We start from the raw sequence: 450132 nt of genomic DNA on the forward strand, positions 1-450132 counted from the left end.
CAGAATTTTTTCCACGACGATGAAAACGTCTGGTCCAACGGCGTTGCGTAACCAGCCCAAATAACCCGCCGGGTCCACCAGGCCGTCGATATGGTCGATCCGCAGACCCGACACTTGCCCACTTGCCACCAGCTCCAGTACCAGTCGATGGACGTGTTCGAATACCTCTCTCTTATCCATTCGCAGTCCAACCAAGTCACTGACTTCAAAGAAGCGCCGGTAGGACAGGCGGTGAGCTGCCTCCATCCATGGGATCATTTCCCAAGGCTGTGCAGCGTGCAGCGATCTCATGAAGTCGTTTGATTGCGACAAGGTATCCAGTTGGGTCGACTGCAGGAGGGATGATGTGGCGCCGCTCAGTGTCAAAGGATAGCAAACGTCGCGATACCTGATGCTTGCTTCATCGCCATCGGTTGCAAGAGAAAATGCGCCCTTGCCGACTTCCCGAGAGAAATCGTGCTCGAGGATAGGCAGCGTCAGACGGCGGCTCCAATCAATGTCGAAATAGCCGGAGTAAGCGCTTTTCTCACCCTGCGCCAGAACGTCCCGCCACCACACGTTCGCGAGCGAGGCGGCCATGTGATTGGGCACGATGTCAAGGAGGATTTGCAAGTTGTGACGTTGCAGGACGCTGCAAAAGTACTGAAAACCGTGACTTCCCCCCAGGCATGGATCAATCTCGTTGAAATCGATCACGTCATAGCCATGGGTGGACCCTTTTGCCGCTGTCGTGAGCGGCGAGGCATAGACATGGCTTACACCGAGCCGCACGAAATGTGGGACCAGTTCGGTTGCGCGGGCGAAGTCCATGCCTTGGCGAAACTGTACGCGATAGGTGGAGGAAGGAAGGATCATGTGCGGGGTTCCGAATGGGCGGTCAACGCGGGTAAAAGCGTCGGTATCCGTAAAGGTTCCAGCGTGCTCGCCTCCATATCGCTGAAAAGCAGCTACGAAAACGAGATCGTGACGTGTAGGGATTTGAGCTTGCAAAACATCAATTCCCGAACGCTCGTTTTGGCCTGTTGATAGTGAGCACCATCGATCCACCTCGAAACCTTGCTCCCACAAACTCCAAAACTGCCCGCTGCTCGCCCAATCGAAACTTTCGACCCAATGGAACCTGTCGACTTTGCTACCGTTCACCCCATCGTGGACGGAGGACTTAAAACGATATGCGCGTACTTTTCAGGATCGCTATTAGTGTCGCGGTTGGCGGAGCGATCTTCCTACTCTACCAAACCCTGCGCGAATACACCTTCACCGAGATCATCGACGCGCTGGGCACGCTCCCCGGCAAGAACGTTGCGCTCGCCCTTTGTTTCGCCGCCGGTTCGTACCTTTGCCTGTCATGCTTCGATGCTCTTGCTGTTCGCTACGTCGGCAGGTCGCTGGCGTTCCATCAAATAATGTTAGCCTCGTTTGTGAGCCTGTCCATTGGTCACAATGTAGGCGTTGCCGCCTTGAGCAGCGCGGCAGTGCGCTACAGGTATTATTCGCGATGGGGCCTTACGACGGGGGATGTCGCTCTTATCGTCGTCTTTTGCGGGACAACGGTAGCCCTGGGGCTTTCCACGCTTGGTTCTTTTGCTCTGTTCCTGCGCGCAGCCGATGCCGCATCGATGATGCACATTGCTGAAGGCACGGTCTATGGGGTTGCAATCATAGCTGCCCTGGTTCCTGTCGGCTATCTGATGCTTGCCGCAACCCTGCGCCGGCCGGTGCGGTTTCGCCAAAGGAACTTCAGGTTCCCCTCGCTTCACTTAGCAGCGTTCCAGATTGTGGTCGGCTCGTTGAACTTTGCGTTTGTTGCCGCCTGCTTGCATCAAACGCTTTCAGCCTTCACGCAAGCAGCCTATTTCAAGGTTGCCACCGTCTCAATCATTGCCAATGTGGCAGCAATTATCAGCCATGTGCCTGGTGGGCTCGGTGTGCTTGAAGCCACGGTCGTGCAAATTCTTCCGGGCGTGACCTCCCTCGCCGCTGTAATTGCATTCCGGGTGATTTATTATTTCATTCCGATCATGATTGGCCTCCCGTTGCTTGGGCTGAGCGAACTCATGATCAAAGGCGACCAAACGTCAGGCCCAAAGGCCGAGCAGACGCGAAATCACGTGTTTGGCGCGGCTACGCAGCCAGACAAGCGGGTGAAAGGGCTTTCGGGGGTCGATGAGCGTGGTTCCCGCGATTTCTTTGGTGGGGCCTCGGGTGATGTCGATGTCGAAGTGGCGCAGACCCCTGGCAGATTTATTAAGGCGCCTGATGGTCTCCATCAATGAGTTTGTCTTCGCGAAGACATCGTGCACAGCGTCAGGGGTTGTGCCCAGATGCTCGGCGAGCAGCCGATTGCGGACCGATCTGACTGAGTGCCGACAGGAAGTGGTCAACCCCTCGATCGTCAAGTCCGCTTCCGTATCGAGGCCCTCCGATCGGCGGTTGAGGTTGGATGAGCCGACACGAAGAAAGTGATCATCGACCACGAGAACCTTTGAATGGACGAGAATCTCGCGTTCATTCCCGTGGTTGTCCGGAACAACGGGATACATCACCCAAAGACGATCATCGCGGTCGGCGCGCTTCAGCTTCCGTATCAATCGATCGCGGTTGTCGCCCATGATCAATTTTTCAAGCAGGCCATGCGAGATCCGGGTGACGAGAATGACGATCTCAGGTCCATCTTGTTCGCAAAGACGTTCCAGCAATATGTCGCCGACACCGAATGATGCGAGATACTGAGCTTCTATATATATGTGCTTACGAGCGGCGCGCAGAATGTCATGTACCAAGGTAATCGATTCACGACGCGACCGCCGGCGATCGCCATGGGCTTCCGTGCGGGACAATGCAATTCTGCAATCGGTGAAATCCGCGACGAGACCGGGTGGCCAGAGTGTGACGGGATTTTCAAGAGGCTCGATGACCTCGCGGGTGGCGTGGAACCAGCGCCGGCGCACCAGCGCGCCGATCATCTGTGCCGCTTGTCCGTGAACGGCGGCCTGCACATCGTGGACGGGATCATAGGCCTTGCCATCGGGTGTCACGCGCTGGGGGTTGTCCGGATCGTGGCTGCAGTTATCCCATCGCCGTGCCGTCAGGTCGATTCCCCCGAGAAACGCCAGATTTGCATCCACAGTCACAAGCTTCTGGTGGTGGGAGCCAAAAAACGGATGACGAAGGTCGAAGGCGATTCTGACCCGTTCGTGTTCAAGAATACCTTGTTTTCGGAATATCTTGAGCGATTTTCCTGAATAGAGCGGGCCAAAACCCCAGACGAGTATTCGAACTTCGAGGTCTGGGTTCGACGCGAGAACGCGTCCCAGTAATTCTGCAAGGCTCTCAGGGCGCTCGGAGCCGGGTTCAAGGATGATGTCGGGATTAAAGTCCCAGCCTACGATCCAAATCTCCCTTCGAGCGCGTTCAAATGCGCTGCGCACCTGCTTGAAGTAATCTGCAGCGTCGACAAGGATCGATATCCTGTCCGCAATCTCGGTTCTCCAGACATTGTCGCCCGCTTTGAATATAGATGCACTCATCGGAAAAACACCGGTTTCCCATCGCTTCTTTACTCGGCGACGAAGACAACGGCCGTGTCTTAAAAATAACGCCTTAATTGGTCGGCTTCTTCTTCAAGTAAATTCGCGACATCGTCTATCGGCATGTGGGTAGCGCAAAGGTGAACTGCGCACTCCAAGAAACGTATTGATGAACGACGCAAATAGGCTTCTCGTTCGCTCTCAGCGAGTTGTTTTATAATTCGATACTTTTTTCCATCGTCTGTCATGGCACCAAACCTTGAACACACATCTAGCTGCCGAATCTACCACAACCGTGTTGGCTTGAAGTTGTTCCCGGGCGCCCTGCTAAATACACCTCGGGTTAAGTGGGAGGGCCACTTTCGGGCAATCTCTGCCAGAATTGCATTCCCGATGACCGAGGAACGAGAGGGAACCGAACGGCTGCGTTGCGCAGCCAACAGCACGGCAAATGCTGCGGCTGCGGCCGCAGCTCCGAAAAGGAGTGTTGATGCGCGAGGATCGACCCGGGCAGACGGTCTATCAACATCGTATCCAGCTTCTTTGAGCTTCTGCCGAAGATCGGCCAGCTCCCTACGCAAGTGCTGAATTTGCTTTGCCTGGCTCATGGGTTTTTGTTCGCCCACAGATCCTGAAGCCGTGTCGATGACACCCTTTGGTATGGTTTCTCCGATCCGCGTTGGTTTCGCCATCGTCCTATCCTTGATCATTTATGCTGTGAGGAAAAAGCCGTACCATCGGTTACCCGCGGCGGCACTGGAGAGAGCGCCGAAAGTTTTGCGCCCGCCTCCAGGCAGGCAGCGATGAAGTGCTCGCGGGCGACAGCAGCAGGAGCTCTACCATTAAGAGCGGCCCGGCAGGTGAGGCAGCACTGCCTATATTGCTCCCCATCAATCCGCGGCCACCCGTCCTGAACCAGAGCGAAGGCCTCGTTGACCGACGAAACCGTATGCTCTTTTCCATTCGGCAAGTTTATGTGAAGCGGTGTGGACCATATGAGTTCGGTATAGATCATTTGTCGCTCCGAGGGCTCGACCCGCGGTAACGCGGGAAACAACATGGTTGCCACCCAACGCCGCAAGGGCCAGGAGGTTCCCACCCCACAACAGCATTTCTCCTTGGAACACATAGAGCGCTATTGAGTTCGACAGATGTTTAAAACGGCATTTTGCCGATTCCAAAGGAGAAATACGATGTTACTTCGATCAGTAGCCGCAATAGTGTTCGTCGCTGCAGCCGTGACCCCCGCGGTGGCCCAGCAGGACATCGTGTGCGACGAAGCTTCAATCATGAAACTTGAGCAGGGACTTGGTCAAATTCCCGACGGGGCAAAAAAGATTGAATCGGCAAAAGAGATAACTATGGCCAAGGAAGCTATGGCGGCAAATGACATTGAAAAATGCAAATCGCATCTTGGAAATGCGGTCAAAGGCATGGATGCGATGTAACCGATACCGGAGGGCGCGATCGGGTTCGCGCCCTCCGTGTTCAGCCCGAAACGTTCCCGGGATAAGTACTGGTTCAACCCCGTGTGAGCCGATATATGGCGGGTCAATGCGAATCGGGGAGACCAGACCTTGGACGAGACCCCATCACGTTTCGCTCAATTAACCTAACAGGCCTTGTATAATCTGCAGCCCTGCTTGGAGATGGGGAAATGAGTTTGGTTGAGACGACAGGATCGAATGATGCGGGGTTGGCATTCACACGATCTGAAAAAATCCAGCTGGCGCTAAAACTCGTTTTACCTGTCGTAGCCGGTGCTTTCCTGATGGCTGCGATCTACGCATCTGTGTACTGGTCGGCGGGCGGCGCCGATGATGTCGCAGCCGCGCGCCAGACCCGCCTGTTCCAGTTGGTGATCTCAAAACTGAGGATGGAGCTTGCTCACGAACAGGAAAGCGTGACGGTCTGGGACGACGCCATTGATGCCGTAACCGCCCAAACGAGAGACCAGGAATGGCTCGACATGAACCTCGGGCGGTGGATGCACACGTACTTCGGACACGATGGTGCTTTCGTACTGTCACCGGCCGGGCGCCCCGTTTATGCTTTCTGGCGCGCAGAACGGCGCGGGCCAGAGGCCTTCGACGAAGTCGCCGATGCCGCCATGCCCATGATCAGAAACTTAAAATTGAGGCTCGCCGCAGGCGACGAGAGCGGCATCACGCAACAAGTCCTTTCCATCGGGGAGAGCGACTTTGTGGTGATTGATGCAAGGCCGGCGGTGATCAGTGTCAAACCCATCGTTTCTGATACGGGCAATCGCACGCAGGCGCCAGATGAGATCTACCTTCATGTCGCGGTGCGCTACCTGGATCGTCGCTATCTAACGACGCTTGGTGAAGAATATGCTTTCGATGATCTACAGTTCCACAATGGAATTATTGGTGATCAATCGAGGGCGACGGCACCGTTAACCACACGTTCGGGTCAGGTGGCCGGTTACTTTTCTTGGTCACCTTTCTCGCCCGGAGCCGACTTGATTCGAGAGACCACTCCCATCCTAGCAGCGACCACAGCGTTGATTTTGGCTTTGACAGTCTCAATGGGTGCCTCAATCTGGAACCGGTCGCGGCGCTTGAAAACGAGCCAGGCACAATTGAACCATCTTGCCTTTCACGACGGATTGACAGGGTTGGCCAACCGGCGAACGTTTCACCGACGCCTTGCTGAAAGGCTCAACGGCGCGAGCAAGCCGCGTGAACTTGCAGTTCTGTACATGGATCTGGACCGCTTCAAGCAGGTCAACGATATGCTTGGACACCCAGTCGGCGACGCATTGATCATAGCGGTGGCTAAACGATTGAATGAGGCCGCCGGACTTGCCGAAACAGTTGCGCGCATTGGTGGAGATGAATTCACTGCAATCATAGCCCATACAAACCGGCAGGATGTCGAAAAACAATGTCAGCGGCTGATCGACGCGATCCAGGAACCCTTCGAGGTCAAGGGGCACCCCATTCGAATTGGGCTCAGCATCGGCGTGTCCATGTTGGGAAGTGCGCGTGGCACTCAACACAAATCGGCGGACGAAATGATGCGCGAGGCCGATATCGCCCTCTATCACGCCAAGGGCGCGGGACGGAACTGCTATGCCATCTTTGGCGCGCACATGGACGAACTGATCAAAATGCGCCGCGAGCTCGAGCGAGATCTACGCGCTGCTCTCGAAGCAAAGGATCAGTTGGAAATCCATTACCAGCCGGTCTATTCCGCACTGGGCCGCCAGATTACGGGCGTCGAAGCCCTGTTAAGGTGGAGGCATCCTCTCAAAGGTTTGATACCGCCGGATATGTTCATCGGTCTTGCAGAGGAAATTGGGATTATTGAAAAGGTTGGCTCCCTTGTCCTTAAGGAGGCCTGCACTGCCGCCTTGCCATGGGAGGGCCTCGGACTTTCCGTCAACGCGTCGGCGCTTGAGATGCGGAACCCGAACTATGCCCGCAATGTGCTGGCCATTCTTGATGAACTGAAATTCAAGCCGGAGAGACTGGAAATCGAAATCACCGAGACAGCGCTTGTCGATGAAGACGGGCAGTGCGAGAAGAACATACGCGCACTTAGAGCGGCGGGCGTTCGCTTCGCTCTTGATGATTTTGGCACGGGTTTTTCTTCATTCGGGCGCCTACAGCGTCTGGAAGTCGACCGTATAAAGATTGACCGTTCTTTCGTGAATGGTTTCGGAACACCGGGGGGAAACGAGGAAATTGTTCAGGCAATCATAGGTCTGGCGCACGCCAAGGGGCTGAAGACGACCGCCGAAGGGATCGAAACAATCGAGCAACAAGAGGCGCTGTGCCGCTTGGGATGCGACGACCTACAGGGTTTTCTGTTATCTCGCCCCGTGCCATCGCAGGTCATTGCTAAGATTCTGCAGCAGCGCGGATCGACCATTGAGACGTAGGCCCATCGAAAACCAACGTGCCCGTGTTGTGCATTGAAGGTGCCAATAGCACCTTAACGCGAAGGCGGAGTAAGCGCACGAACGTCACCTTTCGAGTGAAGGAAATCGGCGGTCGTGCAGAGGGTCAACTGCGCCGAAAACCGTTCGCCTAACAAGCGAAGCGCGGCATCATGCGTCTGGTCAGCGCCGCTACAAACGGCATCTTCGAGCACAAGGACCCGGTAGCCGAGATCGACGGCGCCGAGCACAGTCGCGAGGACGCAAACGTCCGTTTCCCCACCCGTCAGCACCACTGTATCCACCCCGCATTGTTGCAGTGATTGATGAAGTTGGCCTTCGAGCCAAGGTGAGTAGATGCGTTTGTCGATGATCCTTGCCGGCGGAACAAGTCGGGCCAAGCAAGCTGGAAGCTCCAACAATTCTCTGGGCAGATGCTCCCCTGTCATCATCCACCATTTTGCGTAGTATTGAGCCCACATGCCCGGTGCGTCCTGCGCGCGTTCCGGTGGGATGAAACGGGTAAAAATGGTCTGGTCTGGAAAATTGGCGGAGACCTCCGCGACATTGGGTAGTACCCTGGACATCCATTCCACTCTCCACGGCGTGTCCTCATTGAAGAGCCGTTGCATGTCAATGCAGAGATGCTTCCAGTTACGAGCCAAGTTCAAATCTCCCTCCGAGCTTGCCGGCGGTCGTCCGGCGCATCATCCTTCGAACTCAATTTGTGTATGATCGTTCCCTGAGAATGTGCGGGGTAGCGAGCCGGCCTTGCACCAAAATCGCTCAAGCCTAGTGCCTTTAATTTTTCACGTAGTGACGCCCACCCTGCAAACAGCGGATTACGTCGAGGGGCGACCGCGAGCAGGCTGAAACCGCCTCGCAATTGGTCTCTCGCGAACTATGGTCAGCTAAGTTTTGGGAAAGGGAACATTGAACATCGAACGCCGTTGTTCGGAGATCGCTGGTGTAAAAGCGAGAAAGGCCAGCTCGTCGACCGAACCAACGCGGCAGCGGTCCAACCTCACGGTGTTTGGCTGAGCTTTCGAATCTGGAGGGGAGGAATGACGGATGCATGAGCCAAGCCTTGCGCCCTCGGTGAGACTGGAGTGCGTCGATGATCAACCGGCTTGGTAGCTGTCGTTGCGGTCAGGTCAAATACGAAGTCCGCGGGCCGCCGTTGCGGGTCGGGATTTGCCATTGCAAGGATTGTCGACAGGAAAGCGGCTCGGCGTTCACTTTTTTTGGTGTTTGGCCGCAAAGCGTATTCGACGCAGCTGGTGATACAGTGCTCTACGAAGGACGAAGGTTCTGTCCTCGATGTGGCTCCAGGATGTTCAGCTGCGAGGGGAATGAAGTCGAGATCAAACTGGGTACGCTGGCCGATGCGCCAACTTCACATCTGCCCACTTATGAACTCTGGGTCAAACGCCGCGAACCATGGTTGCTTCCGATCGATGGAGCCGAGCAACATTGGGAGAATCGCCGACCCCCATCAGTCGATTGAGGTTTCTCTGTTAGCCGCGCCAGCCGTCCGGGTTTTTGACGCAAGCGCGGAGCTCGGTTGCATTTGGAGAAGTGTCCCATAGCCCAAGCTTGGCCGATGAGCCAGCACCACTGCGCCCCGTGATACGCGGGGGCACGGCGGTGGCTGGCTCACGTTGTTGCAGGTTTAAGCTGCCTTTGCCTTCATATTTGCCGCACTAAGCGCTAACTGGGTTAATTTCTTGTCCGTAGCACCTTCCTCCTGAAGGGTGGCGTCGAGCAAGGCGACTGCGTCCTTAAGACCCAACTGTTGGGCCCAGGTTTTCAGCGTGCCGTATCGGGCAATTTCGTAATGCTCAACTGCCTGGGCAGCAGAGATGAGGCCAGCGTCGATCGCCGGTGAGCCTTTGAACTCTTCGATGATCTCCTCTCCCTCAGCAATCAAACCCTGGACCGCCTCACAGGTCTTGCCCTGGGCACGTTTCCCGATGAGTTCAAAGACTTGCTGGAGCCGTTCCACATGCCCCTCCGTCTCGTCTTTATGCTTCTCGAACGCGGCCTTGGTGTCACTTGACTGGGCGGCACGGGCCATCTTCGGCAGCGCCTTCAAGATCTGACGTTCTGCGTAGTAGATATCCTTCAGAGTCTCGTGAAAAAGCTTCTCCAGATTTGCTTCAGCCATGTGTTCCTCCTTGGTTGAGGATACTCTAACCTGACTTGCAGCAAAAAGTTCCGGCCTCGTGTGCAGATCGATCACAGCCTGGCTCTTCGGCCTCCGCGAACGGGACCATTCGGAACCTATCTCTCGCGATGAAGTTATCTTGGTAGGCTACAACCAAGCCACCCTGGCGACATCTCGCCAACAACGCCGTTATCGGGCGGAGATTAGGCATGCCGTTGTTTTACTTCAGGACGACCGATCAAGAGGGGTTTAGTGCCGATGATCGTGGCTTCGAGTTCCCTGACGAAAAAGCCGCCCTCGCAGAGGCGAAGGTAACACTTGCTGAAATGGCAGCCGATGGACTGCCGCTAGATCCCGTGTCGATGATTAGCGTGCAGGTCATGAACGAAGACCGTATTTTGCTGCTGGAAATGCGGCTCGTCTTGGAGATAATTCCTAACACGAACTGGTCCGACACTGGCAACGACAGGCTCTCCGATTTACTTGAGTCGCGACAGGGCCGCGGAACATAGAGCTGTTTCAAAGGAAGATGGCCAACACTCAGCCGATGAGATGCTCCTGCCAGTCCGCAACATCCTTTGCTGACGGAACCCGTTGGGCCCCTCTCGCTTCGGGCGTTAGTAACAGCGCTGTGTTGCCAGATAGCACCCAGCGTCGATCAAGATCGGCGGGCCGTAGCCCGCCTCCTCCATATCGAACATCTTCGCTAGACCAGGCTATTGTCCACTGGTGAAACTCCGGAGGAGCGAATAAAGGATCGGCCAGGCTGGCAATCACCAGATCACGACCGAGATTGATGAGCAGAAGGCGATCATCCTTGCCTTGCGCGGTGAGGTATCGCAATAAGAGGCAGCGATCGCTCAAAACACTTCCGTCCACCGCTGCCGGCGGCTCCCCTTCGCCAACGACCGGTATGCACCGCCGTAAGGCGATCAGGTCTGTGTGCAGTGCGAGCATGTCTCCATTGCGCTCGGCATCTTCCCAAGCAAGCTTGCAACGCTCGAATGTTGATCGATCACACGGATCGGGCATGTTCCGTCTGATTTGCTGGTCCCTGAAACTCGCGAACTGCCACAGGAAAGCAAGTCTCCCATCTCGTACGCTAGAGCTGTTGTCCTTTGCAGCGTCGCTGAAGTAGAGGAAAGGTGTGCTCGCTGAAAACTCTTGCCCTTGGAACAACATCGGCGTTTGGGGCCCGAGAATAAGAAGCGCCGTCATTGCCCTGAGGCGTGCGCCGCTCGTCAACTGATGGATGCGTTTTCCGCTCGCCGAGTTCGCGATTTGATCATGATTGTCGAGGAAGTGCACGAAATTCGCCGGAAGCAGATCGCGCGCTGGCTTGCCCCGGTCCTTGTTCTGCCAGTTGTATCTTTGGCCCTGGAAAAGGTAACCATATTTCGCTGCCGACACGAATTCCTGCGGATGGCCCCGGTAGTCATGGAGATAGGCCTCGCGCCGTCCGGTAAGCGCAACCTTGGCCGAATGATGGAAATCATCATTCCACACGGCGTCCATGCCAAGCCCCCCTCGTTCCGTTGCTCGGACCAAGTTCGCGTCCTGAGGTTCGTTTTCGGCGAGCAGGTACAGCTTCTTCACGCCCGCTGCCCGTCGACAGGCGTTCGCGATCTCTCCCACAATGTGCCTCTCGCTTTTGTCTTCAAGGGCCTGAGTGGCATCAATCCTCAGCCCATCAAAGTGAAACTCCTCGATCCAGTAGACAGCATTGCAGATGAAATAGGTCCTGACTCCATCACAACCGTCACCGTCCAGATTTAGCGATCTGCCCCACTCGTTGCGTTCGCCCTTAAAATACGATGCAGCGAATCGATCAAATCGATCCCCGGGCCCGAAGTGATTGTAGACGACATCAAGAATAACACCGATGCCGACAGCGTGCGCGGCGTCCACGAACGACCTCAGATCGTCCGGCGTGCCGTAAAGTCGCGTAGGAGCGAAGAGTAAAACGCCATCATAGCCCCAGCCGAAGCTGCCCAGGAATTCGTTCACTGGCATCATCTCGATCACTGTTACACCGAGATCGCGCAGATGTTGCAGCCGTTGTCGCGCTGCTGTCCAGGTCCCTTCTGGCGTAAACGTGCCGACGTGTAGCTCGTAGACCACTTGGCCTTGCGGGGGCACTCCTGTCCAGGCCTGGTCGCGCCAGATGAAATCTGACGGTTCGATGACCTGCGAGGGTCCCGTCGGTCCGAGTGGCTGGAACCTGGAAGCAGGGTCGGCTTCCAGGACCCCGTCATTATCGAGGTCCAAATGATAGTTTGTCCCGATGCCCAAATCAGCTACGAGGCCAGAGAAATATCCATTCCCTTCAGCGTGGAGTGGGTAATGTCCATTATCTGTGACGACCGAAATGCGCTTGCGCGCCGGCGCCCACACTCGAAAGGATACACCTCCCCGCATCGGTTCGGCCCCAATGGGAAAACGCCGGCTAATCAGAGCCTCGTGCGCACTCGGACTCATCTGACATCCTCCATTAGCCGGCATCACTCGAAGGCAGAGTGATGGAGCCTAACCGTGAACTCTGAGGCAAGTTCCAAGGCCGCTAGCTGGCACCGAACTTCCTGCGGCATCCGATCTGAGTGTTTTCTGCCTGGAAGGGTGCTTGGCATAGACGCTGACCAGCATAATCTCGCCTAAGCTCGAGGCTCGCCAACCTCATAGCGGCGCATGCTCTTGCGGATCCGCGGCAACGAGACGGCGCTGGATAATCCAGGCTCTAATGCACTTGTCGGTCGGGCGTCCAGGCCGGCCCAAACCACAGGAGCCAGAGACCCGCAAGAATGGGAAGGGACCCAACGGTTAACAATATTACGGCCACCATGATTCAAACCTCCGTCGGGACATGGTGTTGTGGTATCGGCCCGTCGCATCACATGCACTTGCCGTCAGTCAAGACCCAACAAACCGGCACTGTTTTCGTTCCACTGCTGCAGCACGCTGCGTGATGGGCCTGCGCTGCCACCTGCCGCATCGTCGAGGCAAGTTCGGTGGTCTTGCCTGCTCCCGTCGTAGTGCGATCAAGAGAAGAAGCGACTGGTCGCGCGGCTGGGAACCTTTGTCAGGATCAGCAGTTAGTTCCTGGTATGAACGTCATCCCTGCAAAAGGGAAGTCGGGTGAACAAACGAATGTCGTTAAGACAAAGAGAAAATTGGAATGGAAAGGCTCCAACTACCGGGCCGGAGAGGTGAAAGCGCCATGACGACCGGCGTGGAAGGAAAAACAATCCAGGCACAGGCGTACCCCTCCCCTTGAATTGAACAGGTGAGAAGTCGTGAAATCTGCCGATAGAGATGTAGTAGCGCTTTCCGAACAGCTTCGAGCGATGACGGATGATGAACTGTTTACCCGTATGGGCGAACTGGAAAAGGAAAGTGAGCGACAATCGGTACCAGACCAAGCCGTCTTGGCAACGATCGCGCTTGTGGAAACCGAAATCGAAAGACGTTTTCCAGGTCAACTCATGGCTCCTTACCGTGAATGGCGGCGCCGCGAGATCTTATAGCCCCCGGCGTCACGCATTGCGAGGCGCGCTCTAGCCGTGCAAGCTCCTCAAGGATGGCCGCATCACAGAAGCCGCTGATCTTCCGGCGTGACGTCTTGCGCAGCGCAGCGCCGCCTGCATTTCGGAACAGAACTGGAGATCCCGGCAAAGTACGGCGCACCCTATGGCACCGACTGCACCTCGATGCGCTATATCGTAAGGCGTTTTCAGCGATCGCGGCGTCATCGAATGATCGCGATTGCGTTCCTCCGGGCCAGATCGGCAGGCGCCTACGATGATCTGCAACAAGTATCTGAACGAGAGCTACCTGGGCACTAGATCCGCAACCAGGCGACCTTGGTGGCTGAACCCTTTGCCGAGCGGCCCCAGCATGTCGTGAGCCGGGACCTAACCGGGTGACTTTGAAGCCGAATCTGCGGCAGCACTCATCTACGCCTCGGAGCGCCACGGTTGATCTTCGGAGACATCGCCAAACAAAAACCGGCTGAAGACTCGGAACACAATTGGGCTCAAAGGGTTGGAGCCGCACGTATGGATTGAGAGACGATACAAAGGAGCTTACGATGAAATACATTGCCCTTGCTACCGCGACACTGCTTTTGGGGGGCTCCGCCATGGCGCAGTCCGCGGCTGAGAAATCGGGTATTAATACGGCGCTTGGCGTGCCGCCTAAAACAGAGGATTTTGTCAAGGAGGCAGCCACAAGTGACATGTATGAAATTGAATCGAGCAAGCTTGCCGTGGAGCGGGGCGATCAAGCGATCAAGAACTTCGCGGAGCAGATGGTTGCAGATCATACCAAGACGTCGTCTGAACTTAAGCAAATGCTCACGTCCAGTAAGGTGAAGGCGGAGCTTCCAACCGCGATGACAGACGATCAAGTGGAAGCGATCAATGAACTAAAATCCATGCAGGGCGCTGACTTCACCAAGGAATACCTCTCCCAGCAGGAAGACGCGCATGAGGATGCGGTGGATCTTTTTGCCCGATACGGGAGCGAGGGTGACAATCCCGAACTGAAAGCTTGGGCTGAAAAGACCAGACCAGCGCTCCAGCATCACCTTGAAATGGTCGAGGGCATGAATAAGTAAATTGAGTTGCTAGGTCGAAAACGTCGGCACGACGCTGTCGGTCGGCCAAGCGAAAAAGCGTCGACGGATGGCGCGCAAGCTCGCCGCGTGAGGATGCGGCAGTGATGTTTGGCATACAAATGTGAGAGTTGCTGTTTCGGTTTTGCTGTTCACGTCTACGTCCTCCCGGCCGTATCGGGGCACTATCCGCCGAGCAACTATCATGTTAGGGTTGCAGGGCTCGGGCGAAAAACGTCTTAGAATATAACCCGACCCAGCCCGGTTGTCCGCCGAGCTGTGGATCTTGAGCCTTGTTTACCCTTTTGCACCACGCGCTTGGCCAACCGGCCAGGCAAACCCCCAAGGAAGGAGCATATAATGAACCGCATTGCGACTTTATCCGCGATTGTTGCCCTCTCCGTCTTAAGCATCAGCGAAATTGCTTATGCCCAGGGTGCCGAAATGAACTGGCCGGCCAACATCGAGAAAACGGTGACTGACTTCAAGGGCGACAAGGTTAGCGTTGTTCAGGTCAGCACGCTGGCGGAAGCGAACCAGACGCGCATGTGGGTGGAAAAAGCGACTCCCGAACAACGCAAAGCGTTGCTGACGGCGGTCGAAGGCAATAAGGCCCTTGCCGAGCAGCTGAAATCGCAAAAAATCGAGATGGAAAACATCGCAGGCGCCGAACAGGCCGCGGACGGCGCATTGATCATCTACGTTCGCTGAGCCTCCCGACAGACGCGGGATGCGAAGCTTGAAACTGTCGCGTCCCGCATTTGCCAAGATTTATCCGGAGGCCGAGCAACTCCCCGGCGCTCAAACTGACTATCAGTACACTCGTCGGTTCCGCGCGACTGAAAGGGCGGAGGCGACGGTTATGCGTGCCGCTTTGTTGGTGCCGGGAGATGAGCGCTTGGATATGCGCTTCGCTTGTATATCTCGACCTAAACAGCAGGATTTCTGGACGGTTGTGCGTCAATATCGGTTTTTCTTTGCGCCCTTCCGCCGGTAATTGGTACCCATGCACTTTGATGCCGCGGGGGATTGCGGCCTATCCTGGCGTACCGACCAAATCAGCGATCATGATCTGGTAGGGGATGGGATCCTTTCCCCCCTGCGTCGTGAAGCGGCGGCTTATCTCCAGCGGTGTTTCGTTCTCGGAACTTCCGTGACAAGCAGACGTTTGATTAGCACTGGGCATGGGCCCTTTCCCACGACCTGGCTAGGCGAGGTCGCAAGATCGAGAAAAGGAGCGGTTATGCAAACCGTGGATAGACTTATCATCGACGCGGAGCGCTTGGCCGATTGCAGGGACATGGTGGAGATCGAACTTCACGAGCTTATCGAGCGAGCAATCAGATCAGGTTACGCGGCCGGAGAGGTACTCGTAGCCGTAAGTGAACTGGCCGCCGAAGAGCTGGCACCAGCGCTAGAATTTCCAAGCCTACACTGAGATAGGCGACTTCTTGCGCTTTACCAGAAAAATAGAAAGACGGTACCGCGTGTGCCGGCATGCGTTGGGATCAGCGCCTTTGACATAAAAGGCCTCCCTATCCTCCCCTTTCCACCGCGATTGCGAATAGTAGATCTAGGTTCGAACCGGCTCTCGTTTCTCGCCTCGCTCCTCTGTCACCTCTTTGAACTGCTGGAATTTGCGAGCCGGAAGTCCGTTCGATGCCAAAAGAATCGTGAATCCGACAAGGCAAGCCCGAATTGCCAGTTGCGCGGGCCTTGCTGACGCCAACAGAATCGGTGTGTGATCGGCAATTGGAGCCCATTGGCTGCACTGCGGGCGGAAAAGTCGACCTCGCGGCCGGTTCGATGTGGCAAAGTGCTTCGCTTAAGACTGGCGTTGGCCGGATTTGTGCGGAGAAGATGAAACAGGAGTCGGAACGCAGAGGAATAAAGACCGCCAGACGTTTCCGTTGTGGAGCCCTTCTCGATCTGTAGCGAGAAAGAGAAAGAACTCTCCACATTAAGTTGCATCAAGTGCAGCATCGGCACGTTCCGGTGAGCGGCATTCTTTTGCCTTTAGCAAGGTGAAATGGACGATGGAGAGAGATGCTGTAACGACGCCCTTCGGGCGGCGAGCGATGACGCTTGGCATGTTGGCCACCCAAGTACTTTCCCGACAAATTGAACCGGGACAAACGGCCGGAAAGTGGAAACTGTTCCAGTCATTATGCGATGCAAGGTTGCATTTTGGCCTCAGCGAGCGTTCGCTGCTGGTGCTGAATGCTTTGTTGACTTTCTACCCACACGACGAGATCAGCGAAGAAAACGGGCTTGTAGTCTTTCCGTCCAATTCGCAGCTTGCTCGTCGGGCGCATGGGATGGCCGAAGCGACTTTGCGCCGACATCTCGCTGCCTTGATCAACGCGGGCGTCTTGGTTCGAAAGGATAGTGCCAACGGAAAGCGCTACGCACGCAAGGACCAGTCGGGTGGCATCAGCGAAGCGTTTGGCTTTTCTGTCGCGCCGCTTCTCGTGCGTGCCGAAGAGATCACAGCGATTGCCATATCAGTAGCAAAGGAAAGGCAAGAACTGCGGCGGTTGCGCGAGCGATTGACCATCTGCCGCCGTGACGTTTCGAAGCTCATAGTAGTCGCGCTGGAAGAGGGCGCGCCAGGAGACTGGTTCGCGGTCCAAGAGCGATTGCGAATTATGACCCAGACGCTTATTCCACGCCCGACCAGGCAGCAGGCGGAGGACGCGCTTGAGGAATTCGAGATGCTGCGAGAAGAGGTCACCAGCCGGCTGGAATTGAAGTTTAAATCGAAGGATATGAGCGGCAATGCCGATCATATTGATCGGCACTTACATAATTCAAACCCCCACTCACTATCTGAACTTGAACTTGGCTCTAGAAAGGAGCCAAAGGCGAAATCCGAGCCAACCAACCCCCATGAAAACCGGGAGATGGCCATCTTCCCGATTCAGGTTGTGCTGAAAGCATGCCCCGAGATTGTTCCCTACGGACCCTATGGAACAATATCCAGTTGGCGCGATTTGATGGTGGCGGCGGTGACCGTGCGCTCGATGCTCGGTGTTAGTCCGTCTGCCTATCAGGAAGCTTGCGAGGCGATGGGGCCGGAGAATGCCGCAACGACCCTCGCCTGCATTCTCGAGAGAGCCGGTCACATCACTTCCGCCGGCGGCTACCTTCGGGACCTGACCGCCAAGGCTCGCAGCGGAAGGTTTTCGCTCGGTCCAATGATCATGGCGCTGATGCGGGCAAATGGACAAGGGATGGGTTAAGTGCGGCATGGGGTTGGGCCAACTGTGGCCAACCGGGTCGCACCGGATCGACAGCAAACGGTCGTCGAGGAACGCATCAACCGCCGCCGCAAGAAATACCAGAACATGAAGCGTCTGTGCGCTCTTGCGATCGCCAACGCGGGCCGGGAGGGCAGATGTTCATCCGGATCATCCGCGACCAAGACGGCAACGCAGCCTTGGAGGCCGTTTGAGATCACGTTTCGCGGGGGCAACGGAATTTGCGGACGAGCATGGCAGCTTTAACGACCTGGTTGGCCTGAACGAGCTGCAGCGCGTCAACCAAGGCCTATCAGGCCGACGAGGCAACAAACACCAATCAGGTCGAGAGCTTCTTTTCGCGGGTGCAACGGGCCTACGTCGGCATCCACCATCGGTTTTCGTTGAAGTGCTTCGATTGGTACGTGGGCGAGTTCGCGTGGCGCGAGGTGAGCAATCGCGGCCGTCGTTCGTTCTACGCGTATTTTGCGATTGAAGAATTGAAGACCGGCCTAAGGGCGAATTCACTAGCCGCTATTCCTGCCGGACACCTATTGGAGAGCACGGCGAAACACGACGCATACGCCTGCTTCGGGCGGAGTGATTTGGTGGAGCTTGCAACGATAATTCATTGGAAAGAGGAGCGCGGCCTTTCTCCTTGTATCTCCTGGGGAGGTCGGATGAAACTCGAACAAAAAGTCTTTTGAGGCGGAACATACACCCGCAGCAGATGTTGGGTGTTCGCAAGAAGCCGGACGGTCCAACTCCCTCACCGCGCCAGCCCCCGGTGGACCGTTCGGCGCTCCCAGTTCGCCTCGCAGTCGGGTCGTGAGAGCACTTATCATCAACGTGTGAGAAACGGCTCTGCGCCCTGCGGCAGATGCAACTGGTTATGATAGAGCCTACAGTCTTTGAGAGATAGGCGAACTTTGCGGAACAAGGCGGTCCCTTGGTTGTTTGTCCAGGACAGCAGGAGGATGTTGATGCGTTCCCCATTGGCAACTCACCTCAGTAAGATGCTCTTTCTCACTACCGCCCTCACCCCGTCAGCGACTGCCTCGGCGCAGATGAAAGGCACGGCAGGAGAGTTCTCGGATGTCACAATCGAAAGCTCCGTATTGGAGCCGGAGAAACTCGCCGTGCCGGACGACAAGAAGCTCACAGCTTTAATCAAGGCGCCGGAAGGCTTCACGGTTGAAGTATTTGCGAGGAACCTGGTGAACCCCCGTATGCTTGCAGTCTCCAAGTCAGGAGTTCTTTATGCAACTCGTCGGTCCGTTGGGGACGTAATCATGTTGAAAGACGACAATGGCGACGGCAAAGCGGAAACGGTACGGACGGTTGCCAGCCGACCCGGCATGCACGGTATTGCTTTCGATGAAAACGACGTATTTCTGATCACCGTCAATGACGTCTACACTGCTCCGGTCAAAGAGGATGGCACTTTCGGGCCTCTGACGCGTATCATCAACGATCTTCCCGATGCCGGCCAACATGCGAACCGAACGTTGGGTCTCGGGCCCGACGGCATGCTTTACATTTCCGTTGGCAGTACCTGCAACGAATGTCAGGAGAGTAATGCTGAAAACGCCACCATATTGAGGGCGTCCAAGGATGGAATCTCGAGATCGATATTTGCCAGCGGACTGCGCAACACGATCGGGTTCGATTGGGAGCCGAGCACGGGGGCCCTTTATGGGTTTGATCACGGTATCGACTGGTTGGGTGATGAGGTCCAGATCGAAGAACTCAACCACCTTGAGCAGGGCAAGCGCTATGGCTGGCCATACATATTCGGCGCCGGCGAATTCAACCCTCATATCAATCCTGCGGAAGGCATAACCCTGTCAAAGTGGGCCGCGCTATCGACTGAGCCGGTGCTCGGCTACACTGCGCACAGCGCGCCGATGCAGATGGCCTTCTATCAGGGCACTATGTTTCCGTCGGATTTTCGGGGAGACGCCTTTGTGGCAATGCGCGGATCATGGAACCGCCGTCCTCCCAGCGGCTATGAGGTCGTTCGCATCAACTTTGAGGATGGCCAGCCGAAAGCTTTCGAAAAGTTTCTCCAGGGTTTTTTGCTACGCCAGGAGAACGGCAGATACGGTTACCTCGGACGATTGGCCGGCATTGCGGTCGGCAAGGATGGTTCCTTGTTCGTCGCCGATGATTCGAATGGCTTGGTATACCGGGTCTCATACTCGGGCGAAGTCAACGGCTCGCAGTCAAGCTTAATGAACACCCCCAATACTTACCGCGAACTTCCTCCATCGAAAATCGCGATCGAGCTGCTTGTGGCGAAGTCCCCCGCTCCAATAGAACTCAACGCAATTTTCGCTGACAAGAAACCGATCCCGCTGTCTTATGCCGCAGAGGGTGAAAATGCTTCGCCGACGCTGGGCTGGCGCGGCGCGCCCGAGGCAACGAGATCCTTCGTCATTATCGTTGATGATCCCGATGCTGCAACGCCGAAGCCATTCGTTCACTGGTTAGCCTATGACCTGCCAGGCAATCTCAATCACTTGAGGGAGGGCCTGCCGAATGATCCGGTCCTCTCGCACCCAAAAGATGCAAAGCAAGGCATGAATTCGGCTGGATCGCTCGGCTATATCGGTCCGAAACCGCCGGTCGGTGATCCTGCTCATAACTATCACTTCCAAATTTTCGCGCTGGACGTGGAGACGCTGGGGCTCGATCCTGGGATGACAAGAGACGCCCTGATTACAGCCATGAACGGACACGTACTCGCCAAGGGTCAGGTTATCGGGACGTTCCAGCGCGAAGGCACTCGTTGAAAGCGAGTGTTCGACGAGCGTATTGGCTCCAAGGATGGCCCCTTGGGAGACCAGCTCTTGTTCAGCGGTCCAAGATCTTGTGAGATTCTGCCCATCCCACGCTACGCTTACCCAGCCGTACCGCCCAACCGTTCGATCGCCGTTGCGAGCGAGCGCTGACTGTTGCAATAGTCCTGCCAGGCGGTGCTCTTTGCCAATAGGTCTGGCACGCTGCGGATGGTGTAGCGTGTCGGGTCAAGGCCCTTTCTTACCTGGTTCCAATTCAGGGGCATCGAGACGGTTGCCCCGTCACGGGCCCTGGGCGACAACGGCGCAACTGCTGTCGACATTCGGTCGTTTCGCAGATAGTCGAGAAAGATGCGTCCCTCCCGCTGGTTCTTTGCCATTTTGATCAGATAATGATCTGGATTGTCGCGCGCCATTTCCTCGCAGACATCGTGGGCGAACTGCTTGGCCACAGACCAGTTCAGGGCTTTGCCTTTGGCTGCTGCGAGGGGGGTGACGACGTGCAGTCCCTTCCCTCCGGTTGTCTTACAAAAACTGACAAGACCGAGTGCTTCCAGGCGGTCGCGGATTTCTCGCGACGCTTCGATGACGCGATCAAACGCCACTCCGGGGCCGGGATCGAGGTCGAACACAAGGCGTCCGGGCACCTCGGGTTCACCGGGTTCGCAGTTCCAAGGATGCAGCTCTATGCCGCCTATCTGAGCGATGGCGGCAAGGCCTTCGACCCGATCGATCTGGAGATATGGCTTCTTGTCACCGAAGACCGTGACGAGCTCGAGCAAGTTCGAGGTACCAGGCAAAGCGTGCCGTTGGAAAAATTGTTGACCATTAATCCCATCGGGCGCTCGGATGATCGAACAGGGGCGTCCTCTGATGTGCTCGATAAGCCAAGAGCCCACAGCCTCATGATAATGGGCAAGATCGACCTTCGTCACTGGCTCGCCATCACCACTATCCGGCCATAGCGGCTTATCAGGGTTGGAAATCAGCACCCCCATCACTTCGGCTTTGCTTTTCTTGCGAGGAGGTGTCGGCAATACTGCTGGTGTTTCGGGATCCGCAACCTTCGCCTTCTTCGGGGAGGCGGGCACTTCCGCTTCGACCTCTCGGGCCGGTTTATCTTCGCGAAGACCCTTGAACGCCGCTTGGCGCACCTGCCCGTCTCCCGTCCAGCCGGCGAACTCGATCTCGGCGACAAGCTCGGGCTTGAGCCACACGACACCGGGTTTCTTCTTGGGCGCCCCTATGCCGGTGAACGGAGATTTCGCCGCCTCAAGCGCCTGCAGCTTGGGCAAGATGCTCTTAACTGTCTTGGCACTGTAACCCGTGCCAACCCGCCCGACGTAAACGAAATGGTCACCGCGATTAACGCCGACAAGTAAGGAGCGGAATTTGCCGCTGGTTGTTGAATAGGCGCCGATCACTACCTCATGTCCCGCACGGCATTTTGATTTCGCCCAGGTATCGGTTCGGCCCGATTGATAGGGCGCGTCCGCCCGTTTAGAAACAATGCCTTCAAGTGAAAGTCGGCAGGCCGACTTCAAGACCGCATCTCCGCCCGTTTCAAAATGCTCAACAAAACGAACGCGCGGATCATCGCCAGCTTTCGACAGCATCGCAGCTAGTCGTTCCTTGCGGTTTGTAAGTGGCTTTTCCCGCAGGTCTTCGCCTTCGGCAAACAGGAGATCAAAGGCGAAGTAGACCAGGTCATCAGTCTTCCCCTCTGACAGGGCTGCCTGGAGAGCTGCGAAATCGGGCGCCCCATTTTCATCGATCGCGCAGACCTCACCGTCAAGAATACTGTCGGGAAGAGAGGCTCCCGCCTTGGCAATGGCTGGATATTTTGCGGTCCAATCCAGGCCCTTCCGGGTCTTCAGCGTGACGTCGCCGTTTTTGACCCTCATTTGGATACGGTAGCCATCGAATTTGATTTCGTGAACCCAGCCTTCAGTCGAGGGCGGACGTGCCAATGTTTCGCAGAGCTGCGGCGGGATGAAATCTGGTGCGGGTCCGCGTGTGCTGCTTGCTGGCTTCTTGCTCGTCCTACGACCGGCCTTTTGCTGTTTCGCGGCTAATCCGTTCTTGCTGTCCCAAACAGCGTCGGCCTCCAATCCCCCCTCTTTCGACATGAAGGGCCTAGGCTGTCGTCCCTTTCCCGACGCGATCGCTTCCATAGTGCGGCCTGAGGCAACCGACCGGTTATTCTTCTCCAAGACAATTGCACCGTTCTTCTCCACGGAATATTCGTCGCGATGTTTGATCAACAGCCAGTTGGTGCGTTTGCTGCCATTGCGATCGTTGCGCATGCGCACGAGCACGAAGCTGCCTTGCAGACGTTCACCTTCCAACGTGAACTTCAAGTCACCGTTGGCTAAGGCCTCGTCCGGAGCCTCTTCCCCCTCCGGTTCCCAGTAGCCGCGATCCCACAGCATCACCGTTCCGCCGCCGTATTGACCCTTGGGGATGGTGCCTTCAAAATCTCCGTAGTCGAGGGGATGATCCTCGACCTCTACGGCCAGGCGTTTATCGTGCGGATCGAGCGACGGCCCCTTCGTCACGGCCCATGATTTGAATACGCCATCAAGCTCGAGGCGGAGGTCGTAATGCAGACGCGTGGCGTCATGCTTCTGAATGACAAAGCGCCGGCGATTAGAGGGCTTTACCTCCGCTTGACCGCTTGGTTCACGGGTCTTTCCGAAATCGCGTTTCCGTCGGTAGCTGGATAATTTCTCACTCGCCATGACGCCCTCGACTGACATTAAATGGACCTTCCGGGGAGACTTGCCTTAGCTAGATAAAGCCCCTCAGGCGATGAAAGTTCCTGGCTGGCCGAGTGTTTGGTTCTTGCGAGGAGAGCTATTGTTAGGCGACCTGCAAAACCGGTCCGGCGGCAGATGATTGGGGCAGGCTCCTTATCCTGCGCCATTGAGGATGACATTCCTTGAGGCTTTGCTGCAGCGCACCCGGGGCCATGGGGGCAAGTGTGCAAGGGGCAAGACTTTGTCCAGCGAGCAGGTAGACGATGACGGCTAGATATGCGTTATGGTCCCTTCACGGGATGGGTATTGCCGCTCGTTGGTGGCGGCCAGTTACCTGCTCCAGGAATGGTTGCGACACTCCGAACCAGAACAATCCTATTCCAAGCGGTTGCCGTCGAGGTGGCGGAACAAAGGCATTGCCTTGTGGTTGGAGCGCAAAGTGCAGCAGTCGCTGCCTGAAACCTCGTGAGGAAGCCATGCCAGACCCAACCAACCAGATCAAACAGGGGGACGTTATGCCCCCAGCCGAACCCGGGTTCGCCGAAAGCACCACAGATGCAGCAAAACCCGCCAGTCTCAGCGACTTAAAAGCGAGGGTCAGCGACGATTTAAGCGCTGCGACGGATGCCGTTAAGGACAGCGCGAACACTGCGATGGAAAGGGTGCAAGACACCCTGGCAGAAAAAACGACGTTCGCGGCGCGTCAAACGGCGGGGATCGCGACTGCTCTAAAGAAGGTGGGTGCGGAGCTCGAAAGGGGTGACCAGCCGGAAGTAGGCCGGTACGCAAAGCAGATCGGCGCGAGTGTCGCAGCGGTTGCACGAAATATGGAAGGCCGAGACCTCGGTGAAATAGCCGGAATGGCGGAAGACTTTGGCCGCAAGCAGCCGGTCGCATTCCTGGGGTTGGCTGCACTGGCCGGGGTCGCTGCGAGCAGGTTCCTGGCGGCGTCTGCACGACGCGCTTCTCATGCTGCAGCCAGCAAATCGGCTGCCGGTGACTTTCAGTCCCTTGGGGCGGGCTCCCAAGTAGGAGGGCGTGACAATGGCTAAAACGACCGATCAGATGCCCCTTTCCGAACTTGTTGGCGGCCTTGTTTCAGATGTCTCGGGCCTCTTGAGGAAGGAGATAGATCTTGCAAAGACCGAGGCCTCCGAAAAGGTGGCAAAAGCCCTCGGCGGCGTCGAAGTCCTCATGATTGGGCTGATTTTTGCGATCGGCGCGGTTGGAGTGTTGCTGAGTGCACTGGTGAGCGGTCTTGCTGCGTCTCTCGTCAGCAACGGAATGAACGAGGTCACCGCCAATGCGACGTCCGCCCTGGTCGTCGGCCTGGTGGTTGGCCTGATTGCTTGGGCGCTCATTTCCAAAGGTCTCGCAACATTGCGGGGCTCCAATTTCAAGCTTGACCGCACGACCGCATCGCTTCGCCGCGATGTCGATGTCGTCAAGGAGAAAATGTGATGGACCAATCGTCAGAAAAATCCTCGGCCGACATTCAGCAGGAAATTGACGCCGACCGTCAACGGATCGAAGCACGTATAGGTGCGATCCAGGAGCGTATGTCCCCCGGGCAGCTCGTCGATGAAGTGATTGCCTATGCCAAGGGCAGCGGCGGGGCCGAGTATCTCAGCAACCTCGGCAACGCGTTGAAAGCAAACCCCTTGCCCGTGGCCTTGATGGGGGTGAGCCTCGCCTGGTTGATGGCCAAGCAAGGGTCAGCCCCGGAGGGAGATGCAGTACCGTTCGAAGAACCTTATCCGCTATATACCGCCTATGGATCCGTGCGGCGCGTTGGTCCGCCGGAAATTGTTGGCGAGGAACGCTACAGCCATTTCACCGACGACGCTGGACAGCGTTTCCGAGCTCTGACCGACAGCGCGGGTCGCCGTGCCGGCAACTTTCTTGACGCAAGCGGAAAGGCCTATCGGGGGTTTGCAGATGCCACTGGCAAGCAGATCTCGAATATTACCGATGAGGCCGGTGCGGTGCTCGATGCCTCTACTGGTTGGGCGTCTGCGAGTTGGAACAAGGTCAAGGACACGGCTGGTGATGTTGCTCGAAGAGCCACGGACGCGGCTAGCGCCGTGGTCGGTTCGTCATCTGCGGCAGGATCAACTCTCAAAGACCAGTCCCATCGTCTTAATGATGCTATCCTGACGCATTTCCGCGACCAGCCGCTTGTTGGTGGGGCACTGGCGTTTGCCGTCGGAGCCGCCATCGGTGCTTCGCTGCCGCATACTGACATGGAAGACGAAGTGCTCGGAGAGGCGGCAGATGCTGTGAAGACCAATATCGCCGCGCAAACCTCCGAACTTGTCGAAGAAGGCAAGGAGATAGCATCTGATGTCTACGAGACCGCTGTCCACGTCGCCTCGGACGTTCATAATGTCGCCAGGGATCGCGTCATGGAAGAAGTTGAACAAGTAAAGACGGACCGTTAGCGCTGACGCTCCGCCACGGTGAACGGGCTACACCAACCAACCAAGAGCCCCACGGCGCGGCTCTTGACCATGCCCGTGGGTTGGTCAGGCGAGAGGCGGCAATCTGGCTTGGGGTCGGAGGTGGAGGCGTTCGGCGGAGGCACCGCGCGAGCCTAGGTTATCTCGGTCGAGGAAGCTCGTTGTGAACAAGAGCCCGTATTCAGGACGGGCTCTTGTTCGCTTATTTTGTGTTCTTGTGGCTCTGCTGGCCGGCTTTCGCCTTCTGCTCGTGACTTCCACCTTGTTTGCCCGAGGACGTGCTCTTTTTCGTGGCAGCGTCCTTGCTGCCCGCCGACTTTGCACCTGGTTTGCTTGTTGCTGCCATTTCTCATTACTCCCTTGATCGTGATCCTGATTGATCTCGATGGTGTGCAAACCGCGAAATCGAAAACAAGTTCCAGGCTTCGCCCTGGTAAGTCGAGAGCAGTTTGGCTGAAGATAATCAGCTCCGTCGCGCTCTACGGCTCGACGGCTTCGTGGCGGTCTGGACGCCTGCGGGCATTGTTGCCTGGGCGCTAATGACCGCAGCCGGTTCGATCTGCCTAAAATCACACTGGGATGGCTTCTTATCCGGGCGCCATCTAAGGAGCTTTGTCCCGTGCCTAAATCTGCGTCCCGTAATCTGATCGAATTTGACCTCGACCACCAGAGTAGGTTTAAGGGGCTGCCACTGCGAAGTGCGCTTTGTAGCCCAACGGCTCGGACCTCCCGGAGCCTTGCCTGTAAAGCCAGGTGCCTCGCGCAAGGCCTCAAGCTTTGCTGTGAGCTCTGGTTTTTCGTCGTTCCTTATCGTGGAGGTGTAGCCGACATGGTCGAGTTCACCAATGTCATTGTAGAGCCCGAGCAACAAGGATCCGACCAGCTTGCCGTTGCCGTCATATCGAAAACCGCCGACAACGCAGTCGGCCGTTCGAAGCCGCTTAACCTTCGTCATTGTCCTATCACCAGGCAGATAGGGGGCATCGATGCGCTTGCATATCACGCCGTCTGTGTCGCCTCCTGCGTCGGACAACCAGCGGCGGGCTTCAGCGACGTCGTTGGTGGACGGCGACAGCAAGAGATGTTCTCCGTCCGCTACGGTTTTCGCCAGTGCTTCCAACCTGGCTCGGCGGTATCCTAAGCTCTCGGCGAGGAGAGACATACCGTTTGTGTCTACCAGCATGTCGAAGGCGACTAGCCTTGCTGGTGTCTTGATCGATAATGTCCTGATGCGGCTTTCCGCCGGATGGAGTCGCATTTGCAAGGCGTTAAAAGAAAGTTCCCCGTCGATCGCGATGACAAGCTCACCATCGATCACGAACTGATCAGCTGGCAGCGCAGCGAGGAATGCCACCAACTCCGGGAAATAGCGGGCGAGCCCCTTGCCTGACTTTGCCCGCAAGTCTACTTCACGACCCTTCTTGAAAGCGAGGCATCGGAAACCGTCCCACTTCGGCTCATACTGCCAACCCTCTCCTGATGGGAGTTGATCCGCTGAACGCGCTTCCATGGGTTCGGTTTCTATCGATATTCCAAAGTTCAGATTTGTTTGCGAAACCTGTTTTGCCATCACACCTCGTTCTGCGGTAATGCTGCATTGGCACTGGGTGATTACCGAACGCGTCAGCTGAGAAAGACCCCTCAGTAAATCAGGCCACGGTGGAAGATGCGATAGCGTTGGCCACTCCCCGCTTGCCAGGCTGCTGTACGCTTGACCGCCGCCGTGATGACCGGCTTGGCCGCCCTGGCTACCACTCTGTGGCCACCCTGGCCTGGCCACCTTGCTGCTGATTACCCGTGTCCTGTTCCTCCGGTAAACCGTTGTATTCAACGTGACGTGCCGCCCTAACCTCGGGCAAAAGGACTGGTTCCCATTTTGATATTTTTTGTTTTTTTCAGCATGGCGATTCTGCGGTAGACAGAAGTGTTGCTGCTACGCAAGTCAGCACTTGAGGAAGCCGATGTGCCTGGCAGAAAAGCGTTCGTGTCGAAGCCCAGCATGACCGAAGGCTGGGCGATGGAAGTCTCACGCCTCAATGTCAACGGGAGTGTTTGCCTCGTCAGGTCAGGGAGCTCATGGCGTTGATCCATGCTGGAAGGCGATGATCGCCGCGGCAACTTCGTGTGGAGCTTCCTCAGCCATGTGATGGCCGCTGTCGATACTGCGACCAACGATACCTGGTGCCCAAGGTCGCCAGATCGAAAGTGGATCACCATACAATTCTTCCAGGTCATCGCGCTTCGACCACAAAAGACATGTCGGACACATGACCGTCTTTCCGGCTTCCCGGTCAGCAAGATCATGAGCCTTGTCGACACCAAGGCCTGCTCGGTAATCTTCGATCATCGTATGAATTACTTGCGGGTTTCGCGTTGCGACCAGATAGTCATTGAAAGCCTCCTTGCCCATGAACTGCGCCGAGCCACCGTACCAAGCGTCAGGGTCGGCACCAATCGCGCGTTCAGGTCGATGCGAAGTGCCGAAGAAGAACCAATGCCACCAGAGACGGGCAAATTTCTCGTTGGCGCGCTCCAACGCTTCGAGAATAGGAACGCCGTCCATCACAATCAGCCGTTCGACACGATCGGGAAAGTCCATGGCGGCACGAAAGGCTACATAGCTGCCGCGGTCATGGCCAGCTACGGCAAAGCGGTGGTGGCCGAGATATTCCATGAGTTCCATGCAATCGCTCGCTTTGGTGCGCTTCGAGGATCCGGCATGATCTGGCGTGTCCCTTGGCAAGTACGATTGGCCAAAACCTGGTAGATCCGGGCAAACAATAGTGAATTTCGAAGAAAGCTTGTTTGCGACCTGCCACCAGGTCATGTGTGTGCGTGGATGTCCGTGGAGCAGCACTAGGGGCGGACCAGAACCCCCGTGACGCACACGCAAGGTCCCATTCGACACGGTGATCATCTCAAGCGAAAAGTTCTCAAACACCGTCTCATCCATAAGTTCGTTTTCTGCAAAGCCGCTGTTGGGCCGCATGCGGCTGCTTACCGCTCACGTCCGCTGACGGCCCTACAAATCGAGGAGCGCATAAGCTTTTCCGGTCGGTTTTTCGACGTGAGATGCGACATTGTAAACTGGCGCGCCTCCTGGGGTTTTACCAGAGTACTTTCCGCGATGGGCGTGACCGTGAACGACTGCAGAGACGGGAAATCGGTCGATGGTCTCAGCAAGGCGGGACGATCCGAGAAAGGGATAAATCTCAATTGGCTCGCCCTCCACTGTTTCAACGATGGGAGCATAGTGAAGCACGACCATCGCCCGCTCCGATCGGATCTGGCGAAGGGCGTTTTCGAGCCGCATCGACTCTTCAACGCTTTCGGCCACCATGGCTTTGATTGCGGGCTCGCCGAAAGAGCTTAGCATGAACCGACCAAACCCCCCTGCAAAGCCTTTGACCCCGGCGAAGCCGACGCCATTTAGGTCCACCGCTTGTCCTTCGAGAAGATGCATCCCCGAGCTTTTGATGATCGCCCTGACTTCCTCCACATGGCCACATTCATAGTCGTGATTTCCCAAAACGCCGACCACCGGAATGGAGCAGGATCGCAGATCGGCAACAAGAAGCTCAGCCTCGCGCGGTTTGCCGAGATCCGTAAGATCTCCGGTCAAGACGAGTATGTCGGCCTCCTGAGAGACCTCGCTGAACAACTCCTTATAAGACGGGGAGTCCTGCTCTTTCACATGCAGGTCACCCATCGCGGCTATGCGAACCTTGGCAGAGGTCAAGGTTCTATCGGCTTGGCTCATTTCCGTCACACCGCATCTCCTTGTGCTGTCTCGTCTTTCATATCCCGCAATTCCCCTTCTCCACCCACGTCAGCAAATCCCCATTCTTTGACATCGATTTCGAAGTCGACCCGGCTATACATCCTGCCCCGACAAACCTTCATTTGCGGCAGTGGCATCTTGCGCTGTGCACTCAATCGGTCGAGTAACTCTTCCAGCAACCATTCAGGAACCTTGTCGCGCTCGGTTGGATAAACCCAGCGAAAGTTCAGCAAATGGATAAGGAGAACCTCCCAGTGGACTTCCATGTGACTGAGAAGCCGATGCCAATCAATTTCATCGCTGGCGCGCAGGATCATGTGAACCACGTCGCCGCCGTCGTAGCGATGGCGGACCTGAATGAAGCATTTGGACCATATGAGTTCCGTAGGCGCTATGATCCGGATCTTGTGCCCGTTCATCTCAATCTGACGCGCGTTCTCAAACCATGAATCGCTGATAGGCATCGTGCCGTTTGAAGCTGCGAAGATGACGTCGAAGAAGTGTCGGCCCTTCCGGACCTTGCCTAGCCAACGGTCGTCCTCTACCTCGATCGTGTAGCCCTTGTCCCTGAAGTGAGCGAGGATTCGGGCGTAGTCTCCAGCCTTGCAGAAGATATCAAGATCCTTCGTCTGCCGGGTAATACCGGTATAGGCGCTCATCGCAAAGGTGCCGGCTAAGAGGAACGGGATCGAACAATTGGCAAGTTCCTGAACAGCTTCGGCCACGAACGCCTCCGCATCCGCATCGGCCATTGTCGGCGAGGCCTTCACCTCCATGCCGGGCATGGCCTCAACCGGGTGGGCGGCCGTTTCCGCTGGCGTATTCGCGCCAGCTTGGGGGTCATTGGGATCTGCGTTCATCAAAATCTCCCATCCCGTTCTCTTTGAATGAAACATTCAACAAAACCGGATGTTCCCCTCAATTCGCACGGCAGGGATGCCAAACTCATGCTACGGCCCTCAATGACTTGCAAGTGAAGGCTGCCTGCCCGTGGCCAAAGACATTCGCAGCGTCGGTGAACATCCCCTCCAAGACCTAGAACTCGTGTCTGGTATTGCTTCAGCATTCTGCTGCCAACAATCAATTGCGAACGCACTCGCTGGTTCCCTCATCAAACTGAGACAGTTTTTCGTTCGATGGAGGAACTTTGACCCCGCCCCGACGTTCGGCCCTCGTCATCCCTCGAACGCGATCGGAGCTGTGATGCTTACGGGAGAAACCCTCGATCCCTTTCAAGACACCCACGAGGACATCTGTTTAGTTGAAAAGAACGTCTTGAGGGATCGGCCAAGAACAGCGCACCCCGCCCTGGCTGAGAACCGCAGGGGAAGTTTCCTCCAGCACCGCGGCAAAACTGAAGGCCGGGTGGAACTCCTGGTCGAGATCTTTGGCAAGCCGGCGCGCTACAACCTTCTGATCTCAGAGGCGGCACGGTCAAAGCTCGGCGATCGATCGGCCAATCCAAGAGGCTTCCGCAAGAAAACAAGCTAGTTACAACGGGGCCGACACTTCCCTCGGAAACGACCCCTTGCTTCTGATCGCCAGCAACAATCCAAACCCGAGTTTTCCAGGAGCTATCCAATGGCAAAGAAGACGACAAGCGTTCCGTCAGCACAACAAGCGACAATCGCAGAAATACACGATCAAAAACTGCGACGCGGCCAGGGCGGCGAACTTCACCAGATCGCTGAAAACGACACACCCGTCCTTACGACCGCTCAAGGCGGCCCGGTCGCTGACGACCAAAATACGCTGCGGGTCGGCGCACGCGGACCAGCGCTGATCGAAGACTTCCATTTCCGCGAGAAGATTTTCCACTTCGACCATGAACGAATTCCCGAGCGCGTCGTGCACGCCCGCGGCTATGGCGCCCACGGATTTTTTGAAACATACGAATCTCTCGCGGCTTACACTAGAGCAGATCTGTTCCAGCGACCCGGTGAGAAGACGCCCGCCTTTGTTCGCTTTTCAACGGTCGCCGGCAACAAAGGCTCGGCTGACCTCGCGCGTGACGTTCGCGGTTTCGCGGTCAAGCTATACACTCAGGAAGGGAACTGGGACCTCGTTGGCAACAATATTCCAGTGTTCTTCATTCAGGACGCGATCAAGTTTCCTGATGTGATCCATGCTGCCAAGCAGGAGCCGGACAGAGCATTTCCGCAGGCTCAAACCGCACACGATAATTTCTGGGACTTTATTAGCCTAACACCGGAAAGCATGCACATGGTCATGTGGGTCATGTCTGATCGTGCTATCCCGCGCTCATTCCGTTTCATGGAAGGCTTCGGAGTCCATACGTTCCGTTTGATCAATGCCAAGGACGAGTCCACGTTCGTCAAGTTTCACTGGAAACCCAAGCTGGGATTGCAGTCGGTCGCCTGGAACGAAGCCGTCAAGATCAACGGCGCTGATCCGGACTTTCACCGTCGGGATCTTTGGCAATCGATCAAGTCGGGGAATTTTCCCGAATGGGAGCTGAGTGTTCAGCTTTTCGATCAGGAGTTCGCCGACCGCTTCGATTTCGATGTGCTTGATCCGACAAAGATCATTCCGGAGGAGATCCTTCCCGTCAAGGCGATCGGTCGCCTCGTGCTTGATAGAATGCCCGATAACTTCTTCGCGGAAACCGAGCAGGTAGCGTTCATGACGCAGAACGTTCCGCCAGGCATCGACTTCAGTAACGATCCGCTGTTGCAAGGCCGGAACTTCTCCTACCTTGATACGCAGTTGAAGCGACTTGGCAGCACGAACTTCACGCACCTGCCGATCAATGCTCCAAAGTGTCCCTTTGCCCATTTCCAACAGGACGGGCATATGGCCATGCGCAATCCCGTGGGGCGGACGAACTACCAGCCCAATTCTCACGGGGAGGGACCGAGGGAGTCTCCGCTGCGTGGATATCGGCATTTCCCTGCCGAAGAGCAAGGCCAAAAAGTTCGCCTTCGCGCTGAAAGCTTTGCTGACCACTACAGCCAGGCCCGGCAATTCTACATCAGCCAGACCCCGCCGGAGCAGCGGCATATTGCAATGGCGCTGACATTCGAGCTCAGTAAGGTCGAAACACCCGTCATTCGCGAGCGCATGGTGGCTCATCTTCTCAATATCGATGAGACCCTTGCGACCACCGTTGCCGAAAAACTAGGTCTTCAGACCATGCCAAAGCCCGCCGACGCAGCTGTGCCGACCCGCCAGGATCTGCCGCCGTCGCCCGCGTTGAGTATTATAGAACGCGGGCCGAAACGTTTTGAAGGCCGCAAGCTGGGCATTCTTGTATCCGATGGCGTTAACGCCAAGCTCTTGAAGGAACTGACCGGGGCAATCATTGAGGAGAAAGCAACGGTCGAACTGATCGCTCCAAAGGTCGGTGGGGTCACTGCATCCGACGGTACGTGGGTCGAAGCCCACCATATGATCGATGGCGGCCCATCAGTTCTGTTTGATGCTGTCGCCCTTTTGACTTCAGAAGCCGCGATGGATGACTTGCTGAGAGAGGCAACGGTTCGCGATTTTGTCGCCGATGCGTTTCAGCACTGCAAGTTCATCGGCTACGATCAATCTGCTCTCCCTCTGCTGGAAAAAGCGGGCATCGCCGAAGCGGTCGATGAAGGCGTTATTGCCCTTCCTGGCGACGAAGGGCTTCCAAGCTTTGTATCAGAGCTCGGCAAGCTTCGCGTGTGGGGACGTGAGCCATCGATAAAGCTCGGCAAAGCCTCTTCGCCGCCAATCAAATAGGAGCACGCACCGGCACGGCTGTGAAGCCGTGCCGGTTAATGCTCGGTGACCTCCTGCGGTGTTTTGATCGCCGCACCGTTGCTCATGTCTCCATATAATCCTGCGCAACGCCATGCGTTAGGCAAACCCTTCCCAATCACTGCGGCAGGTTCCGGAAGAAGCCACTGGCTAGATTGCGTCGCGGAAAGCGCCGCGAAGGCGACGTTGTCGGCGACGCGACGCCCTTTCAAATCCGGAACATGATAATCATTGCCGTCTCGCTCAATAAGGCGAGACACACGCCTGCCGCGGGCCATAGTAGGGCTGGAACGTGTTGTCGTAGGCCCTGTAGGAGCGGTATCGTCCATAGCACCAACGCGTATGTGCATTTCCGCCGTAATAGACTTGGCGTTGGTAACGCGGCGCATAATAGCGCGGAGCGTAGTAGCTCCGGCCGTAATAGTTGCGTGGATAATAGCCTGGCCGGTAATATCTCGGTCCGTAGTATCCCGACCCGTAGTATCCCGGCCCATAGGGCTGATAATATCGGGGCTGCGCCAGGAGGCCCCCGATAACTGCGCCGGCGGCAAGCCCACCTAGTGCCCAGGCCCACTCATCACCACCATTATTATGGTATCCACCATAGTACCCGCCGCCGCGATATCGTGCGGATTGAACCAATTGCGCTTGCCCCGCGTCGATCTTCGGCGTCGCTATTGTGGGAAACGCCATGGCAGGCGTAATGCCTGTAACTATCATCACCAGCGACAGGGAAACGATTGCAAACCTTTTCATTGGCTTACCCTTCCTTTGCGGCGCAGAGCGTCGAAGTCGGCGCGTCACCCGCAGCCTTTTTTAAGGACGCATAATTTTACACCAAAATCGCTTTTTACAGGCGAAATTCTGCGTAACCGGGGGAGCAGCTTTATTCCAAAGGTTATGTTGAGATGCGCCCTATGCGAAGCCTGGTGTCGTGTCAGCTTCCCTGCCTGGTCTGCGATCGTAACATCGCCCCTGCCAGCATTTAAGGCAACGGCCGCCCATGCCTAATCAGGGATTGGACAAATTGCCGTCCGGCTGCATTCTGCTGTCCATCCGCCCGATCACTTCATCATCGCAGGCGACAATTGAGCCCGCCGGAGATCGACGAGGAGCCAGACGCGGGACTGGCCAAATCGCATAGGCTGTTGGGCTCGGGCTCACGACCGGTCAAAACGCTCCAGCATTTTTCTGAGGTGGAGATTCTGCAGATGGAGCTTTTCGGCCAACAGGGTTCTCAGTTGCTGAATTTCGTCGTCCAAATCCGCCACTTCCTCGAAAAATGCTTCCCGGGTTGATAACTGTGCGCCGGGATCCGTGTTCGCTTTCGAAGGGAACTTCCTAACGTTCCCGGTTCCGGACTTCTTAGCGCGCGCTTGAATTTGTGGCGCCTTAGGAGATTGCTTGCTTTTAGGCAACGAGGCTGACTCTTTTGGAGGCAGTTCGCCAATTCGCTGATTTTCAGGCGTAGGTGCCTCTTCAACGGCGGCGTCTGTAGAGACGGCTTGGGCGTTATCATCCTGGTGTTCGGTCAGATCCGAAGATGCAGCCTCCTTGAGTTCATCCGATCCATTCTCACGATCCTGAAATGCACCGGTTGGATCCGTTGAACTCAACTGAGCGCCGCGGACTTGTTGTTCTTGCGTGTCATTTGCTTGACTGGCGGCGTCGTGCTCATTCGAAATCTCGCGTGGTTCTGCCGACCGTCCCCGCGATGTCAGTCGAGCAAATAGGTTCCATGGTGATTTCATCGATCGTCAGCCTCGAGCGATCCGAACTCTCACGTGAGCTCGGTGAATGTCTGTCCTACGAGGAATGTAGGGGCCAAGGTCGATCTCGCAACCGGCCCCTGCTGTGGGTTACGGTCAATCAAGTCCTAACCGCTTGCGCAGTTCCGAATTTTCCGCCCGCAGCTTGGTGGCCAGTTCCTTGCGGAGCCTTTTATTCTCTTCTTCAAGCTGGATGAGGTCGGCCATTTCATCGATCGCCGAGACGGACGACGAAGCCTTCGGTCCGTCGAGCTTCGACGCCTTCTTGCTTCCGGTCTTGAGGGCGGAAGTCGTCTTTTCAGCAACTTGCTTTTTGACGGGCGCAAGCTTCGCGACTCCGCCCTCGTCGGCGGGCTTCCTGCGCTCTCTCGGCGTCTTCGCAACCGTTGTGTTGCCTGTTGCTTCTGCAGTTGCTTTCGTGCGCCGCGGCGCTCGCTGCTTTTTCGGTACCGGCGTCTTTGCCGGTGCGGCGGTCTCTACAGCTTCGATTGTGGTACCAGTATTGCTTTCATCAGCCATCAGTTTTCTCCCTCTGCTGCCAAGAATCGTTTTCCGCTGAGTGAAACGCGGAGTCAACCATGACGTTGTTGGATTGACATGAGGAAGATCGCGCGGGAACGCAGGTATGAATCGAGCCATTGTCATCGCCGGCCGCTGGTTGAGCCGAAGTGACGGCGGCTGGCCAAGGAAGATGAATGTGGTCGCGAAACCAAACGGGCGACACTGATGCTGCTCACTGGAACTTTTGGCAACAGAGGCGGTTGGCTTATCGAACAGGTCACCCAGGCGGCCCCCGCAAAGTAGCGTCCAGATGAGGCGACGACGATGCATCACGAAAATACCAGAACAGGATTCGGCCAAGCGCATTAATGATTGGAACACGCGGTATGACTTAGATGAATTCATCCGAGCTCATGGGCTTCAACCGCGAGCAGCACGCGAACTGTTCGAAAAGTTTGGGCCCTACAAAACTGATCTTGAGAGCAAGATTGCCGAACTTCGGGCGAACGGAAAAATCGACCGTAATCACTGAACACGGTCAACGGATGTCTGACGCGGCTGCGGGGTTGACCGGATCTGATATTCCACGCTCGCATCAACGCTGTTCTTATTCCGCCCGATTGGACGCCGCCATGATTTCGGCGAGCTTTTCAATCACCTGAGACGGATCGATTGGCTTGGCTAAAAGCGGAATCTGACCATACCGGCGGGGCAGATCCTCAAGTCCGTATCCTGTGGTGAAGACAAAAGGAATATGGTTGGCGCGCAGCAGGTCGGCGACCGAGAAGCTCAATTCACCCCCAAGGTTTAGGTCCAGCACGGCTCCGTCGAGCTTCGCACCGTTCTCGATGGCGGCCGTAGCCTGGCGAATGCCGGCAAAAGGGCCAACAACAGTCGCCCCTTGCAACTCCAGGGCGCACACGAGCTCCATGGCGATCATTGGTTCGTCTTCCACCACCAGCACGTGGCCTAACGCCGATGTCATGGCCTTTTTCTCTTCCTGTCAAAAGCTTAGACCAACATGACCGTCCCATGTTTCGGTGGCGATTAAATATTGCCAAATATAAGCTTCCGTCCTAACTCTAGTCCATAGGGGGACCGCGCATTCGGTCTAAAAGGAGCGGCCCTGTTGACGCGATTGGAGCCCAATTTTCCCGTGGTTGGCATTGGCGCCTCGGCGGGTGGGATTCCGGCGCTGGAGGGATTTTTTAGTGGCCTTCCGGAACGCTGTGGCATGGCGTTCGTCATCGTCACCCATCTCAACCCTGCGCTCGAAAGCCACCTTCATGAGATCATCGCGCGCTTCACTGACATGCAGGTGGTCCTCGCCTCTGGAGAAGTCAAAATCCGGCCGGATGTGGTCTACGTCATGCCGCAGAATGTGGTTCTAACGATTGAAAACGGCGTCCTTGCCAGCAAGAAACTTGACAATCACATCCGTGAACGCAAGCCAATCGATATATTTTTCGGCGCGCTCGCTAAGGATCAGGGAGAATATTCGGTCGGGGTTGTTCTCTCTGGCGGAGACGGCGACGGCACCCTCGGTGTAAAGGCGATCAAGGAATATGGTGGCCTTACGATGGCGCAGATTGCCGACGGCTCTGGTCCCCGCAATCCGGATATGCCGCAAAGCGCAATTTCGATCGGTCTGATCGATCTGGCATTGCCTGCCCAGGAGATGGGCGAAAAGCTCCTGGCTTTCGCACGGAGCTTCGACCTACTCTCGGATCTCGGCGACAATGACGAAGCGAAGAAGGCGAGTGATCTTAATCACGCTCGTAATCAGATCTATGCTATCCTGCGAAAGCAGACTAGCCACGACTTTTCGGGTTATAAGCCGAAGACCTTCCTAAGGCGCGTCAGGCGTCGAATGCAGGTCAGACAATTCGATACGATCGAAGCTTACGTGGGGTGTCTGGAACAGGATCCCGAAGAGGTTTTGCGGCTTTTCAGCGACCTGCTGATCAACGTCACAAACTTTTTCCGCGATGCTGACGCATTCGCCACCCTTGCCAAAACGATCATCCCTCAACTCTTTGCCGGCAAGTCAGCAGCCGATACCGTTCGGGTATGGGTGCCGGGCTGCGCTACCGGCGAGGAGGTTTACTCGATCGCGATCCTGATGCGCGAGTTTATGGAAAATATGGCGAGCGTGCCGCGAGTGCAGATATTCGCGACCGATATCGATGATCACGCACTGCAGATCGCGAGGACCGCGCGCTATCCAGAAGCGCTGCTCGAAGGCGTTTCGGAGGAACGGCGAAAGAAGTTCTTCAGCTCTGAAGGAGCAAGCTATATCGTTGCCGGTAGCGTGCGCGAACTGTGCATCTTCTCACCCCGTAGCGTTATCCGCGAGCCGCCTTTTTCGCGAATGGACCTCGTCTCGTGTCGCAACCTTCTCATCTACCTAGGATCTGAGGTTCAGAACCGTGTCATTCCGACGTTTCACTACGCATTGCGGCCTCAAGGATACCTGTTTCTCGGCACATCCGAGGGTATCGGCCAACATGGAGACCTCTTCACAACGATTGACAAGAAGAACCGCATTTTTCAAGCGCGCGGCCATGCAACGCCCTACCGACCTCAGATACTGGGGCGCGATGAGCAGTACACAATTCCCAACTTGGCAAAACTCGAAGCACGGGGACTTGGCGGTTCGCAGTTGCGGCAAGTGGTGGAAACACACGTGCTTGAGAGCTTCGCCCCGGCCCACGTCGTCGTCAATGCTGACGGTGATGTCGTTTACACCTCCGGCAAGACCGCTAAGTTTCTCGAAGTGCCTCAAGGCAGTCCAAGCCGCCAGCTCCTCAATATGGCTAAGCGGGATCTTCGCCTCGATTTGAGAGCGGCCTTGCGCGAGTGTACGTCGTCGCGAAATCGCGTGATCAAGGATAACCTTCTCGTCGACGCGGATGACGACCGTGTACAGCATGTGACGATTACAGTTGAGCCTTTGAACGGGCGAACGACCGGTGAACCGTTGTACATCGTTCTCTTCCATTCGGTTGGCCCGTTGCGGGCAGGCTCGGGGCCAGGGCGCGTACAGCGCGATGTCGACGGCACCGCCGAACTCGAGCGGGAGTTGCGCGAAACTCGCGAGCGTCTCCAGTCGACAATCGAGGAGTACGAGACCGCGCTTGAGGAACTCAAGTCGTCCAACGAGGAGCTCGTTTCCGTCAACGAGGAAGCTCAGTCGTCCAACGAGGAACTGGAGGCCTCGAAGGAAGAGATGCAGTCGCTGAACGAGGAGCTCAATACGATAAACGCCGAACTCAATGGAAAAGTGGAGGAGCTCGACCGGGCGAACAACGACCTTAGGAACCTGTTCGATGCAACCGAGATTGCCACTGTGTTCCTTGATCGAAACCTGGTGATCCGCAATTTTACACCGGCTGCATCCAAGTTCTTCAAGGTGCGGCCGGCGGATGTCGGACGACCGCTCACCGAATTGTCCAGCGAGATCCATTATCCGGACCTGAAAGCCCATATTTCCGAAGTTTTTTCCACCGGTGAAAGTCGCGACAATCATCTTTCGCGCGACAACCAGGGGAGACATTTCCTTGCGCGGCTCATACCCTATCGAGGTGAAAACAACAGGATTGACGGGGTTATTGTCACACTCATCGACGTCACAACTCTTGCGGAAGCCGAAGACCACCAGAAAGTTCTGATCTCGGAACTCAATCACCGGGTCAAGAATATGCTGGCGGTCACGATCAGCATTGCTGCCCAAACGATGGAATCTTCGTCATCACCGGAAGCATTCTACACAGCCTATGTCGGACGGCTGAAAGCCATGTCTCGCGCATACGCCCTGCTGTCGCGCGACAACTGGAAAGATGTATCCATCCTGGAGCTCGTCTCTCAAGAGCTCTCGCCCTTTGGCGGCGACCGGGTCACCCTGGACGGACGGGACATCAAACTCGATCCACAGCGCGGGCTTGCCTTGGGAATGGTCATCCACGAACTCGCGACGAATGCTGCCAAATATGGAGCGCTTACCAGTTCCGATGGCCGCGTGCTCGTTCACTGGAAAGCCGATGACAACCTTCTCACTTTGAAATGGATGGAGCGGAGAGGTCCCTCCATAACTGCACCCCCCAAGGACGGCTTTGGAATGAAGTTATTGCGGGGAGAAATCGGTTACCGGCTTGGAGGCGAGGTCGAAACAAAGTTCGAGCCCGAGGGTTTGACTGTTTTTCTGTCATTTCCCTTAAACTGAATGGTCAGCAAGCGTACCGCTCGCGCCTTTCCAGTCCGGCGAAGTAGAGGCCCGGCAGGCCGCGCACGCTGTCCGTGTGAACGGGCGGGCTTCGTCGAGCGCATCATGAAGTCTCACATAGCTGAAATCGCCCCTTGAATCTTGTGCCCCGTAAACGCTGTGTCGGCGTAGCCTTGCTGGGCACGGCAACTATGCGCCATTAAGAGGCATTGTGTTGTGCGACCTAACGTTATTTTCGCGGTCTATGCCGGAAAGCATCGACGAACGCCGAGAAGGCTGGCGAGTGATTTCGACGGCTCGGTAGCAAGTCCTCGATAACCGGCGCGTGGCGCATGACGTCGTTGCAGGTCAGCGACGCGAGCGGCGATCGGACAGAAATCCCCTATTCCGGCCAGGTTATCTCCTCCACTGGCGGAACGCTCTCCGTCCAGGCGATGAATCCGGACGCCTGCAGCGCAACCGACGCCCTACACGGCAAATGGCTACGAGGTCTATTATGGCCCGGTTGAAGTCGACGAGGCCAAAGAGACATTCGCCATCACCGTGGAATCGTCCCTCGTCCGCAATCTCATTGGCCAGCGCATGGAACGCAAGGTTCAAGGTTGACGCCGACCAACTGACGATCACGCCCGCTGATCCCAAGGAAGGCTGGCGCGTCACCTACGAGCGGCTCTGAACGCAAAATTCGGAACCTCCGGCGGTAGTTGCGGTTTGATAGTCATGATTTTGTTCCGGTTCAATTCGATGACCCATTGGTTACGCATTGTCAGCCTCGTTCTTGCATCTTTGGCCTTGGTGCCAGCGGGTGCGCACTTGTTTTCTCTCGCCAGCAAGATGCGCCTGTCGGGCGAAGATTATCTTGCTGCGCAACGCGCATACGATGGATGGAACCTCTTCGCGTTCATTGTCGTTGGCGCGATAGCTGCGCTCCTCTGGCTTTCGATGGCTCTCTATCGAGCGGGGGAACCGGCGATCCCCGCCATAGCCGCTCTTGCGTGCATTGTTGCTACGCAAGCCATATTCTGGACTTTTACCTTCCCGGCAAATCAGGCGACCGACAACTGGACTCTGCTTCCAGAAAACTGGACGCAGTTGCGCCGTGGATGGGAATATTCTCATGCAATCAGCGCGGTGTTTAATTTTTTTGCGGTGTGCCTTTTGGCCATCGGGAACGCAAAATAGGGTCAAGTCTGACGCGTAAGGTTGGAGCGCCTAGCATTATTTTGCGAAGGAGCCTGAATATGGCAAAGAAGAAGAAATGGTCGCAAAAGGTGACCGAAAACAGTGACGCACTGGACCTCAAGGAAGGAATTTTCAATCAACGGAGCGCCAAAAAAATAGCGGACTCGCTCAAGGAGTCGGCAGAGAGAAGCAACAGACGCAAATCAAGCCCGTTGCGTTCGGCCATGTCCATGCTGACCTTCTATATCAATCGCGCTGGCATCCTGCTTTCCAAAGGGCGCCGCCAGACCCTCGAAAAGGCAAAGGACGAATTGCGCAAGGATTTTGGCAAGGCACCGAAACATGGCAAATGAGTTGAGGATCAGACAACCGGAAACGCTTTTCTTAACGCCAAGCGACTGGGTACCCAATCATCCCTCTCTGCCCGTACTCTTCTACCGCAACATCCTCGCACCCGCGCCAACGGACTGCGCTCCTGTTTTCGAACGGCTTTTCTCGGACGCGGGATGGCAGGGGCTCTGGCGCAATGGAATTTTCTCCTACCAGCACTATCATGTCAGGGCACATGAGGTGCTCGGCATCGCTAAAGGCACGGCCGAGCTTTTGATCGGTGGACCGGGCGGCTCCGTTCTTCATGTCAGCGCTGGGGATTGCTTGGTTCTGCCTTCCGGCACTGGGCACATGTGCAACTCTGCCAGTGACGATTTCCTTGTCGTCGGCGCCTATCCTGCCGGCCAGCATGCCGATATCGAAACGGCTGCCGCAACGCCAGGCGATTTGAAAATCATCGCCACATTGCCCATTCCCCAAAGTGACCCGATCTACGGTCCGGGCGGTCCGCTGCGTGCCCTGTGGGGTGATCTGTAAAAGCGGCTTCGGTGGCCAAGATGCCGACGGCAACACCTGATGCTGCCTTTTCGTCCAGTGACAAATGCCGGGCTGCGGTTTGGCAGGATGTCGTGCCCAGGGCATTGGAGACGCCGTGACATTGTCCGCCGCTTTGCGTTCAAGCTCAAGCCGCGATGCAACTGATGAAACCATACCCAGGCCATTGTTTGCAGAAACTGCGCTCCATACGCCGGTTCACGAGAAGCGTTCCGTGCTCGGAACATTTCGCCATCGCCATTGTTGGAGGAACACACCCGAAAAGCCGCGAGGAAACCGATGCTTGTACGTGAAATGATGAATAGCCATCCTGATGTACACGGGCGTTCGGCAGACGCGCTGATGCGCTGCATAGAGGATTGCTACAGCTGCGCTCAAGTTTGCGCGAGTTGCGCAGATGCCTGCCTTGGCGAGACGAACGTCGGTGAACTCGTTCAGTGCATTAGGCTCAATCTCGACTGCGCCGACATCTGCGTTGCAACCGGGTCGGTTGCCACCCGCAGGACCGGCACCAACATGGATGTCGCCCACAATCTCGTTTCGACCTGTGCTGATGCCTGTCGGGCGTGCGCTGCGGAATGCGCGAAGCATGTTGAGATGCACGAGCATTGCCAAATTTGCGCCCGCGCGTGCGAAGCTTGCGCGCAAAGCTGCGGCGAAGCTCTCCCTCTGTTTCACTGAACGTGTCAGCCGCCCCTACGCACCCAGCCGGGTCGCTCTCGTCCTCGCGCTAGGTCTCACACAGGAGAACACAATGTCTGATTATCCCAAGCCTCCCTTTCCCGCCCAAAAACAGCCGATGCCTGGCCTCACGAGAAAGATGAATCCGGTTCCCGACCACGGGGAACAGTCATACAAGGGGTCGGGACGTCTCGCCGGCAAGATGGCCGTAATCACCGGGGCAGACAGCGGTATTGGACGCGCGGTGGCGATAGCATTTGCTCGTGAAGGTGCTGACATTCTGATCTCCTACCTCGAAGAAGACGAGGACGCCCGGGAGACAGCACAGCATGTCGAGGAGGCCGGCCGAAAGGCCGTTCTCGTCAAAGGCGACATTCAATCGGCCGACCACTGCCGGAACATCATCGACCGTGCCATCACCGATCTCGGCGGTATCGATATCCTTGTCAATAACGCCGCTCATCAGTCGACGTTTAAGGAGATAGGCGACATCCCCGACGAAGAATGGGAGCTGACTTTCAGGGTCAACATCCATGCAATGTTCTATCTATCCAAGGCAGCCGTCAAACACATGAAGGACGGTGCCGCGATCATCAACACCGCATCGGTTAACTCGGACATGCCTAATCCAACGCTGCTTGCCTACGCCACAACGAAGGGGGCAATTCAGAATTTTACCGCTGGACTTGCCCAAATGCTCGCCGAAAAGGGAATCCGTGTGAACGCGGTGGCACCCGGTCCGATCTGGACTCCGCTCATTCCATCGACCATGCCCGAGGAAGCCGTCTCAAGTTTCGGTAAGCAGGTTCCGATGAAACGCCCGGGGCAACCGGCCGAACTCGCCACCGCTTACGTCATGTTGGCCGATCCGCTCTCAAGCTATGTATCGGGCACCATGATCGGGGTGACCGGTGGCAAGCCGATCCTGTGAATGACTACACCGCAGATAAGGGAAGGAAATCTGGATATCGCAATGCAGTCAATTGCACCATCAATCGAAATCCGCTGACGGCAACGGCGAGCAAATAGGCGATTTTGCTCGGCACCTATTTTGATCCGAGCCGAGACGGACCATGCCTTGCCTCGGCACTCAGTCTGGAGCGGCATTGCTCCTACTGTGTCACCTGTTTTTCTCGGAACATTGTCGGGCCGAGCGGGTTCGAAGGGCACAAACCCGATCGATTAAACCTTACGGAGAGACCAAGCCGTGCCGCTTCGTTTCGTCCTTTTTCTCACGATGGTTTCCCTGGCAGCGACGCCAGCGTTAGGGGAAATGCACAGCAATGAGAACCCGGCAATGTCCGATCGATGCCGAATCTTCCCCGACGACGAAGCGCCGGATGCGAACGGGAGCAGTACCGACGAGGAGTCGATGTCTGAAACGCTAGAGGATTGCCAAGGCGTTCTCAAACCGCCACGGACCGGCGACAGCGAATTGATAGGGCCCGCTCCTGATATCGGCAAGACTCCGTTTATTCGTCCTCATGAGATCCCTGAGGATCAGAATGCGAAGTAATCAACCGGAAAATCGATTGGAAATGTCAGCGGAGTCGCCCGAATAGAAAGACCGCGAAGGTAAGGAGATTGGAAATGGTGTCGCGCGATCTGATTGGAGAACCGATGGAGGCCAAGGCAGTTGGTGCCATCATCGACGAATTGGAAAGGCAAGCGATGCAGCAGCCGCAAAAACTCACGGTTGTGCGCAAGGGCGACGGTGTCGACGTGCGGGGAGAGATCGACGTGGATGCTCTGGTCATGGTCCTTCTCGGATGTATGGCCGGAGGGCCGTAGCGAGCGAAGCTCGCTGATCTAATCCGAACTTTCGAACGCCACTCTCGGTAGTACTGGAACATTGCATCTTTGCGATAGTTGGGGTCGTGACCTACGCAATGTCGGTAACTAAAGGAGAGGGAAATGCCCAAGGGCGATAAGGATGAAGCCGCACCTAAGGACAAAAAACACGGCAAACATGGTGGAAATCGCAGCAGGGCGGCGAAAGACGCTGGGAAAAGCGAGAAAAGCAGTCAAGCAGCAGGCAAGGATCCCATCGTGGCGAGAGATAGCAGACGAGCCCCAAAGGGACAGCCTTGGTTTCCGTAATCCAACGCTGGGGCACCTCCGGTCGGTGCAGCCCAGCGAGGATCTTACGATGTTTGATTTTGACTACGCTCGGCAAATGATGGTCGAACGGCAATTGGCCAGGCGCGGCATCGATGACGCACGCGTACTCCAGGCAATGCAGGCGGTGCCGCGCGAAGACTTCATCGACGAGGGCTTCGAGGAATTCGCTTACGAGGATGTGCCGCTGCCGATCGGTGAAGGCCAGACGATTTCGCAACCCTATATAGTCGCCCGCATGGCCGAAGCTGCCAGACTGAAACCCGCGGACAATGTGTTGGAAGTTGGCGCCGGTTCCGGTTACGCAGCGGCCGTCCTCAGCCACATCGTGCGCCAAGTTTCGGCACTCGAACGGCATGCCTCGCTCGCAAAAAAAGCGGCCGATCGGATCTCTCGATTGGGCCGAGGAAACGTGCAAGTTCGCACCGGCGATGGCACGAGGGGATGGCCGGAAAAAGCCCCGTTCGATGCGATCCTTGTGTCGGCCGGTGGTCCGGCGGCACCGGTCGCACTCAAGGAACAACTGGAAATCGGGGGACGGCTGATTATTCCAATTGGGCGCCGAGAGCGATCGCAGCGATTGCTACGCATTACCCGACTTGCGAACAATCGATATAAGGAAGAAGACCTCGGTGGCGTCATGTTCGTGCCGCTGATCGGCGAACAAGGATGGAGTGAGCATCAGGGACAGGCGAGCGTACATCTGCGCAAGCATCTGCCCGATCTGATTGCCACTGCGGGAGAGGATCTCCCCAATATCGATGAACCGGGATTTGCTGATGTCTTGGAACGGTTCGCTGACCGGCGCGTGGTGCTCCTTGGCGAAGCAAGCCATGGCACCTCGGAATTCTATGCAGCGCGTTCGGCTATTACGAAAAGGCTTATCGAACAGCACGGCTTTACAATGATCGCAGTGGAAGCAGACTGGCCTGACGCTGCGGCGATCAACCGTTTCGTTCGTGGGCAGGAACAGGGGGATGCAGCGCCACCCTTCCTCCGCTTCCCGCGGTGGATGTGGCGGAACGCGGAGGTCGACAGCTTCGTCACCTGGCTGCGATCCCACAATGCCCACAAGCCTGCTGGCGAGCAGGCCGGTTTCTACGGACTGGACCTCTACAATATGGCCGGTTCGATCGCTGCCGTGCTTTCCTATCTCGATGAAGTCGACCCGGGGGCTGCTGCCGTGGCTCGTGAGCGATACGGTTGCCTGACGCCATGGCAGAATGCGCCCGATAGCTATGGCAGAGCCGTGCTGACCACTGGCTACCGCGATTGCGAGGACGAGGTGGTACGACAGTGCCGGGAGCTTCTGGGGTCGGAATTGAACAGATCGGGATCAGACGACCAGGCCCTGTTCGACGCCACGCAAAACGCCCGCCTCGTCGCATCTGCGGAAAAGTACTATCGCATCATGTACTATGGTGGTGCGCGCGCCTGGAACCTGCGCGACCGGCACATGTTCGAAACGCTCGACAACTTGCTGGGCCAGGATAGCGGCACTGACCGCAAAGTGGTCGTCTGGGCCCATAATTCCCACATCGGTGACGCCCGGCACACTGACATGGGCAAGACCAGAGGCGAGCTCAATCTTGGTCAATTGTGTCGCGAGAAATACGGTCCTGAAGCAGCGCTGATCGGTTTCGGTACCCACCACGGCACGGTTGCCGCCGCGACGGACTGGGATGGTGACATGGAGATAAAAACGGTTCGGCCGTCGCACGAGGATAGCTTCGAATATTGCTTCCATCTGTCGGGCAGAGATCGGGCTCTTATCGACTTTAGCAGACATCCAGAGGCTGCGGACGCCTTGTCCGTCGAGCGGTTGGAGCGCTTTATTGGCGTAATCTATCGGCCAGAGAGCGAATTGCTAAGCCACTACACCTATGCAGTGCTTTCAAAACAGTTCGACGCTTATGTCTGGTTCGATCAGACCAGTGCCGTAAGGACTCTGGCGGAAGAAGGAGCGACAGGCCGGGTGCCCGACACCTTCCCCTTTGGACTTTGAAGCGCCCGCCGCATCGCCATTCCCTGGGGGTCTCGGTCGGGCTCCTCGCCTCTTGAATTTGAGTGCAGGTCGTTCGGGGAACTCTGCCTCTCTTTGAGATCCGTCAACCCGTCAGGTAGGGCTATTGTTAGGAAGGAAGGGGCTTTGGACCCGATCTCAATTCATGTTCCGTCAGCGAGCCGCAACGCCACGCGCACCAGCGTCACGAAAGACCTGCTCGGCTTTGATGAGTTCTTCATTCGTAACATCAGCCGATACCTCGATCTCGCCATGAAGTGGGGCATCCGTCCGATTTTCGGTGCCGTGGGCACGATCGCCGCCTGATGGCGAGATCCCGGTGGTGTTGTCCTTTGCGGATGCCTGAACGAAGATATTGGCGCGCTCGACACCGCATTTCTGGACAAGATGTTCAATCGCGCGGTCTGCAGCCTCCCGGGTCTCGAATTTTGCCGAAATTGTTTTCACGCTATCGTCCGCCATAAACTGTCTCCTCATCAAGCTCGAGATTACGCCAGGAAGAGACGGGTCTATCCTCTCTTCTCCCTTGCGAAATTGCGGCGTTCCACGTCACCAACAACACGCCAACGGGCCTCGCGGTTCCGTTTAAGGGCCGCTGGCAAGCACTTTAGCCAACTTCGAGACAATGGCGCGCGCTCAGTCGACACCGCTGACCAGCTCGGCCCGGTCGACAAGCAGATCGCCTTCAATTGTTGCAGGGTGCCCTCGCTCCCGGCGTTTCCGGCATGGTTTAGGATGTTCAGAATGAGCGATGCCGGCCACCACAGCGAATGGCCGAACACAACTTCGATTCCCGATTCGATCAGCTACTCGATCAGCACCTCCGCCGCATTGACGAAGGTCGATGTGACGGTGGAGCAAAAGACCGAAATCACTCAGATTATCAAAGAAGAGAAGGTCGATCCGGTTGACGTCGACGTCGACCTTTCGGTGGGCGTGATCGTGCCGCAGACTGTCAAGGTAAAGCTGAAGCAACTACCGCCACGCATCGTCGAGATCGTGCCGGGATACGAGGGCTATCTATTCTTCGTTCTCGCAGATGGACGAATTGTTATTGTTGAACCGTCAACGCTTAAGATCGTTGTTATTTTGGCCTAGGACGCCTTAAGGGCGGGTGCGCGCCCGAGGTTGCAAGGCGGCCTGCAATGCCTTCGGCCATTTCTCAAACGTGCGCCGGTAGACGTCCATTCAATTTAGAATGCCCAGTCGCCTGCGGCCGGCACTCTCTTGGCAAGCAGCGCAAGCCAGGGCTCGACACGTCAGGCATGGGATCGAGAGACAGGCGGGGTTGATCTGGGTCCCGGGTTGGCGGGGTCGCCCGCTTATCACAACGTCGGTCACTGCGTTAAAGAGTCACCGGGACCTTGACGCGATTTTTGCGATTAAGCAGCCGTCACCTGTTGCGAAACAGCCGACGTCGAGACTACGGCCATGCAACATGAACACACCAGACAACAGCACCGGCGCTGGCGGGCGCCTTTCACGACATGCGGCTTGTCAAAACCTCGATCGAGGAAGAAAGCGCGTCTGGGAAACAGCCGGTCATTATAGATACGCTCGGAAAACTGCTGGATGACGGCTATCAGTTTAATCTCTGGTGCTTGGACTGCAGCCGCGGCGGGATCAGCTCGATCGAGCCGTTTGTGAAGAAGCTCGGGCGCGACCATCCGATCTACATCAGAGGCCACGCTAAGTGTGCCAAGTGCGGCCGCAAGAATGTCGAGGTGCGGATACAGGCGCCGGCTGGTGGCGTGCGCCCGGTTCAGGGATGACGCCGGTCGGCGCCAGAGATAATCGCCGTGGCGCTACTCGGTGCCAAGCATCGAGGGGTGCTCTCCGCCACCGCTCGAAGCGCCTGTCTACCCACAGATCTGCGAGTTGTGATGCCAGATTGTCTTGTTCCATATAGGCCCGAGTTTCAGAAGCGGAGTGCGTATACATGGCCAAGATGAACGAAACCTCGATGGCGCTTTCCCTGCAAATTGGTGAGCGTCTCAGAACAATCCGTCAAATGCGGGGGCTTTCCCAGGAGAAGGTGGCGGCATCGCTTGGCATAACGTTCCAGCAGATCCAGAAATATGAGCGCGGGGCGAACCGCCTCTCCGTTCCAACCTTGATTCAAATCTGCGAAGTCCTGAACGCCCACCCGATGGAAATCATCGGTGACTTTTCAATGGACGACAAGGCCGAGAGACCGAACGTGCTTGTCCAGCGGCTTGCTATTGCGGAAAGCAAACTCTCTCGGATGCAGAAAATTTTGGCCGAGCGGGATTGATGCGGGAACCTTTTTCCGGACACTCTGTTTAAGTTGTTCCCCGAACCTTGATTAGGCCCCTCTTCCCCGGGGCCTATTTTTTGCGCTCAAACACGTCGACATTGTCGGCCAGCTCGCGCAGCCCTTTGAACGATGGATGCCGTAGCTTCCTGTCGCTGGTGATCTCGGTATAGGTGACCTCGGCGACGAATACCGGCTCGCAGAACACGGCGTTCTTCCGCTTCAGCGCGACCGGCGGCACCTTCGCCGGCAAGGCTGCCAGCTGCTTGCGAAGGTCGCGGGCCATCTTGTCAGTAAAGCCGGTCCCAACGCCGCCGACATAAACCAGCTCGTCGCCTTCGCCAGCAGCAACCGCGAAATCGCGCTAGGCATCTCCTCTCGTATTCAAACCTTCGCGCTCCGATAATTGCTAGCGCCTTTCAGGTCCGGCCAATTCGAACGTTTGTCGTTCGGGTCGCACCATCGCCTCCGCCACCAGGTTCCGCGTTGCGAATTTGATCCGCCCAGCATAGATGTCGACCATCCGTTGGCGCCATTCATCTATTGAAGGCGCGACCCTCTTGCCGTAGGCAATTGCGCCCTCGCTCAAATGCCGAACGAGTTCGTCGTTTTCCATCAATGCCATTTTCTCGGCGAGTGAGTCGACGTTGCCACTCCGAAACATCAACCCTGCCTGGTTTTTCTCTATTTCTCTGGAGATCAACGCATTGCTGCTGGCAAGCACCGGAATGCCCGACATCATCGCCTCAGCGGCAACGAGGCCATAAGGCTCAGGCATTCGCGACGGCATAAGAAGATAGCGTGCCTTGGCCGCGAATGCCTTAACCTCGCAATCATCGAGCCATCCTGGGACATAGCAGTGGGGAAGTGCCTGCTGTATCTTTTGGAGCAGAGGCCCTTGACCTATCAAGGTTGCCGCTCTGCCCGTCAAGTTGAGCGCCTCGGCGAGCGCCCACACACCCTTTTCCACCGACATCCGGCCCAGAAACAGGGCGCGTTCATTTTTCCAGGCCGCAACCGGGAATTGGGTGAGTGGGGTCGACGGAGTGCGCAATGTCAGGAAATTTTGGAGGGGTCCGTCGGTCAGGTAGGGCTCCATGCCTTCATGTGCCAGAATGACGCCGACCCGGCCCCAGAACGCCTCTCCCGCTGCACACTGGGTCACCGATCGCGCAACTCGCCACAGTTTGTTTAGGTAATTGCGCTTGTCGCAGGAGCTGGAAAGGCAGCCGGCAGATAGCGGTTTTTCAGGACAGATCTCGCCCCTCCCATAGTGAACATAGGCCCCGTCGGGGCAACTCAGGAAGAAATCATGTGCAGTAACGATCACCTTGGCGTCACTACGCGCCAGCGCATGAAAAATCGAGGGGGACAGGATCTGCGACCAACCGTGAACATGAACGACCATGTCGCCTCCGGACTTGAGCAATCGGCGCAAGGCGCGGTAGGCGCGGCCGTTGAAATTCCTATCGAACACGTTTGCGAAGCGGACGCCGTCGCGCAAGGGGCGCTCGCCCAGCGCCTCGACCTCGACGCTCGGAAATCGCGAGCGAATGCCTGCGCCGTCGTCGCCGACCAGAACGGAACATTCGAGCCCTGCCTTAACGCCTGCCTCTATGCACTGGAGCGCAACCTTGGTCGCACCGCCCACAGCCACTGACACGTCGTTGACAACGATAAGTCGCATGACATTGCCTCTCGGAGACTTTAACTTTGCGACCCGGATCTGCCTCCATTTGGCCGCCTGTTGCCTCCGACCGCAAGATATCAATTCGCGGTAGATAGTTCGTCGGAGTGTATGATCTCCGCCATCGATCAGGCGCGCTGTCTACCCGCAGATCTGCGAGTTGTGAGCACGTGGGAAGTCACGGAACAATGCACTGCCGCCGGCGTTTGGGCGCATAGGTGTTGGTATATTGTGAAGGCAACCCAACGCCGACCCCGGGCGGTCTGGCTGCGACACTCACCGCCTGGGGTCCCCCGTATTTTTCACAGTTGAATTCCGCCTGAGCCGGCGCACCTTCTCCGGGGCAACTGCGACCAGGGCTACGGCCAAAACGGTTGGATCTCGCTGAGAGTTAATTACGTCTGACGACTTCTCGCCTTTGACAGCGAGGAGGCCGATGAGCTTGCGGCGCACCTGATCAGCCTGTTTCAACGCGGAATCCACGACCACGACGCGCTGAAGCAAATGGCTGGTTATTCGTGAGGGTAGCAGCCTGACCGGCGGGACTACTGAAAAAGAGCGGCCTTCTTTTCGTGGCTCTGGGGGAGAAGGCCGCCGTCAATATCAGCAATGGCTAAATATACGACTGGATGCGACGATTGGCGAGATGAATCCGCGTCACAGAGTAAGTTGTCGTCTCGTGAGCGTATTTTAAGCCGCGTTGTTCCGCGAAAAATTGGAACAATTTTCCGGCGGGCGCGTTTTATGCGCACCCCATGGATAATGGCAGTCCCCCCGCAGCCATTGTCCCATACTCCCGGCCCCCTCAACAGGGGGCCATTCTTTTATCCACGACCAGCCTGCGCGACGGGCTCGGCTAGTCTATTGGACGGCTAGACCCGATAGGTGCGTTAGTCGACAGTTGTTCGTTAAATTAGCGAAGCCTTGTAGAACGCAAAGTGCGCCCTATCCTCTTCGGCAGGAGGATACGCCATGTCGAAAATTCCCGCGCCGACGCTTCCGGAAGGCCACCCAGATCGCGTCCTCCTTTGCCAGGACTCGTTGGAGGCAGAGTTCCTGTGGCTCTCCGATCGAGCGCAACGGGCCGGTTGGTCACGCGAGGAAGTCGCGATGGCGTTGATGGAGCTTGCAGACTGCTATTTCCTCGTGAGTGCCGATTTCGAAACATTGGAGCTTGGTGGCGGCCTTGTCCGTCTCGCGAGAAAGCTGCACTAGGATTAACGGCGCACAGTCACGGCCGCTGCATTGTCCCCTGATGGAAGAGTATTTGCCATTTCTTCCCGTCATGCTTCCAGATTGAACTTCGCAAGGCGGATCGTTCGGACCCGTCGCGATACGTGAGATGGCTCTGGTACGTCAAAAGCACCGCATTTTGCGAAATAGGCGCTAGAGCATAGTTGGACGTTCGGAGAATGCTGTCGGATTCGTCCTCCCCCTGACTCAAAAGATTGATGACCTCTGCTCGACGATATACGCGTCCCGACGCACCGAACTCGACAAAATCTTCTGCAAGCAAGGCTTCGATTGCTATCCTCGAATGCCTAACCGATGGTCGGTGCAGTGCTTCTTCGAGAAACTGGATTTCGGCGAAGTTGGGATCGGCGCTCGACAAGGGTGGTCACTCCATTGGGCAAGCTATCGTTGGACTGGTCAGCCCGCGTTGTCCGACGCCAGCGATCGACGCGGATGTCGTGCCGGTGCCTGGGCGATGCGACCGCGAGGATACCGAACCAGCCACAAAGTGAGAAGTTCCGCCATGGGACTTCAGTCTGACTCACCGTCGGCAAAGGTCTGAAGTCGATTGTTGCGAAGTCGCGTCGCGCTAAATTTATCAATTAGCCCATGTCGCTGAAGACCCTCAGAGAAAAAGCCATGGGTGGTATGGGCCCAGAGCCGTTCGAACGTCCCTGCGAGCGGCTCTGGTGCTACCGGTTAGAAGAGACCATGGGAGATATCAGGATGTACGAAAGGCACAGATATGGGCAGCCCGAAAAGACCGCAGCAACCGGGCTGCCGATCGGTGTGATGCTTCTCTCGGTAGCAGCGATAGCCGTTTACCTGATTGTTGGAGGCGAAATTCTCAACGACAATAGTGGGGACGTCGCCGTGTACCTTCCCCAGGTAGAGGCGAAATAGCTTTACTCAGGCCAAGGGAGGCGCGGAATGAGCTTATTAAAGCTAGGGCGGGCTCGCTTGGGGATGGCGCTACCGCGCCATCGTGGGTGGTTGCTCACAACCAAGGACCCGCGGTTGGACGACCTGTTTGAGTGCTACGCTCTGGCATCAACGGCACTGGATAATCTTCAACGCGAACTTCCCCGCCGGAAGGCGCTGATCGAGGAATACGAGGAAATCTGCCGCAACCTTCAGGCGGATGTAGTCGAACTGCTTCCCCTGCTAGAGGCGCGATGGCTTCAGCGAAACCAGTAGCCCGGCGTCCGGTTTGGCTGCCCCTTCCCCGAAGGGGAAGGGACGCCGTCTATCAGAGCTAGTCGATAACCCGAACGATCTTGCGGGTGCCCGGGTCCACCAGCACCGTGCGGTTGTCAACGACCACATATCGGTAGGTGATGTCCGGTGCATCAATGGTCTGCAGTTCCACCGTTTCGGGGACCGTCGAACCGACATTGAGCTCCACTCCGGGAAGTTTGATGGAAGCGAGGGGCTTCTTCTTCACGTATTCGCGGACGACCGTTTCCTGCTCTGGGGTGACAATGACTGTCTGAGCCAGGGCGATGCTCGAAGCGCCGAGCAGAAGCAGTGCTGTGACGGCTGAGCTGACAATTTTCTTCATTTTCTTCTCCAGGCTGGTGTTGTATTCCCACACTCGATGCGGGAACTTCTTACCAACGCCGCTGGGCTATTGCCGTTCCGATGGCCAGACTTCAGTCGCATGGGGTTTCGACCTTAGTCTGGCGGGCCTTTAGGACAATAGTCCGGGAAGTGCGTTTATCGAACCTGCGACTTCGACACATTTTAAAGTGGGCACCGCATTGGAAAGCGAGAGGCTGAAGCGCTTGCCGCCTGTCTGATCGGCCACGACCAAAGCGGCTAGCCCGTCATTTAGCCACTAGAGCTCGTCGGGACAGCTTCCCACAGAGAAGCGGTCCCCCCGCTGTGGAGGCAGAGCGGCCCTCGTCAATCGCATCTTCGAGCATCGTCCGGCGCTCCCGCTATTCCATGGCCGCGCAGGTCGTGACCGCCAAAGCTGATTGCAGTCGCTTTGGCGAACAAATTGGCGCGTATCCCCTGGGCTCTTATGGGCCCCGGCGGCGTCTACCGAGCTCCGACCCTTGGTCCTGCCCAACGCAGCGGCCAGAAGCGGTGATTTCAAACGCCCAGTCGCCAGCGGCTGGCACCCTCTTGGCTAGCAGCGCAAGGCAGGGCTTGACGCGGTCCGGGGTGGGATCGAAAGACAGGCACGGAGGGTCGCGCGGCCTCTTCGGCCGCCCGCGAAGCACCGCGTCATCATCGAGGAGCAATTGCTTCGGGCGCTTGGCTTTCGCAGGCACTTTAGGCATGGCTTATTAAACGCACATTGCGCAATGATTCACGGGAACCTTTTTTACAAAACGCGATTTTTGCTGATCAAGCAGTCCGGTTACGTGCTGCGAAACCCCAAATGTCGAGACTACAGCCATGCAACATGAAGACACCAGACAACAGTATAGCAAGGTGGTTCGCGGCTGGAACACGCGGTATGACCTGGAAGAATTCATTAGCGCGCACCGGCTCACCCCCCTTGTCGCACGCGAACTGTTCGAGAAATTCGGACCGTACAAAATCGACCTCGATCGCAAGGTCGCCGAGCTAAGAGCAGCAGGAAAATCTAATCTTGGGCATTAAGACTAATTGGGAACAAACCGACCTCTCGGCAGTTCCTCTCCGCCCCTCTAGACAGCCAGGCGGTCGCTACCTTCCTCTCCGGCGGCCGCCTGGAACAAACTACGGCTTACAGACAACGGCCGCCCGCGGCGTGCGGATCTCCCCCGAAATTCCAGAGTTGAAATCCCCCGGCGACGGCGCATACTCAACGCGGGGCTAACGTCGGCCTGTTCCGCCCCGGGCCGGCTGGGATTAGGGCGATGAGCAAAGTGGTTGGATCTCGCATCGAGATAATTACGCCTCACGACTTCAAACAGATAGAATGTGTTTTCCGGGAAATCGTCCAGGAAAGGCACCTCGCCGTTGATAGCGAGGAAGCTGTTGAGCTCGCGGCGCGTCTGATCGGTCTTTTTCAAAGCGGCATCCACGATCATGATGCGCTGAAGTTGATGGCTAGTTGACTGTGGCTACCGGACCATTTGACAAAAAAAGCGGGTTTCACCCGTGTCCGAGTAGTTGGTTGAGGCTGTGTGCAAACACCCGCCCGTCGGCAAGCTTATCCACCCGAAGCCGTCCTTCCAGCACCTGCATCGCATCTAGTTCCGAATTCCTCAATCCGCTGGAATCAACGCAAGGACGAAAGACTGAAACTGCACGATTCCTCGGTTCGAACAAAGATAACCGGCGATCAGGATGCTCTTCACCAGGTTCGCTAGTGGTTTGATCGAGACAAAAGAGTCCGATTTAGGATTCCAATTTTTGCGCGCATATGCGACGATCTGGCATGCGCACGGGTATCACATTTGAGGTTTCCGCTGACGACCGGGTTCGTCTCAACGCAATCGTTTCGGCGGGCAGTTCGCCGCAAAAGCATGTGTGGCGGGCGAAGATCATCTTGATGAGCGACGCGGGTCTCGGAACCGTCGCGATCATGGAGGCCACGGGCAAGTCGAAGACCTGCGTCTGGCGTTGGCAGGAACGCTTCATGACCGAAGGCGTGGATGGCCTTTTGCGCGACAAGAGCCGCCCGCCCGGCACTGCGCCGCTTGAGCTTGATCTTGTCGACCGGGTTGTGGCCCTGACGCAGGAGCCGCCCACGCAGGAAGCCACACATTGGACTGTTCGTGCGATGGCAAAGGCTGTGGGGATTGCGGCATCCTCAGTCGTCAAGATTTGGCATGAGCATGGTCTCGCACCCCATCGGTGGCGCTGCTTCAAACTATCGAACGACAAGGCTTTCGCCGAGAAGCTTCATGATGTGGTCGGTCTCTACGTCTCGCCGCCGGCCCATGCGATTGTCCTTTCCGTCGATGAGAAAAGTCAGATCCAGGCGCTGGATAGGACGCAGCCGGGTCTTCCCATGAAGAAGGGTCGTGCCGGCACGATGACCCATGATTACAAGCGCCACGGCACCACGACACTTTTCGCTGCCCTGAATGTTCTCGACGGCTCTGTCATCGGCCGCAACATGCAGCGCCACCGGCATCAGGAGTTCATCCGCTTCCTCAACACGATTGAGGCTCAGTTGCCGAAGGACAAGGCGGTTCACGTCATCCTGGACAACTACGCCACACACAAACAGCCCAAAGTCCGGGCCTGGTTGGCGCGGCACCCACGCTGGACCTTCCACTTCGTTCCGACATCCTGTTCCTGGCTGAACGCCGTCGAGGGGTTCTTCGCTAAGCTCACCCGGCGACGACTGAAAAATGGCGTCTTCCATTCCGTTGTTGATCTTCAGGCAGCCATCAACCGCTTTATCAAAGAGCACAACGAACAGCCCAAGCCATTCATCTGGAAAGCAGACCCTGACGACATCATCGCAGCCGTCAGACGAGGGCACCAAGTGTTGGAATCAATCGACTAGCTACTTGTAGCTATATTCGGAACATCCCGCTGGTGTGACCGTTGCCCGTACAATTCTACGGAGTGACAAGCCATGAAAATCGAAACACGCGCGACCACTGTGGCCGAAATGGTGCCGGAGCTTCGAGCATGGGCTCATTCGTTGCGTTCGTCGCAAAAACTAGCCGATGAGCTCGTCGAGGACACGCTCGAACTCGCGATTAACGACCTCGACCAGATCGCACCAAAAGCCGATACGCGCCGATGGCTCTATAGCTTGATGGTGGACATCCATAGCGGCCGCCGCAAAAGCAGAGCTGCCGCCGCCCGAAAGCTCATGCGCGGATAGCGCAGCGCCCTCGCCCCTCAAAAAAAGCGGCCCCCGCTGTGGAGGCCGGAATCTATGCGTACCCAGTACCTAACTTTACAACGATTTTAGGTGTAGCGGAATACCGCATCTATCAGCCAAGCTTCACCGAAAGCTTATGAAGGGTTGAAATCCTGCGGACGGCAAAACTTCGTTGTGAGAAGCCAGTTACCTGATCCGTATTACGCCAGCAGTCCCGCAGCACTGTCCCACTCTCACGACCCCTTCCGCAGGTACCTATTTCAGTTCAAGCTGCTTACTGCACTTTCTCAACTCTCATATGTGAGAATTCCCATGCGCCAGCGGCTGCGCATATTACACACACAGGTGCTAGCGACAGGGGGATACATATGGGTCGGACGACGGCAGATGCGGCGAAAGCGCTTTCCAGGCAGATGGGCCAGCGCATCAGGGCCATACGTATGATGCGAGGGTATTCCCAAGGGAAACTCGGAAGCTTGATCGGCCTGTCGTTTCAGCAGGTTCAGAAATACGAAAATGGGACAAATCGTGTCTCCATTCCAGTGCTGATGCAAATTTGCGAGGTGTTGGACGCACACCCAATGGATATCATCGGTGAAGGTCCGCAGGATGGACGGGACAAGAGAGTAAACGCTTTGCTGCAACGCCTTGAAGCCGCAGAAAGCAAGCTGAAGATTCTACAAAGCAAGCTGGCGCGGATGCAGAAAATATTCGCCGAACCGGATTGATGCGGAGGACAATCACCCGTCCCTATAATCAGAGAGACATCTCAGGTGGGGTCGCAAGAATTATTATCCGGCAACTTGCGTAAGGCGATCGCAAAGAAAATGCGGCCGCCGAGCGGAGGGCCTCGGAAGCCGCAATGGGAATTGCCTTCAACACCTCAAGGATACACCCGCATTCGCTCTGATGCGAGACAATTTGCCTGCACTCCGTTGTTGTCAAACCTTCCCAATGATTACCAACACGATGCGTCGAATGGCTTCGGCAAAACTCACGCCAAGCGCCATCGCTGCAATGCCGGCGACCCCGAGTGCGCCGATGCCCATCAGCTTCCAACGCTTTACGTCATCGGTGACCGGTTTCATCTCCGCGCGTCCGCGCCGATCGACGCTACCGACGCCTCGACATCACCGACCCGGTCGACCAGCTGATCCATACGGGTGTGAACGCCGGCCCGGCTCGCTGCAGCCTTGTCTTCAGATCTTACTGCCCCTCCTCTAATGTCTGATCGAATCTTGCCTTCCCATGCCTCACGCATTCCGCATTGGTCCAGACGCCGCCGGCGCAAAGGCCGACGACGGTCCGGTCTACCATTCGCTGATCTGCCGGCGTCGCCCCGCGCGCGCTGACCAGGTCAGTTCCGACGACCCGCCGCAGGCCGTCGACACTTGCTGGCTGCGAAGTCCCACAGCCCGTCAGGACAAGTGTCATAGTCAGAGCGGCATCGACCGCGGAATGTGCCGCCGCATTGCTTTGCCTCTCGAATGCGTTGGTGACTGATCGTGCGCCATCCTCCTGGAGACGAACTCTCCCTTAGCCCAAAGACCAGCCTCAGCCGCCCGCCGGTTGACGAGACCCTTCACCCACTTCATCAGCTCGGCCGGCACGGCGTCGTGGTCGCCTTTGTCCAGTTTCTTCAGCAGCGTCGACTTGCCGAGCGAGCCTGTGTTGAAATCAGAGGACACGAGCACGGCGTGCTGATTGCCGGTCAACGGTACCTTGACGAGGCGCGCAACTCGCTCCTCAAACATGGGCGAGGCCGGCGCGCAGGATCTCTTCGGCGCGTGCCTCGGTGATCACCATCGTGGGCCTCACCTCTGCCGCGCTGGTGTGGCCATATCCGATGGTCCAAATTCCGCCTACGTCGCGATAGGCCTTCGTCTTCAGGCCTTCCCACTGCTTGACGAGCGCAAGGCCCGCCGCCTTGATGCGTCGGTTCATGGTGTTAACCTCTTTTGTTTTCAGGGAAACATGCGATAGTTGATAGGCGGGAAGGCACGGTCAGGAGAGACCGTTATGAACCTTGAAAGGATCGGTAGATCCCGTCTGAAATTGAAGCTTCCAGCGTTGCGAGCGTTGATTGATGCGCAGCAGAGCCGGGCCTTTCGTGCGTTATGTGAAGAATACGCCCTCGCCGCCATGGCTATAGATGAATTGACCGCTGCGGTCAGTCATGACCCCGTCGATCTCGACGGTTTGGAAGCCGTCTGCACTGAAATCGAAAGCGAGGTCGATCGACTGCTGCGAACATTTAACGCGAGCAAGATCTGGCGGTAGTTTATAGCAATGTCCTTGATGGGAATCGCCAGATCAGGGCTGGCCATGTGTAGGAAGAGCACGGCTCCGGCTCGCTCTCCCAGCCTATCGTGAAAAGCTACAGTCGATCCACACCGTGGTTCCTCAATCTCTGCGAGTTCTATGCCGCGTCGGTTTTTATGATAGCCGATATACGCAAGGAATATCCTGTTCGAGCTGAGCTGCTGGCCGAATACGAGACCATGTGCCGCGCAAGGGAGGCCGACGCTGTTGCCATGATGAATGGCGGAAAGAACGCGAGGTGGCGGCGGGCCGCCAGCCATCCTGATGCTTGCGCATAATCACCTTGCCCTGTCGGCTTGACGGCAAGATCTCTCGCAATTGAAATTTTGGTTTAACCCTTCCTTGGTGACGCCATCTTAGATTGCACCGAAAGGGAGAGGAAAATGCAGAACCTTAGCGAATTAGGACGTCGCCGTCTGTGGGCGAGACTGCCGAAGTTTCGACGCGCGCTCGAAATTGGGACCGTTCGGCGGAGCTGAATGACCTTTTTGAGGCGTATGCACTCGCAGCCGAACGGTTGGCCGAACTGCGAGAGCCAGAGCAGCCAGACCAAAGTCTTCTATTCGAGTACGAGGTGGCAAGCAGAGGGATCGAAGAGGAGGTAACCCGGCGTCTGACTGAGATCCACGGCGATCCGGTCAACAACTCCCTGTCTGCCACATCCCATGAAAGTGGCCTTCTTCGAAGTCGCATACGGATTCGAGCTAGCTGGCAATCTTCATACTGAGAGGTCCTGTTCGAAGCACGCGGCGCAGGTTGTGACGAGAGCGCTGAGACGTAAAAGGCCCCTTCTCCTACGAATAGGACAAGAGGCCCCGTCTGAGCGTTCGAATTCACAGACACTTGCATTGTATGCCCCGCTTCAGGCGGAGCGCAAGCCGAGCTTTTCAGCGCCTCCAATTTATCCGCCAACATTGTGCCAGCACGGACGGTAGGCTGTCGCTGACGATGCTGGTCACAGTTTCGTGGGTGTGCAACTGCGGGCTCTGCTCAGAACCCATCTGAAACGGGCTGTGAGACTCAACGGCTGAGCAAAACCGAGAGGCGAATGCGGACACTGGCGACATGGTTCGCGTCGTGTCGATCCAGGACCAGTGCTTCGTTGAGCATGTTGGCCAGGTTGGTGAGCCCATGAGCGTGCCACTCATTTTCTTCCAACAGCATGTTCTGGCGTTTGAGCAAGTTGACGAGGAGGACATTCTTATGCCTCCAACCTATCACTTCGAAACCGGGGCTTGCTCACGCCTGTTCGTAGGTACCGGTCAGAGTTGCTTGGGAAAGGATGTGTTTTTGAGCCATGTTCCACATCGCCTCGATACCCGCCACGGCAGGCACTGCCAAACTTGGAACTTCGAGAGCCGCGAGGCAGAACCTGTAGCGGTGGGGGCCGTGACCCTTTGGGGGCTCGGGACCGTCATAACGGGAATTGCCGAAATCATTTCGACAAAAACTCGGGCCACCGCCAGGTGCGGTGTCGGAACTTTGCGGTAGTTCACTCCAGTCGCGGGGTATGTTGAAAACACCGCAGTGCCGGAACACGCCTCGTGGTGCGTCCGGATCTTCGACGATCAACGCGAAGCTTTTGACACCCTCCGGAGCGCCGGTCCACTTGAGCGCCGGCATAAGGTTTTCACCCATACGGGTATATGTTTCAGGTATCAACTCGCCGTCCGCAAAAGCGGGGCTTATCAGTGTCATGGTCATCTGAAATCTCCGGTGGCTTGAGGCTCCATTAGGGCGGCTTCCCCCAAACCTCAGACTTCCTCCATGGTTCCAACTCCGCCGGCTGCGATTCTGGGAACATCTGGCGCGGCAGCTAGTTTGAGCGGCGATGGTCAGGTAACCTGTAAACAAGAAAGATAATCAGACTATTCAGCCCGAACCTGGTGAAGGTCTCCCTGAGGGGCCGGTGACGTTCCGAACCAATTTCCGTTCGACAGATGAGGCACTTGCGGCGTTGCGCGAACTTCCGGCCCGATCATCGGTGAACGTTCTTATTCCCCGGCAGGGATTTTTTCTCCAATCCATCCAGAATCACTGCCAGGCCATGATCGAACGTTGCGTCAGGGGCCAGCCTCGTCGAGGATGTCCATCGCGACCGAAGCAGCGGACACATCGCCATCGAACTGATGACGCCGTCACGCTCGCCATCGTCCTTCTCCCTGGCCTGTTGCTCCAAAACCGCCCCAACGGTGAAGTAACTGATCGTCATCAAGGCATGGGCCGCATCGCTGGCCGAGAAGCCGGCGTCGCACAGGAGCGAAGCTGCGCCTCGGCCGCTCCCAATTGCGGCGCGCTTGGCCGGGTGCCGGCATGAATGCGCGCGCCGTCGCGATAAGCCAGTAGCGCCAGCCGGAAGTGGGCATGGGACAGCAATCCTGAGCAAGCTGGGCGTTTATATTAGCGATATCGGAACTATGTACGATTATCTGTGTTAACGAAGGTAATCAAATCGCGCACTCTGGTCTCAGCCTTTGCTAGGACGTTTTCTCACCGTGATTGAAGGCTAACCGCGCTTAGGATGAAGAGCGGATTGTCTGCCGATTCCGAGTGCGCCCGAATTGGGAGGCCCATGATGCGAGGTGATAATACCAGCCATCAAAATAGCAAGCTCGTCGGTCCCTGGTCCGATCGCTACGATCTGGAAGAGTTCATCGCTGCCTATCACCTGACACCGCTCGCCGCCCGTGAAATCTTCGTGAAATTCGGTCCCCAAAAAGCTGAACTCGACCGGAAAATGAAGGAACTTGGAGTCCCCGCCAACTCGGGCCACTAGCCAACGCGCTTAGAACATCCGAACAATCGCCATGTGAGTGTTGGAGTTGTGTTGAGGCAGGCCCCACAGGAAGCCCAGGCGGTGGTGCGTACGCACCAGAAGATGACCAGCCCTCGTTGCTACGCTCAGATTTTAGCCTGTACTCCGGTGATTTCGCTCACGTGTGGGCGGGAACGGAATGATTCTGGCCCCGAACTTGAGCGGCGAACAGCGATTTGACGCGATAAGGCGGTCGAGGCGGTCCTCGATGAGGTAGTGGACCACACAACGTATATCTGCTTGCTTCAGCGCAGGGAAACAGGGGGTCGCTTCAACGACCAGCATGTCGAAGATCGTTTTACCGTCGTAATTAGAGTGGAGCAATGTTGTCAGCCTTTGAGCGAGCCACCCCATGGCTTCGTCTACGCAGACAGCCACATCATGGGTCGGTTGCATAGTTGGTTCTTTCCCAAGATAGTGTCACTGACCTTTCTTAGCCCTCCGATCCTCCAATCCGGTGAAAACGGGAACGGCAATTTTATGAAAATGCGCCTCTCTTCTGACGGCGACAGCTTGGCAAACGCTATTCGACTCCGAGCAACCCTTCTCCAGAGATCGGATCGCACTGCTATGGGAATCAAATGCAGTTGCACTCCCGCCCGTGATTGCTGCGCCAGGATAGTAGGATGAGAGAGGATTGCCGCCTTCCTCCTTCAGCGGTAAGATCGTGATCGAGAAGTTTAGCCATTCAAAAGGACCATTTCATGCCGACCGGTACTGTTAAATTTTTCAATCAAGACAAAGGATTTGGTTTCATCTCGCCTGACAATGGCGGCACGGATGTTTTCGTGCATGTTTCGGCGCTTTCAACGGGGGACCTGCTGCGCGAGGGCCAGAAGGTCAGCTATGAATTGGGTCAGGACAGAAAGACTGGAAAGTCGAAGGCGGAGAACGTAAGCCCGCTTTGAACCATATTGTAGCTAGCGACGCTTTCTTAAGCGTGTGACCGCAGTAAGAGCTCGGCGAGGATCGCGATTCCGTTCTGCGCTAAGCCTCGCGAGCTCGATTACCGCCGTCCTGCCGTAACGCAGCGCTTCCTGAACATGGTGGCCAGGGCGAGGCCTGCCAGTAGCAACGGCTTACATCATCTGGACCGACCTGGGAGCGGTTGGCGTCGCGATTCTCGGGATGATTGTTCGGCCAGCGAGTGAATCGCCTTCTGCTTCCATCAGTTTGATCGTCGTTGGGGTCGTCGGGGCGAGGTTATTCGTCTCGGCGTGAACTGGCCGCCTTCAATGATATCCGTGCTCGGCCCGTTTGAGTAGGGAACCAGAGGTCACGATTGGCGTTTGGGATTCAGCAAGGAGGAGGACATGGCGAAGATGAAAATCCCCAAGAAGGTCGCAGGCTATAAAGTGCCAAGGACCATTCGCAAGAATGCTCTTTTAAAAACCCTGCTGGCGAGCAATGCGGGGCGAGATGTACTTGCCAAGGCGTTGATCGCGGGTGCGGGTGCGGCTGCAGCCATCATGGTTGAGGAAAAGGACGAGATTTCGGACGCGGCCAAATCCGGAAAACGAAGGGGTCGCAGGGCTCTCGGGCTGCTTGGCCGGGCATTCCAGCAGGGATCAGATGCCGCGCTAGATGTTGTGCGGGAAACCGCAATGGCCGCGATCCCAAAAAAATACCGAAAGGCGAAGCGCGAAAACCCTCGCAAGGGCGTCGTCGTCCACTAGCGACAGCGCCGCCCCATTCCAGCCGGTTGGAACGGTTCGCTCGAAGCCGCACGGGCAAGGGGTTGGTCAAGCAGGCCAAAGCTGCCGCGGCGGCTAAAATTGTCAAAAAGCTGGTTCGTGAACATCCGTTGATAGCCGCTGATCTCGTGGTTGCTGGCCTCTCTCGCGCAGCGCGGGTCGGAATTGAAGAAGCCTGGGAAAGCGTAAAACCCGGACGACCGGCTGGCCGCAAATAGCATGATGACGAGGTGGGCGTCAGGCCGTCCAGTCAACATAGAAGCGTCGGTAACGAAATATGCCTCATTGTGTATTTGCTTTCGGCACCCTGAAGAAGGGCTTTCCATTTCATGAAAAGGGCGGTCTTTCCCAGGCGGAGTTTCTTGGTGCCCACAGAACCCGAGCGTGCTTTCCGCTTGTCATCGCAGGACCAAGGTTTGCGCCGATGATGTTCAACGAACCAGGGACGGGCATCGCGTACGCGGTGAATTGTACCGCGTTGACGACCGGAGCCTGGAAGTCCTCGATCGATTAGAGTCAATTGGTAAGCCCGGCAATTTCCGATTCCTCATTGAAGTTGAGCCGGACAAGGGCGGAATTCACTCTTGGGCTCTCGCCTATATGAAGACCCGTAGCCTCGCCGCTCCTCTTCACTCGAACTACCTTGAGGTCTACGAAGACCGACGCTTTACTTGTCCGGAAGGAACACGGTTAGCGGGCTTGTGAAATGCATCAGCGTTTAGAAAAAGCTTCGCGCTTCTTTGGCGCGATCACCGCTGGGATTGTGGGGGAGCCATGTTGGATCAATTATGACCACAATGGCGATTGCAGAAAAGCGATTGGAAGTCAGCTAGCCGTTTGGATTGGGTATCAGCGGCACTAGGTCAGGTTCGCCAGCGTCCCTCCACCTTCTCCAAAATACCTGGCGTCGAGAGATCTTTGCGCCGATTGCGGGACGTCCATTCCAAGGGACAGGTAGATCAACCAACTCTGGCCAATTGGAAGCGTTCTCTCGTGGCTGCTGATGGAACGAGGCTTGGGCGAGTATGCTCGCCCAAGCCTTGCGATTTAGAAATCATAACGCATTACGATTTCGCCATCGATGGTCTCCCCGGTGACCTAAAAACCGGCGTTCTCGTAGAGACGACGTGCGCGCTCGTTTTCGGGTTTTACACCGAGAACAATGCATGAGCAGTCAGGCAACTCCGCGAGCTTTTGGATGATTCTGGACAGGGCAGCACGGCCATATCCCATACCCTGAAAACGCGCGTCGATCATGAGGCGATAGACCCAGTAATTGCCGTCTTCTTCATCCAGAGCGTACATGGCAAACCCGACCGGCTCACCATGTGCCCGGATGACCAACGGCGTGCAAGCGGGGTTTTCGTCGGCTTCTTCCAACGAATCGGCGTTGCTTGCCACATAGGAAAGTTGGTGAGAATGCGGCTGTAAGGGCACCACGCAGGTGTGATCTTCCGGCTTGCGCAGCCGTCAGCCTCGGTAATTTCGGGGGCTTTGCCAAATACGCGGTGCAGATGATGTGCTCGCTTTGAGAAGCCTAGTGCAAAGAGCCTAGCTCGGAACCAGCGAGCGCTGTTGTTTTGTTTGATTTAAGCATTGGCCCGCCTCCTCTGGTTGCTCTTTGAAAAAGCACACGTAAATCGGTTCTTGCGCGGACAGCAAGCTCATTAAACACCGCCGCCGATAACCCAAGCTGCGATCCGCAGGCAAGAACGGGATCGACGCGGCGGCTGAAAATAAGCGATCCCACCGGGTATGCCCTGATTTCTACGAGCCGAACCAGTGGAACTTCCATCCGTTTTCGGTGTTCTTCGGGAATGAGAACGATAGCCCAGACGGATACATCAGCTTTGCCGCAGGCTCGCGACATCTATACCCTCCACGAGTTCGCTGCCGTCTACGATCTTGGCATTGGGCGTGCGCACGAACTTTACGAGCGGTTCGGGCCAATGCGATCAAGACTCGACACATTGATGCTCGTAATAAGCCTGTCCAAAAACTGGAAATCGTAGCTAACTGCGCTTCCCCAACCCGGCCAATAGGTAACATGACCCTTCCGATGACGGCGAGAGGGAACCTTAACGGTCGTTCGCAGTTCGAGGAAAAGAAAGAAACCGGAGAAGGAGAAATCTGATGCCTCGTGGCGACAAATCCGCTTATACCGACAAGCAAAAGCGCAAGGCTGAGCATATCGAAGAAGGCTATGAGGACCGCGGTGTTTCGAAGGACGAAGCGGAACGGCGGGCTTGGGCTACTGTCAACAAGGAAAGTGGCGGCGGCAACAAGTCCGGTTCTGGTCGCGGTCACGAGGAAAGTCATGCCTCGTCAGAGAAGGGCGGTAGAGAAGGCGGCAAAGCCTCGGCTGCAAGATCAAAGGAAGCGCGTTCAGCGTCCGCTAAAAAAGCGGCTGCGACCCGCAAGCGCAACGAGCAGCCTACCCATCACTGAGCAACTCGAGCCGTGAAGAAATTGCTGGCGTGGCACCCCTAGCCTGCGTGCCCCGCCGATTTCCATTGAGATATCTCTATTCCAGTGCACAGCGGGCGCCAGCGTCAAACCGGTCTCGTCTATTGCTGCAGCAGTTCCAATAGCCGCTTTGCATTCTTGATAGCGTGGCCATCGCGATCGTTGTTGAAATAGGCCCAAACAGTTTTCGCGTTGCTTTTTCGGATGCGTTCAGCCCATACCGCCAATTCAGCGTCACTATAGTCATGCCGGTACCACTGCTTGACTCCATGAAAGCGTATATAAATATCATCGGTCGTTTGCACGAGCTCCTCGGGCAATCGAGGACCGCTGCAGGAGCAAAAAATGACCCCCGCGTTTCGGAAAGCGCTGAAAACCTCGGCGTTCCACCAGCTCTTGTGGCGGAATTCCAGAACGTTTCTCTGCCGAGGATCGAGCTGATCAATAATGGTGCGTAACATCTCGGGGGAGTAGCGAATGCTGGGAGGCAGTTGAAAAAGAAAGCAGCCCATCTTTGGGCCGAGCAGATCGGCAATGTAAGCGAAGTCCGCAATTAAGATGCGGGTATCATCAAACCGCTTTACGTGGGTGATGAGCTCGCAGACCTTTACCGTGTAAACGAACTTGGGATTCGCTTGGCGCAGCCAGGTCCTGACGGTCGCAAGTGTGGGCCAGGAATAGAACGGCGCGTTGAGTTCGACCGTGTCGAATTCCTGAGCGTAAATGGAGAACCATTCTTTCGAAGGTGCATCCGCCGGATAAAGCTTCCCTTTCCAGTGCCAGTAATACCAGCCGGAACAACCGATATGGAGGCCGTTCAATGGGGGCTGAACGGAATCCGAGCCGGCATTGCCCTCCCTGGCAAGACGGGCCGACTGCATTTTCCTCGCGCGCTCGACATTGGCAATCCGCTGCTTCTGCCTGCGCTCCGCACGCCGTGTTCGCCGTTTCTCAATTTCTTCAGGAGAGCGTTCCGCCACCGAATAACTCCACGTTTTCAGATGGCAATTCTCGAGTGCGATGTTTGTTCCTCTGGCCAGTTCGAAGAGTTGCTTCTTGGCAGAGCGACGCAGCTGTCCGCGCATCGGCGTCGTTGCGGTTGGCACACGATACGCGCAGCCGAGCGCCCCTGCCGTGTCACGCCGCTTCCGACATTCAATGGCATCGAGCATCGACTTCGAGAACCAACTCAAATTTTGGCCGGGCGTCGAACAAGGCTGCGGCGATTGCTGGGCAAGATCGGGCGCCGTGGGTCCATGAACGAATGCATCCGTCGCACAGTCCTGATATTTATTTTGCCGACCCGTGCGAACAAAAGCCGAAAGCAAGCGTTTCCCAATCGTACAGCAACTGGAGGAACCGCAAATGGACTGGGATCGCGTCGAGGGGAATTGGAAACAGTTTAAGGGAAAAGTAAAAGAACAGTGGGGCAAGTTGACCGATGACGACCTTGACCAAATCGCCGGCAAGCGCGACCAGCTTGAGGGCAAGATTCAAGAACGCTACGGTCTCGAAAAAGACCGCGTCCGCCAAGACGTAGACAATTGGTATGGACGTCAGGATTGGTGATCCTTGACCTGCCCCGCCTTGGGCGGGGCATTACTATGTCTAGTTCACCGACACGATGTCGAACGCACCAGGCTCCTGCCAAGCAACGCGACGGTCTCTTGCGTTCCATTAGGGAGTAGATGATGGATTTCCAGAACGTTGGGCGAGCCCGCCTGATGATCCGGTGGCCGCAACATAGCAAGCAGATTTCCGACGCCAATTTTCCAGCTTTTAATGATCTGATGGAAGCCTATGGTATCGCGGTTTTGAGCCGCGATGAGGTGCGCGGGCAGCGCAAGCCAGATCCAAAGATGTTAGAGGATTACGAAACGCTGTGCCAACAGCTGGAAGGCGATAGTCTTAAGATTCTGGCTGATGTAGCCAGGCATGATCCGTTAGCGGACCGTCGTGCATAATGTGAAGCGCATAGAGCGTGTACGAAACGCCAAGGGCATCGGATCCCTGAATCCGGGTCAACAGCTTTCGGAAGCTTGAAGAAGCCGGCGACACAACCGCCGATTTCCTTGCGGGCAGCTGCCAGCGCTCTCGGATTCTCTTGGTCTTTGAAGACGGTGCCGCGCACGTCATTATTTCATCCAGGCCCATCGGTGCCCATCCCGCGCTTTTGCGCTCGGACGTCATGTGCCAAATTCTCCGGGTTCAGTTCCCCAACCGGATGATCGGGTTCGCGAAGGCGGAAATCGACCGCTTTGTTTTTCTGGACACGAAATCGCCCCCGTAAAGTCGAGCTCAACTACCGGAACGACAGAGCTCTGAGGACAACTAATCCTCGACCGGCAATTGCAGGCGCTGCTCAACTAAGAGAGATACGGCTCTGTGCCGATCGTTGCCAGTCACGGTGGTATTTCGTGCGGAACTCCGAGTTGCGGGCCAAGATCTATGCTATCATGTATGCCGGGTCCCAAGAGAGGGCGTACACGTGGGTAAGATATTGACCGAAACGTCAATGGCTTTGTCCCAGCAGATTGGTGAACGGCTCAGAGCGATTCGCCAAACTCGGGGGCTTTCCCAGCAAAGGGTCGCTGCTGCTGTCGGTCTGACGTTCCAGCAGCTTCAAAAGTATGAGCGCGGCACGAATCGCATCTCCGTGCCAACTCTGATTCAAGTCTGCACAGTATTGAATGCGCATCCAATGGAAGTCATCGGCGACTTTCCTCGTGAGGACGGCACCGCACCTCCAAACGTTTTGCTTCAGCGACTTGAGATTGCGGAAAGCAAATTGGCCCGAATGCAGAAGATCCTGGCTGAACGGAACTGAAACAAAGGCGCGGCCAGGAGATGCCCTCCCGCCGCTCGCTGCAGGGGGTCAACAACCCTCATCGCAAAGTCTTTTAATACCAGCGGCCGCGTCCATAAAAGCCACCGGTCAGGACGAGAACAATCAGAACTATGATGAGCAATGTGGTGATATCTGCGGATTCCGACGTGAAGCCGGCCGCCATTCCGATCAAAGACCGGCCACCATTCCGATCTGAAGCCGGCCACCGTTCCAATCAAAGACCGGCCGGTTTTCGGCACTGAACATTACCTCCTGGGTCAGCAACTTTGGCATCAATTACACCACGACAAACGTGGAGATTTTGATGCCGGCAAAGAGAAGGCTGACCATGAGACAGTTACGACAAATGCTGCGGCTTGCCGGAAGCGGGACGAGCTCCCGCGAGATTGCCGTCGTGTTGGGAATAGCGCGCAGTACGGTGCAGGATAATCTGCGGCGCGCAGCAGCGGTTGGATTGACCTGGCCCTTGCCGGGCGAACTGACCGACGATGCGCTTGCGAACAAGCTCTTCACTCGCAACGGCGTCAAACAGGGCGCGAGGAGACGCGTCGAGCCGAACTGGGCCGATCTTGCTGTCGAGCTCAAGAAGCCTGGTGTCACCTTGCTCATCCTGTGGGAGGAGTATCGTGGCTCGCATCCCGAAGGATATGGCTACAGTCGCTTCTGCGAACTCTTTCGCGGTTTCGAGCAGCGGCTTTCGCCGACGATGCGCCAGGAGCATGCGGCCGGCGACAAGGTGTTCGTCGACTATTCCGGCAAGAAGATCCCGATTGTCGATCGCAAGACCGGCGAGATCCGCGAGGCAGAGATCTTCGTGGCGGTGCTCGGCGCATCCAGCTTCACCTATGCGGACGCGACCTGGACGCAAACGCTCCCCGACTGGATCGGCTCGCATGTCCGGATGTTTCGTTTCTTTGGAGGCGTTCCCCGGCTGATCGTTCCCGACAATCTGAAGTCAGGCGTCAGTCGTGCCAGCTTTTACGATCCCGAGATCAACCGCAGCTACGGCATGATGGCATCGCACTACGCCGTCGGTGTTCTTCCGGCACGGCCGCGACGGCCGAAGGACAAATCGAAAGTCGAGAATGGCGTCCGGTTTGCCCAGTCCTGCATTCTGGGGCGATTGCGCAATCAGACCTTTTTCTCGCTTGCTGAGGCCAATGTTGCCATTGGCCAGGCACTCGATCGCATCAACGGCCACGTCATGCGCCGGTTGGGCGTCAGTCGCCGGCAACTGTTTGAGAGCGTTGAGCGTGCCGCACTCGCAAGTCTTCCGAGCGAAGACTACGAATTCGCCGAATGGCGTTTGGTCCGCGTCTCGACGGATTACCACGTCGAGTTCAAGACTTTCTTTTATTCCGTGCCGCACAGCCTCATTCGCCAGCAGGTCGATCTGAGGGCAACGGCACGCACCATCGAGATCTTCCACCGCGGCAAGCGCATTGCCGTGCATCAGCGCCGCTATGGTGGTCCTCGCCATGGAACTGATCCGGATCATATGCCCAGTTCCCACCGGCGCTATGCCGAGTGGACACCGGATCGCTTTCGGCGCTGGGCCGCATCCATCGGCCCTCAGACCGAAGGGTTGGTCATCGCAATTCTTTCCAGCCGTCCTCATCCCGAACAGGGCTTTCGAACATGCCTGGGTGTCCTGCGGCTGTTTCGCGACATCGAACGCAATCGGGCTGAGGCCGTTTCAGCCCGCGCCGTCGAGATCGGTGGACTGAACTGCAAGAGCATTGCCTCGCTCATCGCCAACCACAAGGCCGCGCGCCATTCCACCGAACCGACCGCCATTATCGATCACGCCAACCTGCGTGGCCCTGATTATTTTCATTGAGGAGACACACCATTGCTGATCAACCCCACCATCGACATGCTGCGCGAACTCGGCCTTTACGGCATGGCAGCCGCTTTCCAGGAGCTCGATGCACAATCAGAAGCACGTGGCCTCGAGCATGCAGAATGGCTTGCCATGTTGCTCGAACGCGAGGCCACCATGCGTCGACAGAAGCGCTTCGAAGCCCGCGCCAGGGCTGCCAAGCTTCGCCACGACGCGCAGATCGAGAATGCCGACTTTCGTGCTGCACGCGGCCTCGATCGCAATCTGTTCATGGCGCTTGCCGGCTGCGACTGGATCCGCAAGCACCACAGTCTTCTCATCACCGGGCCAGCCGGTGTTGGCAAAAGTTGGCTGGCCTGCGCACTCGGCCACAAAGCATGCCGCGAGGATTTCTCCGTCGCCTATCACCGCGTCCCGCGGCTGTTTGCAACTCTTGCCCTTGCAAGGGGCGACGGGCGATACGGCAGGATCCTCAAATCCCTCGCCAAGACCGACCTGCTTATTCTTGATGATTGGGGACCGGAAAAACTCAACGATGATCAGCGGCGTGACCTCCTCGAGATCATCGAAGACCGCTACGAGCGTCGCTCGACAATCGTCACCAGTCAGGTGCCTCTGGATCACTGGTACGAGATCATTGCAAACCCAACGCTCGCCGATGCCATTCTGGATCGCCTCGTTCACAACGCATACCGCATCGATCTGACCGGCGACAGCATGCGAAAACAGCGTCCGCTGGTCGCCGCTGAAACACCTCAAACTTGACCTGAAACAAAACCCGATCCAAACATCAAACAGACCCAGGATCAGTCCGAGAAATGGCCGCCTTCAAATCGGAACGCCGGCCGGAATGAAATCGGAATGACTGGCCGGCTTCAAATCGGAATCAATGGCCGGCTTCATCGGAATACGCAGTGATATCCATTGAAACCTCCTTGGTGGAGTGTCCTGTCGCCATCGATCACAATAATCGATGATGCAAACTCCACTGGAATTTAACGCGTTTGACGTGTCTTCGTTCCGATTCCTGGGCCGACCAGAAACGGCTACGTTCGCCGCTGGGATCGCGTGATGCCGGCCCGGCAGCACTGGGCAATCTCGGCACGACGCATTTGCCGCCTCGAGGTTGGAGTTCTGGATCGCTCGCTATGCATTTCGCTTCGTTTGAAGTTCAGCCAGCATAATCTTGGCGAGATCGATGAACTGGCCGCGCGGATATTTGGCCAAATATGCTTTGATCATTTCTGCATTCCCACTGTCGCGCACGGTTTCCCAGAAGGAGACTTCGATACCGGGGTCTGGTTCCCCAGAGCCACCCTGTTCGACGCGAGCGCTTGCCAGTTCAGCGAACTGGCCGTTCGGGAACCGCTGCAGATAAAGAAGATACTCGGCTGGGTCATCACTCTCCTGCACCGATGCCCAAAAGGCGATCTCTACGCTGCGCGCCTCATCATTGCTATCATTGTCCTGGGAGAATGCTTGTTCAACGGAAGAGAAGCCCTCCGGCGTCTCTGGGGGAAGCGGCTCCCAATTAAAACTTGGCTCTCCTCGCCGGTCGAATATAACGCGAAAGATGCGGAGAGGGCGGGCAATGTTTTTGATCCGGTGTTCTCCCATATCCTCGAAGGTAGCATCGACGCGATCGCGCAGGTGATCGCGTACACCCCTTGTAACGCAGATACCACCCACGTCCGCGAGGCTCTCCAGGCGGGCGGCGATATTGACGCCGTCGCCGAAGATGTCGCCGTCTTTCACCAGAACGTCGCCTATGTTTATTCCGATGCGAAAATTCATCTTTCGATCGTCTGCGAGATCTTGGTTGGCGCGCCACATCGCTTGCTGAATGGCTACAGCACAATTGAAAGCATGGAGGATCGAGGGAAACTCAGCCAATACACTGTCGCCAGCCGTTCCAAATATTTGACCGTGAGCTTTTTCAATGAGCCCATCAACCACAGCGCGATGTGACGTCAGCGTCGCGAGCGTCTGTTCTTCATCAGCGTTCATCAGTCGGGAATATCCCTCAACATCGGCCGCCAGAATGGCTGCGAGCTTTCTCTCAAGTGGCGGTGCTTCCATGCGAGCGGTCCGATCCAACGCCTTTTTTTCCTATGAGTCTATTATCTTCAACTGATGAGAATGTGCGTTTGTTCCCTCTTTGAGCGGGGCGCAAACCAAGGCTGTGTAGCGATATCCAGACATCGCATCTTTCGATTACCGCTTGTTCAAACGACGCTCTATTGATTAGCTGCGCAGGCTTAGCAGCGCGGATGCCAACGAAGGACAGACGCTCGCAGCGGCGGCGGAACATTTAACCCGCACGGGAGTTATGCAAACACCCAAGAACGTACATCTCTCCAAGGCCCCTGCCCCGGGGCCTATTTTTTGAGCTCGCAACGACGATCCTGGAATGAGGTGTGAGGCGAAATGAGAAATTGACCCCCCCTATTGCCTCACCGCCTGATGTTACCGAGTGCTGCAGGGCCGACAGTGTCTGAATCACCCTCCCCATAGTAGCAGATGATAGGGGGCTCGTTATCCAGCCGCCATCGAGAATGACTAGCCCAGCAAGTTCCACCGGCCGCGCGGCGCTCCTGTAGCATCCCGAAGTTCGAGCGGCCGGCCCCGTCGAGTACAACGGCCTCGCCGCCGAGGATCATGGCCGTGGGCCAGTGCCTTTGCCGCCGTCTCTCGTCAGTCGCGGCCGCCATGGGTAAGGATGGCACGGTTCACTTCGATATGTGTCGCCCAGGCGGTATCCATCCCACTTGATTTCGAATGCCTAATCGGCAGCGTCCGGAGCCCTTTTGGCAGACACAGCGAGGCAGGGCTCGACAAGCTCGGGCATGGGCTCAAATGGCATACGAGGCTGATCGGGGCGCACAGCTTGTGCGGCTGGCCTCGCAACGTCTTCAATGCCGTTGTAAAGCAGGCCTTGTCGAAAACCGTGGCCGGATACTTTAACCATAACCCATTAGGGGACGCCCCGCTCACGACAGTCACCATACATTAGCAAACGGAACAATGCCTTCTGACCCGCGTTTTAATTGCATAAGCGTTGGCGAAATGTGGAGGCAACCCAACGCGGAGTCCGGACGGTCTGGCTACCCTCTACCCCAAAGACCGTCTGGATCTCCCCCGCAATTTCACAGTTGAATCCCGCCTGCGCCGGCGCATACTCGAAGTGGGCTAACGTGGGCCTATTCAGCCCGGGGCCGGCTGGGATTAGGGCTATGAGCAAAGCGCTTGGATCTCGCACAGAGATGATAACGCCTGACGATTTCGAGAAAATAGACGGCGTCTTCCGGGAAATGGTTCAGGAAAGGAACCTCGCCTTTGATAGCGAAGAAGCAATCGCGCTCGCAGCGCGGCTGATCAGCCTTTTTCAAAGCGGCATTCACGATCAGGCTGCGCTGAAGCTGATGGCGAGCTAACTGAGAGCGTAGCCGACTCCACGCCGGGACACGTGGAAAAGAGCGGCCTTCTTTGGAAGTTCTGTGGCGTAAGAAGGCCGCAGCAATATCAGCAATACCTAAATATACAGCTAAATCTGACGATTGGCGAGAACAATCGCGTGCAAGGCGTTTCGGGCGGAGACGAACAAGCTCTCTTATTTACGCGTGTTCGCCTCGTTGAATAAGGGCGCCTCGAGCGGGTCGTCGGCACGCTTGTCCACTCGAGGTCACCCGCTCCAATCCTCGAAGGCGCGTAAGTCCAAGTCCACCCCGACCACGAATGGCACGTCCGCCCCGGCAACGGTAATAGATGTCTTGCCTTTCAGTTCATCATGCGCGGAACCGGGCCAGCACATGAACGCTCGTCTCTTCCGGGCACTTTCATAAAATCAGCGATGAGGGGAACGACCAGCGCCCTGGTGTCGATCGTCAGTAGGGGGGCATTGCCGAGATGGTGCCGAAACTGCGGGCGAAGCATCGCCGCGCAAATCGTCAGACGAGGGTCCGGTGGAGCGGACGTTTAACTTGGGCCGCTGGTTCTATATTCAGATGGTCGACGCAACGGCCATCGCGTTATGAGGACCAGCCTGCAAATGACGACTGCCTGAACCATTGGCCGGCTACCCCGGCCCTTCCCTTCCGCCATCATTAGGAGGCGGATCGGCAAGCTGCACTTTCAACCTCGGCAATTACGTCGCTGATTTCCCGCTCTGCTTTTTTCTCGATGCCTATGAACCGGTTCTCAGCATTTTGGCTCGTGAGAATGAGTTCATCCAGCTTCGCTTGAATTGCTTCATTGTCGCGATTTTGCGTGTTCTGCAACACGAAGACCATCAGAAACGTAATGATGGTAGTGCCCGTATTGATAACAAGCTGCCAGTTTTCGGAGAACCCGAAAAAAGGCCCGCTTACGGCCCACACAGCAATTAAAAGCACGGCCGCGACGAAGATAACAGGCTTCCCCGCCCAATGGGCAATCGTGTTGGCGAAGCGCGTGAACAAGTTTTCCATTGTTGCTTATCCGTTGTTGTAGTTTCCATCATTTCAACGGCTTAGATAGATCTTTGTTCCGGCCTGGCAGGGGCGCAGAGAAAGTGCCTCTGTTGGCCAAAAGTTGGTGCTTCATGTGTCGCAATCGCGCTGGATTGGCGACGCTGCGCGCGACGATCAAAGCTTTTCGAATTCAACGAGCCTGCGGTCGAGTCATACTGGATTGCAGCCGCCGACGTTGCGGCGATCCCAGATAGCAATCGGTCAAGGCACTGTACGTCAACTGAGCGTGATCCGGTGCGACCAGAATCCAGGCCGCTCTGGGTCTGCTGTTTGGTGAAGCGCCGCCGCACCGCTACGATCTGCGTAAGTCGTCTCTGCTCAGCCGCAATGAGACGGAGCCCGGGTTAGGTCACCGCTGCCTATTTTCAGTGTCCAATTGCTCAATCGGGGCCGTGAGATGCTTTCCGTTCTAGCTGCGGCCAAAAAATTGTAACTGGGGCATATTTGATGGCACGGCAGAGATTGCGATGCTCTTGAAATTACCTATTGTTGTCGTGGAACACCGTTATGAGGCTAATGCTGATATGCGCGTTTTCGTTCTGCTGATGGGCTTGCCTGGCGTCGGGAAGCTGACAATTGCTAAAGAACTAAGCACCCTCGTTTCTGCAAAAGTCATCGATAACCATTGGTTCAACAATCCGATATTCCGCCTCCTGGACGATGACGGGATTACGCCCCTCCCGAACGGGATATCGGAATACACTGGAAGAATCCGACAGGTAGTTCTGGACGCGATTGTGGCCCACAGCCCCACTTCGGCAAGCTTCATCTTCACGCAGGCCCTTGTCGAAGGCAATCAAGGCAGTATTCGCACGTTTGAACAGATAGCCGGCGCGGCGCAGCAAAGTGCGGCGCCGCTCATTCCCATAAGATTGCTTTGCGATGAGGACGAGTTGGCGCGCCGTGTTTCCACTCCCACACGTCGTGAGCAACTAAAGTCGATTGACGCAATAGCCTCCAGACAGAGAAGCAGATAAGCTCGGGTCTTCGATCCCCAACACCCGTTTGCCTCGGATTTGGACGTCACTTCGAAATCAGCGAAGGCCAGTGCAGCGGCGATCCAGCAACATGTTATCCGAGTGATTGCCGGTGATTTTGGCCCACCTCGAACGAGAGGTTTCGTTACCTAGAATTACGATTGGTTCTCCCGGTATTGTCCACGACCAGTCCCGACATGTGTGCATAAGTCTCTGCTTTGGACCACCTGAAGCCACGGAGGCTTCGATAGCCGCGGCGATGGCCAAGTTATTCCGCCGCGTCACCAAGCGGCAAAGACGTTGGGCTGGAGCGCCTCGATGACAAGGCGGTCGCCCGCCTCCGCGGCCCTGGCCGCCGGCCTGCATGGCGACCTCAGTGAGAACGAGCCTGCGGCCAAATTCTCCGGTCATTCGTTGCGCGCGGCCGGCCCCCTCGGGCGAGGTTGAGCGTCATGTGCAAAAGCTGATCGGCCATGCGAGCGCGGATATGATCCGCAAATCCCAGCGCCGACGCGACGGATTTAGGTTCAATTTGACGAAGGCCGCGGGGCTGTAGGGACCTTATCCCGCCAGCATACGTGCGAGCATATTTCTGATGTGGTCCTGCGCACCGTAGAAGATAGCCGCTATAATAATTGTGCGGCTATGTTCTACCGGTAGAAACCAAATAGCCCTGTTGTCCCGCCGAAGAAACCGCATCTCGGGATCAATATCGGGCCGCAGCGTCCCGATATAGGGCGTATCGACGAGGCGATCGATTTCGACACGCAAATTGCGGATCCGTTCAGCGGTACGCTCCACAGCCTCGCCAGGCGGGTCCCCGAGTTCGACATAGGCGTCGAACAGATGATCGAAGATCAACTCGAAATCGCGTTCGGCATCTTTAGAATATTCAAGAGCCCACACGAACAACCCGTCGCTTCCGCTCGATCATTGCCGCGACGCGGCTTTCCATTTCCGTCGCAGAAATCATCGGTCCGTTCAATCGCCGCTGGAGCAATTCCCGAAGCGCTGCCGTTTCAACGGCCTCAGTTTCCGTCTTTTGCCGAAGCAGTTCGAGGCCCTGCTGAAGAACGGAACTCATGCTGGAATACCGGCCGCTCTCAACCAGCGAACGGGCAAACGCATCCTGCTGGTCGGTCAGCGAGATCGACGATTTGACACTCATCGGTTCAACTCCTTTGAGCTTAACTTGCTACTCAGTAGCACATTTGTCAATCTACGAGATGATCCGTTAGGGCGACAAAGTCAGGGGTGTCGGACCGGATCGCCTCGATGGCAAGGAGGTGGCGCACCTAGTCGAGCGAACCGTGATTGCCGCCGTCGCGGGTGGCGACGCCGCCGAGACCGAGCGAGGACTTGAATTCTTTGGCCATTGGCTGCCCGCGGGTCCAGCGTTTCGACGGGTTGACGAGCGATATGTGCAAAAGCATCGGCGGCACGCTGAAAAACGACGCAGCAAATACTGCGCCGACGCGACCGCTGCCACACCAATCTCACGAAGGCGTCGGGGCTTGAGCGCCCTCCCCTGCTCCCGGTATGAAACGTTAGGTCAAAATTCAGATCTGGGTTTTCAGCATGGCGCTTCAGTTGAAATCGGATGAAGCATAAACCCACTGAAGTATCACCGAAAATTCCCCAAACGGAAGTTAATTGCCAGTAAGGTTCCCTCATTCATGTGCAAGTCTTTACTCGCCTCATAATTGCCGTCTCACTTTCGATCGGAAACGAACTGAAATGGACTATTTCCGTTGGCCAGCCCGCATCGGCCGCGTCGTTGTTCTAAGCGCCTGCGCTCTCGTCCGGATTGTTTTTCTCGAAAACAGACACTAGCAACCCGCCTTTCAGCTCTTCTGAAGATCCAACGGCGCCGTCGTCACACTGGTCGGCCTAATGACGAGCCGCCGCCAACCAGCTTCCTCCACACATACGCGCATCATGCGTTTACGAAACCGGCCATCGGCGATACGTGGGCTGCTTAGCACAAACTGCATACGTCCCTATAAAGGAGAGCCTAACGTCGCGGCGCGATTAGAATCGTGATTGGACATTCGCCAAGACAAGCGTAACGCGTTGAGGACGGAAATGGCCGGCGCCGGTTTGATCGTCTGAATGGAGGCGAACATGAGGCACCAAACACGCGAGCAATTACCGGTAGTAGCGCAGGTCGAACAGGGGCCTGCAGCAAATGACCCTTTCTCGCAACGACCGCTTGGAGCGCTGGGCGGGACTTCTTGAGCAGAAGCCGCAGCAGCTACTCTCCACGCCGTCCGAAATCGAGTATCAGCCGTCTCGTCTGCGCGACAAAATGCGTTGCGATAACTCGCCATCTCGGTTGCGTCCGAAGACCCCGTTTTGCGCTCGGCCGGGTTGAAAAACGATACCTTCGGCGAAGCAAGGCGCTTTTTCGAAGTGAGTGCCGAGCAATTGCACGAGGTGATCTGCTACTGCCATTTCGGCACAACTATCAGTGGGGCGAGCTGCTCGGACTGTCAGATCACTGCTGCTTTAGAGCGTTGAACATTGGCAACGACCGTGAGCGGACACCCCTGCTGACCATTGCCGGGGTGTCCGTCAAGAACGTGAAGGCGCGACCAATCGATGCGAAAGCCGCATTTTTGTGAGGCGACAGAGCACGATTCAACGAATTCAGGCATCAAAGGGATGCTGAAGACTCTTGACTGAATCTCGTGGAAATGCGAATCTCACCTTGCTACAGATCGAGAAGGGCTCCACGACGGAAACGTTTGGGGCCTTTTTCTTTATCCATCAGCCTCCTGAAGCCTGACTTTGCTGGAACTCCGCGTACAACTCATCGAGCTTATGCTCGACGAATGAACCGAAGTCGGCTGCTACGCGCTTGTCGAATACGATGCTCAGGCGCTCGCCATTTTCCGAAACCCGCACGGCCTTCTCGCCCGAACCGTCTTTCCACACCGATTTTCTAGCCGGCTCTGGCACCTGCTTCAGGCAGTTGTACACGGCGAGAAAGCGGTCATCTGACGAGAAGTTTTTGAAAGCTGGCTCTTCGATCAGCTTCAACGCTGCCTGGTGCTTTGGCTTATCTTCCATCAGATCCGCAATATCGGCCCAACGGGTACGGCCGAACCCCGGAGCTGGCCCTACTGCCTCGATGAGGGTGCCCGGTAGCCGTGTGACGAGGGCGATCATGCGTGAGAGCGCTGCCTTGTCGACGCCCAGAGCCGACATGATGACGTCCCTGCTGAACTCGCGTTGCTCAAGGCGCGAAGCGAAAAAGGACCGCTCAATGAAGGAAAGATCGGTGCGCGCGTTGTTCTCTTGTCCCTGGCTGACGACCAGTTGCTCGTCGCTCAGATCCCTGACAACAGCCTTGATCGTACCGCCGATCTGACGAACGGCCGCTAGGCGCCTATGGCCGTATGCAACCTGATAACGGCCATCGCTTGTCGGGTGCGGCCTGACGAGGATTGGGACCTGCTGGCCATGCTCGCGAATCTGAGCCTCCAGGAGATCCTGATCGTCCTGGCTAACGCCCAATCGATCCGAAACGAAGGAAACGTCGATCAGCTCTGGGTCCAGTTCGACGACAGCCTGACCCTTGGCCAACTGCTTTTCAAGGTCCTCGACGCGTTGCGCGCGTTCGTTGATGCCACCCAGAGATTGCGAGATGGCGCCAACCGGTGAAGCGCGCTTCAACGGCTTTTCAAAACCCGCCAAAGGGCGCAATTCGGCAAGCGGGCGCTCATGTTGCACACCGAGCGACGAGGGGAGATCCCCCTGTTCTATTCCGAAGACATTTTTGCGCGCCATCGCTTATTTCCTTCCCCAGGTCTGCTTCACGAGTTCCTCGATTTCGGCGTTTACCGCCGTCAGAGACTCGAGTGCACGATCGTATGTGCCGCGGGTAAACTGGTTTCGATCGACTTCGTACAACGTCTGCTTGGTAAGGCCGGCATCCGATACCGCCGTCGACTTGACCATCGCATTTTCGAGAACGCGATTTCCGAAGATCGAGCGCATGAAGCCCGCCATTTGCGACTGAGGGCCATCATTTGGCTCGTAGCGCGTCACGAGGTAACGCAGCCAGTCGTAGTCCATCGTGCCGCCGGCGTTCTCGACGACCTCGAGTAGGTCGCCTGTCATGTGCAGGAACTGGCTCATGGACATGACGTCGAGCATCTGCGGGTGAACCGTGATGAGAACCGAGGTCGCCGCGCAGAGCGCCGACAGTGTTAGGAACCCAAGCTGGGGAGGGCAGTCGATAACGACGATGTCGTAGGCGCTTTCGATTTCGGCCAGGCATTCGCCGATGCGGGCAAAGAACATGGAATCGCTGCGACCACGAGCGATCAAAGCCTTGGGGGTCTCGTGTTCGAATTCCATCAATTCCAGGTTCCCCGGAATGATGTGCAAATTGGGCGTATATGTCGCTCGAACGATTTCGGTTATGTCTCTTCGCTCTTCATCGTAGCGGATTGCGCCATAAAGCGTCTCGTTTTCGCCTACGTCGAGCTCTGGCTGATGACCGAAGAGCGCGGATAGCGATGCCTGCGGGTCGAGATCGATTGCAAGTACGCGGTAGCCGCGAAGGGCAAGGAATTGTGCGAGATGGGCAGACGAGGTCGTCTTACCCGAGCCACCCTTGAAGTTCATGACGGAAATGACCTGGAGCTTTTCGCCATCCTGGCGATGCCGGATATAGCGGCGAGGTCCCTTTCCGCCCTCGTCCAGCAGACGGCGCAGCTCCTGAATATCTTCGACGCTGTACAACCGTCTGCCGTTGGGGAGCGGCTCTGGGCCATGCCCTTCCGAAACAATCTGCCTGAGGTAACCTTGATGAATTCCGATGAAGTCGGCGGCTTCGGCGGGTGTGAAGCTGCGTATCGTCTTGCGTGCGGTCGGTGGGAAGGTGCGTTGCTGATGCGCCTGCAATTGACGCGACAATTCCTCTGCGTCAGAAGCGATTAGGGAGCGTAGTCCACCAGCATCTTTCAGAGGTTTGTTGAGCATCGGTTTCTCTTTTGTCCTATCCGCGCTTATTTGCGGTTTTGACGGCAATATGCGCTGATCAGGAGTAACCCGATTCCAACATGGGCTGCAACCCTCTCGGTTGCGTTGTGCATGTACAACTTATCTCAATCTCCTTTGGGTCACGGCTGCGCAGTTGTACGTGTACAACAGACGGCAGCAGAATGGACAGCGCCCGCTCGCTTCGCTCGAGGTTGCGTTCGGCAGGCGGGTCGGTGTTTGGAGCCGAATACTTCTTCGATGCGTCCATTGCCTGATTTTTTGCCCTGGTGGATGCCCATTCTGTTCAGTAGCTGGCGCAAAATCCAACCGGAGTTGCCCAAGGAACATGCGCGGCTAGCCTACGTTGCCCACAGTTATGCGAGTTTGCGCGATCCGCCTTTGCCAGGGAGCCTTCCTTTGAGCGCAGGCAACATTGTTCGCAGGCTTGTTTCGTCGTTGCAGGCAACCCGCTCACGGGTGGCGTGGCCACCTTTTGTATGTTAGAAAGTGAGTCCTAGCGTTCGATGCGCCAAAAAATGGATGAATCGAAAGCCGCCGTAACGTCCGACTGACGGAACGTAACGTGCTATTAGTTTCCGTATACGTATAAGTATCAATTATATCAAAGGGTTGGGGCCGCTGTGGTTGGCCCAAGAACCGCGCATTTGCGCGCGGTTTGTCCTGCAACTCAGTTTACGCCAGTTTTATCAGGGCAAAAGTTATTCCCGGGTGGTTGTACATGTACAACTCCGGAATTGAGGCGGTGTTAACAGGCCCAGGGGCAGGAGCGCAGTCATGAAGGCGGATGGCCGTTCAACCGCGTTCGCGCTCGATATGCTTGGAACCGTCCGCTTCCCGTTCGGATTGCCCAGAACGCTAATAACTCGCCGGTATCATTTATCGTTCCGAAGGTTGGCAATCGGGAGCGCTCACGGGGAGCAGAACCTACACCACAGCATCCCCCTTCACACCGGAACTGGCTCCAATTGTTGACGTTTGGTAGGAGACGAGTTCCGGAGGCCGAACATGCGCGAAACGTGGGAAGAATGCGTCATTGTAGAGCTGCAGCAGCCACACGGCGTTCAGATCGTGTGGGACCCGGCGCACGCAGCCCGTCTCCTTACCGATTGCTGGCCAGTTCAGTGCGGATTTCGCTATGGAACGGCGCTTAATCGCTGCACAGACGCTGCGTTCGGCACATACCCCTGGAAGCAGGCTCGGTCTGCATTCATCGCGGCTATCGACGAGGAGCGAGTTAGAAAATTGCGCTGAGGTCGGTGCGAAACCCCGGGCTTCGGAACATTTCCTAGTGAACGAAGTTGGTAGCCTTCATGAAGAGCACGGAAGAACAGGCAAAAACCGGCATGATAACGTTCGTCGCGGCAATATTCGCGCTCGCGCTCATTATCGCCGGAGCATATTTCGTGTTCTGGACGCCAGCTGAGCCAGAGGGCCAGCGAGCGCCTCATGCGATTGATCAAAGCAAGTAGAGGCGATGGATCCGCGCGACACACCCACAGACCTTCCCACCTCCACAGACATGCCCTGGCAGAAAAGACGAAAACTGTTGGCGGGTCGCGGGCTTGCGGTGATTGTCGGGGTGGCGATCGGTGCCTTCGCTATTTACGGCTTTATCGGGTAATTTCGTTAGCAGTCAGTAGGCGCCTGGTTGCTGGTGTCGAGGGTGCCGGGACCGCTGTTCGTGCGGTGAAACCACGTCAGGCCCCGATCGCAACGGCGTCAGGCTCCCAAGATCGTCAGCGACGCGGGCAACTCGCGCGAAAGGGCGAATGCCACGGCCGGGGCGATGAAGCCGCCCGAGCCGAAAGGGGGCGGCCAAGCGGCAACAAGATTTTTTTCGACGTCTTCCTTTTCATACCCTTGAAGTGCCGATGTGCGTTTCCAATATCGATTTCGTCTTCTTTTCATCCGGTAGAATGTCAAGGAGGAACCAATGCACATTCCGGAGATGCCATGGTCGGTGCCGCTGTTGGTGCGGCTGCAAAACGGTACGAGCCGAGTTTTCTCCTCGGTCTACGATGCACTCGATTTTCTCGAGAATGAATGGCCACTTCGACGTGGACAACGCTACGAACGGGCGATTAGGACCTGCCGCGGCGCGCTCAATGGATCGACACCAATAGCGGTGGCTCGAGAAGCATTTATTGCTGCATGCCTGGAAGCTGGTATGCCGGCCACCGGAAGGTTCGAGCATCTGCGAACATCGAAGCGCAATGACGACAGTCCGCAAAGAGCGGCCTAGTGCTGCCAAAAATGCGTCCAATGGACAGCATCCACTCCTGGCCCCTACGTGGGGCCCTTTCTTTGTTAGCTGATATGCCGTTCATCGGATGGGAGTGCCGGCATCGAGCTTGCGGAACCTTCTTGAGGCAAGGGGGTTCGTCTCTCGACTAGCGTTTTGTGGCGGGCCGGTAGGGAGTTGGCTATGAAATTGGAGAAGATTGGCAAAGCAAGGTTGAAGCTCCGCTTGCCATCGTACCGGCATGTGCTGTCGGAGCTGAGAAGCCCGGCCTTAACCGAAATCTGCATCGCTTACGCAGAGGCATCGATGCAGCTGGATAGACTCCGCTTCTGTAGCTGCCCTGATGTGCTCCTGATTGACGAATACGAACGTGTTTGTCGTGAGCTCGAAAACAGCATTGAACCGTATCTTCGTATGTTTCGGCCTCCCCTTACGTCTAAAGTACGATGATGTGATCGGAGGCGCCCCCTGACCTCCGCAGGTAAGCTTCTGCCGGCTTCCACGCAATATGGGATTTGCCATCCAGCCCGAAGCCGGAGACCCTGCGCGCTCGCGAATGGACGTCGTTCGGAACTCGCGCCGCTTCTTCACGTTCTAATAAGATGAAGATGACTTCAGACGAAGACAGCGCCTTACTCGCGACGTTGCGGGCCTCAGCTCGCATCCATTTCCCCGATGCAGACGAGGCTGATGAGCTTGTGGCGCGCGCACTCAAAGTCGCCATTGCCGAAACGGAAGCAGGTCGAGCAAAACGCGACAGGAAACGCTGGCTGCTGCGCCTCATGGACATTCCCTGATCACTTGGAGACCGGTTCGAGAGCGCTTTCCCGAGAAGCCGGTCGGTGTCTCAGTGCGGCGCGTCCACACTGGCCGCAAGCAACCGCAAGCGTTCGCCAGGAGCCGGAACGATGAAGCCGTGCCTGAAGGTGGCGATTGCGAGCAGCAAAACACCTGCCCGCTGCGAATCGCGTGCCTGCGAAAATCACCGGCGGCACGGTACGAGCGCCGGCGGATATGCCGATCCAAGTGGATCCCCAAAATGAGGCACAGGATGGATACTGTAACGGTTAAAAGCAGATTATACCGTTACAACTTCATCTTGCCAATTTTGTTCCCCAGTTCGATAATTGATGGATGCAGCCCAGACCGATCGCCGAACTGCGCCTCCTTGGTGGACATCCCGTGCTCGACTACGTCAACACCGTGGACAGCCGCAAGGATCGCATCGGACCCGACGCCCTTGTTTCGTTCAATCATTTGCTCGAATGGGCAACCCGGGTTGAACTCATAGGCACTGCCGATGCAGCTCGGCTCGCTTCAAAAGCCGCGGCGCATCCACAAATCGCGGAAAAAGCATTTGAAGAGGCACGGGCCCTACGAGAGGCTATTTACGTAATCGCGCTAGCCGAAGTCCGGGGCGAAGCACCGCCGGAAAAGGACCTGCACTTGATCGGTCGCATGGCGAAACGATGGCTTGCCGGCCGATCCATCCTGATGCAACAGGATGGACAGATCGCCTGGAGCGAATCCGTGCAAGACCCCCAAGACATCGCTTCCAAGATTGCATGCTTGGCCGTTGACCTGTTTACAACCCGCGACGCCCGTCGCGCGATCAAGCAGTGCCCCGGTCACAATTGTGGCTGGCTGTTTCTCGATCACTCGCGATCCGGCCGAAGACATTGGTGCTCGGACGACATCTGCGGGACATATGCCCGAGTGAAGCGATACCGTTCGAAAGAATCCAGCTAGAGGCGTTTTTCACCGCCGCGGGCACGGGTTTTAGCCGTTGGACCGTATTTCTGGGCCTCCGGACTTTGGCTCGGCTGCCACGGATGGCAACCCTGGAGCGACCGAGGAACACACAAGCCCTGGCGGCGTTCAGTTTGTATCGGATTCCAGGAGGACCTCATGATCATTACCAAGGTCAATGAAAAGCTCAGCATCATGGCTCAGCCCGCGACGGACGAGTTCCAGTCGTTTGCAGATCAGGGCTTTACCGGGCTGATCAATGTGCGGCCCGATGGAGAGGACGAGGAGCAGCCGGGCAGCGAGCAGGAAGCCGCCGCGGCGAAGAAAGCTCGGATGTCCTACACCTTCATCCCCGTGACCCTCCCCACGGTAACAGAATCCGAGGTTGCCGCATTTCAAGAAGCTCTTGATGAAGCCGAGGGACCGGTCGTGGCACATTGTAAGTCAGGAAGGCGTGCCCTCCATCTGTACGCGATCGGCGAGGTCCTCGCCGGCCGCATGCGTCGCTCCGAGGTCCAGGAATTCGGCCATCTGCATGGTTTTGACCTGACCGAAGCTACCGCTTGGTTGGAGAACCATTTTGCGCAGCGACCCAACGTCAGGGGCTTTTTCGACGAGCGCACTTGCAGCATCCAGTACGTTGTGTCCGACCCTGAGACGGGCAGCTGCGCCATCATCGACCCCGTCCTCGACTATGATGAAAAGGCAGGCGCAATCGGCGCGATGAATGCCAATGCGATCCTCCAATACGTCAACGAAAACGCGCTCTCGGTCGAGTGGATCCTCGACACTCATCCCCACGCCGATCATTTCTCGGCCGCCTATTACCTCGCAGGGCAGACTGGCGCCCCAATCGCGATCGGCGATCGGATCGTCGAGGTTCAGAAAATCTGGAGAACTATTTACGAGTGGCCGGACCTGTCTGCCGACGGGTCGCATTGGAACCGGTTGTTTGCGGACGGCGAAACCTTCAATGTCGGCTCGATCGATGCCAGGGTCCTTTATTCGCCAGGTCACACCCCAGCCTCCGTCACCTATATCATTGGTGATGCCGTTTTTGTTCACGACACCATTCTGATGCCCGATAGCGGCACGGCTCGCACCGATTTTCCAGGTGGAGATGCGAGCTCCCTATGGCAGTCGATCCAACGAATCCTAGCTCTTCCAGAGGCTTCGCGGGTGTTTACCGGGCACGATTACCAGGCCCACGGGCGCGCTCCCCGGTGGGAAAGCACGGTGGCGGAGCAAAAGCGGACCAACATTCATCTCGATGGTTTTTCGCTTGAAGACTTCGTTAAACTTCGCGTCGAAAAGGACGCCCAGCTACCTTTGCCGAAGCTCATCCTTCACGCCCTTCAGGTCAATCTTCGCGCGGGCCGCCTTCCCGAGCCCGGAAGCGACGGCAGGCCGCATCTGAAAATCCCAATTGGCGCTTTCGACGCAGCGGCCTGGCGATAAGAAAGCGTCTTTTACGTTTAGCGAGACAACAATCCACACGCAGCATGGCTTCTGATCTTTTTTTCTCGTTTAGATTGAGGCATTCTCCCGCCGCGTTACAGGAGAACATCATGTCCTACGATTGGGAAGGTGCGCGCCGCCGGCGATACAGACAGGCAAGGCTTTGGTTCCTGGTGGCTCTGGCCGCATGGTTAGTTGCGCTTGCGATGGCGCCGTAGCGACCGCTCAAGGCTTCTCCCCACCCCAAAAGGTGCGTCATCGGAACATCGGCGTGTTCAATGGTTTTGGTGGCACTCCATCATGTTTCTGAAAGCTGGCCTTTTCATCTTTTTTGAAGAGGCCGTTTTTTCAGCACATTTCGCGCTGGCGAGCATTTCTCGGCTTCGGGCAAGGTTCGGCCTGCCCTCTCGAATGGGTCGGCCTTTGCGCTGGCGGCGTCTGCCGAGGATAAGGCGGCCGAAAGTCGCGCGGGCGTGCATCGCCGCATGGATGAGCTTGTCGGTCGCGTTGGTCATCTCCAAACGTCAACGGCAACGATTGTTGCCGACGTTGCGGAGATGAAACCGTTCACCGATGACGTGAAGCGTTGGAAGCTGATGGGTCGGTGCGCTCGGGGTCACCGGTATTGCGGCGATGGCTCTCCGCGCGAGTTTCGCCGAGGCAATCAGGCGCATTGTTTTTGTAGTGACGGAGCGCCTTCAAACCCGTCGCCCAGGGCGTGAGTTTCTGATTGCTATCTAGTTAATCACCCGTGGAGCCATTGTTAGTATCGCCGCCACCGCCGAAGCCGGAATCACCACCGCTATTGCCAGGATCGCCGCCGCCGCCGAAGCCGGAATCACCGCCGCCATTGCCATGATCGCCGCCACCCCCGAAGCCGGAATCACCGCCGCGAGTACCAGGATCTCCACCACCGCCGTGGCCGGAATCACCGCCGCCATTGCCAGGATCTCCACCACCGCCGTGGCCGGAATCACCGCCGCGAGTACCAGGATCGCCGCCACCGCCTTGGCCGGAATCACCACCGCCAGTACCAGGATCTCCACCACCGCCGTGGCCGGAATCACCGCCGCCAGTGCCAGGATCTCCACCACCGCCGTGGCCGGAATCACCGCCGCGAGTACCAGGATCGCCGCCACCGCCTTGGCCGGAATCACCACCGCTAGTACCCGGACCGCCGGCACCGCCGCCGCCCGGACTGGTGCGGGTCCGACCCGTGTTACCATTCGATGTTGCGATTGCGTTTATCGCCGGGATCGGCTGACATTTTTCTCCTCCGCCATCATTGATGATGTTGGCCGCTCCAAGCGCGCTACACTGACCCGGGAAAATGGAGCGCTCAGTGATTTGCCCTTGCGCCGGGACGGCTATTGTTAAGAAACCTGCCGACACCACGGCCAGACCGGTGCTTATTAGAAGTTCACGTACCACGTTCATTTCGACCTCACTAAATTAGATATTGGTTAAATAACCTTGAGTGAGGAAAATGGTTCCTTAGGGCGCTTTGCTTGGGATCTTTGCAGCTTAGACGTTTTCCGCCTGTCGTGCGTTAATGCGTCATGGCTAAAACGCTAAGAAAGAAGCCGCCTCCAGGGCCAACGGCGGATCCCATGCCGGATCGCGCCAGCTCTTTGTGGATCGCGTCAAAGGCCACATGCAGCTGATGAAACTCGCAATCGAGGAGATGGAAAATTTTGCAAAGGAGAAAGTTAACGAAATTCAGTCGGGATCGTCCAGCCAGAGCCTGGCAGGGATGTTGAACACTGAAATAGCAACACTATTGCGCGGAGGAGGAGACATAGGCCCGCGTGAGCCCGAGGAACTGCAGTGGAGAGCAGGATTCTATGTCTTTGGCGCGCGATATTCAGGTGGCCGAGCTGAGTTTCGTGGTGACTGGCAACCCAGCGAGGAAGAGGCGCGGGCTCAGGTCACGCCTGGTGGGACAGAGAAAACGACCGACTGCACGGATTGTGCACGTGCAAGCCGTGCAATTCGCGATTTGTTCCTCGCAATTATCCGCTTTGACGCTGCATGCGCGGCGGTATCCGTTTGATGTGAGCGTCTGTCGCACTTGTCTGCGAAGCCCGGCGCGGCGCTATTCGTCTACGTAGCGGAGTTCGTACCACCACCGAACATTGCTGCAGGTAGGGCAGTCACCGTAAAGAACACTGCCGCCACAGGTGGTGCAAGTGACCAATACTTGCCTCTGCACGCGCCTGCTGGGCTGGGGCGCGCGGCTGGCTTTACGCACTTTTGGTGGGAAGGGTGTGTCGTCAGCCACCTTGGTGATGACCGCTGATACGATGCTTGCGATGAACAAGTATCCAGCAATCCAACCGAGGTCGCCGTCTTTATAAAGGAGGGCGAAAGCGCCGATCGCCATTGCAGCTACACAGGTACCTCCGCTGACCCACCGAAAAAAGGGAAAGCTGAACTTGCGGTGCCAGTAGACCCACACCCACGTGGCGACCAACAAAGCGGTTCCCAGCAAAAATTGGTCGTTTCGAGAGATGGACGTCGTTGTAAGCAGGCTGGCCCACAGCACGGCAATGACGCAAATCGATGTGATAAAGCCTGTCCAACCCACCAGCTTGCCTCCTGAGAGTGAAGCTCAGCATTCTCTAGGTTGAAAACTTTTGCAATTCGCCCGTTGGGACTACCTGTGATCGAAGCTCATATCCAGTTCGATCTCTCCCGCTTTGAGCGGTCGTTGCCCTGGCGCCTTCGGTGCGGCCGGCACGGTATTGCTGGAAACGAACTCGCCTTTGGCCCAAAGGCCAGCCTCGGCGGCGCGCCGGTTAGATCCGTGGATATAGCCGGTTCGATCGAGGAATTCTCTATTGCCGCCTTGTCGAGATTCGGCCGCCCAAACCCATCGAGTTCCGCAAAGTCCTTGGTCCAGAACGGAACTGAAGCCGCATTCAGTGCCAACGCGGCAAGATGCGCCGCCGTATGTGTGACCGAAAGTGGCTTACGTCTGCGCGGTTCAGCCGCGAAGCGTACTTCCTCACTGATATAGGCGCCGAGGTCGCGATCTGACTGAACGATATATGACCACGCCCTGCCATTCGCCCTCCCCCTTCCTGACGGTTTTGGCTTCCTCCCCAATCAAAAGCACGCCGGCGTCAGTATCGACCAAGCCTGTCCAGGCATCTGCAATCTCAACGACTTCCCATCCGCAAAGATGACCTGCCCTAGATCGGCGGGTTGGTCCGCCTTGTCCCGGGAAGGTAACGAAGGTGCCGGTCTTCATCGAAGTATCGAATTTCATGCGTCTGCCTTCTCGATATGCGCGCCAATCGATATGTTGGGCAGAGAAAGCGTGGCTTCCATGAAGGTCACAGCGTTGCCGCGAAGATTAACGCGGTCATTGGTAAGTTCGCAGTCTAGCCATCCGCCGCGTGCCGACGCCTGATAGGCCATGAGCTTGTCGTGGCCCAATCGCGCAACCCAATAGGGCACGAGCGTAGCGTGGATTGACCCCGTAACCGGGTCTTCGGGTATGCCCGCGCCGGGGGCGAAGTAGCGCGACACGAAATCCGCCTTTGCGCCCTCGGCTTTCTGCCCCGTCACAACAAGGCCGACAGGGCCGAGGTTGGCAATGGCTGCAAGGTCGGGAACGAAACCGCGCACGGCATCGGCGCTGCCGAGATCGGCAAAGATGTTCTCGAAATTGCGGAAGATGCGGACGGGCGGTTCAGCGAAAATCCCTGCTATTTCCGGCGGCAGAGTGCCGATGTCCTCGGGCGTCAGACACGGAATGTCGACCCGGTATCCGCCCGGCTCCCTCGATACACGCAGTTCTCCGACCCGGGTGTGGAAGACGAGCTGTGTGTCCGCCTTTGCCTTGGTGAACAGAATATGCGCTGTCGCAAGGGTGGCGTGCCCGCAGAAATCGACCTCATGAGCCGGGGCAAACCAGCGCAGATCCCACGCCCCATCGGGGCGGGCTTTGACGAACGCCGTCTCAGCCAGGTTGTTCTCCTGTGTAATCGCCAGCATCAGTTCATCCGGTAGCCAGTCGTCAAGCACAAGAACGGCCGCGGGGTTCCCCGCGAAGAGGCGGTCGGTGAAAGCGTCGACCTGATACATGCGCATGGCAAATTCCGTACTGCAGATGATTTATCTTTGTTACTATCGGCCTGAATATCAGTCCGGGACGCAATAAGGCATCGGCGGATTCAGCCAAGGCCCTTCAGAGCTTGTATCAGATCGTCGATGATGTCCTGAGGATGCTCCAGCCCGACCGACAGGCGGAGCAGTCCCGCCGGGGCCATTGTTTTCGGGCCTTCGACGGATGCGCGATGCTCGATGAGCGTGTGTGTCCCGCCGAGGCTTGTGGCCCGCGTCACGAGCTTGAGCCGACCGGCGACCACCATTGCGGCCTCGGCCCCACCCCGAATAACGAAGGACAGCATTGCGCCGTAGCCGCTCATTTGCTGCTGCGCGAGCCCATGGCCCGGATCGTCATGCAGGCCAGGAAATAGCACCTTCTCGACATCTGGATGAGCAACCAACGCTTCCGCTATCTTCTGCGCGCCCTGGCAATGTGCCCGCATTCGGATGGGCAAGGTCTGCAAACCCCGCAGAGCCAACCAGCAGTCGAAGGCCGCAGCCACACTTCCCTTGTGTCGCTGGATCATGCGCAACGGTCGCTCCAGGGGCGATCCCTCGGGAACGACGACGACACCCGCCATGAGATCGGAGTGCCCGCCAATATATTTTGTCGCCGAGTGCATGACGGCATCCGCGCCCAGTTCAAGCGGACGCTGAAGCACCGGTGTCGCCCATGTGTTGTCCACTACGGCAAGCGCGCCGCCCTCGTGCGCGATCGCACATGCCGCCTGGATATCGACAATACGGATCAGCGGATTTGACGGAGTTTCGATCCAAACAAGCCCTGTCGGCGCTACCGTGACCGCGACACGCAAGGCATCGAGATCGCGCATATCGACCGGCTTGAATTCAAAACGCTTGCCGATGTCCGTCTCGTCAATGAGCGAGCGGATACCAAAATACATATCGTCCGGAACGATGATACGGCCACCGGTGGCATGCCCCTCGAACACGGCGGTGATCGCCGCCATGCCAGACGAAAAGGCCAGAGCCGCGCTCCCGCCTTCGAGCGAGGCCATCGCAGCCTCGAAGGCGTTGCGCGTCGGGTTCGCATCCCGGATGTATTCAAAGCCGGAGGGAAACGTACCGTCAGCGCCGCGTTGAAAGGTCGTACTCGTGTGCAGGGGGAGCGAAACAGCGCCGGTCGCCGGATCGACGCTGCGGCCGATATGGATTGCCTTTGTCTCGATACGCATCCACGAACCTCCATGTTGGATCTCGACGGCGAAGTTGAAGATTGCGACGCCGGTCATTATAGTGACTGTATAAGGCATGAGGAGTGAAAGTCAATATAATGACCGATATGATGATGGTGGCTGAGACGGAACAACAGCTCGGCTCGGTGCTTGCGAGCCGAATCCAGAATCTCCGGCATGAGCGGACGCTGAGCCTCGACGCACTCGCCAAGCTCACCGGCCTCTCCAAAGGCACCGTGGTGGCACTCGAAAAAGGCAAGGCGAACCCCAGTATCGGCGTCTTGTGTCGGCTGGCTGCGGCCTTTTCACTCTCTGTCTCCGATCTCCTGAGCAATCTGGTAAATGACGCGCCCGATAGTCCGCTTGAGCGCACCACACCAAAGATACTGTGGAGCAGCACCAATGGCAGCCAGGCACAGCTTCAGGTGTCCACGACCGGCCGGACCATGTTCGAGTTGTGGTCGTGGACCATTATGCCGGGCGAGGAGTATCGAGCCGATGCACACAGCCCGGATACACGCGAGCTGATTTCCGTTGCTGAAGGCAGCCTCAGCGTTCGCGTCGGTGCTGAAACCTTGATCCTGAATGCTGGGGAAGGTGCCCGGCTGGTCACGGATCAGGAACACTCCTATGCCGCAGCGGGCAATCGGCCCGCTCGCTTCACCATGGCCGTTCTGGAACGGGGAGGACCGGCCGACGAAACGCCATCCGTGGAGAACTGACGAAATGCCGAATCCGCCGGGCCAACCTGCCGGTCCGCGACGATCCCTTCGCTCGAAAACTGCGGCTTACCTCGTCTCTCTCGACGGTCGCAAAACGGCAATGTTTCGAGATGTAATTCCGCTGTTTCCGGGTGTTGATCAGGCCCCCCCGGGGGGAGCACCCTGTTTCGTATCTCAGACCAGCCTTGACGATAGCCCGCCAGTGCAATGCGTGACCGAAGCGCTCGATGAACAGTTCGGGGCCAAGCGGGATGAGCGCGAAGCGGGATCACGCATTTCTCCTTATGCTATCTGCTGGGGTGGCAGTTTAGAACGGTATCCAGAAGGACGGAGCTTCGACATTGGTGGACAGTATCCCGGCGACCGCCATCGTTTCACTGATGGGCCCGTCCAAGCGATGTAATGGCCATCCAACACGCGCAAGAAGGCGCTCGAAACGAAGATCGGTCACGGTGGCGATTTCGATGTAACATTGGCCACGAACCACTCGATGATGCCTGCGGGTTGCCCCGTGGACGCCCCTCTTCCCTCCGCCGGGGGAGCGTCGACGCAGAAACGCGAGCTCTCGACCATGAAAGGGTGGGCGTCCGACCTCCCGCTTGGCAGAAGCGATGGCCCCAAGCGCGGGTAGAAGTCCAGCGCATCCTGCAACCTCGCCACTCGTCGACAGCGCAAGGATATAGTCAGGTTGAAGTGCGTCGAATGCGTCGGTTTCCCGACCATCGGTGACAGCGACTTCCCAACCTAGTCTGCCCGAGAACACCTTAGCTCGAAGCCTATGATGGGCGTCGAGGAGTTGTTGTTTGGACGTGCCCTGCTCTTCCGAAATCGCCACGACCCGCGTGCCTTTCTGGGCTACGGAAATCGCGGTGGAGATGAGCATGAAATAGAATCGCTGCGCTGTGGTTGGACTATACAGGCTCCAAACAGGTGTTCGGGTCCCAAAGCGGTGCGAAGAGATCTCTGTCGCTCCTCGATGATGACCTTCGCTCGTGCATGATTCACAGTAGAACAATTGGCAGCGTCTTCGCGCTAACAAACGGAAAAGATTAGGGAAAGACCAGAAAGTCCACCTGCAGTCCTGCGCCAGAAGGCCGGTGTCGTTAACCTTTTGTTAACCCTAAACTTCTGGACCGCCTCGGAGAAACATGTCTATCCTTGGCGGGTAACGGCCTTCAAACCGACCGAAGGCCGCCAAGAGGTAAAAATGGCGATAGCAAACCGAGTAGAACCCGTCGTGGGCACCAAGGAAGATGCCGCCGACAAAATCATGCGGCATGCCGGGATTCTGTCCGGGCAATTGCAGCAGCTCAGAACTCGCATGTATCCGCCAAAGTCGGAAAAGGCCCTGCGTTCGTTCCTCACCAATGAAGTGTCGAAACTGACGTCCATACCCGATTCCACCCTCAAGCTCCTGTCCACCGAAGGACGTGGACCGGTGCCCAATCGGCTCGAGAACAATCATCGCGTTTACACGCTGTCCCAGATCAACGAGCTGCGGGAATTGTTCGCCAAGCAGAAGCCGGCGGAGGCCTTGCGGTTCCTCCCACGCCGCCGTGGCGGGGAGCATCTCCAAGTTGTTGCGATTGCCAACTTCAAAGGCGGCAGCGCAAAGACGACGACCTGCGTCCACCTATGTCATTATCTGGCTCTCCACGGCTACCGCGTCCTTGCACTCGACCTGGACCCTCAGGCGTCCCTGTCGGCCATGTTCGGCGCGCAGCCGGAGGTCGATGTGGGGCCAAACGAAACAATTTACGCCGCACTTCGCTATGATGAGGCCGAACGTCGGCCAATCCGCGATATTATCCGCAAGTCATACTTCGATGGCATCGACCTGATCCCGGGAAACCTGGAGGTCATGGAGTATGAGCACGAGACACCCCGCGTTCTGGCAAACAAATCGGGTTCTGGCGCCATCTTCTTCGAGCGATTGAAGCTTGCACTCTCCGAGGTCGAGGCAGATTACGACGTCGTTATTCTGGATACGCCGCCGTCGCTCGGGTTTCTCACGCTGAGCGCGATATACGCCGCGACCAGCATGATCATAACTGTCCATCCAGCCATGCTCGATGTCGCATCAATGAACCAGTTCCTTCTGATGATGGGCGATCTCATCAGCGTTCTGAACGAGAGCGGAGCCCAGCTGGATCAGGATTTCATTCGATACCTGATAACACGGCATGACCCCAATGACGCCCCGCAGTCCCAGGTCGTCGCGATGCTGAGGCACCTGTTCGGCTCCGACGTGCTGTTGCCAACCGCTATTGAGAGTACCGCGGTTGAGGCCGCCGGGCTTGCAAAGCGCTCCCTCTATGAACTCGAGATGGGACAGATTGGTCGCGATACGCAAAAGCGTGCCCGTGAAGCTGTTGACGCAGTAAATGAGGCAATCGTTCGCTTGATCAATGACAGCTGGGGACGGACATGAGCAAATCTCCTCGCAAATCAATCGTCGCCAGTTTTGGGCTGCTATCATCGGAGCTGGAAACCGAATTGGTCGAGCAAAAGCCGGCTACCCCGGTGCCGTCAGGCGGTAATCGTGTCGGAGCCGGTGTCGTCGCCGCGGCGCACCGTGCAATCGACGACATCCGATCAGAACGAGACCGGCTGAGAGCCCTCATTGAGTCGGGTGCAGCCGCTGTTCGGCACTTGGATCCCTCACTCGTTGATCCCTCCCCGTACCCGGACAGACTGACTGATGATAATGGGGCGAACTTCGAGGCATTTAAGCGCTCGATCGAAACCGAGGGACAGAAGGTTCCGGTTCAGGTCCGCAAGCATCCCTCCAGTCCCAATCGCTTTCAGATTGTCTACGGCCATCGACGTTGGCTTGCTGCTCGACAGCTTGGGAGGCCCGTACTGGCCCTCGAAGTCGAAATTTCGGATCTCGACCTTGTCCTCGCACAAGGCATAGAAAATGCGAACCGCCAGGATCTCACCTGGATCGAGCGGGCGTTGTTTGCATCGCGGATGGACCAGGCAGGGATCAAACCGCGCTATATCTACGCTGCTCTGGCGATAGAAGACGCCGAATTGGCGAGAATGCGAAACGTATACAGGGTCGTTCCTGCCGATATCATCGAGGCTATCGGCCGTGCCCCAAAGATCGGACGGCCACGTTGGCTCGAACTTGCCAAGACAGTTAGCGACGTCCCGACAGCCATCGAAACACTCCGGGCTGTGCTGGTGGAGAAATTAGACGCGACTGAAACCTCCGATCAGCGTTTCCAGCGTCTTCTGAACACCGTCAAGCCCGTCCCTCCAAGGAGGGTTGCGCCGGCGATATCGGATAAACGCGGTAGGCGGCTTGCCACCTTGGTGGCGTCTCCAAAAGAGGTCCGAATTGCAGCCGAGGGATCGCTGGGGACTGAGTTTCTGAAGTTTCTACAGGCGGAGTTGCCCAGCCTTGCTGAGCGCTTTGCCAGTGAACATGAACAGGAGCAATCCTGACAGCTGTCAGGGTTTTCGAGACGTAACAGGAAAGGAAGCGCTGCAAAAGAAAAAGGCCCCCTAAACGTTGCCGTCGTGGAAGCCTCTCTCAAAGTGTGACAACTCGAGAATCGCATTTCCCCGAATCCCAGTCAAGAGTCTTGGCACCGTTAATTTGGTGAGCGGATTTCTTTTGCCTCTTGAAAGGTGAAAGAAAATGGAGAGCAGACATGTGACGACGCCCTTTGGGCGGCGGCCGATAACGCTTGCCTTGGTGAGCCGGCAGATAGCGACGAAAGAAATCAGATCCGACAAAACGACAGACAAGTGGAAGGTCTTGCGGGATGCATCCGAGGCGCGGAAATTCCTCGGCGTCCAGGATCGCAGTTTGGCGGTCCTGGAAGCTCTCCTCAGTTTCTATCCCGAGAATGAATTAAGGCAGGGTTGCCAACTTGTCGTTTTTCCGTCGAACGCGCAACTGACCCTCAGAGCCCACGGCATCGCGGGCGCGACGCTTCGTCGGCACTTAGCGCTGCTCGTCGAAGCTGGGCTGATTGTTCGAAGGGACAGTGCCAACGGCAAGCGCTACGCACGCAAAAACAAGAGCGGCTCGGTCGAGAGTGCCTTTGGATTCGATTTATCGCCGCTGCTCATGCGCGCGGAGGAGCTCGCCCAGATGGCGCAGCGGGTTTGCGCGGACAGGATCGCATACCGCAGGGCCAAGGAAGATCTCACGATATGCCGGCGTGACGTCCGCAAGCTCATCTCCGCGGCAATCGGAGAGGGGGCCGACGGCCACTGGCAGAAGCTGGAGGCCGTTTACCTCGAGCTCGTGCGCCGAATCCCACGTGCACCCCTCTTGTCCGATCTTCATGGCCTTCTTGAGGAAATGGAAATGTTGCGTGAAGAAGTCCTCAACGTATTGGATATAAAGCAAAAAGCGGAATTTTTGAGCGCCAATGATGATCACAATGAGCACCACAAACAGAGTTCAAATACCGAATCCCTCTATGAACTTGAACCGGGCTCTGATGTCGAAGAGCGAGCTATGCCTTGCCAAAACAGGGAACCGGCTAACATAGCGCTGAAGGTGTTTCCGTTGGACATGGTGCTGCGGGCATGCCCTGAAATCGTTGCATACGGCCCGAATGGGCGGGTAGCCAGCTGGCGGGATCTGACGTCGGCATCCGTCATCGTCAGGTCGATGCTTGGTGTTACTCCATCGGCTTATCAGGAAGCGTGCGATGCGATCGGACCGCAAAATGCGGCTGTCATGATCGCCTGCATCCTCGAGCGGGCAGGGCACATAAACTCGGCAGGCGGATACATGCGGGCTCTAACTTCGAAATCAAAACGAGGGCAATTTTCGCTGGGGCCGGTTTTGATGTCGTTGTTGAGGACGAAAGGTATTAGCTCTCGGAGCGGTCATGATCACGGAGCGGTACCATGACTTCACAGAAAACCCTGACAGCTGTCAGGGTTTCCAGAGCATGGGATCTCTGACCCGCCAGAGCTGTCGAACCGGCGAGCATTTACTGTCAGCAAGCCAGGGGGCCGGCGCCAGCGGTGTCGAGAACCTGCCCCTGTCGCCAGGGGGCGGTGGGTTGGCCGCTGCTAGTAGACAAATCTCAATGGCGACATCCAGAGACTTTTCGCGGCGGGCCCGAAGTCCTCCACCTGACCATCCTTGAAGATGTAGACGGTGCTGCAGACCTCCTGGACGACCGCCAGATCATGGGAGATGAAGATCATCGTCATGTCCCGCTCGGCGACGCCAGAAGCGCGACGATTTCGGCCTGAACGGACACGTCGAGCGCTGATGTCGGCTCATCCGCAACAATGATCTGAGGTCTAGCCAGCAAGGCCCGGGCGATACAAACGCGCTGCTTTTGTCCGCCGGAGAGCTGATTCGGATTGCGGTTGAGCAAGCTTCGGGCAAGACCCAGCCGATCCATCATGGTCGAAAGGTCGGGTAGCGCTCCCCTGGGGCCTATCCTTGCGCCGAGCCGAATGCTCTCGCCAAGCGTCTCGTCGATGCTCATCCTGGGGTTCAAGGATACGGAGGGATCCTGGAAGATCATCTGCGCGACCAAGCAGGCCGCTGCGGCGGCCGCTCTTCGAGACATCAAACTCGATTCCATCGATGGTAACCGTGCCAGCTTGGGCACTGTTCAAGCTTGCGATGATGCGCCCGATCCTCGTTTTGCCGCTTCCACTCTCGCCGACGATGCCGGTGACAGTGCCGCGCGCAAGCCGAATGTTTATGTCTCGCAATCCAAACGTCGGCGCGTTGGCGTTAAAGCTCCACGCAAACCCTCGTGGAGAGAACTGCTTCGAGACGCCTTTTACCGCAAGAAGCAAGTTCCCGCCGCTTTCCGAAGCAATGTGCTCGTCGGCGCTCCTTTCCCCAGCGGTGGCCGGGATGCGTAGTCTCGGAACGGCGGCAAGCAGCTTTCGCCCGTCGCCCGTGAGGACGCTCCACTCCTGTCCCAGGAAGTTCGAAGTCGAACCCCGGCCACCTGACGGAAACCAGCCGGTCACCACAGCTCCGATAAGGATCAGCATCATGCTGAGCCAGAAGGACGGAACGCTCAGCGCCGACACACTCGCATTCAGCACGGTCCGGTCGAAAACGGTGCCGCTCCGCCGGCCGGCGATCAGGCCGAGCGCCGTTCCAAGGGTGCAGCGATCAGCATCGCGACCCTCGCGAGCTCCAGCGTCGCGGGCAATTTGCTCATCACCAGCTCAAAGGCCGGCAGATGATAGATGTAGGAAGTGCCGAAGTTGCCGCGAACGACATTGTCGATGAAGACGAGATATTGGCACCAGATCGGTTGATCCAGTCCGAGGGCGATCGTCGCCTGGCGAATATCTTCAGGCGTGGCCCGTCTCGATGTTGACGATGTTGAAAACCGGATTGCCGATGCTGTGGATGCCGATGAACCAAATCACCGACATGACGAGGAGAAGGAGGAAGGCCCATGACAGCCTGCCCAATGCAAGGGAGAACAGGCCATGGTTGCTTACTCCGTCGCCGCGAGGGTCTGGATCGCGATCGTCCAGCCACGCGGATGCATCACATAGGAGCCGATCCGCGGGCCATAACCAACGATGTGATGGAAGTGGTAGAGGGGGATGATCGGCTGGTCGCCATCACCAGTTCGGTTACTTCAGCCGCGCCGCGTTTCGCTCCGGCCCCACCTCCGCCTTTGCAAGCATCTGGTCGAAAGTGTCGTTGCGATACTTTCCGAAGTTCAAAGCACCGGTCCCGCTCGTCGGATTCGGCGACGCCAGAAGCGCGTGCAGAATGAAGTCGACCGCCTCGCCGGAGGTGCCGCCGTACCAGACGGCATAGTCGCCGGCCGCCCGTTTCGTGTTGAACACCGAGAAGGGTGCTGCTGCCGGCTGGGCGATCACGCGCCAATTCGGGCCCAGCTTTGTGCGACAGCCTGAAGGCTTTCGGCGTCGCCGGAATAGCGACCGGCGGGTCCGGCGAGGATAAGATTGAAGCCATCAGGGAAGCCGGCCTTGGCCAGAAGCGCCTTTGCCTCGTCGTAGTTCGGCTCCTGCGACTGCAGTTTCGCCGACGTGCCCGGCAGGCCAGTGGGAAACACTTGTGCTGCCGCCGTGCCATAGCCCGCCAGGATCAGAATGCCCCGGTCCACAGCCAGCGCAAGCGCCCGCCGGACCAAGGGGTCCTTGAATGGATTGGGGATCTGCTCGCCCGACTTAGCCGTCACACCGAAAGCACCTCTCGTGCGACATCGAACTGCACGAAGTTGAGGCAGCTCCCACACTCGCAACCTTCGCGTTGCGCTGTTTCACGGAAGCAACATCGCGAGCCGGAATGGCATCGGCTACATCGACTTCACCAGTGCTGAGCGCCGCCACGCACGCGGCGGGATTTTCGATCACCCGAAACGTGACCTTCGCCCAGTCAGGCTTACCGCCCCAGTAGCTGTCGTTTCGCACGAGTTGCAACGTTTCGCCCGAACTCCAGCTCTCGAGCCTGTACGGTCCTGTGCCAACGGGGCTACGACCTGCGTTCAAGTCTTCCCTCGTCTGAAAACCCTCGGAGGGCCGGTTCATCACGAACATGGAGGAGAAAAAGAGGGGTAGGTTGGGAACGGCGCCATTGGTCTCGATGACGACGGTGAGGGGATCCGGTGCCGAGACCGATTTGATGGCGCTCACATAGGAGCGAAAGCCGCCGCTGGGCGGTTTGAGAAAGTCCCGAATGCGCTCGATCGTGTAGACGACAGCGTCAGAAGTAAACGCTGAGCCGTTATGAAAGCGGACGTCGTCGCGGAGCTTGAACTCCCACTGGGTGTCCAGACAGTGGTCGTCAGGACGTCGCAAGACCAGGCTTCAGCTCCAGCTTCTCGTCCTGATAGACGAGCCGCTCGTAGATGTGCGACAGCAGCGAGGTGTTCTCGTTGAGATTGGCGTATTGCGGATCGAGCGTCATCAGCTTTTAGGACGTGGCGATCCGCAGCTCTCCGAGGTCTTGTGCCTGGACCGGCGTCAACGGAGCACTTCCGCGCATGACCGAGATCACAAGTGTCGAAAATAGGCGTCGGCGAAAGAGGCTTCCCAGTTTCATGTGCGGTTCCTTGTTTTGGTTCTTGATAGAGTCGGAACGCCGCGTTGGAGTACTCCCCAACGCGTGGCTTCCAGGGCGAAATGCATGAAAGGCGTGGTCGCGCGGTCTTCTGTCAGACTGACGGCGAACCGGGGATCACACGCGCACTTGGGACATCACTGTTCAGCCCCCCTGAAACATCGACAGGCGCTGGGACGACAACAGCTGAATGCGCCGGTCTCCCGGCCGAGGCGCTATTGATCTTCAGGAGATCGGCGATGACGGAGCGGATTTGTGGCCATGGATCTTCTTGGCTTGTGGGGGATGGTTGCGACCTGGTGACAACGGCTTGGAGCTTGGCCGTTGCACCGGAAACAGATTGCGCCGGAGTATTCCACAAGTCCTCCGCTGCTCGGTCCTCTGCAATAGACGCACGGTCCTCTGCTTCGAGGGCCTCGTCGTAAGCCCGCGAAGCCGCCGTTGGCGCGGATCCGGATGCGTCCCGGATTGCCGAGGCAACCGAGAGGAGTGACGTTTCGAGTCGCTGCTGACGCAACTGTGATTCGTCCAGACGCTGCCACGCAATGCGCCATTGATGCCAAACCGCGAGTACGGGATCGTCATCGAACGGTCCTAAGGTCGGGGTCTTGGTCGCGGAAAGCTCTTGATATGTGGGTAAAGGGGCCGTCGATCCGAGGGAAGGGAAGTCTTCCATCGTGACCGCAGATAAAGTTCTGCTATTGTCGGAATCAGCCATGATCCGAGCTCCCTACAGCTTAGGTTGTGGTCAGGTTGAGCAGGTGTTCCAGCACCTGTTCGACCGATGGGGCCATTCTTCTTACAAAAAGTACGAAGTCAATCAGAAAGTTTGCCTTGAGTAACATAATTCTCTCAATCGAGCAGTGCCGTGGGGCGCGGGCTATGCTGGGTTGGAGCCAGGCAGAACTTGCCAAGGCGGCCAGCGTATCTCGTCAAACCATTGCGGATTTTGAACGCGGAGTGCACGTGCCCATAAGCAATAATCTCACGAGCATTATAGCGGCGTTCGAAAAGGCAGGAATCCTGTTCATCCCCGAAAATGGTGGCGGCGTGGGTGTTCGCTTCAAGAAGTAGTTCAAGTCGAGCAGTGCATAAGTTCCGGGGACTTCATCGCGCGCCGGACCACACTCGAACAAACTATTCGACGGCGGCTGACGAACCCAGGTCCGCTGATCAACTTGCCTGCCGCTTCTGCCACCGTGGTCTCCTTTACCTTCTATAGCCCGCGGATTGATGATTACGACACCGGTAGCTTCGAAGTCGGCGACATTGCGGGTCGCCAGTGCGGCGCCGCGTGAGAGGGTTATGGCGGCAATTGTGCATCGAATTGGCTGGGGCGGCCAGCCTTGCGTCGCGCGATGGCGAGCGTCGCATAGGCGGCAGCTGCGTCGCTGTCGAAGGGTAGAATTCGGCCGGCCAGGTCTTCGCTGAATATCGGCATGATCGCCGCTTCCAGGCTCTGCCGCCTGCGCCCGTCCGGCATCAACCCAATACCATATCGGATTTCAGCTTCGGTAACGGCAGTCGTGAAAACAGAAGTCGGCGGTTGGTCACCTAACCAAGCTTCAACAGCAGGCGAGGGCACGGGGGCCAGGAGCTCGACAAAACATTGGTGTCAAGAATAATCACGCGCCAAAATCCGGAGCGTCACGAATCGGGTCGCGTGCAGGTACCTTGAGCTCTACGCCCCCGAGGGGTTCGATACGGGCGCGAATGGCACGCGCCAGATTGGTTGGCCGCTGGCCGGCGGTGGATAGCGCAGCGCGAAGAATGTCGCGTGCTTCGTCTTCCATCGATCGACCATGCGAGGCGGCGCGCACCCTCAGACGCTGTTTAAGCGCATCGTCGAGATTTCGGATCGTCATGCTGGCCATTGGCACCTCTGGTAGCTAAGCGGCACTCCCGGATGCTCTCGGCGCAGACAGAGCGCACCAGCGACCGCGGAGTTGGAATCTTTTCAGTTAGATGCTGGAAAACAGTAGCCACAACCCCAAGCTCTGATGTCCGCTGTCCGGCAGCGCGCCCGCTTATTTCACTCACCCCGCTTCTCTGCGCTTTGCGAGAATCCAATCGACCGCGGCGGAAATATCGCGCAGTGTCGCCGTCGGTGCAGGCTCGAAACGGCCTTCGTCGCCGTGGCGATACTTTCCGGTGCGCACCAGCAGCGCATGGGCAAAACTGATCCTCAAGGCCCCAGCGACGTCCGTTTCCGCATCGTCGCCAATCATCACGGCCTCTCCTTCCGTGCAGTTGATCGTGGCGAGTGCCGAGGGGAAGAATGCCGGAGCCGGCTTCCCAAGGACAATGGCGTCTCTTTGGCTTGCGAATTCCAGTGCAGCGACGAACGCTCCCGCGTCAAGGCTGAGTTTTCCGTCGGAATCCCTGAACGTCCGATTGGCTGCGAGAGCGAGCAATTCGGCTCCGTCGACCAACTCTCGAAATGCCGCATTCAGCGCTTCGTAGTCGAATGCGTCTCCCGCGTCGCCAACAACGATCGCCCTCCCGCGACTGCCTTCCAGGCCTTGGAATTCCTGAATTAGATCGGGGTGTACCAGAAGATGTGGTGATCGCTCGTGCTTGCGAAGCCAATTGCGCGCCGCCTGCGCCGGAGTGAAGAGTTCGTCGCTCGTAACCGAAAAACCAAGCCTGGCGAGCCGGCGAGTACGGTTTGCTTGTTTGAGCGGGTGGTGTTGCTTACAAAGCAAACGAGGAGACCGGCCTCGTGCAGGCGCGCCACTGCTTCAGTCGCGCCAGGCACGGCATCTTCGCCATCATAGATGACGCCGGCGAGATCCAAGAGCACACCTTTGATCATCACATCACACACGGAGAGACAATGGGTCAAGCTCTTCCGACATAGCTGGTTGCAATCTCCCGGAGGATCGGATGCGGGATCCAATCGACCATGATCATCCCGAATCGGTTACTATCGATACGGTGACCCTACCAGGACGCCTGCGAGGCCATGGGGCCGGAAAATGCGGCTGCGACAATGGCCGCCTGCATTCTCGAAAGGGCAGGGCACATCAATTCCGCCGGCGGATGTCTGCGCAATCTGACCGACATAGCGAGGCGAGGGGAGTTTTCGCTCGGGCCGGTGTTGATGGCGCTGATGCGTGCAAGCGTCGTTCCTGGTCGCAGGGTATCCTAAAGTTCCTTGATATGCATTGATGCTGGCTTTCGAGCGTCTCCTGCTCGAGCTTTGATTGCAAGATGGAATCCTTTTGCTCAAGGCTCTCCTTGTAGATGTAATCCGCATCCTGCCAGAACTGGCAAATCGCGACACCGAAGCCTGTCAGCATTTCAACGCAATCGATGGGGTGGACGCTTCGCCGTTTGCAAACTGTCAGAAAACTGCATATATTTCTGACAGGAGACAAACATGCAACGGTTGAGCGAACAGATTTTGGCATATGCGGAGGGAATGCCCGAGGGCACGCCCGTGTCTGCGAAGAGCTTGCTCCACCTCGGCAATCGAGCTGCGGTGGACCAAGCGCTGTCGCGTCTGGCGGAGCGTGGTCAGCTGATCCGCGTTGGTCGCGGCGTCTATCTGCGCCCTGTGACGAGCCGGTCTGGCACGCGGTCGCCTTCGGTGGAGCAGGCAGTCGAGGCGCTCGCCAGCCAGCGAGGCGAAGTCATCGTATCCAGCGGTGCTGCAGCCGCCAACAGCCTTGGCCTCACGACGCAGGTTCCGGTTCGCTCGGTCTATTTGACCTCGGGCCGCACGCGGAAAATGAACTTTGGCAAGCAGGTGGTCGAGTTGCGGCATGCACCGCGCTGGCAACTCGCCATGGCCCATCGGCCCGCTGGCGAGGCCGTTCGCGCGCTGGCCTGGCTTGGTCCTGAGAACGCGGAGGTGGCGCTGAAGGCGTTGAAACGCAACCTGCCGCAGACCGCCTTCAACGAGCTGGTGGCGGCGGCGCCGCAGCTTCCGACCTGGCTCGCGCGGAGTGTGGGAAAGGCTGCGCATGGCTGAAGCATTCCTCCGCCTTCCAGCCGCGGAGCGCCGCGAAGTTCTGGCAATTGCAGCTGATCGGTCAGGCCGGCCGGCGCACCTCCTCGAAAAGGATGCCTGGGTCGTCTGGGCGCTGTCCACCCTTTATGGCTCGCATTTGGGTGAGCACCTCGTGTTCAAGGGCGGCACATCGCTTTCGAAAGCCTATGGAGTCATCCATCGATTTTCCGAAGACGTCGATCTCACCTATGATATCCGCGCGCTTGCCCCTGACCTGGTTGGCGAAGCAGGCGAGGCATTACCGAAGACCCGTAGTGAGGAAAAGCGCTGGTCCAGCGAAGTCCGCAAGCGACTTCCAGTGTGGATAGCGGGTACGGTGCAGCCAGTCGTTGCCGAAGCCGTTGGCAGCGAGTCGCTCGTGGCCGCGATCCGCATCGAAGACGATAAGCTTTTCATCGATTACGAGGCAACGACGACCGGCTCCGGCTATGTGGCTTTCATTATCGGAGATGATCCGTCGTGCAGCCCTCGGCATCCGCATGCCGTCCAGGACCATGGACCGCACCGACGTCATACTTCTCGCTCAGGCTCTCGGCAATCTCGGACGCATCGGCGGTAACCTCAATCAGCTTGCGCGACGTGCCAATGCTGGCAAGCTACTCGGACATGATGCCGAACTTGCCCAGACACTTGTCGGGATCGACGCATTGCGGGATCGCCTTCGTGAGATCATCGCATGAAAATTCAGACGACGCGGATTTCCCGAACGGGCGGTGTTCGCTACATCGCCCGGCATCTTCTCGATAAGGTGGTCGAAAACGAGGCTATCGAAGTCTTAGCAGGCGACCGGTATGCGCTGTTCGACGCCCAGGCGTTCGCTAGCGTGAAAGGATACCGTACAGCGTTCGCCACTTCTTGTTGTCACCAGAACGCGAGATGACACCCGCCTCAGTTGAGCGAGTTCCTGCAATCTGTCGATGCTGAATTTCGGATCGGTGCCGACCGCCCGCGTCTTGTCGTGCGTCATGTGAAAAAGGGGAGATCGCATTTCCACCTCGCCATCGCCGAGGTCGATCCGACGACGCTGCTCGTGTTGGATTGCAGGAACGATTTCGCCAGGCTTGAAGGCCTCGCTCGTCGTTACGAGCAGAGCCACGACGAAACCGTCCAGCCAACCCACACCAAACGTTGCCAGCGCAAGGTCGAAGGATTTTCCGATGTTGCCCGCAAACGCGCCGAGCGGACGACTCCGAAGTTTGATCGAACAAAACTGAAACAGGCATTCGCCGCAAGCGGCAAAGCCTTTGCCCGCGAAATTGCCCGCCAGGGTCTTCGGATCGAAGACGGCGACAAGGGACCGATCCTTGTCACCGCAGCTGGAACGTTCGTTGCCGCGGCAAATCGTTCTGTCGGAGTCCGCCGCGACGATTTCTCAAAATTCCTGGAGGACTACACTCATGACGGAAATTATTTCCGCATCAATGCGCACCCTGACGTCGGTCGAACGGAACACCGAGATGCTCCTCCCGCTCCTGGCGCTCCTGGATATGCCGGACAGCCCGGATCGCATAGCGCAGCTCCTGGACCTTCTGAAGCTCATTCTCGACGCCCAACATCAGCAGGCCGAGGCACTGAAGATCGTCGGAGAGCGGCTCGATCGTCTGTCACGCCGATAGCTCGACGTCTTCGACGGGAGCAGTTGTTCCTGCGTCGGCTTGGAAAACTTGACCTGGATGACCTCCTCAGACGCCCCCGGAAATGGCGGCATGGATGATGTCGATTTTCGAGCCACCGGCGCAGGCGGTTGACCCGGAGAATTAAGGAACTCAAGCAAGAACAGAAAATGATCGGGCCGGCTGAGGTAACGACGCCCGCGCCTGCGACCTATGATTTCCAGAGGAGGATGGGACCATGACAGACCCCAAGCACAAACGAAAAAGACGAAATTGCTATGATAGGCTGCGGGCTCGGTATCTCACAGGAAAGCGTGCCCGTCGCGTCGATCCGGCCGAGTCGGCATCCATGCAGTTGCTGGCCATCTTCACAATGATCGTTGGACGTCTGCCTTCGCCGACAACGGTACCCGCCAAAGTCCCATACTCTCCGCCCCCGCTCTCCCCGCAGCGGCACAGCGCATCGATATGGCGCGGCGATTGGGGGTTCCCACAAGGTATATGGATTTGGCCCTGTCGCAAGGGAATGTACCTTATTCGGTCTTGTTTGATCACATCCGCCGGGGCGGGGTGTTGAGGCGTGACGCCATGATCGAGCTACGCAAGCGCGTACCAGAGGAATCGCTCGATTGGCTGGACTACATACAAAAGCTGGGACGTTGGACCGACCTTGCGCGATGTTACGTGCCCAGAGAACACGAAGAACAGACAGATGTTCGGGTCCTGAGTTCGACGCTCGCGTGGATTGAAGAAGTTAGGGGCAACAGCAAAGGCAAAACTGCCCCTGCACCCTGTTCGGATGTCGAAGGACTGTATTCCAGAAGACGATCCAAAAAAATCAAAGCCCTGAGTTGGCTGCAATGTATTTCGCAGATGACGTCTGGCATCCCATCCGCTACGGATCAAGTCGCGATAAACACGACTTTGAGCGAATGCAGACCTCTGGCGACAGTAAAAAAGTTGCTTAACTCTTCGTTGTGAATTCTTATCTAGGTTGCATCGTGGGGGTATCATGGCCATAAAAGCAGTAGTTTCCATAGATGAACCAAAAGCGGATACGACAACCAATGTTATTTGGTCTGGCGCGTTGGGAGTGGATGGGGATGAGGGTGTGGGGCTTACCACGGCCGCGATCCTCGGATTTTTTCCAGAAGCCATTCCAGGAACCTGGTACTCGCTGAACGACTTTTCGCACCAAGTTGACTCAGTCAATTGGGCGCAGCACGGTGCTGACCAATGGACGTCGCTCGAAATCCAACAGGATGGGCCTGGAGGAATGTCAGTTGTCTCGGTGGATGTGAAATTGGAAGATGCCGTCAGGTCGCTATGCTTGTCAGCAGTTGACCTCTTATCGTCTTTCGAAAACAAGAATATTTGGGTTCGGTTCGAATGACTACATTCGTTGATGTCTATTCTTTCCGCAATGATGATCGTTATGCTGAAATTGCGCGAGGCATTTTTTCCCTCAAGTACAACGACGGGACACACCTTGATCCTGAAGACTGGCGCGACCTGCTAAGAATCTCGGTTGAAGGATCATTAGATGGAGGCATCGATTCCGAACGATCTTTCAAAATACAACTTTCGCTAGATGCGAAATTTTCCCAAAACGAGCAGACAAAAAAGCGAAGCCTGCACGTTCTAACTGACGCTATTACTCTTAGCGCTATGCGGTCTGGTATTATTGGTCCAGTATTGTCGGCAGATACAGCTGCGCAGTTGAATGACCTTAAAAGCTCAAGAGGAATAGTTCTTATTCCTGACACGAACAGTTTATATAACGGGACACTACATTGGTTGCTCAATGTATTGCGCGAAAGTACACTTTGGATTCTGCCATTTGTAATGTCGATAACACAGATGCAGTCCAGAGAAGCGGCTCTCAAGGCAATGTTGCGCACTAAAAAGGATGGCAACATAGGTCAATCGCTTCGATCAAGAGCATTTGTCAACGCGGGTCTAGGGCTCCTAGAGAGGAACAACCACCGTTATCAAGTATTGGAACTAGACCCGTCACTTTTGCGGTACATGAAAATGCCGGACAAGAATGGCTTCGATTCCGATGATAGCGAGGTTCTTGAGGATCGGCTTTTGATTGAAGGCATTCATGCGATTCTGCGATCTACTCGCACAAGAGCCAAGCAGATGGTCGTGACCTCCGATGTGACGCTCTCGCGTATTCTAAGCGCAGAGGGGATAGCGAACTTGTGTCTTCCCATCCCGACCTTAACCGGTCCGGTGTCGAATATCCGCTATGATCCTTGGGCACGGACATTCGTGGGGACAACTATTGGCGGCTTGTTGTGGGATTTGGCCCACACATTCGGAAGCGTACGCTTGGATGATAGCGACGGTGAACGGGTTAGGCTCTCCTGCTACTGGCCTGGAAAGATCGCGCACGGCTGGCAGAGTGAGCAGTTGATGGTCACTTGGCCGGATAAGCCTGCACCTGTTGAGCCGTCAGGAGAATCGGGCGATTCCGGTCAGCCGCAAATTGAAATAGAGGTTGCTCGATCCGCCGAGAAATCATCTGAGGACGAACCGAATGCCGCACCGTCCGCAAATGGGGCGGCGGCGGCACTTTCCGAAGCTGCTGTGCCTCAAGCGTCGCTTCCACTGGTCCTGCGACTGGCAGGAGCGGTGTACTCGTTAGGCGGAGGGGGGCTAGAGGAATTGGTTCAGAGCATCACAACACAGCAACCAGCGAAGGGAAATGCCACTCGCGGGTACGAGGTGCTGAGGCGTGCGAAGCTTGTCAATTTCGAAGAAAACCGGATAGTTTCGAGGGAAGAACTGGACGAGCTAGAATCGCACCTCCGTGCGGGCGACTTGGATTCTATCAGCAAGCAGTTTGAAAATTATGAAGCCTACAACGTAGTTCTAAAGGCGCTGCAACGTGATGGGCAGCTGTCTCGCACGGCTGTGAACGATCTTCTTGAAGAGGCGTTGAAATCGCCGGTGGCACAGGAAGCAAGCGTTAGGTTGGTCCGCTATCATATTTTGCTCGGCCAAGCATGGACCGATGGCAAGGTTTGGCGTGACGGCTCAAATCGCCCTTACGTTGACGAGTATTTTGCCGGGTTTGGCGAATCCTTTGACGACGTCGCCCACGATAACATCGCCAAAGTGTCTGATTTCCTGCCGAGCTTCTGTCGGAGGATGCGGATGTCGCCTTGGGCGGCTACACAAGCGGCGCAATCTTATATAAAGGCGTTGTCCTCGGCATACTCATTACAATATGCTGCCGGGGGGAAACCAACTGGAACCGATAAGATATTGTCCGGTTCGTTGCTGGATGTCGTTGAATCGATTGTCCCGTTGGATCGTATTGAAATTGGCGGACGCCCAGTTCTTACGCTCGGAAGGGTAAAAAAGTGAGTTCACTCGCAGAGCTATTGGGACAACAGCTTCCGCAAACGAATCAGGATGACGTGTTCCTCGCGAGCTATGGATTCAAAAGGAATCCGTTTCCCGCAGCCCGTACCATTATCGAGGACGTTCTATACAACCAAGTCGCTGCCCGAGACCGCTTTGTAAGCCTGGTTAGAGAAGTCCTTTCGGATGCTCCTCAACGTCGTTCAATTGGCGTGATAGGTGGTACAGGTGGCGGGAAGACACACTTCCTTCGCCATTGCCAATATCTTATGCGAACATTTCGACAGACCGCCGTTCGGCCATTCATTGTTGTAGAGGTGTTGGCTGGTTCCTGTTCGGCGATCCAGCTTGTCCGGGAAATCTATCGTGAGGCTGACGAGGCCGCTAAAATTGGTGGCGAGTACGATCTCATAACCGCAGTTGTGCGGAGCGTCGTTGATGAGGCCGATTTCAACAGCGTGAAACAGACTGAGCTCAAAGGTGTCCTTCAGCTCCTTCATCGCGCTATGCAGAAGGGCTTTGTTCCTCCCGATCGTGAAGGTCGCATGCACTTTGAACCTTTGCGCGATCTCGCAAAGAAATGGTTGGCTGGTGCCTCATTGAGCAATACTGAGAAACGGCACCTCGGTGTTTTTTCGCGCCTAAGTAGCGCTGCCATAATGACGAGGCTGCTTACCGAGCTTTTGACACTTGCACGTCAAAAACAGATTATTGACGGCGTCATGTTATGCCTTGATGAGGTTGAGACTTTGTTCTCAGGCGGTGTCGGGACCGCCAAGATTCAAGGATTCCTTCAGGATGTGCGATACTTCTTTGATGAAGCGGTCAAAGGTAGCGAAGGCTATTCCCTGTTGATGCTTTCCGGTTCCACACCCAACGGTGCGGCAAACCTTCGACAGTATAATTACCCACTTTATCAGCGGCTTGGCTTCGAAGAAACATCTCAGGCGGTTCTGGTTCCTATCTCCAGTCGCGATGAGGCAAAGGAGATGGCACAAGAATATATCAACTACGAACTGAAGCATGCGAAGCTAGGTGGTAAGTTTCCTAACATTCTCAATGATGACGATATTGAGGAGGCCTACAGAGCAGCAGCGGGGGAGCGATCGGGACAGGTTGCCCTCATTCAACGGGTAAATCAGGGTCAACTGCTTCAGGCACTTCACCAAATTGTTGAGAGCAAACGAGTTGCGCAGGCCGACAGCTAGTTTCCCACAACCCAAAGGTAATTGGCTGGATTCAGCTTCATTGCGCTCTGTGAACCCGCAAGAGTCAGCAACAAAGCTGATTGGTATTCCGTAAAGCTGCCAGAGCGACCAGTAGATGGTCAGATTGATTGTGTGCGAAATCGGCAACAGTCGGTCGAGCCGCCTTTTCGCTCCTCTGTGGCTGCAGAGCAATCTGATTTCATCACACGCGAATACCCGCAAATACGGCCGTCAGCCTCGCCAGGATGTTCCGATACGTTCCATTCAAATCGATGGTTGATTTGACGCAAAGGCGATCTCGATGTAGCCAATCAGTTCTGCCGAATAGCCTCCTTGACCATTAGCTGCCCCTGTATGCTTGAGTTCTCGCTGCAAGCTGGGTTCGACGGTCTCAGAAAACAAATTGAGCCTTTGCTCTGATTTGAAAATCGGGAGGCCGGGTGGTGCTCGGAAGTAGCGGTCGGCTTGCCGCTCTACTGTCGCAACGCGGGTGCCGTCCTGCCTTACGGCGATAGAATGAAGCGCCGTGCGCCGCTCTCCGCTGCCCGTGGACGATTCGATAACCCAGAGCGTAAGCAAAACTGGCGCATCCAGATCAGCCGAGACGGCGATGCCTATTTCTTCCGGCGGCACGCTGCGCCAGCGTCCCATTTCTTCCTGAATGAGTGGATGATCTAGCCCAATCAGCTCTAACTCGTCCGCACTGGTCGCCACATCTCTGTTTAACGTGAAGCGAGCACGCCGCGTGCCGTCGAGTGTGACGAGATCAAACGTTTCCTTGTCGATCTTGATCAGCTTCTGCTGGCGATCCGCGACCGCCGCCGAGAGAAAATTCACGAGCCGATCCAAGCTCGACGATATGTCCGAGAATGGCTTGTAGTCCTCAAGGCTGAAGCCATTCAAATCCTGGAACAGATCGAAGACCACCTGGCGCGCCTCACGGGAATTCGACAAAGCGGCTTCAAGCTCGACGTGAGTTCGCTTCAGCTCTGGATCAGAGAGGGCCTCTTGGTACAGCCGATCGTAGTTGAGCCGTTCTGAAAGTTGTCCCAGTATCTGTGCTCGTAGGTCCTCCGCGACATTGCCTTGATCATCGACCTTGCCAACCGTACGCGCGATTTCTGTCAGCTTCTCGTCAAGCAACAGAAAGATACGGCCTTCAATCGTGTCAGAGAGTACCAGATTGTAGACTTGCGCAGTATGATTTTGCCCATAGCGGTGAATTCGTCCGATGCGTTGTTCTACATCCATCGGATTCCACGGAAGATCGAAGTTGAAGAGAATTCGTGCAAATTGCAGATTGATCCCTTCGCGGCCAGCAGCTGTGCAGACAAGTACGCGCGGTCCATCCTTCTGACGGAAGCGCTTTTCAGCCGCTACTTTTGCTCCGTGATCGCCTCCCCGCAACACTACTACTCCCTGGCCGGGATACGCTTGCTCAATCTCGCGAGAGATTAACTCCACGGTGCCGAGGTAAGTAGCAAAGATTACGATCTTCTCACGCGGGTCTTGTCGCCAAAGATATCCGAGACCGTCTACCAGCTTTTGAGCTTTCGTCTCGCGTCCGCGCGGAAAGGCGTTCAGGAGATCGCCTATTCTTAACCGTTCCTCGGGCAGATGGAGTTCAACCACTGCCGATGCCGCTTCCTCCGCATGCGCCGACGAATATTCGCTCCCATAGGGGTCCGAGGCCATTTCCAATATCTCGTCGTCCAGCTTCCTGACCAAACGGTACCTGAGGTCAGCGAGCACGCGATCGACCTCCATTCGCCCAATGCTGTCGCGCGTTAGATTGAATTCCTCGTGGATGAGTTCTCTGGCTTCGTCCGTAAGCAGCTCACGACCCTCGATATCCAGTTCCTTATCGCGCAAGAGCGCCTCGTGCAAAGTAAGCATCAAGAGGCGTCGTTTCAGCGTTCGCCGAACAGCGGCGAAACTCGATGCCGCAATCTTCTGGAAGATCGCCATGAGGAAGCCCAAAGCTCGTCCTTGGTTTCCCTGACGACGTGCGAGATCAAAGCCGTCTTCGAGATACTCTCGAAGCTTTTCGTAGAACAATCGCTCTTCCTGTCCCATCAGAAAGGACTCGGTGTGCACCCAGCGCCGAGCAAACAGGGGGGAGCCGTCAGGTTGACAGGCATCAGCTTTAGTGCGCCTGAACATCACCGTGTTCAAACGGTGACGGTTCTCCAACATATCCTCGGGGCCGCGGAACAGTGTCGGATTCAATAGCTGCACGAGCATCCAAAACTGAAAATGATTGCCTTGATGGGGAGTTGCCGAGAGCAAAAGCAAATCCCTAGTATGATCCTTTAACGACTCGGCGAGCTTATAATTCTCTGTCTTCCTGACCTTGCCACCTATGCGGTAAGCAGTGAGATGATGTGCTTCATCAAAAACTACCAAATCCCAACGGGGGGCATCCAGAAGCCTCTTAATGCGGGCCGGGCGTTTGAGCGTGTCAATACTGGCAATCAATCGATCATGTTTCGCGAAGGCATTGGTTTTGCGGTCGGTGATATCGCCTTCAGAGCCAAACACCTCGAAATCAAGATTGAAAACCTCGTTCAATTCTCGATGCCAGTTATTCACGAGTCCTGCGGGCACGACCATAAGAGCACGATTAAGTTCCCCGCGGCTTGCCAACTCGCGGAGAATAAGCGCGGTTTCGATTGTCTTCCCAAGTCCCACTTCATCCGCAATTAGGTAGCGTCGCGGCGAAGCGGTGGCGACGCGGTGTGTAAGCACGACCTGATGAGGTAGTAGGTCTATTTTGGCCGACGTGAGTGCGGACGAACTTTCCATAATAGGCAATGCGTGAGCTTCGTAGCAAAGCCAGGCCTTTCGCGATCTATCAGCGCTGCCATCAACAGATTGCAAGATGCGTTCGGTACGCGATAGCTCAGCGCGGACCAACCCGATGGGCACGCGGCGTTCACCAACACCAAAGAATGCCCGTACATATCCCTCGCTTGGCAGGTCAAGGATGACGCCTTGACCAAACTCATGGTGGGTTATCCGGCTGCCGGGCCGCAACTGATCTTCCTTGCTCACACCCGCCCTCAAGTAATCCGTAGATGAAAAAGACCTGCGGGTTTGCTGCCCTCTCGCAACAATATTTCCTGCGGGTATTCGTTTGCCTCACCCCAAAGGACGCGGCTGAACGCTATTGTGCTCTCCCCATGCGGCGCGGCGCACCGCCACTCAATTGTGTCTGTTGCGGGGTGGAATTTCATCCGCCCGTAACCAGCGGGCAGCCAAAAAATCAATGCAGCTTCGCCTTGGAAGTAAGACTGGAATGACAGAATACCGTCCTTTACGGCATCACCCAGCCATGCCTCAGCACTATCCGGCGATAGAAGATCGAGACCGCCTTCTAACCCGGCGACGACCAGCGCAGCATTGTTGTTGCTGGGTAGATCGTCAGGCCAACGGCCTGCTGCGCGGAGAAACTGACGAATGCTCCAAACCTCACTCGCGCTACAAACATGGTTGCGAGCCTCCTCATCCCAAATCCAACTGGTACCCCTTCGCTGCCAAACAGTATCGACCAGTTTTTTCATTGGTCATATTCCTCGAACAACCAGCCCTGCTTTGGTCGAGCTGTTTGTGACGTTGCCCAGGCGTTGTAGATCGAAACGGCTCGAGAGGCCGCATTGCGGCCCGCAAGGTCAGGTCCGTTCCTGTGCAGCCATTCCAACAATGGCTTGAGGGCGACATGAGGCTTAAAATTCTCATTCTTGAGCGTGTCGGAAGCATTGATTCCGCTCCCATCAAAACATGCACCGATCAACACGAGCGCCTGATCTAAATCAGATATCAAGCGTCGCTTGTGCTTACCGGACCACTCTCGTGCAAAATCCAAAGGGTTCACGCGGGCAAAGACTTTGTTCCTTTCGGTGCACCAGCCGCGTTGCTCAAACTCGTCAGGCGTTGTGATCGACCCCTTCAGGAATTTCTGAAGTTGGTCCCGCTGTACCTCGTTCACGGTGCCAAAGGTGCGCAGAAATTGGCGGGTGATCGGCTCGGCGTTGACAGGCGGGGGCTCCTTTCCCTTATCAGAATCTTCATCGATAAGCTGGTTGATGCCAACCAGAGCATCTTTGACTGAAATTGCACGACCCTCATCCACATAGACTTTGCCGTAGTGGCGCGAAAAATACTCAAGTGCCTTACCTCGCCGAATTACCTGGATGTCAGCAGCAGGCAGGCCCTCCTTGGCATGGTTCTCAAGCATTGCCTGTAATTGACGAACATCAGCCATAACTTCACGCCGCATCCGGCCCCAACTAACTGGTTTCGGTTCTTCGGTCCTCTTTCGGCAAACGTGAATTATGTCGTACTCAATGGTTTGAGAACCAAACGTCCCTGGTTTTCCACCGTCCCCCTTTGTTTCGTCCGATCTAATCGGATAGGTCGCTTCCAAGTAAAAACCGGCCTCAAAAAGTGACTCAAGGACGGCCACCCAAGGCTCGTCTGCGCTGTGATGGAAGGTGAAGGCCAGAATGCCGCCGGGTTTTAGTATGCGATGCGCCTCTCTCCAGCACTGCGTTAGTAGACGTTTGTAAAACCCATCAGGATCGTCGGGTTCCCTTGCTCGATTGGCTACGGCCTCAAGTGTTTTAGGGGTGTATTCCGGGGAGAAATAATCAGGGTAGTGTTTTTTCAACACCAGCCTGAGCCAGACGTAAAAGAAGTCGGCAAGCTCAGAGTAATGCAACAAGCCTCCGAACGGCGGATCGGTAATAACCAAGTCCGTATTGCCCGATGAGATGGTCGTTAACTCAGTAGACGATCCCTGCTCAACAACAACATCGCGAATAGGGTCCCCAGGATAAACTCTCTCACTTTTTCCCGAAATTTGGCTAGACAGCGCGGGGTCCGTCCGACCGAGACTTTTCGCGCTCACCACCTCCCAAGGCTCAATTGCCCACTCGCGCCCCTCGATAATCCCGGCGATACATGAGGCCCAATTTCCTCGCCCCAGTTTGGCAAAAACACAGTTTTCAACGACTGTCGATTTCGGATGGTAGTTGTTGTTTGCAAACTGTGGTTCCAGTTTGTCTCCTTGGATATTCCATAATGTGAATAGACTTTGATTACGTAAATACTGCTGAAAAGCGCCCAAAACATATTCTCTCGTGGGCCAGTCGTAATTTCCTGCTGTCGCAATTGCTTTTAGGAGCTGACTATGTACCAGGAGCTGGCGAGGGTTAAACATAGTCCACCAATGGGTGAAGCCGTGATTTGGGAGCCCTCCGTTGTTCATATGCGTCATGAAGCCGAAGGGGAGTTCGGAACGTGGCCAGTACTCGCTCAAGTCCTGGTCTCTGCGTGCCTCCCATTCCCGAGCAGCAGCGTCATATTGTCTTGCGAGCACGTCATCGAAGCTACTGAAAAAGCGGCCATTGTAGGCAGCGCCAGCTTTATGAAGCTTCGGCGCATAGCCCTGGATGGCGTAAGCCCCCATGGGGCCTGTTTTTCCTGACGCCTTAACAGTCTCAAGGACATCTTGGACTGTGCCGCAAGCGCTGCACGAATACTTAGCCTTTCTGGGAACTGTACCAACGCCAGTGTCAAAGGTGGCATTGGTTTCTGGGCAGGTGACTTGCTGAGGCATGGTTCCGCGTACTTCAAGCAAACGAGTCTTAGAAGCGCGTTCTGTGTTCCAGCGAGAGGACGATTCGGCATCATCTTGCGCCGAGCCACCAAAAAGTAGGCCGCTGTCGTCTTGCTTTGGGCTGCCCGCCAGCCAATCAGGATGAACGAGGAGGCTTAACTCCACTTTCTTAGTGCTGCTCTTGCCTAAACTCAAAATCGCCGCATCCCCGCAATGGGGGCAAACCACACCCTTCCGTCGATCTATCACTGAGAAAGGATATTCTGACGGGCTGACATACAATGGCGCGTCGGGGGCCATCCTCGCTGCGTTTTCTTCTACGTGAAACGAGGTTTGACATTTTGAGCAACGCTGCTCCCAATACTTTACGCTTAGAGTTTTGACGGCGACGACCGGGCTTGTCATAATCGGAGTGCGATGGCCGCAGCCCGTCACTTGACATGGCCCATGCTTATCCCAAAAAGTGTAGATTATCTCCGGGCCTTCGTAGCTATAGTGAGACCGTTCCTCTTGAGGGATAGTCAAGGGGTCAAAATTGGCAGGCATGTCTCGCTTGGTTGGGCGATGTGTCCATACACCCTTTTCGCCATTGGGCCCGTCACAGTAATAGTACGGTGTGATTTGGGGCCTAACTTCGGCTTCGACCTCGGAAAGAAGACGCTTCACCTCTTCCAGGTCAACGTTGGCAAGCTCCTGCTTGACAACGAACCACGCAACTGGATTAAGGTCGTTACCCGCCATCTGGAAGCCCAGACGGGAGCCCTCAACCAACGTTGTTCCGCCGCCCATGAATATGTCTGCAACCTTTAGATGCTTAAAAGCACCTTTCTTCTGGTGGTTTGCATAATAATTTTCCCAGACCAACTTGGCAGAATGCGATGCATCCTCGGGTGCCTTGGTTGCCGCTGCGATCAACATTGAGCGAAAGACGCTTGACCTTCGTCGCGCCCACCATTTCGACATCTGATAGATCGGCTTACCTGCATTGCCTTCAATAACCGCAACCTCGTTGACGGGCAAAATTGGAAAATCGACTTCAAGGCAGGTCTTCGGACGCTTGGCATCGTTGAAATCGACAGTCTCAAGTGTAGCCGTCTTCCCAGCGCCAACAGCCTTGGAAATCTCTTGTGCCAGGATTTCTTTCTTCGTCGCCATTCAGCATTTTCCTTATTTTGTGAGCTCGACGAAAGGCGACAGCACCTCAAGCAGCGAGAGGCCGCCGTGCGTCATCGTCGGATAACCGCCTTGGCTTTTCCATTTACGTCGACCTACCGCTAGACGGTGGGGTCCGTGAGGGGTGTTGATCTGGAGTGCCACGGGCGGCACGAAGGGGCCGACATCGCCGTCTCCTTTGGCGCTGCGCCCGCTGGCAAAAGTTTTCTTGAGGAAAAGGCCAACTTCACCATCTGCATCCGAGAAGTAACCCGTGGCAGCATAGCCGTGGTCCGAGGTGATCACGAGCCGACGCCCGGTAGCCAATCGTTCTACGAACTCCCAGAAATCGTCACTGCAAAGCTGATCGGCAGCGTCGCGTGAGAGTGTATCCAGTCCCTGGCCAGCCCCCGACCCGTCATGAACCTTGATATCAGGCCATTGATGCCAGAAAACCCAGTTCGACGCGCTATGGACCAGATTGGCGCAGTCCTTCCATGGAAGACTCACGCATTCCGTATGCACAGGCTGTAGCTTGTGTGTAGACCCACCACCATTATTCTGCAATTGGCTCCGGCTACCGAAGCCGAGAGCACGAGCAAATTCATTCGTTTCGCCTGGAATCTCAGATGCGTTCGCGGAGACGTTGTGCACGGTGAAGCCACGGTCTTTTGCTCCCTGCAATAGCCATGGCAATTCACGCAGAGAGAGGCCATCCAGTATCAGCACGGCCTTGGCGCTAAAAGGCGCGGCCCACCATCGAACCAGCCGATCCGACGTCCGTTCAACGACATCTCCAAACGTCTGCCAAAGGTCCCAGCCACTCGACGACAGAAAATGATCCAATACGCCAATCTCTCGGTCGCGTCGGAGTACCTCATTTGTCGCAGTAGCTGGGGTTAGCGGTTTGGACGAGATATCGATGGCATTTTGCACTATGACGCGCCATGCTTCGTCGGCTGAGGCTTTTGTGAGAATTTCGAGAACGCTCTCGTCAATCGCCATCAGTTGTCGTCCTTCTCAAGGCTAAGCTCGAAAGCCATACCGTCCGGCAGCTTCTTGAGCAGTTCCTTGAGTTGTGCGCCGCTTGCGGCAGACACCTTGATGGAAACTTCGGCGACCTGTGTCGCAGGCCCAATTCCCCATCCCTCCAGCTTGCCAATGAGATTTAGTGGCGAGGTCGGCGGATTGCTCAACGGAATGCGCGGCTTGCTTCCCGAAACCGCGCCTCCACCGCCGAAAATTCCACCGCCCACGCCTGGGATCATGGGATTATCGCCTGCCGCAGGCTCGTTGACATTCACTACTGGAGTGGGCTGCAACCCGCCAAACAGACCGCCTGTATCGGTGTTTAATGGCACCTGTGTAAGCGGTGCCGTTCCTCCCGTAGCTGGCACAGCCGATGGCTCCATTAGGAACACTTCGTCAAGCTGACGGCCGGTGAAGGACAATTTGGGCCGCAGACGCTTCCATGCCGTTTCCTCTTCTTCACCCGGATTCGCCTGCAGTTGCTCAAGACCGCGAAGATTTATGGCGATCTTGCCGCGAGCACAAAAGCGAAGAATGCGCTCTTTCATGGCGGTCTCGCCCATCCACGGAATGCAATCATGTCCAGCAGGACGCGGCTCCTGAAGCTCACGGAGCACCTTGCCGACTGGACTATTGTCGGCAGCAGCGTCGAGCACGAATGCTTCAAAGTCCTCAGGCACGAAGAGGTCGTTGGTGATGGCTTCCTCAATTCCCTCCGGAATCATTGAGCCTTGCTTCTTCAAGGTCTCAACATTGAAAACACACTGATTGGGATCACCAAAATTCCAGCGATGCAGTACGGCAAACCTGTCAAACCGCTTTTTCAATAGGTCTCGAAGAGCGGACTGATATTCGGTGTGAAGTTTCTTATATTCAGGCCCCTGTCCACTCCACTCCTGCGCTTTCATCTCTGCACGAGCAAGGATCAGAAGATCGCGGTCAAGGAAGGCATTTATCGTGCCTGAGCGTGGCAGCAGGAATCGAATTGTGTTGCGCCGCTTCTGCAAATGGTCCTTCAGCCAACGGCCCAGGCGCTGATCAATATGATCCGGCTCCTCGGGAAGGACCAGAATGGGCAAGCGGTCATCCCATCGCTCGGGATGCTCGGCTTCTTCAAGCGGCGACCACGGATCAGTCTGCCACGATTTTGGCAGTGCAATGACTCGGAAGGTTTTCGCAACCTCGTCCGTGCCGCCGACCACATAGCGCATCTGCTTGGCAAGCTGGGCCTGGTCGGAGCCATCGGTGAAAAGCTTATCATTACGTGCATAAGCCATGAGCTTGGCGCGCGGGTTATCGTCCTCACGAAAGACGAGCTTTGCACCCTCCTGGTGGATGTTGAAGCTGTTTTCAACGATCGTTGCGAGCTCAACCTGAAAGGCGTTGCCATCGATCGGCTCGCTTCGAGTTATGTCAGCTTGAAGTACACTCGGTTCAGCCCCGGCGAAGTTTCCCACTGCAATCGACCGCAGCCACAACGAACCAACGATTTCCTGTAGATGTGGCGCAATCTGGGTATGGTTGGAGACCGCCTCGGTTACGGAAATGATGTTTTGCTGCGCCTTAGCGCGTAAAGTGCGGTGATGTTCGTTGGAAACCGAATCCAGCAGTGCCTGAATGCCAGATGCATCGTCGTCCAGTCTGAAATCCGCGGCTGTGAGCACGGGAACCACTTCGCCGCGGCTCTTGTAGAGATTGGCCAGAATGCGAATCATGTCACGCGTTTCTTGGGCATCAGTTGCGACCAGCACTTGCTCTTCAAGCAAGCGAAGCAGGTGTGGAGCGTAAGGCCAGCACTCTACGAATTCGCTGCGCTTTCGGTCCTGTTCAGACGACGCTATTTCCTGCAAACGCAGATACTCATCGACGTGATTGGAAACCAGTAACTCGATGTTTGGCCCGGCAATTTGAAGGCGGTTGTCAAACAGTCTATGAAGCAGCATCCGCCTGCGATCGAGTTGAATGCGCTCGGCATTGCCAGCCGCCTTGAAATCTATAGGGACCGGATTGACACGATGAACCTGTTGGTAGGCATCACTCCCGCCATTGCGAACCGAGATTACCAGGACCAGCAAATCCGGTCGCTCTTTGGCGATCTCGGATAAGATTTGAATGAAGTTGAAGGCCCAATTTCTCCAAGGAAATTGTTTAGTGTTGGTGAGGCCATCGAACCAAGTCTGAAATTCGTCGAGTAGCAGCATTGTTGGCGTGTGTTCCAACAGCTCGACGATCAGCTTGTCGGAGGGCACATCCGTCTTGCCCTCTCCCTGTCCTTCCCATTTGCCCTGGATGTAAGCGCCTTGCGGATGATGTTCGAACAACACGTCCCAGAGGTATTTGTAGCGCTGCCTATGGAGGCTCTCACCGATGACCTTCATCCCGCTTCGAAGGGCGATCTTCCCGACCGAGGAGTCGCCCAACGTCACGGCCCACGACTCAAGCCAAGAAGCCGTCGATACCGGATCATTTACCGCATGGTAAAGCGCCGCCATTAAGTGTGACTTACCAAGACCGCGCTCGCCGATAACCACCACCGGACGCCCTTGGTCCGGACCGACCGCCTCAATACCCTTCAATAGATCGCGGGTGGGATAGGTGATCTCAAGAAATGCCTTTGCCTGAACTTGTGTGGCACCAGTATTTGAATCATTGGCAAGTTCAATTGCTGTTCCTTTGAGGCGTTTGCCCCGAAATTCTTCGCGTAATGTCAGCCCTAGCATCAGCCCCGCCTACCCATTGTTGTCTCCATTTCGCCCGGCCCCAGGGGTGCCATCTCACAACCAAGAGAAGATTGCGGCATCCCTTTTCAATCATTTTCGGTTAACACTATTCGACTCGATCCGAATTCGAAAGAGACGTTTGCCGCTCTGGAGGCGACATTGATTATTTGAAAGCCCATCGTACCCGCACCCCGGTGGGCAAAATCGAACTGCATCTGGCTGAGTTTCCGCCTGAAAGTTAGGATGGCTCTCATGCCGGCGATCCTCATGCGATCAAACTGGCAGGCAATTTTTGAGAAAAAAACTATATGCCGTGGCGACCCGGTGGCGACTCAGTAATCGCGCCAACAGCGCCCGCTGATCTTTCAAAGAAAAACGATAATCGTTTCAGGAGGTTATTGGTGCCGCTTAGCAGACTCGAACTGCTGACCCCGACCTACACCGTGGAGATGAAGGGACCTTGCGAGCAGCAATCAGGACCTTTAGGTGAATCCTGAGACGGATCCCGTTTTCTCCAAATTAAAAGACAAAAACAACAACTTACCAGACGCGATTGGCGGAGGAATTGGGATTTGAACCCACGATACCCTTGTAGTATGCCGCATTTCGAATGCGGTGAATTTGACGACCCTGCAGGGATGTAAACTTGCGGCTATGATACCCTTTCACGCGCAATTTCGTCCGTTAGCCGATGACCGACGTCTAACGCACGGGCTTATTCGAGTTTGTACTTTGTTCCCGTTTTGTGCGTCTAGGATCGCATAATGTATCGACGGGTACTTGGGCGTGGCCTTGACCGTGACCGAGCCATAGAAGCCGGGCTGAAAGCCAACGCTCAAGAATCTCAAACTCCGAAACTCGCAGAATGACTGCAACGGAACTATATTGCAGTCAATGAAGGCGATTGCGAGGGTCTGACTATGGCTATCCTGACAGTACGAAATGTACCTGATGAAGTGCACCGGGCTTTACGCGTCCGAGCGGCGCTTCACGGCCGTAGCACAGAGGCGGAAGTCCGCGAGATTCTGGAACGTGCGGTAAAGCCCGAACAGCGTGTTCGCATCGGCGATGCCTTGGCCGAGTTGAGCGGGCGGCTTGGATTGACCAATGATGATTTCGAAGTGTTCGACCAGATGCGAGAGAAAGCGCCGGCGGAGCCAATGAGGTTTGAATGATCGTCCTGGACACGAATGTCGTCTCGGAGGCGATGAAGCCGGCCCCGGATTTGGCTATACGCAATTGGTTGAATGACCAGGTAGCCGAAACCTTGTATCTGTCCAGTGTAACGCTGGCGGAGCTACTGTTTGGCATCGCTGCGCTACCGGAGGGCCGGCGCAAAAAGGCGTTGGCCGACACGCTTGATGGCCTGCTCGAACTGTTCGACGATCGCGTGTTGTCATTCGACACTGCGGCCGCTCGGCACTATGCGGACCTTGCGGCAACCGCGCGAGCAGGGGGGGAGGGATTCCCGGCACCTAATGGATATATTGCGGCTATTGCAGCCTCCAAGGGATTTACAATCGCGACACGCGATACGAGTCCCTTTGAGGCGGCAGGAGTCCCCGTCGTCAATCCTTGGAACCACCTATAGACTCGGCAAGGGGCGGGTCTCGGGTTCAACTGGGTTCAAGGCGAAGCATCGAAACTCACCTCGGAGACCGCAATGGGTGGTGAGAAGTCGCCCATGGCCAGCACACGGGACCGCCGAAATGCGGACGAAACTGTCATTCGAGCGAGGTGTTACCGTGCTGAAAGGAAGGCCGAAAGATTTGAAGCGCATCTGCCACGAGGTCGGCGTTCCCACCCGCTATTTCACCATTCGTAAGTTGGCACCCATCCTCCAATCCAACTCGCGTAGACCAGCGCCGTTGATGCGCGCGGTTGACGAAGTGCCAAACGGTCGCGTCGAACCCGTGTAGAAGGACTGGTCGTAGGATATTCGCCCGCTCAAGAACTTGCGCTATCCCATCCGCGATCGCGTCAGCCTTTCCAAGGTCCTGTTCTTCGATCTCGATGAGGATGCGGAAAGCTCGATGGCAATCCGGAAGCGTAACAAATCGCTCGGCATCCGCGACCGTGGCCAATCCCGCTTCGACGCCGACACCCATGCGGTGCAGCAACGCGATAAGCGCTGGAGCATCCCGCTCGGAGATATTGACGGAGGCGTAGTCGGGCAGCTGCCGCCAAGCAGAGATGCAGTCTCGCGTCTGCTTTTCGTCGCGTTCTATCCACGCGCCCGTTGACACCCCGACAAGACTTCCCGGACAAGCGCGCCGCACGGCGTATATCGCCTCATCGACCGCCAGGAGGCTCTCACGTCCGTCCGGGCCGCAGGGGTGTATGTGAAGTTCGGCAGCCCCCGCGGAGACGCACGCCGCACCGTCGAGGGCAATGGCATCCGCCGTGAGCGGTAGCCGCGGGTGATAGTCGCCAGGACGTGCACCGTTAAGGCAGGCTTGGACGATCATGTTGGTCTCCAGCATTTGTGGGGCGATGTTAGCTGTAGAGAGAAGGTCTGCAATGGGCTCATTCGAGCCGCTCATTGCGCCCCTCGCTGGCGACCGCTTGCGGTCGAAGGGAGCCGTTCGTCACGAGCCCCGTGCACGGCTTGTTGCGAGGATCTTCACGTTCTGGGCCAAAAACATCGCATAATGTATCGACTGGAAGCTGCCCCGGTTGACGCTGGTCTGCATGTTAAACGTTACCGCTCCTGCAGGTCAGGAGACGCATACTTTCCCAAGCAGCGCCCCGGCCGCCTATGCGGTCGGGGCGTTTTGCGCCTCATCGTCGGTTCAGGTGTGTATTCCGATGAAGTCGGTCATTGGTTCGGAAACGAAGCCGGGCACCTGTTCCTATTTGATTCCGGCGCCACCATTCCGATCTTTAGCCGACCAATTGATGCTTCCGTGGGTTTTCGAGAAACTCGATCGCCAGGCAAGCGCCAGCATTACGATGAGGGTATTGAACGGGCGTCATGGGCACGGCAGAGGCGCATAACATGTTCTGGGAGTTTCCCGGTCGACATCGCGAAGCGATAATGGCCCTCCTGGATGAATAACCACCAGCGCATCTCTTCGAGGGTCTGAGCCAAGAGACATGAACGCTGGCGAACACCGCTGCCGCGCTCGTGTTTTGAGGCTTCCAAAAACCCTGGACACCGCAAGGCGCCGTTAGAACCCAGCACGTAGAAAGGTCGCGAGTTCGTCTACGAGTTCAGGAGACTTCTGACACACATATACGCCAAATTCGGCTGTCGGCGCAGGCGGCAGCCCGTACTTTGTTTGGAGGTTTTCGCAATCCACGGGCAGGCCTTCCTGCAGAAGAAGTCCGATGCCGAGACCTGCCCGCAATGCTGAGATCAAAGCCGAGAAGGTCGAGGCTCTGCAGCCCGCGGTCCACTCTATTCCGTCTTCGGCCAAAAGGGCGAACATCCGATCCTGCCATGAGCAGGAGCCGTCGAAGATGATGATGGGTATGGGGGCGTTTTCGTCCACTTCCAGCATGCGACTCGCGCACCAGATGAGCTGGCGGGAGATAAAGCCAGTCGGAGTTGTTGAAAAGCGGGCGGGGTCGGCCACGACAATGTCGCTACGTCCATCCACCAGCGACCTTGCGAGGTCTGCCGAATGCGAGGAGTTCAAATCGATCTCCACCGAGGGGTGACGCCTCTTGAACTCCGCGATAGCCGAAGGCAGCCTGGTGACGGCGAGATCTTCCACCATACCGAGCCGAACTCTGCCCGAAAGCTTTTTGCCGACGATTTGCCTGCGCATGTCCTCGCCAAGGGCAATCGTCTTCCTGGCGTAGGCAAGGAAAGTCTCCCCGGCGTCTGTCAGGGAGACACCTTTATGGGAACGGACGAGCAGTTGCGTGTCAAGATCCATCTCAAGACGCTGCAATTGCATGCTCACGGCGGGCTGCGTCCGAGCGAGACGATCCGCGGCTTTGCTGACGGTCCCAGTTTCTGAAACCGCGATGAAGGCTTGCAACAGCCTCGTGTCGAAGTTCAGCTCCATATAAAATAACCTTATAGCTCTCTAAGAATTATAACACTACACAACATGGCGGTCAGATGACAACCTCCCCTCACAGTAAAAATGGTGACGGAGACCTGTCGTGAGCTACAAGGAAAAACTCGAAAAGTGCGGCGTTAACTGGCCCAGGCTCAGCCGGCCAGATCTCCCCTTCGCGCCGACCAAGCGCATTGGCGACACGCTTTACGTTTCCGGCCAGATCCCGGAAGTGGCCGACGAAATCGCTTACATCGGCCAGGTCGGCAAGGAAATCGACGTCGAGACGGCGCTCCAGAGCGCGAAGATATGCGCTGCCAACATCGTTTACTGGGTCGAAAAAGCGCTCGACGGCGATCTCGACCGTGTGGTGCAAATGGCAAAGATGAATATCTTCATCAACGCCGTTCCCGGCTTCACCGCTTACTCTCAGGTCGGCAATGGCGCTTCGGAAATCATGAATGCCCTATTCGGCGAGCGTGGGGAGCATGCCCGGTGCGCGGTCGGCATGGGTGGCCTTCCGGCCAATGTTCCCGTCGAAATCGACGCGGTCTTCCACGTGCGCTGAAGGAGAGCGAGATGCCGCCTGTCATTCACTTCAATCACGCGGGCGCAAGCATCCTTGCTCCGGAAACAGTCGAATTGATAGTGGCGCATCTCCGCCGCGAAGCGGAACTGGGTCCCATGGAAGCTGGGGCGGCCGTCGCGGACCGCTTGGAGGCTGGATATGCGAGGGCGGCCCGTCTCCTGGGGTGCGCGGCCACGGACGTCGCGTTCGGGACCGGTCACGGTCAGCTTTACGGCGACATCCTCGCTTCGGTGCCGCTCAAGGCGGGCGACCGCGTCCTGGTAAGCCGCCAGGAGTGGATCGGCAACGTGCTTGCCCTGAAGCATGCGTGCCATGTTTCGGGCGCCTCAATGTCGGTGATGCCGTGGGATGAAACCACCGCGGTAGACGTCGAGGCGGTGGTGAGGTCTCTCGATCCCGACGTGAAGATAGTGGCGCTTACTTGGGTTGGTGCGAGTGGCGCTCTTATCAATCCCGCCGAGGCGCTCGGCAAGGCGTTACGCCAAGCGAAATCGGGAGCCTTCTACATGATCGACGCCAGCCAGGCGATCGGACAACTTCCGGTCGATGTGTCGGAGATCGGGTGCGACGTCCTAGTCGCCTGCGGCCGGAAATTTCTGCGGGGGCCACGCGGAACGGCTCTCGCCTATATCTCGCCCAGGCTCGCGGTGTCGATGGTTCCGAGGCGCGTGGACGACCGCTCCGCCAAGCTCGACGTCGGGCGCGCGGCCATCCACCAGAGTGCTCAAGCTGTGGAAACCGCCGAGTTCGCCGTGGCATTGCGCCTGGGGTTGATCGACTCGCTCGAGCGAGCCCTGAGCCTGAATGCGTTCGACACCCGGGTGAAGCTCAACGCACTCGCCACGGAGCTCCGCAACAGGCTCACGGATGTGCCCGGCGTAAACATTCTCGACCTCGGCCGCGACAAGGCCGCGTTCGTGACTTTCGCCGTCGAAGGCATTCCATGCCAGCGGGTGAAGGAGCTTCTCGCAGCCCGCGGGATCACGATCGGAAAGAACGGCGTCGGATACACGCCGTTCGACATGGACATCAGAGGCATCACGGAAATCCTGCGAGCCTCGGTCCATTTTGGCAACACTGACACAGACATCGAAAAGTTAGTCCAGGCCGTGCGCGAGATCGCCGCGGAAGCGGCCGAGGCCGCGTGACGGAAGAGGGAATTGGACAGATGAGCACAGCAAACGTGAAGAAGACCGCACTGGTACTGGGCGGCAGCAAAGGACTGGGTTTCGGCGTAGCTGAAGCCTTGGCTGACAAAGGGGTCGACGTGGCGCTTGTGGGCCGCGACGAAGCGACTCTACGCGCGGCCGAGGCAAAGCTCGAAGGAAAGCCCGGCGTGGCGATGTCCTTCTCTTGCGACCTGTTGGAGAAGAAGGGCGTGTCCGAACTCCTAGGCTGGGTCGATCGGCATATGGGGCACGTCGACATACTGCTTCTCAACGGAGGTGGCCCTCCGCCGTTTCCGGCTTCGAAGTTCGAGGAGGAGATCTGGCTTCAGCAGTTCGGTGCGATGTTCCTCAACCAGGTGAGGATTGCGTCACACTTTCTGCCGGGCATGAGGGCTCGGAAGTTCGGCCGCATCGTGGCGGTGTCTTCCACGAGCGTCAAGGAGCCTATCTCTGGGCTGACTGCTTCCAACGCGTTGCGTTCGGCTCTCGCTGGTTGGGCGAAGACGCTGTCGCTGGAAGTGGCCGCCGATGGGGTCACCGTGAACGTGGTCCTTCCAGGAAGGTTCGCCACGGAGCGCACCGTGTATTTCGACACTATGGACGCGGCTGACCGCGGTGTTGATCCGTCCGTGATCGCCGGGGAAAGCCAAGCCGAGATACCGATCGGCCGTTACGGGACACACGAGGAATTCGGGGCCGTCGTGGCGTTCCTCGCAAGCGACGAGGCTCGCTATGTCACGGGGGTGGCGATGCCCGTGGACGGCGGCCTTAGCAGATCGATGCTGTAGCTGGAAGGTGCGGGAGATGGAACTCGAAGATCTTAGGACGAAGTACTCCGGTGCTACTGGCGGCGCGATTCATGATCCGGCGTTGAAGGCGGTCGCGGACGGTCTTTTTACGGGCGATCGCAGAAGATGGCCCTTTGAGGGCGTTCGGACGTTCCTCGACGCGCCCTATGTTGAGGACGCCGCCAAAGCGCTTTTCTCCGGTCAGACGATATCGGGCATCGACGTAGCACTCGTCGGCGTCCCCATGGATCTCGGGGTCACGAACAGGGCCGGCTCGCGCCTGGGTCCCAAGGCGGTTCGGCAGGTCGAGATCGGGTGCTCAAGGCGGCCCCGTCAACCGTGCTGAAAGTTGCCGACATCGGCGACGTCCCGATGAGGAGCAGGTTCGACCTGGAAGGCTGCCACGCCGACATCGAGGAGTTTTTCGGTTCACTTGCCGCAAGCGACGTGGTGCCGCTTGCGGTGGGCGGTGACCATTCCATCAGCTACTCCATCCTCAAGGGCTTGGCTCGCAAGCATGGCCCGATGGGAATGTTGCACATAGATGCCCACTGCGACACCGCGGGCATCTACGAAGGTGCCAAGTTCCACCACGGCGGCCCCTTCCGGCTCGCAGTACTGGACGGCGTCCTGGATCCCAAGCGGACGATCCAGATCGGCATCCGTGGTGGCGGCGATTACCTTTGGGAGTTCTCCTACGACTCCGGAATGACCGTCATCCATGCCGAGGAGGTCCAGCAAATGGGCGTGGAGGCGGTGATTAAAGCGGCTATCAAGGTAATTTCGGGCGGCCCCACCTATGTCAACTTCGACGTCGACAGCCTTGATCCCGCGTTCACGCCGGGCACCGGCACCCCGGAAGTAGGTGGCCTTGAGCCACGCGAGGTGCTCGCAATCCTCGCTCACGCAGATCCTCGCCAAGTGCGGCTGCAACGGCTTTGAGCATTTCTAGCAATTGAGCGCGGATCGCTGTCATTTGCTCATGAGCGCTGGCACCGGGAGGGGAAGAGCACGGCAACAGCGCTGGAGATGCTGGCGATATCTAGTCGGCCTGTGAGCGCGTCGCTGCAAGTCGTGGTTCATCGATTTCTGTCCCAAGCGCCCGACACTCGATGCCGTACCCTAAGTTTCCACGGCTCGCCTTGGGCACATAGCCCGAGGCGGGCAATTTCGCACAGGAGCGCCACTGTCCCCAAGCCCGAATGAGGGTAATCTCGCCAAAGAGTGTTGGCTGTATCGACAACGCATAATAGCGCGCCATGTTTCGACCTGGATCTATCCGTTGAAAGTAGAGGCTGGGGAACAGTGCTGGGTCATGGACACAGCATTGCGTGCCGGAGATTCTGCGTCCAATCAGAATTTTGAATCGGTTGGGGCGAACCGATTCACATTGCTGATGGAAGCCTGACTTCGTACGCTAAGCGGTTAGCGCCCGGGCGCATCCATCCAGACCTTGCTCAGCAAGCGTCGAAGTTCGGCACGTTCTTGCGCGTCTAGCCGTTCCAGCATCCGGTCCTCGTGCTCGTTCAGGCGATGCAGCCAATCGGCAGCTGCTTCCCTGCCGGCCTGTGTCGGAAATAACCGTTGGACGCGCTGGTCGGACGCCTCCGCCTCGCGGGTGAACAGCCCCTTCGCCTCAAGATCTGTGAGGAACTGTACGATGTTGGCGCGTTGCATGCCGAGGATGCGGCAAATCTCGGCCGAGGTCAGACCAGGCTTTTCGACCATGCACAACAGCACACTGAGGCTGATTGGGCGGGCATCCACCTGGGCCAGTGCTTCCACTGCTCCGTTAAGGTCAAAGACAGATGCGCGACGGAGGTGATAGCCGACCAAGTTGAGCAAGGCGCTCTTTTCATTGTCATTCATTTGCCGTCAGACACCTTTCTAAAAAAAACCGCTATGCAAGATAGCAATCTTCGCGCTAGTTTCCGTTCGAGCGATATGCCCAACGATTTGGGCAGCATTTTTGGAGGACTGTCGTGAGCATTGTCAATCTTCGCATCGCGGGGGCGGAGCGGGCAGCGAGCCGCACGTTTCGCAGATATAACCCGGTGACGGGCGCACTTGCCAGCGAGGCTGCCGCCGCCAGCGTCGAAGACGCTCGTGCAGCCGCGCAAGCGGCGGCCGATGCATTCCCTGCATGGGCTGCCCTTGGTCCTAACGCCCGTCGCGCGGTACTGCTTAAGGCCGCCGACGCGATCTCAGCGAAGGGTGACGCCTTCGTCACCGCAATGGCTTCCGAGATAGGCGCAACCGAAGGCTGGGCGCGGTTCAACGTGATGCTCGCCGCATCGATGCTGCGCGAGGCTGCGGCCCTGACCACGCAGGTCTCGGGCGAGGTGATCCCTTCGGACAAACCGGGCTGCCTTTCGATGGGCATCCGCGAACCCGCGGGCGTATGTCTCGGCATCGCGCCCTGGAACGCGCCTGTTATCCTTGGGGTGCGCGCGCTTGCCACACCTCTCGCCTGCGGTAATGCCGTGGTGTTCAAGGCGTCCGAAATCTGCCCTCGCACGCACGCGCTAATCGTTGAGGCGCTGGAGGAAGGCGGCCTTCCGCCGGGACTTGTCAGCCTCGTGACCAACGCCCCCGAGGATGCGGCCGAGATCGTCGGAGCGCTGATCGACCACCCGGCGATCCGACGCATCAATTTCACTGGGTCAACCAAGGTGGGCCGGATCATTGCGGAACGCGCTGGGAGGCAGCTGAAGCCCTGCCTGCTGGAACTGGGGGGCAAGGCTCCGCTTCTGGTGCTGAAGGACGCCAATATCGACGAGGCGGTCAAAGCGGCAATCTTCGGAGCCTTCTTCAATCAAGGTCAGATCTGCATGTCCACCGAACGCATCATCGTCGTGGGCGAAGTTGCCGATGCTTTCGTGCAGAAATTCACCGCCCGCGCCGCGCAGCTGAAGTCGGGCGATCCGGCACAGGGCAAGGCTCCTCTGGGTGCGGTCGTGGACGCGCATACGGTGACGAAGGTCCAGTCGTTGATCGAGGACGCGCAATCGAAAGGAGCCATCGTGACCAGCGCCGGCACGGCTGAGGGCGTTCTAATGCCCGCGCAGGTCGTGGACCGCGTCACCTCGGAGATGCGGATCTATGCCGAGGAGAGCTTCGGTCCCGTAGTCGCCATACTGCGCGCAAAGGATGAAGAAGACGCCGTACGGCTTGCCAATGACAGCGAGTACGGGCTGTCGGCGGCAGTATTTACCCGCGACATCTCGCGCGGGATCGCGGTGGCGCGGCAGATACGGTCCGGCATTTGCCACGTCAACGGACCCACTGTGCATGACGAGGCCCAAATGCCCTTCGGTGGCACCGGTGCGTCGGGCTACGGTCGCTTCGGTGGCCGCGCCGGCATAGCAGAATTCACCGAACTGCGCTGGATCACGATCGAGACCCAGCCCGGACATTTCCCGATTTGAAAGGACAAACACATGGCAAACGACATTGATACTGTGACTTGGGATATCGCGGACGGAATCGCCTGGCTGCGCTTCAACCGCCCCGACAAGCGCAACGCCATGTCGCCCACGCTGAATCGTGCGATGATGGAGGCGCTGGACGAGCTGGAATTCCGCGACGACGTCGGCGTGCTGGTGCTGACCGGCGAAGGTTCCGCCTGGACCGCGGGCATGGACCTGAAGGAATACTTCCGCGAGACCGAGGCCGAGGGTCTTGCCGGCACCCGCAAAGCGCAGCGCGAAAGCTATGGGTGGTGGCGGCGGCTGCGCTGGTACCAGAAGCCGACCATCGCCATGGTCAACGGCTGGTGCTTCGGCGGCGGTTACGGACCGCTCTTCGCCTGCGACCTGGCCTTTGCGGCCGACGAGGCGAAGTTCGGCCTTTCCGAGATCAACTGGGGCATTTTGCCCGGCGGCGGGGCGACGAAAGTTGCGGTGGAGCTGCTGCCTTTCCGCAAGGCGATGTATCATTCAATGACCGGCGAGCCGATCGACGGGAAGACCGCTGCCGATTGGGGCCTTGTGAACGAGAGCCTGCCCTTGAAAGAGTTGAAGGCCCGCGTGACGGAGGTCGCAAGGGTGCTTCGGGAAAAGAATCCCGTCGCGCTGAAGGCCACCAAGGACGCTGTCCGTCGCGTCGGCCCGATGAGCTATGACGACGCCGAGGACTACCTCGTCCGTGCGCAAGAGGCCGCGAACTCCTATGATGCTGAGGGGCGGAAGGAGGGAATCCGTCAGTTCATCGACGAGAAAAGCTACAAGCCCGGCCTCGGCGCTTACGACACGTCACGCAAGGCAGGCTGACGATCTCAGGGAGGAGATGTGATGCTGGACTTTACGACCCCCGACCCGGTGGCGCTTCACGCGCGCCTCCGGCCCGATGCTCTTGCGTGTCTCGACCTCGCTACGGGCAAGAAATGGACCTACGCGGCGTTGGATGCTGACATTGAGCGCGCCGTAGTGGTACTGCGGGCCAAGGGAGTGACGGAAGGCGACCGCGTGGCTGTATTAGCTCGTAACTCGGGCTGGCAGGTAGTGATGCAGCAAGCGTTAATCCGCATGGGCGGTATTTTCGTTCCCCTGAACTGGAGGCTTTCCGAACCCGAGATCGATATCCTTTTGGCCGATTGCGCCCCGAGGCATTTGTATCGTGACCTGACGGACTTTGCTGAAGCTGTTGAACTGGCCGTGCCGGGTTCCCGTTGCACGCCTCGTTCGCAGTCCGAAACCTGCACGATCCTCTATACTTCCGGCACCTCCGGCACCCCCAAGGGTGCGATGCTGAGCGCGAGCTGCCTCCTGGCCACCGCTGTCAATTTCGGCGTGCTAGGCGAAGTGGACAGCAACAGCGTCTTCCTTTGCGACACGCCGATTTTCCACGTCATCGGCTTGGTAACACAGATCTGGCCCGCGCTCCTGCGCGGCGGGACATGCTTGATCTCACCCGGGTTCGATCCTGAACTGACAAATACGCGGCTGGCCGATCCGGCGTTGCGTGTCACACATTACTTCTGTGTCCCTCAAATGGCCGAGGGGCTACGCCACGCGAGGAATTTTGCGCCGGATCGATGGGCGCTGAAAGCCCTGTTCACCGGCGGCGCGCCGAATCCGGCGGCGCATATCCACTGGTGGTTGGACCGCGGCGTACCAATGGTCGACGGCTACGGCATGACGGAATGCGGCACGATCCTGGGAATGCCTCTCTCGGCCCGGATCGTGCGCGAAAAGGCCGGCGCGGTCGGCCTGCCCGGCCCTCTTACTCGCGTACGGTTAGTTGACGAAGAGGGGCGGGAGGTGCCTCAGGGAACCGAGGGCGAGGTGCTGGTGCACGGCCCGAACGTGATTAGGGGTTACTGGAACCGGGAGGACAGCGCGCTCGGCGCGGATGGTTGGTTGCGAACGGGCGATGTCGGCCGCGCAGATACTGATGGCTACATCACTATCGTAGACCGGCGAAAGGACATGTTCATCTCAGGTGGCGAGAACGTCTATCCGGTTGAGGTCGAATCCGTGATGGCCGCCCATCCAGCCATACGCGAGGTCGCTGTTATCGGCGTGCCCGACTCGCGCTGGGGCGAGGTTGGCCGTGCCTTCGTGGTGCTCGTGCCTGGTCAGGCGATTTCGGAGAACGAGCTGGCCCAGCATTGCGAGGCCTCTCTCGCGCGCTATAAGATCCCGAAAACCTTCGTAACCGTCGATGCCTTGCCGCGCACCGCCTCTGGCAAGGTCATGAAGCACATCCTGCGCGACGAATTCCTCACAGCGTGAACGAAACGCCGACTGCTGGCGACGCTCTGTGCCCTGCCCACTCTGTCCGGCAGGGTGCCGAGAGTTCTGCCGCCGATGTCGACCCGGCGCATATCCGACCATTCCGTGCATGCGGTCGAAATCGTGACCCCGTTCAACGAGCAATTAGTACATCCGGGCCTGCATTTGACGGGCTGGATAGCGACGTGGGCGAACGTTCTTCAGACCGTTCCCGATACCCTGGCACGGTGACCCACCGCTGCGCGACAACCGCAAGATTGCTATTTTATATCGCTATTTTACATAGCGTTTTTTCTTGACATAACACATGCCCTGACGACATCTTCCTCGAACGGAAGTCGCAGGAGGAGACGCGCCTTCCACTCACCATTTTGATTTTGGAGGATCGATGGGAATCGGAACATCAGGTGCCGGCAATAGCCGGGCCATACTCATATGCTTCGCCGCGGCCCTTGTCGAAGGTTTCGACATCCAGGTCGCCGGCATCGCGGCGCCGCGCCTCGGCCCGGCGCTCGGTCTGTCGCCAGCCCAGATGGGGATGTTTTTCTCGTCTGCAACGTTCGGGCTGATCTTCGGCGCATTGGCAGGCGGATGGCTTTCCGACAGGCATGGACGGCGGGCAGGACTTGCAATCTCGCTTGCCGTCTTTGGATTGTTTTCCATCGGAACGGCGTTAGCGGGGAATTACGAGACTCTGCTGGTGATGCGGTTCATGACGGGCGTAGGGCTGGGCGGGGCCCTCCCAAATCTCGTGGCCATCGCATCGGAGTCGGCACCAGCGGAGCGCCGTGGCCGCGCCGTCGCGCTCATGTATGCGGGCATTCCTTTGGGTGGCGCCGTGGTCAGCCTGATCTCCATCGCCGGGCTGGGCGATGGTTGGCGAGTGCTGTTTGTGATCGGCGGTCTCCTTCCCTTGATGATCGTGCCTCTGGTCATGAACCTGCCCGATCTGCGCATGGCACCCAAAGGGCGCGATGTGAGAGGGCTTGGAACAGTTCTTGGCAGCGGCAACCTCGTGCCGACGGTATTGCTCTGGGCTGGTTTCTTCTTTTCGCTACTGGTGCTTTATCTCCTGCTCAATTGGCTTCCGGCGCTTATGGTCTCGCGCGGCTTCGGGCGGGCGGAAGCGGGGATGGTCCAACTTGCCTTTAATCTGGCTGGGGCGGCTGGCAGCCTTCTAGGGGGCGTGGCGCTCGATGCTCGGAACCGATCCTTTTGGGTTGCCGGTTCCTTTGGCGGACTGGTTGTTGCGCTTGCGCTTTTGGCCGTGGCACCGGCGAATATCTTCGTGACGCTCGTGGTAGGGGCGATACTTGGCGCAGCGATCATCTCGGTGCAAGCAGTGCTCTACGGCATCGCACCGCAATGCTATCCGGCAGAGGTGCGCGGTCAGGGCGTCGGCCTTGCCGTCGCGGTGGGGCGCTTCGGATCGGTGGCAGGACCGCTGCTTGCAGGAGCACTCGTTGCCGCGGGTCAGAGCGCCTCCGAAGTGCTGACGGGCATCTTGCCCATTGCAGTTCTCGGCGGCATTGCGACCTGGCTTTTGACCCGCCGCAGGCGCGCGACGTCAACCTCGTGAAAAGGTGGGCGCCTGGCGCGCCCGCCTTTCCCACCTTGTTGTCATGCCTGCAACACTGGCAGCTATTCAGTTCGTTCCCCTGTCCTGTCGGTTCATATGCCGTCAGGGGGCGCCGAAATGGCTGCACAGGTGACGACCATCCGCAATTTTGGAGAGCGGATTTATCAGCGCCGCGTTTCAGCTGGTCGAACGCAAATTCCATGGACGGTGCAATTGGCAAGCGTCTGCGATTTCGAAGGAACAGTCGAGCGGACATGTGTTCACGTTCGACGCAACAGACAAATGGGAGGAAAAATGAAGAAATTGATCAATCTGGGCGCCGCCGCCATGACGGTCGTCATGCTAAACATCACGACGGCCGGGGCACAACAGCGACTGCCTGACGAGATTGCGAAAGGTAAGCCTTCAGTCGTTCCGATCGCGACGCAGATATTGCGCTGGCATATGAATGACGGCGACGTCAATGCGTTTGCTTTCCGCAATATGGACGAACTTTTCACCATTCGCACCGTGCCTCACTCCGGCGCCGCATGGGTCCTCCCGCGGCAGGATCATAAGTTAGATTTTTCATATGAATTCAACGGGAAGACTTTCATCGCCGAGGAATTTCTGGAACGCAGTTATACAAACGCATTCCTGGTGATGAAAAACGGCAAGATCGTTACGGAAATATATCGCAATAACAGCGATGCGAGTACCCGTTTCATGGGATGGTCCATGACGAAATCCATCACTGCCATGCTAGTCGGAGCCGCAGTTGCCGATGGATACATCGCGTCCATCGACGATCCCGTCGTAAAATACCTGCCAGAACTGAAAAAAGGCGGATATCGTGAGGTGACCCTTCGACAGATTTTGGAAATGCGCTCGGGCGTGGATTACGAGGAGCGCTACGACTTTGCAAATCCGGGCATTGCCGCGAGCAATCATATCAACGCTCTGGTCAAAAACGTCGCGCGGTTTGCCGATGCTGGGCTCGACATTGGCACTGCCGCCAAACCGGGCGAGGTCTTCGCCTATAAGACCATCGACACTGCAATTCTCGGTTGGGTGATCGAACGTGTCACTGGCGGAACAGTTGCGGCCTATACGACCGAAAAGCTGTGGGAGCCTTTGGGCGCAGAGGCGGACGGCTTCTACATCATGGACGGAAAGCCTGGAGTTGGTAGAGAATTCAGCGGGGCCGGTTTCAACGCGACATTGCGCGACTGGGCTCGGTTCGGGCAAATGCTGGTGAACGAAGGGACTGTTGATGGGCGCCAGGTTGTCAACTCGGATTGGATAAAAACGGCGCGCACACCGGTAGGTTCCGAGGCGGGCCCCGAGGGCGGATACGGCTTTCAGTTCTGGACGCGCGAGGGATCGGAGGCCTACAAAGCTTTAGGTTTGCAGGGGCAGTACGTCTACGTAGACCCTGACACGCAGACTGTAATGGTCAAGCTCAGCTATTTCCCGCCGGCCGACGACACCCCCTATGCGGAGACGGAGGCCTTCTTTGGGGCGCTGACGAATTGGGTCCCAAAATAATCCGTCTATCCAATCGCCTCTTGGTACATCCCGTTTGGCGCGGCACTTTAGTCGCGCCAAAGGCGGCGTCATTTCCGGACTCATTACGCAATGGACCATGAGATCAACGTTGTCTTTTGCCCGCGGGCGCGTGATCTCGGACCTCGAGGTCTGGTGGATGAAATCAAGAAAACCGTGGGCGAAATGCCGTGCTACCTTACGTTCGACGTCGACAGCATCGATCCGGCCTATGCGCCTGGCACGGGCACGCCGGTTGTCGATGGGCTGTCGCCAAGGGATGTCATCGAGACGATCCGGGGCATCTCGGACCTCAACATCGTTGGCATGGATGTTGTGGAGGTCTCTCCCCCCGTTTGATCATTCCGAGATCACCGCTTTGTTGGGGGCGTCGATCATACTTGAACATCTCTGTGCGCAGGCGGCGCGGCGTGGCCTTGCAGTTACAGGCCAGTTCTATAACGGATCCGTTCTGCCTCGATTTCGGCTTGGGTGAACGGGTCTGATTCATCATCAAAACGCGTCCAGCCTTGTTCCCGGTAATCCGAGCGGCGCCTGGCCAGATCGACCAAGTTGGATCGCTGCAAAATGTTCTGTGCGTCCGCTACCCTGGATTCATCGGTCTTGACGGTTACAACCGTGCCGCCGCGTCGAATGCCTTCGGCATAGACGTGGGCATCATCTTCCGCGACCCCGGATCCCGTCAGCGCTCCGATCAGCCCTCCTGCAGCCCCACCGACAACAGCGCCAGCGGCAGCACCTGCGGCTGTCGCCGCAAGCCAACCGGCCGCAACCACTGGCCCGACGCCTGGAATAGCCATGAGGCCCAAACCGGTAAGAAGACCGCCGGCCCCGCCTGCCAAAGCCCCTAGACCGGCGCCAGTTCCGGCACCTTCGGCCACTCCATTGTCATTGTCAGGGTATCGCTCCGCAGCGTTGCTGGAAACCACGCTGATTTCTTCGTCGGTAAATCCAACATCTTGCAGTGTTCCCACCGCGGCCAGTGCGTCGGAATAGTCATCGAAGAGTCCCGTTGCGGTTTTCATGACCATCTCCTGTTGGGTTCGTTGGAGTTATTTCGCAACCACATTGCCTTGGTAGTCGAGCGAGACCATAACGGACTTTCCATCCTTGGTCGCTGAAGCTTGCCATATGCCCTTGTCATCCAATTTCAGCCCGGTGACGCCGGCATATCCGCCGGCCTCGATCCGTCCCTTGGCCTGTTCTTCAGTGAAGCTGTTCGCCCCCTCGACGGGGGCCGTCGGGTTCTGGCTGTCGGGAGTTGCTACTGCTGGCGTCTCGCGTTGAGGCGATGGCGTGGGTGTTGGTGTTTGTGCGTTCAGCGTAGTAGCCAACCCGGCGAGTAGACAAACCAAAATCAGTTGTTTCATGGGGATGTCCTTTGAGAAGAGGTGCCTCTCTGATCCGTTCAACTAACGAGCACTACTAAGGTTCCGAACGGCTGGGCCGGGGTGTCCAGAATTTGACTGGTGAAGCCGCGCCGTCGTTGTTCGGACGAAAGATTACTGCGCGCGAACCTGCAAATGGAGGGTTGGAGCAGCCTCACAATCAGGAACATGACCTACTCCAGCGTTACTCCCGACAGATAATTCCCCGGCGAATGGGTGCCCTGGTGTTGCACCTTAAATGCGGAACCTCTTGGCGGGGCTAGTCGACCCCGGTTCCCGCCTTTCAGGCAGCGCTATGCTGAACCCCTTTGCGTGGGGATCAGCAATAGCTTGCCGGTGGTCGCCCGGCTTTCCATGTCGGCATGAGCACGGGCGGCATCAGAAAGCGCGTAGGTTCCACCGACGTGCAGCTTGAGCGACCCATCGTGAATCCAACGGAACAACTGCTCGGTGCGGGCGCGAAGAAGTTCGGGCGTACTGATGTGATCGAAGAATGTCGCATAGCCGATCTTGATGCTCTTCGGCAGGCCCATGATGTCGAGTGGCCCCGGACCGCCAAGCACCGGCCCATACCAGCAGAATGTGCCGGAGCGACGAAGTGCTGCGAGCGACCCCTGAAAGGTCTTGGGACCGGAACCGTCATAGACGACGCTTGCACCTTCTCCCCCGGTGAGACGCAAAACTTCAGCGGCAAACTTCCCCTCCGTGTCGACGATAACGTGGTTCGCGCCAGCCGCTTTTGCGACGTCCACCTTGTCGGTCGACGAAACGCGGCCGATCACATGTCCACCCCTCAGCCGGACGATCTGTGTCAGCAGCAGGCCGACGCCACCCGCCGCAGCATGCACGAGTGCGGTGTCTCCAGGCTGGATCGGGTAGAAATCGGTGGCGAAGTGGCTCGCGGTCAATCCTTGCATCATGAGGGAGGCTGCTGTCTTGTCATCGATAGTATCGGGAAGGCGCACGAGCGCATCCGTTGAGATCAGGACGTGCGAGGCATAGCTTCCTGGCGCGTAGACCCAGGCGACCCGGTCTCCGATAGCGAAACCATCGACCCCATCACCAAGCGCGACGATGCGTCCTGCACCCTCGACGCCGAGAATTTTCGGGTTGGGGCTGTCTGTCCACGCCATGCCCTGGCGCACGCCGATATCCATGAAGTTCACGCCTGCGGCCGCGACTTCGACCACCACATGCCCCGGGGTGGCGACCGGTTCTGGGAGATCGACAAATTCCATCACCTCGGTGCCACCGATTTCATTCATAACCACGGCTCTCATGATCTTCCTTTCTTGACTGATCATTCCAGAAACAAGCAAAAAATTTTGCCCTCATGTCACTACCCGAAGCGCGATCCTGGCTAGGGCCTTGAGCTCTTTTGGCCCCGCGCCGCCGCGCGCAGCGATGCGGATGCCGGCAACATTGGCGAAGAGGAAATCGGCAGTCTCTTCCGTGGAAAGCGTTGCGTCGAGATCCCCTTGCGCCTGAGCCTCGCTGATGCATTGCTTGGCGGCATGCTTCAATCGCCGATCAGCAGCCTGATGAATTGCCGTTAGGTCAGGTCGGTTCTGGCCGAACTCGCAGACCGAGTTCACGCCAAGACAGGCCCGTGAAGCATTTTCGACCACTCGGTCCATCATCGCCCGAATGCCGTCCTGGGCACGCGGCGCACCGCGCAGCATGGCGATGTGGGCTTCCGTTTCCGCAGCGGCGTAGCGTTCGACAGCAAGGCAGTAGAGCTTCCACTTGTCGCCGAACGTATCATAAAGACTCTGCCGGCCAATCTTCATCGCACGGACGAGCATTTGGGTGGACGTGCCTTCGAAACCGTGTTCGCGAAACACCTCGATGGCGTCATCCAGCGCCTGCTCTCGATCGAATTCCTTGTTCCTTGCCATGGATGCGATTTAGGTATTCTGGAACGATCTGTCAAGAAAAGAATACGGCGAACGCTCGGGTAACTCCTTTAGAGCGTTGACTATGACATTTCAGGTTCGGTGGTTTGATTCCGTTCAAGGGCGAGGGATAGGAGACATCCTTGCTGCCGGCCTTCTGGTCGTCGAGTGATCTGAACGCCCGAGGAGCGTCAGGAGTGGATGCTTGGTCAGTGCGACCCAAGCGTCTCGATTGGGGCCGGAGAACGAACCCGCTGCGCGGGAGGGCGTCCGCGGTTGAAATAGAGGGCAGAGGCTGGAGGTCGCGCCTGGGTTGAACGTCGTCCGGCAAGGGCGGAGCATGACGAGCTTCTTTGCAGCCATTAGGCGCCTCGGGCTTTGCATCACGCTGCATCATAACGGCTTCGCATGGACGAAAACTAGAACTTTAGGACTTTGGCAATTTCAAATGCCAATTGATCTTGCGTGTAGGGCTTGCCAAGACGTGGTAAATCTATTCCAGCACCGGGAGGCAGATCGGCGTAGCCGGTTGCAACCAGAATAGGAAGCGCAGGGTTGATTTCCAATGCTGCCTTTGCGAGTTGCGCGCCATTCATCCCCGGCATCGAATAATCCGTAATCATCAGATCGATCTGATCGCCCCCACCCAGAAGCTCCAGAGCCCTTGCGCCCGAATTTGCCTCAAGGACCTCATGGCCGAGATCTTCCAACATATCGACGGTGCTCATGGCGATAAGCGCGTCGTCGTCAACCACCAGAATCTTTGCTCTTGCTGTCACGCCCGGCTGGGCTGGCGTCAGGTCCATCCCCTTATCCTCTATTTTCTGCGTCGTGGAAGGAAACCAGATTTCCGCTTTGGTTCCGTGCCCAGGCGCGCTGAACAACTGAAATTTGCCGTTCAACTGGACAGCAAGCCCATGAATCATCGATAAACCCAAGCCAGTACCCTTCCCCAATTCCTTGGTGGAGAAAAAGGGGTCAATCGCTTTCTTGAGCGTTTCGCCATCCATTCCATGCCCGGTATCTGTTACTGAAATCCGAAGGTAGGATCCCAAAGCTAGCCCATCCTCGGGCATTGATTGAGCAAGATCGAGTTCCACGACGAGTGACCCACCGTCCGGCATCGCGTCGCGCGCATTCACAGCCAGGTTGAGCAAGGCAAGTTCCACCTGATTGCCGTCCACCAGCGCGTGCGGCAGCCCGTTGGTCAAATTCAATCGCAGAGCAATCGCCGAGCCGATGGAACGCTCCAAAAGATCGGTCATGCCGCGGATGAGTTTTTCGAGATCAACGGGTTCGACCTGAAGATCCTGTCGCCTGGCGAAGGCGAGCAGGCGCTGCGTCAGCGCCGCACCACGACGGGCGCCCTGCATCGCACCCTCCAGAAGCCTTGCCGCCTTTGGGTTGTTTGCCAGGTGCTTTCTCAACAGGTCGAGATTGCCCATGACGGCCATGAGAAGATTATTGAAATCGTGGGCAACACCGCCTGTGAGCTGTCCGATTGCCTCCATCTTCTGTGCGTGGCGCAAATGCTGCTCAGCCCGCTCCCGCTGCGCCACCTCAGCCAAGAGTGTATCATGCGCCCGGCTAAGCTCGGCCGTTCGCTGAGCCACGCGCTCTTCCAGTGTATCGTTCAGGTCCCGCAACTGGTCTTCGTAGCGTTTGCGGTCAGTGATATCCGACGACACGCCAACCAAACGTTCGGGATGGCCGCTTTTGTCTGATACGACGCGAGCGCGGATTTCCGTCCAGTGAACGCTGCCGTCGGGCCATAGAGTGCGATGGTCTATGGCGTAGTCGCGGCCGCTATCGATGCTTTCCTTCACGGCGTTGAGGACGCGCTCCTTGTCATCCCCGTGGATACTTGAAAGCGCTTCCTCATAGGAAAAAGCCATAGTGGCCGGACGTCCGAAAATTGCCTTGCACGTGTCGGACGCCGCAAACCGCATGCTGTCCAATTCAAGTTCCCAGGTTCCGAGCCGGCCGGCAAGAAGCGCTGTTTGAAGACGCGATTCTCCTTCGCGAAGCTCTTCAATCCGAGCGCGTGCCTCGTACTGGCGTCGCCGTCCCCTAATTGCGGTGCGGGCCACGCTGGCAAAAGTGACAGCATTGAATGGCCGCTCCAGGAACGTCACGTTACCGAAAAGCTCCGACAGTCTTGCCGCCGCAGGGTTGCGTTCGGGGCTACCGCCGCGATGGGTTAGAATAATGAATGGAAGATCGGACCAGCTAGGCTGGTTGTTTATCCAGGAAGTTAACTGCCGCAGATCGGAAAACCGAAGAGCCTCCTCCGTTGCAACCGCAAAAAAGGTATCGTCATTGAGCGATTGAGCGAATTGAGGAAGATCACTCGCTATCGCACAAGCGATGCCAATTTCCCCCAGCAGCCTGTTTGCGACATCCGCGTCTCGCCCCTGCGGAGTGAAGACCAAGGCCAGTGATGTTACCGGGTCAGGAATTTGCGTCACTCGCGCTTGAGGAATTCAGCAGCGGCCCTGGCGTGCCTACAAACGTCGGCACCCCCCTCAGCACACCTTGGAAACTGGATAGGGGTTCACCAAACGACAACCCCTTGTTGCCTATACCGAACTCGCGGATTGTGTCCTCGTGGTATCCGGTTCGCTTCTTGATGACGGAAACCGCCCGCCGCACCTTGCCAGCCGCCTCGAAATACCGGAGCAAAACAACGGTATCGGCCAAATAGGTCACATCCACAGGCGACTTCATATCGCCAACCAGGCCATGTTGAGCAACGGTCAGAAACGTATTGGTGCCCTGCCTGTTCAAATATTGAAGCAGTTCATGCATGTGGAGAATGAGTGCGTTCTCCTCCGGCATGGAGGCTTGATAGCCGTTGATACTGTCGATCACCACGGTCTTTGCCTGGGCACTATCCACGCGCTCACGGACGCGATGGGCAAACTCACCAGGAGAAAGTTCCGCTGCATCAAGTTGCTCGATATGGAGATCACCCGACTCTCGCATCGTCTCCAGATCGATCCCCATGGCACGCATGCGTGAAAACAACAGACCGAGTTCTTCATCGAAAACAAAGACAGCCGCCTTCTGCCCCCTTCGAATAGTCGATGCCACGAACTGAAACGCAAAGGTGCTTTTACCGGTACCTGCGGGGCCTAAGATCAGCGTGCTGGATCCCAGTTCAACACCCCCACCCAGCAGCGCGTCAAGCGCAGGGATCCCGCTGCTCAACGACACGCGTGCAAAATTCGTCCGGTGTTCAGAAGCTACGAGACGAGGGTAGACAACAACACCACCGGTCTTGATCGTGAAATCGTGATAACCGCCTCGAAACGCCTGACCGCGATATTTCATTACCCGCAGTCTGCGGCGTTCCGGACCGTAATTAGGAGCCAGCTCTTCAAGATGAATGACGCCGTGAACGACACTGTGCACGGTCTTGTCCAAGGTATCCGAGGTCAAGTCATCGAGAAGCAGGACTGTTACGCTTTGCCGGGCGAAAAAGTGTTTTAACGCAAGAATTTGCCGACGATACCTGAGAGAGCTCTGTGCCAAAAGTCGGATTTCCGACAAACTGTCGAGAACAACGCGGCTCGGCTTTACACGCTCGAATGCCTCGAGGATCAGTTTTAGGGTTTCGCCGAGCTCGAGGTCTGAGGAGTACAGCAGGCTCTGTTGCCTGTCGTCGTCAAGAAGCGTTTCGGGAGGGGCAAGCTCGAAAACCTCAATGCTTTCATCGATTGTCAGACCATGCGACGCCGCACCCGCGCGCAATTCGCGTTCGGTTTCCGATAATGTGATGTAGAGGCCTCGCTCGCCAACCTCACTCCCTTGGATAAGAAATTGCAGGGCGATAGTTGTTTTCCCTGTGCCAGGATTTCCTTCCAGCAAAAACACGTGCCCTTTGGAAAGCCCGCCGACCAAGATGTCATCCAGCCCGGATACTCCCGTTTGCGCCTTTTCCACGTTGGGGTCTTCACTCATTCACTGCCCTCATTGTTCGTGCGCTGCCCTCTTTATTCGTGCCGAAAGAACTAGGGCAAAGGAGCGATCTTTCAACTGAAAGGCTTGCCCCTTTCCGGTCATCCTTCCGGCATCCAATTTCCGGCAGGCCACTGCCCGCGCCGGAAACAAACGCGATGTCCCGCCGTTTTAGCGCCCCCTTCGTAAGTCCGAAATCCTTGGTTTCAGTCCCATCATTTCAGCTATAAGGTGGGAAACATCGCCCAAAGGGGATTCAAGGCATATGCCCCCAGAGAAGAAGGACCGTTCGCCTGTTGCGCTGGAACAGCGCGACGTAAGCGCCGACCAGCGCATGTTCTCGCCTTCCCTTGTACGAAATTCGGCGCCGATCCTCGCGGTCCTAAAACGTGTTGTTCCAACACGTGGCGCCGTGCTGGAGATTGGATGCGGGACCGGCGAGCACGCCGTGTGTTTTGCGGGAGCAATGCCCAACCTCACCTGGCAGCCGAGCGATCCGGATGCCGACGCCCGCACCAGCACGTCTAGCTGGATCAAATTCGCAGGGCTGAAGAATGTGCTGGCACCGCGGGATATTGATGTGTGCTCAGGACACTGGGGCGTCGAACAAACGGGGCATTTTGACGCCATCGTGTCGATCAATATGATCCATATCGCGCCATGGGCGGCAAGCTTAGGATTGTTCGCAGGAGCTGGCCGTTTGCTTCACGCTGGTGGGCTTCTTCTTCTCTACGGCCCATTCATGCGCGACGGGGCACACAACGCCCCCTCGAACGCTGCTTTCGACGCGGCTCTAAAGGAGCGCAACCCATCCTGGGGTGTGCGTGATATCGCTGATCTTGAACAAGTGGGTGAGGCCGCTGGACTTAATCTCCGCGAGACGATCGAGATGCCTACCAACAATATGTTGCTGGTCTTCTCCAGCGGTGGTGCCTGAACGACAATCGTCCCAGGTGCCCATGCGACGAGAAATGGGAGGACGCGTCGTGTCAGTCGCCACTGAGCCGGTGCTGGGCGTTGCCAAGGAGATGCGCTCGGTTTTGGCCTTTGGTCAGCGGGTCCTGGAGGGTAGTGGCCTTGGTCCGGACACCTGTGACTTCATGTTCGGTACCCCCAGGAACGGTCGCATGGGGCGAAGCAGAAATGTATCCGGTTCGTGGAGAGCTGCTGCGCGAAGGTGATGACTACTGTTAGTGTGAAGGGTTTCGGATGCCGGCTATCCACGTGTTGGCCTGGCGCCGGGCCGGCGTCCGAAAGCCTCCAGAGAAAGAACCCGCGGGATGGAGAGGGCAGTTTTCCGGTCTATGGGGATTTGTGGTTTGCGTTGGGTGCTGGTCGGCCGATCTGATGCGGCTGACAGGTGGCAACGATCCTATTGGCGTTTGTGCCATCCTCGTCGCCGCCGCGCATGCTGTGGCATGGTCGTTGCAGGGCGGTCGATTCTGGTGTGTTTGGTTGCGCCGTTTGATGCGGGCGCACGAAGTCAGGCTTCCGGGGACGATGAGGTCCCTGGGTAGGAATGGTGCGTGGCGGGCGAGTCGCGGTCATGGCGTTTGCGCCCCGCTTGTTGAGGCGGCGGATGGCGGTGCTCGGGCGTCGTTGCCGCGCTCGATGGTCTCGATGATGATCATGCGCCCGCCGCAGCAGGGACAAGATGGCCGCCAGTCGGCCTGGGCAGCGGCGTCGGCATCATCGGATCGGCGGACTTCAGGCTGGAGCGCGGCGAGAAGCATGCGGGCGCGCGCGATATTTTCCGCGCAGCCGGCGCTGGCAAGTAGTCCATAGTGGCGGATGCGGTGGAAGCCTTTGGGCAATACGTGGAGCAGAAAGCGGCGGATGAACTCATCTGGATCGAGCGTCATGGTCCGGTAGCGCTCATGCCCGTCGCGGCGGTAGTCCTTGACGCGGAACGTCACGCCGGTCTCGTCAAGCGCGATCAGCCGGCTATTGGAGATGGCGACGCGATGGGTGTAGCGCGACAGATACGCCAGAACGGCCTCGGGTCCGGCGAAGGGTGACTTGGCGTAGACGAACCAATTCTTCCTTCTGAGCGGCACCAGGAATTTAACAAAGGTGCTGCGCTCGCTGAAGCGAGCATGATCGCCGAAGAACGTCAGCCGGCCGGCGGCATGGGCCTCAGTCAGCTTCGCCAGGAAGAGCCGCCGGAACAGCCTTGAGAGCACGCGCACGGGCAGGAGGAAGCCGGGCCGGCAGGACACCCATCGCTCACCATCGAGCGCGATGCCGCCGCCGGGCACGATCATGTGGACATGCGGATGATGGGTCATCGCCGAGCCCCACGTATGCAGCACGGCGGTGATGCCGATGTGGGCGCCCAGGTGCTTGGGATCGGCCGCGATGGTGAGCATGGCCTGCGCGGCGGCATGGAACAGGAGACCATAAATGACCGCCTTGTTGTGAAAGGCGATGTCGGCGATCTCGACCGGCAGTGTGAAGACGACATGGAAGTAGCCGACGGGCAGCAGATCGGCCTGGCGCGCGGCGAGCCATTCCCTTGCCGCCGCATCCTGGCACTTGGGGCAGTGCCGATTGCGGCAACTGTTGTAGGCGATGCGGCTATGGCCGCAGTCCTCGCATGCCTCGACGTGACCGCCGAGGGCTGCGGTGCGGCAGTTCTCGATCGCCGCCATCACCTTCAACTGGCCGAGGCTCAAGTGACCGGCATGGGCCGTGCGCCAGGCGGCGCCATGACGATGGAAGATATCGGCGACCTCTAGGAGCGGACGGCTCATCGCCGCCGCGTCACGCGCCCGGTCTGGTCTCGTCCTTTGCCAGAAGGCTGATCCGGTCGAGCGGGCTCATCACGGCGCGGATGGTCTTGGTGGCGACGCGGGCATAGAGCGCGGTCGTATCAAGTTTGGCATGGCCGAGCAGGACCTGGATGACGCGGATGTCGACGTCCTGCTCCAGCAGATGTGTGGCGAAGCTGTGGCGCAGCGTGTGCGGCGTCACCCGCTTCTTGATCTTGGCGGTTTCCGCGGCCGTATGGACGGCGCGGTTCATCTGCCGCGTGGAGAGTGGCGTGATCGGGCTGCGGCCCGGAAACTGCCAGCCCTGTGGCAGCATGACGCCGCGGCGCTTGCCCTCGCGCCACCAAGCGCGCAGCAACTCGAGCAGTTGCGGCGACAGCATGGCGTGGCGATCCTTGCGCCCCTTGCCTTGCTCGACGCGGATCAACATGCGCGTCGAGTCGATATCGCTCACCTTGAGCGCCACGATCTCCGACACCCGCAATCCGGCGCCATAGGCCGTGCTGAGAGCAGCCTTGTACTTCGGCCCCGGTGCGGCTTCGAGCAGCCGCGCCACTTCCTCGATGCTCAGCACCAGCGGCAGCTTGCGCGGCTGATGGATCAGGGTCAGGCGGCGAGACAGATCGGGCCGGTCGATCGTCACGGTGAAGAAGAAGCGCAGCGCCGAGACCGAACTGTTGATGCTCGGCGGATGCATGCCCATCTGGGTTTGGTGCAACTGGAACCGGCGCAGATCTTCAGCCGTCGCCGTGTCCGGGGAACGGCCGATGAAGGTGGCAAGTGCCTTCACGCAACGGATATAGTCACGGCGCGTGTCCTCGGTGAAGCCGCGCATGGACATGTCTTCGATCATGCGCTCACGAAGCGCGCTGCCGGACGGATGTGAATGGGGGACGGTCATCGGATGCTCCTCTCAAGCTGAAGGTTGACCCCTTCATGCTCGGAGGTCTTCGTCCGCCCGTCACCTCTGATCGATCAAAGCCTCACCGATGCCGTCAACGAGGCACACGTCTCAAGGCCCGCGCCTTCCCTCCCGCGCGAGCGGGTTCGTTCTGTGGCGCAACTTCGACCTCCAGCGTGGTCGACGGCGATGTCTGCTTTCAGGCGGCGGCAGCTCACCTCAACGGACGACAGGCGGGGAGGCGCATTGCGGACTGACGGCCTATCACCAAAAGGGACTAATGTTAGATCATCGGAGGCTTCAGAAGCGCGCCAATCCGCGAGATACTAACCGAGGGAATAAAATCGAAGTCGGCGCAGATGGCCATCGCCTGATCTTTGGTCAATCCCGCTGTCGAGGTAACGTTCGTGTCACCGTTGCCAACAGCCCAAGCACTCTCCCACAGCACCGCCAGCAAGTGGGCGCCGCTCTGCATGTTCTTGACGGTCTTGTTACCGAACTTTCGCCATAGGTGCTCCGCTCGCTCCTTCGGCTTGCCCAAAAAGCTGCCGAACTCGTTGACGACCGCCATCGGCGGAATTGAGGTGAAGGTCTTGCGCATCATCTCAACGGTTAGCTTGGCGGCCTCGAAACCGGTCGTAATCATCTCCTCAGCTTCGGTTTTTGGGGTGTTGAGAAGACCAGCCAGGACCTTCTCACGGAAGGCGCTGATCATGGTATCTTCATATCCCCCATGGACGCCTTTGCCGAAACGTCTCATCTCCGTCTGGCCCTTCCGCTCGCCGCGCGTGAAGGTGTACTCGACCAGACGCAGCGGATCACCGTCATGCAGATATGAGATATGGAGCGGCTGGCACGCATCCCCAATGTAGTGAGTGAGCGTGCCCGCAGCACACACGAACTCTCGGGGCTTGTCGGCGGCGGCGAACTCGACCATCGCGTCGAATGTTTGCCAGACCCGGAAAGGCAGCAACCCGCGATACTTTTCGGCTATCGCGTCGCCGCTCTCAAGATCGGTGACTGAGTCGTAGAAGGCTGCCCATTTTCGGGGGTCGATGAACGTTGTCGGGTCGTCCTTGCAAAGTTCCAGGAGAGTCTTTCCATTGGGATCGGGCTGATCCATGTCGGCGAAATGATTGGGCCCCTCGAAGGTGCGGGCGAATCCCTGCTTCGCGATACGTGGCTTCCAATAGAAGTCCGGCACATCCGCCAGTGCCACAAAATCCGCAGAACCCATTCCCGAGAACTCCCCCGCGAGGATGGTGGCGTCATCGTGACTGATGATGTCGGCATTGTTTTTCATCAGCGTGTTGAGTTTCGGCGACCGGTTCGACAGCGCGACCTGGGCGCGATTGGCGATCGAGAAGTGACCGATGGCACTCCATGTGTCGGGCTGATCGAGATTCCAGTTGCGGACCGGGTCGACGCCTAGCTCGGCACACACGCGCGACAGGAGCGTTGCCAATACATAGCTCTGCGGGCGCGCTTCGCCGGCCGAATAGAGCATGTTTCGGCCCCACTGCATGGCCAGCGGCTGGTAGTCCTTGTGCTTGGCCTTGGACTTAGGCGATTTGCCCTCGTCGTCTGGCTCGAGAAGCCAGAGTGTTCCTGAATCACCGGGGTGGGTTGCGAACGTTGGTTCTTTCGCCTTGTTGGCCTCAGCAGGACGGGGGCCAATGAGCAGGTCAGCGACGTACTCAAACCCGCCATTGGTCTTGTAGCGGTAAAAGAGTGCGGCTATCTCGCCCTCCATCTCACCGCTTGCGGCACCGGTACCACGAACGTCGCGACCGATGAGCGCCAACGAAATGGTATGGACTGAGAGGTCGACCATCTTTCCCATTTGGCCGACATGGCGGATTTCGGCGGTCCAACGGTCGAGATTGTCGATGTCGATGAGGCCGACATCGAGATTGACGTAGACGTCGCGGCCCGGCCAGCCGGGGTAGTGCGTCGTGAACAAGGCGCGCGTCAAATGCTTCTCGGAGCTCACGCCAATGCGCTGTTCCTTACCGCCTAGCCGCGAATAGATAATTTCACCCGCTTCGCCGGCGACATGTCGGTTCGTGAGGGCATAGACGGTGTGGCCATCGCTCACCAGGCACGCGATCGTGGCAGCGTACTCCTGGCCCTGGTTGCGCGCGATGACGGGCCACCCGCCGCCGATATTGTTGACCGGAAAGACCGTGCTGAGCGGACGCGTCTCGTTCCGGCTTTCCTTGGGCGCTTCAATCACGCACACCGGGATGCTGCGGCCATCCGGCAGGTATAGCGTCTTCGGCACTAGGTCGCCTGGCTCTAGCTCTTTTTCTGTAACCCAGCGTTCGACGAAAACGAGTATCGCTGGCCAGGAGTAGTAGCGAATTTGCGAGTTCGCGAGCGTGCGCGCGTAAGTGCCGTGGACTTTGCCCTCGCTGCGCTCGGTCGGCCAGCTATCTTTGGTGCGGATGCGGTAGAGGCCGATAGCTGTCGCGATCACGTTCGCGTGGCGCATGAGGTGGATGTGGTACTGGTCTCGTGCATCGAGAAGATCGCGCAACGAGAGTTGGTCATGGGCTCGATCGAGACGTTTCGTAGCCATGCTGCCCCCAACAGAATTGCGTTTCTAGTATCGCCTCAACAACCCTCGCCGTCTAGGCCGATGTCTCATGTGTTCCACGGTTGCATTTGGATTTAGTATTAATGGTCGCTCGCAAGGTAACCCTGTCACACTCCCTTTTCGAATGTGGCCATTGGCGAAGCAGACCGTCGGCCTTTCAGAACTCTATCGCGTGCTATGAACGACCAACTTGAGGGCGCAATGCTGCGTTCACAGACTTAAGCGTGGACGTCGCCTTAGAGGCGGACAGAATCGCGCTCCCACCAGATCGCATAATGTATCAACGGGAATAAGGCGATTTGGCCTCGTGCAGTTCAGCTGGAGGAGGCGAGCCGTGGGTGTGGCACCCGGGGCGGGCATTCAGCGGTGCCGGGGCAGTTGCCAGTTTGATGTCCCGCCAGCAAAGGTTTGGCGCACCGTGCACTACGGCGTCTGCTGCTTCCGTTTTTCCTCGTCGTATGCGCGGCGGCCAACCAATTTGCTATGGGAGAACTTCGACCGTAACCGGCCGGTCCGCAAGCTTCTCGAGAGTTGCCGGCGACGCCTTATAGGTCCCGATGTGAAGCGTCTGGTCTGAGTAATCGATGCCGGCTGTATTGTAGTAAAAGCCGAGGTTTCCCCACGGGACGAAGTAGATGAGGTCGCCGTCTTCGGGGTCGGATCCGGGCGAGCCGATGTGCTTGAGCTTACGGGGCAGATAGCTGATTTTTTCGCGGCCGGCGAATTCCTCAAGCTTGAGTGTGAGCGGCAGCATCGAAAGGAAGTCGCGCACTGCTGGACTGTCTTCGCCGACTGTTACGTCCACCGTCGTTGCACCATCGGTGAACCGCACGACCGTACCGATCACTGACGTGGGATTGCGATCCTTTGTTTGAGCAAAGGACATGGTGGGCAATGTGACCGAATGGGCTGCGAGCAAGAGCGCAACCATTTGACGATTGAACCGCGACATTCTTTCGTTCTCTCGACTGTTGGCACCGGCTACCTGTTTCCGGTGTGACATGATCGGGCTCGAGGGGCCTTCGTTCCTGCTCAAGCCGTTCGATACCGACCAATATAAACAGTCGAGCAGCATCCGATTACCTCTGCCACTTCGCTTGCCGTCATGCGCCCAGTCCATGAGTGCCGCTCAGTCGGGCGAAGATCATCAGCCGACTGATCGATGCGCTTCATAAGCGCATGCGCATTTCCGGCGCTAATCGCGCAGCCAGATCGAAGGTACTGTCTCTACCAGGTTGATCGTTGACCGCCAGCAATCGCCGCGAAGCCATGCAACCCACGAGATGATCGATGAGAACCCATTTTGAGCCAGTGTCGAAGCCTTGGAAGACCACGTCGCGATGCGTTGCGCTTCTCCTGGGGCGCGCCCGACGCCGCCTGGCTGGCACGGCAACCGACCCCTTGGTCTCCGCGGAGGCGCTCGGCGATGCTATCGATCGTGAAGTAAAAGAGGGCCTGGCCTACATGTTCTGGGGCCGGCTGGTCGCGCTGGGAACGCTCGCCCTGGGGGCGGTCCTTGCCGTGCCACTCGACCGTTCGGGCCTATATGTAGCTGCCATCGTGGCTTTCGGGTTGCTCAATGCTCTTTCCTTTGGCTTGGCACGCAGCAGTCGCTTTGCGACAGTGGCGACATGGTCGTTCGTCGTCATCGACGCAGCGATATTGACTTACATCTTTGTCACGCCTTCGCCGTTCGCCGTCGAAGGCTGGACGTCCCAGCTCAACCTTCGCCTGCCGAATTTCCTGTATCTGGGTGTGTTTCTGGTGAGCATGGCGCTCAGCTACTCGCCAGCCCTCGTCGTCTGGAGCGGCGCGGTCACCATTATCGTCTGGAACATCGCCTACTGCTGGGTCGCGATGCGGCCCGATTCCATCGCATATGGGAGAGATTTGCTCGATGGCGGGTTGAGTGATACTGACATCATCGCGCTGGTGCTCGATCCGCGCTCCGTGAGCCTGATCAATCTCTCATATCAGACGATGTTCCTGGTGCTCGTGACGATCATTCTCGCGATCGCTGTTTGGCGCTCGCGCCGGCTTGTTCGCAAGCAGGTTGCGGCGGAGGCCCAGCGCAGCGCCTTGTCGCGCTACTTCTCGCCGAACATCGTCCGCGAGTTGTCCAGCGGGTCGAATGGCTTTGGAGAGCCTTCGCTCCAGACGGCCGCGATCCTCTTTGCCGATATGGTGGGCTTCACCAGGGTTTCGGAGGGGCTCGCACCAGAGGATCTCGTTAAACTGCTGAAGGAGTATCACGCACGTCTGGCGACGGTTGCCTTTGCCCACGGCGGGACCGTGGACAAATATATCGGAGACGAGATCATGGTGCATTTTGGCACCCCTCGTCCCCGGAAGGACGATGCCGCGCGAGCGCTTGCTTGCGCGCGGGACATGCTGGAGCAGGTCCGATTGTGGAATGAGCAGCGTTTCGCTTCTGGCGAACACGCAATCGAGGTCGGTATCGGCGTTCACTACGGCGAGGTCATCGTCGGAAACATCGGAGACGAGCGTCGCCTCGAATACACGGTGCTGGGCGACACGGTGAATGTAGCGAGCAGGCTCGAACGGCTGACGCGCACGATTGGGACATCCCTTGCGGTCAGCGAGGACCTACTGATCGCGGCACAGGCGCAAAGCTCGAATCTGGGGCCTACAATCGAGGAACTGCGGCCAGATCAGATGCACTTCGTGCGCGGGCGTCGGCGACCGATCGCCGTCTGGTACCTTCCGCGTGCGCACAAGCATGAAGGGCGAGGCGTAGCCAGCCGCCGCCAGCACTCGGTCCCGGCACAGTCGAAGCTAGTGGATCGTATCCTGCCTGTGACCGGAACTACGACCTTTGATATCTCAAGGCGTCTACCACCACCTTGAATGCCGGCGAGTTCTGATGCCGGCTCGGATAGTAGATATAGTAGCCGGGGAAGGGCGGTGACCAGTCGGAAAGCAGCGCGACCAGACGTCCCGCCTCGATATGATCGGTCACCAAGTCCTCCGGCAAGAAGGCTATCCCATGACCTGCAAGCGCGGCGTCTACCATGGGATAGGACGTGTTGAACGCGAGTTGTCCGTCGACCCTGACGCGAAGCTCCTGGCCGTTCTTCTCAAACTCCCAGATATAGAGACCCCCGCCGGTTGCCTGGCGCATGTTGATGCAGTCGTGCTGCATCAAATCCTGCGGGTGCTCTGGGATCGAACGATCTGCAAGATACTCCGGAGAGGCCACGGCAAGCATCCGCCAGTCGGGCCCGATCCTGACCGCGATCATGTCTTTTTCGATGCTTTCACCGAGCCGAACGCCCGCGTCGAAGCCGTCGTCGACGATGTTGCGCAGGCCATTGTCACGACTGAGCTCAATCTTGATATCAGGATATTTCGACAGGATCGGCTTCAGCTTGGGCCAGACGACGGTTTCGAGCGCATGATCCGACAGGGTGATTTTGATCGTACCCGACGGCGTGTCGCGCAACGCCGTAAGTGCCGCCAGATCGCTCCTGATTGCGGATATTCTCGGCGACAACGAATGAAACAAGCGATCCCCGGCTTCAGTCAAGGCAACGCTTCGCGTCGTCCTAGTCAGCAGTCTCAGCCCCATCCGGGTTTCGAGCCGCTTGATCGTGTGACTGAGCGTCGACTGGGTTATGCCAAGCTTGGCGGCTGCCTTGGTGAAGTTGCGCTCCTCGGCAACGGCGAGGAACCATAACAGGTCATTGAAGTCTTCTTTGGCCATCGATTTTCGCTTGGTCCGCCTCGGTCGATTTATGGTGCGTGTCGATAAATGTAAGCGAAGCATGGCGTCTAATCCATAGCCGTCTCCTTTGTTAGCGTCTGTGCTGAGACAGTTTCGTTCGAGATCGTCGTGCGCATCCTAAGGAGACCGCCATGGAACTCACCATCAATGGGACCAAACACCAGGTCGACATCGAACCCGACACACCGCTGCTTTGGGTCCTTCGCGACGAACTCGCGATGACGGGCACGAAGTATGGTTGCGGACTCGCCCAATGTGGCGCCTGCACCGTGCTCGTAGACGGACAGGCGACCCGGTCTTGCGTCACGCCCATCGAGAGCGTTGTCGGCGCCGACATCATGACGATCGAGGCGGTTGCTGATGACCCGGTCGGTCAGAAGGTCGTTGAGGCCTGGGTCGCCAACCAGGTCGCCCAATGCGGCTACTGCCAGTCTGGGCAGGTCATGGCGGCAACAGCCCTCCTCAAGCAAACACCGAAGCCGACGGAAGAGGACATCGCTGGTGCGATGGTCAACCTCTGTCGCTGTGGCACCTACAACGCGATCGCCGCGGCTGTCCGCGACGCTGCGCAAGCTTGATCGGAGGTGAACCATGAACGACATGACACCCATCATTCCCGAAGCTCAGGCCACCGAGAACGGCAAACCCTTCAAGGTATCCCGACGCGGCTTTCTTGGCGCATCGCTCGGCGCGCTTGTTCTTGGCGTGACGCTTCCGGCGGCTCGAACCCGCGCACTAGCGGCCGCTCCGGCGTCCGTCACGCCAGGTTCCCGGGTTGCGGCATTCCTGGAAATCCGGCCCGACAGCACGGTACTTTTCCGCAGTGCCTTCATTGAAGGAGGCCAGGGGATCTTTACCGCCATGGCGCAGATCGTCGGCGAGGAACTGGACGTCGACCCGGCGAACTTCGTCGTGGAAGGCGCTCCCCCCGGCCCGGATTATCTCCTGACCGGTGGCGGGCGGTTCACGGGCGGCAGCATGTCGGTCCGCATGAGCTACGACACGATGCGCAAGCTCGGTGCATCCGCTCGGCAAATGCTGCTGCAGGCGGCCGCGACAAAGCTTGGTGTGCCTGCGTCCGAGCTTTCGACGGAACCGGGAAGAGTGGTCCACGCCGCTTCGGGTCGCGCAGTTCCCTATGGCGAGATAGCCGACGACGCATCGAAGTTGCCGTTGCCTGCTGATGTCGCGCTCCGTGATCAGGCAAACTTCCGCTGGATTGGCAAACCTTTCGCGCGGCTTGACGCGCGCGATAAATCGACGGGCAAGGCGAAGTACTCGATCGACCAGACGATCGACGGCATGCTCTATGCGGCCGTCCAGCACAGCCCGCGCCTGGGCGGCGAGCCCGAGATGATGCAGAACGAAGCGGACGTGCGTGGCATGCCCGGCGTTCACTCCATCCATAAGCTACCCGGCGCTGTTGCAGTGGTCGCCAACAGTTGGTGGCGTGCGCGCCGCGCTGTCGAGGCTTTGCAGGTGAGTTGGACAGAGGCTGCTTCCGGGATGTCGCACCCCATGCCGGCGGACTTCTCTTCCGAAGCGCATATGGCGAAGTTGAAAGCCACATTGGGCGATGGCGTAGCCTTCGAAACGGAGGGCGATGCGGCTGGCACGCTTGCGGGAGCGGCGCGTGTGATCGAAGCGGTCTATGACGCACCCTATCTCGTGCATGGACAGCTTGAACCGCCATCGGCGCTCGCGCGCTGGAACGAGGACGGATCACTCGAGTTATGGATTCCCAATCAAGCACCCGAGATGTTCCAGGCCGATGCCGCGAAGGTCGCCGGCATCGCACCAGAGAAGGTCATTATCCACTCACCGATGCTGGGCGGTTTCTTCGGACGCCACTTTCTCTATCAGACGGCGAACCCGTATCCCCAGGCAATTCTGCTTGCCAAGGCGGTTGGACGCCCGATCAAGCTCCTCTGGAGCCGAGAGGAGGAATTCCTGCGCGATGCGCTCCGGCCGATGGCTGCAGTCCGTTTCCGCGGCGGAATTGATGCCAGCGGCACGCCGGTGGCACTCTCAGCCGTTGCGGTCGGAGAGGGGCCCACGGGCCGGTGGTTCGGTCGCCAACCCGACAAGGTCGACAGTTCCGCCGTCGAGGGGATAGCCGGCAAGGTCTATGCGATCCCTAATCGACGTGTCGGCCAGATCCATGTTGACGACCCCGCGATCATCGGCTTTTGGCGTTCTGTCGGTCATTCGATGAACGACTTTTTCTACGAGACGTTCTTCGATGAGATGGCGGATGCAGGTCAGCAGGATCCTTACGAACTGCGCCTCCGTCTCCTGGCTGGCAGTCCACGTCACAAGACGCTGCTTCAGGCCGTGGCTGATCTCTCCGGCGGGTGGAAGCGTGGACCGTTCGCTGCCGAAGACGGCACCCGGCGCGCCAGAGGCGTCGCTATGGCCTCGCCGTTTGGCAGCGAAGTGGCGACGATCGCCGAGGTGTCGTTGCGCGATGGTGAAATCGCCGTGCATGACGTTTGGGTGGCGATCGATCCCGGCAGCATCGTCAATCCTGCAATTATCGAAGCGCAGATGAACTCGGCCGTTGCCCTTGGACTTTCATCGGCTCTGCTTGAGGAAGTCGTCTACGTAGACGGCGTGCCGCAAGCACGAAACTACGACGGCTATCAGATCCTAACGCCAGACCGCATGCCGCGGGTTCATGTCCGGATCGTCGAGAGCGGTGCGCCCATGGGTGGTATTGGCGAGCCAGGTCTGCCCGGCGTTCCGCCGGCCGTAGCCAATGCCCTCTCAGTCCTCGCCGGCAAGCGTGTTCGAAGCCTGCCAATGTCCAAATTTGATCTCAAGGAGGGTGACGGTTGAAGACACTCGTTCTGGCCTCTTTGGCTTCTCTCATCGTGGCCGGTAGTGTTGCGCCTGCCTATTCCCAGGAGACGGATGCCGCGCCTGGAGCGCGGCTGTTCCAGCAACGCTGCGGCACATGCCATCAGATCGCCACCACTCGCAACGGCGTTGGGCCCCATCTGCAGGGGGTCGTCGGACGGACGGCCGGAAGTGATGAGGGCTTCAAGTATTCTCCCGCCCTCAAGGCATCGGGAGTGACCTGGACGACGGAAACGCTGGATACGTTCCTGACAAACCCGGGCGCGATGGTCCGGGGCACGCGGATGACGCAACGCTTCAACAACGCGGAAGAGCGGCGTGCGATCATCGAGTTCCTCGGCTCGCGCTAGGCACAGGCAAGCATGCGGGGTGGCGGCGGCATTGCTCGGCGCCGCCACCCCGCACTTCGTTGGTTCGCGGATTTATGCGCCTCTTCGATTAATGCAAGTGAACGATGTCGGCTAATTCGATTTTTTCCACCGTGCTAATCAGTTTCGCACGGGAGAAAACTCGCTGAATTGAAGGGCGAAACTAATGACCCACATGACGTATGAAGAGACACTGACGAGACCCGCCGCGGCCTGGGGCGCCGTCGTCTCGATGGCACTTTGTGTCGCGGTACTGATCGCTTCAGAGTTCATGCCCGTCAGTCTCCTGACGCCGATTGCAAGCGATCTTGTCATGACGGAAGGCCAGGCAGGACAGGCAATTTCGATATCCGGGCTGTTCGCCGTGGTGACGAGCCTGTTCATTGCAGGGATCACCCGGAGCATCGATCGCAAGGTTGTCCTGTCATCGTTCTCGGTCTTGCTGGTCGCTTCAGGCCTCATCGTCACATTTGCCCCGAACTACACAGTCCTGATGATAGGTCGCGCACTGCTTGGGATTGCGATTGGCGGCTTCTGGTCGATGTCCACCGCAATTGTCATGCGCCTTTTGCCCGCCACCGCTGTGCCGAAGGGGCTTGCGATATTGAACGCTGGGAACGCGATTGCGGCGACGATATCCGCACCGCTGGGCAGCTTTCTGGGCGACTACATTGGATGGCGCGGAGCATTTTTCTTCGTGGTGCCTTTGGCGCTGATCGCGCTTATCTGGCAGTGGCTGAGCATGCCCTCGCTGCCGCCGCGTCGACGGCGCGCCGCCGGCAATGTTTTCCGCCTGCTCAAGCGCAGACAAGTCGCGATCGGCATGACAGCAATCCTACTGCTGTTCATGGGGCAATTTGCGCTCTTCACCTATCTCAGACCCTTCCTCGAGTCCGTCGCCGGCTACTCCGTTTCCGCCTTGTCTCTGGTGCTCTTGTTAATGGGACTCGCCGGCGTGGTCGGAACCTGGAGCATCAGTTCGCTGCTTTCGACGCGCCTTTACCCGATCGTGATTGGTATTCCCCTTGTCATGGCAGCGATAGCTGCAATGCTGATTGCATTTGGCTCGGCGAAGATTGCCGTTGCGGCCCTCCTGATTGCCTGGGGCTTCTTTGGCACCGCCGCGCCCGTCGGCTGGGGAACCTGGTTGAGCAGGGTACTCCACGATGATGCAGAGGCAGGCGGGGGGCTGCAGGTCGCCGTCATCCAGTTTGCCATTACCATTGGCGCGGCTGCTGGCGGATTCCTGTTCGACTGGAGCGGATGGTGGAGTTCGTTCGCATTGGCAGCCATTCTCCTGCTTGGATCGTCGGCGGCAGCTTTTGCGGCGTGGATGGATTGGGAGCGTTCAAGATGAAACGGCAAGCCACCTCGATGACGCGCCGCACTCTGCTCGGCGCGGTTATCGTCGGCACGGCCTTGCCACATCTCGCATGGGCTGAGGAGCAGACACACATGAAGGCACGTTTCATCTTCGCTGATCACGACTTTACGGTGACACTAAATGACAATCCGTCTGCCCGTGACTTCGCCTCGATGCTTCCGCTGGATCTGGCGTTCTCGGATTTCTCCAACGAGAAAATCGCCTACCTGCCGCGCAAGCTCCATCTGGAAGCAAGAGGACCTTTCCCCAACGAGGCTGCAGGCGACCTCTGCTACTACATCCCGTGGGGCAATCTTGCCTTCTTCCACGGCGATTACATCTCAACGAGAGATCTCATTCGGCTCGGTCGCATTGATGGCGGCATCGAGCCGCTGCTCACGCGCGGCGAGTTTCCGCTTCGCGTCGAACGCCTGTCCTGACGCCATCGAAAGGGAGTGAGGCATGCTGGCTACGGTTCTGCACGGCAAAGGCGATATCCGTTGCGAGGAGGTCGCCGAACCAAAAATTCTCAAACCCACCGACGCCATCATCAAGTTGGCGGCGTCCTGTGTTTGCGGCTCCGACCTATGGCCCTACCGTGGGCTCCAGCCGGTGGGCGGGCCGACACACATGGGCCATGAATATTGCGGCGTCGTCGTCGAAGTCGGCGAAGACGTCAAGACGTTGAAGCCAGGCCAGTTCGTCGTGGGATCATTCTGCATTTCCGACAATACGTGCCCCCACTGCCGCTTCGGTTTTCCGTCCTCCTGCGAACAGCGGGAGTTCATGTCTGGTGCGCAGGCGCCCTATGCCCGAATTCCGCTCGCTGACGGCACGTTGGTGGCGACCCCCGAAATGCCGTCCGACGACCTTATCGCGAGCTTGTTGGCCGTTTCGGATGTCCTTGGTACCGGCTGGTATGCAGCAGATGCGGCGCGGGTTCAGCCCGGGTCGACGGCCGTCGTCGTCGGCGACGGCGCGGTCGGTCTGATGGGCGTGCTCTCGGCCAAGCAAATGGGGGCTGAGAAGATTATCGCCATGAGCCGGCACAAGACTCGTCAGAATCTCGCGCTCGAATACGGTGCCACGCATATCGTCTCGGAACGAGGCGACGAAGGTGTCGCACGGGTCAAAGAGTTGACAGGCGGCGTCGGGGCTGAATCCGTTCTTGAATGCGTCGGAACGCAGGAGGCGATGACGCAGGCGATGAACTGCGCTCGTCCCGGAGGACACATCGGCTTTGTCGGCGTACCGCATGGTGTCCAGATCGATGGTCAGACCCTGTTCTTCGCCCAGAAGAGCCTGATGGGCGGCCCGGCTCCCGTCCGCCGCTATCTCCCCTATCTCATGGAACTTGTACTGAACCGTGAGATCAATCCGGGAAAGGTCTTCGATCTCGAGGTTCCTCTCGCTGACGTTGCCGAAGGTTACCGCGCGATGGATGAACGTCGCGCGATTAAGACCCTCCTACGAGTCTGAGAGCGAGGCATACAGCCGGGCGGGCTGCTCCGCCTGGCACTCTAACCTGGCGCCCAGGGGCGGTGGCCGTCCAATTCATGGAACTGATGTGAACGACAATCCGCTTCTCATTTTGCCGACGCCTGTCAGGGCGCGTCTAACGGACGACCCCATTGAACTCCTCAAGTTCGCCGCTGAAGCATTCAAGGACTCGCAGGTAGCGATCGCAACACTGGTTGAAATCCGGGGCGGTGCTGCGCGATCACTCGGCTCACAGGTGATTGTGCTCAGCGATGGTCGCTTTGCCGGGTACGTTTCTGGAGGGTGCGTCGAAGCTGCCGTCGCCGCTGAAGCATTGCTTGCCATGGCACAGGGTCGCGATCGAACGGTGCGCTTCGGCGATGGATCCCCTTTCCTCGACGTTGTGCTTCCGTGCGGAGGAGGGATCACGGTCGCTATCCACGTCATGCGGAGGATGGAAGAAGTCGAAAGGGCGCTCGAATCCTTGAGGCTACGACAGGCGACCGCTCTGAGATACTCGCCCGCCAAACAAACGCTGGACCTGGTCGAACCGGTGGAGCGCGCGGGATGGCTCGGTGACGACTTCTTGATCATCTATCGCCCCTCTACGAAAATCGTCATCTCAGGGCAGACGATCGAAGTGCGAAGCGTTGCGCGTCTGGCAGAATGTTCGGGGTTCGAGGTTACCGTTCTGGCACCGGAGAGGGGACTGCGTTTGATAGAAGAAGTGGTCGATCCGTTTTCCGCCGTCCTGCTTCTACACCATGACCTCGAACAAGAGTTGCCGGTTCTTGAGGCCGCGCTGCGAACCTCATGCTTCTACCTTGGCGCTCTGGGGAGCAGGCGGACACATCAACTGCGCCTCAATCGGTTGCTGAGGCTAGGACACGATCAACCCGAACTGGAACGCATCAAAGCACCGATAGGTCTGTTCGGCCCCGCCCGCGATTCTGCTTCCCTGGCACTTTCAATCCTCGCGGATGTGGCAGCGTCCCGCTCGGGGGCGTTCGGATGAGCCTTGAGTGTTACAAACTCCCCTGTCACCTGCCTCCAAATCCGAGTTCCTCACCTTAGAGTCATCGATAGCGCAGGGCGTCGACCAGCAGTGTGAAGGCAGGCGATGCGAGACGGCGGCTCGGGTAATAGAGATGGTATCCGGGAAACGAAGGGCACCAGTCGGCTAAAACCTGGATCAGCCGTCCTTCCTTCACGAGCGGATCTAAGTGATCGCAGGGCAGGCAGGCAACGCCCTGCCCATCGAGAGCGGCGTCGACGATCATGGCGACGTCGTTGCAGATGAATTGCCCCGTGACCCGGACGTTGATGGGGCGCCCGTCCTGCTCGAATTCCCAGGCGTAGAGTCCACCGAGCGTCGGAAGCCTCAGGTTGATGCAGTTGTGCTGCGTCAGGTCGTGCGGGGTCACCGGCCTCGGATGCCGCTCGAAATACCCTTCAGAACCCGCCACGACCATTCGCATTTCGGGACCGATCTTCACCGCGATCATGTCCTTCTCGACACTGGCGTCATTGCGCTCGGCAACCAGATCCACGAACCTTTGGTCGATTGAGATTTCGATCTTGACCTCCGGATAGTCCGCCATCAGCCGTTTGACGGCGGGCATGATGATCGTTTCCGCGGCTTGCCGGCTGGATGTAATACGGACCGACCCTCCTGGTTTTTGGCGCATGGCGCTCCAGCTCTTCGATCCGGCTCCGAGTGTCGTTGAAGGCCGGCCGCAGCGTTTCCATCAACCGCTCTCCGGCCTCCGTCGCAACGACATTGCGCGTTGTTCTCGCGAGAAGACGAACGCCCATACTCTCCTCCAGCCGGCGCAGGCGTGGCTGCTGATGCCAACGGAAACGATGCTTGATCGGGGAACCCGCGCGGCACGTTGCTCCTCCCAACTCGGGAGTTCGACACTGTTGGGAAAGCTTCACGAGCATTGTGCTGTGTTTGTTTCCGATTTGTGCGTCCAGTATCGCAGAATGTATCGACAGGACCTTATGACCACGGGGCCTCCGGCCATAGGACCGATGTCTTCAAGCGTGGCCCTCTTCAATCCTCGGAAGGAACCACGCGAGAAGCCCTGCAAGTGGGAGGAAGGAGCAGACGTAGTAAACCGTTTCGACACCATAGCTGTCGGCCAGCAGCCCGAGAAGCGCTGCGGCTATACCGCCAAGGCCGAAATTCAGGCCGTAGAACAGCCCACCAATGAGTCCTATCCGGTGCGGCAGCAACTCGATTGCGTAGATCAGGATGGATGCGAAGGCGCTCGCCATGATCAGGTTGATCATCACCGTCAGCACGCCGGTCCAAAAGAGGTCGACGTGTGGCAGGATCAACGTCAGCGGAAGCGGCCCCAGAACCGAAATCCAGATGATACGATAACGCCCGATGCGATCACCGACGATGCCGCCGATCAGCGCGCCCGCCGCCGAAGCCAGCAGGAAGATGAACAACATCATCTGTGCGGAGGGGATCGAGAGGCCGAACTTCTCCATGAGATAGAAGGTGTAGAATGAGCGGAAGCTCTCACCATAGGCATTCTTAGTAAACATCAGCAGCATCAGGACCACCAGGGCTACCCCGATCGTCGCTGGCGCGTGACGAACGGCGCCGCCCGCCTTCTTGCCGTCTGCCCGCATCGCCATGAATGCGGCGCTGATCTCCCGCTGCTTGCTACCGATCCATACAAGAAGTGCCATGGCCATCAACGCGAGAACGGCAAACCAGGCGAGGCTCGGCTGTCCCCAGGGAACGATGATCAGCGCAGCGAAGACCGGGCCGAGCGCGCCCCCCGCCTGACCGCCGACCTGAAACAGTCCCTGCGCCAACCCCTGGCGCCCGCCGGCGGCATAGCGCGCCATGCGCGTCGCTTCCGGGTGAAAGATGGACGATCCAATGCCGATCAGCGCAACTGATACCAGAATCACCGCGTAGCTATGGGCGAAGGCAAGGCTAACCAGGCCAGAGAGTGTAAACATCATCCCCACGACCGGTGAATAGGGCGCGGGATGTTTGTCCGTCACCATGCCGATTATCGGCTGCAGCAGCGACCCGGCGATCTGGAAGGTCATGGTGATCAAGCCGATCTGCACGAAATCCAGCGCATAGGCGTCCTTCAGGATCGGATAGGCGGCCGGGATCAGCGACTGCATCAGGTCGTTGAGGAGATGGGTGAGACCCAGAATGACTAGCACAGCGAGATGCGTCTTGGGACGCGTCATGGTGGGAATGGCGACGGTCATGATTGTTGTTCTTGGCCCTTGGGAAATTCGGCGAGGCGGTTTTCAGCGGCATCGGACCGTTATCGGTAGAACGCGGCGCGCCGCTATGGGAGCTTATGCATCGCTCGAGGGGCAGGCAACCGTTTATTCGCGCTACGAGGGCAAGAGGAGACAATCCTAGCGCGATGGAGATGGCAGCGTTACATCACTGGGAGCCAGCTTCGAGATACCAAGTACCCCGGCCTGTAGATTTGCGCTAGCTATTGATCGTTTCTTGGAGCTTCTCGATTTTTGCAAGTATGACGTCGAAGGTGGGCGGACTGTCATCGAACATCATCGGCGCCATCGCACGATAGTCTGCACGCAGCTCCCTGACCCGCGCCTCGCTCGGCATCAGGCGCAGCGTCCCTGGCCGCGCGGTGTCATAGCTGGCCCAGCCCGATCGGAAGAAGGTCGCCTTGTGCTTCGCCACCGTCGCCAGAAGGTCGAAATCGCTTGCTGCGGATTTGCCCTCGTCGGTATCGAGAAGCATGGCGAGGTCGTAATAGTGTCGTGAAAAGTATTGCGGCGTCGCGGATTCAGCAGGGCGATGGACCTCCGCGTGCAACGCCGTGGCCTTCTCCCAAAAGGTCCGCTGCGCAGCGAGAACGGTGACAGCTGCGTCGGGATTTTCGAAGAAGTCGGGATAATCCTCCGCCGCATAGGGGCGCATGACCTTCTGCTCCGTCGGCCAGGGATCGCCGCGCGCGCCGAGTTCGAGCTTCACCCGCGGCGTGATGTAGGCCATGCCCTCATATTCGGCGGTGGGTAGCGCGGTCGGATAGTGGAAGTTCACGTTCTGCGCGTCGCCGGCATCGATCTCCAGCGACCAGGCGCCATCGGTCGGTTCGCCGAGTTGCTCTGTGATGGCGGCGCGAAGCGCCGGAAGCAACTTCTCGGCGATATGCGCCTCGACGTCGCCCACGAGATCTTGGATGAGTTGAGCCGCTTTTTTTCGGCTAATTCCCTCTTTCTCGGGATCACGGTCGCCGACGTAGCCGAGGTCGGCACGATCAAAGGAAAGATCGATATCTTCGGAAAAGCGGCGGATCGCGCCGAAGGCCTTTGAGAGGGACGTGCCGCCCTTGAAGACCAAAGTGGCAGCGTCCTTCCCTTGCAGGCCGAAAAGCCGCTTCAAGGTCCAGCAGACCCAAAAGTCCTTTTCGATGATCGTGTCGGCGACCCCTCGGCCCGCGCCGGTCTCGCCAAACAGGGCCGCCCGATCGGTGGCTGGGAGAAGAGCGACCTTATCCATCTATGTCGTCCGACGCTGCGTTGGCGATCGAGACGAGCGTCGGCCGCATCCAAGCGGGGGCTTGGACCGCGGTGGAGGCAAGTGTGTTCTTGTCGCTGGCCGACAGACGCCGCGCTGCGATCTGTGCAACGTCGGCGGCGCGCACCTGCCCCACATGACGAAGGGCTTGGACGACCGTGCCGGCCGCGCTGCCCGGAGCAATCAGATGCTTGGGCGAGGCGTGACGCAGATCGACCACGCGCTTGCCCAGCACGACGCGGCGGGAGGGGCCATCAGTCAGATACGTGCTCTTCGCCGGAACCTGAGTCGAGAGGCCGAGCGCGTTCGCCGCGCGCGCGCCAGCGATCTGCACCTGCGAGCCGGTCTCGCGTGCAAGCGCCTGCGCAACGTCGTCGGGAGTTGGAGAAAGCGGGCCGAGCTTGGGATGGACCTTGGGGTAATCATACAGGCCACGCGCCAGGCGGCGGAGCTTTCCGGTCTTCGCCAGGCGGGAAAGGGCTTGATCGACCGCTGCGCGCGCCGCCACGTCCAGGAAGTCACGAGGCGTGAAGACGCCGCCACGCCCGCCTGCGCGGGCGCGTCGCATGATCCGATCCGGAACTGATGTGACGTCGACTTTCATGTGTCAGAAAATACTGTATCTTTTTCTGACATGCAAGGGCCGCGAAATACGGAGGCGAAAACGGTCGACTGGCGGCAAGCGGCGATCCGTGGTGTCTTACTTTACTGCCGAAAAGGCGGTCGGTGACAACAACTGGTTAGAGATATTGGAGAGGATTTGCCCGTCGCGCTCTGACTCGTCGCGGGCCTTAAGCCATGCGGGATCAGTGGTGAAAGCTTTCCATTTCACCTCGCGATCGGCTAGCGATTCCCAGGCGATGAGGTAGGTGAGACGCTGGCTGTTTTCGCCCACGATTGTGGTGAAGAAACCCGCCTGCTTGATGCCGTGCTTGTCCCATATTGCCAGCGTGTGTTCGGCAAAGCGGTTGAGCAGCGCGGGCAATCGGCCGGGCAGGCAGTCGTAAATTCTGAGCTCATAGATCAAAGTCTTGCTTCCTTATGTGCCTTGAGAAGGACATGTGTTTGGCGCTTGCTCCCTGCGCCCACGATGTCCTCAGAACTTGCAGCAACGTCATTTTCACTGTTAGAACGGGCCCTGCGGGTATGTCCGAACCGCTAATCTCCTGTCAAGCTGATCGCCTGCGTTTAGGCGCCGATTGGCCATGATGTTACGAACGTTGAGCACGGTGGCCAAGTTTGGAAGCTAATCGTGGGAATGTGCCGGTTAGAGCAGCCCTTGGCAGTTAATTTTGAGACGGGCGCCAGCAGCAACGCGTTGCCAATCTCCGACAGCAATCTCTCTTGGCTTGTGCAGCCTTCGAGGCTCACGATCTCTAGTGTACCCCAACACTGGAGCATGGCCATGGATCGAAGCGCGGCTGATATGCCGAAAGTATGAAACGAAATTCTTCCGCCGGACCGCGATGAGAAGTGTGCATTGGATGCAACGGCATGTGCTTGCTGTCGAAGGTTTACGTCCGGCCTCGAACATGGGTGACGATGGCTGCGGGATCTGCGACGAATGCCTGGCACCATGACCGCCGACGGCAAGAAACCTCCATCGATCCAGGCGACATTCGAAGACGCGCTAGCGAATATGCCGGACGGCTATGTCGACGGATATTTTGGTAACCATGGGGCGTGACCGTCAAGCGGTCGCGGGATTGCAAACGGACTTGGCTCTATGGCGAGGAGCTTAGCGGAAGTGATATCGTCAGCTTCAACCTCTATCGGCTGGCTGGACATGGACCTATACTGAAGCCGTGCGAAATGTCCTGCGCCAAGGTGATCGAATTCGTTCTCGGCTTTGAGTCCAGCATAGAGAAGGCTGCGTCTCAACCATAATGGCCGAAGAATGAGCACAAGGCACATGTTGCATTGCAACATGTGCATAACTGCACTGCGATTTAGGCGCTGGCGGTCGAGGCAGCCTCTGATATTTTGAGGTCAACGAAGCAATGCACCTCCTCCCGCAGAGCTTCGTGTTCAGGCGACCCACTCCTCCTCCCAAGGGGAGCCTGACAGAACAGCGGCACTCCTCCTCCCAGCCGTTGTTCAATCTTTCGAGAAGCCTGCCGCACCTCCTCCCGCGGCAGGCTTTTTCGTTTCTCCGAGATATTCAAGCCCTGAATTCAGGCATCAAAGCAGACTGCTCTGTTCCACCGGCTCTCCGGATTTCGACACGATCGTGGACCCGTACGGTTCGCGAGACGAAATGATCAGCGCGTCATCCGGTAACGGCCGGGCAAGGTCCTTTGCTTCATCCCAGGGCGCGCGCATCCAGATGTCGGTCTCTTCCTTCGTCAGCAACAGAACCGGCATGGCCTTCTCATGGATCGGCTTCACCAGGTCGTTGGGATCCGTAGTCAAGAACCCATAGAGGTCGTCGGTGGTCAGGCCATCCCTGACCTTTCGGACACTCTGCCATTGCGGCACATGCAGACCGGCAAAGAACATCAGCGACTTCTGCTCATCGCGGGCGAACCAGGCATTTGGCACGTTTCCGCCAACCTTCTGGCTGGCCGGATCCGGTTCCGCGAAACTGGTGACCGGGACGAGGCATCGATTTTCGACACCAAACCATCGTTTCCAGTGCGGAAAACTGAGCTTGCGCACATTGGTCGTGCCGCGGTCGGCCTCCATGCGGATGAGCTCTTCGAGATCGAAAGCCTTGCCCTTGGCCGCAAGTTTCTCGGCCTTCGCTTTGGCCGCCTTCTCGAGCGCGAAACGCGGGGAAGGCAGTCCCCAGCGCGCATGGACCAGTTGCTTCTTTCCGTCGGCGGTGTTGCGGACGATCGGTCCCATCTGATCCGGGTTCATCTGGTAGGCTGGCATCAGATTGATCAGGCTTTCCGCGTCCTGGGCCCACTTTGCGACCCAGTCCTTGTCTTCCATGCGATAAAGGTTGCACATAGCAGGCCATCTACTCCGATTGAGCTCGAATGGCGGACAATCTAGCGGACGGCGCTGTTTTCGCTAGTCGAGCCGGAAGACCTCGGCATTGTCCTGGCGTTCTCGCAAGCCCTTGTAGGATGGGTGGCGGAGTTTCCCGTCCGCCGTCCAGGCGCGAAACTCGATCTCAGCAATCAAGGTCGGTTCGACCCAGATGACATCGGCACTTCCGGAATAGGGCAGGGGCGGCTGCTTTCGCTTCCAGCGGAGCGTGTCCAGCATCTTCCGTAACCTGCTCGCCTCGACTTCTTTGAATCCAGTGCCGACGCTTCCGACGTGGACGAGATCATCCCCACGATACGCAGCAAGCACCAACGAGCCGAAGCCGGCTGGGGACGCTGCCGACTTCTCATAACCGACGATGAAGAAGGCCTCGCCCTGAATGCATTTGACTTTTACCCAATCGCCGGTCCGGCCCGAGCGATAAGGCCGGTCGAGGTGCTTGCCGACGATGCCTTCCAGGCCGAGGCGGCAGACATGCTCCAGCAGGACGGCTGGTTCGGCATCGAGTGTTTCCGATAGCCTGACGGCGCCGGCTTGGTCGCTCTTTGGGCCGTTTAACGTGTCCTCGAGAAGGTGTCGGCGGGACCGGTATTCGATTCCGCGCAGATCGTGCCCGTCCAGATAAACAAGATCGAAAGCGCAGAGGACGGCTTCGGAGGCACGGTTGCCAGCTTGTTTGCCGGATGCGCCCAGCGATTGCTGCAGCAGCCCAAAATCCGGACGACCCTCTTCGTCGAGCACAACGGCCTCGCCATCGATGATCATCGTCGCCGGCCCGAGCGCTCGGGCGGCCTGCTCTATCGCTGGAAACCGGTGCGTCCAGTCATGGCCGCCACGCGTGAGGATCCGGATCCCCCGCGGTTCAATGTGAACGGCAAGGCGATAGCCATCCAATTTCAGCTCCCAGCTCCACTCGCTTCCCTTTGGGGGACGGGTCTTCAATTCCGCCAGCGCAGGCTCGACGCGCTCAGGCATGGGATCGAACAGGAGCTGTGGTTGGGCTGGATTTCGCTTGCCTCGCGGCCGGGAACGGATCGGGGCCTCGGTGTCACGAAGGAGGGGTTTTGATCTCGGAGGCTTCGTCATGCCGGGAGTTCAGCAGAAAAATCTTAAAGACACTGTGACGATCCCGACTTGTCCTCGCAATTCACACAAAGGGGTTAGCGCTCGCAGGCGCCCGGAAAAAATTCGTAGGACGCTATTGGGCTGATTCCTATGGGTATTCTGCTCATTTCTAATGATCAGGATAATATTCCCATCCCTCCGGTTGCTTGACTCTTTTATTGGGTCGGAACAGAAAGAGAACATCCGCATTTTGTTCGACATGATGTCGGCCACCTACACGACCTTGAAGGGAGCCGTGAACGATGACTGCTGCCCGTGAAAGGGTGATTTCCGATTTGCGCGAACGCATTGCATTGCTGGAAGGCGTATCAGCAAGGAAAGCCGGCTGTCTCTCCTTTGGGGTGCCGGAAATCGATGCAGTGCTCCCGGGAGGTGGTCTGGCCTATGGCGCCCTGCACGAATTTGCAGGCGGCGGGTCGGGGACGGTGGATGGTGCGGCAGCAGCCCTGTGTGCGGCGGGCATCGCGGCCCGCACCAAAGGCCCGATCGTCTGGTGCCTGACGCGCCCCGATCTGTTTTTTCCGGCGCTCGCCCAGGTCGGCCTCCATCCCGACCGGGTGATCTTTGTCGAATCCGATAGGGAGGAAGACGTTCTGGCAAATATGGAGGAAGGGCTTTCCTTTGGTGGGCTCGGCGCAGTCGTCGGCGAACTTGTTCGCCTGCCGATGGTCAGCTCGCGCCGGCTGCAGCTGGCGGCTGAGCGAAGGGGCACGATGGCGCTTGCCGTGCGACGTTGGCGGCGACAGACGGAGGCGAATGATTTCGGGCAGCCGACAGCGTCGATCACCCGATGGCGGGTGAGCGTGATGCCGTCGGAGGAATTGCCGGTGCCGGGTGTGGGGAGGGCCCAATGGTTGCTGGAATTGATGCGCGTGAAAGCGGGTGAATGTGCTGAGTTTCTCGTGAGGGCGTGCGATGACAAGGGTCGTCTCGATCTATCTTCCGGATCTGCCGACGGATCGCATTCGTCGGGCCGATCCGTCTATTCCGCCTGAACAGGCGATCGCCGTGATCGCGAGGAGCGGCTCGAAACGCTGGGTGTCGGCCGCCGACGCGGCCGCCAGGAAAGCCGGCGTGCATGTCGGAATGCCGGCGGCCAAAGCACAGGCGCTGTTCCGCGGCCTGATGCTGGTCGAGGCGGATCCTGCAAAGGATGCCGCAGCACTCGAACGCATTACCCTCTGGGCGCTGACGCTCTATTCGCCGATCGTCGCGGTCGATGGGATCGATGGGATCGTCATGGATACCGAGGGTGCCGATCACCTCCAGGGCGGCGAGCTCGCCATGGTGACCAAGATCGCCAATCAGTTCCTGGCAAAAAAACTCACCCCCCGAGTAGCGGTCGCCGACACCTGGGGTGCGGCACACGCCTGCGCCCGCGCCATCAGCCGCGAGACGGTCATCGCGCCGACCGGCGAGACCGCGCGTGCCGTCGAAAAGCTGCCGATATCGTTGCTGCGCCTTCCCGGGAAAGTCGTCAGCGATCTGCGCACGCTCGGCTTCCAGGCGATCGGCGAATTGGCCAACACGCCGCGCGCGCCGCTGACGCTCCGTTTCGGTCCGGAGATTGGCCGGCGGCTGGACCAGATGTTCGGCCGCATCTGCGAACCGATCGATCCGATCCGCACCGCCGAGCTCGTCGAGGTGAGCCGCGCCTTCGCCGAACCGATCGGTGCTGCCGAAACCATCGACAAATATGTCGGCCGGCTGGTCGTGCAACTGATCGACGAGCTGCAAAGGCTTGGCCTTGGTGTTCGGCGCGCCGATCTGATCGTCGAAAAGGTCGACGGTTCGCGGCAGGCAATCCGCGCCGGCACGGTGAAGCCAGTGCGCGATGTCGCCTGGCTGACGAAACTGTTTCGCGATCGGACGGAGAAGATCGAGCCCGGTTTCGGGATCGAGAAGCTGACACTCGTCGCCGTCATGGCCGAGCCGCTGGAGGAGCGTCAGAAATCCTCATCGCTGGTCGAGGACGAGGTCACGGACGTGACGCCGCTGATCGATATCTACGGCAACCGTGGCCAGCGTGTTTATCGGGTGGCACCCGTTGCCTCCGACGTGCCCGAGCGCTCCGTCCATCGCATCAGCGCCGCGGCCAATCCGGTCGAGGTCACCTGGGTCAGCCATTGGCGCCGGCCGGTCCGGCTGCTGGCCCGTCCCGAGCTGATCGAGGCCATTGCCTTGCTGCCGGACCGTCCACCGGTCTAGATTACCTGGCGTGGCACGCGCCGGAAGGTCAAGCGCGCCGACGGTCCGGAACGGATCTTCGGCGAGTGGTGGCAGCGAGACGCCGAGATGGAGGCGGTGCGGGATTATTTCGTCATCGAAGACGAGGCTGGCGAGCGTCTCTGGGTGTTTCGCTCCGGTGATGGCATCGATCCTGAAACCGGAAGCCACCGCTGGTTCATGCACGGGATCTTCGCATGAGTTATGCCGAGCTGCAGGTCACGACCCATTTTTCCTTCCTGCGCGGTGCGAGTTCGGCGCAGGAACTGTTCGAAACCGCCAAGGCTCTCGGTATCGAAGCCGTCGGCGTTGTCGATCGCAATTCGCTTGCCGGAATTGTACGGGCGCTTGAAGCATCGCGCGCCACCGGTTTACGCCTCGTTGTCGGTTGCCGGCTCGATCTGCAAGACGGCATGTCGTTGCTGGTCTATCCGACCGACCGGACTGCCTATTCCCGGCTGACCCGCCTCATCACGCTCGGTAAGTCGCGCGGCGGCAAGAACAACTGCATCCTCCACTGGGACGATGTCATTGCCTACAACGACGGCATGATCTGCGTTCTTGTGCCGGATCTGCCGGATGACGCCTGCGCGATCCAGCTGCGCAAGATGGCCGAACTGTTTGGTGATCGGGCCCATGTATCGCTTTGTCTGCGGCGCCGGCAGAACGACCAGCTGCGGCTGCATGAGATTTCCAATCTTGCGGCGCGATTCAAGGTGCGAACGGTCGTCACCAATGATGTCCTCTTCCATGAGCCAAGCCGTCGGCAGTTGCAGGATATTGTCACCTGCATTCGCACCCGCACGACGATTGACGAGGCGGGCTTCGAGCGCGAGCGCCATGCTGATCGTTATCTGAAGCCGCCGGAAGAAATGGAGCGGTTGTTTCCACGGTACCGGCAAGCCCTCGCGCGAACCATGGAGATCGTCCGTCGGTGCACTTTCTCGCTCGAGGAGCTCACCTACCAATATCCAGAGGAAGCGATCGTGCCGGGCAAGGATGCCCAGGCCTCGCTGGAGCACTATGTCTGGCAATGCGTGCCCGATCGCTATCCCGAAGGTCTGCCGCCCGATGTGTTGAAGGTCGTGCGACACGAGCTCGATCTCATCCGCACCATGAAATACGCCCCGTATTTTCTGACCGTCTTCTCGATCGTGCGCTATGCCCGGTCTCAGGGCATTCTTTGCCAAGGCAGGGGTTCCGCCGCCAACAGTGCCGTCTGCTACATTCTCGGCATTACCAGCATCGACCCCTCGACCAACGATCTTTTGTTCGAACGCTTCGTCAGCCAGGAGCGCGACGAGCCGCCGGATATCGATGTGGATTTCGAGCACGAGCGGCGCGAAGAGGTGATCCAGTGGATCTATCGCACCTATTCTAGAGAAAAGGCAGCGCTCTGCGCCACCGCGACCCGCTACAGGGCGCGCGGCGCGATCCGCGATGTCGGCAAGGCGCTCGGCCTGCCGGAAGACGTGATCAAGGCGCTGTCGTCGGGCATGTGGTCCTGGTCGGAGGAGGTCTGCGATCGCAATGTCCGCGAGCTCAATCTCAATCCAGACGACCGGCGTCTTGTGCTGACTTTGAAGCTCGCCCAGCAATTGATGGGCGCGCCACGGCATCTCGGCCAGCATCCGGGCGGGTTCGTCCTAACACATGATCGGCTCGACGATCTCGTGCCGATCGAACCGGCCACGATGAAGGACCGTCAGATCATCGAATGGGACAAGGACGACGTCGAAGCCCTCAAATTCATGAAGGTGGACATCCTGGCCCTTGGAATGCTGACCTGCATGGCCAAGGCCTTCGATCTGATCCGCGAGCACAAGGATCGGGATCTCGACCTGTCGAAGATCGAGCAGGAGGATCCTGCGACCTATGCGATGATCCGCAAGGCCGATACGCTCGGCACGTTCCAGATCGAAAGCCGCGCCCAGATGGCGATGCTGCCGCGGCTGAAACCCCGGACCTTCTACGACCTCGTGGTGCAAGTTGCCATTGTCCGGCCCGGTCCGATCCAGGGCGACATGGTGCATCCCTATCTGCGCCGGCGCGAAGGCAAGGAGGCAGTCGAATATCCGACGCCCGAGCTTGAGGCGGTGCTCGGCAAGACGCTCGGCGTGCCGCTGTTTCAAGAGTCGGCGATGAGGGTGGCGATGGTCTGCGCCGGCTTTACCGGCGGCGAGGCCGATCAGCTGCGCAAGTCGATGGCGACCTTCAAGTTCACCGGCGGCGTTTCGCGGTTCAAGGACAAGCTCGTGTCCGGCATGGTGAGGAACGGCTACACGCCCGAATTCGCCGAAAAGACGTTCTCCCAGCTCGAAGGCTTTGGTTCCTATGGTTTCCCGGAGAGCCATGCTGCTTCGTTCGCGCTGATCGCCTATGCGTCGAGCTTTATCAAACGCCATTATCCGGAAGCGTTCTGTGCCGCCCTGATCAATTCGCAGCCGATGGGTTTTTACGCGCCGGCGCAGATCGTCGGCGACGCCAGAGCCCACGGCGTCGAGGTGCGGCCGGTCTGCATCAATCGGTCCCGGTGGGACTGTACCTTGGAGCGGATCGGCAATTCTGGCCGCCACGCCGTTCGGCTGGGTTTCCGGCAGGTGAAAGGGCTGGCGGTCGTTGATGCCGCGCGCATTGTCGCGGCACGCATGGACAATGCCTTTGTCTCGGTTGACGACATGTGGCGCCGATCCGGCGTGCCAGCGGAGGCGCTCGTCCAGCTTGCCAAGGCCGATGCATTTCTGCCCTCGCTGAAGCTTGAGCGCCGCGATGCGCTCTGGGCGATCAAGGCGCTGCGCGATCAACCCCTTCCGCTGTTTGCGGCGGCTGCCGAACGGGAGATGGCTGTAATCGCCGAGCAGCAGGAGCCGGAGGTCGCGCTTCGGCAGATGACGGACGGCCAGAACGTCATCGAGGACTACAGCCATACAGGGCTGACATTGCGGCAGCATCCGATCGCCTTCTTGCGCAGGGATTTGTCAGTGCGCAACATTATCACCTGTGCCGAGGCGATGAATTCGAGGGACGGGCGATGGGTCTATACCGCCGGTCTTGTTCTGGTGCGGCAAAAGCCCGGATCGGCCAAAGGCGTCATGTTCATCACCATCGAGGACGAGACCGGGCCGGCCAATCTTGTTGTCTGGCCGACACTCTTTGAAAAACGCCGGCGGGTCGTTCTCGGCTCTTCGATGATGGCGATCAACGGTCGGATCCAGCGGGAAGGGGAGGTCGTCCATCTTGTCGCCCAGCAGCTGTTCGACTTGTCAGGCGACCTTGTGGGCCTTGCAGATCGCGATGAAGAGTTCAAACTTCCGGCCGGCCGCGGCGATGAATTCGCCAGAGGCGGCGCGCCCGATCCGCGGGATAAGCCGAAGCCGGTTGTAGCCGCGCGCGACATGTTCGTGCCTGACCTTCATATCGATACGTTGAAGGTGAAGAGCAGGAATTTTCACTGAAATTCAGTCTGAGAGCTGGTCGTTGGTCCTAATCGGTTCAAGGCGAACCATACAGGTGGGCCTGACACCCCTTCATTAGGAAAGACCGTACCAGGCGCCGCGGCCGGCACCGTGCAGGACGAGGTGCTCTTGATCCACGAGTGCCTTGAGATGATCCTTGATAGTGTGACGGCTGGCATCGGTGATCCGTGCAGCCTCCGCGACCGTGATCCGCCCGTGCTCGCGCGCCAACTCGAGCAATATAACGGATAATTCCGGCATGTCGGCGAGGATAATACGCTCGCGCTCCATTTTCTTCTCAAGCCGGGTCTTCTGCCGATGCAGGGCTCTCAAAAAGAACTCGATCCAGGGATTCCAGTCGGGCTCCGCGCTGCGGATCGTTCCCTGCGTGCGCCGAAGCGAGATGTAATAGCTCTCCTTGCTTTGCTCTATGATGCTTTCGAGCGAGCTGTAGGGGACGTAAGCGTAGCCGGCCCGCAGGAGCAGCAAGGTGGTCAGAATACGCGATAAGCGGCCATTGCCATCCTGGAATGGATGGATTTCGAGGAAAACAACAACGAAGATCGCGACGACCAAAAGTGGATGGAGCCGCTTTTCTCGCCCTTGCTCATCCAACCAGGAGATCAGTTCTTCCATTTGACGCGGCGTATCGAACGGCGATGCCGTTTCGAAAACGATGCCGAGGCTCTCGCCCTGTTCGTTAAACGCTTCCACGTTGTTGGAGAGGGTTTTGTAGGCGCCGCGATGCCGCTCGTCCTTTGTCGAATGCGCAAGAAGGTCGCGGTGGAGCTGACGGATATGATTCTCGGTGAACGAAATAGCTTCGTAAGCACTGAAGATGGTCTCCATCACCTCCGCATAGCCGGCAACCTCCTGCTCGTCGCGTGTCGTAAACGACCCTAGGCGAATGTTTGCCAGCAGCTTTCCGACCTCTCGGTCGGTGAGGCGTGCCCCTTCAATACGGGTGGAGGAACCGACGCTTTCGATCGTGGCGACACGCCGGAGGCGGGACAGCCGCTCAGGCGCGATCCGGCCGATCGCACGCCAAGCACCTTTAAATTCGTCGATTTCGGCGATCAGCGACAGGATTTCGGGCGTGATCCGGACGGTCGCCGTATTTAGAAATTCCATTTGGGCATCCATTCCCATCCAATTCCTGAGACGCTGTATGCACTATTTATCCATCCATTTCCATCCAATTTTCACGAGGGAGTTCGTCAGATCTGTCAGTCATGAGCTAGACGGCGGTCTTGCATCGGCTTTGCACCCGAATGGACACTGTATCTGCCTAACCGCAATTTCGAGCTTCAAGGTACAAAACATCTCTAAAAACCACCCAGACATTATCATTGATATCGCGCGGTCATTGGTCAGGGCGGGCAGCCAAGGTAAGGAGTGCTAACCGTCGATGACGACATCAAATTCACGACCGGTTTGACGACTGCTCAAGGCGTGCGGGTTGCGTTTCGCGGAACGCCTTTCGTCGAACGGACCGCTCCCCTGAACCAGAATGCGCTTTGGATGCGCTGGGACCGGAACATAGTCGTCGATGCCTATTCCGATATGGTCGAGGAGCTCTCGGCAATCCGTACGGCTGTCGCGATGGGCGACATGTCACCCTTATCCAAATACGTCATTGCGGGTCCCTATGATCTCGGTCTTGGCCGCCTGATCTGTCAAGGGCCGGTCAAGGGTGGTCCACAAACGGCTACCTCACTCGCGCTGCGACGAAACAGGCCATCTGGTACGATGGGCAGCAGCTTCTGAATTAACATTCGGTAATATTTTCGCGAATTGATGACTAGTCAGTATAACCAAATGATTTAATTATATTATTTCAAGATCATGTATTGACGCATCGCGAGCCTATTGGCTGGCGATGCGATTCAACGAGCTACGCGGCACTGTCTGCCAGACACTGTTTGCTGGGTCGTCGCGCCGCTGGGGTGGGGCGCCCACCCAATTCGCCGCGCTACAGGTTTTGATCAATCACTGGCGCTTGTCAGGCATCAGCGAGTTTGCCGTGAGGCACTCGCCAGTTTCGAAGCAAGGAGGGACGAGGGAGCGGGCACTTTAATAGCGAGCGCGCTGCCAGATGAAGTTGTCGGCCGCGAATTCTGGTAATATCTGCCCCACTTCCGCCCAATGGAGCCGCAACGATCTTGGCTTCCATGTTTGGAGATATAACGCCATGCCGACCCGGCGACATTTCCTTATCAGCTTCGTCGCAACGCCGATTGTGCTGCCGAGACTAGGCCATGCAGCCGGCGCTCCTGTGGAGCTGCCGCTTACGGCCAGTTGCGGGGATGACCACGAGCTGACGCCGGCACAGACCGAAGGCCCGTATTTTACGCCGGAGAGCCCTGAAAAACAGGACTTCGCGAGCGATGCACCGGGCGGTGAAAGGATGACGCTTGCTGGTTACGCACTAACCAGGGACTGCCAGCCCGTAGCAAAAGCGATGATCGAGTTATGGCATGCCGATGAGATGGGCGCCTACGACAATAGCGGATACAAGCTCCGCGGACATCAATTCACAGATGCAGAAGGCAAATGGTGGTTCGAGACGATCGTGCCCGGGATCTATCCTGGTCGCACTCGGCACTACCACGTAAAAGTCCAACGGCCCGGCGGGAAGGCGCTGACGACGCAGCTGTATTTTGCCGATGAGCCGGACAATGAGCGTGACCGCATGTTCAATGCAGACTTGTTGCTCGACATCAGAACGACGAGCGACGGAAAATTCGGCCGCTACAATTTCATAGTGGCGTAACCGGCGCTTTGCGTCTCTTGAGCTGCTTGGGCGCTGTCATCTTTAGGCGCTTCCGCCGGCGATCAATGCATCACGTGCGGCGCGAAACGCGTCTTGCAGCGCCGTGTAACCATCAAGTCCTTCAAGAGCGTAGCTATTGAGGAACTGACGCCCCGCGAACAGCTTGCGATCGACCGGGGTCAGCTCGGCTTCCGCGCAGACCTCTTGCCAGTGTGCGGCGATCCCCGTGATCTGCCGCTCGATCAGCGCGGCGGCTTCCGCCTCTTTCAGGTGATAATCCGGCGCGGCTGCAAGGCACGTTGCTAGAGTGCTGGTGCGGCCCTCGCCCTTGATCAGCATGGCCTGCGTGGCTTCGTTGCCCGTGCGGTTTTGCGGGCAGATGTCGTAGGCGGGCGTCAAGGTCAGCCTCTTGCCGTCCCAGAATGCGGCATGGTTGCGGGCATGGTCGTCGGTGTTGCCGCACAGGACGTTGAAGCAAATCCGTCCGTAGAGCTCCTTGAGCGTGTACTTGGGATCGGTGAAGCGGTGGCGGATCAGCTCGGCTAGGTCCTCGTAGGAGGCATAGCGGGCCATCATCTCATCAAGGCCCAGCATCGTGAGGGCCGAGACCATCGCGTGCCGCGTCCAGCCGGCCTTGGTATGCGTGCGGTCAAAGCGCTCGATCAGCAGCACGTCTTTTTGCGCGGCGCGGGTCATCGACACGGATGCCGCGTTGAGCCCGCAGGCGCTTGCCAGCTTCATCGCGATGAATTCCGCCTTTACGACGCTGTATGTGTCGTTGCTGGCCGAGAATTTGGCGATGAACTTTTTTGTCCCGTCATCGATCAGCGCCTTGGGGCGCGCTCCGCCGATCGAGGTGCCGTAATTGAGGGCCTGATCGAGCGCCGGGGTCAGAGGAACGCCCTTTTCGATGAGGTCAGCCGCTTCAAGGAGCTCGTCGAGCGATGCTTGCGCGGCAAGGCGGGGGATATATTCTGTGGCCGATGCCTGAAAATCGAGAGCGCCAATCCGGTCGGAGCCTGACTGGAGCAAATAGGTCAGCTCGCTGATCTCCGGCACACCGGCAGCGTCGGGCTTTTTGCCCGTCAGCCTGTTGATGATCACCCGACGGCCCCAGGCATCGGGCGAGCCGTCGCGGATACAGCTCGCCATCCGCAGGCCGTTGATGGGCGCGATTACGCCTTCCTGAAGGGGCAGTTCGGGCTCATAGATCGGTATGGCTTGCTTTCGACGCCGGTAGCTGGCGCCGTAGGTAAAGATCAGGCGCTCGCCATCCTGGTCGAGGCGGCCTGCAACCACCGGTTCCTTTGCCCCCAGCAACCACATCCAGACAAAGGCTTCAGTGGCGTCCGCCCTAGAAGTCATCATCGACTTCCTTCATCGTGTGGCGGACGCTCTTGGGCAGCAGGGAAAGTTTTTCATCAAGGCGGGCGTTGTGCATCTGCAGGGTGCGCTCATCATAGTCGAACAGACGCACGCCCACGAGGGAGGCGACCTCGAAGACGATGCCGATCTCAGGGCCGGGCGTGCCCTTTTCGATGCTGGACAGCGTCGTGCGGCTGATGCCGGCGCGGTCGGCCAGTTCTTGCGCCGTTAGGCGGCGCTCGGCTCGGCCGACGCGGATCAGTTTGCCAAGCATGGTGAGCGCTTCGCGCGTCACTCTTGAATAGCTTCTCTTGCGTGGCACGGTAGGCACCTCTTTTGTCCATCTAATTGTACGTGAAGGACGGTTGCGCCCAGAATTTTGTACATCTTGCCATGATGCGTACGGCTGAGTCAAAGGTTGTTCATTTGATTGGTCATAAGGGAAGCAACCCCTTGATGGCGCCGCGACTTACGGATTCGCCAAGCCTCGTAGAAGGTCGTCTGGTCGTAGGACGCATCTTTGGTTTTCGTTTTAACCGTCTTCACGAAGAGGGCACCGCTGCGGCTCTACAAGGTAGTGTCACTTTTCCCCTCGCCTCCCTGGAACAAGCCGAAACCCTTATTGCGGATATCGGGGGAATCGATCGCCGGCGTGCCGAACTGTCCAATGTCCCGGCTTAGCTTCCCGACGGCAGGGCCATTGCTCGGATCATCTCAGCGCCCCTTGAGGCGGCCGGGCCCGATAGCGGAACAACGAGATCCTTGGTTCGTCTCGTTTCAAGACCGCGCTCTCGGTCAGGCCGATTGCTCATAAGCGCGCTCTTAACGCCAAGGCTTATGATCCGTCAGGTTTCTCGCGCTGCTTTCGCGATCAATAGCGCCAAAATATTTGCCGGGTCTGCCCGTCATGTACGGGCAGACCCGAGAGATCGTGTTCAGACGAGGTTTGTCACAACGTTGACGTTGCCATGCGTTGCTTTGGAGTACGGGCAAATGCTGTGCGCGGCGTCGAGCAGTTCGCGAGCGATGACAGGATCGATGCCGGGTACGCTGACATTGAAACGGGCGCTCAGGAAATAGTTGCCGTCATCGACATTGAGATCGATCTCGGCATCGACCGCGATCCCGGCCGCGAGCTTGATCTGCCTCTGGGAGGCGGCAACTTCGATCGCGCCCATGTAGCAGGCCGACCAGGCGGCACCGAAGAGGTTTTCAGCGGCCGGATGCGGCTGCTTCATCTTGACGTCGAGAAAGCCGTCGCTGCTGCGAGCGCCGCCATCGCGGCCGTTGGTGTTGTGCGTCTTGCCAGTGAAGAGAACCTTATGGGTCATAGCGAATTTCCTGTCCTAGGTTTTGATGGATTGATCGTCTGCACCTTGTGCTGATCCAAGAGTTACGCTGCTGGGACAGGAACCGCACGTTAGGCGTTGTTAGACGTCAATAGTCGCGATTAACGACATCGGGAGCGTTGTGAGCGGCAAGATGGGAACCGCACCTCAGGGCAGTGCACCGCGAGCGGTCGCTGGCGTCGTCTTCGATGACCATCAAGGTCACTATCATCATCTAACAACGCCTAACGTGTGCATTCGACGGCCTCGGCGTACCCCTTAAAGCAGCACAGGGGTGCAGACGATCCGATTTACCGAGGAGAATGCTAATGACCGTAATCAAGATTGACGTTATCGACGAAGACCGCCGCCGCCTGCTGGGTGCCGTCGCATCCGGGATCGCCGTCCTGGGCACTGCGAGTTTGCTTCCCTCATATGCCAAGGCGGCGACGGGATCTGACACCATCCGCCCGTTTCAGGTGAACATTCCGCAAGCGGATCTGGACGACCTTCGCGCCCGCCTCGCCCGCACGCGGCTACCGGAAAAAGAGACCGTCGGCGACTTTACCCAAGGCGTACCGCTGAAGACGACCAAGCAGTTGCTGGATCACTGGCAGAACAAATATGACTGGCGAAAGGTCGAGGCCCGGATTAACGCCGTACCCAACTTCATTACGGAGATCGACGGGCTGGACATCCATTTCATTCATGTCCGCAGCAGGCACGAAAACGCACTGCCGCTGATCGTGACGCACGGTTGGCCGGGTTCGATCATCGAGCAGTTGAAGATCATCGGCCCACTGACCGACCCGACTGCCCACGGCGGAAGCGCTTCGGATGCATTCCATATCGTCATCCCGTCGATGCCGGGCTACGGATTCTCTGGCAAGCCTGAAGCGACGGGATGGGGACCGGAACGCATTGCCAGCGCCTGGACTACCCTGATGCGCCGTCTGGGCTACACCCAGTTTGTCGCACAGGGCGGCGATTGGGGTGCTGTCGTAACCGACATGATCGGCGTGCAGGCTCCTCCGGAACTGCTCGGCATCCATACCAACATGCCGGGCGCAATACCCGATGCCATCAACGGTGCAGCATTTTCCGGAGCCCCGACCCCAGCAGGTCTCTCGGATGAAGAAAAGCATTCGTATGATCAACTTGTCTTTTTCTACAAGCATGTTTCCTACGCATTCCTGATGGGAACGCGGCCGCAGACCCTCACCGGATTGACGGACTCCCCGATCGCACTTGCGACCTACATGCTCGATCACGACGGGGCGAGCCTGGAAATGATCGCCCGCTCTTTCGACGGGCAGGATGAAGGCCTCAGCCCCGACGATGTCCTCGACAATGTGACGCTGTTCTGGCTGACAAACACGGGCGTATCGGCCGCGCGCCTTTACTGGGAGAACAAGCTCGCATTCTTCGCCGCGAAGGGGGTCAAGGTGCCGGTCGCGGTCAGCGTCTTTCCGGACGAACTCTACCAGACGCCGCGCACCTGGGCTGAACAGGCGTACCCAAATCTCGTGCACTACAACAAGCTTCCAAAGGGCGGACACTTCGCAGCCTGGGAGCAGCCGAAGCTTTTTACCGACGAGGTGCGCGCCGGCTTCCGCAGCCTTCGCAAATCCGGCTGAACATAGGCTGAAGCCTCGGCGCGTGCACTGTACGCGCCGAGTTTTCCAACGGGCGCTTGCCGCCCAAGGAACACATCCATGAACAAGATTTACACCGCCACGACCGAAACGACCGGGGGGCGCAACAACGGCGTCGTCCGCAGCACGGACGGCGTGCTCGATATCAGGCTCTCGGATCCCGCTTCGACCCAGATCGGCACCAATCCCGAACAGCTCATGGCAGCGGCATGGTCCGCGAGCTTCGCAAGCTCCGTGGCACAGGTCGCTCGGAAGACCGGAATGCCCCTCTCCGCCAATGTCAGAATCCATGCCGAAGTGGATCTGTCCTCGGACGACGACGACGAATTTGTCATTGGTGTTCGAATGGTCATTCAGCTTCCGGGAATGGAAGGTGACATCGCCGCCATGTTGATAGACGAAGCCCGCCGCGTCTGCCCGTTTTCGAGGGCCACACGAGGCAATATTCAGGTCGACTTCAATATCGTGTGAAGCGGCAATTGTCTCAGTAGACGATCATCCTCGATAGCGCGTCCTGGCCCATTGGAGTATAAGCGGCCAATCGGGCGGCTGGGGCGAGCGACATGAACAGTTTCGGCGACGCCAATGCCGACGACCTGACTTTCGGTCCCTTCCGCTTGAGCATCGGCCAGCGCCTGCTTGCGAAAGACGGTGTTGCAGTCGACCTGGGCGCCCGTGCGCTCGACTTGCTGATAGCCCTGACCCTTGCGCCCAATGTCGTCGTTGCCAAGAAAGATCTGATGTCGTGCGTCTGGCCGGATGTGATCGTCGACGAAGGCAGCCTTCGTTTTCACATGACCGGATTGAGGAAAGCGCTGGGCGACGGACAGGACGGCGCGCGCTATATCACCACGGTTGCCGGAAGGGGCTATTGTTTCGTAGCACCGATCTCGCGATCCAGCCGCCTGCGACCAGCGTCCACCACTCCCGATTTCCGTCATGCCCTGTTGCCAGGCCGACTTGATCGAATGATCGGACGAGAGCAGGACGTTCTGCGCCTCGCGGAAAGGGTGATGACGTCGCGAATGGTCACCATCGTAGGCGTCGGCGGCGTCGGGAAGACCACGGTCGCCACTGCAGTCGCGCATCATCTCTCACCGACCTTCAACGGAGCTGTCCTGTTCGCCGATTACGGCATGTTGAGCGATCCGGGTCTGGTCGCGGCGGGGATCGCCTCGATGCTCGGCCTGCCCGTTGGATCCGAAGATGTCCGCCCCAGCCTGATCGCCTATCTCCGCGACAAGCAGATCCTGCTGATCCTCGATACCTGTGAGCACCTGATAGATGCCATTGCGGATCTCGCGGCAGCGATTGTCGACGCCGCTCCGCAGGTGTTTCTCCTCGCAACGAGCCGTGAAGCACTGAGAATCGAAGCTGAAAGCGTTTACCGCCTCGACACCCTCGCCTGCCCTCCAGATGATCCGGAACTTCCCACCGAGACAGTTCTCTCCTTTCCGGCCACGCGGCTGTTCATCGAACGCGCTGCGGCAAGCGGGGCGTCTCTTGAGCTCAGCGACCAGGACGTTCGCGTCGTAGCAAGCATCTGCCGGAAGCTCGACGGCATGGCGCTCGCACTGGAACTCGCCGCGCGCCGCGTCGAGAGCTATGGTCTCACCCAGACCGCCACGCTTCTCGATCGGCATTTGACACTCGGATGGACGGGATCTCGAACAGCACCGCCGCGACAAAAAACGCTGCAGGCAACGCTCGACTGGAGCTTCGGGCTCCTCACGGAGGTGGAACGCCTCGTACTTCGGCGACTGGCAGTCTTTGTCGGTGACTTCACACTTGATGCCGCACTGGAAGTGATTTCCACCTCCGAGATGCATCCGCCGTCCGTCTTCGAAGCGATCGACAATCTCGTTGCCAAATCATTGCTCGCAACCCATCCCCTCGGCGCGACGATGCGTTACCGCCTATTGGACACGACACGGGCCTATGCCCTGCAATCCCAGACCCAAGAGGATCAAGCCGGATTAGGTGCGCGCCACGCGATCTATTATCAACGTTGGCTCGAGCAATTCGGCCCGGATTGGCCGACGTTGTCGACAGGGCCTGAGCGGCTGCCGTATTTCGTAAGCATCAACAATGTACGCACGGCACTGGAGTGGTGCTTCGGGGAACACGGCGACATCAACGTTGGCGTTAGGCTTGCGGCCGCGGCCGCATCGGTCTTCCAGATCATGTCGCTGTTTCCCGAGTGCCAGCGATGGTCGGAACGTGCCCTTCTCGCGCTGGATGACAAGTCGAAAGGCAGCGTCGAGGAGATGCACCTGCAAGCGGGTCTTGGAATTTCCCGAATGTACCTTCAAGGCGGCCGCGAAACCTCACAAGCCGCCCTCGTTCGCAGCCTGCAAATCGCGGAAGAGCGAGGCAGTGCGCTCGATCAATTGCGTATCTTGGGCCCGTTAAGCATGTTGAGCCTGCGCATCGGCGATTTTAATGCCGCCCTTCACTACGCGCGCCGTTGCTCTGCAATCGCCATGACGGTGGACGATCCTGCCACGGTTGAACTGGGTCGCTTTTTTCTCGGAAACTCGCTGCATTTCACGGGCGATTTGGCCAACGCCAGGATTGAGCTCGAGGCGGCAGCGAGAAGCCAACCGCGGTCGCAAAGAACCGCTGCCAGCTATGTTGGCTTCGAAGGAAAACACCTCGCAGGCGGGATTCTGGCTCGAAACCTCTGGCTCCAAGGCTATCCGGAGCAGGCTGAGCTTCGGGCGCGCGAGGCGATCAGCGATGCAGCCAAGCTGGATCATTCCCTGACCCTGTGCATCGCGCTTCTGGGCGGCATTGCTGTCTTCCTGTGGCGCGACGACCTACCCAGTGCCGAAGAGCATATTGAATGGTTGATCTCGCGGGCAGGACTGCATTTCCTCTCACCGTACGTGTCCGTAGCTCAAGGTTTCCAGGGCGAAGTAGCCGTCCGCCGTGGAGACGTGAAAGCCGGGATCGAGACGATTCGTCGATGCATCGAGAAGCTTCATCTGGCGACCTACGAGGTGTTCACAACCATGCTAGAGATCGCACTCGTCAAGGGATTGGTGGCGATCGGTGAGTTCGACGAAGGCTTGACCAGGATCAACCGAACTATCGAGTCTGTCGAGAAAAATGGAGACCTGTGTTACCTGCCCGAACTGCTGCGCGTTAAGGCGAGATTGTTGTCATCGACGCATTCTTCAGATGAAGATGTTGAGGCGTGCCTGACGTTGGCGATCGGAAAAAGTGCAACCATGGGCGCCCGTGCCTGGGAGCTGCGGGCCGCAACCGATCTCGCTGCTCTCTGGCTTGATGATGGCCGGCTGCGTGAGGCGCGAATATTGTTGCAGCCAATTTTCGAGCGGATTGATGAAGATTCGGATACGACGGATGTCAAGGCGGCGAGAGTATTATTGCAGAGGCTATTATAGGTCACAGCGCAGGCAAGGTTGTTGTCGGCACTGAGGTGGCCAACGCACCGGTTTCGCGTTTGCGTTCCATCGGATTGTTCACATAACGCGGAGCGATTTTGATGCGTTGTGCTCGCGTCTGGCGCTCTTGACCATTGAATATCGATGAAACCACAGCAGCGAAATTTTATCGTCGAAGTGAAGTCGGGCCGTCGGCGTTCGGCAGTCCGACCAGCCTCCATTTGGGGTGATACCGATCTGAAGGCGCTGGTGAGGCCGAGAGCGAAGCGCCGCATCTCTTCGCAGCTGTCGGTCAAACCGTCTGCGCCGCGGCAGAGCGCCGAAGGCTGCGATCAAATCGGGGGCACAGTCAGTGGAACTCTACCAGTCGCCGGACCTGCAGCCGTGGCAGAAGAGGCTGTTGTCCTGCCGGCTCACTCCGAAGAGGCTTCGGGCTCGCTCGTAAACGCGATACTTCCGATTAAGGCGCTGCAGGTTCCGAAGCGTCCTCGTCCAACGCGTTTCGTGCGCAGCCCACGAAGCAAGAAGGTGGCGACTGCCGTTCCAGTCGCGGTGGACGAGCTCGCTGCGCTCGAGGAAGAAAACCGCAGACTGAAAGGGCTTCTGGCTCGGCGGGTTCGACAGGAGAATGCTCTGCTTCGAAAGATGCTTGAGCGGTTTGGCGCAAACTAAGACACGCGCGCCTTCGCGCTTCATCTTCAGGAAGTGCGGTATCGCCCTTGATCGGCAATTGGCTCGGCGGCTCTCGGTTGGCCAACAACAGGTGGCGGACGCTTCTTGATGGGGGTCTGTTCGCTAGTGCCTCGACAGTCGCATAATGTATCGACGGGTACTTGGGCGTGGCCTTGACCGTGACCGAGCCATAGAAGCCGGGCTGAAAGCCAACGCTCAAGAATCTCAAACTCCGAAACTCGCAGAATGACTGCAACGGAACTATATTGCAGTCAATGAAGGCGATTGCGAGGGTCTGACTATGGCTATCCTGACAGTACGAAATGTACCTGATGAAGTGCACCGGGCTTTACGCGTCCGAGCGGCGCTTCACGGCCGTAGCACAGAGGCGGAAGTCCGCGAGATTCTGGAACGTGCGGTAAAGCCCGAACAGCGTGTTCGCATCGGCGATGCCTTGGCCGAGTTGAGCGGGCGGCTTGGATTGACCAATGATGATTTCGAAGTGTTCGACCAGATGCGAGAGAAAGCGCCGGCGGAGCCAATGAGGTTTGAATGATCGTCCTGGACACGAATGTCGTCTCGGAGGCGATGAAGCCGGCCCCGGATTTGGCTATACGCAATTGGTTGAATGACCAGGTAGCCGAAACCTTGTATCTGTCCAGTGTAACGCTGGCGGAGCTACTGTTTGGCATCGCTGCGCTACCGGAGGGCCGGCGCAAAAAGGCGTTGGCCGACACGCTTGATGGCCTGCTCGAACTGTTCGACGATCGCGTGTTGTCATTCGACACTGCGGCCGCTCGGCACTATGCGGACCTTGCGGCAACCGCGCGAGCAGGGGGGGAGGGATTCCCGGCACCTAATGGATATATTGCGGCTATTGCAGCCTCCAAGGGATTTACAATCGCGACACGCGATACGAGTCCCTTTGAGGCGGCAGGAGTCCCCGTCGTCAATCCTTGGAACCACCTATAGACTCGGCAAGGGGCGGGTCTCGGGTTCAACTGGGTTCAAGGCGAAGCATCGAAACTCACCTCGGAGACCGCAATGGGTGGTGAGAAGTCGCCCATGGCCAGCACACGGGACCGCCGAAATGCGGACGAAACTGTCATTCGAGCGAGGTGTTACCGTGCTGAAAGGAAGGCCGAAAGATTTGAAGCGCATCTGCCACGAGGTCGGCGTTCCCACCCGCTATTTCACCATTCGTAAGTTGGCACCCATCCTCCAATCCAACTCGCGTAGACCAGCGCCGTTGATGCGCGCGGTTGACGAAGTGCCAAACGGTCGCGTCGAACCCGTGTAGAAGGACTGGTCGTAGGATATTCGCCCGCTCAAGAACTTGCGCTATCCCATCCGCGATCGCGTCAGCCTTTCCAAGGTCCTGTTCTTCGATCTCGATGAGGATGCGGAAAGCTCGATGGCAATCCGGAAGCGTAACAAATCGCTCGGCATCCGCGACCGTGGCCAATCCCGCTTCGACGCCGACACCCATGCGGTGCAGCAACGCGATAAGCGCTGGAGCATCCCGCTCGGAGATATTGACGGAGGCGTAGTCGGGCAGCTGCCGCCAAGCAGAGATGCAGTCTCGCGTCTGCTTTTCGTCGCGTTCTATCCACGCGCCCGTTGACACCCCGACAAGACTTCCCGGACAAGCGCGCCGCACGGCGTATATCGCCTCATCGACCGCCAGGAGGCTCTCACGTCCGTCCGGGCCGCAGGGGTGTATGTGAAGTTCGGCAGCCCCCGCGGAGACGCACGCCGCACCGTCGAGGGCAATGGCATCCGCCGTGAGCGGTAGCCGCGGGTGATAGTCGCCAGGACGTGCACCGTTAAGGCAGGCTTGGACGATCATGTTGGTCTCCAGCATTTGTGGGGCCATGTTAGCTGTAGAGAGAAGGTCTGCAATGGGCTCATTCGAGCCGCTCATTGCGCCCCTCGCTGGCGACCGCTTGCGGTCGAAGGGAGCCGTTCGTCACGAGCCCCGTGCACGGCTTGTTGCGAGGATCTTCACGTTCTGGGCCAAAAACATCGCATAATGTATCGACTGAAACCGCATCTTTCCGCACGCGGAAGGGCGCTGATGAAGGAAATCCTCACTCTTGTCCAACTGCAGCAAGAGGGTGAGGTCCACATCGCCACCATCGGCGGCTTCGATCTCGTCTATGATGGCGAAAAATTCGGGCGTGGTGACAATTACTACCAGACGCTGCTTCAAAGGACTGGTGCTGATTGTGAGATCGAGTTGTCGGCGACCGTCACGTCGCTCGGTGTCATCTCGCGCCGCGAGCACGCACTCGACGGTTTCGGCCAAGAGCAGGAACGTTATCGCCAGAGGCTGGCGGAAATACCAGCGGCGGCTTTCCTCTTACCAGTCGCGGCAGAGTCTTCGCTTTTGCCGACGACCTGGCAGAGAAGCGTCAGAAATTGCGCGAGATCGAAGAGGCATTCGCGGCATCGGCACGGAAGGACGCTGGGCGGAGAAGATCGCCGCTTGGCTCGGTGGTTCGTGCGTGAGATCGTCTCTGATCGACCGACCGAAACTAATCACCGAACAGGATGGCGCCATAGTCGGTGGCGCCATGCAGGACATGGACGATGACCACCTTCGCGGTTTCGACGCGGTAGAAGATCAGGTGATTGCCATGAACGCGCCGGCGGATACCATGGTGCTCGTAGCGCGGGACGAGGGCGAAGCCGTTCGGCCTATCGACGAGATCCTCACACTTGCTCCGCAGCTCCCGGACGAATGAAAGGGCGTGTCGGGGATCGTCCGCAGCGATATAATCGGCGATCTGCTCAAGATCGCTTTCCGCCTCGTTGGAAAACTCAAGGATCATTCCGATTTATCGGCCTGATCAGCCATCGCACTGTATTTGGCCTCGAGTCGCACGAAAACGTCGCTCGCCGGCTTCGTTCGGCCCGCGTCGGCATCGGCAATGCCGCGCATCACGGAGGCATCCAGCGCGGCAAGCCGGGTCTCGCGGTCCTGGACCAGCCGCACACCTTCCCGCAGGACTTCGCTTTTCGAGCCATAACGACCTGTGTCGACGAGTTGCTGGATATAGCTTTCGAGCTGCTTTCCCAGATCGGCACTTATCATGCTGTACTCCATTGAATGTGATGGAAGTCAAGATAGGTCGTTTATCAACTGTTATCAATCCTCTTGGCGATCACCCGCATTCCCAATGCGTGAGGTGAAAGGGGAAAGTGGAAAGAAAGAGGAAATGGGGGAAAACCCCTCTCGCAGAACGGTCGACCCGTCGCCGCTTTCGCTCAACCGCTCCCTCCTCAACCCGGCCAGTCGTTCTCGCAAGACGCTCCGCCCCGCTCGCCCTGACCGGCAAGGTTGACGCCGGTTTGGGGGTCGATGTTGGCCAGGGAAATGAGGTCGCTGCCTCTGTTATCAAGTGCGTCGAGCGTTTTTCCGTCGGGCGGAAATGCTGCTCACCGCTAGCGTGTCAAATGGGGTTGTACGCGCAAGTCCTCGCCACGGTTACATCCGGGAGTTGCGGATCATATAGATACGATCGTCGTTGTAAGCCTTGTCGACGCGTACACGCGGTACGCCATCGATGCCGATGATCCAGTTTTCCGTCTTACCCCCATTTTTGGCGAGAAGTTGCTTTCCTCCTCCATCCGGCCGAACCGTGTAGAGATCGACGAGGGCGGGGGTCACGGTCTTTGGAGATAATGAGGCTGCGACCCTCGCTGGTGCGGGGCTGATCGCGATCGCGCAGATACGTGAGAACGGGACATACCAAAGAATTTCCAAGCGGTATTTCGGCTTCGACATTTATGGAGACTGAGATCTAATCGCATCAGCATGAACGACCTCTACCTGCTGCGTCTCGCCGACGAAGGAACTCCTGCACGACCTGACGTTTGAATTCAACGCTGTAACTGCGGTGTTTTGCCTTTCCGAAAACCCGGTAGGCGGTCGATCCCTCATCGCGACCTGTCTACTCCAAGGCGCGCACTCAACTCAAGACTGGGCCCCCGTGGGTGTTCTCGTCGACAGGCTTAAGATCGGATAATGTATCGAGGGGAACCGTTTAGCCGACAGCTCCGTCGCTGAGTATTTCCATGTAGGCGCGATAGACGAATACCCGGCCACGCCGTCGACCTGTTGCTTCTTCAACGATCCCGAGCCTCTGGAGTTGCTCGAGAGCCGCGTTGACGGTCGGCATTGTCAGGCCACTCCGCTTCATTGCCGTGGTCGCCGTCAGATAAGGACTTGTGCGCATGGTTTCGTGGATCTGGAGGACCGATCCCGTACGCTCAGATTCTCTTATGATGCGTTCGCGGTCGCCGTCGAATAGTCGTGCAATTTGGTTGGCGGTCTCAAACGCTTGTTCCGCTGTTTCGGCGATTCCGTCGAGAAAGAACTCGAGCCAAGCTTCCCAAGTACCGTATTCGCGGACTTCCTGCAGCAGGCGGTAATAATCGGCTCTGCGGGATTTAAAATAGAGGCTGAGGTAAAGCAGGGGTTGTCGAAGTACTCCCGTGGCGCAAAGGAACAGCGTGATCAGGAGTCGACCGAGACGGCCGTTGCCGTCCAGGAAAGGGTGGATGGTCTCAAACTGAACGTGAATGAGCCCCGCTTTGATCAGAGGTGGAATGTCTGGCGTGTCCGAATGAACGAACCTCTCCCATTCCCCGAGGCAGCTCATGACTTCATTGGGAGGTGGGGGCACAAACATGGCGTTTCCCGGCCGAGTTCCACCGATCCAGTTCTGGGACTTTCGGAATTCGCCAGGGCTCTTTGTCCCACCGCGGCCGCTGTCCAACAATCGCTGATGCATCTCCCGAATAAGGCGCAGGGATAATGGTAGTTGTTCCAGGCGCTCGAGGCCGAACATCATGGCGTCGACGTAATTGGAGACTTCGCGAATATCGTCGACGGGCTCGCCGCCAATCGCCTCTGTTTCGAAGCGAAGCAGGTCGGAAAGCGTCGATTGCGTCCCCTCTATCTGGGATGAAAGGACCGCCTCCTTGCGCACATACATGTAGAGGAACAGTTCCTTGTTCGGTAACAACACTGAAACACCGTCGAGCCGTCCGAGCGCACGCTCCGCTGCGCTGAGGCGAGTGAGCAGGCCCGTGATCGCGATTGGCGGAACTGGGGGAAGGGGAGGCGGCACAAACGCCTTGACGCGCTCGCCACCCGCAGCGGTTTCCACGAAGCGACCTAGTCGCCCGTTGGTGTTGGGGTCGTTTCTGACCATAGCCTTCCTGAGTCGATTGTTGTGCTGAAGTTAAATAGCACGGCGCCTTAATAAACGAAACGGCATTTTTGTTAATTAACGCATTCGCTTAATTAACGATAGGGCAATCGAAGCTGGTTCGAATCCTCAAGGCGAGGGATTGGAGACATCGGGCCTGGGGCGGCATGTTGCCGGCTGCCGGTCGTCTCAGTCGGGTGGAGAGTTCGCGATACCCGCTCTTGATCGGAACGCCCGGGAAGCGCATCAACCGCGGATACTTGGCCAGTTGACCCGAGCGTCTCCCCGACCGTCTGCGAGGAAACCCAACACAAAAAACGGACATTAGAGTTCTTGCCGCCTAGGTCTGGGATTGTGAAGGGTTTCGGATGCCGGCTATCCACGTGTTGGCCTGGCGCCGGGCCGGCGTCCGAAAGCCTCCAGAGAAAGAACCCGCGGGATGGAGAGGGCAGTTTTCCGGTCTATGGGGATTTGTGGTTTGCGTTGGGTGCTGGTCGGCCGATCTGATGCGGCTGACAGGTGGCAACGATCCTATTGGCGTTTGTGCCATCCTCGTCGCCGCCGCGCATGCTGTGGCATGGTCGTTGCAGGGCGGTCGATTCTGGTGTGTTTGGTTGCGCCGTTTGATGCGGGCGCACGAAGTCAGGCTTCCGGGGACGATGAGGTCCCTGGGTAGGAATGGTGCGTGGCGGGCGAGTCGCGGTCATGGCGTTTGCGCCCCGCTTGTTGAGGCGGCGGATGGCGGTGCTCGGGCGTCGTTGCCGCGCTCGATGGTCTCGATGATGATCATGCGCCCGCCGCAGCAGGGACAAGATGGCCGCCAGTCGGCCTGGGCAGCGGCGTCGGCATCATCGGATCGGCGGACTTCAGGCTGGAGCGCGGCGAGAAGCATGCGGGCGCGCGCGATATTTTCCGCGCAGCCGGCGCTGGCAAGTAGTCCATAGTGGCGGATGCGGTGGAAGCCTTTGGGCAATACGTGGAGCAGAAAGCGGCGGATGAACTCATCTGGATCGAGCGTCATGGTCCGGTAGCGCTCATGCCCGTCGCGGCGGTAGTCCTTGACGCGGAACGTCACGCCGGTCTCGTCAAGCGCGATCAGCCGGCTATTGGAGATGGCGACGCGATGGGTGTAGCGCGACAGATACGCCAGAACGGCCTCGGGTCCGGCGAAGGGTGACTTGGCGTAGACGAACCAATTCTTCCTTCTGAGCGGCACCAGGAATTTAACAAAGGTGCTGCGCTCGCTGAAGCGAGCATGATCGCCGAAGAACGTCAGCCGGCCGGCGGCATGGGCCTCAGTCAGCTTCGCCAGGAAGAGCCGCCGGAACAGCCTTGAGAGCACGCGCACGGGCAGGAGGAAGCCGGGCCGGCAGGACACCCATCGCTCACCATCGAGCGCGATGCCGCCGCCGGGCACGATCATGTGGACATGCGGATGATGGGTCATCGCCGAGCCCCACGTATGCAGCACGGCGGTGATGCCGATGTGGGCGCCCAGGTGCTTGGGATCGGCCGCGATGGTGAGCATGGCCTGCGCGGCGGCATGGAACAGGAGACCATAAATGACCGCCTTGTTGTGAAAGGCGATGTCGGCGATCTCGACCGGCAGTGTGAAGACGACATGGAAGTAGCCGACGGGCAGCAGATCGGCCTGGCGCGCGGCGAGCCATTCCCTTGCCGCCGCATCCTGGCACTTGGGGCAGTGCCGATTGCGGCAACTGTTGTAGGCGATGCGGCTATGGCCGCAGTCCTCGCATGCCTCGACGTGACCGCCGAGGGCTGCGGTGCGGCAGTTCTCGATCGCCGCCATCACCTTCAACTGGCCGAGGCTCAAGTGACCGGCATGGGCCGTGCGCCAGGCGGCGCCATGACGATGGAAGATATCGGCGACCTCTAGGAGCGGACGGCTCATCGCCGCCGCGTCACGCGCCCGGTCTGGTCTCGTCCTTTGCCAGAAGGCTGATCCGGTCGAGCGGGCTCATCACGGCGCGGATGGTCTTGGTGGCGACGCGGGCATAGAGCGCGGTCGTATCAAGTTTGGCATGGCCGAGCAGGACCTGGATGACGCGGATGTCGACGTCCTGCTCCAGCAGATGTGTGGCGAAGCTGTGGCGCAGCGTGTGCGGCGTCACCCGCTTCTTGATCTTGGCGGTTTCCGCGGCCGTATGGACGGCGCGGTTCATCTGCCGCGTGGAGAGTGGCGTGATCGGGCTGCGGCCCGGAAACTGCCAGCCCTGTGGCAGCATGACGCCGCGGCGCTTGCCCTCGCGCCACCAAGCGCGCAGCAACTCGAGCAGTTGCGGCGACAGCATGGCGTGGCGATCCTTGCGCCCCTTGCCTTGCTCGACGCGGATCAACATGCGCGTCGAGTCGATATCGCTCACCTTGAGCGCCACGATCTCCGACACCCGCAATCCGGCGCCATAGGCCGTGCTGAGAGCAGCCTTGTACTTCGGCCCCGGTGCGGCTTCGAGCAGCCGCGCCACTTCCTCGATGCTCAGCACCAGCGGCAGCTTGCGCGGCTGATGGATCAGGGTCAGGCGGCGAGACAGATCGGGCCGGTCGATCGTCACGGTGAAGAAGAAGCGCAGCGCCGAGACCGAACTGTTGATGCTCGGCGGATGCATGCCCATCTGGGTTTGGTGCAACTGGAACCGGCGCAGATCTTCAGCCGTCGCCGTGTCCGGGGAACGGCCGATGAAGGTGGCAAGTGCCTTCACGCAACGGATATAGTCACGGCGCGTGTCCTCGGTGAAGCCGCGCATGGACATGTCTTCGATCATGCGCTCACGAAGCGCGCTGCCGGACGGATGTGAATGGGGGACGGTCATCGGATGCTCCTCTCAAGCTGAAGGTTGACCCCTTCATGCTCGGAGGTCTTCGTCCGCCCGTCACCTCTGATCGATCAAAGCCTCACCGATGCCGTCAACGAGGCACACGTCTCAAGGCCCGCGCCTTCCCTCCCGCGCGAGCGGGTTCGTTCTGTGACCCGAAGCGGTCATCCGCCTTTTCGAGCGTGAGGTTGCGAAGCTAGTTGAAGGAGCCGATCCATCTCGCGATGCGAGTGGAGCACGGCTACCGGAACATTCGGCCCGTAACGCTCTATTTGCTTGATGAAAATAGGTGCGTATTTTTTCTCGAAGTTCCAGATATAGGAGAGGAACTCGCGATCTGGCAGTGGCTCAGGACAACCATCAGCCATCGCTGGTCGAACGGAGCCGTAGAAACGAGAAACCCTCTTCAATAAACCGAGGAGCGCGACCCGTCGGGGAACACGCACCCACAGAACTAGATCAGTTTGCGGCAATCTGATGTCGAAGGAAGACGCTCCACTGCCGTCCATAACCCATCGGCTCCGATGGACCATATCAGCGATGATTTCTCTCTGTTCCCGCGGATCACGCTCTACCCAGCCAGGAAGCCACCGCACATCTCGGTCGAGTGATTGAAATTCTAGGCCAAATGACTCTGCAATCTTGGCGGAGAACGTTGTCTTGCCGCCACCAGAACATCCAATGACAAGAACGCGCCCGACTGTCGCCAAAAGGTTAGCGGTTTCAGTCAACGATACATATCGAGGCATGCAAACTCGCCTTGCCGAAAGTTAGACCAACATGCGTGCGTGAGTCCGCTTATGCATTTTCTTTAACCGCGGCAATCAACAGCTGATGGAAAACAGGTTTAATCCAGACACCTCGCTTTCGATTTGCTTGAAGCCACGTGCAAGGTAGTAAGGCGAGTTGTCAGGCGTTGCACAGAGATAGCAAAATGCGTGTCCCCGCGCCGAAGCCTCTTTTCGAGCAGCGTCCATCAACTTCGCGGCGATACCGTTTCGTCGCATCTCCGGCTCAACCCAAAGAGCGGCAATCCACGGCGTGTATTGTGGCCGGTCATCAAGGTCATCTTCGATCAACAAGACTGATCCGACGTACTCGCCTTGCTCATGGGCGACAAGAGCGAGCGGAATGCCTTCGCCCTCAATCATTTGGTCAAGGTGAGCCCGATATTCGGCTAAAGACACTTCGCTCCCAGTCCACCACGCATTCCAAGCACGGTCAGCGATGATGTCCGCGCAAGTCGGAAGGGCTGTAAGATCGCAAATTTCCACTGAACATCCTCCGGAGCGGCTTTCGAAGCGACCGCAGGGTCACAAGGGGCGTGTGGTATCGTGCAACACCCAGACGAGCAAGGGGCGTTCGGTTCTGGCGCAATCAAGCCGTCCAGCCCTGTCGCTGGTGACGTCTGCTTTCGGGCAGCGGCCAAGTTGGTCTCTACGGCGGAGTTGACGGCGCAAATCCGCCGTCCCTGCTTAACGAATTAGTTGTCCGCTTCGGACTACCAAATCGTGTCCGTAGCCAAAGTGCCCAGTGATTGAAGGGGGTTCTTCACGAGCGCGTTGCACGGCTTGTTGCTGCGATGTTCGCCTTTGGCGTCTAAGATCGCGTAATGTATCGTTTGGAATAAGCACCTCGGCGCCGCTTTAAACGTTTCGAGAATTTTCAAAGCCATTGAACTGCTTCGTCGACGGGCAATCGCCACGCCTGATGTATCTAACATTATCGTTACAATTAACAGTAACGTACTTTCCCCACCCCCCGTGCAGCGGCGATAGCTGTTGGGAGGAAGCTCAGCGAGGCTTTCGCAAACTGCAGTCTCTATCGATGGTGGTAGCGCCACCGCGAGCATCTCATCTGAATACAATCGGGAGAAGTGAGAATGCGAATTCAGCGATATTTATCTAGCTTGTCGATCATTGCCATCATTGCGGCCACTGCAATGCCCGTCCATGCACAAAGTCCACAGCCGCAAAAGGACGCGACGGAGGCAACGAAAGTTGCCAATGGCAAACTGCTGCAACAACTTCCTTTCAGCGACACGACTGATTTCGAGGATGCCAAACGCGGCTCACATGGGGAACTTCGGGTCAAGAACTTTTAAAGGTCCATCGCATGTTTCCTTCGGTCGCTCTTTCGGCATCCAAGGCTGAGCCTGTTCGCGTGAACGGGCCTGTTTCCATTGCCGGTTCAAACTCACATTCGGTCGCCGCGCCGAGCGGCTGCACCATCATTCCGCTTGCGTTGCGGCAAAGGCTCAGGAGGACGAGACCATTCTTAGTAGCGGCGTTTGAAGCCATGTCGCGGATCGGTTCGTCCCCCTGGATCCGCCAGGATTGATCGCTCCTGGAAGATTAGAGAATGTGGCTTGTGTGCATTGTCAGGCCGTCTTTAACACCGCGCCCTCGATGACAACGCCGGCGATCACATATTTCCATAGAGCAACCAACAATTTGCGTGCCAGCGCCACGATCGCGCTCTTCTTCGCGCGCCCACCGCTGGATTGCACGCGGGCCGTAAACCACTGGCTCAACGCTGATTGCGGCTGATGGCGCAACCACAACCACGACAGTTGGATCATCGTGGTACGCAGGCGCGGGTTGCCCGCCTTCGAGACGCCTTGCTCGTGATCGATGGTTCCACTCTGCCAGGGTGTCGGTGCCAGCCCCGCGTACGCAGCAACCTGTCGCCGGTTGTCAAAATGGCGAAACAGCCCTTCGGTCCAGAGAACAGCCGCGAATTCCAGACCAATGCCTTTGACTTCGCACAACATCGCCCCAGTTGGGATCAGCGTTGCCGCCACGCTGTTCTTTTGCGCCGCCAGGAGCGTATCGCGCTCGTTCTCCACCGCTGTAATTTGCTCTAGCAACAATTCAAGGCGATCAAGTTCACGGCTTATTTGAGTTTTGAGGTGGGTCGGCAAAGGACGGCCATCACCCGTGTGAAGCTCGTCCAGTTGCTTGCGCCGGTTCTTGCGCAGCGGCTCGTAACCACTTATGCCCTGACCGAAGAGCAGGCCTTTAATGCGATTGACATGTTTGACGCGCTCGGCGATCAGAACCTTGCGCTCCCGGCAAAGGCGACGGCGATCTTCTTCCTCGGGGCTTGGCGCATTGACCATGGCGCACACCCGTGGCTCTCCGCGTTTGAAGGCCAACAGCGCTCGGACCAGCGCCTCACCATCCAATTTGTCCGTCTTCGCTCGCCGGCGCCTGCGCGAGGTTGCTATCGAGGCTGGATCGACGACGTAACTTTCTATCCCGTTCGCCTTCAGCACACGATCGATCCAGAAGCCGTCAAGCCCGGCTTCCTGAATGCTCACGATCGGAACCTGATTGCCCGTACGAGATCGCACCTTCTCCTGGAGCTGAGTAAAACGACCCAGCAATGCCGTCACATCGCCGCCAACCACAGAGTGCTTCGACATCTTCTCGCCGTTTCCCGGCGACAACGATGTGATCAGCCAGGTTGAGCGAGAGAGTTCCAACGACACGAAAATTGCGGCAAGATCAGTGCGGATAGCGGTCGGCGAATGCGGTTGGGAAGTTCCAGCTTCCATGACGGCGTCTCCTATGAGGTGAGTGCGTTATTGCAGCCTCACTCTGCCAGAGCGCCGGCCGCTATTCACTCCCCATGGAATCTTAGTCGCTCCCTTGCCGAGCGAACTTATCAAGGGAGAGAGCGGGAACGCGATCTGGAACCCTGAACAGTACGGCTTCATCAAGGAAGGGGCCGAAGCGCCGGCGACCGTCAATCCTAGCCTTTGGCGGCAGTCGCAGCTCATCAACATGAGCGGCCTGTTTGAAGTAACCGACGGGATCTATCAGGTCCGCAACCTCGATCTTTCCAATATGACGATCATTGAAGGCACCGAGGGCATCACCATTGTCGACCCGCTCGTCTCTGCCGAGACGGCAAAGGTTGCCATCGACCTCTACTTCAAGAACCGGGGCACCAAGCCTGTGAAGGCCGTCATCTACACGCACAGCCATGTCGACCACTACGGCGGCGTGCGCGGCGTGGTTTCAGAAGACGACGTCACCTCCGGCAAAGTTAAAATCTACGCTCCGGAAGGCTTCCTGGAAGCCGCTGTGGCGGAGAACGTGATGGCTGGTACGGCCATGAGCCGCCGGGCAAGCTACATGTACGGCAACCTGCTTGCGCCCGACCCGAAAGGCCAGGTCGGTGCTGGACTTGGCACCACGACATCGGCCGGAACGGTGACGCTCATTCCTCCGACCAACATCATCACCAAGACCGGTCAGAAAGAAACAATCGACGGCCTCACCTACGAATTCCTGATGGCCCCTGGCTCCGAAGCGCCTTCGGAAATGCTGTGGTACATCGAGGAGAAAAAGGCGATCTCGGCCGCCGAAGACGCGACCCACACGCTCCACAATACCTACTCGCTTCGTGGCGCCAAAATCCGCGAGCCTCTACCGTGGTCCAAGTATCTGAACGAGGCGCTCGTCATGTGGGGCGACAAGGCGGAGGTGATGTTTGCCCAACACCATTGGCCGACGTGGACCAACGAGAAGGTCGTGAACCTGCTTGAAAAGCAGCGCGATCTCTATCGCTACATCAATGACGAAACACTGCGCATGGTGAACCATGGGATGACTATGCGGGAAATCGCCGAGACGTTCAAACTGCCGCCTAGCCTAGATAATTTCTGGGCAAACCGCGGCTATTACGGCTCGATCTATCACGATGTCGCTGCCACATACGTGCTTTATCTCGGCTGGTTCGACGGCAATCCGTCGACGCTGCACGAACTTCCGCCGGTCGAAGCGAGCAAGAAATACGTCGAGTTCATGGGCGGTTCGGACGCCGTTCTGGACAAGGCGAAGAAGTCGTTCGAGGCGGGGGACTACCGCTGGGTTGCCCAGGTCGCAAACCATGTCGTCTTTGCCGATCCGAACAACCAGCCCGCCAAGGACCTCGTCGCCGATGCGCTGGAACAGCTCGGCTATCAGGCGGAGTCCGGACCCTGGCGCAACTTCTACCTGACGGGTGCAAAAGAGCTGCGCGAGGGTGTTAAAAAACTTCCGACGCCGAATACAGCGAGCCCGGACACCGTGCGTGCGATGTCGCTGGACCTGTTCTTCGACTATCTCGGCGTACGGCTCAATGCTGAAAAGGCCGGCGACGCTCACATCGTCCTCAATTTCGACTTTGGTGCCGATGGCAAGTATCTCGTCGAACTTGAGAACGGTGTCCTGAACAACACGAAAGACAAGCAGGCCGACGAGGCCGATGCCACCATCACCCTGACGCGAGCCGATCTAAACAGCATTGCGCTTGGGGAGACAAAACTCGACCAGGCCGTTTCCGACGGTAAGGTCAAGGTCGCCGGCGACAACGCCAAACTCGGCCAGCTCGTTTCCATGCTCGACAGTTTCGACTTCTGGTTCAACATAGTGACGCCGTGACATCACATGCTTCCCCTGCCGTCTGAAGGGGCGGCAGGAGGTCGCGCTTGTTAAGTGGGAGACCTGCTTGAGAGAACGCACGCGAGTTCGGGAGGCTTGCTTCGGTTTAATCGAGCAGGCTCCCCGTTCGAAAAACGCATCGATGTTTCACGCTTGGTAAAGTCACGACTATTCGTCAGCAAAAGCCGACGCGATCTCCTTTTTAACCTTCTTAGCCGCCCGTTTTTTTACGGGCGCTCTCTCGAATATGGTCAATATCCTTTCGAGGGATTTATCTGCTTCGGCCTTTCGCACCGCACTCTTTTTCATCGCTGATTTAAAGTCCGGTTCGCATCCCACTGAATTGACGCTGCGAGGTTCGTCGGCGTGCTTTGACGTATGAGAAGCATCTGGTAACTGGAAAATTTGCTCGGGTATCGATCTGCTCGACGGCACCATTATCACCGCTAAGCTTTTGGCCGCAAACTTCCCTCCAGGTGTTGTATCAGGGGGAGGTGGACTATCAGAACGCATGATATCTTCATGATGCCCAGTCGTGAAACTGGTTGCATCATTGGTGATGTGCTGGTTTTTCGGCCGGGGTATCTTCAACCACGCGCGTTTCATCAGTTGGTTGTCGGCATAGTAGAAATTCCGAACCCCAAAAATTGGTTGCTGATTTCGAAGCTTGATGATGCACCGCGTCTCGTTCAGTGAGCCCAGTTCGTCAGGGCGCATTAGGGGCCGCATCGTGGTCTTATGAGACATGGTCGCGCCCTTGCGATCGAACAGGGTCAAGCCCGTGGAAACGGCCTTGTCGACCGTCACTTCCTTCCGCTCGCCCAGCAGCTGCGAAATATACCGCTGATCCTCGGGATCCTGCGCTCCAAGGAAGATTTGAGCGCGAGCGGAGTTGACGAGCGTCTGACGGCCTTCGCGCGTATAGACGTTATCGATCGACCGGAGCGATTGGACAAAGAACCAGCAGGGAATGCCGTAGCCGCCGAGGACGGTCGCGACGGTGAGCGCGTTCTCCAGCTTGCCGAGGTTCTGGAATTCATCAAGCAGGACGAGCACGCGTCGCTCGTCACGCGCCATCATGTTTCGCGACATGTAATCCATGAACTGGACCATCAATACATTGAAGATCGGGCCGATCAAGCCGATCTGCTGGATGCGGAAATCCAGATAAAGGCTCATATTCTGCCGGCGCATGGTGCGGATGTCGAACGTCGATCGCGCCGTCGCCCGCAGGATCCGATTGTTCTTGAACGGCCGCACCGCTGCGGCGAGCGAGCCATAGACACCATCGAATTGCTTGCTGGCCATGACGGCGAAGCGAGCGAGGGTGGTGTATGTAAAGGGACTAATCCATTCGGCGCGAAGCTTAGAATTGGCGACTTCCTCCAACCACTCACGAAGCGGCTTGTTGCCGCCTTCGATCACATTGAGGACCGTTCCAAGGTTCTTATCCTTGTCGGAGACATCCGGATTTTCCAGTACCCATGACGTAACGCCGGCAAAGAGTGCGCGGGCGTCGGAGATCCAGTAAGCGTCGCCCTTCGGCGTCGGCAAAAGAGCCGTCGCGATGGAATTGATGTCGATATCGCGCTGGTCCGGGTCGATCGCGACGAAGTCGAGCGGGTTGTAGCATTCCGTATCGCCATTTTCGTCTGCCGGCGAGAAACGTAGCACGCGCGAGAATTTCGAACGATATCCGGCCGTGGCCTCATAGGTCTCGCCGCGGATGTCGAGCACGACGATGCTGTCCGGCCATAGCAGACAGTTCGGCACGATCAGCGATGCGCCTTTACCCGACCGTGGCGGTCCAATCACGAAGCCACCGACGTCATCCCCGTCGATCCAGAGCTTCTTTCCGCCGAACAGCATGGGCTTCATGAACCGACGTCGGCCGGACCCGCGCTGCGTGAATCCGCCCGGAACCTTCATCAAGTTGCCGCCGATCCGACCGACGAACACGCCACCGGTGCGCGTGAGGCCAAGGGCGCGGGCCTCCTGCGTACTGAGAAAGCGAGCGTCGGTCGATTTCTTCTTACCTGTTATGGCGGCAACAAGCACAGCGCCACCGGCGAACAGGCCAGTCGCGGCCGCTATCATCGGCCGATGCCAGTCACTGGCGGCGAGATCGAGCCGCGCCGCGCTATAGGATGCAAGGATATCGTCCTGCAGCGCCTGAAACATCCATGTCGAGTTGTCGAACGCATAGTAGAGGCCGGCATAGGCGAGCGAAGCGACGAACGAGGCTACGGCGGCGGCAATCACCAGCCCGAACAGCAGGATTGCCGGGTTCATAGCATGTCCCCCTTGGTAAAGACGATTTCAGAGACCACGCGGCGACCATCCGGAATGCGCGAGAGCTGGACAACGACAGGGATGACTTCCTTGAGGTAGTCGATAATCTCCTGCTTCTCGAGCGCAACGCCACTCTGCATGACCATGAGCGCCAAGCGGTCATAGGCCGAGCGCGCTGAGTTGGCGTGGACCGTTGTCAGCGATCCCGGATGGCCAGTATTGATCGCCTGAAGGAAGGAAAACGCCTCGGCGCCGCGAAGCTCGCCCAACATCAGCCGATCTGGACGCATGCGCAGTGAGGCTTCGAGTAGCTCCTGCGGCGTCACTTTGGCGCGGCCCTGGTCTCCCTTCGAGGCGAGCAATGCGACTGTGTTCGGGGTGATCGGCTTTAACTCGCGCGCGTCCTCGATGGTGACGATGCGCTCCTCTTCTGGAATCTCCTTGAGCAGTGCATTTAGGAAGGTCGTTTTGCCTGTCGACGTACCGCCGGATATGGCGATCGAAACTCGCGAGCGCACGGCAGTTTGAAGAAACTGCATGGCGTTGACCTCGCGCTTCATCATGGCTGCAAGCTCCTCCTCGGCCGTCGAGAGCCTGAGTTGCCGCCCGACCCTGGTATGCTCGAATGCGCCGCGGTTCTTGTAGACCTCCAGCCCTATGTCGTGGATGACCTGCTTGCGGATGGAGATCGCGCCGCCGTCGGGTGCGGCCGGCGGCAAAACACATTGGAAGCGCTCCCCGGTCGGAAGCCATGCCGACAGAATGGGATGCTCGTCGTTGACGACCTGGTTGGTAGAGCCGGCAACGCGCTCGCTCAAGGTCCGTATCCAATCGGCGGTGAACTGCGCATCGACCTCGCGTTCCATGCCGCCGACGCCGAGCCGCTCGATAAACAACTCGCCGGGGCGATTGACGGAGATTTCGGAGACTCGATCATCCGAAAGATAGGGCTTCAACCGCTCCAGCGCCTTTTCGAGAAAGGGGAACTGCTTCATTTGTGGATCGGCGCGATCGGATAATAGGGCGTCGAATCGACGTTGCGCCGGATTTGCCCGCCAAGCTTCAGCCGCATCATCTCCTGCCGGACCGGATCGGCATAGAAGTCGGAAAAATCAAGATCGCGCCGCAGATAGACGATAACCGACTCCCCCTGGGCGACATAGATCGTCGGCGGGATCTTCGAGCTTTCCTTGAAAGCCTCGTTGGCAATGTCTTGAAGGATCGCCGATGACTTCTCCGTGGCGATCGATCGCGCCTCCGCGGCCGTTCGGCTCGGTTCGGTTGTGATCGTCGTGACCGCGCCGGTGATCGGATCGACCGTCGAGATCGAACGAGCGCTTTCCGCCGCCGTGTCGCCGAGCGCCGAAACATATTCCGCCGCGCCGCCGATCACCGACAGCATGATCGCAGAACCGAAGCGTTCCCAGAAATGCGTGTCGATCTCGCCGGTGAGCCCGGCGCGGCCGAGACGGTCGGCGCCGGGCGAGGCGATCTCGACGGACAGGCCATCGGACCGGATCACGCGGGACCAGACGATGAAGATGCGCTTTTGGCCGCGCGCCAGGCCGGACTTGTATTCGCCGATGAGGCGAGAGCCTTTCGGAATGAGGACGCGACCGCCGTCGAGAGACCGGACATCCTCACGCACGACGGCTCGCACCATGCCGGGAAGGTCGGTGTTGATGGCCGTCTCCAGAAAGCCGCGGATCATCGTGCCCTGGGCCACAAGCGCGTCGGTCCGATCGAAGCGCGTCGCCTTCACGATGCTGACCGTCTGCTTTTCCGACTGAGCGAGGAACGCCTTGTTCGCATCGCTTTCTGCGCCGGGAACCGCGACGAGCTGGCCGTCGTCAGCAACCGTCACCGAGTGTTCGCCGGCCGACAGGCTTTCGCCGCCGGAGCCGTCGACGATAACCTGGTCCGAGCGGAGCCGCTCCCACCGTGCCTTTTCCTCCTCCTCCCGGCGCTTGGCCTCCAGCTCGGCCAGCCGAGCTTCCTCTTCGGCGCGCCGGCGCGCTTCCTCCATCCGAAGTCGTTCTTCCTCGGCGCGGCGACGCCCTTCTTCGAGCTGACGCAGTTTTTCCAGATCGTCGCCCGCGTTCACGGTAAGGTTGACCGCCGCGGACTCCACTGACTTCTTTTCGGCAGTCGGAATCTGCACAAGGTTCGGATCGGCCGCCTGCTTCAACGGTTCGTCGGGAAAGTTGCGGATGCTGGAGTTCGTCGTCTCGAAAGTCTCGCCTGAACCTTCGGTCAGGTTGGGGTTCTGCGGGCCGGTCGGCCAGTTGACATAGGCAAGCACACCGGCGCCGGCGACAAGCAGGAGGGGAAGGGCGAGCTTGCCGAGCCGGCCATTGCGGTCGCTGGCGACACTGCTTTGCCCGTCGAGGTGATCAAAATCGATCTTGCTCATCGCTGGCGCTCCTCTTTGCGGTCGAGGCGCTTCGGTCCATAGGCGTCTTCGATGAGATCGAAGGATTGGCGATTGGCCTGCCGATTGTAGAGGCAAAGCCATTTGTCGCCAGCGCGCAGTGTGAACTGCGCCCCGATCTTGTCGACGACGACGTATTTTCCCTGCGTGCGCAGGTTGACGAGGGATTCCTGGCGCTTGCCTTCGACGACGAAGATGGCGGGGATTTCGTCCGGAAATTCCAGATACATATGGGTGCCGTCATCGAAGGCGACCCGCGGCTTCAGGCTGGTATCGCCGCGGAAGACGTAATCGTAGTTCAGCCGGCTCGGGTCGAGATCCTTCAACAGGGGATCCTTGGCACTCTCCTGCGCGGCGGCCAACAGCCGGGCGTTGACATCCTCGTCGGGATATTTGAACCGAACCTGGAATGCAGCCCGAAGGTCGGCCGCGGCCGAGCCCTTCAGCAGAAGGGCGTAGATGCGCTGGTTGGTGACGATGTTGACGTTCGTCTCGGCGTTCTCGCGTAGCGGCTTGACGAAGAGGATCCCCGACCCCTTCTTCGGGACAATCGACCAGCTCGCCGTGTCGCCGGCCGAGATCGTCTCGATAACCTCGGAGCTTCCAAGCTGGATCATGGTCGAGACGCCGAGACCCGCAGGCACGGTCACGACCGCATTGTTGTTGAAGGTGATGTAGCGGATGCGGGGATCGGCCAGGGCTGGCGCTACCGCTACGGCAAGTAGCGATAGCGCCGCGAATGAAAGAAGAGATTTCCGCATCAGCGCGCCGCCTTGTCCGCCGGCAGAACTTCCGGCAGCGATTCCTGATCGCGCCGATACTCGGTGGCCTGGAAGCCAAGCGGGTTGTCGAAGCGATATTCGTTCTTTAGCGGCGCCGTCGTATAGCGGAAGCGGACCACCGAAACCCAGTGTTCGCGCCGAAGGGTGTTGTCGCGACGCGTCTCGGTTGAGAAGCGGACCGTCGCCGTGGAAGAGTTGAGGAACGAGACCGACTTTATGGTAACGGCGATGCGCGTATTGCGTCCGAGCATCTTGTCCTTCGACTGCGGGTTCGCGGGCTCGAAGTCGTGACGGAGATCCGAGGCGGCCTGGCCGGTCGAATAGAGCTGGGCTAGATCGTAATTGTCCTTGAGCGCCCGAGGGTCATAGGTCTCGCGCGCCCGGATATAGCGCACGATGTTCGCAGTCTTGACGGCGTCGTTTTCGGAAAGCTTGCTCTCGTTCAAGGAGCGGGCAACCTCCACGAAGCCAGTGGTTTTGTCGGCGATCACCACCACGGCCTCGAACTGCTTCAGTGGCACCAGCAGATTGAGGGCCGAGAGGCTGAGCAGTGTGGCTAAGCCAGCCACGGTCGCGACTGTCCATGCGATTTTCCGCGAGCGGCGCTCCTTGCGGTAGAGTTCCGCCTCCCATGATGCGCCTGCTACCCAGTAGGCGGTGAGATCGTTCGGCGGGGTTTTGGGCATATTCGCGCTTGCGTTGCTCATTGGGGTTTATCCGATGGTCCGCCGTCTGCGGTATAATTAACTATAGTTTATTCACTAGGCCAAGTGATCGCCTTTGCCGACCACATCGGTGCGGGGAGGGAGCCGGATAGCCTGGAATTCTGGAGTCGCTCAGCTCCGGCGCAGCGGTTAGGAAACTAGCTGCACCATCGCATCAGCATCCTCTTCGAAGCCGTGTTCGTGAAGTAGAAGGAGCGGTCATCCTTCACGTCGATCTTGACCGTGTCACGATCGCCGTCCGATTCATCAGAGCCGGTTTCGATCCACAAGACATCGAAAACAAAGGAGCCGCCTTCCCGTTTAACGGACAGAACTTTCCCTGTGGTTTTGTTCGCGCCGATCCCCTTGTCCTCGACATAGATGAACGCCGCAGCTGCGGCTTCGCAGCCGCCTTCGTCGGGGGCATAAGCGCCCGTCAGTACGGGCAAGATCGAGCTTGGCGTTTGAGACCATGCCAGGCCGGGAAAAAGCAAGCCGACTGCTATGATCGTCGAGGCGATCTTCTTCATCAAGGGACCTCCAAGCTCAAAAGCCGAATACACTGCCAAGGCTGTGAACATATCCGGCGAGCGTGTTGTAAAGATGGATGCAATACTCGGCGAAGGGCTTGAAGAAGATGACGGCGACCATGAATACAAGAAACTTTCGGTTGTCTCCTGGCTTGACGCTTTGCTTAGCCTTTTCTGCCATCTGCTCGTTCAAGCGATTTTGCATGTCGATCGCTGCGGCACGTCTACGGTCCTCATCCCACGGATACATCGGCGTTGCCTTTCTCAAGATTGTCCTTCGTCCAAGAGACTGGGATCGCTAAAAGTGCCCATTCTTTTCCGTCTCCCTTTGAATTGCTCGTGCTCGCGCGTTCTGAACGTCTGCGGATGTGCGGCGGCTCTGTAGCCCTCCACGAAGGATCCCGGTTCTGCCTCTATACGCTCGCCGAGCCCGAAGCATCGTTTCGCGGCCACCAACGATAGCCGAGTCGCCTTGCCCCAACGCGCCGCCCCCAGTAATGCCTGCGGCAAAGGCGGGGATAAACCGGAACACCACGATTCCCAGCAGGCAGACGATCACGAACGGCGCCACATAGGAGAGCTTGCTTTCCGTAGCGGTATTGTTGGCCGTGTTGATGGCAAGCTCGATGAGCTGGTAAAGGAAGGCAAGAAACGCCATCATCAAAGTCTGCGTCACCATCAGATTGACCATTAGCAACAGCCAGCCGTCGGTGAGGCGGAACGTCCAGCGATAGAGTGCCAGTATGATAAATATCGGTGCCAGCGCCAGTGTGATGAACAGCATCAGCTTGGCCGCAAGGATCGCGGCCGCAGCGACCGCGATGAAGATCATTGCGACGACGAACACGACAGCGCCGATCAGCGCCCCGACATATTCGAAGGTGCCGGTCGCCACCTGCTCATAAACCTTACCTGCGGTCTCGAAGACGGCGTCGAGGATCTTCACCACTCCCGTCGTATCGTCGGTTCCGCCATTGAGCACGCCGCCGGACCCAGCGATCGACTCGATAATCGTGTCGGAGATCAGGTTCGGCACGGACTGCACGAGCTTGTAGAGCGTGGCAGAGAAGGCGCCCCAGTTGGTCGCCATATAGTAGATGAAGAAGGCTCGGCCGAGCCGCCAGGCCGCCTCCGGCACAGAGAAGCTGTCGCGTCCGGCAAGGATCATATAGCCCCACCAGATGACATAGAGGGTGAGCATTGACCCGAACAGGACATCCACCTGAAGCGCAAGGCCCTCGTAGGTGTTCCGAATGAACGTCTCGCCTATCGCGTCCAGCTTTGCGAAAATGTCCGATATGATCGTGGTCGCGGCCATCCGTTCATTCCCTCAGGACAGGCGCGAAGACGTCGTTGACCGGCGATGCCAGACCACACAACTCCTCCGCCTCCACAAAACTCGATATCGGCGGACAGGGGGCATTCTTTTCACCCTTCGTCTGGCATCCGGCAACCAGCGCGAGACCAGAAAGCATTATCGCGACGAGCAATGGCATGCGGCCTCACTTGAACGGGTTGACGTCTTTGTATTGCAGCATCTTGGCTGTCTCGGACTGCTGAGTGAGCCGCATCTGCATTTCTGTGTTCAGCGCCGAAACCCCGCCGTTCGAGACACTGATCAGCTCGTTGATCGTGCGCGCCGTTTCCAGCTGCATGCGGGTATTTGCGTCGACCGAACCCTTGACGTCTTCGGCCGAGCCGATCTGGCCAGTTGCCGACTGCAGCGATTGCTCACGCTGCGAAACGCCTTGCGATGCCTGCTGGGTCAGCGCCGAGAGCAGGGCGGCCGTGTTGACTGTACCGGAAAAGGCATGGTTCATCGCCCCGGCATCCTCGCCTTCGACGATCGCCTTCACTTGCTTGACGAGCTGCAGCCCGTTGATCAGCGTCGCCGCAACGTTCTGTGCGTCGGAGCCAAGACCGCCGAATGACAGCGTGCCGCCGTTCATGATCGAGGAGAACGATGGCGCCGCCGAAACGGACATGTTGCCGCCGAGGCCGGTCGAGGAAATCCCCATCGACCCGTCGCGACTGCCGGACAGCGCGCCGAGGATCTCCTTGGTCTTTTCGAGGATGTTGGTGTTGGTTTTCATGATCTCGCCGGTGTTTTCGGCGTTCTTCCTGGCGATCGCCAGGTTCTTTTTATCGATCACTGGAACGTCGGCGAGGACCGGTGTCGAGAAGGCGAGGACGGTAGCCACGGCGAACGTCTTTTTCATTGCAGACCTCCTTGATCGGCCGCGTTTGCGGCATTCTGGATGAAGAGAAGATTGTTGCCGATCGCGCCGTCGGTGCCTTGGGTGGACATGATCGTGGTTTCCGCGTCTGCATCCACGACTACGGCGCAGCGTGGCCAGTCGTCGCGCGACAACTTCATCTGTTCTAGGATGACCGGATCGCAGCTGTACGGATTGACCTTTGGATCGGACTTCAGGGTTTTGGCTGTCTCCGAGATCTTCGACAGCTTCATCTGCATTCTGGCCTGAAGCAGCTCGTTGAAGAGCGTGCGTGCCGTGATCAGGTTATTCACCAGTTCGGCATTGAAGGCTCGCGCCTGTGTATTGTCATCCCACGCCTCCTGATAGATTTCCGAGGCCCCAGCGGACGCTGAAAGACTATCAATGCGCCGGCCCGCCTCCTGGACGCGTGCCGTGCTTGCATCGATGCCGAGAACGACGCGACCGACCGCGCCTACTGCCGCGCTATTCGAGCTGCGCGTAGCGCCGGAGCCATAGTCGACATAGGATTTGAACGACGGCGAAGAAATGTCCTCGATATTCGAGCCGCCGGCATAGGCGTTGAACCAGGCATGGTTCCGACCGACCTTGCCGGCCCAGTTGCTTTGCTCTGAAGCAGTCGAGCCGTTGTACCAGGAGGCTACGCAGGCATAGTCGGTGCTGCCGCATTTGTTTACGCCCATGCCGAGATATTTGACGCCGCCCTCGATGTTCTCCTCATTGATTTCGCGGTCGAAGCCCATACCCTTGCCTGTCTTCTTCGTCAGCTGCATGACGCCCTTCACACCGGTCGGAGAGCCGGAGCACGTCGATATTCCGGACTCGGCGTGGGCCACCGACAACGCAAGGCCGACAGGGACATTGTGCTTGTTTGCATAGTGCTTGATCAGGTCGACGTTTTTGGCATCCTCGTGCACCGCTTGCGCCGGTGAGCGGTAGAGACGGCGGTACTTCTCCTTATTTGAGATGTTGCAGTTCGTGATCGTCTGATCCTCGAGTTGGTGGCCTCGTGTCGCCGTGTCCTTCTTCGAATGCCCTTCATCCTCGGAGCGCTTTTCCTTCATGTCGTTGTCGTTAACAGGAATGTCCGCGATGGCCGCGGGTGCTGGTGCTGTCACCAGTGCAGCGGAGAGCAGGAGAAGGATCGTTCTACGCACTGGTCGCCTCCGGGAGGGTCCAGCCACAAAAATGTGGGAGCCAGGCGGCCGGCTCCTCGCCATAGCTCAGGCGTAGCGTCTGGCATTCGCGTACCGTTTCCGGCCGACCGGACAACACCTTCACCAGATCGGGCATCGCCGACAGGTCGAGCCGAGCGATAATTGAGTCCTGTGCATGCTTGATCAGGAACGTGCGGCTCGCTTTGTCCGCCTGCTTGACGAAGCTGAACTCCTTATCCGAGAGCCCGAAAGCTCTCCGGTAGCTCTCCTCATCGGCGGAGGCGTTGGGAAAGAAGATGTTGGTCATCGTCTGTTCGATGATCGTGTTGCGGAGATCTGAGAGCACCACGTCGGCTGCCGATTGCGTGCCGAAGCCGACGATGCCGTTCATCTTGCGGATGGTCTTCAGCCAATCCTTGATGAAGCCGGAGAAGACCTCATCATCGAGCAACCGCCAGCCTTCGTCGAGAAAGATCATCGACGGTCGGCCGTCGAGGATCTCCTGGATGCGGTGGAACATGTAGAGCAAAACTGCCGATCGCGTACGTTTGTCGGAGAGGATCTCCGTCATGTCGAAGCCGTTCACCGAGCCAGAGAAGTCCAGTTTGTCGGCGGGATTGTTGAACAGCCAGCCCTTGTCACCGGTGGTCCATTCCTTCAACCGGTCGGCGAGGTCGCCAATGCCAGAGCGCATGCGCCCTCGCATGGCCTCGGCGAGCATATCGAGCCGGCGCTGTTGCCGGTTAAAATCCGTATAGATGCTATCAATCGCATCGGAGATGACGGCCATCTCTTCGGCATTGAGCACACGGTCCGAAGGCGTGACCAAATAGGAGACGAGCGTCTTGCCAAAGCTTCGGTTGGCCGGCGTGTCTTCAAGCTGGAGCGGTGCAAAGCCAGTCGGCTCCCCCGGCGAAAGCCGTTCATAGCGCCCGCCCATGGCACGGACGAAAATCTCGCCGCCGCGGTCCTTGTCGATGAAGACGCAGCGCGGCCGTGGCTCGACACGCATGCCTTGCGCCAAGAGGAAGGAAAGCGCCACGGTCTTGCCCGATCCGGTCGGGCCGATGATGGTGAAGTTGCCGACATCAGCCTCATGAAAATTGAAGAAATAGGCGGTTTGGCTGGTGGTCTCCAACAGCGAGATGGGAACGCCCCAATGGACCTTATGTGTCTGGCCGGACGGGAAGTTATGCGCGGAGAACAGCCCTGCAAAGTTCACCGACGAGATAAGCCCTTGACGTGCGATATAGGAGAAGTTGGTTGGCAGTTGCGCCCACCAGGCGGCTTCCTGATTGAGGTCCTCGCGAACGGCGACAACGCCCATGCGCGCAAGTTCGGCGGATACGTCGGCTACGGCACGGTTTAGCCGCGAGAGATCGCGCTCGAACACCGCAACCGTCATGTGGTGTTTTCCGAACACGACTTCGCCCGAGGCGAGCCGGTCGCGCGCCGTCTCGATGTCGTCTTCGACCACCGTGCCGCCATCGTCGGAGTTTGCGATCTGCCTGCTGATCGTCACGATCGCCTCCGTGACGGTTGTCCGATCTTCCGGCGCGAAAGAATGGGTAACGATGAATTCGTAAGGCAGGCGCAGCAATCCGTCGAGCTGGCCGGGCGTCGTCATCGGCGGATATTCCTTGATCGACACCATCGCCGCTACCTTGGAGGTCGAGCCATCCGCCGACCAGATTTCTGTTGCCTTGCGGCCGAACATGATCCGACCGGTCCCGATATAGTCGGCAAGCGACATGCGAGGCAGCGGCATCGTCCGCTCGTCGCCGGCGGCGAGGATCTTGGCGAAAAACTCGGCTGGCTCGGAATAAATACCGCCGTCACGGGTAACGCAGGAAAGAATTTCCGGGCGATAGGAGCGAAAGTCGCCGACGATACCAGAGACCATGTCGTTTAGGTCGCGCAACGCCTCGCTGCTGGCTTCGACCTCATTGTCAGCCATGCGGAAGACGTCGAACATGCGGTCGACCTTGCCGGCGCGCCCGGTCATAGGCCGTCGGATGACCGTGAGGTAAAGCTCATTGACGAACATCGTCCGGTGCTTCAGCCCGTCCATGTAGCGGGCGTTCAGCTCGTCGGCGAAGGGATTATCGAAATCGCCGTCGATTGCTGGCACGATCTGACGACGGATGATAGTGGCGTAAAGGGCAAAACGCGACGATCCGAGCGACCGAACTGTCATGTTGCGGTTGGCCAGGCGCGCATTGATCTCCGCCTGATCCATCGTTTGGTATGGGAGGCCGGATAACCGGATTACCTGCAGAAACAGGCCGGATTTGGTGACGATCGTCGCTTCATCGACATGGCGGAGATACGGGACATGCGTGCCGATCCCCATGTCGCGGGCGCGTTCGCGCCCGAACTTCAAGTCGCGATTGACAATGTTCATGGGGCGTAGCTCCCCGCTTTCCAGAAGTGCCTGTTGCGGATCGCTCTGCGCATCGACAGGAACACCTGCACGACCCGGACGATGTGGATATCCCGCTGGCATAGGTAGAGCGCGACGAAGTGGATCGGCAGGACGACCAGCGGCGCCAGGAAATTCGATGATGCGATGAAGATGACGATCCCGAAGATGCCGTTCACCACGAACACGATGATATCCACCCCGAAATACATTGGAGGCCTCGTCAGCGGCAGGATGAGCGGTTCGACATCGGGAGCATCGTCTTGCATATCAGAGGCCCGCCGAGGACTTCATAGCGTCGACCAGCTCGGCCGCACCGAAAATGATCGCAATGCCGATGATGATCGAAATTGCAACCTGCCAGGCCATGCGTCCAGAGAGGAACAGAAAGCCGAGAAAGCACACTGCGATGATCATGAAAGATCGCGCGACGTTGCCCTGCAGGACACCGACGAACCAGTCAAGAATGCCTTCGATCGGGGCCGCAGATTGCGCATAGGCGAATTCCGGCACCAACGCGGCGGGCGTCGCCAGCAGCGCTAGTGACAGAATAACTTTGCTTCTCGATCGCTGCATCATGGGAAGAATGTTCATTCGAATGTCCTTCGTATTTTTGGGAGGATGGAAGTCGGGGTGAGCGTCGTTACTCCGCAGTCCACACGTGTTCCTCGCGCCATGGGGAGGGCGCCAATGCGACCGTCTCTTGTCGGTGCGCGCTACCGCTGCGCTTTTCCAGGGCCGCTGTTGCCTTTGCATTCAGCTTCCACCGGTTCATCACCTTGACAATGTACTGGGCGGTTTCATTGAATTCGGGGACGCCACCCTTCTGGTAAACCCGCTCTGCACCGGCATTGTAGGCGGCGAGCATCAGCAGCGGATCTTCGAACTCCCCGTAGAGTTTCTTGAGATAACGCACGCCGCCGCGGATATTGGATCGAGGATCGCAGCGATCGGTTACGCCGTAGTCGGACGCGGTTTCCGGCATCAGCTGCATGACACCGATAGCGCCCGCGTCGGAGACCTGATGTTTGCCGCCGGCGCTCTCAACGTCGACCACGGCGAGGGCCAGATCCGGATCTAGCTCCTCCTCGGTGGCAATCGTCCTCACCATCTCCAGAACGTCGGTAGTGTCGACCGCTTCACAAGCATTCGCCGTTACGGTCGACGCGGAGATGAGGAGAGGAAGCAGGGTAATTTTCAAATTCTTGGCCCCAGGTTGAACACCGGCGAATAAACTATAATTAATTCGCAATAGATTCCTCTGTCAACCTGGAAATGGCCATGCATACGCGCATAAAGCAACTCAAGGTTATCAGCCTTGCCGTCACGCTTCTTTCCGTAAGCGCGACACTCTTGAGGGCGGACGGTGAGGATCCCTATGCGGAGCCGTCCCCGAATTACCTTCGCCAGTTCGTACAGGAAGGGATGAAGATGTTCGTGCTGGAGCGCTTCGACGCCGAGGGCAAGCTTGTGGCGCGTTCCATGGAAAAAGTGGACGGCAAGGTCGGGATCGACGGCCCGGTCAAGCGAACGATAGGGGGCCGCGAGATCAGCCTACGGGGCCTGAACGCCTGCCCGTCAGAAAAAGTTCTCTATAATCGTGTGCAGACATGGAGCTGTGTCGATGCCGCGCGCGATTACGCCAAGGCTGTCTACAACGGGCGCGCCAGCGTCATCCTATGCAAGACCCTGCTGCTATCGCCGCCGGAGGGAGAAACAATACCAGCATCATGTTTCCTGCTCGTTGGCGGCAAGGGCGAGCCTTTCCGGACAGTGAACGACGATGACAGCATGGTCTTCCTTGGCCTGGCTGCAATCGGACGAACGCAAGATGGTCGTTCCCGGCGTCCTGACCTTGAAGAATCGCAATCTCTTTCCCAGTCCATGGGGTTTCGCAATGCGGACTAATCTTTTGCTTCTTATCGCTGTCAGTGAACAGCGGCTTCTGCTCAGGAGAAAACCACCGCGTTTGCTTCGGGCGCGAGTTTCGAGCAGTCCTTACAAGGTTTCTGAACCGCCTGCAATAAGCCTGCAAAGGTCGACCTCAAGCGCCTCGCAGATGACCGCAATTTCCCGAATGGTCAGATTTTTCCAGTCGCCCATCTGAATGAGTTCGAATCTGTTTTCGGCAACTCCAGTCAGCAGTGCGAGCTTGCGGGGACTCGTTCCTTTCTCCACCATTTGCTGTGCCAAGTGAGATACAATGTCTGCTGGACTCTCGATTGGCATCGCGGCCTCCCATTTTACGCTTACAACACCGCCAAGGACGAGCTCAATTATTAGATGCAGGTCCTCGGCGGTTCACGAAGCAAACTATTACGCATGGTGATGTAAATTATAATTTACGTCCGTGCGGTTTCGCGTCACGCTGCTAGACGAGATGCCTGCTATGTCCTGCGATCATCAGCCCAAGTCGCCAGTTCGGTGTAGGGTTCAGGATCGTAGACGTATTCGGCGGGGATTGCGGGCTGCGCCATCAATGAAAGATAGCGCCGGAGGTTTTCCTTGCTGTTGCTAGCGGCCAGCCCGTAGAAGTTCCCGCTATTCCACGTGATGACGCAATGCCTGAAATGAGCGTATACCGCTGCTGCCATCTCGGCTAACGTAACCTCGCTGTGGTGCATTGTCGCCAGCACCAGCTTGGACTTACGCTCTATTTCCTCGGCCCCGAAGTACCGGGACTTGAATCCGTAGTCCTTTTGAAACTCCCGCAACTGATACTCCCGGAGATCCGCCGCGCGGAATTTCTCCACGAAGAGCAGAATCCCATCTTCCTTGAGATGCTGCGCGACGAACGCGATCTGCTGACTTCGGTTGGGTGAGTACATTTGGAATGTCGTATCTTCTAGGATGATATCGAAACCGCCAGTGAACGGCTCAAGGTGGATTTCGGAATGGAGATGTTCTTTCGTCAATCGATGAAAGGGGCCGAGAAAGAAACTGGCGTGCGGCGGCTCGCCAAAAGCCAGGAAGCACTTGTAGTTTTCCTCGTTAGGGCTGCAGGACAAAGACTGGATCTTGCCTCGGCTCATCTCGGAAAGCGTGCGCGCCATCGTCCCTTCGGCGGTGCCGAGGCTATAAAGCAGAACCTTGGTCGTGCTCAGTTGGTTGTAGCGCAGGACCGCATGGGCCATACGGAATTCTTCCTCGACACGATAGGGAATGCTGCCGCGATAATGCTGATCGAAGAAGCCCTGGCGGCGCGAATGCAATTCGACGAGCCGATGCAACAACGGGTCGTCGGGCAGGAGGCGCGCATCCACGGTCGGTTTGCGAACTGGTGCGCCACCATTGCCGGCGGCTGTCTCGGCGAAGAAACCGGCTAGATGATTCAAACGCGGGGCACGGTCGCATTCGGTGAAAAACTCTTTAAAATTTTGCATCGCAATACACCTAAGCAGATAACCAGAGGGGCGACGCTGCCAGCTGCAACGGCAGTGGCGCACAAATTTCATGCGCTTAGATTTGCCTTTCCGCGGGCGGCGCCTTATTCCAGGGGTAATGCCGGTTTCGGCAACGCGCTTTCATGCGTGCCACTTTTGCACGAAAGTGCCACGATCACAACTGCGGGTTATCCAGAGTTGTTCGGCAGCTGATTCTATGATCCGGGTGTTTTGAAACGAATATTGAGGGATTGCTTCTCTTGACGGAGACGTTTGGCTTCCAGCCTGATGAGGTTCGCCGTTCTAATCACAAGACGGTCGTACACCAGCACATGGATTCCCGCGTAGGTGCTGAATGCCATTGACCCGATCAGGACAGCCCGCAGCCGGAACAATCCGGCGTCAGCGAGGGCTTTCGTGACGTCGCCCGCGAATGGATCGGGACCGGGGAGGCCAGCACGAGCGTGCTAACCATGCGCCTCCGTTCCCGGATGTTGCCCTTGATCTCCTTATGGGCCTTCACCCGTTCCGTGATCGCTTCATCGGAGTGGGGGCCGACATAGCTTCGCTTGTCCTTGCCCTCTGGGGTAGGGAGATCGAAATACCAGTAATCACGATCCTTCACGGTTAGGGTCACGAACCATCCCTCCAGGGAGAAGTCCGCCGCGAATCGTGGTCGACGGCATCGACGGGCGGACGCATCATCTTGGCGGTATCGATTCGGCGCGACGCGCTACCTGACGGCGCGGACAAGGAAACGGCCCGGATCGAATGGCAGTATGCCGGCGAGTTCCGGCGCTATCATCCGTTGATCGCAACCATAGCCGCCCAGCTCGGATCATGCCCGAGCAGCTCGAAACCATGGGGCGCGAGGCGCATAGCCTGTGATGGGCAATCGCGTCGTGCCTGCCAAGAGCCTTAAATCTAGAACTCTAAGCCGTCGAACTCCGGCAGTTTGCCCGGAATGTTAGCGGCGACGCTGACGAGCGTAAGGGGCTCGACGCTGTAGGTGGCGTAGCAACGAACCTGTGAAACCTCAACTTGAAGTCCAGTTTTCGCGGCGAACTTCACGGCAGCGTTAAACTCGCGCATCGCCTTAACCAGCCGTTCCTTGGCGCCGCGCTGATCGCGAGTTAGCGGAAATTCCAGGATGTTTGCCATTCGCTTCTCTCGCCTTCGTCCTCAGATCGCTCGCGTCATCACCTGAGCTGCGACTGATGCCAGTAAGGCCGCCAGTGCGACGGCCGTTCCAAATCACACAATCTTCATCCGGCGCCTGGGCGCGTCATCCCAATCATGCCCCATCCGCCCCGCTCCAACTGTTCCTGCCGTTGCGGTGATGATCAACCGTCTATGGCTCATTGAAACATCGCAGGTCCCTACGCGTTTACCACGAGATAGAGAATTGAGGTCTCAAATGTCGATCCACATGAGAGATATCGGCGAGGCGGTGTTCGGATTGTTCCATTGGCATGCTGCTGAAGTAGAGCCCGGCCTAACCGACGATCAGCGGTTGCTCATTGCGGCCTATCGATCCGGTCAGGTGCCGGAGGCCGCTTGGCAGGAGCACTTGGAACACGATCCGGTGCTCGCACAATATTGGCGGACAAATCCGAGGCATTGAACCTGGATTGCACTCCGCGGGGTTCTGCTGGCTCTAATCAGATTGCCAACGCCAGCAAAGTCGCGCCAATGATCAGCAAACCAGAAACCGTCAATCGCACGATCATCAGTAGATCGTGATCGTAATCCTTTTTCTCTCGCTCTGTGTGACGCATTTCAGCCTCCTCGCGTCGTTCCACTAGGAAAACGCCGCTCCTTGGCTGAAGTTGCAATTACGCACGGCGGCCTACTACCACCTCGCGTTCTTTTCACCTTCGATCATCGCTACCGCGTCTGCTTCCATGGCGCGGCACATGGTCTCTTATTCGGCCAGCAGCTCAGCGCGGACCGGATCCTCATTGCGCAGATCGTCGACCATCAAAACCAAAGTGGCGTAGCATTCGCAGAGACTGAGGGAATGCCAGCCATGGCGGCGAGGGCGTGTTGCTCACATAACGCTCGAAAAGCCGGCTCTGTTGCACATCAATCAATGCTCGCAACGCTGGAAGCCTCAATTTCAGACGGGATCTACCGATCCTTTCAAGGTCCATAGGGGCCTGATGCCTTGCCCCGACAGCCGACGCCTCGCGAGCTCTACTCGGCTCAGGGTTTCCCGGCCGACTACAAGATCGATTCCGATATCAATGGCCGCCCTTTCCCAAAGAACGTTCAGGTCTCGTGCGTCGGCAATTAGGTCTCACCTCCGGTGGCCGCTGCAATCGGTCCCTCGCTGCCCTCGAAAAGCGCGAGGCACCGGCATGATTCAGTTTCTCACCTCGGGCAGGGCAACATCAACGTTGTCGCAGGATGCCGGCCTCCTTGGCGGCGGCTTCAAACGCCGCCCTTGCTTGCGCGCTAGGGACTATTCCTTTGGCGGCATCCAGGCAGGCCTTCCGAGCTGTTGCGTAACTCGCGCTCTTCGTGTCGGGCCAGGACTTCATCAGGAACGCGACCGCCTCTCGGGCGCTCCTAATGACTTGAAAACGATCATCAATCTTCAACTCAACATTTTCATCCCAGATGGTGATCATCGTGTCCTCCGTTGGGCAGGTTTCCAAAAAACGCATATTAGAGGGATCTGTTCCAAGGCCGCGATCCTGCCGAAATTTTGGGTGGCAGGATGAGGCTCTTCCCCGACATGTGGCCCTTCGGCGACTTGCCGCCGCACTCCAATCTTTGGTGATTCCCTGGCTGTTCTGATTGCGAACCTCGATTAGAGGGAAAACTCGCCGGGCCTTAGGGAGGATGTCACCGCCTCCCGCCATAGCCTAATATTGCCTGAACTTCGGTGCTGACACCTTGCGAAAAGGGACAGGGACGCCATAGCTGGTCCAATGAGCATCGCCGCAGCCCACTATGAAATCTTCTACAAGGAAATCGCCGAGAGCGGGGTCGTTTGGACCATACGTGACGACGCGGGCTTTCCAACTTCGACAAACCAATCAAACGAAGCCGCCATGCCTTTCTGGTCGTCAGAAACTCGGGCTCGGCTCACTATTGAGACTGTTGCGTCGTATCGCGACTTTACGCCACACCAGCTTACCTTGGAGGTGTTTCGCGATCGCTGGTTGGTAGGGTTGGAGAAGGATGCCCTTAGGGTTGGCATAAACTGGAGCGGTGAGCGTGCGACTGGCTTCGATGTAGCGCCCGTCGACGTTCGCAGAAGGCTTGCATCCGGCTCGTAGAAGAAATACATCCAAAATCAGGCGGCCGAAACCGCCCTTTCTCGCGCCCGGTAGGACCTCCAGGAAGCGTCCATATTGAAGCGTTGGTTCGTTTGATGGGTGCGCTTTGAAGTTTGTACCGGGAATTGCCTTCGCTGTCGGATCTCTTTTGCTTTTTTCGTCTTGCAGTGAGACCGGCTCATCGCAGACGAGCAGTAATCGCGCGAAGGTCCAATCGATAGCAAAAGCAAAGGCGCAGCCGAAGCTCAAAAGCACCCGCAAGAGTAGGGCGATGGCGATAGCCGAGGCAAAGGCGCTTTCTGAAGCGCGCAGCCCACGGCAGTGCAAGACACCCAAAAAGGAATGCGGCTACGGCGCGGGTCCTGCCGGAGAAATATGCTCATGCTGGTCAGCAGAGGGTGCGCCCGAAGTTGGGGTCACAGTCAAGTGACACCACTCTTCAAACCGAAACGGCGAACGCCTGCGGTCACTGCGCGATCAGCTGTTTCAGCGGGTTATTGGGGGTGTCGGAGCTGTCTCGGATCCAAAAATCTTCTTTGAGCGCCATGAGGCTAAGTACGGCCCCAACGAGGACGCATAGCAGCACGATGAAGATGATGGCGGATCTGTTCATCACTCATATCAGGCTCAGAATGTGAGAATTCGTGGCGCAACCTTCCGGCGTCGCGTTCAGTTTCCAGCGCCATTGGTATTTGCCTCGCGCCTTAGCCCCGTAATGATTAAATACCGTCGCGCTCACGTGCGGCTACGAACTCGATCGCGTCCCCGACTGTCACGAGCTGTCCCATTAACTCGGTTGTGATGAATACTCCGAACTCTTCTTCGATCATCATCGACAGTTGCGAAATCTTCAAGGCATCTGCTCCTAGATCGTCGACAATCGAGGCGTCGTCCGGAAGGTCAGTAGCTTTGACATCTAACACTTCAATGAAGATCATTTTCATGCGGGTGGCAACATCGGTTCTTGTGATCTTCATAGGGCTGGCTCCGATGCGTTCTATTAAATCTTCTTCTGGTTTTCAGCTAAGGCGTTTGCCTTCTCTCGCGAGTTGCCGGCTTCCTAGATGATCTTGCGGACCTGGTCTTCGGTGAGGCCGTGCTTCCGCTTGAAGTAGTTCAATTCGTAGGCCTGCCCGGCGGCGACGCGGCCGCGATCCCGGCCAACGTTTTTCTTGTCGTCTGCCATTGGGTTCCTCCTTGTGTGTGGCCAAACACAACCGCGAGAGCCCCAGGTATATTCCAAGTTCTGTCGGAGTAGAGCAGTCAGGTGGCTCGCCAGCTCAGAAAGCTGGACGTCGCAGGTTCGAATTTTGCCGCCGCAACCGATTAATGCGCGGTGACTCTGGAGGCATCCGCGCCTTCACCCTGTCCGAGAAATTTCAGCAAGGCTGATAGCAAGGTTTCCGCCATTACCCGGTCGAGCGTGACCTCAATGACCTCGTCGTCCTCGGCCATCAACTCGAGGCGACCGACGAGCGGGTCAGTAGAGACCAAGTCAATATCCTTGCCTTGGTATTCAGCTTCAAGCACGGTCCAGTTGTACTGCATCGCCATCTCTCCTTCGTATTCACGGAACGATGAAACGCAATCGAGACGCGAGGTCTCACTTCAGCAGAAAGGAACCAGAATGCGCTTCCCTAGCTTCTCACATCACCACGGATTCCACCACTTGTTCGTGATCGCGGACATCTTCGCGGCGGTCGCGACGATCGTCGCATTCTTCGCACTCGCCGTCATCCGGTACGGCGCCGGTCGCACATGGCATTCGCAGCCTGGGCACCACTGCCTATCGCAAGATTGTCGATCTCCCGCCAGTCTACCGCGAGAGCTATGACAGCCACGGCCTCAGCCTCGAACCGGATCGAATGCGAACCTGATTCCGCTTGCCGGAAAGGAAGAGCTGGGCTTAATCGCCCGCTCTGCCGAACCCCTGCAAACCGTCAAGTCGGTTGACTGTAGCGCCGAGCGCGCTGACTGCCTCCATTGTGATCGCTAGGCTTTGCATAATCAGGGAAAGATCGTGGTCTTGATCCGGGTGAGCCAATTCGAGTGAACGCGTGTGAAGCCTCTGACTGACAGCGTTCAGCCGCTCGATAATATCCTCGTTCATTCAAACCTCCCGATGTTGTTGCTCCAGTAATGAAAAGGCGCGCGACAAACAAAGGTTCACTCCGGCGCTGACGAAAGGCAAATTATGATCGCCAAGCGCCCTACACCGCCTGAAACAATGTTCGGGGATGACTTCAAATCGTTCGTCCCGGCGGCTGATGTCGGTGAATGGGTCGAAGCGACATTCTTCGACTCTTCATCGCCGGTCGCCAATCCGGAACATGAGCATCTTGCCAATGCCCACATCGGCTATCTCTGGGGCAGATGCAGCCGGCGTCCGCGCAATGGTCGATGCAGCCAACCAGAAGCCCGAGATCGCAAGAGTGCGGATCGCACACGCATGTAGCACGTGTCAGCTAAGGGTGGCCTAGTCCATATCGAAAGCGGTCAGCTCTTCCATGGCTGCTCGCCCCTCGGCCTTCGCTCGGATCCGAGCCCCGACCAAGCGGCCCGATCGGATAGGCTTGCCGCCATCTAATAGGATCTGCCACTCCCACTGGTGCTGCCCGCGTCCAGTAAGCTGCAGTTTCAGTCTATCGGCGCTGTATCGTTCCAATTGCCGCTCCTTTGACGGGACTTTGACGGATCAATGGCCAAACCAAAACTCTCCGATGAGGTCAAGACCTACATCGTGCAGGCGCTGGCTTGCTTCGATAGCCCATCGGTCGTTGCCGCGGCAGTCAAGAAGGACTTCGGCCTCGATGTGAGCCGACAGCTCGTCGAGAGCCACGACCCGAACAAGAAAGCTGCCTCGGGCCTGCGTCCAAGTGGCGCGCTTTGTTCGAGGAGACCCGCAAGACGTTCCTTGAGGACACGCGGCCACCATCGCCATCAGCCACCGCGCAGTTCGGCTGTGGCTCTACAGCGCATGGCCGACAAGATGGAGCAGGCAGCCAAGGAAGTAGGGGACAGCTACACGAACCGGCGAGCAATCACCGGTCCAGACGGTGGCCCTGTAGAGGTGCGTAACGGTCTCTCCTGACCGTGCCTTCCCGCCTATCAACTATCGCATACTTCCCTGAAAGCAAAAGAGCTTAACACCATGAACCGACGCATCAACGCGGCGGGCTTCCGGAAATCTACAGGGAAGGCCGCTTTTTTGCGCCAAAAACTCGCGAGGCCAGCTATGGCTTCATCAGAATTTTGAGTGCTTGGATATCGTGAATCCGCTTTGATAGAAGTTGATGGGCATCGGTGCGCTCGGCGTGACCGGCATTGCGGCGATGGCGCTCGGTGTCAGCTTCGCCGAAGACATACGGCGAATCGTGTTGATTATAATCGGAAAGGTTTAAACCAATCGAGCGTCTCGCCATTCTTAGTTTAAACGCGTAGATTAGATCATTGCCAAATTCTCGCGGCCTTCCGTTCCGCAACTCTGCAGGGAAGGCCGCTTTTTGCGCCAAAAACTCGCGAGGCCAGCTAGGGCTTCATCAAAAGTTTGAGCGCTTGGATATCGTGAATCCCGCTTTGATAGAAACGGATAAGGTCTGCAGCAAGCGTGTCGGCTCGCTCGCTGCCTGGCGACAGATTCAATTCTTCCAGCAGATCATGAAAGACGCTCGCAATCTTTGCGAACTCGTCAGGGAGTATAATCTCGTATCGAGATGCAATCACCATAGCCCTAATCCCAGCCGACATCGAGTATGCGCCGTTGATGGGGATTACACTGGAAATTCGTTTGCCAAGTCTAACCCGATGATGCCGATCTCGTTCATAACCATTCTCCTCGCAGGAACACCCTCCACATATTGTCACATTCGAGGCCGTCGGGGGGCGTCCACCCCATCGGCTACCGCCTGGCCGTGCATGTCGAGCCGAGCGGCGTACGCATCATTGCCCGGGGCGGGCATGACTGGACCCAACGCTTCCCTGCGATCGAGGCCGCGGCAAAGGCGCTAGGCCATGATCCTCGACGGCGAGGCGGTCGTGCTAGACGATGCAGGCCGTTCGAACTTTGGCATGCTGCAGGCGGCACTCGGCGGCCGAGGCGGCAAGCGCGTCGCCGGCGAGGCGTTATTTTACGCCTTCGATCTCCTCTACTTTGACGGTCACGACCTGCGGGGCATGGAACAGCGGGAGCGTCGGACGATGCTCGAAGATGCGATCGCCGAGGGCGGCACGGTTATTCGATTGTCAGAAGAGATCGAGGGCGAGGGTGCGGCTATCCTTGCGCATGCATGCAAGCTCGGCCTTGAAGGTATTATCGCCAAGGACAGGCGGGCGCCGTACCGTTCCGGCCGGCTCGGTGATTGGCTCAAACTGAAATGCATCCAGAGCGACGGCTTTATCGTCGTTGGGTTCGAACCTTCAACGAAAGTGACCGGCGCGATTTCGCGGCTGTTGCTGGCGGCAAGGCGAGGCGACGAACTGGTCTATGTCGGCGGCGTCGGCACAGGCTTTGCTGACAAGATGGCCCGCGACCTCCGCAAGCAACTGGCAGCGATACCGGCGAAAGTGCCGCCGGTCACACTGAAGCGCAAGAACGTCGTGTTCTGCGAGCCCGCATTTGTCGCCGAGATCACCTATACGGAGTTCACCAGCGACGGGAAGCTCCGGCATCCATCGTTCAAGGGACTGCGCGAGCTGGCGGACAACGTCGATGTCTTCGAGCTCAAAAAATAGGCCCCTGCGTACAGGGGCCGAAGAGTGGGACAGCGGGTGCGGGGGGAGTGCCTGCCGTCCATGGGGTGCGAACAAAACGCGGTTCCCGGAAAATTGTTCCTGTGGATGAGCGCTGCCATAATGTCGACGACGCCTTCTTGGCTCGTTGCTGGATTTAAACCAAACCGCGGTGGTTTCGACACGCAGGGACTGTCGACGAGCGAGTAAGCCGAGATGGCCCCTTTTCATGGTTTCGCTGACAGTTTTTTGACTCGAGGAAGCCTTGCCCATTACTCCGCGACCGTTAGAAAGCCATTGTCGTAGGAGCAAAAAGACAGTCATGAAGAAGAGTGAACACTGGCCGGATGAAGCTTCAATCGTCACCTTCGCAGAGGGCGATCCTGATGAAAATCCATGGGTTGACGGGAAGCCGAAGCGCGAAGAGATTGAGGTCGAGGACTATAGTCCGCTGTGGGTTGAGACGTATGAGGTCCATAAGGCGCGGATTGAGGCGGTTACCCCGAAAATCGCGCTGAGCATCGAGCACGTTGGCTCGACGGCGGTGCCAGGGCTCCCCGCAAAGCCGGTTATCGACATTGATCTGATTGTCGCCGATCCTGAACGGGAGGACCAATACGTCCCGGCCCTTGAAGCACTTGGCTATGAACTAACGGTAAGAGAGCGCTCATGGTATCAGAATCGCATGCTGCGCCATGACAATCCGCGCATCAACCTGCATGTTTTTGGGCCGGGATCTCCAGAGCACGCGCGGCATATTCTGTTCCGAGATTGGTTGCGCGAGCGGCCAGCGGACAAGCAACGTTATGCCGATGCAAAGCTGCTGGCAAAAAACGGGGCTACAACCGCGCCTGACTACAACCTGAGAAAGCAGGATGTCGTGAGGGAGATCTACCGCAAAATCTTCGAGAGCCAAGGCTGGCTGGGAGATAGTTAGACGCGCGATTCACGAGCGAGCCGATAATCCCGACGTGTTTGAGCTCAAAAAATAGGCCCCGGGGAAGAGGGGCCTAATCAAGGTTCGGGGAACAACTTAAACAGAGTGTCCGGAAAAAGGTTCCCGCATCAATCCCGCTCGGCCAAAATTTTCTGCATCCGAGAGAGTTTGCTTTCCGCAATAGCAAGCCGCTGGACAAGCACGTTCGGTCTCTCGGCCTTGTCGTCCATTGAAAAGTCACCGATGATTTCCATCGGGTGGGCGTTCAGGACTTCGCAGATTTGAATCAAGGTTGGAACGGAAAGGCGGTTCGCCCCGCGCTCATATTTCTGGATCTGCTGGAACGTTATGCCAAGCGCCGCCGCCACCTTCTCCTGGGAAAGCCCCCGCATTTGACGGATTGTTCTGAGACGCTCACCAATTTGCAGGGAAAGCGCCATCGAGGTTTCGTTCATCTTGGCCATGTATACGCACTCCGCTTCTGAAACACGGGCCTATATGGAACAAGACCACTTGGCGTCACAACTCGCAGATCTGTGGGTAGACAGGCGCTTTCGAGCGGTGGCGGAGTTCACCCCTCGATGCTTGGCGCCGAGTAGCGCCACGGCGATTATCTCTGGCGCCGACCGGCGTCATCCCTGAACCGGGCGCACGCCACCAGCCGGCGCCTGTATCCGCACCTCGACATTCTTGCGGCCGCACTTGGCGCACTTGGCGTGGCCTCTGACATAGATCGGATGATCGCGCCCGAGCTTCTTCACGAACGGCTCTATCGGGCTGATTCCGCCGCGGCTGCAATCCAAGCACCAGAGATTAAACTGATAGCCGTCATCCAGCAGTTTTCCGAGCGTATCTATAATGACCGGCTGTTTCCTAGACATGCGCTTTCTTCCTCGATCGAGGTTTTGACAAGCCGCATGTCGTGAAAGGGCCCGCCAGCGCCAGTGGGTCAGGACTTCTTGGCCGGTGGCCATTCAATCCGGTGTTCGAAGCAATACCAGTTTGGCGCCGCCCGTCCGTGGGCATAGCCGAACGCGCCCCACTTCCTGCAGCCTGGATGTTCGCACAGGTGCTCGAACAGGCCGCTTTCCGCTCTCTTGGTAGCGCCAACTTCGTCGCTCATGCTCAATGCCTTCTGAGTATGTTTGTTCTACAAATGTTCTCATAGGCGCAGAGAGTCAACGACCAGTTTTAGGGAGGGCGTCAGTGATGTTTCGGTGCGAGCAGCACGACGCCGGCGCCGAGGTCAAACATTTCCGTTTCCGCATTCATTGTCAGGTAATTGTTGTCCGCCAACTCGATCAAAGCCTCGGCGACTTCATTTCGTGACCAACCGGCGGCCTCGGCTTTTGCGGCCAAATATTGGAATTCAGCCTCAAGCGCTTCCTGGCAGTGAAGGCTGCGATCGGGATGGCATTTCGAATGCTTCGGCGCGGGGATTTTCGGCATGGCGTTTCCTCCTGCACAATATGTTAGGACGCGGGTTGCCGTGCACAAGGCTTAGCTAATTCACAGATGCTCTCTCGAACATTATGTGCTCCATCCGCGCCGGTATGCCTCCTCGAGCATGTCTCGCCACATGTCGCCATCGTAACTTGCCTCAGCAAGCAGGAAGACGGCCACAAAGCAAAACCTCGCGCAGCCGGGCCAGTGGATCGAGTTCCGACCTATTTCTTAGGTCCGCAAATCAACGGTCGAAGCTCCTGCACGATCACGCCCGCCTTGGGCGATAGCATCACGCCGATCCAGCTGTCGGAAAATGTTCCAGCCTCATCGACAGGTGAAAGCCAAACCACTTCGTTTGTCGCGAGTTCGATTTTCACCTCACTGCCGATCGGACTGCCGGCGACGGTCTGGACGTAGTGGCGCTTGATCGGATGGTCGTTTCCCGCCTCATCGATCAGTCGGTTCTCGCTATAGTCTACCGCGATTTCGCCGATCTCCCCGCTCGACTTGCAATCGATCAGCCGCTCGCACCGAATGACCGAGGTGAAAGCGCAGGTCCAGGTGAGGCCGCTACGCCACATCGGATTGTCCCCCGCACTTGCGGTGGTCGCCGCAAGGAGCAGTGCCGCAGCCAACGGTTTCTTCAGGATTGTCTCATCCCCCTTTGGTCCGAATGCATAGTTCGAAGCGAAAACGTGGGGCGATGATAAACTATAATTTATAATTCGTGCAATGACTCCGTGACCGGACGATACACGTTCAGTTGTCGCTAGATTTCACGCCCATCATCAACTCTTGCAGAGGAACCTTCAGATTCGTGCTAATCCGCGTAATGACCTGCAATGATGGGTTGGCTGTCCCATTAAGGATTCCAAAATAGTAAGGATTGGTAATCTCACAGAGACGAGCCATATCTTTTTTAGCCAGCCCGCGCTTTTCCCGCTCGCGCTCCATGACCATCGCCATGTTTCGCAGGATCATCGTCCCAAGGTCTGTGTCGGGCTTCTTACGCTTGCTCGTCGCCATAGGATAAACTATAATTTACTCGTTGCTGTGTTTGATGGGATATTGCCGATGTTTGCCAAAGCTAAGTCTGTAACCGTCCTCGTCGCAGTGTTTCTGACGACCGCCGCGCTTCCCACCCCCGCTTCTGGGAGCGAATGGGGTTGCGAAGTCTTGCTGTGCGCGTCGTCTTCCAATCCCTCTTGGCGCGGTGTTCCCGCCTGCCATCCGCCGGTGGCTCGCCTCATCTCCGCGATGAAGAAGCCGGGATTCAATTGGCCGACCTGCCCCGAAGGAGGGACGGGATCGCCAGGCTACGAGAGATATGCGGAATGCCCGGAAGGCTATCAGGTGAGGAGCAGAAGGGACGGCGACGGCTTCCCCAGGAAGGGCGACCTGTGCATCAAGACAGTCAACATTTGCCAAGGCAATGCGCACGGTCTTTACAACTCTGATCGGCAGCGGCGCTGCATACAATCGGTCTCCATTTCTCGGCCTCTCAGGTCAGAGCCCTACTTCTTCGACATCAAGAATGATACTTCTGGCAAAACCGAGCGGCATTGGTTCGGCTTGCACAAGTAAACGGATTCGAGCGGGTAAGGAAGGTTTAATCCATGCGATGTGTCAACCGCCACACCCTTCTCGGCCACGTCTTGAAAGTGAACATTTGCCACCAATCGGGAATGGGTTGCCACATGGTGACAGCAAGTCGGCGACCGCCTGATTCCAGGTTGCGATCCTCGACAAAAAGCAGGCCGAGTGGATCAAGGATAGCCTCGGGCAGGTCTCGTCTATGTCGCTCCCGGATCTCGAATGCCAGCTACGAGCGGGACGGTGAACAGGTTTACACCATCGACGTCATCGCGCAGCATCTTCAACCCGCTTTCGGAGAGCAGGGCTCACAACCATCAATAAAACTCTTGGGCGACTTGTCCCTCTGAGCCACCGCCCGTTCCGGTCGGCCGCGCTCGATGCCGCCGGCACGAAGCCTGCCTTCGGCTGTCTCCGCCGATTGCGGTAACGATCGCTTGTCCAGTCGGGTGCTTCGCGCCCGTACAGGAAGCCCGTTCCGGGCCACATCTTTGTTTCCGCCCCATGACAGCGGTGCCCGAGCCGGTCAAGCGGCCCGTGAAGCCGTTGCATCTTCCGCGCCAGTCCGCCGAGGGCGGACCCGAGAAGATGCGCCACCTTCCGCGCCACACCGCTTGACAGTCTCGCTCCCCGCCGTGGGGCGGGCTCAAGCCCACCCCCTCTGTCCGGGGGAATGTCAGAGGCCATTCCCCCGGAAAGACCGGGGAGGCTTCGCCCGAAAGGGGCTTCCCTTCGGGAAACGGGAAAACAGGAGACAGACAATGAGCATCTACGCCCGAACCGCCCGCTTCGACACCGGCCGCGCCCTGACCGAAACCGAGATGCGCCATATCGCGCCGTCAATCTTTGCCGTGACCGCCCATGAGAGCCGGTCCGAACGTTTCGAACCCATCCCGACCATCGAGGTATTGCGCGGCCTTATGAACGAAGGCTTCATGCCCGTCGGCGCCAAGCAGTCGCGCAGCCGCATCGAAGGCATGGCCGATTTTACCAAGCACCTCATCCGGCTACGCCGCATCGATGACGGCAAGATCTACAATGTCGGGGATACGGTTTGCGAAATCCTCCTGAAAAACGCCAATGACGGAACCAGCGCCTACGAGCTGATGGCCGGGCTTTTCCGTGTCCGTTGCCTCAATTCCTTGGTGACGCAGACCGGCACCATCGATGCCAACAAGGTTCGCCATTCCGGTGACGTCCAACACAAGGTCATCGAGGGCACCTATCGCGTTCTCGGCGAGGCTGAGCGAACCCTTGCCGCCCCGCAGGACTGGTCGACCATGCGGATGAACCATGAGGAGGCGGGCATTCTTGCGGATGCCGCCCATGTTCTCCGCTTTGGAGACAACGAAGGCGAGACGACCACGCCCATCAGGGCGGAGCAGTTACTTGTCCCCCGCCGCCACGACGACAGCGCCAATGATCTATGGACCGTCTGGAATGTGGTTCAGGAGAACGCCATTAAGGGCGGATTGCGCGGCGTCGGCCGTGACGATCTCGGAAGGCCCCGTCGTGTGAAGTCCCGCGCCGTCAATGGGATTGATCAGGATATCAAGCTCAACAAAGCCCTTTGGCTCCTCGGCGAAAGGATGGCGGCGCTGAAGGCGTGAGCACGCAAGTCAGGTGTGCCGCCGAAAGAGGCGGCGCATCGCCCAGCGCTCGGAAATCCGTCCGTTCGAAGGAAGCATCATGACGACCAAACTTCGCACCCTCACCCCTGAAGAGCACGCCACCCTTCAGGCTTACGCGCTCGAAAACGGTCGCCGTTGGAAATCCAAACTCCGCGAAGACTGGATGAATGCTCGTACCACCGGCATCCTGCAGGCGCTTCGCAATTCGCACGGCCCTAGCTGGTTGGTGTCCTACTCCCTGACGAAGCGATCACCGCCAACCGAAGGCGAGTAGCCAGTGATCCCCGTGACGGCCGACAAGCGTGTAAGCGTCCGCTTCTCCCGGTCAGGAAATATCGGGAATCCGGTCCGCGATTTTCAGGAGATAGTCGTCGATCGCCTCCTCGATGTAGCTGTTGAACTTGCGGCGCTCGACGGCCGCGAGGATCTTCAACGTCTTGTGGACCTCGGCACGAATATGGATTCCGGTGGTGACCTTTTCGGTGTCGCGAAAGCGCTTTCCGGCGATCGGATCGCGGCTTTCGCCTTTGGCAACCAGGTCGCGGAACTGGGTTCGGCCAACGGTCGGCTGTTTTGAGATGGACGCCCCCTCATCTTCGCGGCTTATCCGAGGAGGAGAGGCGGCCGGTTTTTCGCGCACGGTTGGACGCTCGCGGCCAGTCGAAATCAGCCCAAGGACGAGATTCTTGCTGTCCGATCCTTCGCTCATAGCTGAGCCTCCTTCGCGGTCGATCTATAGAGAGCGAGGAGTTCGCCAAGCAGCGTTTCCATTTCTGCGATCGCCTTCGGATCCGACCTCGCCGTGGTCTGCAGCGTTCCGGCCGCGCCAATCGATTGATAGGAGGCGCGCCGCGCTATTGGCTGGGATGCGAGGGCGACCCCACTTTCCCGCAGGATTTCGCGTAGCGGTTCGTGCGCCTTGGCCCGGCCGGTGACGAGATCGTGCTGGTTGATGACGATCATCGCCGCGAGCTTGCGCTTCTGATCCTCCTCGACCACGGGGATGTGATTGAGCGCGAGTTGCATACCGGCGACGACGTCGTCCTGGGTCGTCTGCAGCGGGATCAGAACGATATCGGCGCAGTAGAGGCCGGCGAACAAGTTCTCGTTCGTCGTTCCCTCGATGTCGATGAAGACGACTTTGCCCTGGCGTTGGCGCTGGAGCGCCATTTTGTAGATGCGGTTCGGATCGAGGCAGCTTTCCGCTTCCAGGCGCTCCGGCCAGACATTCATCTGTTTCGACATCGTGACCCAGCGCATCGTGTTGGCGCGGCTATCGGCATCGATCAGAAACACGTCATTGCCCGCATGGGCTGCCGTCCCCGATAGCGCGCGAACGAGCGTGGTCTTCCCGGTTCCGCCCTTCGGGTTGGCGATAGTGACGATCATGGTGGCTCCTTCAGTTCAAGAATAAATTATAATTAATTACAAAAGTTGCCTTTCGCAACGTAATTATTGCCCGTTGCTCGTTCACCATTGATGATTGATGACCGATGATTGCCCGCTGACGACGGGTAATGGTCAATAGGCAATCAACAATGTGGCCATTAATGATGAACAACATGTGCACTGCTAATTGTTGATTATCAACGATGAATAACCAGTTTCCAGCGCTGCAAGTGGGGATGAGCGCGTTAACAACGGGTAATTGTTCGCGCCTGAGTTTGTCGGTTCGCGCCAATCGGCCGAGGTGGTCGGATCGAGATCGTCGGTATCTGTGGATTGAAATTGATAATAAATTATAGTTGTCTTTTCTGTGGCAGGATAGTCAAGTTTGTGGTACAAACTCGACGTTGCCCCGCCTCCGGCAGGGCCGTGGTTCGCGCCTCTGGCGCTCCGGGTCGCCTCCGGCAACCTGACAAGCGGGAAGGAAACAATGCGGAGCGAGGTGATTAGGGTCCGTTTGCAGCCGGAGGAGCGCGAGGCGCTTGCCGTGTTGTGCGGAGAAGACCGCACCGCCAGCGACGTGATCCGGCTGCTGTTTCGCGATCAGGCGGGCCTTCCGCTTCCGGTTGGATCGTCCGAGGCAGACGCGCTGCGCGACACCAATGAGGAGCTGCGGCGGATCGGTATCAATCTCAACCAGGCGGTCCGGGCGATGAATGAGGGGCGCGTCGCCTATGAACCGGATCTCGACGCGGCGCTGCGCACTCTTCTCGACGGCCTGTTTCGGCTGCGGGCCGACGTCGACCTGATGCTGCGGATCAGCTGTGGGGAGCGGAGGGGGACTGGCCGTGGCGCATGATTGGACCGGGCTGCTCGGCGCGATCGAGACCTATACCGTCCGTCGAGCATCGTCGCTGATTGACGAGGATGAGGAATCGCGCCGGCGGCGCGCGATCGGTATCGCGATGTCGGGGCAGGCTCCGCAGGAGCGCTTTGTACCGTCTGGCATTGCGAGCAAGACACGTCGAGGTCCGATATCGCCGAACGAGCCGACGATCGCGTCAATTCTGCAGGCTTCCCGGGCATCGCAGCGAGGTGTCATCGCCCTCGTCGGTGCCTTGGGTGCTGGCCGCAATCTGGATGACGAAGAGGAATTGAAGAAGTCGGCCGGCGGGGGAGGGGGCGCAGGCCTTTCCGTGCCTCGCATGGCTCGGCCGATCTCCACGCGACGCGCCGCAACGGATAGATCCTCAGCGGAAACCGCGAGCCGTGCAGCGATTGCCGCCGGTGCACAGCCGGTCGTGATCAAGGTGACGTCGACGGTATCGAGCCGGGCTTCGGCCGCCGGCCTGATGACCTATCTCGGAACGCGCGAAGTCGAGAAGGAAAACGGCGACAGGGGCAAGGTCGATATCCCGATCTACGATCAGGATGGCCTCGCGGTCGCAAGCCGCGAGGACCGGGCCGCGGCGCTGGCCGAATGGGGCGCGGAATTCCGTAACGCCTATGCGGTCAACGCGCTGGCCACATTTTCCTTTACCGTCGCCGATACGGTCGACGATACCGCACTTCACGACGCCCTGAACGCCGCCTTTGGATCAAAGCCTTTCCTCTATTCTCGGCATCCGGATGGCAAGGTCTCGGTCTACGCGGTGACGGACCTGCCGGCGAAGAAGATTGCGGATGCGTTGAAGATACGGGAGCGGGGCGAGGGTCCGGCACGCGCTGCGGAAAATGCGGAAGCCAGTTTTGCACGCCGATTGGCCGACGCTGGAGTGACGGCCGAGGTGCGTATTCTCGGCGCCGCCGTCTCCGAAAAGTCCGGCCGCTACTTCCTTGAAAAATTCCTGCGCAACGGGAACAGCATCACCACCAGCGCCGGTGATCCGATCAAGCGCGGTTCGAGCGTCAAGGAAAAGGCGGATAGGATTTGGCGGGACTGGTCATCCCACATTCGCACCGTCGAGCCACGTAATGCCTTCCATGTCATCTTCTCGGCGCGGACTGGGACCGATCCAGAGGCGATGACGCGGGCCGTGCGGGATTTTCTGAGCGAGCAGGTCGCCGGGCACAAGTGGATCACCGCTCATCATCCGGATACCGGCCATGTGCATGTCCATGCGATGATCTCGGCGCGAGACGACATCGGCAAGGCGCTGCGCCTCACCAAGCCGGAACTCTACGAATGGCGCGAGCGGTTCGCGGCCAAGGCGCGCGAACAGGGCATCGCCATGGTCGCCACGCGGCGCGCGGATGTGGCGGCTACCCGATCATACAGCCAGTCGCAGGCCGGCGCCTACGAGCGCAGCAAGAGCGATCCTCGCTATCTCAAGACGCCCGCCGTCACCAAACGCGTCGAGCGCAAGCGCGCCGGCGTCGTCGATCGCGCCTCGCTCATCAATGGCAACCTGGCTATCGCCGCGAAATGGCAGTCAACGGCGAGCGCCTTGAAGAAGGCCGGCGCGGAGCCGTCGGTGATCGCGGCGGCCGAGCGGTTCGCAGCCGCGGCGGCCGGACAAGCTGCGCAGCCAGCGCCGCGCCACGCTGCCGGCTTTGCCCTCCTTCGTCTGGAGACGGAGGAGGTCGCTGACTGCGACGCGATTGAGATCGTCCAGCGGGTGGCCGGCGTCGATAGCAACTTCGTTTCGGCCGGCGGCAAGACAATTTATGTGCTGGCGCCCACAACGGCGAGCGTCAGCAAAATAGAGCGCGAACTCGCCAAGCAGAACGACGAGTTTGACCCGGGCGGAGAGACGCTGTCCGTCGTCAGGGATTTCGAGGCGCGGATGCTCAAGCTGGGGATGCGTTCTGACGTAATCATTGAGGCGGTGGGCTCCTCGAAGGAGGGTTTACCGTCGCCCTGGCTTCAAAAGCGGTTTGAAGCCTTTGCGCAACGATCCGGCGCGCCGTCGAACGAGCCGTCGGCGGCACTCAAGACTCTCATCGCAAACATTCAACAGCAGAAGGAAAAGACCATGCCCCTATCGCTGGAACAGTTCGACGAGCGTGTTTCTCGAGCGAACAAATCGATGGACCGCCTCGAGACCATGGTCGACAGTAGTGCGGAGCGCCAGGCCGTCGAGGAGATGCGCAAGGAAATTTCCGCGCTCTTTGCCGAGCAGCGCCGTGACATCGAGATGCAGCAGATGCAATCGGTCGCTGACACCGCAGGGGGAGGGGGCACACCGCCGGCCGCCCGCGCCGACGAGGCGCGCACCCAGGACCGGGCCGCGCCGCCGACCGTCGATCCTGCTATAGCCGCCCAGCAGCAGGCAATTGCCGCCGGTCGTGCCGCTCGTGCGGCGCGGGAACAGGCTGCCACTGCCAAAGGTGCCCAGGACGAGCAGCGCCAGCAGATCCTCCGGCAGGCTGAGCAGGATCGCCAGCGCAGCAATGACCGCGATGGCGCGGAGCGGTAGGCTCGATACTACTCTTCCATCAAGCCGTCAGTTCAGGGTCTCAGGTCACCGCACCTCCACCAAGGGATCAACAGGAGCTTGCCAGCTCGAAGCCGGTCTTTTCGCTCGTCGAGAACACGCGAACAATCGACGCGTTTTCTTTCTCCGCCATCGGACCCTTTTCGATACGATTGCGGGGAGCGCGCCTCCCGTTTTTCATTGCGGTGCGGCTGGCGCACCGCAATGAACAGACGCGAGCGCCCTGCACCTACGCCGATGTGTATGCCGTCTTGACGGTTGTGTAGAATTCGGCGGCGTAGCGACCTTGCTCGCGCGAGCCATGGGAGGAGCCCTTGCGGCCACCGAAGGGCACGTGGAAATCGACGCCGGCGGTCGGCAGGTTGACCATCACCATGCCGGCCTCGGCATTGCGCTTGAAATGCGTCGCATGTTTCAGGCTGGTGGTGGCAATGCCCGACGACAGCCCGAACGGCGTGTCATTGGCAACGGCAAGCGCCTCGTCATAATCCTTCACCCGGATCACCGAAGCGACCGGTCCGAAGATTTCTTCGCGCGAGATGCGCATCTGGTTGGTTGCCTCGGTAAACAGCGCCGGCTGCAGGTAGAAGCCGGGCGTGTCGCGCTTCAAAAGCTCGCCGCCGAAGGCGAGTTTGGCGCCTTCCCGTTTGCCGATGGCGATGTAGTCGGTGTCCTGGTTGAGCTGGCTCTGGTCGACCACCGGGCCGATATGGGTGCCGGCCTTCAGCGCATCGTCGATGGTGAGCCCCTTCATGCGCTCGCCCATTGCCGCCACGAACCGGTCGTGAATGCCTTCGGTCACGATCACCCGCGACGAGGCGGTGCAACGCTGGCCGGTGGAGAAAAAGGCGGAATTGACGGCGGCTTCGACGGCAACGCTAAGATCGGCGTCGTCGAGCACCACGAACGGGTTCTTGCCGCCCATTTCCAGCTGGTATTTGCGATTGTGCTCGACCGAGGCCAGTGCCACGCGTTTGCCGGTGCCGGTCGAGCCGGTAAAGGTGATCGCGTGAATGTCGGGGCTGTCGAGCATCGTCTGGCCGACGACCGAACCCTTGCCCATCACCAAGTTCAACACGCCCTTCGGCAGGCCGGCACGATGGAGAATGTCGACAATCGACCATGCCGAGCCCGGCACGAGGTCGGCAGGCTTGAAGACGACGGTGTTGCCGTAGCAGAGCGCCGGCGCGATCTTCCAGGCGGGAATGGCGATCGGGAAATTCCATGGCGTGATGATGCCGACGACGCCGACCGGCTCGCGGGTGATCTCGACGCCGATATCAGGGCGCACCGAGGGGATGATTTCGCCAGCCAACCGCAGCGCCTCGCCGGCAAAGAAGTCGAAGATCTGGCCGGCGCGCACGGTCTCGCCGATGCCTTCTGCCAGCGTCTTGCCCTCTTCGCGCGACAACAGCCGTCCGAGCTCGTCCTTGCGCGCCAGGATCTCGTCGGCGGTCTTTCGAAGGATCGCATGACGCTCGAGGATGCCGGAGCGCGACCAGGCCGGAAGGGCGGCCTTGGCCGCGGCAATCGCCGCCTTCGCATCGTCGGCCGAGGCGCGGGCATATTCCCCGATCACGTCGTTGGTGTCGGACGGATTGATATTGCGGACCGCATCGCTGCCGTGGATCCATTCACCATCGATCAGGTTTCTGTATGTCATGTCTATCCTCTGATGAGCCTTGGAGATGCGTTTGCTTATCCAATGGCGGCGGGCTCCAACAAAGAGCAATCTTTCGACCCCGCCATTGCCGAAACGGCAAACCTGGGAAAAGTTGGGTGTTGCCGTATTGGCAATGCTTAGCGCTAAAAATTATGCTTTATGAGATGGCAAATTCGATCATCATCGCTCCCATAACAAGCAAGGGGAACGATATGTCTCATTTCATGATGAACCGCCGAGGGTTCCTTTCGAATGCGGCCGCTGTGGGCGCGATTGCCGCCGCGCACAGTCTGATCAATGTCTCGGCAGGCCACGCGGCAGATACTGCCACAATCCGCATGCAGCTCGGTTGGCTACCCTCCAACGGACTTCTCGGAGAGCTCGTCGCTCGCAAGAAGGGCTACTATTCCGAAAAGGGAATCGAGCTCGAAATCGTACCCGGCGGACCTAATGTCGATGGTGTCGCCGGCGTCGCCGTTGGTCAGTCGACGATCGGGCAGGTCTCCTCCAGTCCGTCGGTCATGCTGGCCCGCTCGGCTGGCGCGCCGATCAAGGCATTCGCGGCCGGCTACCAGAAGCATCCCTTCGCGTATTTCTCTCGAAAGGCAAATCCCATTGCCAAGCCCGAGGACATGATCGGCAAGACGATCGCTGCCATCCCCACGTCGGTCATCCTTCTGCGCGCGCTTCTCGCCAAGAACGGGATCTCGGAAGATCAGGTCAAGATCGTCAACATGGGGTCGGACATGAACCAGCTGGTGACCGGTCAGGCCGATGCGGTCTGCGGCTGGCTTACCAACGTCAACGCCCTGAAGGTTCTGGGGGACGACCGCGTCGACCTGACCCTCTGGGACGGCGGCATCCGGCTCTATGCCAATGTCTACTACACGACCGACGATCAGCTGGAAAATCACGCCGACCATCTTTCGGCATTCGTCGCAGGCTCGGCGCGCGGGTGGGGTTATGCGCGCGACAACAAGGAAGAGGCCGTCGATATCCTGCTCGAATCCTATCCGAACCTTGACAAGGCAAGCGAGCTTGAGGCTATCGGGCCGTTGATGAAGTTCGTGTTCAACGACGCCACCGCCGCGGTGGGTTGGGGTGGCATGGACCGCACGAACTGGGAGGAGCAGATCAAGACCTATGCGGACCTCGGCCAGTTCCAAGGGGCCGTGCCGAAGGCGGAGGACGTCTACACGATGGCAATCCTCGATGCCACGGCCGACATCCGCAAGAGCGTAGGATAAGGCGATGTTGGAAACGCTCAACAGACCCAAGCAGGCACCGATCGGCAACACCGGTGCCTCGGCGGTATCGGTGAAGAACCTTCACATTCGCTTCGGTGCGGATGATTCCAGCTTCACGGCCCTGTCCGACGTTTCGGTCGAGATACCGGCCGGCTCGCTCGTGACCATGCTCGGCCCTTCGGGCTGCGGCAAGTCGACGTTGCTGCGGACGGTCGCAGACCTGGTGCACATCAGCGATGGCTCGGTGTCCGTACACGACAAGACGCCGCGCAAGGCGCGTGAGGGCCGCGATTTCGCCTTCGTCTTCCAGGAGGCGACGTTGCTGCCGTGGCGCAATGTCATCGACAACGTGCGCCTCCCGCTGCAGGTGGGAAAACGAGAGGCGGGAGTGACCTACGCCGACCCGGAGGCCTTGCTGGCTCTCGTCGGATTGAAGGGGCGCGAAAAGGCGCTGCCGCACGAATTGTCCGGTGGCCAGCGCCAACGCGTGGCAATTGCCCGCGCACTCGTCACCCGCCCGCGTATCCTGTTGATGGATGAGCCCTTCGGCGCGCTCGACGAGATCACGCGCGACAAGCTGAACGAGGAATTGCTGCGCCTCTGGCAGGAAACAGGGACCACCATTCTGTTCGTCACGCATTCGATCCCGGAGGCGGTCTTTCTCGGTCAATACGTGCTGATGCTCGCGGCCCATCCCGGCCGCGTCAAGGAGTTCATGAAGGTCGACCTGCCACATCCGCGATCCCTCGCGATGCGTGACACGGTCGAGTTCATCCAGGTTACCGCCCACCTGCGCACACTTTTGGGAGAATGTTGATGGCAAATGCCCTTCCTTCGCAAGCGGAAGGCCGCGCTTTGACGGACGGCAACAGGTTCAGGATGCTAGATGCCGCCGCCGCCGCTGCCCTGAGACACCTGCCGGCAACACTCGCGATCCTCGGCTGCATCCTCCTTTGGCAACTCGTCGTCTGGGGCTTCTCGGTGCCAACGTTCATGGCGCCCGGTCCGGTCGACGTGATCAAGGCCTTCGGCGAAAATGGCGGCATCCTGTGGACGAACTTCTGGCCGACGCTCATGGAAGCGTTTCTCGGTTTCGTGTTCGGCAACGTCATTGCCGTCCTCTTGGCGGTCTGGTTCGTCTACAGCCCGCTTGCCGAGCGGGCGTTCTATCCGATCGCCGTGATCATCAAGTCGATCCCGATCATCGCGCTTGCGCCGATCCTGGTGCTGCTCGTGGGCAACGGCATCGCGCCGAAGATCATCATCGCCGGCCTGATCTGCTTCTTCCCGACGCTCGTCAACATGGTCCAAGGACTGAAGTCGGCGAGCCCCGCAATGATCGATCTCATGCGCGTCCTGTCCGCCAGCAACTCCGAGATTTTCTGGAAGGTCCGCCTTCCCAGCTCGCTGCCTTTCCTTTTCGCCGCACTGAAGATCGCGGCAACCAGCAGCGTCATGGGCGCTATCGTCGCGGAATGGATCGGATCCAGCTACGGCCTTGGCGCCCTGATCATCGAGGCGACCTATAATTTCCGATCGCCGCTGCTCTATGCGACCGTCGTGATCGCCGCCTCGCTCGCCGTGGTTCTCTTCTTCGCCGTTTCGTTCGCGGAATCGAAGATCGTCCGCTGGAAGCCGACGACGGACCACTAACCCCAAGACACCTGCAGCCGGACCTATCCAGGTCCGGCCACCCAACGAAGTCACTGGCTGTGAACTCTTTCACATCTCGCCGGACACTTTCCCTATGGAGGAACGACAATGGAAACAATCAGGGAGCCTTTGCGTGACGCCAAGATCGTCGATCGCTCGGACGTGGTCGTCGTCGGCGGCGGCCCGGCAGGCATCTCCGCGGCCGTGTCGGCTGCGCGCACCGGAGCCAGCGTCACTCTGCTCGAGCGCTATCCCTATGTGGGCGGCCTTGCCTCGGGCGGTATGGTCCTGGTGCTCGACGACATGGTCAACAACGTCGAAATCACCGTGCGCGGCATCTGCATGGAGATGATCGAACGGATGAAGACGCTGGGCCTCTGCGTCACGCCGACGGATGGCGACCGCCAGCTCGATCTCCGCGATACGCCGGAAGCGTGGCGTCGGTGGGCGCGCTGGGGGTTGTTCGATTTCCACACGCCGTCTGCGCCGCATCCGATCTGCTACGCGGCCGCATTCGATCCGGACGCCTTCAAGCGCGTCGCCTACGACATCCTGCGCGAATCCGGCGTGAAGCTCAGGACACACAGCTGGTTTTCGTCGGCGATCGTCGAGAACAACACGATCAAGGGCGTAGTCTGCCAAACCAAGGCAGGGCGCGAGGCCATCATGGGCGATGTGGTCATCGATGCGTCGGGCGACCTCGATGTTGCCGCAGACGCCGGCGCTCAGCATACCGACGGCAACTTCATCCTGACGACGGTTTCCCGCTGGGGCGGTATCGACACCGAGGCAGCCGAGCGTTTCGAGTTCGAGGAACCGGAACGGTTCAAGCTGCTCGATCACGAAGCCAAGCGCCTGATCGGCGGTTGCTGGTCGTTCTGGTGGCTGAAGACGCCGCTGCCCGGCGTCATCTGGCTGAACTGCCCACATATGCCGAAGCTTTCCGGTCTGCGCGTCGAAGACCTGACCTATGCCGAACTTGAGGGCCGCAGCCGCATCGCCCGCCTGCTCGATTTCGCCCGGGCGAACCTGCCGGGCTTCGAAAATGCCTATGTCATCGATTTTGCGCCGCAGACGGGCGTGCGCCAGTCGCGCCTGCTTCAGGGTGAGTATGTCGTCACCAAGGACGATGTGATGACCCGCCGCCACTTCTCTGACACGGTCTGCCGCGGTCGTGACTACTACACGCCTTACCGGGCGATGCTGCCCAAGGAAGTCGACCAGCTGATCGTCGCAGGCAGGCACTATTCCGCGACGATCCAGGCGCAGAAGTCGAGCCGCGAGATCCCGCCGTGCATGGCGATGGGCGAGGCGGCAGGTGTTGCTGCAACCGTCGCTCTCAACGCGGGCGTGAAGGTGCGAGACGCCGATGTCAGGGCGATCCAGAAGCAGCTCCGAGCCCAGGGCGCCGATCCAGGCGACGTTCCATCCGAAAATGCAACCTATCTGGAGGCCGCAGAATGACATCGCTTCCCCTCGACGGTATCCGCGTCGTCGATTTCACCCAGGTCATGCTTGGTCCTTGCTGCACGCAAATGCTGGCCGACTATGGCGCAGAGGTCATCAAGGTCGAAAAGGCCAAGATCGGCGATCTCTCTCGCTGGTCGCTAGGGTCGGATCCGGACGGCCTCAACAATCCGGTCTTCTCGTCGCTCAACCGCAATAAGAAGAGCCTGGCCCTCGACCTCAAGCAGGACGAGGCGCGTGCCGCCGTGCGCGCACTGATCGAAACGGCCGACGTGGTCGTCAACAATTTTCGGCCGGATGTCATGGAACGCATGGGCTTTGGCTATGAGGAGCTCAAGAAGACCAATCCGCGGCTCATCTATGCCGTCGGCACCGGCTTCGGCCTGGAGGGACCCTATCGGCACAAGGGCGGGCAGGATATTCTCGCGCAGGCGCTTTCGGGCGTCATGCGGCGCAAGTCGGACGCGAGCCACCCGCTGTCGATCTATGCGACACCGCTTGCCGATTATTCGGCCGGCATGCACCTCGTGCAAGGCATCCTGCTGGCGCTGCTACACCGTGACAAGACCGGTGAGGGCCAGCAGGTCTCGGTCAGCCTCTACAGCTCCATGCTCGCCATGCAGATGCAGGAAGGCACCACGCATATGATGCGGGAGAAGGACCTGAACTGGGGCGCTTTCCCGCTGACCGGCGTTTTCGAGACCACGGACGGCGCCATCGTCATGGTCGGCGCCTTCAAGCCAAATCCGCTGCGGGATATTTGCACCGCATTGGAGATCGAGGACCTGTCGCTGCAGCCGCAATTTGCAGACTTCGATGAACAGATGAAGCGCCGCCCGCAATTGCAGCAGGTGTTTCGCGAGACGTTCGCCAGGAACAGCAGCGCCCATTGGCTCGCCCGCCTGGAGCAGGTGGACATTCTCTGCGCGCCGGTGCGCTCGCTTCCCGAAGCCCTCGAGGATGAGCAGACCACGATCAATGGCATGATCCTGGATGCCGGCGAGACCAAAGCCGGCCCGGTCCGGCTGGTCGGTTCGCCGATCGACATGTCGGCGGCAACCGTGACGGTCCGCATCGCCCCGCCGAAGCTCGGCGAGCACAACGACGAGATCCTCTCGGAGATGGCCGTGCGTCAGGGAGATGCGGCATGAGCGTGGAGTTTGTCGTAAAGGGCCGCGTTGCCGCCGTCACGCTCTGCCGGCCGGAGCGAATGAATGCGGTGGACGCGGCAACCGAACGCGAACTGGAGGCGATCTGGCAGGAGATCGAAGCCCGCGACGACATAAGCTGTGTCGTGCTGACGGGTGCGGGCGAACGGGCATTCTGCGCCGGGGCCGATCTGAAGGGCGCCGAAACGACAGGCCTCGAATACTGGACCGAAAGCCGGCCGAACGGTTTTGGCGGGCTGGCTTTTCGCCGCTCGCTGGATGTTCCCGTCATCGCCAGGGTCAACGGCTATGCGCTCGGCGGCGGGTTCGAAATGGTTCTCGGCTGCGATATCGTCATCGCCTCGACGACGTCGGCCTTCGGTCTGCCGGAGGCTCGTGTCGGGCGCCTGCCGCTCGATGGCGGCATGGTCCTGCTGCAGCGCCGGATCCCGCACAATCTCGCAATGGGCGTGCTTTTGACCGGTCGTCAGTTCTCTGCCGTAGAGATGCAAGGTTTCGGCATCGTCAACGAGGTGGCCGAACCGCAGGAGCTCGATGCGGCTGTTGTGCGCTGGACCGATGAAATCGTCGCCTGTGCGCCGCTTTCGCTTCGGGCGATCAAACAGACCGTCAATCGGACCGGTCATCTTTCGCCGGCCGAGGCCCAGGGCTTGCGGACGCCCGCGCTCGTAAAGGCGCTCAAGAGTGAGGACGCCCTGGAAGGTGTCACCGCCTTCCAGGAGAAGCGCGCGCCCGTTTGGAGGGGACGGTGAGCGTGCTATAAGGTGGGCCCCAGGGGAGGGAAGGTTCCAATTGAATGCACGCCAGCATCCTGAAATACTTCGTCTCGGTCGCGCGGTCCGGATCCATTCGCAAGGCTTCCGAGGAGCTTCATGTGGCTTCCTCGGCGGTCAGTCGGCAAATCAAGAAGCTGGAGGACGAGCTTGGGATTGCGCTGTTCGAGCGGCTCTCGAATGGGCTGAGGCTGACTGTCGCCGGGGAGAACGTGCTGCGCCACGCCCGCGCTACGCTGGAGAATTTCGACCTTCTGCGCAGTGACCTCGGCGCCTTGCAGGGAAAAAAGACCGGCCGCGTCCAGATGTCCTGTCTCGACAGTCTGGCCATCCAGTTCCTGCCGGATATGGTCAACGCGTTCCACAGCGTTCACCCCGGGGTCAGCTTCCATATCCACACAGCCGGTCACGGCAACATCAGCAGCCTGGTCGCCGAAGGCGACGTCGACATGGGCCTGACCTTCGATCTGGCCCGGCCCGACGACACCGAGATGCTCTTTCGTGTGCCGATGCCGCTGATGGCTTTCGTCGGGCGTGGGCATCCGCTGGCCAAACAGCGGCAGGTTTCGCTCGCCGAGTGCGCCCAGTACGACCTTCTCTTGCAACTCGACACGCAACCGATCCGTTCGCTCATCGAAATCGAGCTCTCCGTCTTTGAGCGGACCGGACGGCCTTTTGTGCTCTCGAACAGCCAGATGATGCTCAAGCCGTTCATCATCTCCGGTCAGGGCGTGGCCTTCTTCACGCCGATCGGTTTCCTGGCGGAGATCAATTCGGGCGATGTCGTCGCCATACCGCTTTCCGGCTCGCGCCTTCAGAACCTGCACGTTGGAATTCTCGTGCAGCGGCGCCGGCAGCGCACACACGCGGCCGAGGCCGTCATCGAGTTCGTCGGCGCGGAACTGTTGAAGTTCAGCGACCAGATCATGGAGGCTATCCGCACGTGAGCGCAGGACCAATCCCGGGACGACTTCTCTTGCGCCCTGGTCATGAAGTCGCACGACGCGAGCCGGACCTCCTGCGTCATTTGCCTGATGGCATTTCCCCGGCAACGATCCCAGCCAATGCTCTCCTCATGCCACCGCCCGTCAACGCGCATGACCACGGCTATGGCATTCGCACGCTCGATTTCGGCAACATCGACGATGCCCTGGAGACGTGGATCCCGGGCCTCCGGCTCAGGCCGCGGACTGACCCCTACCTGGAAGCGCTCGTAGCATTTTCTCGGCTGGCGCAAACGGGCGTCGGTGCGACGATGCATTGCCACAACTCTCTCAACATCGACCGGCTGGTGGACGAGGCTGGCGCCGTGATGCGAGCCGCGGATGAGCTAGGCATCAGGCTCGCGCTCTCCTGCCCACTGCTTGATTTCGACCCGTGGGCCTATGATGGCGGGCCGGAGCGATTGCGCCCGTTCCTCGATCCGGCAGACTGGAAGGAAATCAGCGCCTCGATCCCGAAATACGCACCGCCCATGGTCCAGATTTCGGCAGCCGACGCTGTCGCTGCCGGCAACACCAGCCCGTTGATCGATGTTCAGTACGGCCCGATCGGGCCGCAGTGGTGCTCCAATGCGCTGCTCGAAGGCATCGCCGAGGCATCTGCAGCAACGGGCCGGCGCATTCACATGCATCTCCTCGAAAGTCCGCGGCAGCGGTGCTGGCTGGACCGGCGCTTCCCTCAGGGTGTCGTGCGATATCTGGACGATATCGGTTTCCTCTCGCCGCGCCTCGCGGTTGCCCATGGCGTTCAGTTGCGCCCGGACGAACTCGAGCTGCTGGCCGCGCGTGGGGTGCAGCTCGTTTCCAACCCGTCGGCCAATTTACGCCTGCGTTCAGGCGTGGCACCCGTCGTCGCCATGCCGGCGAATGGACCGGCTTTCGCTTTCGGCCTGGATGGGACAGGGTTCGATGATGATCAGGATCTGTGGCGGGAACTGCGCCTGGCCCATCTGTTGCATGGCGGCCGCGACATGACGCGGACCTTCACGGCCGGGCGGGTCTTCGATGCAGCGATCCATGTCGGCGCCAAAGTCCTGAATGCGCCGGTGAACGAAGACCTCGTGCTCGTGGATTACGCCGCATTAATTGCCGACAGCCTGACGGGCGATCTGGATGAGGCTGAGGTTCTGCTCGTCCGGATGACGGCGGCCCATGCAAAGGGCCTTTACGTCGGCGGACGGGAGATCATGCGCGATGGAAGACTGACCCGTGTCGACTACGACGGCGTTCGGGCCGAACTCCTGAAGCAGGCACGCGCTGATGTACCTCGGTTGGCCGGCGAGCGCGCGCACGTGATCAAGCTCGCCGCGGCGACGCGCGCCTATTGTTCCGGCTGGTAAGCACGCGCGGCGATCAGGTCAAGCGTCTCCCGATGCGCGTCGCTAAGGGTAGGCTGCGGCGGGGCGGCATTGTACCAGACTGGATTTCCTGACCTCTTGGCGACCAGGTATTTGACGGCCGGGATAAGCGGGTTGGCGGCAATCAACTGCCGTAACCGAAGCACGCGATCCTGCAAGGGGGTATCGTCCTGGCTCTTCCAGAGCTTGGCCGACAGGGCCGGGGCGATATTGATCGTCGCAGAAATCGTGCCGGCGTAGTTGTCGGCGCCCGCATCGGCGAGTGTGGCCTCATTGCTCGGGAAGACGGCGAAGTTCGGGATCCTCGACAACTGGCGCGCATAGTCGAGATCGCCCGAACTGTCCTTGGCCCCCTTGATGCGATCCGGAAATGCTTCGGCGAGCCTTGCGGCGAAGGCCGGACTGTAGGTGATGCCGGTCATCTGCGGAAAGTTGTACAGATACATCGGAATCGGGTTTTTGGCGGTGCCGCGAATGAGCCGGGCAAACCAGGCGAAGAGCCCGTCGTCGGGGGCGGGCTTGTAGTAGTAAGGCGGCAAGACCAGCACTGCCGCATAGCCGAGACGGCCGGCAAGGCTCGTCAGGGCGATCGTCGTCTCGAGATCAGGAGTTCCGGTTCCGACCATCAGCCTTTTGGTATCCAGCGCCTCGGCAGCGACCATGACAGCGCTGCGCTGTTCGAAAGACAGCGAATTCGCTTCGCCTGTCGTGCCGAGCACATTCAGGCCATCACAGCCATTGTTCAGGCACCAGCTGGCATGTTCGACAAAGGCTTCGGTATCGATCCGGCCTTCCTCGTCGAACGGCGTCGGCACGGCGGCAACGACGCCACGGAATTCTGTCACAGACATGTCTCGTTCCTGTTGCTGAAATGTTGTCATGCTGACGTTGCTACCCTCTCGAAGCCGGCAACGAACGGGTGGTCCAGCGCCGTCGAGCACTCCTTGCTCCACCCGCCCGGCGATCCCAATCCGGTCACGTCGGAGTCGAAGAACTCCTTGTTGACGGCGATGAAGTGGCGCTGGCTCTCCGGGATCTCGTGATCCCAGACAATGGCGTCGACAGGACAGATCGACAGACAGAGCCCACAATTTATGCATTCTTCGGGGTGAATGTAGAAGGTACGGCCACCTTCGTAGATGCAGTCCACGGGGCAGGCCGCGGTACAGTCGCCGTCCTTCACGTCGATGCAGGGCTCTGTAATGACATAGGCCATCTTGCTTGCCTCTGAGGAGTTGCTTGCAAGACCAATGTTTCAGAGTTTCTTCCGGCGAAGAAGCATAGATATTCGCCGTGACGGTTGCCAAAAAGGCAACATCTGGACGCTGTGAGCTTTTGGCCGCAATCAGCTCAAGATTTGGTATGGGGGTGATTTTTGGACGCATTTGCTTGCGCCACTGTTGTGCCGCGTTGCGACGACCGACGATGATATCGCGAATGGCGCGTTAGGAGACGAGATCGTCGAAGTCCCTGGCTCCGCGCATCAGGTTGCGGAAATCGGCCGCCGGCGTTCCTGGTCCGTATCGGCCGCAAGTATCCCGATCGAGCTCGACGCGGCAGGGGAACATCGCGGTTCACCCTTGGACATCAACCCTGGAGTCCAGCTTATGGATGTGGATCTGGGAAGCCATGCCTTTCGGACAGGGCGGCAAGGATTTTGTCTTTTTCGGAAATGAACGCTCTTCCTTGAAAAACATCAGTTTGATGCTTCGATGTTTCGCCGTCCGCCAGCACAAGCAGCGGCAGGGACTGATTCATGTCTCCTACTAGAGCAATGACGGGCGATCGCGGACGAGCACGCAATCCGTTCAACATCAATCTTTCGCGCAAGAATTGAGTGCGATCTCCGCGAAGGCATAATCCGAAGTTACGATGTTTGCAGGCACGGAAACGTCGTGCTGCACCGATCCCCATCGACATCCACAAGTCGATCACATCCCAGTGCTGACATGCGCCGAAGGGCGCTTTAAAATTACCAGGCGCACGGGAACGGCTTGACCAGGCACGGGGCTGCGGAGGATGGTTACGTCTCCACGCCCGGGAACTGCAACAATCCCCTGTCTCTATTGGAGAAGCCGGTTGAACAGATTTCCAAACGTCCCCGCGTCCTGATCGGGCTGCTCCGCTCCAGGGACCGGTTGCCTGGCCGCGGGTTCGAGAGTAGCGGGGTCTTCGTCAGCTTGGACGTCCGGCGGCGCCTCGCCGCTCTGCGCCACATTGCCGTCAATGATCTCCTCGATGGAAGGTTGGTTTCGCTCGCCCTTGAGGGTCTTGTCGATGGCGCCGCCGACGATGTCGCGCAAGGATCCTCCAGTCGCTTTGTCGGAGAGCAGGTCATCGATCCGCAGCGTGTCGGTCGGCAATCCGAACTTCTTCAGAGTCGCCAAGGCAGCGGTGGGGTTCTTCAAAAGTCCCGACAGATCGGGATATATGCGAGGACGGGCAAAGGGCCCCTCGATCAGGACCGGAACTCCGATTCCGTCAGTTGAGATCTCGGCGCCCTGTCCATCCAGCGACGCGACCACCCGCGGATCGAGCCGAAACTTCATCTGCCCGTCCGCAAGATTTGCCTCCCCGGTCCCGTTCATGCGCACGAGCGGGCCGATTAGCTTGATGTCCTCGGTTCGCGCAACGCCGCTATCAACGGCAAACGAGGCACTGAGTTCAGTGAACCCTGTCGCTTGGCTTTCATTCTGCTTGAAGCCCGACGACATCAGGCCAACGAGGTTGTTATAGGCGTCGGCGATATCGATGCCGCGGATGGCGCCATCGGAAAACCGGACATCCGCGCTGCCTTGAAGCGATTGTTTGAGTGTGCCGGTCGTGCTGCCAGCTCCCGTTATGTCGAGCTTGGCCTGCAGCGCGCCTTCAAGATGTCTGAAGCCTGCCATGTCGGTCAGAAGCGGCGCCGCCGAAGCGCCCGTGATCGAGGCGTTTAAAGCAATCGACGGTTCTGACCCGGAGCCGTCGGCCCTCAGGCTTGCGGTAATATGGCCGCCATAGAACGGGCTTTCAGGAAGGCTGAGACTTGCGACTCCATCGGCAACGGTAAGAGTGGTTGCCACCGGCCCTGCAAATACGTTGCCGTATCCAAGTTTATCGGCGTTGACATTAATGGATGCATCGATCAATCGAAGCGAGGAGAAATCCAATGGAGCATCGGGCGCAGGGTCAGCTCCCTGCGCCTTCGATTGAGGTGCACTCGAGCGCGCGCCGGCGAGACGCGCAAAATCTAGCTGTGCGAACTTGAGGGCACTGGATATCTTCAATGGTGTCGTGAATTGGACAGATCCACTCCCGGTCCCCTCGACACCATTGACCGACAAAGTGGCACTTTCGAACTGAACGCTCGCCGGGCTCGCGCTGACATCACCGTTGAACGCAAATAGGTCGATGTTGTCCGGGCCGCTCTGTCCAAGCCAGCCAAGGAACCCGCGAACGTCCGCTGTCGAAAAAATCAGCTTGCCGGCATAGCCGTTCGGAATGGCCGCTTTGCCATCAAGCGAAAGAGCCGCTCCCGGCATACGCATGTCAAGCTTCAGGGGTATACCCCCCGAGTTGAGGTCCCCGGCCAAGAGACTGCCTAACGGTAGCTGCAAGTCGACTTCGGCAGGTTTCCCGCGCCAGGCCAGGCTGCCCGACAGACGCCCCGGTTTTGCAAAGTCATCGATCCTGAGCGCCAGCTTCTTAATCTTGACTTCGCTCAACGAGGGATCGGCGACGCCCGGCGCGATGAAGGTGGCGCTGTGCAGGCCTAGGCTGCCGGTCATGTTGATTGTTTTTCTCAGGGCATCCCCCGAGAGGCCGCGAAACGCGAACCGGGTATCGATCGTGACAGACCCGGTCAAAGGAACGGATTGCCCGGTCAGATTTGCCACTTTGGCGACATCGAGCCCGCTGCTGGATATGCGGCCCTTGAAGGTCGGCTCAACCTCGCGAATATCGACAGAGATATTTGCCGCAACGCTGCCGGCATCGATGCCGAGATGTTCTATCCTTGCCGTAACCAGCCCGTCCTTAAGCGTTGCCGCCAAGGCAACGTCTGATGCCGAGATGTCACCAAGGACAAGATCCCTGATGTTCACGCCGATATCGGCATCGAACCCGGTCAGAAGCTGCAAACCCGTCGAAGCGCCCGACTTCTCCGATTTCGCGTTGGGTTGCGACGAAGCCGAGGTAGTAGCCTCAAGAAATGCGCTCAGGTCCAACCGGTCAGCGTCGATGTCAGCGAGAAACCGCGGGCGATTGCCGGGTATGAAGAGTGCGTCGAGGCCAAGAGCCTCGTCTCCAACAAGCAATTTGCCGCCGCGGATCTGGTAGCTGCCATTGGTGTTGAGGGCGACTTGTCCGGTGGCCTCGAATGCGGAGAGCCCGGGGGCGGGGGCGGGATCCGCCTCGAAGGAAAGGCTCAGGTCAGCTGGCTGTCGTTCAAGCAACGGGCGCACGGAGGAGATCGCGAGCGTCATCTGGTAGCGCCGTTCCTCGATACGGGCGCTCGCCGAAAGGGAAAGTTGATCGTCGATGTCGGGTACTGCGAGTGAAAGGTCGATATCGGTTATGACCTGCATCGCACCGGCAGTGCTTTGCTGTCTCAAAGTGCCACTGACAACCGAGACCGAGTCGATTGCACTTCGCTCCAGGAAAGTGACAAGCGCGGCAAGCGGATCGCCTGGTTTGGCTCGGCCCAGCTTGCCGCCTTCTGTGGGCGATGCTTTGCCTGTCTTCTCGTGCAATGTGAGGATCGGCTGAACCAGCCTGATCTCCTTGATGTGCAAGCGATCCGACCAGAGGGAGGAGAGTGTCACTGAGCCCGCAACCTCTCCGATTTCGGCTGTGACGCCCGCTTCTTCGCTCGAGAGCACGACAGTTTCGGCAACCACCGCCATATGTGGGAATACGGACAGCCTGACGGGGCCGTTCAAGGCAATTGAGCTGCCTGTTGCAGTCGAGAGCTTTCGGCTGAGTTCGGCGCGCATCCATTCGCTCGAAACGAAGCTGGGCAAGACGAGGATGGAGGCGGCAATGAGCGCACCGAACGCGAGAAAGCCAAGGAAGAATCGCATTATATGTCCCCGTCGCAAATACAACTGATTCGCTATCGTTTTCCGGGGTGAAAAGATTTGCAACTGCCGGTGGACTTGTCCGGCATTCCTAAGAAACACTCAGGCGGGCGTTGACGCGGGCTGTAGTGTGTAGCCAAGCGACCTTGCCCTTCGTTCGAGATTGTTGAGGGCGCGTCGACGGTAACTCTCCTCGTAATAGGAGGCTCCCGGATCACTGTATTCCATCCCGTGCCGCAGCGTGTTGTAGAACAAGACGGCGATTTTGCGGGCGGTTGCGGTGACCGCCTTGGCCTTGCCAACACGTGCGGACCAACGCCGATAGAATGCGCCCAGCGCGGTCTCAGTGCGCCCGACCGCAACCGCGGCAAGCCGCAGTAGCGCCGCGGCCCGGCTGCCAGATCGTCGGGTTCGTGAGGACAACACCTTGCCGCCGGAGATTTTGTTGCTTGGCGAGAGGCATAGCCAGGAGGTGAAGTGCTTGGCATTCGGCCAGGCCGAGAGATCGGTCCCGCACTCTGCGACCAATTTGTCGAAGATCACTTTCTTGGCGTGAAGCTGGTGACCATCATGCCGGGTAACATGAAGCGTAGGCTGCCTGCTGTCGTATCGACATACATGCTCTACGACGCCGTTACGGGCGAGCAATTGGCCCTCATGGACGGAAACACGCTGACGAGCCGGCGCACTGTGGCAACATCGGCGCTTGCGGCCAAATATCTCTCGCGAGAGGACGCCTCATCGCTTGTCATTCTAGGCGCTGGGCGCGTGGGAAGCCTAATCGCGGACGCCTATGTAGCTGTACGACCGGTTCGGCGCATCGTCATCTGGGACATCCATCACGAACAAGCCGATCGTCTCGACTCCTCCCTGCGAGACCGTGGCCTTCCCGCTGAATCGACGGCGGACATTAAAACCGCAATCGAAGCCGCTGACATCGTCAGCGCCGCAACGCTTGCAACTGCGCCCGTCATTCGAGGCGAGTGGCTAAAACCTGGCACTCACGTCGATCTCGTCGGGGCCTTTACCCCAGATATGCGAGAGGCAGATGATGAAGTGATGCGTCGCTCGTCTATCTACATCGATACCACGGTCGCGGTTGAGGAAGCAGGAGAACTTATCAAGCCCCTTGCCGCCGGCGTGATTGGACATAACGCCCTCCTGGGGACATTGACAGATCTTTGTCGCAACAACGAGTTCGCACGCACGAACCCGGACCAGATCACCTGTTTCAAGAGTGTGGGCTCCGGGCTTGCCGATCTTGCTGCAGCCCAGCTGGTTTACCAGCTTGCCTAGGCGGCTTCGCTATAGGGCATGCACTTAGTCGCGCGGGCCTGCCCCGATGGAGGGGCATGCCCAAGGAAGCATACGGACATCCGTTAAAACCCGGCAAGCTGTCGACTACCATGCTGCCTCTCCTCAATTCGCGACGAGGTCGCGAACACTTAAAAGTGGCATGCCGGTTTCAGGGCTCGGCGCAAGGTCTCATCGATCACCTCTCTAGCGGCGGTGCTTCTCCAACGACAGCTTGGCCGATTGTCCATCGCTCGAAACTCGCGGCTATCTGGACCTAGCTGCTGAGCTATTGCGCATATATTTGTGATCGCTCTAACTCCCGCTGAATACTTTTAAATGCTCAATTCGGATATCCTTGCTCATTTTTATATGCTATTTTCTTCGAAAATGGACATAAATATATGAACAAAAAACAAGCGGCCCTCGCTCGAAAACAGTTGGAACGACGTCTGGCGCCGGTGCGAGACCTAGAGCTCATTTCGCCGCCACGTGGTTGGATGAAGGCCATCCGCGAGGCCCTCGGCATGACTACGCGCCAGCTCGCCATGCGCATGTGTGCCGCTCCGTCCCGCATACCGGCAATCGAGAAGGCTGAAGTTTCGGGAGCGACAACGATCAGGACGCTACGGGAAGCGGCCGCGGCAATGAATTGCACCTTTGTCTACGCTTTCGTGCCGATCAAGCCGCTTGACGATATCCTTCGCGAGCGCGCGGCCGAAAAGGTCGGTGAGGAGATGACGCGACTTGATCATACGATGCGTCTGGAAAACCAGGCGTTGATCAAGTCGGACCTGGAGGACGAACGTCGCCGGCTTATCGACGCTTTGCTTGCAGACGCTGGGCGACGCCTGTGGGAAGAGGATTGACTCTATGGAGGAGGACCCTCTTTTCCAGGACGACGATGAAGCAAATACGCCGCTAACCGCTGAGGAACGGGAGCAGCTCATTCCCTCCTACATCACCTTGCGGCACGAATTGAACGAGGCCGAGCAAGTTAACATCGGCGAAGGCTTGCGATGGGCGACGTCGCGAAAAAGGGACCTGCTCGACCAGGAATTCCTCAGTGAGTTGCACCGCCGCATGTTTGGGGACGTTTGGCATTGGGCTGGCCATTACCGGACAACACCTAGAAACATCGGCGTCGATGCCTATCGCATTGCAATGGATGTCAGGCAGGTGGCTGACGACGTGCGCTATTGGGTCGAACACGAGGCCTTTCCACCCGACGAGATCGCTGTCCGGTTCAGCCACAGGCTGGTGGCAATCCATCCCTTCCCAAACGGAAACGGCCGATTTTCTCGCCTGGCGGGCGATCTGCTCGGGCGCCAGCTTGGACGACCGCCATTTAGCTGGGGCCGGGCAAATCTGGTCGATGCGGGCAAGACCCGAGCCCATTATGTTGCTGCACTTCGGGCGGCCGATAACCACGATATCGGACCCTTGCTGGAGTTCGCGCGCTCATGAGTTTTTCGAAAATGAGGAAGCGAGAAAGGAGTGACTTGAAGACATTCACGCAGTCGCAGTTGCAGGCCATTGCGGATGCGGAGCGCTCCATCCCCCGAGTGAGGGATGGCGACGAAATCATGCATATCAAAAGCGGCCCGCAGCTGGGCGATCTTCGGACAAGTCCTCAGAGCACGCGAACGTTGCGCGCGCTCCATTGCAATGAGAGCCGGACAAGCCCTTGTTCAAATCGTTGGCCACGCCCCAACGATCAAGCGGAGTGACTTGCCGGGCCTAGGCTTGCAGGATCCCGGCCGTTGGCCGTCGATGCTGATCCTCCGAGACGAGGTTCTTAACCGGTCAAGCCTCAGCGACACATTGCTCGCAACCTCTACACAGACGCCCCAGGAGTTGGCATCCTTGAATCGCGATGTCCGGCATCTCCGCGACGCCATCTATTCACAGATCGGCGGATGGGACGCGCCCGCTTGATCTGTGAAGGCGTCTCGATCCTAAGCTGTTGGCACAGTTCCTCCATCGATGGTGTATTCGGTACCTGTGATCGATTCAGCGCGATCCGATGCCAGGAAAGCAATCAGGTTTGCCACTTCCGTCGGCTTGGCAGGGCGCCCGAGAGGTATGCCGCCCAAACTATCCATGATGATCTTCTTGCCACCCTCAATATCCGTACCCGCCTTGTCCGCCAAGCGCTGGACCAAGTGAACGGACGCTTCCGTTTCGATCCAACCCGGAGACACTCGCACGACGCGGACGCCCTTGGGCGATACCTCCTTGGACATGGCCTTGCTATAAGTCGAGAGTGCCGCCTTGGCTGCGGCATAAGCCGTGGTCGCTTCCGGGAGAGGCAGCACTCTTTGGATGGACGTGACATGCACAACCACACCGGTTCCCCGTGCGACCATGTCTGGAACCAGTTCGCGATCGAGTCGAACAGCGGGAAAAAGATTGAGAGACATTTCTTTGTGCCACTCGGCATCAGTTAGCGCCCCAAAGCCACCGCCGGCTGCTGACGAGCCACCCAGCATATGAACGATGATATCGATGTTGCCGAGACGTTGACGCGCAACGTCCGCGACGGCCGCGCACCCCTCTTCAGTCGTGAGATCGGCCTCGACAAACAATTCTTCCGGCAGGTTCTCAGGACGCGCCCGCGCGGTCGTCAACACCTGCGCGCCGAGTTCCCGAAACAGGCTGACGGTCGCAGCCCCGGCGCCCTTGGTTCCAGCAGTAATGAGGGCTCGTTTGCCTCTCAGGTTGAGAAAGTCTGTCATCACCGGATCTCCAGCCTAGCGATCTTGCCGTCCTTGATGGTGAAGGCATATGAGAGCGTCACCGGACTGCCGGGAAACTGGCCGCTAACTTTGGCTCGGACGAGCACTTTGTTGCCGTCAAGGGTGGATTCCAAAGGTTCAGAAACGTACTGCGTCGCCTTCTTCGCAGCCACCCACCATTCACGGATTGCGACGACGCCTTGATGGCGCGATCCCTCATCTTCCACAACGGCTTCGATCGCAAACGTGTCCGACAGCGCATCCGCGTTGCTGCCGCTGTCAGCGTCAAAGTACATGTTCACGATATCGGGCATATCCATAGTGTTTCTCCTCAATTGGCTGACCCGATAGTAGCGCTCGACCATTGCGTAGATAAGTGGGATAAGCCGGCATGCAGCAATGAACAGATCGGGACAATGGAACAAGCCAACCTGAAGGAACTTGAAGCGGTCATTGCTATTGCCCGGCGCGGCACATTCCGCGCAGCGGCCATCGATCTCGGCATGTCTACGACAGCGTTGAGCCACACAATAGGCAGGCTTGAGGCGGAGCTTGGGGTGCGATTGTTCAACCGCACCACACGCAGCGTGTCGCTGACGGATGCCGGCAGGCTCTTTGTGCAGCAGGTGGCGCCGTCGCTCCAGGATCTCTATGCCGCTTTGGATTCGGTGCGTGCGCAACGTGAGACACCTTCCGGAACAATACGGATCAACGCGGCGCCGTTCGCGGCGCGCGCAATCATCTCACCGCTCGTGCTTGAGTTCCTGCGCCGCTATCCCGACATGAATGTCGATATTGTAACTGAAGGAAAGATGGTCGATATCGTCAAGGACGGGTTTGATCTGGGAGTCAGGGTTGCGGGCCTCGTTCCCAGCGACATGATTGCCGTTTCGCTCGGCCGGCCCCAGCGACATGCTGTGGTTGGGTCTCCTGAATACTTCGAGAGGCATGGGAAGCCGGTGGTCCCTCCAGACCTTCTCAGCCATCGATGCATTCGCGTTCGCCTGCCCGATGGCTCCCTGTTTCGGTGGCGTTTCGAGAAGGACGGGGAGCAGGTGCAAATCGATGCACGCGGCCCGATATCGCTGGACGAGGCTAGCCTCACAAGAACCGCTGTCCTGGAAAGCGCCGGTATAGGCTACATCTTCGAGCAAGACATTTTCCCGGACATTGAGGCGGGGCGCGTCGTCCGTGTACTGGAAGACTGGACGCCACCATATCCGGGGCTTTGCCTTTACTACCCTGGGCGCCGAAATCTGTCAGCCGGGGTCAGGGCGTTCTTGGAACTTGCGCGTGAGCTCGCGACAGTGAGCTAATTGAACCGCCAGTGGAGAAGCTTGTTTGTCTCTACAACGCTCCAAGCGGACACAGATTTGCAATGCGTGAATGACCGGTTTGCGGCCAGTAGGCGACTGGTGATCTGCGATTCCGGAAGGAAACGAGCGGAAAAGCAGACCGTCGGCCTCTAGGATTTCCTTTCAGTAGCCTGGACAACCGCATGGGGCGCAATGCTGCCGTTTGCAGAACTAAGCGTGTCCGTCGCACAATTGCCGGCGTCTTTCATCATATCAGCTCGCAGCATGCCGACCTGTATTTCCACGAGATCGGCTTCCCGCTGGTCACAGCATTGTTACGGGCCAGGCAGTGCGGAAAAGCCGAAATGGCAGGGAACGCATGAAAACCCTGTGGTCGCGGGTACCGCCGGCGCTGCAATTGCTGCAAGTCTTTCGCACCGCTACCGGCCGCCAAATGCGCAGAAGTCCGGATGGTGGGATCATCGTCAAATCAGCAGTCGCTGTCTTTGGTTGATAAAGGCCATGTATCGACTGGAATGTGCCGTGCCAGGGGCAGGGTCCGGCTATGCTGCTCTATCGATTTCCGGGATCAACTCCAGTTCGCCGTGAAGCGCTATTTCCACCGTCTTGAGGTTGAAGCTGGTCTGCATGTTCATCCAAAATTCCGGCGTTGTGCGGAAATACTTGGCGAGGCGCAGAGCGGTATCCGTCGTTATCGGTGTTTGCTCCGCCGCTATACGCTCGATGCGAGTGCGAGGGACATTGAGCTTTTTCGCCAGTGAACCGGCGCTCATGTTCAGCGGAAGTAGGTACTCCTCGCGGAGGATTTCGCCCGGATGGACCGGAGGAAGGATATGGGTCATCTCAAGCTCCTGTGTGCCACGATCGGCCATCAATGGTAGTCTACTATTTCGACGTCTTCGATACCGGCATCTGTCCATACAAAACATATGCGCCACTGATCATTGATCCAGATCGAATGTTGGCCTTCCTATCGCCCTTAAGGGCTTCAAGTCGATTTCCCGGAGGGGAACGCAGGTCGTCCAGAGCAGCAGCGCTGTTCAGGATCGTCAATTTACGAACGGCTGACCTCACGATGTCGGAAGGAAAGCCTTTTGGAGGCTTTGCAGCGCGCAACAGTCTCGGTTTTGTCATCGTTAAATGACCTGATCACGTCCCGCTCTTCATGCTTGTATCATATGGTGATACTGGTGAAAGTCAATTAATATGTATCATCATACGATACAGATTCGCAATCGCGATCCTGTTTAAGCCATCCGAAGGTGCCGATCCTCGGTTCGATTCCCCTCAAGAGCAGAGACTCGATGGTCGGCGGCTCTCCGGCCAAAGCGGAATAGGAGCCCCAGATTTTCTTAGGACGGTTTTGCCCCTGCCAACGCTAGGCCTAATACCGGCGCCCCCGCGTCGCGAAAACCTCAGAGCTGCGAGCCGATAGGGAGAATCGCATAAAATCCCGCCACGAATTGATCCCAGGGCGAACCCGTCGGCTCATGATAATAGATCCGCTGCGTCCCGTCCGGCTCGGTCTGCGTCCACGAGATCCGCTTGTCCTTGTTCAGCCTTACGGCAAAGGTTTCTTCTCTTAAAACGCCTCTTAGGGCATTCGAGGTCTTCCTGGTAAATTCAGGCGAGTCGATCAGAATGCCCATCTCGGTATTGATATTCACCGACCGCGGGTCCCAGTTGAACGAGCCGACGAACAGGTAACGATCGTCGATGGTAAACGCCTTGGCATGCAGACCCGATCGCGATTCACCCCAATTGACGCCGCGCCGCGCTTCTTGATCTGCGTCAGGCCGAAGTTCGTAGAGGTGGACTCCACCTTCCAGAAGAGCCCGCCGGTCCTTTGCATAATGCGCATAGACTGGTTTCACGTCGTTCGATGCCAGCGAATTGGTTACAACCAACACCTCGACGCCCCGCGCCTCAAGTTCCCGCAACCACTCTGTGCCGCGTTTGCCTGGCACGAAATATGCAGAGATGATCTCAATCTTTGATGTCGCATCGGCGAAATACTTTGACAGTTGAGAGGCAAGAATCTCTTCTTCGTTGTCTTCACCGGCCGCTTTTGAAGGGGGGTCCGAGTACATTTTGGCGGGAACCCACGCGAGCTTCAGCGTCGATGGCGTTAGATGCTGCTTCGCAGCCGCACGCACCACGCTGGCATATTCCGTCTCTCGAGCATCCCCGACGATCTCGTCAAGGCGATCGCGCGCTTCGTCGAGACTGAACCCCTCTGGTTCGCCAACGACGGCGCGCGCCGGCACTGCAAACTTGCTGTTCCAGTACTCATCAAAGTTTGTCGAGACTTCATCGACAACGGGTCCAGCAACCAGCACATCGAGATCCGAATAGTTCAATTCCCTCTTGGCCAGGAAATACTCATCGCCGATATTGCGGCCACCGACGATCGACATGGCATTATCGGCGGTCATCGACTTGTTGTGCATCCGGCGGTTGATCCGCTTGAAGTCGGTGAGGACGGCCGCGACAAGGCTCTGATTCCGCCAGAACGGGTTAAAGAGCCGGATTTCGATGTTTTTATGCGAGTCCAGAGCCGCAGTCACGGCGTCATAGCCCTTAGTGTCCATGTCATCGAGCAATAGCCGCACCCGCACACCCCGATCCGCGGCTTGCAGCAAGCTCCACGCAAAGATTTTTCCGGTAGGATCATTGTGCAGAAGGTAATACTGCGCATCGATCGTCTGTTCGGCGGCCGCTGCAAGCGCCAAGCGCGCCGCCAGCGCTTCTTCTCCGTTGCCGATCAGCCTGACCCCGGAGCGACCGTCCCTAGGATCACCAAGCCTTTGGACAGCTTGTGTCAGCCGCGTGCTTGTCGGCTGCGCGGGCGAATATGACGGTGTTTGCCTGAATGTTTGCACAGTGTGAGAACAGGCGGCGAGAAGGAACAAGGAAAGCCCTGCGGCCAGGAAAAATGATTTCATACTACGCCCCAGCCAGAATGCTCCACGCCCCGTCCCTTCGCGGCTCGCAAAGCTAGACTTTGGCTGCGTCGCGCACTTTGTCGCTACTGCAGACATGCTCTCACGTTTTGAGATTGAGCACCATTCCCGGAGTGATATCGTCGTCCACCAAACCTCATCGTCGCTCTGGGCCGGAAGTTTCCAAGGAGCCGCTTCCGCTTCACGCTATCGGCGGTCATCGCAGATCTTGATCGATCTCTTCACTCATCGCTGCAAGACTTGGATGAGACGGGAAAGCTCGGCGCGCAGAAAGGCGGTTCTGGTTGCCTTCAATCGGTTCTTGAATGCGGTGAGCTCCCCTAACGCGGCCGATCTTGCATTGACAAGTTCCTGTAGGGTCTCGATGGCCGGGGACGGTGGTGGGCTCGGCTCCGGTCGGAGCGCCTGGGCCAGCAGGGCCAAGAGGCAAGCGTCTAACCGGTCGGTCTTTGCGAGTTAGCCGCTGGAGCGGGCAACATGCGGGCCCGCAGCGGATCAACGATGGCGATGGGAAAGCCATCGGCACTGAGCGAGCGATGGGCGTGGCGATGGAACTTGCCCGTCGCCTCCATCACGATGCATACCGGCCCCAACCGAACCAGAAGCCACTTCAGCTGACCGATGCCGCTTTTGTCATTGCTGACCCGCCGGCTTTGGCCTTGGGGATGGATAAGGACATCGACATCGAGCCAGTCTTTACACGTCCACGCCGACGTAAACTGAAGATGCCGCGTCTTGTTTGGGTGAAACCTTGCCTTGCATACGGGACTTGCTCCCCATCATCTGTTCAGGACAAACGCGAAGACGGGCGGACCAAACTCACCTACGGTTCCAGCCAAGGGGCGTGCGGTCCCGACCGCAAGATCCCTTGGGGGCTGCATCCCTCGAGGGATTACGCCTAAGTCTATAAGCCGCAAATTGCGAACTGATCAGATGGGCAGCTCTGTCGTAACAGCATACAAATCCTTTAGAAGGTCGCTCAGGTAGAGGGCGGCCAACACGGCGCCGCTGACCGGAAGAGGGATCCGGCCCATTTTGCGATCCTGTGCTCATCCAACGGCCGGGGTCTGCTTCCAGATTAGATCGGCGGTGATGTCGTCAAGGCGGGCTTGGCCGGTAAAGGCCATGCAATGATCCAGTTCCTCTCGCAGGATCTCAAGAACGTCTCGGGCGCCTTTTTCTCCGGCTGTGGCCGTTCCGTAGAGCGTAGCGCGTCCGATGAGCACGGCGTCGGCGCCGGTAGCGATATATTTGGCGATGTCGCTGCCGCGGCGGATGCCGCTGTCTGCGAGGATGGTCATACGTCCGTCCACGGCGTCGGCGATCCTCGGGAGCGCGTCGATCGCCGTCGGCGCGCAATCCATGTTGCGTCCACCGTGGCAGGAGACGACGATGCCGTCGGCTCCCAGCTTCAGCGCCCGCCCTGCATCAGAGGGCGTCAGTACGCCCTTGAGGACGAGATTGCCGTCCCATTGGCGGCGAACCTCCGCAAAGTCGTCCCAGGTCAGCTTGCGCGCCAGCTTCACATTGTCCCACACGCTCGCCCGCGTGATGCTGGTGCGGTATTCAGGGGGATAGTGCGCATAGGTCGGCATGCCTGTCGTCAGGATGTAGCGCAGCATGACAGAAAAAGACCAGCGGGGATGTGCGAGTAAGTCGAGCCCACCGGCGACGGAGGGCTTGATCGGTATTCCGAAGCCGTTGCGCATATTCCATTCCTTTTTCGGCGAGCGCGGCGTATCGGCGGTGAAGAGCAGGTTGCGGATGCCGAGCGCTTTAGCGCGCACGAGGAGGTCGCGGGTCAGGCTGCGATCCTCGAAGACATAGAGCTGGAACCAAAGGTCGGTGCCCTTTGCGCGCTCGGCAATATCTTCCATCGAGGTCATGGATTGGGTTGCGACGCAAAACGGAATGCCCATCGAGCCGGCGGCGCGGGCCAGATGCACCTCGCCATCGTGCCATACCAATCCGGCGACGGCGGTCGGCGAGATGATGACCGGGATCGGCAGTTTCTTACCGAAAACGGTGGTGGAGGTGTCCGGCTGCGACACGTCGTTGAGAAGATTTTGGCAGAGTTTCGTGGCGTCAAGCGCGTTGCGGATGCCGCGCAGCCCCACCTCGTCCTCCGTGCCGCGATCAATGTATTCGAACATGCCGCGGGGCAGCCGCTTTTTGGCAAGCCGGCGATAATCGGCAACATTCAACGGTTTCATGCGTAGATACCTGTCGTGACGATGAACCTCCCGGCGCTGAACTCCGTTGGAAGGCATCGGGAAAAGCGGCACACGCCTTACGGAATGTAAGGCGTGAATTTCGTCATGGAGATCGACGTCGCGGCCACCTGGACATGGTGGGCGAGTTCGGCTTCCACGCTTTCGATGGTCCAGCGGGTCGTGGGCGCGGCAATGTTGACCGCGGCGACGGCGCGGCCGTGTTCGTCGGTGATCGCGGCGGCGACGGAAATGTCGCCCAGCACCGTTTCATTGGCGACGATGGCATAGCCCTTTTCGGCGGCTTCCTGAATACGGGCGCGCAACAGGCCCTTGTCCGTCACTGTCGATGGGGTGAGGGGCCGGAATTCCGTTTGCTCGAACACCTCGTCCTGTTCGGCGCCGGTGCGCCGCGACAGGATAACCGTGCCAGACGCCGTGAACAGGGCCGGAAGGCGGCTGCCCACCATGATATCGACATTCACGAGATGCTGGCCGGGAAAGCGCCCGACATAGACGATTTCCGGTCCGTCGAGTTCCTGAAGGTTCGCGGTTTCCCCGACGGCCCGGCTGATTTGAAGCAGGTAGGGCGCTGCCTTGTGCAGCACTTCATGGGCATGCAGGTAGTTGTAGGCGAATTGTAGCACCCTGGAGGTCAAGGCATAGTTGCGCGTGTTCTGCACACGGCGAAGATAGCCGAGCGTCTCCAGCGTGTAGACCAGCCGTTGCGCTGCGCTGCGGTCCAGTTCCGCCACCTTGGCGATGTCCGAGAGTGGCATCTGGCGCAGCGGGCCGTCGAAGGCATGCAGGATGCGGAACATCTTTTCGGACGAACCGACGAACAGCGAGGAGCTGCGCGGATCGATCTCGCCGCTTTCCGCGCCTTCCGGCCCAATCGGGGTTCCGTCCTTGCGTGCCATTGTCGATCTTCCGTTTCCGCCGTCGTTAAGTGTTACGACGCTCCTTGCGCATCAGCGATAATGCGTCACGCTGCAGGGATTCGGGTATGCCTGTAACGGCAGGCATACCCGCTTGTCCACAGGCGCGAGAGCACCGCTCAGGCGGCCTTCTCGAACTGGCCGAGAAGGCGCGAATATTCCTGCCGCAACGCGTCGCGCAGTTCGGTTTTCGGCTGGCGCAGCGGCATCAGCATTTGCGGCGCATCGACGCCGATGAGGTCCATTACGGATTTCATCGGTCCCGGATTGGTTTCTGCAAAGGCCAGGTTCATGAGCGGCATCAGTTCGCGGTGCAGGGCCAGCGCCTCTTCGGTTTTGCCCGAGGAGGCGAGGTCGAAGAGGTGGCGCCAGGTGCGCGGCAGCAGGTTGGCCGTCACGACGATACCGCCCTTGGCGCCCGCGGCGACATGCAGCGGAAACAGCGTGTCTTCGCCGCTCAGAACGGTGAAGGAGGTATCCACCCCCGCTACGACCCGCAGGTAGTGATACATATCTGTGTTGCAGGCCTTCATGCCGATGATGCGTTCATGGCGCGACAGCTCGTGCATCACGTCCGGATCGATAGCGATGCGGGTGCGGTAGGGGATTTCGTAGATTAGAATCGGCAGGGGCGAATTGTCCGCATAGCGCAGGAAGTAATCGCGGATTCCGGCCTGGCTCGGGTTGGTGTAGTAGGGCGTGATCACGAGAAGCGCATCCGCACCCGCGGCGGCGAAATCCCGCGCGGCATCGAGCGCGTCATGGAAGCCGGTGTCCAGCACGCCGGGGACGACCGGTCCGCAGCCGGCCATTGCCTTGGAGCTCATCTCGACGAATCGGTTACGTTCACTGCGCGACAAGGCGCCGTATTCGCCGGTGCCGCCAAGCGGCACAACGCCGTCGACCCCTTGCTGCTTCAGCCAGGAAAACAAAGCGTCGGCCGCTTTCACATCAATGGTATCGTCACTCTGAACCGGTGTCACGAGCGCCGGTAGGATGCCGCAAAGGCCTGTGGAGTCGAGCATGGTCATTCCTTTCATGCGATGGTACCGCGACGGAAAAACGTGGAGGCGGTTTTCCGTCGATGCGGTGATAGCGGGGTAAGGGAAGCGGCCCGTATGAAACGGGGCGGGCCGCTCCGGAATTCAGCGGGCCAGACTTCGCTGGCGAAGGCGATCCGCGATGAAGATCAGCGCCGAGATGAAGACGAGCAGGCAGGTGGAGACCGCCGCGATGACCGGCGAGACCTGTAGCGTCACCTCGTCCCAGAACTGCTTGGGTAGCGTCGCATTCAGCCCACCCGACGAGAACAGCGCGATGGTCAGCTCATCGAAGGATGTGGCGAAGGCGAAGAGGAAGGCAGAGAACATGCCCGCCGCGAGGATTGGGAACGTGACGTGGAGGAGGCTTCTTGCCGGATTCGCGCCGAGACTTTGCGCCGCGAGATCGAGACGCGTGTCGTAATTTCGCAGCACCGCCACCATGGTCATCACCACGTAGGGAACGCAGACTACGGTATGGCCGATGATCAAGCCGAGTGAGGTGCCGACGAGGTTCAGTTCTGCGAAGACGTAGAACAGGCCGACGGCGATGATGATGCGCGGCGCGACGATCGGCGACAGCACGAAGGCCAGCAGCGCCGCCTTGCCGCGTATCTGGGCACGGGCAAGCAGGAAGGCCGCCGGAACGCCGATCAGCATCGACAGCACGCCGGCGCCGAGCGCGACCGTCAGCGAGCGCCACAGTGCCTGCTTCCAGACTGGCGTGTTCCACATCTGCCAGTACCATTCGGTGGTGAAACCGGAGGGCGGCCAGTTGAGACCCGACTGGCTGAAAGAGATCGGCACCATCAGCAAAGCGGGCAGGCTGATGAGGATAAGGATCGTCCAGACGAAGGCGGTCAGCGGCCATGGGGTCTTGCCCGCATCGCTGCTCTTGCTGCTGGCGGGAAACAGAGCGATCAGACGGTCGCTCGCATCGCCGACCACCGCCAGCACCTTGGCGCCCGCGCGCCGTGCTGCGGTGTCGCGGTTGGCGTTCGTCGCGGCGCTTTCGCCGGTCAGGCTCGCAAAGCCGAAAATCCGGTCGTAAAGGAAGAAGACGATCAGCACGACGACAAGCAGCAGGACGGAAATCGCCCCTGCCAGTCCCCAGTTCAGGGTCTGCTGTACCTGGTCAATGATGAGTTGCGTGATCATCGTCTCGAACCGGCCACCGAGCAGGGTGGGCACGATGAAGAAGCCGATGGCGGTGACGAACACCATGATCGCGGCGGCGGCAACGCCGGGCACGGACAGCGGGAAATAAACCGTCCAGAAGGCGGAGCCAGGGCGCGCGCCAAGCGTGGAGGCCGCGCGCGGCAGGTTGCGGTCGATGTTCTCCATGACCGCGAGCATCGTCATGACCGCCAACGGCAGCATGGCATGGACCATGCCGACCAGCACCGCGCCGAGGCTGTAGATCAGGTTTGCAGGACGGTCGATAATGCCGACGGACAGGAGGAATTGGTTGACCACGCCGTTGCGGCCGAGGATCACCACCCAGGCGAAAGCGCGCACGAGAAAGCTCGTCCAGAACGAGAGCAGGACGAGGAAGATCAGCCGGCTCTTCATACGTTTTTCGGTGCAAGAGATGAGGTAGGCTACCGGATACCCGAGCACCACCGACAGGAACGTGGTGATGAGAGAGATCTTCAGCGTGATCCACAGGACATTCAGATAGAGGCCGGAGGCGAAGAGCTGCTTGTAGGCGGCAAGCGAGAAGCCGTCGGCGTCGAAGAAGCTCAGCGACAGGAGCCGGCCGACCGGGTAGACCAGGAAGGCGATGAGCAGCAGCAGAAGCGGCGCGATCATCAGCCAGTTCTTGACCCAAGTCGGCAGGGGGGCTGCATGCGGGCGGTTTGGAGCCGTGCTCATGGGGTCATGCTCCCGCGTTGCCGGTGATCGCCACGGCGTCCGTGCCATGCCAGGAGAGGGCGACCACATTGCCAATGCGGAAGGTCTGGCCGCTGGCGCGGGTCGGGAACGCGGCGAGCAGATCTGGAAGCTCCTCGTCGGAGGCTTTCATGTAGACCTTGGTCAGGCTTCCGGTCACCATCACATCTGTCACGGTGGCGCCCAGCCTGTCGTCGTCACCATCCTTGGCCAGTTCGATCGAGAGGTTCTGCGGGCGGATCATGATGTGGATGGTATCGCCGGTGGAAACCTTGCCATCGGCAAGGGCGCGGGCCTTTACGGCGCGCGATCCGATCGCGAGCGCGATCTCGTCGCCGGCAATGGCCTCGACCTTGGCGGGCAACAGATTGGACTCGCCGAGGAAATCGGCGACGAACAGCGTCTGCGGGCGGAAATAGAGATCGCCCGGCGTGCCGAGCTGCTCGATCCTGCCAGAGTTCATCAGGCAGATGCGATCCGACATGGTCATCGCCTCTTCCTGGTCGTGGGTCACATAGACGATCGTCGCGCCGAGTTCCCGGTGAATGCGTTTGATCTCGAGCTGCATGTGTTCGCGCAACTTCTTGTCGAGTGCACCGAGCGGTTCGTCCATGAGAATGATGGAGGGGCGGTAGACCATGCAGCGGGCGAGCGCCACGCGCTGCTGCTGGCCGCCGGAAAGTTCCTTTGGATAGCGCTGTGCGATATGCGGCAGGCGGATCATTTCCAGCGCCTCCTGCGCGCGGCGGCGCGCCTCTTCGGCCTGAACCTTGCGCATCTTCAGCGGGAAGGCGATGTTTTCCAGAATGGTCATATGCGGGAACAGCGCGTAGTTCTGGAAGACGACGCCGATATCGCGCAGATGCGGTGCGCTATAGGTCACCTCGTCAGTGCCGATCAGCACCGCGCCGCCATCGGGGCGGGCAAGGCCGGCAACAAGGCTGAGGAGCGTCGTCTTTCCCGAGCCAGACGGCCCGAGCAAGGTGAGGAATTCGCCCTCGGCGACGGTGAGGTCCGTCTCGGCGAGTGCGACGAACTCCCCGTAGCGTTTGGAGAGCTTCTGCACGGTCAGGCTGGATGAAGACATGGCGGCCCCGTTGGGTGGTAGTAACTTGAAGGGCGGGGCCCGCTCGCAATCGAGCCCCGCATTCGATCAGCTGAGGAGCCAGCTGTTGTAGCGCTCGATGACGGCCGCCTGGTTGTCGAGCCAATATTTGGCATCGATCTGGATGCCGCGTGCGATATGTTCGGGATAGGTCGGCGAATCCTGGGCGACCTTCGCGTCGATCATGTCGAACACTTCTGGCTGGGTCACGCCGGCTGCGAAATATTCCATCAGGGCCGCCTGGCGCTTGACGTCGGAGGCGAACTTGATGAACTCGCGGCAGGCATCCGCATTCGGCGTGCCGGCGAGGATCGACCAGCTGTCGAGGCCCCAGATGTTCTGGTCCCAGACGATCTCGACGGGCGCGCCGGCCGTGCGTGCAGACTGGGCTCGGGAGACCCAGGTCGGGATCAGATCGACTTCGCCGGAGGTCAGCATCTGCTCGACCTGTGCGCCGCTCGTCCAGAACACCTCGACATTCGGCTTGATGCGGTCGAGCGTCTTGAAGGCGCGGTCGATATCGCAGGGGTAGACGTCCTTGGCGGCGATGCCGTCGGCCATCAACGCCTGCTCGATCGTGTCAAAAGGATGCTTGCGCAGCGCCCGGCGACCGTCGAAACCCTCAACATCATAGAAATCCTTCCAGGATTTCGGCGCTTCGCGACCTTCGAACGCATCGGTGCGATAGGCGAGCACTGTGGTGTAGACATTGTTGCCGACACCGTATTCGGACATGTACTGCTTTGGCAGGGTCGCAACCACGGGGTCGCTTTCGAGGCCGTGCGGCTCGAGATATTTCTTGTCGCCGGTCGTCAACATCAGGATGGCCGGCTGGCTGATCTTTGCCATGTCCCAGGTGTAGGAACCGGCATCGACCATGGAGCGGATCTGCGCGGTCGGCTCGGCATTGGCCTGCACGCCGACCACCTCGATCCCCGTCGCTTCCTGGAACGGACGGTAGAAAACGGCGCCGTAGGCCTTGGTATAGATGCCGCCGTCGTCGCGCACGACGATACGCTTGCCCTCGGCGCGCGATGGCGTCCAGATCGCGGGGGCGGCGAGCGCGGCGCCCGCGACGGCGGTGGTTTTCAAGATCTGGCGACGCGACCAGCCCTGTTTCAAGATGCTCATGCCTGTTCTCCTCTTGCACTGTTTCGTTGCTGATGCCGGCTCTCTGGCCGATACGGGTGGACTTGCGGAACCGCCGGTCTATGTCGCCGGCGGAAGGAGGCGGCCCGGGTTGAACAATCCCCTGGGATCGATGGCCGATTTGATGGCGCGCATCAGGGTCAGGTCCGCCGGCGTCTTGTAGCGATCCATTTCCTTGAGCGAGACCTGGCCGACGCCATGCTCGGCGCTGAACGTGCCGCCCAGCGCATGCGCGACGTCATTGATGGCGTGACGAATGGCTGTTGCGATCTCGTTGCGCTTTTCCAGCGCGTTCCAGTGCTCGAACGAAAAGAACGGAATGAAATGGACATTGCCATCGCCCATATGGCCGACGATGACCAGCGCCGCTTCGGGAGCCAGCGCACGAACGGCTGCGCCGGTGCGGTCGATGAATTCGGCCGTGGCCGAAACCGGGACGGCGCAATCGGTGGTCAGGCCGACGCCAGCCTTCTTGTTGGCCTCCGAGACGCTGTGGCGGATCTCCCAGAGAGCGGCGCGCTGGCCGTCGCTCGCGGCGATGACCGCATCGGCGATGAGGCCGCTTTCGAAGGCCCGTTCCAGAACGGACTGCAAGGCCCCGTCGAGATCTTCCTCGCCGCCGGTGTCGGACAGTTCGACCAGGAGATGCCAGTTGTGTTCGGTCTCGAGCGGCGCGCGGCGCTGCGGCACATGACGGACGACGAGATCGAGCTGCGTGTGGTTCATCAGCTCGAAGCCGGAAAGCTTCGCGGCGTTGCGCTCCTGCATCAGCGTCAGCATGCGGACAGCGGCCTGAGGATCGGAAAGGCCGATCCAGGCCATCGCATGACGCGTGGGCAGGGGATGCAGCTTGAGGACGGCGGCGGTGACGATGCCGAGCGTTCCCTCGGAGCCGATGAACAGGTGCTTGAGATCGTAGCCGGTGTTGTTCTTACGCAGTGCCTTCAGGTCCGACCAGATGGTGCCATCCGGCAGCACCGCTTCAAGCCCCAGGACGTTCTCGCGGGTATTGCCGTAGCGAAGGACGGATGTTCCGCCGGCATTGGTGGCGATAGTGCCGCCAATCTGGCAGGAGCCTTCAGCGCCGAGGCTGACGGGATAATAGCGGCCAGCCTCACGTGCGGCCTCCTGCACATGGGCGAGCACGCAGCCGGCTTCGATCTCCATGGTGTTGTTGACCGGATCGACTTTGCGGATACGCCGCATGCGTTCGAGGTTGACGATGACGGGCGCAGGGCCGTCGGACGGCGGAACTGAACCGCCGACGAGGCCCGTATTGCCGCCCTGCGCCAGGACCGGAACCGCATGGCGATGGCAGCAAGCCACAATGGCGGCGACCTGATCGGCAGTCGCCGGCCGCGTGACGCACAAGGCCTTTCCCCGGTAGCGGCCCCGCCAGTCTTCGGTAGCAAACGCCATATCTGCGTCTTCGACGAGGATCGCATCCTTGCCGACGAGATCGACCAGTTCCTCGACTAGTGTCATCATGTCGTTTCCATTTAATTGGTATGCGATTACTGTAATTGCTATACGATACAGATGATCAACCCTCTTGGCAAGAGGCGGCGACATTCGCATAAAATGCGAGGTGATTTGTTCTCGCGGATAATCGTGAAAGGTGCAGTCGGTCCGAATGCGAAACGATGCAATGGCCGATAGCCCATCTGGCGACGCCGACCATGCCGACGGGTCGGACGGCAAGCTCTTGAGCCGCAGCCTTCCGGCCGCGGTGCGCACCGACAGCGAAGAGATCCCGCCCGCGTCATCCACCCCATCGAGGAGGGGCAGTCCGGTCGACGGCGGCTCCATTCCGCTCGGTGGGCGTTTCGTGCTCGCTCAGAGCGCGATCAGCTGGGTGCTGCCTCGTCATGCCCGCTTGATCGGCGAGGCAGTGAAGCGGGCAAGTGGACGAATTAAGTCGCTCACCATGCCGGATAGCGAACCCCGAGGGCATTAGAGAGAGGCGAGGTCGCTTTTGGGTGCACGGCCTCGCTACGCCCGAGATGTTGGGCCCGTGCTTTCACGGGGGACGAATTCGACCGGCAGCAGCGCCGTGGAGGCCAGCGGCTTTCCCGAAATTGCATCGACAAGCACTTCGACCGCGCGCGCGCCCATGGCGGCTCCGGGCGTGCGCAGGGTCGTCAGCGCGGGGCGAACATAGGCTGCGACGTCGAGATCGTTGAAGCCCAAGACAGAAAGGTCGTTTGGAACATCCAGCCGCAGCTCGATCGCCAGCTGTATCAGGGCGACCGCGATCACGTCGTTCACCGCGAAGACTGCCGTCGGCCGGTCCTCGCGCAACAATTCCGGTGCTGTTCGCTGGCGAACAGCCTCGACGGTGTAGTGCTCGGCCTGCCAAACTTCGACGGACAGACCCAATCTCGCAGCCGCCGCCTCGAAACCGGCGCGCCTGCGGACAGGGCCGGGCCAGCTCGGCTTCACGGTCATAATGGCGACGCGCCTATGGCCGAGCGCGGCAAGATGTGCCGCAGCTTGGTCTCCCCCGTCCTCGTCCGCCGCGGCGACGCCGCATATGAAATCGCGCTTACGGTTCTCCTGAAGCAGCGCGATGGGAACCTTCTCGGTCCGGGCGATGCGTTGCAGGCGTTCCAGCTGCGCTTCGGGCATCAGTTCCGTGCTGCAGATCAGCGCGTCGGCACGCCCTTCCCGGACCAACCGTATGGCTTCCATCTCCGCCGTTCCCTGCCGGGTCAGGACGGGCGTGACGTAGTAGCCGAGTTCGCGCGCTCTGTTGGTGGCCCCGTAGAGGAACATCCCGTGAAGCGGTTCCCAACCTTCCCGCATGCGCTCCTGCGAGAGGTCCGCGCCATCTTCCAGCAGCATCGCGATCATGCCCGATTGCTTTAGCCGAAGCGCGCGCGCGGCGGCGCTCGGCCGATAGCCAAGTTCGCTGATGGCGGCCTCGAGGCGTTGAAGGTTCTGGCCTCGTGGCTTGAAACGTCCGGTCAAGAAGTTGGAGACTGTTTGCGCGGAAACGCCGGCCAGGGCCGCGACGTCCGCAATGGTCGGGGGCTTCGTCTTCTTGTCCATCTGTGTTCCTCACCCTGCTTTCGGCCAACCACCACGTTAGTACGCGATCCCTCGGGCGGACAACGGTTTCGCTGTTTCGTCAGCCAAAGATTGCGACGGGCTATCTGTCAAACCTCCTCGCGCAATTCGGCCCCGCTTGCCCCGTTACAGGATTTTTCCGCGCCACCGCCCTTGTGTTTTTTCTATTTCGTAGCTCTAATGTTTATATCGTTAAAGTTTTTTCGGCAAGCGGCCTTTCAGCCTCTTGACCACGAGCAGCTTTCATATATCGTTTCGTATATGAAGTGGCGAAATAAGCAGGGGAACGCGCGCCATGAATGACGATAGACAGATTCCAGCACAGTACGGTCTGAACGAGCGTGGCGAAGCCGCCGAGGCGGCGAGCGCAATTGTGACGGTGATCGCAAAGGCGGCGGCCTGTCCCTTCGACGGGGTATCAGCGCCTTGCGGCCAGCCCTGCGGCGGCTGCATCCGGCGCGGCCGCTTTCCCGACCGCCTGACGGGAGGGTTTTGAGATGTTGAAAATGCTGGTGGGACGCTTGGGCAGCGGCGCGGTGACGCTCATGCTCGTGTCCCTGATCATTTACTTGGCGACGATCGCGCTGCCGGGGGATGCCGCCGTTGCCGTCCTTGGCAAGACCGCGACGCCGGAATCGCTTGCCGCCTTCCGGGCCGAGCATCATCTCGACCAGCCGGCGGCGCTGCGCTACCTCGCCTGGATCGGCGATCTGGCGACGGGCGATTTCGGGGTGTCGGTCGTCAGTGGGGAACCGGCGGGCGACCTGATGGTCAGCCGGGGGCTCAGGACGCTGACGCTGATGGCTTTCGCCGTCGTCATCGGCTTTCCACTTGGCACGGCCATCGGCGTCTTCGCGGCCGTGCGGCGGAACAGCCCGGCGGACCACGCGATTTCCCTCACCATGCTGGTGATCACCGGCATTCCGGAATTCGCGCTGGCGGTGCTGACCGTGCTCGTCCTCAGCACGACCGTCTTCCAGCTTTTCCCGGCCGTGTCGATCTATAATGCGGACCAGTCGATTTTCGCGCAATTCGACATGCTTGTCCTGCCGATCCTGACGCTCGTGCTGACGATCCTGCCCTACATCGCGCTCACCATCCGCGCGTCGATGATCGAGATCCTCGACAGCGATTTCGTGGCCATGGCGCGGCTGAAGGGCGTGCCGGAGGGACGCGTGGTGCTGCGCCATGCGCTTGCCAACGCGGCCGGTCCGCTCATCCAGGTCTTTGCCGTCACGCTGGTCTACATGGCGGGCGGCGCCATCATCGTCGAGACAGTGTTCCAGTTCCCGGGACTGGGAAGCGCCCTGGTGGAAGCCGTGCGTAACCGCGATCTGGTCGTGGTGCAGGCAACGACGCTGGTTCTCGCAATAATCTATATCGGAGTGAACATCCTGGCCGACCTCGTCGTCGTCGCCCTCACTCCGCGTCTGCGCACAAAGGTGACGGCATGACTGTCCTGCAAGCCCACGAAGACCATCCCGCACCCGTCGTCAGGAAAAAGCCCGCCGGCATCTTTCTTTCGACGCTCCGCACACCCAAGGGCCGCATCGGCGCAATCCTGCTCGGATCGGTCGTGCTGCTCGCGATCCTAGGACCCTGGCTGACCTCGGTCGATCCCGAAGACCTTGTGGGAATACCCTTCGATCCACCCGGACCGGACGCCCTGTTCGGCACGGATTATCTGGGGCACGACACGCTGAGCCGGTTCCTGCACGGTGGGCGCGCCATCATGGTGCTGGCGGCCATCTCGGCCCTTCTCGGCGTCGGGCTCGGCACGGCGCTCGGGCTGGTCGCGGCCTATATGAAGGGCACGGTCGGTTCGATCGTCATGCGGGCGCTGGATGTGCTCTTGTGCTTTCCAGCCCTCGTCCTCACGCTGCTCGTCGCCTCGATGATCGGCACCTCGCTGCCGCTCGTCTGCATCGTGGTGGCGCTCTCGCATGTGCCGCGCACGGCGCGCGTTATCTATGCCTCGGCATTGCAGCTCTCGGAGCGCGAATTCGTCGTCTATGCGGAGATGATCGGCGCCAGCCGCTTTGGCGTGATGCTGCGCGAACTGCTGCCCAATCTTGCCGGCCTCGTCGCGCTCGAACTGGGCCTGCGGGCAACCTGGTCGATCGGCATCGTCGCATCGCTCAGCTTCATCGGCCTCGGCGTCCAGCCGCCGGCCGCCGACTGGGGCCTGATGATCAACGAGAACCAGCCGGGCCTGCTGCTGCAACCCTGGCCGGTCCTCTTGCCGGTGGCGGCGATCTGCATCGCGACGATCGGCGCGAACCTCTTCACCGACGCCTTCAGCCAGAAAACCGCCGGCGTGAGCCGCAGCATTACCTCCGGGGGTGAGTGATGAACGTTGCGCCGAACCACCTCAGCGCGCCGGCGGGCGAGACGCAAGTGGCCCTTCAGGTCGAGGGGTTGCGGGTCGATGTCGTCGGCTCGAAGATCAATATCGTTGCCGAAGTCAATTTCAGCCTGCGGCCGGGCGAGATCATGGGCCTCGTCGGGGAGTCCGGCTCCGGCAAGACCACGGCGGCGCTGGCGCTGCTCGGCTATGCCAAGATCGGCACGGCCATCACCGCGGGCTCGGTCCGCATCCGCGGCGTCGATCTCCTGCCGCTCCCCTGGCAGGAGATCCGCCGCCAGCGCGGACGCCTCATTTCCTACGTGCCGCAGGATCCCGGTGCCTCGCTGAACCCCGCCATGCGGATCGGGGCGCAGATGCTGGAGGCACTCAACAAGGATGGAAAAGACCCTGAGGCGACCGGCCGGATGGCGCAGGCGCTCGCGGATGTCGCCCTTCCGGCGACGCTCGAATTCCTCAGGCGCTTTCCGCATCAGCTTTCCGGCGGCCAGCAGCAGCGCGTCGGCCTTGCCATGGCCTTCATCGGCCGGCCGGCTGTCGTCGTCCTCGACGAGCCGACGACAGGGCTCGACGTCACCACACAGGCCCATGTGCTGGCGACGGTCCGGGATCTGTGCGCGCGCTACGGCACGGCGGCGGTCTATGTCAGCCATGATCTCGCCGTCGTGAACGATCTCGCCGACAGCGTGGCCGTCATGTATCTCGGCCGCATCGTCGAATCCGGGCCGACCCATCTCACGCTGCGCTCCCCGGAACATCCCTATACGCGGCTGCTGATCTCGGCGATCCCCGATCCGCTGGTCCGTCGCAAGCTGCGCGGCATCGCCGGCCATGCCCCCTCGGTGGCGAGCCGGGACGGCGGCTGCGTCTTCGCATCGCGCTGCCCGGACGTGCTGGACAGCTGTCGCCGCTCGGAGCCGCCGCTGCTGCGGCTCCATTCGGATGGGCACAAGGTGGCGTGCCTGCGCCGGCAGACGACGGATGATACCGTTCCGTTCCGGGTGCCGGACATCGAAGCGGCGGCGGAAAGGGCGGAAAAGCCCGTGCTGCTCGGCGTATCGGGGCTCGATGCCGGCTACGGCACTGTCCGCATCCTCAAGGGCCTCGACCTGGAGATACGGCAGGGCCTGTGCACCGCCATCGTCGGCGAATCCGGCAGCGGCAAGACGACGCTCGCCAAATGTCTCGGCGGCCTGCACACAGACGCGAAGGGCAGCCTCCAGCTGCACGGCGAGACGCTTCCCTTTGGCACCCGCCGGCGCAGCACGGAGCAGCGGCGCGCGGTGCAGTACATTTTCCAAAACCCCTACAGTTCGCTGAACCCGCGCCGCACGGTGCATGAGCTGATCGCGCAATCCATCGCGGCCTTCACAGAAAAGGGCAGGGCGCCGCGCCAATCGGTGGCCGACCTGTTGTCGATGGTGGCCCTCAACCCGCGCCTTCACGACCGCTACCCGCAGCAGCTCAGCGGCGGCGAGCGCCAGCGCGTGGCGATCGCGCGTGCGATCGCAGCAGACCCGGAAATCCTGATCTGCGACGAGATCACCAGCGCGCTCGATGTCTCCGTTCAGGCGTCGATCGTCCAGCTTCTGAAGACGCTGCACCGGCAGTCCGGCACCACCATCGTCTTCATCACGCACAACCTCGCCGTCGTGCGCGCCATCGCCGACCGGGTCGCCGTCGTCAAATCCGGGGTGCTCGTGGAAGAGGGGCCCAGCGATGCCGTGCTCGATGCCCCGCAAGACGCCTACACACAGAATCTACTCCAGAGCACGCCGCGGCTCTGGTGGAGCTAACCAGCCAAATGAGGAGTGAATAAATGAGCACGATGCAAGCCCCCGACGTCAGCCATCTGGTCGACCTCGAGCGCTACCCGATCGACGATCTGGCGAGCCCGAAGCGCCGTGAATTGATCGAGAATGCCAAGGCCTCACTGCGTGAAAGCGGCCTTGCCAGCTTTCCGGGCTTCTTGACCGAGAAGGGCTTGGCGACCTGCGTCGCCGAGGTGGAAAGCCTCAAGAGCAAGGCCTATGCCCGCGACCTCCTGCGCTTCATCTATCCGCAGGAAACGCTCGACCCGTTGCTGCCGGCCGACCATCCGTTCCGCAAGCCGCAGCCGCTGATCCAGCGCATGCTGTCGGCCGATATTTTCGATGGCGAGAGCGAGCTGCGCAAGATCTACGAATGGGGCGGCCTGCCGCCGTTCTTCGCGGAAATCCTGGACCAGAGCGTCCACCACATCGTCGATCCGTTCCTGTCGCTCGCCGTCATCATGATGAACAACGGCCAGACCCACGATTGGCACTTCGACGGCAATGACTGGGTGGTCACGCTCTTGTTGCAACGCCCGGAATCGGGCGGCGAATTCGAGTTCGTGCCGCATACCCGGGACAAGGCAAATCCGGGCCTGGATCGTGTCGAGGCGGTGCTGCGCGGCACGTCGGAGGAGGTGATCTCCGTGTCCCAGGATGCCGGTACGCTCGTGCTCTTCTACGGCGACCAGTCACTGCACCGGGTCGCGCCGTCCAACGGCACGCGCGACCGCATGGTGGCGGCGTTCTCCTACGACAACGCGCCGGGCTTCGTCTTCAACGAGAAGGTCCACATGAACGCCTCGGGACGCACGACGCCGCTCTACGTGTCGCCGCGGCTCAGCGCCATGGCGGATGCTGCCAACTGAACCTGCAAAATTCCTGATCACTCCAAGGCCGAAGGAGCCGGTGATGAAACCTACTTTGCTCATGCCCGCAATGGTTACACGACGCAACGTCCTCCTCGGTGGGGGCATTGCCGCCGCCACGGTGCTCGCCGGCCCCTCCCTCCTGCGGAGCGCTTACGCGACCGACAATGCCATCCCGAAACGGGGTGGCACCTTCCGGGTCGGCGCGGAGGACGCGAGTTCCAAGGACAATATGGACCCCGCGCTCGCCTTCTCCGGCTTCGCCGCCATGATGTGCCGGGCGATGTACGATTCGCTCGTCAAGGAGGATGCGACCGGAAAACCCTACGATTCGCTCGCGGAGGTCTTCGAGCCTGACGCCACGGCGCAGGTCTGGACCATCCGCATCCGCGATGGCGTGACCTTCCACGACGGCAAGGCGGTGACGATCGATGACGTCATCTTCTCCATCACGCGCGCCATGACGACGACCGGGTCCCTGGCTGCGCGCAACCTCGAAGCCCTCGATCCCAAGGGCATCGAAAAGGACGGCAAGCATACGGCGCGTCTGCGCCTCAAGTATCCCTATTCTTTCTTCAAGCAGGCCTTCTTCCATCCGTCCCTGTCCATCGTTCCCACCGGCTTTGATCCGAAGAAGCCTGTCGGCTCTGGGCCGTTTAAGTTCGTCTCTTTCGAGGACCAAAAATTCATCGCCGAGCGCAACCCGAACTACTGGCTCGACGGAAAACCCTATCTCGACCGCATCGAGGTGATCGGCTTTGCCGACGCGACCACGGCGCGGATGAACGCGCTGATGAGCGGCCAGATCGACGCCATGCCGAACCTCGCCTTCACGCAGGCGAGAACCATCGAGGGACGCGAGGACATCAAGCTGCTTTCGGCAGCCGGTGCCTCCTTCGAGCCCTTCACCATGCGGGTGGATCAGCCGCCGTTCAAAGATCCGCGCGTGCTCGAAGCGTTCAAGCTGATGGTCGATCGCGAACAGCTCTTGCGCAACGTCTATGCCGGGCGCGGGCGGATCGGCAACGATCTCGGCTGGGCGCAGGATCCCTACTACAATGCCGGCATCCCACAGCGGGCCTATGATCCGGACAAGGCGAAATTCCTGCTCAAGGAAGCCGGCCAGGAAGGCCTTGAGATCGAACTGTATCCCAGCCCCGAAGCCCCGTGGAACTCCGCGGCGGCGCAGGTTCTCGCCCAGCAGGCCAAAAAGGTCGGCGTCACCATCAAGCTGGCGGCCTCGGCCGACCTTTCCAGCTTCTACGACCAGAAATACCTGAAGGTCGAGTTCAGCCAAGACATGTTCGGCCCCAACCCGCTGTCGGTGACCGCGGGCTATTCGCTGCTGCCGGATTCGCCCTACAACGAATCCCACTGGAAGGACGAGAAGGCGGCCGAACTGTTCAAGCTGGCTTCCTCCACCGGCGACAGCGAAAAGGCGCGCCAGTATCTCAATGACTTCCAGCAGCTCGTGCACGACAAGGCCGGCTGGATCGTCTGGGGTTTCCGCGACAGCCTGCAGGCCGTCACCGGCAAGTTCGGTGGGCTGGAGCCATCCTTGCGCGGCGTCAATATGCACGACCTGTCGGGTGTCTGGGCGCTTTAGCCATCGCCAAAGATATCGTGGCGCTCCGGCGCCACGCCCTGTTTCCTCCCCCGCCTTGCGCGCCGTCCGATCTTTGGGCGGTGCGCAAGCTCGGTTTCCCTTTCCCATGAGGCCCCGCCGATGACACCGAACCGTTCAAGCCCTTCCGCCAATATCCGCGCCGAGGACTGGTACGAGGTCGTGCCCTTCGCCGACGATGTCTTCCTGATCCACGAACCCTGGATCCATCCCTTCTTCCGCTGTAACATGTGGTTCGTGCGCGGGGCGGAACGCGATCTCCTCGTCGATACCGGCCTTGGCCATTTCGGCCTGCGGGCGCATGTGCCGCTGCTCCGCGGGCGGCCGATCGTCTGTGTATCGAGCCATGCCCATTTCGACCATATCGGCAGCACCCACGAATTCGACATCCACCTTGCCCATCCGGCCGAAGCGGAGATTTTCGTCGATCCCCGGCCGGAATGGACGCTCGCCGCCGGCTATGCGAACGAGGACATGTTCATCGCCCCGCCGGAAGGCTGGGAAAGCGCCGCCTATCGCGTCAAACCGTGCCCGGCGACTGGCTTTGTCGAGGACGGCGACGTGGTCGATATCGGCGACCGGCGCTTCGAGGTCATCCACACGCCCGGCCATTCGCCGGGCGGCATCGCGCTGTTCGAGCGGGCGACCGGCACGCTGATCGCCGGGGACATTGTCTATGACGGCGACCTTATTGACGACACGTTCCACTCCGACAGGGCGGCCTATCGCGCCTCGCTGGCGCGTGTGGCGGATTTGCCCGTCCGCATCGTGCATGGTGGCCATTTCGCAAGCTTCGGACCGACGCGTTTGCAGCAAGTGGTCGCGGCCTACACAGGCTGAGCGTCACATAACCTCGCGCAGGTCGGCCGACGACTGGCGCAGATGGGCAACGATGCCGGCGCGGGAGGCCTGTGGATCGCCGGCCATGACCGCATCCGCCACCTGCTTGTGGAAGTCGCCGTCGGAGGATTTTGCGCGCAGGCGGTCGCGGCAATAGTACCAGAGCCGGACGCTGAGATTGAGATACTGGTTGAGCGAGGCTTCCAGGAAGGGGTTGTGCGCGGCGCGGTACAGGAGGCGGTGGAATTCCGTGTCGAGCGCGTTGATGCGCAGCGGGTGCGATTCTCCGAGCAGTGTCTCGACACAGGCCGTGATCGCCCGCCTTTCCTCGACGCTCGCACGCGCGGCGGCGAGTTCCGCCGCCAGCCCCTCCATCTCCACGCGGGCTTCCGTCAGCCATCGCTCGTCCGCCAAGTTGATCTCGCTGACGAAGGTGCCGCGCCGCGGATAGACGACGATCAGATGTTCGAGCGCCAAGCGCTTGATCGCATCGCGAACCGGCGTCAGGCCGACGCCGAGAGGACCCGCCAGATCCGCCTCGTTGAGCGGCGCACCGGGCGGAAGCGCAAGCGAGATGATGCGGTCGCGGATGCTCTCGTAGGCAAGGGCGACGGCCGGGGTCGCGCCGTCACGCTGATGTCTGCCCTGCACTTCAAAAATTTCAGATCGCATCGGTTGTTCCTGCTCGCATCGATTTCCCAGAAATAGCGTTGACAGGCGCTGAGGAAAAGATACGTTAACTGAAATTTCAGTTGCACGGTTAAAAAAACTTTAGGCAAAGGGGATTGTTCGATGTCCGCATCTCAAAGTGGCGTGGAGCTACGATCGCTGGTCTGTCGCTACGGGCCGGTGGAAGCCGTTCGCAAGATGGATCTTGTGATCGAGCCGGGCGAGTTCTTCACGCTGCTGGGGCCGAGCGGCTGCGGCAAATCCACGACCCTGCAGGCGATCGGCGGTTTTGCGCCGCCGGCCGCCGGCCGCATCCTCGTCGGCGGTCAGGACATTACCGGCCTGCCGCCGGCCCGCCGGCCGACGAATTACGTCTTCCAGAACTACGCCCTCTTTCCGCACATGAGCGTCGCGGAGAACGTCGAATACGGGCTGAAGCGCCGCAAGGTGCCGGCTGCTGAGCGGCGAGCGCGGGTGCTGGCAGAACTAAAGCGCGTCGGCATGCAGGATTTTGCCACGCGCTGGCCCGCGCAGCTTTCCGGCGGCCAGCAGCAACGCGTGGCGCTCGCCCGCGCGCTCGTCAATCGCCCGGCCGTGCTGCTCCTCGACGAGCCGCTTTCGGCACTCGATTTCCTCATGCGAAAGCAATTGCGCGAGGAGTTGAAGACGATCCAGCGCGAGGTCGGCACCACCACCGTTTTCGTGACGCACGACCAGTCGGAAGCCCTCAGCATGTCCGACCGCATCGCCGTGATGAATGCCGGGCGGATCGAGCAAATCGGTACGCCGAGCGAAATCTACGAGCGCCCGAAGACGCGCTTCGTTGCGGAATTCGTCGGTAGCGCCAACCTGCTGCCGGGCAGGGTTGGGGCGAGCGGCTCCGCCGTCGCGCTCGATGCCGGCATTACGCTCCGGCTCGCCAGCTCCAGGGTCTGCGAGGGGCAGCGCTGTCTCGTCATGGTGCGGCCGGAGCATATGTGGCTCACGGATACTGGCGGCCTCACCGCCACACTCGCCAAATGCACCTATGTCGGCGACCACCACGAAATCGTGGCCACGCTTGCCCATGGCGGTGAGCTCACGATCAAGCAGCGGGAGTGGCCCTCGCTTGCGCCCGGCGCCCTCTGCCACATCGCCTTCGACGAAACCAAGGTCCACGTCATTCCTGCGTCCTAGCAGGCAATCCGAGCCGCCAAGCGGTCAGTATCATGCAAGAGGAACACTATGCCAAAGGACAACACCAACGACACCGCCGCAAAGAGCGGCGTCCAGGTCATCAAGTTCGCCGATCCGGCTAACGACTGGCACGATTACGGCGACATGCCGGGCGACCGCACGCCGGGCAATCCGATCGGCCAGCACGCCTCCGTTTGGAAATCGGACGATGGCCGCGTGACGGTCGGCCTCTGGCGCCGCGACGCCGACTTCGGCGACTTACTGGGCACCGGCCAGTGCTTCGACTTCGTCATCGAGGGCGACGTGACGGTGACTGACCAGCATGGCCGAGCCCATGTCGCCAATTCCGGCGACCTGCTCATCTACAACGAGGAGGACGAGGGAAGCTGGGAACAGCCCGGCCCGATCCGCAAGATCTTCATCCACGTGCGCGACTGACAGTATCACCGACCATAAAAGGGGAACGTCCATGAACAGTTATCGCTTCACGGCCAATCGCCGGCAGGCCCTCAAGCTCATCCTCGCCGGAGCGGGCGTGATGGGTGGCCGGTTCGCCATTCCCTTCTCCGCGGCCCGTGCCGCGGAGAGCACCATCGTCTGGGCCGCCAATGCTGGCGAATGCGACCCGGCCGATATCGCCCGATTTAAGGAAGCAACGGGCATCACGGTCGACTATCGCGAGGTCATCTCCGATGCCGACCAGTTTTTTGCGAGTGTGCGCCCGCAGTTCACCGCCGGCCTACCGATCGGCTACGACGTGCTCTGCATCTCCAGCGCCTATACGTCCTTCTATGCGGAGAACGGCTGGCTCGAGCCGCTCGATCCCGGAGCGCTTCCGAACGTGCAGAAGAACCTGCTGCCGAGCCTCAGATCGGTAAAGCATGCTGACGTGGCGATCCCCTTCGACTTCGCGCCCGTCGGCCTTGCCTTCAACCGTGCCCATTTCAAAGAGGGGCTGCAATCCTGGGGCCAACTGCTCGATCCGGCAGTAAAGGGCAAGGTCGGCCTCTATGCCACGCCCGTCGTCAATGTCGCGGCCTGGGGGCTCTACCTCAAGTCGGAGGGCAAGGTCGACAACGTTCCCGCCGAGATGACGCTCGAAGAAGCCATGGAAGTTCTGGCTTTCCTGAAACCGCATATCGAAAGCGGGCAGCTGTTGCCGGCGCAGGGGGAGAATGCGGGGCAGAAGCTATCGAACGGCGATCTCATCGCCGCCATGGCGCCGCCCGTCAACATCTCGCAGCTCGATCCGAAAAAGGTCGGCTTCGCCGTGCCGAACGAAGGCGCCCCCGCCTATGTCGACCGGCTCGGCATTCCGAAGGGTGCGGCGAACCTGGAGGCGGCGCTCGCCTTCATCGACTGGTGGTTCCGGCCGGAAAATGCCGCGAGCTTCTGTCGCTACACGCTGCAATATCCCTATGCCGTCGGCGTCAAGGAAGAGCTTGCGAAGCTCGATCCCGCCCTTGCCGCCAATCCACTAATCTTTCCGCCCGCCGATGTGCTCGACCGGCTGTTCCCCTATCCGGCGCCCTGGGATCAGCGCGAACGTGCCCAGATCGCCCGAACATGGACGCAGATGATCAGTGGCTAAGGTAACCTCCGCCCAAGACGCCGGTCGGCCGGTGCGCTCTTTCGGGGTGCGCGCCGGCTGGCCGGAAATGTTGCCGACGCTCTTCTGGCTCGCGGCCCTTTTGGTCGTGCCGCTCGTCTATATCCTGCGCATGTCGTTCAGTGCCGATCCCTTCGCGCTGACGGCAACCGGCTGGTCGATTGCCAACTACGTGGATTCCATTCCCTTCTACTGGAACAATCTGCTCAATTCGGTGCTGATCGGCCTATCGGCGACGCTCCTCGCCTTCGCGATCGCCATGCCGGTCGCTTATGGCATTTCGTTCTACGGCAGGCGTTGGAAGACCGTGCTGCTCTTCGCCTTCTTTGCGCCGTTCCTCACGAGCTACCTCATTCGTATCGTCGCTTGGCAGACCCTGCTCGGGACCAATGGCCCGCTCTTCGGTCCGCTCCAGCAGTTCACGGGCCTTGAAGTACGGATCCTCGGAACGCCCTTCGCCGTGGTGGCGGGCCTCACCTACCAGCTCGTGCCCTTCGTGTTGCTGCCGCTCTACACGGCTTTCAACCGGGTTGATCGCACGCTCTGCGCGGCCGCCGACGATCTCTACTCGCAGCGGTGTGGCCGAACGGGTGCTATCCTCGGTGCGGCTGGCGGGTTTTCGATCGGCCTGTTGCTGGCGTTCGTCTTTTTTGGCTGGGGTGGCTTTGTCGCGCTGGGGCCGGTGCTGTTCGTGCTTGCCGGGACGGTTCTCGGCGGCACCATCGGCGTCACGATGACGGAGCGGTTCGCGCTAATCGTCTTCCCGCTCAGCCGCAATGGCTTTGTCGCTGCGGCGGTCCTGTCGTTCATTCCGGCGCTCGGCGACTATGTTAACGCCGCCCTTCTCGGCGATATCCGCACGCAGATGCTCGGCAACGTCATCCAGGCGAAGTTCCTGGTGGAACTGGACTATGCCGGGGCAGCCGCGCTTTCAGCCACGCTGCTGGTCGCCGCGATGATGTTGCTCACCCTTCTCCTGCGTCTGATCCGCGGTACGGAGCTTCTCGATGTCGTCTAGCACCACCAACACGCGGGAAGGATGGGCTGTCAAGCTTGTGATCGGGCTGGCGCTGGTCTTCATGTTCGCGCCCGTCGTCACGATGATCGTCTTTTCCTTCAACGATCCCGGTGGGCGCTTCAACTACGAGCTCGGCACCTTCTCGCTTGCGGCGTGGCGCAGCCCTTTCGCCGTGCCGCAGCTCGGGATGGCGCTCGGCAACAGCCTTATCGTGGCGGCGGTCTCGGCGCTGCTTGCGGCGCTTCTTGGCACGCCGGTCGGTTTTGCGTTGGGCCGGCGGCAATTTATCGGGCGCGGCGCGGTCTCGGGCCTCACCTTCATTCCGCTCGCGACCCCGGAAGTGGTGCTCGGCGCGGGCATGCTGATCCTCTTCGTGGCCACGGCGACGATCCCCTTCCTGAAAACCCTGACGGGCGGTCTCTTCTATCCGCTCGGGTTTCCGAGCGTCATCGCCGCGCACACGACGCTGGGTCTCAGCTTCGTGATTATCAATGTGCGCTCCCGCGTCATCGGCGCCGGCGTCACGCTCGAACATGCCGCGCGCGATCTCGGCGCCTGCGGTTTCACCGTATTCCGCACAATCTGGCTGCCGATCATCCTGCCGGGCATCCTCTCCGGCGCGCTGCTGGTCTTCGCGATCTCGCTCGACGATTTCGTGCTAACCAACTTCACCGCCGGTGGAACGACCATGTTCCCGACCTGGCTCTACGGCCTGATGCGCCGCGAGCTGCCGCCGCAGATCGCCGTGGTCGGCACGCTGATCTTCCTCGTCTCGCTCGGCCTCGTCGCCCTTTCGGTAAAAATCTCGGGGCGTCAGCCGGCCTGACGCCCTACCAATCGCCGTCAGTCCCGGTCGAGCCGGCGGCTGACGCGCCAGCGATCCTCGCCCCGGTTTTCCAGCAGCCACGATTTTTGCGCGATCGCCGTTCCCTTGCCGGTCCTGTAGGCGTCGATCCTCAGTGCGATCCGACCCTCGTCCAGGCGCTCGACGCGGGCGCCTGCCACCTCTCCGTCGCTGAACTCCACATGCACGGGCCCATCCTGCGGCAATGCCTCGGCAACGACCGGGCAGCCCGGGTAGGCGTGGCTATCCATTATTCTGATCATGCTCTCGCTCCTTTCGAATGATCGCAGCCGAGGGGTGTCTTGACCACGCATATTTCTTCATATACGAAACCATATATGGAGACGTGGCCAACGGCGATCTCCGATGCAACGCAACAAAAATGGGCGCAGTTTCCACCGCCCCATGGAAGAGGTTTTTATGTACTACTTCGCCTATTGCACATGGCTGCACGACATCGAGGTCTCTCGTTTCATGCCGGAGGCAAAGCCGGTCACCAAGGCCTATGCGGCCAACCATGCGCTGCGCTTCCACGCCGCAGGCGATCGCACTGACCGAGGCTGGTGCCATTTCCTCAACACGGCGGATGCCTGGGGCGAGCGCGCCTATGGCGTCGTCTTCGAACATGACGAGACGCATTTCCAGGAGGATTACGACGACTTCGAGCGCTGCTGTATGACGGTCTACGGCGAGGACGGCAAGCAATACGATTGCTGGACCTATCGCCTGATCCGGCCGGGCATCGCCATGCGTCCGCCGAACTTTTACTGGGAGCACATCCCGGCCGGCATGAAGCAGTGGAACTTCTCGCCGGAATACATCGCAAAGGTTCAGGCGGTCTTCGACAATGCTGCCGAATGCCCGCGCGCCGACCGGCCGAACCCGTCGAAGGTGCCGGGCAAGGGCGCCGATACGCGCTGACAACCGCGGCGGCGGCGCCAGTTGCCGCCGCCGCCTTTCCATGCGGACTGCAAACAAGATCAACAATGACAGGGGTAACGCAATGAAACATGGGATCATCCGCACGTTTGTACTGGCGGCTGCGATGACGGCGGTCGTCGCCGGCGCCGCGCAGGCCGGGGCGGGGGCGAAGCTCGTGCCCGAGGCCGTTCGCCAGGCAGGCAAGATCACTGTAGGATCGCAGCAGACCTTTCCGCCGATCGAATTCCGTGAGCCGGGCGCAAGCGAGGTGACGGGCGCTAGCTCCGATCTCCTGCACGAGATCGCCAAGCGTCTCGAGCTGAAGCTCGAGTATGTGCAGGCCGAGTATGCGGCCCTCATTCCCGGTATCGAAGCCAAGCGCTTCGACGTCGCCTCCGGCGGAATCAGTGACACCGAAGAGCGCGAGCAGAAGCTCGATTTCGTGAACTACATGTTGTCCGGCGGCTCGGCCATGGTGCGCACCGAGGATGCGGACAAGTACAAGACCATCGCGGATTTCTGCGGCAAGTCCGTCGCTACACTGCTCGGCAGCCGCGTCATCATGGCGAAGGTCGAGGAGGCATCCGCCGCCTGCACGGCCAAGGGTGAGGCGGAAATCCGCGCCGAGCAACTTCCCTCGGCACCCGATGCCCGCATGCAGCTCGACCTCAAGCGTGTCGATGCCTATCTCGGTGACTTTCCCGCACTCGTCTACATGAGTGGTCAGTTCCCGGGCAAATACTCCATCGTCGGCGGTAACTACATGCTGACGCCCTACATCACCTCCTGGGGTTTTTCCAAGGACAACACCGGCCTTCGTGATGCGGTGAAGCTGACGCTACAGGAAATGCTGGCTGACGGCGGCTACAAGAGCATCATGGACAAGTGGGGTGTTGGCGGCGCCCTGCTGCCGGAAATTACCGTCAACCTGCCGGCCAGCAAGCGCTGACGGGGAGGAAGGGTCATGGCCATGACGAACCGTCTTTCTGCCTCGGAGCTCCCGATCGTGCATCGACGCCGCTGGGGAGCCTGGCTCCTCGGCGCCGTCGCGCTGGCGCTGGTGGTGACGATCGTTCATGCGGCTATCCGCGCGCGGATCGTCAACCTCGGCGTCTTCGCCGACTACATCTTCGATCCGCTCATCGTCATGGGGGCGGTCAACGCCCTCATGCTCGGCACGCTGGCACTGTTCATCGCCACTGCGATCGGGTTCGTGGCCGCGCTGATGCGGGTGAGCGGCAACCCCATCCTGGTCGCGATCTCCTCGACCTATGTCTATCTCTTCCGCGGCACGCCGATGCTGATCCAGCTCATCTTCTGGTTCAACGCGGTGCCGATCATGTTCCCCTCGATCACCATCGGCCTGCCCTTCATGGCCGAACCGCTATACTCGACGCCGACGACCTCACTCGTGACGCCCTTCCTTGCCGCGCTCGCCGGCCTCAGCCTTGCGGAAGGCGCTTACATGAGCGAGATCATTCGCGCCGGCATCCTTGCGGTCGACAAGGGCCAGCGGGCGGCGGCGACCGCGCTCGGCATGACCCAGCCTCAGGTGCTGGCGCAGGTCGTTATTCCGCAGGCCAGCCGCATAATCATCCCGGCGGCGGGCAACCAGTACATCATGCTCTTGAAATCGTCGTCGCTTGCCTCGGCCATTGGCTATCTCGAACTCTTGCGCGTGGCGACAGACATCTATTCGTCGAACTTCCAGGTCGTCGAGCTGCTGGCCGTCGCGGCCTTCTGGTATCTCGTCATGACCGCCTTCGCGACAGCGATCCAGACCGTCCTCGAAAAGGTTTTCCCGCAAAGATGAGCATCGCACCCGAACATTCCCACGCCGTTTCCGTGGTTGGCGTCTCCAAAAAATGGGGAACCGTCTCGGCCTTCACCGATGTCAGCTTCGACGTGCCGCAGGGCGAGGTCGTGGCGCTGCTCGGTCCCTCAGGCGCCGGCAAGTCCACGCTGCTGCGCTGCGTCAACCATCTGGAAACCATCTCCGCCGGCCGCATCTACGTGCACGGCGATCTGATCGGCTACCGGCTGGGCGATCAGGCGCTTTACGAACTGTCCGACGCGGAGATCAGCCGCCAGCGGCAGAAGATCGGCATGGTGTTCCAGCACTTCAACCTGTTCAAGCACATGACGGCGCTCCAGAATGTCATGAGCGGACCAGTCCATGTGCTAAAACGGCCGAAGGCAGAAGTGGGCAAGCTGGCGATGGACCTGCTCGCCAAGGTCGGGCTTAAGGCCAAGGCGGATGCCTACCCCTCGGAGCTATCCGGCGGCCAGCAACAGCGGGTCGCCATCGCTCGGGCTCTTGCCATGCAGCCGCGCGTTCTGCTGCTCGACGAGCCGACCTCCGCGCTCGACCCGGAACTCGCTCAGGAAGTCGTCGAGACGATCCGCAAGCTGGCGGAGGAGGGCCAGACGATGCTGATCGCTACCCACGACATGGCCATCGCGCGCGAGGTGGCCGACCGGGTGATCTTCATGGAGGGCGGGCGTCTCGCCGAAGACGCGCCGTCCAGCGAATTCTTCACCGCACCGAAGAGTGACCGTGCCCGGCAATTCCTGGCGCGACTCCTGCCTGCGGTGCACTAGGGCAATTCTGGACGTAAAACCAAAGCACTGCCGGTCCGACCTCACCATTCCCCGATCCGCCTGCGCGATTTCCGCGCCGGCGAAGCCTTGTCCGCATTCCGAAATAAGGAGCCCGCCATGACCGGAATCTTCCAGCACCTGCATCACGTTTGCATCCTCGTCCACGACCTGGAGAAGACGGTTTTCTATTACGAAAGCCTCGGCGTCGGTCCTTGGTTCGACTATCCGAAGAAGGGCACCTATGTCGAACTGGAGGTGCCCAACAAAGCGGCTTCGGATGCCATGCGCTACAAATGCTGCGACCTCGACAATGTGCAGCTCCAGCTCTGCCAGCCCGGTGAGCTGGACTCCCCACAAAAGCGGTTCCTCGATGAGCGCGGAGAGGGCGTCTACCATCTGGGCTTCGAAGTCGCCGACCGGGACGCGGCGGAGGCAAACGGCCGCGCGCTTGGGCTTGGCGTGATTGCCCGCGGGAAAAAGACCGATGGATCGGGCTTTTGCTATTTCGACACGCGGGAGAAGGCGGGCACCGTGCTCGAAATCCGAAAATCGTGAGACAGGCGATAGCGCGCATCTTTTCCATCGCGGGCCCCGAAGTCGCTTTGCGCGCGCTATTCCGCGGGCGCGAGAGCGTCGTGCTGTGCCTGACCGCCATGTTTCTATTTGCGGCATCAGACGTCATCGCCAAGCATCTATCGATGACCTTTCATCCCTTGCAGATTGCTTGGTTCCGCTATGCGGTGGCGCTCTTTTTTCTTGCAGCGATTTGCCTGCGCTTCGGCAGACCGACGCGAAGTGTGTTTGCGTCAGCACAACTCGTTCGCGGCCTCGGCATGGCCGGTGCAACGATCTTGCTGGTGGCGGCCCTGCGCCTGCAGCCGATGGCCGAAGCGACGGCGCTTGTCTTCATTTCCCCGTGCCTGGTCACACTGCTTTGCGTACTGATACTCAAGGAGAGAGTGCATGTCTGGCAGTGGGTTGGCCTTATTGGCGGTTTGCTGGGAGTTCTGGTCATCCTGCGTCCCGGATTTGCCGGCTACAATCCCGCGGCGCTTTTCTCTATCGCCTCCGCCGCCTGCTGGGCGACGGCCCTGGTCATGACGCGAAGGGCGGTAGTCGCCGACAGCCTGACGACGACACTTGCCTATTCCGCCCTGACGGGTTTTGTGCTTTTGACTGGCACGCTGCCCTTCGTCCTCCATACCATGACGACCGTTGATATCGCCCTTTCGGTCGCGATGGCGTGTCTGTGGCTGGCGGCGCACGTCTCCATTGCCTTCGCCTATCGCCGACCCGAGGTACACGTCTCTCGGTTGGCGCCGATTTCCTACACCCACGTCCTCTGGGCCGTCAGTTTCGGCTACCTCGTCTTCGGCGCGATACCAGACGGCATGACGATCATTGGTGCAGGGCTGATCATCGCCAGCGGCCTGGTGGCGCACAAAGCGCAGGACAAGCCGCTCGTAACCCCATCGGAAAGGACTTTGTCATGACGCAGGTTCTGCTTATCGGTGCGGGCAATATGGGGTTCGCCATGCTGCGAACCTGGATCGGGATGGAGGGCCATCGTTTCGCGGTCGTCGAAGTCAATGAGAGCTTGCGGCAGCGGGCGGAGAGCGTCGGCGCGCAAGCCTATGATGCCGTGTCCGACCTGCCGGTGGATTTAGCGGCAAATGTCGTGGTGATCGCGACCAAGCCGCAGGCGGTCGCCGATGCGGTTGCAGACAGCCGAGCCGTTCTCGGCCAAGACGGACTGCTAATGTCAGTCGCTGCCGGCATCACCATCGATGGCATGCGTCAATATGCGGGGGAGGGACCTGCCATTGTCCGCTGCATGCCGAATACGCCCGCGGCGATCGGCGAAGGCATGGTCGTCTGCTGCGCAAGCGCGAATGCGCGCTCGTCAGACCGCGCGCTCGCACTGAGCCTGCTTTCAGCCATTGGCCGCGTTGCGTTTATCGAAAACGAGAGCTTGATGGACGCGGTGACGGCAATGTCCGGTTCCGGACCGGCCTATGTCTTCCATCTGCTAGAAGCCTTTAGCGCGGCGGGCGTCGCGGCTGGCCTGCCAGAGGACCTCGCCATGACGTTGGCCAAGCAGACCGTCTTCGGCGCGGCGAAGCTGGCATTGGCGTCGGGTGCCGATCCAGCCGTCCTTCGTGAGCAGGTGACAAGCGCGCACGGCACGACGGCCGCCGCTCTCTCCGTGCTGATGAACCCGGAAGTCGGCTTGGCTGTTTTGTTTCGGCGCGCTGTCGAGGCGGCACGGCACCGCTCGTTGGAGCTCGGTGCCGAGTAAGTGTTTGAATTCCGTCGCTCGTTGCTCCATACACGAAATGATATATTTGCTCGCGCTGTGGCAGGCGGCCTCACCCAAAGCAGGCCTGGTGATTTGAAAGGAATTTAACCAATGGTTTCACGGAAGACTTCGGCGGGCGAATTCATCGCTTCGGATGTTCGCAATCGCCTTCGTAGCATGATCCTTGGGGCGGAACTGAAGCCGGGGCAGAGGCTGGTCGAAGATGATCTGTGCGAGCGGTTGAATGTCGGGCGCACGCCCGTGCGTGAAGCACTCCTCCTACTTCAGGGCGAGGGGTTCCTGAGCCGCGAACGCGGTTGGGTTGTCGAGACGATCGATCGAAGCCAGGTGCACGCTATCTTCGAAAGCCGCGCCGCCATCGAAGCGGCGACCGCGAGGCTCGCCGCACGCCATGCAGAGCCCGGCGAGCTCGAAGCGCTGGCGCTTCTGATCGAGGCCATGGAGCCCGCCGAATCCTTGACACGCGGCGAACTCAACACACTCAACACGCAATTCCACAAGCTCATCGTTACGGCGTCTAAGAACATGTTTCTCGGACAGTTCCATGAGCGCACCCAGTTCCATTATTGGATGCTGCGAGTACCCATCCTGTTTTCAGAAGCCGAAATTAAGGAAACCAACCTGCAGCATCGCCGCATTCTCGACGCGCTGGTCAAGGGTGATGAGGACGAGGCCGAACGCGCCGCTCGTGACCACGTCGAAGCGACGATGGCGATCGTGGAGCCCGCCATTCAACTCTAATCGGCTTGCGAAGCATCATCGGGGTTCCGGTTTTGTGCTCCCAAAGCCACATAATGTATCGACTGAATGCCAATCCATCGGACGATTGATGATGCGTGAACGGATCCACGATGGCGCAATGGCACTACGCCGATAGGCGTGCCTCCGCAAAGTGGTCGGCGGCTTCTTCCAGCACCTCTTCTGCCCATTGGTTGAGACTCTTTCCCGAAAGCTCGGCAGCAAGAGCTGCTCGGCGATGGACCTCCGGAGCGACCCGAAAAATCATCTTCCCAGAATAGGGCCGCTGAGGCTCTTTGCCGATTTTCTTGCAGGTGTCGAGATAGTCATCGACTGCCTCATGGAAGGCTTTCTTGAGTTCAGCGACGCTGTCACCGTGAAAGCCGATTACATCGGAAATACCTGCAATCTTGCCGAAAAACACTTCGTCGTCAGCGTCGAACTCGATGCGAGCGTGATACCCGTTGTAGGCCATGGTATTCATGGCGTTACTCCAATCTGCATCAGGAACTCGCGAGCATCGCGCACCTGATAACGCTTTGCTTCCTTGTCCGGATGAGGTCGATGGAAACTCGCAATGATGCCGTCTTTTTCAAACTTAACGCGGGAACCATTCCCCTCAATTACGTTCGCTCCGGCAGCCACAAGCAGGTTTTGCCGCCTGTCGATCAGCCCCGGCACCTTGATCGTCGATGCGATCAGGTTCTGCCGCGTCTGCACGAAGTCACGCACGAGTGCGCCGATCTCCTCGGCGGGCGTGGAGGCATCAAAGGCGAGATTATAGGTCACGGTTCCGGTGTTGGAGGCACCAAGCGCGCTGACAAGACGGAAGCCGACGCGCACCTGGCGGACGTCTTCTGGCAGGGTGATGTTTACGCGAACGGCTCTTTTGGCTTCCGCCTGACGCCAACTAGAATTTCAACACCGTCCTGGTTCTCCGCGTCTGCCACAACCGCCTCCAGTGTAGAAGGCTCGGGAATTGCTTCGCCGTCTTCGGCTAGCCCTTCAATGTGTAGAGACAAGGCTTCTTCGGCCATAGCTCGCGCATCTCGAGGTCGGTGCGGCGGTGATCAGGCCCGGAAAGTCGGGAAAGGACACGCCGTAATCGCTGTCGGCATCCTTATGGATCAATCCGATATAATTGCGCATGTTCATTACCTCAGCTTAAGTCCTGCTTGTTTCTCGATACTCTTCAATGTTCCGATCGGAATGTCGAGACGCTGGTCCGGTCCGCGTCCTTGCGCATTGTGACCACGGCATCGGAAGCGTCCCGCCTTCACGGAAAACCGAACTGACGGGCGATATGTTCGCGCCCGCGCGGTTTTCTCGGCCCATGCCCGTCGCCGTCTCGTTCCCGATATCGGCCCGAGGCTCTTGGGACCGTCCTATTTAGTCACCGTCAACATGGCGTGCATGCCGGCTTCATAATGGCTCTTGATGTTGCAGAGGAGTACGTAGGAGCCCGGCGCAAGTTTCGCTTTTAACTGACCATCGGCACCTGGCTTCAGCTCGGAAACTTCGCCCATGCTTTTGAGCTTCTTCTCGTCGACCCGCCCTTTGGCGGCATCAACCACAATTTGCTGATCGGCCGACTTCAGCTTCACAAGTACTACCTCATGTTCTTCCGTAATGGCGTCGTTGTGGACGAGAAATGTCGCCTCGCCGGCCTTGATCGTGGACTGGTCGAGAGTCAGGGTCATCGGACCACCAGCTTCGCCACCCTCTGTGACCTTGACGATGGTTGCGGCGAATGCAGGCGTTGCAAGACAGACAATGGCAAAGACGGCAAATGTGTTCTGGAGGTATCGCATGCGGAGTTCTCCTTTTTGAATGGGCAGCTTTGAGGTCTAGAGGGATGCTGAAAGGCACCGGAACCTAAGGGCCTGGTCCTGTCGGTTTCCTGTCATTCTGTCGAATTGCTGGGTACGGACTTCGAGCGCGTTGCGTACGCGTAGTCATCGCTAGGACGGGTAATGGGATCTCGAATTCACCAGCGTGCTCCGCCCAAGCAAACCGGCTATCGCCAGTGCGGCGGCCGAGAAAAGGATCGCTCACCTGGCGATCCGACGTCGAAAGCGCGGGTCACAGTCATTTGCGATGATGACGAAAGGCACTAGGACCTTAATCGGGCCACGCATCAGAAAATGCATGAAGAATATCTTTCGCGCGCCGAACTCTACCTCCGGCATCTCCGCGGCGAGCGACGATTGCGCAAACCATTGCACCGGCAAGAAGGCTAGACTCATCCCCAGAGCGGGGATTCTGCGGGGCGATCGGCCATTGACCCGCCGCCGGGGTTCGTCGGCATGAATCAGCGTAATATGAAACAACCTCGAGGGTCAGGTCCCGCAAATACGTCGTCATCGACCGGTCCAAACACGACTTCGACAGCACACTTCAAAGGTCTATACATCCGTAGGGCGATTTGTGTTGTCCACGGCTGATCTCACGCTGGCGGGTGAGTTCACCGCACTATCGTGACCGAGCAAAGCGCCTGTTGTGCGACCTTCTGCGAGACGCTTCCAAGCAGCATCCCGGCTAACCTTCCCAGCCCACGGCTGCCGACGACGATCATGTCTGCACCAATCTCGTTCGCTACGGCGAGAATGGTCTCAGCATAGTCGCCAGGTTCGACCCGCGTGTGCACGTCGTTGACGCCAAGAGTTCGTGCACGTTCCGCCGCATTCTCGACAATGCGTTCTCCGAGCACCGACCTCGTCTCGCCAATGCCGCCTTGCGAACTTTTGAATAAATCGTGCCTCGAGGAGAGGGCGCGCTCTTGCCCAGGCATCGTGATCGCCGAGACACGCCGCACCATATGCTCGGCTCGTGCAAGTTGGCTTGCTTCCTCGGCCCTCACGGCGTTCAATATGACGTGAAGGATAGTAACGCGCGCGCCCGGACCCCTTGCGATGTTGGCTGCCATCTCCACGGCCTTCCAAGCCGTATCGGAGCCGTCTGTTGCAACAAGAACGTGTTTGATCATCATCGTCCCTCCGGTTCAGCAAGTCTCCCACAACTGAGGCGGAATGTATTGATACTGGTCAAAGGACTGCAAGCGTACTTCGAAACCTGGGCTGACGTCGCGGCGAGCGCCAAGGCGCCGGATAATACGGACAGCGCGGCTGCGGCCACGCAGACTTGGCATCGGCATTCTTGATGCCGATCAATGTAGGCTCTCTGGTCGCGTTCCGGATCGATTTCCGCAAACTAGTTTTACGATACTTGCGACCGACAGCCGGGCATAATTTCTATTCTTCTGCACCAAAAAATCTCAGGCGAGCCTCAGCTTGGCACGCTGCGGGGGAGGGCGCAGGCGGCGGTGTCAGCACTGTGCTCCGTGTCGCGTGTGAGGTTGGAACCGCTTACGCTGTCCACAAAGTTATCGATGTCCGTTCTCATTATAGCTCTCAACCTCACCATTGACGTTTCAAGCCTCGCTGAGCGCCCATTTATGGGCCGTCGTGTTCGATCGGGCCCCTTGATGCGCGCCATTGACGAACGGAATGCGATTAAACAGCCGAGCGCTATTGCGCCGAGAACTTCGAGGAGCGCTATCTTTCATAGGACGTCATTTAACACCTGTGACGACACCTTCTCGCTGGTGTCACTGGTGTCGGCCGGTCTTGGCATCGGCTTTGCGTCGGAGTGGAGGGGCGGTCTGCGAATTTTGATCCTTGAACCTGCGATCATGCCCATCGGATAAATGTCGTGCTCCAATTGACGTGGCGCAAGGAAACCGGTCCGCACTATTGGTAGTTTGTCGCATGTTCATACGACTGCACTTGAGCGCCAAAGCGCGGACGCAAACCCGTGCCTTGCCTCGGATCTCCTGCTTCTCGAAAGGAGAACGAACATGACTACAGCAAAACTTGCATATGTGGCGATTGGCGCCACGCTCCTAGCAAACAGCCCCACGCCATCCTTGGCTCAAACAGCCCCCGCCGAGAAACAAGATGCGCGGCCGGGTTACTCTGAGATGATGCCTGGCGAGATGATGGGGGGAGGCAGCGCGGCATGATGGGTGGCATGCGCCAAAACATGATGCAAGGCCACATGATGAAGATCATGTTTGCCGTTGCCGATGTTGATGGCGACGGCGCCCTGTCGTTCGACGAAGTCACAACGATCCACAAGAGGATCTTCGAGACGGTCGATGCGAACAAAGACGGCAAGGTGACGCCCGAGGAGATGCAGGCCTTCATGCGCGATCAATGAGGCCTTGAAACCGGCTTTTTCGCCGGCATGCGGACCATAAAAAGGTCTGGAGAGCCGGTTCCGTCCGTTCGCAAACGTCCCCACACGCGGCTCCGCGCCTGTGTAGCTGGCGCAATGCCTGCATCGTAGTGAAAACAATTGCTCACCGTTTGTCGTTGCGCTCAAAAAACGAGGGCCGTGGTGACAACCAGCCCCTTGTTTTTGCAATCGATAATACGGTTTCCAATATCGAGTTGGCATTCTGATGCAGGGTCGTAAATTGAACTTCATTCCCGGCGGTTTGTCGCCCTCCGCATCCGGCAGTCTCGAATTCCCTTGGCACCGCAGGCGCCGGCTTTGTCCAGCCACTACAGCTTGTAGCCGATCTTTCGGAGCAGGTCTTTCCGCCACGCGATGTCCGCATCGGTTTCGAAGCCCAGCGGTGAGGCGCCATCCACCACGCCGAGCACGCCGCGGCCCAGTTCAGTTTGCGCGACGATCACCTGTGTCGGGTTGGCAGTCGCACAATAGATGCGACAGACCTCTGGCACCGCACGCACCGCAGCCAGCACGTTGATGGGAAAGAATCCGTCGCCGAGGAAGATCAGGAAAGTGTGGCCGGCGCCAATGGCCAATGCGTTGTCACGTGCCAGGGCAAGCTCGGCTTCGTCATTACCCGACCAACGCACCAGCCGCTTACCGGAGGCCTCGCAGAAGGCCAGCCCGAAGCGGATGCCTGGAACCGCGCCCACCAATGCCTCGTGGAGATCTTCCACGGTCTTGATGAAATGCGACTGGCCAAAAATGAAGTTGGCGGCGTCCGGCTTGACGATGGGCACCACGGTGAGTTCCATGGCTGCGCTCCTTCAAGGTAGGCAACGCGATGGTAGGTAGGCCCACAGAAGGCGATTTCAAGCCATCACATGCGGCCAATTCGCCCTCCGCGCCGCCACCGGAGGGCCAGAGCGCGGCTCGCCTACCGTGACTTCGAAATGATCCGCGCGACGCAACGGTGGCTGGTGAGCTGGATCAGGCTGCCCGACGACGAGAATGTCGAGGTCGGCGTCGGCCCAGTCGGCTTCAGCATCGTTATCTGCGAGGAGCTTGCTACGTCCGCAATGACGAGGGTTCAGACCCGAGGTCCGTATTGCACTACATGGCGCGCGAGGCGCGCGCCAGCAGGACACCGGTCAATGAACCTGCGAAACCGAGGTGGGCCAGATATTGCGTGATGACCGTGCTGTAAGTCAACATGCCGACAAGGCGACCGCGCGCTACCCAGGACGGACTAACCGATAGATCGACAGTCGCCGAGATGAGCAATGGCTGAGTCAATGTCGTCGCGCCGCGATATAGGAGCGAGTGAGCGAAAGGTTGGGCATTCGGGAATGGTGCGGTGCCGCCAGGAACGTTGCAAGGGTGGCCTCATCGAAGCGCTCAGCTTCGGCGATCTGTGCGAATGTTGGAACAGTGTCCGAACCTTGACGTTGCTCGGGTGCCACGACGTGACACCCGCTGCACCAGCGCTTCAAGCGGGTGGTCACTCGGCTATCAATCTATGACGCCACATCCAGAGAAACGCGCATTGATGCGCGTCAAAATGCGCGGCCCAAACCGATCTCAATCTCGTCGTTTGTCAACGAGCGATGCCGCTTGCTTGAGGGATGTGCTTCCAATCGATTGATAGTGAACTTTTCGTGGAAATCAGCATCAGCAAACAACGCACGGTTCGCCGCGTCGCGCTGGTGGAGGTTGTTCGCAGACGGTGTCGGCCTTGCTTGCATGGAATTTGTGATCACCAACTCCATCCAGATACACCCGATGGCGCTTGTCTATTTCGATCGGCTGCACGATAAGGGCCGGTGGTGGTCGGCGTGTGGTGATTAGGTTTGAGGAAAGACCGAAGCTCCATTGGCGGCCCTCGCTACCTTCTGGAAGATATGCACTTACGAATTTGCCGGGGCAGGCGAGGCCGATCCTTCGGTGGAGGAAATGTTTGACGGCCCACTCAAGGCTCGCAAAGCGTTAACGATCGCTGCGATGTCTATCCCTTCCTGCAAAAGGGCGCCGGCGACCGGAGTTATGTATCCAAAGGCCGCAAAGACCATCGCGATCCCCGACAAAGCCAGACCGACAACGATGCTTTGCAAGGCGATTCGCCTTGTACGCCGTGCGATCATGACAGCATGAGGTACGCGATCAATCCGATCGACCAGGATCACGACATCCGCAGCTTCTGACGAGGCGGTCGCCCCGCGGGCACCCAGGGCGATGCCAATATCAGCCGCAGCCAGTGCCGGCGCATCATTGATCCCGTCACCCACCATCATCGTCGGCTGGCGACGTTGTTCGGCCGCAACGGCTGCAAGCTTTTCGGCCGGACTACGATCGGCATAGACCTCGTCGATCCCAAGGGAAGATCCGACGATGCTGGCGGTCTCGGCGTCATCGCCGGTGACCATGATGATACGCGAAATGCCGGCTGCATGAAGCTGAGCCAATGCGGCCGGCGCCTCAAGGCGGATTGCGTCCGCCAAAACGAGGAATGCAGCGATCCGACCGTCCACGGACACATAGATTGCGAGTCCCGAACTGCCTTCCCTAGCTGATGCAACCGAACAGGCCCATGCCGGTACCTCTCCATCTGCAAGGACAAGGGCACGCGACCCGGCGCGCACATGCCTACCCTCGACAATGCCCTCCAATCCGGAGCCGCGAAACTCCCGGACATTTGTCGGCGATGACAGTGGCATTCCCTTCGCTCGCGCCAAGGCAACGATGGTCTCGGCCAGAACATGGTGTGAGGCCTGCTCGAGGGATGCGAGAAGGCGCAAGATTTCTTCGGCGTCGCTATTTGGCGCCGTTTCGAAGAAAGTTATGCGTGCCCCGCCTTCAGTCAATGTCCCCGTCTTGTCGAAAATGACAGTGCGGACAAGGGCAAGCGCCTCGAGCGCGGAGCTTCCCTTCATCAGGACGCCCGCGCGTGCGGCGCGCGAGACGCCGCCGATGAAGGCAACGGGTGCGGCGAGAATGAGCGGGCAGGGAGTGGCGACAACGAGCACGGCGAGTGCCCTGATGCGATCACCCGATAGCCACCACGCAAGACCTGCAACGAGAAGCGTCGCTGGCAAAAGCAGCAGGGCGAAACGATCGGCTATTCGGATGAACGGTGCCTTGGCGGTCTGTGCCTCTTCGACCATACGGACAATGCCGGCATAGGTGCTCTTACTGGCTGGGGCAGACGCTCGATAGTGGAACGCCTCGCCGGCATTGACGGTGCCGCTTCTAAGGTGTTCACCCTTCCGCCGAATTTCCGGCAAAGGCTCGCCGGTCACGGCGGACTCGTCAAGCTTGGCCTGTTCATTAAGAAGGTGCCCGTCTACGGGCAACAGCTCGCCGGCTCTTACCAGCAAGTCATCACCTACGACGATCTCTCCAGCCGCAATGTCCGTTACTTCGCCCTCAGCGACCTTGTGGGCAATGCGGGGCGTTCGATCACGAAGCGACCTCAGGTCGCGTTCGGCTTTGCCGCGTGCGTAATCTTCCAGCAGGTTGCCGCCAGTATACATCATGGCGACCACCACACCCGCGAGTGGCTGCCCCATGGCGATCGAAGCTATCATCGCCACGAGCGCTATGGCGTCCACACCCATCCGTCCGACCAGGAAATCGCGCACAATCGTGATTGCGAGCGCTGCGACCACCGGAACTGTCGCGCCGCTCCAAATGAGGTCGGGTGCCAGCGGCCAGCCGAAGTATTTTACCAGTAAGCCGGCAAGCATGCCGGTTAGAGCGACCGCCAGAAATGCAAGGTGGAAGAAACCCGCTCTCATGCAATCCGCACCTCCCGCTGTCCATTCCGAGGCTCAGGCGATTGTGCCGCAATAGAGTACCGGCGCGGCAGCCCCCGGTTGACCGCTCGATGCCGAACAGCAGGCCAAGCGTCCCACCAAGCAGCAGGCTTCGAAGCAGTTGTTCAATGTACCATGAGAACCGGCACTGACGGGGTCTCGAGCATCGAGCGGGTTAACCCGCCAAAAAACCCGCTCGCGCATTCGCGAATGGCCATAGGCGCCCATCACCATCACCATCAGCTCTGCCGAGGCGTCCCGCGCGTATCGGTTCAGCACTTCGTCAATGCTGCGTCCCTCGCTTGGCACCGCTCGACGGCGACCGAGACGCCATGGCGAACAAGGTATGCCGCGATGTCGGCGCCGGGTTCTTCGCCATTGCGACCGTAGCTGGCGCGGGGATCCACCATCGTGACCTGCACGTCATCTGCGCCTGCCAGAATGCCCATTGCCTCGCGGGCCGCCCGAGCCGCCTCGAAACCCGAATCCCAAGCCAGCACGACTTTTTTCGGAGTAAGTGTCGCGGTTTTGCCTCTGGGCACGATCAGTATCGGACGTGCGGAACGAAACAACGCTCCATCGAGCGTGCGGGAGCGTAGTTCCGGATCGGCCATCAGCCCATCGCCGACAAGCGTGAGATCGCAATAGCGCCCCCTCTCTCCGATTTCGTCGTCTGCCCAGGCAATTTCTGCGTACATCGTGGCGACGTCGAAGGATATTCCCGTATGATCCAGGATCGCTTTTGCCTTTTCCACACATGTCTCCAGCCTGACGATATCGCGCTGCCTTTCATCGAGCCAATCGACGGACACACCAGCTGCATATTCGCCAATTGGCGGAGGTGACGCGAGTTTGACAATCAACAGTGAAAGAATGCTTCTCCCGCGCTCGATCATTCTGGCTCCGGGTCTTGGTGCGCAAGGCGGTGACGTCAGCAGCATACATGCCCTTCGTGGAACACAGCAGGGCGATCTTTTAGTTCCGGTTTCGAGCGGTCCCACTCGCGCCGAACATCGAGGCATTTCTATCGCGGTCTATCGAGCGGCGTAAGCAACAAGCTCGCCACGCTGAATGAAGCAACACACCACCCCCATCAAGCGGGAGCCGCCCACGCGGGCACGATTCCCATGATGAAGAAAGAAGCCGAAGAAAATGTGATGAAAAGCGCTCACAGGAGTTCGTGCGACTTTAACGCCGAACTCTTGCAACGTAACAAGCTTTAGGAGCCTTGCAGCCGCAAAAACCGCCGGTCGACCATGGTCAGGGCAAGTGAAGCTGCCAAACTGATACCGAGAACGATCATGGCGCTAGCGGTGCCAGCCACTTCCAGCTGCGTTGCCGCGATGGGCAAAACAACCAGGATAGCCAGATTGTTGAGGCTTTCAGAAACTGCCAGAACCTGACCTTTGTCAGCGTCGCTGCGGGTGGCGAGCATGGACGTGCTCGCTGGCGCGGCGAGGCCAAGCGCAAATCCCCAGATGACAAGACAGACAAGCCCTCCTGTTAAGGGAAGGGGCGCGAGCATGAATGTGCTGACCGCCAAAATAAGAAGTGCGAGGGCTACAACGAGCGTCACGTCGTCTTTTCGGCAAAGGCGGCTGACGGGGCCGATGCCGAGATTACCAATTGCAAGCCCGAGGCCGAACGCCGACACCGAAACTCCGACTGCGCCAACACTTAGGCCGTGACGTAATCGAAGCACTTCGCCGGCAAGAAGGAAACCAGCCACTGCCGTTCCGTTCCATAGACCTTTTGCAAACAGCGGACGAGTGATACTTCCTCGAACAATCCAGGCAAGCCGCTTCGGCTTTTTTGCTGGACGGCGGGACGGTTGAGAGGGGATCACACGCTGCGCGATGATGAAGGCCACTAGGCATCCAGTCGCGGTAGCATGAAAGGGTGCGCGCCAGTCGAAGGCGTCCGTCAGGATGCCGGCAAACACCGGACCAGCTACTATTCCGAAGGTCATGCCGATCATGACGACTCCCATGGCGGCAGATTGCCGGCGAGCCGGGACGATATCAGACACCAACGCGAAGGCTGTCGGAATGAGCGCCGCCGATGCCACCCCCCCAAACATCCGCAGCGCGATGGCTGCGCCAAAACTTGGAGCAATCGTCAACGCTAGGCCATCAACTGCGAAAAGGACAAGGGAGACTAAAAGGAGACGGCGACGGTCCATGCGATCAGACAGAAATCCGAAGATTGGAGCCGCGATAGCATAGGACAACGCGTAACTGGACACGAGCCAGGATGCGTGTGCGGGCGTTATGTCGAAAGCCTGCGCGAGTGGCGCAAGCATGGCAGACAGCATGAACTCGGTCGCTCCGACGAAAAAGACGGCGAGAGCAAGAATATGCAAGAGAATTCGTGAGGGCACGAATATCCTCCATCAATGTCGTGTTGAGAGGTAACCGGCGCGCGAGTGTTTGCGGTCGCAAACATAGCACCGGAGCAAAGTCGAATGGGGGAATTTGGGGGGGCGACCGTACGCCCGCACGCAGGAAGAGCCTGCTATTGGTCTGCTTCTTATCTCAATGTGGATGAGAATGGAAGGCCACTCCGATGATAGAAGCTGTTGGACAGCCGTTACTCGAACCCCGCGTAGTGGCGAATATGCGACGCTCAATCTCGGCTACGGCCAATCTGCGGTTTCCTTCACACGGTCTGGATTTGAAGAAATGGATGAAGTCACACATGACGGCCACACCGAATTTCCAGACGATGGCGCAATCGAGATCGTGTTCGCTTACGACAATGGCGACGAGGCCGTTCTAAAGGCCAAACCAGGGACTTCTTCAACAGTCTGCTATCTTCTTTCATGGTTCGCCCTCGCTAAGCGTGGGGCTCGGCTCCGGCCTATCCAGAGCAACCCCCGAATTCAGCTTACCGCGGGGGCGGCCACCTTCACCCCACGAACATACGGTCTTCTGTAACGGGTTCTCCCGAGTCAATCCCTTGTGAGCTTAATCCCTCGCCGAGTGCTTGCTTCTGTCCGCAGTCGGCGCTGGGCCGCTGCTGTATGGGGTCTGCTGAGGACCGGCTGGCCAATCTAGGAACGCGCAGTCACCTGAGTGCTGCTTGCCGTATGGCGGCCTAACCCTTCCATCGTCCCGGCGAAGGGACCTTGCTCCGGGCGGCTGATGGTGGTGCCCGCCCGAAAGCTGTCCTGTTGTCTCCGGCTCAGGCGGCCATTGCTGGCGCGGCCTTGTGGGGAATGAAGTTGGTTTTATCCCGGAGCATGTGATGCAACACCACCGCCAGCTTGCGGGCCAGCGCGACACGCGCCTTTCTAGGCCCCGCACGTCTGGCGACCGCCAGTGCCCAACACTTCAGATCGGAGCCTTTGACCGGTCGCGTGAGGATGACGTTGGCCGCCTCGTAGAGCGCGGTTCGCACGCCCACATCGCCGATCTTTGAAATGCGACCGCTATAGTCGGTTTCGCCCGATTGGTACTTCTTCGGCGTCAATCCGAAATGCGGCCCCACCGCTCGGGATGATCGGAAGCGCTCGGGAGCGTCGATGGCCGACACAAATGTCAGCGCCACCAGGACGCCGACGCCGGGCGTCGTCATCAACCGAAGTGCGTTGTCGTCCTGACGAGCCATAGCGCGCAGTTTGCGCTCAAAACCTGCAAATTCGTCAGCAAGTGTGTCGCGCACCTTCAATAGCGACGCGGCGATCGCCTCCAGTGTCGGATGACCCTCAATCAGCTCGCGGATCCGTGCCGCATAGGTGCGTCGCGTCGTCGGCCCGACCTTGAGGCCGAAGCCGCGCAGAATGCCCCGGATGCTCATCTCGATGTCGTGAAGCTTACCCTGAATGAGCTTGCGGGCGGTCAGCAGCGCACGCACCTCCTGGGCCGGAAGGGATTTGCAGTGGACCGGTCTGAACCAGCCAAGCCGCATCAACTGCGCAATGCCCCGTGCGTCCTTCTTGTCGGTCTTGACCGGCATCGTCTTAAAGGCTGCCCGCACGTGGCGCGTCTCAATCAGCTCGACCGAAAGACCTGCTTTCACCATCCCGGCATGGAGCCACTGCGACAAAGGGCCGGCCTCCAGACCAATTCGCTCCATCGCCACGCCGTGCTCGCCGAACCAGGCGATCAGCGCATCGGGTTCGCTGAGGATCTTTGCTTCCCGCACAATGCGGCCATCCGCATCCACCACGCACACGCTTGAGCATTCCAATGACACGTCGATGCCGGCATACTGCTTCATGGTCGTCTCTCCGTGATGCTATGGAGCAGGCCATTCCTGACTCCGCGACACCATCATTGTGAGGGACGACCACCAGCCTTTCAAACCTTGCTGGCTGGGCACCGCCCGTTACACCATCTAGTGGCAGCGAGAGGTCTCCGCGCAGCCGATGTTGCCGCTATGGAGAACCTAACCGAAGTGCATCATGTATCATCTGGATTGTGCGCTGCGGCCGATCCTTGAGAATGTGCCGTTTCATCGCGCCGTACTTTCGCGAACCTGAAGCTCGAAGCCCAAGTCGACGATCGGCGATTCAATTGGCCGGCCGGCAAGTCGATCCAGCACCATCTGCACCGAGCGCCGGCCGATTTCATAGCGCGGCGTGCGTACGCTGGTGAGCGACGGATAGGCGACGTGCATCATGTCGAGATCGTTGAAGCCGCAGATTGCCATGCTGTGCGGCACGGCGATACCCGCCCGCTGGCATTCGAACAGCACGCCCATGGCAAGGTCATCATTGTTGCAGAAGACCGCATCAAGATCGGCGACCTTGGCAAGCGCATCGGCCAGGAGCGGCGCACCGAGCGATACGCGTGAAGGCGTCAGCGTGGTGGTTACCAGCTTGGGATCAAAGAGCTGAGCGGTCTCCAGAGCCGAGCGGTAACCGGCGAGGCGACGCTGCGAGCGAGGATCCATTCGCGCGCCGATGAAGCCTATACGGCGATATCCAGCCTCGATCAGATGGTTGGTCGCCGCCTTACCGCCATCGAAGTGGGAGAACCCGACCAGCATATCGACCGGATCGTCGCCATACTCCATGATCTGCACGATAGGGCAATCCGCGCTCTCGAGCAGTTTGCGGGTCGTTTCGGTCTGGTCGATGCCGGACACGATCAGCGCCGATGGCCGCTGGCTCAAAAACATCCGCATCAGCCGTTCCTCTTCCCGGGGCGAATAGTGGGTATTGCCCATCTGTATCTGCAACGGACCGTCGCCGAGCTCGTCATAGATGCCTCTCACCGTGTCGGCGAAGACGATGTTTGTCAGTGACGGCACGAGAACACCGATCACATCGGCTCGGGAGGAGGCGAGCGCGCGCGCATTGGGGTCGGGCGCATAGCCGAGCTGGACCACCGCCGTATCGATCTCCGCGCGCAGTTCGGCCGAAACCAGCGACGGATCGCGTAGCGCGCGCGACACGGTAATCGCGGCAACCCCTGCCAGCTTTGCGACGTCGGCTATGGTTGGCCTCCCACTGCCGCGTCGGCTTGCCTTCCGGCTCTGGTCTTTGGAAGTGATGTCGTCCTTCACGTCGACTCCTGCTGGCTGCGTGAGCGCAGGGTCCCGACATCGATGCGGCCGACATACCAGTTCCCTGCGTCCACCTCATCGAAGACGACGGAGATTTCGCGCTCGGATAATCCGGTTGCCTCGGCAATCGCGGCAGTGACCTGGCTGCTGATTGCCGCCTTCTTGGCCGCAGGATCGTCGGCGAGGGTCTCGCCCACGATGGTGATCCGCACGAACGGCATGGCTGGCCTCCTGCCTCAGTCGAGTCTTGCGCCGTTGACCATCAGCCGAACGGCATAAAGCGAGCTGGTGGCGCAGATGTAGAGGATGTTTCGCTTAGGCCCGCCGAACACGCAATTGGCGGTGTTTTCCGGCACTCTCACCTTGCCGAGCAAGGTGCCGTCCGGGTGGTAGCAATGGATGCCGTCGCGGGCGCTTGTCCAGATCCGCCCTTCGTCGTCCAGGCGGAACCCGTCAAAGAGGCCTACGGTGCAATCGGCAAAGACCCGCCCGCCCGATATCGCGCCCGGCTCGTTCACATCGAAGACGCGCATATGCGCAGGAAGGTCGGGCCCATGCGTCCGGCCGGTGTCGACGACGTAGAGCTCTTTTTCGTCAAGCGAAAAGGCGAGGCCATTCGGCCGCACCATGTCGGTAATGACGGCCGCAACCGCGCCCGTCGCCGGGTCGACACGATAGACGTGGCAGGCGCCGATTTCACTTTCGGCCTTGTGGCCCTCGTAATCGGACTCGATGCCGTAGGCGGGATCGGTGAACCAGATCGACCCGTCTGATCGCACGACGACGTCGTTCGGCGAGTTGAGCCGCTTGCCGTTCCAGCGATCGGCGACGGTGGTGATGCTCCCGTCATGTTCGGTGCGGCTGACACGGCGGCCACCGTGCTCACAGGTCACCAGACGGCCATGCCGGTCGGTGGTATTGCCGTTCGCGAAGTTCGACGGTTGGCGAAAGATGCTCACATGCCCGTCGGTTTCGTCATAACGCAGCATCCGGTCATTGGGGATATCCGACCACACCAGATAGCGCCCGGCGGCGAAATAGGCCGGCCCTTCGGCCCAGCGACACCCCGTGTAGAGCTGTTCCACTCGGGCGCTGTGGTTGACCAGGCTGGCAAAGCGCTGGTCTACGATCTCGAAATCCTCGGCCATGGGTACCCTCATGCGGCAACGATCGCACTCTGACCGCTGCATGATAGCGCTAACATCACGGAAGTGAATAGCCCTTCCTCGATCGGTGTCGACCGTCGCCGAAATTCAACTGAAAATTGGGAAGTTCGGTTCTCGGTAATCCGCAAATGTTACTTTACAATTTTTTGTGGTAGCGCTACCTAATTAAGAGACAGCGGTGTTTTCGGGAGGAGACCAGAGCGCCTCGTCAATGGTTGAAAGCAGGCATCCAGCGTGCCGGTGCCAGAGAAGTTCGTGCCGTTCCGGGGGAAGGAGTTCCCTCTCGAACCGGAGAACAAAATCAGCGGCGCGCCAATGGGAGGAAATGTCGATGGTGAAGTCACTCGCTGGCGGCATCGTTGCTGCCACTGCCTTTTTCATGTTGGGATCGGCCGCCTACGCAGAGCCGGAAGTGGTTTCAGGGCCCGCGGCGGAGCCGGAATGTTTCGCGCCCTGGTCGGCAGACACCAAATTCTTCAAGTTTCCGAAAAAGGACGGCCCATACCGCATCGCTCTTGCGAACGGCTACATTGCCAACACCTGGCGTATCCAGATGGTGCAGACAGCCAAGGCCTATGCCGCTCAGCCCGACGTCGCGGCCAAGCTGAAGGAGTTCAAGGTCGTATCGACGGGTGAGGACGTGCCCGCCCAAATCTCGGCGATCAACAACTTCATCGATTCCGGCTATGACGCCATCGTCGTCAACGCCCAGAACCCGACGGCATTCGCGCCCGTCATCAAGCGGGCGAAGGAAGCCGGCGTGGTGCTGGTTGCCTTCGATAACATCCTCGACACCGAGGACGCGATCAACGTGAACGTCGACCAGAAGGGGCTCGGCGGACTGTGGGGCGAATGGCTCGTCAAACATCTGCCGAATGGCGGCAAGGTACTCGAGGTGCGCGGTGTGGCCGGAACTTCGGTCGACACCGACCGTCACGATGGGATCCATGAGAAACTCCAGGCATCGGGCAAGAAATTCGAAGTCGTCGAGGTCATGGGAAAGTGGGATGACGCGGTGGCCCAGAAGGTGACGGCGGATGCGATCGCCACCAGCGGTCCCTTTGACGGCATTACCGGTCAGGGTGGCGATACCGGCATCGTCCAGGCGATGATCGACGCCAAACATCCGTTCGTGCCGTTTGGCGGCGAAACCGAAAACGGGTTTCGCAAGTTCTGCGCAGCACATGCCGCCGACGGCCTGAAATGCTCGTCGGCTGGAACCGGACCCGCACAGGTGGCCGTTGCCATCAAGACGGCGATCGCCGCGCTCGAGGGACAGGTGGTGCCGCAGTCGGTCAAGTTGCCGTTGGCCATTGTCGAAGATCCGAATTTCAAGGAGGGCCAGGATTACTTCCAGTCCGAATCCGACAATTTCTTCGTCGGTAATTCCTTCCCTACCTGCGGGATTAATTTCTCCGCCCAGGAGATCATGAAGCAGAGCAAGGAAAACAAGTAGGTCGATCAGGAACGGGCACCGCACAGCCAGCCGTGTGGTGCCCGTCGTCCGTAACGGTTTCCCGGAGAGCGCAATGGAAAATGGCGGACCGCTCTTTTGCATGGAGGGGATATCGAAGCGCTATGGTGGGGTTCGCGCGCTTGAAAATGCCGCGCTGTCGGTCAGGGCAGGGGCCATCCACGCCGTACTCGGCGAGAACGGCGCCGGAAAGTCGACGCTCATCAAGATCATGGCCGGCGTCGTGGCTGCGGACGAGGGCCAGATGACGCTCGATGGACAGCCGGTGAAATTCGCTTCGCCGGCTGCCGCCAACGCCGCCGGGATCGTCTGCGTTTTCCAGGAGTTGTCGTTGATCCCAGAACTCAGCGTTGCCGACAATATCGTCATTTCCAATCCGCCGACGCGGTTCGGCATGATCGACCGCAAGGCCCAGAGGCGCCTGGCAGAGGAGGCGCTGGCGCGCGCCGGTGCCGTCGACATCCATCCTCTGGCTCTGGTCAAGGATCTGCCGCTGTCGCGCAAGCAGATCGTCGAGATTGCCAAGGCGCTAGCGCGCAAGCCGCGCATCCTCATCCTCGACGAGGCGACATCGGCGCTGACTGCGGCCGACGTTTCGAAGGTTTTTGCAGTGCTGAAGCGATTGCGTGCGGAAGGGCTGGCGCTTGTCTACATCTCGCATCGAATGAACGAGATTGCGGAACTTGCGGACGACTGCACGGTGTTTCGCAACGGCAGCAAGGTCGCGAGCTACGCGGCGGGCTCCAAGAGTGACGGCGAAGTCATCGAGATGATGATCGGCCGTGAGTATCACAGCGTCTACCCTCCTAAACCGGGCCGGCTTGCACAAACTGCGCCAGTGCTTGAAACACGAAATCTGTCCTGGGCGGACCGGCTCCACGACATCTCGTTTTCGCTCCGCTCGGGCGAAATCGTCGGTCTTGGCGGGTTGGACGGGCAGGGGCAGCGTGATCTCCTTCTAGCGCTGTTCGGGGTCCTGCGCGGGCTGCGCGGCACGGTCCTCGTCGACGGCAGCCCGATCAGCATCAGCAGCCCCGCGCAGGCGCGCCGGCACGGTATCGGCATGGCGCTCATCCCGGAGGACCGTAAGACCGAGGGGCTGATGCTGCCGATGACGGTGCGCGACAATCTCTCGCTTGCGTCGCTCGACCGGCTGACGCGCGGCGGGATCATCGACAGCGCGAAAGAGGAGAGCGCCATCAATCAGATGATGACGCTGCTCGCCATCAAGGCGGGGAATATTGATGCGCCCGTTGGAGCACTTTCGGGCGGCAACCAGCAGAAGGTCGTCATCGCGAAATGGCTGATGCGGCAGCCACGCATCGTCCTCCTCAACGATCCGACACGCGGCATCGACGTTGGAACCAAGCAGGAGATCTATCTGCTCTTGCGGCGCCTTGCTGACGCGGGCGCGGGCATCCTGTTCTATTCGACCGACTATGCCGAGCTCATCGGCTGCTGCGACCGGGTCCTCGTGCTTTATGACGGGGCGGTGAAGCGGGAACTGGTGGGAGCTGAGATAACGGAGCGCGCCCTGATCGCGAGCGCGCTTAACATCCCGTCCGCGGAACCATTCCATCAGGAGCCCGCGCAATGAACGACTGGCAGTATCGACTGGCCGAGCACCGGGGCACGCTGACTGCGGTTGCGATCTTCGTGGTGATGTTCATCATCTACACGGCGAACCATCCGGCTGGTTTCACAGCCAACGTTATTCAGACGGCTGCCAACAAGGGGGTGCTGCTCGCCTTTGTCGCGATGGCCCAAACCATGGTGGTGATAACCGCGGGCATTGACCTCTCCGTGGGCATGATCTTCCTTCTCACCAACTGCCTGGCCTCATGGTTGGTTGTGGGCTCGCCGCTCGAAACGACCTTCGGCGTCGTTATCGTCCTGGCCGTCGGGGCTGTGTGCGGCGCGATCAATGGAGCCATCGTCATATATGGGCGGCTGCAGCCGATCGTGGCGACGATTGCGACGGGGGCGATCTATTTCGGTGTCGCCCTGTTGCTGCGACCATTTCCGGGAGGTTCCGTTAACGAGGGTCTGGCGGACGCCCTGACGGGACGGATATTCGGAGTCGTCCCGGCGAGCCTCGCGGCACTCGCGGCGGTGGTTGTGCTGATATGGGTGCCCTTCAGCCGGTCGGTCTATGGCCGGGCCGCCTATGCCGTAGGTTCATCCGAAACGGCGGCCTACATGTCTGGCATGCCGATCCGGCGCGGCAAGCTGCTTGCCTATACGCTTTCGGGCCTGGTGGCCGCCCTCGGCGGGCTGTTTCTCACTTTTTTCACGTATACCGGTGACGCGGCTTTCGCCAGCGGTAACGCCTACACGCTGTTCTCGATTGCCGCAGTGGTGCTGGGGGGCGTTTCGCTGTTCGGCGGCAAGGGCAGCGCCATCGGTGCCGTCTTTGGTGCGCTGGCGTTCCGCACGATCGGCGACCTTTTGTTCGTTTTCGATCTCGACCCGCTCTGGCAACCGCTTTTCCAGGGACTGATCCTGCTTGCGGCCATCAGCCTCGGCGCTCTGGCCCTTTTCCGGGTGCGCAATAGATTGGAGTGGTTCCTGTGAGCGAGACGGCGATGACGCACGTAAACGGACGCAAGCCGAACTTCCTGCGCAAACTCGATCCGGCGGTGGTCACCGCGTTCGGCTGCATCCTGCTGCTGCTTGTCCTTGGCAGCTTCTATTCGCGCAGTTTCCTGTCACCGGAGTATCTGCTGCAGCAATTGAAGGTGGCATCCTTCCTCGGCATCATCGCCACCGGCATGATGCTTGTCATCCTGCTCGGGCAGATCGACCTTTCCGTACCGTGGACCGTTGCAACGGGCGCCATGATGGCCTGCGCGGCTGCCGCCTACGGTCCGGTCGGCACTGCTCTTGCCATCCCTTTCGGAATCCTTTGCGGGATCGGCATCGGGCTCGTCAACGGCGTCGGGGTGGCATATCTGCGCATACCCTCGATGATCGTGACGCTGGCGACGAATGCCGTCGCTCAAGGGGTGATGGTGGTCTACACAGGCGGGTTCTCGCCGCAGGATTCCGCCACCGCGGCCATGCGCTATCTCTCCACCGGCGCCTTGATCCCCGGCATCCCGAATGTCGTCTTCATCTGGGGGCTGGTCGGCACGGCGATGGTCTTCCTGCTGCGCCGGACGGGCTTCGGGCGGGCCGTCTACGGCATAGGCAATCGCGAACGGGCGGCCTATCTTTCAGGGATCAATACCCGCCGCATCGTGATGACCGCCTTCGCCGCCTCGGGCGGGCTCTCAGCCTTCGGCGGCGTCCTGCTGGCAGGCTATGCTTCCAAGGCCTCGCAATCGATGGGCGATGCCTATCTGCTTCCTGCCATAGCGGCTGTTGTTCTTGGCGGAACCTCGATCCTGGGCGGCCGGGGATCCTATCTCGGCACTGTCGCCGGCGTAATCCTCATCACACTCCTGCAGTCAATCCTCTCCGTCACGCAGATGCCAGAGGCCGGGCGCCAGATCATCTACGGCGTGATGATCATACTCATGCTTCTGCTCTATGGTCGTGCGCCAGCCAGCCGTTAAGCTTGCTGAGAACAGAGGAAGCGCCACACGCATCCATCTGGCTTCACGCCAGGACGGCAGTCGATCCGGCAATGGGCTCGAAAGGCCAACCCGCGGGTTGGATGGCCGTCAAGGCCTATCGCCAGTCCTCACCTCGCTCTAGTTCGGATCGTACGGACCTGCCGTCCGCCAGGCGCTCGCGGCAGAAAAGTCACGGAAGGATCTACCCTCGGCGATCTGTCCTCGTGGGTCGTGCCGCAAACGATTGACACGCGCGACGACGGGTACCCGTTGGAAGAGCAACTGTGAAGACCGCAGAACGATGGAGGCGCTGTCGCTGGTCTCGGCCGGTCTTGGCATCGGCTGTGCGCCGGACGCTGGATCTACCCAACCGCAATTTGGACCTCAGGAAGGTGAGCGGTGTCGACTTCCGCATCGGGCCTGGGGTCGCCGGGAGCAAGGAAGATCCGACAGCCGCTCGCGACGACATCCTCGATATCGCCCGGTCGTTGGTCAGGTCGGGTGAGGGATTGGTTCTGGTTCCTGACACTCTGCAGACAGCACATTCAATCCTGAAACACCGAGTGGCGCATGACTTCCTCTACGAAATCGGAAACGATACGAGAGGGTTGCCGATTGGGTGGCAAGAGTAGCAACGTCCTGAAATAGACCGCAGGCTCGAAGGGACGCAAGGAAAGGCCGCGACCCACATAGGGCTCGGCGGTCATGGGATTGACCATTCCAATTCCCATCCCAGCCTGGACCATTGCGCAGATCGTGGTCGAGTAGGGCGTCTCAAGAACCATCTTCGGCTTGATGTTTTCGTTGAAGAAAATTGTCTCTGCCGATCGCCGTGTCGTGTCTTCTGGCGACAGCGCTATGAACGCTTCGCCATCGATATCTTGGGGTCGAATGACGTCGGCTGACTCCAGCCGATGCCCTGAAGGCACGGCGATCGATACCCGATAGCGCGCAAAGGGGCGTACGTCGACGCCTGCAATATCGATCTCATCTGCCGCAAGCCCGACATCGAACTGACCGCTCGCAACGAGGTCTTTCACCACGGAAGACATCTGTGCCTGGAACGTAATTGCGACGTTCGGGTGTTTTTTTTGGAAACCGCTCAACGCGCGTGGCAGCACGTTGGTGCTCAGAGCCGAAAGGCTGGCCACCCGGATTTCACCGGATCCGAAATCGCGGATACGGGCCGCTGCACTCTTGAGGTGGACCAGGCCTGAGAACGAGCCTTCCACCTCTCGGAAGAACATCTGTCCTTCGGAGGTGGGAAACATCCTGCCTTTCTCCCGGCGAAAAAGAGCAAAACCTATATCGCGCTCGAGCTCCTGGATCGCCTTGCTGACCGCAGGCTGCGAGATGCGAAGCACTTCGGCTGCGCGTGACGCGGTGCCGTTGGTCATCACTGCGTAAAAGACCTCGATCTGTCGGATGTTCATCGTACGCAACCTTATAACCAGGAAGAATAAGGTATCACTGTATTGATATTGGACGGAATGGGAATGCCCATGTTTAATCCGATCAAAGAAATCTCTCGGGAAGAAGGCAAGATGAAAGATCTCACCCAGTGCGTGATCACGCCGGACGTTGATATGGACGGTTTTGAAACGCTTGGCGCGGCGACCTATCGCGGCTCCACGATCGTGTTCAAGAACGCTGAAGCCTACAGGACGCGCGGCGAGCGGGGGCATCAGGGCTACACCTATGGTCTGTATGGCACACCCACGACGCGGACCCTGGAAGCAAAACTGACGGCGCTCGAGATGGGCGTGCGAACGTTCCTGGTCCCATCCGGGCAAGCTTCGAACTCGGTCGCCATGCTGTCGTTCTTGAGTACTGGCGATAGGATCCTGATTGCCGACAACTCTTATCCTCCGGTTCGCGACTTCGCCAACCGCGACCTCGCACGCTTCGGAATTGAGGTCGCCTACTATGATCCGGTGGCGATCGACGATCTCGAGCGGCAAATCGATGGCCGCACCAAGATTGTCTGGTGCGAGTCCCCTGGCTCCACGACGATGGAAATCCAGGACCTTCCGAGGATCGCGCAAATTGCCCATCGCCATGGCGCACTCGTCGGCTGCGACAATACCTGGGCAACGCCGCTCAACTACAAACCCCTCACGCTCGGCGCCGACATCGTCACCGAGGCCCTAACCAAATACGTCTCTGGCCACTCCGATGTGTTGATGGGCTCGATTACGGTGCGCGCAGAGGAGCACATCGTTCCCCTTCGCGCGACTCTCGGTCGCCTCGGCATCGGTGTTTCGCCCGATGATGCAACGCTTGTACTGCGAGGAATGGAAACACTTGGGGTGCGCCTCAGGCATGCCGCGGAAGGAGCTGCCGAGATCATTGCCCTGATTCAGCATCATCCCTTGGTCGAACAGGTACTTTACCCCTCGCTGCTGGATTTTCCGGGGCATGACATCTGGAAGCGTGACTTCCTCGGCGTGAGCGGGGTCTTCAGCGTGGTGCTGAAGCCTGAAGCGAGCAAACACGCTGCTGCGGCCCTCGACGTCCTGCGCACCTTTGCCATTGGTGCGTCATGGGGAGGAACGCGCAGCCTCATCGCACCCATGCCGGTCAAACAGAATCGTAGTGCCAGCCAATGGCATGGGGAGGATCTGGTTCTGAGGGTCAGCATCGGCTTGGAAGATCTGGATGACCTCAAAGCCGACATCGAAGCATTCCTCGCCGACATCGCCGAACGATCTGCGCCAGCGAAGGTCTCCAAGGCGAGCTGAAGACGTCTTCCAAAATTCTCACAACCAAAAAAATGGGGAACCAAAATGATACTGAAACTAATGAGCATGACCGCGATCTTCGTCTCTAGTCTAATCGTCGGGTCACCTTCGGCGTCCGCGCAAACGACACTTGCCAGCGTCAAGGCGCGCGGCTTTCTGAAATGCGCCGCGAGCCAAGGTACCGTTGGCTTCGGAGCTCCCGATGAAAAGGGCTATTGGCGCGGCCTTGACGTTGACACCTGCAGAGCGGTGGCGGTCGCAGTCTTCAACGACAAGGACAAGGTGGAGTTCGTGCCCCTGAGTGGCCAGCAACGGGTGCCTGCTCTGCAAACCGGCGAAATCGACATCCTTCCGCGGACGTTCACCTGGACTCTGCGCCGCGATGCGAATGGACTCAACTTCACGACTCCGAACTACTATGAGTTCACCGGCTTCATGATGCCGAAGTCGCTCGGGGTGACGAAAGTCGAGGAGATGGAGGGCGCCTCGGTGTGCGTCCAGACCGGATCGACGACAGAGGTCGTCGCAAACGACGTCTCGAAAGAGCACAATCTTGGGCTTACGCCGGTCGTGTTCGAAAACAGTTCCGCATTGAGCCAAGCCTTCTTCTCCGGCAGGTGTGACGCGCTTATTACCGATGCCGCAGCGCTCGCATCGATCAGAGCCACAAAGGCCGAAAATGCCGACGACTATGTAATCTTTCCCGCTACCAAGTTCATGGACGCGCTCACGCCGGCGGTTCGTCACGGCGACGACCAGTGGCTCGACATTGTCAATTGGTCGATCCAGGCCCTGATCACCGGTGAACAGCTTGGGATCACGCAGAAAAATGTCGCTGAGATGGAAAAGTCGGAAGATCCGCGCGTCAAACGCTTCCTCGGGGTCGAGCCCGGAAATGGCGCCGCAATCGGTCTCGACGAAAAGTTCGCCGGCAACATCATCGCGAAGCTGGGCAACTACGGGGAGATGTTCGATCGCAACCTCGGCAAGGACAGTCCGCTGAAGCTGGATCGCGGTGCCAACCGGCTCTTTAGCGATGGCGGGTTGATGTTCCCGTTGGCGTTCCAGTAACCTTGGAGGCCGGCATGTTCTCGACACTGTTGGACAATCGCCATGCTCGGAGCACCGCTCTCCAGGTCCTGTTGCTCGTGGGCTTTGCCAGTCTTCTTTACTGGCTGTGGTCGAATACCGCGAGCAACCTGGCTGAACGCGGCATTCGCGTAGGATTCGATTACCTGGATCGGCAGGCGAACTTCCCCATCTCGGAAGGCATTCTGCCCTACGATCCATCCGACACCTTCGGCTGGGCCTACCTCGTGGGCCTGGCAAACACAGCCGCTATCGCGGTCCTTGCCATCGTCGCCTCGACCATTTTTGGTCTCTTAATTGCCCTGGTTCGCCTGGCCAACAATCCGATCTCCTCCAAAATGGCCGGCGTTTTTGTCGGTGGTGTGCGCAACATGCCGCTGATCGTTCAACTGCTGTTCTGGTACGCACTCGCGACCACGCTTCTCCCGTCCCCGAGACTTGCGTTTAATCCAATCTCGGGCATCTACCTGTCGCTGCGCGGACTTTACGTCCCGTCGCTTTCTCTCGGACCGTACGGCGTCGCTTTGGTCCTTGCCTTCGCGGCAATCACGATGGTTCTCTGGTGTTTGATGAGGGGCCGCTCCCCGCTCGAGAGAAAAATCACACTTGGCGGCGTTCTCGTGGCAGCGATCATATTCGGGACAATCGTCATAGAGCCCTCGGTCAGCTTTCCGGAACTCAAGGGTTTCAACTTCGTCGGCGGTATGCGGCTCTCGCCGGAATTTGCGGCGCTGATGGTCGGCCTCGTCATTTACACATCAGTCTTCATCAGCGAGGTAATCCGCGGTGGGATCGAGGCCGTCTCCCGCGGTCAATGGGAGGCCGGCCGAGCCTTGGGTTTGTCAGAGCGGCAGACGGTGTTCCGGATCATCATTCCCCAGGCGCTCCGCATCATCATCCCCCGATGACCTCTCAGTACCTCTCGACCGTAAAAAACACGACGCTGGCACTCGCCGTTGGGTATCCGGAACTCGGCCTCGTGGTGGGGACCGTGATCAATCAGACGGGACAGGCCATCGAAAGCATCGCCATCCTGTTGGCCGTCTTCCTCACGATCAGCATCGCAGTATCGCTGTTCATGAATTGGTACAACACACATGTAGCAGGTGACCCGATGACGAGCCTTGCGACAATGAACTACGCCATGGCTGCGACCGAGCTGATGGCGCCGCAGAAAGCACCGCCTGCCAAGCGCATGCCGATCCTGAAGCTTCTGTTTGGCGACATGATGAGCGCCCTCCTTTCACTCGGCGCGGTCGGGGTGATCGTTTCGCTGCTTCCGGCCTTCCGATGGGCCGTGACCGATGCCATCTGGGCGACCGATGATCCTTCCGTTTGCAGGTCGGGCGGAGCCTGCTGGGCGTTCATTGGCGCGAAACTTCGCTTCATCATGTTCGGTCTTTATCCACCCGATCAACAGTGGCGACCTGTCGTGGTGATGTCACTCATCCTTCTCATGATCCTCGTCTCGCTTACTCCTGCGCTCTGGGGAAGAAAGCTCGCACTGGCCTGGACAGGCGCCGTCTGTGCGATGCTGGCTCTCATGTGGGGTGGCTTTGCAGGGCTTCCGCACGTCTCCACCGCCAATTGGGGCGGGCTGCCGGTCACGCTTCTTCTTGCACTGCTGTCTCTCGGGCTTGGCTTTCCCTTTGCGATCTTCCTGGCATTGGGGCGCCGATCGACGCTGCCGATCCCGCGCCTTCTTTCGATTGGCCTGATAGAAACGGTACGCGGACTTCCGTTAGTCGGTCTCCTGTTCGTCGCTTCGATCCTGCTGCCTCTGCTCCTACCTCCGGGCTTCGACATCGACAAGCTTGGCCGGACGCTCGCTGCCCTTACGATATTCTCCGCCGCCTATCTTGCGGAGGTCATCCGGGGAGGACTGCAGGCAATCCCGCCTGGGCAGAAAGAAGCCGCCAAGGCGCTTGGGATCCCGCATTGGAAGGCGATCCAGCACATAGTCCTGCCGCAGGCGATCCAAAAGGTCATCCCGCCGTTGACCAATACCGCCATCGTCATGGTGAAAAACACCAGCCTCGTCATGATTGTCGGTGTGTTCGATATGCTAAGTGCGGGCCGCTCGGCGGCCATGGATCCGGTTTGGCCGGCTCCCTACACTGAGGCCTATCTGTTCGTCGGCCTGATCTACTTCGCGATCTGCGTCGGTATCTCCTATTACGCCCGTTGGCTCGAGATCCGGGTAAAGGCAAAGGATTATCGCTAATGTCTATCCATGAAGAGCGGGACGTCGATCAACCCGCGATCGTCATTCGAAACTTGGACAAGTGGTACGGAAACTACCATGTCCTGCGCAACGTAGACCTCTTTGTCAAGCCGCGCGAACGGATCGTGATCTGCGGTCCATCTGGGTCTGGAAAATCTACTCTTATCCGCTGCGTCAACCATCTTGAGGAGCATCAGCGGGGCGAAATCATCGTCAATGGTACCGCGCTCAACGAGAGTTTGAAGAACATCGACACGATCCGGCGCGATGTCGGAATGGTGTTCCAGCACTTCAACCTGTTTCCGCACTTGTCGGTCCTGGAAAATTGCGCACTCCCGCAGATACTGTCGCGCCGGACGCGCCGCAAGGATGCGGAAGAGCGCGCGATGCAGTTCCTGGAACGCGTGCGGATTCCGGATCAGGCACGTAAATTTCCAGGTCAGCTCTCAGGTGGTCAGCAGCAACGCGTGGCGATCGCCCGTGCACTGTGCATGGCGCCCAAGGTAATGTTGTTCGACGAACCGACATCGGCGCTTGATCCGGAAATGGTCAAGGAGGTGCTCGACACCATGGTGTCTCTCGCCGAAGAAGGCATGACGATGATCGTGGTGACTCACGAAATGGGTTTCGCTCGGCGGGTGGCCAATCGAGTGGTGTTCATGGACCAGGGGATGATTGTCGAAAGCAACGTGCCGGATGCCTTCTTCGATGCGCCGGCAAACGAGAGGACGAGACGCTTTCTCCAGCAGATTGTCCATTAACTTCCACGTCTGCTTACTGAAGCAGAGGCCCTTGTTGCGACGAGCGACGAGGGCAGGCGGGAGACACATAGAACGCGCTCGGCTTCGGACGTGATTTAAGATCGTGCGGCGAATTTCCTCGAAGCTCTTGATCCGCTCCATAGGGAATAAGTCCTTTCAGGCGGGCCCTCCGCATCGCTACGGAGCAGAGATTCCCACCGTTCCGCTCGACCAATATTATGCTGAATGTGTTATCGGCGGCCACTGGGTGGTTTCACGGTCAGTTGAAGTGACTTTCCGCACAAGACCGCGATCGTCGGTTCGATTCCGTTCAAGGCGAGGGATTGGAGACATCGGGCCTGGGCGGCATATTGCCTGTGCGGCCGCTACCGAGGGCGTCGTGGCGATACTGAGATATCTGCTGCTCATTCCGTTCCTAACCTTCTAGCCCGCCGGAGCTAACTTCAATCCTGCAAGGCCCAGTCCGCCACCTCCCAGCGCATCTGCCCACGGTCGGCGACGACACGGCCGAGCCCTGGGAAGGGCATGTGCGTGGCGGCAATCAGCGCGCCTTCCGAGGCTGCGCGGGGGAAAAAGCGGTCGCGCATCGCTTTGGCTGCTGCACGGTCCTGCTCGAACAGGAAGAACACATCGGTCGCTCCCGGATGCACGACCGGAAAGATCATGTCCGACACCATGATGAGGCTCTTCCCTTCATCTTCAACCCGCACGCCGATATGGCCGGGTGTATGACCGGTCAGGTCGACGATCGAGACACCGCGCACAATTTCACGCTCTCCGTCAATCGCCTGGAGTTTCGGGTAGAGGCGCACCACCTCCTGCGCCATCTTAAAGCTGGTCTGCAGATAATCGGGCGCGCCGCTGCGCTTGGCCGGGTCGGTCCAATGCTTGACGTCGCGACGATCGATGTAGAGCTCCGCCTTGGGGTAGTTGCTCTTGCCTCCGGCGATCAGACCGCCCATGTGGTCCTGATGCATATGCGTCACGATCACCGCGTCGATCTGGTCAAGCTGCAGGCCAAGCGCACCGAGCGCCTGCGGCAGTTTGCCGGTCTGCCCGATCGAGCCCGCTGCACCGGCATCGATCAGGATGCGGCGCTCGCCATCATCGATGAGATACTGGTTGAAGAGGAACCGCACCCCACTCGGGCGGGCGGTGAACTGAGCGACTGCCGCCTGCTCCACCTCGGCCGGGGCGCGTCCCGGAAAATAGTCGAAGGGCATATCGGCATACCCGTCTGTCAGTGCCGTCACCGTGAAGCGACCGATGCGGATCTGCGCCAGTGGCGTAATGCTGACCGGCGTTTTGGTGGTATTCTGCGCTGCGGCAAGGGCCGGTGCGCCACTGATCAGTCCTCCCCCGAGGAGGCCGAGAGGAAGAGCGCTGGCAAAGGCACGACGTGAGAGTTGAGGCATGACGTCTTTCTCCTGATCATTGGCAATACGGGGAGCCGGCCGGCGTCCCCTGGAACGCCACAAAAGCTAGGATGTCCGAAACCAATAGGGTATCCTGCCATTTCAGGAACTTTCCTCTCAATTTCCGGAAGGATACGATGGATCGGTTTGAAGCGATGTCGGTGCTGCTGGCGGTGGTCGACGCCGGCAGCCTCTCGGCTGGAGCGCGGCGATTGCATGCACCGCTCGCCACGGTCAGCCGCAGAGTCGCGGATCTGGAAAAGCACCTTGGCGTGCACCTGGTCCGGCGCACCCGCCGCGGCCTCACCTTGACGGATGAGGGCCGCAGCTTCGTCGCCGCGTCACGTCGTATTCTGGAGGAACTGGACGCGGCAGAACGGCAGGCCAGCGGCGACTATGGCGCGCTGCGTGGAGGGCTGCACGTGACCGCACCGATTGCCTTCGGCGAGCGCCATCTGCTGCCAATAGCTTTGGAGTTCCTGAAGGAGCAACCCGATATCAACCTGCGCCTGACCCTCGCCGATCGGCAGCTAAGTCTGGCAGATGAGCACGTCGATGTGGCCCTGCGGATCGGACACTTGGCGGACAGCGCGCTGATCGCAACGCGCGTCGGCGCCGTCCGACGGGTGATCTGCGCGAGCCCCGACTATCTTGCCCACCGAGGCGTTCCGCGTCAGCCGGAAGACCTCAGCCAGCATGACGGCATAAGCTTTCAGGGCTTTGCGACCGCGCCGGAATGGCGCTACCGCCGGGACGGCGCGGCCTTTACCATCGAGCCGCGCCCCAAATTCGCGGTCAATACGACGGAGGCTGCCATTCAGGCTGCAATAGCCGGTATCGGCATTATCCGCGTGCTGTCTTACCAGATCTCCGATCAGTTGCGCTCCGGTGCTCTGCACGAATTGCTGACGGACTTTGCACCGGAACCGCTACCTGTGAACGTTATCCATGGACCAGTGGATCCTCTGCCGCTGAAGGTGCGGTGCTTCCTCGACTGGATCGTCCCAAGCCTACGCACGCAGCTGGCTTACTAGCGTCCCGCTCACGCGCACCACCGTTGATGGCAGTGGGGCGCACCGGTGCGAATGCTGCAAGATGCGGTTGTCCTTCCCTAAGCGCCTAACATGTCGTCTTCCCGGAAAGAGCCAAAGCTATTTCTAAGACTGAAATGGGGGCGCAATGCTACCGGGCCAATTCGGACGCTGGTGACCCGGGCTGCCGTTCGATCCGCGACTAGTGCGCACAAGCTTAACAGCGTTATCGTAGCGGAGCTGATCCACGTTGTCCCGTTCCTGCGCTTGGTTTACCCAGGTCTCAATCGGGTTGATCAAGGATGCTGCGAGTGGGATGGGAAGCATTAGAGCTGTGGGGGAAAGACGCGGTTCGCATAGAACGGCTCGCTGGCGGGGTTGCCAATGACGTCTGGAGCGTGCACATCCACGGGCAACTTGCAGTCGGTCGTCTGGGTACCAGGAGCAACGCTGATCTGGCGTGGGAGGTTGAACTCCTCCGGCACCTTGACAGTGAAGGTCTGAGCGTGCCGGTGCCGATCCCGGCGGACGACGGCCGGCTATTCGCGGATGGCCTGATGGTTATGAAATACATGCATGGCGGACCACCCGAGACTGAGGGCGACTGGCGTCGCGTAGCCGAGACCCTGCGCGAACTGCATCGTTTGACGCAAGGCTGGCCGCAGCGCCCAGGGTGGCAATCCTCGACGGACCTCCTGCATGCCGAGACGGGGACGAGGATCGATCTTGCCGCGATGCCGCCAGATGGCGTCGCTCGATGCCGCGCGGCATGGGCACGGCTTATCGGACGTAAGACAAGCGTCGTCCACGGCAATCCCAACAACCCTGCCAACATCCGCATGACCACGGACCGCGTCGCACTGATCGACTGGGATGAGTCGCATATCGACGTCCCCGACCTTGACCTCGTCTTGCCCCATAATGCTGCCGATCTGGAAACCGGGGCGTATGACATCGCCGCGCAAGCATCGGCCGCATGGGAAGCCGCCGTCTGTTGGGATGACGAATACGCGAAACAGCGACTTGCCGAAGTTGGAGCGATCTAAGCGACGATCGCTCATGTGAAGGGTTTCGGATGCCGGCTATCCACGTGTTGGCCTGGCGCCGGGCCGGCGTCCGAAAGCCTCCAGAGAAAGAACCCGCGGGATGGAGAGGGCAGTTTTCCGGTCTATGGGGATTTGTGGTTTGCGTTGGGTGCTGGTCGGCCGATCTGATGCGGCTGACAGGTGGCAACGATCCTATTGGCGTTTGTGCCATCCTCGTCGCCGCCGCGCATGCTGTGGCATGGTCGTTGCAGGGCGGTCGATTCTGGTGTGTTTGGTTGCGCCGTTTGATGCGGGCGCACGAAGTCAGGCTTCCGGGGACGATGAGGTCCCTGGGTAGGAATGGTGCGTGGCGGGCGAGTCGCGGTCATGGCGTTTGCGCCCCGCTTGTTGAGGCGGCGGATGGCGGTGCTCGGGCGTCGTTGCCGCGCTCGATGGTCTCGATGATGATCATGCGCCCGCCGCAGCAGGGACAAGATGGCCGCCAGTCGGCCTGGGCAGCGGCGTCGGCATCATCGGATCGGCGGACTTCAGGCTGGAGCGCGGCGAGAAGCATGCGGGCGCGCGCGATATTTTCCGCGCAGCCGGCGCTGGCAAGTAGTCCATAGTGGCGGATGCGGTGGAAGCCTTTGGGCAATACGTGGAGCAGAAAGCGGCGGATGAACTCATCTGGATCGAGCGTCATGGTCCGGTAGCGCTCATGCCCGTCGCGGCGGTAGTCCTTGACGCGGAACGTCACGCCGGTCTCGTCAAGCGCGATCAGCCGGCTATTGGAGATGGCGACGCGATGGGTGTAGCGCGACAGATACGCCAGAACGGCCTCGGGTCCGGCGAAGGGTGACTTGGCGTAGACGAACCAATTCTTCCTTCTGAGCGGCACCAGGAATTTAACAAAGGTGCTGCGCTCGCTGAAGCGAGCATGATCGCCGAAGAACGTCAGCCGGCCGGCGGCATGGGCCTCAGTCAGCTTCGCCAGGAAGAGCCGCCGGAACAGCCTTGAGAGCACGCGCACGGGCAGGAGGAAGCCGGGCCGGCAGGACACCCATCGCTCACCATCGAGCGCGATGCCGCCGCCGGGCACGATCATGTGGACATGCGGATGATGGGTCATCGCCGAGCCCCACGTATGCAGCACGGCGGTGATGCCGATGTGGGCGCCCAGGTGCTTGGGATCGGCCGCGATGGTGAGCATGGCCTGCGCGGCGGCATGGAACAGGAGACCATAAATGACCGCCTTGTTGTGAAAGGCGATGTCGGCGATCTCGACCGGCAGTGTGAAGACGACATGGAAGTAGCCGACGGGCAGCAGATCGGCCTGGCGCGCGGCGAGCCATTCCCTTGCCGCCGCATCCTGGCACTTGGGGCAGTGCCGATTGCGGCAACTGTTGTAGGCGATGCGGCTATGGCCGCAGTCCTCGCATGCCTCGACGTGACCGCCGAGGGCTGCGGTGCGGCAGTTCTCGATCGCCGCCATCACCTTCAACTGGCCGAGGCTCAAGTGACCGGCATGGGCCGTGCGCCAGGCGGCGCCATGACGATGGAAGATATCGGCGACCTCTAGGAGCGGACGGCTCATCGCCGCCGCGTCACGCGCCCGGTCTGGTCTCGTCCTTTGCCAGAAGGCTGATCCGGTCGAGCGGGCTCATCACGGCGCGGATGGTCTTGGTGGCGACGCGGGCATAGAGCGCGGTCGTATCAAGTTTGGCATGGCCGAGCAGGACCTGGATGACGCGGATGTCGACGTCCTGCTCCAGCAGATGTGTGGCGAAGCTGTGGCGCAGCGTGTGCGGCGTCACCCGCTTCTTGATCTTGGCGGTTTCCGCGGCCGTATGGACGGCGCGGTTCATCTGCCGCGTGGAGAGTGGCGTGATCGGGCTGCGGCCCGGAAACAGCCAGCCCTGTGGCAGCATGACGCCGCGGCGCTTGCCCTCGCGCCACCAAGCGCGCAGCAACTCGAGCAGTTGCGGCGACAGCATGGCGTGGCGATCCTTGCGCCCCTTGCCTTGCTCGACGCGGATCAACATGCGCGTCGAGTCGATATCGCTCACCTTGAGCGCCACGATCTCCGACACCCGCAATCCGGCGCCATAGGCCGTGCTGAGAGCAGCCTTGTACTTCGGCCCCGGTGCGGCTTCGAGCAGCCGCGCCACTTCCTCGATGCTCAGCACCAGCGGCAGCTTGCGCGGCTGATGGATCAGGGTCAGGCGGCGAGACAGATCGGGCCGGTCGATCGTCACGGTGAAGAAGAAGCGCAGCGCCGAGACCGAACTGTTGATGCTCGGCGGATGCATGCCCATCTGGGTTTGGTGCAACTGGAACCGGCGCAGATCTTCAGCCGTCGCCGTGTCCGGGGAACGGCCGATGAAGGTGGCAAGTGCCTTCACGCAACGGATATAGTCACGGCGCGTGTCCTCGGTGAAGCCGCGCATGGACATGTCTTCGATCATGCGCTCACGAAGCGCGCTGCCGGACGGATGTGAATGGGGGACGGTCATCGGATGCTCCTCTCAAGCTGAAGGTTGACCCCTTCATGCTCGGAGGTCTTCGTCCGCCCGTCACCTCTGATCGATCAAAGCCTCACCGATGCCGTCAACGAGGCACACGTCTCAAGGCCCGCGCCTTCCCTCCCGCGCGAGCGGGTTCGTTCAGTGGCGCATTGATGCCGTCAAAGCTTGGCTTGATCGACGTCTGCTTTCGGGAAGACGCCACTGCGGGCCCTACGACCGAAATGGGCGCGCGTAGTAGCCCGTTGCAACGTCTCGATTGTGGCATGTCAGTCCGCAAATGCGGCCACGCTAACAGCGGAGCCCCACGCTTCTTAGATTTAGGTGTGCTCCGCCAATTCCAGCGCATCTTCGATGTCCACACCCAAATACCTGACGGTATTTTCGATCTTGGTATGGCCCAATAGGATTTGAATAGCGCGAAGATTGCCTGTCGCTTTGTAAATCATTGCGGCCTTCGTGCGCCGGAGCGAATGCGTGCCGTAGTCTTCGCATCGCAACCCGATCGCGGTCGCCCATTCATCTACCAATCGAGCGTACTGGCGAGTACACAGATGATCGGTATGGTCAACCCGACTGGGAAAGGCGTAGTCGTCTACTGTTCCGCCTCGCCGCTCAAGCCACGCAAGCAAACTTGCCCTCACGTCCGCCGTGATTTCGAACTGAACCGGACGGCCGGTCTTTTGCTGAACGACCATAGCGCGGGTTCGAATCTCTCGACCTGACTGTCGATTGCGAGATCAAACAGCGCGCGATCTCTCATACGCTCCTCCCGGTCTAGGAAGAAGCGGATTGCCCAAATCTGACGCTGTTTCAGAGGCTTCTTGACGCCGACCTTTCGGCCGACGTTCCATGCCGGTCGGCCCAAAGCGGCAGGATCCTCGCTTTCCGTGGATACTCATTTCCGTGTAGCCCACTTCGACGCCGGCAGTCACAAAGAAGGATGACGGCTCGATGGAGGTGGAGATCGCCTGGACATTACCTCTTGCCACTTGTTGACTCACCCGCGGTTGAACAATAACTTGCGAACTCGGTCGTTAGGCTTGTCCTCACATGACGGATCAATCTCTTCAGCGTCGCCTTGCTGCCATCGTCGTTGCCGATGTGGTGGGATATTCACGTCTGATGGAGGCTGATGAAGTCGCAACGCTGGCGAACCTCAGGGAACTCCGTTCTGGCGTTATCGAGCCGGCTGTGATGCGCCACAACGGTCGCATCTTCAAGGTCATGGGCGACGGTTTCTTAATCGAATTCGGTAGCGCGGTTGACGCTGTCGCAGCAGCGTTGGAAATGCAACGGGCCACCACTGCTGTTGAGGCTTCCGGAGACCGGCGCCTGCTTTTGCGTATAGGCGTCAATCTGGGAGATGTCATTGACGACGGTTCAGACGTCCTCGGCGACGGCGTCAATGTCGCGGCGCGCCTCGAGACGCAGGCCGCACCGGGAGGTATCTGCATTTCAGCCAAAGTTCACGGCGAGATCGTCGGCAAGATCGGCGACCGGTTCTTTGATGCAGGCGAACGCTACCTAAAGAACCTGACTCGCCCGGTCCACCTGTGGCATTGGCCGGATGCGCTGCAGAGCATATTGCCGCTGCCCGAATGTCCCTCGATCGCTGTATTGCCGTTCACGAATATGAGTGGGGATGAAGCGGACGCGCCTTTCGTCGACGGCTTGACCGAAGACCTGATCACCGACCTTTCCCGTACGGCTGGCCTGTTCGTCATCGCGCGCAATTCCGTGTACGGCTACAAGGGCAAGCCGGTCGACGTACGGCTGGTCGCCCAGGAACTCGGCGTCCGCTACGTCCTCGAGGGGAGCGCCAGACGCGCAATGGGCCGTGTGCGCATCAATGCCCAATTGATCGACGCGCTTGGCGGCCAGCACTTGTGGGCCGACCGGTTTGACAGGACCGTGGAAGATGTTTTCGAATTACAGGATGAAGTTAACGCCAAGATTGTTGAAGCCCTCGTCGGCCGGCTGACCATCCCGACGCAGCGCAATCGGCCGAAGAACTTTGAGGCGTACGATCTGTGTGTGCGCGCCCGCCTCCTGACGGAAGAGTCGCCGCAAACTGAGCGTGAGGCCTATATGCTGCTCCAACGCGCGGTTAAGCTTGAGCCATCATATGCCGAGGCGGTCGGTCTGCTCGCCTATAACCGTTGGCTCGCCTGGACTCATTTCGGCGAACCCGAAGATCCTAACCGTCGGATGGCGGCGACGTTTGCGCAGAAGGCGGTCGACCTAGATCCCAACGATGCCGGCTGCCGTTACGTTCTGGGGACCATTTTGGCTTATGAGCGGCGATGGGAGGAATCGGAGGCCGCCTTCGCCAAGGCCCTAGAGCTGGACCCCAACCACGCCGACACCTGGGCCGCCATGTCGGACATGTCCGTGCTGGACGGCAGGGTTGCCGACGGACTAGCGCAGATCGAAAAAGCTCTGCGGCTCAATCCCTATCCAACCTGCTGGTATCTATGTCATCTTGGGCAGGCGCAATACGCCGCGCGTGACTATGAGGCGGCAACCGCTACACTCCGCAGGAAAGACACGTATCGTACCAACTCACGCAAATTCCTGGCTGCTGCGCTTGCGCAGTTGGGCCAGCGTGAGGAGGCGCGGCGAGAAGCAGAATTGTTCCTGATTGCCCACCCTCATTTCACGATCGGCCATTGGCTCAGCTCCCAGCCGCTGCGCGATGCATCTGTACGAGACCATTTTGTCGACGGCTTCCGAAAGGCTGGCCTGCCGGAGATGTGACAGCGGGTGGGGACAATCCGGACGCGTTCGAGGACTTGATCAACGGATATGCGCTGCGCGAGAACGGCGGTTTGGCGCCGGTCACGATCTCGGCATCAAGCTCGGCCTGTGTCTTGCGCCAGTTTCCGAGCCAAGATCTTGGGCGGGTGCGTGGCCTGTAGGCGATTGGATCATCTACTACGAGCCGCGCAAGGTCGCCGCGACCCGCGGTTACTTTGGTGTTGCCAAGGTGACCGAGGTCATCCCGGACCCGAAGGCATCGGGCATGTATCTCGCAATCATCGAACCGGGTAGCTACCTCGACTTCATCAATCCGGTTGAATTCAGTGGAACCGAGGGTGAGGTCGAGAGTGGCGTTCTAAACGAAGAGGGCCGGATATCGGGCAGGGCACAGTCTGCGGTAAGGCCCATTTGGAGCGCGGACTTCAATCGCATCAATTATTCTCGCTCAGGTTAGCGGACCACCACCACCGAGCGAGGCCAAGTTGGGGACGTTGAGCGTCGACGGCCAACGGAAGGCGATGGGTTGGAACCTTCCGGTCCGCATGCGAAGGCATATGGCACTGGACGCAGACCAGCGCGACCCGCCCCGGTTTGCGGTCACTGGCGCTGTCCCGAGGGAGGCGCCCGGGGCAGAGGGACCCCAACGGGCAATCCGATGCACTAAACGGTGCTGAAGCGGCGCGACGGCCTTCGCCTTGACGTGGGCATTTTTCACAAACATAGGATTAAGCAAGAAAATGTGGTAAGCGCCAGCCAAAGGGAAAATAATCGTGAGTGAGCCGACCGTAGCAGATGCAACAAACCGCATTTATGAATCGCTCCAGGCGGACAATGCCGACATCGATGTGCATATCGCGACCCTCAAGGAAGCGTTGGTGCGGGCAGGTTTGAAAGAGGCCGTGTTCGACCCTGCTAAGCTCATGCAAAATAATCGTTCTGGCAGGAAGTTTATGCAGGCCTACTTTCGCCAGCGCGGCGTGACGGTGAAGTTCTCGGCTTCATGAAGCTTCCATTGACGCCAGACAGGTCGCATTTGGACGGCCGGATCACCTTCAATGGCCTGACACCCAAGTTTCGACCCCGCCGCCGTTCCGGGCGGGCTGCCCAAGCAATTGGGTAGCGATCGGCCATAAATCAGTCATTCCAGCCCGGCCAAGTTCATATCTTGCCGAATGAACGTGTAACAGAGGGAAATGGTAAAAAACTGGGTCATTGGTTCTGATCCCATCAAGGCGGGGGACGCACCCCGGACGGGGCGATATGTTGCCGGCTTCCGGCCGACTAAGTCGGGTGGAGTTCATTCGCGTTACTGCCTTTGCTCTGAACGCCGAGGAAGCGTCAGGAGCGTAGTCTTGGCCAGCGTGACCCCTGCGTCTCAACTGGGGCCGATGGCAGACCGTCTGGTTTCGGTCCCAGTAATAAGATTAGCTGACAAACGCGCAGCGAGGCCACTATGAGCGCAGCGCTTCTGTCGTGCGAGATGGAGTTCTTGTGCTCTACCGGCGCACGCACACCTTTTTAAGCATCGACTCGAACTACGGGACGGGGCCGGGAGCCGCGCCCCCAGCCCCTGCTGTTCTTGCTGAACTCCAGAAGGTCGGCGTTCAGCACATCAGCGTTCACTGTCAGCATCCCGTGCGAGACACCGGGATAGGTCTTCAACGAACCGTTCGGCGGCGATCGGAACGACCGGGTCGTGCTCACCGTGCCGCACCAGCGTCGGCACGGTGATCGCCTTGAGGTCATCGGTCTGGTCGGTTTCCGAGAAGGCCTTGATGCCATCGTAGTGCCGCCTTGGCGCTCCCATCATGCCCTGCCGCCACCAGTTCTGGAGCACGCCTTCATGGACCGCCGCGCCCTCGCGGTTGAAGCCGTAGAACGGGCCTGACGGGACGTCGCGGAAGGACTGTGAACGGTTGCAGGCCAGTGCCGTCCGGAAGCCGTCGAAGACCTCCATGGGCGACCTTCGGGCTTGTCGTCGGTCTTCAGCATCAGCGGCGGAATGGCGGCGACGAGGACGGCTTTGGCCACCCGGCCCGGGTCAGCCTTCGCTCGGCACCGGCGTGTTGAGAAGCTGCTGCTCCCAAAGATACGCGATGCCGCTGCCGCCGAAGTGCTGGATGAGAATCTCGGTCAGCTCCTCGACATGCTCGGTGCGCGCCCAATCGCGTTGCCATTCGCCAGCGAGCGCCATCACGGTCATCACGTTCGCGCCGGCCGCGATCATTCGCTGGATGGCGACTTCGTGAGACTCCTTCGAAATCCCGCCCGACGCGTCGGTGATCACGGTGACGTCCCAGCCTTCGCCGGCGGCGTGGATCACAGGCATGGCAACGCAGACCTCGGTCCACAGTCCGGCGATGATCAGTTGCTTGCGGCCGGTCGCCTTGACGACGTTCACCACATTCTCGTCCTGCCAGGTGTTCACCCAGGTGCGATCGATGACTTCCTGTCCAGGGAACACGTCGGTGATCTGCTTAAAGAGAAGGCCACCGCGCGCCGCGATCACGCTGGTGAGAATGGTCGGAACATTGAAGGCTCTTGCCAGCTTCGCCAGCGCGGTCGTGTTGTTGACCACCATATGCGGATCGTGGCTGTTCAGGTTCGCGAGTTGATAAGGTTGGTGATCGATCAGAACGAGGACGGAATCTTCGGGACGAAGAAGCGAATCGAGGCCGTTACGAGGGGGCATCAAGACTTCCTTTCTCTGCCGCTATGGACGGCGATGGGTTCACGGGAGACATGCGCCAGCGGGTGACGTTGCCTGGACGCAATTTGCTGTTCCTTTTGGTGGTGCGGTAGTGCCATAGTCGGGCAAGCTGTGTCGCGAAATAAGGAACGCCGGAATGGACATCGAAGACCTACAGACATTCGTCGCAGTGGCCGATGCCGGGGGCGTATCGGCCGCCGCGCGCCGGCTTGGCGTCTCCAAATCGATCGTCAGCCGGCGACTCTTCCGGGTCGAAGCGGAGCTTGGCGTCCAGCTTCTTGCACGAACGACCCGCGGCGCCGCGCTCACGGAAGCGGGAATCACGTTCAGGGACCATGCGGCCAGAGCCAGCGCCGAGATCGACACCGCCAAGGAAACGATCCTCCCCACGGGTGAGTTGCGCGGCCGCCTGAGGGTTGCCATGCCGCTTACGTTCGGCCCGACCCACTTCGCCCCCGTGCTTGCGGACATGGCGCGCCAGCACCCGCAGCTTCACATCCATACCTCCTACAGCGATCGCTTCGTCGATCTCATCGCAGAGGGTTTTGATTGCGCGATTCGGGGTGCCTACCTCCAAGACTCAAACCTGATCGCGAAGCGCGTTGGGCCGATCCATGGCAAGCTTGTCGCCAGCCCGGATTACATCAAAGCGCACGGGTCACCTGAGACCCTGGACGAACTCGTCACCCATCAGGCCCTCATGCAGGGAACGGAACCCTGGCAGTTCATGGATGGCGACAAGATCGTCACGGTTCAGCCGCAGGGCAGGTTCAAGGCCGACAGCGCCACGGCGCTTGCCGCTGCGGCGGCGGCAGGTCTCGGCATCGCCTGGCTCCCCGATTGCATCACATATGGATATGTGGCCTCCGGCGCTCTGGTCCCGATCATGACACGCTATCCGGTCCCTCCGGGGGCGGCGTATGTCGTCCGCCCGCCGGGTCAGCATCCCACGCGGAAAGTGCGTGTGCTTACCGAAATGCTGACCGAGTACTTCAAACGGAACCCGGACGTTTGGGGTCTCGACCGTTAAAACACGGGGCGAAGCCTTATCAATGAATTGCGTTCGACGGTCGCTCTACTGCTAGCCGCCGAGCGTGACGACATTGCCCACACGTTCCACTTACTGACCCAGCTTTCGCTGGGCTCCGGACCCTGGGGCTGCCTTGGTTGATTATGCAATGGTTGACTGGCTGTTTTCGGGGCGAAGCCCAATCGACCTCAACGATTAGCGTGGGCGCGCAAAGCGGCCATCCGCTATGCCGCTGGCGACAGTCAAAAGCGATCAGGAATCCCGTTCAGGCTTTGCGGCGGAAAGGCAGAAAAGGGCCAGCGGATCTGTTCTCACAAGCCCTGTGCGCCACGCCGATGCCCACGCCCAGGAGGTTCAATAGAAACTGGGTAGATGTAACCCAGACGACAGACGCGGACTGGCAAGTGGGCGACAGCGTTGATCTTGGTGAATATCACAGGCGTGTCATCGACACCGCGCGGACGACGATCTCGTCTTGCTTGAAGCGGCGCTCGAGTTCCTTGCGGTAGTCGGCCCACCAATTCTGGTCCAGCTCGACGGCCATCACCTCCGCGATTATAATAAAGTCCTTTTCCACCGCCCCTTCGTCTTCCCACAAACCCTCCGCAGGGGCGTTACGGTAGAGCGTGGCTCCGCCAAAACGAGTTGTCAGCTGGTCGCGGACCTCCGCGAATCTCTTCGAAGAATCGCGTTTGTTGCCGACAAGCGGCAAAAATATCTGGATCAAATGCATCGCCTTTTCCTCCGACCCGATGTCCCAGGTTTTCCAAGGCGGACCATCACCCGCCTCGGCGACGCGCGGTGCAATTAGCCTTCGGCGTTTGGGTTCGGCATGGGTCCGTTCGATCCGAAGTTGCTCCCGTCGTTCGTACGATTGTCTTCAACTTCGAACCTCCCTCGACATGGCTGTCCGCTCAGTGAATCCTCGAGACCTGATAAAGTTCCGGTCCGCGACCTATCAGGCGAGAACATGACGCGATGGAAGTAATGGGTTCACATGGTCGCTGTGCACTGGCCAAAAGGGTTATGGTCGGTTCAGGAGCGGCTGGCCTGCGCTTGGCGAGCCTGCGGACATGCGCCCTTCACTCTATACCGCGCGGGTTTGAAGCTGGGCAGGATCGTTCCGAACGTCGAATGGGAATCGGCCTTCCAATATCGCGGAGGAGGGAGGATAAGCTTCGTCTTTATCTGGAGCAGGTAGTCGCAGAACTGTCGAGCGCTAGCGGAAAGCACATCGACGTCGCGATCGATCTGCCGCCTGAGCCATTGTTCGTGGATGCCGGGCGTGTTGGACAGTTGGTCTCCAATCTGCTCGGAAACGCCCTGTTTCATGGAGCGGAACACAAGCCCGTTGAGCTATCTGCGCAAGTGGTCGAAGAAACCGTGATTATTTCCGTCTCAAAAGGTTGCGTTCCCATTCCGCCCGATCTTCCAACCCTTCTTCCATGGCGAAGACCCCGGGGGACGTCACGAGCAGGGGTTGGGTCTTGGACTGCACATCGCTTCCGAGATCGCAAAAGCCCACGGCGGAACGGTTACAGTCTCGTCGTTGAACGAGAAAACCACTTTCGAGGTCAGGATGCCCGTCAGTTCGCAAGCCGAAGAGCCAGGAGCGGAATAATCCGTCAGGTGAAGTGTACCTGAAAACACTCGCGTGAGACGTTTGGAATTGGGTGGAATGCTGCCAGTGGCACTACAGCACCGACCCCCACAGTGATGTGTGGCAATAAAGTGCGGCGTGGCTCCACCTTGAATTCTGCGGGTCGCGTTGGGCCGCTGGCGTGGGCCCGTGGTCAAGCCTTCGGATTGCCATGGCAGAAAGGAATAGGCCGACCCGTCGGAATGAGTAGACCTCGTTCCGCAATGTCAGAATGCGGCGTTCAGCGCCTTTTCCTCATCAGTTCACTTGATGAGCCGCGCCGGCTCGGACACTCAAGACGCTGTCGTTGATATGGTTGCCTACGACGAGCAATGAAGGCCAGATCGAACACGTGTGCCGAGCCTTGCCGGGCCGCCCGTTCGAACAACTGGGGCGCAAGTCGCGTCCTCCAAATCGGGAGACCCGCATGGACAGTGCAAAGGACAAAGTTGGGGGCAAGGCCAATAAGCCCGGTGGTAAGGCCAAGCAAGCCGCAGGCGCGGCACAAGAGGCAAGGCGCGGTGCCCAGCAAGCCAAAGGAAAGCTAAAGGACGCAGTTAAAGTTGCCGTAGACGAGGCTTAAAGCATTGAAGCTGCCGTGCGAACCTGTTCTTGCGCCTGCCGAACAGTATCTCTTGCCGCCCGTTGCGGGCACGGAACATACCATTGGTCCTCGCAAGCGCTTATGACTGACGGACCAGCATGCCGGCACGTGTGCATTCCTCCGGCGGCCGAGTGCCTTCATTCCTTCCCATCGAGGAAGAAGCGCACCATTTGACAAGAGGCATCCGGACCATGCGGGTCCGTATACGTTCCCGAGGGATTGCCGCCGGACCAGGCATGACCGGCGCCCTCTACCAGCCAGTATTCGACCGCCGGGCTTCCACCGGAATCTGCTACGATGGTTCTTGTATAGATCCGCCCGCTCGCGGAGCGGCCGGATTCCTTACGGACCGCGCATCGCGCGTCGGTAGGCGTTGCCTCGGCGACGATCCGATCGGCGTTGGAGGGATGGACCGTCCGATCAGCACCTCCCTGGAAGACGATCGTCCGGAGACGGTAACCATTAGCGAGCCGCTTCGGATCGGATGCAAGACCGCCGTCGCCGCGCATCGCGGAGAAGGCTGACATGACGTCGTTGGCCGATCCGTAGGCCAGGCCGGAATGGATCCCCGCGGCCGAATAGAGATCGGGATAGGTCTCGCCCATGACCGCCGCCATTGCTCCCCCTGCCGATAGGCCTGCCACGAAGACCCGGTCGCGATCGAGGCCGAATTCCGACATGATCTCCTTGGTGATTCCGGCAATGATCGAGGGTTCTCCTCCGTCGCGCATTTGGTCGGTGGGCCTGAACCAATTCCAGCAGGACGACGCATTGTCAGCACCGCTTTGACGGGGATAGGCGACCATGAGACCGTGCGCCTCGGCAACCGCGTTCATGCCCGTTCCCGCAGCAAAATCTTCGGGATCCTGCTTACAGCCATGGAGCATGACGACAAGGCCGCGCGGCCGATCGGGTGCGGACGCGGGAACGTAGAGCCTGTAGCTTCGCGAACCCGCGGGGCAGGTGAAGGATCGTGCCAAGAACTGTGCCCCATCCGAGATCACGGGCTCTCGGACCTGTCTTTCCGTGCCCGGCAGGCCGACGTCGTGTAGCGATCCGAAGACGCCCCTCGCCAGCCGACTCTCGCTCAAAATCCGCACCGTTTCTCGCAAGGGCTTCCGCAACCTCGGCGACGACGTGCCATTGCCAACCTTTTGGGCGGGCTCTTCGGCATCAGACCGTGTCGGTGGCTCGATGATCTCGGCATCCGGATCGACCGGGAAGGGGGCGGAACGCTGAATTGGCCGCGGTGGCGTGATGTCCGATGACGAGATGCGAGTATCGGAGACCGATCGGCCGGCCAGCGCATCCTGGATCACGCGTGTCGCCTCGGCGACGTTCAAGGCGCGCGTGGACCGTAGCGCACGGCGCATGGCCGCTTCAAAATCGTCATTCATGGAGTTGTCCTTCTTGGTCGGGCCGCAGTTTTACCGGATGCGTTCGGCAAGCGCTGATTTCAACTCGGTGCTGGCCTGGAGGGCGCCGAGCACGGTGATGGATTCAATTGTTGCCAGAGCAAGTTCTGGTGTGACGTCGGACGCGATGCGGGCAAGCCCGACCACTTTGATGTGAACTCTTTCGCCGGCCGCCTTCAGCGATTCCAGTTCCGCTCTGCTGTAGTCGCGCAAACCCAGTTCCAGCCTGTGCCGGACGATCGACTGCTTGACGGCCTCGGCCTCGGCCGTGAGCTGGTTGCGGATCGCTGTGCGGATGAAGTCGCTGCGATTGGAATAGCATCCTTCCTGCACGAGAACGTCGATGCGACCGAGATCGACATAACCAAGATTGATGGTGATCTTCTCAGATTCACCGCCCCTGTCGCGTAAGAGATTGTCTTTCATACCATCCACTGACCATCTACCTGGATGGTATATGGATGTTTACGCAGCCTTTTGCAAGAGCTTGTGTAGAAGGCAGAGCGGTTCCGGCCAAGAAGGCTGCGCAGCCTGTTAACTTAAGCTTGGTTCGAGGGCGCGATGCATCGAGGCTTGGGGCGGTTTCGGGACTGGTCGACCTCTCTGCTAAACACCTCTGCTGAGGCGCGCAGGCGTCGGAGTTGATCGTATCGCTCTAGCTCGGCAGTCCGACGGACGGCATGTCGTTGATGGAGACGGCCACCGCTGCTCTGGAAATGAAGGGATATATTTCGTAGTATGGCGGCCTCTCCTCCGGAGAGGACGGCGGCACGAAACGCGTGAATATGGTGCGCGCGATCGGGAAATCGGGTTGCAACCTCAGCAATCTGACCGAACACCTGGGGTATCCAAGCGACCTGCCAAGGGTACGTTGCATGTCTATGTAAAGGTGAGCCCATTTTCCGATTCATCGTGCGGCGCTCAAGTGAAATGCCAGGGGCGGAATGTTGATCAACCACGCTGCACCGCCAGCGACGGCCGCCAATCCCAGCCAGCCTCCGCGGCGCGGAGTGCCCGGATGTTCTAAAAGGGAGGACGAGAGAGGACCCACAGAGGTTGCAGAAACTCGTTGGCGTAAGACTTCAGTCCTATTCAAACCCGTTTGTGAACCCTTATTTCACTCGGAATGGGCAAGAGAGGATCGACGATAATTTTTCTATTGCTGGTCCTTGTCCTGCTCGTGATCGCGATCTACGGCTTTCTTGCGATTCAACAGCTGATCTAATTGCAACTCAGTCCCGATTTACTCCTCAGGCCGCGAGCCAGGTCATGGCAAATATCGTAACGATACCAAGAGGATCATGATGCCGGCGACGTTGACCGGGCCCATTCGGCCTGCCTCTGTCTGTCGCGCTCAACCCTGCAGCCGACGATATGTTTCCGGGTGAAGCTGTCGAAAGTTAAGAGAAAAGCAGGGCGCCCGGTAGACTGAAAAGGAGCGCTGCAGTTGGTCGACTTGACGGTCCGCTAAGCCAACATTTCAGAGGAGAACATCCTGCTGAAATAGGAACGCTCTTCAAACTTCTTGTTGTTGAAATGTTCCTTCAATCGAGTGCAGATCAAGCTCCGCGGCTGAGGCCCAGTGATGCCGCTTCCAAGCGTGGCCTGCGCACTTTAGATAATGACTTGCTCTCCCAGCTCGACGACTCGATTGGCGGGCAGATGAAAGTAATCAGTTGGATCAATCGCCGAGTCGGCCATGGCGATGAAGAGCTTGTCTTGCCAGTGGGGCAGTCCTGACTGGGGGTCGGCTATCAGCTTGCGCCGGCCGAGATAAAAGGACGTCGACATGATCTCGAACTTGAACCCCCCCTTTCGACAGCGCGCCAGTGCCCGTGAGACATTCTGATCGTCCATGAAGCCGAATCTCAGCTCCAGCAGGCTGAACCGATCAGACAGCTGTGTAATTGTGTAGCGGTCCTTCTCGGGCACATACGGGACCCTGGCGGTCTTGATGGTCATGATGACGTTGTGCTGATGAAGGACGTGATTGTGCTTGATGTTATGCAACAGAACTGCCGGCGTTGTGTCGGGCGTAGCGGTCAGGAAGACCGCTGTTCCGGGGACGTCGACAGGAGCGTGCTCGGACTTTCGTTCGACCATGGCCATGAACTGGCTCAGCGGAATGTCGTGACGGGCGGTCTTCTCGCGCAGCAGGCTGACCCCCTTCCGCCAGGTCAACATCATCGTGATCAAGATGCCGGCGATCAGGATGGGCACATACCCTCCGTGGTGAACCTTCAACAAATTGGCGCCGAGGAAGACCAGTTCGAGACTGAACAGGGGAAGCAAGACGGCTATGGCTGTCAAAGCGGACCAGCCCCATTGGCGCCGAACGAATTCGAAGGCGAGGATCGTATCGATCACCATCGCGCCCGTAATGGATACGCCGTATGCGGGGGCAAGGGCTTCGGAGCTACCGAACATCAGCATGAGGGCGAGAACACCGGTCAAAAGGATGGTGTTGACCAAGGGTAGGTAAATCTGACCCGTTTGCGTTTCCGAGGTGTAGTAGATCTCGAAGCGGGGGAGGAAGCCGAGGTGGATCGCTTGCCGTATAAGCGAAAAGGCTCCGGTGATCACCGACTGGCTGGCGATGATCGTTGCGGCCGTGGCAAGGATCACCATCGGCAACAAGGCCCAGTTCGGGAACATCAGGAAAAACGGATTGTCGATGACATTGGGATGGGACAAAACCAGCGCGCCCTGTCCCAGATAGTTCAACGCGAGGGCGGGGAACACGACCGTAAACCACGCCGACTGGATGGGCAGCCGGCCGAAATGACCAAGATCGGCATAAAGCGCTTCAGCGCCGGTCACGGTAAGGAAGATGGCGCCGAGTACGATAAAGCCGACGAGGCCGGCATCCCACAAGAAGCCAACCGCATAGAGCGGGTTGAAGGCTGCAAGGATCGCCAAATCGTCGCCTATATGCGCAATGCCAGCAGCTGCCATCACCAGAAACCAAATAAGGGTGATTGGACCGAAGAAAATCGAGACAGCACCGGTCCCGCGTGACTGGACGGCGAAAAGCAGCAGGATTATCACGATAGAGATCGGCAGCACGTAGTCGTCAAGCGCCGGCGTCACGAGCTTCAATCCCTCGACGGCCGACAGCACCGACAGCGCCGGAGTGATCATCGCGTCACCGATGAACAGGGCGGCACCGAGAACGCCGGCAAAAAACATGAGGACCGGATACTTGGTGCCCTTCTTCAGCAACAGGGCGAGCAGGGACAAAGTGCCACCCTCACCATCGTTGTCGGCGCGAAGCAGAAAGAGCACGTATTTAATGGTCACGATGGCGGTCAGCGTCCAGAGTACCAGCGACACGAGACCGATGACTTCGTCCCGCCCGACGCCACCTGGCCCAAACGGGCGCAGTGCCTCGCGGAAGGCGTAGAGAGGGCTGGTCCCGATGTCGCCATAGACCACGCCGATTGCCCCGACGGTCAGCGCCAGAAACTGCGGCAGATTTTTCGCTTGTGCCGGTGCGTGGTCGAGGGAGTCGGCCATGTGTTCTCCCTATCCTTATGGCGACCTGCTGATCTTACTGAAGATGTTAAATGCGGTCCCCTCGAGAGTCGAGCAACTGAATCAACTGAACCACTTTCTTATTTGTTCCTGCTTAACTACTCCGAAAAGCGCGTTGCCAGCTCGGCAAGCGCAGTCGTCTACCCTGAACAGATCGGATCCGTTTGAAAGCTCTGGGGCCGTCGCGAGCCCGTTCGTGGCGTGGAGAGATTCAAGACGCACCTCTTCGACTGCCATGGTATTCTTTTCGCTTCTGGTCTTTTGAATTGGCGTCTTGATCGTGCCGCGTAAGCCATCTTCCTTCTGGTCAGGGGGCGAAGATCTGCTGCCACGCCGGACTTTCTTTGTGCTCGAAAGATCCGCATAAAGTATCGACGGGAACTGGTAGCCCATTAAATGTGGTTGGTCCATTCCGCGGTCGGCAATGGGTATGGCCTGCTTCATTGGCTAGCTGATCCGGTTAAGGCGCGTCAGGAAGAAGTCCCAGCACGCCAATAGGAGACGACAAGTTGCTCGTCGCGCTTTAGCTTCGTCTGCTCGCGGACGAACTGGCGGATCGTCTTGAACGCGCCATGTTCGCACGCAGCCCAGAGATAGATCGACCTGCCATCTTCCGGAAATTCGCTATTCCTGACAGCATCGACAAGCAGACTTCCTGGCTTTGCCCCGTTGCGCACGAGCCAGCGCACGTCGACCGCCGCCGAACTCTCTAAAGCCTGGATTTCTTCGGCGTCAGCCACCTCGATGTAGGCAATCCCCGTCGCAGCAAAAGGCAGGTTGGCGAACATCCGGGCAATCGCGGGAAGGGCGGTCTCATCTCCGGCAAACAGATACCAGTCCGCCACGACGAGTCCGCCGCCGCCAGGTCCGAATACGCCTACTTCCGTGCCGATGACTACTGTCTCGGCAAACCGAGAGCCAGGCCCGACATCGGAGTGGATCACGAAGTCAATCTCGATCTCTTCCGTCTCGACGTCGACGGAGCGGACCGTATATTTACGCAAAAATGGTTTGTGGTCCGGATCCTCCCATTCGATCACGCCACTCGACGCCACCGATGGCCAAACCGGGCTTCGGAGTTCCGGTCTTTGGATCAGAAGATTGAGGTGGAGCGCGTCGAGACCTGCAAAACGGGCGGCGTTCTGGCAGCGAAACCTCAGGCGCCGCATATGGGGCGTCACGTCGTGACTGCCGATGACCGTCAGGACCTGGAAATTGGGTGGCCGTGTCTGACCGTCGCTATCGCCGCTCCAGCGGATCTCGGGGGCCGCCTCTCCGGCGAACTCCAGGATATGGGAGGCGATCGTCATACGCGCGAAATAGAGGTGCTCGAAATCAGGCGCCTCTATCTCGACGCACGTGCGTGCGCCCTCGCCGAAAAAACGGGCGGTGCAGCCGGATAGTCGCAGCACAACCTCGCCCGCCTGCCTGCTGACCTCTGCGCCGTGCTCGAGCATGTGATGGCAAAGCCGGGTTATGACGGGTTTAGGATTAGGCAAGGCAATCAATGCCTGAGCCGAATAGGTTCTGCCTACCATGGGGACATTCCTGTCAATGCGCGATCCTTGAAACGTCGAGGTCGAGCCAGAAGGTGCCTTCGAGTGGCACGCTCAAGAACCGGTTGTTGATCTCGGCAAGGGTCGCGGCCGGATCAATGTCAGTGAACAGATCCGGATGAATCCATCGCGCGTAGCATTCAAAGGCCAGAACATTGAGAACCGAGATCGACAGTTGATGGGACACTGCGTGGGCACGGCCGCTACGCACTGCTGTCAGACTGGAGCGCAAGTCGCTCGAAACAAGCATGGCGAACGATCTCGATGCCGCATCCGCGGTGATATCATCGCCAAGAACGAGGCCGTTCTGGGCCGCAAGGTGCGGTCCTCCGGTCGCAATGTAGACCTCCGGGTCCTTTTCCAGCACGTACTCGGCGCTCAGCCTTCCGTCGTAGCCGGGCACGCCGACGCTAATGCTCTCGCCTCCGGCCAGCTTGAGATATTCAGTCATGCGGTTGTCGCGCCCCGGCGTTGAGCAACAGTCCTCGCCGGCGTGGGCATCGATCAGGACCGAAGGGCGCCTGAGATTGCGCGTGCGATCCGTGATGAGCGCATAACGCGGCCGGACAAAATCGCTAAAGGCATGGGCCTGCGCCTCTCGGCCGATCACCTTTCCAAGAAGTTCGATCGAGGAAATGGTAGTTTCTGCCGGGCCGCGTCCATCGTTGGCGGGGCCATCGAGAAATACCACCGGCACCCCGGCGGCCTCCAGTGTCGCAGCGACCTGTGTCCAGCTTTGGTCCCAGAGAGAGACGACGAAGACGTCCGGCTTGACGGCGAGAATGGCCTCAGGCGAGGTCTTTGAACCGACCACGCCACCCGCCACCGGGATAGAATCGATGCTGGGAAAGCGGGCGCGGAACGACTGGTAGAAACCTCTGTCGATCCTTTGCGGCGCCGCCCAGCCGGCGAGGCGCGAAACCGGATCCGGATCGATAAGCGCCAGCGACAGGAGCAGCAGGCTTTCATTGGTAGCGATGCGCTGGGCGGGGATTGCGAGGCGGACGTCACGCCCTGCGGCGTCGGTGAGCCGGATTTCCGCCGCCGCCGGCACGCCCAGGAAGAGCGCGATGACGAATGCTGCCGCAAGTCTGACCAATGGGACGGTTGTCTGGACAGGCATTTTCAGGATCATGCGGCCTACCACGCGTAGTTCAGGCTGGCCGTAACCGCCCGTCCAGCACCGTAGTTGCAACTTCCGCCGGTAATGTTCAGGCAATGCGAGACATACTCCTCGTCGAACAGATTGGTGACGTTGACGCGAAATTTCGTGCCTTCGAAAGACTTGTGCAGGGCGTCGAAGTCATACGCGGCGCCGATATCGACCAGTGCGCGGCTGGGGATGCGCAAATCATCTCGATAGGTGGCGTCGGTCTGATAAGACGAGGTCATCCGCACCCCGGCGCTCAGCGAAAGGCCCTCGATGGCAGAAGGACGATAGTTTATCCAGGCGCTGCCCTGATGCTCTGGCGATCTCAACATCTCGCGGCCCCTGGCCGCCGCGTTCGTAGACTGGACTACTTCGGAATCCGAATAGGCGTAGGAGGCAAGGACGTCGAATTCGGGGCTGATCTCGTACTTCCCTTCAAGCTCCAATCCCCGCACGCGCTGCTTGCCGGTCTGCACGCTGTAGAGCGAACTGGCAGGATCGGGCGTGAGGCCATTTTCGAGCGTCAAGTCAAACAGTGAGACCGTGATCATGCCCCAGCCGCCCGGCGGCTCGAACTTCACGCCAATTTCGTACTGTTCGGCCCGTTGCGCCTCAAAGGGCATTCCGGACCGGCTGGCACCCAGGGCCGGCAAGAAGGCGGTGGAATAGCTGACGTAGGGAGCGATACCGTTGTCGAAGAGATAGGAGAGGCCGGCCCGCCACGTCACTTCGCGATCATCGTTGGAGACGGTCGACCGATCCGGAGCCAGGCGGTTTTGGGTATCAATGTCCGAGAGATCGTAGCGCAGGCCGACCGTCCCTACCCAGTTGTCGTAGCGGATCTGGTCCTGGGCATAGAAGCCGACCTGCCGTTGCTTCTGCAGGCCAGAGCGCTGGATGGCCGGGACTGGTATCGGTGCGGTGCCGTAGACCGGGTCGAGATAGTCGAGGGGCGGCACTCCGACAGTGCCGTTGCCGAAATTGGTCGACGAATCGGCCCGGAGGACGTCGATGCCGAAGAGAGCCGTGTGATCGAGGGCACCGGTATCGAACCGGGCTTCCAGTTGGGTGTCGACGTTGAAGCTTGTCAGCCAATCATCCGACACTGCCGAAGCCCGATTGAGGGTATGGCCGTCGGGCCGATAGGCGAAGGCCGGGTTGACGAGGGCGAGGAACATGTTCTGGCTCGCGCGGCCGTAGCGCAGGTTCTGACGCACGCTCCAGGTGTCGTTGAACTCGTGGGAAAATTCGTATCCGAGCGTATAGAAATTGCGTTCAAAGATGCTGGCGTTGGGATCGCCGAGATAGAGCTCTCGTGGGATCTGTCCGAATGAATTGTCGATCAGTGTCCCGATCGCCGGGTAGAAACGGGGGTTGAAGTCCTTCGGGCGATCCTTCTGATAGTAGCCATAAAGAGTGAGTTGTGTCTGGTCGGTCGGCGCCCAGGTCAAGCTCGGCGCAAGCATGAGCTGGCGTTCTTGCTCTCGATCGATCTGGCTGCCCATGTTCTTGCCGAGTCCGGTAAGCCTGTAGGTCCAGTCGCTTCCTTCGCTGACCGGTCCTGTGAAGTCGAACATCCCTTCGATGCCACCGAAAGACGAGGTCTGGATGCCTACCTCGTTATGGCGCTCCGGTTGCGGCCGCTTGCTGACCTGGTTGACGAGCCCCCCTGGGACCGCCCGGCCGTAGAGAACCGACGCCGGCCCCTTGATGACGTCGATGCGCTCAAGTGCGTAGGGGTTCACGGCCGGAGTGGCATAGTTGTTGGGGTCGCCCGGAAGCACCAGTCCGTCGAGCCACATCGTACCGTAGGTGTTGAAGCCGCGGATATAGAGCCAGTCGTAACGGATGTCGTAGCCGTTGCTCTCGGTCAACACACCCGGAGTGTATCGCAGCGCCTCCGACACGGTGTTCGCCCCTTGCTCGTCCATCTGGTCACGCGTGACGACGCTGATTGCCTGTGGCGTCTCGAGGAGAGAAGTATCGGTCTTTGACGCGCTGAGGCTTCGCTTGGCGACAATCCCATTGTCCGGCCCCCTTGGGTTGTCCTTAGAAGCAGTTACGGTGATCGCCTCGAGCCGGGTTCCCGGGGCCACATCCTGTGCCAACACAGGTGCCGCGAGACCGAGGACGCCAGCAAATGTCGAGGCAAAAAGGGTCTCTTTGCGGTGCGCAGCGAACGTGCGTGCACGCTCTTTCGCGTCGCGTCTTTTGCCAAACCTGCCGTCTTCGCTCGTCATGATCCTACCCCAAGTCGATTGCATCTTTTGTTAAACTTGACTGATTAAATCAAGTTAAGTTATTGCTTTAGGGCAATTGTTCCACGACGGGCAACGGCGGGTCCTTTGCGCAACGCGCTGATATCTTTGCGTGACGGCAAATGTCCTGTTCGGACTGCCATCTTCAATGGCGCTGCAAGGTTGCTGGTGAATGCCGTGTGCACTACAAGCCGCGAGGGTTGGAAATGACAACTTCAGTATGCCGGTACGGCAATGGCCTGAAACCTGATGCCGAGGGCGAGGTGCAGGCAGATGAGAGCCGCACGAGGCGGCACCTCCGTGTCCGAGATCTCTTGCGCCAGGACGGGATCGTCCTCGAAAGCCCCGACGGACTTTCTCCCGACGATACATTGATGAGGGGAGAATTCCTGCACCGAGAACTCCGCCGTGGGCTCGTGCTGCATGTCAGCGATGCGATCGAGGAGCGGCCCTTCACCGCCACGTCGCGTCTTGGCGAGGAACTTTCCTGCATCTTCTTTCTGGACGGCAATGTCGATCTCTCAATCGGCGACCGCCACTTTCATTTTGATGCGCATGGCGGCGTCGTACAGGGCGTTGCGATCATGAACGCCTCCCCTGAGAGTTTCAGTCGTGCCTCTCTGGGAGGACAGCACCTGCGCCATCTCGTCGTGTCCGCGACGCCGGAATGGCTGCATCTCGACGCGCTCGATGAAGTCGCCGACACCAAGGGCGGCGAAAGGCTTCTCCGCGAACACCTCTTCGAACATCGCTGGACCGTCACTCCTCGCCTGATAGAGATCGTTCGCCAGATCTTCGCGCCCCCACCGCTTTTGCCCGCAATGCGCGACCTCTATCTCGAAAGCCGCGCCGTGGAACTTGTGGCAGAAACGATGGCAGCGGCATTGCAGGCGAGCCGGCGTGAACCGACCGGCATGATTCTGACGCGGCAGGATGCCATTTGCCTCGATCGCGCCAAGAATTACGTCGCAGCGCGATGGGCCGACCCGCTCAATGTTGAAGTGATCTCGCGTGCCGCCGGTATCAGCGCGAGCGGCCTGCAGCGTCTTTTCCGAATCGCGGAGAACCAGAGCGTGTTCGAATATGTGCGCAAACTGAGACTGGCACAGGCCTTCGCGGCCTTGAGCAACGGCGAAGCCACTGTCCTGGAGGCCAGTGTTGTTGCGGGCTATTCTTCCGCGGCCAACTTCGCGACGGCCTTCCGCCGGCAGTTCGGCATCACGCCAAGTCACCTGATGCGACGGTCCGAAAGCCGCCATTGGCCGAAGTCTTCGCAAGCAGTGTAGTTTACATCATCATCGAACGGAACCGGAGGGAGGAGAGGCGGCACAAACGCCTGTCTAGTTCGCCACCTAGGGCGGTTTCCACGAAGCGACCTAGTCGCCCGTTGGTGTTGGGGTCTTTGTTGACCATGGCTTCCCAAGTCGATTGTTGTGCTGAAGTTAAACAGCACTACGTCTTAATAAGCGAAACGGCATTTTTGTTAATTAACGCATTCGCTTAATTAGCGATACATCAATAGAAGCTGGTTCGAATCCGTTCGAGAGCGATAATTTATATTGCTAGACGCAGGTAAGTGATTACAGCGTCCGCGATCATTTTCTTATGCCGTTCGTACGTGGCAGTTTCCGAAAGATTGCGCTGGAAAATCGTACTGAAGGTATGGGCGTTGGAGACCCGGAAGAAGCAGAAGGCGCTGATCAGCAAATGCAGATCGATTGCGTCGATCTCACGCTGAAAACTTCCATCCGCTTTGCCGCGCTCCAGAATGTCCGTCAGCGTTCGAATGATCGAGACGTTGAGGTCGGCAATCTCGGTGGAGCGACGCATGTGCGCGGCCAGGAGAATGTTCTCGCCGCTCACCAGTCTGACGAAGTCCGGATGGTTTTCGTCGTAGTCGAAGGTGTTTGAGATCAGCGTCCGCAGCGCCGCGACTGGCTGCATTTCGGTAAGCTGGAGATCGGCCTCGCGTGAGCGGATCTTGCGGTAGGCCTTCTCAAGGACAGCGAGATAGAGGTCTTCCTTGCTGATGAAATAGTAGTAGATCATGCGCTTGGATGTGCGCGTTCGCTCCGCGATCGCGTCGACCCGGGCGCCTGCTAACCCATGAGCGGCGAATTCCTCCGTCGCGACGGCCAGAATGTTCTCTCGCGTTCTTTCGGGGTCATTTTTGCGCGATACCTGTTCTCGCTTTTCCAATCTCCCGTCTCCGTTGAAGCATTCAGTCAAACCGACCGGTGCGTAGCACGTGATCGATGCCGTGCTCCACGTGTTGGCGCAGCATAGACCTTGCGCCTTCCACGTCGCGGGCCATGGCAAGGTCGAAGAGTTTGCGATGATCGTCCGTAACCGGTTTCCCCCGGAAGCTGCGCGCAAGCAAGTGGTAGCGTAGAAATCGATCGAACGTCGTTGCCAGCGTTTCCATCAGCACCGTAGAGCCGCAAGCCGACGCGAGCGCCTGATGGAACTCCCAGTCGTAGCGCACCCAATCCGGCGTTCGGTCGACGTCGCCGGTTAGCAAACGCTGCTCCACCGCGGCAAGCTTGTGTCTGGCTGCCACAACGCGCGCTTCCCATTCAAGGTCACCCGCGGCGAGAGACAGAGCAAGAGCATGACTCTCGAGCAGAAGGCGCATGTCACCGAGATCCCGCAGCTCCTTCGCGGAAACCGGTGCGACATGGAAGCCGCGCTGCCCTTCGGCAATCACAAGGTTTTCGGTGGCAAGCCGCGATAAGGTTTCTCTGAGGGTGGAGATGCTTACTGAGTATCGATCACGTAGGTCGTCGAGTTTCAGCTTCTGACGCGGAGATAATGTGCCCGCGATGATATCGCTCCGGATTTGGCGAAACGCCATCTCGCTCGCAGTTTCCGATGGTATATTTTGGACGATCATGTTTCCTCCCTTACTCGAATTATATCCTATGAAATGAAAAATCTATGATAAAAATTATTTGACATGAGATATTGAACATCAGAAACTCCGGCTATAGCTGGCCGCTTGTCCGCGCCTTTTTTAACTAACTGGTCCGTGCATGAACAAGGTGCTCTTCCGAGGAGGGAAGAGTGAAAGTGGGAAAGAGACCGGCCACTCGACGGTCGGCTAACGGGAGGAAAATCAATGGTTTTTGAAATCGACCGACGCCGCTTTCTTGGCGTTTCCGCGGCGGCGACCGCGGCTTTTGCTTTCCCAGCATTTGCACAGGACAAACCCGTGCTGAAGTTTTCGGCGGTGTTCTCCGAGCAGGACATCCGCGCCGAGATGATGAAATCCTTCAAGGATGCCATCAAGGACAGCTTCACGCTGGAGCCGTTCTATGGCGGAACGCTCTTCAAGCAGGGCACCGAACTGGTGGCTCTCCAGCGCGGCAACCTGCAGATGGGCAATATCGCCCCGCAGGATATCTCAAACCAGATTCCCGAATGGTCTGTGCTGACCTCAGCCTATCTGTTCCGCGATGCCGCCCATCTCAAGGCGTTCTTCGACAGCGATACCGGCGCGGAATTCAAGAAAATGGCGGAAGATCAGCTCGGCGTGCATATTTTGGGTCCGACCTATTTCGGTGCACGTCAGGTGGGGCTTAAACCGGAAAAGAAGATTGCAACACCTGCCGACATGGCCGGTATCAAGCTTCGGATGCCGGGTGGCGACGCCTGGCAGTTCCTGGGGGCTGCGCTCGGCGCAAATCCGACGCCTATGGCCTATGCCGAAGTCTATACCGGTCTGCAGACCGGCGCGATCGACGGACAGGACAATCCGCTTCCGAACGTCAAGAACATGAAGTTCTATGAAGTGATGTCGCAGATCGTGCTGACCTCGCATCTGATCGGTTACGATCTGCTGACTGTTTCCAGCAAGGTGTGGGCCGACATGTCGCCGGAACAGCAGACAGCGTTCCAGGCGGCGGCGGATAGGGCGATGGCCTGGAGCCAGGAACAGCACCTGGCGCAGGAAAAGGCTCTGGTCGACGAGTTCAAGGCAGCCGGCCTCAAAATCTATGAACCGGACATTGCCGCATTCCGGAAGCATGCACAGGAGAAGTATCTCTCCTCCGATCTCGCAAAATCGTGGCCTGAAGGCATCCTCGAGAAAATAGCAGCCCTGTAGTCGTATCAGCGACAAAAAGATGTCGGCCGGGTTCGACCCGGCCGATTGGGTGAGGTGAGGAGGAATTTCGTGTCCGAGAGACTGCTTGCCTTTGGCCGGTGGCTGCGCCGGCGGGCTGAAAACATTTTGGCCCTCATGCTGTTGGGCATGTTCGTCGTGTTTCTGTTGCAGATCCTGTTCCGCTATGTCCTCAATCTCTCCATTGGCTGGACGCACGAAGTCAGCGTTGCTCTGTGGATCTGGATAGTGCTCTTCGGGTCCGCTTTCGTGATCGGCGAGAGTGAAGAAATCCGGTTCGATTTCTTCTGGGCTAGCGCGTCCGCCCGTGCCCGCCGCATCATGACGCTGATTTTTGCCGTGGCTCTTGTCGTCGCCTTCGGCGTCTCGCTGCCGGCCGTCATAGACTACGTCATGTTTATGAAGGTCGAGAAGACAGCCTATCTCAAGATCCGCTTCGACTATCTCTACTCGATCTACGTCGTCTTTGCGGTAGCAATGATCGTGCGCTACATCTGGCTTGCATGGCAGGCAGCCTTCGGCAAAGCGCCGGACGCTTTCGATCCCACGAAAGCGAGCTCCGGCGTATGAATTTCACCAGTCCTTTTTCGCTTACCATTGTCCTCATCACGGCTCTTGCCTTTTTGGGCTTGCCGATAGGGCTGTCGATGATCGTTGGTTCGATCCTGTACCTGTTTCTTGTCGGAGCCGACATGGGAACGGTGGCCGAGCAATTTCTGAACGGCATGTATTCCAACTATATCATTCTTGCAGTGCCGCTGTTTGTGCTCGCTGCCGAATTCATGAACATCGGCTCGATGACGGAGCGGCTTCTCAACTTCTGTAATGTTCTCGTTGGTCGGTTCCGCGGCGGCCTTGCGCAGGTGAACGTGGTGCAGAGCATCGTATTTGCGGGCATGTCCGGCTCTGCGATCGCGGATGCGGCGGGCAGCGGGCGCATGATGCAGAATATGATGACCCGAGACGGGCGTTACACGCCAAGCTATGCCGCCGCGTTGACGGCTGTGACCTCCGTCATCGGCCCGATCATTCCTCCTTCCATTCCAATGGTAATCTACGCGCTCGTTTCGGACGCATCGATCGGCTATCTCTTTATCGGCGGCATGATCCCTGGACTGTTGATGGCACTTCTGCAGATGGTGCAGGTTGCAATCACCGCGCGGCGCAAGAACTTTCCGGTGGAGGACCCCGTACCGCTTCGCGATATCCCGAAGATCACCTGGCAGGCGCTTCCGGCGCTCATGATGCCGGTCGTTCTGCTTGGCTGCATCTATTCGGGCATCACGACACCGACTGAGGCTGCAGCTCTTGCGGCGGCCTACGCGCTGGCCATTTCCGTCGTGATCTATCGCAGTATTTCGTTGGTGGCCTTCTACGACGCATTAAAGACCAGCTCGAAGACGACAGCATCAATCGGCATGCTGATCGCCGGCTCGCTGGTCTTCAACTACGTTGTCACGATTGAGAACATCCCGGAGACACTGCGTGTGCTTTTGACGGGTTGGGATCTGTCACCAATTGGCTTTCTGATCCTCGTCAACGTCCTTCTGCTCCTGCTAGGCTGCGTGCTGGAGGGGACAGCAATCCTACTGATTATCGTTCCCGTATTCATCCCGACCGCGCAAGCGCTTGGTATCGATATGGTGCATTTCGGGGTCATGGTGGTCGTCAACGTCATGTTGGGGCTGGTTACACCACCCTACGGGCTGTTGCTTTTTATCATGACCAACATTTCCGGTGCGCCGGTGCGCGACATCATTCGCGACGCGTTGCCGTTTCTTGGCTGGATGGTGCTCTGCCTGGCGCTCATCACCTTCTTTCCCGACCTCGTACTCTGGTTGCCGCGCCTCACGGGCTACCAGGGGTAACAGGTAAAGCGATCATGACAGACCCCAAACCCCTCTTCATTCTCAACGGACCAAACCTCAACCGGCTTGGAAAACGCGAGCCGGAGATTTACGGCTACACGACACTCGGCGAAATCGAAACGTGGTGCAAGCAGGCGGCTGGAAAGCGGCCGGTGGAATTTCGCCAGACGAACAGCGAGGAACGGCTTATCGAATGGGTGCACGAAGCGATCGATGAGGACGCTGCAGGCATCATCATCAATCCAGCCGCGTTCACGTTCACATCGCTTGCTTTGCTGGATGCGTTAAAGATGTTTCCAGGCCCGATCATCGAATTTCACATCAGCAATGTTCACAGGCGTGAACCGATCTATCACCGCTCCTACGTCTCGATGCGTGCTACTGCGGTAATAGCGGGTCTGGGGGCTACAGGCTATCCCACAGCGGTTCATGCCATTGAAGCGCTCATTGAGCAAAACAAGGTCTGATGGTGCTCGCAATGTCTTGCGCCACTCCCGACACACAGAGCTGTGCTATCGATCCGCGTCGACTATGCTCCAGCTTGCGAGCAGGCTTCGGCAAGAGGCGATCTTAGCAAGGGGCTCGCATTTGGCGGTCACGCACAGGGCGACACCTTCCGGGAGTTCGAATGGCGGGGACTCAGGCCTTTTTTTTAGATGCTTGTTGTTTAACGCGGATCCGTAGCGGCTTGCCTTCCATTTGCTCGATATCGAAGGCGTTTGTCTTGCGCACGAGATCGCTGAGCTTGCGAAAGCCGTAGGTTCGCGGATCGAAGTCCGATGCCAGGTTCGCCAATTGCGTGCCGATGGACCCAAGCGGGACCCATCCGTCTTCGCTTTCCATCTGGGAGATGACCTTCTTGATGATGGGGGTCGCGGCCTTCGGCTGCTGAAGCGGAGTGGGCGTCTGAGCCGATTCCGCACCATTTGACGCGACGATCGGTAGGAGGTTTTCCGTGTAAATGAATCTGCGGCATGCCTGACGGAAGCTTTCCGGCGTCTTTTGCTCGCCGAAGCCGAAAACATCGGTGCCTTGCTCGCGGATCCGCGACGCCAGACGTGTAAAATCACTATCGGACGAGACCAGACAGAAGCCATCGAAGCGACCGCTGTGCAACAGATCCATTGCGTCGATCACGAGGGTGATATCAGACGCGTTCTTTCCGGTGGTATACGCAAACTGCTGCTGCGGTATGATTGCGTGACGCGACAGCACTTCGATCCATGCTTTCGATCGTCCACTGGCGAAATCTCCGTAGATGCGCCTGACGCTGGCCTCTCCGATCTTGGCGATTTCCTCAAACAGGCCATCGGCAATTTTAGCCGAAGCATTGTCGGCATCGATCAGGACGGCGAGACGAGGAGACCGTGCTTCACCAGACATTGAACTCTCCTTTCACTTCCGCGACGGCTCGAATGTGTTCCCAGCTGTTCCAGCTTTGAGAGGTCAGTTCCGGCTGGAGGCGGTATGAGCCCTAAGCCTGCTCTAATGAGAGGCCTGCTTCGCTCACCTGAAAAGCAACCGATCACTCAATCCCCCATAAAGCCCTTGCCACAAGGCGTCCATGTATGAAGCATACAAACGCTACTTTGGGAATCCTTGCACTTCCTAACACGTGCCAGCTCGGGGCGAGAAATGGCATCAGAAAGGCATGAGGCTGGCAGATAGTTAAAGCTAATTCCACACGAGCTACCAGCGACTTGGTGCAGCAGGTTCTGGAACGTCCGCGAGCGCTCAAGAAGAAAGTGTTGCCCTCCGACGGTTCCACGACGAAACTCACCCTCAACGTCGATACCGACGTGGTCGACTGGTTCAAGTTATCCGGTGCCCATTGGCGCTCAAGGATGCAAGAGGCTCTTCGAAACGCCACCGAACTCGACAAGGATGTTTGATCCCGACGGATCCGTCTCGAATTTCCTCGGCAACAACCGGGTATCCTTCTCTTTGGCGTGCGAAACCGCGAGTTTGACGGCGGAGCCAAATCCCACGCTGCTGCCCACAGTCAACGTGGCTGCCGCCTCGCATTGGGGCAAAGGAGAAAAACCGACGGCCGCGTCTGGCCTCTCCGTTGGCGCGTTGAGGTCGCTCTCGATCGGTGAGGAGCCCTATTGGTAGGAGACGATGTCGGCGGAATATGTATTTTGGCACTCCTATCTATCGAGTGCCAAAGGTGCTATGTAAGGATTGCAGCCGCCCTATGTGCAGGCCGCAGAAAGAATCCCTATGAAAATCCGTCCACTGCATGACCGCGCCGTCATCCGGCGCGCGCAAGGCTATCTCAAATCCAAGGGCGGGATCATCACTCGCGACATTGCCAAGGAAAAGCCGCAGGAAGGCGAAGTGATCGCCGGCTGTCGAGGCACCCGTAATGAATGCGGCAAGCTGATTCCGCTCGACGCCACGTTCGGTGATAGGATCTTGCTCGGCAAGCGGTCCGGTACCGATTTCAGGATCGACGGTGAGGCACCCCTGATCAAGAACGAGCCCGACATCATGGACGTTGTCGAAAAGACCGTCGCGGCCAAGAAAGCTGCCTGGCCGTCGATTTCCGACCGCAATCTCAAGACCGAACTGGACGAACACAATGTCTGCCAAGGAAATCAAATTCTCCACTGATGCGCGCGATCGCATGCTGCGCGGTGTCGAGTTGCTCAACAACGCCGTCAAGGTGACGCTGGGCCCCAAGGGCCGCAATGTTGTCATCGACAGGGCCTATGGCGCGCCGCGCATCACCAAGGACGGGGTCGCAGTTGCCAGGGAAATCGAGCTGGCCGACAAGTTCGAGAACATGGGCGCGCAGATGGTGCGCGAGGTGGCCTCTAAGACCAACGACCTCGCCGGTGACGGCACCACGACGGCGACTGTGCTCGCTGCCTCCATCCTGCGCGAAGGCGTCAAACTCGTCGCCGCCGGCATGAATCCCATGGATCTCAAGCGTGGCATTGACCTTGGTGTCGCTGCTGTCGTCAAGGAAATCCAGGCGCGCGCCAAGAAGGTAGAGTCTTCGGGCGAGATTGCGCAAGTCGGAACCATTGCCGCCAATGGCGACGCGACGGTCGGCGAGATGATCGCCAAGGCGATGGACAAGGTCGGTAATGAAGGCGTAATCACCGTCGAGGAAGCCAAGACGGCCGAGACCGAGCTCGACGTTGTCGAGGGCATGCAATTCGACCGCGGCTATCTCTCGCCCTATTTCGTCACCAATGCCGAGAAGATGCGCGTGGAGCTGGAGGACCCCTACATCCTCATCCACGAAAAGAAGCTTGGCAATTTACAAGCTATGCTGCCAATACTCGAGGCGGCCGTGCAGAGCGGCAAACCGCTGCTGATCCTCTCCGAGGATGTCGAGGGCGAGGTTCTGGCGACGCTGGTTGTAAACAAGTTGCGCGGTGGCCTGAAGGTCGCGGCCGTCAAGGCCCCGGGCTTCGGCGATCGCCGCAGGGCCATACTGGAAGACATTGCCGTCCTCACGGCCGGTCAGATGATCTCCGAGGATCTCGGCATCAAGCTCGAGAACGTCACGCTCGACATGCTCGGCCACGCCAAGCGCGTGCTGATCGAGAAGGACACCACCACGATTATCGACGGCTCCGGCGATAAAGCGACAATCCAGGCGCGCATCCAGCAGATCAAGGCACAGATCGAGGAGACGACCTCCGACTATGACAAGGAAAAACTCCAGGAACGCCTGGCGAAACTCACCGGCGGCGTCGCGGTAATCCGCGTCGGCGGCGCGACCGAAATCGAGGTCAAGGAAAAGAAGGACCGTATCGACGATGCGCTGAACGCCACGCGCGCAGCGGCTGAGGAAGGCATCGTTCCTGGCGGTGGTGTTGCCCTGTTGCGCGCGAGGTCGGTCCTGGTGGGACTGACCGGAGCGAATGCGGACGCCACGGCGGGCATCTCGATCGTGCTCAGGGCGCTGGAAGCTCCGATCCGGCAGATCGCCGAGAACGCCGGTGTCGAAGGCTCGATCGTCGTGGGAAAACTCACCGACAGCAGGGATCACAACCAGGGCTTTGACGCGCAGACGGAGACCTATGTCGATATGATCAAAGCCGGCATCATCGACCCTGCGAAGGTTGTGCGGACCGCTTTGCAGGACGCCGGCTCAATCGCGGCACTTTTGATCACTGCCGAAGCGATGATCGCCGACATTCCCTCAATACAATCTGCCCGGCCGGCCGGCAACGGCGGCATGGGCGGGATGGGATACTGAGAACAGTCTGAACGGCGTTGGTGCGCGGTTCGTTTGTTGGTGTGGGTTGGCTTCCGATGTAGCAATTGTAGTGCAGCCATGCCTTTTAAACACAACTCCTGCCGCCGCCATCATCTTGAGAAGATGAAGTCGAGGGTGACGAACCCGGCCAACGGCACCAGCATATCGCCGTAATCAGCAGATACTGCCGGATGAATTGGCAGGCCTCCAACGGTTACGGCAAACGCTCGCTGTCGAGACCGCCATCGGACGATACAATCGATCGTCGGGCGGCGTTTGCGGCCCGGTCGCTTCCCGTTCAGCAGACCGAAGTCGCCATCGGCTGCGCAGTCTTCAACCGAAAGCTTGCCGGGCGCACGCCCGAAATCCGTCCGCAAGGCAGCCACAGCATAGTATGCCATTTCAAAGATGCCCATCCGCTCAAGTCCGGATCTCTGCACCAAACCTGGGCAGCGGGCTTCGCGTCGCGCTCAGTATGTATTGAGAACGTCGAGGGCTTGGTCTGCATTCTCACGATTGAGGCCAGTCATTCTCCACGCATCGACCTGCGCAGGCTTGCCGCTAAAGACGTGGTAGATCGTCCAGGATCCGTCCACTTCAACACGTCGGCCGAATTGATAGCGGCCGTGAATTTGGTGTGGCGCGTGGCCCTCGTTCTTCCAGCGTATAATCGTGCGTGCATGCTCTCGGTGGGGCATCGTCGTTCTCCCGTTCTTCGTATCGCCGTGATACCGCTCGGTTACACCCAGCGGTACCTTCAAGCGTGTGGCTGCGAGTGAGGAATGTTCCCGGCACCATCCAATGTGATGATGCGTTCAAGTTCGTCGGGTTCGATCGCGATCAAGCGCATGCGATACTGATTTTCTATCGTTGCCGGCACTTTGATAAAGGTCGCAACGCGTCGGGAGGCAAGCCAGGAGAAGCCTTCGATGAGGACCTCGTCTTCGTCCACGTCGTAGTCGCCGGCCGCGAACGTTTCCTCGGTGTCGGGCAACTGGAAGGGCCGATTGAAGTGGATGGATCGATGGTTGGTTCGATTGAACATGATGTCTCCTTCCGACGCCGGCGTATGCGCGGCGGCGCGGTCCTGCCTGTCGAGCGTTATGCTTTTGACGAAGACGGGATCATTGATTGCTCTGTTGGACCTTGCAGATCCCGAACGAGCCTTGTCTGATATCTAGCATTCAGCCGGGCGCACGAGTGAGGAGGGCGTTTGGCTCCGTGCCGCGCCATCACAAGATCCGGCCGAAGAGGATCGTGGTGATGACCACAAAGACCGCGACCGAAAGAGCAATCCAGGCAAACAGACCGCGATAGTCGAAGAGATAGATCTGAGCCGGTATGTGGTAGTTCATGATCGCCTCCCGTGGCTGATCTGTTTGGCCGGTTTGGCATGGTCGTTATAGGATATGTGCCGTTCTGAAGGCTCGCTCGGCCAATGCCATCCCATCCTTGCCGGCACTGACAATCACTTCGAGATTGCCTTCATCCGTTACACGCTCATGGGTTTCGCGGCTGCTGCGGATGCGATACTGGAGCGCATTGTCGCGGATCGGCAGCGTCGCAACGATGCGATACGTTTCTCCAGATATTGACTCTCTCGTCAGCGCCCCCTTGGAGCGGACAAGTTGGCCAACATGGAAGCGGTGGATCGGTAACGTGTCGCGCGGGCCGCGGATGATGCGTTTCGTGAAAGATAGAGCGTTCATAGTGGTCTCAGTCCTCCTCAAGCGTTGGTAAGAGTAATTCGGCTGCAACAGCCGCTCCGCATTTCGCGCTGGCGTAGACGGATCAAATGCTCGTTGCGATGGGCCGGACAGACGGCTCGAGATCTGTTTCGAGACGCGTTGGCCGCAAGCACTGACGCCGAGCCTGCCTGTCTGTCGAGAATTTAGGGGATTGGGGCGGTTCGAAGTTCTGATACCGCGAAAGCCACATCGGCCAAATCAACTTGCCACAGCATAGCGCGTCGATTGAGTTTCAATTGAGGCGGTTGTGCCTGTCGGCCTGAACTCTCCTATTCGTCCAGCTTCATCGATGTTTCTCTGGAGGTTGCGGCTCCTGTCCCACCGAGCGATCGCCAGGTGCCATCGTGCGGGGATAAAGCTCCCGTATCCGCGCGAATGTGGTAAGCTCTTTGTTTGGAATTGGGGACTGCCATGTCCGAGCCGAACAAGCTCTACGAAAGCGACATCATCACCCTCCATAAGGCGCCGCTGATCGGCACGCTCTGCCTGGAATGCGACGAGGGCCCGATCGAAGTGGCCCTGAACCGAACGGCTGCCGAGACGTTGCAAAAGGCGCTTCTGCGGTTTCTTGCCCGCGATTGATAATCTGACCATGCGGGCTCCCGACCGTCGCTGGTCGCCTTCGATGAAGGAGAGCAACGGTATGATCTGAAGATCGAAGCCAACAATGTGTGGACGGTGATCGATGTCTTCACCGGACAGCCGGTTGTTTTAGACGGTTATCTAATCTCGCATTTGCCGCGCGATGAAGCGGACGATCTTCTTGATATTCTCAATCTGAAAGACGCCATGCGCAGGGGCCTCATCCAAATTTGGCGCCGACCACCGGAAGATAAAGACTAGGGTCAGGACCTGTTGACCCGTTCCGCGTCTTAGTTGCTGGTCGGGCATTTATCCTGTGGCAGCTATGACCGTTCCCGCGCTCAGTGGTGTTCCAGCCATCGCGGTAGTTTCGATCGATTAAGTGAACCTGCTCTCGATATTCGTGGTAGTATGCGTTCGGATCAGTTCCCCTCCCAATCATAACCCGTCTACGTCCATGCTGGGGATGGCTCTTGCACCGCGAGCCTCTGGCCGCAAGGACACGACAATGACCAGGGACACGCCTCTCCATCCCGAAACCTCGCTCAGCCTTGCGCTTGCGGTCATTGCATCCTCGAGCGCGCCGATCGTGCTTCTCGATGGCGATCTCCGCGTGGTCGCGGCCAGCACCTCCTTCTACAGGGCCTTTCGGATCGACGCCTCTACGGCCACGGCAAAGCGCTTCACCCAACTGGGCGATGGAGAGTGGAACCTCGCCCAATTATCGGTGTTGCTTGAGGCAACTGCGGCAGGAGTTGCCGATGTGCGTGGTTATGAGATGGATCTGAAACGCCCGGACCATGATACCCAGCGGCTGGTCCTTGACGCTCAATTGCTTGACTATGCCCATACATCGCAACTCCGCCTGCTTTTGACGGTTACCGACGTCACCGATGCGCGGGTCGCCGAGAAGGTGAAGGACGACCTGCTGCGAGAAAAGGCGATCCTTCTGCAAGAGGTCCAGCACCGTGTCGCCAACAGCTTGCAGATCATTGCGAGCATACTTTTGCAGAGCGCTCGCAAGGTTCAGTCCGAAGAGACCCGCAACCATTTGAAGTCCGCGCACAGCAGGGTCATGTCCATCGCTGCGGTCCAACAGCAGCTCGCCACATCCAGTGTCGGTGAGGTCGAACTCCGCTGCTATTTCGAGCAGCTTTGCAGAAGTCTCGGAGCTTCGATGATCTACGACCCCGAACAGCTCTCGATCGAAGTCGACGTGGACAAGACCTTTATCGAGGCAAACACCTCGATAAGCCTCGGTCTCATCGTTACCGAGCTGGTGATCAATGCGCTCAAACACGCATTCCCGAAGCACCGCGAGGGCAAAATCACCGTCGACTACCACGCCAAAGGAAAAGACTGGACCCTCCAGGTCGGCGATGACGGCGTAGGTATGCCGACAGGGGGAATTGAAGTGAAGCCCGGCTTGGGCACGGGGATCGTGGAAGCGCTCAGCAACCAGCTGGATGCACGGGTCACCGTGGCAGATGCAAGGCCCGGCACACATGTTTCAATTGCACACCGGCATCACGTTGCGGAAGTCGACAGGACAGCAGCTTGACCTTCGGGGACTCGGAATGACCCTGTTTGAAAGATCGCTACCATGCATCAGATTCCGCGCGGTAGCATTGGTTGCGGATAACGAGGTCTTTGCCGCAAACCAGTAGCTGACGAGGGGAATTTGCGCCGGACCTCGCGCGGATCGTCTTGCCGCCCAGGAACCGCTCACAGCTTCCGGTCTGTCCTTGCCGTGTTGCCGTTCGCTTCCACTCAGGCACAATCGCGAGCACGATCTCAAAACCCGTTGCTTTGCCGCTTGGCTAAGCACAAAATTGGCTGCGGCAAACGTTGGGTGGTCGCGTTTGCCGTACCGAGGTCGTCGCATCCGCAACGTGTCTCAAAAAGAGTGGGGGATCCATTGACTGATTCAAAGCCGGAAATCTTGGATCTGGTCCTAGCCGATTTGATCAGCGACCAAATTGAGAAACACCATGCAAACGAGCTTCGAGCCGTGCTCTCAACCGGTAACGAGATCACCATGCATGGAAAGTTCACCATCGGCCGTGACTTCATCATTTACAGAACAGCCAAGGATAATAACGGCAGGTGGGCGATGACGCCTTTCTCCCACATCGTGCAATTGATCGTTTGACGCGGCGGTTCCGCCGCGTTTGCAAGCAAGAACTGTGATACACTTGCTTCCGTTGCCATGCGGCGACCGGATCCCTCAAACTGCTCCCGAACCGCACGGACCGCGAGGCCACAAGGAAGGCTTCCGCGCGTCTCCTTGCCAGAAATGTTCGACCTGACAACGGCGACGAATGCTGTAGCCCGCATTCACAGCGCTCCAAATATGGAGGAAGGCGCCATGTCAAATCGTCTCGTTTTCTCTCTGATCATCGTCACCACGAGTATTCTGCTGGTCTGGGCATTTAGACCCGCAACGATTATGTTTACAGGGTCGGCGCAGACAACACAGTCCGACACCCTGACCCAGTGACTCATCAAGCGCTGCCGACCTATCGCTCGCCTGGTTTGTCATTATCTGCCGACAGATGCAGCGCACTTCGAGCCCGTTCAGTTGGTGTGTCAGGGAACTGCTACTGAAGCTGCGCGTTTCTGTGCGTTAGACTTCGGGCACTACTGGCATTCCGCCGGCATCCCCGATGGGAAAAAATAATGAAAATCTCTCTAATTGCATTGGGCGTAGCCGCCGCCACGTCATGTTCGGCCTTTGCCGCTGAACCGGCCAAGATGGTCGATACCAAGGTGGGCAAGGTCATGACCACGGATAGCGGCATGACCCTCTACACGTTCGACAAGGACACCAAGGGCAAGTCGAACTGCGACGCCGATTGCCTGAAGATTTGGCCCGCGTTCCACGCCGCGGCAAAATCCAAGGCGGCAGGCGAATGGTCACTTGTCAAGGATACGGCCGGCAAGGAGATGTGGGCCTACGACGGCAAGCCGCTTTACACCTATGCCGAAGACAAGCAGGCTGGAGACGTTAAGGGTGACGGCGTCAACGGTGTCTGGCGCCGCGCCAAATAGCGCACCCAGTCGATGATGGGCGGCTTCTGGCCGCCCTCTATTCGAGCTGGAACGAAGACACGTTTGGCGCGTTATGTTACGTCGGAGTACAGCACGAAAACAGCATCGTCCATCATCGTGATTGACGATAACCAGGGTACTCCCAGGAGACCCAAATGGATATCACCACACTACTCATCATAGTTCTCATCGTTCTAGTGCTCAGCGGTGGCTGGTACGGTCGCGGGCGCTGGTATTGAACATTCGTCAATGGACGGACACTCGTCCATGCCCTTCTTGGACCGATCGGGTTATCCCGAGGAGGTCCTCGAAGGGGCAATTACCCAACATCGCGCGATACGGGTTCGCAAGCGCACATCGTTGCGGCCACTCAGATCTCCCTGCTTTAAAAAGCGGCGCAGCGAATTCTGGTTTGCGATGCACGTCGGTCCCGTGCAAACAGTCCATCGTATTGCCGGCACCAGGGGTGTCGTTTGCACGATCGGCTGGCACTGATCTAAGGTGAAGCTTCGACGTCGCCGCGTGGCGATGAAGCGAAACGGCAGCGCAACCGCCGTGCAATCACCGGCGTGTGCGTATACTCCGGCCGTTCTTAAGCTGCCAGCATTTCCGCGTGTTCGCGTGCAATTCGGCTTGCCATACCCACTCGGCGTTCGCGCAGAACGGCGAGTGGGTATAGAGCCGTCGTGGAAAGGCGCTACAGAAGGAGGCGGATCGGGCAATGTCAGATCTTCGCAGATGGATTGGGCCTGTTCTCGGTATCAGTACGCTTGCCCTGCTGGTTGTTGCTTGTGCCCTGGTCCTTTGGCCCTTCCTGTCGGCCATATTGTGGGCTGCGGTGATCTGTTACTCGACGTGGCCGCTCTACCGCCAATGCGAGCGTGCGGTCGGAGGATACCGCGCAGTTGCCGCAGCAATAATGACGATGCTGGTTATCTTTGTTTTGGCTGCACCGCTTGCCTTCCTTGTGACCGCGCTCGCCGACGACATGAAAAATCTGGCCGAGGGAATTACGCACGTCTTGGAGGAGGGGCCTTCGGCTCCGCCCAACTGGATTAAAGGTCTGCCGATCGTCGGCGAAGGCGTGGCGGCCTACTGGGAAAACCTCGCTCATGATGCCCCAGCGTTTATCGTCGAACTCAAGAAACTAACAGGCCCTGTCACCGATATTGCTCTTGCAGGCGGAGCCGCCTTCGGTGGCGTCGTCCTTGAACTCGCGCTCAGCATATTCATCACCTTCTTTTTGTTCCTGCACGGTCGCCGCATGATCGGCTTCATGCGCCAGATCAGCGAGCGCGTTGCCGGTCCCCGGGCCAAGAGATTGCTGGCGGTCATCGGTATGACCGTCAAAGGTGTCGTCTACGGGATGATCGGAACCGCACTTGCGCAGGGCCTGCTGGCCGGCATCGGTTTCTGGATTGCCGGAGTGCCTCAACCTCTATTGTTGGGCTGCCTGACCTTCGCGCTGTCATTTGTGCCGGGGGGCCTCCCTTCGTGTGGGGGCCCGTTGCACTTTGGTTGCTTTCTCAGGGTTCCATGGGCTGGGCGATCTTCATCGCCATCTGGGGCCTGCTTCTCGTCAGCAGCATTGACAACTTTCTTCGCCCGTACCTGCTCAACCAAAACAGTAACCTGCCGGTGTTGCTGGGCTTGTTTGGGCTCGTTGGTGGTGTGCTGGCCTTTGGGTTGATTGGACTTTTTCTTGGACCCACCTTGTTGGCCGTCGCATACAATTTGTTTCTCGAGTGGGTCGCAGCTGAACTCGAAGAGCGGACGCAATCGGCGTCGCGCTCCGCGCTGCCCGAGGACATCGGAGCCGGCCCAAAGGGCTGACTTGCCAACTAAGATAAAATCATGGCGTTGACGCCCCGCTTGACGTTGTCGAATTTCACTTGCTGTGTATCGTCTCAAGAGCAGGTTTGCTTCATCAACCAGGCGCCGAGCCTTGTCGCGAGAATTGGTGCTCAATCCGGTCAATGGATTGTTTCGTGGTTGCGGAGCGACCAAACGCCTTGCCGCCACCTTCGTTTTCCCACCGATCCAAATCGTCATTCGAAAAAGGCGAGGAGAGCATCTCGATCTGGCTCAACAGAATGGTGACGAGCGCTGCCTCGGAGTGAACGCCGCCTTGAAATGCCGTGATCAGAAATTGAGCTGCGGCGCGTCTCTTCGCTCGGTGCCAGGCGCTTCTGACATTGAACATTCCGGCGGTGTAGATCTGCCGGACACCACTGTGGTCTCCTTCCCGACAAATACAATCGATAACCGCGTGATTTGGCCACAGTGTCGCGCGCCGGGGCGGGACATAATCTATGGTCCATCTCGGATTCTCGCACGCGTCGGCCGAGACTGCCTTTGCCCGGCTTGATAGGATCAAGCCGGGCCGATATTCACGTAGAGCTTTTCCGGTTGAGTCAGAGCCGCGGAAGCGCTCTATCTCTTTGCTTTGCTTTCACGCATGTCCTGACGGAAAATCATCGCACTTTTACTGGAAATGCTTCAGGCCGCTTTTTCTGCGGTCTGATTCACGACCTTCGTGGCGATCGCGGTCAGAGCTATGTCTGTCGCCTGCTCTTCGTCGAGCGTCGTCTGGAAGAGCTTAGCGGCATCTTTCATGCCCAGTTCCAGGGCCCACGTCCGCAAGGTGCCATAGCGTGACATTTCGTAGTGTTCGACAGCCTGCGCAGCCGCGAGCAATCCGGCGTCGAGCGCGGGCGAGCCTTCATACTCGTCCATGATCGAGGCGCCTTCCTTGGTGATGCCCATGATCGCGTCACATGTCCTCTTTTCCGGCTTCTTGCCGATGATCTTGAAGACCTGGTCCAGTCGCTCGACATGAACCTTTGTCTCGCCGAGATGCTTGATAAATGCATCCTTGAGCTGCTTGCTCTTGGCGGCATCGCGCATCTTCGGCAGTGTGTCGACGATCTTGTTTTCGGCGAAATAGACGTCCTTCAACGTATCGTGAAAAAGCACGTCCAGTGTTTTGATTTCCTTGGCCATGATGGCTCCTGTGGTTAGAGGGTTCTCTGTCATGTTCCAGGCGACGACGCGCCTGGTCGTGCTGGCTGCCCATGAGGCGGCCAGGTATTTGACGTCAGAGGGTTGGCGGACGTAGCTGTCGGATGGGGTGAGACGGCTAGCGAGCGACTCGATCGTGAGGATTGCCGGTTTTGGGTGCTTGGCTGGAATCACGACCCTCGCGCGTTCTTGCCGTTCGCATGTCAACGATAGAATGGTTCTTCGCTTTGGGCGGAGTACGTCGCGTCTCGTGCCATAGAGCACATTCCAAAAGGGACGCTTCATCCGTGTTGCCGAACCGGAATTCATCCAGGATGAACCTCGCCAGGCGATCGGCCTGTATGCCGCGCCCATCGAGCCGTGTCTTCAAACAGGTCGCTTCAAAAACCCTGCGCACTGCTGAAAGATCGCGGGGGCTGAGATGGTGGCCTGTCAGGCTGGGCAGTGTGTGCATCGAATTCTCCCGTTTGGAACATAAGAAGGGCTGACGGCCGATCGCCGTTCAAGCCGGCGGTCACGCTGAGGACTTCGCGTAGATAGCGCCGCCTTCGTCATCCCATCGGTCAATCGCCTCGGCTTTCGTCTGCTGAGGCGTCTGATGTTCTCCGCTTGAAGCATCGCCACGTTCGACAAGGGCTGCAGTCAGCCTTTCGCGGCTATTGATACCGTTTTCGAGCGCCGTCATCAGGAAACGCGTGGCAGCAAGCCGTCCACTTGGATCTGCCTTGGCTGTCGTTCCGTAGAAACCCGCAGCGGTAAGCACCTCGACCAATAGGCTGAGGTCGTCGGCATCAAGATAGTGTTCTGGGTGGCTGGAAGACATGACGTCCTCCTTTGGTTGGGGCACAGGTACATGACGACCCGTTCGCGACAGCGCCCGCTTCAATCGCTGTCGACGAAGTATCCTGCGCGCAATATTGCACTGAGGCAACAGACTTCCGTCAAACGTCAGACATAAGTGCATTAGCGACTAATGTGCCTTGCTGCAACTTTCGTGCATCCATGGCATTTGCTAGATCGAGCCTGCGGGGGCCGGCTTTTGCAAAGATCTCGCGCGCGGCAAGCGGTGCCAAACGATAGGCCCGAATGAATTCTTCCAGATCGTAGACTGCATCCCAGCCGCGAAGCAGGGCCTCTCTTTCATACTTGAAATGCCTGGTCATTTAAACGCTCCCGGGTGTCGGATCTCGGCGCAAAAACGGCCATTTGCCAGGCGGCGGAGGAAGCGTCAGATGGGGTATGTGTACTGCTAAACGGCGTGGGGCGCACAAAGTTCCCAAATAGGTCGTCTGCACAAGATACGTTTCGGTGACCGCGGCACGCGTGCTAGAGAACCGGATTTCCGCATCGGTTCGAGCATGGCATGCCGCAGGTCTTCGATTGTTAAGGCGACCAAACGAACTTCGCGGAGAATTGGCGGAGCGCTTCGAATGTGTTCACGAATGGAACGTCGAAGACCAGGCAGAAATCCGGGATCAGGACGCGCTTCTTCACTTCCGGGTTCGGCAGTTCATGCGTGACGACGGTGGCGCCGATCGAACGCGCCTTGGCGATCAACAGTGAACCTGCGCTGTCGAGGAATTTCGCAACTGCCGGCTATCGTGGGCTGTTGCCACGTGCAGGACGATTTCGGCGAAATTGCCCTGCGTGTCGACGTCATCGACTGCCAGGAACCACGCGGGCTCTGCAGATCACGTTCGTGAGTAGCCGCGAAACATCAGCTTCGATCCTCACGCAGTCGCAGTCGCAGTCCAGTTGGGTCACGTGGCGGGATTTCTGTCCTTCAACCGCATGCACCGGATCCCTCTGAACAACCGCAAACAAAGCGGCGCGTCGCGTTCGAGGCGTAGTAAACTACACACTCGTTACAGTAAGTTACGTTGCTGTGAGCCCGGAAGCAACGCAGCGTAAGTAGTGCATCGAGTGACTTCTATTTCAGGGATCCAACGCAATTTTACAGGTTCGGCCATGAGAGCAAAGATACGTACGACGAAACTGCCGACATCTGCGGACTGACAACTTCCCCAAAGGACAATATCATCAAGGCTTCCTCAGGATTACCGATGAGTCAGCTTGAGCCTACCAACTGGTCAAGGGTGGGCGCACCGACAACTGGCAGCGCCCGCCACTACCAAACCCAAAGAACCTAGGGGAGAACGACCAATGAAATTGATCGACAGCAGACTCAGCGGGCTGATGATGGCCCTTGCGGCATCGACTTTCCTCGCCTGCACGATTGGAGCAAGCGCCCAAACGGCAACCCCGCCTGCATCTATCCTGACGCCGGACAAGGTCGAGACTCGCATCGGCACACTCGACTTCAAGGACGGCATGCCGAGCAAGGAAACCATCGAAAAGATCTATGACAATCTGGACTTCACGCACGGGTTCGAGGCGTTCGTGAACACTTTCCAGGGTGTCAGCATAGCGGCGCTTCACAAAGGCTTTCAGAGCGTCGGGGTGAAAGACAATGAAGTCCTCATTTTCTCCGATCTGATGGATTCCAAGTCACTATTCCTGACGGCTAACGCGGACACGATCTATTCCTTGGGAATGCTCGATCTCTCCAAGGGGCCGATGGTGCTTGAGGTGGGACCCAAGATGTTGGGCGCTATCGACGACCAGTGGTTCCGCTGGGTTATTGATTTGGGCGCGCCCGGGGCTGATCGCGGTGAAGGCGGCAAGTATCTCATCCTGCCACCTGGCTACGAGGGTAACGTTCCCGAAGGGGGCTACTTTGTGGCCCGCGCCCGCACCAACTTCGTTATTTGGTTCGCTCGCGCGTTCATGGAAAACAACGATCCAAAGCCGGTGGTCGAACAGATCAAGAAAACACTTAAGGTCTATCCGTACCAAGCCGGCGGCTACGGCACGCCCGTTTCCGAATTCCTTGACGGTAAAACCAAACTCGGGCCGATCACCCCGCCGCCACCGACTGTTTTCCACGAAGGCAGTGGTGTGGTGATGAACACGATACCGCCCAACGACTACTCCTATTACGAGTGGCTCAACGAAATCGTGCAACAGGAGCCTGCAACGGCGCTTGACGCCGAGTTGATGGGCCCGATCGCAGCCATCGGCATCGTCAAAGGCAAACCCTTTGCGCCGGATGCGCGGATGAAGAAGATCCTCACCGAAGCCGTGGCGCTAGCCAACGCCACGTCGCGCACCTTGTTCATGGCTCCTCGCGCTGAGGACTGGTACTATTACCCCGGTTCAAGTTGGGTGAACCAGTTGTTTGTCAGCGGCTACGAGTTCGAGACGCCGATTCCAGAAATTACGCCAGAGGGCGCCAAGCCCTACCCGGCCACAGGGTACCGCTTGCTGGACTCCAGAACGTCCTTCTTCTACGGCGTCACCGGCATTACGCCAGGGATGGCCATGCGCGTGCCGGGCATTGGCTCGCAGTACCTGTGGACGATCGTGGATGCAGACAAGCAGCCCTTCGACGGTGCCAAGACCTACAAGGTGACGCTGCCGAAGGACATTCCTTACGCCAATTTCTGGTCCTTTATTGCCTACGACAACCAGACGCGTTCGATGCTCGATACCCCCCAGCGCTACCCGCGCGCCGGCAGCCAGAGCTATCCTTCGCCCGCGGCCGAGGCAGCTGCCGACGGCACGACGACGGTCTGGTTCTCGCCGCAACAACCTGAAGGCGTCGCTCGGGGTAACTGGATCCAGACCGTGCCGGGCAAGGGGTTTATCCCGTGCCTGCGTCTCTACGGACCGCTCGAACCATTTTTCACGAAGGAATGGAGGCCCAGCGAAGTTGAACTGGTGACCAAGTGACGGGACGCAGATCTCCAGTCGAGAGCTGAAGGATACCAGCTCTGCAGCAGTGGTGAAGGAAGCTTGCTCTCATTTCTAAGGAGAATTTCAATATGAACATCAATCGCTTCGCAACCGTAGTAGCCTTTGCGGGAGGCCTTGCCATCGCGACGGGTGCGATCGCGCAAGACGTCGCCAAGAAACCACACGTCCCGCTGGAAAAAACCATCGGCCATGTCACGCCGACTGGTCCGGTCCCATCGCTGGCGGTGATCAATTCGGATGGCGCTACGCTTGACGGTAGCAAATTGGTGCTGACGGGTGTGTCGAAGAACTCGATCGTCTTCGCCGACCGGCCCGTTCGCGCTGCAGGTCACGTAACCACCCAGCAGTTCATCATGCAGTGGGATGAAGGCAAGGACAACTTCGCCATCGACCCGCCAAATGCGACGGTTTCAATTCTTGGCGGCGACGGCTCGGATGTGAACGACGCCGTGGTTACGCTCAAGTCGCCGAAGCTGGAAGGAAATACGCTCACGTTCGACGTTGCCGTCCTGGAAGGCAGCCTGAACAATGCGAGCGGTCCAGCAGCTCTTTTCATTGACGCCTTCGCGTTTCGCGGACCGGGCGGCGGTGGATTCGCCCATGTGGGTGGCTACGGTGGCGCGGTTTGGCACGGTGGTGGATACGGCTACCACGGTGGCGCCTACTGGCACGCCCCGGTCTATCACGGCGCTTGGTATGGCGCTGGCGCCGTCGCGGGGGCAGCTGTTGCCGGGGCTGCTGTTGGCGCAGCCGTAGGTGCTGCTGCTGCGCCCTATTACCCACCCCGGCGTGTGGCTACTATCCCTATCCGCCCTGCTACTGATGCAATTGAAAAGTGGTCCATTCATGAAGCCCTGTGCCGCCGAGTCGCCGACGGCACAGGATCTCCCTCCCAGGTCCGATCCCATACGCACGCTTTCCAAGGCCGATTAGAAAAAACACATCGAGGCCACAATCACATCAAGGAGCTTGCCTCCGCCTCGGAGCAAGCCCAATGACCATGCCGCTGCATCGCAGCGCCAGACTTATCACCGCGGGCAGATTGCTCTCGCTGCCGCGATCGTGCTTGGAAATCGCTGCCACACCAAAAGTCCTTGCCAAGCGAAAGCCATCCAAACATGCGCCCCTGAGGGCGGATGAGTGATGGGTCGGCAGTTCGAATCCTATCAAGGCGTCAGTACTTCTTTTTGCGAACGATCTTGTTGCCGCGTGGTCCGCTGACGACAGGTGTTCTGTCACGGTTTTCAGAAACAAGACTTCGCCAGCGTTCAAGGCGGTCGGCGGCCAAAGTGCCGCTTTTGACAGCTGCCTGAACCGCGCAGCCCGGTTCATTCGCATGGGTACAATCGCGAAATCGGCAAGCCGGTGCCAGTTCCTTTATGTCGGAAAAAAGCGTGTCGATCCCGTCGGTGATATCGCTGACGTAAAGTGTTCTTATTCCCGGCGTGTCTATGACCCAGCCGCCGCCCGGAATAGGATGCAGCGAGCGCGCGGTCGTGGTGTGACGGCCTTGCGCGTCATGTTCGCGAATAGTCCCGGTTTTCTGCTTTGCGTCAGATGCAGGTCTGGTCAGCGTGTTTACCAACGTCGACTTTCCTACTCCGGACGATCCCACCAGGGCGATCGTTTGGCCAACGCCGCACCAGGAACTCAAAAAGGAGCTTGCATCGGCAGAGCGCCCATTCAGGGCGACCACAGGTAGGTCACGCTGTAAAGCCTCGGCTTTGGCCTGAAATATGCCAACGTCGTCCGCAGTGTCAGCCTTGGTCAACACGATGACCGGTTTGCTGCCCGCCTCGTTGGCCATGATTAGGTAACGTTCTAGCCGGTCAATATTGAAATCGGCGTTGCACGACGTCACGATCAACAGTGTGTCGATGTTGGCAGCAACAAGTTGTTGGCCACGTCCGACTTCCGGGCGTCGCTTAAACACGGTTTTCCGGTCAAGCCGGCGGACAAGCATGTGGGACCGGGGATCGGCAAGCACCCAGTCGCCCACCGCGAAGTCAGCCGTACTGGCGTGGGCTGGTAGCTCTAGCCTGTCTGACCCCGTGGCGCCCATCGCCTCGATGCGTGCCCGGTGCACCGACGCGACGCGCTTGGGTACGAGGTCAGCTTCAGTGGGCTTTACCTGATCTGCAAAAAAGTCAGACCAACCAAGCAATTCCAACGCTGAGCGGAGGCAGGAGTTCGTCAAATTTTGCTTCGCCTTTGATTATGCAAGCTTCTTGTGTTGAGGATCTCGCTTTGGCAAAGAATTTGCGTAAGCAGCAGCCTCGCCCGAGTAGGGGAAATGGTCGCCTAACTGACGGTCACCGTCATAAACTTTGAAGGTTGGCCCATCGACTTCGACGATTTTATACCCATTCACGTATTCAAACTTTGGCGTTTTCCAACCCATAAATGCTCTCCAGTGTCGGTCCAGCGTTTCCAAACTCTGAAAATGATGTCCGGCTGTCATACTTCGCAATCTATCGCAATATCACATGCCTGCACAAAAGACGAACTCGCCAACGCTGGTTCGTATCCCATCAAGAGCGTGCCGCCATCACATATGTCGCGGTGCATTTCCCGAACGCCACCGACGTCACCCCCGCGCGAAGGACTGACTGTTTGTTGATAGCGGCGGGAGTAGCAAACTACTTCGATGTTATCCGGACATGTGTCTCACCAACTGGGCCGTGATGGCCCGCAGCCGTCAGCCGCGGGCCGGGCAGTTCACTCTCGGGGACTGGAGCCGGCCGGGGGACCTTGCACAGGTCTTGCCCTTCGTGCGGGATCGCTTTCGACTGGACTATGTCGATCCGGCAGAAGTCATCCGGACTACAGGCGCGTTCCACGAATATCCCAACTGCGATCGCGAGCCGCTGCCGCGCTGGTCGTTCGGGCGTGTCACCCTGCTGGGAGATGCGGCCCACCCCAGCACCTGAAGAACTGGTCGCTAACCTATCCTGATCGCCGCACCCCTGCGCTCTCGCCAGCGTATGACTTGTTGTCGACTATCCCTTACATCGAGGGGGAAGATACGGCGGCGCTCAATTTCTCCCGCACAAAAAAGATGGCGGCACTGTCGAAAGACGAGCTGGCGCATCTGGCTGCGAAAGCGGAGCTTTCCGAAAAGCTGGTGATCGACACGTCGCGCGAGACGGTTGAACGTTTTAGGGCGGAAAAGAAGAACCTGCCGATGGCCGCCAAGGTCGCCGACGCAATCGATAGGCACGCTCCGACGGTCGAGCTGTATCGTGAGTTCGCGAAGTAGTGCCTTGCGCTCGGCATTCAACTTGTCAAGCCATGCTGTATATTCAAGGCTTTGTCACCCGTAGACCTCCAGATCCAGTGTTGATCGCACTTGCGCTACCGCCGTTCCATTCGGCCGCCCGGCGCGTGAGTGCGGCAATTGAACTTTGAGAGAAGGGTGGAAAATGGCCTCAAATTCCGCCTCGATCAGCTTTCGTGGGCGACGACAAGCACGTCAGGGTCTTCTGGCGCTGCCGGCCGATGCATCGCCGGATCCGGAACCGGTGATATATTAGGGGCCGACAGGTGCCTTGGCCGCCAGCTCGGCGGCTTTGCTCATGTTGAGCGCTTGCTGCGCACCGGCGGCTTCATCGCTTCCCCCCGTAACATGGACGGTTGGAACCGCGATCTTGATGCCGTTCTCATCGAAAGCCTTCTTGATCATCATGAAAGCGCGTCGCTTTATGGTGAACTGCGCACCCGGTTTGGTCATCAGCTTCATTCTGAGCACGATCGCGAAGTCGCCGAAGCTGTCGACGCCCTGCATCTTCAAAGGCTGAAGCGTGTCGGCAGCGAACTCCGGGTCCGCAGCCAGCTCCTGACCGACCTTCTTGATGAGCCTACGAGCGAGATCTACGTCGGAATCGTAGGTGACATTGAGAGTCATCTTGTCGATCACCCAGTCGCGGCTCATGTTCTGAACGGCTCCCAGCTCGCCGAACGGCACTGTGAAGATTGGGCCACGGTGATGCCGCAGCCTGACCGACCGCAGGCTGAACGATTCGACGGTGCCCTTGTAGCTGCCGCTCTGGATGTATTCACCGACACGGAAGGCATCGTCGAGCATATAGAAAACGCCACTCAGGACGTCCTTAACCAGCGTCTGCGAACCGAAACCGATGGCGACGCCGAAAATGCCCGCGCCGGCGATCAACGGTGCGATCTGCACGCCCAGTCCGGACAGGATCGTCAGTACGGTGACGACGCCGATGAAGACAGCGAGCACGTTGCGGAATATTGGCAGCAGCGTGCGCAGCCGCGCGCCGCGGGCGAGTTCATCGGCATTGGAACCGTCCTTTGGCCCAAGCTCCATCCGATATGCGATCAACGCCTTTGACAGCTGCCAAAGCAGGTCGGCGACCAGGAGAATGATGATGCCGTTGGACAGTCCGGATATCACGATCGCGCCAGTTTCGCTGCCGGCGAGGGCCGCAGCTCTGATCCGCCAGACATAGGCGAGCCATGCGACCGCCGCGGCAATCACCACTGCCCTGGCGCCCCTGACGATGAGCACGTTCAGCATGACGCCGACGGCCCCGGTACGCGTGATCCTGTTTGCGAAGGCTTGCGCCACATCGCCCACACCGCGCACCAGGGCCGGCAAGAGCAGCGAATAGATGCCTAGCCACATTAGTCCCAGCAATCCCGCTACCCAAGCCGACCAAAGCACGACGAGGTAGAGGGTGAGCAGTGACTTGGCGACGAGTGAAGCCGGCTTGCCGGGTCGCCGCCAGACGACTTCGACTGCCGTCGCCAGAATGCCCAGCCCGATCAGAAAGGCAGCGAGCCGGGTCACCTCGATGGAGAAGCCCAGGTCGGGCATGAGGCTGACGAAGGTCCAGCCGAACAGCAGAAAGCCGGCAATGAGGCTGATCCGCCAAAGCCAGAAACGAGCAACCGCATCGCTTTCAAAAGCTGCCGTCGGCTGATCGGCCTTGGCGCTGGCGCCGCCCAAGGCAAACAGCAACTTGGGGATTGCCCGAACGACCCGAAACACGATGAAGGCTAGAAGCAGTGTGAGGATGATCTTACGCAGCAAGGGCGGCCATTCGAACGCCAGGAACGAGCCGACGCTGGCCAGGGCAAATGTCAGCAACGCAGCGATCTCCTCCAGGATTTGCTGTCCGGCGTCCTCTCCTGCGCCGGGTTTGTGTGCCCGGGCAAAGGCCCTCCGTATCAGCCACTCGGCGCCGAAGCCAACGGCAATCAGCACGGCCAATATGCCGACCACCAGCCCGGGCCTGTCCGAGTTCACGTCGCGCGAGACAACAGCGGCCGCGCTTGCCAGTTCCTCCGGTATCCGGGGGACTGCATCCAAAAGTCCACCGATGCGAGCGCGGACGGCGGCCTCCCAGCTCGAAATGCCCTCTACGAGCGACCTGGAAGGCGTCTCCGCGGCAGTCGCAGGGATCTTTCCCTCGAGCCATGTCTTCACCTGCGGATCAGAGAGCAGATCGAGGAACTGTTGTGCCTTTTCGGGTGGCACGCCCACGGGAACCTGCTGGGCCCAGCAGGTTCCAAGCAGCATCCAAAAGAGGATCGGAGCGACGGCAAACAGCAGAAAACCGATTCGAGTGGGTAGTGCGGTAGTCATGGCGCGCTCCGGATTAATTCCTGGCGGACAGCGCGACCAGATTTACACGCCATCAAACCAACCGTTTAGGCTCGACCGCGCGGCGAACTCTGCGCTCTATCCGTCTACCTATTGGGACGGTATCATAAAGTTGGGGAAGGCCGGGCCGCACCCACTCCGGCCCTTCCTCGATCAGGGCCGCGTCATCCGTTGTGGTTTCAGTCGCCATCACGGTCGTCATCGTGGGGGTCGTCGTCATCGTCGAACTTGTCATGAGAAGGATCGATGACGGGGACCAGGAAGACATGCCGACCCTCGTCATCCGACTCCTCACCTGACGGAATAGCTGCCGCTCGGCTTGTCTGCCAGATCTCCGTCTCCTCAGGGGTAGCCATCCGCACATGGATCTCCGAGACACCATCCCAGAGCGCACGACCCTTATTCTGCAGGACAATCAGGTCCCGCAGGAATCCCCGGTCTGCCAGCTGTGCTTTCGCTTCAATGTCGTTGGCGGCGTCAAAAGCGGCGATGCCGCGTCCTGAAATCTCGGCGACGTATACGGTCATTTCGGACACCCCTTATTCTCACACCGGCATCCCGACGTTCTCCTGGATATCTTGAACTCATCCGTGTAGTGTGTTGACGGCACAAGCCAACTGAATAGCGTACACACGCGTTGTTCCGATTGTCAATCGGCCGCGATTGGGACCTGGATCGGCCTTCTCGCCGAGAACCACATCTTCGATTTATATACCTCACAGATAGAAAATTGGGCGCCTCGTCCCTATTTCACTCCAGACCAAATCTTGCTGAGGTTCAGCTTGCGTTGAGAGGCCCGGACATGGGAGGCCGAAAGGGGAGACGAGTTGGTGGATGCAAGAAATCCGGAACCGTGGGGCACCTTGGTGATTGCGGATGGCGTATGCGGGCCTAGCTTCTTGACGGCGCTTTCATCCGATATGTGCCAGAACGCGATCTCGCTGCCCATATCCTTCACAAGTCTCGATGATTGCGGCCTCCTGGTCCCTTGCAACCAACTGGCTGCGCGCTGAGCTCTAATGCCATCGGGTCGACGCCGGGTTTGGAGCACCTAAAACCGCGCAGGTCGATGTGCGGGCATTCGGTCGTCTCGCTGGGCGACGATGGTGTCTTGAACGTTGCGTCTGACAAGGGCGTTGCCACATTTGCGGGCCCGCCGCATCCTGGTTTCTACCGGCGCGCGTGAGACGCCGCGCTCGGCGAAGCTAGTATCCGGCGATCGGCCAGTGGGTATCGTCACAACAGGCACCCTGCGGTCCTATGTCACATTCTATGGCCTCATGCCGTTCAGTCGCCCATTGATCGTCGGCTCAGAATTGGTGTCGCTGTTTCCTGCGATGGAATTCTGTTTACCGGGCGCTTCACGCCGGAGGCCGCGCTTTTCCTGCAGGCTTCGATCGGAGTTGCTGCGGGTAGTGCCGGGCCGGCCGTTGACCAGGACGGTCGCACGGACAACCCACTCTACTTCGCCAGCGGCAACGTATTGCGCGCCGTGGAGACTTGCAGTTGGGCTTTCCGCGAAGGGACAGTCGTGGGGGCGGCGATTGCGCTAGACCTGGACAGGGGAGGGGAGGCCGGACCACCGGTTGCTCTCACCTTCGATCCGCCGGCGAAGCTGGTGGTGCCGCAGATCTCGCGACGCGTCGAGCCGAACGTGTCCGCCTTCCGTCAATTCCAGCTACGCTTCAATCGACGCTGTCGCGGTGTCGTGTCACTCGAACTCGATGGCCGCAAGGTGTGGTGAAAGGCCCAGCTTTGGATGCCGGAACGACGGGTCCCAGTACCTATTCCGGACGCTGCACGCCAAGCGCAGGCAGTCCATTTTCGCTTTCGGGAGGATTAAGGAATGCGCGTTGCGGCCATAGACCAGGGCACGACATCGACCCGATGCCTTGTGGGTCAGCACGGCGGCGAAGCACGCCAACTGCATTCTTACAACATAAACATGCAAATTGAAGTCACCGCGCCACGTCTTACGCGAACCCCTGACCACTCGAGGCCTGAACTACCGGACCCCGTTTTGCTTGGTGCTGCTCTGCGACTTGCCCGCACCCGGGCCGCCTTTCGACACACCGCCCCCGTGGCTGCTTCCTGGATTTGTCGGATCCGGTCCATTGCCCCAACCATTGTTGCCCTTAGTACTGCCACCTCCGCCGGATGCCGCAATCGCCTTCGACGTCAGGCTGGTGGACAGAAGCATCGTCACGACAGGCGGGGTTACGACTGCAAAGCGGCCGCAGTCCTTCAGGAATTCGCGCCGGTCTTCGTTGCTTCGAGACTGCGAGCCGTCAACTTTTTCGGACATACGTGTTCCCCCCCGCGCCTAATGTGATCAATAGTACATTAGTATATTGAGTTATTCCAGCAAAGTCTTTGGTCTAGATCTGGGCCTTTAAGCTGGTCGGAGGTGACTTTCATCCAAAATGTGCACCTCCGGCTTGTCACTTCGCCTACCTCAACCAAAGCGCGCTCTAACAGTTTCGAAACAGCCCTATAGTTTACCAAGCGGCTTCGGGCGAAAAATGCGTCGCAACTCGCGAACCTTTCGCTCAATTTCCTGGCGCCAGGAAGGATAGGGCTCGCCACCGAAGCGATCCCAGGAACGGTAGTGGGCAAGTTCCGAGATAAGTGTCAGGAGCGTGAGCGGGCCCGCAAGATAGTCGCGGCCGAGCTGAAAATGCCGCCGGGCAAACTGGATCCTGGCCATCCATCCCACCCCGCTAGTAGCCGGCCGGTCTAGCCCGAGCAGCGCGTCGGCCGTCACGATTTGCGTATCCACAGCGTTTCTCTCATAACCGCTCGCGAAAAGCCCTCTCAACTCATTCCAGTCGATCGGTGACGTGCGGGAGAGCTTCGCGATGTCCAGAAGGTGGCGCAGGTCCATCAGCCCACGCCAGTAATCCCCGTCCTGAAACTGATCGTGCAGAAGCAAGAGGACGATCTGCGCAAGGGGCGTGGGTAAGCGCACGCGACTACCGGCAATATCTAGCGCGCGGCTGTCACGGTGGAGCCATTCTGCGTTACCGAAGGAGGACGGCCCCCTCGGTCGGCACTGTAGGTCAATGCTCCCGACATACGTTGGACGGACCAGAACGACCGGGAGATGATATTTTGTGTTTCCTGGCCAGGAGCCTTCGCCGGCTGAAAGCTCGATCTCGTATCCGACATGGCGCAATGTTTCTATTGCGGCGGCCATGTTCTCCGGACGGACAAGAATATCCAAATCGGTCAGGATGCGGGCGCCGAACTCTTCAGGGTCTGCACTCACGAGAACCGCTGTTCCCTTCATAACGACCGGTTCTATGCCAATGTCGTTGAGACGGGCGCTCGCCTCGATCAGTTGCGTCTTCAGTCTGCAATTCCGCTCCGCGTTGCGCGCGTAGATCATTGCCAGGTAATTGCTCACGTCTTTAGGCAAGTCCTGCGTTTTGGACTTCTTTGCCGCCGCTGCGAGAGAGGTGATCGTCAGGCTCCTGTTCGCAAGAGCTATGATCGCGTCCCAGTTCGCGTCTTTTGGTATCTGCCCATTGAGGCAGCAGGCAAGCGTAAGGAGGTCGCGTCTGCTATTGCCTGTCATGAAGGCGACTCAAGGTTTCTACGGCCTCGTCGAGGGCAGAGTACGTAAGTTCGACGGCGCGCGCCCCTGAAACCATCTGCAGGAGTCGCTGAAACTGCGGCAAAGCGAGGCGGCGCTCAGGCGTGAAAGCACCGGCCAGCAGTTCCGAAAGCACTTTTAGGGCATCAACGTCTGTAACCACGATCGGTCCCTTTCGCCGACGGCGGAGCAGTACGATGGCTTCAAGCGGAACCCGTTCCTGTGCGGCATAGCAAAGCCCTTTCGGATAGCGGACGCGCTTGTTGTCAAGCCGCCGATGGATAGGTGCCGCCAGAATGGCATCCGTCATTTGGTCGAGCAGACCCCAAGAACCCTGCTTGAGTGCCGGCGAGAAGGGCACGCCCACAAGCAGGCCATCCTCGTCCAAAAGGGCGATGTCATCCCCGCCGCAGGCGAAACCTGCTGCAAGCAGTGCCATGGCGAGCGTGGTCTTGCCAGCCCCCGGCGCGCCACAGACTAACAGGCCTCTGGCGTTCCTGACGAGCAATGCGGCGTGTAGCGCGACGTTCGTTCCAAGATTCGCAAGAACGTCGTCTGTTATCAGCGCCTTAAGCGCGGGGGCAGCTTCCGAGCCGGCGACGATCATTCCTGAGGTACGATTTCGGCTGATGCATACGCGATCGCCAAGCCGCGCCACGTCGTAGACAGCCGTGTGTGGCGTGTCGGCGTTCGTCCTGTTGTGGGTGAAAACGGGGAGAATGAGATCGCGAAGATCTTGATCGTAAAAGGCGATCGATACGGTGGTACCGGCGAAATCGAACTTTCGGGTATCTAGTGGCTGACCCTCATCCTCATCGAAAATGATCTCCAGTAGATTGCGTCGTGACCAATAGGCCAAGTAATTTTGCACCGACGCATGAGCCCGAGCCCGGCTGGCGCCCCGCGCCATAACCGCGGTTTCCAATTCACAAGGCGACGTGGGGTCGGTGAGAAGACAGGTAAGATAAGCGCTCAGCTCATCGAGCTGAAAAATCTGCTGCGACGCCTCGTCAAATATTGTCTTTCGCTCGCCAAGCAGGAAAAAATTTGCACCGGCGGAGAGGCGGAACTTCATTCCTATCCCATTTGCGTTCGCCACAGACAGTCAATCCACATTAACGATCGAAAGTACGGTTGCAAGGTGTCCGGTTTTCGGGAGCTGACGCGAACTCGGCGGGCTACGGCGCAACCTTTCAATTCGCACGGCAAAGCGGCCAGCGCCCAGCGTTGACCGTTGACGCTGCACTCAGCCACATGTACCGATTGACACACTGTTTACCGATCGGTACAGTGAAAAGGATCTGGAGATCATGACCATGACTGAACAACGCCCACCACTGCCCCCTTTCACCCGCGAATCGGCAGCGGCCAAAGTCCGAGCTGCAGAGGACGGATGGAACAGTTGCGATCCGCACCGCGTGTCCCTCGCCTACAGCGTCGACAGCTATTGGCGTAACCGCGCGGAATTTGTCCAAGGACGCGAACGTATCGTCGAGTTCCTGGCGAGGAAGTGGACAAAAGAACTCGAATACCGGCTGATCAAGGAGCTGTGGGCTCATGACGGCGACCGCATCGGGGTGCGCTTCGCCTACGAGTACCGCGACGACTCCGGGAACTGGTACCGGGCATACGGCAACGAAAACTGGGAGTTCGACGAAAACGGGCTGATGCACCACCGTTATGCCTGCATCAATGATCTGCCGATCGAAGAATCTGAACGCAAATTCTTCTGGGATCGGTCTGGGCCCAGGCCAGCGGACCACCCGGGACTTTCCGAATTGGGACTGTAGCACATGCCAAAGATCGTCGCCGAGCGCTCGGACGTAATCCCATCCCTCGCCGAGATCTTTCGGGAGTATGGCTTCGACGGTGCAAGCCTATCGACCATCACCGAAAAGACCGGCCTCGGAAAGGGAAGCCTTTATCACTTCTTTCCCGGCGGGAAGGAAGAGATGGCCGCAGCCGTGCTCGGCGAGATCGACGAATGGTTCGCGACGCAGGTCTTCGAGCCGCTAAGGAGCGCGGACGATCCGCGTTCCGCAATCACCAGCATGTGTAGCTCGGTTGCCGGCTACTTTCGCTCCGGCCGCCGTGTATGCCTCATTGGCGCGTTTGCACTGGACAACGTCCGGAACCGCTTCAGCGATCGGGTCAGGGATTACTTTGCCGAGTGGCGTGGTGCGCTCGCCTCTGCTCTTGAGAGGGCCGGATGCCCTGAACGTGACGCCCTTGCGCTTGCCGAGGAGACAGTAGTTGCCGTCCAGGGGGCCTTGGTGCTCGCCAGGGCGCTCGACGAACCGGAAGTCTTCGAACGAACCCTAGAGCGAATCCAGTCCCGGCTTATTGCGGCGACCGGTGGAGACGAGCAAAGATGAGGGATCGCAAAACAAACTCCGTCGTGCTCGCACCATGGCGGCTCAAGCGCGCCGTAGAGTTCATCGAAATGAACCTAGCGACCCCGCTTCAACTCGTAGACATCGCGCGCGCCGCGGGCCTCAGTGGGGCGAGAATTTTCCAGTCCTTATTGAACGCACCGTCGAGAAGGAAGGTCTCACTTCAGTGTATAAGATCGGGAATGTAAACGACACGCATTTGCTTAGAGTTTTGACTTTGGAGGACGAAGGTGTTGTATCGTTCAGCATCCTCGCGAATCCGGATAACAGATAGTGGACAATCGCATCGACTATCTCCGCACCTACCGACAATGCGCGTGCGGCGATGGTGCCTACTGAGGCGGCGTTTCCGGCCTGGTTGCGCTCCGGCCGTTGACGGCACTGCACCGACGCCAGTGCAGCCGTGCCTTGGTGCCGATTGGTATGAAAGGATGCAGCACTTTCTTGAAGCCCTTGATTGGTTACCGCGGCGGCGCATCGACGCCTTGGAAAGGCGTGTAGCCGTTAAATTTGTCTTTCTCGAAACGTCAGTCACGTCGATCATCCGGTCGTAATCGCATGTAATCACAGTGCTCATGAAAGTAGATGTCGACGGGTGAAAAAACTAAAAGTTGACGTGCGCACGGAACACGTCTATCAAAACGGCTGTCGATATTAGGTTGCTGAGCTTTGGTTACAGCGCGTTTGGCGCCGACCCTTGAACGGATCTTCCCTTCAAAGATCGTTATTCTCAACCGCAACGCTTTTTTGCGTAGCGGTCATCTCTGTTGCTAAAGGGTTCATCATGGCCGCTGGCACCGTAAAATGGTTTAATTCCACCAAAGGCTTCGGCTTCATCCAGCCTGACAACGGCGACGCTGACGCATTCGTTCACATCTCTGCCGTCGAGCGCGCTGGAATGCGGGAAATTGTAGAAGGCCAGAAGATTGGCTTTGACTTGGAGCGCGACAACAAGTCGGGCAAGGGTGTCCGCTTGCAATCTGCAGGTTATTTAGTCGGTAACTGCTTTCCGTTGACCACTGATGTACTGGCACTGTTGAAAGCAGTTTATCCAATCGAGTTCAGGCGAGATCGCCTGGCTTTTTTTATGCCCGAACGGCAGCGGTCTTGTCGATCGCGTTCGCAATGCGGGCTCAAGCACGTGAGAGCTGATGACTGAGAAACCCGATGAGCTTCAGGCAATCAATACGGCATGGCAGATCGCCATACAGGAAATTCTAAGAATGGTCGTCCGGGATATGTACAAGACCGGCGACGAAGCCGTGTTCAGGTCGCATATAAGGCGGATCGAAGAAGCCGCGGTGGACAGTATCTATTCCGGCCTTACGTTGCGAGGAACTGACGAGTGGACAGAGGTTCTCGTTAAGGAGAAGGCGAGCAATTTCGTCACCACGCTTTTGACGTCGTTCACGTATGACAGAGTGTGAAACTGCGTCGGCCTCCTAGCTTTGTACAATTGCGATTTACGTCTCGACCCAGACCGAGCCTCATCAGCAGGTGCATCATCAACCCGATTTGGACGCTTAATTTGCTGATCGCATAGTTACCCAGGGAGAGATTGTCGCCGATGGATCAGGATTCGTGCAGTGGCGGTCTGAAGGCCAATTGCGCTGGGCTGGTTCCCTGAGTCTATCGGTTCTTTAGCAGATACGCGCGAAATGGTCCCGACAGAATCGATGCCGTTTTCTCCCGCAAAGGCAAAATGCCCGTATCGGGATGAGGCCGGACGGAGCTCCGCGCTCTGTCTACATTCAGGGATATTATATGCCTGCCAAAGACGTCTGCCTCTCCAGAAGCTCAAGACGACGCGTTTGGCGTGCGGCGCGTTCTTCCGGATAATGTCAGCCACAAGCGTTGGGTATCATCTTATGAAAAAGTCTTAGGACGATCGCGCCGCGATTACCCCATGTTTTTCGATCCCAGCGCACCTGCGCATTGACTGAAGTCAGTCTAGCTCTTCGAAAAAGTCACAAATCAGTTCCGCGACTATCATCGCCTCCGATTCAGTCATGTGCGCCGCAGTTTCAATGGCGACCTCTTCCATGTCGTCTCGATCAACGGCGAGAAGGTCCAGTATTCTGGCAAACTTGATCTTGAGTTCGATGTCTTTATCAAACTCATCGATGGTTACCGTCAAAATGCTGATATTTGCTTCGATCAGACGAGTCTGAATGCTGTCGGCAGACGCCGCGAGCGTTCGCACGGCTGCAAAGAACTGCTTCTTTGCATAGGGATGTTTCTCGTCCATTTTGCTACCTTTTGCTTCAGCGCGGACCATTAGATGTCATGTTCAATGTAGGATAGCGGTCTCAGGGGCGTGCTCTGGTGGTCTATAGGAGCGGCGTTGGTGTGCACCAAACCACACAGCCGTTAGCACGTTGCCAAGCCACAAGCACTGTCAACGACGCTACGAAGAGTGACGGCCAAAGTCGAGCCGAGCACAACCACCTAAGGGGAGCAGTCTCGCCACGGAGCATAATGCGCTTTCGATGCTGACCACCACCCCCACTGAGTTTTTCGACTGATCTTTTAAGCCTGCCGTGCCTTGCGGTTGGCGTAACGCCGGTCGCGCTCGGCCTTGCGAGCAGCCTCGTCCTCGATCACGCGTGAAATGCGGTTCTTGTCGGCGGCTTCGCGCGCTTCGGCCTCAGCTCTTGCGGCAGCCGTGAGTGCCGCCTCGCGCTCAGCGGCCTCGGCCTGCAAGCGCTCGCGCTCCTCATTCTTTACCCGTTCGCGTTCGATGCGCCGCTCTTCGCGGGCTGCAGCGACCGCCTGACGCTCGGCCTGGCGGGCGAGTTCGGTCGGTTCTGCGGCTTCCTTTCCGCGCGGTAGGCTTCAAGAAGCGCTTTCTTCGCATCGGCCGCGGCGCTGCGACGGTCGGTGAGTTCACTGTTTCTGATGTTTCTCAAGTCTCTATTCCAGTTGAGGTGTCACCCTGACTGAAAGTCAGGTTTTTCTGACGCGTTTCGAAGCGGGGGCGGCAGCCGCCGCCAGGCGGTCCTGCAATTCCTTCGCCAGCCGCGCTTCGCGCAGACGCAGGGTCTTCTCTTCGCGAGCCTGGACGATGGAGTCGAGTTCTTCAACGGCGCTGTCGCGGGCAAAGAACTGCGATTGCTCTTTGGCAAAGGCGATCTCGGCCCGCTGGCGCGATTTGTTGTGTGTCTCTGTCATGGGATATCCCCGACTTTGGCGCGCGTCTACGGTGTTGCACGTCACTCCCGATGCATAATGCAGTTGCGGGATCGTGCAGTCGGCGCGCGGAAATAAAAAAGGCCAGGCATGTTGCCTGACCTTGATGGGTATCATGCTCTCGACAGTGCCAGTACATCCGTGGTCAAGGGAGAGCCGATACCGATTTAGGCTGCCTGCAGATTGCAGGCAGACATCTTGCCCGACTTGTTGTCGCGCTCCATGTCGTAGGCGATCTTCTGGCCTTCGACGATTTCGCGCATTCCAGCACGCTCGACGGCGGAGATGTGGACGAATGCGTCCGGACCGCCGTTGTCAGGCTGAATGAAGCCGAAGCCCTTGGTGGAATTAAACCATTTAACTGTGCCAGTGGTCATGATGAACCCTTTCATAGCATATTGAATGACCGCCGCGCACAAGCGCTGCGGATGAAGATAGCGATTTTTGAAAGGAAGGTTCGTCAGGGCGCAGTTGCTAAATGCGCGGTAACCAAAGTTCAGCAAGCAAATATCGATAAATCGCTGATAGAGAAAACTGATCCGAAAGTCAACTTTTAGTTTCTGGGACTCTATGGCGCGCTGGTGGCTCCCTCCACTGGGCGGTCCAGGCTCAGGGGTTGATGTTCGACCGAGAGCCGTGAGAACAGACCGACGGCTGACAAACAGGCTCGCTACAGCAAAGCTTTGTTTTGCCAATGCCTCGAACGAAGACATCGATTTTGGATCTCACCCCGGTCTTGATCGCCGGAACGTCCTATCTCTGGCGCAAGGTGCATGGCTGAAGGCAAACGAGAACCTAATCCTGACCGGCCAAACAGGCACCGGAAAGAGGTGGATTGCTTGTGCCTTTGCACAACAGGCGGCCCGCCTCAACGACTCAGTCCAGCCAACGCTGTTTGAGGACCTCGCACTTGCCAGGCTGGATGGACGCTTTCCGCGCCTCGTCGATAAGCTTGCGCGCGTGCACTTGCTGGTGCTGGATGACTGGCGAACACATACCTTGAACGATCGACAGCGCCTCGATCTGCTAGAACTCTTCGAGGAGCGATATCGGCGGAATCGACCTGATCACGGCTCAGCTTCCCGTGGCCCGGCACGAAATGATCGGAGAGGCCACTCTGGCTGATGCGATTTTGGACCGTATTGTTCACAACGCTCACCGCACAACGCTCGAAGGCGACAGCATGCGGAGACGAAAAAACCGACGCTCTTGACCGGCTGCGAAATAACCGAAATCAACATCCGTAACAGCAACCAGGCGACCGGAGTGGGGCGCATCCCTTGTCCGGACTTAGCGAAACGCTTGTCCGCAACCGCTGAAATGACTATCCCGATTTACCGAAATCCGCACGGTTGAGCCGCTAAACCAGCCCAGGCGCCAATGCCATTCCCGCGGGAGCTACGAGCATTGCTCGCCGATCACTCCGATGACGATAGGCATCTGCGAACTCTAGGACGTGGCGTCAAACAACAGGCCCAGATGGTCAGCAGGACCCCGGCGCCTGCGACCTCGCCGCGCGAACCTCTGCAACCAATGTGTCGATCAAGGGTGCAGTATGATCGCGATCAAGATCGCAATGAGGTGATCCGAGATACCACGATCGCCGAGCCGCCGTCCGCAAAGACAAGGAGGGGGAACAATACGGCATCGGAAGTGTTTATTTATCAACCTTCCGCGCCGCTTGGAAGGGAGGAGAGGCCGGGAAGAAGTGCTTTCAGCGTTTCGTTTCCGGCCTTTTTACGCGGAGTGCACTTATTAGGTGGAGGCAGTCATGAACCTCGCGAACCTCCAGATCGAAGGGCTACTGATGGCGATTGCTTCCATCAATCACGTGTTGGTTCGGCGCGGCCTGTTATCGGCCGAAGACATCGAGATCGCATTGCGAAAGGCTGAGGCGATCGAGACAGGTGGCGAAGCCTGGCAGGGACTGTCGCCGGTGCATCGTGATGCGATCAGTTTCCCGATACTGCTACTGCAACTCGCTAATCGCTGCCAGCCCGAGGCGGATCTTCCATGCTTCTCCGAGTTGGCCGGCATGGTCGGCAGAATGAAAGCCCCGGGCGAAGATCAGGATAGACCGTTCTCGAAGTAGGGACCACCTCGACTGCAACTAGGTACGATGGCGCCGTCCGCTAACCCTCTAATACCTGGCCGCCCTTCACGGGCAGTCAGACGACCAGGCCCGTAGCCTGGAGGACCGCTCCTTCCGGATTGAGACTCCGCTTTGGGGGGAGTCCTCAACCCTTTATATTTGTCCGCTACTCGGACTAGCGTTCCCAGCGGCCTTCGTATTTGAACTCCGGGGCCGTCTTGAGCTGATCCTTGGTCGCGTCCATCACCGCCGTCCACTTCTTGTCGTTTTCGACGTATGTGATTTTGACGGCCTTCGGGCTCACAATTACATAGCGATCTCCCATCCCCAGAAACCCGCCAACCGACACGATGTACCCCGTCAGCTGGTCGTCCGACAGGATCAAATCTTTGATCTCCCCGATCGCCTCGTTGGCATTGTTGGTGACGTTGAGATTGATGAGATTGTAGCTCAGCACATCGGTCGGCTTGGCGGTGACGAAGGTTTCGGTGGTCGTGGTTTCGGCCGTCTGCGCGGAAGCCGTTCCTAAGATCATCGCAGTCGCAGCAAGAGCAGTCAGAATACGTCGCATGGTCCCACTCCTTTGAGCATGTTCATGAACCCGGAAACGCCCTGATGTGAGCAAAAGTTCCAACGACCTCAGTTAATTACGCCGGTTTCATGCACCGCTATTTGAGCCAATATGGGGGCTGCGGGGATTCAGAATCGTTCATGCCAGGGCAGTCCTGTTTGAGTTACCTCCAATTGCCTTCGGCCCGATCCCAGTCCATGGGCGTTTTCTCTTCTCTTGGTTTTGCGTCTATACAAACAACTCACAACGTCGGAATTGGTTCGAGCCGTCGCCCAGACGGTTCGAGATCTGTTTCGAGACGCGTTGGCCGGAAGCACTGGCCGCGGTTTTTCTGCTCAGAGTTTGTTTTTCGGCCCGTGCCCCGCGGGGTGATCTGCGGCGCAGCTCGGTTATCGAGATCGCTGATCATGTGGCGGTGCGTGCAGGTCGTCGATCGGCCTGGTGCATTGGCACTTTCAAGGGCAGACAAGGACTATATAGCTAGACAGTCTAGCCAAAATGGAGCGAAACTATGGAATGGCAACTGCAGGACGCCAAGAACCAATTCTCGAAGGTGGTGCAGAAGGCGCGCCATGAAGGGCCGCAGATTGTCACGCTGCGCGGTGAGCGCACAGCCGTCGTGCTGTCCGCTCATGACTACGACGCTCTGCGCGCCGGCCGGCCAACGCTGGTCGACGATCTGCTGGGCGGTCCCGCTTGGGACGATCAGTTCGCTGATGTGGGGAATGTACGCGCCAAGCCGCCAAGCCGCGATGTGGCCTTCTGATGTATCTGGTTGACACCAACATCGTCTCAGAGGCGCGACGCGGCACGCCGCAGGCGGTGTCTTGGCTGCGCTCTGTCGATCCGCTCAGCATCCACCTGAGTGCGCTTACCCTCGGCGAAATCATGCGCGGCATTGCCCTGAAACAGAGGTCGGATCCAAAGACTGCCGCGCACTTCACCGAATGGTTGCGCAAGCTGCGCCACGACCATGGCGACCGCATTTTGCCGATAACCAACCAAATCGCGGTCGAATGGCGCCGCATCGCGGCAATCCGCCCCTGCGGCGATATCGACGGGTTGATTGCCGCGACTGCGATCGTCCACGATCTCATCCTTGTCACACGCAACGTCAAGGATTTCGAAGACACAGACGCCTCCGTGATCAACCCTTGGGAGAGCTCGGCGTGAGCCGCTCGGCGTCGATCACCCGTTGCATGCCGGCATTCACTGTGTCCATTCGATGGCGTGCCGGTTTCCTGTTTTAGACCTCTGAAGTTGCAAAATGTTATCGACTGTTGTCTTCCCGACCCTTCATAGAATGTCACCCGCGGCAAAGACACAGTTTCACGTGTTCTGGGAGCGAGCTTAGCGTCAGCCGATTGACGGAGCGCGGCCGGCGCCCCCTTCTGTCCAGCGCCGGAAGAGTGCACTGGCATTGACCCCGCCAAAGCCGAAGCCATTCGATATGGCGTATTCAGTGTCCAGGTGTCGCGCTTCGTTCGCGACGAAATCGATACCATCGGCTTCCGGATCCGGAGCATTCAGGTTCAAGGTCGGTGGTGCGACCTGGTTGCTGAGCGCCAGAATCGTGAATATGGCCTCCAGTCCTCCGGCCGCGCCGAGCAGGTGCCCCGTGGCCGATTTCGTCCCGCTGACAGCCACGGTCATTTTGGAACCAAAAACGTTCTTGATCGCCCTGATTTCACCGAGATCCCCGACCTGTGTCGAGGTGGCGTGCGCGTTCAGATGACCGATCTCAAGCGGAGAAATTCTAGTACCGCGCCACAGAGATTATGACGGTTTGTCTTATCGTAGAATGGGCAGGGCTTCTGGTGGGATGAGAAGCTGGATGCTTCGTGCGGCGCCTGGCACGCGGGATATGAAACCCGCCTTCTCGAGGGTCAGCACCATCTGGTGAACAGACGGAGCCGTAACGCCGAAGTGGCGACGCATGTCGGCTTCGGCCGGAGGCTGTTTGAAGATGCGGCTGTAGGCGTAGATGAAGGCCAGGTACTGGCCTTGGATTTGCGTAAGGCGATGTGTTGCCGTTGCGGCTTGCGGGTCAAGTGAGGGACTCATTTTCGGATTCATCTGCGTCTCCGCGCTGAAGGAGGTGTCGATGAATATAAAGTTTCACATAGAGCTTAGCCAATCGGAACGTGATCAACTGGCCGCTTTGTTGAGCGGGGGACGCCATGCGTCGCGCAAGATCAAGCGCGCCCAGATCCTGGTCGCGGCGGACGAAGGCTTCAGCGACGAGGCGATCGCGGCAACCTTGAACGTCAGCGGATCGACGATTTACCGGACCAAGCGCCGGTTTGTGGAAGCCAATCTGGAGGGCGCGCTCAGTGAAGAACCGCGCCCGGGCGTTGGGCGCAAGCTATCAGCCAAGGAGGAGGCGCTGTTGGTGGCGACCGCCTGCTCAAAGCCGCCGCCCGGGCGAGCCCGCTGGACGCTTGAGCTTCTGGCCGATGAGATGGTCCGGCTCACCGATCATGACGAGTTGTCCTCCGAGACCGTGCGTCGCCGGCTGGCTGAGAACCATCTCAAGCCTTGGCGCAAAAACATGTGGTGCATCCCAAAGATCGATGGGGAATACGTCGCGCGCATGGAGGATGTTCTCGACCTCTACGCAGAAACGCCTGATCCACAAAGGCCCGTGGTCTGCTTCGACGAGAGCCCGACCCAACTCATCGGCGAAGTGCGCGAGCCCATTGCGGCCAAGCCTGGCCAGCTTGAACGCTACGACTGCGAGTATCGTCGAAATGGCACGGTCAATCTGTTTGTCTTCATGGACGCCCACCGGCCCTGGCGCAGGGTGAAGGTCACCGATCGGCGAACCAACCAAGACTTCGCCGAGTGCATGCGCGAACTGGTCGACGTCGATTATCCCGACGCCCCGATCATCCGCGTGGTGATGGACAACCTCTCCACCCATTCCGCCGGGGCGCTTTACGACGCATTTCCCGCCCCGGAGGCTCGAAGGGTGCTGAAGCGACTCGAGTTCCACCACACGCCCAAGCACGCCAGTTGGCTTAACATGGTCGAGATAGAGATCGGTGTCCTGCGTAGCCAGTGCCTCGACCGTCGTATCGACAACAAAGACACCATAATCGCCGAAGTCGCAGCCTGGGAGCAGCAACGCAACACCCATGGCGCAAAGATCCAATGGATGTTCACAACCGAAAATGCCCGCCAAAAGCTCCGCAAAGCCTACCCCGTCAAAGAGTCATAATCTCTGTGGCGCGGTACTAGCTTGTGAAATAGCGATCTCCATGGCTCTGCGCGCGCCGGTCCCGTCTTCGGGTCCGGACGTTATGTGATGGGCGTCAGCAGTCGTGCCATATCCGACCAGTTCAGCAAGTGGCGTGGCGCCGCGAGCAAGCGCGTGGCTTAGGGATTCGATGACGAGCATGCCGGCTCCTTCGCCCATGACGAAGCCATCGCGTGACATATCGAAGGGACGCGATGCCCGGCTTGGTGCTCCGTTAAAGCTGGTCGACAGCGATCTGGCAGCTGCGAAACCACCAAGACTGACGATATTCATGCAGGCTTCTGTCCCACCGCAAATCGCAATATCGGCTTCATCGGCGCGGATGAGCCTGGCGGCATCGCCGATTGCCTGAACGCCAGCAGCACATGCCGTTACGGGCGCGCCGAGGGGGCCTTTGAAGCCATGGCGGATCGAGACTTGCCCCGCTGCGAGATTGACGAGAAACGACGGTATAGTGAAGGGTGAAAGACGACGCACACCACGTTGATCGACGGTGCGCACCGCTTCGGTGATTGCGGGGAAGCCGCCGATGCCCGACGCGATGATCGTCGCGGTACGTAGCCGGTCTTCATTCGAGGTCGGGTTCCAGTTCGCCTGCGCGAGGGCCTCTTCAGCGGCCGCCAGTGCGAAGATAATGAACCGGTCGACCTTGCGCTGGTCCTTCGGAGCCATGATCGTGTCGGGATCGAAACCGCCTTCTTGATCCTCAGTGAACGAGGAGACCACACCTCCAATTTTCGAAGGCAGGTCCCCAACGACGTCGTCACCCAGTCGCCGAATACCACTTTCACCCGCAAGCAGGCGCGACCAGGAGATACCGACATTCGCACCAAGGGGACTTACAGCTCCCATTCCTGTTACAACGATACGACGCATGTGTTCTCACCTGTATTCAGTTTAAAATAGGCATGCCTCTAGCCTCCCGGCCGACGATGCGGTCAGGGTCTGTTGTTAAAACATGCAGTACGTACGGCCTCGAAGACGCTCTCACCCGAACCGGGCGGTATCTAAAGCTGGTCCTTATTCGCGCCGAGTTATCGAACCAGCTCAGCCTTCAGACGACATCGTCACCGCGCGCAATGCTTCTGACTTCGCTGGCCGCCGCGTCGAGGATCCCTTGCGACAAATTCTGGTCTTCCATGATCCGTGACAGCGTAACGGCCCCCACCATGAGTGACAGTATGGCCATCGCCCTACTGCTGGGATTAGAGTCCTTTTCGCCGATCAGTTCATCCAGAACCTCAAAGTGAGCCCGGATCCCGACTTCAAACGGGCGCCTTACCTCTTCGCTCTGGCGAGCCGCGTCCGATCCCAACGCCACCAAAGGGCAACCCTCTGCTTTTTCGCCTCTGTGGTCCGAGGAGAGATAGAACTCCATGACGGCTTCAAGCGGATCCGGACTGTTCGCCGCCGCCGCTGACCATCTTCGGGTAGCACTTTCCATTGCGCGCCTCGAGGCCAGCGCAGCAAGGTCGTCCTTCGACGCGAACTGCTTGTAGAAACCACCTTGGGTAAGGCCAGCACCCTTCATCAGATCCTTGAGCCCGATGCCATCGAAGCCATGTTCTCGAAAAAGACGACTTGCGACGTTGATCACCGTCTCACGGTTCTCCTCGGCCTGTGCCCGGCTCACTCTCATATCGACCTCCGTTTAGATTTCATTTGACATCTATAATGCAAATAGAGTTAGATCGCAATCTAAATTATCCGCGTCGCCGGTCAAGAAGAGAAACTGAAAATGAAACGCAAACATGTCCTGACTTTCGTAGGTCTCGTGGCAGCGGCAGCGGCAGCCGGTGCCTTTTTCCTGGTTTTCGAACCCGCCAGACGGGAGGCCGAGGCTGCTGACCCAAGGACGGCTTCACCACTGGTAAGAGTGGCTGAGGCGGCGAGGACTGGAACAGCGGAACGCTCGTTTACCGGCGCGGTCGCTTCCCGGGTACAGAGCAATCTCGGATTTCGAGTTCCGGGCAAGATCCTTGAGCGGATGGTGGATGTGGGACAGCAGGTCAGGCAAGGTCAGGCTCTGATGCGCATTGACGAGACCGATCTCCAGCTTGCGCTCACAGCGAAGCGCAATACCGCTGCCGCAGCACGCGCCGTTCTGATCCAGGTGCAAGCAGACGAAAAGCGCTATGCGGCGCTGGTAAAAAATGGATTGGCGGCCACTCCACAGCGCTATGAACAAGCTAAGGCGGCGCTCGACACTGCCATGGCACAACTTGCAGCAGCTGAAGCGGAAGCCGAGGTCGCGGAAAACGCGGCCAGCTATACCGTTCTTCTAGCAGATTCGGATGGAATTGTCATCGATACTCTCGGAGATCCCGGGCAGGTCGTTGCAGCGGGTCAGACCGTCATTCAACTTGCCCAGGCGGGGCCGCGTGAAGCTGTTGTCTGGCTACCAGAGACCCTGCGGCCGAAGATCGGTTCCGAAGCGCAGGCCAGTGTCTATGGAGGCGAGGGTCTAAGCGGGAAGGCAAGGCTGCGACAGATTTCCGATTCTGCCGATCCCCAAACTCGGACTTACGAGGCGCGTTATATTCTCGAAGGCAACGCGGCCTCAGCCCCGATTGGCTCGACTGTGACAATCAGAATTCTAGATGCTGACCGCCAATCGGAGGTTGCCGTACCAGTGGGCGCTATCCTGGACGATGGTAGTCGGACAGGTGTGTGGGTGGTCGATAACACATCTTCATCCGTGAAGTTTACTCCGATCGAAGTGAAGCGGATCGGCGAAGAGACGGCGTTTGTTATCGGAGTGGGGGTTGGCCAACAGGTTGTCGCTCTCGGCGCGCATCTGCTTGAAAATGGCGCCACCGTCAGGGTTGCCTCTCAGCAAGAGGTGACAAAGTAATGAACTTCAACCTTTCCGCCATCGCCGTTCGCGAACGCGCCGCTACCTTGTTCTTCATCGTTCTGCTGGCAGCTGCGGGCGCCTACGCCTTCGTCAAGCTGGGACGCGCCGAGGATCCCTCCTTCACCATCAAGACACTGACGGTCACATCAGTTTGGCCGGGTGCCACAGCGCGCGAAATGCAGGATCTTGTGGCGGAGCCCCTAGAGAAGCGTATCCAGGAACTCACCTGGTACGACCGCGTCGAGATGACAACGCGACCGGGTTACGCCTTCCTGACGGTCACGCTCAAAGACAATACGCCAGCATCTGCCGTCGACGAGGAGTTCTATCAGGCGCGCAAGAAGCTCGGTGACGAAGCCCCAAATTTGCCCCCGGGCGTTATTGGCCCGTTTGTCAACGACGAGTATTCCGATGTCAGCTTCGGCCTTTACGCATTGAAGGCGAACGGGATGCCGATGCGCGACCTCGTCCGGCAGGCCGAGGTCATCCGCCAGGATCTCCTGCATGTCCCCGGAGTTAAGAAAATCAACATTCTCGGAGAGCGCCCAGAACAGATCTTCGTCGAATTTTCCTATGCCAAGCTGGCAACACTTGGAATATCGGCGCAGGATATCGCTGCTGCTTTACAGAGACAGAACACAGTCACGCCCGCGGGCTCAATCGACACCAGAGGGCCACAGGTCTTTATCCGGTTCGACGGGGCCTACAACAGCGTGCAGGCGATTGCCGACACGCCCATTGTTGCTGCTGGACGAACACTTAAGCTCTCCGATCTGGCCGATGTGCGACGCGGTTATCAGGACCCCGCAACCTATGTCATCCGCCATGAGGGCGAACCCGCGATCATGCTCGGCGCGGTGATGCAAGCGGGCTGGAACGGACTGGATCTCGGCAAGGCGCTTGAGGCTCGGTCCGCCGCGATCGCGCAGACACTGCCGCTGGGCATGACTCTCACTAAGGTCAGCGATCAGGCCGTGAACATCGATGAGGCGGTCGGTGAGTTCATGCTCAAGTTCGCAATGGCGCTTGGTGTCGTTCTGTTCGTAAGCCTGGTTGCACTGGGCTGGCGTGTCGGTATCGTCGTGGCCCTTGCCGTGCCGCTCACACTTGCGGTTGTCTTCCTCATCATGCTGGAAACAGGGCGGTTTTTCGATCGCATCACGCTCGGCGCTTTGATCCTTGCACTGGGGCTTCTGGTTGACGATGCCATCATCGCGATAGAAGTCATGGTCGTGAAGATGGAAGAGGGCATGGACCGCATCAAGGCGGCCGCCTATGCGTGGAGCCATACCGCGGCGCCGATGCTATCGGGCACGCTGGTCACGATCATCGGACTGATGCCCGTGGGTTTTGCAAAATCAACCGCTGGCGAGTACGCTGGCAATATCTTCTGGGTCGTCGGTTTCGCGCTGATCGTATCCTGGATCGTCGCGGTGACGTTTACGCCCTACCTTGGCGTAAAGATGCTGCCAAAAATCAAGCCAGTCGAGGGCGGTCATCACGCCATCTACGATACGCCGAACTACCGTCGCCTGCGTTCCGTCATCGAGTTCGCCGTCCGGCATAAATTTATGGTATGCGCCGTGGTTGGCATCGCCATGGCCGCCTCGGTCGTCGGGATGGGCGGTGTGAAGCAGCAGTTCTTCCCGACATCGGACCGTCCCGAGGTGCTGGTTGAAGTGCGCATGCCCGAAGGCACGGGCATCGAGGCCACATCATCGGCGGTGAAGAAAGTCGAAGATTGGCTACAGGCTCAGCCAGAGACAAAGATCGTCACTAGCTATGTGGGGCAGGGCGCACCCCGGTTCTTCTTTGCCATGGCTCCGGAATTGCCAGATCCCGCCTTCGCCAAGGTCGTCGTGCTGACGCCGGATGCCCATGCACGCGAAGAACTGAAGCACCGCCTTCGTGCCGCAATATCGGAGGGTCTTGTTCCCGAGGCCTCCGTGCGCGTGACCCAGCTCGTATTTGGACCGTATACGCCGTTCCCAGTCGAGTTCCGGATCATGGGGCCTGATCAGGATGAACTCTACAAGATTTCCGAGCAAGCTCTGGCAATTATGAAAACTGTGCCCGATGTCCGTCAGGCCAACCGGGATTGGGGCAACCGTACGCCGGTGTTACGCTTTATTTCGGATCAGGAGAGGCTTAATCTGATCGGTCTTTCACCGTCGGAAGCGGCTCAGCAGATGCAGTTGCTGCTCAGCGGTGTTCCTGTCACACAGGTTCGCGACAATATCCGCAACGTGCCTGTTGTCGCACGCAGCGCTGGCGAAAATCGCCTCGATCCATCAAGGCTTGCCGACTTTTCGCTGATGAGCCGGAATGGCCGCCAGGTTCCCCTGGATCAGATGGGGCATTCCGAGATCCGCTTCGAAGAACCGATCCTGAAACGCCGCGACCGGACCCCGGTCATCACCATCAGGTCGGACATCAACGAGGCGACACAGCCTCCGGAGGTCTCGCAACAGGTCATGAAGGCCCTTCAGCCGCTGATCGCATCGCTTCCAGTTGGATACCGCATCGAAATGGGCGGCAACATCGAGGAGTCCCTGAAGGCCAACGTTGCCCTTGTGCAGGTTTTCCCACTGATGATCGCAGCTATGTTGATCGTCATCATCCTGCAGGTTCGCAGTCTATCGACAATGACAATGGTGATGCTGACCGCACCGCTTGGTCTTGCCGGGGTGGTTCCGACCTTGTTCTTGTTCAATCAGCCATTCGGCTTCAACGCTATTCTCGGATTGATCGGGCTCGCAGGCATCCTGATGCGAAACACGTTGATCCTCACTGAGCAGATCAAGGAGAACCAGGCGGCTGGTCTCGATGGCTACCATGCTGTCATCGAAGCCACTGTGCAGCGCACGCGCCCTGTCATCCTGACTGCTCTCGCGGCAATCCTGGCCTTCATACCTTTGACCCATTCCGTGTTCTGGGGATCGATGGCTTATACTCTGATCGGTGGCACAGCGGTAGGCACAGTGATGATCCTGCTCTTCCTTCCGGCCCTGTATGCCGTGTGGTTCCGTATCAAGCCACCCAAAGCAGATGGGAAAGAGGAAACGGTCGAACATCTGGCACAGCCGATGGCGCTGGCGGCAGAATAGGGGCGTCCATGCCACGTATCACGATCCCACAGGGGCGCACGGGCACCGAAGTCGAGATGTGGCGCGAGCGTATACTCGATGTGACGGAAGGACACTTTCGCCGCATCGGTTACCGGAAGACAGCCGATCGCGCTTATGATGCAGACAGCCGGCATGACCTCATCCTTGATCAAGGCGGCGAACCAGTCGTTCCGCCGCGCCGGCATCGCAAGCATCAACATGTCTATGATCGTATCGCTTACAAACAGCGATGGGGCATCGATTTGCCAAACTCAAACAATGGCGACGCATCGCAACACGCTATGACAAGCTCGCCGCCCAATTTCCTCGGCTTCATAAATCTCGCAAGCATCATGCTCTGGCTCAAATGATTAATTCGCCACTACAGCCTAGTCCTTCTCTGGGCCGCTTGGCGTCAAAGTCGATTCTTCGCGGGGCTACGCTTGCTATCAGGCCGAAGTCGAACTAAGTTTATGAGACTAAGTTCGAGGTAGGGCCATGCACACTGTAAATATTCACGAGGCGAAAACTCATTTGTCCCGGCTCATTGAGAAAGCAGCGAAAGGCGAGTCCTTTATCATTGCCAAATCGGGTAAGCCTTTGGTGAAGGTCGTCGCGGTCGAGACTCCTACCGCCGACGAAACTCGTCGCGTCGGATTCATGGCGGGGCAGTTTTCCGTACCGGAAGACTTCGATCGTATGGGTGGCGAAGATATCGAGAAACTGTTTGGCGGCGAATGATGAAACTCCTGCTGGATACGCATCTTCTGCTTTGGGCTGCGGGAGAGCCTGGGAAGCTGCCGCCCGCCGCTCTGGCTGAAATCGAGAATACCGAAAATGTCTTGCTATTTAGCGCGGCGAGTCTTTGGGAGGTGGCCATCAAGCGCGGACTTGGCCGGGCCGATTTTACCGTAGATCCACGACTACTTCGCCGCGGTCTCATCGATAACGGCTACCAAGAGCTCCCAATCACCAGCGCACACGCAGTAGCGGTGGATGGACTGCCAGCGATCCATAAGGACCCCTTTGATCGGATTTTAGTCGCTCAATCGATCGTGGAGGGTGTCACCTTGTTGACTGTCGATGAACTGGTCGGGCAGTATCCAGCTCCCATTCGCTGTATGCAAAAATAGCGCGAAATCCCCTGCTCGCTCATTCGGAGCGCGCCGGTGTGGACGAATTCCCGCGTGTTCATGTTTCCCTCAGTCGCGCCGAGGCGTAGGCGCTTCAAGGACGTTCATTTATCTTTGCGATTGCACCGAGCCGGACGCACGATTTGCGCCCCCGGCGTTCAGTACCCAGACGTTCTACTTGTTTGGTAATGATGTTCCCGCAGACTTAAGGTTGAATTGCGTGCGATCGAGGAGGCTTGGAGGCGCTTGTCAAATGCCGATAGAGCTCCAGCGCATAATCTTCCTTGCCGTAGATGAAGCGATAGATCGTCTCGGTGCAGACACGCACGGCGCTGACGCCATCGGCGAACAGGCGACCGGCGATCTGTTCCGGTGACCACAGCGCCTCCAGCTGCTCGATGACCAGTGCGCGCAATTGCGGGTGCCGCATCAGCTTCCTCAAACGCCGCCGTCGCTCTTTGCGGATGTCGTCGGCAACCGTTGGGAAGTAGCCGCTGTATTCGGGCAGTTCGCGATCGTGGAATGTATTGCGCCTGATCTCGCGATAGATGGTGGAACGGTGACGACCGAGTTGGCGCGCCATTTCATTGATCGGCACCTTGCGTTCGACAAAGTGATAGAGGCGGCGGCGATCCGCCAGATTCAGCTGCGAATAGCTTCGTGACATCCCAAAATCTCCAAGGGGAAACATTGAAATCATTGGCATGTCGCGCTTCGAACTAGAATGTACCCGGCTACATACAAAAGTTGCATAATGTATCGACCGGAACGGCGCTGCACACAGCGAACTGACCCCGGAATTCTATTTTTTTGCCAATACCGAACCGCGGCGTCGCCTCGCCTCCTCGTGCATGTTGACGGGTGTCGCGGCGAGAACGCGGGTGACCAGCGACGTAAGAAAACGGGCCGGGGAAACGTCATCCGGGGTGTGGTTTTCGAGGATCGATACCTTGGGCAGCGCGTTGACGATGCTCTGGACCGTACTGACGGCAAGGTGCGCGATCGCATCGTCGGCTGGATCGGTTATCGGCTGCGGACCCGGCTCCAGTATGCCCTCGCTGGGTTCCTCCTCGACGGTTGCCAGCCGTGCTGTATCGCTTGAATAATCCATCAAGACCAGGCAGGTGGAGTGATACGCGTCGTCCTCCCGCCCAAGCTTGGCCAAGAGGTCGAACAACCACTCGGCCGTCTTGGGCTCCTTGTCCAGGATGTCAGACCTCAGACCGAACAAGAACCCGAGAGCCGCGAGCGGGTGGCGCAAGCGAAGATTCTTGGCGTCGCCGTATGATTCCTCGATGCGGTTCGGCGCATTCTTTCCATAGGAAGAATCCATTCGCTTCGTCGAAATCAACAATTCCGGGCCGGTCACCCAATCGGTGATGATGACGTCAACCTGTTTCAGGTAGTTTTTGCCGAGAATCGAAGCCGAGGAGGAGGTGACGCTGGGAATGGACGTGTTCGATATCAGATGGGATTAAGCCTTGGCTCGAATCGCCGTCGGAAGTGACTTCACGAATGCGGCGACAGGCGCGGGAAGAACGCGTGGGTTTGATGGCCTTGGCCAGACTTGGTCCATGCCGAAACCAGCCCTGCGAAGTTCATAGCTGAGCCAGACATCGAGAGCGAGGGCAGGAACTCCGGTTTGGGTTCCCGCTTTCAGGTGGAGCGGAACCCCAAGCAGCAGCGCCAGGGTCTCGTAGTCTGGACGGAAGTACGGCTGGCCGTCCGATCCAAGAATCCAAGGATTGGTGTGTTCCCCGTCAGGTGCGGCAACCGCAACGATGTGGTCAAAAATTTCCCAGGCTTCTGCTTTGGAACTGGGTTTAGCGGCCACTTGCCGCCCTCAAGTTGCGACGCTTTACGAACTCCGCGCGCGCATGCCGGACGACTGCCATTTGTGCGGGCGAAACCTCGCCCTCGCTTAGCAGTACCTGGTCGACGATCTTGACGGCATCCAGCAGCCTTCCCTTGTCCAGAAGTTTTGCCACGCTCCTTTTGACCTCGCGAAGCCCGTCGGCGCGACAGGTAACCAAGGTAGGCGAGGGCATGGCCCAGACGTCGGCCTCCTTCGGCTCGATTTTCAGGATTCCGCCTCCGTAGGCGCGACCGACCATTTCGGCATGCAGCAACGTAATGGAGTTCAAGCTGGCGACAGGGAGGAGCTCGCGGCCCAGGACCCCGTGTGCATCGTTGAGATAGACCCCATGCACGGAATTAAGGTGACGGGCTTGTGCTGCGTTCTCCGTGATCCGAGGCGTGTCCGCGTTCATGCATGTTAGCAACAGGTCGGCGGGGGAAACCAGTGGCACACGATACCAAGTCTTGCGGACCCGGCATTTGTAGGCGGTGTCCACGCCTGTCCTATGGCCATCTGCAATGTATGCTGCCGCGGCCGCGGAAGGCGGATCGCTCGGATAGAAGAGGTGGATTGCGTTCCCCTCTTCACCGAGTTTCTTTAGCTGGGCATTCGAAAGAGAGAGGCCCCGCAAATGAGAGCTTCCGGGCGGTGAAAGGCTGAGCAACTCGTCCGGGAGCAGTCCAATCTCAGCTACACGCTGGGGGGAAAGGGTGAAGTATTTGTTGTTTCCCGTTACCATCCCGAGCGTCGTATCGCCCCAGGTTTCCAAGTTCGTGTAGAGGCCAGTTGCGGAGAGCGTCTGCAAAAGATGCATCGCGTCGGCATCGACGAGACTGCTGGTCCACTTGGCCGCTGGGTCGGCCGGTGTCCAGCTCTGTCCAGGACCTAGAGTATCGAGCGTTGCGGCGTTCTTTGTTTGACTGATGGTTGCATAATCCGCCGGTCCGCCGAGATAGCCGTCCGCAAGGAGAAGTACGACATCCGCTTCCGCTTCGGGGAACACTTGCTCGTCGAACAATACGAGTTGCACGTCGCGGAATCGATTGAACAGGAACTTGCGGACGGGAGCGGCATAGTTCACTGAGAGCAGTTCGGCGGGCAACACGAAGGCCAGGCGGCCACCTTTCTTCAGGAACAATGCCGAGTGCACGGTGAATGCTGCCCAACTCGACGCGAGCCCGGTCAGGGAAATGCCGGCCCTGATAGCCGCCTCCCGGGCACGGGCGCGGGCTTCCCCGGTAAAGTCCTGGTATCGGATATAGGGAGGATTTCCGATGACGGCGTCGAACGCTTGATCAGGCGTGACGGCAAAGAAGTCGGACAGTTGGATATTGGCCTCGCCCCCGGCGTCAGCGACCCGCTTGCGGGCAACGTCCGCGCTGTGGGCGTGTATCTCCACGCCATGAACCATCGGGCACGAGCGCCGGCCGGGAGCGAGTTCACGAAGGCGATCGACCGCGGAAACCAAGAATGCAGCGTCGCCAGCGGCAGGCTCCAACACGCGATCGTCAGGCGCGCGAATGGCCCATTTCGAAATGAAACGGGTAATCGCCGGAGGCGTGAAGAATGCGCCTCTTTCCTTGCGGAGAACGGGAGTGTCGATAGGGTCGCGATGGGTAACGAAAGTCACGGCTAGCTCCCGAATCGTGCACGCATGGGTTCGCTGTCTTGCCGGTTACCTATCCTATACAGATGAATTTCTGTCTACTCTTTGTTCTATTTCCAATCTGCCGATCCAGCGGAAAAATTGCGGCAAAACATTGCGCAGCAATGCCCACTTCCATCCAGAACTGTAGTGCGCCTATGGGTGGGTGCAGCCCCTCAAAATCAGGCGCTTAGCGCTCTGGGGTCGACCGTTCGGATCCTTCAAGGCGATCGTCGCTGATCGTTGCGGCCGATGCGCGGGATACCGGCTTCCACGCTCCTCTGGTTGACGACACGCGCTGCGGAGGCACCCGACACTATCGGTTGCCATGGATTATAAGGTCAAAGAACACGGCATCAATCCTCTCAACATCGAACATGCCGACTGGTGCATATTGCCAGCTTCCGATCGTCTCAGTCGGTGGAACTTTGCGGTTCGACTAGCCATCGGGAACGAACAAGGAGCGCCGGGAGTACCAAATCGAATCCTCTAACGTTGCGTTCGGGGCCGAAGTGGAACGGCCGCTTCCTAGATGGCAGCGCCGGCCTTTGTATTCAGCGTAGTGGACCGACTGCAGGGACGACGAACGGAGCGACGGCCCTTACTTCACCGTGATGGCAATGCCGCTGAGATCGGCGTTGACTTGCAGGCCTACCTGCTTGCCTGAGAGTTCGAGTCGGGCGCCCTTGTCATTGGTCATGACGATTACTTGGGCCCCTTTGCCGAGCGCGCCGCCACCGCCCACCGCACCGTAGACCCCCGTCACATCCCGGGCGCGGCGAATGTGGCTAACCGTACCCTGGAAATAGGTCTTCGAAGCCCCGAAGGCGAGGCCGCCCGAGAGGCCCCCGACAGAGATGGGATAGCGGCGACCATGGAAGGTCAGCGTGCCCTCGCCCCCAGAGCCACCCACAAAGAAGGCAGCCTTGTAGACTGAGAAGCTGATCGTACCGCTGTCGGCATGCGCGGAGCCGGCAAAGCTGATTCCTGCTACAGCGATAACCGCAGCCGCGACTGAACGAAATCTGGACGAAATCTTCATTATGCAAATCTCCTCAAAATCGAGGCTTACCCAGCCAGGAGGGCACGTCAGCGTCATGCCAAAGAGTCACAGCTCAAACCGTCTCGCCCGTCATTAGTTCCAGGCACGCGGCCTCAATCCGTCTGGAACAAGGCCGCCACGAAACGAGGTGGATGGCACACATAGTCTCGGTGGCAGGGTCGGTGGCAGCCAACGCTCGGCTGCTTAGGCTCCATCGGCCACGAGCACAGAAACGGGCACGACTGGATCTTCCTTCACGGTCTTGGTAACGATGTAGGTAAAGTAGCGGGCGATGCCGAGTTCGCGGTCGAGAAGCGCGTCGATCAGGCGCTGGTAGGCATCGATATCGGCTGCAACCACCTTCAGGATATAGTCGACGCCGCCGCCGACCGACCAGCAGCAGACGATCTCGCGAATGTCGCGGACGACCCTTTCGAACCGGTCGAAGTCGGCCTGGCGATGGTTGGCCAGGGTGATCTCGACCCCCAGGCTGGCTACCGGGGCGACGCGTCGCAGCGACAGGCGTGCATGATAGCCGCTGATGATGCCGGCCCTCTCCAGCTTGCGCAGTCGCATCCAGCACGGCGTTGGAGAGAGGCCCGCCTTTTCGGCGAGCGCGAGTTTGGTGATGCGGCCATCCCGCTGGATGGCGTCAAGGATGCGCAGGTCAATCGCGTCAAGTCTCATGGCAAACTCCTGCGCCGGTATCCGCGTTCTTGCCTTGGTCAGGCCCTGCTGAGCGAGGCCATTTTTTCGGCTTCCATTTCGGCGATGTCCTGGAAGCGGTCGGCGATGCGTGCATGGGCACGACCGCTATCGGAAGCGCCGATGGCAACGATGATCTCATCCGGGCCTGGCGCATCGGCGATCTGGAAATTGGCTGTGAGGAAATGCGATCGCTTGCCGTTCTCACTCTTGTGCATCATCGGCAGGCACAGAAGAGCACCTGGCGCATTGCGGGTATTGGCAAATTCCAGATAGTTGGTGCCGCCGATCGCTTCGCGGAAGGGATTGCCGAACCGCAAAGTATGGATCATCGCCGAGGCATGTTCGATCTCTCCGTTGATCCCGACCGCGGCTGCCTTGCCGCAAGCCTCGATCCTTTCCGGCGCCAGCTGGCGCAATAGCCGGTCGGTCATTTCATGGCTCAGTTCGCCGGCGATGCGGATGATCTCCGGCCGGAGATCGTCGACAAAGCCTCGCCCGGCCCAAGGGTTACGGATTACCGCTGCCACGACAACGATATTGACGGGACGGGAGGCCGCCTTGCCGCCTTCTACGAAGGTCTCTTCCAGGAAAGTGCAAATTTTTCTGATGCCGAGGGTCATTTTCTGAAGCCGCTGATAGTGGAAACTTGCGACAACCTACCGCGATGCCCGGTGAATTCTTCCTATGTTCGGATGAAGAGATGCTTCGAACGATCCTGCGAAAGAAAGCAGACCAATGTGCTGGCCGGCAGCGTCCAAGGCTGATGGGGGCCGGCAGGTTCCATCTCTCCTGATGACTGGATCGCTGCGGCCCTCAAGTAATCGATCTCTGAAATGCCTGCCTTTTGGCGCCCAGATTGCAGACTTTAGATCAGTGGCGAGAAAAATTGCCGCTGCTTTTCCTCTGTATAGGAGAATGCCCCCGCTGCCGGTGCTCCTCATCATGGTCCCGTCAAGAAACGTAATGAGACTGAAGGGGACCCAAATGAAGACGATACTGGCCAATTCGAGCGCTCTGCTTCTCGCGCTGCAGGTTTCTGCAAGTCCGGCTCTTGCGGACACCGTAAAACTAGACGCACTCATCGAACAAAAATATTCTGAACTTGAAAGGGTTTACCGGGATATCCATTCCAATCCCGAACTCGGATTTCACGAAACTCGGACGGCAAAGCTGCTGGCAACTGAACTTCACAAGCTCGGCTTCGAGGTAACTGCAGGCCTCGGTGTCGAATCCGCTCTCGTCGGCGTCTTCAGGAATGGTGACGGACCGACGATTATGCTTCGCACCGAACTCGATGCCCTTCCGATGGAGGAAAAGACCGGACTTGACTATGCTAGCCGGGTACAGGTGCCGGCAACCCAGTGGCCCGGGAACACCGACGCCGCAAAGGTTTTTGTCGCCCACAGCTGCGGCCACGATATCCACATGGCGTCATGGCTCGGGGCTGCGCAATTGTTGGTCGACATGAAGGATCATTGGCGCGGCACGCTCCTTTTGGTCGGCGAGCCAGCCGAAGAAATCGGCGGCGGCGCGACGGCGATGCTCAAGGCGGGACTGTTCGAGAAGTTCCCAAAGCCGGATTTCGGTTTCGCGGTGCATGTGAACGGCGAGCCTGCCGGCAAGATTACCGTGAAGGACGGGGCCTTCAGCGGAAACTCCGATACGTTTGACCTGACCTTCAAAGGCCGAGGGGCGCACGGTAGCGCACCACACCTTTCGATCGACCCGATCGTATTGGGCGCCCGCTTCGTCACCGATATCCAGGCCGTCGTCAGTCGCGAGAAAGACCCACGCGAGCCCGGTGTGATCACAATCGGCAGCTTTCAGGCGGGGACAGCCGGCAACATCATCCCTGATCAGGCCAAGCTCAAGCTGACGATGCGTTCGACCACGCCAGAGACCCGCAAGCTGCTGCTTGAAGCAATGCATAGGGTGGCCGGCACGACGGCACAATCGGCCAAGGCCCCGGAGCCGGAATTGCTGCGCATCGGCGGCGGCGCTGTGGCCGGCACAAATTCGTCGCAGCTGATCGGTGACATCAAGCCGGCATTGGATAGGTCTTTCGCAGATATCGTGTATGTACCAGCCGCCGTGCAGCCAACGCTTGGAGTGGAAACCTATCCCGAGTTCATCGAGGCGGGCGTGCCCTCGATCTTTTATTGGATCGGCGGGAGTTCTCCCGAACAGATCGAAGAAGCCCTGCATGAAAACAGACCTGTTGCTTCCAACCATTCGCCCTTCTTTGCGCCGGCTCCGGAGACGTCCATCAAGACCGGTGCAAAGATCCTTGCGATCTCTGTGCTCCAGAAGGCGGCCGTGGACTAAGACATAGTTCGGCAACAACTCCAGCTTTCGTGGTCATAGGGAGCCCGGTGGCCACGAGGTCTGAATACACTCGCATAACACGTGCTGGATGCGGGCTCGGATAAGTACGCCGGAGATTGATTGTCTGCACCTGCGGAAGCCAGGTTTTGGTTCCTATGTTTCGTCGGATCAACCGTCCAAATTTTCCTATGAAAGATAGTGGATTTATACGGTCTGTGCGCGCATGGTAGTTGACGGAAGTCAAGAGGCGAGCCGATTTGGATCAGAAGTCCCGGATATTGTCGCTCCGCGACGTCGCCAGCCAAATCAACAGCGGCGGCGACTTGCGGACCGTACTGCAGCAGCTCATCGCCGCCGCCTGCCGCCATGCCAACTGGGCCTTGGGATCGATCATGGGCATCGATGCGGCACACGGCTACGCCCATGTGATCGTGCGCCACGATCCCACGCTGATTGATCGGCAACTGCCGGACAAATGGGAACTGGCGACGAGCCCGTCACTGATCGCGCTCCAGCGCAACGAGCCCGTCTATATTCGTGACGCGCGGGAAACGGTCGACTTTCCAGGCTATCGAAAAGAAGCCTTCGAGCGCGACTATCGCACCGTTCTCGTGATGCCGATGAATTGCAGGGACGCGGAGGGCCGCCCTATGGTGCTCAGTGTCATTGCGCGGCAGGTGACGGAGGTCTCAGAGGATGATCTCGCCTTTCTCGGGTCGATCATCCACCTTGGTGCCATTGCGGTCGAGCGCGAACATCAGCTGGAGGCACAAAAAGTGTCTGCGCAGCGTCTGGAGCGGACGCTCAAGGCGCACACCTCGCTTCTGGAGCATGTGTTGAGCGACGGATCGGTGTCATCGCTTTCAGCGATGGTTGGCGCAATGATACCCAACCCAACGGTTGTCGTCGATTTCACGGCAAACCACGTCATGGCCGGCAGGTCGCCGAAGCCGACGCTGATCGATGACAATGGCTGGCAGGATGCGGCCTCGACTTTGCTCGCCCGTGCGCTGATGAAGGCGGCGCGTGATGCGGCCGAAATGGGCGCGAGCGAAGAGACAAGTCTGTTTCTCGATCTCGGCAATCACCGTTTCAAGATTTCCGCGCGCGTCGAAGCGCTCATGGTCGACATGCAATTGGTCGGCGCACTGATCATTTTCCCTTCACCACAGGAATTCAGCGACCTGGATCTGATGATGCTGGATAGCGCCAAATTTGCGTTGAGTGTACAGATGATGCGCAGCTTCATTCGCTTCCGCTTTGAGACGCGAACCCAGACTGAGCTTTTCTTCGAGGTGGTGGAGGGCCGCTGGCGCGACGCGAATGATATCTCCCAGCGTGCTCAGCGCCTTGGGCTTAGTTTCTCCGTGCCTCAGCAGATGATCGTCATCGATTTTCCCGACAAGACCAAGGCTTTCGGCGGCGCGTCCGTCGATGTCGAGCACACGCTTTCGCGCATCATGCAGCAGGCGTCATTGCCGGCGGGTCTGGTCGCCATCGCTGGTGGTGCCGTCTGCCTGGTCCCTTACGACGCCAGCAAGCGACAGGAGCGCCTGGTAAAGCTCACACGCCGCATTGCGGAGGAGTTGGGCCGATATTTTGATGAGGAGCCGATCGTGGTGGCCGGCAATCGCTGCGCGGCGCTCGCCGACTATCCGGCCGCTTGGGAGCGCTGCGCCCGCATGATCCGGATCGGCCGCTCTTTCGGCTTGACCGGATCGCTCGCAGCCCAAGACTTCGGTCCGCTTCCGATGCTGGTCGCTGCTTGCGAGGCCGGCGATGTCCGAGGCTTCGTAGAAGAAAGCATAGGCGCCATTGCCGACCACGACCGCCAGAACGGAACGCCCTACCTGGAAACCTTGTCGGTCTATTTGCAGGAGGGCTGTCGCAGTCAGGCCTGCGCCGATGCGATGGGCCTGCATGTGACAACACTGCGTTACCGGCTGTCGCGCATTCAGGAGCTTTTCGGCATAGATGTCGAAACGCCGGAGAAGCGTTTCGCCGTTGAGCTCGCGATCCGCCTCAATGGCGTCATCGACAATCGCTCCGCCGCCCGCGGCTGATTTTTCCTCCTGGTCTGACCACATGTTGCGCGGCGATCGCAGCGCTCGTTCTCGGCCTGCTTCATGCTCCTATGGATCGGCGGAGACGTTTTCCCTTTGCTCCTACGAAGGCGTGGAAGAATGGTCGGTAACTCGGGGATAGCCTCTACTCAACCTGATGGAGAGGAGGCATTGAGGAATGACCGAGACAGCCGCATCGACCGACGCGCCTATCGATCCCATAGCGCTGCGTCGCGCCTTCGGCACGTTCGTGACCGGTGTTACCGTGATCACGACGCGTGACGAGGACGGCACGCCGCGCGGCATGACCGCAAACTCCTTTACCTCCGTTTCGTTGGACCCGCCTTTGCTGCTCGTCTGCGTGGCGAAGTCGGCATCGAGCTACCACGCCTTCACCAGAGCCGGATGCTTTGCCGTCAACGTTCTGCATGAGGGACAGGTCGATGTTTCCGGGATCTTCGCCTCAAAGTCGCAGGACAAGTTCCAATCGGTGACACATGACCACATCCACACGGGTGCGCCGGTGCTGACAGACAGTTTGACCTGGTTCGACTGCACCACCTCAAACACGGTTGACGCCGGCGACCATGCGATCTTGATCGGTGAGGTTCGCGCCTTCGGCACCAGCCCGACTGCGCCGCTTGGCTTCTGCAGGGGGCGCTACGCCAGCGTGAAGGATCCGCTGCCGAATGGCTGGCTTGCTTCTCATGGCATGATCATCGGCTATCTCATCGAAGCTGGCGATCGTCTGCTGCTGCGCTCGGACGGCAAGGGCAGCTGGGTGCTGCCATCGGCACGGCGTCGAAAGGCGGATAGCCAGCTCGTCGTCGACGGCGGCGATGCGCTTCGCCTCGTACCGGAAGAAACGTTTCTCTATTCCGTATTCGACGTTGCCGACAGCGATCCGGGTTATCTTGTTTACCGCGCCCGCCTGGCCGGCGAGGGGAGCAGCCTGCCTGGTGATCTTCGCTTTTTCCCGATCGACGATTTGCCCTATGACGCGATCGCCACCCATGAACTGCGTTCCATGCTGCGGCGCTATGTGCGCGAGCGGCAGGCGGGGCGCTTCGGCATCTACATGGATTCCGATGACGGCGGTCGCGTCGCGATGATCGACGGCGAGGCCCGTGCCTGGCTTCAAGCCTCCCAAGACCAAGGACAGTGATATGAAGACGACAGTCACCTCCATCGAAGGATCGCGCCAGCTCGTGTTCATCGATGGGCAGTTCGTGAAGCCCAGAAACGGCACGTATATCCAAAGCTATGACCCGACGACGGGCAAGCCCTGGTACGAATTTGCCGATGGCGATGCGGACGATGTCGACGCCGCCGTTGCGGCCGCCAGCACCGCCTTTCGCAACCCGGCGTGGCGGCGCATGACACAGACCGACCGCGGCGGGTTGATGCGCCGTCTCGCCGAGCTCGTGCGTCAGAATGCCGATGCGCTTGCAGCAATCGAGACCCGCGACAACGGCAAGCTGCTCAAGGAAACCACGGCGCAGATGCGCGCCATGCCAGACAGCTACCACTACTTCGCCGGCATGGCCGACAAGCTGCAGGGCGAGACGATCCCGATCAACCGGCTCGACACCTTGAACTTTAATCTTCGCGAACCCTTGGGCGTCATCGGAATGATCACGCCGTGGAATTCGCCGCTGATGTTGCTGACCGGCACGCTGGCGCCATGCCTGGCGATCGGCAACACGGTCGTCATCAAGCCTTCGGAACATGCAACTGCTTCCACGCTGGCGCTTGCCGAGCTGATCCACGAGGCGGGTTTTCCAGCCGGCGTCGTCAATGTGGTAACGGGTACGGGAAAAAGCGCCGGGGAGGCGCTGACGCGCCACCCCGGTGTCGCGAAATATGTCTTTACGGGCAGCACAGCCACCGGTCGACGGATCGCGGGCAATGCAGCTGAGAACCTCATTCCCTGCTCAATGGAGCTTGGTGGTAAGTCGCCCCATGTGGTCTTCGGGGATGTCGATATCGAACATGCCGTAAATGGCGTCGTCTCCGGCGTCTTCGCGGCTGCCGGCCAGACCTGCGTGGCAGGCTCACGCTGCTTTGTCGAGGCGGGTGCCTACGCCAGGTTCATCGACGCGCTCGTCGCCAGGACCGAGCAGATCTGCGTCGGCCTGCCGACGGCCGACGACACGGATATCGGCCCGCTCGCGCTCGCCGACCAACTTACGAAAGTGGAGGGCTACGTCGCATCCGGCGTCAGGGAAGGCGCGAAGATCGCCACAGGCGGCCGCCGACCCCAGCGAGAAGGACTTGCTGAAGGAGGCTGGTACTTCGAGCCGACCGTCATGATCGACGCGCAGAACGACATGACCTTCATGCGCGACGAACTCTTCGGCCCTGTGGTCGGGGTCATGCCGTTCCGCGACGAGGAGGAGATGATCCAACTCGCCAACGACACGCGCTATGGCCTCGCCTCTGGCATCTGGACCAAGGACATCGATCGGGCGCTGCGCTTCGCCAATCGGATCGACGCCGGCACGGTGTGGATCAACACTTATCGATCCGCCTCCTTCATGTCCGCCAATGGCGGCTTCAAGGAAAGCGGCTACGGCCGGCGTGGCGGCTTCGAGGTCATGCACGAGTTCTCGCGGCTGAAGAACGTCATCGTCGATTACTCCGGCGCGATGCAGGACCCCTTCGTCATTCGCTTGAAGTAACGACAAACGCACCGGCACACGAAAGGCAGAAAACCATGAAGTTCGCAGTTTCCCTCACGATGGAACGCTTCTCTCCGGACGTACCGATGGAGCGGGTGAAGAGCAACCTGCTTCAGCTCGCGCGAGTTGCCGATGAAGGCGGTTTCGAGGCGCTGTGGACCGCCGAGCATCATACGCTTGAATGCACGATTTCTCCGAACCCGTTCCAGACGCTCGTCTGGCTCGCACAGCACACGGATCGGATTCGGCTAGGCACATCCACGCTGGTTGCACCCTATTGGAACCCGATCCGGCTGGCGGGCGAGTCGGCGCTTTGCGACCATCTGACCAATGGCCGCCTGGAATTCGGCATTGCGCGCGGTTCCTACCAGTATGAGTTCGATCGCATGGCCGGCGGTATGCCGCAGCAAGAAGGCGTCGCCTACATGAAGGAGATCGTCCCGGCCGTAAAGAAGTTGTGGTCCGGCGACTACGCGCATGAAGGGCACTACTGGAAATTCCCTCGGACGGCGGCCGTGCCCAAGCCGCTACAGCAGCCGCATCCGCCGATCTGGGTTGCGGCGCGCGATCCCGGGACATTCGACTGGGCGATTGCGAACGGTGCCAGCATTCTGTCGACGCCGCTCTCTGCGCCGGCTGCTGAAATCCAGGTGCTTTCTGACAAGTTTCACAAAGCGGTCGCTGATCACCCGGAAGTTCCGCGACCGCGCTTCATGATGCAGCGCCGCACCTGCGTCTACGACAGGCCGGATGGTGGGGAACTCGCCGTCAAGCACAGCATGGACTACGGCCGCGCCTTCGAAAACCTCATGCAGAATATCGGCGCGGTGCGCGACGGCTTTCCGGAAGCCGTGCCTTATGAAGCGGTCAAGGGCAAGGATAACTACAATCCGGAAAACATCCGCAAAAACCTGATGTTTGGGACACCGGACGAAGCGATTGAGAAGCTGCTGGCCTATGAAGCGGCTGGCGTCGACCAATATTGTCTTGGCCTGACCTTCAACCTGCCGTTCGAGTTGCAGAAGCGGACGCTGGAGTTGTTCATCTCGGAAATCATGCCGTTCTTTGCGGCGCGCGAGAACGAGCAGAAGCACGTCGCGGTGGGGCGCTGACGATGGCGGGGACCCAACGCCATACCATCGGAGAGGTTACGCTCAATTACCGTATCGACGGTGAGGGCGAGCCGCTCATCTGCATTCACGGCGTCGGATCTTATCTGGAGGCGTGGTCGGGGGTAGTCGAACGGCTGAAGGATCGCTTTACGATCCTGACTTTCGATTTGCGTGGCCACGGCCAGTCAAGCCGGGTCAAGGGGCGATACGAGATCGACGACTTCGTCAATGAGACGTTGGCTCTGGCCGATCAGGCGGGCTTCTCCACCTTCAATCTCGCGGGCTTCTCACTCGGCGGGCTCATCGCCCAGCGTCTTGCCTTGACCCATCTCGGCCGACTGCGCCGGCTTACGCTGCTTTCGACGGTTGCCGGACGAACGTCGGCGGAACGGGAGCGCGTGCTTGAACGCCTGGCGGCACTCAGGGCGGGCACGCCCGCTGATCACCACAACGCGTCGCTGTCGCGCTGGCTGACCGAAGACTTCCAGGAGCGCAATCCCGAGATCATCGCGAGGCTACGATCACGCGATGCCGAAAACGATCCGGATTGTTATGTCGCCGCTTACCGGGTGCTCGCCGAGACGGATTTCGGCGGCTTCCTTGACCAGATCCGTTGCCCGACGCTGATCGCAACCGGTGAGGACGATGCAGGCTCCAATCCTCGGATGGCCCGGTACATGCACGAGCGCATCCCCGGGTCCGCACTCCGGATACTGCCGGGCCTGCGCCATTCCATTCTTGTCGAAGCGCCGGAGCTCGTAGCGACGTTGATGGCCGATTTTCTGAGACAGGGGGACAAAGTCGATGGATGAAGCGCTGCAGGCGAAGGGCGAGGCCGTGAGGCGTAGGGTGCTCGGCGACGACTATGTCGATCGGGCAATCGGCAACAGCGACGCCTTCTCGCGTCCCTTCCAGGATCTTTTGAATGAGTATTGCTGGGGGACAGCCTGGACGGACGAGGGGCTCGATCTCAAGCAGCGCAGCCTGCTCAACCTCGGTATGCTGGCGGCTCTCAACCGCATGCATGAATTCGCCATCCATTTCCGCGGCGCGATCCGCAATGGCCTGACCGACGAGGAACTTCGTGCGGCACTCGTCCAGATCGCGATTTATTGCGGCATTCCCGCGGGCGTCGAAACCTTCCGGATCGCGCGGACTGTGCGTGACGAGATGGACAAGAAAGAAGAGCGCTGACTTCCACGGTTATTAGGAAAGGGCGGCTCCGCGCTGCCTCGTATCGCCGGAAGACAGAAGGGCGTTTGAGAACTCAAGATCACCCCTATGGCAGGAAGAGGACCCTGCCCAAACCAGAACGACAAGAGGGAACGACCGAATGAACACTTTCGCCAGATTGACAGCGGCGGCCGCATCTATGGCCATATCATTCACGGCGCTTCCGGCCAATGCCGGCGCCTTGCTCGAGCGCGTGCTCGACGCAAAGACCTTGAAGGTTGCAACCGACGCCAGCTGGGCGCCGCAGTCCTTCATGAACGACAAAAACGAGATGGACGGTTTCGACATCGATGTTGCCAAGGAAATCGGCAAGCGCCTCGGTGTCGGCGTCGAGTTCGTCACCCCAGGCTGGGATATCATCACCGCCGGCAACTGGCAGGGCCGCTGGGACATGCATGTGGGCTCGATGACGCCGACCAAGGAACGGGCCAAGATATTCGACTTCCCGGCCGTCTACTACTACACGCCGGCGGCGGTCGCTGTGCACAACGATAGTCTCGCCGTCACGTTGATCGACCTGGACGGCAAGGTCGTCGGAACGACGGCAACGTCGACCTTCGAAGCCTACGCGAAGCAGGAACTGACGCTAGATGCCGCTGGGGCTCCCGCCTTCGAATACGCGTTCAAGCCGAAGGAAGTGAAGTCATACGCCAACTCGACAACGGCCTTCGACGACCTGCGCCTCGGCGACGGCGTTCGCGTCGATGCGGTGGTGTCGTCGCTGCCGAGTATTCGCGATGCCATCAAGGCCGGATATCCGATCAAGCAGGTCGGCGATCCGGTCTTCTATGAGCCATTGGCCGTTGCCATCGAGCACGGTGACAAGGAGCTGAACGACAAGATCGCCGAAGCGATCAAGTCGATGCAGACCGACGGCACGCTGAGCAAGCTCTCGGAAAAGTGGTACGGCGTCGACTACACGGTCGTGAAGTAGGCTTGTCTACGTCTGGCGGTCCGGGTTGGTCCGGATCGCCTTTTTGTCCAGAGGGACTAACATGCTCTATCCGGATACCGTTGACTCCGAAATTCTCGTCCACAAGCCTTCGTTCGTGGCGTCGGTTTTCGCAGCCGTCCTGGTCGTCTTCATGGCTTTCAATCTGACCGGGACAACGATGGGCGAACTGATGCGCCCGGTGATAGGCGAGCCGCTGGAGAGCGGCTTCTACGGACGTTTCGCCATTGCTCTCGTCGTGGCGGCGCTCTTCTGCCTGAACATCGTGCTCATCGGCTTCGCCAGTCTCAGGCTGCAGATCGCCATCGTCTGGATGGAGCTTCTGGTGCTGTTTCTCGCCTTCTTCCAGACCTTCCACCTAAGCCTGCCCTTTATCGAGGAGAAGCTGCCTTTCCTGATCGCGCAAGGCCTTGTGACGACCGTCTATGTCTCGGCCGTTTCGATCGTGATTGCCTCGCTCATCGCAATCCTTGGCGCGGTTGCGAAACTTTCGACCAACGGTTTCGCCTATGCGATCGCAAGCTTCTACACATCATTCTTCCGCGGATTGCCGCTTCTGATGCAGGTCTATCTGATCTATCTGGGTCTACCCCAACTCGGCATCATCATCGATGCGGTTCCAGCTGGCATCCTGGCGCTTTCGCTCTGTTACGGCGCTTACATGACCGAAATCTTTCGATCGGGCATTCAAAGCATCGACCGCGGCCAGTGGGAAGCCTCGCGTTCCATCGGCTTTGGCTTCGGGCTTACCATGCGCAAGGTCATCCTGCCGCAGGCGCTGCCCGTCATCATTCCGCCGACCGGCAACCAGTTCATCTCTATGTTGAAGGACAGTTCGCTCGTCTCCGTCATCGGTGTCTGGGAACTTATGTTCCTCGCCCGCACGCTGGGGCAAAAGAGCTTCCAGCACATGGAAATGCTCATATCCGCCGCGATGCTTTACTGGATCATGTCCATCTGCCTCGAACTCATCCAGTCCCGCATCGAACGTCATTACGCCAGGAGCAAGGTCCGATGAGTGCTGAGACTATCATCGACGTCAGGAACGTTTCCAAATGGTACGGTGCCTTTCAGGTCCTGACGCATATCAACCTGACGGTCCGCAAGGGCGAGCGCATCGTCGTCTGCGGCCCTTCCGGCTCCGGCAAGTCGACCCTCATCCGCTGTTTCAACCGCCTTGAGGCACACCAGGAGGGTGAGATCGTCGTCAACGGTATCAGCCTGCACAGCAAGATGCGCAATGTCTCCGAAGTGCGGCGCAATGTCGGCATGGTGTTCCAGCACTTCAATCTCTTCCCCCACATGACTGTGCTGATGAACTGCATGGTTGGGCCGATGTGGATCAACGGTGTTCCGGCGGCAGAGGCGCGGGCGCGGGCGTTGACGTTTCTGGAGCGGGTGCGTATCCCCGAACAGGCCAACAAGTACCCTGTGCAGCTTTCCGGCGGCCAGCAGCAGCGCGTGGCAATCGCACGCTCGCTTTGCATGCAACCGGCGGTGATGCTGTTCGACGAGCCGACCTCCGCACTCGATCCTGAAATGGTTTCGGAGGTTCTCGACACAATGACAAGTCTTGCCCGGGACGGCATGACGATGGTCTGCGTTACCCATGAAATGGGGTTTGCCCGAGCTGTTGCTGACCGGGTGATCTTTATGAATTCGGGCCAGATCGTCGAAGAGGGGAGGCCGGAAGAGTTCTTCACTAACCCTCAGCATGAACGTACGAAGCTGTTTCTTAGCCAGATCCTCAAGCATTGAGCGTGAAATAGCATCGATCGATACAACTCTACGCGACAGAAAGATGCCTGTTTTACATCGCACTTACAAACGCCAGAGGGTTTTCAGCAGCTACGTGATGACGGCACGCTGTCTGTCGGCATCACAGCAAGTGGCCAGGATCGTTTTTCTCGCTCTGCCTGAGTACAGGTGCGATTAGGGTTAAGGCTGCTAAGAAGACGATAAAGTCAGTACGGGACAGAAACGCCCTGCTTCCGCCGAAGGCGACCTCCTTGTACATCCGATGTTCTCATTTTTTGCTTCGAAATGGATCGACTTCAGCGCCCTGCGGCGATTGGCCAGCTAGCTGATCTTCCGGGGACGTCCGCCCTTCGCGCCGTTGGCTCGACTTGCCTCGATCTTCGCGGCAGACCGAGATTGCCCTCCTCGGCGCTGAGCCTCCATGAACTTCGCAGTTCCGAATATGCCCTTCATTAAACCGAGGATGGTGAAATCCACGTCTAAGGTTTCCCAATGCAAGCCAGTTTCGCCCAAAAGCTCGACTTCCGCCAACTGGGCAGGCGTTGCATTCTCCAGGCCTTGTATCGATCGGGCAGGCACCATGAAAGCTGCGCCGTTTGTGAAATCCACGACAATGCGGCTGGAAGGTTCATCGAAACGGACCGACGATGGGATCGGGGCGCGTGCACGCTCTGCGTCCCCCTTCGAGGTAGCTTCTCGGCCTGTCGCTGTGAGCAGGTTTTCGAACTATCCCGCCCCTGCCTGAAGCCTGTTGCGTAGATCGTCGATCGTTTCGCGGAGGGTATCTAGGGCCTTCGCGTCCAGCGCAACCGCATCGCCGATGCAATGCATGACATGATCGGCCTGCCCCTGCAGGGCGCGGCCTTTCTCCGTCAGGTGCAGAAGCACCTCGCGTTCGTCCTGGGGGTTGCGCGTTCTCGTAATGAACCCGGCAATGTTCAGGCGCTTGAGCAACGGCGTAAGCGTGCTGGAATCAAGGAAGAGATTGTTACCCAGCTCCTTGACGTTCTGCCCGTCGCGTTTCCAGAGCGACACCATGACCAAGTACTGCGGGTACGTCAGGCTCAGCTTGTCCAGCAACGGCCGGTAAAGCTGGGTGAATGCGTGGCTTGCGGAATAGAGGGAAAAGCAGAGCATTCCGGCGACCCCGGGATGGTCGTCTGGCTTCGTCATGGCGATCTCCTTTCCAAACAAATAAATCGTGCACGATTTATTTGCAAGCGGTTGACAACCACGTTTCGGCAGCATAATAGATTGGACACAAATGAATTGCACACAAATAAATAAAACCTAAACCGAGATCCGAACCACGAAGGAAGTCGTCATGTTCAAACTCGCCGCCACCGTTGCCTTTGCCGCCGCCCTCCTTTCCGGCAGTGCACTCGCCCAGCCTGCAAAGCCCACTGTCGTTCTCGTCCACGGCGCTTTCGCCGACTCCTCCAGCTGGAATGGTGTGACGAAGATCCTTCAGAAGGACGGTTACACAGTCGTTGCCGCGGCCAATCCCCTGCGCAGTGTCGCCGGCGATGCGGCCTATGTTTCCGACATCATCTCGAGCATCAAAGGATCTGTCGTCTTGGTCGGGCATTCCTACGGAGGCCAGGTGATCTCGACCGCTGCCAATGGCAAGGACAATGTCAAGTCGCTGGTCTATGTGGCAGCGTTTGCTCCGGAAGCAGGGGAAGCAGCTGCCGATCTCGCCGGTAAGTTCCCGGGCGGAACGCTTGGCCAAGCGCTCGCCGCTCCGGTCAAGCTGGCAGATCGCGGCGTCGATCTTTCCATCGACCAGGCGAAGTTTCATGACCAGTTCGCCCACGACGTTTCGATTGAGGATGCGGCATTGATGGCCGCCGGCCAGCGCCCGATCACCGAAGCCGCCTTGACGGAAAAGTGCGGTTCGCCGGCCTGGAAGACGCTGCCCTCCTACTTCATCTATGGGGATGGCGACAAGAACATCCCTGCGAAGGCACTCGGCTTCATGGCCGAACGGGCAGGCTCAAAGCACACTGTCGTTATCAATGGTGCATCCCATGTGGTGATGGTGTCGCAGCCCAAGGCAGTCGCGGACCTAATCGAAGAGGCTGCACAGTAATCTTTGCAAATTGCTGGTGATCAAAGGCCGCCATCCGGAAGGGTGGCGGCTTTGCCGTAAGAGCACGGCTCAACCAGTCACGTTCGCGAAAATCCATCGGTGTCAGGATGTGCGGCATGCCCAATCGCAACTCACCCAAATCTGCCAATTGCCGAACTCCGATGATTGCTTTAGCGGAATTGAGAGACGTTCCTGTCTCCGGCGGTCGCTGATTTTGTACCGCGACAGTACCGCTTCGCCGGCGGTTCAAATTAGTGCTTGCCAGCCATAACGCGGACAATTATAGTCCGCGTTATGGCGCATATGACGGCAGGTGTGGAATACGGGCTGCATTGTCTCCTGTGGTTGGCAAGTTCGCCCGGAACGCCGCTGAGCAACCGCGACCTGGCGGATTTTCAGGGAATTTCCCCTAGTTTTCTGGCGAAGATATTTCCGAAGCTGGAAAAAGCGGGGATCGTATCCGCTTCCGAGGGTATCAAAGGGGGATATCTGCTCGCAAAGCAGCCTGGAAATATCACGGTTCTGGAGGTTGTTGATGCGATCGAAGGTAGGAAGCCCTTATTCGACTGTCAGGAGATCCGTGGTCGCTGCGCCGTATATCGGGAGCGGCCGCCGTCATGGGCAACGAAAGGCGTATGCGCAATCCACGCGGTGATGTTGCGCGCGGAAAAGGCCATGCGGGATTCTCTTGGAAGCGAGACGTTGGCCGACATTGCCGGCGACTTAAGCCGCAAGGCGCCGCCGGAATTTTCTGACGAAGTCCGTAAATGGCTTGCCGACAGGACGAAGGGCCGAACCCGAAGCGGTGCAATAGAAGACGGAGCATTGTCCTGACGGGCTGGAAAAGCGGACATGGGTTGCGGCTGGCAATTGCAGCCGGGGCTGGCAGAGATGCGGCCGGCTCGGGCAGATGAGGATTTAGAGTGATGAAGGATATATTCATCTTGGCCGGCAACGGCACCCTTCACTCGTCGGCGCGTATTCGGTCGCAGTGCGGCAAGGTTAGCGCGCTGCGCATGGTAGCGCCTACAATCTGCCGGAGTTGATGAGATGGGCACCCCAGCTGTCGTTGCGGATAGTCCGCTGGTTCTTGTAGTCGATGATGACGAAAATGTTCGCAACTCCCTGCAGGAACTCATGGAATCGGTCGGCCTCGACGTCGCCTGTTTCCCTTCGCCCCGCGAACTGATGAGCGCCGGCCTTCCCGACCGGCCCGGGTGTCTGGTGCTCGACGTCCGCATGCCGGGCGCGAGTGGCCTCGATCTGCAGCACCAACTCTCGACGCGTGGGGTAACGAAACCCATCATCTTCCTCACGGGATACGGGGACATACCGATGACCGTGCAGGCCATGAAAGCCGGGGCCGTCGATTTCCTGACGAAACCCGTGCGCGACCAGACGCTGCTCGACGCCGTGATTGCCGGTATTCGGCGGGACGTGGAGCAAAGGGCACAGGCAGAAAACATCCACCAGCATTCCACCCGATTTGCGACCCTTACCCCACGCGAGCGGCAAGTTCTTCGAGAAGTGGCGCGCGGGCGCCTCAACAAGCAGATCGCTTTCGAACTCGGCATCAGCGAGATCACCGTGAAGCTCCACCGCAGCAATATGATGCGCAAGATGCGAACTATTTCCGTCGGAGAACTCATCCGTGCATGGGATTCACTGCCTTCCAGCCTGCGCGAGAAGCCGCAAGCGTGAGCTTACGGCGGCGGCGTCGCGCCGCTTTACGTCCATTCTCATTTCTTAAAAAAATGTTTAGTCGCGGCGCACAGCGCCGCGCGATGTCGTACTTCACTGTTTCGCCAGATACGTGAAGACTGCGAATTCGCTACAAAACTTTGTGCAGCCGATCATGAGCTGAAGCCGTTGCTCTTAACGAACTGCGATTGCGGTGAACTCAGTCAGGGCGCATCCTAATCACCCGATCTATCATACCTGTACTCTGGGACTAGATGGCCGATGCATGTGTTCGATAGGCCGGCGGGCCGCCGTGATGCATTCTCCTGACCGGCCGAAAAGGCTCTAACTGGAGACGTAAGATGCGCGATATCATCAAAGCTCTCGCGCTCGCCGCAGCGGTGGGCACCATAGCTACCGCGTTCGCACAAGCAGCCGATTCCCAGGACAAGCCGACGATCGTGCTGGTGCATGGCGCGTTTGCGGAGTCGAGCGCGAACGACGTGATCGGTGCACTGGCGGTCAACACCGAAACAGCCAGCGGAAATGCGAACGTGACGGCCTCGGTCGACCTCGCCGCCGTCGCTCCGGAGGCAGGTGAATCCAGCGTAAGCCTTTCGGGAGAATTTCCCGGCAGCACGCTGGCCGACGCGTTAACGACGACTACGCTGCCGGAGGGCGGCAAGATCTCTACATTCGGCCGGACCGGTTCCACGATCAGTTTGCCGCCGATGTGCCCGAATGCGCGGCGCGGCTGATGGCAGTTCCTCAACGTCCCGTGGCACAGGTCGCCGAACCGTCGGGCGTCGCCTCGTGAAGACGCTGCCTTCCACGCAATTTGCGGTTCCGCAGATCGCAACATCCCGCCGGCGGCAATGAGATTTATGGCGAAGTGTGCGCTTACCTTGAAGACCCTTAGCATTCAGGGCGGGTCACATGCCCTGACGGTCTCGCATCCATCGCCTCGCTATCGAGGAAGCAGCCTCCGCGAAGTAACGCCGGCGAGCAACCCGCAAACCCGACATCAAGCTAAACCAGGAGATTGAACATGAAAATCGTCGTCATCGGAGGCACAGGCCTCATTGGTTCGAAGACCGTTGAACGGCTTCGCAAGCGTGGCCACGAGGTGTTGGCTGCCTCTCCGAATTCGGGTGTAAACACAGTTACCGGAGAAGGCCTCGTCGAAGCGTTGGCCGGTGCGCAGGTCGTGATCGACCTGGCGAACTCGCCAAGCTTCGAAGAAAAGGTCGCCATGGAATTCTTCGAAGCGGCCGGCCGCAACCTCTTCGCTGCAGAAAAGACTGCAGGCGTTCGCCATCACGTAGCGCTGTCGGTCGTCGGTACCGACCGCATGCAGGCGATGGGGTATTTCCGCGCCAAGCTGCGCCAGGAGGAGCACATCCGGAATTCCGGCATTCCCTACACGATCGTCCACGCGACGCAGTTCTTCGAGTTCGTGGGGGCCATCGCTCAATCGGCGACCGAGGGAACGAATGTTCGCGCGCCCACGGGCGCTTTCCAGCCGATAGCAGCAGACAATGTCGCCGATGCCATGGCCGATGCCGCTCTGGCCGAGCCGGTAAACGGCGTAATCGAGATCGCCGGTCCGGAGCTAGCCCCTATGAACGAGTTCATCGCGCGTTACCTCAAGGCTACCAACGATCCGCGCACCCTCGTCGCTGACCCTAACGCCTGTTATTTCGAGATCGAGATCAATGACCGGACACTGGTTCCGGACGACAGCGCCCGCCTCGGCGCGATCCACTTCGAGGATTGGCTACAGTCCCCCGCCGCCCAGAAGAAGTAAGCGCCCGCGCATATTCCATTTGGGTTCGCCGTCCCGGCAGACCTCTGCTCACCGACCCTAACCGCAGCCCTTGTCTGGCATCGACAACGCTATGGCACCGGTGGCCGGCGCCATAGCGATTCTAACCAACACCGAGATACCCGGCTGTGCCGACGAGCGCTGTCAGGAGGAATCCATGCGCATTGAAAAACTCTATCCCATGACGTCGGCTGATGTTGATCGATGTCGCCGCGACGCTGCAGGCTGCTGCCCTGACGCTTTCCAATCCGGGGATCGAATTGGCCGTCGTCAGCGAGGAAGGCGGCAAGGCGGCGGGGGTGCTCAGCAAATCCGATCTCATTCGCTGATGAGTCGCAACATCATTTCCTGCAGCCCGGGCGACGAATTGCAGGCCGCATGGCAGGTCATGATGGAAAACCGCATCCAGAACATGCCGGTCCTCGGCAACGATGCGAAACCGCTCGGTGTCCTGGATATCCGCGACGCGCTGAGAGTGCTCTTCGAGCAGGAACAACTGCAGGAACATATGTTGGCGAACTACATCGCTGGCATTGGTTACTAATCGCCGGATCTTGGGACGATCGTCATGTTTCAAGCATATCTGATTGAAATCGCCGCTGCGCCGCTGGCATGGCTGATTATTCTTGGCCTGACCGGAATAGCCGTGTGGAAATTCATCGGTCCGACGCGCTCCAATCTGCGGCTTGTGGTGCAGATCATCTTCTTTACGGCCATGACTTCCGTCATCGTTCTCGCAGATATTCCGCTTGGTCAATCGCAAGGCCTGGGTATTGGCGACGAGCAGGCGGCTTTCATCGTCTTCGCCCAGTTGCTGTGGTGGCTCCATCTCTCTTGGGCCGTCATCGGGTTCGTGCGGATCTATCTGGTTCTGGAAGGTAGGCCACGCGAGGCCCGTTTGCTGCAGGATATCGTCGTCGGCGCGGTTTACATGTGCGTCACGCTCGCCGCCCTCGCTTTCGTTTTCGGCGCCCCTGTTGGAACGCTGATTGCGACTTCCGGCGTCATAGCCATTGCGCTCGGCCTTGCTCTTCAGAACACACTCGGCGACGTATTTTCCGGTGTCGCTCTCAATCTCGGGCACACCTATGTGCTGGGCGACTGGATCCTCCTTGAGGACGGCACGGAAGGACGCGTCATTGCAAGTACCTGGCGCTCGACGCAGATTTTAACGGGCGCCAACAATATCGTGGTCCTGCCCAACAGCGTCCTTGCGAAGCTAAAGCTGACTAATACCAACCGTCATTGATCAGAACCCTTGCGCCCATTGCCGTCGGCCAATTGACATGATTTTCCATGGCCGCTCCTGTAGTGTTCGCCAAGCGTAGCAGCAGTGGTCGACGATATCCTCGTAGGACTTGAAGACGCGGTTGGATAGCCAGTTATCCCTCATGAACTGCCAGATGTTTTCGACGGGATTCAGTTCCGGCGATTTCGGCGGCAAAGGCAGGATGGTGATGTTTTCTGGGACGGCCAGGTTGTTGGACATGTGCCATCCCGCCTGGTCCATGATGAGAATGGCGTGCCCATCCTCAGTGACGTTTCTGGCGATTTCAATCAGATGCTGGTTCATGGCATGAGTATCGCACCAGGGCATGACGAGGGCGGCGGCCTTGCCGTGCTGGGGGCAGATCGCGCCGAAGATATAGGCCGAGCGGGTGCGCTGGTCGTGCGGCGCAGATGGCCTTGATCCACGCTTGGCCCAGCGGCGGGTGATCTTGTTCTTCTGCCCGATACGGGCCTCGTCCTGGAACCAGATTTCGATCACTTTGCCCTTGGCGGGACCGGCGGCGATTTCTGCCACAGTGGTGGGGAAGTTTTTTTAAATGCCTCAGCCGCCTCGGCATCCTGCGCATGATGCCTCGGGCGAGCCGAGAGCTTGCGGTAGCCCATTGATCGCACTTCGCGACCCAAGGTCTCTTCACTCACCGAGACCCGGAACTCTTCCCAAATCCACTGGGCCAGATCACACAGACGCCAGCGAACGACGCCGTCGAGATAAGGCGTGGGGCCGCGCTCGATGGCTTGTGCCAGGGCTGTGCGCTGATCTTCGTTCAACAGTGACGGCTTGCCCGGAGCCTTCCCGTTGACCAGCCCGTCGGGACCGCGTGCGTTGAAGCGAACCACCCAGTCGCGCACGATCTGAACTGTCACGCTGCCGATCCGAGCAGCATTTGCGCGAGAGCCGCCATCATAGATCGATGCGAGGGCGAGAAGACGCCGAGCTTGGTCGGCATCTCGTGTCTGCCGAGCCAGACGCCGCAACCCATCCCCATCATACTCTGACCGCAACGAAATCGCCGAACCCATCGCAAACCTCCTGTTTGCGCCATCGATTCAGATTCGTCGGCTTTTGGGAATCATGAGAGTCAGACTCAGTGACGATTGGTATAATGTCAGCCGGCCGGATGAGACGCATCTTCTCAAGAAGACGGTACGGGTGGTACCGACACACGCTCCTTCGTTTATCGAGGAGGCCATGCTGACGGTTCTGGCGGGCTGCAATTCCATCATGCGGGAGCCGCCGCCCTTGGTTTCGCTGAGCGGCGTGGATGCAACCGCGCTGGAAATTCATCTGTTTTTCCGGGTGAGCAATCCGATGCTGAGGATGAAGGCGCAAAACGAGGTGATCGACCGCTTCTACCGACATTGCCGATCCGCCGGTATCCAGCTTGCGATGCCGCCCTCGGCGATGGCCACCATCAATGGAACCCCGTCGAATGAAACAGCCAGGCCACCTGATGTGACGCTGCAGGAGGTCATCGATGAAAATCCAATCTTCTCCGGACTGACGCGACCCGAAAGAGAAAAATTGGCCCAATCGGGCATAGAGCGTGAATATCGCAAGGGGGATGTCATCGTCTCCCAGGGACAGTCGCTGCCCTCGATGACGATTATCCGCACCGGCGTCGTATCGATGCAGCATGACCAGCAGGAACACCGGCGCCTTTCGGCGGGCGACTTCTTTGGTGAAACCGGGCTCCTCGCGGGAATGCACGAAGCTTACACGCTGCAAGCGCTGACGCGGATCGCCGCCTACGAGATCGACCAGAAGAGTTTCGCGCGCCTGATCGCCGACCGTCCGGCGATAGCCGAGGAGGTCGCGGCGATGCTATCCGCATGTTCCGGCGACAACAGCCAGCTACCGATGGCAGCGGCAAAACACGAACGGAGCGCCTCCGCTTTCTTGAAGTCGATCCGGACGATCTTCAGCACCTGAATGTCGGCCGCAGGCCGAAAACCATCGAACACACCAAAGAAGGACGAGACCATGGGCGTGAAACTCTTTTACGCGCCGGGCGCCTGCAGCCTGGCGAGCCACATCTGCCTGATCGAAGGAAACGTGCAGTTCGAAGCCGAACATGTCGATTTGAAAACGAAGATTACCGCATCGGGGGATGATTTTCGCGCGGTGACCGCCAAGGGATATGTGCCGGCGCTGATGCTCGACAGTGGCGAAGTCGTCACCGAAAATGTTGCGGTGTTGGCTTATCTAGCGGGAGAACTGCCGGCGCTCGACGTCAGCGGCGAGTTGGGCCGTACCCGGCTGATCGAGGTGCTAGCCTATCTCTCCACGGAAATCCACAAGAGCTTCGAATCCTTATTCCTGGGTGCCAACACGAAGGAACACGCCAAAACTAGCGCCTCCATCACCTATCGCCTTCAGTATCTCGCCGACCATATGCGTGACGAATACCTGTTCGGCGATCATCCGAGCGTGGCCGATTTCTATCTGTTCGTGATGATGAGCTGGGCCAAGATCTTCGGCGTCGAAATCCCGGCGCCGCTGCTTGCGCTCGATAGGCGCCTGCTGGCGCGGCCTTCGGTCCAGGCCGCGTTGAGGAGTGAAGGGCTCGCCACCTGACAACCGCCCGCGTCTCTCCAGACAGGCCTTTTAGGCTCCTCCGCGTCAGCGGCGGACGTCTGTCCGGCGCTCATAGTGGGTACGCCTCAGCCGCGTTTAAGGCCAAAATTGCCTTGCGAATCTTCGCCCTATCCTTCGGAACAGGTGTTTTTGTCGCAAGCTCCCATATACCTTTCTCATAAAATAGGCCGTAGTGCTGTCTCGCTCTAAGACGCACCATGGCAATTCCTAGTGCAATGGGGTCGGGTTGAGGCATGTCGAACTCCGCCGGAACGTCGGGGATGGATAGTAGTGGTGGATCGCAAGGCCCACCCGATATCGATGCCGTACAGGCGGCGAAGCTGGTCGAGCGGATCACCGGCAATGCCTGGGCCGCCGATGCCGCGGGCAAACTTATCTATGTGACACCGGCCGCGCTCGCCTTTTTCGGCGCAAGCCCGGAAAGCCTCAATTCGCAGCCGGATAAGAATACGTTCGACTGGAGACGGGTCATCCACCCGGAAGATTACGATGCAGCCGCTGTCGCATGGCGCCGGTGCTTGCAGACGGGCGAGCAATACACTGTCGAGCACCGAACGCTGCGTGCGACCGGAATCTATGGCTGGGTGCGCAGCACCGGGCAGCCGATCCGTGACGGGGAGGGCGCAATCGCCGGATGGTACGGCACGCTAAGCGACATCGCCCTCCCCGAAGACACCGATAGCCCGCATGCCGGTCGACCCGCTTGGGACCCCCTTTTGTCGATGGACACGGTACATCCGCACGACAGGCTAATCGACGAGCAGGCGGCTGCGCGAGCCTTCTTTCACGGCATCCCCCAGATCAGAAGCTACCGCCAGCTTCAGGCGGATAGCAGCTACGAGCGGGTTGCGTTTCGTGTGGAGCCGGAATACGGGATCAGCATCGAAGTCGATCCGGCTGTGGCACGCCAGGCCGAGTCCTGGATGATCGCGAGCTCGTTGGGTGAGACGGCTGATGCGGTCCAGGCCGCTCTTGCCGTCGAAAAGCTCTATGGCGGCGCTTGGGCGATCGACGTCACTGGACAATTTACCTATGCAACTCCAGCGGTGCAGACCTCTATCGCGATGACGCTTGAGGATCTCAACCTTCTGCTGGATGGCAAATCCTTCCTGGAAGGGGGGCGTCAGGGCTGGCAGCGCGGCACGCATCCCGACGATAGCGAAAGAATGGGAGAGACAGTACGACACGCGCTCAGGACAGGCGAGCATTGGAACTTCGAATGCAGGATCCTGCGTGCCAACGGCGCTTATGTCTGGCACTGGGCTGCAGCCCGCCCGACGCGTGATAGGCAGGGTCGTATTACCGGGTGGTATGGAACTGCATTGGACATCGACGTGTATAAGAGAACCGAGGCTGCACTCCGCGAGCGCGAACGGCAACTGCAGCAGCTTATCGATACCGTGCCGGCGCTGATCTGGAGCGCGATGGCCAACGGAGCTCCGACCTATGTCAACAAACCCTTCACGGAAGTCACTGGGGCCACGCTCGAAGATATGATCGCGCCGGATCAATCGGCTTCGCTCGGCGTCGTTCACCCCGAGGACAGGGCGGCGGCGCGAGAGGCTTTCCTGCATTCGGTCGCGACAGGCATCCCGTATATTCAAAGATACCGTCAACACCGTGTCGGCGGTGACTATCGCTGGACCGAGACGCGGGCCGAACCGCTGCGGGATGAATTGGGCTCGATCGTCCAATGGTGTGGCGTGAGCTCCGACATCCACGACCTCATAACCACCCAGGAAGCGCTACGCGAGAGCGAGCAACACCTCCAGCAACTCGTCGAAACGCTGCCCGCGTTGGTCTACTGCGCCTTGCCGGATGGCAAGCCGATATATCGCAGCCAGCGGCTCCGCCAATATCTCGGTTTCAATCTCGAAGAAACGGATGGTCTCGGAAAATCCCGACTGGAAGGCACGCTCGACGCCGTGATCCATCCGCACGATCTACCTGCCGTGAAGGAACGGTATGCCCATTCGCTGGCGACCGGCGAGCCCTATTTGCTACGACATCGCCTACGGCGCTTTGACGGCGTGTACCGTTGGGTGGAGACCCGTGCTTCGGCAATGCGCAATGGTGACGGCGAAATCGTTCAGTGGAATGGCATCTGCCTGGATATCGAGGATCAGGTCCAGACCCAAGAGGAGTTGAGCCGTGCCCAGGAAAATCTCGCCCGCTCAAGTCAGGCCGCCAGCCTGGCAGAATTATCAGCCTCAATCGCGCATGAGGTGAACCAGCCGCTTTCGGCAGTGATGAATTATTCCAGCGCCTGCCAGCGCTGGCTCACCGCCGAGCCGCCCAATATCGAACGCGCCCAGAAAACGCTAGATCGCATAGTTCATAGCGCCAATTCCGCAGCAGATGTCGTCAGCCGCATTCGCGCCCTCTTCAAGCAATCGACGGATAAGCGTGACAGTGCCGAGCTTGGCGCCGTCGTCAGGCAGGCGCGTGAACTGCTTGCAGAGGAGGCGGGTCGGCGACGCATCAGGATGGATATCGAAGGCGAGAGTGGTCTCCGGCTCGTCGCGTTCGACCGGGTGCAGATTCAGCAAGTGTTGGTCAATCTCATGCGCAACGGCATGGATGCGATGGCTTCCGTTTCGAACGACCGTGTTGTCCAGATCCGCGCCTTCCGGGCGGGGGATATGGTGCGCGTTGAGGTCAAGGACAGGGGGCGGGGCGTCCAGTTCCCCGACAAGATTTTCGAGCCGTTTTTTACAACCAAAGATCAGGGAATGGGCATGGGCCTCGCAATTTCCCGCTCGATCGTAGAATCGCATGGCGGTCAGTTATGGGCAGAAAAGAATGAACCGAGCGGCGCGAATTTCGTGTTCACCCTGCCGCTCGACGTGGCGAAGATGCCATGAACCAATAGCCTGCCATAGGGAGGAACGGTATGAACAAGTCTGTGGTAGCGCTCGTCGACGACGACCCGAGCGTGCTTGCTTCATTGGCGGAACTCCTGGAATCGGCGGGATACGAAACCCGCAGCTTCCTCTCGGGCGAGGCGTTGCTCGCTTCCGGGCTTAAGGGCGTTGACGTGTTGATTACCGATATCGGGATGCCCGGTACTGATGGATTCGAACTCCGAGATCTTGCCCGGCAGCAGAACCCGCAACTGCCGGTATTCCTGATCACGGGGCGCCATGAAATCGCCGATCAGGACCGCGCACGCTCCATTGACGGGTTTTTGCGAAAACCTTTTGCAGGGCACACCCTGCTTGCGGCCGTTCGCGATGCCCTGGACGATCGACAGTTTTGATCAGAATCCACGCTTTGGCATAGCTCCGTCCGCCCGGGCATCGCGACTGTCTTATCAAACAACCAACCGGGTGGAGGGGGCGCAAATGTCTGTTTACATCGCCGGTCGCAGAGTTTCGCGTGGGAGCGCAACACGCTCAACGCGGCCGTCTGTTTTGATCAATCGCAATCACGCCCTATTTTCGGGACGCCCTTTTAAATGCCAGCTCAAGCAACACTGAATCCTCGCGTTCGTAAACGAACAAGCCAGCCTATCCTATTCTCTAGTGTAGCCTATCCTCTCCCTTGACCCCAATCGACTGCTCAGATGCCCCCCAATACACTCAGCCGCATGGGCCGTGCCCGGCACGTTCCAACCCCGCGGAACAGGAGCGCATCATGACGCAGGCAGAAGCAAATCCCCGTACGATGGGGCAGAAGGAGACAATCATGAGCTTGGATAACACCCTACGTGGCGGCCGATCGGCAACCGAAGAATTGGTTCCATCGCGCTACGCGGTGAAGGTCGGAGAAATTGAAGTGCTGGTGATCAGCGATGGAGTGCTACCCCTTCCAACCGCGATGTTGGGACACAATGCCGACCCGACGGAACGCGCCGCATGGCTGGACAATATGTTCCTGCCGCAGGAAGCTTTCGACTGGGCGCTGAACGCGGTGGTGGTGCGCAGCGGCGTGCAGGTGATCCTTATCGACGCCGGTCTGGGGCTGGATCCGGAATTGAACCTGCCGCGGGCCGGGCAATTGGTGAAGAGACTTGAGAGTGCCGGCATCGACCTCGGGTCCGTGACCGATGTCGTACTGACCCACATGCATATGGACCACGTTGGCGGGCTGCTCGTCGAAGGCGTCAAGGATCGGTTGCGTCCGGACCTGCGCATTCACGTTGCCGCCGCCGAGGTTAAGTTCTGGGAGGCGCCCGATTTCACGCATGTCAACATGCCTGCCGGCTTTCCGGATGCACTTCGTGCGGCCGCCAAACGGTTCGCCAAGGAATACCATGACCAGCTGCGGCTGTTCGATGAGGAACACCAGGTGGCTCCGGGCGTCGTCGTCTCTCGCACCGGCGGCCATACCCCCGGGCACAGCGTGGTCCGCGTTGCGTCCGGGAACGACCGGCTGATGTTCGCCGGCGACGCCGTGTTCGCGGTTGGCTTCGAGCACCCCGACTGGTTTAACGGCTTCGAGCACGATCCTGAGGAAGCTGCCCGTGTTAGGGTCCGGCTTTTGCGAGAGCTGGCGGCGACTGGGGAACTGCTGGTAGCTACTCATATGCCGTTCCCGTCGGTCGGGCACGTTGCGGTTGACGGCGACGCCTTTCGTTGGGTGCCGGTTTTCTGGGACTATTAACCGAATATTGACCTTAGCCGCCAATCAAGCGACCGCATGCGATCGGACATCCTTGGAGATCGCGTGCGGTTCTTCGCGGCTCGGTGCTGATGCGCCGCGCGCTCCCCAATTTTTTTGCCCTGCAGCACTCAGGAAGAGGTTGTGACATGATTGCCATGGAAGCACGCATCGTCGCCGGCATTTCGGTTCCGGGAACGCCGCTCGTCGGCCGAGCGATCGATTATGCGCGGGAGGCTTGTGAGCCCTATCTCTTCAATCACGTCATGCGATCCTGGCTGTTTGCCGCAAAGATCGCCGAGCTGCAGAACATAACGCACGACGCCGAGGTGCTCGCAGTCGGCGCGCTGTTGCATGATATCACCCTGAATGAGCGATTTGCAGGGCCCCGCCGTTTCGAAGTGGAAGCCGCCGATCTGGCTCGAAAGTTCGCGACGGAAGCCGGACTCGATGGACGGCGTGCTCAGCTGATCTGGGACAGCGTCGCCCTCAACTCGACACCCTCGATCGGGCTCTACAAGGAAGCGGAGATCGCACTTTGCACGGCAGGAATCTGCTTTGATGTTGTGGGCCTCAAATACAGCCTCATTCCCTCGTCCGACGTGCGGGCGATCATTGCCGAGTTTCCCCGGCTTGGGATGAAGAAAAAAATGACCGCATGTTTTTGCCACATCGCCAAAACGCAGCCGGAAACCACCTACGACAATTTTGTCCGGGATTTCGGCGAGCGCCTGGTTTCCGGTTACAGTGTCCCTTCCTCGGTCGATCTCATCGCCGAAGCCCCCTTCGCTGAATGATGCAGCGATATCGGCTATCATTGATGCCGATGCTAAAAACCGGCAGGGGCGTAGCAGGCGCCTCAAAGGCCCAGAGTTGATGTGAACTCTCGTCTCCTGCTTCTCCGCACGTTTGAGTAGTCGCCACCACAGATCGGGCGACAGGAAAATCTTGGAGTGCGTCGGCTTTACGGGGCAAAGCGGCGTGGTCGCCTTCATCCTTCGTGCACAGCCGTTTAGCGTGAAGGGTCGCGGAGGATAGGCTCCAAATGTTCTCGTTTCAATTGGCCGGTGGATCGAGGGCCATACCGCCCTACGATCCACCGGTCAGTCAAACCCAACGCCTTAGGTCGGATCCTAATCGCCGTATGGATCAGTAGTCCCACCAAGCCGGGACCCAGCGATAAAGGTCGCCGGCGGCTGCCACACGACCGACCGACGGGAACGGCATGTGCGTCGACACCAGCCAAGATCCGGTTTCCGCCAGCTCTTTCATAAGACGGAGCCGGACGCGGGTTGCTTCCTCTGGGTCGTGTTCAAAGCCGTTATGCCACTCAGGATGGTCGAAGGAAACCGGGAATAGGGCGTCGCCGCCGAACATAAGCCGTTCGCCGCGAGACGAGATCCGGACCACGCTATGCCCTGGGGTGTGGCCGCCGGTGCGTGCGACAACCACCCCCGGCGCCACCTCGGACTGCTCATCAAAGGTGCGCAAATGACTGCCGAACATGTCCATGAACTCGAGCGACGCCTTGCGTGCCAGATCCGCAAGTGCCGGTGGCATGGCCGTAAGCGAGAAATCGGGTGACTTCCAGAATTTGGCTTCTGCCGCGGACACATGGACGCGCAGATCTGCACGCATCCTCTCTTTCACGCCTTCGACGAGCAGCCCGCCAACATGGTCGAAGTGCATGTGCGTCAATACAACGTCGGTCACGGATTCAAGATCGACGCCGGCGGCTTCCAGACGATGGCCAAACTGTCCGGCTCGGGGGAAGTCGGGGTACTCTTCGCCGATACCGCTGTCGATGAGAATCGTCTGGTCGCCGCTACGTACCACCACGGCGTTCAACGCCCAGTCAAAGGCTTCCTTCGATAGAAACCTTTCGTCTAGCCACGCTCCACGTTCGGCTGGGTTGGCATTGGTGGCCATTGACTCGGCTGGAGGTGTCAGCATCCCATCGCTGATAACCACCACTTCGATCTCACCCACCTGAACCGCGTAGCGTGACGGAACCAGTTCGTCCGGCGTCGGTCTTTCCTGCTGGATGATTTTTCGGGGGCTGATTTCTGCGTTCGACATATGCGCTCCTGTTTTCGCAATTCATACGTGCCGGTCGGGCTACATCAGGGAATCTAGTTTGGAGCGTTTTAGCAGTCGACCTACACATGAGTATGGGGCGGTCACGCTCATCCCGGCCGGACTCAAGGAACACAGCCAGGTCTCCTGGTTTTCATAATCTTCCGACCGGAACCGGAGCGGAACCGCGGCGTAGTCTCGCCTCCTCGTGCATGTTGATGGATGTCGATACGAGAACGGGGGTGACCAGCGATGTAGGAAAACGGACCTAGGAAGATTCGTTTTTTGAGGGTCGATACGGACGATCAATCGTCGGCGCGGAAGGACTGCTCCGGAGATAACGCGGCGGCTCAGTGCCGACGGATGCCCGTTCTCGAAGAACGTTCAGGTCTTCGGCGTGGGCAACTCTATTCCCCCTGTTTCCGGCAGCCACCGTCGCGGCGAACTGCCAGCAACTCGTCGAGTCGCGAGGCAACCCAAATCACGGTCATCGACCCCTGCGCGAAGCGATAGCCGAACTCGAAGTCTTCTGTCTCAAGTCTAGCATGAACATGTCGGACAACGGCTGAAGCTACAGCCGCAGTGATCACCCGTCTTCGTGACCGCTGCAATCGGTCCCTGACCGCGCTGCCAAACCGCGGAGATACTGGCATGATCAGTTCAATCGCTCATCTTCGCCGGAATTTCCTCGCCCGGTACTGGGGTAATGTCGGGCGCTTCTTCCGGGACATCATCAGGTCCCGGCTCCTCAATCGGGCGATCTGGGTCGGGCAGCGAATCGGGGGGAGTATCTGGTGGAACTTCCTCGGGCCTTTTCGGGTCTCTGGGGCCTGGGACGGTAACAACCTGGGGCTCCGAGGGCGTCAGGCCTGCCGGGCCGGGCATCGGAATTGGTTCAGTAGGTTTCGTGCTCACGATGGACTCCTCCTCAGGAGGGCAACTGATACCGCGCCGTTTTTGTTCCGCAAGCAGGGAGGCGAGGCATGAGCGCCGACCCCGCTTCATGCTCGATGGCCACACCATGCGCGTCGGGCTTGCATTGAGGCCATGCCAAGGTGCCGTCGGGCTCACATTGCGTCGTCCACCGCCATACGCTCGGCGAGCATCTTGCGCAGTATCCTAGTCGAGCTCAACCCGGATTACGCGGATGTCGCGGTTCGCGCGTAGCGAAAGCGCGCCCATAAACCTGACGAAGAACCAGCATGAGAAATCTTTCCCATCCGTGCCGGTGGGACCAGAGAGGCCGCCATCGCAGCCCCTCTTTATGGTCATGTCACGGAGATACGCGGCCACCCCCAGACGTTCCCTTGAGCATCCACGGCAGAACCGCGGGCGCTTCAACAAGAATCCCCTTCTTCTTCGCAAACGCACAGAGCGTATCGCGCGCGACACTGATGGGCTTCAGCCCGTCGTGAGCCAGGTAGCACGTCTTCAAGGTCGCATCGTGGATAAGATCCTGATCTCCTTCGGACCACTCCTCAAGGAAGTCGATCGCGTCGGCCAGGTTGGCAATCTCGATGACTAGGTCCTTCCTTTCACTCAGGTAAACTGGTCGATCAAACATCTTCGTTTGCATTTCTACCTCACTGAACTGATTGTTTTTCAACAAGGAAAGCGCTTTGCGCTCGACAAAAATTTATTTTCGACGCCGCGCCAGTTCAAGAGGTCTAGCGCGTTTTTTCGCCAAATCTCGCCGTCAGTGCCGCCAGACCCTCCTTGGCGCCTACGCCAAATACGGTCCCGACGCAATCACCATCCCTGACGCTTTGAACATCAAGGAAGACGAGCCTCATCAACATGAAGATGGACCATGATCGCCTCGGCCCACCCGTTTGCCAGCGGCCCGCGGCGAACGCTCCTCGAAAGCCCGCCCCGTTCGCCGGCTTCGACGAGACGGCCGAATGGAAAACTATACTAGCCAGTTTATTGCGGACGTAGATTAGAGGGAAAACTCGCCGGGCCTGAGGCAAAAGCGAGGGATGCCACAGCTGTAATCATGATCTTCATCGGTAGTCTCCTAGGTTCGAACCTCCCGCCAAGGATTGCGGGAGACTTTGGCCTAGGACTATTGCGGAGACGGCGACATACGGCAGGTGTCGTATTTCGACCGTTCCGCGATCCGCGACGCCTCCAGGTGGTTAGCGACTTGTTTCCAACACATTGGCCTCCTATATAACTCGTCGTTGGCATTGCTATGAGCGCGCTGAATGATTCGCCGCTCGCAAATGCCTCGTCGCTTTAGACTTTTGACCACGGATGTACTGGCACTGGTTGGCAAGCGATGATGAGGAAGGTCGGTGCGGTTTCGCCCCGGCCTTTTTTCATGGGAATTGATCTCAATTTGTTCCTACTCCGGACGAGCTAATTGAGCTTAGACATGCGGTATGTCCTGTGGATGTTCGCTGCTCGTTCTCGCGTTTTAGATTTAGCTTGAAGGCGCACCACCTAGTTTAGCGGGTGATTGGTGGTGTCGGCGCTGTTTCTGATCCGAATTCCGGTTCAAACGCCATGATGCCAAGCACGATCCCCACGAGAATGCAGAGCAGCACGATGAAGATGAGGCCGGATTTGTCCATCGCTCACTTCAGGCTCAGAATGCGAGCAATTCGTGGCAGAGCGTGATCAGAGCAGGGCGTTCGCTTCCAGATCCAGCGCCATAGTAGTGGTGACCTTTACCTCGCGCCGAGAGGTGGATGAATCCCCTAACAATTTCCGCAGGCAGGACAAACGGTAAGCCGCGTGGCCCATGACCACGAAGAACCGGGTCCGTGCCCAGGCCTGCAACCAGTCCTCATTCTCTCCAGTGCAGGCGGCGCGCGCCACATGTTTGCCTGACGTTCAATTTCATCGGGGGAGCGGTGCGGTACTTTGCGGCAAGGGCCAGCGCGAGAGCCCGGAGGTTTGGGAGAATGTCTCGGTGCTCGTCGGCTGCTTGCGCCTGGGCGTTTAGCTCCACCAGCAGGCGCTCATCATCGTCGGCCATTGGTGCCTCCATTAAGCGCTGGCCTTCCGATCCAGCGACAATATCGGGAGCGTGCAAACTTTCAATTTTCTCGAAATCAGTATTACTGGAAGCTTCAACTTGGATCACAGGTCGAACCGCAGACTGATTTCGTGGCGGCTATGATGAAAACTATCATCAAGGCGTCGGCCGTCTGGTCGATCCTGACATGAACGATGTCTCCGCGCGCTGGAAAGCGCTCCGGTCCAGGAACAGTTGGCGAGTCAGGCACTCAACATCGCCAACGATGAGTCGAAGAACATTTTGGCACTCTTCAGGTAGTCGAGTCGTCCGCGCCGAGACTGCCGTCTATGCCGAAGCGCCGTCGCGGATTGCCTCGAAGGAAGAGCCTTCTCAAATGCCTTGCGAGCTTTCGCACCGTCGGCTCTCACCAATCGCGGCGGCGATTACAGCAAGATCAGTCGGATCAAGGGTAAACCGAACTGATTAACGCCGTAGCCCGTCGCCGCCCGTCAGGTCGTTGCCCTAGAAGTTGCCACCGATACGAACGCCGAATGTGTGGTTCTGCGCATTGCCGTCGAAGCCGAAAGCAGTGCGATAGTCGAAACTGAGCGTCATGTCGTTGTTGAACTTGGCGTCGATGCCAAGCCCGACCGTCAGGTAATCGCGTATGTAACGGTCAAGCTCGAGCGCGTAAGGCATGGTACCGAGATCAGAATATCCCATGCTAGCCTGGCTCGATCCAGAAAAGTCGTGGGTGTACTCCAGCCGCCCGCGCGAGTTGAGCACACCCCACTCCATCGGATTTGCGTGTTCGGCGCGCATGCCGATAACCCCCGCTAGCATATCGAACGTTTGATCACCGAAGGACAGGCTATGCGGTCCTGCCCCCGTCTCGGTAAAGCCATCGAGGCGGGTATGGGCGCCCTCGATACTCCCGTAGGGTGAGAACATCAGACCGTTGTTTCTGTGTTCATAGCCGGCAGACAGTGATCCAAAGAATTGTGTACCATCCCGGCTTCCGGTGGCGAAGTCGCCAGTCGAGGTCACATAGCGCGTGCTGTCGAAGTCGAGACGGCTCACCCCCAGCAGACCGTCGAGATAGAACGGTGTGGGATGATAGCTGCCATAGAGCGCGGCGCTGAATGCCTGCCCGGTGCTGGTTGTGGCGCTTGAACCGATGTCGGTCCTGTCGCGACCGTAACCGAAACCGAATCCGGCGACCATGTCCGGCGCAAACCGATGATCGACGCCGCCGCTGACGCCGACGAGGGTGTGCCCGAGATCGATGTTGCCGCCTTCACTGGTCCCGAAATTGACGAACCCGCCAGTCCAGAAGGCCGTGTCGCCAAACATGGCGTTTATCGGCTCCACTGCGTTCCCAGCTTCCGTGCCTGGTTCTTTCTGCGGCCCTCCCATGGTGCGACCGCCGGGATCGTTGCCCGGTCTTTCCACCTCGGCTCTCATACGCTCGCTCCGGTCGGCGTTTTGCGTGACGCCCATGCGAATATCGAGCGATTGCGCATGTCGGCTCTCGTCGCCATGCAGCCGCTCCAGGCGATCGTTGAAATTGCTGATCTGGGTGGTGGCAAGACGCTGAGCAGCCTGTGCCTGTGCGTTGATGAGGCCGATCACCTCCGCATCCTGCGACGGATCGGGGCGATAAATGCCGCCAAGCGCCAGACTGTAGGTCGCCGTGCCGGTCAGCCCGTTCTGGTCGCGCACCGTGAGGACGAGGGTGTAGTTCCCCGGTGTAGTCGGCAAGCCGTGGATCGTGCCCGTGCGCGCTTCGATGTCCATCCCTTCCGGCAGCCCGGTTGCCGAGTAGCTGTAGGGTGCAGTGCCGCCTGATACGGAAACAGCCCGGGTGTATTCGACGCCGGCGACCCCTGATGGAATTGAGCCTGACGCCGGCGAGAAGGTGAGGGTGGGTGAGACATAGGTAAAAGCGGCAGGCAAAGTGGCCGTACCGCTTGGCGCCGTCACTGAAACATCGGTTGAACCCGCGACATTGGCCGGGGCGATGGCGGTGATCTGGGTATTGCTGACAACCGCGATGCTGGTTGCTGCCACACGGCCGAGCATCACGCTAGTCGTGCCATTGAGATGATTGCCGGTGATCGTGAGGGCTGTTCCACCCCTCGTGGAACCGGTTGCAGGAGAAATCCCCGTTAGGCGTGGCGGAGCAGGAGCGACAACGATAGTGTAGCTGGCCGAAGCCGAGCCTGAGGTTACAGCGGTCGCGGTGACGTTAATGGGGAAGGCACCATCTGCGGTTGGTGTTCCAGTGATCTTACCGGAAGCCCCGTCGATGATGAGGCCAGCTGGCAGCCCGGTAGCGCTGAACGTGATGGTGCCGGCACCGCCGGCCGCGGAAATCGAACCATCGTTGTACGCGGCACCGACCACACCCGCGGTCAAGGCAGAGCCTTCAGCCGGTGTCAGGGATACAGGGAGTGGGGCCGCCGCGATCACAATGATATAGCTCGCGGCGGCGACCCCCGAGGTTGCTCCAGTTGCAGTAACAGCAAGGGTGAACGTCCCAGCGGCCGTCGGCGTTCCGGTAATTTCACCGGTCTCAGGATCAATGGACAGGCCTGATGGCAGACCGGTGGCCCCGTAGGTGATAGTGCCGGCACCACCAGACGCGGAGATCGAACCATCGTTGTACGCGGTGCCGACCACGCCCGCGGTCAACGCAGAGCCGTCGGCCGGTGTCAGGGATACAGGCAGTGGGGCCGCCGCGACGACGATGGTATAACTCACGCTGGCCGTGCCGGAGGTTGCTCCGGTTGCGGTAACAGCAACGGTGAACGTTCCATCGGCCGTCGGCGTTCCCGTGATCGCACCGGTCGCAGGATCAATGGACAGACGGGAGGGCAGACCGGCGGCACTGTACGTAATGGTTCCGGCACCACCGGTCGCGGAAATCGAACCATCGTTGTACGCGGCACCGACCAAGCCATTCGACAGGTTCGAGCCGTCGGGCGGCGTGAGGATCATCGAGGGAGCAACGTTCCAAGGTGTTCCACGGGTAAAAGCCAGATTTCTATTTCCTGCTATGTTGCTGACGGCATTTGCCAGAACATCAAGGCGAAGGGTGCCTGATCCGGATATATCGCCGACCCGGACGGTATAATGAATGTTGTCCGAGGTCTGGATTAACGCCAGCCTCCCGATAGCGGTGCCGGTCGATGTCAGCACCAGGTCGGAGCCGGTAAAATCCGTGACGGCTTCGGAGAAGGTGACATCAAACGTCACGCTGACGGCGTCGGACGCAGGGTTGCCGATCACACCGGTCGAAATAACCTCAGGTCGCGGAGCTGCTGCTTCGACTGTAAGCGTATAGGTCACCGCTTTCGAATGGGCACGCGCGTTAGTCGCCTGAACGGTGAAGGTGAAGCTACCCGTTTCCGTCGGCGTTCCCGACAGTTCGCCGGTATCGGCCAGCGTCACACCTGCGGGCAACGTGCCACTGGTCAGCGTATAGACAAAATCCAGATTGCCGCCCGTCGCGGCGATCGTCTGATTGAGGGCGACGCCGATTGTTGCGTTGACCAACGCCGCAGGCGAGATGGTAATTTCCTCAAAGCTGAAAGAAATCGAGCAATCCGACGTGATGGGATTGGTGTACCATGCAGCGCCCACAGCGTGAATACCGCATCCGCTGGGCTCACGATATGTCGCGCCCGCATCCGGTGAGACGTTCCAGAATGCTATTATCCGCTCTTCGGAAACTTCCACAGGACTACTGATCGTCGTCTGGGGATCGTCATTGAAGGTGACATTGATAACACGGCCGGGGCCGTAGGATGACCAGGAAACCGAGTGGTCCTGGGCGGGCGCCGCAATCACCGGAACTGTCTGTGTAGCCTTTTGCGAGTCGTTGAAGTTGGCGTCTCCCATATGTTGGGCGCTCACCACGCAATCACCAGCATTCAGAAAAGTGACAACACCGTTGGAAACAGTGCATATGTCGCCGCTTTCCACCTTGACCTCGACAGGCACGCTCTGGCTTACGCGCATCGCGTGAGCGGTCACATCATATGTCTGACCGACAATCGCCTGCCTAGGTGGAACTGTATCGAAATAGATGCTTTGGTCGGCCTTGGCGATATCGATGACAACGCCACTGCTGATGCCGGGCTCATGGTTCTCGTCGCCGGAATAGACAGCGGTGATGATATGCTGGCCAGAGCCAAGCTCATTGGTTGTGATGGTGAGGGCGGCCCCATTGCTGGTATCGAACGAAACTGTGCCAATCCTTGTATTTCCATCCATGAAGGCAATTTCGCCGTTCGGTTTGCTGCTCGTCCCTATGACGAGCGCCTTGATTTCCACCGACTGGCCGTAAACTCTGCCTTTCGGCAGTTCGTCCACCAGGACGATCGAAATTGCCTTTGTGATCGTCAACGTCGCGGGCCTTGAATAGGCGCTCTCACCGTCCTTGCTGACTACAACGCGATATCGTGTGCCGGTTTCGCTGACGCGGACGGGCTTGAAGGTGTATGTACTCTCGATGGCACCTGGAATTGTCGAGAAATCATGCCCGTTGGTACTGACCTGCCATTGATAAGTCGCATCGCTAGCACTGGTCGCGACGGAAAACGTGACGAATTGCCCGGCCGCTACCGTCAGGTCCTGGGGTTGCTGCGTGATAGCAGGAGGGGCGGCTTGCGCTGGCGAGCCGCACAATAGCATGAGCGTTACAAGCAGAAATACTGACCAGCCGCGTCTCAGTGTCTTCCACGCCTGTGACGAATCCCAGCGCGCTCCATGGAGGCTTTGGTTTTTAAAGAAAAAGGTCTCAGTCGGGATCATACGAACAAGAAGCTCAGTGGGAAATAAGAAGACGCGCAGCCTTCATTGATGCACTTGAGTGGCCCCCCGCGGAACGAACCGGCGCCACCAACGATCGCCACCATGGCAGGCGCCTGCCGCCGGCTCAGACGCCGGCGATCGTCAACCCGGCAAGACCCGACGGCCTTGAAAGCCTGATGATGCTTGGAAGCCAACGAGCGAGCATTCCGTCGCCACTAGAATTTTACGCCCAGACCAATCTTGACGGTCTGCTGGTCGACATCGACGTTGATGCCCTGCAGGTCTTTATCCCCGTAGTCGCTGTACCTGTATTCGGCGCGGCCGAAGATGTTGCTGGTGAAGGCGTAATCCAAACCGGCGCCGACCGTGTAGCCGTTGAACGTTGCATCCTCTTTGCCCAATCCCGGCACATCGACATAGCCACGCGTCGCCGCCCAACCGGCTGTGGCATAGATGAGCGCGTGATCTAAGGCATAGCCAACGCGTCCCCGCACCGAGCCTGCCCAATCGGTGCCGAAATCTGCGCCGAAGATTTTCTGTTCGTTCCAGTTGTATTCGAGATCGCCTTCAACGCCGATGATGAGCCTATTGTCGAATTGATAATTATAGCCGGCGAACCCACCAAAGAGGCCACCATTGGCATCTTCGGATCCGGCGATGCCGAAGCCGGAGAATTTACCATTGGCCCAACCACCGCCGCCCTGAATACCGAGATATGCTCCCGACCACACAAAGGTGGACGCATCGACAGCAACAGACGTTGCGCTATTTTCGGGAGCGACATCAGCAGCCATTGCCGTAGATGCGGTGAGCCCGAGAATGGCAGGTAGAAGGAATGTTCTCATGTGGTCGGCTCCGATTCCGTGCGAAACTATCGTTGAATTGACGGTCCGCCGGACTGGCAGGCAGCCATCGTAAATTAACGTCCCCGAGCAGCGACGTCCCGTGGTGATGGCAGCGTGAAGGCCTCCAGCGCGCCAATTGCGCCCAGACAATCAATATTCCGGAGCTGATGGTAAGTATGAAAAAGAGCGGCCGCGTAAATCTATCCCAGCGCGCAAATGGCACCGTTCAAAATAATCACATTACGCAAAAGTCAGCTGGTTGCCTGCGAGCGCATGTGGCAACTACCAACGTCCCCATTGGGACGCTCGGTCGAACCAGTTTTGCGATTCGCTGATCCCTGCCATCCGGTATCTTTGCGCTACGGCCGCCCGCGCCTCGCGCGGCGTGATGCCGTAAAGGCGCTGAAAAGCGCGCGTGAAATTGTGAGCGTAGGTAAAACCGTGTTCGAGACCGATTTCTCCAATGGATCTGTGTGCCTGAGCGGGATCGCGAAGTGCCCGGCGCGCCATTTCCAGGCGCCGCTCCTGAATATAGGAGGCAACGCCGCCATCTTTTGAAAAGAGATAGGCGAGCTTGCGCAATGAAATCGTGAAGTGTGCTGCAATCTGAAAGGGCGACAGATCAGGATCCAGTGCATGAGCGTCGATATAACGGCGGATAGTTGCCAGTTGCGCCCCGGCTATTCCGTGCATCGTATCTTCTCTCGGGACACCATTGAGGGTGGCGGCGATAAGTTCGAGCGTCGGCGCTACCAGCGTCGCCGCCTGCTTCTCGTCGAGTTGCGGCAATAGACGGAAAAGGCTGTCGATGTGGTTGCGGAGCAACCCGACCATCGGCTCGCGAGCCGCGAGCACTCTCATATTGTGGTCATCGGGGTTGATCAACAATCGGGCCAGCAGTGAGCGGGGGACGAAGAGAGTAAGATTGCAGAAATCGCTTGCTGATCCCGCATGGGCCTGCGCCGCGTCATGAACGATCATGTCTCCTGGCCCGGCGTAAGCTTCTTCTCGACCGTCATGGCGTCGCCAATGACCATCGATGAAAAACTGTATTTCGAAATGGTCGTAACCGTCCGCGCCAATGCGATAGTTGGAACGACTAAGTTTTTGGGCCACGCTTACACAGTGTGTAAGCAACAGGTCTCCGAGGCGAAATGTACAATGTGCGGTGTGAAATTCATTTGCCTGAAAAATGTTGAAATCGTAGAGCGAACCGGCTGATTCTTCCCAGAATGCGAGAGCTTTCTTTAGAGGGATTGCGCGCGTATCCGTTTTGAACAAAAGCGTGGGGTGCTCTTTTTTGGTCATCGCTCTTCCAGTTTCCCTCCACAGCAGCATCAAAACACGTCTTCATCAACATCCTAGGGTTTCTGCGCGGCATTGCCCTACAAGTGTCTCACGGGTCTTGGAAAGAACCATTTGTAGGTCGCAGATCGATCATCTTACAAGTCCTGTTGATTGCCGAGTTTCCCTGTCAGCATTCGGCACGGATGTTATATGACTCTGTTGCCAGTTTTCATTTTGGTTATGAAGGGTCCAAGCCTCTCCTGAAACGGGAGGGAAGATGGGTCTCAGGTCATTCATGCAAGAGTCTTGCCGCCGGCCGAGCGCGTGGACTGGGGCGCTTGACGCATCTCGCGGCGATTGCAGGGGCGCAGAGCACTCTGTCGACGCCCAGCGCAGCAGCTGGGAGTAGCTCGTCAGACGTAGCTGAGCGGTTTCTGCCCCGTTTGGACGGCCTGGAGCAAACAGGGAAAAGATCGTCAGGCCGAGGTCGAAAGGACCGCGGTGGCGAGTACCTCCAGACGTATTCCGTCGGAAAGAAGATCGACGACGACGGTGGCACGGACCGGGTAGGGCGCTGAAAAGAACTGCCTATAGACCCGATTCATGCCGGCTGCGTCGGCCTTGTCTGTGAGATAGGCCTGGATCTGCACGACATCGGCAAGCGTGCCGCCCGCCGCCTCGAGCGCCTGTTGCAAATTGAGGAACACCTGGCGCGCCTGCGTTTCGATGTCGCCGGTGATCAGCTCGCCCGTCGTCGGGTTTTTCGCAATATGGGCGGAGCGCACGATAGGGCCCGACTTGACCGTGGCGCTCAAAGGCGCCTTTGACGCAGCGATGCCGGTTTCGACTTTCTCAAACACAATCCGCTCCCTTATGTATTGTTGCCGAGAACGGCGTGGGCGAGGATTTCGATGCGAAGACCTTCAGTAAGTAGCTCCTTCACCACCACGGTCGCACGTACCGGATAGGGCTCCCTGAAGAACTCGGCGTAAACCTTGTTCATGCCGGATGCATCCGATCTTTCAGTGAGGAAAACCTGAACCTGCACCACATCGGCCAGTGTGCCGCCTGCGGCACGGATCGCGATGTCGAGATTTCCCAGTGTTCGGCGCGTCTGGGTTTCAATGTCGCCGGTGACGAGGTCGCCGTTCACCGGGTCCTCCGATATGTGGACCGACCAGACGAGGTTGCCGGCACGCACGACTTCGCTGACTGGCACGTCGCAAGGGTCTGATCCGGTATCGATGGCTTCAAACATTTTGTTCTCCAAGGAAGTAAGGCTACTCATTCGGGTCGCGCTTCGAAGTGGGTCACAAACTTCGTGTTGAGATAGCCGTCGAAGGTTTCAACTCCGCCTTCGCTACCATAGCCGCTGTCGTTGATGCCACCGAATGGCGTTTCGGGTAACGCCAGGCCGAAGTGATTGATGCTGACCATCCCGGCGGCAAGCGCTTGCGCTGTGTGCTGGGCTCGACTGCTCGAAGCGGTGAACACGTACGAAGCAAGGCCAAAAGGAAGGCTGTTGGCGCGGCGGATCACGTCTTCAAAACCAGAAAACGGTGTAACGGTCGCAACGGGACCGAAGGGCTCCTCCTTCATCAGTTGCAGAGCGTCACAGCCGCCGGCGACGACCGTTGGTGCATAGAAGAAGCCGGCATTGCCGATGCGGGTGCCGCCGGTCACGATCTCGGCCCCCCGGTCGCGAGCATCCTGTACGAAGCCTTCCATGGCCGTCACCCGGCGGGCGTGGCAGAGCGGTCCCATCTGCACCCCTTCGTCAAAGCCATTGCCAACCTTCGTTGCGGCTACCTTGTCGGCGAAGCGTGCAAGGAAACGGTCATACGCTGTTGCCTGAACGTAGAAGCGGGTCGGCGAGACGCAGACCTGCCCGGCATTGCGGACCTTCTGGGCGGCAAGCGCGTCGGCAGAAGCTTCAATATCGCCGTCGTCGAAGACGATTACGGGAGCGTGGCCGCCAAGCTCCATCGTCGACCGCTTCATGTGGCGGCCGGCGAGCGAAGCGAGCAGCTTGCCGACCTCGACAGAGCCCGTAAACGAAATCTTCTTCACCTCAGGGGCCGCCAGCAGCGTCTCGGAAATATGCGAGGACGATCCCCAGACAATGTTGAGGCAACCGTCTGGCAGCCCCGCCTCCTGCATGAGCCGGCCGATCGCGACCGAGGAGGAGGGCGATTCCGCCGGGCCTTTCAGAATGATCGTACAGCCGCTCGCCAGGGCCGCCACGACTTTGCGTAGCGCCTGGCTGAAAGGGAAGTTCCAGGGGGTAAAGGCAATGCAGACGCCGACGGGCTCGCGGGTGACCACCTGTTGCACACGCGGATCGCGCGAAGGGACAAGGCGACCGTAAATGCGTCGCGCCTCCTCCGCGTGCCAATCGGCATGGTCAGCCGCGAATCGAATCTCTCCGATTGCTTCTGCAAGCGGTTTTCCCTGGTCCATCACCATGCTTCGGCCGATGTCTTCGGCATGCTTGCGGGCGAGTTCGGCGAAGCGGCGCAGAACCTGTCCGCGGTCAAGCGGCGAGCGGTCTTTCCAGCTATCGAATGCACGCTGCGCGGAGGCGACGGCCGCCGCGAGATCGACGTCAGTCGCATGGGGCAAATGGCCGATGAGCGTACCGCTGGCAGGATCGATGACCGCGTCCCGCCGCTCGGTCTCATAGATCCAGCGGCCGTCGATCAGCATGCCGAGCCGTTCATAACAATGTGGCGGACGGTTGGAGATGGCGATCTGCGGCATCACGCGATGTAGCCTTGGCTGCGCGCCCACGAAAGCGTGTCGTCGAGGGCAAGCTGCATGCGGGTCATGAGATCGTCAATCTGCATCTCGGAAATGATCATGGCCGGGCATAGGCTCACCATGTCGCCAAGACCGCGCGTAAGGACTCCGCGCTCGGTCGCGAACTTGCCTGCATGGTTGGCGACCTGCCAGGTGGGCGGAAAGCTTTCCTTCGTCCCCTTGTCCTTGACGAATTCGAGGCCGGCCACAAGGCCAACACCGCGGGCCTCGCCGATCAGTGGGTGTTCGCCAAGCTTGCGAATGCCCTCCTGGAAGCGCGAGCTGACGGCGCGGACGTGGGAGACGATGTCGGTTTCCTGGTAGATCGTCAGTGCCTCCAGCGCGACGGCGGCCGCGACTGGATGACCGCCATAGGTGAAGCCGTGCGAAAAGGTGCCGATCTTGCGGCTCTGGTCGACGAGGACGTCCGCGATCTTCTCGTTGATCATCAGCGCAGAGATCGGCATGTAGGCGGCCGAAAGCTGTTTTGCGCAACTGATCATGTCCGGCTTCAGTCCGTAGGTTTCTGACCCGAACATGTTGCCGGTACGCCCGAAACCGCAAATGACTTCGTCTGCGACCAGAAGGATATCGTACTTCTTCAGCACCGCCTGGAGCTTTTCGAAATAGGTCTTCGGCGGTGTGATCACTCCCCCAGACACCATGACCGGTTCGGCGAAGAACGCCGCCACCGTTTGCGGGCCCTCTTCAAGTATCATTGTCTCAAGGTTGCCGACTAGCCGGGTCGCAAAGTCCTCCTCGCTCTCGCCGGGTTCGGCAAACCGCCAGTAGTGCGGGCAGTCAGTGTGCAGGAAATTGGCGATCGGCAGATCGAAATCGCGATGATGGAACGGCAGGCCCGTGAGGCTGGCCGTGGCGACCGTTACGCCATGGTAAGCCTTGCGGCGCGAAATGATCTTCTTCTTCTCAGGTCGTCCGACCGCATTGTTATAATACCAGACAAGCTTAATCGCCGTATCGTTCGCCTCGGAGCCGGAGCCGGCGAAGAAGACTTTTGACATCGCAACAGGAGCCATTTCAAGCAGCTTCTCGGCGAGACGGATGCCCGGTTCCGTCGATTTGTGGGCGAAGGAATGGTAAAATGGCATTGTCTTCAATTGCCGCGTCGCCGCTTCCACCAGCCGCTGCTCACTGAAACCGAGACCGGCGCAGAAGAGGCCCGCGAGACCTTCGATGTAGCGCTTCCCTTCATCATCGATCACGTAGATCCCTTCGCCGCCAGTGATTACATGCGGCCCCACCTCCTGGTGAACCGCAAGGTTGGTGTAGGGATGGACGAGGCTTTGCCGGTCCAGGGTGTGGAGGGAGTTTGGGCGGTCGTTCATGGCAGGCTCCAGGGTATGCTTGAATTGCTTGGCGATTGTCAGGCGATGACGTGCACGTCTTCGCTACGCCAGGTGACGTGGCACTCCGAGGCGCCGTCGAGTCTTCGTGCATCGACGCCGGGTACGCGCATGCGGATCGCTTGGCTGCCGAGCTTTCCGATGACCAGAAGGTTGTCGCCGTAGTTGATGGTGCTGTCGATCTTCATCGGCTGGCGCCCAGCCTCCGCCCCGACAGCGAGACGGATCATTTCTGGACGCAGCAGCAGCTCGGCCTTGGTGTTTCGGTCGCCACCTGCAGCCTTCGTGTCGACGACGCCGACTGGCGTCTCGAAACGGCCACCGCCAAGCGAAGTGGCGGCAATGATGTTGCTGTCGCCGATGAAAGAGGCGACGAAGCGGCTCTTCGGCGCGAAATAGATTTCGTTCGGAGTGCCGACCTGCTCGATGCGTCCCCCGTTGAAAACGGCGATCCGGTCCGACATGGTCATGGCCTCGGACTGATCGTGGGTGACATAGACCATGGTGACGCCGAGATCGCGGTGGATGCGCTTCAACTCCACCTGCATGTGCTCGCGCAGCGCCTTGTCGAGTGCGCCGAGCGGTTCGTCGAGCAGAATAACATCTGGCTGGAAGACGAGCGCCCGTGCAAGGGCTACGCGTTGTTGCTGGCCCCCGGATAGCTCGGAGGGGACACGTTTCTCGAAACCCTGCAGGCCGACCTTCGCCAGCGCCTCGCGCGACCGGCGGTCCTTCTCCGCCCTCTCCACGCCCCGCATGCGCAAGGGGAAGGCGACGTTGTCGGCAATCGTCATGTGCGGGAAGAGCGCGTAGTTCTGGAAGACCATACCGATGTTGCGCTTGTGCGGCGGTAGTTTGTCGATGGCACGCTCTCCGAGCCGGATTTCGCCGCTCGTCGGATGCTGGAAACCGGCAATCATCATCAGTGTGGTTGTTTTGCCGGAGCCTGAGGGTCCAAGGAAGGAGACAAATTCGCCGGCCTTGATGTCGAGCGACACGTCGTCGGCCGCCATATGCTTGCCGTCGTAGCTCTTGTTGACGCTGCGGAGTGTGAGGGAACGGGCGTTCATGGCTTTGCTCCTTGATCAGGATGCCGCGGGAGCGGTGTTGGTGGCGCCGTTTTCGAGCGGCTGACGCGTGAAACCGGACCGGCGGCGCAGGAATTGCGGTGCAAGCCAGATTGAGATGCCAGCCAGAACAAGCAGGAAAAGGAATGAAGAGGCTGCCGAGATCGTCGGATCCGCCTCCTGGCGGACGGCATTGAACATCTGGCGCGGCAGGGTTGCCTTGTCGCGGCCGGAGATGAAGAGCGCGATAACGGCTTCATCGAAGGATGCGATAAAGGCAAACAGGCCGGCAACCGTGAAGGCGGGACGCAAGATCGGGAAGGTGACCAGCCGGAACGTCGTGAAATGTGATGCACCCAGGCTCATCGCGGCCCGCTCGACGGATTGGTCGAACCCTTTGAGCGCTGCGGTCAGGATCAACGTCGCCATGGGCATGGCGATGCAGCTATGGGCCAGGATGACGCCCAGGTAGCTCTGCACGAGGCGCAATTGACCGAAATACATGTAGTACCCGAGCGCCATGACGATGGTTGGCACGATCATTGGCAGCATGATCAAGAGATTGAACAATCCACGTCCGAGGAAAATGTGCCGCACGAGAGCAAAAGACGCGGGGACCGCAAGGCTGAGCGTTACGAAGACCGTACCGATGCCGATGATGACGCTGTTGACCAGCGGCTCTGTCCAGTTCGGGTCGGAGAAGAAATTGATGTAGTTCGCGAGCGTATAACCCGGCGGCGGGAAAGTCAGCGAGGCTGCCGAGCTGAACGACATAGGAATGACGATGAACATCGGCGCGGCAACGAAGACGGCGATGAGGAGCGCAAGCGCGCGGAGGAACGGGTTCATCGGCCGCCTCCTGCCCAAAGCCGGTCGAGACCGAAGAAACGGTTGTAAAGCGCGTAGACGGCAAGCGTGAGGCCGAGCAAGACGATGGAGATCGCCGAGCCGAGACCGAAATCGAGCGTCTGCTCGATCTGGTCGCCGATGATACCGGCGATCATCTGGTCGCGCGGGCTGCCGAGCAGGACAGGCATCACATAGAAGCCGAGGCAGGTGATAAAGACAAGCGTGCAGCCGTTGACGATGCCAGGTGCCGAGAGCGGTAGGTAGACCGCAACGAAGGCCCGGAGTGGGCTCGCACCGAGGCTTTCGGCAGCGCGGACATGGAGAGGATCGATGCGCTTCATGACCGAGAAAAGCGACATGGTCATGAAAGGGATCAGCGCATGGGTCATGGCAAGCGTTGCACTGAAGGTGGTGAAGAGCAGCTTGGGTGCCGGATCCCAACCGAGCCAGGTAAGGAGTGCTGTGACCGGTCCCTGGTTGCCGAGGATGACCATCCAGGCATAGGTGCGCACGAGATAACTCGTCCAGAATGACAGAGCGACCACGGTCAGCAGGAAGGTTGCGAAGCGTTTCGATCCGTTGGCGGCGGCATAGGCCAGAGGATAGGCGAAGAGAAGCGCAAGGGCCGTGACCAGGAAGGCGGTCCTGAAGGTCTGGTAAATGACGGACGCAAACAGGCCCGAATGCAGGAGACGGCCAAAGTTCTGCAGGCCAAGAGCGGGCTGCGAGACGCTCATCCAGCCCACATAGGCAAGCGGTACCAGGAACAACACCGCAAGGAAAACCGCTGCCGGGGCCATCAGCGGTATCGGGCCCTCCGCAATGGGCGAAAACGATCTCTGTTTCATGTCACTGCTCCCTCAGTACCCTAATCGGGAAAACCCGATCCTCATGCCGTTTCACCTGTTTTCAGATCCTCCCGGTTCCGCTTGTTGCGGAACCGGGAGGTTTGGATCAAAGACCGACCCAGCTCTCGAAGCGGCTGCTCAGCTCGTCGATCTGGGCCGTCAGCTTGGCGCCGTCGAGCATGACAGCGCGGGCGAGGTGATCTGGATAGGTCGGCATGGTCTTGGCCACGTCAGCCGGAATGAAATCGAACGACTTCGGGTTCATCGGGCCATTCTGGTCGGCGATGCAGAACTTCGCGAGGCCTTCGGCATTCTGGCCGATATGGCTGATCAGCTTGAAGCCGTTTTCGGCCCTCGGACTGTCCTTGGCGACGATCCAGCACGCCTGGTCGACGATCGCCTGATCCCAAACGATCTCGATCGGATCCTTGGAAGCCTTCTTGGCGCCGGCAGCATCGCTGTCCCAGAGGCCCGCCATGTCGACCTCGCCGTCGGTCAGGATCTGGCGGGCCTGCGGGCCTGCCGTCCACCAGACGCGAACGTTGTCCTTGACCTTGTCGAGCGAGGCGAAGGCACGGTCGAGATCATAGGGGAAGAGCTGGTCGGGGGAGACGCCGTCGGCGAGGAGCGCGATGGCGAGAATGCGGGCGGCATGGCGCTGCAAACTGCGGTTGCCCGGGAACTTTTCGACATTGAAGAAATCGGTCCAGCTCCTCAGCCCGTCCGGATACTTCGCCTTGTTGTAAGCCAGCTGCGTGGCGAAGCCGTGGGTCGACAGGCCGTTTTCATAGATCGCGCCCTGCCACAGTTTCGAGGTGTCGACGTGGTCGCCGAGCGTTTCCAAGAGGCCGGCGGCATTTGCACGGGCGACGTCGGCAACACCGAGCGTGGTGACGTCGAACTCAAAGACGCCAGTCGTCCTCTGCGCTGCGAGCTTGGCAAACGAGATCGGCGAGACCGTGCGGATCTCGATACCGGTGTCGGCTGTAAAGGGATCGAAGAGGAACTTCTTGACGGAGGCTTCCCAGTCGCCGCCCCAGGTGTTGACATAGAGTACATTTTCTTCAGCGCTTGCACGGCGCACGAAAGGTGATGCGAGCATTGCGGCCCCGAATAGGCCTGCACCGAGTACGGCGCGTCGCGAGACCGGCATTGCCGATGCTTTCTTGAACGTGTCCATTCGTTGTTCTCCTTAGTCGAACGGTCGGTTGATTGCTGTTCCTCGTGGCCGCTCGCCTGCCGGCGGCGGCCCTTCTTTTGTTGGATTCCGTTTCCGGATCGATCAGTCGGCGCGAAAGACCTCGCCATAGAGGCGCAGCCAGTTGTCTCTGAGGATCTTGTTTGCCTCTTGCTGGTTGAACCCGACGCGCTTGAGTGCGGGCGCCACGTCCTGAAGGTTTTCCGGCCTCAAGAGCCATTCCGGCTTCGGCACTGCACCGGGGGTTGCCGCCGAGCCGGCGCCGTACTGGATGGAGCGCGTCCAGCGGCCCTTGCGCATCCAGTCGTAGTCACTCTGGGTGTGGTTGTGGGAAATGTCGGTACCGATGCCGACATGATCGATGCCGGCAATGTCGACCGTTCGCGCCACCATCTCGCACCAACCATCAACGCTCGCGCAGGCACTTTCGGGCGTAATGTTGCGGTAGGCGACGCAGCCGATGACGCCTCCGCGTTCCGCGAGTGCCTTGATCACCTTGTCGGACTTGTTGCGCTTGTGCGCAAAGAGCGAGGCCGCGTTGGCATGGGTGATGGCGACCGGTTTTTCGGACCATTCGATGGCGTCAAGCGTCGTGCGGTCGCCGACATGAGAAAGATCGACGAGCATGCCGACGCGGTTCATCTCGCGCACAACGTCCCTGCCAAATCGGGCGAGACCGCTGTCAATCTCCTCGTAGCAGGAGCCGCCGAGTTCGTTCTGGTTGTTGTAGGTGAGCTGTACGACACGCACGCCGAGCTCGGCGAAGAATTCCACATAGCCGATGCGGTCTTCGAAGAGGTTGGAGTTCTGATAACCGAGCACGATCGCAAGCTTGTTCTCGCGCTCGGCGCGCTCGATATCGGCGGCTGTGCGGGCAATCAGGATGATGTCGGCGTTTTCACGTTCCATGTCGCGCCAGCGAGCAAGGGAATCGAGCGACTCCATCGTCCCCTCCCAAAAGCCAAGTGTCGGCGTGACGGCGCTGTAGCCGCCACGTTTCAGGGCTTCGAAGGATTCGCGGTTGAAATGGCCGCATTGCAGAGCATCGATAATCATGGTCATTCCGTTCAATGTTTGGCGGAAACGGCGCTATTGGGCGCGTCGGCGAGAAGCAACGAAAAGTCCGTCTCGTCCTCGTCCTGGCGGCCGATGACCTTGCCGTCGGCCTCAACGATAATCGGTCCGGCATGGCGGCGCGAAAGATAGGAGTCGGGGGCGAGCGCCTCTGCGGAGCGGTGGTAGAGTTCCCACCAGAGCGCGGCGTCGACATCGACCCCGTCGCGGCGGATCTTGTCGAGCAGGGCGATTTCATCGGGATCAGTTGCGGGCGTGACGGCGATCGTCGCGCGATCGGCGCCAACAGCGACTATTGCCTTCAAGCCGAAGCGCTGCGCCAGCGCCTCGATGACCCGCAATTCGCCGATGTCCGCAGCGTTGCGCACGGTGACGATGCCACGGCCGCCGGTCTTCAGGATCTCGACCGCCAGCTCAAGGGCGGCATCGGCGGCAAGCCAGGCATGTTGGCCGCCGCAGTGAATGACAGGGTCATCCGATCCCTCGAGTGAAAGTGCGCTGGGGGTGGCCTTGCTGATCGTCTCAAGCGTTGCGGGCAAGCGGGCAAAGCCGCCGAGGGCGGCCGAGTAGACTGCGCAATCGCGAAGGGCCGGAACGAGCCCGCTTTCGATGCGCGTGACCTGGAGCAGGCGCTCAAACACCATGCGCATCTCGCGCAGGCTGACAGTCATGGAGGTCGCAAGATTAGACTGGCACGTGCTCACAGGTTTGGCTCCGCAGGATAAAACCACAACTCGTCGGCGCTCCCAGAAGCAATGTCTTCGGGAATGGGCGCGCCATGGAACAGAACGCCACGCAAGTTGCGATCGAGGAAGTCGCGTGTCTTGTCGATGCCGTGGATACCGACATTGAGAAGGCGGGTGATATGAGCTGGCGTGAAGGAGCCGCTCATGATGTCTGCATGGGGCGAATGCAGGCTGGTGCCGGCAAGGGCCTGGACACGGGTGACGATGGCCCTGTGCTGTGGATGGGCGAACAGGAAGCGGGCTGTACTCAGGTTCGGGTCGGCCGCCGAGAGGTCGCGGTCAAGTGCTACGACGAGACGTGGCAGGTCGAGGCCGAGATTGACGACATTCTGACCGACCTCCGTTGCAAGGCCGCGGCGCGGTTCTTCGGCGGTCACGGACTTGTACCAGACGTAGCGCTCGGAGGCCGGAACCTCCAGATTAAGCTTGAAGGCCCAGGCGTAATCGTTGCGTATCAGGTCGCGCAGTCGGTGAACCGGCATTTCCGGTCGCCCCGTCAACTCCTCGTCGATGACCAGGCCGTCGACCAGGGCATCGGCCTCGTCGGGCACCAATTCGATCAGGAGCGAATGAAGAGTTTCCATGGCTTCCGCATGGACGCGCCCCTCAAGCGAGGCCGCAAGTTCTGCGAAGGGCTCGGCCTCGAAGCGGTTGCCCGCCTGCCAGCGTTGCAGAAGGTCGGCGACGGCGCGCCGGATGATCTGCAATTCTTCTGCAAGCACGTCGGAACGCGTGAAGTTTTCGTAGGCCGCACGATCCTGCGTGCGGAAGGTGATTGCCTTGTCGACGAGGGTCAGCAGCTTGATGATCTGTGAGCCCGCTTCGTCGGGGAGTACAGCCTTAGCGCGCGCAATTGCCTCTTCGCGAATGAAAAGCCAGCGTTCGATCAGCCGCGGGTGGTTGTTGACGAATAGCATCAGGCCGAGTGCCGAGCCGTTGCCGACGCCGAGGAAGCGGCGAAGGTCCTTGGCCATGTCCGGCGCCTGCGGCGAGCCGAGGCGGACAAGATGCTGCAACAGGTCCTGAGCAAAGACACGCATCATGTAGGCGCACAGCATCTGCGCAGCGAGCGACCAGCGCAGTGGGTGGTCTGCTTCATAGGCAAGGAAACTCTTCGTTCCAAACGTGCCGTTGCCGTCGAGACCGGTGTTGCGCATGAGATAGCAGGTCTGTGCAAGTTCAGCGACGTCTGGCTGCCGTCCCGCTGTCAACGCCTGGCGGGCACTCTCGAAGAAGCGACCGCTGCGATTGGAGCGGCACCATATGAGCGTGCCGGGTGTGGCGCGCCCCTCGTAAAGTTTGGGAAGCTCATTGCGCGTGGTCTCGAAATCGACCTGGCTCAGATCGCCCTCGATCAATGCGCCCATCATGTCCCAGGCCCGGCCGATGATCCGACCGGTGCGGCCATGGGGCGAGGGCTCAAAAGAGAAGACGGGGAAGCTGAAGCGCCAGCTGCCAATATCGATGCGGTATTCGGCAACCCCGTTACCCTTCTCATCGATCTCGAAGCGCTTGCAAAGGATCTGCCAGCGACCGCGGATTGCGTGGCTGAGCAGCGCGCGCGATGCGCTGACGCGCGACGGCTGGATGGCGGCCAAGCGCTCAGGCGCCATCATTTCTCCGGCTGAACGCATCAGCCGCGCAATGCGGTACGCGTCCTGCGCCGGAGCAGGTCTTCTAAGGGCAGTCATTTATTGGTCTCCTCGCATGCGCCCCGAGCTCGCCGCCGCTGCCGCAACGACGATCCCAGCGCATTTTTCAGTATCAAAACCTTGGAACGGGCCCGAAAGGGCCAGTGCGCCGATGCACTCGCCCTGCGCGTCTAGGATGGGTGCGGCGACCGCCGAGACAGTGCGCGGGCCTTCGACTTCCGAAATGGCGTATCCCTGCTGGCGAACCAGCGTCATCATGTCATCGTCCGGGAGGCTGACGCCTTGCGCACGCAGTCGCTCAATGATTTCTGGGCGCGCGTGCGAGGCGAGCACGCGGCCGAAGGCTGTCTTATCGAGCCTGAGATGCGCACCAACCTTGAGATCGGCGCGAAGAACGCCACGAGATTCCACCCGCCGAACGATAACGGCGTCCCTGCCATCGAGGACTGCGAGCGAGGCCGTTTCACCGCTTTGCGTCACCATTTCCTCGAGAACGCCCGCAAAACGTGCGCCGAGATTGGACTGCTCCAACGCCATGGCCGCGTGGCTGACGACCCGCAGTGTCAGCCGGTAGCGGCCATCCTGTGTCTGTTCGATCCAGCCGGCCTCGACCAGCGTGACGAGGCGCTGATGGGCAGCGCCGCGGGCTTCTCCGAGCTGCTTGGCGATGTCGACCAGGCGCATCGGCTCTGCGGCGGCCGCGACACAGTCGAATGCAGTAAGTGTCTTCAGCACGGATGAAAGGGGGCGAACTGCCATTCGAAATTTCTTTCTTTTTCCTATTGTCCAACATTAGAAGACGGTGTATGTTTATGTTGGACGATAGATTGATATCTGTCAACTTGGGATTCCTGTGGCCGATGAAAAAATCTGCGCCCGGCCGCGCGCACTGAAATGACCAGGCCCTAATGGTTTGAATTCACGCCTGGCTTAGAAACTGAGCATCAGGATCTCTCAAACGAACCACGATGCCGGTGAAGATCGACAAGAAGGACGCGCGGGGCATCGCGCAGGTGATGCGGCTTGGCTGGTTCAGAACAGTCCACTGCAAATTCTCTTCCCAGCGCGATGGCCATGCATAGGGCCGCGTGTGTCCGCCAAAGGTCGGACATTCCAAGCTGCAGCTCGCGGACTGTGATTGCGACGCGAGCGGGGCCGCGTGTCCCAGGTGCCCGGACGGGTGACCATAAGTTTGTTATGGTTGAAGCATAGGTTCTTGACCCATCACGGCCATGGGGACGACTAAGGTGAACGAAACGGAACTCAAGCTTGAGCTTTCGCCCGACGCGCTCGGGCGGATTAAGGCGTCGCCACTTTTGACAGGCAAGCCTAAAACCATGTCCCAGCGCTCGGTCTACTTCGACACCCCGGACCACAAATTGCGCGCGGCGGGATTTTCCTTGCGGATCCGAACGGTAGACGGAGTGCGGACGCAGACCGTCAAGGCAGACAACGCCAAGTTAGCCGCGCTTTTCGTGCGCCCTGAATGGGAGTTCACAATCTCCAGTGACCTGCCTGTTCTCGATCACTCGACGCCAATCAGATCGCTTCTGGAAGACGATGTCGACGCTCTGCAAGCCCGGTTCGATGTTCACGTCGAACGTCGAATGTGGTTGCTCTCGCGCGACGACGCCAAGATTGAAGCAGCGTTGGACATCGGGCGTGTTACTGTGGGCGATCGGGAAACCCGATTCTGCGAGCTGGAACTCGAGCTGAAGAACGGTTCCAGTTCCGCTCTGTTTGATCTTGCCCAGGAGCTGGACGGCTTCGCACCGGTTCGGATCGGCGTGCTGAGCAAAGCAGCGCGTGGCTACAAACTCCTTGGACCTGCCGTCAGTGTGTTCAAGGCGGAGCTCGTCCAACTGGATAAGCAGATCACAACGGCCGCCGCTTTTCAGCAGATCGCTCAGGCCTGCATCAAGCAATACAGGTTGAACGAAGCGGTCCTTCTTGCCGCCAGGGATGCCGAGGCACTGCACCAGGCTCGCGTGTCGCTGAGAAGACTGCGATCGGCGTTCTCCATATTCAAGGACGTCATCGCCGATGATCGATCCGAGCACCTTGGGAGTGAAGCGCGCTGGCTTGCCGGGGTTCTCGGACAGGCGCGAGACATCGATGTCCTCTTGGGCAAGACGGAGTTAGCGGTATTGCGCATTCGCCTGACCGAGGCGCGAGATTCCGCATATGACGAGGTGGAAGCAACGCTGGGCTCACAAAGGGTTAGGGCATTTATGCTGGATCTTGCCGAATGGATTTCCAACGGTCCCTGGCTGGATGCCGCGGAAACGACGGATCTCAGGCAGGTGCCGGCAGTGGATTTTGCTTTCTCCGCGCTCGAGCGCCTGCGAAAGAAGATAAAGCGAGACGGACGGGCAATAGTCGTCGTCGACGACGAAGAGCGCCACAAGGTCCGAAAGGATGCAAAGAAGTTGCGCTACGCGTCGGAGTTTTTCACGCTTCTTTTCCCAGGCAAACGGGGGCGACGACGTCATAAGCGGTTCATAACCATCCTCGGAGAGCTGCAGGACCAACTCGGCGCGTTGAACGACATGGCGGCTGGTTCACAACTTCTTGAAAGGATCGGGCTGGCCGGCGAACCGGCAACGGCATCCCTAATCGCGAAAGGCAACAAGAAGGGCCTGCTTGAGGCGGCCGAAGATGCGTACGTCGATCTTGTGGATGCGAAACGTTTCTGGCGATAGCCCCAACAACGCTCGAGGCCGCTTCCTTAAGGGCGACCTCGACCGGGCTGCCGACCGCGAGGTCAAGCTCGCGATCCGCGCGTCCCCGGTTGACCGAGATCTCGGCAAGTTTCCGCCGTCAGCGTCATGCGGACTTTCAGTTTCTTGCCGCCGATCTGCCCTTCGCACACTGTCTCCTCGATCTTGCTCTGCGAGGTCATGCCGACTTCCTTCAGGAAGGTGCGGATCGCCTGTTGAAGGCGTCTTCGCTCAAGGCAGAACTCCTCTGTGTCCGGAAATCATTCCCCGTCATCAAATAGTGCCCTCGGTAAAATCACAGCCTTGTGCAGAGCGCGAGGCACAAGCGGGCGGATGGCTGGCGCGGCTGCGCGTCGCACGAAGGAGATCGCCGGGCCCTTGGTTCGATTCCGTTCACCCCAGGATTTTGGGAAGGGTTATCTAGGCGTTTAGTACCCAGTCATCTCCACATACCCCCTCCCACCGACGTTGCCGCCGAAGCTAATCGGGCCTTCCCAATACGGTGTGGACGTAGACATCCATGCTTGGTCGTTCAACGGCCTGGTCGTGACGTCAAAGCCGCGACTGGGAATTCGTATGTTCCAGGCCACTGGAATCTGACGCCCCGCGACCTTGGCAGTCCGGACGGGAGCGATCTGGAGGGCCCCCGCGGGTAAGGGGTCCGGTCGCCCGTCGGCGGTGATCCAGGTGGCGGAGGTATATCCCTCTCCTTCATCTCTGAGACGGAAGCCCATGAGCTTCTCTCCCGTATCGAGATGCAGCGAGAACCAGTCCCAACCGGTCTGGTCTTCCGCGAGCGGCTGTGACGACCACTCGCGGTCAAGCCAAGCCTTCCCCGCCACCTCTACACTCCCGGTGGGTAGCGAAAGCGAGCCGGTCACCGCGTAGAACGGTTGCGAATAGTAGTAGCTGGCCTGTCCCTTCGCTGATTTCACCGAATAGCCGTTATCGCCATGCGGCACGAGCGGGCCGGTGGCCGACAGGCGGAGTTCGTAGCCGAAGTCCTTTGCGGCTGCAGTCACGTTGAGATCGGCCAGCTGATCCGATCCCGGGGCGGCATGTCCCGTCATCTGCCAGTCATCGATCCAGGCCGCGAACGGCTCCGCGACAACACCAGCCTGCCCCACGCCCCCGCGTGAAATACGTTCTGCCACGAAGTGGTCCTCTGAAGTGGTGACGGCTGCGTGACCCATCCAGATCTGTGGGCTCGACCACTCGCCGGCCTCACCCGGAGCAAGCGCTGACCGGAAAAGGGTCCACTGAGCTCCGTATTGAGTTCCGTCGGGTGCTTCAAGATTGGCCGTTAGATACCACCACTCTATCCGAAAGTCCGGATGTGGGCCGTGGTCGGCGGAAAAACGCAACAGCTGGCCGGGTTGCGGCACCGAAAACCCTTCGGCCGCTGAGCCAAGGCCACCAAAACCCTCGGAGACCGCTTGCCTCCCGGATATGCTGGCCATGGTCGTCGCCGCAAAAGCGATCGCAATCGATCTAACGCTCATTGGCGAATACCTTCAGAAGTTCCGATGGCGTGACTCCGGCCAGCCGGCGAAGCGGGATAAATACGGAAACGACAGCAGCGGCGAGCACGACGAGACCGAGGCGAACCCACTCGTAAGGAAAGATATACATAGGCAGACGCCAACCGAAGGCTTCGACGTTCACCACCGCGAGAAGCACCCACGCCAGCGCTAGGCCGAGGGGCAAGGCGGCAATAAGTGTCGCCAGCCAGAGCACCAGCGTTCTCAGAAGCTCAAGAAGAGCGAGATCGCGTCTTGTGACCCCCATGGCCCACACAGGCGCAAGCTGCGGGAGGCGCATTTCCGAAAGCGTGAGGAGGCTCGAGAACATAGCGAATGCTGCAACCCCCAGTGTGAACATGTTCAACGCGCCAGTGACCAAAAAAGTGCGATCGAAGATCCGCCGTGACCGTTCCTTCAGTGCCGCTTGATCGACGACGTTATCGGATGGTAGTCCGAATTCGTCCGAGAGCCTCGATCGTAGGTCCGCAATCTGATCAGGCTGGATCCGCAGACCGTAGCGCAGACGCGAGACCTGCGGGTAGCGAGAGGTCAGCGCATTTATTCCGACGATGACCTCGCCCTTTGGGTTTCCGTAATCCGAATAGACCCCGACAACCGCCGCCTTCCAGTCCCCCGCCAGATCCAGCTCATCGCCGATACGGAGCCGGTCCCGCCTCCAGAACTGTTCGTTGACCAGCACCCCTTGACCGGACGCCACCCGATCCCAGACGTCCGGCATGCCAACGATCAGGGGCCAGTGCTTCCTGTAGGTTGGATCGTCAACGACACCGAAAATCTGCATCGGCTGCCCCCGGATCTCGGCATCTACGCTGGAGATCGGCAACACCGATTCCACCTTCGTTGCGAGCCATGTCCTGAGCCTGTCTGCCTCGCCCTCGTTCCGGGCAGCGACGTAAAGTTCGGCGGCGAGACGTTGGTCGAGCCAGGCGACGAACGTGAGACGGAAGCTCGACACCATGGTTCCAACGCCGACGTTTGCCGCCAGCGCAAGAAGCAATGCCATGAGCGCAAGGGAAAGTCCGGGGAGCTGCTGCCGAGCGTCGGCCCAGAACCACGTGACGAGCGCACGTGAAGACGTCCGCTGCATTACGGTGAGGAATCCGGAGAGCACGGTGGGGAGAAGTAGCGACGCCCCGAGCAGAAGACAGCCAAGGATGCCAAAGCCCGCCTCAAGTCCATCAGCCCATAGAAGAAGAGCTCCCGAGAAGGCTAGCAAAGCCGCCGCGGCCAGCACTTGAATCCGCCGCCCCGCTTGCCACGACCGCCCCCACACCTGGGGTTGGGCCGCCGCGAGCAAAGGCACCCGCATCAAGCGCAACAGGCTCTGTGCCGACGAAACCATTGTTCCGGCCACTGCGATGGCAAAGCCCGAAAGCCACCACTCCGGACGCAGGGAAAGCGTGCCGGGCACGCTGGCTCCGTAAAGTCCTTCAAGGGTCGCGGCCACTCCGGGCAGTAGCAGTGACGCGATCAGATAGCCGATCGCGACGCCGACTGCCCCGGCGGCGAGGGCGAAAAGGGCAAGCTCGGCGAGCAGCAGAACCGCAAGCGCACTCAACGAAA

At 58.9% G+C, this 450132-nt stretch carries 421 protein-coding genes and 51 pseudogenes (2 of these 472 cut by a window edge); 232 read left to right on the forward strand and 240 right to left on the reverse strand.

Features of this window, described 5'->3' with window-relative positions; genetic code table 11:
- The 4 genes from treY to J3R84_RS30155 all read right to left on the reverse strand — a co-directional run.
- Positions 1 to 855, reverse strand: partial view of a malto-oligosyltrehalose synthase gene (gene treY / locus J3R84_RS30135; protein ID WP_203529457.1) — the beginning only. 1599 nt of this gene lie to the left of the window's left edge; 855 of the gene's 2454 nt are visible here — the first part of the coding sequence; it begins with the start codon at positions 853 to 855; the stop codon falls past the left edge of the window.
- 1223 nt (positions 856 to 2078) lie between these two features.
- Positions 2079 to 3530, reverse strand: a complete 1452-nt coding sequence (locus tag J3R84_RS30145; RefSeq protein ID WP_203529459.1) for a phospholipase D-like domain-containing protein — start codon at positions 3528 to 3530, stop codon at positions 2079 to 2081.
- Positions 3531 to 3814: 284 nt separating this feature from the next.
- Positions 3815 to 4222, reverse strand: a complete 408-nt coding sequence (locus J3R84_RS30150) for a hypothetical protein (protein ID WP_203529461.1) — start codon at positions 4220 to 4222, stop codon at positions 3815 to 3817.
- A gap of 14 nt (positions 4223 to 4236) precedes the next feature.
- Positions 4237 to 4545 carry a DUF982 domain-containing protein gene (locus J3R84_RS30155; RefSeq protein WP_156612931.1) on the reverse strand — a complete coding sequence of 103 codons (309 nt, stop codon included), beginning with the start codon at positions 4543 to 4545 and terminating at the stop codon, positions 4237 to 4239.
- 178 nt (positions 4546 to 4723) lie between these two features.
- On the opposite strand from J3R84_RS30155, the gene J3R84_RS30160 reads away from it, so the two are divergent.
- Together J3R84_RS30160 and J3R84_RS30165 are read left to right on the forward strand one after the other, a co-directional pair.
- Positions 4724 to 4978, forward strand: a complete 255-nt coding sequence (locus tag J3R84_RS30160) for a hypothetical protein (protein WP_057205430.1) — start codon at positions 4724 to 4726, stop codon at positions 4976 to 4978.
- A gap of 209 nt (positions 4979 to 5187) precedes the next feature.
- Positions 5188 to 7437 (forward strand): putative bifunctional diguanylate cyclase/phosphodiesterase, encoded by a 2250-nt coding sequence (locus J3R84_RS30165; RefSeq protein ID WP_225906482.1) that lies wholly within the window; start codon positions 5188 to 5190, stop codon positions 7435 to 7437.
- Between the two features lie 53 nt (positions 7438 to 7490).
- Here the strand turns inward: J3R84_RS30165 and J3R84_RS30170 are convergent, their stop codons facing one another.
- Positions 7491 to 8066 carry a cysteine hydrolase family protein gene (locus tag J3R84_RS30170; protein WP_203529498.1) on the reverse strand — a complete coding sequence of 192 codons (576 nt, stop codon included), beginning with the start codon at positions 8064 to 8066 and terminating at the stop codon, positions 7491 to 7493.
- A gap of 485 nt (positions 8067 to 8551) precedes the next feature.
- On the opposite strand from J3R84_RS30170, the gene J3R84_RS30175 reads away from it, so the two are divergent.
- A complete protein-coding gene (locus J3R84_RS30175) occupies positions 8552 to 8941 on the forward strand; it encodes a GFA family protein (protein ID WP_203529462.1) in 390 nt (129 codons plus the stop codon).
- Between the two features lie 165 nt (positions 8942 to 9106).
- Here the strand turns inward: J3R84_RS30175 and J3R84_RS30180 are convergent, their stop codons facing one another.
- On the reverse strand, positions 9107 to 9601 hold the full coding sequence (locus J3R84_RS30180; RefSeq protein WP_203529464.1) for a YciE/YciF ferroxidase family protein: 495 nt from the start codon (positions 9599 to 9601) through the stop codon (positions 9107 to 9109).
- Positions 9602 to 9810: 209 nt separating this feature from the next.
- Here J3R84_RS30180 and J3R84_RS30185 point away from each other — a divergent pair, with 209 nt between their 5' ends.
- Entirely contained in the window at positions 9811 to 10113 is a 303-nt protein-coding gene (locus J3R84_RS30185) for a DUF6894 family protein (RefSeq protein WP_203529466.1), read from the forward strand.
- 28 nt (positions 10114 to 10141) lie between these two features.
- Here J3R84_RS30185 and treZ read toward each other — a convergent pair whose 3' ends face one another.
- Positions 10142 to 12103, reverse strand: a complete 1962-nt coding sequence (gene treZ / locus J3R84_RS30190; protein WP_354006123.1) for a malto-oligosyltrehalose trehalohydrolase — start codon at positions 12101 to 12103, stop codon at positions 10142 to 10144.
- A 788-nt stretch (positions 12104 to 12891) separates the two neighbouring features.
- On the opposite strand from treZ, the gene J3R84_RS30195 reads away from it, so the two are divergent.
- From J3R84_RS30195 to J3R84_RS30225, 7 genes and pseudogenes are all read left to right on the forward strand, one after another.
- Complete coding sequence (locus J3R84_RS30195) at positions 12892 to 13122, forward strand: hypothetical protein (protein WP_309239243.1); 231 nt, start codon at positions 12892 to 12894, stop codon at positions 13120 to 13122.
- A 563-nt stretch (positions 13123 to 13685) separates the two neighbouring features.
- Complete coding sequence (locus tag J3R84_RS30200; RefSeq protein ID WP_203529468.1) at positions 13686 to 14213, forward strand: DUF4142 domain-containing protein; 528 nt, start codon at positions 13686 to 13688, stop codon at positions 14211 to 14213.
- Between the two features lie 357 nt (positions 14214 to 14570).
- Entirely contained in the window at positions 14571 to 14921 is a 351-nt protein-coding gene (locus J3R84_RS30205; RefSeq protein ID WP_057205418.1) for a hypothetical protein, read from the forward strand.
- 28 nt (positions 14922 to 14949) lie between these two features.
- Positions 14950 to 15207, forward strand: coding sequence for a hypothetical protein (locus J3R84_RS30210; RefSeq protein ID WP_203529470.1), 258 nt, complete (start codon positions 14950 to 14952; stop codon positions 15205 to 15207).
- A 1039-nt stretch (positions 15208 to 16246) separates the two neighbouring features.
- Positions 16247 to 17452, forward strand: coding sequence for a plasmid replication protein RepC (gene repC / locus J3R84_RS30215; protein WP_203529472.1), 1206 nt, complete (start codon positions 16247 to 16249; stop codon positions 17450 to 17452).
- Positions 17453 to 17766: 314 nt separating this feature from the next.
- Positions 17767 to 18156: pseudogene (locus J3R84_RS39140) on the forward strand (transposase); the annotation flags it as partial.
- A 276-nt stretch (positions 18157 to 18432) separates the two neighbouring features.
- Complete coding sequence (locus J3R84_RS30225) at positions 18433 to 20244, forward strand: YbhB/YbcL family Raf kinase inhibitor-like protein (RefSeq protein ID WP_203529480.1); 1812 nt, start codon at positions 18433 to 18435, stop codon at positions 20242 to 20244.
- A gap of 107 nt (positions 20245 to 20351) precedes the next feature.
- Here J3R84_RS30225 and ligD (J3R84_RS30230) read toward each other — a convergent pair whose 3' ends face one another.
- A complete protein-coding gene (gene ligD / locus J3R84_RS30230) occupies positions 20352 to 22991 on the reverse strand; it encodes a DNA ligase D (protein ID WP_057225733.1) in 2640 nt (879 codons plus the stop codon).
- Positions 22992 to 23485: 494 nt separating this feature from the next.
- Between ligD (J3R84_RS30230) and J3R84_RS30235 the strand changes: the two genes are divergently transcribed.
- From J3R84_RS30235 to J3R84_RS30245, 3 genes are read left to right on the forward strand one after another with little or no spacing between them, the layout of a single operon-like run.
- Positions 23486 to 24061: a nutrient deprivation-induced protein gene (locus J3R84_RS30235; RefSeq protein ID WP_373688552.1), complete on the forward strand. Its 576-nt coding sequence runs from the start codon at positions 23486 to 23488 to the stop codon at positions 24059 to 24061.
- Positions 24054 to 24470, forward strand: coding sequence for a phage holin family protein (locus J3R84_RS30240; protein WP_057205397.1), 417 nt, complete (start codon positions 24054 to 24056; stop codon positions 24468 to 24470). Before J3R84_RS30235 ends, J3R84_RS30240 begins: the two co-directional genes overlap by 8 nt.
- A complete protein-coding gene (locus J3R84_RS30245; RefSeq protein WP_057225727.1) occupies positions 24470 to 25450 on the forward strand; it encodes a DUF3618 domain-containing protein in 981 nt (326 codons plus the stop codon). The genes J3R84_RS30240 and J3R84_RS30245 overlap by 1 nt, the downstream gene beginning before the upstream one ends.
- Before the next feature lie 481 nt (positions 25451 to 25931).
- Here J3R84_RS30245 and J3R84_RS30250 read toward each other — a convergent pair whose 3' ends face one another.
- The 4 genes from J3R84_RS30250 to J3R84_RS30265 all read right to left on the reverse strand — a co-directional run bounded on the left by J3R84_RS30250 (position 25932) and on the right by J3R84_RS30265 (position 30025).
- Positions 25932 to 27038, reverse strand: a complete 1107-nt coding sequence (locus tag J3R84_RS30250) for an ATP-dependent DNA ligase (protein ID WP_082571879.1) — start codon at positions 27036 to 27038, stop codon at positions 25932 to 25934.
- Between the two features lie 504 nt (positions 27039 to 27542).
- A complete protein-coding gene (locus tag J3R84_RS30255; RefSeq protein ID WP_203529502.1) occupies positions 27543 to 28409 on the reverse strand; it encodes an alpha/beta fold hydrolase in 867 nt (288 codons plus the stop codon).
- Positions 28410 to 28490: 81 nt separating this feature from the next.
- Entirely contained in the window at positions 28491 to 29228 is a 738-nt protein-coding gene (locus J3R84_RS30260; protein WP_057224964.1) for a metallophosphoesterase family protein, read from the reverse strand.
- 5 nt (positions 29229 to 29233) lie between these two features.
- Positions 29234 to 30025 carry a nucleotidyltransferase family protein gene (locus J3R84_RS30265; RefSeq protein ID WP_225906488.1) on the reverse strand — a complete coding sequence of 264 codons (792 nt, stop codon included), beginning with the start codon at positions 30023 to 30025 and terminating at the stop codon, positions 29234 to 29236.
- A gap of 214 nt (positions 30026 to 30239) precedes the next feature.
- Between J3R84_RS30265 and J3R84_RS30270 the strand changes: the two genes are divergently transcribed.
- The gene (locus J3R84_RS30270) at positions 30240 to 30740 is read left to right on the forward strand and encodes a hypothetical protein (protein WP_203529484.1); all 501 of its coding nucleotides are present in this window, start codon (positions 30240 to 30242) and stop codon (positions 30738 to 30740) included.
- 90 nt (positions 30741 to 30830) lie between these two features.
- A complete protein-coding gene (katE, locus tag J3R84_RS30275) occupies positions 30831 to 32981 on the forward strand; it encodes a catalase (RefSeq protein ID WP_057224834.1) in 2151 nt (716 codons plus the stop codon).
- A 261-nt stretch (positions 32982 to 33242) separates the two neighbouring features.
- On the opposite strand, the gene J3R84_RS30280 is transcribed toward katE, so the two are convergent.
- From J3R84_RS30280 to J3R84_RS30295, 4 genes are all read right to left on the reverse strand, one after another.
- Positions 33243 to 33755, reverse strand: a complete 513-nt coding sequence (locus J3R84_RS30280) for a BA14K family protein (protein ID WP_082571822.1) — start codon at positions 33753 to 33755, stop codon at positions 33243 to 33245.
- 404 nt (positions 33756 to 34159) lie between these two features.
- Positions 34160 to 34750: a hypothetical protein gene (locus J3R84_RS30285; RefSeq protein ID WP_203529485.1), complete on the reverse strand. Its 591-nt coding sequence runs from the start codon at positions 34748 to 34750 to the stop codon at positions 34160 to 34162.
- 114 nt (positions 34751 to 34864) lie between these two features.
- Entirely contained in the window at positions 34865 to 35287 is a 423-nt protein-coding gene (locus J3R84_RS39145; protein ID WP_203529504.1) for a SyrB-like regulator, read from the reverse strand.
- A 589-nt stretch (positions 35288 to 35876) separates the two neighbouring features.
- Positions 35877 to 36254, reverse strand: a complete 378-nt coding sequence (locus tag J3R84_RS30295) for a response regulator (RefSeq protein ID WP_203529486.1) — start codon at positions 36252 to 36254, stop codon at positions 35877 to 35879.
- Positions 36255 to 36398: 144 nt separating this feature from the next.
- Between J3R84_RS30295 and J3R84_RS30300 the strand changes: the two genes are divergently transcribed.
- From J3R84_RS30300 to J3R84_RS30340, 9 genes are all read left to right on the forward strand, one after another.
- On the forward strand, positions 36399 to 39491 hold the full coding sequence (locus J3R84_RS30300) for a CheR family methyltransferase (protein ID WP_225906485.1): 3093 nt from the start codon (positions 36399 to 36401) through the stop codon (positions 39489 to 39491).
- Between the two features lie 720 nt (positions 39492 to 40211).
- On the forward strand, positions 40212 to 40673 hold the full coding sequence (locus tag J3R84_RS30305; protein ID WP_225906486.1) for a hypothetical protein: 462 nt from the start codon (positions 40212 to 40214) through the stop codon (positions 40671 to 40673).
- 59 nt (positions 40674 to 40732) lie between these two features.
- On the forward strand, positions 40733 to 41026 hold the full coding sequence (locus tag J3R84_RS30310; RefSeq protein WP_057224843.1) for a DUF3175 domain-containing protein: 294 nt from the start codon (positions 40733 to 40735) through the stop codon (positions 41024 to 41026).
- Complete coding sequence (locus J3R84_RS30315) at positions 41016 to 41540, forward strand: cupin domain-containing protein (RefSeq protein WP_203529487.1); 525 nt, start codon at positions 41016 to 41018, stop codon at positions 41538 to 41540. Before J3R84_RS30310 ends, J3R84_RS30315 begins: the two co-directional genes overlap by 11 nt.
- Positions 41541 to 41900: 360 nt before the next feature.
- Entirely contained in the window at positions 41901 to 42239 is a 339-nt protein-coding gene (locus tag J3R84_RS39255) for a four-helix bundle copper-binding protein (RefSeq protein WP_475394539.1), read from the forward strand.
- Between the two features lie 73 nt (positions 42240 to 42312).
- Entirely contained in the window at positions 42313 to 43170 is an 858-nt protein-coding gene (locus J3R84_RS30325; RefSeq protein WP_057224849.1) for a glucose 1-dehydrogenase, read from the forward strand.
- A 276-nt stretch (positions 43171 to 43446) separates the two neighbouring features.
- Entirely contained in the window at positions 43447 to 43755 is a 309-nt protein-coding gene (locus J3R84_RS30330; protein ID WP_203529489.1) for a hypothetical protein, read from the forward strand.
- A gap of 74 nt (positions 43756 to 43829) precedes the next feature.
- Positions 43830 to 44030, forward strand: a complete 201-nt coding sequence (locus tag J3R84_RS30335) for a hypothetical protein (protein WP_203529490.1) — start codon at positions 43830 to 43832, stop codon at positions 44028 to 44030.
- A gap of 358 nt (positions 44031 to 44388) precedes the next feature.
- The gene (locus J3R84_RS30340) at positions 44389 to 46362 is read left to right on the forward strand and encodes a protein-L-isoaspartate(D-aspartate) O-methyltransferase (RefSeq protein ID WP_203529505.1); all 1974 of its coding nucleotides are present in this window, start codon (positions 44389 to 44391) and stop codon (positions 46360 to 46362) included.
- Positions 46363 to 46533: 171 nt separating this feature from the next.
- Here J3R84_RS30340 and J3R84_RS30345 read toward each other — a convergent pair whose 3' ends face one another.
- Positions 46534 to 46842, reverse strand: a complete 309-nt coding sequence (locus tag J3R84_RS30345) for a hypothetical protein (RefSeq protein WP_171521233.1) — start codon at positions 46840 to 46842, stop codon at positions 46534 to 46536.
- A gap of 375 nt (positions 46843 to 47217) precedes the next feature.
- Between J3R84_RS30345 and J3R84_RS30350 the strand changes: the two are divergent.
- The 3 genes and pseudogenes from J3R84_RS30350 to J3R84_RS30360 form a co-directional block, all read left to right on the forward strand.
- Positions 47218 to 47478: pseudogene (locus J3R84_RS30350) on the forward strand (DUF1236 domain-containing protein); the annotation flags it as partial.
- Positions 47479 to 47867: 389 nt separating this feature from the next.
- Positions 47868 to 48152, forward strand: a complete 285-nt coding sequence (locus tag J3R84_RS30355) for a hypothetical protein (protein ID WP_057224858.1) — start codon at positions 47868 to 47870, stop codon at positions 48150 to 48152.
- Positions 48153 to 48319: 167 nt separating this feature from the next.
- Positions 48320 to 48655, forward strand: coding sequence for a helix-turn-helix domain-containing protein (locus J3R84_RS30360; RefSeq protein ID WP_225968581.1), 336 nt, complete (start codon positions 48320 to 48322; stop codon positions 48653 to 48655).
- Positions 48656 to 48728: 73 nt separating this feature from the next.
- Here the strand turns inward: J3R84_RS30360 and J3R84_RS30365 are convergent.
- Positions 48729 to 49001: pseudogene (locus J3R84_RS30365) on the reverse strand (ATP dependent DNA ligase); the annotation flags it as partial.
- A 63-nt stretch (positions 49002 to 49064) separates the two neighbouring features.
- Complete coding sequence (locus J3R84_RS30370; protein WP_203530144.1) at positions 49065 to 50342, reverse strand: glycosyltransferase; 1278 nt, start codon at positions 50340 to 50342, stop codon at positions 49065 to 49067.
- Positions 50343 to 51314: 972 nt separating this feature from the next.
- Here J3R84_RS30370 and J3R84_RS30375 point away from each other — a divergent pair.
- On the forward strand, positions 51315 to 51557 hold the full coding sequence (locus tag J3R84_RS30375) for a hypothetical protein (RefSeq protein ID WP_203530145.1): 243 nt from the start codon (positions 51315 to 51317) through the stop codon (positions 51555 to 51557).
- Between the two features lie 16 nt (positions 51558 to 51573).
- Here the strand turns inward: J3R84_RS30375 and J3R84_RS30380 are convergent, their stop codons facing one another.
- Complete coding sequence (locus tag J3R84_RS30380; protein ID WP_057224865.1) at positions 51574 to 51954, reverse strand: nuclear transport factor 2 family protein; 381 nt, start codon at positions 51952 to 51954, stop codon at positions 51574 to 51576.
- Between the two features lie 230 nt (positions 51955 to 52184).
- Here J3R84_RS30380 and J3R84_RS30385 point away from each other — a divergent pair, with 230 nt between their 5' ends.
- Positions 52185 to 52478 (forward strand): hypothetical protein, encoded by a 294-nt coding sequence (locus J3R84_RS30385; RefSeq protein WP_203530147.1) that lies wholly within the window; start codon positions 52185 to 52187, stop codon positions 52476 to 52478.
- Between the two features lie 114 nt (positions 52479 to 52592).
- On the forward strand, positions 52593 to 52772 hold the full coding sequence (locus J3R84_RS30390) for a hypothetical protein (RefSeq protein WP_225906603.1): 180 nt from the start codon (positions 52593 to 52595) through the stop codon (positions 52770 to 52772).
- Between the two features lie 58 nt (positions 52773 to 52830).
- Here J3R84_RS30390 and J3R84_RS30395 read toward each other — a convergent pair whose 3' ends face one another.
- Positions 52831 to 53136 carry a DUF1236 domain-containing protein gene (locus J3R84_RS30395; protein ID WP_057224870.1) on the reverse strand — a complete coding sequence of 102 codons (306 nt, stop codon included), beginning with the start codon at positions 53134 to 53136 and terminating at the stop codon, positions 52831 to 52833.
- Positions 53137 to 53981: 845 nt separating this feature from the next.
- On the opposite strand from J3R84_RS30395, the gene J3R84_RS30400 reads away from it, so the two are divergent.
- Entirely contained in the window at positions 53982 to 54188 is a 207-nt protein-coding gene (locus J3R84_RS30400; protein WP_057224872.1) for a hypothetical protein, read from the forward strand.
- A gap of 47 nt (positions 54189 to 54235) precedes the next feature.
- Here J3R84_RS30400 and J3R84_RS30405 read toward each other — a convergent pair whose 3' ends face one another.
- Complete coding sequence (locus J3R84_RS30405; RefSeq protein ID WP_156612982.1) at positions 54236 to 54601, reverse strand: hypothetical protein; 366 nt, start codon at positions 54599 to 54601, stop codon at positions 54236 to 54238.
- A gap of 350 nt (positions 54602 to 54951) precedes the next feature.
- Here J3R84_RS30405 and J3R84_RS30410 point away from each other — a divergent pair, with 350 nt between their 5' ends.
- From J3R84_RS30410 to J3R84_RS30420, 3 genes are all read left to right on the forward strand, one after another.
- Positions 54952 to 56031: an IS630 family transposase gene (locus J3R84_RS30410; protein ID WP_203530146.1), complete on the forward strand. Its 1080-nt coding sequence runs from the start codon at positions 54952 to 54954 to the stop codon at positions 56029 to 56031.
- Between the two features lie 72 nt (positions 56032 to 56103).
- On the forward strand, positions 56104 to 56358 hold the full coding sequence (locus tag J3R84_RS30415) for a hypothetical protein (RefSeq protein ID WP_057205344.1): 255 nt from the start codon (positions 56104 to 56106) through the stop codon (positions 56356 to 56358).
- Between the two features lie 368 nt (positions 56359 to 56726).
- Positions 56727 to 57086 (forward strand): helix-turn-helix domain-containing protein, encoded by a 360-nt coding sequence (locus J3R84_RS30420; RefSeq protein ID WP_225906591.1) that lies wholly within the window; start codon positions 56727 to 56729, stop codon positions 57084 to 57086.
- A 213-nt stretch (positions 57087 to 57299) separates the two neighbouring features.
- Here the strand turns inward: J3R84_RS30420 and J3R84_RS38655 are convergent.
- From J3R84_RS38655 to J3R84_RS39160, 4 genes and pseudogenes are all read right to left on the reverse strand, one after another.
- Positions 57300 to 57619 (reverse strand): annotated as a pseudogene (locus J3R84_RS38655) (DUF1515 family protein).
- On the reverse strand, positions 57565 to 57792 hold the full coding sequence (locus tag J3R84_RS30430; protein ID WP_057205341.1) for a hypothetical protein: 228 nt from the start codon (positions 57790 to 57792) through the stop codon (positions 57565 to 57567). Before J3R84_RS30430 ends, J3R84_RS38655 begins: the two are co-directional and overlap by 55 nt.
- A gap of 2 nt (positions 57793 to 57794) precedes the next feature.
- Positions 57795 to 58112, reverse strand: coding sequence for a lysozyme (locus tag J3R84_RS39155; protein ID WP_203530121.1), 318 nt, complete (start codon positions 58110 to 58112; stop codon positions 57795 to 57797).
- Positions 58105 to 58302, reverse strand: coding sequence for a lysozyme (locus J3R84_RS39160; RefSeq protein ID WP_057205334.1), 198 nt, complete (start codon positions 58300 to 58302; stop codon positions 58105 to 58107). The genes J3R84_RS39155 and J3R84_RS39160 overlap by 8 nt, the downstream gene beginning before the upstream one ends.
- Positions 58303 to 58377: 75 nt before the next feature.
- On the opposite strand from J3R84_RS39160, the gene J3R84_RS30440 reads away from it, so the two are divergent.
- Positions 58378 to 58638: a hypothetical protein gene (locus tag J3R84_RS30440; RefSeq protein WP_057205331.1), complete on the forward strand. Its 261-nt coding sequence runs from the start codon at positions 58378 to 58380 to the stop codon at positions 58636 to 58638.
- A gap of 1281 nt (positions 58639 to 59919) precedes the next feature.
- Here the strand turns inward: J3R84_RS30440 and J3R84_RS30445 are convergent.
- Entirely contained in the window at positions 59920 to 60384 is a 465-nt protein-coding gene (locus tag J3R84_RS30445) for a YbhB/YbcL family Raf kinase inhibitor-like protein (RefSeq protein ID WP_203530120.1), read from the reverse strand.
- Between the two features lie 274 nt (positions 60385 to 60658).
- Positions 60659 to 60892, reverse strand: a complete 234-nt coding sequence (locus J3R84_RS39165; protein ID WP_272502217.1) for a TetR/AcrR family transcriptional regulator C-terminal domain-containing protein — start codon at positions 60890 to 60892, stop codon at positions 60659 to 60661.
- Between the two features lie 363 nt (positions 60893 to 61255).
- Between J3R84_RS39165 and J3R84_RS30455 the strand changes: the two genes are divergently transcribed.
- The 4 genes from J3R84_RS30455 (at position 61256) to J3R84_RS30470 (ending at position 63894) form a co-directional block, all read left to right on the forward strand.
- Positions 61256 to 61456, forward strand: coding sequence for a hypothetical protein (locus J3R84_RS30455; protein ID WP_057205314.1), 201 nt, complete (start codon positions 61256 to 61258; stop codon positions 61454 to 61456).
- Between the two features lie 743 nt (positions 61457 to 62199).
- A complete protein-coding gene (locus tag J3R84_RS30460) occupies positions 62200 to 62403 on the forward strand; it encodes a cold-shock protein (protein ID WP_057224890.1) in 204 nt (67 codons plus the stop codon).
- A 405-nt stretch (positions 62404 to 62808) separates the two neighbouring features.
- A complete protein-coding gene (locus J3R84_RS30465) occupies positions 62809 to 63171 on the forward strand; it encodes a hypothetical protein (RefSeq protein WP_057224891.1) in 363 nt (120 codons plus the stop codon).
- A 402-nt stretch (positions 63172 to 63573) separates the two neighbouring features.
- On the forward strand, positions 63574 to 63894 hold the full coding sequence (locus J3R84_RS30470; RefSeq protein ID WP_225968583.1) for a gamma-glutamylcyclotransferase family protein: 321 nt from the start codon (positions 63574 to 63576) through the stop codon (positions 63892 to 63894).
- A gap of 393 nt (positions 63895 to 64287) precedes the next feature.
- Here the strand turns inward: J3R84_RS30470 and J3R84_RS30475 are convergent, their stop codons facing one another.
- Both J3R84_RS30475 and J3R84_RS30480 read right to left on the reverse strand, forming a co-directional pair.
- Positions 64288 to 64629 (reverse strand): GNAT family N-acetyltransferase, encoded by a 342-nt coding sequence (locus J3R84_RS30475; RefSeq protein WP_239637602.1) that lies wholly within the window; start codon positions 64627 to 64629, stop codon positions 64288 to 64290.
- Between the two features lie 97 nt (positions 64630 to 64726).
- On the reverse strand, positions 64727 to 65059 hold the full coding sequence (locus J3R84_RS30480) for a hypothetical protein (RefSeq protein ID WP_203530119.1): 333 nt from the start codon (positions 65057 to 65059) through the stop codon (positions 64727 to 64729).
- A gap of 263 nt (positions 65060 to 65322) precedes the next feature.
- On the opposite strand from J3R84_RS30480, the gene J3R84_RS30485 reads away from it, so the two are divergent.
- Positions 65323 to 65637 carry a plasmid stabilization protein gene (locus tag J3R84_RS30485; RefSeq protein ID WP_203530118.1) on the forward strand — a complete coding sequence of 105 codons (315 nt, stop codon included), beginning with the start codon at positions 65323 to 65325 and terminating at the stop codon, positions 65635 to 65637.
- Positions 65638 to 65756: 119 nt separating this feature from the next.
- Here the strand turns inward: J3R84_RS30485 and J3R84_RS30490 are convergent, their stop codons facing one another.
- A complete protein-coding gene (locus tag J3R84_RS30490) occupies positions 65757 to 66536 on the reverse strand; it encodes a DUF72 domain-containing protein (RefSeq protein WP_225906592.1) in 780 nt (259 codons plus the stop codon).
- A gap of 484 nt (positions 66537 to 67020) precedes the next feature.
- On the opposite strand from J3R84_RS30490, the gene J3R84_RS30495 reads away from it, so the two are divergent.
- The 5 genes from J3R84_RS30495 (at position 67021) to istB (ending at position 71111) form a co-directional block, all read left to right on the forward strand.
- Complete coding sequence (locus tag J3R84_RS30495) at positions 67021 to 67224, forward strand: CsbD family protein (RefSeq protein ID WP_057224899.1); 204 nt, start codon at positions 67021 to 67023, stop codon at positions 67222 to 67224.
- Positions 67225 to 67346: 122 nt separating this feature from the next.
- On the forward strand, positions 67347 to 67619 hold the full coding sequence (locus J3R84_RS30500; protein ID WP_057224901.1) for a hypothetical protein: 273 nt from the start codon (positions 67347 to 67349) through the stop codon (positions 67617 to 67619).
- 524 nt (positions 67620 to 68143) lie between these two features.
- A complete protein-coding gene (locus tag J3R84_RS30505) occupies positions 68144 to 68482 on the forward strand; it encodes a helix-turn-helix domain-containing protein (RefSeq protein WP_200954046.1) in 339 nt (112 codons plus the stop codon).
- 349 nt (positions 68483 to 68831) lie between these two features.
- The gene (istA, locus tag J3R84_RS30510; protein ID WP_373688562.1) at positions 68832 to 70343 is read left to right on the forward strand and encodes an IS21 family transposase; all 1512 of its coding nucleotides are present in this window, start codon (positions 68832 to 68834) and stop codon (positions 70341 to 70343) included.
- A gap of 12 nt (positions 70344 to 70355) precedes the next feature.
- Positions 70356 to 71111, forward strand: coding sequence for an IS21-like element helper ATPase IstB (gene istB, locus J3R84_RS30515; protein ID WP_203530155.1), 756 nt, complete (start codon positions 70356 to 70358; stop codon positions 71109 to 71111).
- Between the two features lie 381 nt (positions 71112 to 71492).
- Here the strand turns inward: istB and J3R84_RS30520 are convergent, their stop codons facing one another.
- The gene (locus J3R84_RS30520) at positions 71493 to 72425 is read right to left on the reverse strand and encodes an adenylate/guanylate cyclase domain-containing protein (RefSeq protein WP_057224904.1); all 933 of its coding nucleotides are present in this window, start codon (positions 72423 to 72425) and stop codon (positions 71493 to 71495) included.
- Positions 72426 to 73579: 1154 nt separating this feature from the next.
- Between J3R84_RS30520 and J3R84_RS30525 the strand changes: the two genes are divergently transcribed.
- Complete coding sequence (locus tag J3R84_RS30525) at positions 73580 to 73780, forward strand: hypothetical protein (RefSeq protein WP_203530088.1); 201 nt, start codon at positions 73580 to 73582, stop codon at positions 73778 to 73780.
- A 669-nt stretch (positions 73781 to 74449) separates the two neighbouring features.
- Here the strand turns inward: J3R84_RS30525 and J3R84_RS30530 are convergent.
- On the reverse strand, positions 74450 to 74812 hold the full coding sequence (locus tag J3R84_RS30530; protein WP_082571828.1) for a low affinity iron permease family protein: 363 nt from the start codon (positions 74810 to 74812) through the stop codon (positions 74450 to 74452).
- 566 nt (positions 74813 to 75378) lie between these two features.
- Between J3R84_RS30530 and J3R84_RS30535 the strand changes: the two are divergent.
- Positions 75379 to 75984 (forward strand): annotated as a pseudogene (locus J3R84_RS30535) (DEAD/DEAH box helicase family protein).
- A gap of 103 nt (positions 75985 to 76087) precedes the next feature.
- Positions 76088 to 76387 (forward strand): annotated as a pseudogene (locus tag J3R84_RS30540) (site-specific integrase); the annotation flags it as partial.
- Between the two features lie 5 nt (positions 76388 to 76392).
- On the opposite strand, the gene J3R84_RS30545 reads toward J3R84_RS30540, so the two are convergent.
- The 5 genes from J3R84_RS30545 to repA (J3R84_RS30565) all read right to left on the reverse strand — a co-directional run bounded on the left by J3R84_RS30545 (position 76393) and on the right by repA (J3R84_RS30565) (position 80823).
- Positions 76393 to 76743: a type II toxin-antitoxin system RelE/ParE family toxin gene (locus J3R84_RS30545; RefSeq protein WP_156612986.1), complete on the reverse strand. Its 351-nt coding sequence runs from the start codon at positions 76741 to 76743 to the stop codon at positions 76393 to 76395.
- On the reverse strand, positions 76724 to 76999 hold the full coding sequence (locus tag J3R84_RS30550) for a type II toxin-antitoxin system ParD family antitoxin (protein WP_057224905.1): 276 nt from the start codon (positions 76997 to 76999) through the stop codon (positions 76724 to 76726). The genes J3R84_RS30545 and J3R84_RS30550 overlap by 20 nt, the downstream gene beginning before the upstream one ends.
- A 127-nt stretch (positions 77000 to 77126) precedes the next feature.
- Positions 77127 to 77264 carry a hypothetical protein gene (locus J3R84_RS30555; protein WP_203530087.1) on the reverse strand — a complete coding sequence of 46 codons (138 nt, stop codon included), beginning with the start codon at positions 77262 to 77264 and terminating at the stop codon, positions 77127 to 77129.
- A gap of 1336 nt (positions 77265 to 78600) precedes the next feature.
- Positions 78601 to 79623, reverse strand: a complete 1023-nt coding sequence (repB, locus tag J3R84_RS30560) for a plasmid partitioning protein RepB (RefSeq protein ID WP_203530086.1) — start codon at positions 79621 to 79623, stop codon at positions 78601 to 78603.
- A 3-nt stretch (positions 79624 to 79626) separates the two neighbouring features.
- A complete protein-coding gene (gene repA / locus J3R84_RS30565; protein ID WP_057224908.1) occupies positions 79627 to 80823 on the reverse strand; it encodes a plasmid partitioning protein RepA in 1197 nt (398 codons plus the stop codon).
- A gap of 1026 nt (positions 80824 to 81849) precedes the next feature.
- Here repA (J3R84_RS30565) and J3R84_RS30570 point away from each other — a divergent pair.
- The 6 genes from J3R84_RS30570 to blh all read left to right on the forward strand — a co-directional run bounded on the left by J3R84_RS30570 (position 81850) and on the right by blh (position 86293).
- Positions 81850 to 82095, forward strand: coding sequence for a DUF982 domain-containing protein (locus J3R84_RS30570; protein WP_057224910.1), 246 nt, complete (start codon positions 81850 to 81852; stop codon positions 82093 to 82095).
- Positions 82096 to 82154: 59 nt separating this feature from the next.
- The gene (locus tag J3R84_RS30575; RefSeq protein ID WP_200954048.1) at positions 82155 to 82313 is read left to right on the forward strand and encodes a hypothetical protein; all 159 of its coding nucleotides are present in this window, start codon (positions 82155 to 82157) and stop codon (positions 82311 to 82313) included.
- 464 nt (positions 82314 to 82777) lie between these two features.
- Positions 82778 to 83086 carry a DUF982 domain-containing protein gene (locus tag J3R84_RS30580; protein WP_082571829.1) on the forward strand — a complete coding sequence of 103 codons (309 nt, stop codon included), beginning with the start codon at positions 82778 to 82780 and terminating at the stop codon, positions 83084 to 83086.
- Positions 83087 to 83694: 608 nt separating this feature from the next.
- A complete protein-coding gene (locus J3R84_RS30585; protein ID WP_156408527.1) occupies positions 83695 to 83883 on the forward strand; it encodes a hypothetical protein in 189 nt (62 codons plus the stop codon).
- Between the two features lie 385 nt (positions 83884 to 84268).
- Positions 84269 to 84835: a CGNR zinc finger domain-containing protein gene (locus tag J3R84_RS30590; protein ID WP_162254168.1), complete on the forward strand. Its 567-nt coding sequence runs from the start codon at positions 84269 to 84271 to the stop codon at positions 84833 to 84835.
- Positions 84836 to 84994: 159 nt separating this feature from the next.
- Positions 84995 to 86293 carry a bifunctional sulfur transferase/dioxygenase Blh gene (blh, locus tag J3R84_RS30595; RefSeq protein ID WP_203530085.1) on the forward strand — a complete coding sequence of 433 codons (1299 nt, stop codon included), beginning with the start codon at positions 84995 to 84997 and terminating at the stop codon, positions 86291 to 86293.
- A gap of 275 nt (positions 86294 to 86568) precedes the next feature.
- On the opposite strand, the gene J3R84_RS30600 is transcribed toward blh, so the two are convergent.
- Positions 86569 to 86808, reverse strand: coding sequence for a hypothetical protein (locus J3R84_RS30600; protein ID WP_171521223.1), 240 nt, complete (start codon positions 86806 to 86808; stop codon positions 86569 to 86571).
- On the opposite strand from J3R84_RS30600, the gene J3R84_RS38895 reads away from it, so the two are divergent.
- Positions 86779 to 87015: a DUF1515 family protein gene (locus J3R84_RS38895; protein ID WP_354006124.1), complete on the forward strand. Its 237-nt coding sequence runs from the start codon at positions 86779 to 86781 to the stop codon at positions 87013 to 87015. The genes J3R84_RS30600 and J3R84_RS38895 overlap by 30 nt on opposite strands.
- Before the next feature lie 15 nt (positions 87016 to 87030).
- Here J3R84_RS38895 and J3R84_RS30605 read toward each other — a convergent pair whose 3' ends face one another.
- Positions 87031 to 87453: a hypothetical protein gene (locus J3R84_RS30605; protein WP_207932904.1), complete on the reverse strand. Its 423-nt coding sequence runs from the start codon at positions 87451 to 87453 to the stop codon at positions 87031 to 87033.
- A gap of 494 nt (positions 87454 to 87947) precedes the next feature.
- Here J3R84_RS30605 and J3R84_RS30610 point away from each other — a divergent pair, with 494 nt between their 5' ends.
- The gene (locus J3R84_RS30610) at positions 87948 to 88346 is read left to right on the forward strand and encodes a hypothetical protein (protein WP_203529894.1); all 399 of its coding nucleotides are present in this window, start codon (positions 87948 to 87950) and stop codon (positions 88344 to 88346) included.
- Between the two features lie 42 nt (positions 88347 to 88388).
- On the opposite strand, the gene J3R84_RS30615 is transcribed toward J3R84_RS30610, so the two are convergent.
- The 3 genes from J3R84_RS30615 to J3R84_RS30625 all read right to left on the reverse strand — a co-directional run bounded on the left by J3R84_RS30615 (position 88389) and on the right by J3R84_RS30625 (position 91605).
- Positions 88389 to 88880: a hypothetical protein gene (locus tag J3R84_RS30615; protein ID WP_203529895.1), complete on the reverse strand. Its 492-nt coding sequence runs from the start codon at positions 88878 to 88880 to the stop codon at positions 88389 to 88391.
- A 680-nt stretch (positions 88881 to 89560) separates the two neighbouring features.
- Positions 89561 to 90391: a PhzF family phenazine biosynthesis protein gene (locus J3R84_RS30620; RefSeq protein ID WP_203529896.1), complete on the reverse strand. Its 831-nt coding sequence runs from the start codon at positions 90389 to 90391 to the stop codon at positions 89561 to 89563.
- 83 nt (positions 90392 to 90474) lie between these two features.
- Positions 90475 to 91605 (reverse strand): trans-sulfuration enzyme family protein, encoded by a 1131-nt coding sequence (locus J3R84_RS30625; protein ID WP_203529897.1) that lies wholly within the window; start codon positions 91603 to 91605, stop codon positions 90475 to 90477.
- A 98-nt stretch (positions 91606 to 91703) separates the two neighbouring features.
- Between J3R84_RS30625 and J3R84_RS30630 the strand changes: the two genes are divergently transcribed.
- The gene (locus J3R84_RS30630) at positions 91704 to 92327 is read left to right on the forward strand and encodes a helix-turn-helix domain-containing protein (RefSeq protein ID WP_057220401.1); all 624 of its coding nucleotides are present in this window, start codon (positions 91704 to 91706) and stop codon (positions 92325 to 92327) included.
- Between the two features lie 282 nt (positions 92328 to 92609).
- Here J3R84_RS30630 and J3R84_RS30635 read toward each other — a convergent pair.
- Positions 92610 to 93210, reverse strand: a pseudogene (locus tag J3R84_RS30635) (acyl-homoserine-lactone synthase).
- A 324-nt stretch (positions 93211 to 93534) separates the two neighbouring features.
- On the opposite strand from J3R84_RS30635, the gene repA (J3R84_RS30640) reads away from it, so the two are divergent.
- The 3 genes from repA (J3R84_RS30640) (at position 93535) to repC (J3R84_RS30650) (ending at position 97209) form a co-directional block, all read left to right on the forward strand.
- Positions 93535 to 94758, forward strand: coding sequence for a plasmid partitioning protein RepA (gene repA, locus J3R84_RS30640; RefSeq protein WP_203529898.1), 1224 nt, complete (start codon positions 93535 to 93537; stop codon positions 94756 to 94758).
- Positions 94755 to 95780: a plasmid partitioning protein RepB gene (repB, locus tag J3R84_RS30645; protein ID WP_203529899.1), complete on the forward strand. Its 1026-nt coding sequence runs from the start codon at positions 94755 to 94757 to the stop codon at positions 95778 to 95780. Before repA (J3R84_RS30640) ends, repB (J3R84_RS30645) begins: the two co-directional genes overlap by 4 nt.
- Positions 95781 to 95976: 196 nt before the next feature.
- Positions 95977 to 97209: a plasmid replication protein RepC gene (gene repC, locus J3R84_RS30650; protein WP_203529900.1), complete on the forward strand. Its 1233-nt coding sequence runs from the start codon at positions 95977 to 95979 to the stop codon at positions 97207 to 97209.
- Positions 97210 to 97373: 164 nt separating this feature from the next.
- Here the strand turns inward: repC (J3R84_RS30650) and J3R84_RS38900 are convergent, their stop codons facing one another.
- The 6 genes and pseudogenes from J3R84_RS38900 to J3R84_RS30680 form a co-directional block, all read right to left on the reverse strand.
- Positions 97374 to 97517, reverse strand: coding sequence for a hypothetical protein (locus J3R84_RS38900; RefSeq protein WP_203529915.1), 144 nt, complete (start codon positions 97515 to 97517; stop codon positions 97374 to 97376).
- The gene (locus J3R84_RS38905; protein WP_203529916.1) at positions 97514 to 97801 is read right to left on the reverse strand and encodes an ATP-binding cassette domain-containing protein; all 288 of its coding nucleotides are present in this window, start codon (positions 97799 to 97801) and stop codon (positions 97514 to 97516) included. Before J3R84_RS38905 ends, J3R84_RS38900 begins: the two co-directional genes overlap by 4 nt.
- 13 nt (positions 97802 to 97814) lie before the next feature.
- A pseudogene (locus tag J3R84_RS38910) lies at positions 97815 to 98120 on the reverse strand (ATP-binding cassette domain-containing protein); the annotation flags it as partial.
- Between the two features lie 96 nt (positions 98121 to 98216).
- Positions 98217 to 98717: pseudogene (locus tag J3R84_RS30670) on the reverse strand (ABC transporter permease); the annotation flags it as partial.
- Between the two features lie 65 nt (positions 98718 to 98782).
- Positions 98783 to 100362: pseudogene (locus tag J3R84_RS30675) on the reverse strand (ABC transporter substrate-binding protein).
- A gap of 112 nt (positions 100363 to 100474) precedes the next feature.
- Positions 100475 to 101098, reverse strand: coding sequence for a hypothetical protein (locus tag J3R84_RS30680; RefSeq protein ID WP_225906542.1), 624 nt, complete (start codon positions 101096 to 101098; stop codon positions 100475 to 100477).
- Positions 101099 to 101262: 164 nt separating this feature from the next.
- Between J3R84_RS30680 and J3R84_RS30685 the strand changes: the two genes are divergently transcribed.
- Positions 101263 to 101454 carry a helix-turn-helix transcriptional regulator gene (locus J3R84_RS30685; protein ID WP_057224935.1) on the forward strand — a complete coding sequence of 64 codons (192 nt, stop codon included), beginning with the start codon at positions 101263 to 101265 and terminating at the stop codon, positions 101452 to 101454.
- A 152-nt stretch (positions 101455 to 101606) separates the two neighbouring features.
- On the opposite strand, the pseudogene J3R84_RS30690 reads toward J3R84_RS30685, so the two are convergent.
- The 4 genes and pseudogenes from J3R84_RS30690 to J3R84_RS38915 form a co-directional block, all read right to left on the reverse strand.
- Positions 101607 to 102009, reverse strand: a pseudogene (locus tag J3R84_RS30690) (type II toxin-antitoxin system VapC family toxin); the annotation flags it as partial.
- Positions 102006 to 102254 (reverse strand): FitA-like ribbon-helix-helix domain-containing protein, encoded by a 249-nt coding sequence (locus J3R84_RS30695; protein ID WP_203529901.1) that lies wholly within the window; start codon positions 102252 to 102254, stop codon positions 102006 to 102008. The gene J3R84_RS30695 and the pseudogene J3R84_RS30690, both read right to left, overlap by 4 nt.
- 162 nt (positions 102255 to 102416) lie before the next feature.
- Positions 102417 to 103085 carry a TIGR01458 family HAD-type hydrolase gene (locus tag J3R84_RS30700; protein ID WP_309239271.1) on the reverse strand — a complete coding sequence of 223 codons (669 nt, stop codon included), beginning with the start codon at positions 103083 to 103085 and terminating at the stop codon, positions 102417 to 102419.
- A gap of 14 nt (positions 103086 to 103099) precedes the next feature.
- Positions 103100 to 103195: pseudogene (locus J3R84_RS38915) on the reverse strand (TIGR01458 family HAD-type hydrolase); the annotation flags it as partial.
- Positions 103196 to 103324: 129 nt separating this feature from the next.
- Here J3R84_RS38915 and repC (J3R84_RS30705) point away from each other — a divergent pair.
- The 9 genes and pseudogenes from repC (J3R84_RS30705) to J3R84_RS30740 all read left to right on the forward strand — a co-directional run.
- Positions 103325 to 103531 (forward strand): annotated as a pseudogene (gene repC, locus J3R84_RS30705) (replication initiation protein RepC); the annotation flags it as partial.
- A gap of 231 nt (positions 103532 to 103762) precedes the next feature.
- Positions 103763 to 104356: a DUF6088 family protein gene (locus J3R84_RS30710; protein WP_203529902.1), complete on the forward strand. Its 594-nt coding sequence runs from the start codon at positions 103763 to 103765 to the stop codon at positions 104354 to 104356.
- Positions 104349 to 104831: pseudogene (locus J3R84_RS30715) on the forward strand (nucleotidyl transferase AbiEii/AbiGii toxin family protein); the annotation flags it as partial. The gene J3R84_RS30710 and the pseudogene J3R84_RS30715, both read left to right, overlap by 8 nt.
- 58 nt (positions 104832 to 104889) lie before the next feature.
- A complete protein-coding gene (gene mobC / locus J3R84_RS38920) occupies positions 104890 to 105075 on the forward strand; it encodes a plasmid mobilization relaxosome protein MobC (RefSeq protein ID WP_203529903.1) in 186 nt (61 codons plus the stop codon).
- A complete protein-coding gene (locus J3R84_RS30720; RefSeq protein ID WP_203529904.1) occupies positions 105072 to 105275 on the forward strand; it encodes a hypothetical protein in 204 nt (67 codons plus the stop codon). Before mobC ends, J3R84_RS30720 begins: the two co-directional genes overlap by 4 nt.
- 12 nt (positions 105276 to 105287) lie before the next feature.
- Positions 105288 to 106109 carry a relaxase/mobilization nuclease domain-containing protein gene (locus tag J3R84_RS30725; protein WP_203529905.1) on the forward strand — a complete coding sequence of 274 codons (822 nt, stop codon included), beginning with the start codon at positions 105288 to 105290 and terminating at the stop codon, positions 106107 to 106109.
- A 911-nt stretch (positions 106110 to 107020) separates the two neighbouring features.
- Complete coding sequence (locus J3R84_RS30730) at positions 107021 to 107401, forward strand: hypothetical protein (protein ID WP_203529906.1); 381 nt, start codon at positions 107021 to 107023, stop codon at positions 107399 to 107401.
- Positions 107398 to 109386 (forward strand): hypothetical protein, encoded by a 1989-nt coding sequence (locus tag J3R84_RS30735; protein ID WP_203529907.1) that lies wholly within the window; start codon positions 107398 to 107400, stop codon positions 109384 to 109386. The genes J3R84_RS30730 and J3R84_RS30735 overlap by 4 nt, the downstream gene beginning before the upstream one ends.
- Positions 109383 to 110591, forward strand: coding sequence for a hypothetical protein (locus tag J3R84_RS30740; RefSeq protein WP_203529908.1), 1209 nt, complete (start codon positions 109383 to 109385; stop codon positions 110589 to 110591). Before J3R84_RS30735 ends, J3R84_RS30740 begins: the two co-directional genes overlap by 4 nt.
- Before the next feature lie 264 nt (positions 110592 to 110855).
- Here the strand turns inward: J3R84_RS30740 and J3R84_RS30745 are convergent, their stop codons facing one another.
- From J3R84_RS30745 to J3R84_RS30765, 5 genes are read right to left on the reverse strand one after another with little or no spacing between them, the layout of a single operon-like run.
- Entirely contained in the window at positions 110856 to 113645 is a 2790-nt protein-coding gene (locus J3R84_RS30745) for a DEAD/DEAH box helicase (RefSeq protein ID WP_203529909.1), read from the reverse strand.
- Between the two features lie 8 nt (positions 113646 to 113653).
- The gene (locus J3R84_RS30750) at positions 113654 to 114154 is read right to left on the reverse strand and encodes a hypothetical protein (RefSeq protein ID WP_203529910.1); all 501 of its coding nucleotides are present in this window, start codon (positions 114152 to 114154) and stop codon (positions 113654 to 113656) included.
- Positions 114151 to 117366 carry a DUF1156 domain-containing protein gene (locus tag J3R84_RS30755; protein ID WP_203529911.1) on the reverse strand — a complete coding sequence of 1072 codons (3216 nt, stop codon included), beginning with the start codon at positions 117364 to 117366 and terminating at the stop codon, positions 114151 to 114153. The genes J3R84_RS30750 and J3R84_RS30755 overlap by 4 nt, the downstream gene beginning before the upstream one ends.
- 12 nt (positions 117367 to 117378) lie before the next feature.
- Positions 117379 to 118368: a hypothetical protein gene (locus J3R84_RS30760; protein WP_203529912.1), complete on the reverse strand. Its 990-nt coding sequence runs from the start codon at positions 118366 to 118368 to the stop codon at positions 117379 to 117381.
- Entirely contained in the window at positions 118368 to 121112 is a 2745-nt protein-coding gene (locus tag J3R84_RS30765; RefSeq protein ID WP_203529913.1) for a DUF499 family protein, read from the reverse strand. Before J3R84_RS30765 ends, J3R84_RS30760 begins: the two co-directional genes overlap by 1 nt.
- 920 nt (positions 121113 to 122032) lie before the next feature.
- On the opposite strand from J3R84_RS30765, the gene J3R84_RS30770 reads away from it, so the two are divergent.
- Positions 122033 to 122287 carry a FitA-like ribbon-helix-helix domain-containing protein gene (locus tag J3R84_RS30770; RefSeq protein ID WP_057220453.1) on the forward strand — a complete coding sequence of 85 codons (255 nt, stop codon included), beginning with the start codon at positions 122033 to 122035 and terminating at the stop codon, positions 122285 to 122287.
- A complete protein-coding gene (locus tag J3R84_RS30775; RefSeq protein WP_203529914.1) occupies positions 122284 to 122703 on the forward strand; it encodes a type II toxin-antitoxin system VapC family toxin in 420 nt (139 codons plus the stop codon). Before J3R84_RS30770 ends, J3R84_RS30775 begins: the two co-directional genes overlap by 4 nt.
- Before the next feature lie 133 nt (positions 122704 to 122836).
- Here the strand turns inward: J3R84_RS30775 and J3R84_RS30780 are convergent, their stop codons facing one another.
- Both J3R84_RS30780 and J3R84_RS30785 read right to left on the reverse strand, forming a co-directional pair.
- Positions 122837 to 123580, reverse strand: a complete 744-nt coding sequence (locus tag J3R84_RS30780; protein ID WP_057210789.1) for a 3-keto-5-aminohexanoate cleavage protein — start codon at positions 123578 to 123580, stop codon at positions 122837 to 122839.
- A 702-nt stretch (positions 123581 to 124282) separates the two neighbouring features.
- Positions 124283 to 125128 carry a LysR family transcriptional regulator gene (locus J3R84_RS30785; RefSeq protein ID WP_203530047.1) on the reverse strand — a complete coding sequence of 282 codons (846 nt, stop codon included), beginning with the start codon at positions 125126 to 125128 and terminating at the stop codon, positions 124283 to 124285.
- Positions 125129 to 125228: 100 nt separating this feature from the next.
- Here J3R84_RS30785 and J3R84_RS30790 point away from each other — a divergent pair, with 100 nt between their 5' ends.
- The 4 genes and pseudogenes from J3R84_RS30790 to J3R84_RS30805 all read left to right on the forward strand — a co-directional run.
- Positions 125229 to 125690, forward strand: a complete 462-nt coding sequence (locus J3R84_RS30790; protein WP_057210749.1) for a RidA family protein — start codon at positions 125229 to 125231, stop codon at positions 125688 to 125690.
- An 11-nt stretch (positions 125691 to 125701) separates the two neighbouring features.
- The gene (locus J3R84_RS30795; protein WP_203530048.1) at positions 125702 to 126859 is read left to right on the forward strand and encodes an aminotransferase class V-fold PLP-dependent enzyme; all 1158 of its coding nucleotides are present in this window, start codon (positions 125702 to 125704) and stop codon (positions 126857 to 126859) included.
- A 20-nt stretch (positions 126860 to 126879) separates the two neighbouring features.
- Positions 126880 to 127668, forward strand: coding sequence for an SDR family oxidoreductase (locus tag J3R84_RS30800; protein WP_057210753.1), 789 nt, complete (start codon positions 126880 to 126882; stop codon positions 127666 to 127668).
- A gap of 16 nt (positions 127669 to 127684) precedes the next feature.
- A pseudogene (locus tag J3R84_RS30805) lies at positions 127685 to 128568 on the forward strand (arginase family protein); the annotation flags it as partial.
- A 286-nt stretch (positions 128569 to 128854) separates the two neighbouring features.
- Here J3R84_RS30805 and J3R84_RS38585 read toward each other — a convergent pair.
- Positions 128855 to 128974 (reverse strand): annotated as a pseudogene (locus J3R84_RS38585) (WGR domain-containing protein); the annotation flags it as partial.
- Between the two features lie 119 nt (positions 128975 to 129093).
- Positions 129094 to 129537, reverse strand: a complete 444-nt coding sequence (locus J3R84_RS30815; RefSeq protein ID WP_057210762.1) for a MarR family winged helix-turn-helix transcriptional regulator — start codon at positions 129535 to 129537, stop codon at positions 129094 to 129096.
- A gap of 119 nt (positions 129538 to 129656) precedes the next feature.
- Between J3R84_RS30815 and J3R84_RS30820 the strand changes: the two genes are divergently transcribed.
- The 6 genes from J3R84_RS30820 to J3R84_RS30845 all read left to right on the forward strand — a co-directional run bounded on the left by J3R84_RS30820 (position 129657) and on the right by J3R84_RS30845 (position 136866).
- The gene (locus J3R84_RS30820) at positions 129657 to 131096 is read left to right on the forward strand and encodes an aldehyde dehydrogenase (protein ID WP_435526100.1); all 1440 of its coding nucleotides are present in this window, start codon (positions 129657 to 129659) and stop codon (positions 131094 to 131096) included.
- A 12-nt stretch (positions 131097 to 131108) separates the two neighbouring features.
- Entirely contained in the window at positions 131109 to 131939 is an 831-nt protein-coding gene (locus J3R84_RS30825) for a p-hydroxycinnamoyl CoA hydratase/lyase (RefSeq protein ID WP_057210764.1), read from the forward strand.
- Positions 131940 to 131960: 21 nt separating this feature from the next.
- Positions 131961 to 133403: an AMP-binding protein gene (locus J3R84_RS30830; RefSeq protein WP_057210766.1), complete on the forward strand. Its 1443-nt coding sequence runs from the start codon at positions 131961 to 131963 to the stop codon at positions 133401 to 133403.
- Between the two features lie 388 nt (positions 133404 to 133791).
- Positions 133792 to 134982: a 3-(3-hydroxy-phenyl)propionate transporter MhpT gene (gene mhpT, locus J3R84_RS30835; protein WP_057210768.1), complete on the forward strand. Its 1191-nt coding sequence runs from the start codon at positions 133792 to 133794 to the stop codon at positions 134980 to 134982.
- Between the two features lie 117 nt (positions 134983 to 135099).
- Positions 135100 to 136509 (forward strand): serine hydrolase domain-containing protein, encoded by a 1410-nt coding sequence (locus J3R84_RS30840; protein ID WP_203530050.1) that lies wholly within the window; start codon positions 135100 to 135102, stop codon positions 136507 to 136509.
- Between the two features lie 90 nt (positions 136510 to 136599).
- Complete coding sequence (locus J3R84_RS30845; RefSeq protein ID WP_203530051.1) at positions 136600 to 136866, forward strand: arginase family protein; 267 nt, start codon at positions 136600 to 136602, stop codon at positions 136864 to 136866.
- An 83-nt stretch (positions 136867 to 136949) separates the two neighbouring features.
- On the opposite strand, the gene J3R84_RS30850 is transcribed toward J3R84_RS30845, so the two are convergent.
- From J3R84_RS30850 to J3R84_RS30875, 6 genes are all read right to left on the reverse strand, one after another.
- A complete protein-coding gene (locus J3R84_RS30850) occupies positions 136950 to 137552 on the reverse strand; it encodes a hypothetical protein (RefSeq protein ID WP_057220429.1) in 603 nt (200 codons plus the stop codon).
- A gap of 27 nt (positions 137553 to 137579) precedes the next feature.
- Positions 137580 to 137897, reverse strand: coding sequence for a PepSY domain-containing protein (locus J3R84_RS30855; protein WP_203530052.1), 318 nt, complete (start codon positions 137895 to 137897; stop codon positions 137580 to 137582).
- 311 nt (positions 137898 to 138208) lie between these two features.
- Entirely contained in the window at positions 138209 to 139195 is a 987-nt protein-coding gene (locus J3R84_RS30860; RefSeq protein ID WP_057210797.1) for a quinone oxidoreductase family protein, read from the reverse strand.
- 51 nt (positions 139196 to 139246) lie between these two features.
- Positions 139247 to 139813, reverse strand: a complete 567-nt coding sequence (locus tag J3R84_RS30865; protein ID WP_057220431.1) for a TetR/AcrR family transcriptional regulator — start codon at positions 139811 to 139813, stop codon at positions 139247 to 139249.
- Positions 139814 to 140229: 416 nt separating this feature from the next.
- Positions 140230 to 142278 (reverse strand): hybrid sensor histidine kinase/response regulator, encoded by a 2049-nt coding sequence (locus J3R84_RS30870; protein WP_225968592.1) that lies wholly within the window; start codon positions 142276 to 142278, stop codon positions 140230 to 140232.
- On the reverse strand, positions 142262 to 143773 hold the full coding sequence (locus J3R84_RS30875; protein WP_057217470.1) for an ATPase domain-containing protein: 1512 nt from the start codon (positions 143771 to 143773) through the stop codon (positions 142262 to 142264). The genes J3R84_RS30870 and J3R84_RS30875 overlap by 17 nt, the downstream gene beginning before the upstream one ends.
- A 262-nt stretch (positions 143774 to 144035) precedes the next feature.
- Here J3R84_RS30875 and J3R84_RS30880 point away from each other — a divergent pair, with 262 nt between their 5' ends.
- Positions 144036 to 144707 carry a DUF938 domain-containing protein gene (locus J3R84_RS30880; protein ID WP_203530053.1) on the forward strand — a complete coding sequence of 224 codons (672 nt, stop codon included), beginning with the start codon at positions 144036 to 144038 and terminating at the stop codon, positions 144705 to 144707.
- 607 nt (positions 144708 to 145314) lie between these two features.
- Here the strand turns inward: J3R84_RS30880 and J3R84_RS30885 are convergent.
- From J3R84_RS30885 to J3R84_RS30900, 4 genes are all read right to left on the reverse strand, one after another.
- Complete coding sequence (locus J3R84_RS30885) at positions 145315 to 146523, reverse strand: IS91 family transposase (RefSeq protein WP_057211164.1); 1209 nt, start codon at positions 146521 to 146523, stop codon at positions 145315 to 145317.
- Between the two features lie 10 nt (positions 146524 to 146533).
- Positions 146534 to 147442, reverse strand: a complete 909-nt coding sequence (locus J3R84_RS30890) for a tyrosine-type recombinase/integrase (protein WP_203530198.1) — start codon at positions 147440 to 147442, stop codon at positions 146534 to 146536.
- 283 nt (positions 147443 to 147725) lie between these two features.
- Positions 147726 to 150023 (reverse strand): Nal1-like putative serine protease, encoded by a 2298-nt coding sequence (locus J3R84_RS30895; protein WP_203529880.1) that lies wholly within the window; start codon positions 150021 to 150023, stop codon positions 147726 to 147728.
- A gap of 499 nt (positions 150024 to 150522) precedes the next feature.
- Positions 150523 to 150993, reverse strand: coding sequence for a cyclophilin-like fold protein (locus J3R84_RS30900; RefSeq protein ID WP_057210698.1), 471 nt, complete (start codon positions 150991 to 150993; stop codon positions 150523 to 150525).
- 338 nt (positions 150994 to 151331) lie between these two features.
- Here J3R84_RS30900 and J3R84_RS30905 point away from each other — a divergent pair, with 338 nt between their 5' ends.
- Complete coding sequence (locus tag J3R84_RS30905) at positions 151332 to 152909, forward strand: adenylate/guanylate cyclase domain-containing protein (RefSeq protein WP_203529879.1); 1578 nt, start codon at positions 151332 to 151334, stop codon at positions 152907 to 152909.
- Here J3R84_RS30905 and J3R84_RS30910 read toward each other — a convergent pair.
- Complete coding sequence (locus J3R84_RS30910) at positions 152869 to 153765, reverse strand: LysR family transcriptional regulator (RefSeq protein WP_203529878.1); 897 nt, start codon at positions 153763 to 153765, stop codon at positions 152869 to 152871. The two genes, J3R84_RS30905 and J3R84_RS30910, sit on opposite strands and share 41 nt — an antisense overlap.
- Before the next feature lie 152 nt (positions 153766 to 153917).
- Between J3R84_RS30910 and J3R84_RS30915 the strand changes: the two genes are divergently transcribed.
- From J3R84_RS30915 to J3R84_RS30945, 7 genes are all read left to right on the forward strand, one after another.
- Entirely contained in the window at positions 153918 to 154364 is a 447-nt protein-coding gene (locus J3R84_RS30915; protein WP_203529877.1) for a (2Fe-2S)-binding protein, read from the forward strand.
- A 13-nt stretch (positions 154365 to 154377) separates the two neighbouring features.
- A complete protein-coding gene (locus J3R84_RS30920; protein WP_203529876.1) occupies positions 154378 to 156624 on the forward strand; it encodes a xanthine dehydrogenase family protein molybdopterin-binding subunit in 2247 nt (748 codons plus the stop codon).
- A complete protein-coding gene (locus J3R84_RS30925; RefSeq protein ID WP_057210708.1) occupies positions 156621 to 156995 on the forward strand; it encodes a c-type cytochrome in 375 nt (124 codons plus the stop codon). Before J3R84_RS30920 ends, J3R84_RS30925 begins: the two co-directional genes overlap by 4 nt.
- A gap of 184 nt (positions 156996 to 157179) precedes the next feature.
- Positions 157180 to 158370 carry an MFS transporter gene (locus tag J3R84_RS30930; RefSeq protein WP_203529875.1) on the forward strand — a complete coding sequence of 397 codons (1191 nt, stop codon included), beginning with the start codon at positions 157180 to 157182 and terminating at the stop codon, positions 158368 to 158370.
- A complete protein-coding gene (locus tag J3R84_RS30935; protein WP_057220441.1) occupies positions 158367 to 158816 on the forward strand; it encodes a cyclophilin-like fold protein in 450 nt (149 codons plus the stop codon). The genes J3R84_RS30930 and J3R84_RS30935 overlap by 4 nt, the downstream gene beginning before the upstream one ends.
- Positions 158817 to 158838: 22 nt before the next feature.
- Positions 158839 to 159855, forward strand: coding sequence for a zinc-dependent alcohol dehydrogenase family protein (locus J3R84_RS30940; RefSeq protein WP_057220442.1), 1017 nt, complete (start codon positions 158839 to 158841; stop codon positions 159853 to 159855).
- 88 nt (positions 159856 to 159943) lie between these two features.
- Positions 159944 to 160870, forward strand: coding sequence for an XdhC family protein (locus J3R84_RS30945; RefSeq protein ID WP_057220443.1), 927 nt, complete (start codon positions 159944 to 159946; stop codon positions 160868 to 160870).
- 61 nt (positions 160871 to 160931) lie between these two features.
- Here the strand turns inward: J3R84_RS30945 and J3R84_RS30950 are convergent, their stop codons facing one another.
- The 6 genes from J3R84_RS30950 to J3R84_RS30970 form a co-directional block, all read right to left on the reverse strand.
- The gene (locus J3R84_RS30950; RefSeq protein WP_239637603.1) at positions 160932 to 161477 is read right to left on the reverse strand and encodes a LysR substrate-binding domain-containing protein; all 546 of its coding nucleotides are present in this window, start codon (positions 161475 to 161477) and stop codon (positions 160932 to 160934) included.
- On the reverse strand, positions 161380 to 161799 hold the full coding sequence (locus J3R84_RS38925; RefSeq protein WP_354006125.1) for a LysR family transcriptional regulator: 420 nt from the start codon (positions 161797 to 161799) through the stop codon (positions 161380 to 161382). Before J3R84_RS38925 ends, J3R84_RS30950 begins: the two co-directional genes overlap by 98 nt.
- A gap of 96 nt (positions 161800 to 161895) precedes the next feature.
- Positions 161896 to 163104: an MFS transporter gene (locus tag J3R84_RS30955; RefSeq protein ID WP_156408375.1), complete on the reverse strand. Its 1209-nt coding sequence runs from the start codon at positions 163102 to 163104 to the stop codon at positions 161896 to 161898.
- A gap of 235 nt (positions 163105 to 163339) precedes the next feature.
- Positions 163340 to 164377 (reverse strand): nucleotidyl transferase AbiEii/AbiGii toxin family protein, encoded by a 1038-nt coding sequence (locus J3R84_RS30960; RefSeq protein WP_203529874.1) that lies wholly within the window; start codon positions 164375 to 164377, stop codon positions 163340 to 163342.
- Positions 164370 to 164963 (reverse strand): DUF6088 family protein, encoded by a 594-nt coding sequence (locus tag J3R84_RS30965; RefSeq protein WP_203529873.1) that lies wholly within the window; start codon positions 164961 to 164963, stop codon positions 164370 to 164372. The genes J3R84_RS30960 and J3R84_RS30965 overlap by 8 nt, the downstream gene beginning before the upstream one ends.
- A gap of 132 nt (positions 164964 to 165095) precedes the next feature.
- Positions 165096 to 165422, reverse strand: coding sequence for an NIPSNAP family protein (locus J3R84_RS30970; protein ID WP_057210717.1), 327 nt, complete (start codon positions 165420 to 165422; stop codon positions 165096 to 165098).
- Between the two features lie 537 nt (positions 165423 to 165959).
- On the opposite strand from J3R84_RS30970, the pseudogene J3R84_RS30975 reads away from it, so the two are divergent.
- A pseudogene (locus J3R84_RS30975) lies at positions 165960 to 166282 on the forward strand (hypothetical protein).
- Between the two features lie 294 nt (positions 166283 to 166576).
- Here the strand turns inward: J3R84_RS30975 and J3R84_RS30980 are convergent.
- Together J3R84_RS30980 and ligD (J3R84_RS30985) are read right to left on the reverse strand one after the other, a co-directional pair.
- Positions 166577 to 167350, reverse strand: coding sequence for an SOS response-associated peptidase family protein (locus J3R84_RS30980; protein WP_203529872.1), 774 nt, complete (start codon positions 167348 to 167350; stop codon positions 166577 to 166579).
- 63 nt (positions 167351 to 167413) lie between these two features.
- A complete protein-coding gene (ligD, locus tag J3R84_RS30985; protein ID WP_203529871.1) occupies positions 167414 to 168478 on the reverse strand; it encodes a non-homologous end-joining DNA ligase in 1065 nt (354 codons plus the stop codon).
- A 281-nt stretch (positions 168479 to 168759) separates the two neighbouring features.
- Here ligD (J3R84_RS30985) and J3R84_RS30990 point away from each other — a divergent pair, with 281 nt between their 5' ends.
- The 3 genes and pseudogenes from J3R84_RS30990 to J3R84_RS31000 all read left to right on the forward strand — a co-directional run bounded on the left by J3R84_RS30990 (position 168760) and on the right by J3R84_RS31000 (position 174198).
- The gene (locus J3R84_RS30990; protein ID WP_203529870.1) at positions 168760 to 169512 is read left to right on the forward strand and encodes an ImuA family protein; all 753 of its coding nucleotides are present in this window, start codon (positions 168760 to 168762) and stop codon (positions 169510 to 169512) included.
- Positions 169433 to 170944: pseudogene (locus J3R84_RS30995) on the forward strand (Y-family DNA polymerase). Before J3R84_RS30990 ends, J3R84_RS30995 begins: the two are co-directional and overlap by 80 nt.
- Positions 170941 to 174198 carry an error-prone DNA polymerase gene (locus J3R84_RS31000; protein ID WP_171521028.1) on the forward strand — a complete coding sequence of 1086 codons (3258 nt, stop codon included), beginning with the start codon at positions 170941 to 170943 and terminating at the stop codon, positions 174196 to 174198. Before J3R84_RS30995 ends, J3R84_RS31000 begins: the two are co-directional and overlap by 4 nt.
- A 75-nt stretch (positions 174199 to 174273) precedes the next feature.
- Here J3R84_RS31000 and J3R84_RS31005 read toward each other — a convergent pair whose 3' ends face one another.
- Positions 174274 to 175347 (reverse strand): Fic family protein, encoded by a 1074-nt coding sequence (locus tag J3R84_RS31005; protein WP_203529869.1) that lies wholly within the window; start codon positions 175345 to 175347, stop codon positions 174274 to 174276.
- 246 nt (positions 175348 to 175593) lie between these two features.
- On the opposite strand from J3R84_RS31005, the gene J3R84_RS31010 reads away from it, so the two are divergent.
- Both J3R84_RS31010 and J3R84_RS31015 read left to right on the forward strand, forming a co-directional pair.
- Complete coding sequence (locus J3R84_RS31010) at positions 175594 to 175965, forward strand: hypothetical protein (RefSeq protein WP_225906537.1); 372 nt, start codon at positions 175594 to 175596, stop codon at positions 175963 to 175965.
- Between the two features lie 424 nt (positions 175966 to 176389).
- Positions 176390 to 176971, forward strand: a complete 582-nt coding sequence (locus J3R84_RS31015) for a dioxygenase family protein (protein WP_057215855.1) — start codon at positions 176390 to 176392, stop codon at positions 176969 to 176971.
- A gap of 42 nt (positions 176972 to 177013) precedes the next feature.
- On the opposite strand, the gene J3R84_RS31020 is transcribed toward J3R84_RS31015, so the two are convergent.
- From J3R84_RS31020 to J3R84_RS31030, 3 genes are all read right to left on the reverse strand, one after another.
- Entirely contained in the window at positions 177014 to 178336 is a 1323-nt protein-coding gene (locus J3R84_RS31020) for a type II toxin-antitoxin system HipA family toxin (RefSeq protein WP_057215858.1), read from the reverse strand.
- Positions 178326 to 178610, reverse strand: a complete 285-nt coding sequence (locus J3R84_RS31025; RefSeq protein WP_057211187.1) for a helix-turn-helix transcriptional regulator — start codon at positions 178608 to 178610, stop codon at positions 178326 to 178328. Before J3R84_RS31025 ends, J3R84_RS31020 begins: the two co-directional genes overlap by 11 nt.
- Positions 178611 to 179271: 661 nt before the next feature.
- On the reverse strand, positions 179272 to 179667 hold the full coding sequence (locus J3R84_RS31030; RefSeq protein ID WP_057215861.1) for an Ohr family peroxiredoxin: 396 nt from the start codon (positions 179665 to 179667) through the stop codon (positions 179272 to 179274).
- Positions 179668 to 179993: 326 nt separating this feature from the next.
- On the opposite strand from J3R84_RS31030, the gene J3R84_RS31035 reads away from it, so the two are divergent.
- The 5 genes from J3R84_RS31035 (at position 179994) to J3R84_RS31055 (ending at position 186373) form a co-directional block, all read left to right on the forward strand.
- Entirely contained in the window at positions 179994 to 181301 is a 1308-nt protein-coding gene (locus tag J3R84_RS31035) for an epoxide hydrolase family protein (RefSeq protein ID WP_082555479.1), read from the forward strand.
- A gap of 78 nt (positions 181302 to 181379) precedes the next feature.
- Complete coding sequence (locus J3R84_RS31040; protein ID WP_057215867.1) at positions 181380 to 181790, forward strand: Ohr family peroxiredoxin; 411 nt, start codon at positions 181380 to 181382, stop codon at positions 181788 to 181790.
- 92 nt (positions 181791 to 181882) lie between these two features.
- Entirely contained in the window at positions 181883 to 184729 is a 2847-nt protein-coding gene (locus J3R84_RS31045) for an ATP-binding protein (RefSeq protein ID WP_057220451.1), read from the forward strand.
- A 973-nt stretch (positions 184730 to 185702) separates the two neighbouring features.
- A complete protein-coding gene (locus J3R84_RS31050; RefSeq protein WP_057220453.1) occupies positions 185703 to 185957 on the forward strand; it encodes a FitA-like ribbon-helix-helix domain-containing protein in 255 nt (84 codons plus the stop codon).
- Positions 185954 to 186373 (forward strand): type II toxin-antitoxin system VapC family toxin, encoded by a 420-nt coding sequence (locus J3R84_RS31055; RefSeq protein WP_203529914.1) that lies wholly within the window; start codon positions 185954 to 185956, stop codon positions 186371 to 186373. The genes J3R84_RS31050 and J3R84_RS31055 overlap by 4 nt, the downstream gene beginning before the upstream one ends.
- Before the next feature lie 133 nt (positions 186374 to 186506).
- On the opposite strand, the gene J3R84_RS31060 is transcribed toward J3R84_RS31055, so the two are convergent.
- On the reverse strand, positions 186507 to 187250 hold the full coding sequence (locus tag J3R84_RS31060) for a 3-keto-5-aminohexanoate cleavage protein (RefSeq protein ID WP_057210789.1): 744 nt from the start codon (positions 187248 to 187250) through the stop codon (positions 186507 to 186509).
- A 216-nt stretch (positions 187251 to 187466) separates the two neighbouring features.
- Here J3R84_RS31060 and J3R84_RS31065 point away from each other — a divergent pair.
- Positions 187467 to 187912 (forward strand): annotated as a pseudogene (locus J3R84_RS31065) (hypothetical protein); the annotation flags it as partial.
- 26 nt (positions 187913 to 187938) lie between these two features.
- Here the strand turns inward: J3R84_RS31065 and J3R84_RS31070 are convergent.
- From J3R84_RS31070 to J3R84_RS31105, 8 genes are all read right to left on the reverse strand, one after another.
- Entirely contained in the window at positions 187939 to 188235 is a 297-nt protein-coding gene (locus J3R84_RS31070; protein WP_203530171.1) for a type II toxin-antitoxin system RelE/ParE family toxin, read from the reverse strand.
- On the reverse strand, positions 188232 to 188498 hold the full coding sequence (locus tag J3R84_RS31075) for a type II toxin-antitoxin system ParD family antitoxin (RefSeq protein WP_203530172.1): 267 nt from the start codon (positions 188496 to 188498) through the stop codon (positions 188232 to 188234). The genes J3R84_RS31070 and J3R84_RS31075 overlap by 4 nt, the downstream gene beginning before the upstream one ends.
- A gap of 393 nt (positions 188499 to 188891) precedes the next feature.
- Positions 188892 to 189170, reverse strand: coding sequence for a hypothetical protein (locus J3R84_RS31080; RefSeq protein ID WP_203530173.1), 279 nt, complete (start codon positions 189168 to 189170; stop codon positions 188892 to 188894).
- 280 nt (positions 189171 to 189450) lie between these two features.
- Positions 189451 to 190623 carry a Fic family protein gene (locus J3R84_RS31085; protein WP_203530174.1) on the reverse strand — a complete coding sequence of 391 codons (1173 nt, stop codon included), beginning with the start codon at positions 190621 to 190623 and terminating at the stop codon, positions 189451 to 189453.
- A gap of 700 nt (positions 190624 to 191323) precedes the next feature.
- Complete coding sequence (locus J3R84_RS31090; protein WP_057211164.1) at positions 191324 to 192532, reverse strand: IS91 family transposase; 1209 nt, start codon at positions 192530 to 192532, stop codon at positions 191324 to 191326.
- 10 nt (positions 192533 to 192542) lie between these two features.
- Positions 192543 to 193451 (reverse strand): tyrosine-type recombinase/integrase, encoded by a 909-nt coding sequence (locus J3R84_RS31095; RefSeq protein ID WP_203530198.1) that lies wholly within the window; start codon positions 193449 to 193451, stop codon positions 192543 to 192545.
- A 167-nt stretch (positions 193452 to 193618) separates the two neighbouring features.
- On the reverse strand, positions 193619 to 194203 hold the full coding sequence (locus J3R84_RS31100; protein ID WP_203530184.1) for a P-loop NTPase family protein: 585 nt from the start codon (positions 194201 to 194203) through the stop codon (positions 193619 to 193621).
- 75 nt (positions 194204 to 194278) lie between these two features.
- The gene (locus tag J3R84_RS31105; protein ID WP_239637604.1) at positions 194279 to 194728 is read right to left on the reverse strand and encodes a GNAT family N-acetyltransferase; all 450 of its coding nucleotides are present in this window, start codon (positions 194726 to 194728) and stop codon (positions 194279 to 194281) included.
- Positions 194729 to 195336: 608 nt separating this feature from the next.
- Here J3R84_RS31105 and J3R84_RS31110 point away from each other — a divergent pair.
- Positions 195337 to 195558, forward strand: a complete 222-nt coding sequence (locus J3R84_RS31110; protein WP_207932902.1) for a hypothetical protein — start codon at positions 195337 to 195339, stop codon at positions 195556 to 195558.
- 276 nt (positions 195559 to 195834) lie between these two features.
- Here the strand turns inward: J3R84_RS31110 and J3R84_RS31115 are convergent, their stop codons facing one another.
- Positions 195835 to 197013 carry an IS110 family RNA-guided transposase gene (locus tag J3R84_RS31115; protein WP_025429639.1) on the reverse strand — a complete coding sequence of 393 codons (1179 nt, stop codon included), beginning with the start codon at positions 197011 to 197013 and terminating at the stop codon, positions 195835 to 195837.
- Between the two features lie 82 nt (positions 197014 to 197095).
- Here J3R84_RS31115 and J3R84_RS31120 point away from each other — a divergent pair.
- Positions 197096 to 198886, forward strand: a pseudogene (locus J3R84_RS31120) (alkyl/aryl-sulfatase); the annotation flags it as partial.
- A gap of 168 nt (positions 198887 to 199054) precedes the next feature.
- Here J3R84_RS31120 and J3R84_RS31125 read toward each other — a convergent pair.
- From J3R84_RS31125 to J3R84_RS31190, 14 genes are all read right to left on the reverse strand, one after another.
- On the reverse strand, positions 199055 to 201178 hold the full coding sequence (locus J3R84_RS31125) for a type IV secretory system conjugative DNA transfer family protein (protein WP_203529972.1): 2124 nt from the start codon (positions 201176 to 201178) through the stop codon (positions 199055 to 199057).
- On the reverse strand, positions 201175 to 202173 hold the full coding sequence (virB11, locus tag J3R84_RS31130; RefSeq protein ID WP_057216022.1) for a P-type DNA transfer ATPase VirB11: 999 nt from the start codon (positions 202171 to 202173) through the stop codon (positions 201175 to 201177). The genes J3R84_RS31125 and virB11 overlap by 4 nt, the downstream gene beginning before the upstream one ends.
- Positions 202170 to 203591, reverse strand: a complete 1422-nt coding sequence (virB10, locus tag J3R84_RS31135) for a type IV secretion system protein VirB10 (RefSeq protein WP_057216025.1) — start codon at positions 203589 to 203591, stop codon at positions 202170 to 202172. Before virB10 ends, virB11 begins: the two co-directional genes overlap by 4 nt.
- The gene (locus J3R84_RS31140) at positions 203588 to 204370 is read right to left on the reverse strand and encodes a TrbG/VirB9 family P-type conjugative transfer protein (RefSeq protein ID WP_057216028.1); all 783 of its coding nucleotides are present in this window, start codon (positions 204368 to 204370) and stop codon (positions 203588 to 203590) included. Before J3R84_RS31140 ends, virB10 begins: the two co-directional genes overlap by 4 nt.
- Positions 204370 to 205077, reverse strand: coding sequence for a VirB8 family type IV secretion system protein (locus tag J3R84_RS31145; protein WP_057216106.1), 708 nt, complete (start codon positions 205075 to 205077; stop codon positions 204370 to 204372). The genes J3R84_RS31140 and J3R84_RS31145 overlap by 1 nt, the downstream gene beginning before the upstream one ends.
- Positions 205078 to 205253: 176 nt before the next feature.
- Entirely contained in the window at positions 205254 to 205625 is a 372-nt protein-coding gene (locus tag J3R84_RS31150; protein ID WP_057216031.1) for a hypothetical protein, read from the reverse strand.
- 16 nt (positions 205626 to 205641) lie between these two features.
- On the reverse strand, positions 205642 to 205893 hold the full coding sequence (locus J3R84_RS31155) for a hypothetical protein (RefSeq protein ID WP_156408034.1): 252 nt from the start codon (positions 205891 to 205893) through the stop codon (positions 205642 to 205644).
- A 30-nt stretch (positions 205894 to 205923) separates the two neighbouring features.
- Entirely contained in the window at positions 205924 to 206943 is a 1020-nt protein-coding gene (locus J3R84_RS31160; RefSeq protein WP_057216037.1) for a TrbL/VirB6 family protein, read from the reverse strand.
- Positions 206944 to 207127: 184 nt separating this feature from the next.
- Positions 207128 to 207844, reverse strand: a complete 717-nt coding sequence (locus J3R84_RS31165; protein ID WP_057216039.1) for a type IV secretion system protein — start codon at positions 207842 to 207844, stop codon at positions 207128 to 207130.
- Positions 207841 to 209019: a transglycosylase SLT domain-containing protein gene (locus J3R84_RS31170; RefSeq protein ID WP_057216047.1), complete on the reverse strand. Its 1179-nt coding sequence runs from the start codon at positions 209017 to 209019 to the stop codon at positions 207841 to 207843. Before J3R84_RS31170 ends, J3R84_RS31165 begins: the two co-directional genes overlap by 4 nt.
- On the reverse strand, positions 209012 to 211423 hold the full coding sequence (locus J3R84_RS31175; protein WP_057216049.1) for a VirB4 family type IV secretion/conjugal transfer ATPase: 2412 nt from the start codon (positions 211421 to 211423) through the stop codon (positions 209012 to 209014). Before J3R84_RS31175 ends, J3R84_RS31170 begins: the two co-directional genes overlap by 8 nt.
- Positions 211420 to 211710 (reverse strand): VirB3 family type IV secretion system protein, encoded by a 291-nt coding sequence (locus J3R84_RS31180; protein WP_057216052.1) that lies wholly within the window; start codon positions 211708 to 211710, stop codon positions 211420 to 211422. The genes J3R84_RS31175 and J3R84_RS31180 overlap by 4 nt, the downstream gene beginning before the upstream one ends.
- Before the next feature lies 1 nt (position 211711).
- Positions 211712 to 212035, reverse strand: a complete 324-nt coding sequence (locus J3R84_RS31185) for a TrbC/VirB2 family protein (protein WP_057216055.1) — start codon at positions 212033 to 212035, stop codon at positions 211712 to 211714.
- Between the two features lie 49 nt (positions 212036 to 212084).
- Complete coding sequence (locus J3R84_RS31190; RefSeq protein WP_203529971.1) at positions 212085 to 212642, reverse strand: lytic transglycosylase domain-containing protein; 558 nt, start codon at positions 212640 to 212642, stop codon at positions 212085 to 212087.
- An 80-nt stretch (positions 212643 to 212722) separates the two neighbouring features.
- On the opposite strand from J3R84_RS31190, the gene J3R84_RS31195 reads away from it, so the two are divergent.
- Positions 212723 to 213349 (forward strand): hypothetical protein, encoded by a 627-nt coding sequence (locus J3R84_RS31195; RefSeq protein ID WP_057216060.1) that lies wholly within the window; start codon positions 212723 to 212725, stop codon positions 213347 to 213349.
- A 90-nt stretch (positions 213350 to 213439) separates the two neighbouring features.
- Here the strand turns inward: J3R84_RS31195 and J3R84_RS31200 are convergent, their stop codons facing one another.
- From J3R84_RS31200 to J3R84_RS31220, 5 genes and pseudogenes are all read right to left on the reverse strand, one after another.
- The gene (locus tag J3R84_RS31200; RefSeq protein ID WP_156408035.1) at positions 213440 to 213670 is read right to left on the reverse strand and encodes a helix-turn-helix domain-containing protein; all 231 of its coding nucleotides are present in this window, start codon (positions 213668 to 213670) and stop codon (positions 213440 to 213442) included.
- A 158-nt stretch (positions 213671 to 213828) separates the two neighbouring features.
- Complete coding sequence (locus J3R84_RS31205; protein WP_057216110.1) at positions 213829 to 214824, reverse strand: class I SAM-dependent methyltransferase; 996 nt, start codon at positions 214822 to 214824, stop codon at positions 213829 to 213831.
- 335 nt (positions 214825 to 215159) lie between these two features.
- Positions 215160 to 215497 (reverse strand): annotated as a pseudogene (locus tag J3R84_RS31210) (GSU2403 family nucleotidyltransferase fold protein); the annotation flags it as partial.
- 251 nt (positions 215498 to 215748) lie between these two features.
- The gene (locus J3R84_RS31215; protein ID WP_057210353.1) at positions 215749 to 215985 is read right to left on the reverse strand and encodes a hypothetical protein; all 237 of its coding nucleotides are present in this window, start codon (positions 215983 to 215985) and stop codon (positions 215749 to 215751) included.
- A gap of 1232 nt (positions 215986 to 217217) precedes the next feature.
- The gene (locus J3R84_RS31220) at positions 217218 to 217457 is read right to left on the reverse strand and encodes a DUF982 domain-containing protein (protein WP_057210354.1); all 240 of its coding nucleotides are present in this window, start codon (positions 217455 to 217457) and stop codon (positions 217218 to 217220) included.
- 303 nt (positions 217458 to 217760) lie between these two features.
- Here J3R84_RS31220 and J3R84_RS31225 point away from each other — a divergent pair, with 303 nt between their 5' ends.
- Positions 217761 to 218111, forward strand: coding sequence for a DUF2750 domain-containing protein (locus J3R84_RS31225; protein WP_057216079.1), 351 nt, complete (start codon positions 217761 to 217763; stop codon positions 218109 to 218111).
- Between the two features lie 466 nt (positions 218112 to 218577).
- Here J3R84_RS31225 and J3R84_RS31230 read toward each other — a convergent pair whose 3' ends face one another.
- From J3R84_RS31230 to J3R84_RS31250, 5 genes are all read right to left on the reverse strand, one after another.
- Positions 218578 to 218724, reverse strand: coding sequence for a hypothetical protein (locus J3R84_RS31230; RefSeq protein ID WP_156408130.1), 147 nt, complete (start codon positions 218722 to 218724; stop codon positions 218578 to 218580).
- Between the two features lie 106 nt (positions 218725 to 218830).
- Positions 218831 to 219088: an acyl carrier protein gene (locus J3R84_RS31235; RefSeq protein WP_057218640.1), complete on the reverse strand. Its 258-nt coding sequence runs from the start codon at positions 219086 to 219088 to the stop codon at positions 218831 to 218833.
- Between the two features lie 83 nt (positions 219089 to 219171).
- Positions 219172 to 219297, reverse strand: a complete 126-nt coding sequence (locus tag J3R84_RS31240) for a DUF3606 domain-containing protein (protein WP_082555491.1) — start codon at positions 219295 to 219297, stop codon at positions 219172 to 219174.
- A gap of 140 nt (positions 219298 to 219437) precedes the next feature.
- Positions 219438 to 219659, reverse strand: coding sequence for a hypothetical protein (locus tag J3R84_RS31245; RefSeq protein WP_057210360.1), 222 nt, complete (start codon positions 219657 to 219659; stop codon positions 219438 to 219440).
- 358 nt (positions 219660 to 220017) lie between these two features.
- Positions 220018 to 220221 (reverse strand): hypothetical protein, encoded by a 204-nt coding sequence (locus tag J3R84_RS31250; protein WP_057210362.1) that lies wholly within the window; start codon positions 220219 to 220221, stop codon positions 220018 to 220020.
- Between the two features lie 84 nt (positions 220222 to 220305).
- Between J3R84_RS31250 and J3R84_RS31255 the strand changes: the two genes are divergently transcribed.
- From J3R84_RS31255 to J3R84_RS38590, 3 genes and pseudogenes are all read left to right on the forward strand, one after another.
- Positions 220306 to 220566, forward strand: a complete 261-nt coding sequence (locus tag J3R84_RS31255) for a putative metallopeptidase (RefSeq protein WP_225906552.1) — start codon at positions 220306 to 220308, stop codon at positions 220564 to 220566.
- A 243-nt stretch (positions 220567 to 220809) separates the two neighbouring features.
- Positions 220810 to 221202: pseudogene (locus J3R84_RS31260) on the forward strand (DUF2280 domain-containing protein).
- Positions 221203 to 221404: 202 nt separating this feature from the next.
- Positions 221405 to 221512: a DUF1515 family protein gene (locus J3R84_RS38590; RefSeq protein WP_082555492.1), complete on the forward strand. Its 108-nt coding sequence runs from the start codon at positions 221405 to 221407 to the stop codon at positions 221510 to 221512.
- A gap of 127 nt (positions 221513 to 221639) precedes the next feature.
- On the opposite strand, the gene J3R84_RS31270 is transcribed toward J3R84_RS38590, so the two are convergent.
- Positions 221640 to 221837 (reverse strand): hypothetical protein, encoded by a 198-nt coding sequence (locus J3R84_RS31270; protein ID WP_057258458.1) that lies wholly within the window; start codon positions 221835 to 221837, stop codon positions 221640 to 221642.
- A gap of 170 nt (positions 221838 to 222007) precedes the next feature.
- Here J3R84_RS31270 and ligD (J3R84_RS31275) point away from each other — a divergent pair.
- Both ligD (J3R84_RS31275) and J3R84_RS31280 read left to right on the forward strand, forming a co-directional pair.
- Positions 222008 to 222842, forward strand: a pseudogene (gene ligD / locus J3R84_RS31275) (non-homologous end-joining DNA ligase); the annotation flags it as partial.
- Between the two features lie 319 nt (positions 222843 to 223161).
- On the forward strand, positions 223162 to 223776 hold the full coding sequence (locus J3R84_RS31280; RefSeq protein WP_203529970.1) for a GrpB family protein: 615 nt from the start codon (positions 223162 to 223164) through the stop codon (positions 223774 to 223776).
- A gap of 128 nt (positions 223777 to 223904) precedes the next feature.
- Here the strand turns inward: J3R84_RS31280 and J3R84_RS31285 are convergent, their stop codons facing one another.
- From J3R84_RS31285 to J3R84_RS31310, 6 genes are all read right to left on the reverse strand, one after another.
- Positions 223905 to 224240: a helix-turn-helix domain-containing protein gene (locus tag J3R84_RS31285; protein ID WP_063978344.1), complete on the reverse strand. Its 336-nt coding sequence runs from the start codon at positions 224238 to 224240 to the stop codon at positions 223905 to 223907.
- A gap of 168 nt (positions 224241 to 224408) precedes the next feature.
- Positions 224409 to 224657, reverse strand: coding sequence for a hypothetical protein (locus tag J3R84_RS31290; protein ID WP_057218648.1), 249 nt, complete (start codon positions 224655 to 224657; stop codon positions 224409 to 224411).
- Positions 224658 to 224725: 68 nt separating this feature from the next.
- Entirely contained in the window at positions 224726 to 224899 is a 174-nt protein-coding gene (locus tag J3R84_RS31295; protein WP_164474907.1) for a hypothetical protein, read from the reverse strand.
- An 80-nt stretch (positions 224900 to 224979) separates the two neighbouring features.
- On the reverse strand, positions 224980 to 225225 hold the full coding sequence (locus J3R84_RS31300; protein WP_057218650.1) for a hypothetical protein: 246 nt from the start codon (positions 225223 to 225225) through the stop codon (positions 224980 to 224982).
- A 218-nt stretch (positions 225226 to 225443) separates the two neighbouring features.
- Positions 225444 to 225857 carry a hypothetical protein gene (locus J3R84_RS31305; protein ID WP_057218652.1) on the reverse strand — a complete coding sequence of 138 codons (414 nt, stop codon included), beginning with the start codon at positions 225855 to 225857 and terminating at the stop codon, positions 225444 to 225446.
- A 124-nt stretch (positions 225858 to 225981) separates the two neighbouring features.
- Positions 225982 to 226248: a helix-turn-helix domain-containing protein gene (locus J3R84_RS31310; protein WP_057220511.1), complete on the reverse strand. Its 267-nt coding sequence runs from the start codon at positions 226246 to 226248 to the stop codon at positions 225982 to 225984.
- Positions 226249 to 226296: 48 nt separating this feature from the next.
- On the opposite strand from J3R84_RS31310, the gene J3R84_RS31315 reads away from it, so the two are divergent.
- The 3 genes from J3R84_RS31315 (at position 226297) to J3R84_RS31325 (ending at position 228720) form a co-directional block, all read left to right on the forward strand.
- A complete protein-coding gene (locus tag J3R84_RS31315) occupies positions 226297 to 226806 on the forward strand; it encodes a hypothetical protein (RefSeq protein WP_057220512.1) in 510 nt (169 codons plus the stop codon).
- A 770-nt stretch (positions 226807 to 227576) separates the two neighbouring features.
- On the forward strand, positions 227577 to 228425 hold the full coding sequence (locus J3R84_RS31320; protein WP_203530128.1) for a DUF932 domain-containing protein: 849 nt from the start codon (positions 227577 to 227579) through the stop codon (positions 228423 to 228425).
- A 79-nt stretch (positions 228426 to 228504) separates the two neighbouring features.
- A complete protein-coding gene (locus tag J3R84_RS31325; RefSeq protein ID WP_063978346.1) occupies positions 228505 to 228720 on the forward strand; it encodes a hypothetical protein in 216 nt (71 codons plus the stop codon).
- Positions 228721 to 228771: 51 nt separating this feature from the next.
- On the opposite strand, the gene J3R84_RS31330 is transcribed toward J3R84_RS31325, so the two are convergent.
- Positions 228772 to 229155, reverse strand: coding sequence for a hypothetical protein (locus tag J3R84_RS31330; RefSeq protein WP_057258460.1), 384 nt, complete (start codon positions 229153 to 229155; stop codon positions 228772 to 228774).
- Positions 229152 to 229835, reverse strand: a complete 684-nt coding sequence (locus J3R84_RS31335) for a ParA family protein (protein ID WP_107028800.1) — start codon at positions 229833 to 229835, stop codon at positions 229152 to 229154. The genes J3R84_RS31330 and J3R84_RS31335 overlap by 4 nt, the downstream gene beginning before the upstream one ends.
- Before the next feature lie 487 nt (positions 229836 to 230322).
- On the opposite strand from J3R84_RS31335, the gene J3R84_RS31340 reads away from it, so the two are divergent.
- A complete protein-coding gene (locus tag J3R84_RS31340) occupies positions 230323 to 230691 on the forward strand; it encodes a plasmid mobilization relaxosome protein MobC (RefSeq protein WP_057211202.1) in 369 nt (122 codons plus the stop codon).
- Positions 230681 to 233251 carry a relaxase/mobilization nuclease domain-containing protein gene (locus tag J3R84_RS31345; protein ID WP_203530129.1) on the forward strand — a complete coding sequence of 857 codons (2571 nt, stop codon included), beginning with the start codon at positions 230681 to 230683 and terminating at the stop codon, positions 233249 to 233251. The genes J3R84_RS31340 and J3R84_RS31345 overlap by 11 nt, the downstream gene beginning before the upstream one ends.
- A gap of 247 nt (positions 233252 to 233498) precedes the next feature.
- On the opposite strand, the gene J3R84_RS31350 is transcribed toward J3R84_RS31345, so the two are convergent.
- Positions 233499 to 234932 (reverse strand): aldehyde dehydrogenase family protein, encoded by a 1434-nt coding sequence (locus J3R84_RS31350; RefSeq protein WP_207932900.1) that lies wholly within the window; start codon positions 234930 to 234932, stop codon positions 233499 to 233501.
- Positions 234933 to 235144: 212 nt separating this feature from the next.
- Here J3R84_RS31350 and J3R84_RS31355 point away from each other — a divergent pair, with 212 nt between their 5' ends.
- The 8 genes from J3R84_RS31355 to J3R84_RS31390 all read left to right on the forward strand — a co-directional run bounded on the left by J3R84_RS31355 (position 235145) and on the right by J3R84_RS31390 (position 243582).
- On the forward strand, positions 235145 to 236179 hold the full coding sequence (locus J3R84_RS31355; RefSeq protein ID WP_057217596.1) for an ABC transporter substrate-binding protein: 1035 nt from the start codon (positions 235145 to 235147) through the stop codon (positions 236177 to 236179).
- Positions 236180 to 236183: 4 nt separating this feature from the next.
- On the forward strand, positions 236184 to 236996 hold the full coding sequence (locus J3R84_RS31360) for an ABC transporter ATP-binding protein (protein WP_107028436.1): 813 nt from the start codon (positions 236184 to 236186) through the stop codon (positions 236994 to 236996).
- A 62-nt stretch (positions 236997 to 237058) separates the two neighbouring features.
- Complete coding sequence (locus J3R84_RS31365; protein WP_225906586.1) at positions 237059 to 237832, forward strand: ABC transporter permease; 774 nt, start codon at positions 237059 to 237061, stop codon at positions 237830 to 237832.
- A gap of 108 nt (positions 237833 to 237940) precedes the next feature.
- Positions 237941 to 239296 carry an FAD-dependent oxidoreductase gene (locus J3R84_RS31370; RefSeq protein ID WP_107028435.1) on the forward strand — a complete coding sequence of 452 codons (1356 nt, stop codon included), beginning with the start codon at positions 237941 to 237943 and terminating at the stop codon, positions 239294 to 239296.
- A complete protein-coding gene (locus J3R84_RS31375; protein WP_113568944.1) occupies positions 239293 to 240450 on the forward strand; it encodes a CaiB/BaiF CoA transferase family protein in 1158 nt (385 codons plus the stop codon). Before J3R84_RS31370 ends, J3R84_RS31375 begins: the two co-directional genes overlap by 4 nt.
- The gene (locus J3R84_RS31380) at positions 240447 to 241220 is read left to right on the forward strand and encodes an enoyl-CoA hydratase-related protein (RefSeq protein WP_203530093.1); all 774 of its coding nucleotides are present in this window, start codon (positions 240447 to 240449) and stop codon (positions 241218 to 241220) included. Before J3R84_RS31375 ends, J3R84_RS31380 begins: the two co-directional genes overlap by 4 nt.
- 44 nt (positions 241221 to 241264) lie before the next feature.
- Positions 241265 to 242188, forward strand: a complete 924-nt coding sequence (locus J3R84_RS31385) for a LysR family transcriptional regulator (protein ID WP_203530092.1) — start codon at positions 241265 to 241267, stop codon at positions 242186 to 242188.
- A 71-nt stretch (positions 242189 to 242259) separates the two neighbouring features.
- Positions 242260 to 243582, forward strand: coding sequence for an amidohydrolase family protein (locus J3R84_RS31390; protein ID WP_309239310.1), 1323 nt, complete (start codon positions 242260 to 242262; stop codon positions 243580 to 243582).
- Here J3R84_RS31390 and J3R84_RS31395 read toward each other — a convergent pair.
- The 5 genes and pseudogenes from J3R84_RS31395 to J3R84_RS31415 form a co-directional block, all read right to left on the reverse strand.
- Positions 243564 to 244451 (reverse strand): dihydrodipicolinate synthase family protein, encoded by an 888-nt coding sequence (locus J3R84_RS31395; protein ID WP_203530091.1) that lies wholly within the window; start codon positions 244449 to 244451, stop codon positions 243564 to 243566. The genes J3R84_RS31390 and J3R84_RS31395 overlap by 19 nt on opposite strands.
- A 26-nt stretch (positions 244452 to 244477) precedes the next feature.
- Positions 244478 to 244816, reverse strand: coding sequence for a ferredoxin (fdxA, locus tag J3R84_RS31400; RefSeq protein ID WP_203530090.1), 339 nt, complete (start codon positions 244814 to 244816; stop codon positions 244478 to 244480).
- Positions 244817 to 245205: 389 nt separating this feature from the next.
- A pseudogene (locus J3R84_RS31405) lies at positions 245206 to 245431 on the reverse strand (DUF3088 family protein); the annotation flags it as partial.
- Between the two features lie 232 nt (positions 245432 to 245663).
- Positions 245664 to 248666, reverse strand: a complete 3003-nt coding sequence (locus J3R84_RS31410) for an AsmA family protein (protein ID WP_373688560.1) — start codon at positions 248664 to 248666, stop codon at positions 245664 to 245666.
- 96 nt (positions 248667 to 248762) lie between these two features.
- Positions 248763 to 249191: pseudogene (locus J3R84_RS31415) on the reverse strand (transposase); the annotation flags it as partial.
- Here J3R84_RS31415 and lhpI point away from each other — a divergent pair.
- From lhpI to J3R84_RS31435, 4 genes and pseudogenes are all read left to right on the forward strand, one after another.
- Positions 249138 to 249956 (forward strand): bifunctional Delta(1)-pyrroline-2-carboxylate/Delta(1)-piperideine-2-carboxylate reductase, encoded by an 819-nt coding sequence (gene lhpI, locus J3R84_RS31420; protein ID WP_225968600.1) that lies wholly within the window; start codon positions 249138 to 249140, stop codon positions 249954 to 249956. The pseudogene J3R84_RS31415 and the gene lhpI overlap by 54 nt on opposite strands.
- A 401-nt stretch (positions 249957 to 250357) precedes the next feature.
- The gene (locus J3R84_RS31425; protein ID WP_203529683.1) at positions 250358 to 250822 is read left to right on the forward strand and encodes a mobile mystery protein A; all 465 of its coding nucleotides are present in this window, start codon (positions 250358 to 250360) and stop codon (positions 250820 to 250822) included.
- A gap of 4 nt (positions 250823 to 250826) precedes the next feature.
- Positions 250827 to 251420 carry a mobile mystery protein B gene (locus J3R84_RS31430; protein ID WP_207932909.1) on the forward strand — a complete coding sequence of 198 codons (594 nt, stop codon included), beginning with the start codon at positions 250827 to 250829 and terminating at the stop codon, positions 251418 to 251420.
- 345 nt (positions 251421 to 251765) lie between these two features.
- Positions 251766 to 251891: pseudogene (locus J3R84_RS31435) on the forward strand (MarR family transcriptional regulator); the annotation flags it as partial.
- A gap of 20 nt (positions 251892 to 251911) precedes the next feature.
- On the opposite strand, the gene J3R84_RS31440 reads toward J3R84_RS31435, so the two are convergent.
- Both J3R84_RS31440 and J3R84_RS31445 read right to left on the reverse strand, forming a co-directional pair.
- Positions 251912 to 252691 carry an SDR family oxidoreductase gene (locus tag J3R84_RS31440; RefSeq protein WP_203529685.1) on the reverse strand — a complete coding sequence of 260 codons (780 nt, stop codon included), beginning with the start codon at positions 252689 to 252691 and terminating at the stop codon, positions 251912 to 251914.
- Positions 252691 to 253011 (reverse strand): nuclear transport factor 2 family protein, encoded by a 321-nt coding sequence (locus tag J3R84_RS31445; protein ID WP_203529687.1) that lies wholly within the window; start codon positions 253009 to 253011, stop codon positions 252691 to 252693. Before J3R84_RS31445 ends, J3R84_RS31440 begins: the two co-directional genes overlap by 1 nt.
- Before the next feature lie 96 nt (positions 253012 to 253107).
- Here J3R84_RS31445 and J3R84_RS31450 point away from each other — a divergent pair, with 96 nt between their 5' ends.
- Complete coding sequence (locus tag J3R84_RS31450; protein WP_057217558.1) at positions 253108 to 254007, forward strand: LysR family transcriptional regulator; 900 nt, start codon at positions 253108 to 253110, stop codon at positions 254005 to 254007.
- A 215-nt stretch (positions 254008 to 254222) separates the two neighbouring features.
- Positions 254223 to 254500, forward strand: a pseudogene (locus J3R84_RS31455) (IS1595 family transposase); the annotation flags it as partial.
- A gap of 49 nt (positions 254501 to 254549) precedes the next feature.
- Here the strand turns inward: J3R84_RS31455 and J3R84_RS31460 are convergent.
- From J3R84_RS31460 to J3R84_RS31510, 11 genes and pseudogenes are all read right to left on the reverse strand, one after another.
- Positions 254550 to 254849, reverse strand: a complete 300-nt coding sequence (locus tag J3R84_RS31460; RefSeq protein ID WP_057207929.1) for a HigA family addiction module antitoxin — start codon at positions 254847 to 254849, stop codon at positions 254550 to 254552.
- Positions 254850 to 254878: 29 nt separating this feature from the next.
- A pseudogene (locus J3R84_RS31465) lies at positions 254879 to 255160 on the reverse strand (type II toxin-antitoxin system RelE/ParE family toxin).
- A gap of 262 nt (positions 255161 to 255422) precedes the next feature.
- Positions 255423 to 256952 carry a phospholipase D family protein gene (locus J3R84_RS31470; RefSeq protein WP_203529689.1) on the reverse strand — a complete coding sequence of 510 codons (1530 nt, stop codon included), beginning with the start codon at positions 256950 to 256952 and terminating at the stop codon, positions 255423 to 255425.
- 243 nt (positions 256953 to 257195) lie between these two features.
- Positions 257196 to 257411 (reverse strand): annotated as a pseudogene (locus tag J3R84_RS31475) (IS110 family transposase); the annotation flags it as partial.
- Positions 257412 to 258019: 608 nt separating this feature from the next.
- A complete protein-coding gene (locus J3R84_RS31480; protein ID WP_057207847.1) occupies positions 258020 to 259183 on the reverse strand; it encodes an alpha-hydroxy acid oxidase in 1164 nt (387 codons plus the stop codon).
- 77 nt (positions 259184 to 259260) lie between these two features.
- Complete coding sequence (locus tag J3R84_RS31485) at positions 259261 to 260100, reverse strand: IclR family transcriptional regulator (protein WP_057207849.1); 840 nt, start codon at positions 260098 to 260100, stop codon at positions 259261 to 259263.
- A gap of 137 nt (positions 260101 to 260237) precedes the next feature.
- Positions 260238 to 261143, reverse strand: a complete 906-nt coding sequence (gene dapA / locus J3R84_RS31490; protein WP_057207932.1) for a 4-hydroxy-tetrahydrodipicolinate synthase — start codon at positions 261141 to 261143, stop codon at positions 260238 to 260240.
- A gap of 120 nt (positions 261144 to 261263) precedes the next feature.
- Positions 261264 to 263033 (reverse strand): ABC transporter permease subunit, encoded by a 1770-nt coding sequence (locus J3R84_RS31495; RefSeq protein WP_057207850.1) that lies wholly within the window; start codon positions 263031 to 263033, stop codon positions 261264 to 261266.
- Positions 263034 to 263037: 4 nt separating this feature from the next.
- Positions 263038 to 264138: an ABC transporter ATP-binding protein gene (locus J3R84_RS31500; protein WP_057207852.1), complete on the reverse strand. Its 1101-nt coding sequence runs from the start codon at positions 264136 to 264138 to the stop codon at positions 263038 to 263040.
- 66 nt (positions 264139 to 264204) lie between these two features.
- Entirely contained in the window at positions 264205 to 265287 is a 1083-nt protein-coding gene (locus J3R84_RS31505) for an ABC transporter substrate-binding protein (protein ID WP_057207854.1), read from the reverse strand.
- 78 nt (positions 265288 to 265365) lie between these two features.
- Positions 265366 to 266790, reverse strand: coding sequence for an FAD-binding oxidoreductase (locus J3R84_RS31510; protein WP_057207934.1), 1425 nt, complete (start codon positions 266788 to 266790; stop codon positions 265366 to 265368).
- A gap of 163 nt (positions 266791 to 266953) precedes the next feature.
- On the opposite strand from J3R84_RS31510, the gene J3R84_RS31515 reads away from it, so the two are divergent.
- Positions 266954 to 267262, forward strand: coding sequence for a hypothetical protein (locus J3R84_RS31515; protein ID WP_057207856.1), 309 nt, complete (start codon positions 266954 to 266956; stop codon positions 267260 to 267262).
- A gap of 35 nt (positions 267263 to 267297) precedes the next feature.
- Here the strand turns inward: J3R84_RS31515 and J3R84_RS31520 are convergent, their stop codons facing one another.
- Entirely contained in the window at positions 267298 to 268356 is a 1059-nt protein-coding gene (locus J3R84_RS31520) for a LacI family DNA-binding transcriptional regulator (RefSeq protein WP_057207858.1), read from the reverse strand.
- A 313-nt stretch (positions 268357 to 268669) separates the two neighbouring features.
- On the opposite strand from J3R84_RS31520, the gene J3R84_RS31525 reads away from it, so the two are divergent.
- From J3R84_RS31525 to J3R84_RS31555, 7 genes are all read left to right on the forward strand, one after another.
- Positions 268670 to 268870: a hypothetical protein gene (locus tag J3R84_RS31525; RefSeq protein WP_057207860.1), complete on the forward strand. Its 201-nt coding sequence runs from the start codon at positions 268670 to 268672 to the stop codon at positions 268868 to 268870.
- 1 nt (position 268871) lies between these two features.
- Positions 268872 to 269828, forward strand: coding sequence for an ABC transporter permease (locus tag J3R84_RS31530; RefSeq protein WP_057207862.1), 957 nt, complete (start codon positions 268872 to 268874; stop codon positions 269826 to 269828).
- Positions 269825 to 270724, forward strand: a complete 900-nt coding sequence (locus tag J3R84_RS31535; protein ID WP_057207865.1) for an ABC transporter permease — start codon at positions 269825 to 269827, stop codon at positions 270722 to 270724. Before J3R84_RS31530 ends, J3R84_RS31535 begins: the two co-directional genes overlap by 4 nt.
- Positions 270724 to 272535, forward strand: coding sequence for an ABC transporter ATP-binding protein (locus tag J3R84_RS31540; RefSeq protein ID WP_057207867.1), 1812 nt, complete (start codon positions 270724 to 270726; stop codon positions 272533 to 272535). Before J3R84_RS31535 ends, J3R84_RS31540 begins: the two co-directional genes overlap by 1 nt.
- 23 nt (positions 272536 to 272558) lie before the next feature.
- Entirely contained in the window at positions 272559 to 273419 is an 861-nt protein-coding gene (locus J3R84_RS31545; protein ID WP_057207869.1) for a HalD/BesD family halogenase, read from the forward strand.
- A 43-nt stretch (positions 273420 to 273462) separates the two neighbouring features.
- Positions 273463 to 275025: an ABC transporter substrate-binding protein gene (locus J3R84_RS31550; RefSeq protein ID WP_203529691.1), complete on the forward strand. Its 1563-nt coding sequence runs from the start codon at positions 273463 to 273465 to the stop codon at positions 275023 to 275025.
- A gap of 120 nt (positions 275026 to 275145) precedes the next feature.
- Positions 275146 to 275883: an MBL fold metallo-hydrolase gene (locus J3R84_RS31555; protein WP_057207873.1), complete on the forward strand. Its 738-nt coding sequence runs from the start codon at positions 275146 to 275148 to the stop codon at positions 275881 to 275883.
- Between the two features lie 3 nt (positions 275884 to 275886).
- Here the strand turns inward: J3R84_RS31555 and J3R84_RS31560 are convergent, their stop codons facing one another.
- The gene (locus J3R84_RS31560) at positions 275887 to 276555 is read right to left on the reverse strand and encodes a GntR family transcriptional regulator (protein ID WP_057207874.1); all 669 of its coding nucleotides are present in this window, start codon (positions 276553 to 276555) and stop codon (positions 275887 to 275889) included.
- A 120-nt stretch (positions 276556 to 276675) separates the two neighbouring features.
- Between J3R84_RS31560 and J3R84_RS31565 the strand changes: the two genes are divergently transcribed.
- From J3R84_RS31565 to J3R84_RS31585, 5 genes are read left to right on the forward strand one after another with little or no spacing between them, the layout of a single operon-like run.
- Positions 276676 to 277728 carry an ABC transporter ATP-binding protein gene (locus J3R84_RS31565; RefSeq protein ID WP_063963293.1) on the forward strand — a complete coding sequence of 351 codons (1053 nt, stop codon included), beginning with the start codon at positions 276676 to 276678 and terminating at the stop codon, positions 277726 to 277728.
- Positions 277729 to 277776: 48 nt separating this feature from the next.
- On the forward strand, positions 277777 to 278166 hold the full coding sequence (locus J3R84_RS31570) for a cupin domain-containing protein (RefSeq protein ID WP_057207877.1): 390 nt from the start codon (positions 277777 to 277779) through the stop codon (positions 278164 to 278166).
- Positions 278167 to 278197: 31 nt separating this feature from the next.
- Entirely contained in the window at positions 278198 to 279319 is a 1122-nt protein-coding gene (locus J3R84_RS31575) for an ABC transporter substrate-binding protein (RefSeq protein ID WP_057207879.1), read from the forward strand.
- A complete protein-coding gene (locus J3R84_RS31580; RefSeq protein ID WP_057207881.1) occupies positions 279312 to 280355 on the forward strand; it encodes an ABC transporter permease in 1044 nt (347 codons plus the stop codon). Before J3R84_RS31575 ends, J3R84_RS31580 begins: the two co-directional genes overlap by 8 nt.
- Positions 280356 to 280392: 37 nt before the next feature.
- Complete coding sequence (locus J3R84_RS31585) at positions 280393 to 281181, forward strand: ABC transporter permease (protein ID WP_203529693.1); 789 nt, start codon at positions 280393 to 280395, stop codon at positions 281179 to 281181.
- A 17-nt stretch (positions 281182 to 281198) separates the two neighbouring features.
- Here J3R84_RS31585 and J3R84_RS31590 read toward each other — a convergent pair whose 3' ends face one another.
- Positions 281199 to 281462 (reverse strand): hypothetical protein, encoded by a 264-nt coding sequence (locus J3R84_RS31590; RefSeq protein WP_063963294.1) that lies wholly within the window; start codon positions 281460 to 281462, stop codon positions 281199 to 281201.
- A 103-nt stretch (positions 281463 to 281565) separates the two neighbouring features.
- Here J3R84_RS31590 and J3R84_RS31595 point away from each other — a divergent pair, with 103 nt between their 5' ends.
- The 8 genes from J3R84_RS31595 to J3R84_RS31630 all read left to right on the forward strand — a co-directional run bounded on the left by J3R84_RS31595 (position 281566) and on the right by J3R84_RS31630 (position 287782).
- On the forward strand, positions 281566 to 282120 hold the full coding sequence (locus tag J3R84_RS31595; RefSeq protein ID WP_225906512.1) for a gamma-glutamylcyclotransferase family protein: 555 nt from the start codon (positions 281566 to 281568) through the stop codon (positions 282118 to 282120).
- An 82-nt stretch (positions 282121 to 282202) separates the two neighbouring features.
- On the forward strand, positions 282203 to 283069 hold the full coding sequence (locus J3R84_RS31600; protein WP_203529695.1) for an ABC transporter substrate-binding protein: 867 nt from the start codon (positions 282203 to 282205) through the stop codon (positions 283067 to 283069).
- A gap of 15 nt (positions 283070 to 283084) precedes the next feature.
- A complete protein-coding gene (locus J3R84_RS31605; RefSeq protein ID WP_057207890.1) occupies positions 283085 to 283933 on the forward strand; it encodes an amino acid ABC transporter permease in 849 nt (282 codons plus the stop codon).
- Positions 283930 to 284721 (forward strand): amino acid ABC transporter ATP-binding protein, encoded by a 792-nt coding sequence (locus J3R84_RS31610; RefSeq protein WP_057207892.1) that lies wholly within the window; start codon positions 283930 to 283932, stop codon positions 284719 to 284721. The genes J3R84_RS31605 and J3R84_RS31610 overlap by 4 nt, the downstream gene beginning before the upstream one ends.
- 117 nt (positions 284722 to 284838) lie before the next feature.
- Complete coding sequence (locus J3R84_RS31615; RefSeq protein WP_057207894.1) at positions 284839 to 285276, forward strand: VOC family protein; 438 nt, start codon at positions 284839 to 284841, stop codon at positions 285274 to 285276.
- Positions 285273 to 286214, forward strand: coding sequence for a DMT family transporter (locus J3R84_RS31620; protein ID WP_057207896.1), 942 nt, complete (start codon positions 285273 to 285275; stop codon positions 286212 to 286214). The genes J3R84_RS31615 and J3R84_RS31620 overlap by 4 nt, the downstream gene beginning before the upstream one ends.
- Positions 286211 to 287020 (forward strand): pyrroline-5-carboxylate reductase, encoded by an 810-nt coding sequence (gene proC, locus J3R84_RS31625; protein ID WP_057207898.1) that lies wholly within the window; start codon positions 286211 to 286213, stop codon positions 287018 to 287020. Before J3R84_RS31620 ends, proC begins: the two co-directional genes overlap by 4 nt.
- A 111-nt stretch (positions 287021 to 287131) precedes the next feature.
- Positions 287132 to 287782: a GntR family transcriptional regulator gene (locus tag J3R84_RS31630; protein WP_203529697.1), complete on the forward strand. Its 651-nt coding sequence runs from the start codon at positions 287132 to 287134 to the stop codon at positions 287780 to 287782.
- Positions 287783 to 287906: 124 nt separating this feature from the next.
- On the opposite strand, the gene J3R84_RS31635 is transcribed toward J3R84_RS31630, so the two are convergent.
- The 5 genes and pseudogenes from J3R84_RS31635 to J3R84_RS31655 form a co-directional block, all read right to left on the reverse strand.
- Positions 287907 to 288263 carry a type II toxin-antitoxin system HicB family antitoxin gene (locus J3R84_RS31635; protein ID WP_203529699.1) on the reverse strand — a complete coding sequence of 119 codons (357 nt, stop codon included), beginning with the start codon at positions 288261 to 288263 and terminating at the stop codon, positions 287907 to 287909.
- Complete coding sequence (locus tag J3R84_RS31640; protein ID WP_225968608.1) at positions 288260 to 288481, reverse strand: type II toxin-antitoxin system HicA family toxin; 222 nt, start codon at positions 288479 to 288481, stop codon at positions 288260 to 288262. The genes J3R84_RS31635 and J3R84_RS31640 overlap by 4 nt, the downstream gene beginning before the upstream one ends.
- 147 nt (positions 288482 to 288628) lie before the next feature.
- Positions 288629 to 288928, reverse strand: a pseudogene (locus J3R84_RS31645) (type II toxin-antitoxin system HicB family antitoxin); the annotation flags it as partial.
- Positions 288929 to 289164: 236 nt separating this feature from the next.
- Positions 289165 to 289590, reverse strand: a complete 426-nt coding sequence (locus J3R84_RS31650; protein WP_057207904.1) for a plastocyanin/azurin family copper-binding protein — start codon at positions 289588 to 289590, stop codon at positions 289165 to 289167.
- A gap of 653 nt (positions 289591 to 290243) precedes the next feature.
- On the reverse strand, positions 290244 to 290765 hold the full coding sequence (locus tag J3R84_RS31655; RefSeq protein ID WP_057207939.1) for a universal stress protein: 522 nt from the start codon (positions 290763 to 290765) through the stop codon (positions 290244 to 290246).
- A 536-nt stretch (positions 290766 to 291301) separates the two neighbouring features.
- Here J3R84_RS31655 and J3R84_RS39170 point away from each other — a divergent pair.
- Both J3R84_RS39170 and J3R84_RS39175 read left to right on the forward strand, forming a co-directional pair.
- Positions 291302 to 291443: pseudogene (locus J3R84_RS39170) on the forward strand (LysR family transcriptional regulator); the annotation flags it as partial.
- Positions 291444 to 291847: 404 nt separating this feature from the next.
- On the forward strand, positions 291848 to 291997 hold the full coding sequence (locus J3R84_RS39175; protein ID WP_225906513.1) for an EF-hand domain-containing protein: 150 nt from the start codon (positions 291848 to 291850) through the stop codon (positions 291995 to 291997).
- A 347-nt stretch (positions 291998 to 292344) separates the two neighbouring features.
- Here the strand turns inward: J3R84_RS39175 and J3R84_RS31670 are convergent, their stop codons facing one another.
- From J3R84_RS31670 to J3R84_RS31715, 10 genes are all read right to left on the reverse strand, one after another.
- Positions 292345 to 292830, reverse strand: coding sequence for an adenosine-specific kinase (locus tag J3R84_RS31670; protein WP_057207912.1), 486 nt, complete (start codon positions 292828 to 292830; stop codon positions 292345 to 292347).
- A 298-nt stretch (positions 292831 to 293128) separates the two neighbouring features.
- Positions 293129 to 293311 carry a hypothetical protein gene (locus tag J3R84_RS31675; RefSeq protein WP_156408098.1) on the reverse strand — a complete coding sequence of 61 codons (183 nt, stop codon included), beginning with the start codon at positions 293309 to 293311 and terminating at the stop codon, positions 293129 to 293131.
- A 260-nt stretch (positions 293312 to 293571) separates the two neighbouring features.
- Complete coding sequence (locus J3R84_RS31680) at positions 293572 to 293784, reverse strand: hypothetical protein (protein ID WP_203529700.1); 213 nt, start codon at positions 293782 to 293784, stop codon at positions 293572 to 293574.
- Positions 293785 to 293922: 138 nt separating this feature from the next.
- A complete protein-coding gene (locus tag J3R84_RS31685) occupies positions 293923 to 295809 on the reverse strand; it encodes a heavy metal translocating P-type ATPase (RefSeq protein ID WP_057207918.1) in 1887 nt (628 codons plus the stop codon).
- Between the two features lie 290 nt (positions 295810 to 296099).
- Complete coding sequence (locus tag J3R84_RS31690; protein ID WP_203529702.1) at positions 296100 to 296723, reverse strand: universal stress protein; 624 nt, start codon at positions 296721 to 296723, stop codon at positions 296100 to 296102.
- A 323-nt stretch (positions 296724 to 297046) separates the two neighbouring features.
- Positions 297047 to 298207 carry an MFS transporter gene (locus tag J3R84_RS31695; protein WP_203529704.1) on the reverse strand — a complete coding sequence of 387 codons (1161 nt, stop codon included), beginning with the start codon at positions 298205 to 298207 and terminating at the stop codon, positions 297047 to 297049.
- A gap of 803 nt (positions 298208 to 299010) precedes the next feature.
- Positions 299011 to 300048 (reverse strand): IS110 family RNA-guided transposase, encoded by a 1038-nt coding sequence (locus tag J3R84_RS31700; protein ID WP_057207512.1) that lies wholly within the window; start codon positions 300046 to 300048, stop codon positions 299011 to 299013.
- A 234-nt stretch (positions 300049 to 300282) separates the two neighbouring features.
- Positions 300283 to 301338, reverse strand: coding sequence for an HTH-type transcriptional regulator GntR (gene gntR / locus J3R84_RS31705; RefSeq protein ID WP_225968559.1), 1056 nt, complete (start codon positions 301336 to 301338; stop codon positions 300283 to 300285).
- Positions 301335 to 301559 (reverse strand): tautomerase family protein, encoded by a 225-nt coding sequence (locus tag J3R84_RS31710; protein WP_203530073.1) that lies wholly within the window; start codon positions 301557 to 301559, stop codon positions 301335 to 301337. Before J3R84_RS31710 ends, gntR begins: the two co-directional genes overlap by 4 nt.
- A 15-nt stretch (positions 301560 to 301574) precedes the next feature.
- On the reverse strand, positions 301575 to 302486 hold the full coding sequence (locus J3R84_RS31715; RefSeq protein WP_057210133.1) for an SMP-30/gluconolactonase/LRE family protein: 912 nt from the start codon (positions 302484 to 302486) through the stop codon (positions 301575 to 301577).
- Between the two features lie 349 nt (positions 302487 to 302835).
- Between J3R84_RS31715 and J3R84_RS31720 the strand changes: the two genes are divergently transcribed.
- From J3R84_RS31720 to J3R84_RS31740, 5 genes and pseudogenes are all read left to right on the forward strand, one after another.
- A complete protein-coding gene (locus J3R84_RS31720) occupies positions 302836 to 303960 on the forward strand; it encodes a sugar ABC transporter substrate-binding protein (RefSeq protein WP_057210211.1) in 1125 nt (374 codons plus the stop codon).
- Positions 303961 to 304033: 73 nt separating this feature from the next.
- The gene (locus tag J3R84_RS31725; RefSeq protein WP_057213363.1) at positions 304034 to 305575 is read left to right on the forward strand and encodes a sugar ABC transporter ATP-binding protein; all 1542 of its coding nucleotides are present in this window, start codon (positions 304034 to 304036) and stop codon (positions 305573 to 305575) included.
- The gene (locus J3R84_RS31730; protein ID WP_025430850.1) at positions 305572 to 306552 is read left to right on the forward strand and encodes an ABC transporter permease; all 981 of its coding nucleotides are present in this window, start codon (positions 305572 to 305574) and stop codon (positions 306550 to 306552) included. The genes J3R84_RS31725 and J3R84_RS31730 overlap by 4 nt, the downstream gene beginning before the upstream one ends.
- Before the next feature lie 11 nt (positions 306553 to 306563).
- Entirely contained in the window at positions 306564 to 307535 is a 972-nt protein-coding gene (locus J3R84_RS31735; protein ID WP_207207730.1) for an ABC transporter permease, read from the forward strand.
- A 283-nt stretch (positions 307536 to 307818) separates the two neighbouring features.
- Positions 307819 to 308038 (forward strand): annotated as a pseudogene (locus J3R84_RS31740) (hypothetical protein); the annotation flags it as partial.
- Between the two features lie 42 nt (positions 308039 to 308080).
- Here J3R84_RS31740 and J3R84_RS31745 read toward each other — a convergent pair.
- Positions 308081 to 308968: a LysR substrate-binding domain-containing protein gene (locus J3R84_RS31745; RefSeq protein WP_057210137.1), complete on the reverse strand. Its 888-nt coding sequence runs from the start codon at positions 308966 to 308968 to the stop codon at positions 308081 to 308083.
- 111 nt (positions 308969 to 309079) lie between these two features.
- Between J3R84_RS31745 and J3R84_RS31750 the strand changes: the two genes are divergently transcribed.
- The 5 genes from J3R84_RS31750 to J3R84_RS31770 all read left to right on the forward strand — a co-directional run bounded on the left by J3R84_RS31750 (position 309080) and on the right by J3R84_RS31770 (position 314350).
- On the forward strand, positions 309080 to 310276 hold the full coding sequence (locus J3R84_RS31750; RefSeq protein WP_057210212.1) for a trans-sulfuration enzyme family protein: 1197 nt from the start codon (positions 309080 to 309082) through the stop codon (positions 310274 to 310276).
- Positions 310277 to 310336: 60 nt separating this feature from the next.
- Complete coding sequence (locus tag J3R84_RS31755; protein WP_376743710.1) at positions 310337 to 311347, forward strand: amino acid ABC transporter substrate-binding protein; 1011 nt, start codon at positions 310337 to 310339, stop codon at positions 311345 to 311347.
- Positions 311348 to 311361: 14 nt separating this feature from the next.
- A complete protein-coding gene (locus J3R84_RS31760; RefSeq protein WP_354006121.1) occupies positions 311362 to 312273 on the forward strand; it encodes an ABC transporter permease subunit in 912 nt (303 codons plus the stop codon).
- A 236-nt stretch (positions 312274 to 312509) separates the two neighbouring features.
- Positions 312510 to 313589, forward strand: coding sequence for an amino acid ABC transporter permease (locus J3R84_RS31765; protein WP_435526101.1), 1080 nt, complete (start codon positions 312510 to 312512; stop codon positions 313587 to 313589).
- Complete coding sequence (locus J3R84_RS31770; RefSeq protein ID WP_057210141.1) at positions 313589 to 314350, forward strand: amino acid ABC transporter ATP-binding protein; 762 nt, start codon at positions 313589 to 313591, stop codon at positions 314348 to 314350. Before J3R84_RS31765 ends, J3R84_RS31770 begins: the two co-directional genes overlap by 1 nt.
- A gap of 443 nt (positions 314351 to 314793) precedes the next feature.
- Here J3R84_RS31770 and J3R84_RS31775 read toward each other — a convergent pair whose 3' ends face one another.
- Positions 314794 to 315765: an MBL fold metallo-hydrolase gene (locus tag J3R84_RS31775; RefSeq protein WP_057210142.1), complete on the reverse strand. Its 972-nt coding sequence runs from the start codon at positions 315763 to 315765 to the stop codon at positions 314794 to 314796.
- A 137-nt stretch (positions 315766 to 315902) separates the two neighbouring features.
- Between J3R84_RS31775 and J3R84_RS31780 the strand changes: the two genes are divergently transcribed.
- Together J3R84_RS31780 and J3R84_RS31785 are read left to right on the forward strand one after the other, a co-directional pair.
- Positions 315903 to 316799: a LysR family transcriptional regulator gene (locus tag J3R84_RS31780; protein ID WP_203530074.1), complete on the forward strand. Its 897-nt coding sequence runs from the start codon at positions 315903 to 315905 to the stop codon at positions 316797 to 316799.
- Between the two features lie 308 nt (positions 316800 to 317107).
- Positions 317108 to 317842, forward strand: coding sequence for a phosphotransferase (locus J3R84_RS31785; RefSeq protein WP_203530075.1), 735 nt, complete (start codon positions 317108 to 317110; stop codon positions 317840 to 317842).
- A 364-nt stretch (positions 317843 to 318206) separates the two neighbouring features.
- Here J3R84_RS31785 and J3R84_RS31790 read toward each other — a convergent pair whose 3' ends face one another.
- The 3 genes and pseudogenes from J3R84_RS31790 to J3R84_RS31800 all read right to left on the reverse strand — a co-directional run bounded on the left by J3R84_RS31790 (position 318207) and on the right by J3R84_RS31800 (position 321211).
- Positions 318207 to 319415, reverse strand: a complete 1209-nt coding sequence (locus J3R84_RS31790; RefSeq protein ID WP_057211164.1) for an IS91 family transposase — start codon at positions 319413 to 319415, stop codon at positions 318207 to 318209.
- Between the two features lie 10 nt (positions 319416 to 319425).
- Positions 319426 to 320334 carry a tyrosine-type recombinase/integrase gene (locus J3R84_RS31795; protein WP_057211165.1) on the reverse strand — a complete coding sequence of 303 codons (909 nt, stop codon included), beginning with the start codon at positions 320332 to 320334 and terminating at the stop codon, positions 319426 to 319428.
- Between the two features lie 329 nt (positions 320335 to 320663).
- Positions 320664 to 321211, reverse strand: a pseudogene (locus tag J3R84_RS31800) (tyrosine-type recombinase/integrase).
- Positions 321212 to 321396: 185 nt separating this feature from the next.
- Between J3R84_RS31800 and J3R84_RS31805 the strand changes: the two are divergent.
- The 3 genes and pseudogenes from J3R84_RS31805 (at position 321397) to J3R84_RS31815 (ending at position 324110) form a co-directional block, all read left to right on the forward strand.
- Positions 321397 to 323103 (forward strand): adenylate/guanylate cyclase domain-containing protein, encoded by a 1707-nt coding sequence (locus J3R84_RS31805; RefSeq protein WP_057210144.1) that lies wholly within the window; start codon positions 321397 to 321399, stop codon positions 323101 to 323103.
- A gap of 119 nt (positions 323104 to 323222) precedes the next feature.
- Positions 323223 to 323539: pseudogene (locus J3R84_RS31810) on the forward strand (HNH endonuclease); the annotation flags it as partial.
- A gap of 334 nt (positions 323540 to 323873) precedes the next feature.
- Entirely contained in the window at positions 323874 to 324110 is a 237-nt protein-coding gene (locus J3R84_RS31815) for a hypothetical protein (RefSeq protein ID WP_107027993.1), read from the forward strand.
- Between the two features lie 514 nt (positions 324111 to 324624).
- Here J3R84_RS31815 and J3R84_RS31820 read toward each other — a convergent pair.
- Positions 324625 to 325158: pseudogene (locus J3R84_RS31820) on the reverse strand (alpha/beta fold hydrolase); the annotation flags it as partial.
- Entirely contained in the window at positions 325148 to 325798 is a 651-nt protein-coding gene (locus tag J3R84_RS31825; protein ID WP_057210146.1) for a hydrolase, read from the reverse strand. The pseudogene J3R84_RS31820 and the gene J3R84_RS31825, both read right to left, overlap by 11 nt.
- Positions 325799 to 325952: 154 nt before the next feature.
- Here J3R84_RS31825 and J3R84_RS31830 point away from each other — a divergent pair, with 154 nt between their 5' ends.
- Positions 325953 to 326846 carry a LysR family transcriptional regulator gene (locus J3R84_RS31830; protein WP_203529960.1) on the forward strand — a complete coding sequence of 298 codons (894 nt, stop codon included), beginning with the start codon at positions 325953 to 325955 and terminating at the stop codon, positions 326844 to 326846.
- A gap of 433 nt (positions 326847 to 327279) precedes the next feature.
- Here J3R84_RS31830 and J3R84_RS31835 read toward each other — a convergent pair whose 3' ends face one another.
- Complete coding sequence (locus tag J3R84_RS31835) at positions 327280 to 327579, reverse strand: hypothetical protein (RefSeq protein WP_203529959.1); 300 nt, start codon at positions 327577 to 327579, stop codon at positions 327280 to 327282.
- Positions 327580 to 328272: 693 nt separating this feature from the next.
- Between J3R84_RS31835 and J3R84_RS38935 the strand changes: the two genes are divergently transcribed.
- Complete coding sequence (locus J3R84_RS38935; RefSeq protein WP_082571845.1) at positions 328273 to 328467, forward strand: sensor histidine kinase; 195 nt, start codon at positions 328273 to 328275, stop codon at positions 328465 to 328467.
- A 445-nt stretch (positions 328468 to 328912) separates the two neighbouring features.
- Positions 328913 to 329068: a CsbD family protein gene (locus J3R84_RS31840; protein WP_082523738.1), complete on the forward strand. Its 156-nt coding sequence runs from the start codon at positions 328913 to 328915 to the stop codon at positions 329066 to 329068.
- Positions 329069 to 329226: 158 nt separating this feature from the next.
- Here the strand turns inward: J3R84_RS31840 and J3R84_RS31845 are convergent, their stop codons facing one another.
- The 8 genes and pseudogenes from J3R84_RS31845 to J3R84_RS31880 form a co-directional block, all read right to left on the reverse strand.
- A complete protein-coding gene (locus tag J3R84_RS31845; RefSeq protein ID WP_203529958.1) occupies positions 329227 to 330486 on the reverse strand; it encodes an extracellular catalytic domain type 1 short-chain-length polyhydroxyalkanoate depolymerase in 1260 nt (419 codons plus the stop codon).
- 30 nt (positions 330487 to 330516) lie between these two features.
- Entirely contained in the window at positions 330517 to 330930 is a 414-nt protein-coding gene (locus J3R84_RS31850; protein WP_057225184.1) for a hypothetical protein, read from the reverse strand.
- Positions 330931 to 331216: 286 nt separating this feature from the next.
- Positions 331217 to 331381 (reverse strand): annotated as a pseudogene (locus J3R84_RS31855) (cysteine hydrolase); the annotation flags it as partial.
- 737 nt (positions 331382 to 332118) lie between these two features.
- Entirely contained in the window at positions 332119 to 334020 is a 1902-nt protein-coding gene (locus J3R84_RS31860; protein WP_057225186.1) for a potassium transporter Kup, read from the reverse strand.
- Positions 334021 to 334101: 81 nt separating this feature from the next.
- Complete coding sequence (locus tag J3R84_RS31865) at positions 334102 to 334482, reverse strand: hypothetical protein (RefSeq protein WP_057225189.1); 381 nt, start codon at positions 334480 to 334482, stop codon at positions 334102 to 334104.
- 26 nt (positions 334483 to 334508) lie between these two features.
- Positions 334509 to 335576, reverse strand: a complete 1068-nt coding sequence (locus J3R84_RS31870; protein ID WP_203529957.1) for a siderophore-interacting protein — start codon at positions 335574 to 335576, stop codon at positions 334509 to 334511.
- A 13-nt stretch (positions 335577 to 335589) separates the two neighbouring features.
- Positions 335590 to 336729: an ABC transporter substrate-binding protein gene (locus J3R84_RS31875; RefSeq protein ID WP_225906548.1), complete on the reverse strand. Its 1140-nt coding sequence runs from the start codon at positions 336727 to 336729 to the stop codon at positions 335590 to 335592.
- 5 nt (positions 336730 to 336734) lie between these two features.
- A complete protein-coding gene (locus J3R84_RS31880; protein WP_203529956.1) occupies positions 336735 to 338984 on the reverse strand; it encodes a TonB-dependent siderophore receptor in 2250 nt (749 codons plus the stop codon).
- A gap of 224 nt (positions 338985 to 339208) precedes the next feature.
- On the opposite strand from J3R84_RS31880, the gene J3R84_RS31885 reads away from it, so the two are divergent.
- Entirely contained in the window at positions 339209 to 340288 is a 1080-nt protein-coding gene (locus J3R84_RS31885; RefSeq protein WP_203529955.1) for a helix-turn-helix transcriptional regulator, read from the forward strand.
- A gap of 268 nt (positions 340289 to 340556) precedes the next feature.
- Here the strand turns inward: J3R84_RS31885 and J3R84_RS31890 are convergent, their stop codons facing one another.
- On the reverse strand, positions 340557 to 341201 hold the full coding sequence (locus J3R84_RS31890; protein ID WP_057210159.1) for a TetR/AcrR family transcriptional regulator: 645 nt from the start codon (positions 341199 to 341201) through the stop codon (positions 340557 to 340559).
- 22 nt (positions 341202 to 341223) lie between these two features.
- A complete protein-coding gene (locus J3R84_RS31895) occupies positions 341224 to 341856 on the reverse strand; it encodes a GntR family transcriptional regulator (RefSeq protein WP_373688558.1) in 633 nt (210 codons plus the stop codon).
- 264 nt (positions 341857 to 342120) lie between these two features.
- Between J3R84_RS31895 and dctP the strand changes: the two genes are divergently transcribed.
- The 4 genes from dctP (at position 342121) to J3R84_RS31915 (ending at position 345460) form a co-directional block, all read left to right on the forward strand.
- Entirely contained in the window at positions 342121 to 343107 is a 987-nt protein-coding gene (gene dctP, locus J3R84_RS31900) for a TRAP transporter substrate-binding protein DctP (RefSeq protein WP_057210162.1), read from the forward strand.
- A 69-nt stretch (positions 343108 to 343176) separates the two neighbouring features.
- On the forward strand, positions 343177 to 343695 hold the full coding sequence (locus J3R84_RS31905; RefSeq protein WP_057210164.1) for a TRAP transporter small permease: 519 nt from the start codon (positions 343177 to 343179) through the stop codon (positions 343693 to 343695).
- Complete coding sequence (locus tag J3R84_RS31910) at positions 343692 to 344993, forward strand: TRAP transporter large permease (RefSeq protein ID WP_057210166.1); 1302 nt, start codon at positions 343692 to 343694, stop codon at positions 344991 to 344993. The genes J3R84_RS31905 and J3R84_RS31910 overlap by 4 nt, the downstream gene beginning before the upstream one ends.
- Positions 344994 to 345007: 14 nt before the next feature.
- A complete protein-coding gene (locus tag J3R84_RS31915; RefSeq protein WP_057210168.1) occupies positions 345008 to 345460 on the forward strand; it encodes a type II 3-dehydroquinate dehydratase in 453 nt (150 codons plus the stop codon).
- 172 nt (positions 345461 to 345632) lie between these two features.
- Here J3R84_RS31915 and J3R84_RS31920 read toward each other — a convergent pair whose 3' ends face one another.
- On the reverse strand, positions 345633 to 346376 hold the full coding sequence (locus tag J3R84_RS31920) for an NYN domain-containing protein (RefSeq protein WP_057210170.1): 744 nt from the start codon (positions 346374 to 346376) through the stop codon (positions 345633 to 345635).
- Between the two features lie 365 nt (positions 346377 to 346741).
- Between J3R84_RS31920 and J3R84_RS31925 the strand changes: the two genes are divergently transcribed.
- The 4 genes and pseudogenes from J3R84_RS31925 to J3R84_RS31940 all read left to right on the forward strand — a co-directional run.
- On the forward strand, positions 346742 to 346885 hold the full coding sequence (locus J3R84_RS31925; protein WP_239637598.1) for a BrnA antitoxin family protein: 144 nt from the start codon (positions 346742 to 346744) through the stop codon (positions 346883 to 346885).
- Positions 346886 to 347216: 331 nt separating this feature from the next.
- Positions 347217 to 347528: pseudogene (locus J3R84_RS31930) on the forward strand (co-chaperone GroES); the annotation flags it as partial.
- 49 nt (positions 347529 to 347577) lie between these two features.
- The gene (groL, locus tag J3R84_RS31935; protein WP_057210173.1) at positions 347578 to 349212 is read left to right on the forward strand and encodes a chaperonin GroEL; all 1635 of its coding nucleotides are present in this window, start codon (positions 347578 to 347580) and stop codon (positions 349210 to 349212) included.
- 125 nt (positions 349213 to 349337) lie between these two features.
- Positions 349338 to 349605 (forward strand): annotated as a pseudogene (locus tag J3R84_RS31940) (IS5/IS1182 family transposase); the annotation flags it as partial.
- A gap of 364 nt (positions 349606 to 349969) precedes the next feature.
- Here the strand turns inward: J3R84_RS31940 and J3R84_RS31945 are convergent.
- From J3R84_RS31945 to J3R84_RS31950, 3 genes are all read right to left on the reverse strand, one after another.
- Positions 349970 to 350257, reverse strand: a complete 288-nt coding sequence (locus J3R84_RS31945; RefSeq protein ID WP_057210177.1) for a hypothetical protein — start codon at positions 350255 to 350257, stop codon at positions 349970 to 349972.
- A gap of 187 nt (positions 350258 to 350444) precedes the next feature.
- On the reverse strand, positions 350445 to 350567 hold the full coding sequence (locus J3R84_RS38595; RefSeq protein WP_255569953.1) for a hypothetical protein: 123 nt from the start codon (positions 350565 to 350567) through the stop codon (positions 350445 to 350447).
- Between the two features lie 45 nt (positions 350568 to 350612).
- Entirely contained in the window at positions 350613 to 350921 is a 309-nt protein-coding gene (locus tag J3R84_RS31950; protein WP_203530203.1) for a hypothetical protein, read from the reverse strand.
- A 450-nt stretch (positions 350922 to 351371) separates the two neighbouring features.
- Here J3R84_RS31950 and J3R84_RS31955 point away from each other — a divergent pair, with 450 nt between their 5' ends.
- The 6 genes and pseudogenes from J3R84_RS31955 (at position 351372) to J3R84_RS31980 (ending at position 356426) form a co-directional block, all read left to right on the forward strand.
- On the forward strand, positions 351372 to 351542 hold the full coding sequence (locus J3R84_RS31955; RefSeq protein ID WP_156408472.1) for a hypothetical protein: 171 nt from the start codon (positions 351372 to 351374) through the stop codon (positions 351540 to 351542).
- A gap of 96 nt (positions 351543 to 351638) precedes the next feature.
- Positions 351639 to 351803: a hypothetical protein gene (locus J3R84_RS31960; protein ID WP_225968560.1), complete on the forward strand. Its 165-nt coding sequence runs from the start codon at positions 351639 to 351641 to the stop codon at positions 351801 to 351803.
- 247 nt (positions 351804 to 352050) lie between these two features.
- Complete coding sequence (locus J3R84_RS31965; protein ID WP_203530056.1) at positions 352051 to 353103, forward strand: sensor histidine kinase; 1053 nt, start codon at positions 352051 to 352053, stop codon at positions 353101 to 353103.
- A 357-nt stretch (positions 353104 to 353460) separates the two neighbouring features.
- On the forward strand, positions 353461 to 353694 hold the full coding sequence (locus J3R84_RS31970) for a hypothetical protein (RefSeq protein WP_057210179.1): 234 nt from the start codon (positions 353461 to 353463) through the stop codon (positions 353692 to 353694).
- Between the two features lie 527 nt (positions 353695 to 354221).
- Positions 354222 to 354593: a COG4315 family predicted lipoprotein gene (locus J3R84_RS31975; protein ID WP_057210183.1), complete on the forward strand. Its 372-nt coding sequence runs from the start codon at positions 354222 to 354224 to the stop codon at positions 354591 to 354593.
- 721 nt (positions 354594 to 355314) lie between these two features.
- Positions 355315 to 356426, forward strand: a pseudogene (locus J3R84_RS31980) (AI-2E family transporter).
- Between the two features lie 94 nt (positions 356427 to 356520).
- Here the strand turns inward: J3R84_RS31980 and J3R84_RS31985 are convergent.
- The 5 genes from J3R84_RS31985 to J3R84_RS32005 all read right to left on the reverse strand — a co-directional run bounded on the left by J3R84_RS31985 (position 356521) and on the right by J3R84_RS32005 (position 359171).
- Positions 356521 to 356796, reverse strand: a complete 276-nt coding sequence (locus J3R84_RS31985) for a hypothetical protein (protein WP_057210187.1) — start codon at positions 356794 to 356796, stop codon at positions 356521 to 356523.
- A gap of 296 nt (positions 356797 to 357092) precedes the next feature.
- Positions 357093 to 357596 (reverse strand): YciE/YciF ferroxidase family protein, encoded by a 504-nt coding sequence (locus tag J3R84_RS31990; protein ID WP_203530055.1) that lies wholly within the window; start codon positions 357594 to 357596, stop codon positions 357093 to 357095.
- 532 nt (positions 357597 to 358128) lie between these two features.
- On the reverse strand, positions 358129 to 358437 hold the full coding sequence (locus J3R84_RS31995; protein WP_057210190.1) for a hypothetical protein: 309 nt from the start codon (positions 358435 to 358437) through the stop codon (positions 358129 to 358131).
- A gap of 118 nt (positions 358438 to 358555) precedes the next feature.
- Entirely contained in the window at positions 358556 to 358777 is a 222-nt protein-coding gene (locus J3R84_RS32000; protein WP_057210191.1) for a hypothetical protein, read from the reverse strand.
- Positions 358778 to 358997: 220 nt separating this feature from the next.
- Positions 358998 to 359171, reverse strand: coding sequence for a DUF4411 family protein (locus J3R84_RS32005; RefSeq protein ID WP_234908051.1), 174 nt, complete (start codon positions 359169 to 359171; stop codon positions 358998 to 359000).
- Positions 359172 to 359810: 639 nt separating this feature from the next.
- Here J3R84_RS32005 and J3R84_RS32010 point away from each other — a divergent pair.
- Both J3R84_RS32010 and J3R84_RS32015 read left to right on the forward strand, forming a co-directional pair.
- Complete coding sequence (locus tag J3R84_RS32010) at positions 359811 to 361406, forward strand: DUF1254 domain-containing protein (RefSeq protein WP_082523743.1); 1596 nt, start codon at positions 359811 to 359813, stop codon at positions 361404 to 361406.
- A gap of 92 nt (positions 361407 to 361498) precedes the next feature.
- Positions 361499 to 362253, forward strand: a pseudogene (locus tag J3R84_RS32015) (hypothetical protein).
- 351 nt (positions 362254 to 362604) lie between these two features.
- On the opposite strand, the gene rsgA reads toward J3R84_RS32015, so the two are convergent.
- Together rsgA and J3R84_RS32025 are read right to left on the reverse strand one after the other, a co-directional pair.
- Positions 362605 to 363627 (reverse strand): ribosome small subunit-dependent GTPase A, encoded by a 1023-nt coding sequence (gene rsgA, locus J3R84_RS32020; protein WP_057210197.1) that lies wholly within the window; start codon positions 363625 to 363627, stop codon positions 362605 to 362607.
- Positions 363628 to 363645: 18 nt separating this feature from the next.
- Positions 363646 to 363831: a hypothetical protein gene (locus J3R84_RS32025; RefSeq protein ID WP_057225197.1), complete on the reverse strand. Its 186-nt coding sequence runs from the start codon at positions 363829 to 363831 to the stop codon at positions 363646 to 363648.
- Positions 363832 to 364350: 519 nt separating this feature from the next.
- Between J3R84_RS32025 and J3R84_RS32035 the strand changes: the two are divergent.
- Positions 364351 to 364689, forward strand: a pseudogene (locus tag J3R84_RS32035) (HipA domain-containing protein); the annotation flags it as partial.
- A 270-nt stretch (positions 364690 to 364959) separates the two neighbouring features.
- Here the strand turns inward: J3R84_RS32035 and J3R84_RS32040 are convergent.
- Both J3R84_RS32040 and J3R84_RS32045 read right to left on the reverse strand, forming a co-directional pair.
- Positions 364960 to 367041, reverse strand: coding sequence for a mechanosensitive ion channel family protein (locus J3R84_RS32040; RefSeq protein ID WP_057225203.1), 2082 nt, complete (start codon positions 367039 to 367041; stop codon positions 364960 to 364962).
- A 197-nt stretch (positions 367042 to 367238) separates the two neighbouring features.
- Positions 367239 to 367586 (reverse strand): hypothetical protein, encoded by a 348-nt coding sequence (locus tag J3R84_RS32045; protein WP_057225205.1) that lies wholly within the window; start codon positions 367584 to 367586, stop codon positions 367239 to 367241.
- Between the two features lie 548 nt (positions 367587 to 368134).
- On the opposite strand from J3R84_RS32045, the pseudogene J3R84_RS32050 reads away from it, so the two are divergent.
- Positions 368135 to 368902: pseudogene (locus J3R84_RS32050) on the forward strand (pyridine nucleotide-disulfide oxidoreductase); the annotation flags it as partial.
- A gap of 162 nt (positions 368903 to 369064) precedes the next feature.
- On the opposite strand, the gene J3R84_RS32055 reads toward J3R84_RS32050, so the two are convergent.
- The 3 genes from J3R84_RS32055 to J3R84_RS32065 all read right to left on the reverse strand — a co-directional run bounded on the left by J3R84_RS32055 (position 369065) and on the right by J3R84_RS32065 (position 371729).
- On the reverse strand, positions 369065 to 369364 hold the full coding sequence (locus J3R84_RS32055; protein ID WP_057210204.1) for a hypothetical protein: 300 nt from the start codon (positions 369362 to 369364) through the stop codon (positions 369065 to 369067).
- A gap of 186 nt (positions 369365 to 369550) precedes the next feature.
- Complete coding sequence (locus tag J3R84_RS32060) at positions 369551 to 370636, reverse strand: nucleotidyltransferase family protein (RefSeq protein ID WP_057225208.1); 1086 nt, start codon at positions 370634 to 370636, stop codon at positions 369551 to 369553.
- Positions 370623 to 371729: a phosphoenolpyruvate carboxykinase (ATP) gene (locus J3R84_RS32065; protein WP_057225211.1), complete on the reverse strand. Its 1107-nt coding sequence runs from the start codon at positions 371727 to 371729 to the stop codon at positions 370623 to 370625. Before J3R84_RS32065 ends, J3R84_RS32060 begins: the two co-directional genes overlap by 14 nt.
- Positions 371730 to 371970: 241 nt before the next feature.
- On the opposite strand from J3R84_RS32065, the gene J3R84_RS32070 reads away from it, so the two are divergent.
- From J3R84_RS32070 to J3R84_RS32085, 4 genes and pseudogenes are all read left to right on the forward strand, one after another.
- A complete protein-coding gene (locus J3R84_RS32070) occupies positions 371971 to 372444 on the forward strand; it encodes a nuclear transport factor 2 family protein (protein WP_082523610.1) in 474 nt (157 codons plus the stop codon).
- A 3-nt stretch (positions 372445 to 372447) separates the two neighbouring features.
- Positions 372448 to 373029, forward strand: a complete 582-nt coding sequence (locus J3R84_RS32075; RefSeq protein WP_025429587.1) for a TetR/AcrR family transcriptional regulator — start codon at positions 372448 to 372450, stop codon at positions 373027 to 373029.
- An 802-nt stretch (positions 373030 to 373831) separates the two neighbouring features.
- A pseudogene (locus J3R84_RS32080) lies at positions 373832 to 374042 on the forward strand (cold-shock protein).
- 156 nt (positions 374043 to 374198) lie between these two features.
- A complete protein-coding gene (locus J3R84_RS32085; protein ID WP_057211191.1) occupies positions 374199 to 374474 on the forward strand; it encodes a hypothetical protein in 276 nt (91 codons plus the stop codon).
- A gap of 518 nt (positions 374475 to 374992) precedes the next feature.
- On the opposite strand, the gene J3R84_RS32090 is transcribed toward J3R84_RS32085, so the two are convergent.
- The 4 genes and pseudogenes from J3R84_RS32090 to J3R84_RS32105 all read right to left on the reverse strand — a co-directional run bounded on the left by J3R84_RS32090 (position 374993) and on the right by J3R84_RS32105 (position 376613).
- Positions 374993 to 375295 carry a hypothetical protein gene (locus J3R84_RS32090; RefSeq protein WP_171521152.1) on the reverse strand — a complete coding sequence of 101 codons (303 nt, stop codon included), beginning with the start codon at positions 375293 to 375295 and terminating at the stop codon, positions 374993 to 374995.
- 281 nt (positions 375296 to 375576) lie between these two features.
- A pseudogene (locus J3R84_RS32095) lies at positions 375577 to 375956 on the reverse strand (DUF6481 family protein).
- 37 nt (positions 375957 to 375993) lie between these two features.
- Positions 375994 to 376218, reverse strand: coding sequence for a hypothetical protein (locus tag J3R84_RS32100; protein WP_025427964.1), 225 nt, complete (start codon positions 376216 to 376218; stop codon positions 375994 to 375996).
- A gap of 185 nt (positions 376219 to 376403) precedes the next feature.
- Complete coding sequence (locus tag J3R84_RS32105; protein ID WP_025427963.1) at positions 376404 to 376613, reverse strand: cold-shock protein; 210 nt, start codon at positions 376611 to 376613, stop codon at positions 376404 to 376406.
- A gap of 193 nt (positions 376614 to 376806) precedes the next feature.
- Between J3R84_RS32105 and J3R84_RS32110 the strand changes: the two genes are divergently transcribed.
- The 3 genes from J3R84_RS32110 (at position 376807) to J3R84_RS32115 (ending at position 378328) form a co-directional block, all read left to right on the forward strand.
- Positions 376807 to 377361 carry an ATP-binding protein gene (locus tag J3R84_RS32110; RefSeq protein WP_272502215.1) on the forward strand — a complete coding sequence of 185 codons (555 nt, stop codon included), beginning with the start codon at positions 376807 to 376809 and terminating at the stop codon, positions 377359 to 377361.
- Positions 377336 to 377449: an ATP-binding protein gene (locus tag J3R84_RS38645; protein ID WP_272502216.1), complete on the forward strand. Its 114-nt coding sequence runs from the start codon at positions 377336 to 377338 to the stop codon at positions 377447 to 377449. Before J3R84_RS32110 ends, J3R84_RS38645 begins: the two co-directional genes overlap by 26 nt.
- Positions 377450 to 378007: 558 nt before the next feature.
- Positions 378008 to 378328: a hypothetical protein gene (locus tag J3R84_RS32115; protein WP_057208110.1), complete on the forward strand. Its 321-nt coding sequence runs from the start codon at positions 378008 to 378010 to the stop codon at positions 378326 to 378328.
- A gap of 175 nt (positions 378329 to 378503) precedes the next feature.
- Here J3R84_RS32115 and J3R84_RS32120 read toward each other — a convergent pair whose 3' ends face one another.
- On the reverse strand, positions 378504 to 378899 hold the full coding sequence (locus J3R84_RS32120) for a PRC-barrel domain-containing protein (protein ID WP_057208112.1): 396 nt from the start codon (positions 378897 to 378899) through the stop codon (positions 378504 to 378506).
- 511 nt (positions 378900 to 379410) lie between these two features.
- Here J3R84_RS32120 and J3R84_RS32125 point away from each other — a divergent pair.
- Positions 379411 to 379665 carry a type II toxin-antitoxin system Phd/YefM family antitoxin gene (locus J3R84_RS32125; RefSeq protein ID WP_057208114.1) on the forward strand — a complete coding sequence of 85 codons (255 nt, stop codon included), beginning with the start codon at positions 379411 to 379413 and terminating at the stop codon, positions 379663 to 379665.
- Positions 379665 to 380072 (forward strand): type II toxin-antitoxin system VapC family toxin, encoded by a 408-nt coding sequence (locus J3R84_RS32130; protein ID WP_057226362.1) that lies wholly within the window; start codon positions 379665 to 379667, stop codon positions 380070 to 380072. The genes J3R84_RS32125 and J3R84_RS32130 overlap by 1 nt, the downstream gene beginning before the upstream one ends.
- 183 nt (positions 380073 to 380255) lie before the next feature.
- Here J3R84_RS32130 and J3R84_RS32135 read toward each other — a convergent pair.
- Together J3R84_RS32135 and J3R84_RS32140 are read right to left on the reverse strand one after the other, a co-directional pair.
- A pseudogene (locus J3R84_RS32135) lies at positions 380256 to 380654 on the reverse strand (beta-ketoacyl-[acyl-carrier-protein] synthase II); the annotation flags it as partial.
- Between the two features lie 36 nt (positions 380655 to 380690).
- Positions 380691 to 380975, reverse strand: coding sequence for a LexA family protein (locus tag J3R84_RS32140; RefSeq protein ID WP_225968538.1), 285 nt, complete (start codon positions 380973 to 380975; stop codon positions 380691 to 380693).
- A gap of 28 nt (positions 380976 to 381003) precedes the next feature.
- Between J3R84_RS32140 and J3R84_RS32145 the strand changes: the two genes are divergently transcribed.
- Positions 381004 to 382119: an IS630 family transposase gene (locus J3R84_RS32145; RefSeq protein WP_057221884.1), complete on the forward strand. Its 1116-nt coding sequence runs from the start codon at positions 381004 to 381006 to the stop codon at positions 382117 to 382119.
- On the opposite strand, the pseudogene J3R84_RS32150 reads toward J3R84_RS32145, so the two are convergent.
- Positions 382117 to 383034 (reverse strand): annotated as a pseudogene (locus tag J3R84_RS32150) (beta-ketoacyl synthase N-terminal-like domain-containing protein); the annotation flags it as partial. The gene J3R84_RS32145 and the pseudogene J3R84_RS32150 overlap by 3 nt on opposite strands.
- Positions 383035 to 383212: 178 nt before the next feature.
- Positions 383213 to 383797, reverse strand: a complete 585-nt coding sequence (locus J3R84_RS32155) for a TetR/AcrR family transcriptional regulator (RefSeq protein WP_057208117.1) — start codon at positions 383795 to 383797, stop codon at positions 383213 to 383215.
- 99 nt (positions 383798 to 383896) lie between these two features.
- On the opposite strand from J3R84_RS32155, the gene J3R84_RS32160 reads away from it, so the two are divergent.
- The 5 genes and pseudogenes from J3R84_RS32160 (at position 383897) to J3R84_RS32180 (ending at position 389255) form a co-directional block, all read left to right on the forward strand.
- Complete coding sequence (locus tag J3R84_RS32160) at positions 383897 to 385012, forward strand: efflux RND transporter periplasmic adaptor subunit (RefSeq protein WP_203529918.1); 1116 nt, start codon at positions 383897 to 383899, stop codon at positions 385010 to 385012.
- The gene (locus J3R84_RS32165; protein WP_057221015.1) at positions 385012 to 388122 is read left to right on the forward strand and encodes an efflux RND transporter permease subunit; all 3111 of its coding nucleotides are present in this window, start codon (positions 385012 to 385014) and stop codon (positions 388120 to 388122) included. Before J3R84_RS32160 ends, J3R84_RS32165 begins: the two co-directional genes overlap by 1 nt.
- A 122-nt stretch (positions 388123 to 388244) precedes the next feature.
- Positions 388245 to 388493, forward strand: a pseudogene (locus tag J3R84_RS32170) (transposase); the annotation flags it as partial.
- A 127-nt stretch (positions 388494 to 388620) separates the two neighbouring features.
- Entirely contained in the window at positions 388621 to 388863 is a 243-nt protein-coding gene (locus tag J3R84_RS32175; RefSeq protein ID WP_057208155.1) for a type II toxin-antitoxin system Phd/YefM family antitoxin, read from the forward strand.
- Complete coding sequence (locus J3R84_RS32180) at positions 388863 to 389255, forward strand: type II toxin-antitoxin system VapC family toxin (protein WP_057208291.1); 393 nt, start codon at positions 388863 to 388865, stop codon at positions 389253 to 389255. Before J3R84_RS32175 ends, J3R84_RS32180 begins: the two co-directional genes overlap by 1 nt.
- A gap of 223 nt (positions 389256 to 389478) precedes the next feature.
- On the opposite strand, the pseudogene J3R84_RS32185 reads toward J3R84_RS32180, so the two are convergent.
- The 6 genes and pseudogenes from J3R84_RS32185 to J3R84_RS32210 form a co-directional block, all read right to left on the reverse strand.
- A pseudogene (locus tag J3R84_RS32185) lies at positions 389479 to 389922 on the reverse strand (transposase); the annotation flags it as partial.
- A gap of 135 nt (positions 389923 to 390057) precedes the next feature.
- Positions 390058 to 391089 (reverse strand): annotated as a pseudogene (locus tag J3R84_RS32190) (hypothetical protein).
- Positions 391079 to 392743 (reverse strand): HsdM family class I SAM-dependent methyltransferase, encoded by a 1665-nt coding sequence (locus tag J3R84_RS32195; RefSeq protein WP_057221016.1) that lies wholly within the window; start codon positions 392741 to 392743, stop codon positions 391079 to 391081. Before J3R84_RS32195 ends, J3R84_RS32190 begins: the two are co-directional and overlap by 11 nt.
- Before the next feature lie 616 nt (positions 392744 to 393359).
- Positions 393360 to 393800, reverse strand: coding sequence for a lipid-binding SYLF domain-containing protein (locus J3R84_RS32200; protein ID WP_057213530.1), 441 nt, complete (start codon positions 393798 to 393800; stop codon positions 393360 to 393362).
- A 204-nt stretch (positions 393801 to 394004) separates the two neighbouring features.
- A complete protein-coding gene (locus tag J3R84_RS32205; protein ID WP_203529919.1) occupies positions 394005 to 394487 on the reverse strand; it encodes an Lrp/AsnC family transcriptional regulator in 483 nt (160 codons plus the stop codon).
- A gap of 38 nt (positions 394488 to 394525) precedes the next feature.
- Positions 394526 to 395128, reverse strand: a complete 603-nt coding sequence (locus J3R84_RS32210; RefSeq protein ID WP_057213534.1) for an amino acid synthesis family protein — start codon at positions 395126 to 395128, stop codon at positions 394526 to 394528.
- Between the two features lie 172 nt (positions 395129 to 395300).
- On the opposite strand from J3R84_RS32210, the gene J3R84_RS32215 reads away from it, so the two are divergent.
- From J3R84_RS32215 to J3R84_RS32260, 10 genes are all read left to right on the forward strand, one after another.
- Positions 395301 to 396833: an amidohydrolase gene (locus tag J3R84_RS32215; RefSeq protein ID WP_162254173.1), complete on the forward strand. Its 1533-nt coding sequence runs from the start codon at positions 395301 to 395303 to the stop codon at positions 396831 to 396833.
- A gap of 257 nt (positions 396834 to 397090) precedes the next feature.
- Positions 397091 to 398896: a helix-turn-helix domain-containing protein gene (locus J3R84_RS32220; RefSeq protein WP_057225307.1), complete on the forward strand. Its 1806-nt coding sequence runs from the start codon at positions 397091 to 397093 to the stop codon at positions 398894 to 398896.
- A 178-nt stretch (positions 398897 to 399074) separates the two neighbouring features.
- Entirely contained in the window at positions 399075 to 400061 is a 987-nt protein-coding gene (locus J3R84_RS32225) for a flavin reductase (RefSeq protein WP_057208173.1), read from the forward strand.
- 1 nt (position 400062) lies between these two features.
- Positions 400063 to 401577: an aldehyde dehydrogenase gene (locus J3R84_RS32230; protein WP_057208175.1), complete on the forward strand. Its 1515-nt coding sequence runs from the start codon at positions 400063 to 400065 to the stop codon at positions 401575 to 401577.
- Positions 401578 to 401612: 35 nt separating this feature from the next.
- Positions 401613 to 402689, forward strand: coding sequence for an LLM class flavin-dependent oxidoreductase (locus J3R84_RS32235; protein ID WP_057225308.1), 1077 nt, complete (start codon positions 401613 to 401615; stop codon positions 402687 to 402689).
- A gap of 2 nt (positions 402690 to 402691) precedes the next feature.
- Positions 402692 to 403501 carry an alpha/beta fold hydrolase gene (locus J3R84_RS32240; protein ID WP_057225310.1) on the forward strand — a complete coding sequence of 270 codons (810 nt, stop codon included), beginning with the start codon at positions 402692 to 402694 and terminating at the stop codon, positions 403499 to 403501.
- A complete protein-coding gene (locus tag J3R84_RS32245) occupies positions 403494 to 403883 on the forward strand; it encodes a carboxymuconolactone decarboxylase family protein (RefSeq protein WP_171521017.1) in 390 nt (129 codons plus the stop codon). The genes J3R84_RS32240 and J3R84_RS32245 overlap by 8 nt, the downstream gene beginning before the upstream one ends.
- Positions 403884 to 404022: 139 nt before the next feature.
- Positions 404023 to 404856: a transporter substrate-binding domain-containing protein gene (locus J3R84_RS32250; RefSeq protein WP_057225314.1), complete on the forward strand. Its 834-nt coding sequence runs from the start codon at positions 404023 to 404025 to the stop codon at positions 404854 to 404856.
- Positions 404857 to 404917: 61 nt separating this feature from the next.
- Positions 404918 to 405892 (forward strand): amino acid ABC transporter permease, encoded by a 975-nt coding sequence (locus tag J3R84_RS32255; RefSeq protein WP_057225316.1) that lies wholly within the window; start codon positions 404918 to 404920, stop codon positions 405890 to 405892.
- Complete coding sequence (locus J3R84_RS32260) at positions 405889 to 406632, forward strand: amino acid ABC transporter ATP-binding protein (RefSeq protein WP_171521016.1); 744 nt, start codon at positions 405889 to 405891, stop codon at positions 406630 to 406632. Before J3R84_RS32255 ends, J3R84_RS32260 begins: the two co-directional genes overlap by 4 nt.
- Positions 406633 to 406953: 321 nt before the next feature.
- Here J3R84_RS32260 and J3R84_RS32265 read toward each other — a convergent pair whose 3' ends face one another.
- A complete protein-coding gene (locus tag J3R84_RS32265; RefSeq protein ID WP_057221019.1) occupies positions 406954 to 407349 on the reverse strand; it encodes a DUF2442 domain-containing protein in 396 nt (131 codons plus the stop codon).
- Between the two features lie 9 nt (positions 407350 to 407358).
- On the reverse strand, positions 407359 to 407805 hold the full coding sequence (locus J3R84_RS32270) for a MarR family winged helix-turn-helix transcriptional regulator (RefSeq protein ID WP_057225319.1): 447 nt from the start codon (positions 407803 to 407805) through the stop codon (positions 407359 to 407361).
- A gap of 151 nt (positions 407806 to 407956) precedes the next feature.
- Here J3R84_RS32270 and J3R84_RS32275 point away from each other — a divergent pair, with 151 nt between their 5' ends.
- The 8 genes and pseudogenes from J3R84_RS32275 to J3R84_RS32305 all read left to right on the forward strand — a co-directional run.
- Positions 407957 to 408724, forward strand: a complete 768-nt coding sequence (locus tag J3R84_RS32275) for an alpha/beta fold hydrolase (RefSeq protein WP_203529920.1) — start codon at positions 407957 to 407959, stop codon at positions 408722 to 408724.
- 294 nt (positions 408725 to 409018) lie between these two features.
- Complete coding sequence (locus J3R84_RS32280) at positions 409019 to 409558, forward strand: RrF2 family transcriptional regulator (RefSeq protein ID WP_057208198.1); 540 nt, start codon at positions 409019 to 409021, stop codon at positions 409556 to 409558.
- Between the two features lie 216 nt (positions 409559 to 409774).
- On the forward strand, positions 409775 to 410425 hold the full coding sequence (locus J3R84_RS32285) for a response regulator transcription factor (protein ID WP_057225322.1): 651 nt from the start codon (positions 409775 to 409777) through the stop codon (positions 410423 to 410425).
- Between the two features lie 341 nt (positions 410426 to 410766).
- Positions 410767 to 411162 carry a hypothetical protein gene (locus J3R84_RS38940; protein ID WP_057225325.1) on the forward strand — a complete coding sequence of 132 codons (396 nt, stop codon included), beginning with the start codon at positions 410767 to 410769 and terminating at the stop codon, positions 411160 to 411162.
- Positions 411163 to 411452: 290 nt separating this feature from the next.
- The gene (locus J3R84_RS32295; protein ID WP_057225327.1) at positions 411453 to 412211 is read left to right on the forward strand and encodes an SDR family oxidoreductase; all 759 of its coding nucleotides are present in this window, start codon (positions 411453 to 411455) and stop codon (positions 412209 to 412211) included.
- Positions 412212 to 412423: 212 nt separating this feature from the next.
- Complete coding sequence (locus tag J3R84_RS38600; protein ID WP_255569928.1) at positions 412424 to 412558, forward strand: hypothetical protein; 135 nt, start codon at positions 412424 to 412426, stop codon at positions 412556 to 412558.
- The gene (locus J3R84_RS32300; RefSeq protein ID WP_225906546.1) at positions 412558 to 412773 is read left to right on the forward strand and encodes a CBS domain-containing protein; all 216 of its coding nucleotides are present in this window, start codon (positions 412558 to 412560) and stop codon (positions 412771 to 412773) included. Before J3R84_RS38600 ends, J3R84_RS32300 begins: the two co-directional genes overlap by 1 nt.
- Before the next feature lie 24 nt (positions 412774 to 412797).
- Positions 412798 to 413472, forward strand: a pseudogene (locus J3R84_RS32305) (mechanosensitive ion channel family protein); the annotation flags it as partial.
- Positions 413473 to 413478: 6 nt separating this feature from the next.
- Here J3R84_RS32305 and J3R84_RS32310 read toward each other — a convergent pair.
- Positions 413479 to 414539 (reverse strand): IS630 family transposase gene (locus tag J3R84_RS32310; RefSeq protein ID WP_113569768.1). Its coding sequence is split into 2 segments (ribosomal slippage): positions 413479 to 414047 and positions 414047 to 414539, totalling 1062 coding nucleotides; the frame shifts between segments, so codons are not numbered across the junction.
- Between the two features lie 169 nt (positions 414540 to 414708).
- On the opposite strand from J3R84_RS32310, the gene J3R84_RS32315 reads away from it, so the two are divergent.
- The 6 genes from J3R84_RS32315 (at position 414709) to J3R84_RS32340 (ending at position 421514) form a co-directional block, all read left to right on the forward strand.
- On the forward strand, positions 414709 to 415449 hold the full coding sequence (locus J3R84_RS32315; protein ID WP_239637599.1) for a cyclic nucleotide-binding domain-containing protein: 741 nt from the start codon (positions 414709 to 414711) through the stop codon (positions 415447 to 415449).
- 51 nt (positions 415450 to 415500) lie between these two features.
- Positions 415501 to 416094 carry a glutathione S-transferase family protein gene (locus J3R84_RS32320; RefSeq protein ID WP_207207689.1) on the forward strand — a complete coding sequence of 198 codons (594 nt, stop codon included), beginning with the start codon at positions 415501 to 415503 and terminating at the stop codon, positions 416092 to 416094.
- 254 nt (positions 416095 to 416348) lie between these two features.
- A complete protein-coding gene (locus J3R84_RS32325) occupies positions 416349 to 418979 on the forward strand; it encodes a PAS domain-containing protein (RefSeq protein ID WP_171521014.1) in 2631 nt (876 codons plus the stop codon).
- 29 nt (positions 418980 to 419008) lie between these two features.
- On the forward strand, positions 419009 to 419374 hold the full coding sequence (locus J3R84_RS32330) for a response regulator transcription factor (RefSeq protein WP_171521013.1): 366 nt from the start codon (positions 419009 to 419011) through the stop codon (positions 419372 to 419374).
- Positions 419375 to 419751: 377 nt separating this feature from the next.
- Positions 419752 to 420720 carry an MBL fold metallo-hydrolase gene (locus tag J3R84_RS32335; RefSeq protein WP_171521012.1) on the forward strand — a complete coding sequence of 323 codons (969 nt, stop codon included), beginning with the start codon at positions 419752 to 419754 and terminating at the stop codon, positions 420718 to 420720.
- Between the two features lie 146 nt (positions 420721 to 420866).
- Positions 420867 to 421514 carry an HD domain-containing protein gene (locus tag J3R84_RS32340; protein WP_171521011.1) on the forward strand — a complete coding sequence of 216 codons (648 nt, stop codon included), beginning with the start codon at positions 420867 to 420869 and terminating at the stop codon, positions 421512 to 421514.
- A gap of 352 nt (positions 421515 to 421866) precedes the next feature.
- Here J3R84_RS32340 and J3R84_RS32345 read toward each other — a convergent pair whose 3' ends face one another.
- The 19 genes from J3R84_RS32345 to J3R84_RS32435 all read right to left on the reverse strand — a co-directional run bounded on the left by J3R84_RS32345 (position 421867) and on the right by J3R84_RS32435 (position 445064).
- Entirely contained in the window at positions 421867 to 422796 is a 930-nt protein-coding gene (locus J3R84_RS32345) for an MBL fold metallo-hydrolase (RefSeq protein ID WP_171521010.1), read from the reverse strand.
- Positions 422797 to 424066: 1270 nt separating this feature from the next.
- Complete coding sequence (locus tag J3R84_RS32350; protein ID WP_107028006.1) at positions 424067 to 424369, reverse strand: DUF982 domain-containing protein; 303 nt, start codon at positions 424367 to 424369, stop codon at positions 424067 to 424069.
- 874 nt (positions 424370 to 425243) lie between these two features.
- Complete coding sequence (locus J3R84_RS32355; protein WP_107028007.1) at positions 425244 to 425369, reverse strand: exopeptide; 126 nt, start codon at positions 425367 to 425369, stop codon at positions 425244 to 425246.
- Between the two features lie 215 nt (positions 425370 to 425584).
- Positions 425585 to 425884, reverse strand: coding sequence for a hypothetical protein (locus J3R84_RS32360; RefSeq protein ID WP_156408423.1), 300 nt, complete (start codon positions 425882 to 425884; stop codon positions 425585 to 425587).
- Positions 425885 to 426280: 396 nt separating this feature from the next.
- Positions 426281 to 430576, reverse strand: a complete 4296-nt coding sequence (locus tag J3R84_RS32365) for a putative Ig domain-containing protein (RefSeq protein WP_203529187.1) — start codon at positions 430574 to 430576, stop codon at positions 426281 to 426283.
- A gap of 215 nt (positions 430577 to 430791) precedes the next feature.
- Positions 430792 to 431421, reverse strand: a complete 630-nt coding sequence (locus tag J3R84_RS32370; RefSeq protein ID WP_203529188.1) for an outer membrane protein — start codon at positions 431419 to 431421, stop codon at positions 430792 to 430794.
- A 282-nt stretch (positions 431422 to 431703) separates the two neighbouring features.
- Entirely contained in the window at positions 431704 to 432729 is a 1026-nt protein-coding gene (locus tag J3R84_RS32375) for a helix-turn-helix domain-containing protein (RefSeq protein WP_057221024.1), read from the reverse strand.
- 455 nt (positions 432730 to 433184) lie between these two features.
- Positions 433185 to 433568, reverse strand: a complete 384-nt coding sequence (locus J3R84_RS32380) for a RidA family protein (protein WP_057221025.1) — start codon at positions 433566 to 433568, stop codon at positions 433185 to 433187.
- An 11-nt stretch (positions 433569 to 433579) separates the two neighbouring features.
- Positions 433580 to 433966 carry a RidA family protein gene (locus J3R84_RS32385; protein WP_057221026.1) on the reverse strand — a complete coding sequence of 129 codons (387 nt, stop codon included), beginning with the start codon at positions 433964 to 433966 and terminating at the stop codon, positions 433580 to 433582.
- Between the two features lie 26 nt (positions 433967 to 433992).
- A complete protein-coding gene (locus tag J3R84_RS32390) occupies positions 433993 to 435468 on the reverse strand; it encodes an NAD-dependent succinate-semialdehyde dehydrogenase (RefSeq protein ID WP_057221027.1) in 1476 nt (491 codons plus the stop codon).
- Positions 435468 to 436853: an aspartate aminotransferase family protein gene (locus tag J3R84_RS32395; RefSeq protein ID WP_203529189.1), complete on the reverse strand. Its 1386-nt coding sequence runs from the start codon at positions 436851 to 436853 to the stop codon at positions 435468 to 435470. Before J3R84_RS32395 ends, J3R84_RS32390 begins: the two co-directional genes overlap by 1 nt.
- 38 nt (positions 436854 to 436891) lie before the next feature.
- Positions 436892 to 437941 (reverse strand): ABC transporter ATP-binding protein, encoded by a 1050-nt coding sequence (locus J3R84_RS32400; protein WP_057221029.1) that lies wholly within the window; start codon positions 437939 to 437941, stop codon positions 436892 to 436894.
- A 15-nt stretch (positions 437942 to 437956) separates the two neighbouring features.
- Entirely contained in the window at positions 437957 to 438787 is an 831-nt protein-coding gene (locus J3R84_RS32405; RefSeq protein ID WP_057221030.1) for an ABC transporter permease, read from the reverse strand.
- Positions 438784 to 439635 carry an ABC transporter permease gene (locus J3R84_RS32410; protein ID WP_057221031.1) on the reverse strand — a complete coding sequence of 284 codons (852 nt, stop codon included), beginning with the start codon at positions 439633 to 439635 and terminating at the stop codon, positions 438784 to 438786. The genes J3R84_RS32405 and J3R84_RS32410 overlap by 4 nt, the downstream gene beginning before the upstream one ends.
- A gap of 106 nt (positions 439636 to 439741) precedes the next feature.
- Positions 439742 to 440815, reverse strand: coding sequence for an extracellular solute-binding protein (locus J3R84_RS32415; protein ID WP_057221032.1), 1074 nt, complete (start codon positions 440813 to 440815; stop codon positions 439742 to 439744).
- Between the two features lie 102 nt (positions 440816 to 440917).
- Positions 440918 to 441889 (reverse strand): membrane dipeptidase, encoded by a 972-nt coding sequence (locus tag J3R84_RS32420; RefSeq protein ID WP_171521002.1) that lies wholly within the window; start codon positions 441887 to 441889, stop codon positions 440918 to 440920.
- Positions 441890 to 441900: 11 nt separating this feature from the next.
- Positions 441901 to 442611 carry a hypothetical protein gene (locus J3R84_RS32425; RefSeq protein WP_203529190.1) on the reverse strand — a complete coding sequence of 237 codons (711 nt, stop codon included), beginning with the start codon at positions 442609 to 442611 and terminating at the stop codon, positions 441901 to 441903.
- The gene (locus J3R84_RS32430; protein WP_203529192.1) at positions 442608 to 444344 is read right to left on the reverse strand and encodes a hypothetical protein; all 1737 of its coding nucleotides are present in this window, start codon (positions 444342 to 444344) and stop codon (positions 442608 to 442610) included. Before J3R84_RS32430 ends, J3R84_RS32425 begins: the two co-directional genes overlap by 4 nt.
- Positions 444345 to 445064, reverse strand: coding sequence for an IclR family transcriptional regulator (locus tag J3R84_RS32435; RefSeq protein WP_203529193.1), 720 nt, complete (start codon positions 445062 to 445064; stop codon positions 444345 to 444347). It abuts the gene before it with no gap.
- A 488-nt stretch (positions 445065 to 445552) separates the two neighbouring features.
- Between J3R84_RS32435 and J3R84_RS32440 the strand changes: the two genes are divergently transcribed.
- Complete coding sequence (locus tag J3R84_RS32440; RefSeq protein WP_203529194.1) at positions 445553 to 447007, forward strand: CYTH and CHAD domain-containing protein; 1455 nt, start codon at positions 445553 to 445555, stop codon at positions 447005 to 447007.
- Positions 447008 to 447069: 62 nt separating this feature from the next.
- Here J3R84_RS32440 and J3R84_RS32445 read toward each other — a convergent pair.
- From J3R84_RS32445 to J3R84_RS32455, 3 genes and pseudogenes are all read right to left on the reverse strand, one after another.
- Positions 447070 to 447260 (reverse strand): annotated as a pseudogene (locus tag J3R84_RS32445) (DUF6494 family protein).
- Positions 447261 to 447453: 193 nt separating this feature from the next.
- Entirely contained in the window at positions 447454 to 448527 is a 1074-nt protein-coding gene (locus J3R84_RS32450) for a lipocalin-like domain-containing protein (RefSeq protein WP_203529195.1), read from the reverse strand.
- A protein-coding gene (locus J3R84_RS32455) for an FtsX-like permease family protein (RefSeq protein ID WP_203529196.1) crosses the window boundary here: on the reverse strand, positions 448517 to 450132 show its 3' portion. It continues 796 nt past the right edge of the window; 1616 of the gene's 2412 nt are visible here — the last part of the coding sequence; the start codon falls outside the window, past its right edge; its stop codon occupies positions 448517 to 448519. Before J3R84_RS32455 ends, J3R84_RS32450 begins: the two co-directional genes overlap by 11 nt.

Source organism: Ensifer canadensis, from assembly GCF_017488845.2.
GTDB lineage: Bacteria > Pseudomonadota > Alphaproteobacteria > Rhizobiales > Rhizobiaceae > Ensifer > Ensifer canadensis.

What these genes read in the sequence shown, in the direction of transcription:
- J3R84_RS30950 (WP_239637603.1), bottom strand. Translation starts at nt 161,477, where the DNA reads ATGCCCGCCGTCAAACGGCTGATGGCGGACTATCCGGAGGTCAAGATC.
- J3R84_RS32140 (WP_225968538.1), bottom strand. Translation starts at nt 380,975, where the DNA reads ATGAATCCGAAAATGAGTCCCTCACTTGACCCGCAAGCCGCAACGGCA.
- J3R84_RS31965 (WP_203530056.1), top strand. Translation starts at nt 352,051, where the DNA reads ATGACCAGGGACACGCCTCTCCATCCCGAAACCTCGCTCAGCCTTGCG.
- J3R84_RS30795 (WP_203530048.1), top strand. Translation starts at nt 125,702, where the DNA reads ATGCCGCCTGTCATTCACTTCAATCACGCGGGCGCAAGCATCCTTGCT.
- J3R84_RS31225 (WP_057216079.1), top strand. Translation starts at nt 217,761, where the DNA reads ATGAGCATCGCCGCAGCCCACTATGAAATCTTCTACAAGGAAATCGCC.
- J3R84_RS31300 (WP_057218650.1), bottom strand. Translation starts at nt 225,225, where the DNA reads ATGCCGAAAATCCCCGCGCCGAAGCATTCGAAATGCCATCCCGATCGC.
- J3R84_RS30345 (WP_171521233.1), bottom strand. Translation starts at nt 46,842, where the DNA reads ATGGCGGACGATAGCGTGAAAACAATTTCGGCAAAATTCGAGACCCGG.
- J3R84_RS30600 (WP_171521223.1), bottom strand. Translation starts at nt 86,808, where the DNA reads ATGACCAACGCGACCGACAAGCTCATCCATGCGGCGATGCACGCCCGC.
- J3R84_RS31255 (WP_225906552.1), top strand. Translation starts at nt 220,306, where the DNA reads ATGATCGCCAAGCGCCCTACACCGCCTGAAACAATGTTCGGGGATGAC.
- J3R84_RS31195 (WP_057216060.1), top strand. Translation starts at nt 212,723, where the DNA reads ATGCATACGCGCATAAAGCAACTCAAGGTTATCAGCCTTGCCGTCACG.
- J3R84_RS30580 (WP_082571829.1), top strand. Translation starts at nt 82,778, where the DNA reads ATGCACATTCCGGAGATGCCATGGTCGGTGCCGCTGTTGGTGCGGCTG.
- J3R84_RS31565 (WP_063963293.1), top strand. Translation starts at nt 276,676, where the DNA reads ATGTCCGCATCTCAAAGTGGCGTGGAGCTACGATCGCTGGTCTGTCGC.
- J3R84_RS32330 (WP_171521013.1), top strand. Translation starts at nt 419,009, where the DNA reads ATGAACAAGTCTGTGGTAGCGCTCGTCGACGACGACCCGAGCGTGCTT.
- J3R84_RS31630 (WP_203529697.1), top strand. Translation starts at nt 287,132, where the DNA reads ATGGTTTCACGGAAGACTTCGGCGGGCGAATTCATCGCTTCGGATGTT.
- J3R84_RS31720 (WP_057210211.1), top strand. Translation starts at nt 302,836, where the DNA reads ATGGTGAAGTCACTCGCTGGCGGCATCGTTGCTGCCACTGCCTTTTTC.
- J3R84_RS30385 (WP_203530147.1), top strand. Translation starts at nt 52,185, where the DNA reads ATGTCGCTGAAGACCCTCAGAGAAAAAGCCATGGGTGGTATGGGCCCA.
- J3R84_RS31840 (WP_082523738.1), top strand. Translation starts at nt 328,913, where the DNA reads ATGGACAGTGCAAAGGACAAAGTTGGGGGCAAGGCCAATAAGCCCGGT.
- J3R84_RS30305 (WP_225906486.1), top strand. Translation starts at nt 40,212, where the DNA reads ATGATTTTGTTCCGGTTCAATTCGATGACCCATTGGTTACGCATTGTC.
- J3R84_RS31325 (WP_063978346.1), top strand. Translation starts at nt 228,505, where the DNA reads ATGACGACCAAACTTCGCACCCTCACCCCTGAAGAGCACGCCACCCTT.
- J3R84_RS30770 (WP_057220453.1), top strand. Translation starts at nt 122,033, where the DNA reads ATGGCTATCCTGACAGTACGAAATGTACCTGATGAAGTGCACCGGGCT.
- J3R84_RS31655 (WP_057207939.1), bottom strand. Translation starts at nt 290,765, where the DNA reads ATGATCAAACACGTTCTTGTTGCAACAGACGGCTCCGATACGGCTTGG.
- J3R84_RS31055 (WP_203529914.1), top strand. Translation starts at nt 185,954, where the DNA reads ATGATCGTCCTGGACACGAATGTCGTCTCGGAGGCGATGAAGCCGGCC.
- J3R84_RS31870 (WP_203529957.1), bottom strand. Translation starts at nt 335,576, where the DNA reads ATGGTAGGCAGAACCTATTCGGCTCAGGCATTGATTGCCTTGCCTAAT.
- J3R84_RS39160 (WP_057205334.1), bottom strand. Translation starts at nt 58,302, where the DNA reads ATGAACCGACGCATCAAGGCGGCGGGCCTTGCGCTCGTCAAGCAGTGG.
- J3R84_RS31440 (WP_203529685.1), bottom strand. Translation starts at nt 252,691, where the DNA reads ATGACAGACTTTCTCAACCTGAGAGGCAAACGAGCCCTCATTACTGCT.
- J3R84_RS30150 (WP_203529461.1), bottom strand. Translation starts at nt 4,222, where the DNA reads ATGGCGAAACCAACGCGGATCGGAGAAACCATACCAAAGGGTGTCATC.
- J3R84_RS31445 (WP_203529687.1), bottom strand. Translation starts at nt 253,011, where the DNA reads ATGGATATGCCCGATATCGTGAACATGTACTTTGACGCTGACAGCGGC.
- J3R84_RS31505 (WP_057207854.1), bottom strand. Translation starts at nt 265,287, where the DNA reads ATGAGCATCTTGAAACAGGGCTGGTCGCGTCGCCAGATCTTGAAAACC.
- J3R84_RS31875 (WP_225906548.1), bottom strand. Translation starts at nt 336,729, where the DNA reads ATGATCCTGAAAATGCCTGTCCAGACAACCGTCCCATTGGTCAGACTT.
- J3R84_RS30880 (WP_203530053.1), top strand. Translation starts at nt 144,036, where the DNA reads ATGCCCCCAGAGAAGAAGGACCGTTCGCCTGTTGCGCTGGAACAGCGC.
- J3R84_RS39175 (WP_225906513.1), top strand. Translation starts at nt 291,848, where the DNA reads ATGTTTGCCGTTGCCGATGTTGATGGCGACGGCGCCCTGTCGTTCGAC.
- J3R84_RS31160 (WP_057216037.1), bottom strand. Translation starts at nt 206,943, where the DNA reads ATGGCCGCGACCACGATCATATCGGACATTTTCGCAAAGCTGGACGCG.
- J3R84_RS30890 (WP_203530198.1), bottom strand. Translation starts at nt 147,442, where the DNA reads ATGACCGTCCCCCATTCACATCCGTCCGGCAGCGCGCTTCGTGAGCGC.
- J3R84_RS30720 (WP_203529904.1), top strand. Translation starts at nt 105,072, where the DNA reads ATGAAAATTCAGACGACGCGGATTTCCCGAACGGGCGGTGTTCGCTAC.
- J3R84_RS31340 (WP_057211202.1), top strand. Translation starts at nt 230,323, where the DNA reads ATGCGGAGCGAGGTGATTAGGGTCCGTTTGCAGCCGGAGGAGCGCGAG.
- J3R84_RS31715 (WP_057210133.1), bottom strand. Translation starts at nt 302,486, where the DNA reads ATGGCCGAGGATTTCGAGATCGTAGACCAGCGCTTTGCCAGCCTGGTC.
- J3R84_RS31215 (WP_057210353.1), bottom strand. Translation starts at nt 215,985, where the DNA reads ATGGCAAACATCCTGGAATTTCCGCTAACTCGCGATCAGCGCGGCGCC.
- J3R84_RS31955 (WP_156408472.1), top strand. Translation starts at nt 351,372, where the DNA reads ATGTCCGAGCCGAACAAGCTCTACGAAAGCGACATCATCACCCTCCAT.
- virB10 (WP_057216025.1), bottom strand. Translation starts at nt 203,591, where the DNA reads ATGAGCAAGATCGATTTTGATCACCTCGACGGGCAAAGCAGTGTCGCC.
- J3R84_RS31270 (WP_057258458.1), bottom strand. Translation starts at nt 221,837, where the DNA reads ATGGTGATTGCATCTCGATACGAGATTATACTCCCTGACGAGTTCGCA.
- J3R84_RS30855 (WP_203530052.1), bottom strand. Translation starts at nt 137,897, where the DNA reads ATGAAACAACTGATTTTGGTTTGTCTACTCGCCGGGTTGGCTACTACG.
- J3R84_RS30830 (WP_057210766.1), top strand. Translation starts at nt 131,961, where the DNA reads ATGCTGGACTTTACGACCCCCGACCCGGTGGCGCTTCACGCGCGCCTC.
- J3R84_RS30800 (WP_057210753.1), top strand. Translation starts at nt 126,880, where the DNA reads ATGAGCACAGCAAACGTGAAGAAGACCGCACTGGTACTGGGCGGCAGC.
- J3R84_RS32040 (WP_057225203.1), bottom strand. Translation starts at nt 367,041, where the DNA reads ATGACTACCGCACTACCCACTCGAATCGGTTTTCTGCTGTTTGCCGTC.
- J3R84_RS31650 (WP_057207904.1), bottom strand. Translation starts at nt 289,590, where the DNA reads ATGCGATACCTCCAGAACACATTTGCCGTCTTTGCCATTGTCTGTCTT.
- J3R84_RS30455 (WP_057205314.1), top strand. Translation starts at nt 61,256, where the DNA reads ATGCGAGGTGATAATACCAGCCATCAAAATAGCAAGCTCGTCGGTCCC.
- J3R84_RS30620 (WP_203529896.1), bottom strand. Translation starts at nt 90,391, where the DNA reads ATGCGCATGTATCAGGTCGACGCTTTCACCGACCGCCTCTTCGCGGGG.
- J3R84_RS31500 (WP_057207852.1), bottom strand. Translation starts at nt 264,138, where the DNA reads ATGTCTTCATCCAGCCTGACCGTGCAGAAGCTCTCCAAACGCTACGGG.
- J3R84_RS30495 (WP_057224899.1), top strand. Translation starts at nt 67,021, where the DNA reads ATGGACTGGGATCGCGTCGAGGGGAATTGGAAACAGTTTAAGGGAAAA.
- J3R84_RS38590 (WP_082555492.1), top strand. Translation starts at nt 221,405, where the DNA reads ATGGGCATCGGTGCGCTCGGCGTGACCGGCATTGCGGCGATGGCGCTC.
- J3R84_RS31495 (WP_057207850.1), bottom strand. Translation starts at nt 263,033, where the DNA reads ATGAGCACGGCTCCAAACCGCCCGCATGCAGCCCCCCTGCCGACTTGG.
- J3R84_RS31795 (WP_057211165.1), bottom strand. Translation starts at nt 320,334, where the DNA reads ATGACCGTCCCCCATTCACATCCGTCCGGCAGCGCGCTTCGTGAGCGC.
- J3R84_RS31540 (WP_057207867.1), top strand. Translation starts at nt 270,724, where the DNA reads ATGAACGTTGCGCCGAACCACCTCAGCGCGCCGGCGGGCGAGACGCAA.
- J3R84_RS32070 (WP_082523610.1), top strand. Translation starts at nt 371,971, where the DNA reads ATGACTGAACAACGCCCACCACTGCCCCCTTTCACCCGCGAATCGGCA.
- J3R84_RS31860 (WP_057225186.1), bottom strand. Translation starts at nt 334,020, where the DNA reads ATGGCCGACTCCCTCGACCACGCACCGGCACAAGCGAAAAATCTGCCG.
- J3R84_RS31595 (WP_225906512.1), top strand. Translation starts at nt 281,566, where the DNA reads ATGCAACGCAACAAAAATGGGCGCAGTTTCCACCGCCCCATGGAAGAG.
- J3R84_RS32275 (WP_203529920.1), top strand. Translation starts at nt 407,957, where the DNA reads ATGTTCAAACTCGCCGCCACCGTTGCCTTTGCCGCCGCCCTCCTTTCC.
- J3R84_RS31525 (WP_057207860.1), top strand. Translation starts at nt 268,670, where the DNA reads ATGAATGACGATAGACAGATTCCAGCACAGTACGGTCTGAACGAGCGT.
- J3R84_RS31380 (WP_203530093.1), top strand. Translation starts at nt 240,447, where the DNA reads ATGAGCGTGGAGTTTGTCGTAAAGGGCCGCGTTGCCGCCGTCACGCTC.
- J3R84_RS31430 (WP_207932909.1), top strand. Translation starts at nt 250,827, where the DNA reads ATGGAGGAGGACCCTCTTTTCCAGGACGACGATGAAGCAAATACGCCG.
- J3R84_RS32065 (WP_057225211.1), bottom strand. Translation starts at nt 371,729, where the DNA reads ATGAAGTTCCGCCTCTCCGCCGGTGCAAATTTTTTCCTGCTTGGCGAG.
- J3R84_RS31220 (WP_057210354.1), bottom strand. Translation starts at nt 217,457, where the DNA reads ATGATCACCATCTGGGATGAAAATGTTGAGTTGAAGATTGATGATCGT.
- J3R84_RS30465 (WP_057224891.1), top strand. Translation starts at nt 62,809, where the DNA reads ATGGCGAAGATGAAAATCCCCAAGAAGGTCGCAGGCTATAAAGTGCCA.
- J3R84_RS31030 (WP_057215861.1), bottom strand. Translation starts at nt 179,667, where the DNA reads ATGACCCATAAGGTTCTCTTCACTGGCAAGACGCACAACACCAACGGC.
- J3R84_RS31470 (WP_203529689.1), bottom strand. Translation starts at nt 256,952, where the DNA reads ATGAAATCATTTTTCCTGGCCGCAGGGCTTTCCTTGTTCCTTCTCGCC.
- J3R84_RS39255 (WP_475394539.1), top strand. Translation starts at nt 41,901, where the DNA reads ATGCGCTGCATAGAGGATTGCTACAGCTGCGCTCAAGTTTGCGCGAGT.
- J3R84_RS31945 (WP_057210177.1), bottom strand. Translation starts at nt 350,257, where the DNA reads ATGTTCAATCGAACCAACCATCGATCCATCCACTTCAATCGGCCCTTC.
- J3R84_RS30775 (WP_203529914.1), top strand. Translation starts at nt 122,284, where the DNA reads ATGATCGTCCTGGACACGAATGTCGTCTCGGAGGCGATGAAGCCGGCC.
- J3R84_RS31880 (WP_203529956.1), bottom strand. Translation starts at nt 338,984, where the DNA reads ATGACGAGCGAAGACGGCAGGTTTGGCAAAAGACGCGACGCGAAAGAG.
- J3R84_RS32325 (WP_171521014.1), top strand. Translation starts at nt 416,349, where the DNA reads ATGTCGAACTCCGCCGGAACGTCGGGGATGGATAGTAGTGGTGGATCG.
- J3R84_RS31090 (WP_057211164.1), bottom strand. Translation starts at nt 192,532, where the DNA reads ATGAGCCGTCCGCTCCTAGAGGTCGCCGATATCTTCCATCGTCATGGC.
- J3R84_RS31235 (WP_057218640.1), bottom strand. Translation starts at nt 219,088, where the DNA reads ATGAAGATCACAAGAACCGATGTTGCCACCCGCATGAAAATGATCTTC.
- J3R84_RS32350 (WP_107028006.1), bottom strand. Translation starts at nt 424,369, where the DNA reads ATGCAAACGAAGATGTTTGATCGACCAGTTTACCTGAGTGAAAGGAAG.
- J3R84_RS30250 (WP_082571879.1), bottom strand. Translation starts at nt 27,038, where the DNA reads ATGGCAAAACAGGTTTCGCAAACAAATCTGAACTTTGGAATATCGATA.
- J3R84_RS32295 (WP_057225327.1), top strand. Translation starts at nt 411,453, where the DNA reads ATGAAAATCGTCGTCATCGGAGGCACAGGCCTCATTGGTTCGAAGACC.
- J3R84_RS30185 (WP_203529466.1), top strand. Translation starts at nt 9,811, where the DNA reads ATGCCGTTGTTTTACTTCAGGACGACCGATCAAGAGGGGTTTAGTGCC.
- J3R84_RS31240 (WP_082555491.1), bottom strand. Translation starts at nt 219,297, where the DNA reads ATGGCAGACGACAAGAAAAACGTTGGCCGGGATCGCGGCCGCGTCGCC.
- J3R84_RS31830 (WP_203529960.1), top strand. Translation starts at nt 325,953, where the DNA reads ATGGACATCGAAGACCTACAGACATTCGTCGCAGTGGCCGATGCCGGG.
- J3R84_RS32105 (WP_025427963.1), bottom strand. Translation starts at nt 376,613, where the DNA reads ATGACCACTGGCACAGTTAAATGGTTTAATTCCACCAAGGGCTTCGGC.
- J3R84_RS32045 (WP_057225205.1), bottom strand. Translation starts at nt 367,586, where the DNA reads ATGACCGTATACGTCGCCGAGATTTCAGGACGCGGCATCGCCGCTTTT.
- J3R84_RS31180 (WP_057216052.1), bottom strand. Translation starts at nt 211,710, where the DNA reads ATGCAAGACGATGCTCCCGATGTCGAACCGCTCATCCTGCCGCTGACG.
- J3R84_RS30960 (WP_203529874.1), bottom strand. Translation starts at nt 164,377, where the DNA reads ATGGATAAGGTCGCTCTTCTCCCAGCCACCGATCGGGCGGCCCTGTTT.
- J3R84_RS30175 (WP_203529462.1), top strand. Translation starts at nt 8,552, where the DNA reads ATGATCAACCGGCTTGGTAGCTGTCGTTGCGGTCAGGTCAAATACGAA.
- J3R84_RS30530 (WP_082571828.1), bottom strand. Translation starts at nt 74,812, where the DNA reads ATGGAAAACTTGTTCACGCGCTTCGCCAACACGATTGCCCATTGGGCG.
- J3R84_RS31520 (WP_057207858.1), bottom strand. Translation starts at nt 268,356, where the DNA reads ATGGACAAGAAGACGAAGCCCCCGACCATTGCGGACGTCGCGGCCCTG.
- J3R84_RS31535 (WP_057207865.1), top strand. Translation starts at nt 269,825, where the DNA reads ATGACTGTCCTGCAAGCCCACGAAGACCATCCCGCACCCGTCGTCAGG.
- J3R84_RS38645 (WP_272502216.1), top strand. Translation starts at nt 377,336, where the DNA reads ATGATCGGAGAGGCCACTCTGGCTGATGCGATTTTGGACCGTATTGTT.
- J3R84_RS30915 (WP_203529877.1), top strand. Translation starts at nt 153,918, where the DNA reads ATGGAACTCACCATCAATGGGACCAAACACCAGGTCGACATCGAACCC.
- J3R84_RS30420 (WP_225906591.1), top strand. Translation starts at nt 56,727, where the DNA reads ATGGGTCGGACGACGGCAGATGCGGCGAAAGCGCTTTCCAGGCAGATG.
- J3R84_RS30525 (WP_203530088.1), top strand. Translation starts at nt 73,580, where the DNA reads ATGAGCAAAGCGCTTGGATCTCGCACAGAGATGATAACGCCTGACGAT.
- J3R84_RS30965 (WP_203529873.1), bottom strand. Translation starts at nt 164,963, where the DNA reads ATGCGACGCGCCCGCGCAGGCGGGCGTGGCGGCGTCTTCACGCCTCGT.
- J3R84_RS32115 (WP_057208110.1), top strand. Translation starts at nt 378,008, where the DNA reads ATGAACCTCGCGAACCTCCAGATCGAAGGGCTACTGATGGCGATTGCT.
- J3R84_RS32450 (WP_203529195.1), bottom strand. Translation starts at nt 448,527, where the DNA reads ATGAGCGTTAGATCGATTGCGATCGCTTTTGCGGCGACGACCATGGCC.
- J3R84_RS32100 (WP_025427964.1), bottom strand. Translation starts at nt 376,218, where the DNA reads ATGACAGAGACACACAACAAATCGCGCCAGCGGGCCGAGATCGCCTTT.
- J3R84_RS31915 (WP_057210168.1), top strand. Translation starts at nt 345,008, where the DNA reads ATGACAGACCCCAAACCCCTCTTCATTCTCAACGGACCAAACCTCAAC.
- J3R84_RS31865 (WP_057225189.1), bottom strand. Translation starts at nt 334,482, where the DNA reads ATGAAGCAGGCCATACCCATTGCCGACCGCGGAATGGACCAACCACAT.
- J3R84_RS32000 (WP_057210191.1), bottom strand. Translation starts at nt 358,777, where the DNA reads ATGACCAGGCATTTCAAGTATGAAAGAGAGGCCCTGCTTCGCGGCTGG.
- J3R84_RS31680 (WP_203529700.1), bottom strand. Translation starts at nt 293,784, where the DNA reads ATGGAGTTGGTGATCACAAATTCCATGCAAGCAAGGCCGACACCGTCT.
- J3R84_RS30375 (WP_203530145.1), top strand. Translation starts at nt 51,315, where the DNA reads ATGTCGAAAATTCCCGCGCCGACGCTTCCGGAAGGCCACCCAGATCGC.
- J3R84_RS31885 (WP_203529955.1), top strand. Translation starts at nt 339,209, where the DNA reads ATGACAACTTCAGTATGCCGGTACGGCAATGGCCTGAAACCTGATGCC.
- katE (WP_057224834.1), top strand. Translation starts at nt 30,831, where the DNA reads ATGGCAAAGAAGACGACAAGCGTTCCGTCAGCACAACAAGCGACAATC.
- J3R84_RS31450 (WP_057217558.1), top strand. Translation starts at nt 253,108, where the DNA reads ATGGAACAAGCCAACCTGAAGGAACTTGAAGCGGTCATTGCTATTGCC.
- dapA (WP_057207932.1), bottom strand. Translation starts at nt 261,143, where the DNA reads ATGCTCGACTCCACAGGCCTTTGCGGCATCCTACCGGCGCTCGTGACA.
- J3R84_RS32110 (WP_272502215.1), top strand. Translation starts at nt 376,807, where the DNA reads ATGGCGCGCTGGTGGCTCCCTCCACTGGGCGGTCCAGGCTCAGGGGTT.
- J3R84_RS31765 (WP_435526101.1), top strand. Translation starts at nt 312,510, where the DNA reads ATGGCTGCGACCGAGCTGATGGCGCCGCAGAAAGCACCGCCTGCCAAG.
- J3R84_RS30920 (WP_203529876.1), top strand. Translation starts at nt 154,378, where the DNA reads ATGAACGACATGACACCCATCATTCCCGAAGCTCAGGCCACCGAGAAC.
- J3R84_RS31245 (WP_057210360.1), bottom strand. Translation starts at nt 219,659, where the DNA reads ATGCAGTACAACTGGACCGTGCTTGAAGCTGAATACCAAGGCAAGGAT.
- J3R84_RS30750 (WP_203529910.1), bottom strand. Translation starts at nt 114,154, where the DNA reads ATGAAAAAACTGGTCGATACTGTTTGGCAGCGAAGGGGTACCAGTTGG.
- J3R84_RS30685 (WP_057224935.1), top strand. Translation starts at nt 101,263, where the DNA reads ATGCTGGGTTGGAGCCAGGCAGAACTTGCCAAGGCGGCCAGCGTATCT.
- J3R84_RS32345 (WP_171521010.1), bottom strand. Translation starts at nt 422,796, where the DNA reads ATGTCGAACGCAGAAATCAGCCCCCGAAAAATCATCCAGCAGGAAAGA.
- J3R84_RS30710 (WP_203529902.1), top strand. Translation starts at nt 103,763, where the DNA reads ATGCAACGGTTGAGCGAACAGATTTTGGCATATGCGGAGGGAATGCCC.
- J3R84_RS32125 (WP_057208114.1), top strand. Translation starts at nt 379,411, where the DNA reads ATGGAATGGCAACTGCAGGACGCCAAGAACCAATTCTCGAAGGTGGTG.
- repA (WP_057224908.1), bottom strand. Translation starts at nt 80,823, where the DNA reads ATGCTCAACAAACCTCTGAAAGATGCTGGTGGACTACGCTCCCTAATC.
- J3R84_RS30825 (WP_057210764.1), top strand. Translation starts at nt 131,109, where the DNA reads ATGGCAAACGACATTGATACTGTGACTTGGGATATCGCGGACGGAATC.
- J3R84_RS30910 (WP_203529878.1), bottom strand. Translation starts at nt 153,765, where the DNA reads ATGGCCAAAGAAGACTTCAATGACCTGTTATGGTTCCTCGCCGTTGCC.
- J3R84_RS30780 (WP_057210789.1), bottom strand. Translation starts at nt 123,580, where the DNA reads ATGATCGTCCAAGCCTGCCTTAACGGTGCACGTCCTGGCGACTATCAC.
- J3R84_RS30575 (WP_200954048.1), top strand. Translation starts at nt 82,155, where the DNA reads ATGAAGAGCACGGAAGAACAGGCAAAAACCGGCATGATAACGTTCGTC.
- J3R84_RS31060 (WP_057210789.1), bottom strand. Translation starts at nt 187,250, where the DNA reads ATGATCGTCCAAGCCTGCCTTAACGGTGCACGTCCTGGCGACTATCAC.
- J3R84_RS31460 (WP_057207929.1), bottom strand. Translation starts at nt 254,849, where the DNA reads ATGACCCATATCCTTCCTCCGGTCCATCCGGGCGAAATCCTCCGCGAG.
- J3R84_RS38925 (WP_354006125.1), bottom strand. Translation starts at nt 161,799, where the DNA reads ATGCTCGTGAAGCTTTCCCAACAGTGTCGAACTCCCGAGTTGGGAGGA.
- J3R84_RS32260 (WP_171521016.1), top strand. Translation starts at nt 405,889, where the DNA reads ATGAGTGCTGAGACTATCATCGACGTCAGGAACGTTTCCAAATGGTAC.
- J3R84_RS39155 (WP_203530121.1), bottom strand. Translation starts at nt 58,112, where the DNA reads ATGTTTGAGGAGCGAGTTGCGCGCCTCGTCAAGGTACCGTTGACCGGC.
- J3R84_RS30785 (WP_203530047.1), bottom strand. Translation starts at nt 125,128, where the DNA reads ATGGAGCTGAACTTCGACACGAGGCTGTTGCAAGCCTTCATCGCGGTT.
- J3R84_RS31725 (WP_057213363.1), top strand. Translation starts at nt 304,034, where the DNA reads ATGGAAAATGGCGGACCGCTCTTTTGCATGGAGGGGATATCGAAGCGC.
- J3R84_RS30850 (WP_057220429.1), bottom strand. Translation starts at nt 137,552, where the DNA reads ATGAAAACCGCAACGGGACTCTTCGATGACTATTCCGACGCACTGGCC.
- J3R84_RS30555 (WP_203530087.1), bottom strand. Translation starts at nt 77,264, where the DNA reads ATGCTTTTGCACATATCGCTCGTCAACCCGTCGAAACGCTGGACCCGC.
- J3R84_RS31075 (WP_203530172.1), bottom strand. Translation starts at nt 188,498, where the DNA reads ATGATAAGTGCCGATCTGGGAAAGCAGCTCGAAAGCTATATCCAGCAA.
- J3R84_RS39145 (WP_203529504.1), bottom strand. Translation starts at nt 35,287, where the DNA reads ATGGCTGATGAAAGCAATACTGGTACCACAATCGAAGCTGTAGAGACC.
- J3R84_RS30325 (WP_057224849.1), top strand. Translation starts at nt 42,313, where the DNA reads ATGTCTGATTATCCCAAGCCTCCCTTTCCCGCCCAAAAACAGCCGATG.
- J3R84_RS31290 (WP_057218648.1), bottom strand. Translation starts at nt 224,657, where the DNA reads ATGTCTAGGAAACAGCCGGTCATTATAGATACGCTCGGAAAACTGCTG.
- J3R84_RS31590 (WP_063963294.1), bottom strand. Translation starts at nt 281,462, where the DNA reads ATGATCAGAATAATGGATAGCCACGCCTACCCGGGCTGCCCGGTCGTT.
- J3R84_RS31845 (WP_203529958.1), bottom strand. Translation starts at nt 330,486, where the DNA reads ATGAATGACGATTTTGAAGCGGCCATGCGCCGTGCGCTACGGTCCACG.
- J3R84_RS32270 (WP_057225319.1), bottom strand. Translation starts at nt 407,805, where the DNA reads ATGACGAAGCCAGACGACCATCCCGGGGTCGCCGGAATGCTCTGCTTT.
- J3R84_RS32355 (WP_107028007.1), bottom strand. Translation starts at nt 425,369, where the DNA reads ATGGACAAATCCGGCCTCATCTTCATCGTGCTGCTCTGCATTCTCGTG.
- J3R84_RS32370 (WP_203529188.1), bottom strand. Translation starts at nt 431,421, where the DNA reads ATGAGAACATTCCTTCTACCTGCCATTCTCGGGCTCACCGCATCTACG.
- J3R84_RS32245 (WP_171521017.1), top strand. Translation starts at nt 403,494, where the DNA reads ATGGATGAAGCGCTGCAGGCGAAGGGCGAGGCCGTGAGGCGTAGGGTG.
- mhpT (WP_057210768.1), top strand. Translation starts at nt 133,792, where the DNA reads ATGGGAATCGGAACATCAGGTGCCGGCAATAGCCGGGCCATACTCATA.
- J3R84_RS31335 (WP_107028800.1), bottom strand. Translation starts at nt 229,835, where the DNA reads ATGATCGTCACTATCGCCAACCCGAAGGGCGGAACCGGGAAGACCACG.
- J3R84_RS30335 (WP_203529490.1), top strand. Translation starts at nt 43,830, where the DNA reads ATGGTGTCGCGCGATCTGATTGGAGAACCGATGGAGGCCAAGGCAGTT.
- repC (WP_203529900.1), top strand. Translation starts at nt 95,977, where the DNA reads ATGGAGAGCAGACATGTGACGACGCCCTTTGGGCGGCGGCCGATAACG.
- J3R84_RS31975 (WP_057210183.1), top strand. Translation starts at nt 354,222, where the DNA reads ATGAAAATCTCTCTAATTGCATTGGGCGTAGCCGCCGCCACGTCATGT.
- J3R84_RS31285 (WP_063978344.1), bottom strand. Translation starts at nt 224,240, where the DNA reads ATGGCCAAGATGAACGAAACCTCGATGGCGCTTTCCCTGCAAATTGGT.
- J3R84_RS31000 (WP_171521028.1), top strand. Translation starts at nt 170,941, where the DNA reads ATGAGTTATGCCGAGCTGCAGGTCACGACCCATTTTTCCTTCCTGCGC.
- J3R84_RS32250 (WP_057225314.1), top strand. Translation starts at nt 404,023, where the DNA reads ATGAACACTTTCGCCAGATTGACAGCGGCGGCCGCATCTATGGCCATA.
- J3R84_RS31710 (WP_203530073.1), bottom strand. Translation starts at nt 301,559, where the DNA reads ATGCCGTTCGTGCGGATCACCATCGTGGGCGAGACCCTCGCCGACGAT.
- J3R84_RS31185 (WP_057216055.1), bottom strand. Translation starts at nt 212,035, where the DNA reads ATGAACATTCTTCCCATGATGCAGCGATCGAGAAGCAAAGTTATTCTG.
- J3R84_RS31115 (WP_025429639.1), bottom strand. Translation starts at nt 197,013, where the DNA reads ATGGAAGCTGGAACTTCCCAACCGCATTCGCCGACCGCTATCCGCACT.
- J3R84_RS31205 (WP_057216110.1), bottom strand. Translation starts at nt 214,824, where the DNA reads ATGCAAAATTTTAAAGAGTTTTTCACCGAATGCGACCGTGCCCCGCGT.
- J3R84_RS30440 (WP_057205331.1), top strand. Translation starts at nt 58,378, where the DNA reads ATGAACCTTGAAAGGATCGGTAGATCCCGTCTGAAATTGAAGCTTCCA.
- J3R84_RS30905 (WP_203529879.1), top strand. Translation starts at nt 151,332, where the DNA reads ATGAGAACCCATTTTGAGCCAGTGTCGAAGCCTTGGAAGACCACGTCG.
- J3R84_RS31370 (WP_107028435.1), top strand. Translation starts at nt 237,941, where the DNA reads ATGGAAACAATCAGGGAGCCTTTGCGTGACGCCAAGATCGTCGATCGC.
- J3R84_RS31685 (WP_057207918.1), bottom strand. Translation starts at nt 295,809, where the DNA reads ATGAGAGCGGGTTTCTTCCACCTTGCATTTCTGGCGGTCGCTCTAACC.
- J3R84_RS31735 (WP_207207730.1), top strand. Translation starts at nt 306,564, where the DNA reads ATGACGCACGTAAACGGACGCAAGCCGAACTTCCTGCGCAAACTCGAT.
- J3R84_RS30935 (WP_057220441.1), top strand. Translation starts at nt 158,367, where the DNA reads ATGAAACGGCAAGCCACCTCGATGACGCGCCGCACTCTGCTCGGCGCG.
- J3R84_RS30295 (WP_203529486.1), bottom strand. Translation starts at nt 36,254, where the DNA reads ATGACATCGGCGTTAGGCCACGTGCTGGTGGTGGAAGACGAACCAATG.
- J3R84_RS30695 (WP_203529901.1), bottom strand. Translation starts at nt 102,254, where the DNA reads ATGGCCAGCATGACGATCCGAAATCTCGACGATGCGCTTAAACAGCGT.
- J3R84_RS31145 (WP_057216106.1), bottom strand. Translation starts at nt 205,077, where the DNA reads ATGCCCAAAACCCCGCCGAACGATCTCACCGCCTACTGGGTAGCAGGC.
- J3R84_RS30235 (WP_373688552.1), top strand. Translation starts at nt 23,486, where the DNA reads ATGCCAGACCCAACCAACCAGATCAAACAGGGGGACGTTATGCCCCCA.
- J3R84_RS31165 (WP_057216039.1), bottom strand. Translation starts at nt 207,844, where the DNA reads ATGAAAAAGACGTTCGCCGTGGCTACCGTCCTCGCCTTCTCGACACCG.
- J3R84_RS31295 (WP_164474907.1), bottom strand. Translation starts at nt 224,899, where the DNA reads ATGAGCGACGAAGTTGGCGCTACCAAGAGAGCGGAAAGCGGCCTGTTC.
- J3R84_RS31355 (WP_057217596.1), top strand. Translation starts at nt 235,145, where the DNA reads ATGTCTCATTTCATGATGAACCGCCGAGGGTTCCTTTCGAATGCGGCC.
- J3R84_RS32315 (WP_239637599.1), top strand. Translation starts at nt 414,709, where the DNA reads ATGCTGACGGTTCTGGCGGGCTGCAATTCCATCATGCGGGAGCCGCCG.
- J3R84_RS32175 (WP_057208155.1), top strand. Translation starts at nt 388,621, where the DNA reads ATGCACACTGTAAATATTCACGAGGCGAAAACTCATTTGTCCCGGCTC.
- J3R84_RS32085 (WP_057211191.1), top strand. Translation starts at nt 374,199, where the DNA reads ATGACTGAGAAACCCGATGAGCTTCAGGCAATCAATACGGCATGGCAG.
- J3R84_RS31700 (WP_057207512.1), bottom strand. Translation starts at nt 300,048, where the DNA reads ATGAAGCAGTATGCCGGCATCGACGTGTCATTGGAATGCTCAAGCGTG.
- J3R84_RS31310 (WP_057220511.1), bottom strand. Translation starts at nt 226,248, where the DNA reads ATGGCGACGAGCAAGCGTAAGAAGCCCGACACAGACCTTGGGACGATG.
- J3R84_RS30310 (WP_057224843.1), top strand. Translation starts at nt 40,733, where the DNA reads ATGGCAAAGAAGAAGAAATGGTCGCAAAAGGTGACCGAAAACAGTGAC.
- J3R84_RS31005 (WP_203529869.1), bottom strand. Translation starts at nt 175,347, where the DNA reads ATGGGAATGGATGCCCAAATGGAATTTCTAAATACGGCGACCGTCCGG.
- J3R84_RS31550 (WP_203529691.1), top strand. Translation starts at nt 273,463, where the DNA reads ATGAAACCTACTTTGCTCATGCCCGCAATGGTTACACGACGCAACGTC.
- J3R84_RS32160 (WP_203529918.1), top strand. Translation starts at nt 383,897, where the DNA reads ATGAAACGCAAACATGTCCTGACTTTCGTAGGTCTCGTGGCAGCGGCA.
- J3R84_RS30625 (WP_203529897.1), bottom strand. Translation starts at nt 91,605, where the DNA reads ATGCGTATCGAGACAAAGGCAATCCATATCGGCCGCAGCGTCGATCCG.
- J3R84_RS30760 (WP_203529912.1), bottom strand. Translation starts at nt 118,368, where the DNA reads ATGGCGATTGACGAGAGCGTTCTCGAAATTCTCACAAAAGCCTCAGCC.
- J3R84_RS31200 (WP_156408035.1), bottom strand. Translation starts at nt 213,670, where the DNA reads ATGCCAATCGAGAGTCCAGCAGACATTGTATCTCACTTGGCACAGCAA.
- J3R84_RS32075 (WP_025429587.1), top strand. Translation starts at nt 372,448, where the DNA reads ATGCCAAAGATCGTCGCCGAGCGCTCGGACGTAATCCCATCCCTCGCC.
- J3R84_RS30895 (WP_203529880.1), bottom strand. Translation starts at nt 150,023, where the DNA reads ATGGCTACGAAACGTCTCGATCGAGCCCATGACCAACTCTCGTTGCGC.
- J3R84_RS30460 (WP_057224890.1), top strand. Translation starts at nt 62,200, where the DNA reads ATGCCGACCGGTACTGTTAAATTTTTCAATCAAGACAAAGGATTTGGT.
- J3R84_RS31320 (WP_203530128.1), top strand. Translation starts at nt 227,577, where the DNA reads ATGAGCATCTACGCCCGAACCGCCCGCTTCGACACCGGCCGCGCCCTG.
- J3R84_RS30170 (WP_203529498.1), bottom strand. Translation starts at nt 8,066, where the DNA reads ATGCAACGGCTCTTCAATGAGGACACGCCGTGGAGAGTGGAATGGATG.
- J3R84_RS30155 (WP_156612931.1), bottom strand. Translation starts at nt 4,545, where the DNA reads ATGATCTATACCGAACTCATATGGTCCACACCGCTTCACATAAACTTG.
- J3R84_RS31750 (WP_057210212.1), top strand. Translation starts at nt 309,080, where the DNA reads ATGAAAGATCTCACCCAGTGCGTGATCACGCCGGACGTTGATATGGAC.
- J3R84_RS32240 (WP_057225310.1), top strand. Translation starts at nt 402,692, where the DNA reads ATGGCGGGGACCCAACGCCATACCATCGGAGAGGTTACGCTCAATTAC.
- J3R84_RS31770 (WP_057210141.1), top strand. Translation starts at nt 313,589, where the DNA reads ATGTCTATCCATGAAGAGCGGGACGTCGATCAACCCGCGATCGTCATT.
- J3R84_RS32120 (WP_057208112.1), bottom strand. Translation starts at nt 378,899, where the DNA reads ATGCGACGTATTCTGACTGCTCTTGCTGCGACTGCGATGATCTTAGGA.
- J3R84_RS31485 (WP_057207849.1), bottom strand. Translation starts at nt 260,100, where the DNA reads ATGGCACGCAAGGACGGAACCCCGATTGGGCCGGAAGGCGCGGAAAGC.
- J3R84_RS32365 (WP_203529187.1), bottom strand. Translation starts at nt 430,576, where the DNA reads ATGATCCCGACTGAGACCTTTTTCTTTAAAAACCAAAGCCTCCATGGA.
- J3R84_RS30315 (WP_203529487.1), top strand. Translation starts at nt 41,016, where the DNA reads ATGGCAAATGAGTTGAGGATCAGACAACCGGAAACGCTTTTCTTAACG.
- J3R84_RS32340 (WP_171521011.1), top strand. Translation starts at nt 420,867, where the DNA reads ATGATTGCCATGGAAGCACGCATCGTCGCCGGCATTTCGGTTCCGGGA.
- J3R84_RS30845 (WP_203530051.1), top strand. Translation starts at nt 136,600, where the DNA reads ATGGACCATGAGATCAACGTTGTCTTTTGCCCGCGGGCGCGTGATCTC.
- J3R84_RS31350 (WP_207932900.1), bottom strand. Translation starts at nt 234,932, where the DNA reads ATGACATACAGAAACCTGATCGATGGTGAATGGATCCACGGCAGCGAT.
- J3R84_RS32230 (WP_057208175.1), top strand. Translation starts at nt 400,063, where the DNA reads ATGAAGACGACAGTCACCTCCATCGAAGGATCGCGCCAGCTCGTGTTC.
- J3R84_RS31025 (WP_057211187.1), bottom strand. Translation starts at nt 178,610, where the DNA reads ATGCTTGGCAAACTGATCCGCGTCGGCCGAGCCGAGCGCCGCCTAACG.
- J3R84_RS30410 (WP_203530146.1), top strand. Translation starts at nt 54,952, where the DNA reads ATGCGCACGGGTATCACATTTGAGGTTTCCGCTGACGACCGGGTTCGT.
- J3R84_RS32420 (WP_171521002.1), bottom strand. Translation starts at nt 441,889, where the DNA reads ATGATTATCGATGCTCTGCAATGCGGCCATTTCAACCGCGAATCCTTC.
- J3R84_RS31365 (WP_225906586.1), top strand. Translation starts at nt 237,059, where the DNA reads ATGCTAGATGCCGCCGCCGCCGCTGCCCTGAGACACCTGCCGGCAACA.
- J3R84_RS31610 (WP_057207892.1), top strand. Translation starts at nt 283,930, where the DNA reads ATGAGCATCGCACCCGAACATTCCCACGCCGTTTCCGTGGTTGGCGTC.
- J3R84_RS38600 (WP_255569928.1), top strand. Translation starts at nt 412,424, where the DNA reads ATGTTGATCGATGTCGCCGCGACGCTGCAGGCTGCTGCCCTGACGCTT.
- mobC (WP_203529903.1), top strand. Translation starts at nt 104,890, where the DNA reads ATGGACCGCACCGACGTCATACTTCTCGCTCAGGCTCTCGGCAATCTC.
- J3R84_RS30735 (WP_203529907.1), top strand. Translation starts at nt 107,398, where the DNA reads ATGACTACATTCGTTGATGTCTATTCTTTCCGCAATGATGATCGTTAT.
- J3R84_RS31045 (WP_057220451.1), top strand. Translation starts at nt 181,883, where the DNA reads ATGAACAGTTTCGGCGACGCCAATGCCGACGACCTGACTTTCGGTCCC.
- repB (WP_203529899.1), top strand. Translation starts at nt 94,755, where the DNA reads ATGAGCAAATCTCCTCGCAAATCAATCGTCGCCAGTTTTGGGCTGCTA.
- fdxA (WP_203530090.1), bottom strand. Translation starts at nt 244,816, where the DNA reads ATGGCCTATGTCATTACAGAGCCCTGCATCGACGTGAAGGACGGCGAC.
- J3R84_RS32060 (WP_057225208.1), bottom strand. Translation starts at nt 370,636, where the DNA reads ATGACAGGCAATAGCAGACGCGACCTCCTTACGCTTGCCTGCTGCCTC.
- J3R84_RS31670 (WP_057207912.1), bottom strand. Translation starts at nt 292,830, where the DNA reads ATGGAACTCACCGTGGTGCCCATCGTCAAGCCGGACGCCGCCAACTTC.
- J3R84_RS30480 (WP_203530119.1), bottom strand. Translation starts at nt 65,059, where the DNA reads ATGTCGCGAGCCTGCGGCAAAGCTGATGTATCCGTCTGGGCTATCGTT.
- J3R84_RS30340 (WP_203529505.1), top strand. Translation starts at nt 44,389, where the DNA reads ATGTTTGATTTTGACTACGCTCGGCAAATGATGGTCGAACGGCAATTG.
- J3R84_RS38905 (WP_203529916.1), bottom strand. Translation starts at nt 97,801, where the DNA reads ATGAGCATCGACGAGACGCTTGGCGAGAGCATTCGGCTCGGCGCAAGG.
- J3R84_RS31950 (WP_203530203.1), bottom strand. Translation starts at nt 350,921, where the DNA reads ATGAACGCTCTATCTTTCACGAAACGCATCATCCGCGGCCCGCGCGAC.
- J3R84_RS32385 (WP_057221026.1), bottom strand. Translation starts at nt 433,966, where the DNA reads ATGTTTGAAGCCATCGATACCGGATCAGACCCTTGCGACGTGCCAGTC.
- J3R84_RS30570 (WP_057224910.1), top strand. Translation starts at nt 81,850, where the DNA reads ATGCGCGAAACGTGGGAAGAATGCGTCATTGTAGAGCTGCAGCAGCCA.
- J3R84_RS32010 (WP_082523743.1), top strand. Translation starts at nt 359,811, where the DNA reads ATGATGGCCCTTGCGGCATCGACTTTCCTCGCCTGCACGATTGGAGCA.
- J3R84_RS31790 (WP_057211164.1), bottom strand. Translation starts at nt 319,415, where the DNA reads ATGAGCCGTCCGCTCCTAGAGGTCGCCGATATCTTCCATCGTCATGGC.
- J3R84_RS31020 (WP_057215858.1), bottom strand. Translation starts at nt 178,336, where the DNA reads ATGACTTCTAGGGCGGACGCCACTGAAGCCTTTGTCTGGATGTGGTTG.
- J3R84_RS30265 (WP_225906488.1), bottom strand. Translation starts at nt 30,025, where the DNA reads ATGGAGGTGAAGGCCTCGCCGACAATGGCCGATGCGGATGCGGAGGCG.
- J3R84_RS30730 (WP_203529906.1), top strand. Translation starts at nt 107,021, where the DNA reads ATGGCCATAAAAGCAGTAGTTTCCATAGATGAACCAAAAGCGGATACG.
- J3R84_RS30815 (WP_057210762.1), bottom strand. Translation starts at nt 129,537, where the DNA reads ATGAATGACAATGAAAAGAGCGCCTTGCTCAACTTGGTCGGCTATCAC.
- J3R84_RS31755 (WP_376743710.1), top strand. Translation starts at nt 310,337, where the DNA reads ATGAGCATGACCGCGATCTTCGTCTCTAGTCTAATCGTCGGGTCACCT.
- J3R84_RS32090 (WP_171521152.1), bottom strand. Translation starts at nt 375,295, where the DNA reads ATGGACGAGAAACATCCCTATGCAAAGAAGCAGTTCTTTGCAGCCGTG.
- J3R84_RS30990 (WP_203529870.1), top strand. Translation starts at nt 168,760, where the DNA reads ATGACTGCTGCCCGTGAAAGGGTGATTTCCGATTTGCGCGAACGCATT.
- J3R84_RS31605 (WP_057207890.1), top strand. Translation starts at nt 283,085, where the DNA reads ATGGCCATGACGAACCGTCTTTCTGCCTCGGAGCTCCCGATCGTGCAT.
- J3R84_RS31985 (WP_057210187.1), bottom strand. Translation starts at nt 356,796, where the DNA reads ATGTTCAATGTCAGAAGCGCCTGGCACCGAGCGAAGAGACGCGCCGCA.
- J3R84_RS30145 (WP_203529459.1), bottom strand. Translation starts at nt 3,530, where the DNA reads ATGAGTGCATCTATATTCAAAGCGGGCGACAATGTCTGGAGAACCGAG.
- treZ (WP_354006123.1), bottom strand. Translation starts at nt 12,103, where the DNA reads ATGCCGGCTAATGGAGGATGTCAGATGAGTCCGAGTGCGCACGAGGCT.
- J3R84_RS31920 (WP_057210170.1), bottom strand. Translation starts at nt 346,376, where the DNA reads ATGTCTGGTGAAGCACGGTCTCCTCGTCTCGCCGTCCTGATCGATGCC.
- J3R84_RS31805 (WP_057210144.1), top strand. Translation starts at nt 321,397, where the DNA reads ATGACGGATCAATCTCTTCAGCGTCGCCTTGCTGCCATCGTCGTTGCC.
- J3R84_RS31600 (WP_203529695.1), top strand. Translation starts at nt 282,203, where the DNA reads ATGAAACATGGGATCATCCGCACGTTTGTACTGGCGGCTGCGATGACG.
- J3R84_RS30860 (WP_057210797.1), bottom strand. Translation starts at nt 139,195, where the DNA reads ATGAGAGCCGTGGTTATGAATGAAATCGGTGGCACCGAGGTGATGGAA.
- repA (WP_203529898.1), top strand. Translation starts at nt 93,535, where the DNA reads ATGGCGATAGCAAACCGAGTAGAACCCGTCGTGGGCACCAAGGAAGAT.
- J3R84_RS38895 (WP_354006124.1), top strand. Translation starts at nt 86,779, where the DNA reads ATGGATGAGCTTGTCGGTCGCGTTGGTCATCTCCAAACGTCAACGGCA.
- J3R84_RS32200 (WP_057213530.1), bottom strand. Translation starts at nt 393,800, where the DNA reads ATGAAGATTTCGTCCAGATTTCGTTCAGTCGCGGCTGCGGTTATCGCT.
- J3R84_RS31780 (WP_203530074.1), top strand. Translation starts at nt 315,903, where the DNA reads ATGGATCGGTTTGAAGCGATGTCGGTGCTGCTGGCGGTGGTCGACGCC.
- J3R84_RS32255 (WP_057225316.1), top strand. Translation starts at nt 404,918, where the DNA reads ATGCTCTATCCGGATACCGTTGACTCCGAAATTCTCGTCCACAAGCCT.
- J3R84_RS30355 (WP_057224858.1), top strand. Translation starts at nt 47,868, where the DNA reads ATGCGGCTTGTCAAAACCTCGATCGAGGAAGAAAGCGCGTCTGGGAAA.
- J3R84_RS32145 (WP_057221884.1), top strand. Translation starts at nt 381,004, where the DNA reads ATGAATATAAAGTTTCACATAGAGCTTAGCCAATCGGAACGTGATCAA.
- J3R84_RS32285 (WP_057225322.1), top strand. Translation starts at nt 409,775, where the DNA reads ATGGGCACCCCAGCTGTCGTTGCGGATAGTCCGCTGGTTCTTGTAGTC.
- J3R84_RS32375 (WP_057221024.1), bottom strand. Translation starts at nt 432,729, where the DNA reads ATGACCAAAAAAGAGCACCCCACGCTTTTGTTCAAAACGGATACGCGC.
- J3R84_RS30680 (WP_225906542.1), bottom strand. Translation starts at nt 101,098, where the DNA reads ATGGCTGATTCCGACAATAGCAGAACTTTATCTGCGGTCACGATGGAA.
- J3R84_RS31385 (WP_203530092.1), top strand. Translation starts at nt 241,265, where the DNA reads ATGCACGCCAGCATCCTGAAATACTTCGTCTCGGTCGCGCGGTCCGGA.
- J3R84_RS30280 (WP_082571822.1), bottom strand. Translation starts at nt 33,755, where the DNA reads ATGAAAAGGTTTGCAATCGTTTCCCTGTCGCTGGTGATGATAGTTACA.
- J3R84_RS30240 (WP_057205397.1), top strand. Translation starts at nt 24,054, where the DNA reads ATGGCTAAAACGACCGATCAGATGCCCCTTTCCGAACTTGTTGGCGGC.
- J3R84_RS30225 (WP_203529480.1), top strand. Translation starts at nt 18,433, where the DNA reads ATGCGTTCCCCATTGGCAACTCACCTCAGTAAGATGCTCTTTCTCACT.
- J3R84_RS32320 (WP_207207689.1), top strand. Translation starts at nt 415,501, where the DNA reads ATGGGCGTGAAACTCTTTTACGCGCCGGGCGCCTGCAGCCTGGCGAGC.
- J3R84_RS30285 (WP_203529485.1), bottom strand. Translation starts at nt 34,750, where the DNA reads ATGAAATCACCATGGAACCTATTTGCTCGACTGACATCGCGGGGACGG.
- J3R84_RS31510 (WP_057207934.1), bottom strand. Translation starts at nt 266,790, where the DNA reads ATGACACTAGTCGAGGAACTGGTCGATCTCGTCGGCAAGGATGCGATC.
- J3R84_RS30930 (WP_203529875.1), top strand. Translation starts at nt 157,180, where the DNA reads ATGACCCACATGACGTATGAAGAGACACTGACGAGACCCGCCGCGGCC.
- J3R84_RS31480 (WP_057207847.1), bottom strand. Translation starts at nt 259,183, where the DNA reads ATGAAACCGTTGAATGTTGCCGATTATCGCCGGCTTGCCAAAAAGCGG.
- J3R84_RS32025 (WP_057225197.1), bottom strand. Translation starts at nt 363,831, where the DNA reads ATGGGTTGGAAAACGCCAAAGTTTGAATACGTGAATGGGTATAAAATC.
- J3R84_RS32180 (WP_057208291.1), top strand. Translation starts at nt 388,863, where the DNA reads ATGAAACTCCTGCTGGATACGCATCTTCTGCTTTGGGCTGCGGGAGAG.
- J3R84_RS31895 (WP_373688558.1), bottom strand. Translation starts at nt 341,856, where the DNA reads ATGGCGTTTCGCCAAATCCGGAGCGATATCATCGCGGGCACATTATCT.
- J3R84_RS31850 (WP_057225184.1), bottom strand. Translation starts at nt 330,930, where the DNA reads ATGAAAGACAATCTCTTACGCGACAGGGGCGGTGAATCTGAGAAGATC.
- J3R84_RS30430 (WP_057205341.1), bottom strand. Translation starts at nt 57,792, where the DNA reads ATGACACTTGTCCTGACGGGCTGTGGGACTTCGCAGCCAGCAAGTGTC.
- J3R84_RS31110 (WP_207932902.1), top strand. Translation starts at nt 195,337, where the DNA reads ATGCGAATTCAGCGATATTTATCTAGCTTGTCGATCATTGCCATCATT.
- J3R84_RS32210 (WP_057213534.1), bottom strand. Translation starts at nt 395,128, where the DNA reads ATGACCCTCGGCATCAGAAAAATTTGCACTTTCCTGGAAGAGACCTTC.
- J3R84_RS32280 (WP_057208198.1), top strand. Translation starts at nt 409,019, where the DNA reads ATGGCGCATATGACGGCAGGTGTGGAATACGGGCTGCATTGTCTCCTG.
- J3R84_RS31825 (WP_057210146.1), bottom strand. Translation starts at nt 325,798, where the DNA reads ATGCCCCCTCGTAACGGCCTCGATTCGCTTCTTCGTCCCGAAGATTCC.
- J3R84_RS30180 (WP_203529464.1), bottom strand. Translation starts at nt 9,601, where the DNA reads ATGGCTGAAGCAAATCTGGAGAAGCTTTTTCACGAGACTCTGAAGGAT.
- J3R84_RS31515 (WP_057207856.1), top strand. Translation starts at nt 266,954, where the DNA reads ATGGCCGATAGCCCATCTGGCGACGCCGACCATGCCGACGGGTCGGAC.
- J3R84_RS30900 (WP_057210698.1), bottom strand. Translation starts at nt 150,993, where the DNA reads ATGTCGCGGTTCAATCGTCAAATGGTTGCGCTCTTGCTCGCAGCCCAT.
- J3R84_RS31015 (WP_057215855.1), top strand. Translation starts at nt 176,390, where the DNA reads ATGCCGACCCGGCGACATTTCCTTATCAGCTTCGTCGCAACGCCGATT.
- J3R84_RS32395 (WP_203529189.1), bottom strand. Translation starts at nt 436,853, where the DNA reads ATGAACGACCGCCCAAACTCCCTCCACACCCTGGACCGGCAAAGCCTC.
- J3R84_RS31395 (WP_203530091.1), bottom strand. Translation starts at nt 244,451, where the DNA reads ATGTCTGTGACAGAATTCCGTGGCGTCGTTGCCGCCGTGCCGACGCCG.
- J3R84_RS32055 (WP_057210204.1), bottom strand. Translation starts at nt 369,364, where the DNA reads ATGTCCGAAAAAGTTGACGGCTCGCAGTCTCGAAGCAACGAAGACCGG.
- J3R84_RS30550 (WP_057224905.1), bottom strand. Translation starts at nt 76,999, where the DNA reads ATGAGTGTCAAATCGTCGATCTCGCTGACCGACCAGCAGGATGCGTTT.
- J3R84_RS31100 (WP_203530184.1), bottom strand. Translation starts at nt 194,203, where the DNA reads ATGCCTCGATATGTATCGTTGACTGAAACCGCTAACCTTTTGGCGACA.
- J3R84_RS30370 (WP_203530144.1), bottom strand. Translation starts at nt 50,342, where the DNA reads ATGCGACTTATCGTTGTCAACGACGTGTCAGTGGCTGTGGGCGGTGCG.
- J3R84_RS31330 (WP_057258460.1), bottom strand. Translation starts at nt 229,155, where the DNA reads ATGAGCGAAGGATCGGACAGCAAGAATCTCGTCCTTGGGCTGATTTCG.
- J3R84_RS32155 (WP_057208117.1), bottom strand. Translation starts at nt 383,797, where the DNA reads ATGAGAGTGAGCCGGGCACAGGCCGAGGAGAACCGTGAGACGGTGATC.
- J3R84_RS30490 (WP_225906592.1), bottom strand. Translation starts at nt 66,536, where the DNA reads ATGCAGTCGGCCCGTCTTGCCAGGGAGGGCAATGCCGGCTCGGATTCC.
- J3R84_RS31575 (WP_057207879.1), top strand. Translation starts at nt 278,198, where the DNA reads ATGAACAGTTATCGCTTCACGGCCAATCGCCGGCAGGCCCTCAAGCTC.
- J3R84_RS31545 (WP_057207869.1), top strand. Translation starts at nt 272,559, where the DNA reads ATGAGCACGATGCAAGCCCCCGACGTCAGCCATCTGGTCGACCTCGAG.
- J3R84_RS32225 (WP_057208173.1), top strand. Translation starts at nt 399,075, where the DNA reads ATGACCGAGACAGCCGCATCGACCGACGCGCCTATCGATCCCATAGCG.
- J3R84_RS38595 (WP_255569953.1), bottom strand. Translation starts at nt 350,567, where the DNA reads ATGAACTACCACATACCGGCTCAGATCTATCTCTTCGACTATCGCGGT.
- J3R84_RS30610 (WP_203529894.1), top strand. Translation starts at nt 87,948, where the DNA reads ATGCAGCTGATGAAACTCGCAATCGAGGAGATGGAAAATTTTGCAAAG.
- J3R84_RS31085 (WP_203530174.1), bottom strand. Translation starts at nt 190,623, where the DNA reads ATGGTCAGAAACGACCCCAACACCAACGGGCGACTAGGTCGCTTCGTG.
- J3R84_RS30245 (WP_057225727.1), top strand. Translation starts at nt 24,470, where the DNA reads ATGGACCAATCGTCAGAAAAATCCTCGGCCGACATTCAGCAGGAAATT.
- J3R84_RS31230 (WP_156408130.1), bottom strand. Translation starts at nt 218,724, where the DNA reads ATGAACAGATCCGCCATCATCTTCATCGTGCTGCTATGCGTCCTCGTT.
- proC (WP_057207898.1), top strand. Translation starts at nt 286,211, where the DNA reads ATGACGCAGGTTCTGCTTATCGGTGCGGGCAATATGGGGTTCGCCATG.
- J3R84_RS31760 (WP_354006121.1), top strand. Translation starts at nt 311,362, where the DNA reads ATGTTCTCGACACTGTTGGACAATCGCCATGCTCGGAGCACCGCTCTC.
- J3R84_RS30940 (WP_057220442.1), top strand. Translation starts at nt 158,839, where the DNA reads ATGCTGGCTACGGTTCTGCACGGCAAAGGCGATATCCGTTGCGAGGAG.
- ligD (WP_057225733.1), bottom strand. Translation starts at nt 22,991, where the DNA reads ATGGCGAGTGAGAAATTATCCAGCTACCGACGGAAACGCGATTTCGGA.
- J3R84_RS31910 (WP_057210166.1), top strand. Translation starts at nt 343,692, where the DNA reads ATGAATTTCACCAGTCCTTTTTCGCTTACCATTGTCCTCATCACGGCT.
- J3R84_RS32400 (WP_057221029.1), bottom strand. Translation starts at nt 437,941, where the DNA reads ATGAACGCCCGTTCCCTCACACTCCGCAGCGTCAACAAGAGCTACGAC.
- J3R84_RS32215 (WP_162254173.1), top strand. Translation starts at nt 395,301, where the DNA reads ATGACTGGATCGCTGCGGCCCTCAAGTAATCGATCTCTGAAATGCCTG.
- J3R84_RS30165 (WP_225906482.1), top strand. Translation starts at nt 5,188, where the DNA reads ATGAGTTTGGTTGAGACGACAGGATCGAATGATGCGGGGTTGGCATTC.
- J3R84_RS30955 (WP_156408375.1), bottom strand. Translation starts at nt 163,104, where the DNA reads ATGACCGTCGCCATTCCCACCATGACGCGTCCCAAGACGCATCTCGCT.
- J3R84_RS31140 (WP_057216028.1), bottom strand. Translation starts at nt 204,370, where the DNA reads ATGCGGAAATCTCTTCTTTCATTCGCGGCGCTATCGCTACTTGCCGTA.
- J3R84_RS31530 (WP_057207862.1), top strand. Translation starts at nt 268,872, where the DNA reads ATGTTGAAAATGCTGGTGGGACGCTTGGGCAGCGGCGCGGTGACGCTC.
- repC (WP_203529472.1), top strand. Translation starts at nt 16,247, where the DNA reads ATGGAGAGAGATGCTGTAACGACGCCCTTCGGGCGGCGAGCGATGACG.
- J3R84_RS31095 (WP_203530198.1), bottom strand. Translation starts at nt 193,451, where the DNA reads ATGACCGTCCCCCATTCACATCCGTCCGGCAGCGCGCTTCGTGAGCGC.
- J3R84_RS30865 (WP_057220431.1), bottom strand. Translation starts at nt 139,813, where the DNA reads ATGGCAAGGAACAAGGAATTCGATCGAGAGCAGGCGCTGGATGACGCC.
- J3R84_RS32410 (WP_057221031.1), bottom strand. Translation starts at nt 439,635, where the DNA reads ATGAAACAGAGATCGTTTTCGCCCATTGCGGAGGGCCCGATACCGCTG.
- J3R84_RS31560 (WP_057207874.1), bottom strand. Translation starts at nt 276,555, where the DNA reads ATGCGATCTGAAATTTTTGAAGTGCAGGGCAGACATCAGCGTGACGGC.
- J3R84_RS31360 (WP_107028436.1), top strand. Translation starts at nt 236,184, where the DNA reads ATGTTGGAAACGCTCAACAGACCCAAGCAGGCACCGATCGGCAACACC.
- J3R84_RS31315 (WP_057220512.1), top strand. Translation starts at nt 226,297, where the DNA reads ATGTTTGCCAAAGCTAAGTCTGTAACCGTCCTCGTCGCAGTGTTTCTG.
- J3R84_RS31835 (WP_203529959.1), bottom strand. Translation starts at nt 327,579, where the DNA reads ATGCATTTGATCCAGATATTTTTGCCGCTTGTCGGCAACAAACGCGAT.
- J3R84_RS38940 (WP_057225325.1), top strand. Translation starts at nt 410,767, where the DNA reads ATGCGCGATATCATCAAAGCTCTCGCGCTCGCCGCAGCGGTGGGCACC.
- blh (WP_203530085.1), top strand. Translation starts at nt 84,995, where the DNA reads ATGATCATTACCAAGGTCAATGAAAAGCTCAGCATCATGGCTCAGCCC.
- J3R84_RS30630 (WP_057220401.1), top strand. Translation starts at nt 91,704, where the DNA reads ATGACCGATATGATGATGGTGGCTGAGACGGAACAACAGCTCGGCTCG.
- J3R84_RS38900 (WP_203529915.1), bottom strand. Translation starts at nt 97,517, where the DNA reads ATGACGATGATCTTCATCTCCCATGATCTGGCGGTCGTCCAGGAGGTC.
- J3R84_RS30200 (WP_203529468.1), top strand. Translation starts at nt 13,686, where the DNA reads ATGAAATACATTGCCCTTGCTACCGCGACACTGCTTTTGGGGGGCTCC.
- J3R84_RS31035 (WP_082555479.1), top strand. Translation starts at nt 179,994, where the DNA reads ATGACCGTAATCAAGATTGACGTTATCGACGAAGACCGCCGCCGCCTG.
- J3R84_RS30445 (WP_203530120.1), bottom strand. Translation starts at nt 60,384, where the DNA reads ATGACCATGACACTGATAAGCCCCGCTTTTGCGGACGGCGAGTTGATA.
- J3R84_RS32405 (WP_057221030.1), bottom strand. Translation starts at nt 438,787, where the DNA reads ATGAACCCGTTCCTCCGCGCGCTTGCGCTCCTCATCGCCGTCTTCGTT.
- J3R84_RS32165 (WP_057221015.1), top strand. Translation starts at nt 385,012, where the DNA reads ATGAACTTCAACCTTTCCGCCATCGCCGTTCGCGAACGCGCCGCTACC.
- J3R84_RS31050 (WP_057220453.1), top strand. Translation starts at nt 185,703, where the DNA reads ATGGCTATCCTGACAGTACGAAATGTACCTGATGAAGTGCACCGGGCT.
- J3R84_RS30400 (WP_057224872.1), top strand. Translation starts at nt 53,982, where the DNA reads ATGCAACATGAAGACACCAGACAACAGTATAGCAAGGTGGTTCGCGGC.
- J3R84_RS31690 (WP_203529702.1), bottom strand. Translation starts at nt 296,723, where the DNA reads ATGATCGAGCGCGGGAGAAGCATTCTTTCACTGTTGATTGTCAAACTC.
- J3R84_RS32415 (WP_057221032.1), bottom strand. Translation starts at nt 440,815, where the DNA reads ATGGACACGTTCAAGAAAGCATCGGCAATGCCGGTCTCGCGACGCGCC.
- J3R84_RS30840 (WP_203530050.1), top strand. Translation starts at nt 135,100, where the DNA reads ATGGCTGCACAGGTGACGACCATCCGCAATTTTGGAGAGCGGATTTAT.
- J3R84_RS30415 (WP_057205344.1), top strand. Translation starts at nt 56,104, where the DNA reads ATGAAAATCGAAACACGCGCGACCACTGTGGCCGAAATGGTGCCGGAG.
- J3R84_RS31555 (WP_057207873.1), top strand. Translation starts at nt 275,146, where the DNA reads ATGACACCGAACCGTTCAAGCCCTTCCGCCAATATCCGCGCCGAGGAC.
- J3R84_RS30395 (WP_057224870.1), bottom strand. Translation starts at nt 53,136, where the DNA reads ATGAAGAAAATTGTCAGCTCAGCCGTCACAGCACTGCTTCTGCTCGGC.
- J3R84_RS32235 (WP_057225308.1), top strand. Translation starts at nt 401,613, where the DNA reads ATGAAGTTCGCAGTTTCCCTCACGATGGAACGCTTCTCTCCGGACGTA.
- J3R84_RS31615 (WP_057207894.1), top strand. Translation starts at nt 284,839, where the DNA reads ATGACCGGAATCTTCCAGCACCTGCATCACGTTTGCATCCTCGTCCAC.
- virB11 (WP_057216022.1), bottom strand. Translation starts at nt 202,173, where the DNA reads ATGAAGCAGTTCCCCTTTCTCGAAAAGGCGCTGGAGCGGTTGAAGCCC.
- J3R84_RS30885 (WP_057211164.1), bottom strand. Translation starts at nt 146,523, where the DNA reads ATGAGCCGTCCGCTCCTAGAGGTCGCCGATATCTTCCATCGTCATGGC.
- J3R84_RS30405 (WP_156612982.1), bottom strand. Translation starts at nt 54,601, where the DNA reads ATGATCGTGGATGCCGCTTTGAAAAAGACCGATCAGACGCGCCGCGAG.
- J3R84_RS30765 (WP_203529913.1), bottom strand. Translation starts at nt 121,112, where the DNA reads ATGCTAGGGCTGACATTACGCGAAGAATTTCGGGGCAAACGCCTCAAA.
- J3R84_RS31995 (WP_057210190.1), bottom strand. Translation starts at nt 358,437, where the DNA reads ATGTCTTCCAGCCACCCAGAACACTATCTTGATGCCGACGACCTCAGC.
- J3R84_RS32205 (WP_203529919.1), bottom strand. Translation starts at nt 394,487, where the DNA reads ATGAGACTTGACGCGATTGACCTGCGCATCCTTGACGCCATCCAGCGG.
- J3R84_RS31425 (WP_203529683.1), top strand. Translation starts at nt 250,358, where the DNA reads ATGAACAAAAAACAAGCGGCCCTCGCTCGAAAACAGTTGGAACGACGT.
- J3R84_RS32390 (WP_057221027.1), bottom strand. Translation starts at nt 435,468, where the DNA reads ATGCCGCAGATCGCCATCTCCAACCGTCCGCCACATTGTTATGAACGG.
- J3R84_RS30585 (WP_156408527.1), top strand. Translation starts at nt 83,695, where the DNA reads ATGACTTCAGACGAAGACAGCGCCTTACTCGCGACGTTGCGGGCCTCA.
- J3R84_RS30755 (WP_203529911.1), bottom strand. Translation starts at nt 117,366, where the DNA reads ATGGCGACGAAGAAAGAAATCCTGGCACAAGAGATTTCCAAGGCTGTT.
- J3R84_RS31150 (WP_057216031.1), bottom strand. Translation starts at nt 205,625, where the DNA reads ATGAAGAAGATCGCCTCGACGATCATAGCAGTCGGCTTGCTTTTTCCC.
- J3R84_RS32435 (WP_203529193.1), bottom strand. Translation starts at nt 445,064, where the DNA reads ATGGCAGTTCGCCCCCTTTCATCCGTGCTGAAGACACTTACTGCATTC.
- J3R84_RS30260 (WP_057224964.1), bottom strand. Translation starts at nt 29,228, where the DNA reads ATGAGCCAAGCCGATAGAACCTTGACCTCTGCCAAGGTTCGCATAGCC.
- ligD (WP_203529871.1), bottom strand. Translation starts at nt 168,478, where the DNA reads ATGACGAAGCCTCCGAGATCAAAACCCCTCCTTCGTGACACCGAGGCC.
- J3R84_RS31250 (WP_057210362.1), bottom strand. Translation starts at nt 220,221, where the DNA reads ATGAACGAGGATATTATCGAGCGGCTGAACGCTGTCAGTCAGAGGCTT.
- J3R84_RS30360 (WP_225968581.1), top strand. Translation starts at nt 48,320, where the DNA reads ATGGCCAAGATGAACGAAACCTCGATGGCGCTTTCCCTGCAAATTGGT.
- J3R84_RS30485 (WP_203530118.1), top strand. Translation starts at nt 65,323, where the DNA reads ATGCCTCGTGGCGACAAATCCGCTTATACCGACAAGCAAAAGCGCAAG.
- J3R84_RS39165 (WP_272502217.1), bottom strand. Translation starts at nt 60,892, where the DNA reads ATGACGATCAGTTACTTCACCGTTGGGGCGGTTTTGGAGCAACAGGCC.
- J3R84_RS31570 (WP_057207877.1), top strand. Translation starts at nt 277,777, where the DNA reads ATGCCAAAGGACAACACCAACGACACCGCCGCAAAGAGCGGCGTCCAG.
- J3R84_RS30980 (WP_203529872.1), bottom strand. Translation starts at nt 167,350, where the DNA reads ATGTGCAACCTTTATCGCATGGAAGACAAGGACTGGGTCGCAAAGTGG.
- J3R84_RS31730 (WP_025430850.1), top strand. Translation starts at nt 305,572, where the DNA reads ATGAACGACTGGCAGTATCGACTGGCCGAGCACCGGGGCACGCTGACT.
- J3R84_RS31070 (WP_203530171.1), bottom strand. Translation starts at nt 188,235, where the DNA reads ATGATCCTTGAGTTTTCCAACGAGGCGGAAAGCGATCTTGAGCAGATC.
- J3R84_RS32130 (WP_057226362.1), top strand. Translation starts at nt 379,665, where the DNA reads ATGTATCTGGTTGACACCAACATCGTCTCAGAGGCGCGACGCGGCACG.
- J3R84_RS30160 (WP_057205430.1), top strand. Translation starts at nt 4,724, where the DNA reads ATGTTACTTCGATCAGTAGCCGCAATAGTGTTCGTCGCTGCAGCCGTG.
- J3R84_RS31375 (WP_113568944.1), top strand. Translation starts at nt 239,293, where the DNA reads ATGACATCGCTTCCCCTCGACGGTATCCGCGTCGTCGATTTCACCCAG.
- J3R84_RS30520 (WP_057224904.1), bottom strand. Translation starts at nt 72,425, where the DNA reads ATGGAAGCACCGCCACTTGAGAGAAAGCTCGCAGCCATTCTGGCGGCC.
- groL (WP_057210173.1), top strand. Translation starts at nt 347,578, where the DNA reads ATGTCTGCCAAGGAAATCAAATTCTCCACTGATGCGCGCGATCGCATG.
- J3R84_RS30875 (WP_057217470.1), bottom strand. Translation starts at nt 143,773, where the DNA reads ATGAGTGAAGACCCCAACGTGGAAAAGGCGCAAACGGGAGTATCCGGG.
- istA (WP_373688562.1), top strand. Translation starts at nt 68,832, where the DNA reads ATGAGACAGTTACGACAAATGCTGCGGCTTGCCGGAAGCGGGACGAGC.
- J3R84_RS32335 (WP_171521012.1), top strand. Translation starts at nt 419,752, where the DNA reads ATGACGCAGGCAGAAGCAAATCCCCGTACGATGGGGCAGAAGGAGACA.
- J3R84_RS31635 (WP_203529699.1), bottom strand. Translation starts at nt 288,263, where the DNA reads ATGAATACCATGGCCTACAACGGGTATCACGCTCGCATCGAGTTCGAC.
- J3R84_RS32300 (WP_225906546.1), top strand. Translation starts at nt 412,558, where the DNA reads ATGAGTCGCAACATCATTTCCTGCAGCCCGGGCGACGAATTGCAGGCC.
- J3R84_RS30500 (WP_057224901.1), top strand. Translation starts at nt 67,347, where the DNA reads ATGGATTTCCAGAACGTTGGGCGAGCCCGCCTGATGATCCGGTGGCCG.
- J3R84_RS31175 (WP_057216049.1), bottom strand. Translation starts at nt 211,423, where the DNA reads ATGAACATTGTCAATCGCGACTTGAAGTTCGGGCGCGAACGCGCCCGC.
- J3R84_RS31040 (WP_057215867.1), top strand. Translation starts at nt 181,380, where the DNA reads ATGAACAAGATTTACACCGCCACGACCGAAACGACCGGGGGGCGCAAC.
- J3R84_RS31775 (WP_057210142.1), bottom strand. Translation starts at nt 315,765, where the DNA reads ATGCCTCAACTCTCACGTCGTGCCTTTGCCAGCGCTCTTCCTCTCGGC.
- dctP (WP_057210162.1), top strand. Translation starts at nt 342,121, where the DNA reads ATGGTTTTTGAAATCGACCGACGCCGCTTTCTTGGCGTTTCCGCGGCG.
- J3R84_RS32430 (WP_203529192.1), bottom strand. Translation starts at nt 444,344, where the DNA reads ATGACTGCCCTTAGAAGACCTGCTCCGGCGCAGGACGCGTACCGCATT.
- J3R84_RS31745 (WP_057210137.1), bottom strand. Translation starts at nt 308,968, where the DNA reads ATGAACATCCGACAGATCGAGGTCTTTTACGCAGTGATGACCAACGGC.
- J3R84_RS31125 (WP_203529972.1), bottom strand. Translation starts at nt 201,178, where the DNA reads ATGAACCCGGCAATCCTGCTGTTCGGGCTGGTGATTGCCGCCGCCGTA.
- repB (WP_203530086.1), bottom strand. Translation starts at nt 79,623, where the DNA reads ATGGCGCGCAAAAATGTCTTCGGAATAGAACAGGGGGATCTCCCCTCG.
- J3R84_RS31280 (WP_203529970.1), top strand. Translation starts at nt 223,162, where the DNA reads ATGAAGAAGAGTGAACACTGGCCGGATGAAGCTTCAATCGTCACCTTC.
- J3R84_RS30205 (WP_057205418.1), top strand. Translation starts at nt 14,571, where the DNA reads ATGAACCGCATTGCGACTTTATCCGCGATTGTTGCCCTCTCCGTCTTA.
- J3R84_RS31990 (WP_203530055.1), bottom strand. Translation starts at nt 357,596, where the DNA reads ATGGCCAAGGAAATCAAAACACTGGACGTGCTTTTTCACGATACGTTG.